393 protein-coding genes, 2 tRNA genes, 3 rRNA genes and 1 pseudogene (2 of these 399 running past the window's edge) are annotated in these 461373 nt (G+C 69.5%); 240 read left to right on the forward strand and 159 right to left on the reverse strand.

Annotation, left to right across the window (positions count from 1 at the left end; translation table 11 throughout):
- On the forward strand, positions 1 to 1450 hold the 3' portion of the coding sequence (locus tag OG588_RS27320; RefSeq protein WP_405949604.1) for a protein kinase domain-containing protein. The gene continues 749 nt to the left of window position 1, outside the view; 1450 of the gene's 2199 nt are visible here — the last part of the coding sequence; the start codon falls outside the window, past its left edge; its stop codon occupies positions 1448 to 1450.
- A gap of 104 nt (positions 1451 to 1554) precedes the next feature.
- Here OG588_RS27320 and OG588_RS27325 read toward each other — a convergent pair whose 3' ends face one another.
- A complete protein-coding gene (locus tag OG588_RS27325; RefSeq protein ID WP_266860002.1) occupies positions 1555 to 2277 on the reverse strand; it encodes an SLATT domain-containing protein in 723 nt (240 codons plus the stop codon).
- A gap of 287 nt (positions 2278 to 2564) precedes the next feature.
- Between OG588_RS27325 and OG588_RS27330 the strand changes: the two genes are divergently transcribed.
- The 4 genes from OG588_RS27330 to OG588_RS27345 all read left to right on the forward strand — a co-directional run bounded on the left by OG588_RS27330 (position 2565) and on the right by OG588_RS27345 (position 5574).
- Complete coding sequence (locus tag OG588_RS27330; protein ID WP_026151362.1) at positions 2565 to 2909, forward strand: YbaB/EbfC family nucleoid-associated protein; 345 nt, start codon at positions 2565 to 2567, stop codon at positions 2907 to 2909.
- 73 nt (positions 2910 to 2982) lie between these two features.
- Positions 2983 to 3582, forward strand: a complete 600-nt coding sequence (gene recR, locus OG588_RS27335) for a recombination mediator RecR (RefSeq protein ID WP_327402451.1) — start codon at positions 2983 to 2985, stop codon at positions 3580 to 3582.
- Complete coding sequence (locus OG588_RS27340) at positions 3575 to 4234, forward strand: DUF5063 domain-containing protein (RefSeq protein WP_405949605.1); 660 nt, start codon at positions 3575 to 3577, stop codon at positions 4232 to 4234. The genes recR and OG588_RS27340 overlap by 8 nt, the downstream gene beginning before the upstream one ends.
- A 182-nt stretch (positions 4235 to 4416) precedes the next feature.
- Positions 4417 to 5574 carry a DUF4765 family protein gene (locus tag OG588_RS27345; protein WP_405949606.1) on the forward strand — a complete coding sequence of 386 codons (1158 nt, stop codon included), beginning with the start codon at positions 4417 to 4419 and terminating at the stop codon, positions 5572 to 5574.
- 17 nt (positions 5575 to 5591) lie between these two features.
- On the opposite strand, the gene OG588_RS27350 is transcribed toward OG588_RS27345, so the two are convergent.
- Complete coding sequence (locus OG588_RS27350; RefSeq protein WP_405949607.1) at positions 5592 to 5987, reverse strand: hypothetical protein; 396 nt, start codon at positions 5985 to 5987, stop codon at positions 5592 to 5594.
- Positions 5988 to 6065: 78 nt separating this feature from the next.
- Here OG588_RS27350 and OG588_RS27355 point away from each other — a divergent pair, with 78 nt between their 5' ends.
- The 4 genes from OG588_RS27355 to OG588_RS27370 all read left to right on the forward strand — a co-directional run bounded on the left by OG588_RS27355 (position 6066) and on the right by OG588_RS27370 (position 9309).
- Positions 6066 to 6887, forward strand: a complete 822-nt coding sequence (locus tag OG588_RS27355) for a helix-turn-helix domain-containing protein (protein ID WP_405949608.1) — start codon at positions 6066 to 6068, stop codon at positions 6885 to 6887.
- A complete protein-coding gene (locus tag OG588_RS27360) occupies positions 6884 to 7075 on the forward strand; it encodes a DUF397 domain-containing protein (protein ID WP_405949609.1) in 192 nt (63 codons plus the stop codon). The genes OG588_RS27355 and OG588_RS27360 overlap by 4 nt, the downstream gene beginning before the upstream one ends.
- A 450-nt stretch (positions 7076 to 7525) precedes the next feature.
- Positions 7526 to 8638, forward strand: coding sequence for a hypothetical protein (locus OG588_RS27365; RefSeq protein WP_405949610.1), 1113 nt, complete (start codon positions 7526 to 7528; stop codon positions 8636 to 8638).
- A gap of 92 nt (positions 8639 to 8730) precedes the next feature.
- On the forward strand, positions 8731 to 9309 hold the full coding sequence (locus OG588_RS27370) for a Uma2 family endonuclease (RefSeq protein WP_405953228.1): 579 nt from the start codon (positions 8731 to 8733) through the stop codon (positions 9307 to 9309).
- On the opposite strand, the gene OG588_RS27375 is transcribed toward OG588_RS27370, so the two are convergent.
- Positions 9310 to 10029: a TSUP family transporter gene (locus tag OG588_RS27375; protein WP_405949611.1), complete on the reverse strand. Its 720-nt coding sequence runs from the start codon at positions 10027 to 10029 to the stop codon at positions 9310 to 9312. It abuts the gene before it with no gap.
- Positions 10030 to 10183: 154 nt separating this feature from the next.
- Between OG588_RS27375 and OG588_RS27380 the strand changes: the two genes are divergently transcribed.
- Positions 10184 to 10684, forward strand: coding sequence for an SgcJ/EcaC family oxidoreductase (locus OG588_RS27380; RefSeq protein ID WP_405949612.1), 501 nt, complete (start codon positions 10184 to 10186; stop codon positions 10682 to 10684).
- Here the strand turns inward: OG588_RS27380 and OG588_RS27385 are convergent.
- On the reverse strand, positions 10650 to 11939 hold the full coding sequence (locus OG588_RS27385) for an ATP-binding protein (protein WP_405949613.1): 1290 nt from the start codon (positions 11937 to 11939) through the stop codon (positions 10650 to 10652). The two genes, OG588_RS27380 and OG588_RS27385, sit on opposite strands and share 35 nt — an antisense overlap.
- Positions 11936 to 12631: a response regulator transcription factor gene (locus OG588_RS27390; RefSeq protein WP_405949614.1), complete on the reverse strand. Its 696-nt coding sequence runs from the start codon at positions 12629 to 12631 to the stop codon at positions 11936 to 11938. Before OG588_RS27390 ends, OG588_RS27385 begins: the two co-directional genes overlap by 4 nt.
- Before the next feature lie 195 nt (positions 12632 to 12826).
- Here OG588_RS27390 and OG588_RS27395 point away from each other — a divergent pair, with 195 nt between their 5' ends.
- The 4 genes from OG588_RS27395 to OG588_RS27410 all read left to right on the forward strand — a co-directional run bounded on the left by OG588_RS27395 (position 12827) and on the right by OG588_RS27410 (position 17665).
- A complete protein-coding gene (locus tag OG588_RS27395) occupies positions 12827 to 14098 on the forward strand; it encodes an aspartate kinase (RefSeq protein ID WP_366099025.1) in 1272 nt (423 codons plus the stop codon).
- The gene (locus OG588_RS27400) at positions 14098 to 15165 is read left to right on the forward strand and encodes an aspartate-semialdehyde dehydrogenase (protein WP_366099026.1); all 1068 of its coding nucleotides are present in this window, start codon (positions 14098 to 14100) and stop codon (positions 15163 to 15165) included. The genes OG588_RS27395 and OG588_RS27400 overlap by 1 nt, the downstream gene beginning before the upstream one ends.
- A 524-nt stretch (positions 15166 to 15689) precedes the next feature.
- Positions 15690 to 16265: a SigE family RNA polymerase sigma factor gene (locus OG588_RS27405; protein WP_019063113.1), complete on the forward strand. Its 576-nt coding sequence runs from the start codon at positions 15690 to 15692 to the stop codon at positions 16263 to 16265.
- A complete protein-coding gene (locus OG588_RS27410; protein ID WP_405949615.1) occupies positions 16262 to 17665 on the forward strand; it encodes a hypothetical protein in 1404 nt (467 codons plus the stop codon). The genes OG588_RS27405 and OG588_RS27410 overlap by 4 nt, the downstream gene beginning before the upstream one ends.
- A 60-nt stretch (positions 17666 to 17725) precedes the next feature.
- On the opposite strand, the gene OG588_RS27415 is transcribed toward OG588_RS27410, so the two are convergent.
- Entirely contained in the window at positions 17726 to 18538 is an 813-nt protein-coding gene (locus OG588_RS27415; protein WP_405949616.1) for an SURF1 family protein, read from the reverse strand.
- Positions 18539 to 18709: 171 nt separating this feature from the next.
- Between OG588_RS27415 and OG588_RS27420 the strand changes: the two genes are divergently transcribed.
- Positions 18710 to 20509, forward strand: a complete 1800-nt coding sequence (locus OG588_RS27420; protein ID WP_405949617.1) for a prolyl oligopeptidase family serine peptidase — start codon at positions 18710 to 18712, stop codon at positions 20507 to 20509.
- Positions 20510 to 20578: 69 nt separating this feature from the next.
- On the opposite strand, the gene OG588_RS27425 is transcribed toward OG588_RS27420, so the two are convergent.
- Positions 20579 to 22489, reverse strand: coding sequence for an NAD-binding protein (locus OG588_RS27425; protein ID WP_405953229.1), 1911 nt, complete (start codon positions 22487 to 22489; stop codon positions 20579 to 20581).
- 180 nt (positions 22490 to 22669) lie between these two features.
- On the opposite strand from OG588_RS27425, the gene OG588_RS27430 reads away from it, so the two are divergent.
- Together OG588_RS27430 and OG588_RS27435 are read left to right on the forward strand one after the other, a co-directional pair.
- On the forward strand, positions 22670 to 23758 hold the full coding sequence (locus OG588_RS27430; RefSeq protein ID WP_405949618.1) for a permease: 1089 nt from the start codon (positions 22670 to 22672) through the stop codon (positions 23756 to 23758).
- Positions 23755 to 24567: a TIGR03943 family putative permease subunit gene (locus OG588_RS27435; RefSeq protein WP_405949619.1), complete on the forward strand. Its 813-nt coding sequence runs from the start codon at positions 23755 to 23757 to the stop codon at positions 24565 to 24567. The genes OG588_RS27430 and OG588_RS27435 overlap by 4 nt, the downstream gene beginning before the upstream one ends.
- Before the next feature lie 57 nt (positions 24568 to 24624).
- On the opposite strand, the gene OG588_RS27440 is transcribed toward OG588_RS27435, so the two are convergent.
- Positions 24625 to 25068 carry a DUF5994 family protein gene (locus tag OG588_RS27440; RefSeq protein ID WP_405949620.1) on the reverse strand — a complete coding sequence of 148 codons (444 nt, stop codon included), beginning with the start codon at positions 25066 to 25068 and terminating at the stop codon, positions 24625 to 24627.
- A gap of 288 nt (positions 25069 to 25356) precedes the next feature.
- On the opposite strand from OG588_RS27440, the gene OG588_RS27445 reads away from it, so the two are divergent.
- The 4 genes from OG588_RS27445 (at position 25357) to OG588_RS27460 (ending at position 27611) form a co-directional block, all read left to right on the forward strand.
- Positions 25357 to 26145, forward strand: coding sequence for a hypothetical protein (locus OG588_RS27445; RefSeq protein ID WP_405949621.1), 789 nt, complete (start codon positions 25357 to 25359; stop codon positions 26143 to 26145).
- Positions 26146 to 26279: 134 nt separating this feature from the next.
- The gene (locus OG588_RS27450; protein WP_405949622.1) at positions 26280 to 26606 is read left to right on the forward strand and encodes a MerR family transcriptional regulator; all 327 of its coding nucleotides are present in this window, start codon (positions 26280 to 26282) and stop codon (positions 26604 to 26606) included.
- Positions 26607 to 26854: 248 nt separating this feature from the next.
- Positions 26855 to 27058, forward strand: a complete 204-nt coding sequence (locus OG588_RS27455) for a cold-shock protein (protein ID WP_019063123.1) — start codon at positions 26855 to 26857, stop codon at positions 27056 to 27058.
- A 193-nt stretch (positions 27059 to 27251) separates the two neighbouring features.
- Positions 27252 to 27611 (forward strand): SCO5918 family protein, encoded by a 360-nt coding sequence (locus OG588_RS27460; RefSeq protein WP_405949623.1) that lies wholly within the window; start codon positions 27252 to 27254, stop codon positions 27609 to 27611.
- Positions 27612 to 27734: 123 nt separating this feature from the next.
- On the opposite strand, the gene OG588_RS27465 is transcribed toward OG588_RS27460, so the two are convergent.
- A complete protein-coding gene (locus OG588_RS27465; protein ID WP_405949624.1) occupies positions 27735 to 28793 on the reverse strand; it encodes a PucR family transcriptional regulator in 1059 nt (352 codons plus the stop codon).
- 245 nt (positions 28794 to 29038) lie between these two features.
- Between OG588_RS27465 and OG588_RS27470 the strand changes: the two genes are divergently transcribed.
- From OG588_RS27470 to OG588_RS27480, 3 genes are all read left to right on the forward strand, one after another.
- The gene (locus OG588_RS27470) at positions 29039 to 29680 is read left to right on the forward strand and encodes a hypothetical protein (protein WP_405949625.1); all 642 of its coding nucleotides are present in this window, start codon (positions 29039 to 29041) and stop codon (positions 29678 to 29680) included.
- A gap of 105 nt (positions 29681 to 29785) precedes the next feature.
- Positions 29786 to 31933 carry a flotillin family protein gene (locus OG588_RS27475; RefSeq protein ID WP_405949626.1) on the forward strand — a complete coding sequence of 716 codons (2148 nt, stop codon included), beginning with the start codon at positions 29786 to 29788 and terminating at the stop codon, positions 31931 to 31933.
- Positions 31934 to 32020: 87 nt separating this feature from the next.
- Complete coding sequence (locus OG588_RS27480) at positions 32021 to 36838, forward strand: DNA repair ATPase (RefSeq protein WP_405949627.1); 4818 nt, start codon at positions 32021 to 32023, stop codon at positions 36836 to 36838.
- A 43-nt stretch (positions 36839 to 36881) separates the two neighbouring features.
- Here OG588_RS27480 and OG588_RS27485 read toward each other — a convergent pair whose 3' ends face one another.
- On the reverse strand, positions 36882 to 37259 hold the full coding sequence (locus OG588_RS27485) for a hypothetical protein (RefSeq protein ID WP_266860045.1): 378 nt from the start codon (positions 37257 to 37259) through the stop codon (positions 36882 to 36884).
- A gap of 281 nt (positions 37260 to 37540) precedes the next feature.
- Between OG588_RS27485 and OG588_RS27490 the strand changes: the two genes are divergently transcribed.
- Positions 37541 to 38584 carry an acyl-CoA desaturase gene (locus OG588_RS27490; protein ID WP_405949628.1) on the forward strand — a complete coding sequence of 348 codons (1044 nt, stop codon included), beginning with the start codon at positions 37541 to 37543 and terminating at the stop codon, positions 38582 to 38584.
- Positions 38585 to 38601: 17 nt separating this feature from the next.
- Here the strand turns inward: OG588_RS27490 and OG588_RS27495 are convergent, their stop codons facing one another.
- From OG588_RS27495 to OG588_RS27510, 4 genes are all read right to left on the reverse strand, one after another.
- Positions 38602 to 39348, reverse strand: a complete 747-nt coding sequence (locus OG588_RS27495; RefSeq protein ID WP_405949629.1) for a GAF domain-containing protein — start codon at positions 39346 to 39348, stop codon at positions 38602 to 38604.
- A complete protein-coding gene (locus tag OG588_RS27500) occupies positions 39345 to 40103 on the reverse strand; it encodes an ANTAR domain-containing protein (RefSeq protein WP_405949630.1) in 759 nt (252 codons plus the stop codon). The genes OG588_RS27495 and OG588_RS27500 overlap by 4 nt, the downstream gene beginning before the upstream one ends.
- A gap of 64 nt (positions 40104 to 40167) precedes the next feature.
- Positions 40168 to 40554, reverse strand: coding sequence for an STAS domain-containing protein (locus OG588_RS27505; protein ID WP_405949631.1), 387 nt, complete (start codon positions 40552 to 40554; stop codon positions 40168 to 40170).
- 184 nt (positions 40555 to 40738) lie between these two features.
- Positions 40739 to 42151, reverse strand: a complete 1413-nt coding sequence (locus tag OG588_RS27510) for a helix-turn-helix domain-containing protein (protein ID WP_405949632.1) — start codon at positions 42149 to 42151, stop codon at positions 40739 to 40741.
- 201 nt (positions 42152 to 42352) lie between these two features.
- Here OG588_RS27510 and OG588_RS27515 point away from each other — a divergent pair, with 201 nt between their 5' ends.
- The gene (locus tag OG588_RS27515) at positions 42353 to 43126 is read left to right on the forward strand and encodes a DUF4232 domain-containing protein (RefSeq protein WP_405949633.1); all 774 of its coding nucleotides are present in this window, start codon (positions 42353 to 42355) and stop codon (positions 43124 to 43126) included.
- 239 nt (positions 43127 to 43365) lie between these two features.
- On the opposite strand, the gene OG588_RS27520 is transcribed toward OG588_RS27515, so the two are convergent.
- From OG588_RS27520 to OG588_RS27540, 5 genes are all read right to left on the reverse strand, one after another.
- Positions 43366 to 44115, reverse strand: a complete 750-nt coding sequence (locus OG588_RS27520) for a hypothetical protein (RefSeq protein WP_405949634.1) — start codon at positions 44113 to 44115, stop codon at positions 43366 to 43368.
- Between the two features lie 287 nt (positions 44116 to 44402).
- Positions 44403 to 45023 (reverse strand): hypothetical protein, encoded by a 621-nt coding sequence (locus tag OG588_RS27525; RefSeq protein ID WP_405949635.1) that lies wholly within the window; start codon positions 45021 to 45023, stop codon positions 44403 to 44405.
- A complete protein-coding gene (locus OG588_RS27530) occupies positions 45020 to 46810 on the reverse strand; it encodes an alpha/beta hydrolase (RefSeq protein WP_405949636.1) in 1791 nt (596 codons plus the stop codon). The genes OG588_RS27525 and OG588_RS27530 overlap by 4 nt, the downstream gene beginning before the upstream one ends.
- A gap of 2 nt (positions 46811 to 46812) precedes the next feature.
- Complete coding sequence (locus tag OG588_RS27535) at positions 46813 to 47259, reverse strand: amino acid ABC transporter permease (protein WP_405949637.1); 447 nt, start codon at positions 47257 to 47259, stop codon at positions 46813 to 46815.
- A gap of 146 nt (positions 47260 to 47405) precedes the next feature.
- Positions 47406 to 47603: a hypothetical protein gene (locus OG588_RS27540; RefSeq protein ID WP_405949638.1), complete on the reverse strand. Its 198-nt coding sequence runs from the start codon at positions 47601 to 47603 to the stop codon at positions 47406 to 47408.
- Positions 47604 to 48278: 675 nt separating this feature from the next.
- Here OG588_RS27540 and OG588_RS27545 point away from each other — a divergent pair.
- Positions 48279 to 48440 (forward strand): hypothetical protein, encoded by a 162-nt coding sequence (locus OG588_RS27545; protein ID WP_405949639.1) that lies wholly within the window; start codon positions 48279 to 48281, stop codon positions 48438 to 48440.
- A 523-nt stretch (positions 48441 to 48963) separates the two neighbouring features.
- Here OG588_RS27545 and OG588_RS27550 read toward each other — a convergent pair.
- The 4 genes from OG588_RS27550 to OG588_RS27565 form a co-directional block, all read right to left on the reverse strand.
- Positions 48964 to 49617, reverse strand: a complete 654-nt coding sequence (locus OG588_RS27550) for a hypothetical protein (RefSeq protein WP_405949640.1) — start codon at positions 49615 to 49617, stop codon at positions 48964 to 48966.
- A gap of 849 nt (positions 49618 to 50466) precedes the next feature.
- A tRNA-Pro gene (locus tag OG588_RS27555) sits at positions 50467 to 50540 on the reverse strand.
- Between the two features lie 54 nt (positions 50541 to 50594).
- A complete protein-coding gene (locus tag OG588_RS27560) occupies positions 50595 to 51374 on the reverse strand; it encodes a Pr6Pr family membrane protein (RefSeq protein WP_405949641.1) in 780 nt (259 codons plus the stop codon).
- A gap of 160 nt (positions 51375 to 51534) precedes the next feature.
- Positions 51535 to 52461: a metallophosphoesterase gene (locus OG588_RS27565; protein WP_393032401.1), complete on the reverse strand. Its 927-nt coding sequence runs from the start codon at positions 52459 to 52461 to the stop codon at positions 51535 to 51537.
- Positions 52462 to 52564: 103 nt separating this feature from the next.
- Between OG588_RS27565 and OG588_RS27570 the strand changes: the two genes are divergently transcribed.
- Positions 52565 to 53032 (forward strand): GatB/YqeY domain-containing protein, encoded by a 468-nt coding sequence (locus OG588_RS27570; protein ID WP_019063743.1) that lies wholly within the window; start codon positions 52565 to 52567, stop codon positions 53030 to 53032.
- Positions 53033 to 53145: 113 nt separating this feature from the next.
- Here the strand turns inward: OG588_RS27570 and OG588_RS27575 are convergent, their stop codons facing one another.
- On the reverse strand, positions 53146 to 55422 hold the full coding sequence (locus OG588_RS27575) for a transglycosylase domain-containing protein (protein WP_405949642.1): 2277 nt from the start codon (positions 55420 to 55422) through the stop codon (positions 53146 to 53148).
- Positions 55423 to 55828: 406 nt separating this feature from the next.
- Here OG588_RS27575 and wblA point away from each other — a divergent pair, with 406 nt between their 5' ends.
- A complete protein-coding gene (gene wblA / locus OG588_RS27580) occupies positions 55829 to 56167 on the forward strand; it encodes a transcriptional regulator WblA (RefSeq protein WP_019063745.1) in 339 nt (112 codons plus the stop codon).
- A gap of 65 nt (positions 56168 to 56232) precedes the next feature.
- Here wblA and OG588_RS27585 read toward each other — a convergent pair whose 3' ends face one another.
- Both OG588_RS27585 and OG588_RS27590 read right to left on the reverse strand, forming a co-directional pair.
- Positions 56233 to 57732: an ArsA family ATPase gene (locus tag OG588_RS27585; RefSeq protein WP_405949643.1), complete on the reverse strand. Its 1500-nt coding sequence runs from the start codon at positions 57730 to 57732 to the stop codon at positions 56233 to 56235.
- Positions 57729 to 58706, reverse strand: a complete 978-nt coding sequence (locus OG588_RS27590; protein ID WP_405949644.1) for an ArsA family ATPase — start codon at positions 58704 to 58706, stop codon at positions 57729 to 57731. Before OG588_RS27590 ends, OG588_RS27585 begins: the two co-directional genes overlap by 4 nt.
- Positions 58707 to 58813: 107 nt before the next feature.
- Here OG588_RS27590 and OG588_RS27595 point away from each other — a divergent pair, with 107 nt between their 5' ends.
- The 4 genes from OG588_RS27595 (at position 58814) to OG588_RS27610 (ending at position 61279) form a co-directional block, all read left to right on the forward strand.
- Positions 58814 to 58972, forward strand: a complete 159-nt coding sequence (locus tag OG588_RS27595; RefSeq protein WP_019063748.1) for a DUF4177 domain-containing protein — start codon at positions 58814 to 58816, stop codon at positions 58970 to 58972.
- The gene (locus OG588_RS27600; protein ID WP_366098772.1) at positions 58969 to 59436 is read left to right on the forward strand and encodes a RidA family protein; all 468 of its coding nucleotides are present in this window, start codon (positions 58969 to 58971) and stop codon (positions 59434 to 59436) included. Before OG588_RS27595 ends, OG588_RS27600 begins: the two co-directional genes overlap by 4 nt.
- 96 nt (positions 59437 to 59532) lie before the next feature.
- Positions 59533 to 60408, forward strand: a complete 876-nt coding sequence (locus tag OG588_RS27605; RefSeq protein WP_405949645.1) for an NUDIX hydrolase — start codon at positions 59533 to 59535, stop codon at positions 60406 to 60408.
- Positions 60409 to 60448: 40 nt separating this feature from the next.
- Entirely contained in the window at positions 60449 to 61279 is an 831-nt protein-coding gene (locus OG588_RS27610) for an MBL fold metallo-hydrolase (protein ID WP_405949646.1), read from the forward strand.
- On the opposite strand, the gene OG588_RS27615 is transcribed toward OG588_RS27610, so the two are convergent.
- From OG588_RS27615 to OG588_RS27625, 3 genes are all read right to left on the reverse strand, one after another.
- Complete coding sequence (locus tag OG588_RS27615; RefSeq protein ID WP_405949647.1) at positions 61280 to 62101, reverse strand: nucleotidyltransferase domain-containing protein; 822 nt, start codon at positions 62099 to 62101, stop codon at positions 61280 to 61282.
- 59 nt (positions 62102 to 62160) lie between these two features.
- Positions 62161 to 63204, reverse strand: coding sequence for a PQQ-binding-like beta-propeller repeat protein (locus tag OG588_RS27620; protein ID WP_405949648.1), 1044 nt, complete (start codon positions 63202 to 63204; stop codon positions 62161 to 62163).
- A gap of 80 nt (positions 63205 to 63284) precedes the next feature.
- Complete coding sequence (locus tag OG588_RS27625) at positions 63285 to 63959, reverse strand: Crp/Fnr family transcriptional regulator (protein WP_019063754.1); 675 nt, start codon at positions 63957 to 63959, stop codon at positions 63285 to 63287.
- Positions 63960 to 64211: 252 nt separating this feature from the next.
- On the opposite strand from OG588_RS27625, the gene nth reads away from it, so the two are divergent.
- The 3 genes from nth (at position 64212) to OG588_RS27640 (ending at position 67213) form a co-directional block, all read left to right on the forward strand.
- Positions 64212 to 65099, forward strand: a complete 888-nt coding sequence (gene nth, locus OG588_RS27630; protein ID WP_405949649.1) for an endonuclease III — start codon at positions 64212 to 64214, stop codon at positions 65097 to 65099.
- A gap of 98 nt (positions 65100 to 65197) precedes the next feature.
- Positions 65198 to 65893, forward strand: a complete 696-nt coding sequence (locus OG588_RS27635; RefSeq protein WP_266860102.1) for a CoA pyrophosphatase — start codon at positions 65198 to 65200, stop codon at positions 65891 to 65893.
- A 120-nt stretch (positions 65894 to 66013) separates the two neighbouring features.
- Positions 66014 to 67213 carry a MarP family serine protease gene (locus OG588_RS27640; RefSeq protein WP_405949650.1) on the forward strand — a complete coding sequence of 400 codons (1200 nt, stop codon included), beginning with the start codon at positions 66014 to 66016 and terminating at the stop codon, positions 67211 to 67213.
- Positions 67214 to 67239: 26 nt separating this feature from the next.
- Here the strand turns inward: OG588_RS27640 and OG588_RS27645 are convergent, their stop codons facing one another.
- From OG588_RS27645 to OG588_RS27670, 6 genes are all read right to left on the reverse strand, one after another.
- Positions 67240 to 67419, reverse strand: coding sequence for a hypothetical protein (locus OG588_RS27645; RefSeq protein ID WP_078623198.1), 180 nt, complete (start codon positions 67417 to 67419; stop codon positions 67240 to 67242).
- A 171-nt stretch (positions 67420 to 67590) separates the two neighbouring features.
- Positions 67591 to 68541 carry an alpha/beta fold hydrolase gene (locus OG588_RS27650; protein ID WP_405949651.1) on the reverse strand — a complete coding sequence of 317 codons (951 nt, stop codon included), beginning with the start codon at positions 68539 to 68541 and terminating at the stop codon, positions 67591 to 67593.
- Positions 68538 to 69023: a phage holin family protein gene (locus OG588_RS27655; RefSeq protein ID WP_366098780.1), complete on the reverse strand. Its 486-nt coding sequence runs from the start codon at positions 69021 to 69023 to the stop codon at positions 68538 to 68540. Before OG588_RS27655 ends, OG588_RS27650 begins: the two co-directional genes overlap by 4 nt.
- 43 nt (positions 69024 to 69066) lie before the next feature.
- Positions 69067 to 70503, reverse strand: a complete 1437-nt coding sequence (gene nhaA / locus OG588_RS27660) for a Na+/H+ antiporter NhaA (protein ID WP_405949652.1) — start codon at positions 70501 to 70503, stop codon at positions 69067 to 69069.
- Positions 70504 to 70791: 288 nt separating this feature from the next.
- Positions 70792 to 72753 (reverse strand): acetate--CoA ligase, encoded by a 1962-nt coding sequence (gene acs / locus OG588_RS27665; protein ID WP_405949653.1) that lies wholly within the window; start codon positions 72751 to 72753, stop codon positions 70792 to 70794.
- Between the two features lie 166 nt (positions 72754 to 72919).
- Positions 72920 to 75532 carry a bifunctional SulP family inorganic anion transporter/carbonic anhydrase gene (locus tag OG588_RS27670; RefSeq protein WP_405949654.1) on the reverse strand — a complete coding sequence of 871 codons (2613 nt, stop codon included), beginning with the start codon at positions 75530 to 75532 and terminating at the stop codon, positions 72920 to 72922.
- A 336-nt stretch (positions 75533 to 75868) separates the two neighbouring features.
- On the opposite strand from OG588_RS27670, the gene OG588_RS27675 reads away from it, so the two are divergent.
- Entirely contained in the window at positions 75869 to 77140 is a 1272-nt protein-coding gene (locus tag OG588_RS27675; RefSeq protein WP_405949655.1) for a hypothetical protein, read from the forward strand.
- Between the two features lie 21 nt (positions 77141 to 77161).
- Here OG588_RS27675 and OG588_RS27680 read toward each other — a convergent pair whose 3' ends face one another.
- Entirely contained in the window at positions 77162 to 78142 is a 981-nt protein-coding gene (locus tag OG588_RS27680) for an ATP-binding protein (protein WP_405949656.1), read from the reverse strand.
- 101 nt (positions 78143 to 78243) lie between these two features.
- Between OG588_RS27680 and OG588_RS27685 the strand changes: the two genes are divergently transcribed.
- Positions 78244 to 79068 (forward strand): oxidoreductase, encoded by an 825-nt coding sequence (locus tag OG588_RS27685; protein ID WP_393032352.1) that lies wholly within the window; start codon positions 78244 to 78246, stop codon positions 79066 to 79068.
- Positions 79069 to 79097: 29 nt separating this feature from the next.
- Here the strand turns inward: OG588_RS27685 and OG588_RS27690 are convergent, their stop codons facing one another.
- Both OG588_RS27690 and OG588_RS27695 read right to left on the reverse strand, forming a co-directional pair.
- A complete protein-coding gene (locus tag OG588_RS27690) occupies positions 79098 to 79262 on the reverse strand; it encodes a hypothetical protein (RefSeq protein ID WP_158697987.1) in 165 nt (54 codons plus the stop codon).
- A 144-nt stretch (positions 79263 to 79406) separates the two neighbouring features.
- Positions 79407 to 80249 (reverse strand): HAD family hydrolase, encoded by an 843-nt coding sequence (locus tag OG588_RS27695; protein WP_405949657.1) that lies wholly within the window; start codon positions 80247 to 80249, stop codon positions 79407 to 79409.
- A gap of 584 nt (positions 80250 to 80833) precedes the next feature.
- Between OG588_RS27695 and ssd the strand changes: the two genes are divergently transcribed.
- The 7 genes from ssd (at position 80834) to OG588_RS27730 (ending at position 86560) form a co-directional block, all read left to right on the forward strand.
- Entirely contained in the window at positions 80834 to 81937 is a 1104-nt protein-coding gene (ssd, locus tag OG588_RS27700; RefSeq protein ID WP_405949658.1) for a septum site-determining protein Ssd, read from the forward strand.
- Positions 81934 to 83271, forward strand: a complete 1338-nt coding sequence (locus OG588_RS27705; protein ID WP_405949659.1) for a TadA family conjugal transfer-associated ATPase — start codon at positions 81934 to 81936, stop codon at positions 83269 to 83271. The genes ssd and OG588_RS27705 overlap by 4 nt, the downstream gene beginning before the upstream one ends.
- A gap of 75 nt (positions 83272 to 83346) precedes the next feature.
- Complete coding sequence (locus OG588_RS27710; protein WP_405949660.1) at positions 83347 to 84207, forward strand: type II secretion system F family protein; 861 nt, start codon at positions 83347 to 83349, stop codon at positions 84205 to 84207.
- A 323-nt stretch (positions 84208 to 84530) separates the two neighbouring features.
- Positions 84531 to 85334, forward strand: coding sequence for a type II secretion system F family protein (locus OG588_RS27715; protein ID WP_405949661.1), 804 nt, complete (start codon positions 84531 to 84533; stop codon positions 85332 to 85334).
- A 128-nt stretch (positions 85335 to 85462) separates the two neighbouring features.
- Positions 85463 to 85702, forward strand: coding sequence for a DUF4244 domain-containing protein (locus tag OG588_RS27720; RefSeq protein WP_393032337.1), 240 nt, complete (start codon positions 85463 to 85465; stop codon positions 85700 to 85702).
- Complete coding sequence (locus tag OG588_RS27725; protein ID WP_366098792.1) at positions 85689 to 86066, forward strand: TadE family type IV pilus minor pilin; 378 nt, start codon at positions 85689 to 85691, stop codon at positions 86064 to 86066. Before OG588_RS27720 ends, OG588_RS27725 begins: the two co-directional genes overlap by 14 nt.
- 74 nt (positions 86067 to 86140) lie before the next feature.
- The gene (locus tag OG588_RS27730) at positions 86141 to 86560 is read left to right on the forward strand and encodes an Rv3654c family TadE-like protein (RefSeq protein ID WP_405949662.1); all 420 of its coding nucleotides are present in this window, start codon (positions 86141 to 86143) and stop codon (positions 86558 to 86560) included.
- A gap of 18 nt (positions 86561 to 86578) precedes the next feature.
- Here OG588_RS27730 and OG588_RS27735 read toward each other — a convergent pair whose 3' ends face one another.
- Positions 86579 to 89068 (reverse strand): DEAD/DEAH box helicase, encoded by a 2490-nt coding sequence (locus OG588_RS27735; protein WP_405949663.1) that lies wholly within the window; start codon positions 89066 to 89068, stop codon positions 86579 to 86581.
- Positions 89069 to 89148: 80 nt separating this feature from the next.
- On the opposite strand from OG588_RS27735, the gene bldG reads away from it, so the two are divergent.
- From bldG to OG588_RS27805, 14 genes are all read left to right on the forward strand, one after another.
- Positions 89149 to 89490 carry an anti-sigma factor antagonist BldG gene (bldG, locus tag OG588_RS27740; RefSeq protein ID WP_003975386.1) on the forward strand — a complete coding sequence of 114 codons (342 nt, stop codon included), beginning with the start codon at positions 89149 to 89151 and terminating at the stop codon, positions 89488 to 89490.
- Positions 89491 to 89608: 118 nt separating this feature from the next.
- Positions 89609 to 90046 (forward strand): ATP-binding protein, encoded by a 438-nt coding sequence (locus tag OG588_RS27745; protein WP_019063897.1) that lies wholly within the window; start codon positions 89609 to 89611, stop codon positions 90044 to 90046.
- A 311-nt stretch (positions 90047 to 90357) separates the two neighbouring features.
- On the forward strand, positions 90358 to 92766 hold the full coding sequence (locus OG588_RS27750) for a sodium-translocating pyrophosphatase (RefSeq protein WP_405949664.1): 2409 nt from the start codon (positions 90358 to 90360) through the stop codon (positions 92764 to 92766).
- A gap of 195 nt (positions 92767 to 92961) precedes the next feature.
- Positions 92962 to 93558 (forward strand): small secreted protein, encoded by a 597-nt coding sequence (locus tag OG588_RS27755; RefSeq protein WP_405949665.1) that lies wholly within the window; start codon positions 92962 to 92964, stop codon positions 93556 to 93558.
- A gap of 166 nt (positions 93559 to 93724) precedes the next feature.
- Entirely contained in the window at positions 93725 to 95245 is a 1521-nt protein-coding gene (locus tag OG588_RS27760) for a methyltransferase (protein ID WP_405949666.1), read from the forward strand.
- Positions 95246 to 95815: 570 nt separating this feature from the next.
- The gene (locus OG588_RS27765) at positions 95816 to 98368 is read left to right on the forward strand and encodes a protein kinase domain-containing protein (protein ID WP_405949667.1); all 2553 of its coding nucleotides are present in this window, start codon (positions 95816 to 95818) and stop codon (positions 98366 to 98368) included.
- A gap of 95 nt (positions 98369 to 98463) precedes the next feature.
- On the forward strand, positions 98464 to 98661 hold the full coding sequence (locus OG588_RS27770; RefSeq protein ID WP_266860289.1) for a hypothetical protein: 198 nt from the start codon (positions 98464 to 98466) through the stop codon (positions 98659 to 98661).
- Between the two features lie 409 nt (positions 98662 to 99070).
- A complete protein-coding gene (gene topA / locus OG588_RS27775; protein WP_405949668.1) occupies positions 99071 to 101911 on the forward strand; it encodes a type I DNA topoisomerase in 2841 nt (946 codons plus the stop codon).
- A gap of 122 nt (positions 101912 to 102033) precedes the next feature.
- Complete coding sequence (tmk, locus tag OG588_RS27780) at positions 102034 to 105378, forward strand: dTMP kinase (RefSeq protein ID WP_405949669.1); 3345 nt, start codon at positions 102034 to 102036, stop codon at positions 105376 to 105378.
- A 426-nt stretch (positions 105379 to 105804) separates the two neighbouring features.
- Positions 105805 to 107010: a DNA polymerase III subunit delta' gene (locus OG588_RS27785; RefSeq protein ID WP_366098802.1), complete on the forward strand. Its 1206-nt coding sequence runs from the start codon at positions 105805 to 105807 to the stop codon at positions 107008 to 107010.
- 120 nt (positions 107011 to 107130) lie between these two features.
- Positions 107131 to 108780, forward strand: a complete 1650-nt coding sequence (locus OG588_RS27790) for an alpha/beta hydrolase (protein ID WP_405949670.1) — start codon at positions 107131 to 107133, stop codon at positions 108778 to 108780.
- Between the two features lie 107 nt (positions 108781 to 108887).
- Positions 108888 to 108961 (forward strand) — tRNA-Thr (locus OG588_RS27795).
- A gap of 767 nt (positions 108962 to 109728) precedes the next feature.
- Positions 109729 to 110088 carry a transposase gene (locus OG588_RS27800; protein ID WP_405953230.1) on the forward strand — a complete coding sequence of 120 codons (360 nt, stop codon included), beginning with the start codon at positions 109729 to 109731 and terminating at the stop codon, positions 110086 to 110088.
- Between the two features lie 183 nt (positions 110089 to 110271).
- Positions 110272 to 110529, forward strand: a complete 258-nt coding sequence (locus tag OG588_RS27805) for a hypothetical protein (protein ID WP_405949671.1) — start codon at positions 110272 to 110274, stop codon at positions 110527 to 110529.
- A gap of 13 nt (positions 110530 to 110542) precedes the next feature.
- Here OG588_RS27805 and OG588_RS27810 read toward each other — a convergent pair whose 3' ends face one another.
- A complete protein-coding gene (locus OG588_RS27810; protein WP_405949672.1) occupies positions 110543 to 110758 on the reverse strand; it encodes a hypothetical protein in 216 nt (71 codons plus the stop codon).
- A 255-nt stretch (positions 110759 to 111013) separates the two neighbouring features.
- Between OG588_RS27810 and OG588_RS27815 the strand changes: the two genes are divergently transcribed.
- A complete protein-coding gene (locus OG588_RS27815) occupies positions 111014 to 111496 on the forward strand; it encodes a hypothetical protein (protein WP_405949673.1) in 483 nt (160 codons plus the stop codon).
- 413 nt (positions 111497 to 111909) lie between these two features.
- Positions 111910 to 112659 (forward strand): hypothetical protein, encoded by a 750-nt coding sequence (locus OG588_RS27820; protein WP_405949674.1) that lies wholly within the window; start codon positions 111910 to 111912, stop codon positions 112657 to 112659.
- A 184-nt stretch (positions 112660 to 112843) separates the two neighbouring features.
- Here the strand turns inward: OG588_RS27820 and OG588_RS27825 are convergent, their stop codons facing one another.
- Positions 112844 to 113428 (reverse strand): hypothetical protein, encoded by a 585-nt coding sequence (locus tag OG588_RS27825; protein ID WP_405949675.1) that lies wholly within the window; start codon positions 113426 to 113428, stop codon positions 112844 to 112846.
- Positions 113429 to 113732: 304 nt separating this feature from the next.
- Complete coding sequence (locus OG588_RS27830; RefSeq protein ID WP_405949676.1) at positions 113733 to 114668, reverse strand: DUF5655 domain-containing protein; 936 nt, start codon at positions 114666 to 114668, stop codon at positions 113733 to 113735.
- A 599-nt stretch (positions 114669 to 115267) separates the two neighbouring features.
- Here OG588_RS27830 and OG588_RS27835 point away from each other — a divergent pair.
- Positions 115268 to 115456, forward strand: coding sequence for a hypothetical protein (locus OG588_RS27835; protein WP_405949677.1), 189 nt, complete (start codon positions 115268 to 115270; stop codon positions 115454 to 115456).
- 309 nt (positions 115457 to 115765) lie between these two features.
- On the opposite strand, the gene OG588_RS27840 is transcribed toward OG588_RS27835, so the two are convergent.
- The 4 genes from OG588_RS27840 to OG588_RS27855 all read right to left on the reverse strand — a co-directional run bounded on the left by OG588_RS27840 (position 115766) and on the right by OG588_RS27855 (position 125673).
- Complete coding sequence (locus tag OG588_RS27840) at positions 115766 to 115969, reverse strand: hypothetical protein (protein ID WP_393032263.1); 204 nt, start codon at positions 115967 to 115969, stop codon at positions 115766 to 115768.
- A complete protein-coding gene (locus OG588_RS27845; protein WP_405949678.1) occupies positions 115966 to 122208 on the reverse strand; it encodes a DNRLRE domain-containing protein in 6243 nt (2080 codons plus the stop codon). Before OG588_RS27845 ends, OG588_RS27840 begins: the two co-directional genes overlap by 4 nt.
- A gap of 727 nt (positions 122209 to 122935) precedes the next feature.
- A complete protein-coding gene (locus OG588_RS27850) occupies positions 122936 to 124654 on the reverse strand; it encodes a hypothetical protein (RefSeq protein ID WP_405949679.1) in 1719 nt (572 codons plus the stop codon).
- A gap of 201 nt (positions 124655 to 124855) precedes the next feature.
- A protein-coding gene (locus tag OG588_RS27855) for an IS5 family transposase (protein ID WP_405949680.1) occupies positions 124856 to 125673 on the reverse strand; the annotation gives its coding sequence in 2 pieces (ribosomal slippage) (positions 124856 to 125325 and positions 125325 to 125673; 819 coding nt in all).
- Positions 125674 to 126877: 1204 nt separating this feature from the next.
- Here OG588_RS27855 and OG588_RS27860 point away from each other — a divergent pair.
- Both OG588_RS27860 and OG588_RS27865 read left to right on the forward strand, forming a co-directional pair.
- Positions 126878 to 127522, forward strand: a complete 645-nt coding sequence (locus OG588_RS27860; RefSeq protein WP_405953231.1) for a beta-ketoacyl synthase N-terminal-like domain-containing protein — start codon at positions 126878 to 126880, stop codon at positions 127520 to 127522.
- A 394-nt stretch (positions 127523 to 127916) separates the two neighbouring features.
- Entirely contained in the window at positions 127917 to 130928 is a 3012-nt protein-coding gene (locus OG588_RS27865) for a protease pro-enzyme activation domain-containing protein (RefSeq protein WP_405949681.1), read from the forward strand.
- A 753-nt stretch (positions 130929 to 131681) separates the two neighbouring features.
- On the opposite strand, the gene OG588_RS27870 is transcribed toward OG588_RS27865, so the two are convergent.
- The 4 genes from OG588_RS27870 to OG588_RS27885 form a co-directional block, all read right to left on the reverse strand.
- A complete protein-coding gene (locus OG588_RS27870) occupies positions 131682 to 132557 on the reverse strand; it encodes a hypothetical protein (protein WP_405949682.1) in 876 nt (291 codons plus the stop codon).
- Positions 132554 to 134005, reverse strand: a complete 1452-nt coding sequence (locus tag OG588_RS27875) for a hypothetical protein (protein ID WP_405949683.1) — start codon at positions 134003 to 134005, stop codon at positions 132554 to 132556. The genes OG588_RS27870 and OG588_RS27875 overlap by 4 nt, the downstream gene beginning before the upstream one ends.
- A gap of 113 nt (positions 134006 to 134118) precedes the next feature.
- A complete protein-coding gene (locus OG588_RS27880) occupies positions 134119 to 135654 on the reverse strand; it encodes a DHA2 family efflux MFS transporter permease subunit (protein WP_405949684.1) in 1536 nt (511 codons plus the stop codon).
- Positions 135651 to 136574 carry a sterol desaturase family protein gene (locus tag OG588_RS27885; RefSeq protein WP_405949685.1) on the reverse strand — a complete coding sequence of 308 codons (924 nt, stop codon included), beginning with the start codon at positions 136572 to 136574 and terminating at the stop codon, positions 135651 to 135653. Before OG588_RS27885 ends, OG588_RS27880 begins: the two co-directional genes overlap by 4 nt.
- A 282-nt stretch (positions 136575 to 136856) precedes the next feature.
- On the opposite strand from OG588_RS27885, the gene OG588_RS27890 reads away from it, so the two are divergent.
- The 10 genes from OG588_RS27890 to OG588_RS27935 are packed head-to-tail and all read left to right on the forward strand — an operon-like array spanning position 136857 to position 152157.
- Positions 136857 to 137648, forward strand: a complete 792-nt coding sequence (locus tag OG588_RS27890) for an alpha/beta fold hydrolase (RefSeq protein ID WP_405949686.1) — start codon at positions 136857 to 136859, stop codon at positions 137646 to 137648.
- Between the two features lie 2 nt (positions 137649 to 137650).
- On the forward strand, positions 137651 to 138823 hold the full coding sequence (locus OG588_RS27895) for a beta-ketoacyl-[acyl-carrier-protein] synthase family protein (RefSeq protein ID WP_405949687.1): 1173 nt from the start codon (positions 137651 to 137653) through the stop codon (positions 138821 to 138823).
- Positions 138820 to 139755, forward strand: coding sequence for a beta-ketoacyl synthase N-terminal-like domain-containing protein (locus OG588_RS27900; RefSeq protein ID WP_405949688.1), 936 nt, complete (start codon positions 138820 to 138822; stop codon positions 139753 to 139755). Before OG588_RS27895 ends, OG588_RS27900 begins: the two co-directional genes overlap by 4 nt.
- A 50-nt stretch (positions 139756 to 139805) precedes the next feature.
- Positions 139806 to 140600: an SDR family oxidoreductase gene (locus OG588_RS27905; RefSeq protein WP_405949689.1), complete on the forward strand. Its 795-nt coding sequence runs from the start codon at positions 139806 to 139808 to the stop codon at positions 140598 to 140600.
- A 55-nt stretch (positions 140601 to 140655) separates the two neighbouring features.
- Positions 140656 to 140916, forward strand: a complete 261-nt coding sequence (locus tag OG588_RS27910; RefSeq protein ID WP_405949690.1) for an acyl carrier protein — start codon at positions 140656 to 140658, stop codon at positions 140914 to 140916.
- Complete coding sequence (gene fabG / locus OG588_RS27915) at positions 140913 to 141656, forward strand: 3-oxoacyl-[acyl-carrier-protein] reductase (RefSeq protein ID WP_405949691.1); 744 nt, start codon at positions 140913 to 140915, stop codon at positions 141654 to 141656. The genes OG588_RS27910 and fabG overlap by 4 nt, the downstream gene beginning before the upstream one ends.
- A 10-nt stretch (positions 141657 to 141666) precedes the next feature.
- A complete protein-coding gene (locus OG588_RS27920) occupies positions 141667 to 142905 on the forward strand; it encodes a beta-ketoacyl-[acyl-carrier-protein] synthase family protein (RefSeq protein WP_405949692.1) in 1239 nt (412 codons plus the stop codon).
- Positions 142902 to 144209: a beta-ketoacyl synthase N-terminal-like domain-containing protein gene (locus tag OG588_RS27925; protein WP_405949693.1), complete on the forward strand. Its 1308-nt coding sequence runs from the start codon at positions 142902 to 142904 to the stop codon at positions 144207 to 144209. The genes OG588_RS27920 and OG588_RS27925 overlap by 4 nt, the downstream gene beginning before the upstream one ends.
- Positions 144206 to 150442, forward strand: coding sequence for an SDR family NAD(P)-dependent oxidoreductase (locus tag OG588_RS27930; protein ID WP_405949694.1), 6237 nt, complete (start codon positions 144206 to 144208; stop codon positions 150440 to 150442). The genes OG588_RS27925 and OG588_RS27930 overlap by 4 nt, the downstream gene beginning before the upstream one ends.
- Positions 150439 to 152157, forward strand: coding sequence for a beta-ketoacyl synthase N-terminal-like domain-containing protein (locus tag OG588_RS27935; RefSeq protein ID WP_405949695.1), 1719 nt, complete (start codon positions 150439 to 150441; stop codon positions 152155 to 152157). The genes OG588_RS27930 and OG588_RS27935 overlap by 4 nt, the downstream gene beginning before the upstream one ends.
- Positions 152158 to 152176: 19 nt before the next feature.
- Here the strand turns inward: OG588_RS27935 and OG588_RS27940 are convergent, their stop codons facing one another.
- On the reverse strand, positions 152177 to 152431 hold the full coding sequence (locus OG588_RS27940; protein WP_405949696.1) for an acyl carrier protein: 255 nt from the start codon (positions 152429 to 152431) through the stop codon (positions 152177 to 152179).
- A 202-nt stretch (positions 152432 to 152633) separates the two neighbouring features.
- Here OG588_RS27940 and OG588_RS27945 point away from each other — a divergent pair, with 202 nt between their 5' ends.
- From OG588_RS27945 to OG588_RS27970, 6 genes are all read left to right on the forward strand, one after another.
- Positions 152634 to 153275, forward strand: coding sequence for a lysophospholipid acyltransferase family protein (locus tag OG588_RS27945; RefSeq protein ID WP_405949697.1), 642 nt, complete (start codon positions 152634 to 152636; stop codon positions 153273 to 153275).
- A gap of 616 nt (positions 153276 to 153891) precedes the next feature.
- On the forward strand, positions 153892 to 155439 hold the full coding sequence (locus OG588_RS27950) for an isocitrate lyase/phosphoenolpyruvate mutase family protein (RefSeq protein WP_405949698.1): 1548 nt from the start codon (positions 153892 to 153894) through the stop codon (positions 155437 to 155439).
- Complete coding sequence (gene aepY, locus OG588_RS27955) at positions 155436 to 156569, forward strand: phosphonopyruvate decarboxylase (protein ID WP_405949699.1); 1134 nt, start codon at positions 155436 to 155438, stop codon at positions 156567 to 156569. Before OG588_RS27950 ends, aepY begins: the two co-directional genes overlap by 4 nt.
- A complete protein-coding gene (locus tag OG588_RS27960; RefSeq protein WP_405949700.1) occupies positions 156566 to 157741 on the forward strand; it encodes a pyridoxal-phosphate-dependent aminotransferase family protein in 1176 nt (391 codons plus the stop codon). Before aepY ends, OG588_RS27960 begins: the two co-directional genes overlap by 4 nt.
- A 21-nt stretch (positions 157742 to 157762) precedes the next feature.
- Positions 157763 to 159979, forward strand: a complete 2217-nt coding sequence (locus OG588_RS27965; RefSeq protein ID WP_405949701.1) for an FAD/NAD(P)-binding protein — start codon at positions 157763 to 157765, stop codon at positions 159977 to 159979.
- 255 nt (positions 159980 to 160234) lie between these two features.
- Entirely contained in the window at positions 160235 to 161038 is an 804-nt protein-coding gene (locus OG588_RS27970) for a BTAD domain-containing putative transcriptional regulator (protein WP_405949702.1), read from the forward strand.
- 132 nt (positions 161039 to 161170) lie between these two features.
- Here OG588_RS27970 and OG588_RS27975 read toward each other — a convergent pair whose 3' ends face one another.
- Complete coding sequence (locus OG588_RS27975) at positions 161171 to 161791, reverse strand: TetR/AcrR family transcriptional regulator (RefSeq protein ID WP_405949703.1); 621 nt, start codon at positions 161789 to 161791, stop codon at positions 161171 to 161173.
- Between the two features lie 238 nt (positions 161792 to 162029).
- Between OG588_RS27975 and OG588_RS27980 the strand changes: the two genes are divergently transcribed.
- Positions 162030 to 162701, forward strand: a complete 672-nt coding sequence (locus OG588_RS27980) for a lysophospholipid acyltransferase family protein (RefSeq protein WP_405949704.1) — start codon at positions 162030 to 162032, stop codon at positions 162699 to 162701.
- Between the two features lie 423 nt (positions 162702 to 163124).
- Here the strand turns inward: OG588_RS27980 and OG588_RS27985 are convergent, their stop codons facing one another.
- From OG588_RS27985 to OG588_RS28040, 12 genes are all read right to left on the reverse strand, one after another.
- On the reverse strand, positions 163125 to 164063 hold the full coding sequence (locus OG588_RS27985) for a beta-ketoacyl-ACP synthase III (protein ID WP_405949705.1): 939 nt from the start codon (positions 164061 to 164063) through the stop codon (positions 163125 to 163127).
- 99 nt (positions 164064 to 164162) lie between these two features.
- Positions 164163 to 165632: an MFS transporter gene (locus OG588_RS27990; RefSeq protein ID WP_405949706.1), complete on the reverse strand. Its 1470-nt coding sequence runs from the start codon at positions 165630 to 165632 to the stop codon at positions 164163 to 164165.
- Positions 165633 to 165669: 37 nt separating this feature from the next.
- Positions 165670 to 174015, reverse strand: a complete 8346-nt coding sequence (locus OG588_RS27995; RefSeq protein WP_405949707.1) for a type I polyketide synthase — start codon at positions 174013 to 174015, stop codon at positions 165670 to 165672.
- Between the two features lie 47 nt (positions 174016 to 174062).
- Positions 174063 to 174926 carry an alpha/beta hydrolase gene (locus OG588_RS28000; RefSeq protein ID WP_405949708.1) on the reverse strand — a complete coding sequence of 288 codons (864 nt, stop codon included), beginning with the start codon at positions 174924 to 174926 and terminating at the stop codon, positions 174063 to 174065.
- 143 nt (positions 174927 to 175069) lie between these two features.
- Positions 175070 to 176641, reverse strand: a complete 1572-nt coding sequence (locus OG588_RS28005) for a fatty acid--CoA ligase (RefSeq protein WP_405949709.1) — start codon at positions 176639 to 176641, stop codon at positions 175070 to 175072.
- 46 nt (positions 176642 to 176687) lie between these two features.
- Positions 176688 to 178145 carry a polyketide synthase gene (locus OG588_RS28010; protein WP_405949710.1) on the reverse strand — a complete coding sequence of 486 codons (1458 nt, stop codon included), beginning with the start codon at positions 178143 to 178145 and terminating at the stop codon, positions 176688 to 176690.
- A gap of 4 nt (positions 178146 to 178149) precedes the next feature.
- Positions 178150 to 184584: an SDR family NAD(P)-dependent oxidoreductase gene (locus OG588_RS28015; RefSeq protein WP_405949711.1), complete on the reverse strand. Its 6435-nt coding sequence runs from the start codon at positions 184582 to 184584 to the stop codon at positions 178150 to 178152.
- Between the two features lie 70 nt (positions 184585 to 184654).
- Positions 184655 to 185056: an acyl carrier protein gene (locus OG588_RS28020; protein WP_405949712.1), complete on the reverse strand. Its 402-nt coding sequence runs from the start codon at positions 185054 to 185056 to the stop codon at positions 184655 to 184657.
- A 7-nt stretch (positions 185057 to 185063) separates the two neighbouring features.
- Positions 185064 to 185639: an FcoT family thioesterase gene (locus OG588_RS28025; protein ID WP_405949713.1), complete on the reverse strand. Its 576-nt coding sequence runs from the start codon at positions 185637 to 185639 to the stop codon at positions 185064 to 185066.
- Positions 185640 to 185660: 21 nt separating this feature from the next.
- Positions 185661 to 186881 (reverse strand): cytochrome P450, encoded by a 1221-nt coding sequence (locus OG588_RS28030; RefSeq protein WP_405949714.1) that lies wholly within the window; start codon positions 186879 to 186881, stop codon positions 185661 to 185663.
- A gap of 3 nt (positions 186882 to 186884) precedes the next feature.
- Positions 186885 to 188087 (reverse strand): cytochrome P450, encoded by a 1203-nt coding sequence (locus tag OG588_RS28035; RefSeq protein ID WP_405949715.1) that lies wholly within the window; start codon positions 188085 to 188087, stop codon positions 186885 to 186887.
- A gap of 40 nt (positions 188088 to 188127) precedes the next feature.
- Entirely contained in the window at positions 188128 to 189015 is an 888-nt protein-coding gene (locus tag OG588_RS28040; RefSeq protein WP_405953232.1) for a TauD/TfdA dioxygenase family protein, read from the reverse strand.
- 586 nt (positions 189016 to 189601) lie between these two features.
- Between OG588_RS28040 and OG588_RS28045 the strand changes: the two genes are divergently transcribed.
- The 3 genes and pseudogenes from OG588_RS28045 to OG588_RS28055 form a co-directional block, all read left to right on the forward strand.
- On the forward strand, positions 189602 to 190120 hold the full coding sequence (locus tag OG588_RS28045; RefSeq protein ID WP_405949716.1) for a DUF3320 domain-containing protein: 519 nt from the start codon (positions 189602 to 189604) through the stop codon (positions 190118 to 190120).
- Between the two features lie 76 nt (positions 190121 to 190196).
- A complete protein-coding gene (locus OG588_RS28050; protein ID WP_405949717.1) occupies positions 190197 to 190589 on the forward strand; it encodes a hypothetical protein in 393 nt (130 codons plus the stop codon).
- Positions 190590 to 190748: 159 nt separating this feature from the next.
- Positions 190749 to 191225 (forward strand): annotated as a pseudogene (locus OG588_RS28055) (DUF5994 family protein); the annotation flags it as partial.
- Positions 191226 to 191232: 7 nt separating this feature from the next.
- Here the strand turns inward: OG588_RS28055 and OG588_RS28060 are convergent.
- Complete coding sequence (locus tag OG588_RS28060; RefSeq protein WP_405949718.1) at positions 191233 to 192057, reverse strand: SigB/SigF/SigG family RNA polymerase sigma factor; 825 nt, start codon at positions 192055 to 192057, stop codon at positions 191233 to 191235.
- Positions 192058 to 192378: 321 nt separating this feature from the next.
- Between OG588_RS28060 and OG588_RS28065 the strand changes: the two genes are divergently transcribed.
- Complete coding sequence (locus OG588_RS28065) at positions 192379 to 192978, forward strand: hypothetical protein (RefSeq protein ID WP_405949719.1); 600 nt, start codon at positions 192379 to 192381, stop codon at positions 192976 to 192978.
- Between the two features lie 114 nt (positions 192979 to 193092).
- Here OG588_RS28065 and OG588_RS28070 read toward each other — a convergent pair whose 3' ends face one another.
- The 4 genes from OG588_RS28070 to OG588_RS28085 all read right to left on the reverse strand — a co-directional run bounded on the left by OG588_RS28070 (position 193093) and on the right by OG588_RS28085 (position 197016).
- On the reverse strand, positions 193093 to 193473 hold the full coding sequence (locus tag OG588_RS28070; protein WP_405949720.1) for an ANTAR domain-containing protein: 381 nt from the start codon (positions 193471 to 193473) through the stop codon (positions 193093 to 193095).
- A 94-nt stretch (positions 193474 to 193567) separates the two neighbouring features.
- Positions 193568 to 193900, reverse strand: a complete 333-nt coding sequence (locus tag OG588_RS28075; protein WP_405949721.1) for an SCO4225 family membrane protein — start codon at positions 193898 to 193900, stop codon at positions 193568 to 193570.
- Between the two features lie 63 nt (positions 193901 to 193963).
- On the reverse strand, positions 193964 to 194656 hold the full coding sequence (locus OG588_RS28080; protein WP_266860331.1) for a response regulator transcription factor: 693 nt from the start codon (positions 194654 to 194656) through the stop codon (positions 193964 to 193966).
- Complete coding sequence (locus OG588_RS28085; protein ID WP_405949722.1) at positions 194653 to 197016, reverse strand: histidine kinase; 2364 nt, start codon at positions 197014 to 197016, stop codon at positions 194653 to 194655. The genes OG588_RS28080 and OG588_RS28085 overlap by 4 nt, the downstream gene beginning before the upstream one ends.
- Before the next feature lie 213 nt (positions 197017 to 197229).
- Between OG588_RS28085 and OG588_RS28090 the strand changes: the two genes are divergently transcribed.
- A complete protein-coding gene (locus tag OG588_RS28090; RefSeq protein ID WP_398854090.1) occupies positions 197230 to 197688 on the forward strand; it encodes a DUF5707 domain-containing protein in 459 nt (152 codons plus the stop codon).
- A 135-nt stretch (positions 197689 to 197823) separates the two neighbouring features.
- Here the strand turns inward: OG588_RS28090 and OG588_RS28095 are convergent, their stop codons facing one another.
- The gene (locus OG588_RS28095) at positions 197824 to 200889 is read right to left on the reverse strand and encodes an FG-GAP-like repeat-containing protein (protein ID WP_405949723.1); all 3066 of its coding nucleotides are present in this window, start codon (positions 200887 to 200889) and stop codon (positions 197824 to 197826) included.
- Between the two features lie 211 nt (positions 200890 to 201100).
- Between OG588_RS28095 and OG588_RS28100 the strand changes: the two genes are divergently transcribed.
- The 3 genes from OG588_RS28100 to OG588_RS28110 all read left to right on the forward strand — a co-directional run bounded on the left by OG588_RS28100 (position 201101) and on the right by OG588_RS28110 (position 206597).
- Positions 201101 to 201547, forward strand: coding sequence for a DUF3052 domain-containing protein (locus tag OG588_RS28100; RefSeq protein ID WP_405949724.1), 447 nt, complete (start codon positions 201101 to 201103; stop codon positions 201545 to 201547).
- 127 nt (positions 201548 to 201674) lie between these two features.
- The gene (locus OG588_RS28105) at positions 201675 to 202568 is read left to right on the forward strand and encodes a glycosyltransferase family 2 protein (RefSeq protein WP_405953233.1); all 894 of its coding nucleotides are present in this window, start codon (positions 201675 to 201677) and stop codon (positions 202566 to 202568) included.
- A 474-nt stretch (positions 202569 to 203042) separates the two neighbouring features.
- The gene (locus OG588_RS28110) at positions 203043 to 206597 is read left to right on the forward strand and encodes a BTAD domain-containing putative transcriptional regulator (RefSeq protein ID WP_405949725.1); all 3555 of its coding nucleotides are present in this window, start codon (positions 203043 to 203045) and stop codon (positions 206595 to 206597) included.
- Positions 206598 to 206644: 47 nt separating this feature from the next.
- Here the strand turns inward: OG588_RS28110 and OG588_RS28115 are convergent, their stop codons facing one another.
- Positions 206645 to 208333: a bifunctional 3'-5' exonuclease/DNA polymerase gene (locus tag OG588_RS28115; RefSeq protein WP_405949726.1), complete on the reverse strand. Its 1689-nt coding sequence runs from the start codon at positions 208331 to 208333 to the stop codon at positions 206645 to 206647.
- A 65-nt stretch (positions 208334 to 208398) separates the two neighbouring features.
- Positions 208399 to 209115: a Clp protease N-terminal domain-containing protein gene (locus OG588_RS28120; RefSeq protein ID WP_405949727.1), complete on the reverse strand. Its 717-nt coding sequence runs from the start codon at positions 209113 to 209115 to the stop codon at positions 208399 to 208401.
- Positions 209116 to 209433: 318 nt separating this feature from the next.
- Between OG588_RS28120 and OG588_RS28125 the strand changes: the two genes are divergently transcribed.
- A complete protein-coding gene (locus OG588_RS28125) occupies positions 209434 to 210570 on the forward strand; it encodes a DUF2786 domain-containing protein (RefSeq protein ID WP_405949728.1) in 1137 nt (378 codons plus the stop codon).
- A 23-nt stretch (positions 210571 to 210593) separates the two neighbouring features.
- Here the strand turns inward: OG588_RS28125 and OG588_RS28130 are convergent, their stop codons facing one another.
- The 4 genes from OG588_RS28130 to rpmB all read right to left on the reverse strand — a co-directional run bounded on the left by OG588_RS28130 (position 210594) and on the right by rpmB (position 212385).
- Positions 210594 to 211121: a DUF4232 domain-containing protein gene (locus OG588_RS28130; protein WP_405949729.1), complete on the reverse strand. Its 528-nt coding sequence runs from the start codon at positions 211119 to 211121 to the stop codon at positions 210594 to 210596.
- Between the two features lie 80 nt (positions 211122 to 211201).
- Entirely contained in the window at positions 211202 to 211729 is a 528-nt protein-coding gene (locus OG588_RS28135) for a hypothetical protein (protein ID WP_405949730.1), read from the reverse strand.
- Between the two features lie 114 nt (positions 211730 to 211843).
- A complete protein-coding gene (gene rpsN / locus OG588_RS28140; RefSeq protein ID WP_405949731.1) occupies positions 211844 to 212149 on the reverse strand; it encodes a 30S ribosomal protein S14 in 306 nt (101 codons plus the stop codon).
- Positions 212149 to 212385, reverse strand: a complete 237-nt coding sequence (gene rpmB / locus OG588_RS28145) for a 50S ribosomal protein L28 (RefSeq protein ID WP_019064301.1) — start codon at positions 212383 to 212385, stop codon at positions 212149 to 212151. Before rpmB ends, rpsN begins: the two co-directional genes overlap by 1 nt.
- Before the next feature lie 74 nt (positions 212386 to 212459).
- Here rpmB and rpmG point away from each other — a divergent pair, with 74 nt between their 5' ends.
- From rpmG to OG588_RS28170, 5 genes are all read left to right on the forward strand, one after another.
- Positions 212460 to 212624 (forward strand): 50S ribosomal protein L33, encoded by a 165-nt coding sequence (gene rpmG, locus OG588_RS28150; RefSeq protein WP_327402261.1) that lies wholly within the window; start codon positions 212460 to 212462, stop codon positions 212622 to 212624.
- A gap of 5 nt (positions 212625 to 212629) precedes the next feature.
- Positions 212630 to 212878, forward strand: a complete 249-nt coding sequence (locus OG588_RS28155; protein WP_366098453.1) for a type B 50S ribosomal protein L31 — start codon at positions 212630 to 212632, stop codon at positions 212876 to 212878.
- Positions 212879 to 212880: 2 nt separating this feature from the next.
- Positions 212881 to 214257 (forward strand): GTP-binding protein, encoded by a 1377-nt coding sequence (locus tag OG588_RS28160; RefSeq protein WP_405949732.1) that lies wholly within the window; start codon positions 212881 to 212883, stop codon positions 214255 to 214257.
- A 2-nt stretch (positions 214258 to 214259) separates the two neighbouring features.
- A complete protein-coding gene (rpsR, locus tag OG588_RS28165) occupies positions 214260 to 214505 on the forward strand; it encodes a 30S ribosomal protein S18 (protein WP_366098451.1) in 246 nt (81 codons plus the stop codon).
- Positions 214506 to 214792: 287 nt separating this feature from the next.
- Entirely contained in the window at positions 214793 to 215011 is a 219-nt protein-coding gene (locus tag OG588_RS28170; RefSeq protein WP_405953234.1) for a DUF397 domain-containing protein, read from the forward strand.
- Between the two features lie 66 nt (positions 215012 to 215077).
- Here OG588_RS28170 and OG588_RS28175 read toward each other — a convergent pair whose 3' ends face one another.
- The gene (locus OG588_RS28175; protein ID WP_052347186.1) at positions 215078 to 215569 is read right to left on the reverse strand and encodes an anti-sigma regulatory factor; all 492 of its coding nucleotides are present in this window, start codon (positions 215567 to 215569) and stop codon (positions 215078 to 215080) included.
- 375 nt (positions 215570 to 215944) lie between these two features.
- On the opposite strand from OG588_RS28175, the gene OG588_RS28180 reads away from it, so the two are divergent.
- From OG588_RS28180 to OG588_RS28205, 6 genes are all read left to right on the forward strand, one after another.
- Positions 215945 to 216769 (forward strand): helix-turn-helix transcriptional regulator, encoded by an 825-nt coding sequence (locus OG588_RS28180; RefSeq protein ID WP_052347188.1) that lies wholly within the window; start codon positions 215945 to 215947, stop codon positions 216767 to 216769.
- Between the two features lie 119 nt (positions 216770 to 216888).
- A complete protein-coding gene (locus OG588_RS28185; RefSeq protein WP_405949733.1) occupies positions 216889 to 218349 on the forward strand; it encodes an aldehyde dehydrogenase family protein in 1461 nt (486 codons plus the stop codon).
- Between the two features lie 154 nt (positions 218350 to 218503).
- Positions 218504 to 219049, forward strand: a complete 546-nt coding sequence (locus OG588_RS28190) for a DinB family protein (protein WP_405949734.1) — start codon at positions 218504 to 218506, stop codon at positions 219047 to 219049.
- A gap of 24 nt (positions 219050 to 219073) precedes the next feature.
- Positions 219074 to 219715: a PadR family transcriptional regulator gene (locus OG588_RS28195; RefSeq protein WP_405949735.1), complete on the forward strand. Its 642-nt coding sequence runs from the start codon at positions 219074 to 219076 to the stop codon at positions 219713 to 219715.
- A gap of 96 nt (positions 219716 to 219811) precedes the next feature.
- A complete protein-coding gene (locus OG588_RS28200) occupies positions 219812 to 220846 on the forward strand; it encodes an ATP-binding cassette domain-containing protein (RefSeq protein ID WP_405949736.1) in 1035 nt (344 codons plus the stop codon).
- Positions 220843 to 221604: an ABC transporter permease gene (locus tag OG588_RS28205; protein WP_405949737.1), complete on the forward strand. Its 762-nt coding sequence runs from the start codon at positions 220843 to 220845 to the stop codon at positions 221602 to 221604. The genes OG588_RS28200 and OG588_RS28205 overlap by 4 nt, the downstream gene beginning before the upstream one ends.
- Positions 221605 to 221898: 294 nt before the next feature.
- On the opposite strand, the gene OG588_RS28210 is transcribed toward OG588_RS28205, so the two are convergent.
- Positions 221899 to 223305 carry a glutamate decarboxylase gene (locus OG588_RS28210; RefSeq protein ID WP_405949738.1) on the reverse strand — a complete coding sequence of 469 codons (1407 nt, stop codon included), beginning with the start codon at positions 223303 to 223305 and terminating at the stop codon, positions 221899 to 221901.
- 39 nt (positions 223306 to 223344) lie between these two features.
- The gene (locus OG588_RS28215; protein ID WP_405949739.1) at positions 223345 to 224628 is read right to left on the reverse strand and encodes an ion channel protein; all 1284 of its coding nucleotides are present in this window, start codon (positions 224626 to 224628) and stop codon (positions 223345 to 223347) included.
- Between the two features lie 128 nt (positions 224629 to 224756).
- On the opposite strand from OG588_RS28215, the gene OG588_RS28220 reads away from it, so the two are divergent.
- Positions 224757 to 225542, forward strand: coding sequence for a MerR family transcriptional regulator (locus OG588_RS28220; RefSeq protein ID WP_405949740.1), 786 nt, complete (start codon positions 224757 to 224759; stop codon positions 225540 to 225542).
- A gap of 21 nt (positions 225543 to 225563) precedes the next feature.
- On the opposite strand, the gene OG588_RS28225 is transcribed toward OG588_RS28220, so the two are convergent.
- Positions 225564 to 225929: a YbjQ family protein gene (locus OG588_RS28225; protein WP_363101818.1), complete on the reverse strand. Its 366-nt coding sequence runs from the start codon at positions 225927 to 225929 to the stop codon at positions 225564 to 225566.
- A gap of 144 nt (positions 225930 to 226073) precedes the next feature.
- On the opposite strand from OG588_RS28225, the gene OG588_RS28230 reads away from it, so the two are divergent.
- Positions 226074 to 227000 (forward strand): DedA family protein, encoded by a 927-nt coding sequence (locus tag OG588_RS28230; protein WP_405953235.1) that lies wholly within the window; start codon positions 226074 to 226076, stop codon positions 226998 to 227000.
- A 91-nt stretch (positions 227001 to 227091) separates the two neighbouring features.
- Here OG588_RS28230 and OG588_RS28235 read toward each other — a convergent pair whose 3' ends face one another.
- Positions 227092 to 228747 carry a threonine/serine exporter ThrE family protein gene (locus OG588_RS28235; RefSeq protein ID WP_405949741.1) on the reverse strand — a complete coding sequence of 552 codons (1656 nt, stop codon included), beginning with the start codon at positions 228745 to 228747 and terminating at the stop codon, positions 227092 to 227094.
- A gap of 156 nt (positions 228748 to 228903) precedes the next feature.
- Positions 228904 to 229395 carry an inorganic diphosphatase gene (locus OG588_RS28240; protein ID WP_026151575.1) on the reverse strand — a complete coding sequence of 164 codons (492 nt, stop codon included), beginning with the start codon at positions 229393 to 229395 and terminating at the stop codon, positions 228904 to 228906.
- A 79-nt stretch (positions 229396 to 229474) separates the two neighbouring features.
- Between OG588_RS28240 and dacB the strand changes: the two genes are divergently transcribed.
- The 6 genes from dacB (at position 229475) to folE (ending at position 237193) form a co-directional block, all read left to right on the forward strand.
- Positions 229475 to 231172, forward strand: coding sequence for a D-alanyl-D-alanine carboxypeptidase/D-alanyl-D-alanine-endopeptidase (dacB, locus tag OG588_RS28245; protein ID WP_405949742.1), 1698 nt, complete (start codon positions 229475 to 229477; stop codon positions 231170 to 231172).
- 81 nt (positions 231173 to 231253) lie between these two features.
- On the forward strand, positions 231254 to 232375 hold the full coding sequence (locus OG588_RS28250) for a zinc-dependent metalloprotease (RefSeq protein WP_327402242.1): 1122 nt from the start codon (positions 231254 to 231256) through the stop codon (positions 232373 to 232375).
- Positions 232376 to 232568: 193 nt separating this feature from the next.
- On the forward strand, positions 232569 to 233609 hold the full coding sequence (gene tilS, locus OG588_RS28255; RefSeq protein WP_405949743.1) for a tRNA lysidine(34) synthetase TilS: 1041 nt from the start codon (positions 232569 to 232571) through the stop codon (positions 233607 to 233609).
- Between the two features lie 65 nt (positions 233610 to 233674).
- Entirely contained in the window at positions 233675 to 234235 is a 561-nt protein-coding gene (hpt, locus tag OG588_RS28260) for a hypoxanthine phosphoribosyltransferase (protein WP_019064278.1), read from the forward strand.
- 186 nt (positions 234236 to 234421) lie between these two features.
- A complete protein-coding gene (ftsH, locus tag OG588_RS28265) occupies positions 234422 to 236455 on the forward strand; it encodes an ATP-dependent zinc metalloprotease FtsH (protein ID WP_405949744.1) in 2034 nt (677 codons plus the stop codon).
- Between the two features lie 132 nt (positions 236456 to 236587).
- Positions 236588 to 237193, forward strand: a complete 606-nt coding sequence (gene folE / locus OG588_RS28270; protein ID WP_318017968.1) for a GTP cyclohydrolase I FolE — start codon at positions 236588 to 236590, stop codon at positions 237191 to 237193.
- Positions 237194 to 237300: 107 nt separating this feature from the next.
- On the opposite strand, the gene OG588_RS28275 is transcribed toward folE, so the two are convergent.
- The 6 genes from OG588_RS28275 to OG588_RS28300 form a co-directional block, all read right to left on the reverse strand.
- Positions 237301 to 237789: a DUF3180 domain-containing protein gene (locus OG588_RS28275; protein ID WP_366098436.1), complete on the reverse strand. Its 489-nt coding sequence runs from the start codon at positions 237787 to 237789 to the stop codon at positions 237301 to 237303.
- A 59-nt stretch (positions 237790 to 237848) separates the two neighbouring features.
- Positions 237849 to 238460, reverse strand: coding sequence for a 2-amino-4-hydroxy-6-hydroxymethyldihydropteridine diphosphokinase (gene folK, locus OG588_RS28280; RefSeq protein WP_405949745.1), 612 nt, complete (start codon positions 238458 to 238460; stop codon positions 237849 to 237851).
- Positions 238457 to 238816 carry a dihydroneopterin aldolase gene (gene folB / locus OG588_RS28285; protein WP_033286136.1) on the reverse strand — a complete coding sequence of 120 codons (360 nt, stop codon included), beginning with the start codon at positions 238814 to 238816 and terminating at the stop codon, positions 238457 to 238459. The genes folK and folB overlap by 4 nt, the downstream gene beginning before the upstream one ends.
- A 269-nt stretch (positions 238817 to 239085) precedes the next feature.
- Entirely contained in the window at positions 239086 to 239589 is a 504-nt protein-coding gene (locus OG588_RS28290) for a nuclear transport factor 2 family protein (RefSeq protein ID WP_266860398.1), read from the reverse strand.
- Complete coding sequence (gene folP / locus OG588_RS28295; protein WP_405949746.1) at positions 239586 to 240494, reverse strand: dihydropteroate synthase; 909 nt, start codon at positions 240492 to 240494, stop codon at positions 239586 to 239588. Before folP ends, OG588_RS28290 begins: the two co-directional genes overlap by 4 nt.
- Before the next feature lie 373 nt (positions 240495 to 240867).
- Complete coding sequence (locus OG588_RS28300) at positions 240868 to 242679, reverse strand: phosphatidylglycerol lysyltransferase domain-containing protein (protein ID WP_405949747.1); 1812 nt, start codon at positions 242677 to 242679, stop codon at positions 240868 to 240870.
- Positions 242680 to 242903: 224 nt separating this feature from the next.
- On the opposite strand from OG588_RS28300, the gene OG588_RS28305 reads away from it, so the two are divergent.
- A complete protein-coding gene (locus OG588_RS28305) occupies positions 242904 to 244034 on the forward strand; it encodes an alpha/beta hydrolase (RefSeq protein ID WP_405949748.1) in 1131 nt (376 codons plus the stop codon).
- Positions 244035 to 244128: 94 nt separating this feature from the next.
- Positions 244129 to 245562 (forward strand): hypothetical protein, encoded by a 1434-nt coding sequence (locus tag OG588_RS28310; RefSeq protein WP_405949749.1) that lies wholly within the window; start codon positions 244129 to 244131, stop codon positions 245560 to 245562.
- A gap of 18 nt (positions 245563 to 245580) precedes the next feature.
- On the opposite strand, the gene OG588_RS28315 is transcribed toward OG588_RS28310, so the two are convergent.
- Positions 245581 to 246936 (reverse strand): PH domain-containing protein, encoded by a 1356-nt coding sequence (locus tag OG588_RS28315; RefSeq protein WP_405949750.1) that lies wholly within the window; start codon positions 246934 to 246936, stop codon positions 245581 to 245583.
- On the reverse strand, positions 246933 to 247433 hold the full coding sequence (locus OG588_RS28320; RefSeq protein ID WP_405949751.1) for a PH domain-containing protein: 501 nt from the start codon (positions 247431 to 247433) through the stop codon (positions 246933 to 246935). Before OG588_RS28320 ends, OG588_RS28315 begins: the two co-directional genes overlap by 4 nt.
- Positions 247434 to 247464: 31 nt before the next feature.
- Between OG588_RS28320 and OG588_RS28325 the strand changes: the two genes are divergently transcribed.
- Positions 247465 to 248616 carry an NADH-quinone oxidoreductase subunit D gene (locus OG588_RS28325; protein ID WP_405949752.1) on the forward strand — a complete coding sequence of 384 codons (1152 nt, stop codon included), beginning with the start codon at positions 247465 to 247467 and terminating at the stop codon, positions 248614 to 248616.
- Between the two features lie 34 nt (positions 248617 to 248650).
- On the opposite strand, the gene OG588_RS28330 is transcribed toward OG588_RS28325, so the two are convergent.
- On the reverse strand, positions 248651 to 249658 hold the full coding sequence (locus tag OG588_RS28330; protein ID WP_405949753.1) for an SAM-dependent methyltransferase: 1008 nt from the start codon (positions 249656 to 249658) through the stop codon (positions 248651 to 248653).
- A gap of 118 nt (positions 249659 to 249776) precedes the next feature.
- On the opposite strand from OG588_RS28330, the gene OG588_RS28335 reads away from it, so the two are divergent.
- Positions 249777 to 250982, forward strand: a complete 1206-nt coding sequence (locus tag OG588_RS28335; protein WP_405949754.1) for a sensor histidine kinase — start codon at positions 249777 to 249779, stop codon at positions 250980 to 250982.
- A gap of 125 nt (positions 250983 to 251107) precedes the next feature.
- On the forward strand, positions 251108 to 251779 hold the full coding sequence (locus OG588_RS28340) for a response regulator transcription factor (RefSeq protein ID WP_366098428.1): 672 nt from the start codon (positions 251108 to 251110) through the stop codon (positions 251777 to 251779).
- Between the two features lie 65 nt (positions 251780 to 251844).
- On the opposite strand, the gene OG588_RS28345 is transcribed toward OG588_RS28340, so the two are convergent.
- The gene (locus OG588_RS28345) at positions 251845 to 252957 is read right to left on the reverse strand and encodes a DUF5937 family protein (RefSeq protein WP_405949755.1); all 1113 of its coding nucleotides are present in this window, start codon (positions 252955 to 252957) and stop codon (positions 251845 to 251847) included.
- 106 nt (positions 252958 to 253063) lie between these two features.
- Positions 253064 to 253213 (reverse strand): hypothetical protein, encoded by a 150-nt coding sequence (locus OG588_RS28350; RefSeq protein ID WP_405949756.1) that lies wholly within the window; start codon positions 253211 to 253213, stop codon positions 253064 to 253066.
- A 26-nt stretch (positions 253214 to 253239) separates the two neighbouring features.
- Here OG588_RS28350 and OG588_RS28355 point away from each other — a divergent pair, with 26 nt between their 5' ends.
- The gene (locus tag OG588_RS28355; RefSeq protein WP_405949757.1) at positions 253240 to 253569 is read left to right on the forward strand and encodes a hypothetical protein; all 330 of its coding nucleotides are present in this window, start codon (positions 253240 to 253242) and stop codon (positions 253567 to 253569) included.
- A gap of 75 nt (positions 253570 to 253644) precedes the next feature.
- Here OG588_RS28355 and OG588_RS28360 read toward each other — a convergent pair whose 3' ends face one another.
- Positions 253645 to 254862 carry a threonine aldolase family protein gene (locus tag OG588_RS28360; protein WP_405949758.1) on the reverse strand — a complete coding sequence of 406 codons (1218 nt, stop codon included), beginning with the start codon at positions 254860 to 254862 and terminating at the stop codon, positions 253645 to 253647.
- Positions 254863 to 255047: 185 nt separating this feature from the next.
- Here OG588_RS28360 and OG588_RS28365 point away from each other — a divergent pair, with 185 nt between their 5' ends.
- The 10 genes from OG588_RS28365 to OG588_RS28410 all read left to right on the forward strand — a co-directional run bounded on the left by OG588_RS28365 (position 255048) and on the right by OG588_RS28410 (position 263386).
- Positions 255048 to 255968: a DUF2520 domain-containing protein gene (locus tag OG588_RS28365; RefSeq protein WP_366098424.1), complete on the forward strand. Its 921-nt coding sequence runs from the start codon at positions 255048 to 255050 to the stop codon at positions 255966 to 255968.
- Entirely contained in the window at positions 255965 to 256972 is a 1008-nt protein-coding gene (gene panC / locus OG588_RS28370; protein WP_405949759.1) for a pantoate--beta-alanine ligase, read from the forward strand. Before OG588_RS28365 ends, panC begins: the two co-directional genes overlap by 4 nt.
- Positions 256969 to 258687, forward strand: coding sequence for an L-aspartate oxidase (locus OG588_RS28375; RefSeq protein ID WP_405949760.1), 1719 nt, complete (start codon positions 256969 to 256971; stop codon positions 258685 to 258687). The genes panC and OG588_RS28375 overlap by 4 nt, the downstream gene beginning before the upstream one ends.
- A gap of 5 nt (positions 258688 to 258692) precedes the next feature.
- On the forward strand, positions 258693 to 259670 hold the full coding sequence (gene nadC, locus OG588_RS28380; RefSeq protein ID WP_405949761.1) for a carboxylating nicotinate-nucleotide diphosphorylase: 978 nt from the start codon (positions 258693 to 258695) through the stop codon (positions 259668 to 259670).
- Positions 259671 to 259672: 2 nt separating this feature from the next.
- Positions 259673 to 260470: a type III pantothenate kinase gene (locus tag OG588_RS28385; RefSeq protein WP_200680630.1), complete on the forward strand. Its 798-nt coding sequence runs from the start codon at positions 259673 to 259675 to the stop codon at positions 260468 to 260470.
- Positions 260471 to 260847: 377 nt separating this feature from the next.
- On the forward strand, positions 260848 to 261495 hold the full coding sequence (locus OG588_RS28390) for a hypothetical protein (RefSeq protein ID WP_405953236.1): 648 nt from the start codon (positions 260848 to 260850) through the stop codon (positions 261493 to 261495).
- A 48-nt stretch (positions 261496 to 261543) separates the two neighbouring features.
- Positions 261544 to 261723 carry a hypothetical protein gene (locus OG588_RS28395; RefSeq protein WP_393032051.1) on the forward strand — a complete coding sequence of 60 codons (180 nt, stop codon included), beginning with the start codon at positions 261544 to 261546 and terminating at the stop codon, positions 261721 to 261723.
- 170 nt (positions 261724 to 261893) lie between these two features.
- Positions 261894 to 262283, forward strand: coding sequence for a BlaI/MecI/CopY family transcriptional regulator (locus OG588_RS28400; protein WP_019064251.1), 390 nt, complete (start codon positions 261894 to 261896; stop codon positions 262281 to 262283).
- A gap of 9 nt (positions 262284 to 262292) precedes the next feature.
- On the forward strand, positions 262293 to 262826 hold the full coding sequence (locus OG588_RS28405) for an amino-acid N-acetyltransferase (protein WP_019064250.1): 534 nt from the start codon (positions 262293 to 262295) through the stop codon (positions 262824 to 262826).
- A gap of 224 nt (positions 262827 to 263050) precedes the next feature.
- Positions 263051 to 263386 (forward strand): Lsr2 family protein, encoded by a 336-nt coding sequence (locus OG588_RS28410; RefSeq protein ID WP_019064249.1) that lies wholly within the window; start codon positions 263051 to 263053, stop codon positions 263384 to 263386.
- Here OG588_RS28410 and OG588_RS28415 read toward each other — a convergent pair.
- Positions 263365 to 263982, reverse strand: a complete 618-nt coding sequence (locus tag OG588_RS28415) for an SCO3374 family protein (protein ID WP_405949762.1) — start codon at positions 263980 to 263982, stop codon at positions 263365 to 263367. The genes OG588_RS28410 and OG588_RS28415 overlap by 22 nt on opposite strands.
- Positions 263983 to 264424: 442 nt before the next feature.
- On the opposite strand from OG588_RS28415, the gene OG588_RS28420 reads away from it, so the two are divergent.
- Positions 264425 to 266953: an ATP-dependent Clp protease ATP-binding subunit gene (locus OG588_RS28420; RefSeq protein ID WP_019064247.1), complete on the forward strand. Its 2529-nt coding sequence runs from the start codon at positions 264425 to 264427 to the stop codon at positions 266951 to 266953.
- Between the two features lie 78 nt (positions 266954 to 267031).
- Here OG588_RS28420 and OG588_RS28425 read toward each other — a convergent pair whose 3' ends face one another.
- The 3 genes from OG588_RS28425 to OG588_RS28435 all read right to left on the reverse strand — a co-directional run bounded on the left by OG588_RS28425 (position 267032) and on the right by OG588_RS28435 (position 274027).
- Positions 267032 to 270070, reverse strand: coding sequence for an NACHT domain-containing protein (locus OG588_RS28425; RefSeq protein ID WP_405949763.1), 3039 nt, complete (start codon positions 270068 to 270070; stop codon positions 267032 to 267034).
- Between the two features lie 47 nt (positions 270071 to 270117).
- Entirely contained in the window at positions 270118 to 270735 is a 618-nt protein-coding gene (locus OG588_RS28430; protein ID WP_405949764.1) for an HAD family acid phosphatase, read from the reverse strand.
- A 121-nt stretch (positions 270736 to 270856) separates the two neighbouring features.
- Positions 270857 to 274027, reverse strand: coding sequence for an NACHT domain-containing protein (locus tag OG588_RS28435; RefSeq protein ID WP_405949765.1), 3171 nt, complete (start codon positions 274025 to 274027; stop codon positions 270857 to 270859).
- Positions 274028 to 274409: 382 nt separating this feature from the next.
- On the opposite strand from OG588_RS28435, the gene OG588_RS28440 reads away from it, so the two are divergent.
- Complete coding sequence (locus OG588_RS28440) at positions 274410 to 274991, forward strand: M23 family metallopeptidase (protein WP_266860446.1); 582 nt, start codon at positions 274410 to 274412, stop codon at positions 274989 to 274991.
- 19 nt (positions 274992 to 275010) lie between these two features.
- On the opposite strand, the gene OG588_RS28445 is transcribed toward OG588_RS28440, so the two are convergent.
- A complete protein-coding gene (locus tag OG588_RS28445; protein ID WP_405953237.1) occupies positions 275011 to 275619 on the reverse strand; it encodes a TetR/AcrR family transcriptional regulator in 609 nt (202 codons plus the stop codon).
- Positions 275620 to 275748: 129 nt separating this feature from the next.
- Here OG588_RS28445 and OG588_RS28450 point away from each other — a divergent pair, with 129 nt between their 5' ends.
- From OG588_RS28450 to OG588_RS28465, 4 genes are all read left to right on the forward strand, one after another.
- Positions 275749 to 277362: an MDR family MFS transporter gene (locus tag OG588_RS28450; protein WP_405949766.1), complete on the forward strand. Its 1614-nt coding sequence runs from the start codon at positions 275749 to 275751 to the stop codon at positions 277360 to 277362.
- A gap of 441 nt (positions 277363 to 277803) precedes the next feature.
- Positions 277804 to 278271 carry a helix-turn-helix transcriptional regulator gene (locus OG588_RS28455; RefSeq protein WP_405953238.1) on the forward strand — a complete coding sequence of 156 codons (468 nt, stop codon included), beginning with the start codon at positions 277804 to 277806 and terminating at the stop codon, positions 278269 to 278271.
- Positions 278268 to 278702, forward strand: coding sequence for a VOC family protein (locus tag OG588_RS28460; protein WP_360079099.1), 435 nt, complete (start codon positions 278268 to 278270; stop codon positions 278700 to 278702). Before OG588_RS28455 ends, OG588_RS28460 begins: the two co-directional genes overlap by 4 nt.
- 23 nt (positions 278703 to 278725) lie before the next feature.
- Positions 278726 to 279568 carry a class I SAM-dependent methyltransferase gene (locus tag OG588_RS28465; protein WP_405949767.1) on the forward strand — a complete coding sequence of 281 codons (843 nt, stop codon included), beginning with the start codon at positions 278726 to 278728 and terminating at the stop codon, positions 279566 to 279568.
- A 255-nt stretch (positions 279569 to 279823) separates the two neighbouring features.
- Here OG588_RS28465 and cseC read toward each other — a convergent pair whose 3' ends face one another.
- From cseC to OG588_RS28490, 5 genes are all read right to left on the reverse strand, one after another.
- Positions 279824 to 281167 carry a two-component system sensor histidine kinase CseC gene (gene cseC, locus OG588_RS28470; protein ID WP_405949768.1) on the reverse strand — a complete coding sequence of 448 codons (1344 nt, stop codon included), beginning with the start codon at positions 281165 to 281167 and terminating at the stop codon, positions 279824 to 279826.
- Positions 281168 to 281175: 8 nt separating this feature from the next.
- A complete protein-coding gene (cseB, locus tag OG588_RS28475; protein ID WP_405949769.1) occupies positions 281176 to 281883 on the reverse strand; it encodes a two-component system response regulator CseB in 708 nt (235 codons plus the stop codon).
- A 192-nt stretch (positions 281884 to 282075) separates the two neighbouring features.
- Entirely contained in the window at positions 282076 to 282669 is a 594-nt protein-coding gene (locus OG588_RS28480; protein WP_366098485.1) for a hypothetical protein, read from the reverse strand.
- Between the two features lie 137 nt (positions 282670 to 282806).
- A complete protein-coding gene (locus tag OG588_RS28485; RefSeq protein WP_019064956.1) occupies positions 282807 to 283346 on the reverse strand; it encodes a SigE family RNA polymerase sigma factor in 540 nt (179 codons plus the stop codon).
- A gap of 289 nt (positions 283347 to 283635) precedes the next feature.
- Positions 283636 to 284601: an A/G-specific adenine glycosylase gene (locus tag OG588_RS28490; RefSeq protein ID WP_405949770.1), complete on the reverse strand. Its 966-nt coding sequence runs from the start codon at positions 284599 to 284601 to the stop codon at positions 283636 to 283638.
- A gap of 290 nt (positions 284602 to 284891) precedes the next feature.
- On the opposite strand from OG588_RS28490, the gene OG588_RS28495 reads away from it, so the two are divergent.
- Positions 284892 to 285716 (forward strand): hypothetical protein, encoded by an 825-nt coding sequence (locus OG588_RS28495; protein WP_405949771.1) that lies wholly within the window; start codon positions 284892 to 284894, stop codon positions 285714 to 285716.
- A 12-nt stretch (positions 285717 to 285728) separates the two neighbouring features.
- Here the strand turns inward: OG588_RS28495 and disA are convergent, their stop codons facing one another.
- Together disA and radA are read right to left on the reverse strand one after the other, a co-directional pair.
- Positions 285729 to 286853: a DNA integrity scanning diadenylate cyclase DisA gene (gene disA, locus OG588_RS28500; RefSeq protein ID WP_405949772.1), complete on the reverse strand. Its 1125-nt coding sequence runs from the start codon at positions 286851 to 286853 to the stop codon at positions 285729 to 285731.
- A gap of 82 nt (positions 286854 to 286935) precedes the next feature.
- On the reverse strand, positions 286936 to 288345 hold the full coding sequence (gene radA / locus OG588_RS28505) for a DNA repair protein RadA (RefSeq protein WP_266860462.1): 1410 nt from the start codon (positions 288343 to 288345) through the stop codon (positions 286936 to 286938).
- A 198-nt stretch (positions 288346 to 288543) separates the two neighbouring features.
- Here radA and OG588_RS28510 point away from each other — a divergent pair, with 198 nt between their 5' ends.
- On the forward strand, positions 288544 to 290241 hold the full coding sequence (locus OG588_RS28510; RefSeq protein WP_405949773.1) for a BACON domain-containing protein: 1698 nt from the start codon (positions 288544 to 288546) through the stop codon (positions 290239 to 290241).
- Between the two features lie 10 nt (positions 290242 to 290251).
- Here the strand turns inward: OG588_RS28510 and OG588_RS28515 are convergent, their stop codons facing one another.
- A complete protein-coding gene (locus OG588_RS28515; protein WP_405949774.1) occupies positions 290252 to 291121 on the reverse strand; it encodes a hypothetical protein in 870 nt (289 codons plus the stop codon).
- Between the two features lie 138 nt (positions 291122 to 291259).
- Between OG588_RS28515 and OG588_RS28520 the strand changes: the two genes are divergently transcribed.
- From OG588_RS28520 to ilvD, 4 genes are all read left to right on the forward strand, one after another.
- Positions 291260 to 292213: a Ppx/GppA family phosphatase gene (locus OG588_RS28520; protein ID WP_405949775.1), complete on the forward strand. Its 954-nt coding sequence runs from the start codon at positions 291260 to 291262 to the stop codon at positions 292211 to 292213.
- Between the two features lie 653 nt (positions 292214 to 292866).
- A complete protein-coding gene (locus OG588_RS28525; protein WP_366099711.1) occupies positions 292867 to 293691 on the forward strand; it encodes a sugar phosphate isomerase/epimerase in 825 nt (274 codons plus the stop codon).
- Positions 293688 to 294293, forward strand: a complete 606-nt coding sequence (locus OG588_RS28530; protein WP_405949776.1) for a TetR family transcriptional regulator — start codon at positions 293688 to 293690, stop codon at positions 294291 to 294293. The genes OG588_RS28525 and OG588_RS28530 overlap by 4 nt, the downstream gene beginning before the upstream one ends.
- Before the next feature lie 158 nt (positions 294294 to 294451).
- Positions 294452 to 296305 (forward strand): dihydroxy-acid dehydratase, encoded by a 1854-nt coding sequence (ilvD, locus tag OG588_RS28535; RefSeq protein ID WP_405949777.1) that lies wholly within the window; start codon positions 294452 to 294454, stop codon positions 296303 to 296305.
- Between the two features lie 222 nt (positions 296306 to 296527).
- On the opposite strand, the gene OG588_RS28540 is transcribed toward ilvD, so the two are convergent.
- Positions 296528 to 298642: a serine/threonine-protein kinase gene (locus tag OG588_RS28540; protein WP_405949778.1), complete on the reverse strand. Its 2115-nt coding sequence runs from the start codon at positions 298640 to 298642 to the stop codon at positions 296528 to 296530.
- A gap of 182 nt (positions 298643 to 298824) precedes the next feature.
- Here OG588_RS28540 and OG588_RS28545 point away from each other — a divergent pair, with 182 nt between their 5' ends.
- From OG588_RS28545 to OG588_RS28555, 3 genes are all read left to right on the forward strand, one after another.
- Positions 298825 to 299145 (forward strand): SH3 domain-containing protein, encoded by a 321-nt coding sequence (locus tag OG588_RS28545; protein WP_019064944.1) that lies wholly within the window; start codon positions 298825 to 298827, stop codon positions 299143 to 299145.
- Between the two features lie 155 nt (positions 299146 to 299300).
- Positions 299301 to 299840, forward strand: coding sequence for an EamA/RhaT family transporter (locus tag OG588_RS28550; protein ID WP_405949779.1), 540 nt, complete (start codon positions 299301 to 299303; stop codon positions 299838 to 299840).
- Between the two features lie 510 nt (positions 299841 to 300350).
- Complete coding sequence (locus tag OG588_RS28555; RefSeq protein WP_405949780.1) at positions 300351 to 301139, forward strand: class I SAM-dependent methyltransferase; 789 nt, start codon at positions 300351 to 300353, stop codon at positions 301137 to 301139.
- Between the two features lie 261 nt (positions 301140 to 301400).
- On the opposite strand, the gene OG588_RS28560 is transcribed toward OG588_RS28555, so the two are convergent.
- On the reverse strand, positions 301401 to 302891 hold the full coding sequence (locus OG588_RS28560) for a SulP family inorganic anion transporter (protein WP_405949781.1): 1491 nt from the start codon (positions 302889 to 302891) through the stop codon (positions 301401 to 301403).
- Between the two features lie 249 nt (positions 302892 to 303140).
- On the opposite strand from OG588_RS28560, the gene OG588_RS28565 reads away from it, so the two are divergent.
- The 3 genes from OG588_RS28565 (at position 303141) to proC (ending at position 305624) form a co-directional block, all read left to right on the forward strand.
- Complete coding sequence (locus OG588_RS28565; protein WP_405949782.1) at positions 303141 to 303953, forward strand: ABC transporter ATP-binding protein; 813 nt, start codon at positions 303141 to 303143, stop codon at positions 303951 to 303953.
- Positions 303950 to 304753 carry an ABC transporter permease gene (locus OG588_RS28570; RefSeq protein WP_405949783.1) on the forward strand — a complete coding sequence of 268 codons (804 nt, stop codon included), beginning with the start codon at positions 303950 to 303952 and terminating at the stop codon, positions 304751 to 304753. The genes OG588_RS28565 and OG588_RS28570 overlap by 4 nt, the downstream gene beginning before the upstream one ends.
- A gap of 61 nt (positions 304754 to 304814) precedes the next feature.
- On the forward strand, positions 304815 to 305624 hold the full coding sequence (gene proC, locus OG588_RS28575) for a pyrroline-5-carboxylate reductase (RefSeq protein ID WP_019064938.1): 810 nt from the start codon (positions 304815 to 304817) through the stop codon (positions 305622 to 305624).
- A 58-nt stretch (positions 305625 to 305682) separates the two neighbouring features.
- Here proC and trpS read toward each other — a convergent pair whose 3' ends face one another.
- Complete coding sequence (trpS, locus tag OG588_RS28580) at positions 305683 to 306678, reverse strand: tryptophan--tRNA ligase (RefSeq protein ID WP_405949784.1); 996 nt, start codon at positions 306676 to 306678, stop codon at positions 305683 to 305685.
- Between the two features lie 817 nt (positions 306679 to 307495).
- Here trpS and OG588_RS28585 point away from each other — a divergent pair.
- The 7 genes from OG588_RS28585 (at position 307496) to OG588_RS28615 (ending at position 316575) form a co-directional block, all read left to right on the forward strand.
- Positions 307496 to 309023: ribosomal RNA gene (locus tag OG588_RS28585) — 16S ribosomal RNA — on the forward strand.
- A 314-nt stretch (positions 309024 to 309337) separates the two neighbouring features.
- A 23S ribosomal RNA gene (locus tag OG588_RS28590) occupies positions 309338 to 312460 on the forward strand.
- 92 nt (positions 312461 to 312552) lie between these two features.
- Positions 312553 to 312669 (forward strand): 5S ribosomal RNA (rrf, locus tag OG588_RS28595).
- The 16S, 23S and 5S rRNA genes sit together here, the layout of an rRNA operon.
- Positions 312670 to 312735: 66 nt before the next feature.
- A complete protein-coding gene (locus OG588_RS28600; RefSeq protein WP_026151092.1) occupies positions 312736 to 313380 on the forward strand; it encodes an HAD family phosphatase in 645 nt (214 codons plus the stop codon).
- A 91-nt stretch (positions 313381 to 313471) separates the two neighbouring features.
- Positions 313472 to 314167 (forward strand): VC0807 family protein, encoded by a 696-nt coding sequence (locus OG588_RS28605; RefSeq protein WP_405949785.1) that lies wholly within the window; start codon positions 313472 to 313474, stop codon positions 314165 to 314167.
- A 67-nt stretch (positions 314168 to 314234) separates the two neighbouring features.
- Positions 314235 to 315452 carry an MFS transporter gene (locus OG588_RS28610; RefSeq protein WP_405949786.1) on the forward strand — a complete coding sequence of 406 codons (1218 nt, stop codon included), beginning with the start codon at positions 314235 to 314237 and terminating at the stop codon, positions 315450 to 315452.
- The gene (locus tag OG588_RS28615; protein ID WP_405949787.1) at positions 315403 to 316575 is read left to right on the forward strand and encodes an acetoin utilization protein AcuC; all 1173 of its coding nucleotides are present in this window, start codon (positions 315403 to 315405) and stop codon (positions 316573 to 316575) included. Before OG588_RS28610 ends, OG588_RS28615 begins: the two co-directional genes overlap by 50 nt.
- Positions 316576 to 316792: 217 nt before the next feature.
- Here the strand turns inward: OG588_RS28615 and OG588_RS28620 are convergent, their stop codons facing one another.
- The gene (locus OG588_RS28620; protein ID WP_405949788.1) at positions 316793 to 317236 is read right to left on the reverse strand and encodes a spore-associated protein A; all 444 of its coding nucleotides are present in this window, start codon (positions 317234 to 317236) and stop codon (positions 316793 to 316795) included.
- Positions 317237 to 317439: 203 nt separating this feature from the next.
- Between OG588_RS28620 and OG588_RS28625 the strand changes: the two genes are divergently transcribed.
- From OG588_RS28625 to OG588_RS28645, 5 genes are all read left to right on the forward strand, one after another.
- Entirely contained in the window at positions 317440 to 318255 is an 816-nt protein-coding gene (locus OG588_RS28625) for a phosphatase (RefSeq protein ID WP_405949789.1), read from the forward strand.
- A gap of 129 nt (positions 318256 to 318384) precedes the next feature.
- Positions 318385 to 318597: a helix-turn-helix domain-containing protein gene (locus OG588_RS28630; protein ID WP_004984898.1), complete on the forward strand. Its 213-nt coding sequence runs from the start codon at positions 318385 to 318387 to the stop codon at positions 318595 to 318597.
- A 111-nt stretch (positions 318598 to 318708) separates the two neighbouring features.
- On the forward strand, positions 318709 to 318807 hold the full coding sequence (locus tag OG588_RS28635; protein WP_003948845.1) for a 30S ribosomal protein bS22: 99 nt from the start codon (positions 318709 to 318711) through the stop codon (positions 318805 to 318807).
- A gap of 160 nt (positions 318808 to 318967) precedes the next feature.
- Complete coding sequence (locus tag OG588_RS28640; protein WP_405949790.1) at positions 318968 to 320029, forward strand: NAD-dependent epimerase/dehydratase family protein; 1062 nt, start codon at positions 318968 to 318970, stop codon at positions 320027 to 320029.
- Between the two features lie 14 nt (positions 320030 to 320043).
- The gene (locus OG588_RS28645) at positions 320044 to 321114 is read left to right on the forward strand and encodes a lysophospholipid acyltransferase family protein (protein WP_405949791.1); all 1071 of its coding nucleotides are present in this window, start codon (positions 320044 to 320046) and stop codon (positions 321112 to 321114) included.
- A 115-nt stretch (positions 321115 to 321229) separates the two neighbouring features.
- On the opposite strand, the gene OG588_RS28650 is transcribed toward OG588_RS28645, so the two are convergent.
- The 3 genes from OG588_RS28650 to OG588_RS28660 form a co-directional block, all read right to left on the reverse strand.
- Positions 321230 to 322447 (reverse strand): DUF5667 domain-containing protein, encoded by a 1218-nt coding sequence (locus tag OG588_RS28650; protein WP_405949792.1) that lies wholly within the window; start codon positions 322445 to 322447, stop codon positions 321230 to 321232.
- Positions 322448 to 322682: 235 nt separating this feature from the next.
- Entirely contained in the window at positions 322683 to 323456 is a 774-nt protein-coding gene (locus OG588_RS28655; RefSeq protein ID WP_026151088.1) for an ECF subfamily RNA polymerase sigma factor, BldN family, read from the reverse strand.
- A gap of 315 nt (positions 323457 to 323771) precedes the next feature.
- Positions 323772 to 324716, reverse strand: a complete 945-nt coding sequence (locus tag OG588_RS28660; RefSeq protein ID WP_366099278.1) for an HAD-IB family hydrolase — start codon at positions 324714 to 324716, stop codon at positions 323772 to 323774.
- A gap of 105 nt (positions 324717 to 324821) precedes the next feature.
- Here OG588_RS28660 and OG588_RS28665 point away from each other — a divergent pair, with 105 nt between their 5' ends.
- The 7 genes from OG588_RS28665 to OG588_RS28695 all read left to right on the forward strand — a co-directional run bounded on the left by OG588_RS28665 (position 324822) and on the right by OG588_RS28695 (position 332556).
- Positions 324822 to 325070, forward strand: a complete 249-nt coding sequence (locus tag OG588_RS28665; RefSeq protein WP_033282409.1) for a glutaredoxin family protein — start codon at positions 324822 to 324824, stop codon at positions 325068 to 325070.
- A 247-nt stretch (positions 325071 to 325317) separates the two neighbouring features.
- Complete coding sequence (locus OG588_RS28670) at positions 325318 to 326079, forward strand: redox-sensing transcriptional repressor Rex (protein ID WP_019061353.1); 762 nt, start codon at positions 325318 to 325320, stop codon at positions 326077 to 326079.
- A complete protein-coding gene (locus tag OG588_RS28675) occupies positions 326076 to 327782 on the forward strand; it encodes a glutamyl-tRNA reductase (RefSeq protein WP_405949793.1) in 1707 nt (568 codons plus the stop codon). Before OG588_RS28670 ends, OG588_RS28675 begins: the two co-directional genes overlap by 4 nt.
- Positions 327783 to 327916: 134 nt before the next feature.
- Positions 327917 to 328861 carry a hydroxymethylbilane synthase gene (gene hemC, locus OG588_RS28680; protein WP_405953239.1) on the forward strand — a complete coding sequence of 315 codons (945 nt, stop codon included), beginning with the start codon at positions 327917 to 327919 and terminating at the stop codon, positions 328859 to 328861.
- Positions 328858 to 330564, forward strand: coding sequence for a uroporphyrinogen-III synthase (locus OG588_RS28685; RefSeq protein WP_405949794.1), 1707 nt, complete (start codon positions 328858 to 328860; stop codon positions 330562 to 330564). Before hemC ends, OG588_RS28685 begins: the two co-directional genes overlap by 4 nt.
- 376 nt (positions 330565 to 330940) lie before the next feature.
- Complete coding sequence (gene hemB / locus OG588_RS28690) at positions 330941 to 331933, forward strand: porphobilinogen synthase (RefSeq protein WP_405949795.1); 993 nt, start codon at positions 330941 to 330943, stop codon at positions 331931 to 331933.
- Between the two features lie 257 nt (positions 331934 to 332190).
- Positions 332191 to 332556, forward strand: a complete 366-nt coding sequence (locus OG588_RS28695; protein WP_366099283.1) for a DUF805 domain-containing protein — start codon at positions 332191 to 332193, stop codon at positions 332554 to 332556.
- 21 nt (positions 332557 to 332577) lie between these two features.
- Here the strand turns inward: OG588_RS28695 and OG588_RS28700 are convergent, their stop codons facing one another.
- Positions 332578 to 332751, reverse strand: a complete 174-nt coding sequence (locus tag OG588_RS28700; protein ID WP_405949796.1) for a hypothetical protein — start codon at positions 332749 to 332751, stop codon at positions 332578 to 332580.
- A 277-nt stretch (positions 332752 to 333028) separates the two neighbouring features.
- Here OG588_RS28700 and OG588_RS28705 point away from each other — a divergent pair, with 277 nt between their 5' ends.
- The 3 genes from OG588_RS28705 to OG588_RS28715 all read left to right on the forward strand — a co-directional run bounded on the left by OG588_RS28705 (position 333029) and on the right by OG588_RS28715 (position 337220).
- Positions 333029 to 333931 carry an SAM-dependent methyltransferase gene (locus OG588_RS28705; RefSeq protein WP_405949797.1) on the forward strand — a complete coding sequence of 301 codons (903 nt, stop codon included), beginning with the start codon at positions 333029 to 333031 and terminating at the stop codon, positions 333929 to 333931.
- A 71-nt stretch (positions 333932 to 334002) separates the two neighbouring features.
- Positions 334003 to 335241 carry a PLP-dependent aminotransferase family protein gene (locus OG588_RS28710; protein ID WP_405949798.1) on the forward strand — a complete coding sequence of 413 codons (1239 nt, stop codon included), beginning with the start codon at positions 334003 to 334005 and terminating at the stop codon, positions 335239 to 335241.
- Positions 335242 to 335321: 80 nt separating this feature from the next.
- Complete coding sequence (locus OG588_RS28715; RefSeq protein WP_405949799.1) at positions 335322 to 337220, forward strand: FHA domain-containing protein; 1899 nt, start codon at positions 335322 to 335324, stop codon at positions 337218 to 337220.
- Between the two features lie 19 nt (positions 337221 to 337239).
- On the opposite strand, the gene OG588_RS28720 is transcribed toward OG588_RS28715, so the two are convergent.
- Together OG588_RS28720 and OG588_RS28725 are read right to left on the reverse strand one after the other, a co-directional pair.
- Positions 337240 to 338007 carry an SDR family oxidoreductase gene (locus tag OG588_RS28720; RefSeq protein WP_405949800.1) on the reverse strand — a complete coding sequence of 256 codons (768 nt, stop codon included), beginning with the start codon at positions 338005 to 338007 and terminating at the stop codon, positions 337240 to 337242.
- A gap of 325 nt (positions 338008 to 338332) precedes the next feature.
- Complete coding sequence (locus OG588_RS28725; protein WP_405949801.1) at positions 338333 to 339235, reverse strand: DUF4253 domain-containing protein; 903 nt, start codon at positions 339233 to 339235, stop codon at positions 338333 to 338335.
- Between the two features lie 43 nt (positions 339236 to 339278).
- On the opposite strand from OG588_RS28725, the gene OG588_RS28730 reads away from it, so the two are divergent.
- Together OG588_RS28730 and OG588_RS28735 are read left to right on the forward strand one after the other, a co-directional pair.
- Positions 339279 to 339569 carry a hypothetical protein gene (locus OG588_RS28730; protein WP_405949802.1) on the forward strand — a complete coding sequence of 97 codons (291 nt, stop codon included), beginning with the start codon at positions 339279 to 339281 and terminating at the stop codon, positions 339567 to 339569.
- Positions 339569 to 340039: a barstar family protein gene (locus tag OG588_RS28735; RefSeq protein WP_405949803.1), complete on the forward strand. Its 471-nt coding sequence runs from the start codon at positions 339569 to 339571 to the stop codon at positions 340037 to 340039. Before OG588_RS28730 ends, OG588_RS28735 begins: the two co-directional genes overlap by 1 nt.
- 36 nt (positions 340040 to 340075) lie before the next feature.
- Here the strand turns inward: OG588_RS28735 and OG588_RS28740 are convergent, their stop codons facing one another.
- Positions 340076 to 340315 carry a DUF397 domain-containing protein gene (locus OG588_RS28740; RefSeq protein ID WP_405949804.1) on the reverse strand — a complete coding sequence of 80 codons (240 nt, stop codon included), beginning with the start codon at positions 340313 to 340315 and terminating at the stop codon, positions 340076 to 340078.
- Positions 340312 to 341124 (reverse strand): Scr1 family TA system antitoxin-like transcriptional regulator, encoded by an 813-nt coding sequence (locus tag OG588_RS28745; RefSeq protein WP_405949805.1) that lies wholly within the window; start codon positions 341122 to 341124, stop codon positions 340312 to 340314. Before OG588_RS28745 ends, OG588_RS28740 begins: the two co-directional genes overlap by 4 nt.
- 122 nt (positions 341125 to 341246) lie before the next feature.
- Here OG588_RS28745 and OG588_RS28750 point away from each other — a divergent pair, with 122 nt between their 5' ends.
- Entirely contained in the window at positions 341247 to 341645 is a 399-nt protein-coding gene (locus OG588_RS28750) for an ATP-binding protein (RefSeq protein WP_405949806.1), read from the forward strand.
- Here the strand turns inward: OG588_RS28750 and OG588_RS28755 are convergent.
- Positions 341626 to 342270 (reverse strand): TetR/AcrR family transcriptional regulator, encoded by a 645-nt coding sequence (locus tag OG588_RS28755; RefSeq protein ID WP_405949807.1) that lies wholly within the window; start codon positions 342268 to 342270, stop codon positions 341626 to 341628. The two genes, OG588_RS28750 and OG588_RS28755, sit on opposite strands and share 20 nt — an antisense overlap.
- A 36-nt stretch (positions 342271 to 342306) precedes the next feature.
- On the opposite strand from OG588_RS28755, the gene OG588_RS28760 reads away from it, so the two are divergent.
- Positions 342307 to 343104, forward strand: coding sequence for an alpha/beta fold hydrolase (locus tag OG588_RS28760; protein WP_405949808.1), 798 nt, complete (start codon positions 342307 to 342309; stop codon positions 343102 to 343104).
- Positions 343105 to 343156: 52 nt separating this feature from the next.
- On the opposite strand, the gene OG588_RS28765 is transcribed toward OG588_RS28760, so the two are convergent.
- Together OG588_RS28765 and OG588_RS28770 are read right to left on the reverse strand one after the other, a co-directional pair.
- On the reverse strand, positions 343157 to 343981 hold the full coding sequence (locus OG588_RS28765) for an inositol monophosphatase family protein (RefSeq protein WP_405949809.1): 825 nt from the start codon (positions 343979 to 343981) through the stop codon (positions 343157 to 343159).
- A gap of 11 nt (positions 343982 to 343992) precedes the next feature.
- A complete protein-coding gene (locus OG588_RS28770) occupies positions 343993 to 345933 on the reverse strand; it encodes a glycosyltransferase family 2 protein (protein WP_405949810.1) in 1941 nt (646 codons plus the stop codon).
- A gap of 245 nt (positions 345934 to 346178) precedes the next feature.
- Here OG588_RS28770 and OG588_RS28775 point away from each other — a divergent pair, with 245 nt between their 5' ends.
- The 5 genes from OG588_RS28775 (at position 346179) to OG588_RS28795 (ending at position 358941) form a co-directional block, all read left to right on the forward strand.
- On the forward strand, positions 346179 to 347735 hold the full coding sequence (locus OG588_RS28775; RefSeq protein ID WP_405949811.1) for an integrin alpha: 1557 nt from the start codon (positions 346179 to 346181) through the stop codon (positions 347733 to 347735).
- Between the two features lie 32 nt (positions 347736 to 347767).
- Positions 347768 to 351415 carry a LamG-like jellyroll fold domain-containing protein gene (locus OG588_RS28780; RefSeq protein ID WP_405949812.1) on the forward strand — a complete coding sequence of 1216 codons (3648 nt, stop codon included), beginning with the start codon at positions 347768 to 347770 and terminating at the stop codon, positions 351413 to 351415.
- A gap of 77 nt (positions 351416 to 351492) precedes the next feature.
- Positions 351493 to 358329: a polymorphic toxin-type HINT domain-containing protein gene (locus OG588_RS28785; protein WP_405949813.1), complete on the forward strand. Its 6837-nt coding sequence runs from the start codon at positions 351493 to 351495 to the stop codon at positions 358327 to 358329.
- Between the two features lie 13 nt (positions 358330 to 358342).
- On the forward strand, positions 358343 to 358651 hold the full coding sequence (locus OG588_RS28790) for an Imm53 family immunity protein (RefSeq protein ID WP_405949814.1): 309 nt from the start codon (positions 358343 to 358345) through the stop codon (positions 358649 to 358651).
- Positions 358652 to 358785: 134 nt separating this feature from the next.
- Positions 358786 to 358941, forward strand: a complete 156-nt coding sequence (locus OG588_RS28795; RefSeq protein ID WP_405949815.1) for a hypothetical protein — start codon at positions 358786 to 358788, stop codon at positions 358939 to 358941.
- A gap of 72 nt (positions 358942 to 359013) precedes the next feature.
- On the opposite strand, the gene OG588_RS28800 is transcribed toward OG588_RS28795, so the two are convergent.
- Positions 359014 to 359469: a hypothetical protein gene (locus OG588_RS28800; RefSeq protein WP_405949816.1), complete on the reverse strand. Its 456-nt coding sequence runs from the start codon at positions 359467 to 359469 to the stop codon at positions 359014 to 359016.
- A 114-nt stretch (positions 359470 to 359583) separates the two neighbouring features.
- Between OG588_RS28800 and OG588_RS28805 the strand changes: the two genes are divergently transcribed.
- Positions 359584 to 359766, forward strand: coding sequence for a hypothetical protein (locus OG588_RS28805; protein WP_405949817.1), 183 nt, complete (start codon positions 359584 to 359586; stop codon positions 359764 to 359766).
- Between the two features lie 94 nt (positions 359767 to 359860).
- On the opposite strand, the gene argS is transcribed toward OG588_RS28805, so the two are convergent.
- Positions 359861 to 361630, reverse strand: coding sequence for an arginine--tRNA ligase (gene argS / locus OG588_RS28810; protein ID WP_405949818.1), 1770 nt, complete (start codon positions 361628 to 361630; stop codon positions 359861 to 359863).
- A gap of 444 nt (positions 361631 to 362074) precedes the next feature.
- On the opposite strand from argS, the gene lysS reads away from it, so the two are divergent.
- Positions 362075 to 363817, forward strand: a complete 1743-nt coding sequence (gene lysS, locus OG588_RS28815; protein ID WP_405949819.1) for a lysine--tRNA ligase — start codon at positions 362075 to 362077, stop codon at positions 363815 to 363817.
- Between the two features lie 49 nt (positions 363818 to 363866).
- Here lysS and OG588_RS28820 read toward each other — a convergent pair whose 3' ends face one another.
- From OG588_RS28820 to OG588_RS28830, 3 genes are all read right to left on the reverse strand, one after another.
- Positions 363867 to 365204 carry a DUF2637 domain-containing protein gene (locus OG588_RS28820; RefSeq protein ID WP_405953240.1) on the reverse strand — a complete coding sequence of 446 codons (1338 nt, stop codon included), beginning with the start codon at positions 365202 to 365204 and terminating at the stop codon, positions 363867 to 363869.
- A 205-nt stretch (positions 365205 to 365409) separates the two neighbouring features.
- Complete coding sequence (locus OG588_RS28825; RefSeq protein WP_405949820.1) at positions 365410 to 366297, reverse strand: DUF3558 domain-containing protein; 888 nt, start codon at positions 366295 to 366297, stop codon at positions 365410 to 365412.
- Positions 366298 to 366415: 118 nt separating this feature from the next.
- Positions 366416 to 367318 carry a DUF3558 domain-containing protein gene (locus tag OG588_RS28830; protein WP_405949821.1) on the reverse strand — a complete coding sequence of 301 codons (903 nt, stop codon included), beginning with the start codon at positions 367316 to 367318 and terminating at the stop codon, positions 366416 to 366418.
- A 281-nt stretch (positions 367319 to 367599) separates the two neighbouring features.
- Between OG588_RS28830 and OG588_RS28835 the strand changes: the two genes are divergently transcribed.
- The 3 genes from OG588_RS28835 (at position 367600) to OG588_RS28845 (ending at position 371844) form a co-directional block, all read left to right on the forward strand.
- The gene (locus OG588_RS28835; protein WP_405949822.1) at positions 367600 to 368793 is read left to right on the forward strand and encodes an RtcB family protein; all 1194 of its coding nucleotides are present in this window, start codon (positions 367600 to 367602) and stop codon (positions 368791 to 368793) included.
- Positions 368794 to 369009: 216 nt separating this feature from the next.
- Positions 369010 to 370377: a hypothetical protein gene (locus tag OG588_RS28840; protein WP_405949823.1), complete on the forward strand. Its 1368-nt coding sequence runs from the start codon at positions 369010 to 369012 to the stop codon at positions 370375 to 370377.
- Between the two features lie 132 nt (positions 370378 to 370509).
- Complete coding sequence (locus tag OG588_RS28845) at positions 370510 to 371844, forward strand: alpha/beta hydrolase-fold protein (RefSeq protein WP_405949824.1); 1335 nt, start codon at positions 370510 to 370512, stop codon at positions 371842 to 371844.
- A 33-nt stretch (positions 371845 to 371877) separates the two neighbouring features.
- Here OG588_RS28845 and OG588_RS28850 read toward each other — a convergent pair whose 3' ends face one another.
- From OG588_RS28850 to OG588_RS28860, 3 genes are all read right to left on the reverse strand, one after another.
- Positions 371878 to 372072 (reverse strand): hypothetical protein, encoded by a 195-nt coding sequence (locus tag OG588_RS28850; protein WP_405949825.1) that lies wholly within the window; start codon positions 372070 to 372072, stop codon positions 371878 to 371880.
- On the reverse strand, positions 372072 to 372848 hold the full coding sequence (locus OG588_RS28855) for an SDR family NAD(P)-dependent oxidoreductase (protein ID WP_405949826.1): 777 nt from the start codon (positions 372846 to 372848) through the stop codon (positions 372072 to 372074). The genes OG588_RS28850 and OG588_RS28855 overlap by 1 nt, the downstream gene beginning before the upstream one ends.
- Positions 372849 to 372950: 102 nt before the next feature.
- Positions 372951 to 373286, reverse strand: a complete 336-nt coding sequence (locus tag OG588_RS28860) for a YnfA family protein (RefSeq protein ID WP_026151077.1) — start codon at positions 373284 to 373286, stop codon at positions 372951 to 372953.
- A gap of 131 nt (positions 373287 to 373417) precedes the next feature.
- Here OG588_RS28860 and OG588_RS28865 point away from each other — a divergent pair, with 131 nt between their 5' ends.
- The 4 genes from OG588_RS28865 to OG588_RS28880 all read left to right on the forward strand — a co-directional run bounded on the left by OG588_RS28865 (position 373418) and on the right by OG588_RS28880 (position 376000).
- Positions 373418 to 373903 (forward strand): hypothetical protein, encoded by a 486-nt coding sequence (locus OG588_RS28865; RefSeq protein WP_405949827.1) that lies wholly within the window; start codon positions 373418 to 373420, stop codon positions 373901 to 373903.
- A 110-nt stretch (positions 373904 to 374013) separates the two neighbouring features.
- Entirely contained in the window at positions 374014 to 374487 is a 474-nt protein-coding gene (locus tag OG588_RS28870; protein WP_398854598.1) for a MarR family winged helix-turn-helix transcriptional regulator, read from the forward strand.
- A 215-nt stretch (positions 374488 to 374702) separates the two neighbouring features.
- A complete protein-coding gene (locus tag OG588_RS28875) occupies positions 374703 to 375230 on the forward strand; it encodes a DUF1062 domain-containing protein (protein ID WP_405949828.1) in 528 nt (175 codons plus the stop codon).
- 215 nt (positions 375231 to 375445) lie between these two features.
- Entirely contained in the window at positions 375446 to 376000 is a 555-nt protein-coding gene (locus OG588_RS28880) for a hypothetical protein (protein ID WP_405949829.1), read from the forward strand.
- Here the strand turns inward: OG588_RS28880 and OG588_RS28885 are convergent.
- The 4 genes from OG588_RS28885 to OG588_RS28900 form a co-directional block, all read right to left on the reverse strand.
- The gene (locus OG588_RS28885) at positions 375969 to 376691 is read right to left on the reverse strand and encodes a response regulator (RefSeq protein ID WP_405949830.1); all 723 of its coding nucleotides are present in this window, start codon (positions 376689 to 376691) and stop codon (positions 375969 to 375971) included. The two genes, OG588_RS28880 and OG588_RS28885, sit on opposite strands and share 32 nt — an antisense overlap.
- The gene (locus OG588_RS28890; RefSeq protein ID WP_405949831.1) at positions 376688 to 377845 is read right to left on the reverse strand and encodes a sensor histidine kinase; all 1158 of its coding nucleotides are present in this window, start codon (positions 377843 to 377845) and stop codon (positions 376688 to 376690) included. Before OG588_RS28890 ends, OG588_RS28885 begins: the two co-directional genes overlap by 4 nt.
- Positions 377846 to 377967: 122 nt before the next feature.
- Entirely contained in the window at positions 377968 to 379545 is a 1578-nt protein-coding gene (locus OG588_RS28895; protein ID WP_405949832.1) for an MFS transporter, read from the reverse strand.
- A 59-nt stretch (positions 379546 to 379604) separates the two neighbouring features.
- Positions 379605 to 380447: a DUF6597 domain-containing transcriptional factor gene (locus OG588_RS28900; protein WP_405949833.1), complete on the reverse strand. Its 843-nt coding sequence runs from the start codon at positions 380445 to 380447 to the stop codon at positions 379605 to 379607.
- A gap of 104 nt (positions 380448 to 380551) precedes the next feature.
- On the opposite strand from OG588_RS28900, the gene OG588_RS28905 reads away from it, so the two are divergent.
- The 5 genes from OG588_RS28905 to OG588_RS28925 all read left to right on the forward strand — a co-directional run bounded on the left by OG588_RS28905 (position 380552) and on the right by OG588_RS28925 (position 385621).
- Complete coding sequence (locus OG588_RS28905) at positions 380552 to 381664, forward strand: LLM class flavin-dependent oxidoreductase (protein ID WP_405949834.1); 1113 nt, start codon at positions 380552 to 380554, stop codon at positions 381662 to 381664.
- Entirely contained in the window at positions 381661 to 382257 is a 597-nt protein-coding gene (locus OG588_RS28910; RefSeq protein ID WP_405949835.1) for an FMN reductase, read from the forward strand. Before OG588_RS28905 ends, OG588_RS28910 begins: the two co-directional genes overlap by 4 nt.
- Positions 382258 to 382449: 192 nt before the next feature.
- On the forward strand, positions 382450 to 383235 hold the full coding sequence (locus OG588_RS28915) for a response regulator transcription factor (RefSeq protein ID WP_405949836.1): 786 nt from the start codon (positions 382450 to 382452) through the stop codon (positions 383233 to 383235).
- Positions 383236 to 384684, forward strand: coding sequence for an ATP-binding protein (locus OG588_RS28920; protein WP_405949837.1), 1449 nt, complete (start codon positions 383236 to 383238; stop codon positions 384682 to 384684). It abuts the gene before it with no gap.
- Positions 384671 to 385621, forward strand: a complete 951-nt coding sequence (locus tag OG588_RS28925; RefSeq protein WP_405949838.1) for a GNAT family N-acetyltransferase — start codon at positions 384671 to 384673, stop codon at positions 385619 to 385621. The genes OG588_RS28920 and OG588_RS28925 overlap by 14 nt, the downstream gene beginning before the upstream one ends.
- Here OG588_RS28925 and OG588_RS28930 read toward each other — a convergent pair.
- On the reverse strand, positions 385567 to 386946 hold the full coding sequence (locus OG588_RS28930) for a histidine-type phosphatase (protein WP_405949839.1): 1380 nt from the start codon (positions 386944 to 386946) through the stop codon (positions 385567 to 385569). The genes OG588_RS28925 and OG588_RS28930 overlap by 55 nt on opposite strands.
- Positions 386947 to 387223: 277 nt before the next feature.
- Here OG588_RS28930 and OG588_RS28935 point away from each other — a divergent pair, with 277 nt between their 5' ends.
- The 3 genes from OG588_RS28935 to OG588_RS28945 all read left to right on the forward strand — a co-directional run bounded on the left by OG588_RS28935 (position 387224) and on the right by OG588_RS28945 (position 389018).
- A complete protein-coding gene (locus tag OG588_RS28935) occupies positions 387224 to 387349 on the forward strand; it encodes a hypothetical protein (RefSeq protein WP_405949840.1) in 126 nt (41 codons plus the stop codon).
- 36 nt (positions 387350 to 387385) lie between these two features.
- A complete protein-coding gene (locus tag OG588_RS28940; protein WP_405949841.1) occupies positions 387386 to 388120 on the forward strand; it encodes a GPP34 family phosphoprotein in 735 nt (244 codons plus the stop codon).
- An 88-nt stretch (positions 388121 to 388208) separates the two neighbouring features.
- Positions 388209 to 389018 carry an alpha/beta fold hydrolase gene (locus tag OG588_RS28945; protein WP_405949842.1) on the forward strand — a complete coding sequence of 270 codons (810 nt, stop codon included), beginning with the start codon at positions 388209 to 388211 and terminating at the stop codon, positions 389016 to 389018.
- On the opposite strand, the gene OG588_RS28950 is transcribed toward OG588_RS28945, so the two are convergent.
- Positions 389015 to 389836 carry an SAM-dependent methyltransferase gene (locus tag OG588_RS28950; protein ID WP_405949843.1) on the reverse strand — a complete coding sequence of 274 codons (822 nt, stop codon included), beginning with the start codon at positions 389834 to 389836 and terminating at the stop codon, positions 389015 to 389017. The two genes, OG588_RS28945 and OG588_RS28950, sit on opposite strands and share 4 nt — an antisense overlap.
- A gap of 132 nt (positions 389837 to 389968) precedes the next feature.
- Positions 389969 to 391036 carry a LacI family DNA-binding transcriptional regulator gene (locus OG588_RS28955; RefSeq protein WP_405949844.1) on the reverse strand — a complete coding sequence of 356 codons (1068 nt, stop codon included), beginning with the start codon at positions 391034 to 391036 and terminating at the stop codon, positions 389969 to 389971.
- 148 nt (positions 391037 to 391184) lie between these two features.
- Here OG588_RS28955 and OG588_RS28960 point away from each other — a divergent pair, with 148 nt between their 5' ends.
- The 4 genes from OG588_RS28960 (at position 391185) to OG588_RS28975 (ending at position 395569) form a co-directional block, all read left to right on the forward strand.
- A complete protein-coding gene (locus OG588_RS28960) occupies positions 391185 to 392315 on the forward strand; it encodes a substrate-binding domain-containing protein (RefSeq protein WP_405949845.1) in 1131 nt (376 codons plus the stop codon).
- A gap of 170 nt (positions 392316 to 392485) precedes the next feature.
- Positions 392486 to 393520 (forward strand): ABC transporter permease, encoded by a 1035-nt coding sequence (locus tag OG588_RS28965; RefSeq protein WP_366098750.1) that lies wholly within the window; start codon positions 392486 to 392488, stop codon positions 393518 to 393520.
- Positions 393517 to 394317 (forward strand): ATP-binding cassette domain-containing protein, encoded by an 801-nt coding sequence (locus tag OG588_RS28970; RefSeq protein WP_405949846.1) that lies wholly within the window; start codon positions 393517 to 393519, stop codon positions 394315 to 394317. The genes OG588_RS28965 and OG588_RS28970 overlap by 4 nt, the downstream gene beginning before the upstream one ends.
- Positions 394318 to 394483: 166 nt before the next feature.
- The gene (locus tag OG588_RS28975; RefSeq protein WP_405949847.1) at positions 394484 to 395569 is read left to right on the forward strand and encodes an aldose 1-epimerase; all 1086 of its coding nucleotides are present in this window, start codon (positions 394484 to 394486) and stop codon (positions 395567 to 395569) included.
- Positions 395570 to 395649: 80 nt separating this feature from the next.
- Here OG588_RS28975 and OG588_RS28980 read toward each other — a convergent pair whose 3' ends face one another.
- Positions 395650 to 396330, reverse strand: a complete 681-nt coding sequence (locus tag OG588_RS28980; RefSeq protein ID WP_405949848.1) for a hypothetical protein — start codon at positions 396328 to 396330, stop codon at positions 395650 to 395652.
- A 521-nt stretch (positions 396331 to 396851) separates the two neighbouring features.
- On the opposite strand from OG588_RS28980, the gene hemL reads away from it, so the two are divergent.
- The 9 genes from hemL (at position 396852) to OG588_RS29025 (ending at position 406729) form a co-directional block, all read left to right on the forward strand.
- A complete protein-coding gene (gene hemL, locus OG588_RS28985; protein WP_405953241.1) occupies positions 396852 to 398162 on the forward strand; it encodes a glutamate-1-semialdehyde 2,1-aminomutase in 1311 nt (436 codons plus the stop codon).
- Positions 398159 to 398866, forward strand: coding sequence for a histidine phosphatase family protein (locus OG588_RS28990; protein ID WP_405949849.1), 708 nt, complete (start codon positions 398159 to 398161; stop codon positions 398864 to 398866). The genes hemL and OG588_RS28990 overlap by 4 nt, the downstream gene beginning before the upstream one ends.
- A 175-nt stretch (positions 398867 to 399041) precedes the next feature.
- Positions 399042 to 400334, forward strand: coding sequence for a hypothetical protein (locus OG588_RS28995; protein WP_405949850.1), 1293 nt, complete (start codon positions 399042 to 399044; stop codon positions 400332 to 400334).
- Positions 400335 to 400423: 89 nt separating this feature from the next.
- Positions 400424 to 401026, forward strand: a complete 603-nt coding sequence (locus tag OG588_RS29000; RefSeq protein ID WP_405949851.1) for a TlpA family protein disulfide reductase — start codon at positions 400424 to 400426, stop codon at positions 401024 to 401026.
- 6 nt (positions 401027 to 401032) lie between these two features.
- Positions 401033 to 401800, forward strand: coding sequence for a cytochrome c biogenesis CcdA family protein (locus OG588_RS29005; protein ID WP_405949852.1), 768 nt, complete (start codon positions 401033 to 401035; stop codon positions 401798 to 401800).
- Positions 401801 to 401803: 3 nt separating this feature from the next.
- The gene (locus OG588_RS29010) at positions 401804 to 403939 is read left to right on the forward strand and encodes a cytochrome c biogenesis protein ResB (RefSeq protein ID WP_405949853.1); all 2136 of its coding nucleotides are present in this window, start codon (positions 401804 to 401806) and stop codon (positions 403937 to 403939) included.
- On the forward strand, positions 403936 to 405054 hold the full coding sequence (gene ccsB / locus OG588_RS29015) for a c-type cytochrome biogenesis protein CcsB (RefSeq protein ID WP_360073214.1): 1119 nt from the start codon (positions 403936 to 403938) through the stop codon (positions 405052 to 405054). The genes OG588_RS29010 and ccsB overlap by 4 nt, the downstream gene beginning before the upstream one ends.
- Positions 405055 to 405152: 98 nt before the next feature.
- Positions 405153 to 405773, forward strand: a complete 621-nt coding sequence (locus OG588_RS29020; protein ID WP_405949854.1) for an RNA polymerase sigma factor — start codon at positions 405153 to 405155, stop codon at positions 405771 to 405773.
- The gene (locus OG588_RS29025; RefSeq protein ID WP_405949855.1) at positions 405770 to 406729 is read left to right on the forward strand and encodes a CU044_5270 family protein; all 960 of its coding nucleotides are present in this window, start codon (positions 405770 to 405772) and stop codon (positions 406727 to 406729) included. The genes OG588_RS29020 and OG588_RS29025 overlap by 4 nt, the downstream gene beginning before the upstream one ends.
- A gap of 37 nt (positions 406730 to 406766) precedes the next feature.
- On the opposite strand, the gene OG588_RS29030 is transcribed toward OG588_RS29025, so the two are convergent.
- The 4 genes from OG588_RS29030 to OG588_RS29045 form a co-directional block, all read right to left on the reverse strand.
- Positions 406767 to 408308: a hypothetical protein gene (locus OG588_RS29030; RefSeq protein ID WP_405949856.1), complete on the reverse strand. Its 1542-nt coding sequence runs from the start codon at positions 408306 to 408308 to the stop codon at positions 406767 to 406769.
- Positions 408305 to 410449 (reverse strand): hypothetical protein, encoded by a 2145-nt coding sequence (locus OG588_RS29035; RefSeq protein WP_405949857.1) that lies wholly within the window; start codon positions 410447 to 410449, stop codon positions 408305 to 408307. The genes OG588_RS29030 and OG588_RS29035 overlap by 4 nt, the downstream gene beginning before the upstream one ends.
- Before the next feature lie 148 nt (positions 410450 to 410597).
- Positions 410598 to 411575 carry an isopenicillin N synthase family dioxygenase gene (locus OG588_RS29040; protein ID WP_405949858.1) on the reverse strand — a complete coding sequence of 326 codons (978 nt, stop codon included), beginning with the start codon at positions 411573 to 411575 and terminating at the stop codon, positions 410598 to 410600.
- Positions 411568 to 412026: a nucleoside deaminase gene (locus OG588_RS29045; protein ID WP_019061264.1), complete on the reverse strand. Its 459-nt coding sequence runs from the start codon at positions 412024 to 412026 to the stop codon at positions 411568 to 411570. The genes OG588_RS29040 and OG588_RS29045 overlap by 8 nt, the downstream gene beginning before the upstream one ends.
- Positions 412027 to 412126: 100 nt before the next feature.
- On the opposite strand from OG588_RS29045, the gene OG588_RS29050 reads away from it, so the two are divergent.
- Positions 412127 to 413386, forward strand: a complete 1260-nt coding sequence (locus OG588_RS29050) for a PucR family transcriptional regulator (RefSeq protein ID WP_365988556.1) — start codon at positions 412127 to 412129, stop codon at positions 413384 to 413386.
- Here OG588_RS29050 and OG588_RS29055 read toward each other — a convergent pair.
- Both OG588_RS29055 and OG588_RS29060 read right to left on the reverse strand, forming a co-directional pair.
- On the reverse strand, positions 413383 to 414336 hold the full coding sequence (locus OG588_RS29055; RefSeq protein ID WP_405949859.1) for a transglutaminase family protein: 954 nt from the start codon (positions 414334 to 414336) through the stop codon (positions 413383 to 413385). The genes OG588_RS29050 and OG588_RS29055 overlap by 4 nt on opposite strands.
- A 65-nt stretch (positions 414337 to 414401) precedes the next feature.
- Positions 414402 to 415010: a TetR/AcrR family transcriptional regulator gene (locus tag OG588_RS29060; RefSeq protein WP_405949860.1), complete on the reverse strand. Its 609-nt coding sequence runs from the start codon at positions 415008 to 415010 to the stop codon at positions 414402 to 414404.
- A 188-nt stretch (positions 415011 to 415198) separates the two neighbouring features.
- Here OG588_RS29060 and OG588_RS29065 point away from each other — a divergent pair, with 188 nt between their 5' ends.
- Positions 415199 to 415939, forward strand: coding sequence for a VOC family protein (locus tag OG588_RS29065; protein ID WP_405949861.1), 741 nt, complete (start codon positions 415199 to 415201; stop codon positions 415937 to 415939).
- A 1033-nt stretch (positions 415940 to 416972) separates the two neighbouring features.
- Here the strand turns inward: OG588_RS29065 and OG588_RS29070 are convergent.
- Positions 416973 to 417596, reverse strand: coding sequence for a hypothetical protein (locus tag OG588_RS29070; protein WP_405949862.1), 624 nt, complete (start codon positions 417594 to 417596; stop codon positions 416973 to 416975).
- A gap of 128 nt (positions 417597 to 417724) precedes the next feature.
- On the opposite strand from OG588_RS29070, the gene OG588_RS29075 reads away from it, so the two are divergent.
- Positions 417725 to 418669 (forward strand): Scr1 family TA system antitoxin-like transcriptional regulator, encoded by a 945-nt coding sequence (locus tag OG588_RS29075; RefSeq protein ID WP_405949863.1) that lies wholly within the window; start codon positions 417725 to 417727, stop codon positions 418667 to 418669.
- Complete coding sequence (locus tag OG588_RS29080; RefSeq protein WP_405949864.1) at positions 418626 to 418745, forward strand: DUF397 domain-containing protein; 120 nt, start codon at positions 418626 to 418628, stop codon at positions 418743 to 418745. The genes OG588_RS29075 and OG588_RS29080 overlap by 44 nt, the downstream gene beginning before the upstream one ends.
- On the opposite strand, the gene OG588_RS29085 is transcribed toward OG588_RS29080, so the two are convergent.
- Both OG588_RS29085 and OG588_RS29090 read right to left on the reverse strand, forming a co-directional pair.
- Positions 418726 to 419322 (reverse strand): Uma2 family endonuclease, encoded by a 597-nt coding sequence (locus OG588_RS29085; protein WP_266860662.1) that lies wholly within the window; start codon positions 419320 to 419322, stop codon positions 418726 to 418728. The two genes, OG588_RS29080 and OG588_RS29085, sit on opposite strands and share 20 nt — an antisense overlap.
- Positions 419323 to 419358: 36 nt before the next feature.
- Positions 419359 to 420342: a zinc-binding alcohol dehydrogenase family protein gene (locus OG588_RS29090; protein ID WP_405949865.1), complete on the reverse strand. Its 984-nt coding sequence runs from the start codon at positions 420340 to 420342 to the stop codon at positions 419359 to 419361.
- A 118-nt stretch (positions 420343 to 420460) separates the two neighbouring features.
- Here OG588_RS29090 and OG588_RS29095 point away from each other — a divergent pair, with 118 nt between their 5' ends.
- Positions 420461 to 420823, forward strand: coding sequence for an ArsR/SmtB family transcription factor (locus tag OG588_RS29095; protein ID WP_405949866.1), 363 nt, complete (start codon positions 420461 to 420463; stop codon positions 420821 to 420823).
- Positions 420824 to 420854: 31 nt separating this feature from the next.
- Positions 420855 to 421508 (forward strand): hypothetical protein, encoded by a 654-nt coding sequence (locus tag OG588_RS29100; RefSeq protein WP_405949867.1) that lies wholly within the window; start codon positions 420855 to 420857, stop codon positions 421506 to 421508.
- Here OG588_RS29100 and OG588_RS29105 read toward each other — a convergent pair.
- Entirely contained in the window at positions 421475 to 422911 is a 1437-nt protein-coding gene (locus OG588_RS29105) for a purine-cytosine permease family protein (protein WP_405949868.1), read from the reverse strand. The two genes, OG588_RS29100 and OG588_RS29105, sit on opposite strands and share 34 nt — an antisense overlap.
- Positions 422912 to 423010: 99 nt before the next feature.
- On the reverse strand, positions 423011 to 423310 hold the full coding sequence (locus OG588_RS29110; RefSeq protein WP_405949869.1) for a PLD nuclease N-terminal domain-containing protein: 300 nt from the start codon (positions 423308 to 423310) through the stop codon (positions 423011 to 423013).
- A 76-nt stretch (positions 423311 to 423386) separates the two neighbouring features.
- Between OG588_RS29110 and OG588_RS29115 the strand changes: the two genes are divergently transcribed.
- Genes OG588_RS29115 through OG588_RS29125 form a run of 3 tightly spaced genes read left to right on the forward strand, consistent with a single transcriptional unit; the run spans position 423387 to position 426359 of the window.
- Positions 423387 to 424841 carry a menaquinone biosynthesis decarboxylase gene (locus OG588_RS29115; protein WP_266860674.1) on the forward strand — a complete coding sequence of 485 codons (1455 nt, stop codon included), beginning with the start codon at positions 423387 to 423389 and terminating at the stop codon, positions 424839 to 424841.
- A complete protein-coding gene (gene mqnP, locus OG588_RS29120) occupies positions 424838 to 425740 on the forward strand; it encodes a menaquinone biosynthesis prenyltransferase MqnP (RefSeq protein ID WP_405949870.1) in 903 nt (300 codons plus the stop codon). The genes OG588_RS29115 and mqnP overlap by 4 nt, the downstream gene beginning before the upstream one ends.
- 46 nt (positions 425741 to 425786) lie before the next feature.
- Positions 425787 to 426359, forward strand: a complete 573-nt coding sequence (locus tag OG588_RS29125) for a Uma2 family endonuclease (RefSeq protein WP_405949871.1) — start codon at positions 425787 to 425789, stop codon at positions 426357 to 426359.
- Here OG588_RS29125 and OG588_RS29130 read toward each other — a convergent pair.
- Positions 426350 to 426955 carry a rhomboid family intramembrane serine protease gene (locus OG588_RS29130; RefSeq protein WP_405953242.1) on the reverse strand — a complete coding sequence of 202 codons (606 nt, stop codon included), beginning with the start codon at positions 426953 to 426955 and terminating at the stop codon, positions 426350 to 426352. The two genes, OG588_RS29125 and OG588_RS29130, sit on opposite strands and share 10 nt — an antisense overlap.
- 142 nt (positions 426956 to 427097) lie before the next feature.
- Between OG588_RS29130 and OG588_RS29135 the strand changes: the two genes are divergently transcribed.
- From OG588_RS29135 to OG588_RS29160, 6 genes are all read left to right on the forward strand, one after another.
- Positions 427098 to 427742 (forward strand): UbiX family flavin prenyltransferase, encoded by a 645-nt coding sequence (locus OG588_RS29135; RefSeq protein WP_405949872.1) that lies wholly within the window; start codon positions 427098 to 427100, stop codon positions 427740 to 427742.
- A 106-nt stretch (positions 427743 to 427848) separates the two neighbouring features.
- Positions 427849 to 428304, forward strand: a complete 456-nt coding sequence (locus OG588_RS29140; protein ID WP_366098715.1) for an Lrp/AsnC family transcriptional regulator — start codon at positions 427849 to 427851, stop codon at positions 428302 to 428304.
- A gap of 92 nt (positions 428305 to 428396) precedes the next feature.
- On the forward strand, positions 428397 to 429560 hold the full coding sequence (mqnE, locus tag OG588_RS29145) for an aminofutalosine synthase MqnE (protein ID WP_019061244.1): 1164 nt from the start codon (positions 428397 to 428399) through the stop codon (positions 429558 to 429560).
- Positions 429561 to 429570: 10 nt separating this feature from the next.
- Positions 429571 to 430095: a GNAT family N-acetyltransferase gene (locus OG588_RS29150; RefSeq protein ID WP_405949873.1), complete on the forward strand. Its 525-nt coding sequence runs from the start codon at positions 429571 to 429573 to the stop codon at positions 430093 to 430095.
- 93 nt (positions 430096 to 430188) lie between these two features.
- On the forward strand, positions 430189 to 430500 hold the full coding sequence (locus tag OG588_RS29155) for a DUF4229 domain-containing protein (protein ID WP_398853238.1): 312 nt from the start codon (positions 430189 to 430191) through the stop codon (positions 430498 to 430500).
- A gap of 58 nt (positions 430501 to 430558) precedes the next feature.
- The gene (locus tag OG588_RS29160; protein ID WP_405949874.1) at positions 430559 to 431215 is read left to right on the forward strand and encodes a TetR/AcrR family transcriptional regulator; all 657 of its coding nucleotides are present in this window, start codon (positions 430559 to 430561) and stop codon (positions 431213 to 431215) included.
- Positions 431216 to 431261: 46 nt separating this feature from the next.
- Here OG588_RS29160 and OG588_RS29165 read toward each other — a convergent pair whose 3' ends face one another.
- Both OG588_RS29165 and OG588_RS29170 read right to left on the reverse strand, forming a co-directional pair.
- Positions 431262 to 432554 (reverse strand): DUF6716 putative glycosyltransferase, encoded by a 1293-nt coding sequence (locus OG588_RS29165; RefSeq protein WP_405949875.1) that lies wholly within the window; start codon positions 432552 to 432554, stop codon positions 431262 to 431264.
- 206 nt (positions 432555 to 432760) lie between these two features.
- Positions 432761 to 433642 (reverse strand): MaoC family dehydratase, encoded by an 882-nt coding sequence (locus OG588_RS29170; protein ID WP_405949876.1) that lies wholly within the window; start codon positions 433640 to 433642, stop codon positions 432761 to 432763.
- Positions 433643 to 434006: 364 nt separating this feature from the next.
- On the opposite strand from OG588_RS29170, the gene OG588_RS29175 reads away from it, so the two are divergent.
- The 7 genes from OG588_RS29175 to OG588_RS29205 all read left to right on the forward strand — a co-directional run bounded on the left by OG588_RS29175 (position 434007) and on the right by OG588_RS29205 (position 441204).
- A complete protein-coding gene (locus OG588_RS29175) occupies positions 434007 to 435920 on the forward strand; it encodes an AMP-dependent synthetase/ligase (protein ID WP_405949877.1) in 1914 nt (637 codons plus the stop codon).
- Between the two features lie 143 nt (positions 435921 to 436063).
- Positions 436064 to 437839: a 3-oxosteroid 1-dehydrogenase gene (kstD, locus tag OG588_RS29180; protein WP_405949878.1), complete on the forward strand. Its 1776-nt coding sequence runs from the start codon at positions 436064 to 436066 to the stop codon at positions 437837 to 437839.
- Between the two features lie 238 nt (positions 437840 to 438077).
- Positions 438078 to 438569 (forward strand): SAV_915 family protein, encoded by a 492-nt coding sequence (locus tag OG588_RS29185; RefSeq protein ID WP_405949879.1) that lies wholly within the window; start codon positions 438078 to 438080, stop codon positions 438567 to 438569.
- On the forward strand, positions 438569 to 438871 hold the full coding sequence (locus OG588_RS29190) for a DUF6317 family protein (RefSeq protein WP_405949880.1): 303 nt from the start codon (positions 438569 to 438571) through the stop codon (positions 438869 to 438871). Before OG588_RS29185 ends, OG588_RS29190 begins: the two co-directional genes overlap by 1 nt.
- Positions 438871 to 440166, forward strand: coding sequence for a WXG100 family type VII secretion target (locus OG588_RS29195; RefSeq protein ID WP_405949881.1), 1296 nt, complete (start codon positions 438871 to 438873; stop codon positions 440164 to 440166). The genes OG588_RS29190 and OG588_RS29195 overlap by 1 nt, the downstream gene beginning before the upstream one ends.
- A complete protein-coding gene (locus OG588_RS29200; RefSeq protein ID WP_405949882.1) occupies positions 440144 to 440677 on the forward strand; it encodes a hypothetical protein in 534 nt (177 codons plus the stop codon). The genes OG588_RS29195 and OG588_RS29200 overlap by 23 nt, the downstream gene beginning before the upstream one ends.
- On the forward strand, positions 440674 to 441204 hold the full coding sequence (locus tag OG588_RS29205; RefSeq protein WP_405949883.1) for a hypothetical protein: 531 nt from the start codon (positions 440674 to 440676) through the stop codon (positions 441202 to 441204). The genes OG588_RS29200 and OG588_RS29205 overlap by 4 nt, the downstream gene beginning before the upstream one ends.
- Here OG588_RS29205 and OG588_RS29210 read toward each other — a convergent pair.
- Positions 441157 to 441867: a class I SAM-dependent methyltransferase gene (locus OG588_RS29210; RefSeq protein ID WP_405949884.1), complete on the reverse strand. Its 711-nt coding sequence runs from the start codon at positions 441865 to 441867 to the stop codon at positions 441157 to 441159. The two genes, OG588_RS29205 and OG588_RS29210, sit on opposite strands and share 48 nt — an antisense overlap.
- 182 nt (positions 441868 to 442049) lie before the next feature.
- Entirely contained in the window at positions 442050 to 442253 is a 204-nt protein-coding gene (locus OG588_RS29215; protein ID WP_003998944.1) for a cold-shock protein, read from the reverse strand.
- A 286-nt stretch (positions 442254 to 442539) separates the two neighbouring features.
- On the opposite strand from OG588_RS29215, the gene OG588_RS29220 reads away from it, so the two are divergent.
- The 5 genes from OG588_RS29220 (at position 442540) to OG588_RS29240 (ending at position 447533) form a co-directional block, all read left to right on the forward strand.
- On the forward strand, positions 442540 to 443388 hold the full coding sequence (locus OG588_RS29220; RefSeq protein WP_405949885.1) for a menaquinone biosynthetic enzyme MqnA/MqnD family protein: 849 nt from the start codon (positions 442540 to 442542) through the stop codon (positions 443386 to 443388).
- An 88-nt stretch (positions 443389 to 443476) separates the two neighbouring features.
- Positions 443477 to 445189: a serine/threonine-protein kinase gene (locus OG588_RS29225; protein WP_405953243.1), complete on the forward strand. Its 1713-nt coding sequence runs from the start codon at positions 443477 to 443479 to the stop codon at positions 445187 to 445189.
- A gap of 17 nt (positions 445190 to 445206) precedes the next feature.
- A complete protein-coding gene (locus OG588_RS29230) occupies positions 445207 to 445803 on the forward strand; it encodes a hypothetical protein (RefSeq protein ID WP_405949886.1) in 597 nt (198 codons plus the stop codon).
- Between the two features lie 89 nt (positions 445804 to 445892).
- Positions 445893 to 447092 carry a cyclic dehypoxanthinyl futalosine synthase gene (mqnC, locus tag OG588_RS29235; RefSeq protein ID WP_393044103.1) on the forward strand — a complete coding sequence of 400 codons (1200 nt, stop codon included), beginning with the start codon at positions 445893 to 445895 and terminating at the stop codon, positions 447090 to 447092.
- Positions 447093 to 447119: 27 nt separating this feature from the next.
- The gene (locus OG588_RS29240; protein WP_405949887.1) at positions 447120 to 447533 is read left to right on the forward strand and encodes an imidazolonepropionase-like domain-containing protein; all 414 of its coding nucleotides are present in this window, start codon (positions 447120 to 447122) and stop codon (positions 447531 to 447533) included.
- Positions 447534 to 447603: 70 nt separating this feature from the next.
- Here OG588_RS29240 and OG588_RS29245 read toward each other — a convergent pair whose 3' ends face one another.
- A complete protein-coding gene (locus OG588_RS29245) occupies positions 447604 to 448641 on the reverse strand; it encodes a chitinase (RefSeq protein WP_405949888.1) in 1038 nt (345 codons plus the stop codon).
- A 402-nt stretch (positions 448642 to 449043) separates the two neighbouring features.
- Here OG588_RS29245 and OG588_RS29250 point away from each other — a divergent pair, with 402 nt between their 5' ends.
- From OG588_RS29250 to OG588_RS29265, 4 genes are all read left to right on the forward strand, one after another.
- Positions 449044 to 449352, forward strand: coding sequence for a hypothetical protein (locus OG588_RS29250; protein WP_328680284.1), 309 nt, complete (start codon positions 449044 to 449046; stop codon positions 449350 to 449352).
- A gap of 19 nt (positions 449353 to 449371) precedes the next feature.
- Positions 449372 to 451810 (forward strand): bifunctional polysaccharide deacetylase/glycosyltransferase family 2 protein, encoded by a 2439-nt coding sequence (locus OG588_RS29255; protein ID WP_405949889.1) that lies wholly within the window; start codon positions 449372 to 449374, stop codon positions 451808 to 451810.
- A complete protein-coding gene (locus OG588_RS29260) occupies positions 451810 to 453162 on the forward strand; it encodes an acyltransferase (RefSeq protein ID WP_405949890.1) in 1353 nt (450 codons plus the stop codon). Before OG588_RS29255 ends, OG588_RS29260 begins: the two co-directional genes overlap by 1 nt.
- A gap of 100 nt (positions 453163 to 453262) precedes the next feature.
- Positions 453263 to 453958, forward strand: coding sequence for a demethylmenaquinone methyltransferase (locus OG588_RS29265; RefSeq protein WP_405949891.1), 696 nt, complete (start codon positions 453263 to 453265; stop codon positions 453956 to 453958).
- Between the two features lie 96 nt (positions 453959 to 454054).
- Here the strand turns inward: OG588_RS29265 and OG588_RS29270 are convergent, their stop codons facing one another.
- Positions 454055 to 454369, reverse strand: a complete 315-nt coding sequence (locus tag OG588_RS29270; RefSeq protein ID WP_405949892.1) for a PASTA domain-containing protein — start codon at positions 454367 to 454369, stop codon at positions 454055 to 454057.
- Positions 454370 to 454489: 120 nt separating this feature from the next.
- Positions 454490 to 454996 (reverse strand): GNAT family N-acetyltransferase, encoded by a 507-nt coding sequence (locus OG588_RS29275; RefSeq protein WP_405949893.1) that lies wholly within the window; start codon positions 454994 to 454996, stop codon positions 454490 to 454492.
- 97 nt (positions 454997 to 455093) lie between these two features.
- On the opposite strand from OG588_RS29275, the gene OG588_RS29280 reads away from it, so the two are divergent.
- Positions 455094 to 456377, forward strand: a complete 1284-nt coding sequence (locus tag OG588_RS29280; RefSeq protein WP_019061216.1) for a geranylgeranyl reductase family protein — start codon at positions 455094 to 455096, stop codon at positions 456375 to 456377.
- Between the two features lie 24 nt (positions 456378 to 456401).
- On the opposite strand, the gene def is transcribed toward OG588_RS29280, so the two are convergent.
- Together def and OG588_RS29290 are read right to left on the reverse strand one after the other, a co-directional pair.
- Positions 456402 to 457028, reverse strand: coding sequence for a peptide deformylase (gene def, locus OG588_RS29285; RefSeq protein WP_405949894.1), 627 nt, complete (start codon positions 457026 to 457028; stop codon positions 456402 to 456404).
- Positions 457029 to 457213: 185 nt separating this feature from the next.
- Positions 457214 to 458023 (reverse strand): C40 family peptidase, encoded by an 810-nt coding sequence (locus tag OG588_RS29290; RefSeq protein ID WP_405949895.1) that lies wholly within the window; start codon positions 458021 to 458023, stop codon positions 457214 to 457216.
- Positions 458024 to 458768: 745 nt separating this feature from the next.
- Between OG588_RS29290 and OG588_RS29295 the strand changes: the two genes are divergently transcribed.
- The 4 genes in view from OG588_RS29295 to OG588_RS29310 are tightly spaced (at most 14 nt apart) and all read left to right on the forward strand, a layout consistent with a single transcriptional unit that may run on beyond the window.
- Positions 458769 to 459128, forward strand: coding sequence for an NADH-quinone oxidoreductase subunit A (locus OG588_RS29295; protein WP_007383963.1), 360 nt, complete (start codon positions 458769 to 458771; stop codon positions 459126 to 459128).
- A gap of 14 nt (positions 459129 to 459142) precedes the next feature.
- A complete protein-coding gene (locus OG588_RS29300; protein ID WP_007383964.1) occupies positions 459143 to 459697 on the forward strand; it encodes an NADH-quinone oxidoreductase subunit B family protein in 555 nt (184 codons plus the stop codon).
- Positions 459694 to 460434: an NADH-quinone oxidoreductase subunit C gene (locus OG588_RS29305; protein WP_405949896.1), complete on the forward strand. Its 741-nt coding sequence runs from the start codon at positions 459694 to 459696 to the stop codon at positions 460432 to 460434. Before OG588_RS29300 ends, OG588_RS29305 begins: the two co-directional genes overlap by 4 nt.
- Positions 460431 to 461373: the 5' portion of an NADH-quinone oxidoreductase subunit D gene (locus tag OG588_RS29310; RefSeq protein ID WP_405949897.1), read on the forward strand. 404 nt of this gene lie beyond the right edge of the window; 943 of the gene's 1347 nt are visible here — the first part of the coding sequence; its start codon is at positions 460431 to 460433; its stop codon lies beyond the right edge, outside the window. The genes OG588_RS29305 and OG588_RS29310 overlap by 4 nt, the downstream gene beginning before the upstream one ends.

A 461373-nucleotide genomic window follows, 5' to 3' on the forward strand; every position in this document is an offset into this window, starting at 1 on the left:
CTGCCTCCGCAAGGACCCGGCGACCCGCCCCACCCTCCACCGCATCCTCGACCGCACGGGCGCGGAGGACACCGTCTCCGGCGGCCGCTCCCGCGACCCGTGGCTGCCGGGCACGCTGGTCGCCCAACTCGGCCGCCACGCGGTGCAGTTGCTGGACACGGAGGACCCGGAGACGGCGGAGCTGCCGAGGATCGATCCGGGGAGCGTGGAGCCCGAGCGGGCGGATGCGGAGCGCGTGGAGCCTGAGCGGGCGGAGGCGGAGCGCGTGCAGCTTGAGCGGGCGGAAGGGGAACGGGTGGAGCTTGAACGGGCGGAAGCGGAACGGGTGGATCTGGAGAAGGCCGCGCCTGTTTCGGCTGCCGCTCCTGCTCCCGCTCCCGGTGCCGCCTCCGCCCCTGTTCCCCCTCTCCCTTCCACTCCGCCTCCCGCCCCTGTTTCCGCCCCCACTCCCACCGCCGTGGAGAAGCCGGACCTCCTCCACATCCCGCCCGCCACCGTCTCCGAGGCCTCCCCCGAGCACGCCCCGGCCTCCGACGACTCCTCCCCGGCGCCGCCCGCGCCGACGACGCCCGACGACCGCTTCCCGGCGGAGGTCGAGGTGCCGGCCGGAGCGCCCCGTACACCGACCCGGCAGCCCCCGCAGCCCCCGCACCCGGCCTACGGCTACCCGCAACAGCACCCCCAGCCCTCCACCGCCTACGGCCCCCCGCCACCACCGCCCGACACCTATCCCCAGCCCCCGGCCCGCCAACTCGTCGGCTGGGGCGGGCAGGTGCCGTACAACCCCTACCCCCACAACGGCGGCCTCGGCGCCACCCCGCCCTACGGCCCGGGGCCGGTCGGGGCGGCCCCGCTGTACGGGGAACCCCAGCCGCCGCGCCGGAACGGCAGGTCGACCGCGCTGCTCGTCGTGGTCGCGCTCGTCGTCGCGCTGGGGGCGGGCGGTTCGGTGTACGCGCTGATGAAGAGCGGCGGTAACGGCAGCCGTACGGCGGCCGGTCCGGGCGGTCACGCCACCAGCGCCGCGCCCACGACCCCGGGGCCGACCACGACCAGCGGGAAACCGTCGCCCTCCGCCTCGCCCTCGGCCACACCGACCGGCGCCGGCGCCGTACCCAGCGGATACCTCGGCACCTGGAACGCGTCCATCGACAACGACACGGGCCACAACACCCGCCAACTCACCATCCGGCAGGGGAAGGTGGGGGATCCCGTGCTGACCCTGGTGGCGGACGGCCCGAACTACCACTGCGAGTTCAGCGCCGACCTGACCCAAGAACCGGGCGGGGAGAGCCCGTTGGCGATCGGTGCCTCCGCCGTCACCGCCGGGAAGCCGCTGTCGTCCTGCAACCCGGGCTCCGCCACCGAGATCACCCTGCTGTCGGACACCACGCTGGAGCGCGTGAGCACCAGCAACGGGGAGAAGCTGACGTACACGAAGGCGGGCTGAACGGTGGGCTGGACGTCGGGCTGAATGGTGGGCTGGACGTCGGGCTGAATGGTGGGCTGGACGTCAGGCTGGACGTCGGGCTGAACATCGGGCCGGAGCCCACCTCACCGAGGCTCGGGTGGCCGCTGCCTCGGCATGTTCGGGCGGCTGCCCCCGCCCCCCGGCCCACCCGGCCCCGGCGGCTGCGGGAACCTGCCCTGGACGACGGTTCCCTCCTGCCGGCTGCCGGGGACCACCGCCGACTGGATGCCCAGCGGCCCCGACCCGGTCCGGAACTCCACCATCCAGTCGGCGGTCTCCACCCGGACCAGTTCCGTCACGTCCTCCGAGAAGCGCCGCAGCACCCCCAGACACCGGTCCGCGGCCTCGCTCGCCGTGCCCTCCGCGGGGCCCAGGAACTCCCGGACGCCCTCCGACGCCCAGTCGAACTGGAGTGCCTGAAGACGCCGCTGCACGGCCTGCGCCGTAGCGACGTCCCGCATCCAGCCGGACGTCATCCCGAAGAACCGGTCCCCGGCCACGCACGCCACCCCCAGCAGCAGCGCCAGATAGCCCCAGGAGGCCAGCCCGCCCGCCACCCCGGCGAGGTCCAGCAGGGGCAGCGCGACCCCCGTCACCGCGCCCAGCGCCGCGCCCGCGCGCAGCACCCGCGCCCCGCGCCGCTTCCACACCCGCTCGGTGAGATACCGGTCCGCCGTCTCCAGAGCCCCGCGCTCCACCCACCGGTAGAGCTCGTCCAGCCGGGCCGTCGGCTCGCCCCAGTCCCCGAGCGGAAACGTCCGCCCGGCCAGATCGCCACCTTCGGGCTGAATCTCCGGCTGACCCACCCGGCACTCCCTTACGTCGTGTGACACCTGATGCTGATGTGCCGGACCCTTCCTACCGCGCCCCTTCCTACCGCCCAATGGGTGGCGAAGGATCTGGTTTCACCTCTTTTCCGCCCGGAAGTGGGTCTTGATCAGGTATAGGACACGATGAAGACTCACTCGAAAGAGTGCCGAAGCGATGACTGCCCGGACCACGTAGGCTCGTGCCGAGCGGGCGGAACCGCGCCCATACAGCCGTATCCATGACTGACAACCGACTGACAGCCGTACGAAACCAGGAGCTGATCGTGATTCCCGGTGGTGGCCAGCCCAATATGCAGCAGCTGCTGCAGCAGGCCCAGAAGATGCAGCAGGACCTGGCGGCCGCGCAGGAGGAACTGGCGCGGACCGAGGTCGACGGACAGGCGGGCGGCGGGCTGGTCAAGGCCACCGTCACCGGCTCCGGCGAGCTGCGCGCGCTGAAGATCGACCCGAAGGCGGTCGACCCCGACGACACCGAGACCCTCGCGGACCTCATCGTCGCGGCGGTCCAGGCGGCCAACGAGAACGCGCAGACCCTCCAGCAGCAGAAGCTCGGCCCGCTCGCGCAGGGACTGGGCGGCGGCAGCGGTATCCCGGGTCTGCCTTTCTAAGACAGGCCGCGGCCAACTACGGTACGTACGTGTCACGCGTACCGCATGACTCCACGGAAGGGCAGGCAGTCCGTTGTACGAAGGCGTGGTCCAGGACCTCATCGACGAGTTGGGGCGACTCCCCGGCGTCGGTCCCAAGAGCGCGCAGCGGATCGCCTTCCACATCCTCCAGGCGGAGCCGACGGACGTACGGCGGCTCGCGCAGTGCCTGATGGAGGTCAAGGCGAAGGTCCGCTTCTGCGCGACCTGCGGAAACGTCGCGCAGGAAGAGCTGTGCGGCATCTGCCGCGACCCGCGCCGCGACCTCACGGTGATCTGCGTGGTCGAGGAGCCGAAGGACGTCGTGGCGGTTGAACGCACCCGCGAGTTCCGGGGCAAGTACCACGTCCTGGGCGGCGCGATCAGCCCGATCGAAGGCGTCGGACCCGACGACCTGCGTATACGAGAACTTCTCGCGCGGTTGGCCGACGGTACGGTCACGGAACTGATCATTGCCACGGACCCGAATCTGGAGGGCGAGGCCACGGCCACGTACCTCGCCCGCATGATCAAGCCCATGGGCCTCAAGGTCACCCGCCTGGCCAGCGGCCTCCCGGTGGGCGGCGACCTGGAATACGCGGACGAGGTGACCCTCGGCCGCGCCTTCGAGGGGAGACGACTCCTAGATGTCTGACGCCACGCTGCATGCCACCGATCCGGACCCGGACGACTTCGCGGTCCAGATCGCGGACCAGATCGAGAGCTTCCTGGTGGCCGTGTTCGAGGTAGCGAAGGGCGAGGACCCGGACTCCGCGGTCCCCTTCCTCCTCCTGGAGGTGTCCCAACTCCTCCTGGCGGGCGGCCGGTTGGGCGCGCACGAGGACATCCTCCCGGACGAGCGCTACGAGCCCGACCTGGGCCCGGAGCCGGACGTGGACGAGATCCGCGAGCGCTTCGCGGTGATGCTGGAGCCGATCGACGTGTACTCGGAGGTCTTCGACCCCTACGAGCCGCGCAAGGCCCCGGTACCGGCCCGTATCTCGGATGACCTCGCGGACGTCATCACCGACCTCCGCCACGGCATGGCCCACTACCGCGCCGGCCGCACCACGGAGGCCATGTGGTGGTGGCAGTTCTCCTACTTCTCCAACTGGGGCTCCACCGCCTCGGCCTCGCTCCGCGCCCTCCAGTCCCTGGTAGCCCACGTCCGCCTCAACCAGCCCCTCCCGGAACTGGACGGCCTGGACACGGACGTGAGCATGGGCGACGAGACGCTGGAGTTCGAGGCGGGGGCTGTGATGGCGGAGGAGATCGCGGGGCCGCTGGGGATTCGGCCGGTGAAGTAGCCGACCGGCGTGGATCGGTGTGACTGAGCACACCAGTTGGCGAGTTGAGCAAACCCATGGGCAACGGTGGTTGCCCATAAGGGCAAGGTCGTTGCGCCAGGGAGCAGCATCCACGCAAGGCGGTTTCACGCTGCGGTTGGGCATGGTGGAGTTCCCGGCAAGCCAAGGAGAGGTCCTCACCGATGCGCTACGACGACAAGGCCCGCACGTCCCCTCAGTCTCCGGCGCGGACGCCACTGAAGCCGGTGCCGTCCCGGACGCCGGCGGCGGCCGGTCTGTCCGGGGACCTGATGGCTTTGCAGCGCAGTATCGGCAATGCCGCCGTGGTGCAGTTGCTGGCTGCTCAGCGAGCCGAGGAGGAGCACCAGCACGGCGAGGGCTGCGGGCACCAGCCGGTACAGCGTTCCGCTGCCGAAGCGGTCCTGCGTTCGGCCGGCCGCCCGCTCGAATCCGCCAAGCGTACGGAGATGGAAGCCCGGCTGGGGGCCGACTTCTCCGAGGTCAAGGTGCACACCGACGCCGTGGCCCAGCGTTCGACCGCCGAACTCGGCGCACGGGCCTGGACCTCGGGTAATCATGTCGTCATAGGCAAGGACGGCGGTGACGATCACACGCTGGCCCATGAACTCACGCACGTGATCCAGCAGCGCTCGGGCCCGGTCGACGGAACTGCCGGAGGCGACGGCCTCAAGGTCAGCGATCCGAGCGACCGCTTCGAGAAAGCAGCCGAGGCCAACGCCGCACGGGCCATGTCGCAACCCGCCCCCGCTGTGCAGCGGGCGATGCCGCAGGAGACAACCAGGTCGTCCGGCACGGAGACATCGGTGCAACGGGCCCGCTACGCGACCTCGAAAACGCAGCGTGACCCGGACAGCGACAACTACGACTCGGATGACGACAACTTCGACACGTTGATCAGCCGGCTGACTCCTCCCACGGACTACTCGACCGTGGCAAGCATGGTTGCGGAGGGATCCGAGCACGGGGTCTACCTCTGGCGCGGCACCAGCCTGGCCACCGCCAACAGCATGGCGAGCAGGGGAAGCGCGGGGGGCAGGACGGCAGACCCGAGTGTCAGTGCGCCGAGCAGCGCGAGCAGCCGATCCCAGGTGGGACACGGCGGCCAGCTGCCGGAGTTCACCACGGGCACAGGGGTGGCCGAAGGCTTCAGCTTCCGGAACGCACTGGTCGTCGTCTATGTCGCCGCGAAGTATCTCTCCAAGGGCAGCTCCAGCGAGGAAGGCTGGATCGCGGATCCCAAGGCGCCGCTCACTGTGGTGGACATCGTCGACCGCACCCGCCAGCAGGGTTCCGGCCGACGCGGCGCGAACGCGTCCTGAATCAGCCGACCGCCCCCTCAAAGCACCGCGAGCAACCGGCCCGCCTCCACGAAAGGGGCCGTGACCGTAGGCTCGCTGTACCAGCGCAGTGGCCAGGTGTTGCCGTCGAGCGCGGGAATCCCGATGTACGTGACGCTGCGCGTCCTCCTGCCGCCGAACTGCTGTGCTCCCAGGGGCCAGTTGTGCCGGCGTACTTCCCCGGGCGCCAGCAGGAAGTACATCCACCGGAACCCCGCGGCCTCGCAGACGACGGGCCCCGCATCCCCGTCGGCGGCCTCGATGAGACGTGTGGCGACCCGTTCCCCCCGTACGCCCTCGATGCGTACGGCGTCGAAGTGGACGCCGGTGAGGCGCAGTTGGTGACCGGACGCGGGGATCCAGTCCGGCCGGTGAATTGAGTCGGTCATGGTCACACGGTGGCGCGCACGAAGCTACGCTCGGTAGTGACTGAGGTGATACACGCAGCGGTGTATCCGTCGGAGGTGGGTGCTGTGTCGGGCCAGTCCAACGCCAATTCCAACTCCCCGCCGCCTGTGGCCTGGCGGTACAGCGGGAACCAGCTGAAACGCTGGCGCACGAAGGCGAACGTCAGCCGTGAGGAACTGGCCGCCGCCTCCCACTACGCGCTGGACACCATCAAGTCGATGGAGCAAGGCGTACGGAGGCCGACGCCACGAGTGCTCGACACGGCTGACGATCTGTGCCACGCGGACGGCATGCTGAGTGCGGCGAAGGACTACCTGAACAAGGAGAAGTTCCCGTCGCGGGCTCAGGACTTCATGGAGCGGGAGAAGGAGGCGATCAGCCACTGGTCGTACGAGACCACGGTCGTCCCGGGGCTGTTGCAGACGCCGGGGTACGCGCGCACGCTGATCGAGAACCGCTGCCCGCCCCTGGACGAGGAGACGGTGGAGGAGCGGATCGAGGGGCGCGTGGAGCGGCAGGCCATCCTCACGGAGCGGAAGCCGCCGGTGGCCCTGAGCTTCGTCCTCTACGAGGCGGTGCTGCGCAGCCCTCAGGTGGACACCGAACAACTGCGCCGTCTGCTGGAGGTGTCCCGGCTGCGGAACGTTACCGTGCAGGTGCTCCCCTTCGAACGGGCCACCAGCGACGCGCTCATGGGACCCATGGTGCTGCTGGAGACCCGCGACCACGAGCGCTTCGCCTATACGGAGGGGCCGTTCGCCAGCGAACTGTCGGCCGATCCGGAGGTTGTCAGCCGGGTGAGCGAGCGGCTTAGCATGATCCGCACGCAGGCTCTCAGCCCTGCTGAGTCGGCCCGTTTCGTCGAACGGATGGTGGATCAGCCATGAATGACCAGCTGAAGTGGTTCAAGTCGAGTTACAGCGACAACGAGGGCGGCAACTGCGTCGAGGTCGCCCTCCCCGCACCGCAGTTGACCGTCCACATACGCGACTCCAAGAACTCCGCGGGACCCGAACTCGCCCTCCCCGCCCCCGCCTGGACGGCCTTCGTCTCCGCAGTTCAGCCCGGAGCTTGAGGACCCTGTTGGCCAATCCCGTCAGCGGGCCGGGGCGACCCTGCCCAGCTGAGAAAGTGTGACACTTTCGCGAGAAGTGTCACACTTTTCTGGAGGGGGTGGCCCGGCCGCACCGGATTCGCCAACGGCATCCTTGAGCCCCGGGCTCCGGGCTCCGGGCCCCGAGCCCCGAGCTCCGAGCTCTTTTCTTGGGTTCTGGGCTGGGTGAAATACAAACCAACCAACCAAGCCTGTACGTGAGTTGAGGCGGGTTTAACCCGAACGGGTGACATTCCATGATCGGCTTGCGCCGCAAGGTAAAGCCACTCTAGGTTCGCGGCAAACAAGCAAATAGATCGGCCCCGGTCGGTGCTACCAACACCGGCTCCGGGGCCTAGACCTACGAATCGAAGAGAGTCGATCGTGGCTTACGCCCAGCCTAGCCCTGCCCTGCCGTCCCCGTCGCACCCCATGGCCAATACGGGCTACGGAAAACGCGCCACGGGTGACGAAGACCCGCACGCCGACCCGGACTTCGCACACCTGCTCCCCCGAGACGCCGAGATCGCCGTCTTCGTCGACCACCTCGACAACGGTCACGCCATGGGTCACAAGGTGATCGCGGCCGAGCATCCCCACTACGGCCAGCAGGCCTGCCGTACGTCTCTCAAGAGCCTCACCGAGGTCGGCCACCTGCGCTGGATCAAGGAACACATCACCGTCGAGGACAACTCGATGCGGTGGGTGACGCGGACGTACTGGTCGCGTACGCCCAGGTCGGCGCGGTGGTGGGCCGAGTTCGCGCGTGAGCGCCACGGCAGGGACGTCACGCATGACTACCAGCCGGGCCTGGCGAGGACGGAGGACCCGGCTCCCGAGCCGGCGAGCGGGAGCGAGAGCGACGGGATCCCGGAGGCGGGCCCGACCTCAGAGCCCAACACCACCTCCGAACCCCGCACCACCCCCGACCCCCGCACCACCCCCGACCCCCGCACCACCCCTGAGCCCAGCGCCGCGTACCGCGCACTCGTCCAACTCCGCGCCACAGACCCCCGTATGTCCCTCTCCGAAGCCGATTGCCGAGCCCTCGAACCCCTCGCCGCCGAGTGGCTGACACGCGGCGCCACCCCTGCCGACATGGCCCGCGCGCTGACCGACGGACTGCCACCCACCATCACGAACCCGGGCGGATTCGCCCGCACCCGACTGGAGAGCAAGATGCCCCCGAAGAAGGACGACGCCGCCGGGACCCGCCCCCTCCGCGCCCGTGTGACCCGCGTGCTCATGGCCTGCGCCACCTGCGACGCCGACGAGCGGACGGCGAAGATCATCAACGGCGTGTGCGAGGAGTGCCGCGCGGAGCCGGACCTGAGCGAGGAGGAGATCAAGAAGGGCTTCGAGGACATCGCCTACCTGGGAACCACGACGGCCCGCTTCCTGAAGCAGAAGCTGGAACGCCGTACGGGCGGACCCGTGCCCGACACGTTCCGCTCCGTGCCGATCGAGGACCGCGTCCACTACCACTACCGAGACAACCGCGACCGCATCGCGAACGGCCTCCCGCCGAGGCGCTGGAACCCGTGACGGTCGAGATAGCGGCACGGAGGAGAGGGCGGAGGCCTATGAGCGTGCAGGACGTGCCGGTCGGGGCACTATGGAGTCGAGGAGGCGACGCCATGACCCCCAGGACCGAGCAGCAGCCCCAGATGTCCGTCGAGGAGTTCGAGCAGTTGGAACGCCATGCCCCCGAGACCGTGTGGCTGGAGTTCATCAATGGGAAGGTCCAGGTCAAGCCGGTGCCGGATGGCGACCACAGCGAGATCATCGCGTGGCTTCAGAGGTTGTGCATGCAGCAACGTCCCGAGCTGTGGCTGCATGGAGAGCGCGGCTTGAAAACGGAGCGATACCGCAAGGGACGTGCCCGGGCTGACGGTGTGCTCGTGCCGGAGGGCAGCCTCAAAGGCCATGGTGAGTGGTCGGAAACGGACCAAGCCCTGATGGTCGTGGAGGTCACGTCGCACGATTCCGACACGAATCAGCGCGACCGAGTCGAGAAGCCCGACGGGTACGCGGCAGCAGGTATTCCCGTCTACCTCCTCATCGACCGCGACGACTGCACAGTCACCGTGTTCACTCATCCCGAGGACGGCCGCTACCGGCAACAGGTGAACGCGCCGTTCGGCGCCCCCGTTGAGATCCCCGACCCCGTGAACATCACCCTGGACACCGACCCCCTCAAGGAGTTCGCCGACTGATCACAACCCCCACACCCCCTTCCCCACCGCCGTGACCCCACCCGCCAACGCCAACGACAACACCAGCAACCGCGCCCGAGGTTCAGGTATCCGCCCCGCGAGCCCCCGCCCGATCACCGCGCCCACGACCATCGCGGCGACGACCGCGACCCACCGCGCCCCACTCAACGACGGCACCCCGTTCGCCGCCACCGAGAACGCGTTGACGACGACCCCGTAGAACTGCGCGTTCGGCACGAACTCCCGTACCGTCCACCCCGCGTTGACCGCGTACAGGGAGATCGGCGGCCCGCCCACCCCCGCCGCCGCGTTCATGAACCCGCCCGCCGCACCCGCCGCGACCGCACCCTTGGTGCCCCGCAGGGCATGCACCCGGGCGCCGCGCATCACCAGCAGGACGGCGACCGTCACCAACCCTCCCATCACCAACAGGAGGACGGGTGGCGGCAGTTGGCGGGTCATCCACGCGCCCGCCGGTACCGTGCACACCGCCGCCGCGCACAGCGGCACCATCGCGCGGGCCCGTACCTGCCGCCAACCGCCCGCCAGGCCTACGACACTGATCGCACCGGCGGCGCAGTTCGCGAGGACGACCCCCTGGGACGGGCCGAGGAGCAGGACCAGCGCCGGTACGGCGACCAGGGCGAAGCCCATGCCCGTGAGCCACTGGACGGAAGCGCCGAGGAGGACGATTCCGCCCAGGAGTATGTCGGTGGTCATGGAGCAACATCATTCAGGGGAGGGGGTACGGCCCGCTACACCCCGTTAATTGGCCGATCCCTGGCCGCCCCCTGTACGTCCGCTGCACGGGCCCTAACCAGCGGAAAGAGAGTCTGGAGTCATCCCAAAGAGCACCAGTACAACTGGAGTTGAGATGACCCGCAGAGCCATCAGCAAGCGTGCAGCCGTCGTCACCGTCACCGCCGCCCTCGCCCTCGGTACCCTCGGCACCGTCGCCGCGACCGCAGGCCCCCAGCACGAGGCCAAGCCCACCAAGAAGCAGATAGCCGCCCTCTTCGACGGCTGGAACGCCGCCCTCCAGACCGGTGACCCGAAGAAGGTCGCGAACCGGTACGCGTCGGACGCCGTGCTCCTGCCCACCGTCTCCAACAAGATCCGCACCGACCGCGCCGAGATCGTCGACTACTTCGAGCACTTCCTGCCGAACAAGCCGGTCGGCAAGAAGGTCGAGACGATCGTCAACGTGCTGGACAGCAACTCCGCGATAGACACCGGCATTTACGAGTTCACGCTCACCGACCCGAAGTCCGGCGCCAAGCGTGTCGTCGAGGCCCGTTACACCTACGAGTACGAGAAGCGCGGCGGCAAGTGGCTGATCGTCAACCACCACTCCTCGGTGATGCCCGAAGGGTGATGACCACCGACAGGCCGTTGCCGGGGGCGTCCCGCAGGGTCACCGTTCCGCCGTCGTCCGTCACCAACTGGCGTACGACGGCGAGGCCCAGGCCCGAACCGGAGCGCCCGGTGAGACCCAGGCCGCGCCAGAAGCGGTCGAAGGCGCGGGACTTGTCCGCGTCGGACATGCCGGGGCCCTCGTCCGACACCGTCAACTCGACCTCGTCACCACGGAGTTCGGACCGTACGGTGATCGTCGCGCCGTCCGGTGACACCTCCAGGGCGTTCGACAGCACGTTGTCCAGGACCTGTTCGAGATGACCGGGACTGGCCAGCACCAGCGGCCGGCCGTCGACGACACTCCCCCCGAGCGCGATGTGTACTCCGCGCTCGTCGGCGGCCGGTCTCCACACCGAGAGGCGTTCCGCGACGATCTCCCGCAGGGGGAGAGGTTCCGCCGCTGTCACCTTCGCCTCCGCCCTCGCCAGTACCAGCAGGCCGTTGACCAGGCGGCTCATCCGGACCACCTCCGCCGTCGCCTGCTCGACGTCCTCCCGTACGAACTCGTCGTCCACGCCGTCCGCGATGTTGTCCAGCGAGAGTCTCAACGCCGTGAGCGGGGTGCGGAGTTGGTGGGAGGCGTCGGCCACGAAGATGCGCTGCGAGGCGATGAGGGTGTCGAGGCGTTCGCCCGCCTGGTTCAGCGTCCTGGCCAGCGTCTGGGTCTCGTGCGGGCCCGTCACGGGGGAGCGGGCGGTCAGGTCGCCGTCGCTGAACCTGCTTGCCATGTCGTTGAGTTGGCGCAGGGGGCGGGTCAGGCGGCGGGCGACGATCGCGCCCAGGCCGGCCGCCACCGCCAGGACCCCTACCGCGAGGATCGCGCGGAAACCCCAGATCTGCACCAGGCGCCGGGTCAGGTCGGAGGTCGGGTACGTGATGCGTACGGCGCCGACCGTCCGGCCGTCGCGCCGCGCCGGTGCCGTCACCTCCAACTCCCCGTCGCCCCAGTGCGTCGCGGTCTTCGCGCGCGAGGCGGGCAGGACCTCGGCCGTACCGGGGGTCTCCTGCGCGTACGCCACCACCATGCGGTCCAGGGCGGAGCGCGAGGCGGCGTCGCCGCTCAGCAACAGGGCCATGGTCTTCGCCTCGCGCTCCACCGACTGCTCTGTGTCACCGCGGAGTTGGGCGGTCAGCGTGAAGGCGACGGGCACGGTGAAGGCCGTCAGTGCCACGGCCACGAGGAGGACGTAGCTGACGATGAGCTGTCGGATCATGACGGCGACGATCCATCGCCGGAGGTGACGATCTCCAGGCGGAAACCGACTCCCCGTACCGCCTCGATCGTGATCGCGCCCGCCAACTTCCTCCGTAGCGCCGCCACATGGACGTCGAGTGTTTTCGTCGGGCCGAACCAGTTCGCGTCCCAGACCGCTTCCATGATCTGTTCGCGGGACATCAGCGCGCCGGGTTCCTCGGTGAGGAACGACAGCAGGTCGTACTCCTTGGGGGCGAGCGGGATCTCCTCGCCGTCGAGGCGGACCCGCGCGGCCTTGCGGTCGATGGTGAGGCGGGTGCCGTAGGCGTCGGGGCCGGCGGCCTCCAAAACCGTCCGCGGCTGGGCTCGGCGCATCACCGCCCTTATGCGGGCAATGACCTCCCGTACCCCGAACGGTTTCGAGACGTAGTCGTCCGCGCCCAGCTCCAGGCCGACCACCCGGTCCGTCTCGTCGCTGCGCGCGCTGATCACGATGATCGGGACGTCGCCGCGGGCGCGCAGCGCCCTGCAGACGTCCAGGCCGTCGGTGTCGGGCAGGCCGAGGTCGAGCAGGACGACGTCGTAGGGGGCGGAGTGGGCCAGGGCGGCGGCGCCCGTGGTGACCCAGTCGACCTCGAAGCCGTAGCGGATCAGGCCGCGTCGCAGGGACTCGGCGACCGGCTCATCGTCTTCCACCAGAAGTACGCGCACACGGCGCACCTTAATGCTTGAAACTTAATTCACAGCTCTCACTTGTGACGCTCGGCACTTTTCCGGCACCCCTTAAGTGGGCATGCGCTGACCTGGGCGTCCGAAGCTTCCGAATCTCACCATGCGATACCGCGGAAGCGAATTTCGGGTGCTCGTTAAACTGAGCCGACACACAGGACTGAGCGAGGAGCGCACGTGGGCCTTGTCGTGCAGAAGTACGGAGGCTCCTCCGTAGCCGATGCCGAGGGCATCAAGCGCGTCGCCAAGCGAATCGTAGAAGCGAAGAAGAACGGCCACCAAGTGGTCGTCGTCGTTTCCGCGATGGGCGACACGACGGACGAGCTGATCGATCTCGCCGAGCAGGTATCTCCGATGCCCGCCGGGCGTGAGTTCGACATGCTGCTGACCGCCGGAGAGCGGATCTCCATGGCGCTGCTGGCCATGGCGATCAAAAACCTGGGGCATGAAGCCCAGTCGTTCACCGGTAGCCAGGCAGGCGTCATCACCGACTCGGTCCACAACAAAGCGCGGATCATCGACGTCACGCCCGGTCGGATCCGTACGGCGTTGGACGAGGGCAACATCGCCATCGTCGCCGGGTTCCAGGGCGTCAGCCAGGACAAGAAGGACATCACCACGCTGGGCCGGGGTGGCAGTGACACCACCGCCGTCGCGCTGGCCGCCGCGCTCGACGCCGAGGTGTGCGAGATCTACACGGACGTCGACGGTGTGTTCACCGCCGACCCGCGGGTGGTGCCGAAGGCGCGGAAGATCGACTGGATCGTCTTCGAGGACATGCTGGAGCTCGCCGCCTCCGGCTCCAAGGTGCTGCTCCACCGCTGTGTGGAGTACGCCCGCCGATACAACATCCCGATCCATGTGCGGTCCAGCTTCAGTGGACTTCAGGGCACCTGGGTCAGCAGTGAGCCGATTGGGGACCAGAAGGTGGAGCAGGCCATCATCTCGGGTGTCGCGCACGACACCTCCGAGGCCAAGATTACGGTCGTCGGCGTGCCGGACAAGCCGGGCGAGGCCGCGGTGATCTTCCGGACGATCTCCGACGCCCAGGTCAACATCGACATGATCGTGCAGAACGTGTCGGCCGCCTCGACGGGTCTGACCGACATCTCCTTCACCCTTCCCAAGGCGGAGGGCCGCAAGGCCATCGACGCCCTGGAGAAGAACAAGGACGGCATCGGCTTCGAGTCGCTGCGCTACGACGACCAGATCGGGAAGATCTCGCTGGTGGGCGCCGGGATGAAGACGAACCCGGGCGTCACCGCCGACTTCTTCACCGCCCTGTCCGACGCGGGCGTCAACATCGAGCTGATCTCGACCTCCGAGATCCGTATCTCGGTGGTCACCCGCGCCGACGACGTCAACGAGGCCGTCCGCGCCGTGCACACGGCGTTCGGCCTCGACTCCGACAGCGACGAAGCCGTCGTCTACGGAGGCACCGGCCGCTGATGGCCACAACCGGAGCGACCGTGCGTCCGACGCTCGCCGTGGTGGGAGCGACCGGAGCCGTCGGCACGGTCATGCTCCAGATCCTGTCCCAGCATGCGGACATCTGGGGCGAGATCCGCCTGATCGCCTCTCCGCGCTCGGCCGGCCGCAAGCTGGTCCTGCGCGGGGAGCAGGTCGAGGTGGTGGCCCTGACGGAGGAGGCCTTCGACGGCGTCGACGTCGCGATGTTCGACGTCCCCGACGAGGTCTCCGCCCAGTGGGCGCCGATCGCCGCCGCCAAGGGCGTGGTCGTCGTCGACAACTCGGGCGCCTTCCGGATGGACCCGGAGGTGCCCCTGGTGGTCCCCGAGGTCAACCCGCACAAGGTGCGGCACCGCCCCCGCGGGATCATCGCCAACCCGAACTGCACGACCCTGTCGATGATCGTCGCCGTGGGCGCGCTGCACGCCGAGTTCGGGCTGCGCGAGCTGGTGGTGTCGTCGTACCAGGCGGTGAGCGGGGCCGGGCGGGCCGGGGTGGAGACCCTGCGCCAGCAGCTGTCCCTCGTGGCCGGTACGGACCTGGGCACCAAGCCCGGTGACGTACGGCGGGCCGTCGGGGACAACACCGGGCCGTTCCCGGAGCCGGTCGCGCTGAACGTCGTACCGTGGGCCGGGTCCCTGCGCGAGGACGGCTGGTCCTCGGAGGAGATGAAGGTGCGGGACGAGTCCCGCAAGATCCTCGGGCTGCCCGCGCTGCCGGTCGCCGTGACCTGCGTGCGCGTCCCGGTGGTCACCACGCATTCCCTCACCGTCCATGCCCGGTTCCAGGGCGAGGTCACCGTGGACGGGGCGCGCGAGATTCTCGCTACGGCGCCTGGTGTCGTCCTCTTCGACAATCCGGCCGCCGGAGAGTTCCCGACGCCCGCCGACGTGGTGGGCACCGACCCGACCTGGGTGGGGCGGCTGCGGCGGGCGCTGGACGACCCGACCGCGCTCGAACTCTTCGTCTGCGGGGACAATTTGCGCAAGGGAGCGGCCCTCAATACCGCGCAGATCGCCGAGCTGGTGGCGCGCGAACTGGCCTGAGCACGGGCCCAACTCGCCCTGCCCCGCCGTAAATCCGCTGGCCAGTGGCGCCCGGGTTTGTAGGATCAGTGTGCGCGATGTGGCCGGATTAATGGTTGGGACCACTTGAATCCAGCCACCTCCGCATCCGAAGATTTCACTCCCCGCTTTCCGCAACCGCGCGGCGAGCGGGGAGCGTCTTTGCGAACGCCCTTCAGGTGGGCGCGTGGTGATGCGGTAAGGGACGTGGGGACGTCCCGGACATTTCGTGACACAGGGGAAGAGCGGGTAGGCATGAGGGTGTTCGACGCACTGCCGGTTGTGCTGCCTGACACCAGACGGGTGGGTGATGACGCCGGGCAGGTGGGCGGTGACGGCAGACAGGTGTGTGGACTGTCTGTTTCGTCTGACGTAAATGTGACGGCCGACGCGTACAACCCCCAAGGGGGGAAGTGTGTCCAACTGGCGTGGCTCAGGTACTCGACTTCACTGCGGCACGCGGAACGGCCCTCCGGCCTCCGCGTGGATCCCGTGCGCCCGGCGGCATGCCGGTGATCGCGCCGATGCCCGCAGCGCGGCCCGCCCGCATCCCGAACCAGCGTGACGGTGTCGACGACGCCGTCGCGGCCGGAACGACGGTCGACCATCTCACCGAGACCTATCGGGCGCACTACCGCTCGCTGCTCGGCCTGGCCGCACTCCTCCTCGACGACACCGCCTCCTGCGAGGACGTCGTCCAGGAGGCGTTCATCCGGGTCCACTCGGCGCGCAAACGTGTCCGTGACCCCGAGAAGACCCTGGCGTATTTGCGCCAGACCGTCGTCAACCTCTCCCGCTCGGCCTTGCGCCGCCGCATCCTCGGCCTCAAGCTCCTCTCGAAGCCGATGCCGGACATGGCCAGCGCGGAGGAGGGCGCCTACGACCTGCTGGAGCGCGACTCCCTCATCAAGGCCATGAAGGGACTGCAGCGCCGCCAGCGCGAGGTCCTGGTGCTGCGCTACTTCGCGGACATGACCGAGGCGCAGGTCGCCGAGTCGCTCGGCATATCGCTGGGCTCGGTGAAGGCGTACGGCTCGCGCGGGATCGCCGCCCTCCGGATCGCCATGGAGGCCACGGCATGAGCGACAAGGCCGACGGAAACGGCACGGCCGAGGGAAATAGCACGGCCGACGGTAACGGCGCTGCCGACGGAAACGGCATCGCCGAGGGAAGCGGCTCGCGTGAACGGCGCGAGCGGGACGTCCGGCGCGGTCCGACCTGGGCGCGCAAGGAACAGCCGAACGAAACACATGCTGGGAACGGAACTGTGAACCACGGCCCCGACGAACAGAGCCCCAACGGGCCGAGCCTCGACGGGAACCCCGAGAACCCTGAGAACTCCGGGGGTTCCGGGGACATCGAGGGACGGCACCCCGTAGGACCCGTAGGACCCGTAGGACCTCCGGGCCCCGGAGGACAGGGCCCCGACGAGCACGGCAACGACCCGCACGGCAATGACGTATTCGGCGCCGCCGTATTCGGCGCCGAAGGGTTCGACCCCGACGAGCTGGCCCTGCGCCGACTGCTCCACCAGGCGGTCCAGGAGGTCGAGCCGCGCGACGGCACGCTGGACCACCTGCGCAAGGCGGTACCGGCCCGCCGGGCCCGCAAGCGCCAGGCCCTCGTCGGCATGGCGGCCACCGTGCTCTTCTTCGGCACCGCCATCCCGGCCCTCGTGCACGTCTCGAACTCCACCGGTTCCGACGCCGACCCGTCCATCATGGGCAACAGCTCACAGGCGCAGGGCGGCACCAGCCAGGGCAAGAACCCGGACGGCGGTTCCAGCACCTCGGGCGGTACCTCGGGGCGGGCCACGCAGAACCCGGGCGGCCACAAGAACGACGGCACGGGCAAGGCCACCGGCCGCGGCACGGTGACCGCCAATCCCTCGGCCACCATCGGGACGGCCGCGCCCCTCTGCACGGCCGAGCAGTTCGGCGCGACCAACTCGACGGTGGACGCCCCCGACACGGGCGGCACCGTCTACGGCACGTTCACCGTCACCAACACGTCCACCACGAGCTGTACGGTCGGCGGCGCCGGAACCGTGGGCTTCTCGACGCTGGGTGCCGCGGACTCCGCCAAGATCGGCGTGAAGCAGCACAGCTCCGGGGACGTGGCGGCCGGGCTGCCGGACCCGTCGACGGAGCCTTCCCAGCTGGTGCTCCTGCCGGGTTCCTCCTATCTGGTCAAGTTCGCGTGGGTGCCCTCCGAGACCTGCCCCACCAGCAGTACCAGCACTGGCGGCACCACCACCGGCGGTTCGACGGCCAGCCCGTCGCCCAGCGAGGACACCAGCACCAGCAGCGGGTCCACGGCCGGTGACACGGGTACGTCGGCCCAGCTTCTCGAGGACGGCACGCTCGACGGCAGTGTCGTGGTCTCCCACACGGCGGAGACGGGCTCGCCGACGGTCTCGGCGACGGTGTCCAACGCGTGCGCGGGGACGATCTACCGGACGGGTGTGCTGGCCGGGTCGTAGACCGACTGTCGGTCCGCGAGCAGTCGGCCGGGTCGGGGGACCCGGCGGTGTCGGGCCACGTCAGACGGTCGCGTGGGCCGCTTCTTCGTCCTCGTTCTCGTCCTCGTTTTCGTCCTCGGGCACCAGACCCAACTCCGCGTCCCGCGCGAACTCCACCTCGCGGCGCAGCAGCCGGAACCACATGAAGACGACGAAGCCCGCGAAGACGAACCACTCGCCGGTGTAGCCGAGGTTCTGGAACGCCTTCAGGTCGAGCCCGGTGTTCGCGGGCGCGGTCGCCGGTACGGCCGTCATCCCCGAGTCGCCCTTGTCGAGGGTGATCCACGCGTCGTACAGGTGGTACGGGACCAGGTTCACCAGCGAGGCCGCGCTGATCGCGGCGGTCTGGCCGGACGGCAGTCCGCCCTGGGCGCTGACGCCGTTGTCGCCGGGCGTCTCGGACGCTTGCAGCGAGCCGGTGACGGTGACTTCGCCGGTGGGCGCGGCCGGCGCTTTGGCGGCGTCGGGCCTGCCGGGGAGCCAGCCGCGGACGACGGGGAGGGCCTTGCCGTCGTCGGTGCGCAGCAGGGTCAGGACGTAGTAGCCGTTCTTCCCGTCCAACTGGCGGTCGGGGACGAGGAGTTGCTTGCCGTAGCGGCCGGTCGCGGTGGTCTGCCGACCCGAGGTGGTCTGATCGACGGGCAGGAGTTCGGCGAGGGGGCGCGCGGCTTCCGTGCGGTCGGTCTCGACCTGCTTGGTGGCCTGGTGGCTGCTGTCCACGCGCGCCTGGAACCGGCTCAGCTGCCACGACCCCATGAAGATGCAGAAGGGGATGGCGAGCAGTACGAAGACGTTGATGCCCCACCAGCGCGATGTCAGCAGAAACCGGTACACGCCTTCCACGGTACGGGGCTGTCGTGGGGGCCTTGGCCCGGGGGTCGGCCCGAAGGTCCGCCCGATGGTTCACCGGGTGTCGGCAATGCTGTGGCCGGGTCTTGGTCGAAGTTATCCACAGGCTGAGGATCCGACCAGTGCAATGTCTTTGTGGGCGGGCAGTATGGGGCCATGACTGAGAGCAACGGGTCCGAGAACACACCGGACTGGGAGAAGCGCTTCCGGGCGCCCCGAGTGTCCCTGCCCGACTGGGCGGAGGACGCACCCGACCGTTCCCTGTTCGTGTCGAACGCGACGGGGACGTATGAGCTGTACGCCTGGGACCGGGCGACGGGCGAGCAACGCCAGGTCACCGACCGGCCGAACGGCACGACGGACGGTGTGCTCTCCCCGGACGGGGAGTGGATCTGGTGGTTCGACGACAAGGACGGCGACGAGTTCGGCGTCTGGCGCCGCCAGCCCTTCAAGGGAGGACCGGACGAACCCGCCGTCCCCGGCCTCGAACCGTCCTACCCGGCCGGGCTCGCCCTCGCGCGCGACGGCAGGACCGCCGTGGTCGGCCGCTCCACGGACGAGGACGGTACGACGATCCACCTCGCCCGCACCGGTGACGAGACCACGCTGCTCTACCGGCACCGCGAGTCGGCGGGCGTCGGCGACCTCTCGCACGACGGTTCGCTGATCGCCATCGAGCACACCGAGCACGGCGACGCGATGCACTCCGCGCTGCGCGTCCTGCGCCCGGACGGCACGGCGGTCGCCGACCTGGACGACACCAAGGGCGGCACCGAGGAGTTGGGCCTGGAGGTCCTCGGCTTCGCACCGGTCGACGGTGACACCCGCCTCCTCATCGGCCATCAGCGGCGCGGCCGTTGGGAACCCCTGGTGTGGGACGTGGTCAAGGGCGGCGAGAGCGACCTGTCCCTGAACCTGCCCGGCGACGTGAGCGCCGAGTGGTACCCGGACGGCTCGGCCCTCCTCATCGCGCACAGCTTCGAGGCCCGCAGCGAGATGTTCCGCTACGACCTCGCGTCGGGCGAGCTGGAGAAGGTGCCGACACCGCCCGGTTCGGTCTCGGGCGCGACGGCCCGCCCCGACGGCAGCGTCGAGTACCTCTGGTCGTCGGCCGCCGAACCGTCCGCCGTGCGCTCGACGACGGGCGAGGTGGTCCTGGACCCGCCCGGCCTGAAGTCCCCCGGCTCGGTCCCGGTGGAGGACGTGTGGGTGGAAGGCCCCGGCGGCCGCATCCACGCCCTGGTCCACAAGCCGGCGGGCGCGACGGGCCCGCTCCCCACGGTCTTCGACATCCACGGCGGCCCGACCTGGCACGACAGCGACTCCTTCTCGGCGGGCCCGGCGGCCTGGGTCGACCACGGGTACGCGGTCGTCCGGGTCAACTACCGCGGTTCCACCGGCTACGGCCGCGCGTGGACCGACGCACTGAAGTACCGGGTCGGCCTGATCGAGCTGGAGGACATCGCGGCGGTCCGGGAGTGGGCGATCACGTCCGGTCTCGCCGACCCCGCCCGCCTGATCCTCACCGGCGGCTCCTGGGGCGGTTACCTCACCCTTCTCGGCATCGGCACCCAGCCCGACGCGTGGACCCTGGGCATCGCGGCGGTCCCGGTCGCCGACTACGTCACGGCATACCACGACGAGATGGAAGCCCTGAAGGCCATGGACCGCACCCTGCTGGGCGGCACCCCGGAAGAGGTCCCGGCCCGCTTCGAGGCATCCTCCCCGCTGACCTACGTCGACGAGGTCACGGCCCCGGTCTACATCTCGGCCGGCGTCAACGATCCGCGCTGCCCGATCCGCCAGATCGACAACTACGTGAAGCGGCTTGAGTCGCGGGGCGCGGTGCACGAGGTGTACCGGTACGACGCGGGGCACGGGTCGCTGGTGGTGGACGAGCGGATCAAGCAGGTGAAGTTGGAACTGGACTTCGCGGAGCGGCACTTGGGGAAGTAGGCAGGGTTTCCCAAAGGGTTGTTCTTCTCGCGAGTCGCGTGCGGAGCGGGGATCCGGACTCCCCGCTCCCTACGTCCCCGCCCGGTCCCGGGGCCGCCGCCCCAGCAACTCCGCCAACCCCCGACGGGTGGCGGCCAGCACAACCCGGTCCGAGCTCCGCAGGACATACGTGTCGGGGAGGTCCCACACCAACCCCGACCGCCGTACGTCCTCGGCGGCGTCCCGCGTCGCCGTGTCCAAGGCAAGCACCCGCCACGACCCGGCCCGGAACGCCTCGGCGATGGTCTTCCCGTCCAGCTGGGGATGCCCGCCCACCGTCATCGCCGCGAACAACAGCACCCGCCGCTCGACAGGGATCGCCCCCAGGATCTGCCGCCCCATCATCGCCCCGGCGAACGCGGGCGCGGCCAGATGGGACACGCTCCGGCTCCGGGTCAGGGCGCCGGGGTGCGCGGCGCGCAGGGTGCGGTACACGGCGGTGGCGAAGTCGTCGTCGTAGAGCCGGAGTACGACCCGTAGATCCGGCCGCACGGACCGTGCGTACAGCACCGCTTCGAGGTTGGTCGTGTCGGAGCTGGTGACCGCGAGGAGGGCGTGGGCGCGGTGGATCTTGGCGGATTCCAGGACGCCCTCCTGGGTGACGTCACCGAGGATCACCGGCACCCGCAGCCGGCGCGCGACCGCGAGCCCGCGTGCCTCGGGGTCGGCCTCGACGCACACCACGGGGATGTTGAGTTCGCGCAGCCGGGTCAGCACCCGGGTGCCGATCTTGCCGAGCCCGAGCAGCACGACATGCCCACCGAGCCCCCGAGGCGGCTTGCGCAACGCGGACGCCGTACGGAAGGTGCCCAGCGCTTCCAGCACGGCGGCCAGCAGCACCGGCAGCATCAGCAACCCGACAAGACCGGAGAGGAGTTGAAGGATTTGCCGGCCCAGGGCTTCCCCGATCGCGGGGTCGTCGATCGCGAACAGGTCGAGCAGTGTCAGGTAGAAGGCCCGCACGGGATGGATACCGGTCACCAGCCACAGCGAGACGGCGAGCGCGACCACACACGCCACCATGCCCGCCAGCGACCACCGCAGCCGTCGCGAGAACAGCGAGGAGAACGCCGGTACGACACCGCCTCCGCGCCCGCCCGGCAACTGCGGCCCGGCGTACGACACTTGCTCCAGGACGACCGTTCCGCGCCCGGTGGCGGAGGCGACGGCCGCCGCGTCGGGCAGCAGGCGCGGGCCCTGTTCGCCCATGCCCTCGGAGCCGTCCGCACCGGCCGGGTCGCTGCTGGTCGCCGACAGCAGGGCGAGCGTGGCGAGCCCCGGGTCGGCGACCTGCCCGGGCCCCGGCGGCGGCCGTTCCACCGCGCGCAGCAGCAGCCCGTCGGTCTGGACGACCTTGCTGGTACCGGCGAGCGCGGTGGCGGCCAGCGCGGGTGCGGCGGTGTCGGCGTCGGACAGGACGGTGGTCGAGGTGTCGAACCCGGAGCCGGTCCCGCCACTCGTCCCGTCGCCGGTCGCCAACGCGGCGGCCTGGTCGAGGAGTTCCTCGATGTGCTGGCCGAGCCGCCGGTTGTAGAGGCGGATCACCAGCCGGATACGGGGGTTGAGACGGCGGGCGGTGAGGGCGGCGCGGATGTTGGTCTCGTCGTCGTCGTAGACGAGGGCCAGCGCGGTCGCCCGCTCCACGCCCGCCTCGGCGAACACCGCCTCGGTCAGCTCGGCGACCTCCAACACCCGTTCCCCGCGCGGGGGTTCGGGGGTGAGAGGTGCGGTGGTGCCGGTGCCGCCATTGCCGTTGGCCCGGCCCACCGCCGCGTTGACCCGGTCGAGCAGCGCGGCGGAGGCGGCACGCGCGCGGCCGACGACGGGTTGGCGGGCGGTGGCCTCGGAGAGCGGGACGACGAGGGTGATCTGCTCGCCGTAGACACTGCGCAGTTCGACGGCGAGCCGGTGCGCGAGCGCGTCGTCGCCGCACACCACCATGTGTGCCCGGGCGTTGCCCGGAGGGGTCTGATTCGGAACGCTGCTCGCCACGAGGGGAAAGACTGCCCCAAGGAGGCGGGTGGTTCCAGTATTCCGCTGAACACCCGTGCCCCGACTGCCGTATGCAGAGACAGGGAGCAAAACTCGCGAAAACAGGCGTCTGCCGGAGGTATCTCACCCGTGGCCATCACCACCGAACCAGCCGCGCCGACCACGGACCCGCCTCAGCAGCCACCCGCGCCCGCGACGCCGGCCGCGCCCGCCAAGGAGTCGTCGGCCGCGCCCGCCAAGAAATCACCGGACGTGGCGGCGAAGGACGGCTGGCAGCTCAACTCGCCGCTCGTGCTGACCATGGTGCTGCTCCTGGTCGTGCTGGCGCAGGGCCCGGTCCGGCAGGCCCTGTCCGCGCCGGTGATGCAGAGCTGGATGACGGTGTTCGTGGCGGTGGTCGTGCAGGCGCTGCCCTTCCTGGTGCTGGGCGTGCTGCTGTCGGCGGCGATCGCGGTGTTCGTACCGGCCACGTGGTTCACCCGCGCGCTGCCCAACAACCCTGTGCTGGCCGTACCGGTGGCCGGGATGGCGGGCGCGATCCTGCCGGGCTGCGAGTGCGCGTCGGTGCCGGTGGCCGGGGCGCTGGTGCGCCGGGGGGTCACCCCGGCGGCGGCGATCGCGTTCCTGCTGTCCGCCCCGGCGATCAACCCGATCGTGCTGACGGCGACAGCGGTGGCGTTCCCGCGCAACCCCGAGATGGTGCTCGCCCGGTTCGCGGGCAGTCTGCTCGTGGCCTGTGCGATGGGCTGGCTGTGGCAGCGGATCGGCCGTACCGACTGGCTGCGCCTGCCCGCCCACGAACCGCACGAGGGGGAGACCAAGGGGGCCGCGTTCTGGGGCTCGGTGCGGCACGACGTGATGCAGGCCGGCGGGTTCCTCGTCCTCGGCGCGATGTCGGCGGCGACGCTCAAGGCGGTGGCACCCGCGAGCTGGCTGCGCACGGCCGCCGACAACCCGGTGGTGGCGATCCTCGCCCTCTCGATCCTCGCCGTACTGCTGTCGATCTGCTCGGAGGCGGACGCGTTCGTGGCCGCGTCGCTCACCCAGTTCTCGCTCACGGCCAAACTCGCGTTCCTGGTGGTGGGCCCGATGATCGACCTGAAACTGTTCGCCATGCAGGCCGGCACCTTCGGCCGTGGCTTCGCGCTGCGCTTCGCACCGGCCACCTTCGTCCTCGCCATCGCGGGCGCGGTCGTCACCGGGGCGGTGCTCCTGTGAACCGGCAGGCACAGGCGGCGGTCCTGTTCCTGGTCGGCGCGGCCCTGCTGCACGCGGGCTTCACCAACCTCTACCTGCGCTACGTCAAGGCAGGCCTCCAGCCGCTCCTGCTGCTCTCCGGCGCGGTCCTGATCGTGGCCGCGCTGGCGACGGCCTGGTACGAGTGGCGCCGGGCACGGATGGAGAAGGCCCACGCGGAAGCGCCCGCAGCCGCCCAGGCGGAAGCGCACGCAGAAGCCCACGCGGAGGCCCACACCGAGACCGAGACCCACGAGGACGCCGCTCACGAGGGCCACGCCCACCGCGAACCCCGTATCGCCTGGCTCCTGGTCCTCCCCCTCTTCGCCCTGATCCTGGTCGCCCCACCGGCCCTCGGTTCCTACAGCGCGGTCCGCACGGGCACAGCCATCCAGCAGCCCTACGGCCTCTCCAAGCTCCCCGCCAGCAACCCGCTCACCATCGGACTGGTCGACTACGCGACCCGCGCGGTCTACGACCACGGTCGCTCCCTCGGCACCCGCCGGCTCAAGGTCACCGGCTTCATAGCCCTGGACAAGTCGGGCTCCCCGTACCTCGTCCGCATGGCCCTCAACTGCTGCGCGGCGGACGCTCAGCCGGTCAAAATCGCGCTAACGGGCAAGATCCCACCGGTACTTCAGCCCGACACCTGGCTGGAGGTCTCCGGCACCTACAGCGCCAAGCAGACCAAGGACCCCATCAACAACCGCCCGATCCCCTACTTCCAGGTCACCCTGGCCAAACCGGTCCCGACGCCGAAGGACCCGTACGACGAGAGCTGGAACCAGTAACTGGCTTGGTTTCAGGCTGGGTTGGCCACAGTGCTCGGCCGGGGTTGGTCATCATGCTCAGCCGACGTTGGCCACGGCGGTCGCCATCATCGACTCGGCGGCCTCCTCGGTCAGCTCCGGCGGTACGACCAGCAGGTCCCAGCGGCCCCGGCCCGGGGTGAGCAGCGTGACGGTGTTCGGGGCGTGCACAGCGGTGGTCCTGTGCAGTCGTACGACCTGGTTGTGCACGAGCATCCGGCCGGGGGCGCCGGACCAGATCGTCCCGTTCACCATGACGCTGACGATGTGCCCCCAGGTCCGGGGCAGCCCGGCGAGCAGCCGGGGTACCTCGGTGAGCACGTCGTAGGAGTGCGGCCACCAGGCTCCGTCGAGGCGGCGCGGTACGGCGGTGTGCGGTGCGAGGCGCAGCCGGAGGAGAGGCGGGGCGGCCTGCTCCACGTCCGGCGAAGAAGCGGGAGTGTCCGTGGCGGGCGAACTATGGGTGTCCGTGGGCGCGTTCATGTCGCGGTCCCTGTCCCCGGCCGTCCGTCGTGCGGCGGTCCGGTGCCGTGGTGCACTGGGAACGACGACGGCGCCAGAGCCGAGGTGCGGAGAACTCCCGGTACTGCTCACCGTACTCCCGCCCCGCGCGGGCCGGCCTGCGCCGGAGGCACTCCGAGGCTCTCCGCGGCCCGCGGGCGTACCGTGAAAGGACCGAGGATTTCTCGTGTGCCGGATCGCACCGGTGCCGTTCTCGGCGAACCACGACGCCGGGGCGGATGTGTCCGCGCCCGGGGCAGGGCTCAGCCCATGACCGTGAATGTGCCCGGTCGGCCGGTGACCGCGGCCCTCGTCGGACACGGCGGCGCCGACGGGACGCGCGGGGAGCAGACGTGGTCGTCCCGTCGCGAGCGCGGCCCCTCGCCCTGGGAAGGGGACCGCGTCCGCCCGCTCAGCCGACGCCAGATCGAGGACCGCTTCCAGGACCTGGGCGTGCTGTACGAGGAGACCTGCGGCGGCGCGCGCACCGGCAACCGTTCCCGTACCGCCTTCCTGCGGCGCCTGGCCGGTGATGTCCGACGGCCAGGTTTCGTCCTGCTGATCGCCGAGAACACGACCCTGACGGCCTGTGCCTACGGCTTCCCCGTGCGCGTCGGCGATCCCTGGTGGCAGGGCCACGACACCCGGCTGCCCCGGCTGCTGCACGGCCTCGCGGTCACCGGCGGACTCTTCGCCGTCTCCGGGATGGTCGTCCCGCCCCGCGTGCGCACCCACTACCAGGACCGGGACTGGAACCTCGCCCGACGCCTCCAGGGCCGGCTGCTCGCCGATCACGCGCCGGCCCTCGGCGTCACCCTGATACCCCACACCGACACCGAGACCCTGGCGGCCTACCGGGCCTGGGGCTGGCAGGACGTCGCGACGGGCCCCGCGTCCGAGTCCGTACGAGCGGTATCCGAGTCCGTACGAGCGGCATCCGGACCCGTACGGGGGCCTTCCGACCCCGCACGAGCCCCCGAACGGAGCCCCTTGGCGGGCCCGGATGCTCTTGATCCACGGCTCCCCGGCCCCTGCCAGGTGCTGGTTCTGCGCCACTGAGAGCGTCAACCGGTGGCAGTACATCTGTGTTCGCCGCGACAGAGATTCGCCGGGTGCGACTAGAGTTCCCGTACGGGGGAACCAGCTCCCGCGGCAGGCCGACCCCGCCCGGGTGGCCCGCAGGAAAGGTGTACATGCCCGCAGAAAGCCAGCAGCCCGCGGCCGACCGGCTCGACGACGACGACTACCCCGCCTACACCATGGGCCGGGCCGCCGAGCTGATCGGCTCCACCCCCGGTTTCCTCCGGTCACTGGGTGAGGCCGGGCTGATCAACCCGAAGCGGTCGGACGGCGGTCACCGCCGCTATTCGCGCCGTCAGCTCCGTACGGCCTCGCGCGCCCGCGAGCTGGTCGATCAGGGGACGCCCATCGAGGCCGCGTGCCGGATCATCAGCCTGGAGGACCGCCTCGACGAGGCGTTGCGTCTCAACGAGGTCCTGCGTGGCAACGAGGAGCCGTAGCGAAGGGACGAGCCGCGCGGCTCGTCCCACGGTGAGAAAATCTGATGTCGGCGAAACAGAAATTCACCGTTTTGGACGGCGCTTTTCCCGCCCAATTCCCCCGCCCGGTAAATGGGTTCCGTGCTAGGCTGACTTCAGTTGCAGTTGTGGTTGCCAATTTTGAACCGGACCTCCGGTGCAGGTGATCATCACGGCGATGGAGGAGATTCGTAAAGTGCGGATCTCGTGCACTGCCTAGGAGTTAAGACATGGCCACCGGTACCGTGAAGTGGTTCAACGCGGAAAAGGGCTTCGGCTTCATCGAGCAGGACGGCGGCGGCGCTGACGTCTTCGCCCACTACTCGAACATCGCCACCCAGGGCTTCCGCGAGCTGCAGGAGGGTCAGAAGGTGACCTTCGACATCACGCAGGGCCAGAAGGGCCCGCAGGCGGAGAACATCGTTCCCGCCTAAGCACGCGAAGCTGCGAAACAGGGGCCCGCACCTTGGGTGCGGGTCCCTTTTCGTATCTCCTCATTTACCCGCCGTTCCCCCAGCCGTTGTTCTGGGCCGTTCCACGGCCGTTGTTCCGGCTTCCCCGGCTTCCCGGTTTTCCCCGCGGAGAAATCCTCCCCTCTCCTCCCGCTCGAACCCTTGGTGAGGCACCATGCGCTGCGTGATCGCCCGTTACCCCTTCGATCTGACGAAGAGCGAGGTGGAGGACATGCTCAAGGGCATCCGCCCGGAGCAGCCCGTCACCGGCCAGTGCGCCGTCATCAGTCGCAAGCTGTACCCGGTCAAGCAGGTCGGCGAGGTCATCACCAAGCAGGACCGCCGTGACTTCACCGCCTTCGAGGTGACCAGGGCCCTCACCCGGCTCGGCTTCACCTGCCACGAGACGCCGCCCGCGCCCGCGACACCCGCCGCGCCCGCGCCTTCGCCGGCCCCCGCCGAGGACAGCACCGCCGACACCACCGCGGACTCCGGCCCGGAATCGACCTCGTACATCGGTACCACCCTGGGCTGACGCCTCCGCCCGCACGTCCCCGCACACCCCGAGCGACCACGCCGCCGAGATCCATCCGGGCGCGAGGTCGCTCTTTGCGTCGCGGCCGGATGGATCTGTCGCGGCCGGATGGATCTACGGCCGTCACAGCTCCTTGTCGGGCCAGTCCAGCAGCCGTGCCCCGATGACCGCCGTCTGCAGCGTGTACCGCTGGCCGGGGTCCGTCGGATCCGCGCCGGTGAGCTGGTTGATGCGTTCCAGCCGGTAGGTCAGCGCGCGCACGCTCAGCGAGAGCCGGCGCGCGGACTCCGCCGCCACACAACCGGAGTCGAAGTACGTCGAGAGGGTGTCCAGCAACGGGCGCGCACCGCCGCGGGCCTTCGTGAGCGGCCCCAGCGCGTCGAGGACCAGATCGGCCATCGCCTGCCGGTCGCGCGTGAGCACCGGATAGACCAGCAGGTCGGCGGCGCGCAGGAGGGGGCCGTCCAGGTTGAGCCGCTCGGCCAGTTCGAGGGTGTTCAGGGCCTCTTCGTACGACTGGACGATCCCGCCCGCGCCCGGCTGCGGCCGGCCGATCGCCGCGCGGGCGCCCTCCGCGGCGGCGTACGACTGCTTGGCGAAGTGGGCGAGGATGTCGTCCTGGTCGCCGGGCGCGACGCACAGCATCCGGCCGGCCTTCGTGGTGAGCAGGATGCTGCGGTCACCGAAACGGCTGATCATCGCGCGCTCCACCTGACGCGGCACCGGCGCGCTCTCGTCGTACGGCGTCGGACCCTCGACCACGGCGACCGCGTGCGAGTGGGAGAGGCGCAGGCCGAAGCGCTCGGCGCGTTCCGCTAGCCGGCCCAGATCGCTGCGGCCGTAGAGCAGGTCGTCGATGAACTCCCGTCGTGCCGCCTCTTCCTGTCGTACGGCGAGACGCTGCGCGCGTTCGTAGCCCTCGGTGAAGGCGTCGACCACCTGCTGCATGGCGGCGAGGGTGCAGTCGGCGGCGCCGGGGGTCTGTGGCCAGGCGGTGCGGGTGGCGGTGAGATGGGCGCTGACCAGGGCGCGCAGTCCGTGGCCGGCCTCGGCGGCCTGTTCGCCCAGGGCGCGGCGGGTCTCCAACTCGGCCCGGGTCAGGCGACGTCCGGTGCCGGCGACCTCCGCCAGGAGCCGGTCATACCCCGCCAGATACTGCTCGGGTATTTCGCGCTCCGGCAACTCCGCCCCCCGTTTTCTTGACGCCCCGGTGACGCTTTCTTAGCGCGCCACCGGCATCAAGACCCTAATGAACACTGCCGGGTTCCGGCAATGCGCGGGCGCGCACCCCGCGTGCACCATGGCGCCAGGGGAGCACCGCGGAAGGTTCCGGTGCCGGACACCGGCAGGTGTCCCGCACCGGTTCCGCGATCCGCGGATCCCCGTGGGCTGTGTCGGGGCGAGTCGGGGAACGGGGGGCCGGGATCATGGGGGCGTTTCTCGCTGCCGCGATCGGGTTTCCCACCGTCGTCTTCACCGCCGCGCTCATCGTGGTCGTCCTGTTCTGGCTGCTGGTCGCGCTGGGCGCGGCGGACGCCCACGGACACGCCCACGCTCACCTCAACTCCCGTGCGCACAAAGAAGGTTGGGGTTTCGGCGGGGTGCCGGTGACTCTCGCCTTCTCGCTGTTCGTCGCCGTCGGCTGGCTGATCAGCTACTGCGCGAGCGTGCTGCTGGTCCCTTCGGGCCCGGTCGGAATCCTGGTCGGGGCGCTCGTGCTGATCGGCACGGTGTACGTCTCCTGGCAGGCGACCAAGCTGTTGGTACGACCCCTGCACCGCCTGTTCCCCGACGAACACGGGCCGTCCCGGCTGGACTTCGTCGGGCTGACCTGCACCATCCGCACTGGGCGGGTGGACGCCGGGTTCGGCCAGGCCGAGGTCAGGTCGGCGGACGGCTCGGCCGCGGTGGTCCAGGTCCGGCAGCCGGACGGCGACCTGACGCAGGGCGCGCTCGGCAGCGGCAGCACCGGACTGCTCTACGCCTACGACGAGACCGGCGAGTTCTTCTGGGTCGCGCCCTACGACAGCGCGCTGGACCCGAGGACCGGCCCGGGCACGACGGGATAGACCGCCAACGTCTGTTGGCCTACGGCCGTTGCCTACGCCTGTTGGTCAACCCCTGTTGGCCCACGCCCGTTTCATCACCCTTCTCATTCCTTGGGGACCCATGTCATGAACGCCATCACCGTCGGCATCGGTGTGTTCGTCGCCGTTGTCCTGCTCATCGCGCTCACCCTGCTCCTGGTGGTCGGCCGGCTCTTCCGGAAGGTGGAGCAGGGGCGGGCGCTGATCGTCTCCAAGACGAAGAAGGTCGACGTGACCTTCACCGGTGCCGTCGTCCTGCCGGTGCTGCACAAGGCCGAGTTCATGGACATCTCGGTGAAGACCATCGAGATCCGCCGTACCGGGCGCGAGGGCCTGATCTGCCAGGACAACATCCGCGCCGACATCCACATCAGCTTCTTCGTGCGGGTCAACAAGACCGTCGAGGACGTCATCAAGGTCGCGCAGGCCATCGGCACCCAGACCGCGAGCGACCCGGTGGCGATCCAGGACTTCTTCGCCGCGAAGTTCTCCGAGGCGCTCAAGACCGTCGGCAAGCAGCTGGACTTCGTCGATCTCTACACCAAGCGCGAGGAGTTCCGGGACCGGATCATCCAGGTCATCGGCACCGACCTCAACGGCTACCACCTCGACGACGCGGCCATCGACTTCCTCGAACAGACACCGATGACCCAGCTCGACAACCAGAACATCCTGGACGCACAGGGCATCCGCAAGATCACCGAGCTGACGACCATCGAGCACGTGCGCACCAACGAGTTCCAGCGCACCGAGCAGAAGGAGATCACCCGGCAGAACGTCGACGCCCGGGAGACCATCCTGGAGCTGGAACGCCGGCAGGCCGAGGCGGAGATCAAGCAGCGCCGTGAGGTGGAGGTGCTGCGGGCGCGCGAGGAGGCCGCCACCGCGAAGGTGCAGGAGGAGGAACGGCTGGGCGCGCAGGCCGCGTTCCTCCGCACCGAGGAGCAACTCGGCGTCCAGCGCGAGAACCAGGCCCGCGAGATCGCCGTCGCGCAGAAGAACCGCGAGCGGGTCATCGCCGTCGAGAACGAGCGCATCGAGAAGGACCGCCTCCTCGAAGTCATCGCGAGGGAACGGGAGACCTCGCTGTCCGGGATCGCCAAGGACAAGGAGGTCGAGGCCGAACGCCGCGAGGTCGCCGACGTGGTCCGGGAGCGGATCGCCGTGGACCGCACGGTCGCCGAGCAGGAGGAGGCGATCAAGAAGCTGCGGGTCGTCGAGGAGGCCGAGCGCACCCGCCAGGCTGTGATCATCGCCGCCGAGGCGGAGGCGCAGGAGAAGCTGGTCAAGGACATCAAGGGGGCCGAGGCCGCGGAGGCCGCCGCCAAGCACCGCGCCGGTGAGCAACTCACCCTCGCCGAGGCCCGGTTGAAGTCCGCCGACCTCGACGCCCGCGCCAAGCTGCGGCTCGCCGAGGGCATCCAGGCGGAGGCAGCGGCTGCCGGACTCGCCGAGGTCCAGGTCCGCGACAAGGAGGCCGAGGTCACCGTGAAGGCGGGCCGCGCCGAGGCTGAGGCCACGGGGGCGCGGTTGCGCGCGGAGGCGGAAGGCACCGAGGCCCGGCTGCGGGCGGAGGCCGAGGGCACCCGGGCCAAGGCGCTCGCCGAGGCCGAGGGCGCGCAGGCGAAGGTGCTCGCGCAGGCGGAAGGCGTACGGGCGAACGCGCTCGCGGAAGCCACCGGCATCGGCGAGAAGCTCAAGGCCGAGGCGGAGGGCCTCACCGAGAAGGCCGCCGCGATGGCCGCCCTCGACGACGCCTCACGCGGGCACGAGGAGTACCGCCTGCGGTTGCAGGCCGAGAAGGAGATCCGGCTGGCCGGGCTCGATGTGCAGCGGCAGGTCGCGGAGGCGCAGGCCACGGTCCTCGCGACCGGCCTGGAGCACGCCGACATCGACATCGTCGGCGGCGACTCGGTCTTCTTCGACCGGCTGATCTCGTCGATCTCGTTCGGCAAGGGCGTCGACGGTTTCGTCGCCAACTCCCAGACGGCACAGGCGCTGGCGCGTCCCTGGCTGGACGGCACGTCGAACATCGCCGACGACCTCGGCCGCGTCCTCGGGTCGGTCTCCACGGCCGACGTGCAGAACCTCACCGTGTCCGCGCTGCTGATGAAGCTGATGACCTCGGACACGGCCAACGCCGGTCAGGTGCGGCAACTGCTGGAAAGGGCAGGTGAGTTGGGCCTGGCGGACACCCCGCTGACCGCGCTCAACGGGCACCCGGCGAAGGCCTGACCGGCCCGACCCCACCGACGGTCCGGAACTGCCGCACAGGGGACGGCAGTTCCGGACCCCACCTCCTGCGAGATCTTGAGAGGGACCATGACCACCGGCCTGGACACCGGCACCTACGAGGTCCTGCGCGACCGCCTCGCCGCACAGGCCGCCGAACTCGCCCGCCGCGCGGAGGCGCTCAACGCCCGCCGCACCGAGGAGTTCGGCTCCACCCGCCTGGAACTCACCGGCACCGAACGCCTCGACACCGAGCACCCGGCAACGCCGCGCGACCTCGTCGCCGTAGGAGACACCCTCCTCTTCGGCCGCCAGGTCTCCCTCGGTGTCACCCGGGAGGCGACGGTCGCCGACGTGCTCGCCCTGCACGACCGTCACGACCTGCGCCGACTGCCCGAGAACGCCGTACCCGGACTCCTCGACGACCCGGACTTCGTGCGGGAGTTCACCGCCCTGCACCGGTACTACCGTCAGGCTCGGCTGCTCCAACTCCGGTGCCTGGACGGCAAGTTGCTGGCCGTCTTCCGTACCGGAGAGAAGGTCGACGACATCCGCGTCCTGCGCTGGGCGCTCGCGGAGGACGGCCGGTCGGCGACCTTCCTGGATGCGCACGGCGAACGCGACCACGTCTTCCCGCCGCCGTACGACTTCGACTGGACGGAGACGACCCGTGAGGACCTTGTCCCCGGCCGGCATCCGCACGTCCGGATCCAGGACGGGCTGTACGTCGAAACGGTGGGCGGCACTCTCACCGTCAAGGTGGAGGACAACACCGAGACGGGGGAGGGGATTTACTCCGAACCGGTGGACGAACCGCTGCAGTCGCCGGCCGACGCGGAGATCGCGTACGCGCGGGTGGGGGCGCTGGTGCTGCTGCGGGTGCGTCCTTACAAGGAGGAGGCCCACCGTTACCTGGTCTTCAACACGCTCACGAAGTCCGTCGTGCGGCTCGACGGGATCGGGCTGTCGTGTCAGCGGCTGCCCGAGGAGCAGGGGATCGTGTTCCCGGGCGGGTACTGCCTGGTCACGGGGGTGTGGAAGACCTTCGAAGTGGACACTGCCGGGCTGGGTTTGGAGCGGGTGGTGCGTTCGCCCAACGGGGAGGACGTGCTGTTCGCGTACCGGGCGCGGGTGCCGGGGCGGAGCCTTCTGCTGCCGTACAACATGATCCGCAAGGAGGTCGCCAGCCCGTTGTCCTGCCAGGGGTGGGCGCTCTTCGACGACGGTGTGTTGATGGTGCTGCGCGGGGGTGGTGAGGGGGAGGCGGCGCGCGTCCATCCGTTGCGGGTGTGGCGTACTCCGTATGTCTCGGACACGTATGCCGCCGCTCAACTCGTCGGGTCCGGGCCGCTGTTCAGGGTCGGGAACGCCGATCTCGTGCGCGGGATCTCCGACTGTCTGTCCCTCGCGGGTGCGGTGGCCGGGATGGAACCCACGGCGGAGGTGTACGAGGCGTTGGCCGGTGCGTGTGTCCGGGCGGCGGACTCGTACCACTGGCTCGGGGACGCCGAACTCGGGGATCTGGGCGGCCCGTTGGGGGACGTCCGGGTCACGGCGGAGCAGGTCCTGGCCGAGTTCGAGACGGTCCGGACGCTGACCGCCCGTGCGGCGGACGCCCTCGCCGAGGCGACGGAGCGGCTCACCGGGCTCGTACGGCGGCTGCGGGGTGAGGCGCCCCGGGATGCGGCGGGGTGGGTCGCGGGACTGACCGAACTCCGGCGTGTGCAGGGGCACTTGCTGACGTTGAAGGAGATGCGGTACGCGGACCTCGCGCGGATCGACGAGTCGGCGGCCGGGGCGGAGGCGGAGCTCGGGGCGTTCGGGCAGCGGGCGGTCGGGTTCCTGGCGGGGGAGGACGCGTTCGCCGGGCACCATGAGGTGATCGGTGAGTTGATCGCGGAGGCGGGGGCCCTCGGTACCGTTGCCGAGTCGGCGCCCGTGGCCGCCCGGCTCGACGAACTCACCGACGGGCTGCGGACGGTGACCGAGGTGATCGCCGGGCTCGACATCGGTGACGCCACGGTCCGTACGTCGATCCTGGAGCGGATCGCCGAGGTGCTGGGCGGGGTCAACCGGGCCCGTGCCACGTTGGAAGCCCAGCGAAGGGAGTTTCGGGACCGGGAGGGCCGGGCGGAGTTCGCGGCCGAGTTCGCGCTGCTGGGCCAGTCGGTGACCGGCGCGCTCGCGGACGCGGCGACACCGGAGGCCTGTGACGATCAACTCGCCCGGCTGTTGGTTCAGTTGGAGAACCTGGAAGCGCGCTTCGCGGACTTCGACGACTTCCTCGCCGAACTGACCGGCAGACGCGCCGAGATCTACGAGACCTTCTCCGCCCGCAAGCAGACGCTGGCCGACGAACGCGCCCGCAGAGCAGAGCAGTTGGCGGACTCGGCGGTCCGGGTCCTGGAGACGGTCGGGCGCCGGGCGGCCACGCTCGCCGACGGCGACGCGGTCAGTACGTACTTCGCCTCCGACCCGATGGTGACGAAGATCCGCCGCACAGCCGACCAACTCCGGGACCTGGGCGACCGGATGAGGGCGGAGGAGCTGACCGGTCGGCTCGCGGCGGCCCGCGAGGAGGCGGTCCGTGCCCTGCGCGACCGCACCGACCTCTACACGGACGGCGGCCGGACCCTGCGCCTGGGCCGCCACCGTTTCGCCGTGAACACCGAGCCCCTCGACCTCACCCTGGTCCCCGCCGGCGACGGTCTCGCCTTCGCCCTCACCGGCACGGACTACCGAACCCCGGTCACCGACCCGGAGTTCGCGGCCACCCGCGAGTTCTGGGACCGCCCGCTGCCCTCCGAGTCGCCGCGCGTCTACCGCGCGGAACACCTCGCCGCCCGCCTCCTCGACGAACACGGCGCCCAGGCCCTCGCCCAGGAGCCCGACCTGGCCGCCCTGGTCCGCCGGGCCGCGCAGGAGTCGTACGACGAAGGCTACGAACGCGGCGTGCACGACCACGACGCGACCGCGATCCTGATCGCGCTGCTCCGCCGGTACGAGGGCGCGGGCCTGCTGCGGTACGAACCGGCCGCCCGGGCAAGGGCGTTGCTGTTCTGGACGCACGGCACGAGCGCGGAGGCGAGGGCTGGCTGGACGCGTCGGGCACGCTCGCTCGCGCGGGCCCGCGACACCTTCGGACCGACCGCGGCCGTCGCCGACTTCCTGACGGAACTGGCCGAGCGGACCGGCGGGCCCGCCGCCGCGTACCTCTTCGACGAACTGACCACCGGCCCCGAGGGCTTCGTGATCAGCGCCGCCGCACGCACCATGCTCGACAAGTTCCGCCGCACGGTGGGGAGTTCGGCCTACGACGACGATGTGCTCGCCGTCGACGAACTGACCGCGCGCCGCCAGCTGGTGGAGGCGTGGCTGACCGCGTACACGACGGCGTCCGGCACGGAGACCGACCCCGGTGACCTCGCGGAGGCGATCGCGGCCGAACTCTGCCCGGACGCCGTGCGGTACGAGTCGGACGCGCGGTTGACGGAGACGGTCGGGGGACTGCTGGGCACGCACCCGCGTATCGAGGCGGGCGTGCTGTCGCTCCGGATCGATGAACTCCTCGCCCGGACCAGGGAGTTCAGGGCGACGGACGTTCCCGGTCATCGCGCGTACCAGCGGCGCCGTACGGCACTGGTCGCGGCGGAACGTGCCCGGCTGCGCCTCGACGAGTACCGGCCGCGTGTGCTGTCGTCGTTCGTGCGGGGGCGCCTGGTCGACGAGGTGTATCTCCCGTTGGTCGGCGACAACTTGGCGCGGCAGATCGGTACGACGGGGGAGGGGCCGCGTACCGGCGCGAGCGGGGGCCTGCTGCTCCTCATCTCACCGCCGGGGTACGGCAAGACGACCCTCATGGAGTACGTCGCCGATCGGCTCGGGCTTGTGCTGGTCAAGGTGAGCGGGCCCGCCCTCGGGCACGGCGTCACCTCCCTCGACCCGGCCGAGGCGCCGAACGCGACCGCTCGCCAGGAGGTGGAGAAGGTCAACTTCGCGCTCGCGGCCGGCAACAACGTGCTGCTCCACCTCGACGACATCCAGCACACGTCCCCCGAACTCCTGCAGAAATTCATCCCGTTGTGCGATGCGACGCGGCGGGTCGAGGGCGTGTGGGACGGGGCGCCGCGCACATATGACCTACGGGGGAAACGGTTCGCCGTCTGCATGACCGGCAACCCCTACACCGAGTCGGGCGGGCGTTTCCGGGTGCCGGACATGCTGGCCAACCGTGCCGACGTGTGGAACCTCGGCGACGTACTGACCGGCAAGGAGGCGGTGTTCGCGCGGAGTTTCCTGGAGAACGCGCTGACCTCCAACCCGGTCCTCGCCCCGCTGGCCGGCCGCGACCGCGCCGACCTGGACCTGCTGATCCGGCTGGCGGAGGGCGACACGACCGCCCGCGCGGACCGCCTGTCCTACGCCTGCGATCCCGCCGAACTCGCCCGGATGGTGGGGGTGTTGAGGCATCTCATCACCGCCCGGGACACCGTGCTCGCGGTCAACTCCGCGTACATGGCGTCGGCGGCCACGACGGACACGGCGCGCACGGAACCGCCGTTCCGGCTCCAGGGGTCATATCGCACCATGAACCGCGTCGCCCAGCGCATCGAGCCGGTGATGAACTCCCTTGAACTGTCGGCGGTGTTGGACGACCACTACACCGCCGAGGCGCAGACCCTGGGGACCGGCGCCGAGGCGAACCTGCTGAGGCTGGCGGAGTTGCGCGGCACGCTGAGCGCCGAACAGGCCGTGCGCTGGGGGGAGTTGAAGGCGGCGTACGTGCGTTCGCGGGGCATGGAGGAGAGTAACCCCTTGAGCCATGCCGTGGCGGCCCTCGGGGTGCTGGCCGAGCGGGTCGGAGCGGTGGAGTCGGCGATCATCCGGGCGAGCGGCGGCCCGGGATGACGGTCACCGACCTCCGCGTGAGGCCTCCCCGTACGACCAACTGCTAGAGCTGGAGCAGCCGTTGGGTGATCTCGCGGTACTGCCGCAGCGCGTTGCGGAACTCCTCGGACTCGGACTCGGCCTCCGACGGGGACTGCGCCTGGGACTCGGGGTCCTGGTCCGCCCAGGCGGCGCGCAGGAGGTCGCGGCGGGCGGCGAGGGCGGTCACGAGCTGGGCGGTGGCCTCGTCGTAGGCGCTCTCCGCCTCCGCGAGGGCGTCGCGCGGGGTGTCGGCGAAGGTGTTGAGGGCGTGTCGCAGGCGCTGGAGGACCTTGTCCCGCTCGCTCGACGGGAGCAGCGGCTCCGGGCCCGGGGTGCGGCGTTCGGAGGGGGTGCGGTTCTGGCCCGCGGGTTGTTGGGCGCGTGTCTGGTCGTACATCATCGGGAGTCGCTTCCGTCCCGCCCGAAGGCGTTTTTGGGATCGTCCGTGCACCGGCCACTGCCCTGCGCCGTGCTGCCAGTCAACGTGCGGCGACGGTTCGTGTCAACGCGGCGGTCACGCGCTCCCGGCCGACCCGTTCCGGCGCTTGCCGGAGTACCGTGGAAGGACCGAGGCCTTCGCGCGCCGATGTCCCGCTCCGGCGCCGTGTCCTCGCGTTTCCCTTCACAGGGGCAGCCCGTGACCCCGGCCGCGCCATCCGCAGCGAGGCCGAGGAGTTTGGCATGGCCACCGTCTCCACCCCACGCCCTGCCCCGAAAAAGTGTGACACTTTCGGTGAAAGTGACACACTTCTGCCGGACACCTATCCCCCACCCCCGCCCTCGCCCTACGACGGCACCTCCCCCTTCCCGCCGGACGAGGGCCCGGCGCCCGTGCGGGACGGCGGAGGCCGGATCTACGTCGGCGTCACCGCGGCGATCGTCGTCCTGCCGTTCGTGGGTCTCGGCCTGGCCGGCTGCCTGCTGTGGGGGCGGCTGATCCACCCCGTCGACATCGTGCTCGCGGCCGTGCTCTACACGATCTCGGGTCTTGGCGTCACGGTCGGCTTCCACCGCGGGCTGACCCACGGCTCGTACCGCGCGATCCGGCCCGTGCGCATCGCGCTCGCGGTAGCCGGGTCGATGAGCTTCCAGGGCGATGTCATCGGCTGGGTCGCCACCCACCGCCGCCACCACGCCTTCACCGACCGGCCCGGCGACCCGCACTCGCCGTACCGCTACGGCACCCATCTGTGGGGCCAGTTGCACGGACTGCTGGACGCCCATGTCGGCTGGCTGTTCCGCAACGAGCAGACGCCGCCCGAGCGTTACGCCCCCGACCTCGTCGCCGACCCCGACATCCGGGCCGTCTCCCGCGCCTTCCCGTGGCTGTGCCTGCTCACCCTCGCGCTGCCGTTCGGGCTCGGCTGGGCGATCGGCGGCAGCTGGCTGTACGGCGTAACAGGCTTGCTGTGGGCGGGACTTGTGCGTATCGCGCTGCTTCACCACGTCACCTGGAGCGTCAACTCGCTCTGCCACATGATCGGTGAGCGCCCCTTCCGCACCCGCCGCCACGACCGCGCCACCAACCTGTGGCCGCTGGCCCTGCTCTCCTTCGGCGAGAGCTGGCACAACCTCCACCACGCCGACCCCACCAGCGCCCGGCACGGCGTCGACCGCGGCCAGATCGACCCGTCGGCCGCCGTCATCCGCCTTATGGAGCGCGCCGGTTGGGTCTACGACGTGCGCTGGCCGACCGCGGACCGGGTCGCCGCCCGCCGCGCCTGACCTCGGCCACGACGCGGCTACGACGCGTGCGGTGCCGGGATGGTCCTGGTGTCGAAGTCCCCCTCGATGATCTGCGCCGCGAGATCCGACAGGCGCAGATGGCGGGCGCGGGCGTAGGAGCGGAAGGCGGTGAAGGCGTCGTCGACGGACGTGTTCCAGCGCTCCGCCAGCACACCCTTGACCTGCTCGATGAGGATGCGGCTGGTGAGCGCGTTCTGCAGTTGGCTGTTCTCGACGTGCGACTGCTCCAGCGTGCGCTGCTGGAGCACCGCGATGGTGGCCACGTCGGCGAGCGCCTGGGCGAGCGCGATGTCGTCGTCGCCGAGGCGGTGCGGGGTGCTCTGGAAGAGGTTGAGCGCGCCGACGACCCGGTTGCGCAGCCGTAGCGGAATGGCGTGCGTGCTGACGTACCCGGTCTCGCGGGCCTGCGCCGCGAAGCGCGGCCAGGCCGCGGTCACCTCGGTCCGTGTCAGGTCGATGTTGGTGCGGGCGGCGCCGGTGCGGTAGCACTCGACGCACGGGCCCTGGTCGTGCTGGAGCGCTAGGAGCTCCAGCAGGCGGGTGTGCTCGTCCGAGGCGGCGATGATCTGCAGTTCGCCGTGTGCGTCGACGAGGAGGATGCCGGCCGCCGACACGTCGAGGAGCTCGACGCAGCGCGCGGACAGCCGGTGCAGCAGGTCGATGACGTCGAAGTCCTCGACCAGGGAGTCCGCGACCTCCACGAAGATCTCGGCCAGACGTCGTTCGCGGGCCATGGCGATCATCCTTTTCCAGTGTCGGGCGAGTACGGCCCGCTTATATCGTCGTCCAGATCGTCCCCGAAGCGGAGTCTGCGGGCGACCACGTCTGCCGCGACCTCACCCAGGGGGCGTTCACTGCCGTAGGCGTGGGCCCGCAGGCGCAGCAGGGCTTCCTGTATGGGCACGCCCAGTTGGACACTGATCATGCCGGTGGCCTGGTGCACGACGGGGCGGTTCAGCCCGGTCGGCCAGTCCGGAATCCGGTCCGGGCGGGGTGCGGTGCCGTTCGCGTGCCCGTTTCCGCGCCCCGTTCCGTTCAGGAACGCGCCGGTCAGGGCGGCCGCCAGGGCGGTGGCGTCGGCGTACTGCTGCTCGCTGATCCGCCGGTCGCCGTCGCACAACACGGTCAGGACGCCGACCCGGATCGCCCCGATGCCCAGCGGGAACCCGCACACACCCTCGACGCCCATGTCACGCGCGGCCGGCAGCAGCACCGGCCACCGCTCGGGGCGCACCCGGTCCAGGTCCGGCTCCAGCACGGGCGCACCGGTGCGGACCGCCTCCGGGCCCGGGCCCTCGCCCAACGTGAACTGGAGTTCCTCGAAACGGGCGCTCAGTTCGGGATGGCACCACAGCGGCTCGGCCGTACGGTCGGCGCCGACCAGCAGCGACAGGGCGACGCCCGCGGCATCCAGCGCCCGGGCGCAGGCCTGCGCGGGATCGCCGCCCTGACCGAGGCGCAGCGACCGCAGGACTTCGGCCATGCCGTCGCTGATCACCGTGCTCCGTTCCGCGGCCGCCGGGGCGCGTCGAGACGATGTGCCGACCGGCTTCCGCCGTACCCTACGTGGCCCGGCGCTCCAGCGCGCGGTCGGCGAGCACGCCCGTCCACGCGTCCCGCACACTCGCGTACCGCGGGAACCGCTCCACCAGACCGGCGGCCCGGAACACCAGCAACGGACCGGGCCGGGAGTGCACGACACGCAGCCATCCGAGCCGCCCACGGCACTCCTCCCAGGCCGTGCACAACGGGTCCAGAACACTGCCGTCCATAAAGGTCACGTCGAGCAGATCGACGATGAGGAAGAGCCGCCCCGTACCGTGCCGGGCTTCCTTCAACTCCTGCGCGAAGGCGGGCACGGTTGTCAGATCGAGCTCACCGCGCGCCCGGACCACTCGTAGTTCATCTGGTTCATCTGATGCGTCGAACAGATCAGGATGCGGGCGCATGTGCCCCAGCTCCCCTGTAAGAGAGTGGCTTTCGCCTTCTTGCGCAGGGCCTCTGTTGCGCGGAAAAAGAGTGCACGGAGAGGGCCGGGGTCCGGGGCTGCCGTACGACGAGCCTACTGCCGGGAAGGGATATGCCGAGAGCCGTTTCCGGCTAATGGGTACCGGTTTCGGCGTTGTGGTCGTTTCAGTCGGCCTGATGCGGTATCCACTCGCTGTCGTCCAGCGAATAGCCGTACTGCGGACGCCCGTTCATCCCGCTGGTGTGGAACGGCTTCCCCTGGTCGTCGATGCGCAGCACGCCGTGCCGGGTGCCGCTGGTCCAGTTCAGCTCCAGGTACCAGCGCACATCCTGGGAGGCCGCGGCGGCCGTGATGTACAGGACCTCGGGATCGCTCTCGCTCACCTTGTACGGCAGCCCGGTCTGCCCGGCCTTCGGCGTGGCCACCGGCCGGGTCGCGTCCAGCCCGACGTCGAAGGAGTGCGTGGGCACCCCGCCACCGCAGCCGACCCCCACATACCCCATGGTGTACGCGTTCCAGGCGAGCGGCGCTCCGCTCTGCACCACCCGCACGTTCAGCGACTGGAGTACGACGGTGTCCTGCCCGGTGCCCTGAACAGTGAGCTCAAGGTACTGACTGTCGGCGGACACGGCCCCCAGCGCGCTCACCCAGCTCGGGGCGTCCTGCTCGGTGGGCGGCGGCGGCACCTTGGCCGCGTCCTCGTCGACCAGGTAGGTCTGACTGCACGGACTCTCCCAGGCGTACGGCCGTGAGGTCACCGTCAGCGGAACGGCTGCGGTTGCTGCGGCGCCGTCGGACCTGCCACTCGGGGTGGCGGACGTGCCGGTCTTCGCCGTGGCGGACCCGGAGGGGTTCGCGCTGCCGGAGGGCGAGGTGGAGGGGGAGGGGGAGGAGGTCACCTTCGCCTTCGACTTCGACGGGTCGGAGGGGGAGGCGCCGCGTCCGGTGGAGGTCACGGCCCCGGCGTCCTGCTTCCGGTCGCCGCCGCCGTCGCCGCCGGACACGAGCCGGGGGACGAGCGCGGTGGCGGCGACGACCACGGCTACGGCGGCGGCTGTGAGGAGGGTGGTGCGGCGGCGGGTGCGGGGGCTGGAGTTGGGGGGCTCGGCTGTCTCGGGGGGGCTTGCTTCGGAGGTGGGGATGGGCGCGGGGGTGGTGATCGCCTCGGTGCCGGTGGGCGGGGGAGCGGGAGGGGTGGGACTAGGGGGAGCGGGAGTGGGAGTAGAGGGGGCGGGGGAAGCGGGGGTGCCGGTGCTCGCGCTCGGTCCCGAAGTCGCCGCTGCCGCTGCCCCTGTACCCGTCCCGGCGGCAGCCCGCCGCTCCCGCTGGCGTGCCCCGTCGGCCAGGATCCACCGGCGGTGGGCCTCGACGAGCTCGTCCGGGGTCGCCTTGCAGAGCCGGGCGAACCGCTCGACGGGGGCGTACTCGGTGGGTACGGCATCGCCGTTGCAGTACCGGTGCAGCGTCGACGTGCTCATGTGCAGCCGCTTCGCGAGCACGCCGTAGCTCAGCCCCGACCGGTCCTTGAGCTCCCGTATCAGTGCCGCGAAATCGGCGGTCTCCTCAGGCCCTGCCACCCTGCCCCCATTCCAGTCGAGCGTTCCAGGGAATCAGTGTTCCCCCAGGTAAGAGCCGGTGCGAACGTTCCAGGTTCCCATAACTGCCGGCTGTCGTAGCGGGTGGGACGGAAGGCGGCACAAGCTGCGGTCATCAAAGCACGCCGCCCGCCGACCGGTTGGGCGGCGGCTACTTCCCTCCTTCCGAAAGGCACAACAGCCATGTCCGCGTTCACCGCCCGTCCCCGCACCCGCCTCCTCGCCGCCGCCACCGTCGCACTGGCCGCGCTCTCGCTCACCGCCTGCAACGACAAGCTGGGAGTACAGGACGAGGGCGCGGGCAACCCGACCTCTTCCACGGTGGCGACGCCCGCACCGTCCGGGACGAAGACGGGCGGGACGGCGCAGACCGGAGGGACGACGGGATCCACCGGTTCCACCGGGTCCACGTCGGGTGGCAACACGGGTTCGAGCGGCGGCACGGGTTCGGGCGGCAGCAAGACGAGCGGGGGCTCGGGCTCCGGGTCGGGTTCCGCCTCGGGCTCGGGCTCGGGGACCTCCACGAGCGGCAGGATCCCGTGCAGCGGCGCCAACACCAAGGTGACGGCACAGACGGTCTCACGCCCCATCAACCACATGCTGCTCACCGTCACCAACACGGGTTCCAAGACCTGCGACCTCTACTACTACCCGGCCGTCAACTTCGACGACGCCCAGTCCGTACCGCCGGTCATGAAGGACTCCCAGCCCCAGGCGGTGACCACCCTCACCCCGGGCCAGTCGGGCTACGCCGGCGTCGCCCTCTCCAACGGAGACAACGGCACCGGCACCAACGGCCGCACCGCCAAGTCCCTCTCCGTCTACTTCTTCGACCGCGACAACAACAGCATCAGCCCGGCGGCGACACCGGCCCTGCCGGCGAAGGGCGTGTACGTGGACGACTCGCTGAAGGTGACGTACTGGGTGTCGGATGCGCAGGATGCGTTGACTTACTGAGTCTTACTGAGCGCTGGTCACGTTTCGCAGAGCGGTGGGGGCCACCGCTCTGCCGATGAACGTCGCGGTACGGGCGGGACGACGCTCACGGCAGGCGGATCCGAGAGCGTCGGCGACCGGTTCGGTCCGCAGGAGGTCGGCGCTGGACCAGCCGACCACGCAGCTCCTCCTCCACCGCCCCTGTACCGCAGTTCGCCGTCACCTTCGGCCTCACGTGATTCCCTCAACCAGAGACGAACTCAAACCGGCGTGCTTCCGCCAGGAACAACGGGTCTTGTCACGGCGACCCGCACAGCGCCGGTGTTCGATGGGGCGACCTGTGCCACGCTCTCGTCCTCGGCGTTGCGGGCGACGATCGCGGGAACATCCGTGCCTGTCGGGATATGACGCACGGTCCATCCAGCGCTCTCGAAGTAGGCCTGGGTACGTGCCATCGCCCGGACGGTCTCCTCTTCCGTAAGAGGCGAGGTCGACCAGGCATGGTGGACCCAGCGGCCTTCAGAGTCCTGGTGGGCGCTGGGTCCCTCTCCCGCTTGTGCTGGGGAGTACGGGGCCTGGAGAGCTTCGTAGATCCGGCTGGAGTGGTCGAGGGCCCGATGCTCGGCGAGCTCGTCGACCTGCGTGTGCCGGAGGGCTGTGGAGGTGGCTGTGGACTGGTCGCCGGCGCTGCGCGGGAAGCAGGGCGATGTCACACCGAGGGAGGCCAGCCCTTCACCCGCAGACCGGTTCACCACGCCGGTGATGGCGTCCATCCAGAAGTCATCGGGTTCGGTACGCATGTTCACGTGAGGGAAAGGCTTGGACCAATCTGCGTCCGATGACTGGAACTTGTAGCCCAGCTTCACCCAGGCGTCCCTGGCTTGCCGCACCAGCGATTTGGCTTTGCCGCCCGGCACTCCAGTCAGCTTGTACGCGATGCTGACCTGCAACCGATCATCCGAGCCACTATCGTCCCGGGCAGTACAGGCTCCCACCGGCGCGGCGCCCACCTGCTCGAGTTTGGCTTCGGTGACATGCCGTCCACTGCCTGGTGAATGATTTTCTCTGCGCGCTCGGTTGCCTGCTCCTCGTTCACCGTGAATTGCTTCGGCGTTGAGGCGCGGCCTCTCCCGCCACCCTGTTCTGTCCCACACGCCGAAAGCGCAACCAACGCCGCCAGGAGTCCACCAATCAACATCGGTTTGCGTGGCTTCAAGAGGTTCTTCCGGTTGAGAATGAGCGACCTAAGGCCATCTGTACCGGCAACTTCCCGCCAGGGATTCTGTCATGAGCTCAGCTATGCCTTCGGCGTTTCTGTTGAGGAAGCGATTGGAGCGTTGGACGACCAGAAGGCGTCATTCGCGTTGGGCCGCGGGATCGCTTTGCCGTAGTAGCTTGGACCATTCGCTTTTGTTGATGGTGCGGTAACGTCCGATTTCTTGACGCAAGCAGTTTGGACGTCGAGGAAGAACTGCCCCTCTCCGCCGACGATCAAGCTCATCTGCAGCAGGTCATCGCCGGATTTAGCGTACACCTCAGGGAATTCCTTGTCCGAGTTGACGTCTGTAATTTTATGCCCATTCTTCTTCCAATAACGCTCAATTATTCCGATAAGAGCACCCCTTCTCGCCTCCGAAACCTTCGTCATCACGACTGCACGGCGCGTGACATCTCCATAGCCACTGGATCCGCCATCGCAACTGCCGTCATCCGAAGTGTCGTGGGTCCACTGAATGGGGGGCTTCACCGTCGAGAGGGTCTGATAGATCAATTTGTCGGCCTCGTCCGCCGCTCCCTGCATATCCACTTTCGAGCTCCCCTTCACGTTTCCCGAATCTCCATTGCTCGCGCCGCAGCTCGCAACGGATAGGATTGTGAGTGCAACGCTGATCGCTCGGACCGAAAGCTGCTTCTTCATCGAGGTACTTCCGCCTTGATGTGATCTGATCTTCCAGCGACAATCTTGGCTATATTGTTGGCCGCCGAAGGGTTTCTGTCAGGATCAAAATATCCAGAGTGGGCCGGGGTTGGCCCATCGCCCGAGAGCCAAAGCGGCAGTGGCCCGTCTCCCGACTCTATGCGTGTGGCGCCGAATTCCTTACTGGTGGGATCTCTGCCGAACCAACGCTCATCGTCCAAAGAGTTGACGATGGCGGGGGCGGGACCAAGAAGGCTGCTTTTGGCTGGAAGCAAAGAAACTGGATCGTTATCGGCCGACGCAGCAAAAACATGGCCCTTACCGACGTTGAGTTCGCTGGCGGTCTGCGCACCCGTTCCAGGGCTTCCCAGAAGGATGATGTCGTTGACGCCAGGGATTCCACCGTGCTCCCGGGCTGCCGTTCCCACCAGGAGAGAGCCATACGAATGTCCGATGGCCGTGATATGTGGATTCTTGTTCTCGTTGGTTGCTTCTATACCCTCCATGAAGCTGCGATAGGCGGGAGCACCTTTATCCGCGTCGGTAGTGGATGCCACCTCGGTGAAACCAGGAGCGTCGTATCCCAGCCAGACGACAGAAGCAGTTGAGTGATCGTACTTGTAAGCGCCCTTCTGCGTTTGAAGTGCCCGGCGGACCGTGTCATCCGCGAAGTCGCCATTAAGCGTGGTGCCAAGCCCGGGAACATAGGCGGAGACATTTCTTGAGGTATCAGGATTTCCGTAACTTACGATGGCCCGGCCGTTCCCCTCATCTCCCACGCCCAGCAGGAACATTGGCGGGCTGCTGCCTTCGTCGAGTTTTTCCTGAATCCCTTTCAATCCTTCGAGCTGGGTTTTTGACAGGTCGTCATGTTGGCCCTCGAGCTTCGCGATGAGGACTTTCAGGTTCTCCCGATTTGCCTCATCACGGACTTCCGTCGGAACACCGTCAAGATTTCCGATCAGGCCGGGGAACGCGGAAAGATACTCTTCACGCTCGTCCGAGGTGAGATGATCCCACCATGCCTTACGCTCTGCAGGAGACTTGTCGAGCGGAATTTTATCCTTGAGGTAAGGTGTCGCGGATGCGTCAACAGCATCGATATCGGACGCCACGTCCGCCCACGTTTTGGTGTCCACACCCAATCCGGGCGGGGCCTTCAGTTTCTCCAGCGCTCCGCAATAGCGAACATCGATCTCCTGAGCGCGGAGGACGGCATAAGTGAGGCGATCGGCCACGTCCTTGGCCTTCGCGTAATGCGGATTCGGGCTCTTGAGCTGAGCCTCGCTGTCGCTCATCCCCTGCTGGTACAACCCCTCCTTACCGGAAGACGGACTCGGGTTACTCGAATCGAACCGCCCGTTCCCGCCGTAGGCTGTTCCGCCGGGGACTTCCTCACCAGTCAGCCCACTCTCTCCACCGGCGGGATACCCGATGCTGCCGTTTTCGTTGACGGTGTAACCGAGCGACGCGGCATCGTCCAGGGCCTCGATCAGATGCCTGCGCTGCGTGGCCAATTCCGTTGCCAACCCATCGACGCTACCGCGAATGAGCCCGGACTCGGCCTGGATGTAGTAGTAGTTGTTGCTCAGCCGCTTGAGCCGTTTCACCGCAGCCTTCGCCGACTCGCTCTCCTGGGTCTTGGCGAGTGGGCCGCTCATACGGCTGTCGACCTGCTCATGTGCGGAGTCGGCATGTCGGGACGCAGCGCCCCAGCCATCGGCTGCGTCAGAGAGTTCGGACAGTTTCAGATCCCTGAGTTGCTGCCAGGTCAGTGTCGACGCCACGGTTACTCGCCCTTCCCCGTGCCGGTCACCTTCACGGAGTCGGCCTGGGCGGCCACTTCGACGTCCACTTCACCCATGTCCTGGGCCACCTGACGCAACTTGGGGCCCAGCGCGTCGCACTCATCCCGAACCGCGCCCAGGCGCTTCTCCCACGAAGCGAGTACGGACCTCAAGGCGCCCAGGCTCGTGAGTCCCGCTGCCCCGCTCCCCACACCGTCATGGGCGGAACTCAAATCCGTCTTCGCGTTGCCAGTACTGGTCCGTAGATCGTCGGCAGCACCCGCGGCCCGCATCCACGGCCCGTGCGAGTGCTTGAGGGTTCCTGCGCCGCCTGCGGTGTTGCCGCCGGTGGAGCCGCCAGGGTCGGCAGGAAGCTGATTGAGCTGCATGTGCGTTGGGTGCCGCTCAGCCGCTGCCGATTTGAGCTGCTCCCACTCCTCCCACGCCATGCGTGGCCCCTCCCCGTGTCTAGCCCTTTGCCGCCGGGCGCTTGTGACAGTGAGACCGCAACTCTGCGGTGATCGAGAAGCACAGTAGCGTTACCGCATCTTGGGCCTCATCCGTATCGGCCACCAGTGCGGTTGAGTACGTGTACTCACACGGCACCAGGTCCGGGCCGTCGTCTGTGGGCGACAGGAGTGACCGCGATCGCGGCTCCCAGCAGCACCGCGCTGCTGATGCCCAGCACGCCCCAACGACCCGGTGGAGGTACGACTACCTGGTCCCCTTCGAGCCGCCGGTGATCGACTTCGGCCTGCCGCACGGCACCCATGACGATCCACCGCACCGCCACGACCCGAGCGTGCCCGAGTACGGGCTGTGGACGAGCCGGGTGTACGACGCCTGGCTCGGCGGCCCCGAGTGCCGGCACAGCGTCCGGACGCTGGAAGACATCGTGGTGCTCAGCCCCCGCGTACGCGGGGCGGTGGAGACGTTCGGCCTGACCCGCCGACGAGCATCGTCATTCAGTCCGACGGCACCAACGAGGACGTGGACACCCTGCGGTCCGTCTAGGAGGGCGCCTCCTGGCTCCGGCTCGACGTCGTCAACCAGTCCTCCGCCGAGGCCCTTCGGTATCCGAAGCTCATACGCAGGCAGAACGGCAGGGCCGCGCTCGACGAGCAGCACCAGAGGTGTCCGCTGGAGCACCTCATCCGGCATGTCCAGGGCTCCCTGCGACAGTACGGATGGGCCGAGCCCTGCACGTCGAGCACCCCGCCGCCGTAGCCATGCCGTATGCCACGACGGGACCGCGCGTAGGAGCGCGTGGGTGAAGCGATTGACGAAGAACGGGAGATGCCGATGAGCGTGATGATCCGGCCCGCCGAGAAGCGGGATATCACGGTGTCGCCGAGCTGATCGAGGAGTTCGAACGGTTCTACGAGACGACCGGGATCCAGCTGTTCGAGGTGCGCCGGACTTAGGTCGAGGAGGCCCTCTTCGGCTCCCAGCCGTTGGCGCCCGTCTCATGGACGAACTCCGCGCCGTAGCCACCGCACGTCCCGGGCGTAGCCGCATCGAGTGGATGACCGACCGCGACAATCCGAACGCCCGCGCGTTCTACAAGTCACTCGGGTTCGCAGAGTCCGTCGGGCAGATCGTCTACCGGGCCGACACCGGAGCGGTGTGAGTCTTCGAAGCGGGGCATGAAGCCCTGCCGGGGAAACGGAAAGAGTGGGGCTATGAAGGAAGAGCGCTGCGAACGGTGTGAGTGCATCATCGGGCTGGGCTGTGGTTGCCCAGCTGACGGGGCTGTGCCGAAGGCGCGTTCTGCCTCGCAGCCGCGGCAGGAATGGCGACGCTTCCCCGCGGACACGATCCTGATCTCGTCCGCGCAGTACGCGCACCTGCCCGGAGCATGCACTCACCTCGTCGAAGAGTTGGTGACGGCACCGCGCTGGGGCTGGATCCCGGACCCGGCGCCCGGGCTCTGGGACCGCCTCGGCAGCAGCTGTCCCGCGGTCGCGACCGCGGGCAACACCGCGCGGAGGGCTACGCGGCGGTGCGAGGAGTGCCAGTCGGCAACAGGGCTGTAGACGCCGCCCAGTTGAGTTCCGTGACAGCCACGCCGTCGCCGGGCCGTGGGCCGGCACAGCCATCGTGGGCCTGGTCGCCGGCGAAACCCAGGGCTGCACCCGCACCGGCTCCGCTCCTCATCCGCGCAGTTGGGCCGGTGCCCCCTGGGCAGGCAGCTCCGGCTCGTCCAGATCGTTCACCGGCGTGCCCGACGGGTAGCGGGCGCAGTCGGCGTACGCACTTACCTGGAGGCGATCACGCGGGTACGTCTGAAGGGAGACGGTGTCGTCCGTGTCCGGGAGCGTCAGCGCAAGACTGAGCCAGGCGCGGGAGTTCTCGTAGGCGGTGACTTTCCAGCCCTGTCGCGTCAGCTCTTTCCGCACACGCCGCAACGCGGACACGGCCTGGTCACGGGAGACGCCCTTCAGCGCCCATTCATTGCCCACGCCAACGACATGCGGCAGGCTCGGCGGGGAGTCGCTCAGCTGCTCGGACCAGTGCTTCAGCCCCCGGTAGTAGCAGCCGTCGACCTCCGAGCCGCCTCCGGGCCAGTCGGGATCCAGTTGAGCGTGTGGCAGGCCAAGCGCGTCGTAGACAGTCTGAGTGTGGCCGTCCAGCCGCTGCGCCGTGGCGGCCGGATTCGCGACGGGATACGGGTCGCCCTCCCAGAGCCGCTCGGACCACCGGGCAACCCCCACCATGCCTACCACCGCTCCAGCCAGTGCCAGCACCGCGGCCGACCCGACCAGGAGGCTCCGGCGCCGCCCGAGGCGATTGTGTCGCTGTGTCATGCACAGCATCGTCCGGCGGGCCTCGCGAGGCCCGCATGAGTACCCGTACTCAACCGTCACCTGCACCGACACCAGGGCGAGCACTGGTCTTGTCACGGGGTGACTCATACAGGTCACCGAACTGGTCGCGGCAACGCGAGCCCCTTAGACGGCCACGCTCAGGAGAACGTCCGTCAGTCGCTCCGCCGCGTACGGGCGGTCCACGGACCGTGCCCGCTCCGCCATCTGCAGGCCGAGGAAGGAGTCCCCCTTCGCCGCCCGCTGTGTTACAGGCTGTTGTCCTCGGGGGCGCGCTGTCGAGCTGCCTCGAATGCCCTGCGGTAGCGGGCCCGTTCCTCGTCGCTGGGGTTCGGGATCCGGAGGAACCGTCCAGCCTGCTGCACTTCCGCGATCAAAGCGGCACCGATTTGCGTCGGCGTCGGCCGCGGGGGCGTCGCTGCGCGTCGCGGCGCCCGCTTCGTCTCGGACGATGGCGTGGCTTGCTCCTGCGTTGGAGGGGCCGGTCGTACCTCTGGCTCAGAAACTCTCGGACGCTGCCCCCGCGGAGCCGGTTCAGGCCGGTTCGGGTGAGGAGCGCGAGCTGCCGGTCGTTCAACGGAGACCATCGGTGCATGGCGATCGTCGTACCGTCTGCGGGCTGTTGCTTGACACCTTGGCACAAGCCGTACATGGGCTCGTCCCGAGCGCGCACAGCGCACAGCGAGCTCAAGGCGCGGCGAACGTTGCTTGCTGGAAGCGACCGGGAGTCGGATCCCGAAGATCACCCCAGTCGGCTCCCAAATGGGCCCGCAACGCAAATCAGACCCGGTGCTGATCTCTCAGCACCGGGCCTGACCTGGTGTCTTGCTGTCGGGGTGGCGGGATTTGAACCCACGACCTCTTCGTCCCGAACGAAGCGCGCTGCCAAGCTGCGCTACACCCCGATGTCGTCACTTGTCTTGCCCGAGCTGCTGCTCACCGTGGCGACGTCGTTTACTTTAGCCCACCGGTGGCTGGAGACGAAATCCGGTTTTGGCGCGGTGGCGGATCGGGTTGGGGCGGGCGTGGTCGATGGCCACGAGGAGGACGGAGAGGGCGTAGAAGGCGAGACCGAGGAGGAGGGCGTTGCCCAGGACGCTCTTGTAGCCGTGCTGTTCGACGTCCAGGAAGGTGTAGAGGTAGCGGCCCGGTGTGCCGGGGAGGATCAGCTCGCCCCGGGCCAGATAGACCGCCAGGTAGGTCATCGGGTACAGCAGCCACGTCGCCGCCATCCGCAGATGCAGCCGGCCGGGCGCGGTCAGGAACAGCCAGTCGAACACCGCCGCGATCGGTATCACCGTGTGCAGGACGTGGTTCGTCACCGCCTGCCAGCCGCTGACGGGGCCGCCCGTCATCGCGAACGGCGTCGACGCGTGCGCCAGGATCAGGTGGTACATCAGGCCGGTGATCGTGACGTAGAGCAGTGCCGCGCCGGTGACCAGGGGGGAGAGGGGGCGGCGGGCGGTCCAGGCTCGGCGGGCCGTGGCGATCATGACCAGGGCCAGCAGGATGTTGCTCTGGATCGTGAAGTAGGTCAGCACCCGGATCGGGCTGCCGAGGAACAGGTCGACGGTCACCGCCGCTGCCGCCACCAACGCGACCAGCAGTCGGTACACCGCCGTCAGCGGGCGACGGTACGGGGCCACCACCGCGGTGGCGGGAACGGGCGAGGCGAACAGTGCGGGCATGCCGGGTACCGCGGGGAGGTCCGGGATGTCCCTGGGTATCGGGGCGGTCATGCCCTCACGCTAGGCAGCGGGGACGAATCGGGCGATACGGGTGGGCTGGACGAGGTACCTCACCGCAGCCCCCGGTATCCCCCGGTTTCGCCGGTATTCCCCGGTATCCCCCGGTATCTACGTCCTGAGATACCTCCCGCTCCCGCTCCTACTCCCGCTCCTACTCCTGGCTCACCAACGTCAACAACGTCGCCTCCGGCGGACAGGCGAACCGCACCGGCGTATACCGATTCGTCCCGCACCCGGCCGACACGTGCAAGTACGACGTCCGGCCCTCCGCCGTATGCCGGGACAGCCCCTTCACCCGGTCCGTGTCCAGGTCGCAGTTCGTGACCAGGGCGCCGTAGAAGGGGATGCAGAGCTGGCCGCCGTGCGTGTGGCCGCCGAGGATCAGGGGGTAGCCGTCCGCGGCGAAGGCGTCCAGTGCTCGTAGGTACGGCGCGTGCACCACGGCCATCGAGAAGTCGGCGTCGTCGGACGGGCCGCCGGCCACGCGCGCGTAGCGGTCACGCTTGATGTGGGGGTCGTCCAGGCCGGTCAACTCCACCGACGCGCCCTCGAGTTTCAGCGTCCCCCGCGTGTTCGTCAGGTTCAGCCAGCCCGCCGCGTCGAAGCCGTCCCGCAGGTCCTCCCACGGGTTGTGGATGGCTCCTACGACGGGCGGGTTGCCGTTCAGGCCGTGGCGGCCCGCGGTCTTCTCGAACAGGTACCGGGCGGGATTACGGGGTGTGGGGCCGTAGTAGTCGTTGGAGCCGAAGACGTACGCACCCGGGAACTCCATCAGCGGGCCGAGCGCGTCCAGGACCTCGGGGACGCCCTCCGGGTCGGAGAGGTTGTCGCCGGTGTTGATCACGAAGTCGGGGCGCAGGCCCGCGAGCGAGCGCAGCCAGCGCTGCTTCTTGCGCTGGCCGCCGACCATGTGGATGTCGGAGACCTGGAGGACTCTGAGCGGGCGCATCCCGGCCGGCAGCACCGGGACCGTCACCCGGCGCAGCCGGAAGGAGCGGGCCTCGAAGCCCGCCGCGTAGACCAGACCGGCGGCGCCGGCCGCCGCAATTCCCAGAGGTACTCCATATCGCGCGCGCATTCCTCCATCGTGTCAGACCCCACTGACACGCCTGACACCCCGTCGGCCGGGGCCCGGTAAATCGGCGGGCGCAGCCGGCTGCGCACCTGCGAGAATCAGACCCATGACCGCCACGCTCAAGTCGAAGCTGCAGGAAGACCTCAACACCGCGATCAAGGCGCACGACAAGCTGCGTTCCTCCACGATCCGGCTGACGCTCGCCGCGATCACCAAGGAGGAGGTCGCCGGCAAGGAGAAGCGCGAACTCTCCGACGACGAGGTCCTCAAGGTGATCACCAAGGAGGCGAAGAAGCGCCGCGAGGCCGCGGACGCCTTCGCGCAGGGCGGGCGCCCCGAGTCGGCCGCGCAGGAGAAGGCGGAGGGCGAGATCCTCGCCGAGTACCTGCCCAAGCAGCTCGGCGACGAGGAGCTGACCGCGATCGTCTCGCAGGCCGTCGAGGAGGCGAAGGCGGCCGGTGCCGAGGGCCCGCGCGCGATGGGCGCCGTCATGAAGATCGTGAACCCGAAGGTGGCCGGCCTGGCCGAGGGCGGCCGCGTCGCCGCCGTGGTGAAGAAGCTCCTCGCCGGCTGACCCACCGGCCGCGGACAAGAAGTGCCTCTACGACGACGGGGGCGCCCCTTTTCACAAGGGGCGCCCCCGTCGTCGTAGACGAAAAGCCTGAACAGCGGGTGACCGACGGGGAGTTATCCCCGGTTGCCGCCGTTCCCGTTGCCGTTGTTGCCGCCGTTGTCGTTGCCCTGGATGAAGCCGTCCGGGAGGGAGAACGTCGGGGTCGGGGTGGTGCCGCCGTCGGTTGTGCCGGTGGTGCCGCCGTCGGTGGTCACGCCGCCGTTGTCGTCGCCCCCGTTGTCGTTGTTCTTGCCGCCGTCGTTGCCCTTGTCCTTCTTGACGGGGTCCGGGATGTTGACGAGCTGGAAGTTCTGGACCTGCTTGCCCTCCAGGGCGCCGGTCATGGCGTCCTTCCAGATCGGGCCGGGGGTGTCGGCGCCGTAGACCTCGGCGTGGTAGACGCCGCCGATGCGGATGTCGGTCATCTCGATGTTCTGCTTGGCGCTGCCGACCCAGACCGCGCCGGCCAGGTTCGGGGTGTAGCCGACGAACCAGGCGTTCTTGCGGGAGTCCGTCGTACCCGTCTTACCGGCGCTCTGGCGGTCGGTGAGGCCGGCCTCCTGGCCGGTGCCGGAGTCGACCACGCCGCGCAGCACGGTGTTGATGGTGTCGGCGGTCTTCTTGCTCATCGCCCGCGAGCAGGTGGACTTGGGGACGGCGAGCGACTTCTGCTCGTTGCCCACCTTCTGGGTGATGGACTCGATGGCGATCGGGGTGCAGTACGTGCCCTCGTTGGCGAAGGCCGCGTACGCGGTGGCCATCGTCAGCGGCGAGAGGCCCTTCGAACCGAGCGCGATGGCCGGGACCTCGGGGATCTTGTCGCCGTTGCCCTGCACGACGCCGAGCTTGTTGGTCATGCTCACCACGGGGCACAGACCGATGTCGGAGATCATCTGCACGAAGTAGGTGTTGACCGACTTGGCCATCGCCTCCTTCAGCTCGTACGGACCCTTCTCCGACTCGCTCTCGTTCTCCACCGTCGCGCCGCCCGTGTTGACCCAGTTCTTGCCGCTGCAGGTCGACACGGGGCTCGGGTAGTCCATCGAGTACGGCGCCGGGTACTGCTGGGTGGCCGGCAGGCCCTGCTCCAGCGCGGCCGCCGCGACGAACGGCTTGAACGTCGAACCGGTCGGGAAGCCGAAGTTCGAGCCGCCCATGTCGGCGTTGACCGAGTAGTTGTACTCGGTCTCGTTCTTGCCGTAGCCGTACGGCTTCGACTGGCCCATGCCGAGGATCTTGCCGGTGCCGGGCTCGACGAGGGTGGCCGCCGCGGCGACCGAGTCCGACTTGTAGATGTGCTCCTTGAGCGAGGCCTGCACCGAGTCCTGCGCCTGCGGGTCCAGGGTCGTACGGATCGTCAGGCCGCCCTGGTTCCAGATCTTCGCGCGGGCCTCCTTGGTCTTGCCGAAGACCGGGTCGCTCAGGAAGACCTTCTCGACGTACTTGCAGAAGAAGCTGGCGCCCTTGACCGCGGTGATGCAGCCGTTCTTCGGCTGGCTGACCTTCAGGCCCAGGTCGCTCTGCTCGGCCTTGAGCGCGTCCGCCTTGGAGATGTCGCCGACCTCGGCCATGCGGGCCAGCACGGTGTTGCGGCGCTTCTTGGCCTCGGCCTCGTCGTTGATCGGGTCGTAGCGCGTGGGCGACTGGACGATGCCCGCGAGGAGTGCCGACTGCTGGAGGTTCAGGTCCTTGGCGTGCTTCGAGAAGTAGCGCTCGGACGCGGCCTCGACGCCGTAGGCCTGCTCTCCGAAGAAGGTGATGTTGAGGTAGTTCTCCAGGATCTTCTTCTTGCCGAGCTTCTCTTCGATCTGGATCGCGTACTTCAGCTCCTTGACCTTGCGGCCGAGCGTCTGCTGAGTGGCCTGCGCGACCTTCGTCGGGTCGTCACCGGCCTCCTCGATGAAGTAGTTCTTCACCAGCTGCTGCGTGAGGGTCGAGGCGCCCTGGGAGACCCCGCCGCTCTGCGCGTTCTTGTTGAGGGCGCGCAGGACGCCCTTCAGGTCGATCGCGCCGTGCTGGTAGAAGCGCGAGTCCTCGATCGCGACGATCGCCTTCTGCATGTACGGCGAGATGTCCTTGAGCTCCACCACCGTGCGGTCACGGGAGTAGACCGAGGCGATCTGGTTGCCCTTGCTGTCCAGGATCGTGGTGCGCTGGCTCAGCTGAGGGCTCTTCAGACTGTCCGGGATGTCGTCGAACCCCTGGACCGATCCCTTGGCCGCGAGACCCAGCGCGCCGGCCGCCGGCATCGCGATTCCGGCCATGACGGCACCGGCGAGAACACTGACACCGAGGAACTTGGTGGCCTGCTGCAGAGGGGACAGACCACCACCCGAGCGCTTTTTTGGCATAGGGGCAGCCTACGTTCTCATTCGCCGGACACGTGTATAGGCCTTGGCCTAAGCTGCTCTCAACTGTCACAGCAGAGCGGTCACGTATCAATACGTCCGGCGACCCCGAATCGTTCCGGTCGTTTCCCTTTTTTTGTCGGGGGCGTGTCCGAATCCGCCTCCTGTGTCACCTGGTGCCCCTTGTGGCGCATGTCAACTGTCCCGCTTTGCCGGGAAAGTCACGCATGTCGTCAGCTCACTCCCCCGGGTGATCTGCCGCTTACCCATAGTCCGTTCGGGCCATTCAAGATTGGGCCCGAAGGGGGTGTTGCGCTGTGCCCACCTTCCGTAACGTCCTCAACTGGCGGCGGTGAATATGCCGCTGCCGCCGTGGGGGAGCCTCGATTCGGGAGAGGACGGCGCCGGTATGGGCTGGGTTACCGACTGGAGTGCGCAGGCGGCCTGCCGCACTACCGATCCGGATGAACTGTTCGTTCAAGGAGCAGCGCAGAACAGGGCGAAGGCAGTGTGCACCGGATGTCCGGTACGCACGGAGTGCCTCGCCGATGCGCTCGACAACCGCGTCGAATTCGGCGTGTGGGGAGGAATGACGGAGCGGGAGCGCCGCGCACTGCTGCGCAGGCGGCCCACTGTCACTTCATGGCGCCGGCTACTGGAGACCGCGCGTATCGAGTACGAACGAGGGGTCGGCATCATCCCCCTCGACGACGACGAGATCTACGAGAACTACGCGGCGGTGGGCTGACACCCACCGGTCCCTTCGGGGCCGACCCCGGGCGATCCCCGGGGCACGCGCCCGGAGGTTCCGCGTCAGACCTTCGTCTCGGGCAGCTCCGGCCGACCGGCCGCGAGCCGGTTCCCGATGTCCCGCAGCCCCGCGAGGTCGTGTACATCGCCGGGCAGCGCGGCGACTTCGGCCACCGCCACCTCGGGGTGGCGCGCGGTGAAGCGGTCACGTGTGCGCTGCTCACGGGAGAGCAGCCGCATCCGCTCGGCGTGCAACCTGAGCAGTCCCGCGGTGAGTTGTTCGACGGATCGCTCGTCGTCGGACGGCTGACCGTCCGTGTCGCCCGTGGCGGCGGACCGCTCCTGGTCCGTGTCGGCGGGGGAGCCTTCGTCAGGAGCTGCGGCGCGAGCTGTTGTCTCGGAAGCGGAAGACTCGGAGGCGGGCGACTCGGAAGCTTGAGTCTCGGAAGCTGGAGATTCTGAACTGCCGTACGTGTCGGGAGAGTTACGAAGTCCAGCTTTCCCGCCCATCTGATCGACAATGCGGGACTCCTCAAGATTTTCCGCGGCGGCGAGTGCCCGCTCGGCCGACAGCCGGGCGGCTCCGCTGCCGTGCACCCGGTTGAGGACCAGACCGGCCAGCGGCATCTCCTCGGCCGCCAGCCGCTCCACGAAGTACGCGGCCTCGCGCAGCGCGTCCCGCTCCGGGGCCGCGACGACCAGGAACGCCGTCCCGGGCGCCTGGAGCAGCTTGTACGTCGCGTCCGCGCGCGTGCGGAAGCCGCCGAAGGTGGTGTCCATCGCGGCCACGAACGTCTGGACGTCCTTGAGGAGTTGACCGCCGAGCAGCTTGCCGATCGTGCCGGTCATCATCGACATGCCGACGTTCAGGAACTTCATCCCGGCCCGTCCGCCCAGCTTCGCCGGCGCGGTCAGCAGCCGGATCAACTTGCCGTCCAGGAACGAGCCGAGACGTTTCGGCGCGTCCAGGAAGTCGAGCGCCGAGCGGGACGGCGGGGTGTCCACGACGATCAGGTCCCAGTCGTGCTGGGCGCGCAACTGGCCCAGCTTCTCCATCGCCATGTACTCCTGCGTGCCCGCGAAGCCGGCCGACAGCGACTGGTAGAAGGGGTTGCTCAGGATCGCCGCCGCCCGCTCGCGGTCCGCGTGCGCCTCGACGATCTCGTCGAAGGTGCGCTTCATGTCGAGCATCATGGCGTGCAGTTCGCCGTCCCCGTCGACGCCCTTCACGCGCCTGGGAGTGTTGTCCAGCGAGTCGATGCCCATGGACTGGGCGAGCCTGCGGGCCGGGTCGATGGTCAGGACGACGACCCGGCGCCCCCGCTCGGCGGCCCGCAGCCCGAGCGCCGCCGCGGTGGTCGTCTTGCCGACCCCGCCCGAGCCGCAGCACACGACGATGCGGGTCTCCGGGTCGTCGATCAGCGGATCGACGTCGAGCACGCGCGCGTGGGAGATGTGGTGGGAGCGGGAGTCCCGGGCGGAGGAAGCGCGGGCGGTGTCCTGCGCGGAGGAAGCCTGGCGGGGGCGGGCGGTGTCCTGCGGGCGGGCCGGGTCCGGACTCATGACATCCCCTGCTTCCGCAGCTCGGTGGCGAGTTCGTACAGGCCCGCGAGGTCCATGCCCTCGGCGAGCAACGGCAGTTCGTGCAACGGCAGGCCCTGCTCGCCGAGTACGGCCCGCTGGTCGTGCTCCAGCGCGTACCGCTCGGCGTACTCCTCGGCCTGCGCGAGCAGCGGATCCACCAGCTTCTCGGCGTTGCCACCGCGTCGGGCCCCGCCCAGGCCCGCGGCGGACAGCGCCTGCGCCACGGCGGTGCGCGGCACGGCCCGTACGAGATCGAGGTCGGTCGCGTCCAGCACCTCGGGGCGGACCATGTTCACGATGATCCGGCCCACCGGCAGCCGCGCCGCCCGGAGTTCGGCGATGCCGTCCGCGGTCTCCTGGACGGGCATCTCCTCAAGCAGCGTCACCATGTGCACGGCCGTCTCCGGCGACTTCAGCACCCGCATCACCGCCTGCGCCTGATTGTGTATCGGGCCGATCTTCGCGAGCCCGGCGACCTCGTCGTTGACGTTCAGGAAGCGGGTGATGCGGCCGGTCGGCGGCGCGTCCATCACGACGTAGTCGTAGGCGAACCGCCCGCTCTTCTCCTTGCGGCGTACGGCCTCGCAGGCCTTGCCGGTCAGGAGGACGTCCCGGAGGCCGGGCGCGACCGTGGTGGCGAAGTCGATCGCGCCGAGTTTCTTCAGGGCGCGGCCCGCGCTGCCGAGTTTGTAGAACATCTGGAGGTAGTCCAGAAGGGCCAGTTCGGGGTCGATGGCCAGGGCGTACACCTCCCCGCCCCCGGGAGCGACGGCGATCTTCCGCTCCTCATAAGGCAGCGTCTCCGTCTCGAAGAGCTGCGCGATGCCCTGGCGACCCTCGACCTCGACGAGAAGCGTCCGCTTCCCCTCGGTGGCCAGGGCCAGCGCGAGGGCCGCGGCCACCGTGGTCTTGCCGGTACCGCCCTTGCCACTGACGACCTGGAGCCTGCTCACGTCTTCGAGCCTAACCAGTCCGCGCCCGAACCAAGCGGGAGGCTGTGGATAACGCGACGGACAACACGACCACAGGCGGCCGGTTCGCAGCGGCTAAAGTCGGCCGTATGACCAAGTGGGAATACTCGACTGTGCCGCTGCTCGTCCACGCCACGAAGCAGATTCTGGACACCTGGGGCGAGGACGGCTGGGAGCTCGTCCAGGTCGTGCCCGGGCCGAACAACCCCGAGCAACTGGTGGCCTACCTCAAGCGGGAGAAGGCATGAGCGCCGTCGACGCCCGGCTGGCCGAGCTCGGTCTGACGCTGCCGGCGGTCGTCCCGCCGCTCGCCGCGTACCAGCCCGCCGTGCAGAGCGGTGTCTACGTCTACACCTCGGGCCAGTTGCCCATGGTGGACGGCAAGCTTCCGGTCACCGGCAAGGTGGGTGGTGAGGTCACCGCCGAGGAGGCCAAGGAACTTGCCCGCACCTGCGCGCTGAACGCCCTCGCCGCCGTCAAGTCCGTCACCGGTGACCTGGACCGCATCGCGCGCGTGGTGAAGGTCGTCGGCTTCGTCGCCTCGGCCGCCGACTTCACCGGCCAGCCCGGTGTCATCAACGGCGCCAGCGAACTCCTCGGCGAGGTCCTCGGAGACAAGGGCGTGCACGCGCGGAGCGCGGTCGGCGTGGCGGTACTGCCGCTGGACTCACCGGTCGAGGTCGAGATCCAGGTGGAGCTGACGGAGGCGTAGTCGCTGTCCCGGGGTGCGCGATCGGGCGTCATGGCTGTCCAGGGGTGCGTGTTGTTGCCTCTCGAACATCCGCGCACTACGGGATAGCCTCCGCCCATGGCGAACGGTCAGTGGTTCCCGGCGGAGTGGCCCGAGCGTATACAGGCGCTCGCGGAGGGCTGGCTCACGCCGGTGGAGCCCAGGCGGGCGGCCACCGTGATGCTCCTGAAGGACACCGGTACCGACACCGGCCCTGCCGTCCACATGCTGCGCAGACGCGCCTCCATGGCCTTCGCCGGGGGCGCGTACGCGTACCCGGGCGGCGGTGTCGACCCGCGTGACGACGACCACCATGTCCGCTGGGCGGGCCCCACGCGCGCGTGGTGGGCGAACCGGCTGGGCGTCGACGAGACGGCGGCCCAGGCGATCGTGTGCGCGGCGGTCCGGGAGACGTACGAGGAGGCGGGCGTCCTGCTCGCCGGCCCGACCCCCGACTCGGTCGTCGGCGACACCACGGGCGCCGACTGGGAGACGGACCGCGCCGCCCTGGTCGCCCGTGACCTGTCCTTCGCGGAGTTCCTCGACCGCCGGGGCCTGGTCCTGCGCTCCGACCTGCTGGGCGCCTGGGCCCGCTGGATCACCCCGGAATTCGAGACCCGCCGCTACGACACCTGGTTCTTCGTGGCCGTCCTCCCGGAGGGCCAGCGCACCCGCAACGCCTCCACGGAGGCCGACCGCACGGTGTGGATCACCCCGGGCGAGGCGGCGGCGTCGTACGACAAGGGCGATCTGACGATGATGCCGCCGACCATCGCGACCCTGCGCGGCCTGATCCCGTACGGCAGCGCGGCCGAGGCGTTGTCGTCGGCCCCGGAGCGTGATCTGACGCCTGTCCTCGCCCGGGCCCGCCTGGAGGGCGGCGAGGTCGTCCTGTCCTGGCCGGGCCACGAGGAGTTCACGAAGCGCATCCCTGCAGGTGGGACACCCGCATGACCACCCCACCCCCACCCGACCCCACAGAAGGCGCCCCCGCATGACCGACGCAGCCGCCCTCCCCGGCCAGCCACGTGGCGGGGTTCTCACCGGCCCCGCCACCGCCCGTGCCGTCAACGTGCTCGCGCCCAACGCGTCCGCGATGACGCTGGACGGGACCAACACGTGGATCGTCGCGGAGCCGGATTCCGAGTTGGCGGTGGTGATCGATCCGGGGCCGTTGGACGAGGGGCATCTGCGCAACGTCGTCGACACCGCCGAGAAGGCGGGCAAGCGGGTCGCGCTGACCCTGTTGACGCACGGGCACCCCGACCACGCCGAAGGTGCCGTTCGGTTCGCCGAGCTGACGGACACGAAGGTGCGCGCGCTGGATCCGGCGTTGCGGCTCGGGGACGAGGGGCTCGCCGCCGGGAACGTGATCCGGGTCGGCGGCCTGGAGCTGGTCGTCGTGTCGACGCCCGGGCACACCGGAGACTCCCTGTGCTTCCATCTCCCGGCCGATCAGGCCGTCCTGACCGGGGACACCGTCCTGGGGCGCGGTACGACCGTCGTGGCGCATCCTGACGGCCGCCTGGGGGACTACCTGGACTCGCTGCGGCGGCTGCGGTCCCTCACGGTCGACGACGGCGTCCACACCGTCCTGCCGGGGCACGGGCCCGTCCTGGAGGACGCCCAGGGTGCCGTCGAGTTCTATCTCGCCCACCGCGCCCACCGGCTCGCCCAGATCGAGACGGCCGTCGAGAACGGCCACCGGAGCCCGGCCGAGGTCGTCGCCCACGTCTACGCGGACGTCGACCGCTCCCTGTGGCCGGCGGCGGAACTGTCCGTCCTGGCCCAGTTGGACTACCTCACGGAACACGGGCTGATCTAGTCAGTCGGGGCGTGACGCCTTGACGCCGTGCACGCGCGCGTACTCCTCTGCCAGCCACGCGCCCAGATCGTCGACGTACGACCGCAGGACGCCCGCGTCGCCCGTCGGGTCGTATCCGTACTCCGCCGCCCTGCGCAGGGCCTCCGCCCGCTCCGGGTAGTACACGGCGAACGCCTCTGCCATCTCCCGTAGGTCGCTGGTCCAGCCGTTCCAGCGGGGCATGACGAGGGTGAAGCCGGTGCGGACCAGGCGCCGGGACATGTAGCGCACCAGGGGGCGCCGGGCCTCGTCCGTGTCCTCGGCTGTGGCGATGCGCTCGCGCCAGCGGGGGAGCAGCAGCGCCAGGTCGCCGTTCGTCTCCCGGGCGAGCTGCGAGTCGGGGCGGTAGCGGGGCAGGTCCTCGGCCAGGTCCTCGCCGAGCAGCGGTGTGCACAGGCACGCCACGAACCACCCCAGGTCGTACGTCTCCGGCTCGCTCAGCAGCCGTGCCCGGCCGTACAGCAGCGTGCCGACGCCGTCGATCTCCGGGAACTCCTTGTCGAGTGCCTCGCCGAGGTTCCGGGCCTCTGCGCGGTCCTCCTCGGTCGGCTCCTGCCGGGTCACCACGAGCAGGTCCAGATCGCTGCGTCCCACGCGCGCGGTGCCGCGCGGGATCGACCCGTAGAGGTACGCGCTGTTGAGGCGTCCCCCGTAGAGGTCGATCAGCCGGTCACGCGCGGCGGCGACGACCGGTCGGAAGGCGGGCGAGATGCGCCCCAGGGAGCCCTCGCGCTCGATGTATCCCTGGGGGTCGAGTCCTCTGTGGTGGACCGTTTCGGGCATGGGGTCACTGTGCCGGGAGACGGGTCCCCGGGGAGCGCTTTTGCGATCGTGCAACGGGGTCATCTCCAGCGGAACATCCGTAACCCGTGGCTGTAGTCGCCGGCTTCGCAGCCCACCGCGATCAGGTCGCCGGACGCGGCGACGAGCGGGTCGAAGGCGGTGCCGCGCAGCCTGCGGTGGGCCACCACCCGGCCGTCGGCGGGGTCGAGGACGCTGAGGCGACCGCCGTACTCGTGCACGACCAGCAGCCGGCCGCGGTGGGCGAAGACGGCGTCCTGGTAGGTCTCCTTGCCGTGCCACTCCCACAGGAGCTCGCCTGAGGAGAGGGAGTACGCCCCGAGCCGGTTGCCCCGGTCGAGTTCGGCCCTGTCCCGGGGGACCAGGCCCACCACCAGGACGTCACCGGTCACGGCGACCCGCTCGCCGAACCGCTCGTAGCCATCCGGCAGCGCCAGCGTCACGCCCTCCGTACCGCCGTCGTCCAGGAAGAGGAGCCGGTGTCCGCCGCGCGCGCCGCGTGTCTTCAGGACCGCCACGAAGGGGTCCGCGCTGAGGACGGACACGCTCTCCACGCGCGCGTCCGTGACGTCGTACTTCCACCGGATCTCGCCCGTGTCCACGTCGAGGGCGCGCATCACCGGCCGCGTATCCCAGTCCTTCCAGGACTCGCCGGTCGTCGCGATGAGTCCCCCGCCGAGGGCGACCTTGGCCGGGAGGTGCCCCAGGGGGGCCGCGTCCTGTTTCCGGCGGCGTACGACCTCGCCCGTGTCGATGGCCAGGGAGGTGAGGCCGACGCGTTTCGCGTCCCGGCGCCCGTCGTCGTAGTGCATCACCACCCCCACGCCGTCCTCGGCGTCGGCGGACACCAGGCCGACGACCTGGTCGCCGGGCGGCTGCCAGGTCCACAGCGGTTGGCCCGTGGCGGTCCGGAACGCCTGTAGGCCGTCGGTGCGGGCGATGACGACGGTGTCGTCCGTCAGCCACAGGCCCAGCGGCTTTCCGCCGAGGTCGCCCGTCGCGTCGGGTGTTCTCCACAGTCGGCGCGCCGATCTTCGCCACCAGGAGTGTTTCCAGGCCGAATCCGACGCCTTGTCCTCGTACATCCCCACCCCTGGTGATACGCGAAGGGCCCCGCTGCCGAGCGAGGCCCTTCCACACGTACGAAAAGTACGAACTACGAAAGCTAGCGCGAGCGCTTCGCCAGCCGCTCGACGTCCAGCAGGATCACCGCGCGGGCCTCCAGGCGCAGCCAGCCGCGGCCCGCGAAGTCCGCCAGCGCCTTGTTGACCGTCTCGCGGGACGCGCCGACCAGCTGGGCCAGCTCCTCCTGCGTGAGGTCGTGCACCACGTGGATGCCCTCCTCGGACTGCACGCCGAAGCGGCGGGAGAGGTCCAGCAGGGCGCGGGCCACGCGGCCGGGCACGTCCGAGAAGACGAGGTCGGACATCGCGTCGTTGGTCTTGCGCAGGCGCCGGGCGACCGCGCGCAGCAGCGCGGAGGCCACCTCGGGGCGGGCGCTCAGCCAGGGCTGGAGGTCGCCGTGGCCCAGGCCGAGCAACTTGACCTCGGTGAGCGCGCTGGCGGTCGCCGTACGTGGGCCCGGGTCGAACAGCGACAGCTCGCCGATCAGCTCGCCGGGGCCGAGGACGGCCAGCATGTTCTCGCGGCCGTCCGGGGAGGTGCGGTGAAGCTTCACCTTGCCCTCGGTGACCACATAGAGCCGGTCGCCGGGGTCGCCCTCGTGAAAGAGGGAGTCCCCGCGCGCGAGGGTCACCTCACTCATGGAGGCGCGCAGCTCCGCGGCCTGATCGTCATCGAGCGCCGCGAAGAGCGGGGCGCGCCGCAGAACGTCGTCCACGAGTTCTCTCCTTGTCGACCTGCTCAGGGGATGGTGCTCCCCTTTGTTACCAGGGGACCGTGCTCCCCATTTTGCTGGACCGTCCAAACAGTGTGATCTGTCACAAGGATGCCGCACTGGTGTCCCGAGGTAAGCGGCAGGGGTCCAATTGGGGGCTGATCTTCGGGGTCCGGGGCGGATGTCAGTGCCGGGCTCTAGGCTGGCCGGGTGTCCAAATCGCCGGTGAGAGCACAGGCCAAGGGGGCTGGGCGGATGGTTGTACCTCGTGATTCCGCTGTGGGCGAACAGGGCCCTGACGGCGGTAAGAAAGCGGCAAAGGTGACAAAAGTATCGGCGCGGAAGACGGCGGTCACGGCGGGCGTGAAGACCGAGTCGCACACCGCCCTCGTCCGCCGCGCCCGCCGTATCAATCGCGAACTGGCCGAGATCTATCCGTACGCCCACCCGGAGCTCGACTTCGAGAACCCCTTCCAGCTCGTCGTCGCCACGGTCCTGTCCGCCCAGACGACCGACCTGAGGGTCAACCAGACGACCCCGGCGCTGTTCGCCAAGTACCCGACCCCCGAGGACCTGGCCGCCGCCGACCCGGAGCAGGTCGAGGAGATCCTCCGCCCGACCGGGTTCTTCCGGGCCAAGACCAAGTCGGTCATAGGGCTCTCCAAGGCCCTGGTGGCCGACTTCGGCGGCGAGGTGCCCGGCCGCCTCGAAGATCTCGTCAAGCTGCCCGGTGTGGGCCGTAAGACCGCCTTCGTGGTGCTCGGCAACGCCTTCGGGCGGCCCGGCATCACCGTGGACACGCACTTCCAGCGGCTCGTACGGCGCTGGAAGTGGACCGAGGCGACCGAGCCCGACAAGATCGAGGCCGCCGTGGGAGCGCTCTTCCCGAAGAGCGACTGGACGATGCTGTCCCACCACGTGATCTTCCACGGCCGCCGTATCTGCCACGCCCGCAAGCCCGCGTGCGGCGCCTGCCCGATCGCCCCGCTCTGCCCGGCGTACGGCGAGGGCGAGACCGACCCGGAGAAGGCGAAGAAGCTGCTCAAGTACGAGAAGGGCGGCTATCCGGGTCAGCGCCTGAACCCGCCGCAGGCCTATCTGGACGCGGGCGGCAAACCGGCGCCGCCGCTGGGATCGGCGTGACCGGGTCGACGTGACGGGGACCGGCGTGACATCGGGGGCCGGATGACGGAACGATCTCGGAGGTATCGGGCGTTGATCAGTGGGAACGGGGGTGGGGGATGACACGCGCGAGCAATACCCAGGGTGTGGTGCTCAGCAAGGACGGGCTGCCGGGCTGGCTGGATCCGGTGGTGCACGCCGTGGAGACGGTCGAGCCGCTCCAGCTGAGCCGGTTCCTGCCGCCGGAGGACGGGGCGGGGCGGCAGTCGGCGGTGCTGATCCTCTTCGGGGAGGGTGATGGCGTTCAGGGGCCCGAGCTGCTGCTCATGGAGCGGTCGAGTTCGCTCAGGTCGCACGCGGGGCAGCCGTCCTTCCCCGGTGGTGCCCTCGACCCCGAGGACGGTGATCCGACGGGTGACGGGCCCTTGCGGGCCGCTCTCCGCGAGGCCGAGGAGGAGACCGGGCTCGACCCGGCCGGAGTGCAGCTCTTCGGGGTGCTGCCCAAGCTGTACATCCCGGTGAGCGGCTTCGTGGTGACACCGGTGCTGGGCTGGTGGCGGGAGCCGACCCCGGTGGGCGTTGTCGATCCGAACGAGACGGCGCGCGTGTTCACGGTCCCCGTGGCGGATCTCACGGATCCGGCCAACAGAGTCACCGTCACGCACCCCAGCGGCTTCCTGGGTCCGGCATTTCTGGTCGAATCGACCCTCGTCTGGGGCTTCACGGCCGGAGTCATCGACCGCCTGCTGCACTACTCCGGTTGGGAGCGGCCCTGGGACCCCGAGAAGCAGGTCCCCCTCGACTGGCGGTCATGACAAGGTGTCCGTCGTGCTGTGTCTTCCCGGGGGACGCTGCATCCAACAGCCGCGTCGCGGCGGGCCGGACCCCCGGCGGCCCTGGAGTGATCGCGAAGTCATGAGGCGAGGCTTGAACCGGTGAACGTGCTGGACATCCTGTTGCTGGTCGCCGCCGTGTGGTTCGCGATCGTGGGCTATCGCCAGGGGTTCGTCGTCGGCATCCTGTCGGTGATCGGGTTCCTGGGCGGCGGTCTCGTCGCCGTGTACACGCTGCCCGTGATCTGGGACGCGCTGACCGAGAAGTCCGAGGTCAGCACCACCGCGGCCGTCGTCGCGGTCATCATCGTCATCGTCTGCGCCTCCGTCGGCCAGGCTCTGACCACCCACCTGGGCAACAAGCTGCGCCGGTACATCACCTGGTCCCCGGCCCGCGCCCTGGACGCGACCGGCGGCGCCCTCGTCAACGTCCTCGCGATGCTCCTGGTCGCCTGGCTGATCGGCTCCGCGCTGGCCGGCACCACCCTGCCGACGCTCGGCAAGGAGGTCCGCAGCTCCAAGGTGCTGCTGGGGGTCTCCCGGGCGCTGCCCTCGCAGGCCGACACCTGGTTCGCGGACTTCTCCTCCGTCCTCGCGCAGAACGGCTTCCCGCAGGTCTTCAGCCCCTTCGCGAACGAGCCGATCAACGACGTCCAGCCGCCCGACCCGGCCCTCGCCTCCAGCGCGGTCGCCACCCGCGCCCAGGCTTCCATCGTCAAGGTCATGGGCACCGCCCAGAGCTGTGGCAAGGTCCTGGAGGGCTCCGGCTTCGTCTTCGGCGACCGCCGCGTGATGACCAACGCGCACGTCGTCGGCGGCGTCGACGAACCCACCGTTCAGATAGGCGGCCAGGGTCGCAAGTACGACGCCAAGGTCGTCCTCTACGACTGGCACCGCGACATCGCCGTACTCGACGTACCGGACCTGAAGGCGCGCTCCCTGCAGTTCGCGACCAAGGACGCCACGAGCGGCAACAGCGCGATCGTGGCCGGCTTCCCGGAGAACGGGTCGTACGACGTCCGTGCCGCACGCGTGCGTGGCCGCATCACGGCCAACGGCCCGGACATCTACCACCGCGGCACGGTCCGCCGCGACGTGTACTCGCTCTACGCGACCGTCCGCCAGGGCAACTCCGGCGGCCCGCTGCTCACGCCCGAGGGCAAGGTGTACGGCGTGGTCTTCGCGAAGTCCCTCGACGACCCCGACACCGGGTACGCGCTCACCGCGGACGAGATCCAGCCGGACATCGTCAAGGGGCGCACCGCGAACGAGCAGGTGGACAGCGACAGTTGCGCGCTGTGAGCCCGGCTCTTTAAAGGGGGGCTGCGTCAGCCTCGAGGATGACGCAGCCGTACCGAGACCCAGCGGGCCCGGCGGCGCAGAATGCGCGGGATCCCCACCCTGAGGTCTGTGCCCTGGAGTTGCGGGGCGCCCCGTTGGTGGGAGCTCAGACCGTGGTCCGAGCGGCGATTGCGTGCTGCGTCACTGTAGTCGTGCGTCCAGCCCATACCCCTCCGTCTGCCCCTGCCCCAAGGTCGATAACCACCCCTTGGGACCCCAATTGGCGTATGCGCGAGGCAAGTAGCCGTTCGTAGGACAGGTGTTCAGATCCGGATACCGGGCGCAGCGGGACGGTCACTGACGGGTCATCGGCGGGTCATCGATGGGTCAGTGGTGGGTCACCGGTCGGGTTCGGGATCCTGCAGCCAGTTGACCAGTTCGGTCGAGAAGGCCACCGGGTCCTCCTCGTGCGGGAAGTGCCCCAGCCCGTCGAACAGCCGCCAGCGGTACGGCGCTTCGACGTACTCCCCGGAACCCGCCGCGCTGCGCGTGCGCAGCACCGGGTCGAGCGAGCCGTGCAGATGCAGCGTCGGCACCCGCACCGGCCGCTTCATGCGCCGGTTGAACTGGATGCCGTCCGGGCGTGCCATCGACCGCACCATCCAGCGGTACGGCTCGATCGAGCAGTGCGCGGTCGACGGGATCAGCATGGCCCGCCGGTACGCCTCGATCGCCTCGTCGTCGGGCAGGCTCGCGCCGGACCAGTCCCGGATCAGCTTGCCCACCAACTCGGCGTCCTCGGCGAGGAGTTGCCGCTCGGGGATCCAGGGCCGCTGGAACCCCCAGATGTAGGAACTCGCCGTCGACTGCCTGACGTCGGAGAGCATCGCGTTGCGCCAGCGCCGGGGATGCGGCATCGAGGAGACGGCGAGCCGGCGCACCAGCTTGGGGCGCATCGCCGCCGCCGTCCACGCCAGATAGCCGCCCAGGTCGTGGCCGACCAGCGCGGCGTCCGGCTCGCCGAGGGAGCGGATCACGCCGGTGATGTCGAGGGCGAGGTTGGCCGGGTCGTAGCCGCGCGGGGTGCGGTCGCTGCCGCCGACGCCCCGCAGGTCCATGGCGACGGCCCGGAACCCGGCGTCGGCCAGCGCGCCCAGCTGGTGCCGCCAGGTCCACCAGAACTGGGGGAAGCCGTGCAGCAGCAGCACCAGCGGCCCGTCGCCCACCTCCGCGATGTGGAAGCGGGCGCCGTTGGCCGCGACATCCCGGTGGGTCACCTCGCGCCCGCCGGGAATGTCGAGCCGTACGACCGAAGCAGGTTGTGCCCAAGGATGGGCGGGGTCCGTCATGAGGTCGAGCGTGCCACAGCCTCGATGGCTTCGGGGACACGGTCCTCGATCGCCGCGCGGGGATGCGGCTTGGCGTTGCCCAGGACGCCCGCGGTCTCCTTGACCGAAGCGGCCACCTTCTGCGGGCCCTTGCTCTTCGCCGCCTTCTTAAAGAAGAGCACGCCCACCAGCCCGAGGACGACCGCGACGAGCACGTTCGCGGCGAAGGAGAGCAGGAAGCAGAGCGCCATGTTCCAGCCGCTCCAGGTCCGAATCCCGTACGCCAGCGCGAAGTTGAGCATCGGCAGGGAGAACAGCAGCACCACCGCGGCGACCGTGAACGCGCCGCCGCCCGCGACACCGCGCTTGACGTCCTGCTTGAGCTGCGCCTTCGCCAGCGCGATCTCGTCGTGCACCAGCGCGGACATCTCGGTCGTCGCCGAGGCGAACAACTGGCCGATGCTGCGTTCGGCGCCGACCGGGCTGCCGTCGGGTGCGCTCATCGCGTACTCCCTCATCTGCATGTGTTTGTACCGTCTGGTCAGATCATGCCGGACCGTCGTTGTCCTCGCCTGCCCCGCCCGCCACTTCGGCAAGCCCGCGTCGCTCGGCGGCCTTCACCTCGGCGAGCCTGCGGTGCTCGGCGGCCTTGCGCTCGTGGATCTCCGCCATGCGCAGGTGGTACGACGGCTCGTCCTGCTCGTAGATGTCGGGGATGCCGTCGAGGTCCTCGTCGCGCTCCTCGTCCTCGTACATCCTGCGGTACCTGGCGTTGCGCAGCTTGAGCAACACGGTCGCGCCGAGGGCCGCGATGACGGAGCCGACGAGGACGGCCGCCTTGACCTCGTCGGTGAGCATCTGGTCGCCGTCGAACGCGAGTTCTCCGATGAGCAGCGACACAGTGAAGCCGATGCCGGCCAGCGAGGCGACCGCGAACACGTCCGGCCAGGCGAGGTCGTCGCTGAGCGAGGCCCGGGTGAAACGGGCCGTCAGCCAGGTCCCGCCGAAGATGCCGACCGCCTTGCCGATGACGAGTCCGAGGACCACGCCGAGCGTCTCCGGTTTGGTGAATACGTCGCCCAGCGCGCCGCCCGAGATGGCGACCCCGGCGCTGAACAGCGCGAACAGCGGCACCGCGAGGCCCGCCGACAGCGGCCGTACGAGATGTTCGACGTGCTCGCCGGGGGAGTGCTTCTCGTCCTCGCGGGTGGTGCAGCGCAGCATCAGGCCCATCGCGACGCCGGCGATCGTGGCGTGGACGCCGCTGTTGTACATCAGCGCCCAGATGACGAGTGCGAGCGGGACGTAGACGTACCAGCCGCGCACGCCCTTGCGCAGCAGCAGCCAGAAGACGGCCAGGCCCACGGCCGCCCCGGCGAGCGCCACGAAGTCGATGTCGGCGGTGAAGAAGACCGCGATGATCAGGATCGCGAAGAGGTCGTCGACCACTGCGAGGGTGAGCAGGAAGGCGCGCAGCGCGCTCGGCAGGGAGGTGCCGATGACCGCGAGGACGGCGAGCGCGAAGGCGATGTCAGTGGCCGTCGGCACCGCCCAGCCCTGGAGGGAGCCGCCGCCGGTGAGGTTGGTGAGTGTGTAGACGAGTGCCGGTACGGCCATCCCGCACAGGGCCGCAACGACCGGTAGGGCGGCGGCCTTGGGGTCGCGCAGGTCGCCCGCGACGAGTTCGCGCTTCAGCTCGATGCCGGCGACGAAGAAGAAGACGGCGAGGAGGCCGTCGGCGGCCCAGTGGGCGACCGAGAGGTGCAGGCCGAGGGCGCCGGGGCCGAGGTGGTAATGGCTGACGCTCTCGTAGCTGTCGTGCAGGGCGGGGACGTTGGCCCAGATCAACGCGGTGACCGCGGCGATCAGGAGGAGGACACCGCCGACGGTCTCGGTGCGCAGCGCGTCCGCGACGAAGTTCCGCTCGGGCAGGGACAGCCGTCCGAGCACTTTGCGGGCGGCGGTGGGGCGGGGCGCGGTCACGGGGAGACCTCCGGGGTGGCGGGCAGCACAGAGCACTTGCCGACCAGACTTCCCGGCGCACCTTGTCGCGTCCTTGACGCTTTACTTAGCTTACCTAAGATGCGGCGGGATGGGTCCTGCGGATCTCGCGTCTAGGGGTTCTACGGGTCGTACGGGCACGTCTACGGGTTTACGGGTCGCACGTCTACGGGTTCTACGGGTCTCACGTTATGCGCGAAAGGGGCGCCCGGCATGTTCGCCGCCGGGCGCCCTTCGTCGTCGTATGCGCAGGTCAGTCCGCTGTCCTGGTCAGTCCTCGCTGGGCGCGGCCGGGAGCTTGTCCTGGATCAGGGTCATGACGGTGGAGTCGGTCAGGGTGGTGACGTCTCCCAGCTGACGGTTCTCCGCCACGTCGCGCAGCAGGCGGCGCATGATCTTGCCGGAGCGGGTCTTCGGCAGCTCGGCCACCGGGAGGATCCGCTTGGGCTTGGCGATCGCGCCGAGGACGGCGCCGACGTGGTTGCGCAGGTCGGCGACGAGGTTCTCGTCCTCGGCGTTCGCCGTGCCGCGCAGGATCACGAAGGCGACGATCGCCTGCCCGGTCGTCTCGTCGGCCGCGCCCACTACGGCCGCCTCGGCGACGGAGGGGTGGGAGACGAGCGCCGACTCGACCTCGGTGGTGGAGATGTTGTGCCCGGACACGAGCATCACGTCGTCCACGCGGCCGAGCAGCCAGATGTCGCCGTCGTCGTCCTTCTTCGCGCCGTCACCGGCGAAGTACTTGCCCGGGAAACGCGACCAGTACGTGTCGAGGAACCGCTGGTCGTCGCCCCAGATCGTGCGGAGCATCGACGGCCACGGCTCGGTCAGGACCAGATAACCGCCGCCGCCGTTCGGGACCTCGTTGGCCTCGTCGTCGACGACCGTCGCGGAGATGCCGGGCAGCGGGGTCTGCGCGGAACCGGGCTTGGTCGCGGTCACGCCCGGCAGCGGCGAGATCATCATCGCGCCGGTCTCGGTCTGCCACCAGGTGTCGACGATCGGCGTCTTGTCGGCGCCGATGTGCTTGCGGTACCAGATCCACGCCTCGGGGTTGATCGGCTCGCCGACCGAGCCCAGGATGCGCAGGCTGCTGAGGTCGAACTTCGCGGGGATGTCGTCGCCCCACTTCATGAACGTACGGATCGCGGTCGGCGCCGTGTACAGGATCGTCACCCCGTACTTCTGGACGATCTCCCAGAAGCGGCCCTGGTGCGGGGTGTCGGGGGTGCCCTCGTACATGACCTGGGTCGCGCCGTTCGCGAGCGGGCCGTAGACGATGTACGAGTGGCCGGTGACCCAGCCGACGTCGGCCGTGCACCAGTAGACGTCGGTCTCCGGCTTGAGGTCGAAGACCGCGTGGTGCGTGTAAGCGGCCTGGGTGAGGTAGCCGCCGGAGGTGTGCAGGATGCCCTTGGGCTTACCCGTAGTACCGGAGGTGTAGAGGATGAAGAGCGGCTGCTCCGCCTCGAACGCCTCGGGCGTGTGCTCCGCCGACTGCCGGTCGACGATCTCGTGCCACCACACGTCCCGCTCGTCGTTCCACGCCACGTCCTGGCCCGTACGGCGGACCACCAGCACGTGCTCGACACTGCTGTCCGCGCGGTCGACCGCGTCGTCCACGGCCGGCTTGAGGGCGGAGGGCTTGCCGCGCCGCCAGCCGCCGTCGGTGGTGATGACGACCTTGGCGTCCGCGTCCTGGATGCGGGTCGCGAGCGCGTCCGCCGAGAAACCGCCGAACACCACCGAGTGCGCGGCGCCGATGCGCGCGCAGGCCAGCATCGCGACCGCAGTCTCCGGGATCATCGGCATGTAGACGGCGACCCGGTCGCCCTTCTGAACTCCCAGCTCCAGCAGGGCGTTCGCGGCCTTGGAGACCTCGTCCTTCAGCTCGGCGTAGGTGATCGCGCGGCTGTCGCCGGGCTCGCCCTCGAAGTGGATGGCGACGCGATCGCCGTTGCCCGCCTCGACGTGCCGGTCCACGCAGTTGTACGCCACGTTGAGCGAGCCGTCCTTGAACCACTTGGCGAACGGCGGGTTCGACCAGTCCAGCGTCTCGCTCGGTTCCTTGGCCCAGCTCAGGCGCCGGGCCTGCGCGGCCCAGAAGCCGAGCCGGTCAGCCTTGGCCTGCTCATACGCCTCCGCAGTGACATTGGCGTTCGCCGCCAGGTCCGCGGGGGGTGCGAACCTGCGCTCCTCGCGCAACAGGTTGGCCAGGCTTTCGTTGCTCACGGCATCTGCCTTTCCCAGGGTGTCCGTTGTGTCCCGGGCCAGCTCATCAGACCCGGGGGTCCGATGACAAGGGTCGCCGAATTATTGGTTTAGACCTGTCATCGGACCTGCGGGCGATGCGTGTGGCGAGGGTCTTACGTACCCACGGACGCCGGGTGAACGAGGTTCAAGCCGACAGATCCGCCACCCCCACCCCATCGAACAACTGCTCCCCGTCCTCCTCGGTCAGCAAGTACGCCTGCGCCTCCCCGACATGGAAGTACATCCCGTGCAGCTCCAACGCCCCCTCCCGCAAGGCCCGAGCCACCGACTCGTGCCCCCGCAGATGCTCCAACTGCTGCACCACATTGGTCAGACACAGCTGCTCCACGGCGTCGGCGGGCGCCCTTGCGGTCAATCGCGCCCAGGGCCGGCCGTCGTCGGCCATCCGCTCCAGGCTCGGCAGCCCGTTCCGCAGCCACCGCTTCAGCGGCGTCTGGGCGCCCCCGGGCTCGGAGTTGAGCAGCGCCTGCATGGCACCGCACCCGGAGTGCCCGCACACCGTGATCGATCTCACGCGCAGCACGTCCACCGCGTACTCGATCGCGGCGGCCACCGAGTCGTCCCCGCTCTCCTCGCCGGGCGGCGGTACGAGGTTGCCCACGTTCCGCACGACGAACAGGTCGCCGGGACCACTGGAGGTGATCATCGACGTCACGAGTCGCGAGTCGGCACAGGTCAGGAAGAGCTGCGAGGGCCGCTGCCCTTCCTTGGCCAGCCGGGCCAGCTCGCCCCGCACGAGGGGTGCGGTGTTGCGCTGGAACGCGCTGATGCCACGGGCCAGTTGGTGACCTCCGGGTCCGGTGCCGGGGTTGGTGCCGGTTCCGGGGTGGGGTCCGGTGCCGGTGTCCTTGTGGGTTCCGGGGTGGGGGTCCGTGCCGGTGCCGGTGTCGCCCGGTGTGGTGGTGCCGGGTGCGGGACGGTCCGTGGGCTTGCCCGGGTGTCCGCTGGGCGGGGCGGACTGCGGGTGGTCGCACTGGTGGTTGCGCCAGGGCGTCCAGGGGTGGCAGCGGCAGGCGGTCGACGTCGTCGGCTCGCCGGTCGGAGCGTCGGCCGTGGCGCGAGCCGGAGCCGGAGCCGTGGTGCGGGCGGGAGCCTCGGTCGTCGTGCCGCTGCCGCTGGTCGAGCCGGTCGCGGTGTCGGCCGGTGTCGCCTCGCCCCCGGTGTGGTCAGGCTCGGTGACACGAACTCCCGTACGCCGCCCGGTCAGTTCGGCGGAGCCCCCGCGCGCGGTGTGTGCGTTCTGCCAGTCCTGCAGTGACTCGTACGCCGCGTGGTCCATGAACGAACCGTCCAACTCCACGACGACGTGGGTGCCTTGGGGTACGAGATGCAGGGTGCGGCTGAGCCGTGGCACCGCGAGGAACGTCAACTGCCCTCGGACGTGTACGTGATGGACTCCTTCCTTCTCGTCGTGCGTGATGCGGGTGTGGGCAAGGCGGTTGAGGGCGACGGCGACGGCCACGGTGACCCCGAGGAGCACGCCCTCCAGGACGCCGAGGAAGACCACGCCGAGGGTGGTGACGGCGTAGACCAGGACTTCGCGGTGGCGGGTCACCGTGCGGATGTGGTGCAGGGACACCATCTGGATGCCGACGGCCATCACGAGTGCGGCGAGCGAAGCGAGCGGGATCAGCTCCAACACCGGGACCATCAGCAGCGCGGCTACCACTACGAGAACGCCGTGCAGCATCGTGGAGTTCCGGCTCACGGCACCTGCTTGCACATTCGCCGAACTCCGTACGGCCACGCCCGCGACCGGCAGTCCGCCGAGCGCGCCGGAGACGATGTTGGCGGCGCCCTGGCCCAGCAGTTCGCGGTTCAGGTCGGAGCGGCCGACGCGTGCGGAGAGCCCGGGCTGCCCGGCGACCAGCTTGTCCACGGCGACCGCGCCGAGCAGCGACTGCACGCTGCACACCAGGGTGGTGGTGAGGACGGCGGCGGCGATCCCGAGCACCGGCCCCTCGGGGAGCCCGGCCAGCGCGTGGCTGCTCCAGGACGGCAGGTCGACCTTGGCCAGGCTCAGCCCGGTGAGGGAGGCGGTGAGGGTGGCTCCGGCGACGGCGACGAGCGCGGCCGGGATCTTGCGCATCAGGTGCCCGAGCCGGCCGGGGACGCGCGGCCACAGCAGCAGAAGGGCCAGCGTCAGCACGCTCATCGCCACGTCGGCGGGGTGCAGGTCCGCCAACTGGGCGGGCAGCGCGCGGAGGTTGGCTAGGACCGAGCTCTGCGGGGTGCCGCCCAGCACGATGTGCAGCTGGGCGACGGCGATGGTGACACCGATGCCCGCGAGCATGCCGTGCACGATTGCGGGGCTGACGGCGAGCGCGGTGCGGGCCACGCGCACGCAGCCCAGGGCGAGTTGGGCCAGTCCTGCGAGGACGGTGACCGCACAGGTCGTACGCCATCCGTAGCGGTGGATCAGGTCGGCGGTGACCACGGTGAGTCCGGCGGCCGGGCCGCTGACCTGGAGGGGGCAGCCGCCGAGCAGACCGGCGACCAGGCCGCCCGCGGCGGCGGCGACCAGGCCGGCCTGGAGGGGCGCGCCGGTGGCGAGGGCGATGCCGAGGGACAGGGGGAGGGCGATCAGGAAGACTGCGATGGAGGCCGACACGTCGGCGCCCGCGATACGGAAGCGGCGGGGCGCGGGCGGCGGCGGGCTGTGGGGTGGGTGGACGCGCTTCGTCCGATGCACATTGGCATTCGAGTCGGTGGCGCGGGTGGGTACGCAGGCTGACATGTCTTCCCGTCTCCTCCGGGGCAGCGCGGTCGCGGAACTGGTGGTCCCCGTCGATGGCGGGGGTCGGTCGCGGCCGTGGGGTCACGGCGTGCAGCGGCGGGATATCTCAACGCTCGGTAAACGGATCGTAATGCAGAGTAAAGGTCATGCATAGGATTTGCGGGCAAATGGCCCTATAAGTCACCTCAGAGAGTGAAGTGACAATTTCATCGGCTTGTCGTACTAATCCCACCTTTGGTCCCGTGCGACCTTGGCGGCGCTGCCGGGATTCCCGGCACATCGTCAGAAAACGCCCTGATCGGCGTCGGTCCGAACGAAGGAAGAAGGTGGGCGGACATGGCCGCCACCCAGAGGATCACCGCGGGCGCCGTGATCGCCGCGGCCTGTGCCGCGTCGCTCGCCGGTTGCGCGATCGGCGACAACGGTTCCCCGCGCGGAGCGCACGGTCCGCACAAGGCGGCGCCCGCCCCGGCACCCAAGAGCGGAGTCCGCCTGATCGGGGACGGCTCCACGTCGTACACCGGGGCGCAGCCGCATCTGCCCAGACCCGAGCGGCTCAAGCCCGGTCAGAAGCCCCCGCAGTTCGTCGTCTTCTCCTTCGACGGCGCCGGTGAGGACAGCCAGAAGCTGTTCTCCCACTTCCGCAAGGTCTCCAAGGCCAACCACGCGAACATGACGTACTTCCTCAGCGGCGTGTACATGCTGCCGGAGGACAAGCGCGACCTGTACAAGCCCCCGGAGCACTCGCCGGGCAGCTCGGACATCGGCTTCAACGACGAGCAGGGCATCGCCGACACCGTGAAGCAGCTGCGCCTGGCGTGGCTGGAGGGCAACGAGATCGGCACCCACTTCAACGGTCACTTCTGCGGCAAGAACGGCGGGGTCGGCGAGTGGTCGGTCGCCGAGTGGAAGAGCGAGATCGCCCAGGCGAAGCAGTTCGTGAAGACCTGGAAGACCAACTCCGGGATGAAGAAGGCGTCTTCACTGCCCTTCGACTACGACAAGGAACTCGTCGGCGCCCGCACGCCCTGCCTGGAGGGCCAGGCCAACTTCATGAAGGCGGCGAGCCAGTTGGGCTTCCGCTACGACACCAGCGGGGTCAACGACCAGATCTGGCCCAAGAAGAAGGAGGGGCTGTGGGACCTGTCCATGCAGCTCGTCCCCTTCCCCGGCCACACCTACGAGCAGCTGACCATGGACTACAACTTCATGGTCAACCAGTCCGGCACACAGACCCAGGGCGACCCCGACAAGTTCGACCAGTGGGGCGACGAGATGCGTGACGGCCTGCTCAAGGGCTTCGACCGCGCCTACGACGGCAACCGCGCGCCCCTGGTCATCGGCAACCACTTCGAGTCCTGGAACGGCGGCACGTACATGCGTGCCCTCGACGAGGTCATCGAGAAGGTCTGCAACAAGCCCGAGACGCGCTGCGTGTCCTTCCGGCAGCTGTCCGACTGGCTGGACGCCCAGGACCCGCAGACCCTGGCGAAGCTGCGCACCCTGAACGTCGGCGAGGCACCGAAGCCCGGCTGGACGTCCTTCCTGACCGGCCGCCCCGCCCCGGCCCCGAAGGGCGTCCCCGGGGCGCCGGCGGTCAAGCAGTGAGCGATCGAGAAGGGGTGCGCCTCACACCGTGGCGGTGACGCTCTCGTCGAGCACGAACCCGGGGTCGACCTGCGCCGCCAGGTCGGCCCCGGTGCGCTCGTTGCCCCAACTCTGCGCGTTCTTCAGGTGGAAGTGCACCATCTGCCGCGTGTAGCGCTCCCAGTCGCGCAGTTCGTACGTCGCGTCGGCGGCGATCTCCAGCAGGCGCAGGGCGCGGCGGTTGGCGTCCTCCAGGAGCTCGAACCGGGGCGGCCGGCCCTTCTCCATGGCGCGCACCCAGTCCGAGTGCCCCACCGTCACGAGCAGGTCGTCCCCGACTTCGGCGCGGAGGAAGTCGAGGTCGTCCTGGCCTTGCACCTTGTTGCCGACGACCTTCAGGACGACCCCGAAGTCGCGGGCGTACTCCTTGTACTGGCGATAGACGGAGACCCCCTTCCGGGTCGGCTCGGCCACCAGGAACGTGATGTCGAAGCGGGTGAACATGCCGGAGGCGAAGGAGTCCGAGCCCGCCGTCATGTCCACCACGACGAACTCGTCGCGCCCGTCCACCAGGTGGTTCAGGCACAGCTCCACCGCTCCGGTCTTGGAGTGGTAGCAGGAGACCCCCAGGTCGGCGTCGGTGAAGGGGCCCGTGACCATCAAACGGACGGCGCCGCCGTCGAGTTCCACCGGTCGCGCGCAGGCGTCGTAGACCGGATTGTTCTCGCGCACTCGCAGCAACCGGGAGCCCTCGCCGGGCGGGGTGGTCTTGATCATCGTGTCGGCGGAGGCGATGCGCGGGTTGGTGCCGCGCAGGTAGTCCTTGATCAGGGGGAGGTGCTCGCCGAGTGCGGGCAGTGCGGCTGCCTCGGACTCGTCCAGGCCGAGGGCGGGGCCCAGGTGCTGGTTGATGTCCGCGTCGACGGCGACGACCGGTTGGGCGGTGGCCGCGAGGTGGCGGACGAACAGGGAGGACAGGGTGGTCTTCCCGCTGCCGCCCTTCCCGACGAAAGCAATTTTCATGTTCACGAAGCGTAGTCGTGACGTAGCTGTGCGTGGCAGGTGTGCGTGAAGAAGACCACTCAATCGTGGGGCGCGCCCCTGGGGTGGCTACTGTCGTACTCATGAGTACGACAGACGCGACCGCCGATCCGCTCGCGGCCCTGGGCACGCTGCCCGGAGTTGCCGAGTCCGTGGAGTCCATGCGCAAGGCAGTGGACCGGGTCTACGGGCACCGCGTCATGCGGCGACGCAGTAACGAGCTCACCGCCGAGGCGGCACTGCGCGGCGCGCGCGGCTCGGCGGCGCTGTCCGGGGCCGACTGGGCACTCGAAGAGGTGCGCCGGCGCACCGACTTCAGCGGCGACGCGGAGGCCCGCACCATGGGCGCGGCCCTCCGGCTGTCCGCAGAGGCGGGCCAACTGCTGTCCATCTGGCGGCAGTCGCCCCTCCGGGTGCTCGCCCGGCTGCACCTGGTGGCGGCCGCGAGCAACGAGGGCGAGGTCGGACGGCCGCGACAGCAGGGCGAGCCGGTCGACGAGCCGCTCGTCGAACTGCCGTTGCCGAGCGCGGCCGAGGTGTCCGGGCGCCTGGACGGACTCGCGGACCTGATCATCGCGGGCGGCTCGGCACCGGCGCTGGTGACCGCCGCCGTCGTGCACGGCGAACTGCTCGCCCTGCGCCCCTTCACCTCCCACAACGGCCTGGTCGCGCGCACGGCCGAGCGGATCGTCCTCATCGGCAGCGGCCTCGACCCGAAGTCCGTGTGCCCGGCGGAGGTCGGCCACGCCGAACTGGGGCGCGCGGCCTATCTGGGGGCGCTGGACGGTTACGTATCGGGCACCCCGGAGGGCATGGCCGCCTGGATCGCGCACTGCGGCAGGGCTGTCGAGCTGGGGGCGCGCGAGTCGACGGCGGTGTGCGAGGCGCTCCAGCGCGGGGCCGCCTGACAGCGAAATGGCCCTCTACTGGAGGGCCGTCAAAGGGATGCGGCGGTACGAGGATTCGTACCGCCGCTGGCATGTTCCACCGGGTTACCAAGCGTCCTCGAAATATTGCCCATCAGGTCGGGAACGTTGCCCGTCACCTGGTGCGGCTGGCCCGTAATCGACGGGTCGACGTCGCGTGGGTGCTCGGTGTTCATGCGCGGTCCGTGGGGCCAAATGCGTTATTAAGGTGATCCTTTCGGATGTCCTTGGTCTCGCGGGCCGTGGAATCCTTTGTACTCCAGCCCTGAGGGAAGCGGAACCCCTCGCTGTGCTTCTTTACTTTTACGTTCAAAGGGTCACTAACCGGCGTAAACGGTCGCCGCCCTGCGTCGGCTCGCGTACCAGACGAGCCCCGCCGTGGCCGCCGCTGCACCCACGGCCGCGGCCACGACCAGCGCCGGGCGGGGCGGTACGGAGAGCGTGGGCAGCCGCTGCTTGAGCCGGACAGGGCGGTTGAAGTCCAGAATCGGCCACCCGCGCGCGAGTGCCTCGCGGCGCAGCGTGCGGTCCGGGTTCACGGCGTAGGGGTGGCCCACGGACTCCAGCATCGGCACATCGGTCGCCGAGTCGCTGTAGGCGTAGCAGCGGTCGAGGTCGTACCCCTCCGACTGCGCCAGCTCCTTGATCGCCTCGGCCTTCGTCGGGCCGTACGCGTAGTACTCCACCTCGCCGGTGAAGCAGCCGTCGTCGCCCACGACCATGCGGGTCGCCACCACCCGGTCCGCGCCCAGGAGTTCACCGATCGGCTCGACCACCTCGGCGCCCGACGTGGACACGATCACCACGTCGCGGCCGGCGGTGTGGTGCTCCTCGATGAGGGAGGCCGCCTCGTCGTAGATGATCGGGTCGATCAGGTCGTGCAGCGTCTCGGCGACGATCTCCTTGACCTGCTGGACGTTCCAGCCGCGGCAGAGTGCGGACAGGTACTTGCGCATCCGCTCCATCTGGTCGTGGTCGGCGCCGCCGGTGAGGAAGACGAACTGCGCATAGGCGGTCCGCAGGGCGGCCCTGCGGTTGATCAGTCCGCCTTGGTAGAAGGACTTGCCGAAGGTGAGCGTGCTCGACTTCGCAATGACCGTCTTGTCCAGGTCAAAGAAGGCTGCTGTGCGAGGCAAGGAGTGGTTTTCCACAACCCAGAGCATAGGCGCAGCCCATTCGGCGTAAGGTGAGGCGCGTGGGTTTGCCTGAGAGGCCTCTCGGGTACACCATGGAAGTCACGGATCGTTCGCGACCGTGCTAACGCGGCCCGGCTCCTCCCCCCCGAGTCGGCCGTGAAGGCGACCCCCACTCTCCCCCCCGGTGGGGGTCGTCGCATGTCCGGACGCGTTTTCCCTCCCTGTACGTGGTCGTGAGGCCATCCCGAGGCGGCTGGTGCCGCCTCTTTTTCATGCCCGGGACTCGTCACTGTGGGTAGTTGGCGGACTGCGCTGCGGAACTCGCACAGAGGGCAGTACTGGGGTCACCGGTATGGGTGAAGGCGATATTCACAGGCCCGGAGTTGTCCACAGTTTTCGACCAAGATCCACATGATTTCCGCGATGCCCGCACCGTGATTGCAACGCGTCCTCGCTTGCGGCGAGTTCATGGCCCGTTCCGTTTGTCGGACGCGTTTGGCCGGTTTCTGTCGGCCGTGCATATGGAGGGCCGGTCGCCGGTTCTCCACACCTTTGGAAATCGCGGGACCGCAGGGGTGACGCGAGAGACACAGCGATGGGGGATGGAAAACATGGCCGGAACTGTCACACACGATCCGCCGCCCGCCGGCGGAGGGCGACAGGGCGGACCGTTGATCGTCACCGAGGACGCCGAGCTCCTCGACGACCTGCTGCGCCTGTGCGCGGCGGCCGGCGCGACGCCCGAAGTCCATCACGGGGTGCCGGAGCGCCGGGGCGGCTGGGAGACGGCGCCGCTCGTCCTGGTCGGCGACGACGCGGCCCGCCGGGTGCGTGGGGCCGCCCGCCGACGTGGGGTGGTGCTGGTCGGCCGGGACCAGGACGACTCCGGGGTCTGGCGGCGAGCCGTCGAGATCGGCGCCGATCACGTCCTGATGCTGCCCGACGGCGAGCAGTGGCTGGTCGACCGCATCGCCGACGTGGCCGAGGGCGTCGGTCGCCCCGCGCTCACCGTGGGCGTCATCGGCGGTCGCGGCGGGGCCGGAGCGTCCACGCTCGCGTGCGCCCTCGCCGTCACCTCCGCGCGTGAGGGGCTGCGCACGCTCCTGGTGGACGCGGATCCGCTGGGTGGCGGACTCGACGTACTCCTCGGCGGCGAGACGGCAGAGGGCCTGCGCTGGCCCGCGTTCGCCGCCTCGCGCGGCCGGGTCGGCGGCGGTGCCCTGGAGGAGTCCCTTCCGGAACTCCACTCGCTCCGGGTGCTCAGCTGGGACCGCGGCGACTGCGTCGCCATCCCGCCCCAGGCGGTGCGGGCGGTGCTCGCCGCGGCCCGACGGCGCGGCGGCACGGTCGTGGTCGACCTGCCCCGCCGTATCGACGACGGGGTCGCCGAAGCCCTCGCCCAGCTCGATGTGGGCCTCCTGGTGGTCCCCGCCGAACTGCGCGCCGTCGCGGCGGCCGGACGGGTGGCGTCGGCCGTCGGCATGGTCCTGCGCGACCTGCGCGTGGCGGTACGAGGTCCGTACGCCCCCGGCCTCGACGACCGCGAGGTGTCCCGCCTCCTCGGTCTGCCGCTGGCCGGTGAAGTGCCGGTCGAATCGGGGCTGTTGCGGCCGCACGAGGGCAAGTCGCCGCCGGGGGCGGTGGGGCGGGGGCCGTTGGCACGGTTCTGCCGGGAGTTCCTGGAGCGGGCGTTGGTCGAGGTGGGTGGCGTATGAGGGGGTTGGCGGGGCGTACCGGGAGTGCGGGGAGTGGAGTGCCTGGGCTTGCCGGGACGGGCAGTTCGGCGGGTGCGTCGCGGGGGGCCTCCTTCGGGGACGGCGGTTCGGCAGGTGTCCCGGTGAAGCGGGTGGGCGCTTCGGACCGATGGGCCTCGGGTGGAGCCGGGGTGAGCGGCGAGCCGGGGTTGCTCGACGGGGTGCGGCGGTGGCTGGCCGAGAGCGGGGGTGAGCCGACGCCCGCGCGGGTGGCGCAGGCGCTGCGCGAGCAGGGGCGGGTGCTGGGGGACGCCGAAGTACTGGGCGCGGCTGAGCAGTTGCGGTCCGAGCTGGTGGGCAGCGGCCCACTGGAGTCCCTGCTCGCCGACCCCTCGGTGACCGACGTCCTGGTGTCGGCTCCGGACCGGGTGTGGGTCGACCGGGGCGGCGGACTGGAGCTGACCGCCGTCGTCTTCCCGGACGCGGCGGCCGTACGACGGCTCGCGCAGCGCCTCGCCGCGGTGGCCGGACGCCGGCTGGACGACGCACGGCCCTGGGCCGACGCCCGGCTGCCCGACGGGACCCGGCTGCACGCCGTACTGCCCCCGGTCGCCGTCGGCTGCACCTGCCTGTCGCTACGCGTCGTACGACCGCGCGCGTTCACGCTCGACGAACTGGTCACGGCGGGCACGGTGCCGCCGGGCGGGGACCGCATCCTGCGCGCCCTGATCGAGGCACGGCTCTCGTTCCTGATCAGCGGCGGTACCGGCAGTGGCAAGACGACGTTGCTGAGCGCGCTGCTCGGGCTGGTCGGACCGGGGGAGCGGATTGTGCTGGCAGAGGACTCGGCGGAGTTGAAGCCTGACCATCCGCACGTCGTACGGCTGGAGAGCAGACCCGCGAACCAGGAGGGCGCCGGGCTCGTCACGCTCCAGGACCTGGTCCGCCAGGCACTCCGGATGCGACCGGACCGGCTGGTTGTCGGTGAGGTGCGGGGGCCGGAGTGTGTCCACCTCCTCGCCGCACTCAACACGGGCCACGAAGGCGGCTGCGGCACTGTCCACGCGAACGCGGCGGCCGATGTGCCGGCCCGTCTGGAGGCCCTGGGCACGGCTGCCGGCCTCGACCGGGCCGCGCTGCACAGCCAGTTGGCCGCAGCCCTGTCGGTGGTCCTGCATCTCGTACGGGACCGCGCCGGGCGGCGACGGATCGCCGAGGTGCATGTCCTGGAGCGGGATCCGTCGGGGTTGGTGCGGACGGTGCCGGCGCTGCGGTGGGGCGCGGAGGCGTTCGCGTACGAGCGGGGGTGGGAGCGGTTGCGGGAGCTGATTCGGGGTGGAGGCGACGGGGGTTAGGCGGCGTGGGCGACGGACTCCGGTGTGCGGGACGGGACGTAGTGACAGCGAACGGGAGCGGTGAGGGTCGTGGGGATGGGTGAGATGTCGGTCGGGGTGGTCGCGGTGTGTGTCGCGGGCCTGGTCTGGTTGATGGGCGGGCGGCAATCCGGGGCGCGGCGGGCGGAGTTGCTGTTCGCGGGGGGTGGGGTGGTGGGCGCCGGGCCGCCCTCGTGGGAGCGAGCCGTGGACGAACTGCGGCGGATCCGGGGCCGGTTGCGCGCCGAGTGGTGGTCCCTGGGTGCCGGGCTGGTGCTGGCGGTGCTGGGTGCCTCGTTCATTCCGGTCGTCGCGGGGGCGGTCGGGGTGCCGTTGCTACGGCGGGTGCGGCTGGCCGGCGAGACGCGGCGGGCGGGGGAGTTGCGGGGCGACGCGGTGATCGCGTTGTGCTCGACGCTCGCCGGGGAGGTACGGGCTGGGCGGCAGCCGGGGGAGGCGTTGTTGCGGGCGGCGCTCGACTCCGGCGGGCTCGGTGAGGCGCAGGCCGGGGTGTTGGCGGCGGCGCGGTTCGGTGGGGATGTGCCGGGTGCGCTCACCTCGGCGGCGCGGCAACCGGGCGCGGACGGTCTGGTGGGGCTCGCCGCGTGCTGGCGGGTCGCCGTGGATCAGGGCGCCGGGCTCGCGGCCGGACTCGACCGGCTCGAAGCGGCGTTGCGTGCCGACCGGGACCAACGGGCCGACCTTCGCGCTCAGTTGGCGGGGGCGTGGGCCACCGCGGTGATGCTCGCCGGGTTGCCGGTGCTCGGGTTGTTGCTGGGTGCGGCGATGGGTGCGGATCCGTTGCGGGTGCTGTTGCACAGCGGGGCGGGGGTGGGGTGCCTGGTGGTCGGGGGGTTGCTGGAGGGCTTGGGGTTGTGGTGGGCGTTGCGGATCGTGCGGGGGGTGGAGGTGGCGTGAGCGGGGGTGGTGGTTGCCGGGTTGGGGGTGGGGGCTTCGGTTGTGTGCGGGGTGCGGGTTGGTGGGGGCTGGTCGCGCAGTTCCCCGCGCCCCTAAGGGGGTTGGGGTGAGGGGGTGTGGGTGCGTGGGGTTGGGCGCGCCCTCGCGGCGGGGCCGCATATCGCCACAGCCCCGCGCGCCTAAGGGCATCAGCGTTCGCGGGATACCGGGGATCGCTTGGTCGTCGTGGGGCTTGAGGGGATCCGGCGCTCGGTGAGAGCACGGAGTGGTGTGGGCGTGGAACTGGAAGCGGAAGTCGGTCGGAGTCGGAGAGAGGAGGCGGCGTGAGTGTGGAAGTTGTCCACAGGCTGGGGGTGGTCTTGGGGGCGGTGTTGGTCGTGGGGTGGGTGGTGCGGTGGTTGGACGGGGTGCGATGTGAGCGGAGAGCACGGCGGCGGCTGGCCGGGCTGCTGCTTAGGGAAGCTCGGGTGGGCTGGGAAAAGTCGTTTGCCGTACGGCGGTTCGAGGCTCGGGACGTTGCGCGGCGGTGGTTGCCCGCGGTGGGCGTGATGGGTGCCGGGTGGGTGTTGGTCGGTGGGATCGCCGGGGTGGTGGTGGGCGCGGTTGTCGCCGTCGGGCTGTGGCAGTGGCGGCGTCGGCAGGTGGCCGACGACACCGTCGCCGCGCGCGATGCAGCGACCGCCGCGCGCCAACTCCCGCTCGCTGCCGATCTGCTGGCCGCCTGTATCGCCGCCGGAGCCTCGCCGGTGATCGCCTCCCAGGCCGTCGGAGAGGCCCTTGCGGGGCCCGTGGGGGAACGGCTGGCGCGTGCTGCGGCGGAGGTGCGGCTCGGGGGTGAACCGGCTGACGCCTGGCGGAGGTTGGGGGCGCTCCCGGGCGCCGGCCCGCTGGCCCGGCTGCTCGAACGGGCCGACGAGTCGGGGCTCCCCGCCGCCGGACCGGTCGCACGGCTCGCGGCGGAGGCCCGCGCCGACTGGACCCGTACCGCGACGGCACGGGCCCGGCGGGCGGCCGTCCTGATCACCGCACCGGTGGGCCTGTGCTTCCTGCCCGCGTTCATCGCGATCGGCGTGCTGCCCGTGGTGATTGGGCTCGCGGGCGGGGCGGTGGGAGGGGGTGGCGGCTGACGGGAGGAGCGAGAGCGAGTGGTGACGGACGTATGACGAAGAACGGCTGACGGATGACGGGCAATCGCTGAACCTCAGCGGCTGGCCGAGCGAGCAAGTGAACCGACAGGAACCTCACGGGGGTTGAGATGTACAAGGCAGTGCAGGCAATGCAGGCAGTAGCGGTTCGGGCCGTGCGAGCGGTGCGGGTACGGGCGCGGTTGGGTGCCTCGGCGCGCGGGGATGCCGGGATGGCCACCGCCGAGTACGCGATGGGGCTGGTCGCGGCGGTGGCGTTCGCGGTGGTGCTCTACAAGGTGGTGACCAGTGGTGCGGTCAGCGCGGAGTTGCAGAGCATCGTGAAGCGGGCCCTCGATGCGAAGGTGTGAACGCCGGGGCGGGGACGGCGGGTTCGTGACGGCGGAGGCGGCCGTGGTGCTGCCCGTGCTGGTGATGTTCGCGATGGCGCTGGTGTGGGGGCTGCTCGTGGTGGCCGCGCAGATCCAGTGCGTGGACGCGGCCCGCTCTGGCGCCCGGGCCGCGGCTCGGCAGGACCCGGCCGGCGCGGTCGTCCAGGTGACCCGGGACACGGCACCGCGTGGCGCGAAGGTCACCGTTGCCCGGGAGGGCGACCAGGTCCATGTCGTCGTGGTCGCGAAACCGCCGGTGCTGAGCGGGCTCCCCTTCGAAGTGCGCGAGGAGGCCGTGGCGTTGGCGGAGGAGACAGTGGGCGAGGGGAGGGCGGGGCCGTGAGGTGCCGTGTCCGGGCCGCTGTGAGGTGCCGTGTCGCGACTCTGGGGCGCGTGATTCCGGCTCTGGGGCGGCATATGAGATCCCGTCACTCGGACGGTGACGCCGACCGTGGGTCCGCGACCGTGTGGAGTCTCGGTGCGATGGCTGTGATGTGTGTCGTGTTCGGGGTCGTGCTGGCCCTGGGGCAGGCCGTCGTGGCCCGGCACCGGGCGGCCGGCGGTGCGGATCTCGCGGCGCTCGCGGCGGCCGACCACTGGGCGGAGGGCGGTACGGGGGCCTGCGCCCGGGCGGAGCGGGTGGCTCGGGCGCAGGGGACGCGGCTTGTGCGGTGCGCGGTCGTGGGGGAGACGTCGGATGTGACGGCGGCTGCGGGCGGGGGACCGTTCGCGGCGGAGGTCAGGTCACGGGCGGGACCTGCGGGGCCGGTACCGCCACCGCCCCCGGCAGCACCGGTGCCTGCGCCTCCACCGGTTCCTGCCCTGCCGGCGCGCTGAGCCGGCTGCAGCCGCCCGTTAAACCTCGCCCACCTTCTCCACCGGCACCGCTCGCACATCCTCCGGTGCCTCCCGCAGAAGTTCCGTGAGCAGCCGCACCGCCCCCCGCTTGTGCAACGGCTCGTTGCCGTTGCCGCACTTGGGGGACTGGATGCAGGACGGGCAGCCGGCGTCGCACTCGCAGGAGGCGATCGCCTGGAGGGTGGCGGTGAGCCAGGCGCGGGCCGTGTGGAAGGCGCGCTCGGCGAAGCCCGCGCCGCCCGGGTGGCCGTCGTAGACGAAGACCGTGGGGAGCAGGGTGTCCGGGTGGAGCGGGATCGAGACTCCGCCGATGTCCCAGCGGTCGCAGGTGGCGAAGAGGGGGAGCATGCCGATCGAGGCGTGTTCGGCGGCGTGGAGGGCGCCGCCGAGGATCTCGGGGTTGATGCGGGCGGCGTCCAGTTGGTCCTCCGTGACCGTCCACCAGACGGCGCGGGTGCGGAGGGTGCGAGGGGGGAGGTCGAGTTTTGACTCGCCCAGGACTTCGCCGGTGATGACACGTCTGCGGAGGAAGGAGACGACCTGGTTGGTGACTTCGACGGAGCCGTAGCACAACCGGCCCTGGCCCCACGGGAGTTCGATGTCCGTCTCCAGGACGGAGATCGCCGTGGTGTCGCGGGCGACCGTCGAGTAGGGCGGGCTCGCCTCCTCGACGAGGGCGACCGAGTCCTCCAGGTCCAGGGTGCGGACCAGGTACGTGCGGCCCTGGTGGAGGTGGACCGCGCCCTCGTGGACGGTCGCGTGGGAGGCGGCCTCGTCGACCGTGCCCAGGAGGCGGCCCGTGCCGTTCTCGACGATCTGGACCGGCTTGCCGCCCCCGCCGCGGATGTCGGTGAGGTCGGCGGCGCGTTCACGGCGCGTCCAGTGCCAGGCCTTCGCGCGGCGGCGGAGCAGTTTCGCGGACTCCAGCTGTGGGAGCAGGTCCGCCGTCGCCGGGCCGAAGAGGTCCAAGTCCTCGTCGGTGAGCGGGAGTTCGGCTGCTGCCGCGCACAGGTGGGGGGCCAGGACGTACGGGTTGTCCGGGTCCAGGACCGTGGACTCCACCGGCTGGTCGAACAGGGCTTCCGGGTGGTGGACGAGGTACGTGTCCAGGGGGTCGTCGCGGGCCACCAGGATGGCCAGCGCTCCCTGTCCGGTCCGTCCGGCGCGGCCTGCCTGTTGCCAGAGGGAGGCGCGGGTGCCCGGGTAGCCGGCGATCAGTACGGCGTCCAACCCGGAGACGTCGATGCCGAGTTCGAGGGCGGTGGTCGCGGCGAGGCCCAGCAACTCGCCGGAGTGGAGGGCGCGTTCGAGGGCGCGGCGTTCCTCGGGGAGGTAGCCGCCGCGGTAGGCGGCGACCCGGCGGGCCAGCGAGCGGTCGACCTCGGCGAGGCGTTCCTGGGCGATCAGCGCGATCAGCTCGGCGCCGCGCCGGGACCGTACGAAGGCCACCGAGCGGACGCCCTGGACGGCGAGGTCGGTGAGGAGGTCTGCCGTCTCGGCGGTTGCCGTGCGGCGGACGGGTGCGCCCTTCTCGCCGTGGAGTTCGGTGAGTGGGGGCTCCCAGAGGGCGAACACCAGTTCACCGCGCGGTGATGCGTCGTCGGCGACCTCGACCACCGGGAGGCCGGTGAGGCGGCGGGCGGCGACCGAGGGCTCGGCGGCGGTCGCGGAGGCGAGGAGGAAGACGGGGGAGGAGCCATAGCGGGCGCAGAGGCGGCGCAGGCGGCGCAGTACCTGGGCGACGTGGGAACCGAAGACGCCCCGGTAGGTGTGGCACTCGTCGATGACGACGTACTTCAGGGACTTCAGGAAGGAGGACCAGCGCGGGTGCGAGGGCAATATGCCGCGGTGGAGCATGTCGGGGTTGGTCAGGACGTAGTTGGCGTACTGGCGTACCCACTCGCGCTCTTCGAACGGAGTGTCGCCGTCGTACACGGCCGGGCGAACGGCATTGCCCAGCGGTTGTGAAAGTTCCTTCACAGAGCGGAGTTGGTCCGCTGCCAGGGCTTTTGTGGGTGCCAGGTAGAGCGCCGTGGTGCCGCGGCCGTTCGGTGCCTCGGAGCCGTCGAGGAGCGCGGAGAGGACCGGTACCAGATAAGCCAGCGACTTGCCCGAGGCGGTGCCTGTGGCAACGATCACTGACTCGCCGTCGAGGGCGTGCTCGGCGGCCTGTGCCTGGTGGGCCCAGGGGTGTTCGATACCGGCTTCCTGGACGGTGGCGATCACCTCGGAGCGAATCCGGTCAGGCCAGACGGCATGGCGGCCCTCACGTGGGGGCAAGTGCTCCGTATGAGTGATGCGCGAAGCCCGGCTCGGTCCGGACGCGAGCCGGTCCAGAACCGTGCCTGGCGAGAGCCCGGACACCGGGTTCGCCGAGGGTCGATCGGATCGCTGATTCTTGGCCATCGGCACCGAGTGTGTCACTGGCGTGACGGACAATGGAGCCAAGGCGTCGTGCACGCCCTGCGGTAAGTGATTGAATGCCATCGCGGCTGGCGAACCGTCCTGGGGGCTCTGCCGAGGTGTCCCATGGGATGACCGCTCGATAGCAAGGTGCTGGAGGATCCGTGGACCTGTCCCTGTCGACCCGTACCGTCGGCGATCGTACGGTCGTCGAGGTCGGTGGAGAAATCGACGTATATACCGCGCCCAAGTTGCGCGAACAGCTGGTCGAGCTGGTGAACGACGGGAGTTTCCACCTCGTCGTGGACATGGAGGGAGTCGACTTCCTCGACTCCACCGGGCTCGGTGTGCTGGTCGGCGGCCTGAAGCGGGTGCGTGCCCACGAGGGCTCGCTGCGCCTGGTCTGCAACCAGGAGCGCATTCTGAAGATCTTCCGTATCACCGGCCTCACCAAGGTGTTCCCGATTCACACCTCGGTCGAGGAAGCGGTGGCGGCCACCGACTGACCGACCGTTTCGGGAGCGGCGTGTGACCGCTCCCCGATCGGCCGTATAGACGACCGGTGGACCGGGCTTTCGGCGGCCCGGCCCTCCGACAGCACGCCCGTAGTCCCGAGGGGGATGCATGGCCACCGTTGAACTCCGCTTCAGCGCGCTGCCCGAGCACGTCAGGACCGCCCGACTGGTGGCGGCAGCGGTGGCGCGCAGGGCCGGAGTGGACGAGGCCGTACTCGACGAGGTCAGACTCGCCGTAGGTGAGGCCTGTACCCGCGCCGTCGGGCTGCACCAGAGCAGCGGGATCACCGCCCCGGTGAAGGTGCTGCTGATCGAGGAGGAGAAGCAGTTCTCCATCGAGGTCGGCGACGAGGCACCGCGCTCGGCTCCCGGCGACAAGGCGCCCGGGTCCCTGGGCGACGATCCGGACACGGAGACCGAGGAGGACGAGATGGGCCTCGCTGTCATCAGCGGGCTCGTCGACGACGTCGAGGTCACCGCGGGGGAGCACGGCGGATCGATCCGTATGACCTGGCCGACCACCCCGCCGGCCGCGATGCTTTCCTGAGAAATCGCCGCACACCACAGCCGAAGGGCCCTGCTGAGCAGGGCCCTTCGGCATTTCCGGGAGAGTGCGCCCCGGGTGTTTCCCCGGTGCGGCAGAATTCGTGAATTCATTCACGATCAATGTAGTTCGCCGCTCCGATCAAGCCCCGATCATTGCCCAGATCGTCGCCCCGATAATTTGATCAAGCATCAATGCTTTTAAGGCATTACTATGCGAAGGTCAATTCCGTTTGCCGCGCACTGTTTTGATCAGGTTCCGGTACCTACAATCCGTCCACATCTTGAGCTCAGCACAGGCGTCAAGGAGGACGAATGGCGGGGCTTTCTACCCCTCAGCAGTTTGACCACCCCACAACCCTCGCAGCCGCAGTTCTGACCGACGACAACCGCATCCTCGTGATGGTGATCGGCCTCGTGGCGCTGGCAGCGCTCGTGGTCGCGGTCATCCTGGTCCGCGAGGTGCTCGCGGCCGACGAGGGCACCGACAGCATGAAGAAGATCGCGACGGCGATCCAGGAGGGCGCCAACGCCTATCTGGGGCGGCAGTTGCGCACGGTCGGCGTATTCGCCGTGATCGTTTTCTTCCTGCTTCTGCTGCTGCCCGCGGACGACTGGAATCAGCGCGCCGGACGATCGATCTTCTTCCTGATCGGCGCGGTGTTCTCGGCGACCACCGGCTATATCGGCATGTGGCTCGCCGTACGCAGTAATGTCCGTGTCGCCGCGGCGGCCCGGGAAGCGACCCCGGCGGAGGGTGAGCCCGAAAAGGATCTCACCGCCGTCTCGCACAAAGCCATGAAGATCGCTTTCCGCACGGGCGGCGTCGTCGGCATGTTCACGGTGGGGCTCGGTCTGCTGGGCGCCTCGTGCGTGGTGCTGGTGTACGCAGCCGACGCGCCGAAGGTGCTGGAGGGATTCGGTCTCGGCGCCGCCCTCATCGCCATGTTCATGCGTGTCGGCGGCGGCATCTTCACCAAGGCCGCCGACGTTGGCGCCGACCTGGTCGGCAAGGTCGAGAAGGGCATCCCGGAGGACGACCCGCGCAACGCCGCGACCATCGCCGACAACGTGGGCGACAACGTCGGCGACTGCGCGGGCATGGCGGCCGACCTCTTCGAGTCGTACGCCGTGACGCTGGTCGCCGCGCTGATCCTCGGCAAGGCGGCCTTCGGCGACTCCGGGCTCGCCTTCCCGCTGCTCGTGCCGGCGATCGGTGTGATCACCGCCATGATCGGCATCTTCGCGGTGGCGCCACGCCGTACCGACCGCAGCGGCATGTCCGCGATCAACCGGGGGTTCTTCATCTCCGCGGTGATCTCGCTCGTGCTGGTGGCGGTCGCGGTCTTCGTCTATCTGCCGTCGTCCTACGGCGCCCTCGACGGCGTCACCGACGCGGCGATCAAGGGCAAGGACGGCGATCCGCGGATCCTCGCGCTCGTCGCCGTGGCCATCGGCATCGTGCTCGCCGCGCTGATCCAGCAGCTGACCGGCTACTTCACGGAGACCAACCGCCGTCCCGTGATGGACATCGGCAAGACCTCGCTCACCGGCCCGGCCACCGTCATCCTCGCCGGGATCTCGCTGGGTCTCGAATCGGCCGTCTACACCGCCCTGTTGATCGGTCTCGCCGTCTACGGCGCGTTCCTGCTCGGCGGCGCCTCGATCATGCTGGCGCTGTTCGCGGTGGCGCTGGCCGGTACCGGGCTGCTCACCACGGTCGGTGTGATCGTCGCCATGGACACCTTCGGGCCGGTCTCCGACAATGCGCAGGGCATCGCCGAGATGTCCGGCGACGTCGAGGGCGCGGGCGCGCAGGTGCTCACCAACCTGGACGCGGTGGGCAACACCACCAAGGCCATCACGAAGGGCATCGCCATCGCCACCGCCGTCCTGGCGGCGTCGGCGCTCTTCGGGTCGTACCGGGACGCGATCCTGACCGCCGCCAACGACGTCGGCGAGAAGGTCTCGGGACCCGGCGCGCCACTCAACCTGATGATGGACATCTCCCAGCCCAACAACCTGGTGGGCCTCATCGTCGGAGCCGCGGTCGTCTTCCTCTTCTCCGGGCTGGCGATCAACGCGGTCTCCCGGTCCGCCGGGGCCGTGGTCTACGAGGTGCGGCGGCAGTTCCGCGAGCACCCCGGGATCATGGACTACACCGAGACACCGGAGTACGGCCGCGTCGTCGACATCTGCACCAAGGACGCGCTGCGCGAGCTGGCCACGCCAGGACTGCTCGCCGTGCTGACCCCGATCGCGGTCGGGTTCACGCTCGGTGTCGGCGCGCTGGGCTCGTTCCTGGCGGGCGCGATCGGTACCGGCACGCTGATGGCGGTCTTCCTCGCGAACTCGGGCGGCGCCTGGGACAACGCGAAGAAACTCGTCGAGGACGGCAACCACGGCGGCAAGGGCAGCGAGGCCCACGCCGCCACGGTGATCGGCGACACGGTCGGCGACCCGTTCAAGGACACCGCGGGCCCGGCCATCAACCCGCTGCTGAAGGTGATGAACCTCGTCGCGCTGCTCATCGCGCCCGCGGTCATCAAGTTCAGCTACGGCGACGACAAGAACACCGGGGTGCGGATCGCGATCGCGGTCCTCGCGTTCCTCGTGATCGCCGTCTCGGTGTACATCTCCAAGCGGCGCGGGATCGCCGTGGGGGACGACGGTGACGACGGCGAACGGACGGCCAAGTCGGCGGATCCGGCGGTCGTTTCGTAGGCGGTTCTACGAAGTCCTGCTCAACGGGCGGGCGGGTGGCGCGAGTTGTGGGCGCCGCCCGCCCGTTCTGTGTGTGTTCAGGCCCTCGTCGTGAGCCTTCTCTCGCTTGGTGCAAATGGCTTCAAAAGGTCTCCTATCCGACCTTGGGCCCGGGGGTGTGGTCCGTCCGCCGTGTATGTTCCGGGGCCGAGAGCCATGGAAGGGACCAAACCGGTGAACAAGAAGCTCGCGGTCGCACTGTCCGGCGGTGCGGTACTGGTACTGGCGCTGTCGGGATGCGGTGGCAGCGGCGACGACAGCGACGCCAAGCTGGACGCCTGGGCCAAGCAGGTCTGCGTCGCGGTGCAGCCGCAGGCGAAGAAGATCCAGGCCGCCAACACGGCGATCCAGAAGGAGACCTCGGACAACAGCACCCCGGAAGAGGTCAAGAAGACCGACTCGCAGGCCTTCCAGGACATGTCCGACGCCTACAAGGCGATCGGGGCCGCCGTGAACACCGCCGGGGCGCCGGACGTCGACAAGGGCGCGAAGAAGCAGCAGGACGCCGTCAACGAGCTCAACGGCATCTCCACGTCGTACGCCACCCTGAAGAAGCAGGTGGACGCGCTCGACACCAAGGACCAGGCGAAGTTCGCGGACGGCCTCAAGGGCATCGCGACCTCGCTGGACAAGCTCAGCACGAGCGGGAACGACGCCCTGAAGACCCTCGAAGAGGGCGATGTCGGCAAGGCGATGACCAAGCAGGAGGCCTGCAAGACGGCGACTCCGGCGGCTTCGGCGTCGGCTGCCTGACCCGCAGGCGGTTGTTCTCCCGGCGCTGATGGAGTCCCTGTAGGCAGCGATCTTTCAGTTGCTGAAAGATGCCCCGGTACGCGTGCGTGCCGGGGCCTTCGCATGTGCGGGGGCCTTGTCGGCCGGTGCCACGTGTGTTGTCGGTGGGAGCGGCCACAATGGAGGTGTGAGTAACTCCAGCCTGCCCACCCTGCCCGCATCCGACCGCCCGGAGGTCGCCGCCCGGCTCCGGGACGCCCTGCTCGGCGCCGCCTTCACCGCCGACGGACTGCTCGAACTGCTCGGCGCCCCCGCGTACGCGGCGCTGGCCCGCAGCGAGACCGTGCCGGCCCTCCGGGCGACCAGAGGCGACACCCCGCTGGAGACGCTGGTCCGGCTGTTCCTGCTCCAGCAGCCCGTGCCGCACGCACGCGTGGAGGACGTGCTGCCCGTTGCCGAGTGCGTCGGGAGCGGCTGGCTGGTCTCCGTGGGCGCCGACGAGGTCGCCGCGACCGTGGACGTACGGCCGTACGGCGGGCCCGACGGCGAGGACTGGTTCATCGTGTCCGACCTGGGGTGCGCGGTCGGCGGGGCCGGCGGGATCGGCAGCCGGGAGGAAGGCGTCGTCCTCGGGGTGGGCGGCGCGTCCACCACGCTCGCGGGCATCACCGTACGGACGCCGGTCTCCGCCGCGCTCGACCTCGGCACCGGCTCCGGGATCCAGGCGCTGCACGCGGCCCGGCACGCCACGCGCGTGACGGCCACCGATGTCAACCCGCGCGCCCTGCACATCACCGCGCTCACCCTCGCGCTGTCCGGAGCGCCGGCCGCGGACCTCCGCGAGGGCTCGCTCTTCGAGCCGGTCCGCGATGACGAGACGTACGAACTCATCGTGTCGAACCCGCCGTTCGTGATCTCGCCGGGCGCCCGGCTGACCTACCGCGACGGCGGAATGGGCGGGGACGATCTGTGCCGGTCGCTCGTTCAGGAGGCGGGGGAGCGGCTGCGGGAAGGCGGATTCGCGCAGTTCCTCGCCAACTGGCAGCACGTGGAGGGGGAGGACTGGCAGGACAGGCTCAGGTCGTGGGTGCCGCGCGGGTGCGACGCCTGGATCGTGCAGCGCGAGGTCCAGGACGTCACGCAGTACGCCGAGTTGTGGCTCAGGGACGCGGGCGACCACCAGGGCGACACGGCCGCGTACGAGGCGCTCTACGACGCGTGGCTCGACGAGTTCGAGGCGCGCAAGGTCAGGGCGGTGGGCTTCGGCTGGATCACCCTGCGCAGGACGGACTCCGACGCCCCCTCGATCACCGTCGAGGAGTGGCCGCACCCGGTCGAGCAGCCGCTCGGCGACGCCGTGCGCGTGCACTTCGACCGCGTCGACTATCTGCGCGCCCATGACGACGCGGCCCTGCTCGCCGCCCACTTCAAGCTGGCCGACGAGGTCATCCAGGAACAGGTCGGCCTGCCCGGCGCCGAGGACCCCGAGCACGTCGTGCTCCGCCAGCACCGCGGTATGCGCCGCGCGACCAAGGTGGACACGGTCGGCGCGGGCTTCGCGGGCGTGTGTGACGGCACGTTGAGCGCGGGCCGCATCCTGGACGCCATTGCCCAACTCGTCGGCGAGGACCCGGTTCTGCTGCGCGATCGGACGCCGGCGCAGATCCGGCTGCTGGTGGAGCAGGGGTTTCTGGAGCCGGTGGGGTGAGGCGAGTGGAATAGGGGTTCCTGGAGCCCGTGGGGTGAGTGGAGCAGGGGTTCCTGGAGTCGGTGGGGGACTGGTGTCCGGCGGCTGATTGGCGTGGGGCGAGGGCCGGTTGGGGGCGGCTGACCGTTTCTCGGTGCGGGAGCGGGCCCCTCGCTCTCTGCGGACTGGCCGCTCCCGGACGGGAGTTGGTCCCGATCGGACGGTCACTCTCGGTCGGCGCCCGCTTCTGCCGACCGGCTGCTCGCGGTGGCTCAAGGCGGCTGACGGCGACTCAGCCGCCGGTCTCTCGCGCCGCCGACCGTCCCTACGGCCGGCCGTCCCCCACGCCGCAGACCGTCCGCCTGCCAGCCCTATCCGCCGACCGCCCTGCCGTACGGCGTCCCAGCCCCTCCCCGCCCCTGTGTCACGCCTGAGGCCTGCTCGCAGCACTGAGCCGCATGTGTCCGCATCCGGCGAGATTGTTCGGATCGGTGCCGGAAAACCCCTCTTGTCAGTGGCGGGTGCGAGGCTAGTTTCGGAGACAGGTTCCACGCGTCCTCGGGGGAGGCGCGCCGTCTCGGGGGAGGCGTGATGGCCGGGGATACGCCGGATCAGGGCAAGGGCAGGGTCGTCAACGGGCGCTACCGGCTGCTGCGCATGCTCGGCGCGGGCGGCATGGGGCGTGTATGGCTCGCGTACGACGAGGAGTTGGCCTGCGAGGTCGCCGTCAAGGAGATCTCGCTGCCCGACGTCCCGACGGAGGTGGGCGAGCCCGCACAGCGCATCGCGCGGGCCCGTAGCGAGGCACGGCACGCGGCCCGGCTGCGCGGCCATCCCCATGTGGCGACCGTGCACGACGTGGTGATGCACGAGGGGTTGCCCTGGATCGTCATGGAGTACGTCCCGGACGGCGTCGACCTCCAAGCCGTCCTGCGGCGTTCGGGCCCGCTGCCGCCCGCTCGGGTGGCCCGCATCGGGCTCGCCGTCCTGGACGCGCTCACCGCCGGGCACCGCATCGGCATCCTGCACCGGGATGTGAAACCGGCCAACATCCTTCTGGCACCGAACGCTTCGGGCGATCCGTACGCGCGCGTGCTGCTCACCGACTACGGCATCGCCCTCCAGCCCGAGTCCCGCGAACCCCGCCTCACTGCCACCGCGGGCATCCTCGGCACACCCGGCTACCTCGCCCCGGAGCGGGCCCGCGGCGAGCCGCCCACCCCGGCCGCCGACCTGTTCTCCCTCGGCGCCACGCTGTACGCCGCCGTCGAGGGCCGCGGCCCCTTCGACCGCCACGGCGACTTCGCGACGCTCACGGCTCTGCTGGGCGAGGAACCGACACCGGCCGTCCGCGCGGGCGAACTGGCGCCCGTACTCCAGGGGTTGCTGGTCAAGGACCCGGTGCTGAGGTCGACACCGGAGACTGCGGAGCGTGGGCTGGAGCGGGTGGGGCGAGCGGTGGGTGCGGCGCCGGGGAGTCTGTCGGCCCCGGGCGGGTTCGGCCGGGGAGCGGACGGGGACGGGTTCCGCCGGGACCTGGATGGGGACGGGTTCCGCCGGGACCTGGATGGGGACGGGTTCCGCCGGGACCTGGATGGGGACGGACTCGGCCGGGTGCCGGACGGGTTCGGCCCGCCGCCGGACGGCTTCGGATCGGCACCGGCCCCGGGTGGCGGGCCTACGGCTGATCGGGCGCCGGGCCCTGCCGCCGACGGCGCACCCGGCCATGCCGCGCGCGGACCTCGGGGTCAACTCCCGGGCGGACCGCCCGGATACGCCATGGGTGGCCCCTACGTAGGCGGCCCGTACGCCCCGCAAACCCCAGGAGGGCCCGGGGCCACCTATCAGAGCCCGGCGCCGTTCGGTGACCCGCCCGCAGTCGCCCTCGGGGGTTCCACGCCGACAGGTCGGCCCACTCAGGGAGCCCCGCGGACTCCGGAGACCCCGCACACTCCCGGCACCCCACAGATTCCCGGCGCCCCGCCGACTCCCACCACACCGAACACCCCGGCAGGCGCCGCGTCGCCGTACGGCCCGCAGGAGCAAGCCGGTTCGGGCGCGGGTGGGGGTGGGGGCGGGTCGTACGGTCAGTGGAATCCGTACGCGAACAGCCCCACGATGCCTTACCAGGGCGGCTATCAGGGTGCCCGGCCGGAGGCCTACCAGGGCAGCGCGCCCACGCCGCCGTACGCCGGTGGTCAGGGGCCGACGTATCCCGGCGGCCCGGGGCCTGTCGGCGGCGGATCGCCCGGCGGGCATCGGCGTCGGATGCCGGTCGGGGCGGTCCTCGCCCTTGTCGTGGCCGTCGCGATGGTCCTCGTGGGTGGAGTGTGGGCCGTGACCTCGCTGAGCGGTGGCAAGGACACGGCGGCGACGAAGAAGGCGTCGCCGTCCGCGTCGGTGTCGGCGGCCGGATCCGCGTATCCGTACGGCGAGGACGTCGGGCTCAAGAAGGCGCTGCAGACCGGGGATTGTGTACACGCGGTGTGGACCGGGACGGCGTTCGCGTCGCGGCCGAACCTGGGGGTCGTGAGCTGTGCGCACGATGTTCCGGACGGGCAGGTGATGGCGGTCGACACGGCGAGCGACTTCGCCGACGCGCGTGACCACGGCGCCGAGCGGTGCGCGGGGAAGGCGAGGGAGACGGCCGGATCCCTGGCCGACGCGGGTGTCTACGCGCTCACGCCGACGGAGGCGGGCTTCGGGGCGGCCGGAGGCGGTACGGCGTGCCTCGTCCTCGGCCGGCATGTGCCGATCGGCGGCGAGATAGGGCGCTTCCGTAGCACCGGGTCGAACGTGTGGACCACCGACATGAGCCTCGGTGACTGCTGGTCGTACGTCGACCACAAGACCTACTTCACCGCGACCCTGACCGACTGTGCCGATCAGCACACCGACCAGGTGATCGGTTTCGTGACGGCCCCGAAGACGATGACGTTCCAGGAGGCGCTGCAGCAGGGGAACAAGCTGTGCGGCAACAAGTTCGAGTCGACTTGGGCGCCCGGATCCGACCGTTCCGTCTTCGGGTATCTGTCCGACGAGAGCAACTGGAAGGCCGGATTCAACTCGGTCGTGTGCACTGTGGGGCAGGCCGACCGCTCCCGGACGACCGGGGCGATATCGTCCTCCGGCACGACCGCCTGAGGGCTGTCCGCCGCGAATTCACCGGGGGTTGGCCTGCCCGTCGCCCACGGGTGCCAGCCTCCCGGACCGGGGTACCGGGTCGGGAGGGGACACGCATGGAGAGTGGGCCGGCGATCTTCGCGGGGTCGGTGTTCGCCCTGTTCGGAGGCGCGCTGCTGCTGTGGACCGCGGTCAGGGTCCGGCACCGCGAACCCGTCGCCCAAGGTGTGAACCCGGTCGCATCGGCGGCCCTCGCGAGCCTCGCCGCGATCGCCGCCCTGCTCCTCGGAACCTGGTGCTTCCTGCACGTCTGAGCGCCGCGCCGGAGCTGCGGCGCGGGCAAGTAAGAGATCACCGTCCGGATGGCTCCGAAAAGGCCGGTGGGGACTCCGGGCGGCAGGAATGGCGGTAGTCGGGTTACCGTTCGAGTGGCCGTTGCGGGCTTTTCCCGTTTGACACGGGGGCGGGATGTACCGTCACACTCCGCAGCGTCACCATGACCCGACCTCGGGACTCAGCAATCCCGGGGAGATGCAGGCACGTCCCCACGCCGCCCGGCACGCATTCTCGCCGCACCGGTCGAAGGCCCTGGTAGCTCCGGCTACGAGGCCTCCCACCGGGACACCGAGAGCACGTACCGAACGACGCGGAAGCGCACCTGCTCCTCCCCGGAGCCGCTTGCCCCGGGGGAGGCCCCAGCGTCGACCGGAGAGAAGAGCGAAGTTGTCCCCGACCAGCGAGACCGCACACGGCGGCCGCCGACTCGTCATCGTCGAGTCCCCTGCCAAGGCGAAGACGATCAAGGGCTACCTCGGCCCCGGATATGTCGTCGAGGCGAGCGTCGGGCACATCCGCGACCTTCCCAACGGCGCCGCGGAGGTGCCCGAGAAGTACACCGGCGAGGTCCGTCGCCTCGGTGTGGACGTCGACCACGACTTCGCGCCGATCTATGTGGTCAACGCCGATAAGCGGGCCCAGGTCAAGAAGCTCAAGGACCTGCTCAAGGACTCCGACGAACTCTTCCTCGCCACCGATGAGGACCGCGAGGGCGAGGCCATCGCGTGGCACCTCCTTGAGGTCCTGAAGCCCAAGGTCCCGGTCAAGCGCATGGTGTTCCACGAGATCACCAAGGACGCGATCCGCGCGGCCGTCGCCAACCCGCGCGACCTCAACCAGCCCCTGGTCGACGCCCAGGAGACCCGCCGTATCCTCGACCGCCTCTACGGCTACGAGGTCTCGCCGGTCCTGTGGAAGAAGGTCATGCCGCGCCTGTCGGCCGGCCGTGTCCAGTCCGTCGCCACCCGGCTCGTCGTCGAGCGGGAGCGCGAGCGCATCGCGTTCCGTTCCGCCGAGTACTGGGACCTGACCGGCACCTTCGGCACCGGCCGGGCGGGCGACGCGAGCGACCCGTCGACCCTCGTCGCACGCCTCCAGGCCGTCGACGGCAAGCGCGTCGCCCAGGGCCGCGACTTCGACTCCCTGGGCCAGATCAAGGGCGCAAACACCCTCCACCTCGACGAGGCCAACGCCCGCGCGCTGGCCGCCGCCCTGGAGGACACTCGGTTCGCCGTCCGGTCCGTCGAGTCGAAGCCGTATCGACGTTCGCCGTACGCCCCGTTCCGTACGACGACGCTCCAGCAGGAGGCCAGCCGCAAGCTCGGCTTCGGCGCCAAGGCCACCATGCAGGTCGCGCAGAAGCTGTACGAGAACGGCTACATCACCTACATGCGTACGGACTCCACGACCCTGAGCGAGACGGCGATCACCGCCGCCCGCGCCCAGGTGACGCAGCTGTACGGCGCCGACTACCTGCCGGCCCAGCCGCGCGTGTACGCCGGGAAGGTCAAGAACGCCCAGGAGGCGCACGAGGCGATCCGCCCGTCGGGTGATCGTTTCCGCACGCCCGCCGAAACCGGCCTGACCGGCGACCAGTTCAGGCTCTACGAGCTCATCTGGAAGCGGACCGTCGCCTCCCAGATGAAGGACGCGGTCGGCAACTCCGTCACCGTGAAGATCGCGGGCACCTCGTCCGACGGCCGGGACGTCGAGTTCAGCGCGTCCGGCAAGACGATCACCTTCCACGGGTTTTTGAAAGCCTACGTAGAGGGCGCCGACGACCCGAACGCCGAGCTGGACGACCGTGAGCGCCGGCTGCCGCAGGTCGCCGAGGGCGACGCGCTCAGCGCCGAGGAGATCACGGTCGACGGGCACGCCACCAAGCCCCCGGCCCGCTACACCGAGGCCAGCCTCGTCAAGGAGCTCGAAGAGCGCGAGATCGGCCGCCCGTCGACGTACGCGTCGATCATCGGCACGATCCTCGACCGCGGCTACGTCTTCAAGAAGGGCACGGCCCTGGTGCCGTCCTTCTTGTCCTTCGCCGTGGTCAACCTCCTGGAGAAGCACTTCGGGCGGCTCGTCGACTACAGCTTCACCGCCAAGATGGAGGACGACCTCGACCGCATCGCCAGCGGCGAGGCACAGGCCGTGCCGTGGCTGCGGCGCTTCTACTTCGGCGAGGGCGAGGCGACCGGCGCCGCCGAGGCAGGCAACGGCGACGGCGACCACCTGGGCGGCCTCAAGGAACTCGTCACCGACCTGGGCGCGATCGACGCCCGCGAGGTGTCGTCCTTCCCGGTCGGCAACGACATCATGCTGCGCGTCGGCCGCTACGGCCCCTACGTGGAGCGCGGCGAGAAGGACTCCGAGAACCACCAGCGCGCCGATGTGCAGGAGGACCTGGCCCCCGACGAGCTGACGGTCGAGCTCGCGGAGGAACTGCTCGCCAAGCCGAGCGGTGACTTCGAGCTGGGCGCCGACCCCGAGTCGGGCCACCAGATCATCGCCCGCGACGGCCGCTACGGCCCGTACGTCACCGAGGTGCTCCCCGAGGGCACCCCGAAGACCGGCAAGAACGCCGTCAAGCCGCGTACGGCCTCGCTGTTCAAGTCGATGACCCTCGACACGGTGACGCTCGCCGACGCCCTCAAGCTGATGTCGCTGCCGCGCGTCGTCGGCAAGGACGCCGAGGGCGTGGAGATCACCGCGCAGAACGGGCGCTACGGGCCGTACCTGAAGAAGGGCACGGACTCCCGTTCGCTGACGGCCGAGGACCAGCTCTTCACGATCACCCTCGAAGAGGCGCTGGAGATCTACTCCCAGCCCAAGCAGCGCGGCCGGGCCGCCGCCAAGCCGCCGCTGAAGGAACTGGGCACCGACCCGGTCAGCGAGAAGCCCGTCGTCGTCAAGGACGGCCGCTTCGGCCCGTACGTCACCGACGGCGAGACCAACGCGACCCTGCGCTCCGGCGACAGCGTCGAGGAGATCACCCCGGAGCGCGGCTACGAGCTGCTCGCCGAGAAGCGGGCCAAGTCGCCTGCCAAGAAGACGGCGAAGAAGGCCCCGGCGAAGAAGACGGCGGCCAAGAAGGCGCCCGCCAAGAAGACGACGACGGCGAAGAAGACCCTGGCGAAGAAGACGACGACGGCCGCCAAGAAGACGACCACCGCCGCCAAGACCGCGACGGCCAAGAAGACGGCCACCTCCAAGGTGACGTCCGAGGACTGACCCGCACGCTTCCTGCACCGCAGGGTCGCGAAACGAACGCCCCGGCATCACTTTGGTGTCGGGGCGTGCGCAGGTCCGGGCGGGCGCGGCTTGTTGTCGGTGGCTGCCGATAGGCTGAAAGCATGACGCCAGCCGAGCAGCCAACGGCCCACCAGCCGGCCCCCGACGACGCCCTTGTCGCGGACTCCCGCGAGCGTGCCGTCCGCGCCCTGCTGCGCCAACCGCAGCTCAAGCGACTGTGGAGCGCACAGCTCGTGACGGGTGTCGGTGACACCCTCGCCCTGCTGGTCCTGGTCGTGCTCGCCTTCCAGGCGGCGATCTTCCAGGGCTCGTTCGGTGGTGGTTATCGGGGCGTGGCGTTCGCGGTGGCGACCGTCTTCGGGGCGCGCATCCTGGCGACGCTGCTCTTCGGGGCGGTGCTGCTCGGCCCGCTCACTTCGCTCACCTCCCAGGACGGGCCGCTCGACCGGCGCTGGACCATGGTCGGCGCGGACGGTCTGCGGGCCGCGCTGCTGATCGTCGCCCCGCTGTGGATCGACTGGACTCCGGACAACGCACTGGCCGTGCTCCTGGTGACCGCCTTCGTCACCGGAGTCGCCGAGCGCTTCTGGACGGTGTGCCGCGAGAGCGCCGGGCCCGCCCTGCTGCCGGCCCCGCCGCTGGAGGGCGCCACGGTCCGGCCGCTGCCCGACCACATGGACGCCCTGCGCCGGCTGTCGCTGCGCACGAGCTTCGTGGCGATCCCCCTCGCCGCCGCGACTCTCGTCGTAGCGGCCCTGCTCAACAACCTGCTGGGCACGGGCGTCGCCTGGTTCGACCAGCACCAGGCCGCGCTCGGTTCGTACGTCGCCGCCGGGCTGTTCGCCGCGTCGCTCTCGGTGCTGACCGCCCTGGAACTGCCCGGAATCCGCACCCCGCGCGCGCGGTCGCCGCTCGAAGGGCTGCGCCGTCCCAGGACGGGCACCGGCGTCGACAAGGGCCGTACGGGGGCGATCGCGCTGCTCGTGGTCGCCTGTGCGGCCGTCGCCGCGGCGATCTCCGCCGCCGTCGCCGTGTCCGTGCTTCAGGCCGAGGATCTGCACGGCGGCCCGGTGACCTTCGGACTGCTGGTCCTCGGGCTGACCGGCGGGGTCGTGGTCGGCATCCGTACGGCCCCCGCCCTGCTGCCGACGCTGTCCCGGCGCCGCCTGCTGACCCTCGCCATCGCCTTCACCGGCATCGCGCTGCTCGCCGCGGGCCTGGTCCCGGACGTCACCACCGTGCTGCTGATCGTCGCGCTGGCCGGTATCGGCGCGGGCGTGGCCGCCAACACCGGGCACACCCTGCTCGACCAGGAGGCCGAGGACTACCGGCGCCCCCGCACGACCGAGCACCTGCACGCGGTCGTCCGGGTCGCGGTGGCGCTCGGCGCGCTGATCGCCCCTCTGGTGGCGGCGCTGATCGGCCCGCACCGCCTGGAGAACGGCAAGTTCGTGTTCGCGCACGGCGGTGCCGCGTTCACCCTGATGCTGGTCGGCGCACTGTTGTTGCCGGTCGCCGCGCTGGTCCTGGCCAAGGTCGACGACCGCGCGGGAGTGCCGCTGCGGCATGATCTGCGGGACGCGCTGCTCGGCGGCGACGACCCCGACACGGTGCCCGCGAACACCGGCTTCTTCATCGCCCTGGAGGGCGGCGACGGCGCCGGGAAGTCCACCCAGGCCGAGGCCCTCGCCGAGTGGATAAGGGGCAAGGGACACGAGGTCGTGCTCACCCGCGAGCCCGGCGCGACCCCGGTCGGCAAGCGGCTGCGGTCGATCCTGCTCGACGTGTCGTCGGCGGGACTGTCCCACCGCGCGGAGGCGCTGCTCTACGCCGCCGACCGCGCGGAGCACGTCGACACCGTCGTACGGCCCGCCCTGGAGCGCGGCGCGGTCGTCGTGTCCGACCGCTACATCGACTCGTCCGTCGCCTACCAGGGCGCGGGCCGTGACCTGTCCCCGACGGAGATCGCCCGCATCAACCGCTGGGCGACCGACGGACTCGTCCCGCACATGACCGTCCTGCTGGACGTGGACCCGGAGACCGCCCGCGAGCGGTTCACCGAGGCGCCGGACCGACTGGAGTCGGAGCCCGCCGAGTTCCACGCGCGCGTACGGTCCGGTTTCCTCACGCTGGCCGCCGCCGACCCGAGCCGCTACCTGGTGGTCGACGCGGGCCAGGAGCCGGAGGCCGTCACCACGGTGATCAGGCACCGCCTCGACACCGTCCTGCCGCTCTCCGAGGCCGAGATCAAGGCCCAGGAGGAAGCACGCAAGGCCGCCGAGGAGGAGGCCCGCCGCAAGGCCGAGGAAGAGGCCGCCCGCAAGGCCGAGGAGGAGCGCCTGGAGCGCGAGCGCCAGGAGCAGCTCGCCCAGCTGCGCGCCGAGGAGGAGGAGCGCAAGCGGCGCGAGCTGGAGGAGGCCCAGCGCCGCGAGGCCGAGCGCCAGGCCGAAGAGGCCCGGCAGCGCGCCGAGGACGCACGCAGGCGTGCCGAGGAGGAGAAGGCCCGCCTCCTCGCCGAGGAAGAGGCCCGCGCCGCCGAGGAGGCCCGCCGCAGGGCCGAGGCCGACCGGCTCCGCAAGCAGGCCGAGGATGAGGCCCGGCTGCGCGCCGAGGCGGAGGCACGGCGGCTGGAGAAGCAGCGCAAGGCGGAGGCGGCCCTGCTCGCGGCCGAGGAGGCTCGCCGATTGGCGGCGGAGGCTGCGGCCGCGGCGGAGTTGGCGGCTCGCCAGCCGACGGCTCCGGTGATTCCGGCCGCCCCGGAGGGCAGGCCCGAGGCGTCGACCGTGCCTACGCCGGTGGTCAAGCCGTCGGGTGCGGGCGCGGGTACTGGCACGGGCGCGCGTGGGCGGTCGGCGGAGGATACGGCTGTGCTGCGGCCGGTGAGCTCCGGTTCCGATTCTGGTTCCGGTTCCGGGGACGAGACGGCTGTGCTGCGGTCGGTGTCCGGGGATTCCGGGGCACCCGATTCCGAGGTGCGCGACTCCCACGTACGGGACTCCGAGAGGACGGCCGAGCTGCCGCAACCGCCCGCTCCTGCGGGGGCCGCGGACGAGACCGCCGTACTGCCGCCGGTGTCGGCTGCGGAGGAGACGGCCGTACTGCCGCCCGTGCGGTCCGATGCCGCCGATGAGACGGCTGTGCTGCCGCCGGTGCGTGGGCAGGGGCCTTCGGACCGGGCGCCCGCGGGATTCTTCCGGGACGAGCGTCCGGCCGGCCGGACCGAAGGCGGCGAGGACCGCACACGCGAGCTGCCCCAGGTCGACGAGCAGGGCGCACCCCGGCGCCGGCCGCGCCCCGACTGGGCCGAGGAGACTCCCCTGGACGACCTGCCCTCGCTGGCCGACGAACTGCTCGGTCCGCGCGAGGACGGCGACTTCGACCGGGACGACGACGGCACCGGGCGCGGCGGACGTGGGCGTGGACGTGGTCGGGGGCGCAGGGGCTGACGGCGGCGGGGGTGCTGACCCGCGCTCCGCACCTCCGGACCCGCGTTCCGCACCTCCGGACCCGCGTTCCGCACCTCCGGACCCGCGTTCCGCACCTCCGGACCCGCGTTCCGCACCTCCGGACCCGCGTTCCGCACCTCCGGACCCGCGTTCCGCACCTCCGGACCCGCGTTCCGCACCTCCGGACCCGCGTTCCGCACCTCCGGACCCGCGTTCCGCACCTCCGGACCCGCGTTCCGCACCTCCGGACCCGCGTTCCGCACCTCCGGACCCGCGCTCCGCACCTCCGGACCCGCGCTCCGCACCTCCGGACCCGCGCTCCGCACCCTGATCCAGCGCGCTGGAGCCGCTCCCGACCCCCGTTGTCAGTGGTGGCCCGCACAATGGATCGCGTAACTCGAAACGTGACGAAAGGGCCGGTGACCCATGACCGTGTGGGATGACCTGGTGGGCCAGGAGAAGGTGAGCGAGCAGCTCGATGCCGCTGCTCGGGACGCCGACGCCTTCGTCACCGCGGCGACCACCGGTACGGCCCCGCCGGAGGCGTCGAAGATGACGCACGCCTGGCTGTTCACGGGGCCGCCCGGCGCGGGACGCAACCAGGCGGCGCGGGCCTTCGCCGCCGCACTCCAGTGCGTGAGCCCCGACCGCGCGCTCGGCGGCACCCCAGGCTGCGGCTTCTGCGACGGCTGTCATACGGCCCTGATCGGCACCCACGCCGACGTCACCACCGTCGCCGCGGTGGGCACGCAGATCCTCGCCGACGACATGCGGGACACGGTCCGCAAGTCGTTCACGTCACCGGCGACCGGCCGCTGGCAGATCATCCTCGTCGAGGACGCCGAGCGGCTGAACGAGAAGTCGGCCAACGCCGTCCTGAAGGCCGTAGAAGAACCCGCCCCCCGCACGGTCTGGCTCCTCTGTGCCCCCTCGATCGAGGACGTCCTGCCCACGATCCGCTCCCGCTGCCGGCACCTGAACCTGAGCACACCCTCGGTCGAGGCCATCGCCGACCTGCTCGTCCGGCGGGAGGGCGTCGAGCCGGCCGTGGCCGCGGCCGCCGCGCGCGCCACGCAGGGCCATGTCGACCGGGCCCGTCGGCTGGCCACGGACCCGGCAGCGCGTGAGCGCCGGGCGACCGTACTGAAGCTGCCGTTGCGTGTCGAGGACGTCGGCGGTTGCCTCAAGGCGGCCCAGGAGTTGGTGGACGCCGCTTCCGAGGACGCGAAGCAGTTGGCCGAGGAGATGGACGACAAGGAGACCGAGGAGATGAAGGCCGCGATGGGCGGCGGCCAGGGCAGCCGGATGCCGCGGGGCACGGCCGGGGTGATGAAGGACCTGGAGGACAAGCAGAAGCGCCGGAGAACGCGTACGCAGCGCGACAGTCTCGACCTCGCGCTGACCGACCTCACCGCGTTCTACCGGGATGTCCTCGCCCTCCAGTTCGGTTCCCGGGTGGCGATCGCCAACGCGGACGCCGAGGACGCGCTGGAGCGGCTCGCGCGCGCCGGTTCCCCGGAGTCCACGCTGCGTCGTATCGAGGCGATCGGCGCGTGCAGAGTGGCGCTCGACCGGAATGTGGCGCCGTTGCTCGCGGTGGAGGCCATGACGTTGGCGCTCAGAGCGGGTTGAAGCGGCTGCGCGGGCCGAGTGGGGGCTGATCTTTCGGGCGTGGGATTGACGGCGTAACTCGTCCGGGGTGGATCGCGCACGCAGGGCATTCAAGTGATCGCTCAGCGTTACGCTCATGCGATGCAGATCAGGCGCCCCCATCGCCGGCCCAGCCGGAGCAGCCAGCGGAGTCGGCCCAGCGAGGTCGAGGTCAGTCGAGGTCGCCGGAGCCGAGGCGGTCGTCGGACCGGCGGCACGCTGCTCGCCGTAGCCGCGCTGCTCGTGTCCGCGTGTTCCTCGGGGAGTTCGACGACGGCGACGAGTCCGGCCGCCGACGTGGCACTGGCCCCGCTGCCGCAGTCGACGCCGTCCACCTTGACGTCGTACTACGGGCAGAAGCTCGGTTGGCACACCTGCGGTGTCCCCGGATTCGAGTGCGCCACGATGAAGGCGCCGCTGGACTACGCCAAGCCCGCCGCGGGGGACGTCCGGCTCGCGGTCGCCCGCAAGAAGGCCACTGGTAAGGGCAAGCCGCTCGGTTCGCTGATGGTGAACCCGGGCGGGCCGGGCGGTTCGGCGGTCGGCTATCTCCAGCAGTACGCCGGGATCGGCTACCCGGCGGAGGTCCGCGCCCGCTACGACATGGTCGCGATGGACCCCCGCGGCGTCGCCCGCAGCGAGCCCGTCGAGTGTCTCGGCGGGCGGGCCATGGACACGTTCACGCAGACCGACACGACCCCCGACGACCAGCGCGAGACCACTCGACTCGTGGGCGAGTACAAGAAGTTCGCGGAGGGCTGCGGTGCGCACTCGCCCGATGTCCTGCGCCATGTCTCGACCATCGAGGCGGCGCGGGACATGGACATGCTGCGGGCGGTGCTGGGGGACAAGAAGCTGACGTACGTCGGGGCGTCGTACGGGACGTTCCTCGGGGCGACGTACGCGGGGCTGTTCCCGGACCGGGTCGGCCGGGTCGTCCTGGACGGCGCGATGGACCCGTCGCTGCCCGCGCGCCGTATGAACCTCGACCAGACGGCGGGCTTCGAGACGGCGTTCCAGTCCTTCGCGAAGGACTGCGTACGGCAGACCGACTGCCCGCTCGGCGGCAAGGGCACGACGCCCGCGAAGGTCGGGACGAACCTGAAGGCATTCTTCCGCAAGCTCGACGCGCACCCGATCCCCACCGGCGACGCGGACGGCCGCAAGCTCGGCGAGGCGCTCGCCACCACCGGCGTGATCGCGGCGATGTACGACGAGGCGGCCTGGCCGCAGTTGCGCGAGGCGCTCACCTCGGCGATGAAGGAGAAGGACGGCGCGGGGCTCCTCGTCCTCTCCGACAGCTACTACGAGCGTGACGCCGACGGCCGCTACTCGAACCTGATGTTCGCCAACGCCGCCGTGAACTGCCTCGATCTGCCGGCCGCGTTCTCGACCCCCGACCAGGTCGAGAAAGCCCTCCCCGCCTTCGAGAAGGCGTCCCCGGTCTTCGGCGAGGGCCTCGCCTGGGCCTCCCTGAACTGCGCGTACTGGCCGGTCAAGGCGACGGGCGAACCTCACCGCATCGAGGCGAAGGGCGCCGCCCCGATCGTGGTCGTCGGCACCACCCGCGACCCGGCGACCCCGTACCGCTGGGCCCAGTCCCTGGCCCACCAGCTCTCCTCGGCCCGTCTGCTGACGTATGTGGGGGACGGCCACACCGCGTACGGGCGCGGTAGTGCGTGCATCGACTCCGCGATCGACCGGTATCTGCTCCGGGGGACCCCGCCCGGGGAGGGGAAGCGCTGCTCGTAGCCTCGGCGCGGCTGTGTTCGGGGGTGCCTCCGGGGGGTGTACGGAGCACCCCCGGAAACTGTGTAGACTTTCCGACGTTGCTGATCGCACCATGGTGTGGACAGCGCGCCGCCTTAGCTCAGATGGCCAGAGCAACGCACTCGTAATGCGTAGGTCTCGGGTTCGAATCCCGAAGGCGGCTCTGTAGAAGCCTCAGGACTCACTCGCCGTGACCTGGGGCTTTTGCTTTTGTGTGGCCTTGCTTCTGGGGCGTGTGTCAGCTGGGAAGCCCGGCTGTGTGGCTTCCGGTGGCCAAACGTGCAAAGGGCGTGCGGCGGCGGTGGCCGAGGGCGCTGTTGGTGCGGGGTGACCCCCGCTGTGTTGTTGTCGCCTCCCTACAGTCGTTGCTGGGGCTTCGTCTTCGCGTTTGGCCGTGTGGGTGCTGGCTGACCTTCGATCTCTGGGTGTGCTCGGAGCGCGAGGCGGTGCCGGCCCTCGGGGGGCATCCGAACGGGAACGCAACTGGCCCTGACCGTTTTCGGCTGTACGGGCCGGCTGATACTCGCCTCCCTGCTCCAGCTCCCCGAGGTCGAGATCCTGCTCGTAGAAGGCGCGGGCCCGGTGTCGTACGATGCAGAGGACTACCGGGTACCCGGTACCTCACTCCGAGGCGGAGCGGTCCCGGACACCGCGAAAGGGCCTGACACCGGTGGCCTCCGGCATCAGACCCTCGCGGGTATAGCAGTCACCGAGCCCGGCCGCCCATCAATCGGCCGGGCTCACTGCTGAGCACGGACCTTACGGCGGGGCTTTCCGGCTCTGTGGTCACGACCAGAGCGACCGCAGTACATCGACGGCCGCGACGATTACCGGCGCCCAGTCGACAAGGGCCTGACGCCAGGTCAGGGCCCGCTCGCGCTCCTGCTGACGCCTGGCCAACGCCACGACAGCATCTGCGCGCGTCCCCTCCTGGAACGGATCCGGGTTCCGCGGACCGGACGTGGACGTCCCCGCTCCACACCCGACCAGGTCATCGCCGACAGGGCCTACAGCTCCCGAGGATTCCGCGCCTACCTGCGCAAACGCGGTATCGCCTGCACCATCCCGGAGAAAGCCGACCAGCAGCGACACCGGCACAACCGCGGCCGTCGCGGCGGTCGGCCACCGGCATTCGACCGTCACATCTATGGCCGCCGCAACGTAGTTGAGCGCTGCTTCAACCGCCTCAAGGGCTTCCGCGGCATCGCCACCAGATACGACAAGACCGCCACCTCCTACGAGGTAGCGGTCAGTCTCGCGTCATTCCTGCTCTGGGCAAGATCAGTTTGAAGACGGACCCTAGTGGTCCCCGCCGACGCGGGGGTGAACCGTCGAGGGCGCGATCCGGCAGGCCTGTCGGCGGTGGAACGTTCGCGAGATCGTGTGAGACCCGGCCCGATGGGCGCGCACCTACCAGATCCTCGAAGAAGAGGGCCTGCCCGTCGTCGAGTTCCTCCCCAGTCCCCGGCCCGCATGGTGCCGGCGACCCAGCGGTTCTTCGAGGGCGTTATGAACCGCAGCTTCACTCACTCCGGCGACCCGCGCCTGGCCTGTCACGTGTCCAACGCCGTCGTACGCAACACATTGCGCGGTCTGATGATCTTCAAGGAGGCCAAGGGTAGACCCCGGAAGATCGCCCTCGCGGTCGCTTCGATCATCGTCCTGGATCGCGCCTGCACCGCCCCGGAACCCGGACCCGAACCGCAGTTCTTCAACTGGGCAGACCTGTGAATCACCCGAGTTGTCAGTACCCGCGGTCCCCTCGACCGTCTCCCGGGTACCTGGTTTGGGCCTTCATACGGGCGAGCTCGTCGGTGGTTCGCCACGTTGAACCGTCATGCCGGGTGGGGTCGTACGGAGTGTGCTTGCCGTTTGTCGCCGACTTGATGAACCCGATGATCGCAAGGGCGATCAGGCCCATGATCAGGATCGGCACGAAGAAAATGATCAAGCTGGCCATGGCGGCCTCCCCCGGTTTGCCTTCAATTCAGGCTATTCGATCGCTTACCGAATGTTCATGGCGATACCTAGATGTACGACGTTGAGGGGAGGAATGAGTGCGGCATCTGCCTGAGCGCATCCCCCGCATCGTGACCGATCTCGTTGACCTGGCTGGTCTCGGCTGTCTGGTGGGCGCCTCCTGGTGGTGGGAGCCCATCATCGGTCTGGTAGCTCTCGGCCTGGTGCTTCTGCTCGTTGGATGGGCGGTGGATCGATGAGTCTGCTCCGTCGCGCGGCCGAGCGTCGCACGGTCACCCAGTTCGGCGACTCCAGCATCCCCACCAACGGCTCGCTCATGACACCAACAACCTCCGGCGTACCGGTCAACGAGCAGGCCGCTATGAAGCTGATCGCCGCGCACGCCAGCGTCCGGATCATCTCCAGCGCGCTCGCCGGACGCCCGCTGTGCTCCGTGCAGTCCCGCGACGGCGTCCTCGTCCCCGTCAAGCCAGCGCCGCCCATCGTGACCGACCCGTTCGATGGGGGCGCTCCACACGTTCCCGTCCCGCCTGCCTCAAGCAGATGGCCGTCAGTGTCTTGCTGCGCGGTAAGTGGACCTCGCCGACGCGGGGGTGAACCGAACTACGGGGCCTGGGAGAAGGCGATCACCGAGTGGTCCCCGCCGTCGCAGGGGCGAACCGGCATCCCACGGGCGCGCGGCCTGGGTGCCGTGGTGGGCCTGCCGACGCGGGGGTGAATCGCGGTCGCACGTGGCAGTGGTCCCCGCCGACGCGGGGGGCTCATGCGAATATTGATCAACCGGTTCAAGAGACAGATGGCCGCTGGCATCGCCGAGTCCGTAGAAACGCTGAAGGGTGACCGGGCCGCTGCCAGTGAAATGGCGCCCGAGACCGGCGCTTGTCCGCCCCAGGAATCCCACCAGAGGGCGACGTGAAGGGATGGGAGCTGACCCAGGCTACGGGCCCCTGAGTTGCTGAGGCTGCCGGGAGCCTGAAGAACGGCCCCTGTCGCTCCGCTCACCAGAAGCCGAGGCCCGGCCACAGCGCGGGGCTTCGTCGTGTCCCAACTAGCCCCTCTCTAGATCTATTTGACCCCCTGTGGGGTCAGTGGGACCATCCCGCCCAGCAGTAACACACCTGGGGGAATCAGATGAGACGCGCCATCAGTCTGTCCGTCGCCGTGACCATCGCGGCCGCAGTGTCCACCGGGTGCAGCGGCGACGGCAAGCCGTCGGCTGCCGGCAGTCAGCTCGACAAGCCGGGCAAGGCCGCCGACGCGGCGACCACCGTGCGGCTGGCCTGGAATCACACAGGTACGTTCTTCGACGAGCCGCAGGTCTGGTATGTCGCCCGGGTGAAGAACCCCGGGCGCAGCAACGCCTCTGTCGCTCTGGACGCTCGCGTCCTCGACAAGACCGGCACGATCGTGGGCTCCGACCAGACCGTCCTCCCGAACATCCCGGCCGGTGCCTCCTTCGACTACTTCGGCTACCTCGGCGGCGGGGGCGCCCTCGACACTAAGCTCACGGGAACCCCGAACAAGGTGCAGGTCACCGAGGCCAAGAACGCCTTCGGGCAGGCCGGCGCTGTCGACGAGCCGATGCTCAGAACCGAAGAGCTGACCTTGAAACAGGGTCACGGCGACACCAACACGAACGCCCCCTACTCGTACGACCTCACCGTGAAGGTCACCAACAGCACCCACGACGCCGTCGCCGGCGGTGTCACCCAGCAGGTCGTCCTGTACGACGCGAAGGGGGGCGTGGTGGGCGGCGACACCGGTTCCTCAGACAACGTCCCCGACAACCTGCCAACAGGCATGAGCTACCGCGAGGAGTGGACCGGCATTCCCGCCATGGCCAAGGCCGTTCGAGCCGTCTACACCGTCTGGCCGGGATGACCCGTCCCGCACCGACGCTCAACACTCCACAGGGTGAGGCGGCGGATGGATGTCCCGGAAAGGCGGCGGAGCGTCGTCGTACGGTGTATGCGCCCGGCGAAACAGAACCGCAAAGTGACGCCGTCGCCTCTACAACTGGTCGCTGGTGCCGCAGGGCTTTCGCTTCGCCGAATAGGCGACATCCTCAGCCCTTCGACTGCTTCATGCGCTGCTGCCTTCGAGCCTTCCACCAGGATGGCCGGTACACCTGCCACCGCTGAGGCAGGTACCAGAGATCGTCGCGGCAAACGTCCGTGAACTCGCGCTGCGCTTCGACCACGCATTCTAGGGCCTTGCTCAACACGGCGTCCGTCGCGCTCAAGTTCATGTCCAGAACCATCGTCAGACGGTCGAGGACCGTGTTCGCAGCGTCCAGCGGCGCCGGATTCGCTACCAGCCGCAGATCCATGTACGCCTTGAACATCTCGGCGTTCGCCTGGGTGAGCTGAGGCAAGCCATCTCGCGCGGCCTGCTCGGCTGCGTGTGGCCGCCACGTGAAGCCACGCCGTGTCTTTCCGACCCGGAGCGTGAAGAGGCGCTGTTCCAGGACGATCCACATCAACAGGGTGTAGACGTCGGTCACCCCGTCCTGGAACCGCTTATACACCTGACGGCGCTCGTCCCTGCTCCCCAGCCGCACACCGGACTTGGACTGGAGTTGCTTCGTGACAACGGACGTGACGCCCTTGGCCAAAGAGGATCCGGCCACACTCATCGGTTCTACCACCACGCCAGTGTGTGTCCTCAACAGCCCACAATGATGGTGTAGTTGAGCGTGTCGCAACGAACTACCGGTGTGGGACGAAGCAGTAGGTCCAGTAGTAGTCGGAGTGCGCCCCGCCGACGCGGGGTGAACCGGACCAGGATGCCGGGAAGCGGTGCGGCAGGGCATGGTCCCCGCCAACGTGGGGGTGAACCAGTGTCGGCGCTGTCGCCGTGCCAGTCGGGGGAGCGGTCCCCGCCGACGCGGGAGTGAACCGTGACAGCGAGGGCCGACCCCTTGTTCCAAGCTGTGGTTCCCGCCGATGCATGGGTCAGGCTGCGAATGCCCGTCGGATCAGGGGACCCGCCTTCTCCAAGTCGGCAGCCGAGGAGATGCGCACCTCCACGTCGCCCGTCCCGTGGTGCCTGATGCCACGCATGTCGCGCGAGAAGCCCTCCTCCAGCGAGATCGTGTCCGGGGCGATCCGGAGATAGACCAAGATCAGCTCGCGCTTCGGACGGAAGACCACTGAGGCGAGATTCACCATCCGCCGATAGGCGATGTAGTGCCTGAGCGCAGCCACCTCGACCTCACCCCAAGCCGTCAGCACCTCGTCCAACTCGATGTACAGGTCTTGCAGGCAAGCAGGGGGCGCCCTCGGGTTCGCCTGGACCGACGGCTTCCCGCAGACCTCGCCGCTACCGGCTGCCTCCATTTGCTCCCGACACTGCCGTTGGGCCGGAGCGGGTCGGGGAAAACCGGGCACGGACTCGATCAACAACAGGCTCAGCAGCCCGCCGTCGAAGGCGCGGTACCGCACCAGGTCGATCCGCTCGTGCAGACGGTGCACCGCGACCCGGTCGTGGTGCGAGAAGCCGGCCGCGATGCAGACCATCCGCGGGTTCCGCCAGTCGATCGCCTCGGCCGCCTCGGCGCCCAGCTTCTCCTTGACCAGCGCCTCGAACTCATGACGTGCCGAGTCCAGCCACGACAGGTAGGAGACGGCCTGCGACACGACGCCGCTGTCGGAGCCCTTCTTGTACTCGACCACCACAGGGGCGTTGTTCTCGTCGAGCCCGAGCGTGTCGATCCGACCTCGATGCCACGGTCCCGTCGGGTACTCCGAAGCCAGGAAGCGGATGCCGAGCATCGACTCCATCCCCGCCTCGACCCGACGCTGCAACTCCACCTCCAGCGCCACCGTCGAGCCCCGAAGCTCGACATCCCGACCATCGGCGTCCTGCCGGAACAGCATCAGGTCGGCCATCAGCGTCCCCCTCCCGCGATCGATACATAGGGGAGCAATCGAAACGGCCACAGGGGTATTCCGGATGGAGAGTGTTCCCCCTCAGACTGTCCACTCGTAGCGGGGCCGGACGTGCAGGCAGTTCTGTGGGAGCCCGACAACCTGGTAACCACTGCTGCCTGCTGCCCGCGACATCCCTCCGGTGGCCGCCCGGTGGCCGGACGCCTTTGGACGGTGCAACACGAGGTAGCACGCCTCAACCTGCTGTACGTGCTCTGATCAGGCAGAGCGTAGCTGGAGGTACACAAGGGAACGACTGTGGTGGTACCTCGACAATCGCGCGTTCAACTCGCTTCTCGTTTGGACGGTTCACCGGTAGGCAGTCCGAGCCGGCTGCCGTCGTCCGTCGAGGCCGCGATCTGCGAACTGGGCGGCAGCACCTCGTTGGGGCGCCCGCCGTATCCGCCACGAGCTCGCTCAACGCACGGACAACGGCAAGCAGTTCACTGGGCCGCACAGCAAATCCGGAACCGGTACCGCCGACGGGCGCATTCCCGCGCCCGCATTGCCGACCGGAACTGTACGGGTGCAGCGACGCGTGAGCGACCAGCGGCCGGATCATGGTCACCAGCCAGCGCCTCAAGGTCGGCAAGAAGAACGTCGGCAAGCTGGTCACGGTCATCATCGAAGACAGCCACTTCCGCATCCTCCACGAAGACGAAGAGATCGCTGTCGAGGAGCGGAGGAATTCCGGCCCCATCGGCAGAATCCGAGTCGTATCCCAACGCGAGGACAGCCAGAAGGCGTAAAGCACCCTGAGACGCACACCAGTACGTCAAGCATCTACTGATGACAAACCGTCAAACATGTCCCGAGACCTCACACAACCACCCCGGTGAACAGCCGCTGTGCCGAGGGCGTACGTCGGGGCGAGTATGCCGCAGATAGTGGCTTTCGCCCCGACGCAGCGCTGGCCGGAGCCGTTCAGCTCCGTGCCTGCTCTGTTTCCTCGGCCAGGGTTCCCAGGGTGTCTCCCCGCTTCGGGGATGTATGCCCGAAGGCGAGGCGGGACAGCGACAACCCGAGCACCTTCCTCGTTCTCCCCTCCGGTTCCCGCCTCATCGCCGCCGTCGTCCCCTCAGCCACACGATGGCCGAGGCGATCAGCAGGAACACCGCCATGAAGGCGAGGTGCTGGCCGACATCTGACCAGCTGTAGCCGGTGAACGTCGCGTCGAGGACGTACAGCAGGGCAAACACCCCGAAGAGGGACGCCAGGACGAGGACCCATCGCCAGCCGGAGTTCTCCTTCTTGGCCGTCATCTGGTCAGCCCCCCGAGTTTCTCCGAGATGTAATGCATGAGCTCTTCCATCTTGAAGGAGTGGCCGGTCAACCTTTGGAGTTTGCCGGCCAGACGTTCTCCGAGTGAGGTGAGTCTCCCCTGGAGCCGGTGCACCAGGGCTGTGCCGCGTGTCCCCCGCATCAATTTCCTGCCGGCCGCGCCCATCAGCCCTCCGACGACGAGTCCGGCGACGAATTTCTGCAGCGCCATGCCCCAGCTGAAGTTGTGGTCGAAGAGTGCTTCCACGGACCAACTCGCCGCGTAGGCGATGCCAGTGACGATGCCGCTGCAGAGCCACAGGAGCACGGAGCTGTAGACGGCACACAACGTCTCACCGACGCCCTCGATGATGACGCCCACTGCCAGCGTCGCCGTCTCGCACAGGGCTGCCATGCCTGGGTGCTTCCAGAACGAGGGGCACTGGCCGTTGAGGTCGGTGCAGTTGACCGGATCGCCGTCGCAGTAGTCGTAGGCCGTGGCGCCGGCACCGGGGACCGGGTCGGTCTGGAGGAAACGGCCGGTGGCGGGGCTGTAGAGGCGCTGGCCCATCAGGGTCAGTCCGGTCGGGGTGTCACTGGCCCGCTGGGAGCCGCCGAGCCAGCCGTAGCGTGAGGTGTTGGTGGTGTTGCCGTACTCGTCGTAGTTGTACGCGGTGGCGGTGGTCGAGCTGACGCTCAGGGTGACGCCGATGTCACCGTGCAAGTCGGCCAGTTGGAGTGTCACGCCGCCACTTGCCGAGGTCGTGGCGCCGAGGCCGGCGCCGACGTCGAGGACGGAGCGGGTGACGCTGCCGGAGGAGTCGGCGGTCCAGGTCGGGCTGTCGGAGTCGTCGCCGTAGTGGTTGGTCGCCGTGCTGCCGTCGGTCCAGGTGGTTCCGCCGTCGGTGCTGGTGGCGTTGGCGGTCACGGCCTGGCGGTGGGCGGCGTCCAGGGTCCAGGTCTGCTTGGTGGTGCTGGTGGCCTCGCTGCGGGCGAGGTCGTTCGTGTAGTAGGTGAGGGTGGCGTCGGGGGTGGTCAGGGTGCGGCCGAACGCGTCGTAGGTGTAGCCGGTGTCGGTGATGCGGTCGGCGCTGTCGTAGGTGTGGTTCGTGCTCGTGGTCGTGGTGGTCGTGGTGTCGGCGCAGTCCGTCGCGCTGGTGTCCGTCGTGAGCTTGGTGCGGTCCCAACTCGTACTGGACGCGAAGGTGTAGGCGCGTGTGGTGCAGGTGTGGCCGGTGTCGTCCTGGGCCTGGGTCAGACGGCCGGCCGCGTCGTAGGTGTAGCCGGTGCCGGTGGTGGCGCCGTTGTTCTCGGTGTGGCCGGACTCGGTGCCCGTGATCGTGTAGTCGGCCTGGTCGTCGAGGACCGTGGTCTTGGTGGAGTCGGCGTAGGTGCGGCCGGTGGCGGCGCCTGTGGTGTCGTAGGTCTCGCTGAGGGTGTAGCCGCCGGGCAGGGTCTCGCCGGTGAGGTTGCCGTCGGCGTCGTAGCCGGTGGCGGTGAAGGTGCCCGCGACGGAGTCGGTGACCTTGGTCGGGTAACCGGTGGTGTCGTCGTAGGTGTACGTGGTGGTGGACGGCACCGAGTCGGTGGCCGAGACCTGGCGGTTGCGGCTGTCGTAGGTCGTGGTGGTCGTGTTGCCCGCGCCGTCGTTGTAGGCGATCTGGCGGCCGAGGCTGTCGTAGGTGTGCGTGATGGTCTGTGAGTTGCTGCTTACGGTGGCTGTCAGACCAGTGCTTGAGTCGTAGGTGTAGGTCGTATCAGGGGTGTCGGTGCCCTTGCCGCCGCTGATCGCCGATTTGGTGACCCGGCCGGCCGAGTCGCGGGTGAACGCGGTGGTGCGGGTGGTGCTGTTCGCGGTCTCCGTGAGCGTGTCGACCTGGCCGTAACGGTCGTAGGTGTATGCCTTGGTGACCAGTTCCGACGGGTTGGAGCCGCCTCCGGTGATGGTGGCGCCCGGTGCGATGCGGCAGGTGAGGCCGGCCCATTCGGGGCGGCCCTGGCAGGTGCCGGAGCCGGTCGCGGACCAGTAGGTCGTCACGGTCTGGGTGGTGGAGTTCTTGTCCGGGCCGGTGGTGGACAGCAGGTTGCCGCCGCTGTCGTAGGTGTAGGTGGTGGTCAGCGCGAGTCCGGACGGGTCGGTGACGGCGGTCAGTTGAAGGCCGGTGGTCCAGTCGTAGGTGTAGGTGGACTTCGCGGTGTCGCCGTCGGACGGGTAGTCGACGACGGACGCGCCCGTGGTGACCGAGGTCAGCAGATCGGAAACCCCGGCATCACTCGGGCGGCCCTCGTCGTAGGCGTACGCGGTGTGTGCGCGGGCCAGGACTTCAGCGCCGGCGGCCAGGTCGGCGTCACTCGTACCACCGGACAGGGCGTGCTGGAGCGTCACGGTGTGCAACGGCCCGTACTCGTCGGACAGGAGCGAGGCCCCGTCCGTGCCGGTGGTGTACACCGACAGGGTGGACAGCAGGTCGGCCGCGTCGGCGGTGCTGCTCGTGCCCGCGACCGCTCCGGCGAGCACAGGGTCGGGACTGGTTGTCGTCGCCAACGCCAACTCGCGGTTCGCTGCCGCCAATTCACGGGTGACGTCGCCGTCGGCGTCGTATTCCGTGGTCGCGATACGGCCGCCGGGCGCGGCGGTGTTGACCTCGCGGCCGTTGGCGTCGAGGTAGGTGATCGTCGCCGTGGTGTAGTCGCTGGAGGTGAGGGTGGATCCGTCGTGTGAGGACAGGACAGGGCCGGCCGGGAAGACAGCGGCGGCGTAGACCGGGTTGTCGTGCTGGGCCCAGGTCGAGGTGGTGGCGGAGTCCAGCTGGTTCGGTGCTGTGGTGCCGGAGACCGGGACGTCGTAGACGACGCTGGTGGTCGCCGTGCCGTCGGTGGTCGACGTTGTGCCGGCCTTCAGGGTGGGGCGGGAGGCGGTCAGCAGCATGCCCTCGCCGGTGTCGCCGTTGGTGCCGACCTTGTCGTAGGTGAAGGTCCAGGGCAGTTCGCCAGGATCGGTCTCGGTGGCCACGCGGCCCGCGCTGTCGTATGTGTACGCCGTTTTCAGCGGGGTGCTCAGGCGCGGGTCCCAGGCCTCACGGAGGTGGCCCGAGGGGTCGTACGCGTACTGGGCGATCGCGGTCGCGGTGGCGGCCGAGCCGCTGGGTGCGGTGGCCCACAGTTTGATCTGCTTGACCTGGCCCGCGTAGTCGCCGAGCGCGGAGGAGGTCGCGGTGGTGGCGGAGGCGTAGACGAACTCCAGGACCCGGCAGTCCGCCGTGGACGGATCGGAGGCGCAGGTTGTGGCGGACACCGCGCTGGTCGGTGCGATGACGTACTGCGGTTCGGCGAGGACCTCGCCGTCGGAGAGCGTGACCGCGCGGGAGACCACGGTGGTGGTGTTCGCGGAGGAGCCGGTCACCGCGTAGGAGGTGGCCGCCTGCCAGGTCGGTGCGGTACTCGACACCTTGGTGAAGGTGGTGACACCGCCGTCGGAGTCTTTCAGCGTGTACGTGTTGTTGGCGAGATTCAGGGTGAGATTCTCCGAGCCCGGCTCGGGGGTCCAGCCACCGGAGGCGTTGAGAGTGAAGCCAGTCTGGCCTCCGGTGGCGTCCATGACGGCGACCGAGGTGGTCGACGTCTGCTTCACATAGGTCCAGTCGGATGCCGAAGCCGTGATGCCGGACGCCCAGTTGGGGCCGAAGATCGCGACCTGGCCGCTCTGGCCCGAACCCGACAGCGGGTCACGGGAGGAGAAGGAACGGGTCACCGCGGTGCCGAATGCGCTCGCGTCGGTGGCATCCAGGCCGAAATCACCGGTGAGCAGGTTGACGGAGCCCGGACCGACGGCGCTGATGGTGGCGTTGTCGGCCTTGCGGTCGATGGTGACGGTGGCCGTGTCAGTGCCGTAGGTGTTGGTGCCGTCCGTGAACAGGGCCCGCACCTGGACGGGGCCGTCGTCGGTGAGCTGGCTGGTCGCCGCCCAGGTGAGGTCGGCGGGGTTGGCGGAGGAGGAGAAGGACAGCGGCCAGGAGGAGATGGCCGAGCCGTCCTTGGTCACGTAGGTGACGGGGATCGGCTGCCAGTCGACGCTGTCGCCGATCCGGTACTGGTAGGTCACTCCGGTGAACGCGCCGGACTGGGTGGCCGACAAGGTCACGTCGTCGTCCGTGGTGTCGCCGGTGACCGGGGACGCGAGGCCGGCTTTGCCCACGCCGAAGGCGTAGGACGTGGTGGCGGTGGAGATGTTGCCGCCGGAGTCGATGGTCCGCGCGTACAGGGTGTGCCAGCCGTTACCCGGCTTGATGGTGACCGTCTGCGACTCGCCGCCGTTGCCGTCGGTCGTGTCGAGTGCCTTGTTGGGGACGGTCTTGTCGTCCAGGCCCCACTGGTAGCCCGCGCCGTCACTGGAAGTGGTGGACAGGGTGCAGGTCGCGCCGCTGCTCGACTTGTCCGTCCAACTCCCCGACGTATAAGGGGAGCAGGAGATCGTGGGCGCGGCGGGCTTGGCGACGTTCGGCACGAAGTAGACGTACGACGACCAGGCGCCGTAGTCCGTCCCGTCGTAGCCGCGCACCCGCAGCCGCAGATGCGCGCCGGCCAGCTGGCTCGCGCTCGGCACGGCCAGTGTGGCCGTCCCGCCGGAGGACACCGACGACGAGGTGGCGGTGTAGGAGTACGACGTCTCGCCCGAGTAGGCCGGGTCGTTGGTGATCTCGAACTGGGCCTTGACGGTGGAGCCGTCCGGGTCGGAAACCTTCGCGGACAGGGTCGGCGTGTAGGTCGTCACGTACCGCTTGCCGCTGTAGGCGTTGACAGCGGACGGCGATACGGCCGCTGAAGTCGGCTTCGAGGGATAGGAGTTGTAGGTGACGACCAGCATCGGCGCGTACCCGGAGGTGGTGTAGTTCGCCGACCGGAAGCGCCGCCAGGTCGTCGAGTCGCTCTCGTCCGCGCTGCGCAGTTGAAGGCCGTAGTTGGTGGAGCCGTCCGCCCATGCCTGCACGATGCTCTGCAGGTTCCAGTTCGACCAGGCAGCCGGGCAGGAGGAGGAGTAGCCCCAGTGGCCGGTGTTGGTTGCCACCCCGGTCGTGGTAGTCGAGGGCTGGGTGCTCCAGGTGACCGAGGACGAGGACCACGACGAGGTGATTCGCCGGGCCTGGGTGGCCGCTCCGGACGTCGAGCAGGTCGACGAGTAGTAGTTGTACAGCTTCATCGTCGCCGAGGTGATGTCCGTGCCCGCGAACTTCGACACGTCGAACTTCAGGTAGGCGCGGGCGATGTCGCTGCCGCTGTCGTACGTACCGGACTTCAACTCCTGCGAGGAGACCTGCGAGTCGGTGTAGTCCGGCGTCTGCACCCAGGTGTCTGTGGTCACCGCGAGGGTGGAGGTGGGGTCGACGGTGACCGGGTAGGTGGCCGTGTCGAGGAAGGTGGCGTCCGGGGTGAGGACGAGGGTCTGCGTGCCGTCGTCGGCCGTCTCGACCTTGGTGGTGACCTGCTCCTGGTGCGCGGACTCGCCGGAGGCGGTGTCCTTGCTCGCGTCCCACATCATCGGGGCCGGTGCCTCGGCCACCAGCTTGCCGGAGGTGTCCTTCAGCAGCAGGTGCCCGGAGTCGGCCTGAGACAGGGTCAGACCCTTGAGGTGCAGGGGGATGCGGTAGCTGACGGCGGAGTCGGCCGGCTGGCTGTCCAGCGTGATGTTCTCCGAGAAGCCCTGCGCCAGCGCGGTCGCCGACAGGCTCTGGCCGTCGCCCAGGTCGTAGGAGGCGGTCGCGTCCTTCACGGTCGGCGTCGGGAGCTTGTCCTCCCATCCAAGGCCGAAGGACTTGCCGCCCTTGGCGACCGAGGCGAGGTCGGTGTCACCGCCGTCCGACACCGCGATGTCGGCGGCGGCCACCTGGGGCTCCAGATCGGCGCCGACATCGGACAGATCGGTGTCGATGTCCTTCCAGTCCCCGTCGTCCTCCTTGACCCGGACCGGGCCCGCGTACGCCTCGGTCTGCATGCTGCCGTCGGCCAGCGCATAGGTCGTCGAGTCCGTGGTTCGCTCCGACAGGACCTCGATCTTCCGGTTCTGCAACCGGGCCATCAGGAGGGCGGAGGTGGCGTCCTTCGCCTCGGCGGCGCCGTACTGTTCCGCCGACGCGGAGGCCGCGGTGGTGGCGTCCGTGGCGCTGCTGCCCGAAAGGGCGACCGCCGCGCCGGTGTCGGAGAGAGTCAGCGCCGACTCTGCGAGCAGAGCGGCGGCGGCCAGCATGCCGATCGCCCGTATACGGGACCGGCGAGACCGCCTCGATCTGCTGGTTCTGCCGGATCTTGATCTGCTGTGCACGGACAACCCCCCGTGATCTTTCCGCTGGTGAAGCTATGAGCAGCAGATCTTTACATCACCCTTACGTACGCTTGTGTGGTTACTGTGCGTATAGCAAAGCGGAGGCAAGTCTTCCCTAAAGGGGGTCTCCGGCGAGATCTCGCTGACCGAGCCCGATGATCGTCACAAAGAGGGGCATACTTCACGAGTGTGCGATCGCTGACAGGCGCCACTTTCGGTCTCTGCGGGCATGCCTTTTTGGCCAACGCTTGACGGAAAATCGCCCCAAGTCGCAGGAAATGGACAGGGGTTTGGTGCGGACTCGGCCTGGCGTCAGGTCGGCTCGCGAGCGGTCCTGCGCTGGACGGACCGAGCAACTCGGCGTCGGCGACGGGCACTTGAGCGATTACTGCGCGGCGCCCGAGGCCCGGCGAACAGCCTTGTGCGCCCAGGTCGGCCGCGGTCACTGGCCCGGGCCATTGGCGTCAGTGCCCTGTCCGTCAGCCCTGGCACCCCGATACGCCGTACGGCCTGATGGCGCTGACTCCGCACGGATTGGACGGATCGGCCGGAGAAGTACCGCCAGGGTCTATGGCAGCTGAGTACCTGCGACGCGCCCGGAGACGTGCCGCCTTTCCTGTGGGGGAGCGCGTCGCAGGCCGGATGAGTCCGGTCAGGCGCTCTCTTCCGGGCCTCCTGGTTCGGGCCATGGGAAGCCGAGTGCCTCGGCGTGCGAGCGGCTGCCTCCCCTGACCTGTGCGTAGGCCTTCGGGTCCCGCTCGGCCAGTTGCCGCAGTGCCGTAGAGGCCTGCTTCTCGGGGGGCGTGCCGTCGTCGGGGAGACTCCAGATGAACTGCAACCAGGGGCCGTCCTCGTCCTGCTGCCCGGAGGCAAGGCCCGGCCAGTACGTGAAGGAGACCATGGCCGAGTCCTGGTCGTGGAAGTCGGTGCCGATCCAGCCGACTTGGCCGTCCCATCGGATGAGGAGATCGGGTTGTTCGCGTAGCCCCGCGGCTATCAGGCGGGCGGTGTTTCGAGCCGGCCAGGACCAGGACCGGTCGTTCTCCGCGCGCTTGATCTCGGCGTCGTAGTCGCCCGCGTCGAAGCGGTACTCGGGGAGTTCCGCGCGGGGGTGCCGCGCCGGCGGGCGACGCCAGTCACGCCACACCACCTGGTCGTCTTCCCTGCGGATGGTCACATAGAGCGCGCCGCAGCAGCCCTCGGTGCAGTACGCCTCGGCGAGCTGCACCTCTCGGGGCTCGGTTGCGGCCCGCAGGCGGCCGCTGTCGAGAAGGTACTCGGGGGAGTTGGCCGGCCCCTTGCCGAATGCTTCGGGTACCAGGGGTCGGCCGTCGATCAACAGCCGTGCCTCGACCGTGTCCGGGTCTGCCGGGTCCCGCACGGTGGCCTCCACCCGGAACCGGGAGACGGTCGCGCGGTGGAAAGGCTGCCGTGCCGCGCGCCGTATCCAATGGACCCGGCGGCGTTCGGTGGGTTCCTCGGGCTCGCTCTCCGCGACGGCTGTCCAGGACGGGTTGCTCAGGATGGCTTCGAGGGCGCGTAGGTGGGCTTCCCGCTGTCCCGGCTGCCAGTCGAGGAGCACGCTGGGGCCACTGTGCAGGTCCAGGGCGACGGACAGCAGGATGGCGTAGTGGTCCAGCGTCGGGGGCAGTTGGGAGGCACGTGCGACGAACGCGTTGTAAGCCGTGGTGGCCTGTGGGTAGTTGAGGATCTCGGGCTGGTAGTCGCGCAGTCCCGTCATTCGGGAGAGGAGACGTCCGGCCTGGGCCACGACCTGGGTGTCGGTCTGCTCCTCGCCGAGAACGTCGGCGAGTTGGACGGCCCTGGCAATCCTGCGGGCGGTGGAAGGTCCGACAGCACCTGAGTCGAGAGGGGCGTTGAGCAGCCAGGTGCGGGCCTCGTGGTCATCGCGTGCGGCGATCGCGTCGATCAGGTGGCGCAGCGCGCGGCTCTCGGCGTGGTCGGCCAGCCATACCAGGGCTGGTGTCGGGCAGTCGAGAGCGGTGAGCGCGCCGACCACGGGACGGGCGAGAACCCTCAGCAGGCCGAGAACCTTGAGGTAGGGCACGTCCTCCGGCCCACCGAGGCGACCCAGGAGCGCGATGCCGACGTTCACCGTCAGTGTGCTGGTGCCGGTGCGTGTCAGATGGCGGCCGAGCGCACGGGCTGCCGCTGTGTCTTCCAGGGGCAGCTCGGCCATCGCAGCCTGGACATGAGGATCCCGAATGCCCAACGTGTGCAGCCTGCGGTGGATCTCTTCGGCGGCGCGGACCGTGTCCGGATCGGACAGCAGGGGAGCGATGGTCTCCCGCACACCTGCTTCGGCCTCGCGCCAACCCAGCGCTGCGCGCCTCTGCGGCGAGTCAGGCAAGGGGTGGCCACCGTGAGGCAGTCGACCGTCGGGCTTCGACTGGTACAGGCGCAGCGCGTATGCGTACAGGGAGGGCCGAGGGGCGGGGACTCCACCGCCTGCCTGGGCGCTCATCGGGTGGGGTAGGACTCGATTCCATAGGTCATGCTGCGGATCCTGTCACCACTGGTTGGTCGATGGCCAGGGGGTTTAGACCGTGTCCTATGTGGTGAGGCGGACGAACTGTTTGTAGCAGCAGAGGGCGGCGGCGAGACCGAGGAAGGCCAGGTAGTTGCGGGGATGGCGGTCGTAACGGGGACTGAGTCTGCGGTAGCCGGACAGCCACGACATGGTGCGCTCGATCACCCATCTGCGGCGCCCCAACCGTTCGCTGGACTCGATGCCTTTGCGCGCGATCCGGACTCCGATGCGCTTGCCGCGCAGCCATTTCCGCAGGCTGGCGTGGTCGTAGGCTTTGTCTGCGTGGAGGCGTTGGGGCTTGAAGTACCGGCCGCGGTGGGGGTCGTGTCTCGTTTGGTGACCCTCGATCATGGGCTTCAGCCCTTCGCTGTCGTGGGTGTTGCCGGCTGAGACGCCGACAAGGAGGGGCAGTCCGTTCGCGTCCGACAGGACGTGCATCTTGGAGCCCGGCTTGCCCCGGTCCACGGGGCTCGGGCCTGTGTATTCGCCCCTTTTTTAGCCCTGACGTGGGCGGTGTCGAGGACGACGCGGGTGACGTCGATGAGCCCGGCGTCGTCGAGGCGGTGCAGCACGGCTTCGTGCAGGCGGCCCCAGACGCCGGCTCTCGACCAGATCAGGAACCGGCGGTGGGCGGTCGACTTCGATATCCCGAAGCACGGCGGAAGAGCGCGCCAGGCGCAGCCGCTGACCAGGACGTAGATGATGGCCGCGAACAGCGTCTCATCAGGCGTGTCCTGCGTTCCGCCGCCCTGCGGCCGCACTCTCGACGGCGGGATCAGCGGCTTCGCGATCTCCCACAGACCATCCGGAACAATCCAACTCCACGTACCCCGCCCCATGACCAGTCCAACGAATGATCACCACATAGGACACGGTCTTAGCCGGTCAGGAACGGACCTGAAGGACGGTCTCGGGAACAGTCAACCGGCCGCGCTGGAAGGGGCCTTCTCTGGAGCGACCCGCGGGATACCCAGCGCACGGACGAAGAGTCTGTGGGAGACCTGCAATCTCAGGGCGTCTGCTCTCGCCATCCGTGGCGGCCTTCCCGGTGGCCAGCCGGTGGCCGGATGCCTTTGGGCGGTGCGGCATCAGGTGGCATGGGTCAACCTGTTGCATGTGCTCTGATCAGGCACAACGTCACTACGCGGCACGGCGGAACACCACGCAACACGATGGCTCATGGTCTCGTAATGCGTAGGTCTCGGGTTCGAATCCCGAAGGCGGCTCTGTGGAAGCCTCAGGACTCACTCGCCGTGACCTGGGGCTTTTGCTTTTTTCGGATACGGCGGCGGCGCTGAGCGCGGGCCGCGCGGCGGTCCCCAGTCTCAGTTTTAGTCTCAGTTGCGGGTGCGGGGGCAACTTTTGGGGCGAGCAGGAACGTGTCTCCCAAGCGGCTGTGCGTCGTGATGCGTGGGTCGAAGGTTTGGTTTCTGTGACGAGATCGACGACCTAACGCTCTGAACTGGTTAATTCCTTGCTCCTGGAGCACGGATCATGGTGGCGTAAAGGGTTCCGGTGGACAGCGGTGGACTGCCGTGAGTGACACTCCATCAGGAGACTCTCGCTGCCCCTGGCCGACGGGCGAAATCCACCGGTCTCCGATCGGACGATCGGCGTCGCCGGGTCTGTCCGGTCCTGACCGCTCCCTGGGCCGGCTCGGATCCTGGCGATGATTGGTCGTGAGTGCGCGCGGTATCCGATCGGGGCAAGGGCATCGAAGGAGCGGATGCTGCGATGCGTGCGGGAGTGGCGTCCGTTTCGGAGCGAGATCAACTCTTCAGGTTCGGTGCTCTCGACGCCTCCGGATCTCACGGCGCGCGGCCTGTCGTCGCGCCGGGCGCCGGAGCGGCAAACGGGAACTAGTACGGCACAAGGTGCGCGAAGCGCGGATGTTCATGGATCTCGTGGCTTGCGCACGCCGGGCGTTGGGCGAACAGGCTGTCCACCCAACGAAGTTCGAACGCTGTGCCTGTGAGCTTCTGCAATCGCTGTACCAGGGTCTGTCCGCAGTGGAAGATGGGCACGATTTCGGCCGCGCCGCCGATGTCTGCTTTCCGCGGGGCTGCGAGGAAGCGAACGCTCACGGGCGTCCCGTCCGGCGTCCAACGTCGGCACCTATGCTCCTGGGAGTCTCTTCGGCGGGGCGCAACCGGTCGAGAACGCCCCCAACAGCCTCTGCCTGTACGCAGTTGCACCGCCGGTGTGGGGAACCGACTGGCGTTCGCCCTCGATCTGCGCGGCCCTGTCATGGTGGTCGGCACGTACTGCTCATCGAGTCCGGTCGCCATCGACGCGGCATGCGGGGGCGCTGACTCGCGGCGAGTGAGACATGGCGCCGGCGAACCCGGAAAGCGACCGAGAGGAGAAGTCGCGGTTGCCCGTGCCGACCGAGCCGAGCCCGTGGCGGTGCCGGACAACGGCTGTCTGGCCGCTGTGTGTTCGTGCGGCGTGGGCGGGGGCAAGGTCATGTCCCTCGACGTGGTGCAGGGGATCAAGCGCTATGTGTTCCGGTTCGAGGCCCATGGCGATCTGCATGGGGGTGTCAGCCGACGAAGCGTCCCGGTAAAGCGAGTTGGACAACCGATCGGGCGCAGCGACCGTCCCTGGCCTGCGGATTCCGGTTCTTTGATCCCCTGCACCACCTGGCGGGACGCCGTTGGGCCCCAATGTGTTGTACATGGTGCTTGAGGCTTGCCTCGGCCGCGGAAAGCGGTGTCGCGCAACTGGCGTCCCGTAATGGGCCTTCGGCGGCTGTTTCCTGCTGTCGGCCGACTCGTCGCGGTCGCCGGCCGGAACCGCCGCTCGTCCGGCGGACCGGCATGAGGTCGGGAGAGCGCGGACGGTACTCGACGACGTGGCGCACACGCTCGCCCTGCGGCGCCGGCGTAAAGATCCGTTCATGGTTCCCGGGCGAACAGAGACAGCAACTGTCCAGTCCTGGTAAGAAATGCGCACACTTCGGTTAAGAGGGATAGCTCCTGCGTGCCTGGTGACACGGATGCACCCGCACGGCCCGAGTGACGCTTCGGCCATCGTCATGGCCACAGGTGTGATCGTGCGTCAGTTTCTAGGAGATTTCTGCATGGCCAAGAAGGCCCACGCCGCGCCGGGACGTCCCGGACCCGCGGCAGTCAAGTCCGGCAGACGGGCCAGGGTGATCATGGCGGCGTCCACCGCTGCCGTCGCCCTCGCCGTTGTCACCGCGACCGCCAACGGCGCGGTCGCACAAGGGGGAACGCCTGGATCGGACGCACCCAAGCGAATAGGGACCGCTCCGCGCGTCCCGGCGGGTGCGACGGTGACCGGCGCGACCGCGTCGGGAACCAGGCTGCACCTCAGTGTGAACCTGGCACCGCGTGACCCGCAGTCGCTGGCGGACTTCGTCACCGCGGTGTCCACACCAGGAAACGCCCAGTACCACCACTACCTGGCCAAGGGGCAGTTCGCCTCGGTCTTCGGTCCTACGCGGGCCACCATCGCCGGGGTCTCACGGGCGTTGAAGGCGGCCGGTCTCGCTCCCGGCAAGGTCAGCCCGGACGGTCTGTCCATACCGGTCACCGCCACCGCCGCACAGGCGTCCCACGCGTTCGCCACCGGCTTCCGGAACGTCCGGCTGAAGGACGGCACCACCGACTACCTCAACACGTCGGCCCCCTCCCTGCCCGCGGACGTAGCGGCGTCGGTGACCGGTGTCGTCGGCCTGAGCAGCGTCAACACCGTCGCCGGCCATCACACCGCGGCGCGTCGCGCGAGCAGGACCGGCTCCGGCTCCGCCACCGTCTCCGGGCGCGGCTCGCGCACGGTGACCGCCAACGCGTACAGCCCGGCGCTCTGCGCCGACTTCACCGGCTCGGGCCTCACCGACGGCACCGACTACTACAGCCCCGGCAAGCTGGCCGGTACCTACGGGATGACCAGCTCCGCCACCGTGGGTGCGGGGCAGACCGTGGCCGTGTTCGAGCTGGAGAACGTCGACGCCGGCAGCATCGCCGCGTACCAGTCCTGCGTCGGCACCAGCACCTCGGTCTCCACCGTGTACGTCGATACGACGGCAGGGGCCGGCGCACCGGCCACCGACGGATCGGTCGGCGTGGAGTCCGCGCTCGACATCGACGACCTGATCGGTCTGGTTCCCGGCGCGAGCATCATCGACTACCAGGGCCCGGACGCCGCGTCCGCGACCGACCAGAACGTGCTCGACGTCTACCAGCGGATGGTCACCGACGACCAGGCGCAGGTCATCTCCACCAGTTGGGGTGAGTGCGAGGCGGTCGAGAGCAGCGCGACCGCGAACGCCGAGAACACCGTCTTCGCGGAGGCCGCCGCGCAGGGCCAGAGCGTGGTCGCCGCCTCGGGCGACGACGGCTCCAGCGACTGCTACCGCGCCACCGGCTCCACCGCCAAGGCCGTCGACGACCCCGCGAGCCAGCCCTATGTCACCGGCGTCGGCGGTACGACGATGACCGGTTCGGGCAGCAGCGCGACCCAGACGACGTGGAACAACGACACCGGCGGTACCGGTGGCGGCGTCTCCTCGCGCTGGGCTCCCGTCGTCTACCAGGGCGGTGTCGCCACCACCGCCAAGCGTGCCGTTCCGGATGTCTCCGCCCTGGCGGACCCGTACTCCGGCTACCCGATCTACCTCCAGGACGACAGCCAGTCCGCCAGCCCCCTCCCCGCCATCATCGGCGGCACCAGCGGCGCGGCCCCGACCTGGGCCGCCGCGATCGTCCAGGCCAACGCCGGCACTGCCTGCCAGGCCAACGGTCAGGTCGGCTTCCTCAACAACGCCCTCTACAAGGCCGCCCGGAGCAGCTACCCGACGAACTTCTGGGACGTCACCAGCGGCAACAACTCCACGTACGCCACCGGCTTCACGTCTGCGGCCGGTTACGACGAGGTCACCGGCCTGGGCTCGCCCAAGGAGGCCGGCCTGACCACCGCACTGTGCGCGGCCAAGGGCACGGCGGCCACGGGCGCCTCCACCTTCCACCCGCTCAGCAGCCCCAAGCGCCTGCTGGACACCCGCAACGGCACCGGCTGGGGCCTCAGTTCCATCCCGACCACCAAGCCCCTGGTCGCGGGCGGCACCGCCCCGGTCAAGATCGAGGGCGTCGGAGGGATCCCGAGCAGCGGCGTCACCGGTGTCGTGCTCAACCTCACGGTCACCGGCACCACCGGCGCGGGTTCGGTGACGGCCTGGGCCGACGGCACCACCAAGCCGTCGACCAGCAACCTCAACTGGACCGGCGCGAGCCAGACCGTCGCGGCCTCGACGACCGTCAAGGTCGCCGGTGACGGCGTGGTGGACCTCTCCACCAACAGCGCCACCCACCTGATCGCCGATGTCCAGGGCTACTACACCAGCGGCACCACCGGCTCGAAGTACACGGCGCTGGCCCCGGCCCGCCTGCTGGACACCCGCTCCAAGGTCGGCATCTCCACCACCACCAAGATCTCCAACGCGGTGGTCAGCCTCAAGGTCCGCGGCCACGGCGGCGTACCGACCGGCGCCACCTCCGTGGTGCTCAACCTGACGGCGACCCAGACCGTCGGCGGCGGCTACCTGGAGGCCTACCCCGAAGGCGCCACCCGCCCGACCGCCTCCAACGTCAACTGGTCGGCCACCGGGACGACCATCCCCAACCTCGTGGTCGTGCCGATCGCGAGCGACGGCAACGTCAGCATCTACGTCCACGGCACCAGCCACGTCATCGCCGATGTCTCCGGCTACTTCTCCACCAGCGGCTCGACCTTCGACACGGTCACCCCGCTGCGCCTCCTGGACACCCGCAAGACGGCCGCCCTGGGCTCGGGCAAGACCCTGGCCCTGCAGATCTCCGGCGCCGACGGCATCCCGGCCGGCCTCAAGGCAGTCGTACTCACCGTCACCGTCACCGGTACCACCGGCAGCGGCTACCTCACCGCCTTCGCCGACGGCGGCAGTCGCCCGACGGCCTCCAACCTGAACTGGGTGAAGGGCAAGACGATCTCCAACCAGGTGATCGCGCCGGTCGGCTCCGACGGCAAGGTGGACTTCTACACCAACAGCACGACCAACGTGATCGCGGACGTCGCCGGCTACATCGGCTGACGCGTTCCGACGCCACACCAGTGATGCCCCGTCGACCAAGTGCCGGTCGGCGGGGCATCGTTGCGCCCAGGGATGCGTGTGCTGCGCCCTACGGGCAGGTGGATGGCTTGTAGAGGTCCCACAGCGACCTCCGCTCGTCTCCCTGTCTGGTCGGCAGCGCCGCAGGCAGCCAAGCGGCGGCCCTGCTGATGGGTCAGTGACAACCTTTCCGGTGGACAGCCGGTGGACAGACGCCTTTGGACGGTGCGTCACGGGGTGGCACGGGTCAGCCTGTTGCATGAGCTCTGAACAGGCGGAACGTCACCGAGCAGCACGACCAGGCACCGCTCAACACGATCGCTCATGGTCTCGTCATGCGTAGGTCTCGGGTTCGAATCCCGAAGGCGGCTCTGTGGGAAACCCCAGGTCGATCCTTTGACCTGGGGCTTCTTGTTTTCGTTGGCCTTGGAATTCGGGCTAAACGGGTATGCGTGGTCTATGCGTCGTAATGCGTAGGTTCCAGGTTGGCGGTCGGTGGCGATTGCACCCTGCAGGGCTGTGAACCGGCCTTTTGTCGTTCGTTGTCGATCCGTCTCGGCCAGTTCGGAATGGCGTGGTGGCCATTTGGTGGCCAAGCGTGCAGCCGCCGTGCAGACCGGCTCCCGCTCAGTCGTGCAACAGGGGGCACGCAGGGGAACGGTTGTTGTGCCGACCCGGCAATCGAGTGTTCCAATGTTCCAACTGTGCCCGGGTCGGCAGAGGGCCCCTGCCGTGTCACCACGGCAGCGGGTCGGGGCGACGGTTCCACCACCAGCCGAGTGCCGAGGCTCTGTCGTCCGGACGAAGCAACTCCTTGCGGAGCAGGCCGGCGTCCTCCACGGTCAACTCGGCGAACAACGCGTCCAGGGGCCCAAGCGCGCTCTGAAGCAACGCGACTACGTTCTCGGAGAGTTGATCCCGCACCTGGTCCAGCTCGTCTCGTGCTTCCAGGCGTTCGCGGTAGAGATCGGGCGGACACCAACCGGACGGCGCCCAGTCCGATTCCAGCTGCCGGACCAGTTTCTCCCAGGCACACAGGCGATCGTTCGCCAGCCACTGCGGAGTCCCCGGGGTTCTGCTCTCCTCGGGATGGAAGCGCCGAAGGTGTGCGTCGAAGGCGGCAGCGAGCGGTGTGGCGATCGGCTGCTCGCGGACCACCTCGGGGATACGGGCCACCGGAACCTGCGGCAGCCGCGCCACGGGGGCCTCGACGGTGTCGATCGTGTAGCGCGGCTCCTCGTCGTCGGAGGCATTCAGCCGTACCCGTGTGACAAGCCCGTCCTCCGCCGCCAGCCAATAGGCACTCGGCGGGGCTTCCTCCGCCGGAAAGAGGACCAGAGCGGGTACCACCCGCGCGAAGGCGGAGGCCAGTTCACGCTCGGTGGGCTGTGGTTGCACGGAATCCTGGACGTAGATGTCCAGGGACGTGGAGACATCGCCCGACACCATCGTCTTCTCGCACAGCACCAGGGCATCCCAGTTGCGCAGGTCCTGGTCGGTGTCCTCGTCGGCGACGTCCACGTCCCGCACGCTCACGCGCAGGCACCGCGCGAGTGCCGCGGCGACGGTGTCGAGGTGGAGCGATTCCACGGTGAGGAGGTTGTACGTCATCGATAGGTCCCGTTGTAGATGGCCAGGGCCTTCTCTACGATGCCCGGGTTGTTTGTGAAGCGGGGGTTCCTGGTCAACTGCGGCGCAGCGCTGAGGTCACCCTTGGCCTTGACGATCTGCTGCAGGGCGGCGTACTCGTTCGCGTCGAGCTTGGCGATGCCCGTGCCGCTGTCCGGATAGGCCCTTCCAGTGTCCTCGACGCCGTACGTGCGTCCGTTGATCTCGTAGCGGCTGATGGCCTTGTTGTAGGTGGCCTTGCCGGCGGCGATGTCGGCGATGTCTTGGTTGACGTCCTTTTCGTAGCCGCGAAGGATGATGCTGCTCACCTTCTTGACCTCGCCACCGCCCGCCCCCGAGACCGTATGCCGGGGATTCGGGGGCTTGAGGTCCTTGCCGGCTGCGGGTCCCTCGACACTGCTCACCGAGGACCAGGGGCCCTTTCCAGGGCCGGTACCCGCACCGTCGCCGGAACCGCTGACTCGCATCGCGTACGCATCACTGCTCGCGAGGTCACCAGAGACTCCCGAGAGGTCGCCCGGGACTCCGGCGAGAGCCATGCGCGGTCCCCCGAGGCCGACGTCGATGCCGTCGAAGAAACTGGAGAACCCGCCGGCCCTGGCAGCCTGGTAGGTGGCGCCGGCTCCGCCGAGGAGACCACCGGTCAGCGCGCCGTACACCCCGGCATCCTGGGCCTCGTCGAGGTTGAGGCCGCCCTGCTGCTCGCCGGTTGCCATGGCGATGGGCTGGGTGACGGCGAGGTCCACGGTGACGGACTCGATGCCGGCGAAGGCGGCGGTGGCCAGGGTGGTGCCGGCGATGGTGGCGATCTCGGTGGAGACGGCGACGCCGAGGGTGCCGGCGAGTTCGGTGACTGTCGCCGCGGCCGCGAGGGCGGCGCCTTCTGAGATGCCCGCGGTGAAGACGGCCAGGGCGGTGCCCACGGCGATGGTCGCGCCGACGATCTCCAGCTCGTGTTCGAGCTTCTTCTTGGCTCCGTGTACGGCGTCGGCGTACGCGTCCAGGGCCTTGGCCATGGCGCGGGCGCCGTCGGCGAGGTCCTGGAGCCAGCCCTTCTTGTCGTGGTAGTAGCGGCGCCAGTACGGGGCAGCGCGTGTGGCAATCGTCGATTTGGTCTGAACCAAAAAGCGCTTCCAGGTTGAGTGATTGCTGAGAAGCGTTGCCTGCTGAGGTTGAACTCGCAGTGGCGGCTCAGTGGGTCCTCCGGCACCCAGGGGCAATCCGGTCTCGGTGAGCCAGCCATCGATCAGCTCTGCCCGGTACGGGATCTTCTTGAGCCTGTGCTTCATGACGCCGAGCAGATGATCGAGGCCGGCGGCCGCGAAGTTGGACAGGCCCCGATCGACCAACGACCAGACGCCGTCCTGCGGATGGAACTCAGGAGCATGCGACGGCAACCGGAACACCGTCAGCCACTCCTCGCTCTCCACGCGGAACAGTGCGAGCTCCTCGGCGAGATGGACGGTGGGACTGCCCCGAGCCGAGACCACAGGGGCCTTGGGCTGGTTGACACGAGGGCAATCCCGGTCGGCATCGTGGCCGGTCAGTCCTGCCGAGCCCGTGCCACCACGACGGCCCCCAGTGCCGCCACCGCGGCCGTGGCCAGCAGCGCGTACTGCATTCCGTCGAGGAACACCGACTGGCCGACCTGCTCCAGCACACCGTGGGCGGCCGTGCCGGTGCCGAGGTCGGGCGGCAGCCCGACGGCCGCGGACCGTACGGCCTCCTCGGTCCGGTCCGACGGCAGCGTGACTCCGGCGGCCGCGAGCCGGGACGGCAACCGGTCCGCCGTGTACGTCATGACGATGGCGCTGACGACCGCGATGCCAAGGCTGCCCCCGACCTGCATGGCCGTCTGCTGTATCCCGCCGGCCACCCCGGACAGCTCCTTCGGGGCGTTGCTCAGGACGAGTTTCGTACCACCCACCATGACCGGGCTGAAGCCGAGGCCCAGCAGCAGGAAGCACAGGATCAGCTGCGGAGTGCCGGAGTCCGCGTCGAGTCCGGCCAGGGCGCACATCGACATCGCGATGACGGTCAGTCCGACGGCCACCGGGATCCGCGGGCCCGCCCTGCCGATCCACATCGCCGCGGGTGGTGCACCCACGATCATCAGCAGCGTCATGCTCAGGACCCGGACACCGGATTCGGAGGGCGAGAGACCGAGCACGTTCTGCAGGTAGAAGATCAGCACGAAGGGTGCGCCGACCATCACGCATCCCATCACGGCCATCGTGACGACACCCGAGGTGAACGGCGCCGAGCGGAACAGTCGCAGCGGCACCAGGGGGTCCGTATTGCGCCTCTCCCACGCGACGAAGGCGGCGCCGAGCACCGCACCCGCCGCGAGGTAGTACAACGCCTCCGGAGCGGTCCAGCCCGCGTCCGCCATCACGGCCAGGCCCCACACCAGCGAACCCAGGGCACCGGCCACCAGCAGCATGCCGACGAGGTCGAGGCGGCCGCCCGCGGCCTCCTTGCGCACGTCGCTGAGGACGGTGACGCCCAGCACCAGGGCAATGGCACCCAGCGGAACGTTGAGAAAGAACACCCAGCCCCAATAGGCGTGTTCGACGAGCAGACCGCCGACCACCGGACCGGCGGCGGTGGAGGCGGCGATGACGGCGCTGCGCACCGCGATGGGCTGATTGAGTCGATCCTCCGGGAACGCGCTACGCAGCAGCCCCAGAGTGGCGGGCTGCATCAGCGCGCCGAAGACGCCCTGCACCGCGCGCAGGGCGACCACCCAGCCCAGACTGGAGGACAGGCCGATGGCCACCGACGACGCGGTGAAACCCAGCGCCCCCACCAGGAACACCGTGCGGTGTCCGAAGCGGTCACCGAGCCGGCCCGCAGTGATCAGGAGCACGGCCACGGCCAGGAGGTAGGCGTCGGTGACCCACTGGATGCCAGTGAGATCCGTGTGCAGGTCCGCCTGCATGACCGGCTGGGCGACCGTGACGATCGTCGTGTCCAGCGAGACCATCATCGCGCCGACGGACAAGGTGAGGACGGTCAGCCAGGGATGACCGCGCAGGCCTCGCCGGGTGGCTTCTGCCGTGGTGTGCGGTCGGTTCACGTCGCGGCTCCGGGCAGCTCCACGGTTGCGGACTTCGGCTCGGGGCGGTCGGTGTGGCCGACGTCGTCGGCGGGCTTCCAGCCGGGCGGGCCGAAGACGTAGCGTAGCTTGTGCCCGAACGTCTTGGCCTGACGCACGTCCCGCACCATGGTGGCGAACTCGTGCAGCTGTATCTTCCAAATACTGAAGCTCTCCAGCTGCTTGGTCAGGCCGTACGTCGGCCGGTGCAGCTCAGGCTGGAAGGTGCCGAAGACCCGGTCCCAGATGATGAGGATGCTGCCGAAGTTCTTGTCCAGGTACTCCGGGTCGTTTCCGTGGTGGACCCGGTGGTGCGAGGGCGTCACGAAGACGTACTCGATGGGCCGCGGCAACTTGCGGATCTTCTCGGTGTGCGCGAACAGTCCCCACAGCAGGTGCACCGAGTGCATGGTGAACACCAGGGCGGGGTGGACGCCGAGGAGCGGCAGCGGCAGCCAGATCATCTTCTCGAACCACTGCGCCCACTTGCGGCGCAGCGCGGTGGACAGGTTCAGGTACTGGCTGGAGTGGTGGACCTGGTGACCGGCCCAGATCAGTCGGACGGCATGCGCGGCCCGGTGGTACCAGTAGAGCAGGAACTCGACGCCCCAGAAGACGATGAACCACGTCGTCCAGGCCGTCGACGACAGATGCCACGGCGCCACGTACTCGTAGACCAGGAGGTACAGCGCCAGCGCCACGGTGCGCAGCAAGGTGGACGAGACCAGCGCTCCGAGGCCGGTGATGACGCTCGCTCGGTGGTCCCGAAGCTCGTAGCCCTGCCGTCCGTCCGGGTCGTCACCGAACTTGATCGCCAGCAGCTCAATGACGATCAGCAGCGCCATCGCGGGCATCGCGTACACCGCGGGGTCATGCAGCCGGTCGATCACCTTGTCGAGCATCAGGCCACTCCTCGATTGATCCGTGCCAGGCCTGTCGTATGTGATCCGTTGAGAACCACGGAACTGCCCGAGCGTTTACGAAGCGTAATTCGGGGTTCTTAAAACTGGCTTATGAACTTCTTGCGGACATCGGGCAACGGTTTTTAAATCCGATTCTCGTCGAGCAGTTCAACCAGTCATTAAGGGAAGATTAAGCGGAATTCCCTATGCTCCAACTCCGGGCGGTCCGCGGTCGTATGCCGAGAGCCGCGGGGGCCATTGTGAGTTGGGAGCGGGGTAGTCATGAGCAGGATTCACGTCGTCGTCCGGAGAACGCGGGCCACGACACATGAGCGCCCCGTGCGTGCGCTGGCCCTGCACGGACTGGCAGCCACCAGCACCACCTGGAATTCGTACCAGCAGCATGTCGCGCCCGACGTCGAGTTGTGGACCGCGGAGCTGCCCTGGGGGCAGGTCGGCGCACCGGCGTGGAGCCTGCCGGGCGGCGACCCGGCGGACTGGATCGGCGCGGCGATGGACGGCGTGCCCGGGGGCGTCGACGTCCTGATCGCCCACTCCTACTCCGCGCTCCTGGCGCTGGAACACCTGGCCGCCGTGCCCCCGCAGGCCCGCCCCGCTGCACTCGTGGTGGTGTCGCCCTTCCACCGGCGCGACCCGGCGGACTTCCACTGGGACACCGCGCGGCACTATCTGAGCATCTTCCAGGACGTGTTCGACGAGGCGCTGAGCCTCGCCTCGGCGCGCCCGCTGGACCCCGGGATGCGGCACGACATGGCCCTGCTGGTACGCGACCGGGTCGGCCCCTACGGCTGGCTCCGCTTCTACGACAGCTACCTGCGCAGCCCTTTCCTCGACACCGCCGCACTCAACCTGCCGGTCCTCGCCGTGGCCGGCCGTGACGACCGGTTCGCGCCGCCGGAGGACGCCGTAGCCCTGGCTGAGACGTTGCCCTGCGGGCGGCTGCGTCTACTCGACGACTGCGGGCACTTCCCGATGGCTGAGCAGCCGCGCGAGTTCGCCGACGCGGTCAACGCGTTCGTGAGCGAGTCCGTCACCTCCGCGGAGGTGAGCTGAACATGGCGGTCGACACGATCCCCGAGGTCCATGTCACCGGGCTCGGTGCGGTCAGTTGCCTCGGCACGGGGGTGGACGCGTTCTGGGCCGGGCTGACCTCGGCGGCCCCCCGCCCGACCCCGGTGGCCGGGCTCACCGACCGGGTGCCCGACATCCTCGCCTACCAGGTGCCGGACGGGCCGGAGCTGTCACCGAGGGCCGGTGAGCCGCACGGCCAGGTCACCCGGCTCGCGCTGCACGCGGCCCGGCAGGCCATGGCAGACGCGGGGCTGAGCGAGGACGAGACCGCCGACATGGCTGTGGTCATCGGCACCGCAGCCGGTGAGAGCGGCGAGCGCGACGGCCTGTCGTCCCCGGCGGCCGGATGGGCGCCGGTGTTCCGGCTCGCCTCCGAGGTCGGCGGCGAACTCGGTGCGTTCGGCACCAACATCAACGTCAGCAACGCCTGTGCCGCCAGCGGATACGCCCTGTCGGTCGCCATGGACATCGTGCGCCGCGGCGAGGCCGACACCGTGCTGGTCGGGGGTGCGGAGGCGCTGTCCTGGGCGCCGTTGGCCAGTTTCAGCCGGCTCGGGGCGAACGACCCCGAGCTGTGCCGTCCGTTCGACACCGACCGCCGGGGCACCGTGTTCGGGGAGGGCGCGGCGATGCTCGTCGTGCAGTCCGCGCGGGCCGCGGCGGGCAGGCCGTCGTACGGCCGACTGCGCGGCACCGGCTGGAGCTGCGACGCCCATCACCTCACCGCCCCCGACCCGGCGGGCGACCAGCCCTTGCGGGCCGCCCGCGAGGCCTTGCGGGAGGCGGCGGACAGTGCCGAGGACATCGGCTGCGTGGTGCCGCACGGCACGGGGACCGAGTACAACGACGTGCTGGAGACCCGAGTGCTGCGTGAGGTGCTCGGCGAACACCTGGAGCGGGTACCGCTGTTCAGCCTGAAGGCGTTCATCGGACACACCGCGGGTGCGGCCGCCGCGTTCGCCGTCGTGGCCGCCGCCCTGATGTGCCGGCACGCGCTCGTCCCCGCGAACATCGCCCCGCAACGGCAGGACCCCGCGTGCCCGGTGTGGCTGCCGCGGACCGGCCCCGTACGGCTGGAGCGGCCCCGGATCCTGCTCAACGCCTACGCGTTCGGCGGTAGCAACGTCTCGCTGGTGTTCGGGGGTGAGACGCGGTGACCGCCCGTGACACCGTGGCCGAGGCAACGGTCACCGGCGCCGGTCTCGTCGTACCGCCCGTGCCACTTCCGCCTGACGCGCAGTGGTTCGACCACCGCACCCGGCTGGGGCGCGGCTACCGATACCTGCCGGAGGCCTGCCACTACCTGCTGGCAGCCGCCCGGGAGGCGCTGGCCGAAGCGGAACCCGAGCAGCACGCCGAAGAGCGGCGCGGCATCGTGGTCGGCACCAACAGCGCCGTGACCGCACTGCACGCGGACATCGCAGGGGCCGTACGCGCCGGAGGTTTCGACACGCTCAGCCCCATGACCGTGCCCTTCTTCTCGGTGAATCTCATCGCCGCCAAGCTGTCCACCGAACACCGGTTCAAGGGCTTCAACCTGACCGTGAGTTCACCCCGCGTGGCCGGTCTGGAAGCGGTGTACCTGGCCGCCCGCGCGCTGTCCGCCGGGCGCGGCGACCTGGTCCTCGCGGGGGCCACCGAGGCACCCGACCCGCGGGCCGGCGACGCCGTACCCGAGTCGGGGGCCGCGCTGCTGCTCCTGCGGCCCCGGACCGCCGACGCCCCCGGACCCGTCGTACGGACCGCGCTGCGCTTCCTGCCGCCCCGGGCCGCCGCCACCCCGGCCGGGCGCGAGCGGGCCGGGCGCGCGGTACGGGCCGCGCTGGACGGGGTGTGCCCGGCGCGCCCGCTGTCCCTGCACCTGGTGGCCGACGATTCGCCCACGGCGCGCACGGCCGCGGAGGCGGTGCGTGCCTGGTGCGCCGGTACGACCGTGGTGACGGATGCGGCCGGCCCGGCCCGGGCGGGCGCACTGGCCCCGCTTGAGCTGCTCGCCCGCGCCCTGCGGCCGGACCGACCGGGCCCCGAGGCCGTGGTCGTCGCCTGCCGGGAAGGCAACCTCGCCTTCGCCGCCATCGACGTCCGTTGAGACCCGTGGAAGCCCTTCCCACCGACCCGTCCACCGAGCAAGAGGAAAGCATGCTGTCATCCGTCAAGGGATCGTGGTGCCTGATACTCGGCGCCTCCAGCGGCATGGGCCGGGCCACCGCCCTCGGCCTGGCCCGCGAGGGCGCCAACGTCTTCGGCGTCTACTTCGGCACCACCGCCCAGCAGGAGGAGGCCGATGCGCTCGTCGAGGAACTGCACGCCCTCGGCGTCCGGACCTCGTTCCACAACCTGAACGCCGCGAAGGCGCAGACGCGTACCGAGGTCGTCGAGCGACTGGCCCAACTGACCGGCCCCGACGGAGTGCGGGTGCTGCTGCACTCGCTCGCGTTCGGCAGTCTGCTCCCGTTCATCGCGCAGGAGGGACAACCGGACGTCATCACGCCCCGGCAGATGGACATGACGGTCGACGTCATGGGCCACAGCCTCGTCTACTGGGTGCGCGATCTGTACACCGCGGGCCTGCTGACCCGCGGTTCCAAGGTGTTCGCGTTGACCAGCCGCGGCGACGCCCGGGTCATGCCGAGCTACGGAGCGGTGTCCGCCGCGAAGTCCGCCCTCGTCTCCCATGTCCGGCAGCTGGCCGTGGAACTGGCGCCCTCGGGCATCGCCGTGAACGCCCTGCGCGCCGGACTCACCATGACCCCGGCCCTGGTCCGCATCCCCAACAGCGACGTCCTGGCCGATCGGGCCCGCGGGGCGAACCCGCACGGCCGGATCACCACGACCGAGGACGTCGCCGAAGCCGTCGTCATGCTGTCCGCCAGTGACTCCTCCTGGGTCACCGGCAACGTCATCGACGTCGACGGCGGCGAAGGCCTCGTCTGACCGACCGGCCCCGCTGTCCCCGACCCTGCCCAGTACCCACGACGGAGGAACCGCCATGCCCGAACTCACCACCCCCCTCGACCTGGAAGACCTGCGCGCCACCATCGCCGAGGTCATCGACGTCGACGTCGCCGAGGTCACCGACACCGCGGACTTCAAGGAGACGCTCGACGTCGACTCCCTGCTGGCGCTGGAGATCCTGGTGACCCTGGAGCGCAAGTACGGTGTGAAGCTGACCGAGTCGAACCTGCAGCAGGTGCGCTCGCTGCAGGAGACCTACGCGCTGCTCGCCGAGCAGTTCGAGGCGTCCTCATGACAGCCGGCACCCGCACGGCCCTGGTCACCGGCGGCTCCCGCGGCATCGGCCGCGCGGTGGTCGAGCGCTTCCTGGCCGACGGATACGACGTCGGTTACTGCCACCGCACCCCGTTCGCCGGAGCCGCCGAGCTCGAGGAGCTCGCCGAGAAGCACGGAGTGCGGGTACACGGGGCTGTGGTGGACGTGACGGACCAGGCCACGGTGTGCGCCTGGCTGGAGGAGACCGAGGAACGTCTCGGCGCACTCGACGCGTTGGTGACCAACGCCGGAATCATCCGGGACATGCCCCTGGCCGTGATGGACCGGGAACACTGGGACGCCGTCGTCGACACCAACCTCACGGGGACGTTCACCGTGTGCCGGGCGGCGATCATGGCGATGATGCGCCGCCGCCGGGGCGCGATCGTCAACGTGTCGTCCGTGGCCGGCCTGCGCGGCAACGCCTCGCAGACCAACTACGCGGCCTCGAAGGCCGGGATCGTCGGCTTCTCCAAGTCGCTGGCCAAGGAAGTGGCCCGGTTCGGCATCCGCGCCAACGTGGTGGCGCCGGGACTCATCGAGACGGACATGACAGCCGGCCTGGACAAGAAGGCCCACCGAAGGATCGTTGCCGGCATCCCGCTGCGGCGGATCGGCACGGCGGACGAGGTGGCCGACGCGGTCGCCTTCCTCGCCTCGGACCGTGCCGCCTACATCACGGGCCAGGTCATCCAGATCGACGGCGGAATCGGCATCTGAGGGAGCACAGGTGAACGCAGTGGTGGATCACTCCGCCCGGGTGGTGGTGACCGGCCTCGGCGTCCTCACTCCCATCGGGGAGACGCTGGAGGACTTCTGGGACGCCGCGGTACGCGGAGTCGTCGGCACGCGCCCGCTGGACCGGCCGGACGCCGCCGATTTCGCGGGTCGGCTGGCCGGCGAGGTACGCGGTTTCGTCGCCCCGCGCGAGGGGGGCGACCGTGTCATCCGGCTCGCGGTCGCGGCGGCGGTGGCGGCGACCACCGATGCCGGCTTCGCCCTGTGGGCGGGCGACCCGGCCCGGGCGGGGGTGTGCTTCGGAACGCTGCTGGGGAACCGAGCGGGGCTGGAACCGGCGGTGACGCGGTTCCACCGTGGCACGGACACAGGCGTGGGCGGTGCGGGCGCGGCCCCGTTCGTGGGGCCACGCCCCGTCGTGGATCTCGCCGACGCCGTCGCCAGGGAGCACGGATTCCTCGGGCCCAGCTCGGTCGTGGCGACCGCCTGCGCGTCGGGCAACAGTGCGCTCGCGAACGCCGCGGAGGCGATCCGGGCGGGCCGGGCCGACGTAATGGTCGCGGGCGGGGCGGACGAGTTGTCCACCGGCATCATGATGATGTTCGCCAGCCTGCGCTCGCTCACCGACGACGCGCTGCGCCCATTCGACCGCAACCGCTCCGGACTGGTCGTCTCCGAGGGCGCCGCCGCTCTCGTCCTGGAGTCGTACGAACACGCCCGCCTGCGTGGGGCGCGGGTGTACGCCGAGCTCGCCGGGTGGGCGTCCGCCTGCGACGCCCACCACATGACGGCACCGCATCCGGAAGGGCGCGGCGCCCGCCGCTCGCTGGAGCGGGCCCTGGCCATGTCCGGAGTGCCGCTCGACCGGGTCGGGCACATCAGCGCGCACGGAACCGGTACCCCGTCGAACGACAGCGTCGAGGCGGCGGCCGTGCGGGCCGTCTTCGGAGAACGCGGCCCCGCCGTCTCCTCCCTGAAGGGGGCGCTCGGGCACACCCAGGGCGCGGCCAGCGCGATCGAGGCGGTGGCCTGTGTGCTCGCGCTGCGCGACGGCGTGATCCCGCCCACCGCCAACCTCGTCGACCCGGACCCCGACTGCGCGGTCGACCTCGTGTACGGCGCGGCCCGGGAGGCACCGCTGGACGTGGTCGTCAACAACGCTTTCGGTTTCGGGGGCAACACGGCCTGCACCGTGTTCACCCGGCCGGGCTCCGGAGGGAACACAGCATGAGCACATCGACCGCCATCACCGGCGTGGGACTGGCAACCCCGCTGGGCGCGGGACTCGACGCCACCTGGGAGGGGCTGCTGGCGGGGCGCACGGCGGTCACGGACGTGGCCGCGCCCGAGGGGCTGTACCCCGGGACGAATCCCGCGTCGGCCGCCGTGCTTTCCGACGACCTGTCCGACGTGTCCGCCTTCGGCCGGCGGCGGCTGCGCGCGCTGAGCCGCGAGTCACTGCTGGTGTCCCGGGCGGGCCTGCTGGCCTGGCAGGACGCGGGACTCGACGCGGGCGGCGCGCCCGCCCCGGAAGACCTCGGTGTCGTCCTGGGCACGTCGGGAGCGGGCCTGACGGGCTATCTGCAGGTCCTCCACGACGGTCTCACCCTCGGGGCGGACCTGGTCAGCCCGTATGCCGGCCCTCAGGGAAGCCTGAACGCCGCCGTCTCCGACCTCGCCATCGCGGCGGATGCCGAGGGCCCCGTCGTGACGGTCACGGCCGGCCGCTGCTCCGGAGCCGAAGCCCTGACGGTGGCGGCCGACCTCGTCCGCACCGGTCAGGCCGAGGTGGTGCTGGTGGCGGCGGTGGACGTGCTGGATCCGCTCAGGCTCGGCGCCGGCGTGGCTGCCGGTGCCGTGGACGGAGGCACCGGCGGCCGTTCCGCGCGACTGCCGCGCCCCTTCGCGCCCGAACGCACCGGTCCCCTCCCCGGCGAGGCCGTGGTGGTCCTTGTTGTCGAGGACGCCGACCGGGCCCGCGAGCGCGGCGCCCGGATCCACGCCGAGGTCGCCGCCGTGAGTACCGCCCTGGGCGTCATCGGCGACACGGACGGGGAGGCCGCGGCCCGTGCCGTCGACACCGCCCTGGCAGCGGCCGGCCTCGCGCCAGGGGCCGTCGGGTTCGTCTGCTCCTCGGCCGACGGTTCCGGCCCGGTCGACCGGGCAGAGGCCCACGCCGTGTACAAGACGCTCGGCGCGGACATCCCGGTCTTCACCGCGTGCGCTGCGTTGGGGGACTGCGCCGGCACCACCACCCTGCTCCAAGTGGCTTTGACAGCAAAGGCGTTGGCAGTCGGTGAGACGCCTGTGACGGTGGGGCTCGCCGACTGGGATCCCGTGCTGCCCCGACTCGCTGTGAGCGACGCGCCCCAGCGGCTGCCCGCCGCCACCGCGGCCCTGGTCCTGACGTCGGACGACCGGCCCGGCGCGTCTGCGGTGGTCCTGCGGGTCCCGCGCCAGGGCCAACGCCCCCAGACAACTCACGAACGTCCCGGCCCGGGCATCCGGCCGCCGGGTTACGGAGGTAGGAAGTGAAGCAGGACCCGGCAGAGCAGATCGCCATCGTGGGGATGGCGGGGCGTTTCCCCGAGGCCCCGGACCTCGACAGTTTCTGGCAGTTGCTCATAGAAGGCGGCGACGCGATCCGCCCCGTCCCCGCCGCCCGCTGGAACGCCCAGGAGGTCCTGGACCCGGCGAAGCGGATCCAGGACCGCGGTGGATTCCTGGCGGACGTCGAGCAGTTCGATGCCTCCTTCTTCGGCATCTCCCCGCGCGAGGCCGAGCAGATGGACCCCCAGCAGCGGCTGCTGCTGGAGGCCGCATGGCAGGCGGTGGAGGACGCGGGCGTACCGGCCGCCTCGCTGCGCGGTTCCCGCGTCGGCGTCTACAGCGCCGGGATCTGGCACGACTACGAGAACCTGCGCAACAACCGCGGAGTGCCGATCTCGCAGCACTCCATCGCCGGCACCTCCCTGGACATGCTCTCGGCCCGCGTCTCCTACTTCATGGGCCTGATGGGGCCCAGCCTCAACCTGGAGACCGGCTGCTCCTCCGCGCTGGTCGCCCTGCACCTGGCCTGCCAGGCGATCCGCGGCGGCGAGGTGGACGGCGCCATCGTCGGCGCGGCCAACCTCATGGTCACCCCGGAGGTGACGATCGGGCTGACCCACTTCGGCGGGCTGTCCCCGAACGCACGCTGCGCCAGCTTCGGGGCCGACGCCGACGGGTTCGTCCGGGGCGAGGGCGCGGCCGCCGTCTACCTCAAGCGGCTCGACCGTGCCCGGCGCGACGGCGACCGGGTGCACGCCGTCATCGTGGGCAGCGCCATCAACAACGACGGCGGCGGCCCCAGCCTGGTGACACCCAGCCAGGAAGGGCAGGAGGATGTGCTGCGCCAGGTCTACGAGAAGTCCGGCGTCCCCCTCGACCGGGTCGCCTACGTCGAGGCCCACGGCACCGGCACCCGGCGCGGCGACCCGATCGAGGCGGCGGCCATCGGCCAGGTTCTCGGCCAGGCCCCGCAGCGGGCCGGCCGGCCCCTTCCGGTCGGGTCGGTGAAGAGCAACATAGGCCACCTCGAAGCCGCCGCCGGGTTCGCCGGCCTGTTCAAGGTGGTCCTGTCCCTGCGACACGGTGTGGTGCCGCCCAGCCTGCACTCCGCCGAACTCAACCCGAGAATCGCCTTCGACGACCTCAACCTGCACGTCGTACAGAAGCCGCTGCCGCTGCCCGAGGACGGCCCCGTCTATCTGGGCGTCAGCTCCTTCGGCTGGGGCGGCACCAACGCCCACGCCGTCGTCACCGGCCCACCGCCCGAGCGGGCCGCCGTCGTGGAACCGCCTGTCGAGACGACGGCACCCTTCCTGATGCCGCTGAGCGGCCACACCCCGGCCGCGCTCGCCCAGCGGGCCCGCGATGTGCACGACGCGCTCCGGCGGCCCGGCGCCGAACCCCGGCGGCTGGCCGGGGCGTTGGGCTGGCAACGCGACCACTTCCCGTTCCGGGCCGGTGCGGTGGCCACCGACACGGGCGAACTGACCGCGCTGCTGGAGAAGTTCGCCGCGGATCCCGACAGTGAGCTGCCCGGCGTGGTCACCGGCCGGGCCCGGGAGCACGGCCGTACCGCCTTCGTGTTTCCCGGACAGGGCTGGCAGTGGGCGGCGATGGGCCGGTGCCTGTACGCCCGCGACCTGGTCTTCGCGGCTTCGATCGACCGCTGTGCCGCCGCCCTGGCCCCGCACGTGGACTGGGACCTCACCGACATCATCGCCGGGGGTGCCGGGGATACGTGGCTGGGACGGGTCGACATCGTGCAGCCGGTGCTCTGGGCCGTCTGCGTGGGACTGGCCGAGGTCTGGCGGGCCGCGGGTGTCGAACCGGACGTCGTCGTCGGCCACAGCCAGGGCGAGATCGCCGCCGCGACCGTCGCCGGGATCCTGTCCGTGGAGGACGCCGCCCTCGTCGTGGCCCGGCGCAGCGCGGTCCTGCTCCGCACCAGCGCCGGCACCGGCCGCATGCTCGCCGTGGACCTGGACGTGGACGCGGCGCGCGCCGCGCTGGAAGGCTTCGAGGACAGCGTGGCGCTGGCCGTGCACAACGGCCCCCGCTCGTGCGTCCTGTCGGGCGAGACCGAATCGGTGCTGCTGCTCAAGGAACTCCTGGAGGCCGACGGCACGTTCTGTCGTCTGGTCGATGTCGACTACGCCTCCCACAGCCCGCTGATGCGGGGCCTGACCGACGAACTGCACGAAGTGCTGGCACCTGTCCGCCCGGGCCGGGCCGAGCTGCCGCTGATGTCGACGGTGCGCACGCAACTGCTGCACGGGCCGGAGATGGACGCCTCGTACTGGGTGGAGAACCTGGGCCGCCCGGTGTTGTTCGCCGACGCCGTCCGCACCCTGATCGACCAGGGTGTCACCCACTTCGTGGAGATCAGTGGCCACCCGGTGCTGCTCCCGGCGCTGGAGCAGCTCGGCGCCTCGGCCTCCGAGCCGCCGGCCTTCCAGGGCACCCTGCACCGGGACCGGGGTGCCCCGGAGGACCTCGCCGAGTCGTTCGCCCGGGCGTACGTGTCGGGGCTCACCCCCTTCGGACGGGTGCCGCTTGTCCGGGACGCGCAGGTGCCGACGTACCCGTGGCAGCGGGAGCGGCACTGGGTGGACTCCGTACGCCGGCCCGCGGACCGCGCCGTCTCCTTCGCCCTGCCGCTTGCGCCGGTGCCCGCAGAGGCGGGCACCTGGCACGGCACGCTCGACCTCGACGCCGTCGCCCACCCGTGGCTCGACGACCACCGGGTGCACGACGCGGTCGTCGTCCCCGCCGCCGCCGCCATCGAACTCTGCCTGGGCACAGCCTCCGCGCGCACCGGCAGCCTGCCGTCCGCGCTGTCCGGCCTCGCCCTGCGGCACGACATGACGCTCGCCGGCGACGCCCTGCGGCTGGGGGTCCTCTGGCGCGAGGACGCGGCCGACGGCGCCGGAGTCGAGCTGCTCTCGCTTCCGACGGGCGCCGACGCCTGGACCCGGCACACCACGGCTCGTGTGTCGTACGGGCACGACGCCCCACCCACCCCGGAGTTCCCCGAAGCCCTGCTCCAGGCGCCGGCCATGGACCCCGACGCCTTTTACGACGCCTGCGCGGCCCGAGGCCTGCAGTACGGCCCCGCCTTCCGCAGCGTGCGCGAGCTGTACTCCACCGCCGACGAGGCTCTCGGGCGGCTCCGGCTCGACGAGCGCTGCCAGGTGATCGCCCGCCGCTTCGCCCTCCACCCGGCGCTGTGGGACGGCGCGTTGCAACTGTCGCTCCCGCTGTCGGACGACACGGGGACGGTCGTGCCGGTCGGCGTCGACCGCATCGACCTGCTCCCCGGCCTGCCGGCGGACGTCACCGACCTGTGGGCGCACGCCCGCCGCCGCCCCGACGGCCGCCTCGACCTGTGGTTGTACGACATCGACCGCCGCCCCCTGGTCCGGCTGACCGGACTCGAACTGCGCCCCCTGGCCCTGGAGGGCGACTCCGACCCCGCCCTGGAGCGGGTGCACCGATTCGGCTTCCACGAGGTCGAGCCGGGCGAGGAAGCGAGCCGCCGGGCACAGTGGCTGGTGTGCGGTCCCGAAGCCTCGGGAGGCACGGTGCGGGAACTCGCGGCCGCCCTGGGCGTCGAAGGGGTCACGCTGCCGGAGGCGGACGCCGCCGACCGGGCCGCCTGGGCCGGGGTGCTGCGCCGGACGGCGGACGTCACCGACGTGCTGTTCGCCGCGCCCGACGCCACGGCCGGGGAGCCCGCGCAGCGGGCCGGGCTGACCGTGCTGTCCGCGCTGGCGGGCGCGGCCCTCGACCGGCCGACCGTACCGCGCCTGACCGTGCTGACCACACACGCCCAAGCGACGGCCGGCGAGCGGCCCGACCCCGGCGCCGCCCTGTACTGGGGCTTCACCCGCGTCCTGCGTGGCGAGCATCCGGGTCTCGCCGCCGCCCTCGTCGACCGGGCGGCCGAGGACGGCTGGACGACGTACGCGGTACGCGAACTGCGCGCGGAACGGCGGGAGGACCAGATCCTGCTGCGGGCGGACCGACGGCTCGCGGGCCGACTGGAGCGCACCGCCGGACCGGGCACGGACGCCGAGACACCCGTGCCGTACACGACCGGTCAGCCGTTCCGGCTGCATCCCGGTCCCCGGCCCGGCCAGTGGGAGTCGCTGCGCTTCCTGCCGCTGGCGCGCCGCGCGCCCGGCCCCGGCGAGATCGAGATCGAGGTGGACGCCACGTCCCTGAACTTCATCGACGTGATGAAGGCGATGGGCACCTACCCCGACGAATCCGGCGGCAAGGACCTGCTCGGCGGGGACTGCGCCGGCCGGGTCGTCGCGGTGGGCCTGGACACCACCGGGTTCCGGGTCGGTGACCGCGTGGTGGCCTGCAAGTTCGGCGCGATGGTCTCCCACCTGACGGTGAGCGCCGCGCACGCCCGCCTCGTCCCCGACGGTATGTCCCAGGCCGAGGCCGCCGCGCTGCCGCTGGTCGTCGCCACCGCCTGGTACGCGCTGCACGACCTGGCCCGGGTCGAGGCGGGCGATCGCGTGCTGATCCATTCGGCGGCCGGCGGCCTCGGTCTCGCCGCCGTCCAGGTCGCCCGCCTCCTCGGCGCGGAGGTGATCGCCACGGCGGGCAGTCCCGCCAAGCGTGACCATCTGCGCGGTCTCGGCGTGCGGCACGTCTTCGACTCCCGCGACCTGGCGTGGGCCGACGCCGTGCTCGACCTCACCGGTGGCCGGGGCGTCGACGTCGTCCTCAACTCGCTGACGGGCGCGGCCCTGACCCGGGGTCTCGACGTGCTGTCCGAGGACGGCCGGTTCCTGGAGGTGGGCAAGAAGGACATCCACGGCGGCCGCCGTCTCGACCTGCGCCCCTTCCGCAAGAGCATCAGCTTCGCGGCTGTCGACGTCGAAGGACTGGTGATGCGCCGTCCGGAGCGGTTCGCCCGGATACTGCGCGCGGTGTGGGACGAGGTCGTTGCGGGCCGCATCCGCCCGCTGCCCGTCATCCCGTTCACCTTCGACCGGGCGGCCGAGGCGCTGCGTGCCATGTCGCACGGCGACCACATCGGCAAGTTCGTCCTGCACGAGCCGCACCTGGTGCGCCGGGTGGTCGCGGACCCGTTGTCGTACGGGAGTTTCCGGGCCGACGGCAGCTATCTGATCACCGGCGGTCTGGGTGCGCTCGGCCTCTCGCTCGCCGAGCACCTGGCCGAGCGCGGGGCCACGGCCCTCGCCCTGCTGGGCCGCTCGGAGCCGGGCCCGGAGGCCGCCGCCCGCGTGGAGGCGCTGCGTGCGGCCGGCGTCACGGTGAGCGTGGCGCGGGCGGACGTCGCCGACGAGGCGGCGCTGGCGGCCGTCCTGCACCGGATACGCGCCGAACTGCCGCCGTTGCGTGGCGTGTTCCACGCGGCGGGGATCCTCGACGATGGCGTGGTGCAGGGACTGGACGCCGCCCAGGTCGCCCGGGTGCTGGCGCCCAAGGTGGACGGCGCCCGCCATCTGGACCGGTTGACCGCCGACGACCCGCTGGAACTCTTCGTCATGTTCTCCTCGGCCGCGGGCCTGGTGGGCAACGTCGGCCAGGCGGCCTACGCGGCGGCCAACACCTACCTCGACGCCCTCGCGGTCGCCCGCCGGCACGCGGGCCGCCCGGGCCTGAGCGTCCAGTGGGGCAGCTTTGAGGCCGTGGGACTGGCCGCCGTCAGCGAGAACCGCGGCGCGCGTCTCGCGGACCGTGGGATGGCCCCCTTCCCGGCGGCCGACGCCTGGCGAGCACTGGAGGAGTTCCTGTGTGACGGCGAGACGGTCGTGGGCTATCTGTCACTCGACGCGCGACGCTGGTTCGAGACGTATCCGGCGACGGCGAGCCTGCCCAGTTGGAGCGGGCTCGCGGCGGCCGGCCGGTCCACCGGTTCGGCCACGCCCGGCGCGTTCCGGCAACGGCTCGCCGCCTGCGCCCCCGAGGGCCGCGCCGACCTGGTCGAGCAGCGGGTACGGCTGCTGGCGGGCCGGGTGCTGCGCATCGGCGCGGACTCCATCGACCGCGAGACACCGCTGAAGTCCCTCGGCCTGGACTCGCTGATGAGCCTGGAACTGCGCAACCGCCTCGAGGTCGAATTCGGCCTGAAGCTGTCACCGACGCTGCTGTGGACGTACGCCAGTCTCCGGCCGCTGTCCCAGGCGCTCATGGAGCGGGTGGGGGCCGGACTCACGGACGGGGAACAGCGATGAGCGGGCCGACGACATCCGGGGCGACGCCGGTCAGCCGGGCGTTGGAGACCATCCGCGGGCTGCGGGCGGAACTCGCCACGCTGCGCGGGGCACGGACCGTCGCCGTCGTCGGGGTCGGTCTGCGCGCCCCGGGCGGCGTCGCCGACATGGACGGCTACTGGCGGCTGCTGGCCGCCGGCGGCGACGCGGTCCGGCCCATCCCCGAGCATCGGCGCCAGCCCTTCGGAGACGCCTGGGACGAGGTGCCGCACCGGGGCGGGTTCCTGGACGAGGTGCTGGAGTTCGACGCCCCGTTCTTCGGCGTCGCACCGCGTGAGGCCCGCGCCCTGGATCCGCAGCACCGGCTGCTGCTGGAGGTGGCCTGGGAGGCGCTGGAGGACGCGGGCCTGGCCCGACCCCGCGGCGCCTGCGGGCTGTACGTCGGCGTCACCGGGCAGGACTACCGCGAGTGGATGCCCGGGGAGTCCGACGTGTACTGGGCGACCGGCAACGGCCACTGCTTCGCGGCGGGTCGGCTCGCGCACACGCTCGGGTTCACCGGGCCGGTGGCCGCCGTTGACACGGCGTGCTCGTCGTCCCTGGTGACGGTGCACCTGGCCCGTCAGGCGCTGGCCGCGGGCGAGTGCGACGTCGCGCTGGCCGGCGGGGTCAACCTGGTGCTGTCCCCGCGGGCCACCGAGTTCGCGGCCCGGACCGGTGCGCTCTCCCCGGACGGGATGTGCCGCCCGTTCGACGCGCGCGCCAACGGGTTCACCCGTGCCGAGGGCTGCGGAGTCGTCGTACTGAAGCGGCTGGCGGACGCGGTGCGGGACGGGGACCGGGTGCATGCGGTGATCCACGGGTCGGCCGTCAACCACGACGGGGCCGCCTCGGGGTTCACCGCGCCCAGCGTTACGGCGCAGACCGCGCTCGTCGAACGTGCGCTCGCCGACGCCGGGCTGAACCCGGCGGACATCGGGTACGTGGAGGCGCACGGTACGGGGACGGCGCTCGGCGACCCCATCGAGGTGGAGGCGCTGGCCGAGGCGATCGGCCGACCCGGCGGCGGGACCCCCGTGCTGCTCGGCGCGGCCAAGGCGAACCTCGGCCACACCGAGTCGGCGGCCGGCGTCCTGGGTCTGCTCAAGGCGATGCTGAGTCTGCGGCACCGGGCCGCGCCGCCCGTGCCGCACTTCACCACCCTCAACCCGCGGATCGACCTCGTGGGCACCGGCTTCCGGGTGCCGGACCGGCTGGAGCCGTGGCCGGCCGGGGCCGGGGCGTATGCGGGCGTGAGCTCGTTCGGGATGAGCGGCACCAACGCGCACGTCATTTTGGGCGGGGCGGAGGCGTCCGCCACCGCGGCGGCCGGCCAGGCCGTGGAGGTCACCGGATTCGAGGTGTCCGCCCGTACGCCCGCCGCGCTGCGCCTCTACGCCGGGCTGCTGGCCGCACACCTGACCACTGTCAAGGACGAGGACTACCCCGCCTTCGCCTACACCCTCACGCATGGAAGGGCGGCGCTGGCCACCCGGGTGCGGGTGGCGGCGACCGGCCGGGAGCAGGCCCGGGCCGCCTTGGAGGAGCTGGCCGAGGACCGGGAGTGCCCGGCGGCCGCGTTCCTGGACCCGGGCGCCGAGCCGTCGTTCGCCGGTCTGCCGCGCCGCGTCCTGACGCTGCCCGCGTATCCGTGGGAGCGCCGCCGGTACGCGCCACCGACCGCTGAACGTCCGTGAGGGCCGGCTGCGCGGCGGCTCAGGCCGCCGCGGTCCGGGAGCGGATCAACCGGCACACCGCCGAGACCGTGCTGGTGCGCGGGATGTCCTCGAAGGGGATCTCGACGGCGAACCGCCGCTTGATCGAGGCGACGAGCTCGACGACAGCGAGGGAGTCGATGTCGAGGGCGTCCAGTGAGATGTCGTCCGAAATAGCCTCCGGCTCGGCGCCGAAATCGACGAGTTCCTGCTCTATGAAGGTGCGTACGGAATCAGGTGTGGTGGGATCGGACACGGCGCTCCTGGTCTCTCATATCCGGTGGAGAACGAACTGACTTGACGGGAAGAAGCTTACCCGGAAAGTCGCCGAGTGCATCAGTCAATGTCTTTTGAAAGCAACTTATAAGTCTCGCTTAAGCAGGTCGCGTTATCATTGGAAAAGCCCCTCGCACGGACAGGACAGACGCATGTTTCGAATTCTGCTGAGAAGGATCCTCTTGATCCCGCTGAAGCTCGTTATCCGCCCCCGGGTGGAGGGGCTTCGCAACATACCTGCGAGCGGGCCCTTCATCCTCGCGGCGAATCACCTCTCGTTCTTCGACTCCATTTTCATCGCGCTCCTGACGCCACGCCGATTGTATTTCGTCGGAAAGCAGGGATGGATGGAGATGCCGGGCGTCAAGGGCCGGCTGCAGAAGCTGTTCTTCCGATCCGTCGGAATGATCTCGGTGGACAGGACGAGCGGCGCGGGAACCATGGCAGGGCTGGAACTGTCACTGAAGGTCCTGACGGAAGGCAACGGCGTCGGCATCCACATCGAGGGCACCCGTTCGCCGGACGGGCGCCTCTACAAGGGCACCACCGGCACCGCTTGGTTGGCCCTGCGCAGCGGGGCACCGGTGATTCCGTGCGGCCTCATCGGTACGGAGCGGGTGCACCCCAAGGGTGCCAAGCGGCTGTACGTTGCGAGCTTCGACGCGAGATTCGGTCCCGCAATGACGTTCACGGAGCACCTCGGGCTGGAATCGGACCGCCGGATCCGCCGCGCGGTGACGACGAGAATCACGGACGGGATCTCGGCTCTGTCGGGCCAGGAGTACGTCGACATATATGCGGAGACGGTGATGAGCGGCCGGTAACGGCCCTGCGGCCGTATTGCACAGCCGGTACGACGCAGACCGGCCTGAATCGTGTCCTTTGATGATTTCCCATCGAGCGGTGCTTTCCGAGACCGGTGTACGGATCTGATTCCCGCACCGGTGTGGGCGGGGTAGTTCTGGGGGTGCTGTCCGGCGGTGGCTGTTCAGCGGGGTTGAGTGGTTCGGTCAAGCTGCTGCGGTGTCGGGTGTGAGGGCGTGCGGGGTCCGGGCTCCGGTGGTGAAGAGGCGCTGGAGTGTTCGCCAGCAGTTCCCGGAGAAGCCTTGCTGGACCTTGGTTGTCGGTGAAGCGGAGGACGACATCGTGGTGTTCCGCGAAACGCCTGGCCAGGGTGCGGGAGTGACGGGACGGCTCGTCAAGGTGGGTGCAGTCGGTGGAGACCTTCGTCCCGCGCAGTTCCATCAACAGCAGCGTCGAGCGGTGTGCCGGGATGCAGTGGCCCAGGACCGCGTCCGCGACCTGCACGGTGCTGAATAGCTATGTGCCCGTCGCTGTCCTCGCTCTAATTTCCCACGCTTTTTCGTCCCTTCAGTTAATTGTAGATTTAGGGGCTGCCCAATGATGCTGCGCCGCCCTTACTCGCAAGGAGAATTCGGAATGGGTGCTGTAATGACGGAAATCCATCGGGCGGCCGGGCTCTCCGGGGCGCGCCGGCTGCGTGAACTGTTCGCCCGTCCCGGGGTGGTGCGACTGGCCGGCGCCCACAATCCGCTGGGGGCGCGGCTCGCCCAAGGCGCCGGATTCGGCGGCGTCTGGTCGAGCGGTCTGGAGGTTTCAGCCTCCCAGGGCGTACCGGACACCGACATCCTCACGATGAGTGAACTGCTGGGCGTGGCCTCCTCGCTGGCCGCCGCGGTCGACATACCGGTGGTGGCCGACTGTGACGCCGGGTACGGCAACGCGCACAACGTGATGCACATGATCCGCCGCTACGAGGCGTCCGGCATCGCCGCCGTCTCGATCGAGGACAAGCGGTTCCCGAAGGTCAACAGCTTCGTGCCGGGCCGTCAGGAACTCGCTTCCGTGGGTGAGTTCTGCGGCAAGGTGGCCGCGGCCAAGGACGCGCAGCGCACCCCCGACCTGATGGTCATCGCCAGGATCGAGGCGCTGATCGCGGGCTGGGGCATGGACGAGGCACTCTCCCGCGGAGAGGCCTACGCCCGGGCGGGCGCCGACGCCGTGCTGATCCACGCCAAGGGATCCTCGCCGGAGCCGGTCCTGGACTTCCTCGCGCAGTGGACGCTGCCGACGCCGGTGGTCGTGGTCCCGACGACCTACCACACCATCACGGCGACCGAACTCGCCGCGGCCGGCGCGAAGATGGTCATCTACGCCAACCACGGTCTGCGGGCCGGCATCACGGCCGTGACCGACGCCTTCGCGTCGATCCTGCGGGACGACCGCACCACCGGCATCGAGGACCGCATCGCTCCCCTGGCCACCGTCTTCGACCTCCAGGGAATGGCCGAACACAAGCGGAACGAGGCGGTGTTCGTCACCTCGTACGAGACCCGCCTCCGCGCGGTCGTGCTCCCCGGGCCCGCCGACGCCACGCCCTCGTCGCTGCGCGACCACCGCACCACGGCGCTGCGCGGCTGCGGCGCCGAGAACACGACGTTCACCGGCGCGCAGGGCGAGACGTCGGTCGTGGAGGCGCTGCTCGGCCTGCCCGAGGCCCACGACGGCCCCACCGTGGTCGTCTGCGGCGATGTGCTCGTCGAGGCCGAGCCGCTGCGGCTGCTCGCCGCGGCCGCCGCCGACGTCGCCGTCCTGGCGGACGTGTCGGCCACACCGCGCCGGGACGATGGGCTGCCGCTGGCGCTGAGCTCCGTGGCACAGGGCGGCCGCAGGGTCGTGCAGGGCGGGGCCGGTGAGGTCGTGGGCATCGGGGGACCGGACTCCGACGCGGAGTTCGCGGGCGCCGCCGTTTTCTCCCCGCAGGGCTTCGCGGCGCTGCGCGCGGCGGCCGAGAAGCGACGCGCCGACGCCGCCCCGGCCGCCCTGGACGACCTGATCGCGGATCTGCTGGCCGCCGGCGTGCGGGTCCGCGCGGTCGAGATCGCCTCCGGCTGGCTGGAACTGCGCACTGCCGAGGACGCCGAGCGGGCCGCCGCACTGTTCGCGGCACCGGAGGCGGGACGTTGAGAACCACGGTCCCCGCACAGTTGGCCGCAGACGGTGTCGTGGCGCTGCTCAAGGAACGCGGCCTCGGGCCGTTCACCGGTGTGCCCTGCTCATTCCTGGGGCCGGTCATCAGTTGCCTGGAGGCGGAACACCCCGAGGACTACGTCATCTGTGCCAACGAGGGCGAGGCGGTGTCCATCGCGGCCGGTGCCCGGCTGGCCGGCCGCAGCCCGGTGGTCATCCTGCAGAACTCCGGACTCGGCAACGCCGTCAACCCCCTCACCTCGCTGTGCCACACCCTGCGGTTGCCGGTCCTGCTCCTGGTCACCTGGCGTGGCCGCCCCGGACAGCCGGACGAGCCGCAGCACGAGCTGATGGGCGCGATCACCCCCGAGCTGCTCACCTCGATGAGCATCCGAAACGAACTGCTTCCGCAGACCCTCCCGGAGCTCAGCGACCGCCTGGACGGCGCGCTCGCGCACATGGCCGCCACCGGCCTGCCGTTCGCCTTCATCGTGCCCAAGGGAGCCATCGCCCCCCGCCCAGCAGCTGCGGCCGGCGCGGCGGACCCGCGCGCACACCTCATGCCGCGGTCCGAGGCGATCGGCCGGGTCGTCGAGGCCATGGACCCGGCGACCCTGCTGGTCGCCACCACCGGCAAGACCGCCCGCGAGCTGGAACGTGACTTCGACCGGCCGGAGAACCTGTACGTCGTCGGCTCCATGGGCTGCGCCTCCAGCGTGGCTCTCGGTGTGGCGATGCACGCGTCGCCCAGCCGGCCGGTCGCGGCTCTCGACGGCGACGGCGCCGCGCTGATGCGCCTGGAGGCCATGGCGGCGATCGGCCGCCAGACCGGTACGGACCTGTGCCACATCCTTCTCGACAACGAGTCCTACGAATCCACCGGAGGCCAGCCGACCGCGTCGGCGGACGTGGACTTCTGCGCCGTCGCCGCCGCGAGCGGCTACCGCGCCACGTACGACGTGTCCGACGCGGAACACCTGCGCACCGCGGTGCGCAGCGCCCAGGCCGAAGGCGGCACCCATCTGGTCCGGGTCCGGATCAGACAGGGTTCGGACCCCGCGCTGGGCCGGCCCGCGCTCCGCCCGCCGCAGTCGGCGGCCCGTTTCATGGAGGTGCTCGCCCGGTGACCGTTCCCGTGTCCTTCCCCGCGGCCGATGCCGCCGAACAACTGGTCCTGATGAACCCCGGACCGGTCGTCCTCGACGAGCGGGTCCGCGCCGCGCTGGCCGGCCCCGACCTCTGCCACCGGGAACCGGAGTTCGTCGATCTGCTCGCCCGCATCCGGCACAAGACGACTCTGGTGGCCGGTGGCGGCGACGCGCACACCTCGGTGCTCCTCACCGGGTCCGGGACCTCGGCTGTGGAGGCGGCGATCAGCTCGGCCGTCCCGCCGGACGGCGGGCTGCTCGTTGTCGACAACGGCCACTACGGCGAACGGTTCGAGCACATCGCCGCCGCGTACGGCATCCGCACCCACTGGCTGGAGTTGGGCTGGGCGACGCCCGTCGACCTGGCCCGGGTCGAGCGGGCCCTGGCCGCCGACCCAGGGCTGACCCATGTGGGCATGGTGCAGCACGAGACCAGTACCGGCATGCTCAACGACGTCGCCGCCGTGGCCCGGATCGCCCACAAGCTCGGCCGCGAGGTGATCGTGGACGCCGTAAGCAGCGTCGGCGCCGAACGGATCTCGCTGGCCCGGGAAGAGGTCGACTGGCTGTGCGGATCGGCCAACAAGTGCATTGAGGGCGCGCCCGGACTGGCCTTCGTCAGCGCCGCCAGAACGGCGTTCGAGCGGCTGGCCGACCGCCCGAACCGCACCTACTACCTGGACCTGCACCGGCATTACACGGCCCAGGAGAAGTCCGGCCTGCCTGCCTTCACCCCGGGCATTCCGGCTTGTTACGCCTTCGAGGTGGCGCTCGACCTGGCCCTCACCGAAGGGCGCCAGGCCCGGCATGCCCGCTACGCCGCGCTGGCCGGGCGGCTGCGCGCGGGTCTGGAGGCTCTTGGTCTCGAACTGCTGCTGCCGCCCGACCGGCGCGCGGTGGGGCTGACCGCGCTCCGCCTGCCCGCCGGGACCGGCTACGAGGAACTCCACCGGGGCCTGCGCGCCGCCGGGTTCGTCATCTACCGGGCTCAGGAGCGGCTGTCCGCGGACTACTGGCGGCTGTCGACGATGGGCCGGATCACCGCCGCCGACATCGACCGCTTCCTGGCCGCGCTCGCGGACGTCCTGCGGGGCGCGGACCGTGAACCGCTTGCCAGTCCGACTGTCGGCCGGCCTGGCCGACATGTCTGACATCGCTGAATGGGGCACGAGGTGACCACCACACACACTGAGCCGCCGAACTCGCCGCACCCGACCGCGCCGGGCCGCCCGTACCGGCTCGCTCTTGTCGGCGGCGGGCCCAGGGCGACGTACGTCGTCGAGAGGCTGTCGGCGACGATCGGTCGGCTCGGAGGCCGCAGGCTGGAGGTGCGGGTCTTCGACCGCACTGGGGAGTTCGGGGCCGGCCAGGCCCACAGTTCCGGGCAGGCCCGCACCAGCTACCTCAACCGCATCGGCTGCCAGGTGGGTTTCGCCGCCGACGAGAGCGTTTCGGGTGCCGGCCCGCTGCGACCGCGGGAGGAGCGGCCGACTCTGCACGAGTGGTGCCGCCGCCGCTACGCCGAGACAGGGCACCCGGACTTCGACCTGCGTCCGGAAGACTGGCCCCGGCGATATGTGCACGGGCTGGCGCTGAGCGACATGTTCCGGGCGTTCGCCGACGACCTGCGTCGGCACCCCGGTGCCGACCTCCACCTGCACCACGCGGAGGTCGTGGACATCGAGCCCGTCGGTGCCGAACTGCGGATCGTCACGGCGGACGGCACCCGCTATCCGGCCGACGAGGTGCTGCTGCTCACCGGGCACTCCTACCACGATCCGGGGCTGTCCCCGGAGGGACGCCGGCCGACTGAGGCGACGGCCCGCGGCAGCGCCTCGCATGTGCCACACCCGTACCCGTTGAACGAGCTGCTCGGCCCGGGCACCGTCGGGCCGACGGACGTGGTCGGCTGCGCCGGCATGGGCCTCACCGCCATCGACACGATCCTGCACCTGACCGAGGGGAGGGGCGGGAGTTTCCACGAGGAGCCCGGGCGCGGGCTGGTGTATCGGGCGAGCGGTGCCGAACCCGCCGCGATCGTCGCCTTCAGCGGTTCCGGGCTGTTCACCTTCGCCCGGCCCGACAACCACAAGCCAGGCGACGGCTCCGGTGATCACCCCGGTACGTTTCTGACCAAAGAGGCAGTGGACCTGCTCCGGGCGAACTGCGGGCAGCCGTACCCCACGCCGGACCGCACCCGGTCGCAGCTCGACTTCGACAGGGACGTCCTGCCGCTGGTGGTGGCGGAGATGGCCCACCTGCACTATGTGACGCTGCTCGGACCGAGCGCGGCGCTGCCGCTGACGCAGCGTGCGATGCCGTCCTACCTCGCCTTCCTGGCCGGTGCGCGGCCCGGCGGCGAGGACTGTCTGCTGCCGGCGCTGGACGCCGCGGTGGACGACATCGTGCGGATCCTGCTGCCGGTGCTGCGCGGCGAACAGGCGCTGTTCGACGCCCAGAAGACGGTCGTATGGTCGGTTCGAGACGTGCTGCTGCACTGGGTCCGGACGGTGTACGGGTCGTCGGTGCAGTACGAGGTCCGGCGCTGTCTGGACCGTTCGCTGCCGCCGGGCGGAGTCCTTGAGGGCCGGGATTCGCCGTGGTCCCTGGACACAGAAATCGAGGGGAACCGGTTCGACTGGCGTGCGGCCGTACACCCGGTCGGCCCGGTGAGCTCACCTGCCGAGTACCGGGCGGAACTGCTGGAGTTCATGATCCGCGACCAGGCATGGGCCCGCCAGGGCAACCTGCGCAATCCACACAAAGCCGCGTCCGACGGTGTGTGGCGTGATCTGCGGTCGGTGATCTCCTACGCGGTGGACGACGCCGGGGTGACCGCAGCCTCCCAACGGGCGTTCCTGCGTCGGCACACCAGTCGGCACAACCGGTTGGCCAACGGGGCCGCGCCGGAGGTCATGGCGAAGATCACCGCGCTTGTCAAGCACGGGCTGCTGGATGTGGGCACCGGCCCGGACGCCCGGATGGGCTACGAGGAGTCGTCCGGCCGCACGGTCGTGGTGGGGCCGCAGACGGGTGCGCGACGCGCCCTGGACGTGCGGGTCGAGGCGCGCATGCATCCCTTCGACCCGCGCGTGGACGTACGGCCCCTGTACCGCAATCTGCAGGACCGTGGACTGGTACGCCTGTGGCGCAACCACGGTGCGGGTGCCACGGACTTCGCGCCCGGTGGTCTGGACCTCACCCCGCAGTTCCATCCCCTGCGCACCGACGGCGACGTGGAGTCCCGCATCACGGTCCTGGGGGCGCCGGCGGAGGGCGCGCGCTCGTTTCTGCTGTCGGCCCTGCGTCCGGACGCGGACCACTACGTCATGCGGGACATCTTGGTCTGGCTCGACGGCTTCTGGGAGTCATCTGTGAAGCCCCGGTGAATGTCGCCCGCCCGTTACGGGTGGGACAGGAATTCTCTATACACTCACCGCACGGCTTGGTTCGATTTGGTTAGCTAACGAAGCGTCGTGGGTGGCAAATGCGCCTATATCGGCCTCTTCTCCGTTTTTTCGCTGACTGCGTAACCTCAGGTAATGCTCAAACCGCTTGCCCGCCGCCGCGGAATCGTTGACGATGAAGCGTCGACGGTGGGGGCTCCCCCTGCCGTGTTCAAATAGACACGGGGGTGGCTATTCATGCTTTTTCGTGTTCTGGGTCCGCTCGGAATAGAAAAATCCAATGGTGAAAGTGTCAAGCCTTGGGCGCCGAAAAATCGCGCTTTGCTGGGATATCTCTGCCTCAATAATATGACAGCAGTTCCCCAGGAACGGCTCATCAACGCGATCTGGTCGGGCACGCCGCCGCGGAGCGCTCACGCCGCACTTCACGTCTACATCTGCAATCTGCGAAGCCGCTTTCGTGAACTGGGCCTCGATGCCTCCGTCCTCACCACCCAGTCGACTGGATACGAACTGCGGCTCCCGCACTCCTCCCTCGACCTCAACCTGTTCGAGGCGCACCTGGCACAGGCCCGCAATCTGCAAAGCGGCGGTGAGTTCGAAGCGGCGTCCGTCGCGCTGGGCGCTGCCGTCGCCCTCTGGCGCGGTCCGGCGTTGGCGGACTTCCGCGAGTTGCCCGCTTTTGCGGGCATCTGCCGACTGCTCGACGAGAAGCATGTCTACGCCTACGAGCGCCGACTGCAGTTGGAGCTGGACCTGGGCCGTCACCGCGAGCTGATCTGCGAGCTGTATTCGCTGATCGAGAGGTACCCGGGCTGGGAGGCCGTTTACGGCTATCTCATGATCTCCCTGTACCGCAGTGGCCGTACGGCAGACGCACTGCGAACCTTCGACCGGGTCCGCTGGATGCTGGTCGAGGAGTTGGGTATCGAGCCCGGGCCGCAGCTACAGCATATTCAGCAGTCCATTCTCACTCGCGATTCCTGGGTCGAATCCGGTGCCGACCGCGGCGTTGTCGGCGCCCAATTCTCCTTGCGTTGACCATGCCGCACGCCGCCTTCTGTCAGGGGCATGACTGGCCCTGACAGAAGGCGGCCAGGCTGCTGGTTCAGAGATGTTTCAGGACTCGAATGCCCTGTCCGCCGATCGTTCAGGGCGTTCTTCTGGTCATCACTACTGCACAGGAATTTTCACACCGTCCCAGAGCCGGTGAAGTGCCCTGCGGGCCCGGTCCGGGGCGGACCGGTCGCGCTGTAGCTGCAGGAAATGGTTGAGTGCCAGCATGATGCCCACCACCTCGTAGAGCAATTGGTCGGCATCCGTGTCCGATTGCAGTTCTCCGGCGGTGATCGCATGCCGGATTTGCAGGCGCAGGTCGCGCTGCCACAAGTCGTTCATGCCGGCGATGGCGTCCCGCACGGGGCCGCTCCGCCCGTCGAATTCGGCCGCCGCCGCGGTGAGGAAGCACCCACCGGGCAGCACGTCCCGCGCCAGATACGACACCCAGGCATCGCACCACCCATGCAGACGGGGCAGGCCGGGTGGCACATCGGCCGCCACCTGGTTCGGCACCTCTCGGGTGAACAACTCCGCCGCGGCGTCGACGACGGCGAGTTGGAGACGCTCCTTGGTGCCGAAGTGGCCCAGCACACCGGCCTTGCTCATCCCGAGGTCGGTCGCGAGCCAGCCGATGGTCAGGCCGTCCAGGCCGTACACCGAGGCGATGGCCAGGCTGCGGTCGACGATGCGCTGACGGGTGCGACGCGTCTCGGCAACGCTGTTCCGGGGGCTCATGAGTGTCCATGGTAGCCGCCCTGCGCCTCATTTACCTTCCGACCGATCGGTTGCTAACATCTGTTCGCCTCTGCCGCGTTGGGGCGGTCCGAACGAAAGAGAACCACCTTGCCCCGGCTGCGTCGTACTCCGCACACGCTCCGGGTCGGCTGCACGCGGCGAGTCGCCCCCGGTGCGCCTGTTCACCCGGCTGCCCGCGGAGCCGACCAGGCGTCACCCGCCCACGAAAGGACTGCTGGTGCTCTACTCGCTCGCCCGGCTGCTGCTCACCCCGCTGGTACGGCTGATCTACCGGCCCGTCGTCCGTGGCCGGAGCAACGTCCCACGGCACGGTCCCGTGATTCTCGCCAGCAATCACCTGTCCTTCATCGACAGCATCGTCATCGCGCTCCTTTCGCCGCGGCCGGTCCATTTCCTGGCCAAGGACACGTACTTCACGGGAACAGGAACGAAGGGCGTCCTGACGCGGTGTTTCTTCAGCACCTTCGGCTGTATCCCGGTCGACCGCGGCGCCCACCGCGGCGCGCGGGCATCGCTGGAGGCGGCTGAACGCGTCCTGGCCGAGAGCCGAGCCTTCGGTATCTATCCCGAGGGGACACGCTCTCTCGACGGCCGGCTCTACCGCGGGCGGACCGGGGTCGCGTGGCTTGCTCTCACGACCGGAGCCCCGGTGGTGCCCGTGGCGCTGACCGGTACCGATCGACTCCAGCCGGTCGGCCGGCGGCTGCCCCGTTACCACCGCATCACCGTGGAGTTCGGCAGCCCGCTGCATTGCGCCGGACTCGACATCGGTACGCGCCCTGCGCAGGTCCGCCGGTCCGTCACCGACGAGATCATTGGGGCGATCGGGGGCCTCTCGGGACAGGAGCGTGCCCACGACTACGCGACAGCACCTGCCCCGAGAGCCTGAGCAGTCCAGCCGACGAGGGTCATGCCCGGGTCGGTCGCGGCGACCCGCTACGCCGCGTCGAGGCGAAGGGGCAGGGTCACCGGGCCTTGAACGGTGTCGGGCCGACTGCACACGGTCTCGCCGTCGAGCGCCGGACCAGTCGGTCGCCGGGAGAGAATGGTCAGCGCCTCGCTGAGTTCCGCTCGTGCCGGTATCGACCCGACGCAGCTGCGCAGCGCCAGCCGAACCTCAGGTGAGGGTGCCGGAACTCCCGGCGGATGTCGAAGCGTTCGGGATCAGTGAAGACACCGGGGTCGCGGCTGGCGAGCGTGGACATGACCATGACGGGGGTGCCGCGGGGGAGCCACCGCCCGGCATGGTCAGGTCCTCAGGGGTGACGCACCGCTGGTGTGTCGATCCCGGGCCGGGCCGTGGGTTCACCTGTCACGGGCATCGGACGACCTGGCCGGCGTACGACAAGCCGCCGCCGAACCCGAAGAGCAGCACGGGTGACCCCGAGGTCAGTTCCCCCCGTTCCACCAGCTTGGAGAACGCCAGCGGGATGCTCGCGGCCGAGGTGTTGCCGGAGTCCACGACGTCCCGCGCGATGACCGCGTTCACCGCGCCGATCTTCCTGGCGACCGGCTCGATGATCCGGAGATTGGCCTGGTGCAGGACGACACCACCGAGTTCCTCCGGCTTGATGCCGGCGCGCTCGCACACTGTCCGGGCGATCTCCGGCAGAGCAGTCGTCGCCCAGCGGTACACGGACTGGCCCTCCTGGGAGAAGGTGCCCGACTTGCCCTCGATGAGCACAGCCCTGCCCATCTCGGGGACGGATCCCCAGACCACGGGACTGATCTCGGCGGTGTCGGCCTCGGCGACGACGACGGCACCCGCTCCGTCGCCGACCAGCACGCAGGTACTGCGGTCGGACCAGTCCACGAAGTCCGTGAGCTTCTCGACCCCGATCACCAGGGCCTTGTTCGCGGAGCCGCCCTTGATGGCCAGGTCAGCCATGGCCAGGGCGTGCGGGAAGCCGGAGCAGGCCGTGTTGATGTCCAGTGCCGCAGGCGCCGTGATACCGAGCCGGTTCGCAACACGCGCTGCCACGTTGGGAGAACGATCGTGGGAAGTGCAGGTCGCGACGATGACGAGATCGATCTCCGCACTGGCCAAGCCCGCGTTGGCGAGGGCTTTCCGAGCGGCTTCCGCCGCCATGTCCGCCACCGATTCCGCTGCCTCCGCCACATGCCTGGTACGGATGCCGACCCGGCTCCGGATCCACTCGTCATCCGTGTCGACCATCTCCGCGAGGGCGTCATTGGTGAGCACCTTCTGTGGCTGGTAGTGGCCGAGGGCCACGATGCGAGACCCGGTCATGATGAAGTCCTTCTGCTGCATTGTCGATTGAGCTTCCGTCACGCGCGGGTACCTACCCGGGCTGTATCCGTTGCATCCGATGGCTCGGACCAGAACATGTCAGGGGACGGCCTTCTCGGCCGGGTCGCTTTGCCGCACAGCGGGCTTCCCTGAGTTCACCGAACTGAGGGGGGTGCGGAGAGCAAGAGAGGCTACTGCGGCGACGAAGCAGCCGGTCGCGGTGATCCAGAAGGCCTCTTGATAAGCACCCAAGGTGGGCAGCGGCAAGCCCTCGATGGTGTCACTGGCCAGGACGGAGCCGAGGACAGCCGTTCCCACGGCACCTCCTACCGTACGGAACACCGCGTTCATGCCGTTGGCGATGCCGCTCTGCTCGATCGGGACAGCGGAATTGATGGCGGCCGGCATGGCCGTGTAAGCAAGGCCGACGCCGAAACCGAACACCGCGGCGGCGAGATAGAGGTCGGCCGGGTGCCCATTCACCACGGCGAGGAAGCCCATCGCCACCGCTGCGAGCAGTCCGCCCAGCGAGAGGGGGATCCGAGGACCTCGCGTGGTGATCAGCCGGGCGCCGACCGGGGCAGCCGCCATGCTGCCGATGGCGGATGGCAGCAGCATCACGCCGGCGTGCAGGACGTCGGCGCTGAATCCGTAGTGCGCGGTCTTCTCCGGTGTCTGGGCGAAGTTGCTGATCACCATGAAGCACCCGTACATGCCGAACCCGATCACCGCACCTGCCGCGTTGGTGATGGCCACGACGGGGCTCACGAGCATCCGGATACTCACCAAGGGGTGCGGCACCTTCAGTTCGATGACGGTCCACGTGGCCGCGATCACCGTGGCCGCGATGAAGAGCCCGATGATCCGGCCGGAGCCCCAACCCCAACTGTTGCCCTGGCTGACGGCGAGCAGCAGGGCGCAGAGCCACCCGGCCAGGGTGAGGGCGCCCAGCGGGTCCACCTTGACGGTGTGATCGGTTACCACGTCCTTGGGGATGCCTGCCGTGCACCAGGCGATGGCGACGAGGCTGATGAGCAGTCCGGCCCAGAAGACCGACTTGTAGCTCCACTGCTCCATCAGCAGGCCGGTGACCACAAGGCCGAGGGCGCTGCCGATGCCCATAGCGGCGCTGACGGCCCCGATGCCGGCCGGAACTTCGCGCGGCGGGAACTGGTTGCGCACCACGCTGATGGCCAGCGGGAGGACACCGCCACCCGCGCCCTGCAGGACGCGGGCCGTGACAAGCCAGGCGAATGACTCGGTGCTCACCGCGAGCACCGACCCCAGCGCCAGGCCGCCGAGCGAGACCAGAAGCATCGTCCTGCGGCCGTAGAGGTCACCGAAGCGCCCCAGCAGCGGGGTGAGCACTGCGGCCGCGAGCAGGTTGGCGGTCATCAGCCAGGCGACCGTGCCGCTGGAGACGTGCACGCCCGTCGCGAGTGAGGGGAGGATCGGCACCACCGCGGTCTGCACCATGCTGAAGGCCAGCATGGCCAGCACGAGTGCCGGCAGTATCTGTCGGCGGCCGGGTTCCTCGGGCGGTGTGCCTTCGTCCTGAATCTGGTTCATACCCACTGTTTCTGTTTGAGGACGGCGGGGGAGGGGGTCACGGCTGCTTCGGTACGGCTTCCCTGGTCAACACCTCGTCGAGGTACTGCGACAGCGCGGCGGCGGAGGGGTGGTCGAAGGTGAGGGCGGCCGGCAGCCGCAGGCCGGTCGCGGCGGTCAGCCGGCTGGTGAGTTCGAGTGCGGTCAGCGAATCGAGGCCGAGGTCGGAGATCTCCCGCTCGGGCTCGACGGCGTCCGCCGAGGCGTACCCCATCACGGCGGCGATCTGCTCCTGGACGAACGAGAGGAGCGCGGACGACCGTTCCGCCTCCGGCAGCGCCGCCGTCCGGTCCCGGAGCGACACCCGCGGTGCCGTCCCGGGCCGCGCCGCCCCTGCCGGTGCCAGCCCGGCCAGTACCTTGGCGAGGCCGCCGGACCGGGTGCGCAGTGCCTTGGCATCGAGCGCGACGGGCACGAGCACGGGCTCATCACAGGCGAGGGCGGCGTCGAACAGCTCGATCCCGCGCCGCACGGACAACGGTGCCAGGCCTGACCGCGCCATCCGGGCGATGTCGACGTCGGACAGGCTCGCCGCGATTCCCGCGTCGGGGTTCCACAGGCCCCAGGCCAGCGAGATGGCGGGCAGCCCGAGCGCCCTGCGCTGGTGTGCCAGCGCGTCCAGGACGCTGTTCGCCGCAGCATAGTTGGCCTGTCCCGCGCCACCGAGCACGCCGATGACCGAGGAGAAGAGGACGAACGCCGACAGCGCGTCCTGCGTCGTGAGTTCATGGAGATTGAGCGCTGCCGTGCTCTTGGCCTTCAGGACATGCTGCAGCCGCTTGGGCGTCAGCCCCGTAACAGTGCTGTCGTCGAGGACCCCCGCCATATGCACGACGGCGCTCAGCGGAGCTTCCTTCCGTAGCCGCGCCAGTGCTTCGGCCAGCGCCGGACGTTCGGCCGCGTCGCAGGCCAGGACGGACACCTGGGCGCCGAGTGCGGTCAGGTCGGCCACCAGGCTGTCGGCGCCGGGTGCCGCCGGGCCACGCCGACTCAGCAGCGCCAGCTTCCGTACGCCGTGCCGCCGCACCAGGTGGCGGGCGAGCAGACTGCCGAGCATGCCGGTTCCGCCGGTGATGAGCACGGTGCCGTCCGGTGTCCACGGTCCGTTGCCCACCGCGGCTGCCGAACGCCTGCCGCGGACCGCCGCCAGGCGGGGTTCCCGGACGGCACCGGCGCGGACGGCCGCCTGCGGCTCGCCGGAGGTGATCGCGCCGATCAGGCCGTCCACGCCACGTTCCCCCGGTTCGATGTCGACCAGGACGAATCGTCCGGGGTGTTCCGTCTGGGCACTTCGGATCAGGCCCCAGACGGCCGCGCCCGCCGGGTCGGACACCTCCTCGTCCGCGCGGGTGGCGACCGCCCCCGCAGTGACGAGCACCAGCCGGGTCACCGCCAGCCGTTCGTCGGTCAGCCACTCCTGGACCAGTCTGAGCGCCCGCTGGCTCGCCGCGCCGACCGCCTCGTCGACGGTGTCCTTCTCGCCCACGCACGTGACGACGACGGCCTCGGGCGGCGGCTGCGGGGCCCCGACCAGACTGTCGAGAGCCAGCAGGTCCGGGCAGACATGCACCGATGTCCCGGCGCTCTTGAACATTCCGGTCAGGCCGAGGTGGTCGCTGCCCAGAAGTGCCCACCGGCCGTCCGGCGCGCCGGTGACCGCCGGGTCCGCGACGAGCGGCCACTCCAGCCGGTACAGCTCCCCCTGCCGTTCCCCGAGCGCCCGGCCGAGCTGTTCGGGCGTGGTCCGCTTGAAGCGCAGGGACTCGACCGAGGCCACCGGGCGGCCCGTGCTGTCCGCGAGGGCGAGCGAGACCGACAGATCGCCGGATCCGCCGCCCTTGCGCAACGGGGTCGCACGGACCCGCAGGCGCCGCCCGCTCGGTGCGTACGTCTCGATCCCGTGCCAGGCGAAGGGCAGGGCGGGGTCCTGCTCCTGTGCCGGCGCGAGGACCGCGTGCAGCGCGGCGTCGAGGAGAACCGGGTGGAGAAGGAATCCGGGGGCCTCCTCGGCCTCGCTGCCGGGGAGTTCGACTTCGGCGAGGAGCTCGTCCCCGAGCCGCCACAGGGCCCGCAGTCCGCGGAACTCGCTGCCGTACCGCAGCCCACGTTCGGCGAACCGCTCATAGACCCCGTCGAGGTCCACCGCGTCGGCTCCGGCGGGCGGCCAGCTCTGTTCCACTGCCAGGGCAGCGGCCGGGCGCCCGGCGTCCGCTGATTCCAGCTGGCCGGTCGCGTGCCGGGTCCACTCCCCGCGGGACGCGTCCCGCGGCCGTGCGTGCACGGTCAACTCACGGCGGCCGTCCGCCTGCGCACCACCGACGCTCACCCGTACTTCGAGCGCGGTCCCCTCGTGCAGGGCCATGGGCGCCTCAAGCACCAGCTCGCCGACCCGGCCGCAGCCCGTCCGTGCGGCGGCGTGCACGGCCCACTCGGCGAACGCCGCGCCCGGGACCAGGACCGTACCGAGCACGACGTGGTCGGCCAGCCAGGGGTGGCTGTCCAGGGACAGCCTGGCGGTATACACGACGCCGTCGGTGGCGGGCAGCTCGACGGCCGCGCCGAGCAGCGGGTGGTCCGCCGCTTCGAGACCCGCGCCGACGAGGTCGGTGCCGCTGTGCGCCGGTGCGGTCAACCAGTAGGACTGCCGGTCGAAGGCATAGGTCGGCAATGTGACGGTGCGGCCCCCTGCCCGGGACAGCCCGGCCGCCCAGTCGACGTCGACCCCCTGGACGTACAGCGCGGCCAGCGCGGTGAGAAACGTCCGCTCCGCAGGCCGGTTGCGGCGGGCGGCGGCCGTCACCACGGCCGACGGGGTCGCCGTCAGGCAGCCCTTCGCCATCGACGACAGCACACCGTCGGGCCCGACTTCGAGGAACTTGGTGACTCCCGCCGCTTCCAGCGCCCTGATGCCGTCCAGGAATCGCACGGGCTGCCGCACGTGCCGGACCCAGTACTCGGCGGAGCACAGCGTCGCCTCCTCGACCGGCCGGCCGGTCAGGTTGGAGACGACGGGCAGCGTCGGCGGACGGTAGTCGAGGGTCTCGGCGATCCGGGCGAACTCGCCCAGCATCGGCTCCACCTTCGCGGAGTGGAAGGCGTGACTCACGGCCAGCCGCTTGGCCCTGCGGCCGCGCCGCTGCCACTCCGCCAGGATACGTACCGCCCAGTCCACGTCTCCCGCGACGACCGTCGCGTCCGGGCCGTTGACCGCCGCGACGTCCAGCTCGGCGCCGTGCGTCGCGATCCACTCGGTGACTTCGTGCTCGGCCGCCTCCAGCGACACCATCGCCCCGTCGTCCGGCAGTCCGCCCATCAGACGGGCGCGGCTCGCCACCAGGAGACATGCGTCCGGCAGCGACAGGACTCCGGCCACATGCGCGGCCGCGATCTCACCGACGGAATGGCCCAGCAGATGATCCGGGGTGACGCCCCAGTGTTCGAGCAGTCGGAACAGGGCCACTTCGAAGGCGAACAGGGCCGGCTGGGTCCACTCCGTACGGTTCAGGAGCGCCGTTTCCGCGTCCGCCTCGCCGGCGAACATCGCATCGCGGAGCGGGCTTCCGAGGTGGGGGTCCAGATGCGCGCAGACCTCGTCCAGGGCCCGGGCGAAAGCAGGGTGAGCCGCGTACAGGTCGCGGCCCATGCCCGGGTACTGGCTGCCCTGGCCGGTGAAGAGGAAGGCGACCCGGCCGGGCGTCGCCGCGCCCTGTGTCACGTTCCCGGCGAGGGCATCGTTCGCCAGGGCTTCCAGGCCGTCGGAGAGCTCGGTACGGTCCGACGCGATCACCACGGCCCGGTGTTCGAACGTTGAGCGGGTGGCGGCCAGGTTGTGGCCGAGGTCGTGGAGGTCGGCGTCCTTGGCCGCCGCGTGGGCGCGGAGCGCGTTCGCCTGGGCGCCCAGCGCTGCCGCGCTCGTGGCCGTCAGCGGCAGCGGGACCGGCCCGGTCGCTGACTCCGGGGCCGGAGCACCGGTCTCGGGGCCGGGGTCCGGCGCCTCCTCGATCACCACGTGGGCATTGGTGCCACTGATACCGAAGGACGACACGCCGGCCCTGCGGGGGCCGTCGGTCCGCTCCCAGGGCACCGCCTCCTGCAGCAGCCGTACGCTCCCCGCGGACCAGTCGATGTGGGAGGACGGGCGGTCGCTGTGCAACGAGCGTGGCATGACGCCGTGCGCCATCGCCATCACCATCTTGATGATGCCGCCCACCCCGCCCGCGGCCTGGGAGTGGCCGGTGTTCGACTTCAGCGAACCCAGCCACAGCGGACGGCCGTCGGGGCGGTCCTTCCCGTACGTGGCGAACAGCGCGCCCGCTTCGATGGGATCGCCCAGGACCGTGCCGGTGCCGTGGGCCTCTACGACGTCGATCTGGCCGGGGGCGAGCCGGGCCGCGGCCAGAGCGTCCAGGATGACCCGCTCCTGCGCGGGGCCGTTCGGTGCCGTCAATCCGTTACTCGCGCCGTCCTGGTTCGTTGCCGTACCCGCCACCACGGCCAGCACGCGGTGGCCGCGGCGGCGGGCCTCGGTGAGCCGTTCCAGCAGCAGGACGCCGGCGCCCTCGCCCCATCCCGTGCCGTCCGCATCGGCGGAGAACGCCTTGCACCGGCCGTCGGGCGACAGGCCGCGCTGGCGGCTGAACTCCAGGAACATGCCGGGCGTCGCCATTACGGTCACCCCGCCGGCCAGCGCCATCGAGCACTCACCGCGCCGCAGAGCCTGAACTGCCAGGTGGAGCGCGACCAGCGAGGACGAGCAGGCGGTGTCGACTGTCACCGCCGGCCCTTCCAGCCCGAAGGTGTAGGAGAGCCGGCCGGACAGCACGCTCGGGCTCGACCCCGTCAGCAGATAGCCCTCCAGATCTTCCGGTGCCTCGCCGAGCGGCGGTCCGTACCCGGAGGGCGACGCCCCGATGAAGACGCCCGTGCGCGTGCCGCGAACCGTCTCGGGCACGATGCCGGCCCGCTCGAACGCCTCCCAGCCGGTCTCCAGCAGAATGCGCTGCTGCGGGTCCATGCCCAGCGCCTCACGCGGGCTGATGCCGAAGAACGCCGAGTCGAACCGGGCGGCGTCGTACAGGAATCCGCCGAAGCGCGTGTACGTGGTCCTCCGGTGCTCCGGCGAGGGGTGGTACAGGCCCTCGAGGTCCCAGCCGCGGTCGGGCGGGAAGTCCGCGACGGCGTCCTCACCCTCCGCCACGAGGCGCCATAGATCCTCGGGGGACGCCACCCCGCCGGGATAGCGGCAGGCCATGCCGACGATGACGACCGGGTCGTCCTCGGCCTCCGCGGCAGCCGGCGTGGCGGCTTCACTGCCGGCGGACGACGACAGCAGATGCCGGATTCTGCGGGCCAGTGCGAGCGGCGTCGGGTAGTCGTAGACCGTACTGACGGGCAGCTTCAGGCCGGTGCTCTCGACAAGCCGCTGGCACAGCCGGACGGAGCTGAGGGAGTCGAATCCAAGGTCGCGGAAGGCCAGCCGGCCGTCTATCGCCTCGGCGCTGTCGTGTCCGAGCAGCAGTGCGGCGTGCCGGCGGACGAGGCCCAGTGCCTCCTGCTCGCCGATCGGCCCCGGATGCGGCCGCTCGGCGGCCTGCCGCTCCTCCTCCGGTGCTGCTTCGGCGGGTACGCCGGGGGGAGCAGCGGGGGCAGGTGTGGTGGGGACCGGTGTCCGGGGGGCTGCCAGCCAGTGCCTGCGGCGCTGGAAGGGGTAGCCGGGCAGCTTGACCCGGCGGGCGCCGGTCCCGGCGTACCCCTGTGCCCAGTCGACCGGGACGCCGTGAACATAGGCCTCGGCGGCGGACCGCAGGAAGCGCCCGACGCCACCCTCGTCCCGCTGCAGGGTGCCGACGGCGGCGGCTTCGACGGGCTCGTCGGGGGACGCCTGCGCCGCGTCCTCGATGGTGTCCAGCATCCCGGCTACCAACACCGGATGCGGGCTCACCTCGATGAAGACGTTGTGTCCCGTGTCCAGCAGCGCCCTGGTCGCGCGCTCGAACTGCACGGCCTCGCGCAGGTTCCTGAACCAGTACCCGGCGTCCAGGCGGAGCGTGTCCAGGGGCCCGCCGTCGGTGCTGGAGTAGAAGGGGACGTCCGAACGGCGGGGAGAGATGTCTTTCAGCGCGTCGAGCACCTCGTCTCGGATGGCCTCGACCTGAGGCGAGTGCGAGGCGTAGTCGATCAGGATCAGGCGGCTGCGCACCCCGTCCCGCTCGCAGGCCGCGGCCAGTGCGGCCAGCGCTTCGGGAGATCCACCGACGGCTGTCGACCGGGGGCTGTTGACCACCGCCACGGACAGTTCGTCCGGGGAGCGTTCCAGATAGGCCATGACGCGGTCGGCCGGCAGGGCGATGGACAGCAGCCCGCCGGCCCCGGCGATCCTGGCGATGGCCCGGCTGCGCAGGGCGACCGCGCGGGTGGCTTCCTCCAGGGTCAGGGCACCGCAGAAGTAAGCGGCGGCCAGCTCACCCTGGGAGTGGCCCACAACGGCGTCGGGTTCGACGCCGTGCGCGCGCCACACGGCGGCCAGCGAGACCATGACCGAGAACAGCAGAGGCTGGACGACCTCCACCTCGTCCAGGCCCGGTGCTCCGGGCGCGCCGCGCAGTACGTCGGCCGGGGACCAGTCGACGTACGGGGCCAGCGCCCGTCCACACGCCTCCAGTTCCTCCCGGAAGGCCTGGGAGCTCTCCAGCAGCCCGAGGGCCATGCCGGCCCACTGCGATCCCTGGCCGGGGAAGACGAACACGACCTTGGCCGGGCGCCGCGCGGCGCCGCGCGCCGTGGTGGCGCCCGCCTCACCCGCCGCAAGCGCGTCGAGCGCCGCGCCGAACTCGGTACGGTCGCCGGCTACGACCACTGCCCGGAGGTCCATCGCCGAGCGCGTCGTGGCCAGCGAGAGGCCCACGTCCTCGGGCCGGAGGTCCGGGAAGCGGGCCAGATGCTCGGAGAGGTCACGTGCCTTGGCCTCGAGCGCCGGCCGGCTGGTGGCGCTGAGCGGCCAGGCCATGGCCTCCGGTGCCGTCCGACGCGCGTCCTGCCCGGCGGCCTCGGGGGCCGGGCCGAGGACGACGTGGCAGTTGGTCCCGCCGATGCCGAAGGAGCTGACGCCGGCCAGCAGCCGCTGGTCGGGACGCGGCCAGGGTCCGCTGCCGCGCTGGACCTTGAGGTCCGCCTCGCCATGGAGCGGGCGGGGCCCGGGCGACGCGTAGTTCAGGCTCCCGGGTATCTCGCCGTTCTTGATGCTCAGGGCGGCCTTCAGTAGTCCGACGGCGCCGGCAGCGCCTTCCAGGTGCCCCACGTTGGTCTTCGCCGACCCCACGAGCAGGGGGGAACCGGGCTCCCGTGATCCGGCGAACACCGAGGCGAGAGAGGACGCCTCCAGCTCGTCACCGCGTGCCGTGCCGGTGCCGTGCAGCTCGACGTACTGGATGTCGCCGGGCTGGACCTGCGCGCGGCGCTGAGCCGCTCTGATGACCGCGCTCTGGGCCGCCGGGTCGGGCACGCCAACGGCCTCGCCCCGGCCGCCGTTGTTGACCGCGCTGCCGAGGATCAGACAAATGATGTCGTGGCCGTCGGCGACCGCCCGGGACAGCGTCTTCAGGACGAACACCGCGCCGCCCTCTCCGCGGACGAACCCGTTGGCCCGGGAGTCGAACGCGTAGCACCGGCCGTCGGGTGAGAGCACCCCGAACCGGTCGGCGCGCAGCGCCGATTCCTGGACGAGGTTGAGATGCACCCCGCCCGCGAGCGCGAGTTCGGACTCGCCGGAGCGCAGGCTCTCGCAGGCCATGTGGACGGCGACCAGCGAGGAGGACTGCCCGGAGTCGAGGGTGAGGCTGGGGCCCGCCAGCCCGAACAGGTGCGAGACCCGGTTCGCGATCATGCCGCGTTGCATCCCGGTGAAGGAGTGCTGCGTGATGCTGCCCGCTCCGTACTGGTTCAGCAGCGCGTCGTAGTCACCGGCGATGGCGCCGAAGAAGACACCGGCAGGGCTGCCCTGGACGTCCTGCCCGGGTATGCCGGCGTCCTCGACGGCCTCCCAGCTCAGCTCCAGCATCAGCCGCTGCTGCGGGTCCATCGACGCGGCCTCCCGCGGCGAGATGCCGAAGAAGCCCGCGTCGAACTCGCCGATGCCGTCCGCGAATCCACCCCGACCGGTGTTGCCGGGCTGCGGCGCGGACGGCCCGCCCGTCGTCCACCGGTCGGAGGGCACCTCGGTGATGCCGTCCCGTCCCTCGCGGAGCAGGTCCCAGAAGCTCGTCAGCCCTGCTGCCCCGGGCAGCCGACAGGCCATGCCGACGACGGCGATCGGTTCGCTCCAGGGGCTCAGCACAGTGCTGGTCATCGCTCTCACCTAGGTTCGTGATTACTGGTTGCTGACGAGTCCGGGCGCTACTCGGCAGGTGTCACTTCATCGCCCACGGCGAACGCCAGCACCTTGGTGATCACCGTGCTGTCGCCCAGGATCCGTCGGTGTCCGAGCCCCTCCGTCAGCAGGAACTCGGCCCGGTCGCCGTACGCGGCGACGATGTGGTGGCCCTGCTCCACGCCGACCTCGCGGTCGTTCTGGTCGTGCACCACGAGAACCGGCTGCTCGATCTCCTCCGGGCGGTCCACGGGCGAGAAGGCGTTCCACAGGTCCGGCTCGGACACGAAGAGCAGCTCGGTGCGGCGCCGCAGTTCCCGCGCGTACACCGGCCGCAGGCCCAGCTGATTGCAGAACGTGCCCGGCAGGGAAGCGAATTCGCCCACGGAGGCGATGGACACCAGTCGGTCGGCCTTGATGCCGCGCCGCAGCGCGAGGTACCCCGTGGTGCCGCCGAACGAGTGCCCGATGACCGCGCGGAAGGGCCCATGGCGGTCCTGCAACTGCCGCAGCACGGCCAAGTGGTCCAGGATCGTGACGCCCTTGCCTCCGGAGTCGCCGTGGCCGAAGGCGTCGTATGCCAGTGCGGTGACGCCGAGCTGCTGGAGCCCGTGGACGAACCCGGCGAAGTTGGCTGCCCGGCCGCCGAAGCCGTGGATGAACAGCACCGGGTTGCCGCCCTCGCCCCAGCGGTAGGTCACCATGTCCTTGCCGTTCACGGTGATCTTCTCCACCACGGCCTGGTCGTGGACCGGCTGCTGGGCGCCGCGCACTTTGTCGCGCGCGACCGGCTCGCAGAACAGCCGCCACACGTAACCGCCAAGCAGCCGGGGGGAGACGTACGAGGCGGCGTTCAGCACCCTGCGGACGGCAGTGAAGGACGAACTCATCAAATCACCTGGAATTCCTGCCGGCGGCCAGCGGGCGGCCGGCGTCGAGAGGGGCAGCCGGACCCGGGGGCGGGAGCGGCCGGACCACGTACCGGCGGGTGTTCGTGAACCCCTGCGCTCCACGAACACCCGCTGGTTCACGCCTAGTTGACCTTACGTTGCTGCCCCTGCCAGAACCTGTCGCGCAACTCTCGGCGGAGGATCTTGCCGCTGGGGTTCCTGGGCAGCGTGCCGATGAACTCGTACCCGGTCGGGATCTTGAAGTCCGCGATCCTCCCCTTCAGCGACATCATCAGTTCGCGCGGCGTCGCGGTCATCCCGGGACGCAGGACCACGAACGCCCGGACCGCCTCCCCCCATCGCTCGTCGGGCACGCCGACCACCGCGGCCTCCAACACCGCCTCGTTCTTGGTCAGCGCGTTCTCGATCTCCGCCGGATAGACGTTCTCCCCTGCGACGATGATGGTGTCCTTGATCCGGTCACAGACGAACAGATACCCATCTTCGTCGAGATAGCCGGCATCACCCGTGATGATCCAGCCATCCGTCAGGGTGCTCGCGGTGGCCTCGGGCAGCCCCCAGTACTCGATCATGTGCGCGGGCGTGCGGAGGCACACCTCGCCCACGGAACGTCCGGCGAGGCGGGTGCCGTCGCGGTCCACGATCTTGATCTCGAAGCCGGGGTACGCCCGGCCCGCCGCCTGCATCCGCGGGCCGCCGACCACGTGCTCGTGGGGCGGCAGGCACACCGCTGTGTTGCCCGTCTCGGTGAGCCCGTAGATCTGCGCGAAGTCGCAGCCGATCCGTTCGACGGCCTGTTCCAGGAGCGGTTCGGAGATCGGGGAACCGCCGTACACCACCTTGCGCAGCGACGCGAAGTCCTCGTTGCTCGCCTCCGGTTCGCTGAGCATCATCTGCAACATCGAGGGCACCACGCACGCCGTGGTGACGCCGAGCTCACGGATCCGCCGTACCGCTTCACCGCTGATGAACATCCGCATGGCGACGTTGGTGATGCCGGCGTGGAAACCCTGAGTGGCCCACCACAGCCCACCGACATGGAAGCCGGGGATGCCGATGAGGCTCACGTCGCCTTCCTGCCAGTCGATCCAGGACAGCCCCTCGGACGCCAGCGCGTCCCGGACCCTGAAGAAGCTGCGGTGGGCGAGTACGACTCCCTTGGGCAGCCCGGTCGTTCCGCTGGTGTACAGCTGCGCGACCGGGTCGTCCTCGTGCACGGACCGTGCCAGGTCCGTGTCCGGGTGGTCGGCGGCCCAGCCGAGGATGCCCGCGCCCGTGCCGCCCTCCTGGTCGATGACGACGATCTGGACCCGGTGGGCAAGTGCTGCGGTCACCTTTTCGGCGAGCGCGCGGAACTCCTCCTCCACGAAAAGGAATTCCGTCCGGGAGTCCCGCAGGATGTGGTCCACCTCGCCGACGGTCAGCCGCCAGTTGATGGGCACCAGGACCGTTCCCGTCTTGGCGCAGGCGAAGAGCACCTCGTAGTAGTGCTCCGACTCCTTGCCGAGATAGCCGATCCTGGCCTGATCCGACACACCGGCCGCACCCAGCGCGTGCGCCATGCGGTTGCTGCGCCGATGCAACTCGCCGTACGTGACGGTTCGCCGCTCACACAGCACGGCCGCGTGATCCGGGCGGCGCCGGGCGTGGAATGCCACGCTCGCGTCGAGCGTCCGCAGGTTCGGAAAGTACATCGTTGCTCCTCGGTTCCTCGTTCCCGGGCTTCGCCGCACTGCCGTGTCAGCTCCAGATGTTGTCGTCGGGCCAGTGGCGGCGTCCCTGGCCCGACGTGCTGTGGGGCGCGGGCCGGGGCTCCGGGTCCGTACCCCCTTCCATCAGGACATGCGCGTTGGTGCCGGTGAAGCCGAACGAACTCACCGCCGCCATCGGGGATTCGGCCTCGGGCCACGGCACGGCCGTGCGGGGCAGCCGGAGGCCGGTATGGGCCCAAGGCACTGCGGGGTCAGGGATGTCGATCCCCGGCTGTGGCGGGATGACACGGTTGTTGAGGGCGAGCGCGGTCTTGATCAGCCCGGCGGCCCCGGAGGCCGTCTCCAGGTAACCGAGGTTGGCCTTGGCCGAGCCCAGGTACAGCGGCGGCGCGTCGTTCGTGGCCCGCCGGTACGTCTCGGCGATCGCCTCCGCCTCGATGACCCCGCCCAGCTTGGAGCCGTTGGCCTGGGCCTCGATGTACTGCACCTGAAGCGGGTCGACGACGGCGTCCCGCAGCGCCTGCGTCATCACCCGGCGCTGCGCCACGGACGAGACGGCCGCCATCGTGGGCCGGTCGCCGTGCTGGTAGATGCTGCTGCCCTTGATCAGTGCGTACGGCCGGTCGCCGGCGGCCTGCGCGTCGCGCTCGCGTCTGAGTACGAGCACCCCGCAGCCCTCCCCCCGGACGTGACCGTCCGCCGCGCTGTCGAAGGGGCGGCTGCGTCCGGTGGGCGAGAGCATTCCCGCCTGCTCGAAGACCCCCGCCGTGAAGGGAGCGAGCGTCAGGTGGCAGGCGCCGACGATCGCCACGTCGCACTCGCCGCGGCGCAGCGCCGACGAGGCCAGATGGGTCGCTGTCAGGGCGGAGGAGCACGCGGTGTCCACGGTCAGCACAGGGCCGTTCAGGCCGAGGCCGACGGCGACCCGGGCGGCCGTCGCGCTGAGCGCTCCGCCGGTGCCCATATACGGGGAGAGCCCCTCGACACCCAGCCCATTGCGGAGCGCGGCGAAGTTGTACTCCACCGTGCTCACCGCGGCGAAAACGCCCACCCGGGCCGCTGGGCGGTCGAACGGCGCCGCGTCCTCCAACGCCTCGGCGGCACACGTCAGCAGCAGCCGCTGCTGTGGGTCCATGTACCGCGCCTCCTCGTCCGGGATGCCGAAGCGCTCGGCGTCGAAGAGGTCGACGGCGTCCAGGTAGGCGCCCTGGGCGAGCAGGTCCGCCAGCGGCGCCAGGTCCGGCGCCGACACGTTCCACCGGGGACGCCCGGTGGAGTCCTTGGGGATCCCGCCCCGTTCGGCGAGGACGCTGCGGCCCGTGCGCAGCGCGTCCCAGTACTGCTGGGGGCCGTCGATGCCGCCGGGGAACCGGCACGCCATGCCGACGACGGCGATCCGCTCGGTCTCCTGCCGGCGCTGTCGCGCCAGCAGCAGCACCAGTTGGGACTTGGAGAGCCCCTGCAACGACTCGATGTACTCCTTCACCGGGTCACAGCTCCATCATCGCGGCGAGCTCGGCGTCGGCCTCGGTGTCGGAGAGCGCCGCCACGTCGTCCGCGGACTGCTCGTCCTCGGCCGCCGCCTGCGGTACGAGCTGCTGCTCCAGGTACTCGGTGAGCAGCCCGATCGACGGGTAGTCGAAGACGATCGCGGAGGACAACGGCACCTGGAGGGCCACTTCGAGGCTGTTCTTCAGTTCCACCGCGCTGAGCGAGTCCAGGCCCAGTTCGAGGAACTTCGCGCTGACGCCAACGTCGTCGGGTCCCTCGAAGTGGAGCAGTCCCGCGATCCGGGTACGGATCAACCCGTTGACGGAGGAGAGGCGTTCGGACTTCGGCAGAGCGCGCAGCGCGTCCAGGTCGACGGTGCGGACACCGGCGCCGCCGGCTCCCGCCACCTCACGGTAGAAGGCGTTGGCTGCCAGCCGGCCCGAGACGAAGCGGTCCCAGTCGAACTCGCCGATCATCAGGTGCGCGGCGGGCTTCCCGAGCGCCTTGAACATCGAGCGGGTGCCGTCGGCGGGCTTGAGGAACTTCATCCCCTGGGACTCGATGCCGCGGGCCTGCTGCTCGCTCAGCTCCGCGGCCATGCCCACCTCGGCCCAGGGGCCCCAGCTGATGCTCAGGCCCGGCAGGTCCTGCGCTCCGCGCCACTGCATGAGTGTGTCGATGAACGCGTTGCCCGCCGCGTAGTTGCCCTGCGCGACCGACCCGACCACCGAGGCGATCGAGGAGAAGCCGACGAAGAACGGCGCGTCCGGGAGGTCGCGCAGCGCCTCGTGCAGGTGCCAGGTCCCGTACACCTTGGGCTGGAAGACCTTGTCGATGCTTTCCCAGGTGAGGGAGGAGAGCGGCATATCCGCGAGGACGCCGGCCGTGTGCAGGACGCCGCCCAGCGGGTGCGGTCCGGCCGCCACGAAGTCGACGAGCCGCTGGACGTCGTCGGCCGAGGCCACGTCGCACTGCAGCGTGCTGGCCCGTACCCCCTCGCCCAGCTCGGCGGCGAGCGCCGCGACATCCGCCTCCGGGACGGCCCGCCGGCTGACCAGGATGAGGTCCCGGGCGCCGAGGTCGACGAGCTTCTGCGCCATCACCAGCCCGAGGGCGCCCATGCCGCCGGTGATCACGTACGAGCGGTCGGCCGTGATGGTGACCGGACGCTCACGGAAGCCGTCCTCCCGCTCGAAGCTGATCACCAGCTTGCCGATGTTGGCTCCGCGGCTGAGGACCGTGAATGCCTCCTCGATCTCGTCCAGGGTGTAGACGGTCGTCGGGAGCGGCTGCACCGCACCCTCGGAGAGCAGCCCCGCCACCGTCTGGAGGATGTTCTTGTTGACCTTCTGCAGCTCCTCCGCCGCGAACTCGCTGAGGTCGAAGTTGTCGTACTTCACGTCCGGCCGCGCCGCACGTGCCTGCTCGGCCGACCAGATGCCGATCTTGCCGAGCTCCACGAACCGGCCGCCCTCTCCGAGCGCCTTCATGCCGGCCGTGATGTAGTCCTTGTTCAGGCTGTTCAGGACGATGTCGACGCCCCTGCCGCCGGTGACCTCCAGTACCTGGTCGGCGAACTCCAGGGTGCGCGAGTCGAAGACGTGCTCGATGCCCTGGGCGCGCAGCAGCTCCTGCTTGCGGGTGCTGGCGGTGGCGAAGATCTCGGCGCCCGCGAGCTTGGCCAGCTGCACCGCGGCTTGGCCCACGCCGCCGGCCGCCGCGTGGATGAGGATCTTGTCACCCCGCTTGATGCCGGCCAGGTCGTGCAACGCGTGGTAGGCGGTGACATAGGCGGTGGCCAGTCCGGCTGCCTCGGCGAACCCGATGTTGGCGGGCTTGCGCACCGCCATCGCTGACGGCACGGTGACGCGCCGCTTCATGCAGCCGAGGTGGCTGAGCACCACCTCTTCGCCGGGCCGGAACTCGGCGTCGGGGCCGGCCGCGACCACCGTGCCGGCCCCCTCGAAGCCGAGGTCGAGCGGCTGGTACTCGATGCCGCTGTCCTGCGCGTGGGCCTTGAGCAGCCCCAGCACGTTGAGGACGTCCTTGAAGTTCAGGCCCGCCGCGTGCACCTGGACCTGGATCTGGTCGCCCTCGGGTGCCAAGTCCTCGACGGGCACGGGCCGGACGTTGGAGAACTCCCCGAACTCGGTGATGGCGAGCTCGAAGTTGGCGTCGCTCGTACCGGCCGGGTCGGCGCGGTGGATCCGGCGCACATGCCGGTTGCCGTCCCGGAAGGCGACCTGGTACTCGTCCGGCTCGGCGCTCAGCAGCTCGTCGGCCAGGGCCTGGCTGTCGCCGCCGACGGGGAGGTCGATCAGCGTGGCCTGGAAGGTGGGGTACTCGTTCCACAGTGTGAGGCCAAGGCCCCACAGGGTCGCGGCGGGCGAGACCTCCGAGGCGCGGCCCGGCCGGCCGGCGAAGTCACCGGGCAGCCGCTGGGCCCCCTCGGTGACCAGCCACAGCCGCTGGTCGCGCCCGAACGCGGCCTTCTCGAACGCCGCCAGGAGGTCGAGCAGTTCGCGGTAGTTGGCCTCGCACTCCGCCCGCAGGCGCTCGGCGGTGACCGGGCCCGGGACGCTCTTCCAGAACCAGCAGACGTCGGTGGGCCGCTCGTCCAGCAGCCCGGCGGCTCCGTTCGCGTCCGGCGCGAACGTCAGCGAGGCGCCGTTGGTGGCGAGGCGCTCGCGTACGGACTCGAAGTCCGCCGCGCCCCGGTTGACCACCAGGATGCGCCGCTCACGTTCGCCGCCGCCTTGGCGTACCAGGGAACGCTTCACCCAGCGCGGCTCGTGGAACAGCTGCCGGCGCGGGGTGGCGCCCGCGGCAGCGGTGACCTTCTTCAGCCGGAAGCCGTGCACGACGAACACCGGTCGGCCGTGCTCCGTCAGGAGCATGTCCGCGGTCATCTCGCCGTCGGCGTTTTCCTCGCTGGTGAGCCGCACGTAACTGCGCAGCTCGTCGCTCTTGGGCTTCTTCAGCAACTGAAAGCGGCCGAAGCCGACCGGGAGGTAGGTGTTTCCGTTGTCCAGCACCCCGGCCAGCGACTGGGTGACGTTGTCGAGTACGACCGGCGGCAGGTGCTCCAGCGCGTAGGCCGCCCGGCCGCGCAGCCGGGCGACTGAGACGCTGTCGCCCTGGCGTGCGATGTGCTCGATGCGCTGGAACTCCGGGCCGTATTCGAGCCCGAGGTCGGCGAACTCCGCGTACAGGTCGTCAGGGCGGCGGGGCAGCGGTGGAGGGCCCTCGGCCGCCGCTTTGGTCTCCAGCTCCGCCGCGACCTCCCGCAGCTCTGGAAGCAGTGTGTACTCCGTGCCGATCCGGGCGGTGACGTGGCAGCGCTCGATGGCGTTGTCGGCTCCCGGTGTCCGGCTGAGGATCTTGACCTCCGCGCTGCCGCCGGGGAGCATCTGCAGCCGCGTACCGATCTCGGTGCGCTGCTCGTCCGAGAGGATCAGCGGCTCGTGGATCGCCACGTCCTCCAGGACGCGGCCGCTCTCGCCGTACACCGCCTCCTGCAGGGCGAGCAGGATCTCGATGTAGCCGGCGCCGGGGAACACCGTCTGTCCCATGATGACGTGGTCGACCAGGTAGGACGGCTGGTCGGGACCGATCTCGGCGGCGAACTCGCGTGCGCCGTCCTGGAGCTGCGCGGCGGTGCTCACCTCGGCGCCGAGCAGCGGGTGGTGCGCCCGCGAGGCGTCGACCACACGCTCCTTGGAGTGCCGGTCGCCGGTGATGGGCAGCCAGTACCGCTTGGTGTCGAAGGCATACGTCGGCAACGCGGTCCGCCGCCCACCGCGCCCCTGGTGGTAGCCCTCCCAGTCGATCCGCAGGCCGGCGGCGTAGCACTCGGCCACCGAGGCCCGGATGACCGAGGAGTCCGTGTCACCCTTCGCCGAACTCCGGAGCCAGACGTGCTCCTTGGCGTCCAGGATCCGCTTGCCCAGTCCCAGCAGGGTTCCCGAGGGGCCCACTTCGATGAGGACGTGGCGGCCGCGGGTGCCGATGGCGGCCATGCCGACCTGGAAGTTGACGGGTTCCGCGATGTGCCGCACCCAGTACTCGGGGGTGGACATCTCGGCGACGTCGGCGACCCGGCCGGAGATGTTGGAGATCAGGGTGAATTCGGGCTCGCGGAAGGTGATGTCCTGGATCTCCTCGCGGAAGGCGTCGAAGACCTCTGCCATCAGCGGAGAGTGGAAGGCGTGCGAGACCGCGAGCTGCCTGGTGCGCAGACCGCGCTCCTCCAGCCGGCCGGTGATGGCCGCGACGGAGGCCTCACCGCCGGATATGACGCAGTGACCGGGGGCGTTGAAGGCACCGAAGGCGACGTCCTCGTACGCTTCGAGAAGAGGGGCGACCTCGTTCCCCGCGGCTTCCACGGCGACCATCGCGCCGGGTGCGGTGACGGACTGCATCAGCCGGGCCCTGGCCGCGACCAGCCGGACCGCGTCTTCCAGCGAGAAGAGTCCGGCCACGGTCGCCGCGACCACCTCGCCGATGCTGTGGCCGATCAGGACGCTCGGCTGGACGCCCCAACTCAGCCACAACTGTGCGGTGGCGTACTCCAAGGAGAACAGCGCGGGCTGGGTGTAGCAGGTCTGGTCGATCGCCTCCGGGTCCGCGGCGTCACCGAGGACGAGTGCCTTGACGGACCGGCCGACACGCGTTTCGAAGAGCCGGTCACAGGCGTCCAGGTGCTCCCGGAACACCGGGTAGGCGTCGTAGAGCGACTTGCCCATGCCCGAGTACTGAGAGCCCTGGCCGGTGAAGAGGAAGGCGGTCCTGCTCAGGCCGGGGCCGGCGGTGGGGGTACGAGCGAGCAGCGCGGACAGTTCCTCGGTGTCACTCACCACGCCCACCAGCCTGCTGCCGAAGTGGGCCCGGGCGACGTTGCTGGTGTAGCAGACGTCGGCCAGGCTCAGGTCCGGGTGCTCGGCGAGGTGCGCACGGTGGCGCTCCATCTGGAGCGCCAGGGCCTTGTCGTTCTTCGCCGAGAGGGTGAAGACGTGCCCCCCGTCGGTCACTGACGGTTCGGCGGTGGCGAAGGCGGGGGCCTGTTCCAGTACGGCGCAGGCGATGGTGCCCGCGAAGCCGAAGGAGTTGACGATGGCGCGGCGGGTGTCCGCCTTCCAGGGCCGTCCGTCGACCGGCACCTCGACGGAGTAGTCGTCCCACGGGATGTGCTCCGAGGGGGTTGTCATGTTCAGGTGCGGGTAGATCGTCCCGCTGTGCAGTTGCAGCGCCGCCTTGATCACACCGCCGACGCCGGCCGCCGCTTCCATGTGGCCGACGTTGGTCTTCAGCGAGCCGACGACGATCGGCGCCGCCTTCGAGTGCGACTTGGCGAAGACGGACTGGATGGCTCCGATCTCGATGGGGTCGCCCAGCGAGGTGCCGGTGCCGTGCGCCTCGACGTACTGGATGTCCGCGGGGTCCAGCACCGCGTTGTCGAGCGCGGCGCGAATGACCATTTCCTGGGCGGAGCCGTTGGGCACGGTCAGGCCGCCGCTCTCGCCGTCCTGGCGCACGGCCGAACCGCGTACCAGCGCCAGCACGCGGTCCCCGTCGCGCTTGGCGTCCGTGAGCCGCTTGAGCACGAGCATGCCGCAGCCCTCGCTGCGGCTGTATCCGTCGGCGGAGGAGTCGAAGGTCTTGCACTCGCCGTCGACGGCGAGCATGTTCGCCTGCGAGAAGACGATGTGGTTGCGCGGGTGGTGGATCACGTTGACCCCGCCGGCCAGCGCGATGTCGCACTCGCCGCGGCGCAGGCCCTCGGCGGCCAGGTGCAGGGTCACCAGAGAGGCGGAGCAAGCGGTGTCCACGGCCATGCTCGGTCCGCGCCAGCCGAGAAAGTACGAGATCCGGCCGGGCACCGCTGAGTGCGCCGTCCCGGTACCTATGTTGGCGTCCAGCTCCTCGTACGCGAGGGCGTCCGCCTCGATGGTGTAGTCGACGGTGGAGACGCCGACATAGACACCGCCCTTGCCGTTCCGCAGGCTGTTTGGGTCGATTCCCGCTTCTTCCAGGGCTTCCCACGCGGTCTCCAGCGCGAGCCGCTGCTGCGGATCGATGTACTGCGCTTCCTTCGGAGAGATGTTGAAGAACTGCGGGTCGAACTGGTCCACCCGGTCCAGGAATCCGCCGGCGAACGTGCGGATCTTCCCCTTCACATCCTGGCCGCCCGAGGAGAAACCCTCGACGTCCCAGCGGTCCACGGGAATCGGCCCCGTACCCGACCGGCCCTGCTCAAGGAATTCGGCGAAGCCCGGAAGCGTGGAGTTCCCACCGGGGAAACGCATCCCGACGCCCACGATCGCAATGGGCTCGTGCTTTTCGAGCAGCAATTCCCTGAGCACTTGCTGCTGCTCCTGAAGCGCTTGGAGAGCAGCGTCCAGTTCTTCCTGCGCAGCTGGGCGCCGGTTGGACATGGTGTTTCCTCCGCTCCAGAGGCAGCGCTGCGCCCCCCGGAATAGTTCGTTGGTCGGGCCAGGCGTGCTTTCACTCTTTGTAGAGGTCGTTCAGCAGGTCGGTGACCAGTGCCTTGCGGCCGGGTGACACGGTGCTGGCCGCTCTCCCTTCCGATGCCGTTGACTCCCCGGTCAGCTTCGGGAGGATCTCGTTCTGCAGGTAATCCACGAGGCGGTCCAGTGTCGGTGCCGCGAAGAGCACGGCCGTGTCGATGGCGCAGCCGAGCTGTGCCTCCAGGCGCTGCTTGATCTCGGTGACACGAAGTGAGGTCAGGCCCAGGTCGAAGTAGTTCTGGTCCAGCGGAAGGTCTTCGCCCTCGGACATGAGCAGCGCGGTCCGGAACTCGGTGAGCGCCAGCTCCTCGACCTGGGAACGCCGCTCCGGCCGGGGAAGGCTGCGCAGCTGCTCAACCAGTGGCGTGGTCTTCTTCATGAATGCCTCAGGATTGATTCTGAATGCTCATTGGGTTGGTGATGGCTATGCGGACTTCGCCATGGCAGTTGCCGCCGTTCTCGTCCCAGTAACGGCAGGAGGTCTGCGCGATCAGCAGCGCCTCGTGGAGGTCGTCCCCTTCCCATTCGGTGAGGGCGAGGATCTCGAACTCGCCGGAGAACTTCCCGCCTCGCATCGCACGCCGGAAGGAGCTGCGGAAATCCGTGATGAGGAAGTCGGCAAGCTGACGCGACCAGTAATCTGCCATGCTCCAGGAAGAGAGCGGCTCCAGGAGCCGCTCCTTCACCACCTTGGCGATCACGTAATACATCATCTGGTTGTAGCAGATGTTGAATTCGACCGAGTTGAAGTGCCCGGTGTCATCGATGTAGCACGACTCCGGGATCTCGAAATGACAGGATGCCGACACCCGTCCCGCCTCTCCGGGGCGGTCGGCCAGCTTCACCACCGCGGACTTGAGGTATTGGCAGTTGAGCCGGTATGGCTTCAGTACCTGCTCAAGCAGTACCTCGTCGGTGGCGAATTCGGTTGCCCGCTCCAATGGCTGGGACCGGGTCAGCATCTTATTACCCCCAGGATGAGCTCAGTACATGACAGGAAGCTTTTCGAGGGACCGTATGGAATACCCGGGCCGTAGCCTGAGTTCTTCCGCCGGTACTGTCAGTCGAAGGTTCGGGAGGCGATGCAACACGGCCTCCAGCACCGCCGTGATCTCCATGCGGGCGAGTTCGGCGCCGGCGCAGAAGTGCGGTCCTTGCCCGAGGGAGACGTGGCGGTTGGGCGACCGCTCCGGACGGAAGACCTCGGCGAACTCGAACTTCTCCGGATCGCGGTTGGCCGCACTGAGCGACAGGAAAACGGCAGCTCCGGCCGGAATGGTCTCGCCGCACACCTCGATGTCCTCGGCGGCGAACCTCCGGGCAGCGGTGTGGCTGGCGCCGTGCAGCCGCAGGAACTCCTCAACGGCTGACGGCATCAGTTCCGGCCGCTCGCGCAGCAGCCGTGCTAGATCCGGTTCCTCCAGCAGCCGCAGGACGGCCGAGCCGATGACGCCGGCGGTGGGATCGTAGCCGCCCAGCAGGACCATGAAGCCCAGGCCCAGCAGTTCATCGGTCTCCAGTGGCTCCTCCTGCCCCTGGAGTCCCCGGATCCAGTCGTTCCAGATGTCGTCGCTCGGTTCCTTCCGCTTCAACTCGACCAGCCGGGAGAGGCAGTTCAGCATGCTGATGCCGCCCTTGCGCAGCTCCTCCTGGTCCAGGCCCACGAGCGCGTCGGCCCAGCGCCGGAAGTCCGCCTGCTCCTCCGCCGAGACGTCCAGCATCTCGGCGATGATCGTGATGGGCAGCGGCATGGCGAGACTGGCCATCAGGTCCGTCTCGCCGCTGTGACCGAGCGCGGTGATGAGCTCGTCGGTCACCGCCTCGATTCGGGGCCGCAGGGGCCGCACCCGCTTCGGCGCGAACGCCAGGTTCATGTACCGGCGCAGCCGCGTGTGCACGGGCGGGTCCTCGCGGACCAGCGACCTGGAGAACTCGACGGGCAGCGGGAAGCGGTAGAAATCGCCCTTGGCGTGCCGCACCTGGCGTACCAGCCGGTGGTCGCCCAGCAACTGGTGCACATCGGAGTAACGGGTGACCAGCCAGGCGTCGTAGCCCTCAGGCGTCTTGATCCGGTGGATCGGCCCCTCGGTGTGCAGACGACGGTAGGTGGCGTACGGGTCCGCGAAGTAGGCGGCGTCGAAGGGGGTCTTCACCCCGCTGTGCGGACAGCGGGGTGTCCCCGGAGCATCCGGCGTCGTCGTCATGTTTCAGAACCTCACCGGCAGCTCGTGCGGGACCCGGATCAGGTACGACGGGCGCCAGACGATCTCTTCCGGGGGCACGGCCAGTTGCATCTTCGGAAAACGACGGACCAGTTCACCCAGAGCGATGCGCAGCTCGTGCCGGGCGAGCTCCTTGCCCGGGCAGTGGTGCGGGCCCCGGCCGAAACCGAGCTGTATGTTCTCCTCGCGCTCGAAGTCCAGCTTGTCGGGCTCGGCGAAGCGCATCGGGCAGCGGTTGGCCGCGCTGAGCGAGATCAGCACGCAGTCGCCGGAGGCGATGGTCTCGTCACCGACCACCACGTCCTCGGCCGCGAACCGCCGGATGCCGCTGTGGGTCGAGCCGTCCCAGCGCATCAGCTCCTCGACCGCGAACGGGATGATCTCCGGATTGGTTCGCATCTGCTCGGCCTTCTCCGGGTGCTTGAGCAGTGCGATCACGGAGGCACCGATTTGGCCGACCGTCGTGTCGTAGCCGCCGAGCAGCAGGAAGAACGTCATGCCGATCATTTCCTGATCGGTCAGCGGCTGGCCCTCGTTGTCCTTGGCCGAGACCCAGTACGAGATCAGGTCGTCGGCCGGCTCGCGGCGCTTGAGGTCAATGAGCCCCTGCACATAGACAAGCAACTGCTCGGCGGCGTGGCGGGCTCGCCCGGGCGCGCCCCCGAGGAGCTCGTCGCTCCAGTAGCGGAAGTCGCCCCGCTGGTCGTCGGGCACACCCAGGATGCCTGTGGTCATCGCGATCGGGAGCGGCGCGGCCAGGCCGTCCATGATGTCGCCGCCTCCGTCGGCCTCCATGGCGTCGAGCAGTTCTCCGGTGATCTTCTCGATCCGGGGCACCATGGCCGCGACCCGCTTCGGGGTGAAGGCGAAGTTCATGAAGCGGCGGAGGCGGGTGTGGAGCTGGCCGTCCTCCATGTGCAGGTTCCCGGAGCGGACGATCTCGGGAAGGATCTCGCTCTGGTAGTCGGGGCCGGCATGCTGGCGGTTGCGAACGAAGCGGCGGTCCTTGAGCGCCTCGCTGGCTTCCTCGTAGCCGGTGATGAGCCAGACGTCGTTGCCGTCCGACAGGGATACGCGGTGCAGGGGCGCGCCCGTCTTGTGCAACTCGGCGTAAGTCGGATACGGGTCCTTGAAGAACGCCTCATCGAACGGATTCGGATGTTTGGAGGCCGGCTGCGCTGTGGTCATGACGACTCCTTCTCGATCGTGAGGTGCAGGAATGTGCCGGTCAGGCGGAGATGCCCTCGTAGAACGGGAGGTGGTCGTGCACGGTGACGCGGTACGAGACGGTGGGCTCCGGCGTCGCGGTGTGCAACGCACGGTGCACAAGGCTGCGGTTGTCCCAGAGCAGAAGGTCGCCCTGCTCGAAGGTCTGAAGGTGGATGTTCTCGTGATCGCCCGCCGGGTTCAGTTGACCAACGGCCTCCAGCGCGTCCTTCAGGACCGACTCGTCGAGCCGGTTTCCGTCGGCGTCCTGCAGTTCGGCGGTGAACCCCTCGCTGATATAGAGGATCTGCTCGCCGGTCCCGGGATGTTTGAAGACCGCTGGGTGCGGCGACGCCGGCGACTTGGCCTCGATCTCGTCGAGGACCTCGGAGATCGGGCGGTATACGTCGGTTGGGCGGATCTTGAAGTACCGGCGCACGCTCTGCACTGCCACTGCGCCGGCCAGGGTGGCCTTCAGCTCGTCGGAGAGATTCTCATAGGCCTTCCCCATGTCGATGAAGTAGGTTCCGCGGTTCTTCGTCGGTATGACCTGGGGGTAGATCAGCGTGAGTCCGAAGGGGTTTGGCATGAACATATAGTCGGCATGCCAGAACTTGCCCGTCTTCGGGACCCCGATCTGCTTTTCCCCGTCGCTCACGTTGGAGGAGACGAAGATTTCCTTTACGTCAGGGTGCTGGTACATCGGCTCGTAGTAGGTCTCGGGAGTACCGAGCCTATTGCCGAGTTCGAGGAACTGCTCAGGTGAAAGGTCCTGGTTCTTGAGCACCAGGATCTTTTCGCGATATGTCCGGGACTTGAGCTCTTCGAATTCCTCGTCCGAAGCAGTTGCCAGATCGAAGTCCTCGACCACTGCCCCCATCTTTTCGCCAGCCTGTCGAGTGATTTCCACTTCAGTCCTCCCCATTGACTGAAAACGCACGGTCATCGGCAAGCTCATGCTCGAAACAACGCTAGCCCGGGACGCTAAAGATCCCCTTAAGATGGACTTTCCGTATTGGTTGCCATTTCAACTGGTGGGTCGTTTTCGCTTGGCGGACCATTGGTGGGCAGGCTGCGGGCCCGGCCGGCGCGTCGGATGTGTGCCGGGTTTCACGACTCCGGTCGTGGTGGTGCCGCCGGCAGGGACGGCCCGGTGCCGGTGAGGGCGGGCATCGGCGGGTGAGCGGATCCCGCTTGGCGACCCTGGCCTCGATCGCTTACCACGGCGGTGAGTCGATCTTGTGTCCGTGTGGACAACGTCCTGGATGACGTCGCCCCGCGCGGAGGGCCGACAATCCGGGGATCCGGTTCCTTGTCGCCTGTGGTGCCAGTCTCGGTGGCCGGCCGGTGGCCGGACGCCCTTGGGCGACGTCATACGAGGCAGCACTGACCAACCAGCCACACACGCTACTGCCCCTGCGCCTACGGACCATGAGCGCGTTCCCGTCGACACCGAGCCCGACCGGCCGTGGAGCTCCCTGTACGAGACGGGCGAGATGACCGTGTCCTCGCCGCACGAACTGCACACCCCGGAGGCCCGGCCGGCCCTGCGCACGCTGCTGACCAGGGTCATCGGGATCGAGGGCCCCATCCACGAGGAACTGCTGGTGCAGCGTGCCCGGGAGGCGTGGGGCGTCGGCCGGGCGGGCAGCAGGATCCGCGACAACGTACGGGACGTGGTGCGCGGTCTCGTCCGCTCGGGGAAGGTCGGCGTCGATGGCCTGTTCCTCGACGTGGCAGGCCGCGAGGAGCTGAGCGCCCGCGTTCCAGGAGAGGGCGACGCCGTCCGCAAGGCCGCGTATATCGCCCCGGCCGAGCGGCAGTTGGCGCTGTATGAGCTCGCGGCGGAGTGCCCGGGTATGTCGCAGGACGAACTGGTCCGGCACACCGGCGAGTTCTTCGGCTGGCGTCGCATGGGCCGGGACATCCGTGCCTTCCTGGACTCCGACATCGACGAACTGCTCGGCCAGGGCAGGCTGAAGGAGGCGGACGGGCAGATCACGGCGGTCGGGTGACGGAACGGGGCCGTGCCTCGGCCGGAAGTACGAGGGTCGTACGCGATGACGGCGGGGTCGAAAGCGGGGGCTTTGTATGGCGGTTGAGGGTGTTCATCCGGCTCGGCTGATCCGTGACGAGGGCGCGTGGTCGCCCCGCCAGGGGGTCGGCCCGGCGCATGTACGGGTGTGGCGGACGGAGTCGGGGCGGGTCGCCGTGGTGATCAGCGGGTACGGCGCGGAGAACGACCTGGAGACCGTGCTTTCGCTGCTTCGTGGGGAGTATCCGGACGACACGGTCGACTTCTTCTTCCACCGTCCGATGGACTGGGCGGCTCCGGCGTACTACGCCGAGCTGACGTCGGACGACGGCGGCGGGACGGTGACCCCGACGCACATCGCGGTCGACACCCTGGCCGCGCGCCTCGGGCCCAGCCTGTACGCGACCGAGGACCCGGACGACCACTCGACCGGGTGGGGCGGTGCCTGAGCAGGCGGAGTGCCGGGAACGGCGGGCGGCCGGTACGTACCTGAGGAGTACGCTCGAAGTCACCGAGGGTATTCCGCGCACCGGCCTCCATGCCCGTGTCGTTTTCGGCGATCGATTACGCCGGGCCGGTCGTGACCGGCCCAGAGCAGGGTTCGCGTCATGACTGCGCCCGTTACGCCCGTTGCCCCCGTTGTGCCCGTTGCCCCCGTCGCACCTGGTTCATCAGCCGCCGCACTCCGTATCTCGCTGGCTCCCCTCGGTTCCGCGCCGGCTCTGCTGGACGGTGCCTGGTGGCCCCGGTCCCGGGATCTGGGGGCGGAGCTTCCCTCGCTGGTCGCCGTGCTCGATCCGCTGTGGGGGCGGATCACGCGGGTCACGGTGAATCCCACGCACTGGCCGGCCGACTTCCCGCGCAAGGTGCCGGTCGACGGGCATGTCGTGAAGGTGGGCTGGTTCCTGGCCGAGCAGGACCCGCACCAGCTGCTGCTCCTGTCGTACCGGACGAGTCGCTGGGACCTGCTCGTCATACCCCCTGAGACGGACCCCGCTACGGCGGCCTGGCTGATGACCGCCGCGAGCGACCCGCTGCGTACGTCGACCGGGAGCGCGCTGGTCGCCGAAGCGGCGAGCGTCCGCGACGGCGTTACGACGCCTTCCTGAACGTGCGCGGTTCGGCCATCACCTGGGCGTGCAGGCGGGCGCAGGTGCGGGTGATCAGGCGGGAGACGTGCATCTGGGAGACGCCGAGCCGCGCGCCGATGCCGGCCTGGGTCATCTCGCAGAAGAAGCGCATGTAGAGGATCTCGCGCTCCCGCTCCGGCAGCGCCCGCAGCAGGGGGCGCAGCGCCTCGCGGTCGACGATCAGGTCGAAGTCGGGCTCGATGTCGCCGAGGGTGTCGGTCAGCGGGTGGCCGTCCGTGGGGTGACCGGGTACGGCGTCCAGGGACCAGGCGGTGTAGGCCTCCAACGCCCCCTGGCCCAGCCGTACTTCGGCCTCCGTCAGGCCGGTGTGCGTGGCGATCTCGTGGACGGCGGAGATCGTCCCGCCCCGCGTCGCGCTCAACTCGTGGTCGGCGGACCGGACTTGGCCGCGCAGCTCCTGCACCCGGCGCGGCACATGGACGACCCAGAGCTCGTCACGGAAGTGCCGCTTCACCTCGCCGAGGATCGTCGGAATCGCGAAGCTGGGGAAGGCGTTGCCGAGGCTCGGGTCGAAGCGCGACACGGCCTTGACCAGGCCGAGTTGGGCGACCTGGGTGAGATCCTCGGCGGACTCGCCGCGGTGCCGGAAGCGCCGGGCCAGCCGTACGGCCATCGGCATCCAGGCGCACACCACCTCCTGGCACAGCGTCGCCCGCTCCGGACCGTCCGGCAGTGCGGCGATACGGCGGAACGCCTCGGCAGTGTCGGGGGAGTCGTCGTAAGTCCGTCTGGTGGTACGGGACTTGGGGGTGCGGTCGGGCTGCATGGGGACGTGCTCCCTCTTCGGTGGTGTCACGCACCGTGGGGTCGGCGGACCGCAGCACTCTGGGGAGCAGGCAGCACCGCTCCCACGGGGGGTGCCTCCGGTCCGAAGCACACCGGACAGGTGCCCGGGCGGAGCGGCTTCAAACAGGTTCATTCGAACGGGTATTCGTGGCATGCGCGGTTATGCTGCTGTACAGACGTCCCAGACCCCGGCGCCGTATCGCCCATCGAGTTTTCTGAACCGAGGCGCCTCATGAATACCCCGTGGCCATCTCACGATTCGCCCGGTCCGCACGCGTTCGAAGGCTCGGAGCCGTCCGTCGTGGACGCGGTGCGGCTGCGCCGGCTGAACCGCTGGCAGGCCGAGGGCGCGCGGGAGGACCTGGCGGATCTGTATGTGGAGTCCTCCGACGCCGACGCCGGCGAGGAGTTCAACGACCGGCAGAAGTTCCTGCTCCGGCTCGCCGACAACGTGAAACTGCCCGGCTTCGACATGCTCGTCGCCGAGGCGGAGGCCCTGGCCGGGTGCGTCTGTGGTTTCTCCGTCCCGCGCGACGGGTCGTGGTGGCAGGGGTTCGACGGACCGTTGCCGCAGAACCTGGAGCAACTCACCGCGTCCGGGCATGTGTTCGCGATCCTGGAGACCCTCGTCCATCCGCACCAGCACGCGCACGGGCTCGCCCGTCGGATGCAGGAGAGTCTGCTCACCGACCACCAGGCCTCGCTGGGCGTCACGTTGGTGGACGAGTCCGCCCGGCGGACCCTGGCCGCGCTCCAGGGCTGGGGCTGGCGGGAGGTGGGGCGGATCCAGCGCGAGGACGACCCAACTCCCGTACGCGTGCTGGTACTTCCGCTCGGTGAGCGTACGGAGGACCATCCGGACGGGCTGGCGCACAACGACCGGACCCAACGACCTGGGTAGTTTAGGTCGCGCGGGCCGGGCTACTCAGCAGGGGCGTCCGTCGGCCGTTCTGGACGAAGGCACCGGAGAGTTGGAACCACAGCTCCCGGTGCCGTCCCATCCGCACGTGATCTTTCATGGCCGGTCCGCCGCGTGCAGGCGGCGCAGGGCGCGGCGGAACTCCCGCTGGATCTCGGCCGGTAGCGTCCTGTCCTCCGTCGTGGCGACCAGTGCCGCGGCCACCACCCGGAGCTTGATGTTGCAGTGCTGGGAGACGCCCACCAGCAGGTCCCAGGCCCGGCCGCTGGAGCACGGTGCCAGGGCCATCACCATGCCGCAGGCCTGGTCGATCACCGCCCGGGTCTCCAGGGCCAGCGCCAACTGGGTGTTCTGAGCGCGAAGTTGGACGATCTCGGTGAGCAGAGCCGGGTCGGCCGGCGGGGAAACGGCCGTCAACAGGGGCCGTTCTTCAGGGGTTGTGGCCGGGTGGTGCGTGGTGCAGGGCGCGTGCCTCATGCCGCAGTCCTTCGACGCGGTGGTTGGGCCCGATGCGAAGCAGGGCGAACACCGCGCCCCCAGCCTAGTCCCGCCCGGGGTTCAGCGGGTCGGGTCAGCGTGTCGGGTCCGCCTGGTTGCCGCGGCGCAGCGCGCGGACGCACCAGCCGATGACCGAGGCGTTCACCAGTGCGCCGATGGCGACGGCGACGAAGAACATCGCCTTGCCGTCCGGCAGTACGAGGAACACGAGACTGCCCGGGGCGGTCGCCAGGACCGGGACGACGCCCGCCATGGACTCGCCCGAGTCGTCCATGACGCTCACGACGACGGTCCACACGAGCAGCGCCACGCAGAGCGCGAGGTAGCCGAGGGCGAAGGGGTTGCGGAGGTTCCGGCCGAGCCGGTGGAGCGGGGAACCGGCGGCGTTGGCGTCGGTACTGGGCATGGCTGTACTCCTAAGTGTCGGTGAGTGAGGGGTTGTTGGTCGATCGCGGTCTATGACAGGTCGTCAGAGGTGGTCGGCGCCGGGCGGGTTCGGCCGGGTGATGCCGAGGTCGTAGGCGAGGATCGTGGCCTGGACGCGGTCGCGCAGGCCGAGTTTGCGGAGCAGGGCGTTGACGTGGGACTTGACGGTGCCGACGGTGATGTCCAACTCCGCCGCGATCTCCGCGTTGTTGAGGCCGGAGGCGAGCAGGGCGAGGACGTTGCGCTGGCTGCCGGTGAGGCTCTCCAGCTCGCGCGGGCCGTTCTCGGCGTCGGAACGGAAACCGGTGCCCGCGCCGGACGCGTAGTGGCCGATCAGCCGCCGGGTCGCGGACGGGGCGAGCACGCTCTCGCCGCTCGCCACCACCCGGATGCCGTCCAGGAGTTCGGAGGCGTGCACGTCCTTGAGGAGGAAGCCGGAGGCTCCCGCGCGCAGGGCGTCGAAAACGTACGCGTCCAGGTCGAAGGTGGTCAGCACGAGGACGCGCGGCGCGTTCTCCTTGCCGGTGATGATCCGGGTGGCGGCGATACCGTCCAGTTCGGGCATCCGTACGTCCATCACGACCACGTCCGGGGCGAGTTCGGCGGCCAGCACCACCGCGGTGGCGCCGTCGGCGGCCTCGCCGACGACCGTCATGTCGTCCTCGGCGTCGATCACGGCGGCGAAGCCCGCCCGGACGATGCCCTGGTCGTCGACGACCAGCACCCTGAGGCTCATCGTTGTCTCTCCTCGTCGTCCGGCGCCGCGAGCGGCAGCCGGAGATGGACCGTGCCCGGGGGGTGCCCGGCCGTCAGGGTGCCGCCGAGCGGCGCGATCCGTGCGGTCAGGCGGGCCCGTACGGCGGGGTCGGCGGCGCGCGGGACGCCGGTGGCTGTGATCGTCAACGTACCGTCGTCCGCGTCGAGTTCGAGTACGGCGGGGTCGTTGTCGCCGGTCGCCAGCAGGGTTTCGGCGACGTGGTAGGCGGCGAGGTCCACCTCGGTGGGGAGGCGGTCGGGTACGCGGTCGGTGAGGCGTATCTGTACGTCTCTGCCCGTGGCTCGGCACTGTTGGGCGAGCAAGTCGAGGGCCTGGACGGTGGGTTGGGGGCGTAGGTCGGGGGTTGTTGTTTCGTCGGCGTCTCGGACTGCGTCCAGGAGGGCGCGCATCGCTGCGAGGGCCTCGCGGGCGCGGGTCGCTGTCTCGTCCAGGTGGCCTGCCTCTGCCTCCGTGATCATGTCTGCGGTGCGGGCCAGGACGGTGGTTTCCAGTCCCGCTGCGATACGGCGGCGTTCTGCCCAGGCGTCTCTTACGGCTTCCTCTGTCCAGGTGGCGAGTTGTGCTGTTTGGGTGCCCTGGGTTGCTTGGTTGCGGTGGGCGAGGAGGGCTCCGATCCAGTGTGCGGTGGCCATCACGAGTGACACCCCTGCTGTTGCGAACAGGATTACCGCCCAGGTGGGGAGAGCCGTGCCGCGGTGTAGGACGGCGATCGTCAGGGCGATGGTGTGTGCGGCTGTGGCTGCAAGTAGGAACAGAGAGAGGGGGACTTGAGGTAGTTGGTGTGTGCGCGCCGGTGGGGGCTGGTCGCGCCCCGCGGCGGAGCCGCAAATCGATACAGCCCCGCGCCCCTTAAAAGCCCCTACCGCCACGCTCGTTGCGACCATGCTCAGTGTTGGTGGTAGCAGTACCGGGCCCGTGTAGTTGCCCGTGCTCATCGCCAGGGGCCACAGCAACGCCAAGCCGATCAGGGCCAGTTGGACTGTTCTCGGTGCCTTGCGCAGCCACAGCAGGGCTACCGCCTGGGCTGCTGCCAGCAGGGTGAACAGGACTCCCGCCGACACGTGCGTGCTGGTCGATGTCGAGTCCGCGCGGATGATCAGGACCGGGAGCAGGGGCTGGAAGCACAGGCCGAGCGCGGCGACGATCTGGGCTGCGCGGTAGCTGCGGGGGACGACGTGTTCCACGGGGGTCGCCGTACGGCCGGGGAGGATCGCGCGGACCTCCCAACCGCCTTCCGGTGTGGGGCCGGTGGTCAGGGTGCCGCCTGTTTCCCGGGCCCGGGAGCGGAGGAAGCCCTGGCCTCGGCCGCCGCCCAGGCCCGCGCCGTGGGCCGGGGTGCCGGACGGGGGTGCCGCGCTGGTGATCACGACGTCGGTGCGGGTGTCGCCGTAGCGGACGGTGATCGTTGTGTGGGCGCCGGGGGCGTGGCGGGCCACGTTGGTCAGGGCCTCGCGGACGATGCCGTAGGCCGCGTCCGCCACGGCGCCGTCGGGGAGGGGGTCGATCTCGAACTCGACGGGTTGGTTCAGGCGGCGGAAGCCCGCGATCAGGGAGTGCAACCGCTCCTCGGGGGACGGGAGTTCCTCGCGGGACGGGGCCGGGGCGCGTACCGCGCTCAGTGCCCGGGTGACCTCGCGGCCCGTCTCCGTCGCGAACTCCAGTGCCTCGGCGGCGAGTTCGGGACGGCGTTCGCGCAGGCCGAGCGCGGCGCCGGCGGTGACGACCACGGCGGTCAGATGGTGGGCGCTGACGTCGTGCAACTCCCGTTCCATACGGCGCCGTTCGGCCGCCGGGAGCCGGTGGCGCTCGGTCTCGGCGCGGTTCAGGAGGAGTTCGGCCGCCTGGCGGGCGCGGCGGGTGCGGCGTACGGAGAAGCCCGCGCCGCACGCGGTGGCGTAGAGCAGGGCGATCAGGACCAGGTCGAGGCCGTTGTTGTCGCTCAGCCCGTGCAGGGTGATGTTCTGCAGGAACTGCCAGAGCGCGAGCGTGACCACGCACAGGACCGTGGTGAAGGTGTCGCGCTCGGTCGCCACCGTGAACAGGGCGAGCGCGACGCCCGCGGTGCCGAAGACGGCCATCGCCCCGAGGGGCAGCGGGCCGGCGCCCACCGCGCAGGCGGCGGCGACGACGATGAGCGTGATCACCGGACGCGTCCGGCGCAGGGCGAGCGCGGCCGTCACGGATCCCGCGACCAGCGCGGCCACGAGCAGGTCGGCCGCGGTCGGCACGGTGCCGCGCAGCAGCGGAGCCACGGGCCACACCAGGGCCTGGGCACAGATCAGCAGGACCGGGAGCAGCCGGTCGTCGGTTCGTTTCATGACACTCAAAGGCTATGGGTGCAGGTGAGGGGCCTGGGTCAGGCGGAAGGGGGATTACGGTCCCGCCCTTCTCTATCTCTGGTTCGACGCGGCAACCGTCCTTCCGCCCGAGGACCGGACCCCGTCCCGCTCCTAGGCTCGATCACATCGAGGGAAGCGGTCGACCACCGCCTCCCACACCATCCACACCTCACAGGGGGACCTCCCATGTCCATGACCAAGCGCACTCTCCTCTTCTCCCTCGCCGGCGTCGCCGCGGTCGGCGGAGTCGTCGCCGGTGGGCTCGCCGCGTCGGCCGCCTCGGCGGCCCCCGAGAAGCCGGCCCTGGAGAACGGCTCGGCCCACTACACCGCCCCCTCCGCGAGCGGCGCCGGCTCCTTCACCTACACCGTGGACGTCAGCGACAACTCGGGTATCAAGGGCCTCAAGGTCGTTGCCTGGCCCGCGAGTTCGAAGCTGAAGCCGACCGAGGCGGACCTGCGGTCCGTCGAGTCCGCCACGTGCAAGAGCACCTCGGACGACACCTCCCGCTGCACCTACACGTTCAAGGTCACCAAGAAGGAGGCGGCCGAGGCGGCCAAGGGCACCTGGTACGTCTCGGCGCTCGCCACCGCCAAGGACGGCGACACGACGTTCGTGTCCAAGGCGGCGACCTTCGACATCGCGGGCTGACCCGAAGGCACGTAAGCGGAAACACGTACGCGGAAACACGGCGCCCCGTCTCGACCGAGACGGGGCGCCGTTGTCGTGGAAAGCACCCGTAGTACCCCACCTGTACCTGTAGGGGTACTACGGGTACAGGTGGGGTCAGAACAGGCCCTTGTACGTCTGCCAGCCCGTCGCGATCTTCGTGCGTGGGCCGAACGACCCTTCCCCGTCACCGGAGTTGCGCCACACCGTGCCCCCGGTGTCGCGGGAGACGAGGTCCGGCCTGCCGTCGCCGGTGAGGTCGCCGACGCCGATGACGGCGTTGTAGCTGGAGCCCCAGCTGGTGGCGAGCTTCACGCGGGACTTGAAGCCGCCGGCGCCGTTGCCGTCGTAGCGCCAGAGGGTGTTGGACTTGTCCTGGGCGAGGAGGTCGCCGCGGCCGTCGCCGTTGAAGTCGCCGATGCCGACGATCTTCTTGTAACCGGACCAGCCGGTCGCGATGCGCACCCGCGCCGACAGTTTGCCCGTGCTGGTCCCCTTGTAGAGGAAGACCTCGCCGGTGGACGTCTTGCGGGCGATGAGGTCGGGGCGGCCGTCGCCGGTGAGGTCGCCGGGGGAGGTCAGCACGTTGTACTGGTTCCAGCCGGTGCCCAGCGAGGTGTGCGGGGTGGAGGTGAGGAGGGTCTGGCCGCGGTAGGTGCGGTAGACGCGGAGTTCGCCGCTCGCGAAGCGGACGAGGACGTCGTTCTGGCGGTCGTTGTTGAGGTCGCCGAACGGGATCAGGGTCACCGTCGAGGGCCAGCCGGAGGCCGCCATGGCGCCGGCGAAGCCGCCGGTCCCGTTGCCGGGGCGGTAGTTGACGACGCCGTTCGAGGAGAGGGTGAGGACGTCGCCGATGCCGTCGGGTCCCCAGGAGTCGTGGTTGGTGAAGTCGCGGCGGACGGCGGCCCCGGTGGAGACATGCACCGTCTGCGACGTCGTCAGCGCGGCTCCCGAGCTGTCGGCGGGCGCGGCCGTCAGCTTGAAGGTGTACGTCCCGTTGGGGACGAGCGCGCCCGCGGTATTACGGAGGTCCCAGCGGGCGGTCAGGGTGCCGTCCACCTCGCCGCCGGTGTACGTCCGGACCGCCTTGCCGGTGGCCTTGCTGGTCAGGGTCGCCGTCCAGGAGGCGGCGGGCCGGGAGAGCACCGCGCGGTACTGCCACCACGGGCTGCTGAGCGCGCCGGGCCCCGAGGTGTTGTCGGTCGCCCCGGACTCGGTGATCGCGAGCGGCTGCGGGGCGACCCCGCTGGGCACCAAGTGGATCCGGTGGTCGGCGTCGACGTAGGCCGCCGGTCCGCCGAACTTGTCCACCGTCCAACTCACCCCGCGCAGGCTGGAGTTGCCCGCGCCCGCCGCCAGCGCGCCGATCGTGCGGGTGCTCGCGGTGCCGCCCGCGAAGGCGGTGAGCTGGAGCGTCCCGGCCGCGGTGTCGTGCCGGACGAGATAACCGTCGCCGAGCAGCGCCTCGCCGGACGGCACGGTGATGTTCTTCTTCGCCGTACGGTCCCAGACACCGGCCTTGCCGGTCGGCCCGCAGGACCAGTACACCCAACGGCCTACGACCTGTAGCTCCTTGGCGACGCACGGGGCACCGGTGCTGAGGGTGTCGGTGGTCTTGCCGGTCTTCAGGTCCTTCGCGGTGACCACGCCGTTGCCGGTACCCGGGGTCCACAGCTTGGTCCCCCAGACGGAGGCGGCGGTGACGGAGCGGGTGACGATGGGCTTGAGGTCGCCGTAGACGCCGAGGTCGCCGACGTACTGCTTGGTGGGGGAGGTGCCGTTGACGACGGCGTAGCGGCCGGAGACGTCGAGGACGGTTCCGGAGGCGGAGGGCAGATAGAAGCCCACCGGGTCGGAGTCGATCGACTGGACGAGCGACTCGGAGGGGTCACCGGAGCCGGCGGTGAACGTCACCGCGTGCCCCTCGCCGGTGGCGTACGGACCCGTCCCGCGGCCGTCCCAGGTCTGCCAGACCGGCGCGCTCGGCGAGTACGAGGTGCCGGTGACCGAGACCTGCCGGGTGTAATAGGCGCCCAGGAAGCTGGAGTTGCGCTCGTCGGTGACCAGGGAGCCGTTCTGCAGCGACAGCCGGTCGATCGTCGCCGCTATCGGCGGTACGGCGGTCACCTCCGTCAGCGTCGGCGCGTCCGCCCCCGTGTCGGTGACCTTGCGCACCGCCCAGTGCGCGGAGTCGGCACCGCCCGCGACCAGCAGGCCGCCGTCCGGTGTCGGGGTGACCGAGGTGTTCGCGTGCCGGAGCAGGGTGACCGCGTCGCCGCCCGCGAGGGGGACGGCCGTCAACTGCTTGCCGGAGGAGTCGGAGTAGTCGTCCGACGTCACGGAACGGGCGACCACCAGCCAGCGCCCGGCGATGCCCAGGGTGGGGGTGCCCGTCGTGCCGGGCAGTGTCACGGTCGTCCCGGCGGCGGACAGGTCGGCTCGGTCCAGGATGTGCGCGGTGGTGCCGCCTGACGCGTACCAGACCAGTTTGTCCGCGCTCAGTGCGACGCCCGCCGGGGCGGCGGACACGGTCACGTCGGCGGTGACCTTCGCGGCGGCGAGGTCCACCGAAGCCAAGTGGTACCGGTCTCCCAGGATGTAGCTGAAGACCGCGGTGCCGCTGTCGCCGCCCATGACGGCGAGGTAGTCGGAGATCCCGGTCGGCCACCCGTCGACCGGTGTGCCGTCGGCGGGCGCGCCGTCGCCGTACACATACATCATGCGACTGCCGCCGACCCGTGCCTCGGTCAGCACGTGGGAGCCGAACGTGGCCCGGTACGTGCCGTGTGTGAGGGCGACGTCCGTGCTCGTACCGGCGGCCATGTCCCTGAGGACGACCTTCGAAGTGGACGAGACGACATCCGTCACGATGTCGGACGACGAGCCGAGGTACGCGCGGATGCCGATCCTGGGGAGGCTGCCGAGTTCGGTCGTCGTGCCGGTGTCGTACGACGTCCAGAGGTATCCCGAAGCACCCTCCCGCGCATGCAGATAGCCGCTTGGACCGGCCGAGTACAGCTGGTCGGCGCGCGGAACATAGCGGTCCGACTGGAAGACCGTCTCCGCCGCGACAGGGGTGTTCCCCACCGCACCGGCCGGCACGGACAGCGGCCCGGCACCGGCGGTCACGACAAGAACCGCCAGCGCGGCGACAATGCCACGGGCGGTGGTACGACGGGCCAACGCGGCCTCCTGGACGAGAACAGGGCGGGCGTGGCGGGACGGCGGCGACCGAAGGCCGAGTGCGGGTACGCCTCGGCCGGTACCGTGAAGTGTGCACAGCCCCCCGGCTGTCCCCCCATGCAAGATGCACAGGAGGCTAACAGCGCCCCTGGATCATCAGGTGAACCGGGCGTCACTTCCTCACAACGGTGCACGGGACGAAGGGCAGGTCATGAGCAATTCCCCTATGGCGGCCGGAGGTTACTCCGCCACCCCCCTCGCCAAGAAGATCGGCGTCAAGCCCGGTCACCGACTCCACCTGCACCACGCCCCCGACCACTGGACCATCCCCGGACTCCCCGACGACTGCGAAGTCACCGCCGGTGGCCCCCGGGGCGCGGACGTCACCGTCGCCTTCTATCGGGAACGGCACCAACTGGGCGCGGAAGCAACGGAGTTGGTGCTCGGCCTCGCCGACACCGCCATGTTCTGGATCGCCTGGCCCCGCAAGGCCGCGGGCCACGTCAGTGACATCACCGAGAACGACCTGCGCGACCTCTTCCTCCCGCTCGGTGTCGTCGATGTGAAGGTCGCCGCGCTGGGGGAGGACTGGTCGGGGCTGAAGTTCGTTCGGCGGAGGGAAAACCGGCAAAGCCACAACAAAGGTCCCGCAAAATGAACTTGAGTCGTAGGCACCGGCCGACGTGAGGCAACATCTTGGTGAACGGTGAGTGTCGCGCGGTCAGGGCGCGGGCATCGCCGGATGGCCGGATGGAGCGAGCGACGTGCCGGATGGAGTGAGCGACGTGGTCGGACCGAGGATCGCCGTCGCCGTGGTGACCATGGGAAACCGGCCCGCCGAGGTCGACGCGCTGCTTGAGTCCGTGGCCAAGCAGGACCTCCCGCCCACCCGCGTCGTGATCGTCGGAAACGGCTGCCGGCTCCCCGAGTTCGCCGACCGTCTCTCCCTCCCCGGCGAGGTCACCACCATCGACCTCGACGAGAACCTCGGCTGCCCCGGCGGCCGCAACGTGGGCCTGGCCCGGCTCCGCGCGCTCGGTGACGTGGACGTCGTAGTCGAACTCGACGACGACGGACTCCTCGTCGACGCCGACGTGCTGCGCCGCGTACGGGACCTGTACGCCGCCGACGACCGCCTCGGCATCGTCGGTTTCCGGATCGCCGACGAGCACGGGGAGACCCAGCGGCGCCATGTGCCGCGGGTCGGCGCGGGGGACCCGATGGAGGGCGGGTACGTCACCGGGTTCCTCGGCGGCGGGCACGCGCTGAGCATGGCCATGCTGGCCGAGACGGGGGACTGGCCCGCCGAGTTCTTCTTCGCGCACGAGGAGACCGACCTCGCCTGGCGGGCCGCCGACGCCGGCTGGCGCATCCTCTACGCCCCCGAGCTGCTCCTCCAGCACCCCAAGACCTCGCCCGCCCGGCACGCCATCTACTACCGGGTCACCGCCCGCAACCGCGTCTGGCTGGTCCGCCGCCGGCTCCCGTTCGCGCTGATCCCGGTCCACCTGGGCATCTGGACGCTGCTCACCCTCGTACGGACACGGTCGGTCGCCGGGCTGCGGGCCTGGTTCGGCGGGTTCGTGGAGGGTGTACGCGAATCGGCGGGGGAGCGGCGGCCGATGCGCTGGCGGACGGTGTGGCGGCTGACGCGGCTGGGGCGCCCGCCCGTCATCTGACCGACCCGTAGTACCCCAGGCGTATCAGGGGTAGCTGACCGACCCGTAGTACTTCAGCTGTGCCCGTAGTACCTCGGACGTAAGGGACGAGGGTCCCGGTCGATCACCTCCGCCGACCGGGGCCCCTCGCGTCCCCGGACCCGGCCACGACGGCGACACTCCCCCGAGTTGCGCGTCGTACGCGCGCACCCTCGGGCCAGATCCGATGATGTGATCACATCAGGTCGCACCAACGAATCGCTAACATGTGGCCAAGGGTGCGCACGATGCTCCCGCGCCGCGTGGCCTGAAGTCGCCGGGCGGTAGCGGGGAACGGCCGGTACGGCAACGGATTCCGGCCCTCGGCAGCCCGGGCAAGGTGGCGGGAAACCGCCGTGAACAGGGCGGAATTCCGCCAGGACGGCGGAGACCTCCGCCGCGGAGCACGGCCGCGAGAGCGCGGGAGGCCGCGCGGAAAGGTGACGGGTCGGTGTGATGCGGTGCGAGCTGCGGTTCGGACTGCTGGGCACGCCCGTCCTCTTCAAGGCCCTTGGCTACGGCAATTCCCCCGGCCGCGACGATTCGCCCGGCTACGACAATTCTCCCGGCCGCGACGATCCCTCGCACCCCATCGGCAGCCCCAAGGTGCGGGTCCTGCTCGCCGCGCTGCTCCTGGAACCCGGCCGGGTGGTCTCCGTCGACGCCCTCAAGGACGCGCTGTGGGGCGGCTCACCGCCGGCGTCCGCGCATGCCTCCCTGCACAACCACGTGACCCGGCTGCGCCGACTCCTCGACGATCCCGAGCGGCTGCGGGCCGTACCGCCCGGCTATGTGCTCCGCGTCGACGAGGGCGAACTGGACGTCCACGTCTTCGAGGCCCACGTCGCCGCGGCCCGCACCGCGCACGCGGCCGGTGACTGGCCCGGCACCGTCCACGCCTGCACGGCGGCCCTCGCCCTCTGGCGCGGCACCCCGCTCAGCGGCCTCCCCGCCGAACTCGGCGGCTACGCCTTCGCCCAACGCCTCACCGAGGCCCGCCTCCTCGCCCTCGAATGGCGCTACGACGCCGAGTTGGCCCTGGGTGGCGCCCGACTCGGCGCTCTCGTACCGGAGTTGGCCGCCCTGGTCGCCGACCACCCGCTCCGTGAGTCCTATCACCGCCAGTTGATGCTCGCCCTCCACCACACCGGCCGCCAGGCCGAGGCCCTCGCCGTCCACCGCGACCTGCGCAACCGCCTGATCGAGGAACTCGGCATCGAGCCGGGGGCGGGGGTGCGGGGGGCGCATGTGGAGGTGTTGCGGGGAGCGGGGGTTCGGGAGGGGGCGGGCGAGGTTCAGGAGGGGGTCCGTGCGGAGCCGCCGCGAGAGGGGGCGGCGGTCGAGGAACGGGTGGCGGACAGTGGTCTCACCGGGGTCGACCGGGTCGGCGAGGTTGGCCGGGTCGGCGCGGCCGGTGGGGTCGGCGGCGTGGACGGGCCGGCGAACACGTCCACCGCGCCCGGTGTCTTCGACGGCACCGCACTCGGCGTCTCCGGAGGCACTACACCCGGTGTCTCCGACGGCACCGCATCCGGCGTCTCCGACTCCAGCGCACCCGGTGTCCCCTACTCCACCGCACCTCATGCCCCGGACTCCACCGCCCCCGACAGCCGGGCCCAGCCCGCTCCCCAGCCCCCCGTTCCCCAGTCACCCGCCTCACCCCCCACCCCCCGCCCCGCCCAACTCCCGCCCCTCCCCGCCCACTTCACCGGCCGCGCCGACACCCTCCGCGCCCTGCACGACACCCTCGCGCCGCCGTCGACCGAGCCCATCCCCCGCCCCCTCGCCGTCATCAGCGGCATGGCAGGCGTCGGCAAGAGCGCCCTCGCGCTGCACGCGGCCCATGAGCTCCGCAACCGTTTCCCCGACGGCCAGTTGTACGTGAACCTGCACGGCGCCACCCCCGGCAGAACCCCCCTCGCCGCCGGCCAGGCGCTGCACGCCCTGCTCCGTGACCTCGGCGCCGAACCCCGGCACATCCCCGAACACCCGGACGCGGCAAGCGCGTTGCTCCGCTCCCTGCTCGCCCCCACCCGCACGCTGATGGTGCTGGACGACGCCGAGAACGCCGCCCAGGTACGGCCGTTGTTGCCGGCCGGCACCGGGTGCGCGGTCATCGTCACCAGCCGTTCGCCGCTGACCGCGCTCGACGGTGCCCGCCGCTTCCCGCTGGCGCCCCTGTCCGGCGAGGACAGCGCCGCCCTGCTGCGCGCGGTCTCCGGCCGCGACGGCCTCGACGCGGCCCACCCGCTCGTCGAACTCACCGGCCGCCTCCCGCTCGCCCTGCGCGTCGTCGCCGCCCGGCTGGCCGCCCGCAGCGCCCTCACCCCGGACTTCCTCGCCGGTCAACTGGCCGCCACGGAAAGCCGGTTGCACCACTTGGAGTACGACGACCTCAGCGTCCGCCGTTCCCTGGCCGTGGCCCACGACGCCCTCGCCGCCTCCGAGCGCGGGACCGACCGGGCCGCGGCCCGCGCCCTGCGCCACATCGGCGCCCTCGACCTCCCGTCGTACGGCGCACCCCTGCTCGCCCGCCTCGCCGGCACCGACGAACGCCGCACCGAGTCCGCCCTCGACCGCCTCGTCGACGTGGCCCTCCTGGAGGAGACGGCGTACGGCCGCTACACCCCCCACGACCTGGTCCGCGACTTCGCCCGCGAACTGGCGGAGGGGGGAGGGGAGTTGGCGGGGGAGAGGGGTAAGGGAGGTGACAGGGAAGCGAGGGCCGCCCGCGCCGACACCGACCTCATGGAAGCCACCCCCTTCGAAACCGCCCCCTCCCGAGCCGTCACCACCGAAACCGACCTCACGGCAACCGCCCTCGCCTGGTACGCCGCCCGCGCCGAACGCACCCTCACCGCGATCGTCGAACCGGGCCTGGACCAGGACGACCGCCGCCGGCCGACCGCCGCGCAGCCCCCCGGTCACGCCGCCGAGGTGGCGGCCACCGCCCCCTTCCCGCGCCCCGAAGACGCCTTCGCCTGGGGCGACTTGGAGCTGGAGAACGTGGTGACGCTCGTGACCCGGTACCACGACACCCCCGATGTCGACCTCCACCGGACTGCCCACGTCTCCACCCTCGTCCGCCTCCTCTTCCCCTACATCCTGCGCAGCGGCCGCGTCGCCGAGATGGAGGTGCTCGGCCGGGCCGCCCTGAGCGCGGCGCGGCGCCTCGGGGACGCGGCGGCGGAGGCGTACGCGCTGGGCGATCTCGCCGGGCTGCACTTCCTGACCGGCCGGCAGAACGAGGCCCTCGTCCTCAACGACCAGGCTCTCGCGATCTGGTGGCGGCTCGACACGGTCTCCTGGATCCGCCGCTGCCTCAACAACCGCGGTCTGCTCCTCGAAGGCCTGGGCCGCTACGCCGAGTCCGGGGTCGCCCTGCGCCAAAGCCTCGCCCACTCACGGCAGTTGAACGACCCGTACGGCGAGGCCGTGACCCACAGCCACCTCGGCAACCTGTACGAGCACACCGACCCCCGCGCCGCCATCGAACAGCACCGCCGCTCACTCGCCATCGGCGACGAGATCGGCGCCGTCATCGTGCAGCACTCCGCGCACTGCAACATCGGCTACGCCCATCTCGCCCTCGGCGAACCGGCCGCCGCCGTACCGCACTTCGAGGAGAGCCTGCGCATCCTCGGCGGCCACGGCGACTGGCACGGCGAGTCGCAGACCCGCCTCGGCCTGGTCCGCGCCCTGCGCATCCTCGGCCGTACCGAACGCGCCGACACCGAGGACACCTGCACCGACCACAACTACACCGAACGCGCCGACACCGAGTGCGCCGAACTGATCCGTCGCGCCGACGCCCGCGCCGACCGCTACATGGGCGGCCTGGCCCGCCACCAACTCGGCCTGCTGCTAAGGGAACAGGGCCGCGTGGAGGAGGCGTACGAGGAATGGCGGGCGGCCCTCGAAGCACTCGACGGGACGGACGAGAAGGCTGTCGTCCAGGAGCTGGGCGAGCTGTTGTCGCAGCGTGACGCGCGTCGACCCCCGCAGCCGTAGACCCGGGCCACTTCAGCGACAGGCCCCGCACACCGCAGCCGTAGGCCCTATTTGGCGTCGGCGTAGCACTGAACCACCGCCACCGTGAACGGAAACCGCACCGGCGTCTCCCCGAACGTCAGCCGCCCGGCGAGGTCGGCCGCCTCCTGTATCGCGGCGGCCACGGCCGGGGCCTCGTCCTCGGGGCAGTGCACGATCACCTCGTCGTGCTGGAAGAAGACCAGCTCGGCCGCCAGCTCCGTACAGGACCGCCGGAGCGCGGCCAGCATCAGCAGGGCCCAGTCGGCCGCGCTGCCCTGGACGACGAAGTTGCGGGCGAAACGGCCCCGGGCGCGGGAGTTGGTGGAGGCGTAACCGGGCACCCAGCCCTGATCGGCGGGGGCCGTGACCGGATCGTCCTGGGGGATGCCCGCCTCCTCCGCCGCGTCCTCACCCCCGGCCACCGGCGGGCAGGTCCGCCCCAGCCAGGTCCGCACGAGCCGCCCCTCCTCGCCCGCCTTCGCGGCATCGTCGACGTACGCCACCGCCTTGGGGAACCGGCGTCTGAGCGCGGCGAGGTTCTTGAGGCCGTCGCCGGAGGTCTGGCCGTAGACCGCGCCGAGCACGGCGATCTTGGCCTGGTCGCGGTCGCCGGAGAAGGCGCGGTCGGACACGGACTGGTAGAGGTCGGTGGCGCGGCCGGCCACCTCCATCAGCCCGGGGTCGCGGGAGATCGCGGCGAGCACCCGCGGTTCCATCTGGTCGGCGTCGGCGACGACGAGCCGCCAGCCCGGGTCGGCGACCACGGCCCGCCGGATGATCTTGGGGATCTGCAGCCCGCCCCCGCCATTGGTGACCCAGCGCCCGGTGACCGTCCCGCCGGCGAGGAACTCCGGCCGGAACCGCCCGTCCCGCACCCAGTCCTGGAGCCAGGACCAGCCGTGAGCGACCCAGATCCGGTACAGCTTCTTGTACTCCAGCAGCGGCTTCACGGCCGGATGGTCGAGGGACTGGATCTCCCAGCGCCGGGTGGACCTGACCTTGATCCCGGCTTCGGCGAAGGCCTTGACCACGTCGGCCGGCAGATCGGGCCGCACCCGTCTCCCGAAGGCGGCGGACACCTCGTCGGCCAGCTCGGCGAGCCGCCGCGGCTCACCCCCGCCCGCGTACCGCTCGCCCAGCAACTCGTGCAGCAGCTCCCGATGCACATCGGCGCTCCAGGGCAGCCCCGACCGGTTCATCTCGGCGGCGACCAGCATCCCCGCCGACTCGGAGGCGGTGAGCAGCCGCATCCGGTCGGGGTGGGTGGTGGCGTCGTGCCGCCGCTGCTGCTCGGCGTACACGGCGAGCAGGTCGGCCAGCGGGAGGTGGACGCTCTGCGGCTCGAAGAGCGAGGGCTGCGCGCCCGGTTCGGCGGCCCGCTGCGGCGGATCCGGCGGTACGGCCCCGCCGCGCAACCTGGCCAGCGCGGCGGCGGCCGACCTGGGCTCACCGTGCCGCCCCTCGTGCCCGAGCAGCAGCGTCTCGGCGTCCTCCACGTCGTAGCACCGCTCCACCCGCACTCCCGCGGCGAGCAGCACCGGATACACCTCGGCCGTGGACCGCCACACCCACCGCCCCACGTCAGGTCGCCGACGCACGGCCTCGACTAGATCCGTCTCCCGCCCCACCGCCCCCACGGGCAGCCCGTCAGGACCGAGGGCGGCGACCTCCGCACCACCGCCCTCGGCCGGAGCGAGCGCCCAGCGATCGGTCATGTCCGCGAGTGTGGCAGGCGGCACTGACAATCCCCGTGACCTGCGGATCGGCCCCCTCCTGCGGCTCAGTCCTGCAGCGCGTGCAGCATCTCGGAGATGTGCCGTTCGGAAGTGGGCTTGTCGATGCCCAGGCCGTTCAGCACGCCCTCGCCGTTCTCGTGCTCCAGGAGGGCGAGCAGGATGTGTTCGGTGCCGATGTAGTTGTGGCCCAGGCGCAGGGCCTCGCGGAAGGTGAGTTCCAGGACCTTCTTGGCGTCGGGGCCGTAGGGGACGAGGTCCGGAACCTCGTCGGCGGCCGGCGGGAGCGCCGCGGTGGCCGCCTGGCGTACGGCGTCCAGCAGGACCCCCTGCCTGGTGATCGCCTTGCCCGCCAGGGCGTCCGGTTCGGCCAGCAGACCGAGGACCAGGTGCTCGGGGCGGCCCTCGGGGTTGCGGGCGGCGACGGCCTCGTTGTGCGAGGCCATGACCACGTTGCGGGCGCGCGGGGTGTACCGGCTGAACCCCTGACTGGGATCGAGGTCCGCCGACTCCTTCGCCACGAACCGCTTCTGCGCCGCCTGCCGAGTGACGCCCATGCTCTTGCCGATGTCCGTCCAGGAGGCACCGGAACGCCGGGCCTGGTCCACGAAGTGCCCGATCAGATGGTCGGCCACGTCGCCCAGGTGGTCGGCGGCGATCACCGCGTCCTGGAGCTGGTCGAGCGGTGCGGGGTGGACCTTCTTGATGGCGTCGATGAGGTCGTCGAGACGTACGGATGAGGTGACGTTCGGGTTGGTCGTCATGTGTCAACCGTAGGTTGACAGTGCGGTACTGTCAACCCGCGGTTGACACCTGTTCGACCGGCCCCCGCCCTGCTCGCCAACGCGTCGGCCAGGGAGGGGAGTTGGTGGGGCGCAGGCATCCACTCCACGACGTCCATCCAGCCACGGGTCGCCCAACACCCCCAACCCTGCCGAGAGTTGGTTATCCACAGGGTGTGGATGAGCAAGCTCCTCCGGCACCCGCGAAGGGAGCGCAGCGGCGAGGCCCGGCCGGCGCCACCTCGTCCACGGCCACTGTCCCGCACCTCGCCCCCCACCACCCCATGACACGATCAAGACGTGAGCAGCTCGACCAACCCCGACAACCCGGCCAACCCCGTGGAGCGCGCCTTCGAGGCCGCCCTGTACACCGACACCCACGACGCCCTCGACGCGGGCGCCTCGATCCTCGCCGCCGACCCCGCCGCGGACCCCGAACTCGATCGCCGTGGCCGTGAGTTCGTCGCGGCGGCCTGGCGGCGCGGGTGGCAGCCCGCGGATGTCGTACGGCTGGTCCGGCGGGAGTTGGACGACGTACACGTACGGATCGTCTCGGCGCTGATCCGCGCGCAGGCGCCGGACGACCGGGCGCGCGGCCCCCGGTGGACGGCCCAGCTGGACGAGCTTGCCGTCGCCGCGCCGCCGCCCCGCACGGACCGTTTCACGCACGCCACCACCGTGCTGGAGCTGTACCGCCTGCTGTTGCGGCTGCCGAGCCTCGAACCCCTCGACGAGCACGCACCGAAACGGCACGAGAACCGTCGGCCCGCCTCCCGCATGCTCACCCGGATCCGCGCGCTGCTCGCGAAGGCGGAGGCGACCGGGTTCCCGGAGGAGGCGGAGGCGCTGAGCGCCAAGGCGCAGGAGCTGATGGCGCGGCACAGCATCGACGAGGCGCTGCTCGACGCGCAGGCGCCGGCGAAGGACGCGCCCGGCGCGTGCCGGATCGGGGTCGAGGCGCCGTACGAACAGGCGAAGGCGGTGCTGCTGGACGCGGTCGCCGGTGCGAACCACTGCCGGGCCGTGTGGAACGAGGCCTTCGGGTTCTCGACCGTCGTCGGCTTCGAGGGCGATCTGGAGGTGGTCGAGCTCCTCTACACCTCGCTCCTCGTACAGGCCACGACCGCGATGACGCGGGCGGAGGCGGCCCAGCGCGCGGGCGGCCGCCGGCGGACCAAGACCTTCCGGCAGTCCTTCCTCGCGGCCTACGCCCACCGCATCGGGGACCGGCTGGCGCGGGCCGCCGGGACGCAGATGACCGACGACCTGCTCCCGGTGCTCGCCACCCGCGAGGTCGCCGTCACCGACTGCGTCGACGCGATGTTCCCGGAGACGACCACGACCCGCCTGCGCGGGGTCACCGACGAGGCGGGCTGGACACAGGGCGCCGAGGCGGCGGACCGGGCCCAGGTCAGGGCCCGGCCGCCACTGGACTGACGAGCTGTCTTGAGCGAGCGGGGTCAGTCGCCGGCCTGGGTGAAGGCGCTGACCGAGGCGTCCGAGTCGCTCGCGGAGGTCTTGCCCTGGACGGGGCCGTACGACCACTTGTAGCTCGCGGTGTCGCTGCTGCCGGGCAGGGTGATGACCAGCTTGGTCGCGGCCAGGCTCAGCTTGCCGCCCGCCGCGCCGCGTACGTAGGTGATGGTGAAGGACGCCGCGTCGCCCTTGGCGAGCGTCAGCTTCTGCGCCTTGGCGCCCTTCTGTGTGGCGAGGGCGACCTTGGTGCCGCCGCCCTCCAGGGAGGCGCCGGCGAAGCCGTCCAGAGTGCACGGCTTGCTCTGGTTGGTGAGCGAGACGGGAACCTCGCCCGTGTCACCGGCGGACGGTGCGGTACTGGCGGGCCCGACCTGGACGCCGACTCCGTCGAACGAGCAGGCGGAGCCGTTCTTGCTGTCACTGTCCGAGGAACCACCGCCGCTGCCACTGTCGCAGGCGGTCAGAAGCAGAGCCGACGCGAGTGCGGCGACGGCGAGGGGAATGGTGCGCATGAGGGGATCATCCCGCACGGAACCCCACTCCGCTGACAGGCCTATGCCTCAAGGGGTACTACTTCAGGGCTACGCCAGGTCTACGACCCCAAGTTCGCCGTCGGCAGCTCCGACGGCCACTTGTCGCCCTCCGCGTGCGTGTACGTCTCCTTGCCGAGACTCCCCGACCAGGTGACCGCGAGCCCCGACTTGCTGACGGAGCCGATCATTCCGGTGGCCCGGGTCTTGCTGCCGTCCGTGCACTTGAGGTGGATCATCTGCATACCCGCCTCCTCACCGGCGGTCCCGCTGCACACGTTCCCGCTGGTGGTGAAGAGCCCGGCCTGCTTGCCGGTGATCACCAGGGCCACCGCCTTGCCGTCGGTCGTGGCGAGCCAATTGCCCTGCAGCCCGTCGGACGCGGCCGACGGGCTGCTGCTGCCGGAACCTCCCGAATCCGCCGTCGCGGTCGAGGTCGAGGTCGCCGAAACACTCGGCGTCGACGACGAGGCGCCGTCCTTGGAATCCCCGCCACTGCACGCGGTCAGCACGAGCGCGCCCGCCAGACCGGCGACAGCGCCCACGATCCGCACCGTCGACACCTTGGACACGGTCGACGCCTTCCGCATGGTCGACACCTTGGACACCTTCGAACTCGCCGTAGTCACTGGTAGCTCCCAAGTCGTAGCCGGACGGCCGCCCGGTCGGCCTTGGCCGGAACGACCGGAGCAAGCTACCAGGGGCTACCAGGAGGATTTGCGGACGCCGGGTAGGTATCCGCTGTGAGCCTGTCCGCGCAGGTTCACCCGGGACAGCCCGAAGGCACGGAAGTAACCGCGGGGCCGCCCGTCGACCTGGTCGCGGTTGCGCACCCGGGTGGCGCTGGCGTCACGCGGCTGACTCCTCAATTCCCGCTGGGCGGAAGCCCGTTCGGCCTCCGTCGAGCCGGGCCGCCGAATGATCTCCTTCAACTCGGCCCGGCGCGCCGCGTATCGCGCGACCACTCGCTGCCGCTGCTCGTTCTTCGCGATCTTGCTCTTCTTCGCCATCAGATCCGCACCCCCCGGGCGCGGATCCGGGCCACGGCCGCCTCGACGCCGATCGTGTCGACGGTCCTGATCCCCTTGGTGCTCAGTCGCAGCCGTACGTAACGGCCCTCGCCGGGCAGCCAATAGCGCTTGGACTGGATGTTCGGGTCGAAGCGGCGCGAGGTGCGCCGGTGGGAGTGGGAGATGCGGTTGCCGAAGCCGGGCTGTGCGCCGGTCAGCATGCAGTGGGCGGACACGAGTGACGTACCTCTCCTCGATCGGGGCCGTAGCCGGTGCTGCTAATGGAATTCATTTTCAGTAAGGTATCAGCATGGCTCGCAACGAACTCCGCCCGGTCATCAAACTCAGGTCCACGGCCGGCACCGGCTACACCTACGTGACCCGCAAGAACCGCCGGAACAACCCCGACCGCCTGACCCTGCGCAAGTACGACCCGGCCGCCGGCCGCCACGTCGACTTCCGAGAGGAGCGCTGACCGAGATGCGCGAGAACATCCACCCGCCCTACGGCCCCGTCGTCTTCCGGGACCGCGCCGCGAACCACGCCTTCCTCACCCGCTCGACGATGACGAGCGCGAGGACGATCGAGTGGGAGGACGGCAACACGTACCCCGTCGTGGACGTCGAGATCTCGAACGTCAGCCACCCCTTCTACACCGGCACGGCCCGCGTCCTGGACACGGCCGGCCGCGTGGAGCGCTTCGAGCGCCGGTACGGGAAGCAGGCCTGACCGTGTCCGACCTCTCCGTCGCGATCGTCGCCGGCCTGCACGCCGACGCCCGCAGAGCGACCGTCGCCCGCCTCCTCCACGACGTCCCCGGCAGCGTCGTACTCCACCACGACCTCGCTACGGCGACTGCCGGCACCGTCGTCCGTACGATCAGGGACGCCACGGGCATCCTCGACGCGGGCGAGACCCCGTTGGTCAACGACTGCGCGTGCTGCGCCCTGCGCGAGGACCTGGTCCCGGAACTGCGCCGACTGGCCGCGGCCGGCCAAGTCACCCTCGCCGTCGTCGAGTTGTGGGACTCCGTGGAGCCCAAGGCGATGGCCGAGGTGATCACGTCCGGCGGCCTCACGGTCACCGGCGTCATCACCGCCGTAGACCCGGCCCTGCTCCTCCCGTACCTGGCCAATGGCGACGACCTCGCCGAAGCCGGCCTAGCGGCGGCGGCCACGGACGAACGCACGATCGCGGACACCTTCGCCCGCCAACTGGAGTACGCCCCCGTCCTCACCGTCCTCGACTCGCCCGAAGCCGACGACGAAGACCGCGAGCTACTGGCCCAGTTGCACCCCACGGCCCGCCAAGTACCGGTCGGGGGCGGCGACTTGCCGAGGAGCAGAAGTATCCAGGGCGCCCGCGACACCCCGGCGAACCACACCCTGCCCTTGCGCGGCGACCGGGCGATCCCCGCATCGCCTCCGCGCGACGACCCGGCCAACCCCGCCCACACCCCGGCACACGCTCCCACCTCGCCCACCCCCAACCCCCCAGGGGCGCGGGGAACTGCGCGACCAGCCCCCACCGACCCGCACCCGGCAAACAACCCGAACAACCCACCCCCACGCAGCGTCCTCGCCCACGCAGCCCTCGCCGGCTTCGACGTAGAGGCCGCAGCCGCCGCCCAACACCCCGCCTGCGCCCTGCTCCCCGTCGAGGCGGACGCGCACGGCGTGACCACCCTCGTCTGGCATCGGCGCCGCCCCTTCCACCCGGAGCGGCTGTACGCGGCACTTGAGTACATCACCTGTGCCGCAGCCCGGAGTCGCGGGCGGTTCTGGCTCGCGGACAAGCCCGACTCGTTGCTGCACTGGGACGCGGCCGGGGGTGCGCTGTGCGTCGAGAGTGCGGGACCGTGGCTCGCCTCGTTGCCGGACGCCGCCTGGGAGTTGGTGCCGCCGGTGCGTCGGGCCGCCGCCGCGCTCGACTGGCATCCGGAGCACGGGGACTGCTGTCAGCACCTCGTGTTCACGTCTCCCGGCCTCGACCGCGACGGGCTCGAACTGCTCCTGGAGTCCTGCCTGTTGACCGACACCGAGTACGCCGCGGGCCGTAGCGCCTGGAAACGCATCCCGTCCGCCTTCGACACCCTTCTGGAGATCTGACCGTGCACCGCAAGCCCGACCTCAAGTCCGCGCGCCGGCCTGCCAAGTCCCGCCGTAATCCGTTGGAAGCGGCCGGAGTCACGTACATCGACTACAAAGACACCGCGCTGCTGCGGAGCTTCGTCTCCGACCGTGGCAAGATCCGCAGCCGACGGGTCACCGGCGTATCGGCGCAGCAGCAGCGGCAGTTGGCGGCTGCGATCAAGAACGCCCGGGAGATGGCATTGTTGCCGTACTCGACCCGATAGCCGCCCGGATGGAACACAAGGGCCCTCGTACACGTCTTCCCTAGTACATGTCCTGCCCGGTCCTGGGCAGACGCTGGAACGGCATCGGTAAAGCGGTCGTCAAAGCTGTAACCGGAGGACCACACCCCGTGCACGTGCATCTGCTCATGCATCTGCACATGAACAGGGCTATGATCCGGAACAGTTGACCACTGCATCAATGGCCACACCAGCCAGTGCACAACCGGGAGCGACCTGTGGACCACCGCGTTGACAGCGTGTACTTGGGGTTCGACGTGTACAACGGCATGGCTGCCACGCAGCTGGACGGAGTGGCCTGGCAGAAGAGCCGGCACAGCAACTCGCAAGGGTCCTGCGTGGAGTTCGCGCGGCTGCCCGGCGGAGACGTCGCCGTACGCAACTCGCGCTTCCCCGACGGCCCGGCGCTCGTCTACACCCGCGCCGAGATCGAGGCGATGCTCCTGGGCATCAAGGACGGCGAGTTCGACCACCTGACAGCGGGTTAGCGCTCCGACCTGCCCACGCGACGGCAACGCGCGTAGAACCGCGGCCCGAAAAAGAGCCGCGGTTCCTCACGCGTTGTTCTGTGCCGGTTCGTCCTGCAGGCGGAACAGCGCCCAGACCACCTTGCCGCTGAGCGTCCCCGCCAGCGGGTGCCAGCCCCAGCCGTCGGCGAACGAGTCGACGAGGAACAGGCCGCGGCCCGACTCCGCCGAGAAGTCCTCCGACTCGCAGGCGATGGGACTGTCGTGACTGGGGTCGCGCACGGCGCACACCAGCCGCTCGGTCCAGCGCATCAAGTGCAGCCGTACCGGCGGGTTCTGCTCCGGGACGCGCGGGGTGTTGGCCGGCAGCGCGTGCCGCAGCGCGTTGGTGACCAGTTCGGAGACGACCAGGCAGACGTCGTCGAAACGGTCGCCGATGTCCCACTGGTCGAGTGTGCGACGGGTGAACTGCCGTGCCTCGCGCACCGCTTCGTAGCGGGCGGGCAACGCACAAGAAGCGGCACTGGACACGGCGGACGGGTCCAGTGGCGGAAGGCCCTGCCGTAACGGCTCGAGCATGGTCGATCCATTCGTCCCCATGCGAGGCACTCCCGGGAATTCGCGGTCGTTGCGATGCAGCGGTGGCGCGAGACCATGGTTTCGGATGCGTACAGCAGATGCAAGGGCAGATGCACGTGCAGCTGACCGAATTGGACCCTCCCGTACCGCTTGTTGGCCATTTTTTCCACCAACTTCACGCCGTTCTCGCGCTCCGGCCTTGCTTCTTCCTGATGTCTTCCTGACAACTTCCTGTGAACAGGCGTCCCTTCTTTCCATTTCTGTAATCGAACGAGTACTGCTCGAAGTGTTTTAGTGGCAGACTGCGGCCCCTGAAGACGGTTGGGGAGGCTGGCGAACGTGAGCGCGGGAGAGCCCGGATCGGTGGTGCGGCGGATGCTGCTCGGCTCGCAACTCAGGCGACTGCGGGAAGCACGTGGGATCACCCGGGAGGCCGCGGGGTACTCGATCCGCGCTTCCGAATCCAAGATCAGTCGCATGGAACTGGGGCGAGTGAGCTTCAAGACCCGGGATGTAGAGGACCTGTTGACGCTGTACGGCATCACGGACGAGGCGGAGCGCATCTCACTCCTCTCCCTCGCGAAGGAGGCCAACGTAGCGGGCTGGTGGCACAGTTACTCGGACGTCCTGCCCAGTTGGTTCCCCACCTATGTGGGCCTGGAGGGCGCCGCCTCCCTCATCCGTGTCTACGAGGTGCAGTTCGTCCACGGACTCCTCCAGACCGAGGCCTACGCCCGCGCGGTCGTCCGGCGCGGCATGAAGGGCGCGAGCGAGGCGGACGTGGAGCGGCGGGTGGCGCTGCGACTCGAACGGCAGAAGTACCTGGTGAACGAGAACGCGCCGGACTTCCACATCGTCCTGGACGAGGCCGCCCTGCGCCGCCCGTACGGCGACCGCGAGGTGATGCGCGGTCAGTTGCAGCATCTGATCGAGGTCTCCGAGCACCCCAACGTCCGCCTCCAGGTGATGCCGTTCGGCTTCGGCGGTCACGCGGGCGAGTCCGGTGCCTTCACGATCCTGTCGTTCCCGGAGTCGGACCTCTCGGACGTCGTCTATCTCGAACAGCTCACCAGCGCGCTCTACTTGGACAAGTCCGAGGATGTGGCCCAGTACGAGAAGGCGCTGAAGGAGCTTCAGCAGGACAGCCCGGGCCCGGACGAGAGCCGGGATCTTCTTCGGGGACTGCTCCAACTCTCTTGAAACACAAGTACGATGACGTGTGATCAGACCGTGATGATCGTGAGGGATCGCCCGGTCTGCTGTTGATCGTGTCTGCAACTGATCGTGTCTGCTGACGATTTGAGCGATTGAGGGATCACATGTCGTCCTACTTCACCGACCTGGCTCAGCAGTACATCGACGGTGAGTGGCGCCCGGGCACCGGCTCCTGGGACATCATCGACTTCAACCCGTACGACGGCGAGAAGCTCGCGTCGATCACCATAGCCACGGTCGACGAGGTCGACGAGGCGTACCAGGCGGCCGCCCGCGCCCAGAAGAAGTGGGCCGCGACCAACCCCTACGCCCGCCGTGCCGTGTTCGAGAAGGCCCTGCGGATCATCGAGGACCGCGAGCAGGAGATCTCCGAGGTGATCGTCGCCGAACTCGGCGGCACCTTCCTGAAGGCCGGCTTCGAGCTGCACCTCGTCAAGGAGTTCCTGCGCGAGGCGATCCACCTCGCGCTGCGCCCCCAGGGCCGGATCATCCCCTCGCCGGTCGACGGCAAGGAGAACCGCGTCTACACCGTCCCGGTGGGCGTCGTCGGCGTGATCAGCCCCTTCAACTTCCCGCTGCTGCTCTCCCTCAAGTCGGTAGCCCCCGCACTGGCGTTGGGCAACGGCGTGGTCCTCAAGCCGCACCAGAACACCCCGATCGTCGGCGGCTCCCTGGTCGCGAAGATCTTCGAGGACGCGGGCCTGCCGGGCGGTCTGCTCAACGTCGTCATCACGGACATCGCGGAGATCGGCGACGCGTTCATCGAGCACCCGATCCCGAAGGTCATCTCCTTCACCGGCTCCGACAAGGTCGGCCGCCACGTCGCGACCGTCTGCGCCTCGCAGTTCAAGCGCGCGGTGCTCGAACTCGGTGGCAACAGCGCGATCGTGGTCCTCGACGACGCCGACATCGACTACGCGGTCGACGCGGCGGTCTTCAGCCGCTACGTCCACCAGGGCCAGGTCTGCATGGCGGCGAACCGTGTCCTGGTCGACCGGTCGATCGCCGACGAGTTCACCGAGAAGTTCGTCACCAAGGTCAAGTCCCTCAAGGTCGGCGACCCGCGCGACCCGCAGACGGTGATCGGCCCGGTCATCAACTCCCAGCAGGCGGACGCCCTTTCGGGTGTCGTCGAGCAGGCGATCGCCGAGGGCGCGACGGCTCTGGTCCACGGCACGACCACCGACAACCTGGTCGCCCCCTCGGTCCTCACCGACCTGCCCGCCGACTCGGACCTGCTCCGCCAGGAGGTCTTCGGCCCGGTCGCCTTCCTCATCACGTTCGACGGCGAGGAGGAGGCCGTGAGCATCGTCAACGACACGCCGTACGGTCTCAGCGGCGCCGTCCACACCGGTGACATCGAGCGCGGCGTGAACTTCGCCAAGCAGATCGACACGGGCATGTTCCACGTCAACGACGGCACCGTCCACGACGAGCCGATCGTCCCCTTCGGCGGCGAGAAGGCCTCCGGTCTGGGCCGCCTCAACGGCGAGTCGATGCTGGACGCGTTCACCAGCCTGAAGTGGATCTCGGTGCAGCACGGGCGGAGCGGGTTCCCGTTCTAGTCAGGTGCTTCCGGTTCCAGGCATGTGCGTTCGGTTCTGGACATGTGCTTTCTGCGGGCCATTGAGGACAGAAGCTGACCTCGATGGCCCGTAGCTTCGTCGGTGTCGGGCAGGGGGACACGCTCCCTGCCGGTATCGGCGAAAGGCGACGGTCATGGTCACGCACGTACCCGCAGAGGCGCAGGGCGACGAGCGCGGGGCGCTGCTCTCGTTCATCGAGGAGCAGCGGGGCGGTATCCGCAGGGCGCTGCTCGGGCTGACCGAGGAGCAGGCCGCGAGCAGGCCGAGCGCGAGCGAACTCTCCCTCTCCGGGCTGCTCAAGCACTGCGCCGAGGTCGAGCAGGGCTGGATCGCGCGGGCGAAGCAGGAGCCGCCGGCGGTTCAGCGGGACGAGACCAACTGGCACGAGAACTTCCAACTGGTCGACGGCGAGAGTGTCGAGTCGCAACTCGCGTACTGGGAGAAGGTCGCCGCCGAGACCGAGGCGTACATCCGCTCGGTGCCCAGCCTCGACGAGACCTTCCCGCTGCCTGACCAGCCCTGGTTCCCCGAGGGGAGTGTCTCCGTGCGGTGGGTGTGCCTGCACCTGATCCGTGAGACCGCCCGGCACGCCGGTCACGCCGACATCATCCGCGAGTCCCTCGACGGCGCCACCGCGTTCGAGCTGGTCGCGAAGGAGCGGGGTACGACCGGGGGCTGACCTGGCGGGTTCTACGCTGAGCCCATGTCAGCGATCCGTCTCCTCGTGCTCAACGCCGTGCGCCAGCACGGCCGGGCCCACGGTTATCAGGTGCGCAACGACCTGGAGTACTGGGGCGCGCACGAGTGGTCCAACGCCAAGCCCGGTTCGATCTACCACGCGCTGAAACAGCTGGCCAAGCAGGGTTTCCTGCATGCCCACGAGATCGCGCCGTCCACTGTCGGGGGTCCGCCCCGGACGGAGTACGAGATCACCGACTGGGGCACCGAGGAGTACTTCCGGCTGCTGCGCGAGGCGCTGTCGTCGTACGACCAGCAGATGGATGTGAAGTCGGCCGCCATCGGGGGCATCGTCGACCTGCCTCGGGCCGAGGTGGTGGCGCTGCTCCAGGAGCGCACCCGGGGGATCGCCCAGTGGCGGGCCTCGGTCACCGAGTACTACATCCCCGAGGGAGGCCCCGAACCGCTGGGCCACATCGGCGAGATCATGAACCTCTGGATCCACACGGCCGATGCGGAGGCCGCGTGGACCCAGGGGTTGATCGACCGCATCGAGGGCGGGGCGTACACCTTCGCGGGGGAGGGTGCGCCGTTCGTCGGTGTCCTGCGGGACGACGAGGAGAACCCGTACGCGACGGGGGAGCGGCATCCCGGGGACGCTCGCTGATCAAGTCCACTAATCAAGTTTGACTAATGCCTTCGGTGGCGTTACCTTCGATGTCTTCGGGTGAGTAGTCAAACTTGACTAGCGAGGGAGTGTTCAGTGGCCGACGCGGCGATCATCGTCGAGGACGCGCACAAGACGTACGGGGGTAAGAAGGGCCGGAAGGCTGAGGGGGCTCAGGGGGGCGACGGCTCCAAGGGGGTCAAGAAGGCGTTGGACGGGCTCGATCTGCGGGTCGCGCGCGGCACCGTGCACGGGGTGCTCGGGCCCAACGGCGCGGGCAAGACCACTCTGGTCCGTGTTCTGTCCACCCTGTTGCGGCCCGACTCGGGGCGTGTCGAGGTCGCGGGGTACGACGTGCTGAGCGAGGCTCGCGCGGTTCGGTTTCGTATCGGGCTGCTCGGTCAACATGCGGCGCTGGACGAGGAGTTGGGTGGTCGGCAGAATCTGGAGATGTTCGGCCGGCTCCATCATCTTGGTGCCCGTCGCGCGCGTGTGCGTGCCGATGAGCTTCTGGAACGTTTCGACCTCGCCGACACCGGTCGTAAGCCGGTTCGCGCCTACAGCGGGGGTATGCGGCGTCGGCTGGATCTCGCCGCGTCGCTCGTCACCGCGCCGGAGATCCTCTTCCTGGACGAGCCGACTACCGGCCTCGATCCGCGCGGGCGTGCCGAGGTGTGGTCGGCGGTCCGTTCCCTGGTCGGTGGGGGTACGACGGTTCTGCTCACGACCCAGTATCTGGAGGAGGCCGACCAACTCGCCGATCGGGTCTCGGTAGTTGACCGGGGGCGCGTCATCGCCGACGGCACCCCGGACGAGCTGAAGTCCCGTACGGGCGGTGACCGTATCGACGTCGTTCTGCGTGACGCGGGTCAACTGGGCGCTGCTGTCGCCCTGTTGCCGTTGCCTGCGGCCGACGTTCGGGTCGATGCGGATCGGCGGCTGCTCAGTGCGCCGGTCTCCGACCGGATGGTGGCGCTCTCCGGGGTCGTACGGGCGCTGGAGGAGGGCGGGATCGATGCCGAGGATGTGGCGTTGCGGCGGCCGACCTTGGACGAGGTGTTTCTGCATCTGACGGGGCACGGTGACGGGGCGGATGCGGGCGATCGTGCGAACGTGAAGGAGGCCGTGTGAGTGCCTACGCTCTGACCGATTCCTGGACCATGACGCGGCGTGAACTCGCGCACTGGGCGCGGCAGCCCGTGCAGGTGGTGGTGAGTCTTGTTTTCCCGGTGATGCTGCTGTTGATGTTCGGGTATCTGATCGGTGGTGGGCGGGCGGTCGAGGGCGACTACGTCGACTACCTGGTGCCTGGGATGCTTGCGCTGACCATGGCCTTCGGGCTGGAGGGCACGATGCTCGCCGTCACGCAGGATCTCAACAAAGGGGTGATCGACCGGTTCCGGTCGATGCCTATGGCTGACGGGGCTGTTCTGGTGGGGCGTTCGGCTGCTGACATGTTGCAGTCGGCGATCGGGCTGGTCGTGCTGATCGGGGTCGGGCTCGGGCTCGGTTGGCGGCCGCATGCCGGGCCCGGTGAATTCCTGGGCGCCGTGGGGCTGTTGCTGCTCTTCCGGTTCGCCATGTTGTGGGTCGGGATCCAGTTGGCGCTGGTGGCGGGGCGGCCGGAGATGGTGCAGGCCGTGCAGATTCTGGTGTGGCCGGTCGGGTTTCTGTCCAATGCGTTGGCTACGCCTGCTGCCATGCCTGGGTGGCTGGGCGTGGTTGTTCAGTGGAATCCGATGTCTCAGACCGCTACGGCCGTACGTGAGCTTTTCGGTGGGCCCGGGGGCGAATCGGGGCACGTTTGGGCCGCTGTGGTCTGGCCGGTGGGTTTGCTGGTGGTGTTCTTTCCGCTGGCGGTGCGGCGGTTTCGGGGGCTTGGGGGGTGAGTTGTCGGGTGCGGGCCGGTGGGGGCTGGTCGCGCAGTTCCCCGCGCCCCTAGGTGGTGTGGGGTGCGGCTTTGTGTCTCAGTGCGGGTTTGTGGGTGGTTCGCCTGAGGTGCGTTGTGGGGCGGCGCCGCGCCGGGGGGTGTCCGTCCTCGGATTGGCGCGGGGACCGGCATTCACCGACTTGCCCGTGTTGACGCGCCAACCGCTGCGGGCGGACATCCCCCGACACGGCACCTTCTCGCCGTACGCGGGTGGCGGTCCGCCCACCTGCCGGCCGCTCCGGCCTCCGCTCGTCTAGTGGTGGAAGCCGGTTGCCGCCTGTTTGTCGCGGGTCAGGGGGTATGGCTGGTTTCGTAGTTGGGGGAGCAGCAGGCTCAGGTCTTCCAGGAACAGTTCTGCGAGGTCTGCCGAGAAGCCGTTGCGGCATACGATCCGGAGGACCGAGAGGTCCTCGCGGTTCGCCGGGAAGGTGTACGCGGGGACCAGCCAGCCGCGCTCCCGTAGGCGGCGGGAGACGTCGAACACGTCGTACGCCGTGACGTCGGGGCCTGTGGTGAAGGCGAAGACCGGCAACTCGTCGCCCCGGGTGAGGAGTTTGAAGTCGCCGAGGGCTTCGATGCGGTCGGCCAGGCCGCGGGCCACTTCCCGGGTGGACTGCTGTACCGCGCGGTAGCCCTCGCGGCCCAGGCGTAGGAATGTGTAGTACTGGGCGACTACTTGGGCGCCGGGGCGGGAGAAGTTGAGGGCGAAGGTGGGCATGTCGCCGCCCAAGTAGTTGACGCGGAAGACGAGTTCCTCCGGGAGGGCCTCCTTGTCGCGCCACAGGGCCCAGCCGACGCCCGGGTAGACCAGGCCGTACTTGTGGCCCGAGGTGTTGATCGAGGCCACGCGCGGGAGGCGGAAGTCCCAGATCAGGTCCGGGTCCAGGAAGGGGGCGACCATGGCGCCGGACGCGCCGTCCACGTGGACCGGGATGTCGAGGCCCGTGCGTTCCTGGAGCGCGTCGAGGGCGGCGCACAGGTCGGCGATCGGCTCGTAGGAACCGTCGAAGGTGGAGCCCAGGATGCCGACCACGCCGATCGTGTTCTCGTCGCAGAGTTCTGCGGCGGCCTGGGGGTCCAGGTGGAAACGGTCGCCCTCCATGGGGACTTGGCGGGCCTCGACCTCCCAGAAGTTGCAGAACTTCTCCCAGCAGACCTGGACGTTGATCCCCATCACCAGGTTCGGGCGGGCGGCCGGGTAGCGGTCCTTGTTGCGTTGCGTCCAGCGGCGCTTCAGGGCCATTCCGGCGAGCATGCAGGCCTCGCTGGAACCGGTGGTCGAGCAGCCCACCGCGGCTGAGGGATCCGGTGCGTTCCACAGGTCGGCGAGCATGGCCACGCAGCGTTTCTCCAGCTCCGCGGTGCGGGGGTACTCGTCCTTGTCGATCATGTTCTTGTCCCGGCACTCCGCCATCAGGACGCCGGCTTCCGGCTCCATCCAGGTGGTGACGAAAGTCGCCAGGTTCAGGCGGGAGTTGCCGTCCAGCATCAGCTCGTCGTGCACCAGCTGCACGGCCGTCATCGGCGGCAACGGCGTTTCCGGGAGCCGGTGTTTGGGCGGGGCCTCGGTCATGCCGCCGACCGGATTGGCCTCTCCGTAGAAGGGGTTCACGGACATGGGGCGCTCGTCCGGCTGCTCGGGACCTTTGTGCAACGGCATGGGCGTGCCTCCGATAAGGATCAAAAGAACCAACGGGTACTAGCGAACCGGAGTTCCGTCCGCGCGCAACTGCATCTGCGGTCTCCCGGTCACCAACAGCCAGGCCGGCAGCGAGCCGATGCAGAGAAGGGCGAGGATCGCCGGGGAGGCCACCAGGATCGCGGCCGTGAACAGGCTCACCCAGCCTTGTCGGGTGATCGCCAGGAGCATGCCCAGGACGCCTGCGGCGACCGCGAGTGCCGGGTCCACGGCCGGTACGACCGCGTGGGCGAAGAGGCCGAACGCGACGCCGATGAAGACGGAAGGGAAGATCCGGCCGCCCCGGAAGCCGCAGGACGCGGCGACCAGCAGTGCCGCGAGTTTCACGACGGTCATCGTCGCGAACTGTCCCGCCGACCAGCCCTCGGGATCGGCCGCCAGCTCCCCGACCTCGTCCAGCCCCTTGAAGAGCGTCAGATGGCCGCCCAGGGCCGCCAGAAGGCCCAGGACCAGTCCACCGGCCGGCAGCGTCAGCATGGGGTGTTTGAGGCGGGAGAAGGCGCCATGGGCGTACGGGAAGAGGTAGACGGCCGCCATGCCGAGCGCCGCTGCCAGCGGCGGCAGCACCAGGACGGTCAGCAGATCGCCCCAGCCGGGCCTGCCGAACGCGGGCAGATGCAGGTCGAAGGTCGGATGGGCCACCAGGGTGGTCGTCATGGCACCCGCCCCGGCCGCGGCGAGCGGCGCGAACACGTTGTCCCACAGCGCGCCCTTGGTGTTCCGCGCGGCCAGCGCCTCCGAGATGAGCAGCGCCGCCGCGACCGGCGTCCCGAACAGCGCCCCGATCGTCGCCGACTCGGCCAGCACCCCCCACACCCCGCCCGGCACCCGCGGAGCCAGCCTGCGCCCCGCCCACAGCGCGAGCCCCACGTTCACGGCGATGATCGGGTTCTCGGGACCCAGGCTCGGCCCGCCCGCGAGCATCAGCGCGGTCGCCAGGACGAGGCCGGGCAGTACCCCTGGGGGCAGCGGTACGGCCTCCAGGCCGGTGGTCGCCGGATCGGGACCCGCGTGCCCGGGTACCTTCCACACCACCAGCCCGACCACCATCCCGGTGGCCGTCAGCATGACGAGCATCCAGAGGACCGAGTAGCGGCCGATGCCCAGGGCGTCGGGGAGGTTCTTCCAGAGCACGTGCTGGAGCTGTTCGGCCGCCTCGCTGACCCCGATGAAGAGCAGACTCGCGAGCACGCCCACGACCAGAGCGGGGACGATCAACGGCAGCAGGGTGCGCGCCGGGGTCGTAGGGGCGGCTGGTGCCTGTTGCGCGCTGTCCTGGGCCACGGGCTCACCATAAGCGGGCAAAACGGACCAAACATCTTGAGAATGCGAGCACTACGGGGCCGTGAGGCTTGCACCTCACGTGGCGTGAGGCCTCAGCGTGGAGCGCGGACACAAGAAGGGAACGGAAAGTGAGCTACTCCGTAGGACAGGACTCCTACTCCGTAGGGCAGGTCGCCGGGTTCGCCGGGGTCACCGTGCGCACGTTGCACCACTACGACGACATCGGCCTGCTGGTCCCGAGCGAGCGCAGCCGCGCGGGTCACCGGCGATACGGCGACGCCGACCTCGACCGGCTGCAACAGATCCTGTTCTACCGGGAACTCGGCTTTCCGCTCGACGAGGTCGCGGCCCTGCTCGACGACCCGGAGACGGACCCGCGCGCGCATCTGCGCCGCCGACACGAGCTGTTGACCGCCCGGATCGAGAAGTTGCAGAAGATGGCCGAGGCCGTGGAGCACGCCATGGAGGCACGCACTATGGGCATCAACCTGACCCCCGAGGAACGCTTCGAGGTCTTCGGCGACAAGGACCCCGAGCAGTACGCCGAAGAGGCCGAACAGCGCTGGGGCGGCACCGAGGCCTACGCCGAGTCCCAGCGCAGGGCCGCCCGCTACACGAAGGCCGACTGGAAACGCCTCCAGGCCGAGGTCGACGCCTGGAGCGAGCGCTACGCCGGCCTGGTGACCACCGGTGAACTCCCCACGGCGGAACGGGCGATGGACCTCGCCGAGGAACACCGCCTGCACATCGACCGCTGGTTCTACGAGTGCTCCTACGAGATGCACACCTGTCTCGCCGAGATGTACGTCTCCGACGAGCGGTTCAAGGCGTTCTACGACGCGATGGCCCCGGGACTGGCCGAGCACCTGAGGGACGCGATCCTGGCGAACGCGTCCCGTCACAGCTCCTCCTAGGGGCCTGGCCCGGGGGTACCGCTACTCCCGGGCCAGGACCACCGCCGTCCCGTAGGCGCACACCTCGGTGCCGACGTCCGCCGCCTCGGTCACGTCGAAGCGGAACGCCAGGACGCCGTTGGCCCCACGCGCGCGTGCCTGCTCGATCAGCCGCTCCATGGCCTGGTTGCGGGTCTGCACGAGGGTCTTGGTGAGGCCCTTGAGCTCACCGCCGACCATCGACTTCAGACCGGCGCCGATCTGGCTGCCGAGATGCCGTGAACGCACGGTCAGTCCGAAGACCTCGCCGATCACCTGCTCGACCCGGTACCCGGGGATGTCGTTCGTCGTCACTACCAGCACATCGGCCTGCGGCCCCTGGCCGCCGCCGTATTCATCGATACCCATGGCTCACAGCTTTGTCCTATGGGGTGCACAGTGCATCCTGGAGCCACCGGTGGAACCTGGGACGGACACATCGCGTTGATAGCTTTGTGCGGCTGTACCTGGACGCTGGCACCTCCCTCCACCCCTCAGGAGCCCGGAACCGTGATGACGCTCGCCCTCGGCCCGAGCTGGCTCGATCCGAACACCATGCTCGACCGGTTCGGAATCTGGGGCCTCCTGCTCGTGGTCTTCGCGGAGTCCGGCCTGCTCATCGGGTTCTTCCTGCCGGGTGACTCCCTGCTGTTCACCTGCGGCCTGCTGATCACCGCGGGCACCCTCGATTTCCCGCTGTGGGCGGCCGTCGTGCTGATCTGCGTCGCCGCGATCCTCGGCGACCAGGCGGGCTACGTCTTCGGTAAGAAGGTCGGCCCCTCGCTCTTCAACCGCCCGGACTCACGCCTCTTCAAGCAGGAGAACGTGGTCAAGGCGCACGCGTTCTTCGAGAAGTACGGCCCCAAGTCCCTGGTCCTGGCCCGCTTCGTGCCCATCGTGCGCACGTTCACCCCGATCATCGCCGGCGTCAGCGGCATGAAGTACCGCTCCTTCATCACGTTCAACGTCATCGGCGGCGTCCTGTGGGGCGCGGGCGTCACCCTGCTCGGCTCCTGGCTCGGCAACATCGACTTCGTCCACAAGAACATCGAAGCGATCCTGATCCTGATCTCCCTGATCTCCGTGGTCCCGATCATCATCGAGTTCCTCCGCGCCCGCTCCAAGACCAAGAAGGACCCCCAGGGCCCCCACCAGGAGCAGCCCGGCGACCCGGCCGCGACCCAGCCGTTCCCGGTGATCATGGATGACTCGACGACGCAGCTACGTCGAGTGGACAGGCCCCAGCAGCAACAACCTCAGCAGCAGTACGACCAGAACAACGGCTACGACCAGAACAACGGCTACGACCAGTACTACGCCCAGCCCCAACAGCAGCAGCCGTATCCCCAGCAGACATACCAGCCCCAGCAGCAACAGCCGTACGGCAACCAGCAGTACCCGCCGTACGACAACCAGGGCCAGGGCTACCAACAGGGTTAGCTGTACGCCCCTAAGGGGCGCGGGGAACTGCGCGACCAGCCACGACGGACCCGCACCCGCCAACGATCCAGGGCTCCGAGCTACTAGGCGCTCAGAACCCCCTGGTCCGCTTGGCCGCCCGCCGCGCCCCCGCGGAAGCCCCCGGAATCCGCAGGAACAACCGCGAGATCTCCGACCCCAGATTGACCCCGATGGCGATGGCCATGGCGAGGGACGCCGCCGTGGCCAACGACACCAGCCCCTTGTCGACCTCGTTCTGCGCGATCGCCAACAGCCCGAAGTACGTGGCGGACCCCGGCAACAGGGGCCCGATCGCCGCGGTCGTGTAGGGCAACGCCGACGCGAACCGGTACCGCGACAGCAGCTGCCCGAACAGCCCGACCAACCCCGCCGCGACGGCCGTAGAGGCAACCGGCGAGATCTCGGCGACGAAGCGCATCGCCCCGTAGACGGACCAGGCGACACCCCCGTTGAGGGCCACCAGGAGCACGGTGGATCGTTCCTGCTGGAGTAGTACGGCGAAGGTCAGCGACAGCAGGACGGACGCGCCGATCTGCCACAGCGGCCGGTCGGAGCTGCCGAGGGCCACGTCCGGATTGAGCTGCGCGCCGAGCTTCACGCCGAAGTACAGGACGATCAGGACGCCGGCCACGATGCCGACGAAGAAGTACATGACTTCCAGGAGCCGGGCCGCCGCGGTGATGTAGAAGCCGGTCAGGCCGTCCTGTACGCCCGCTACAAGGGCCCGCCCGGGCAGCAGGGCGAACAGCCCACCGGTGATGACCGCGGAGGCCTTCACGTCGACGTTGGCGACCGTGAGGGCGACCCCTATCGCGGCGGGCGGCATCGCGGCGACCGTGAACTGGTAGAACTCCGGCAGCCCGCGCCCCGCGCACAGCCACGCCAGCCGGTCGCCGAGCATCGCGCCGAGCGCGGCGGCGAAGAACACGATGATGTCACCGCCGACAAGCACGGAGGCGGCACCCGCGAGCAGCCCGCTGGCGGAGGTCAGCACCCAGCCGGGGTACGGGTGCCGGTTGCGCCGCATCTCCGCGAGCCGCCGGTAGGCGTCCTCCAAGGAGAGTGCCGTTTCCGGGTCGCTGAGGTCCTGGACCAGCCGGAACACGGACGCGAGCCGCGTGTAGTCGGTGCCCCGGCGCCGTACGGTCCGGGACGCGGTCACCGGATCGTCCACCAGGGAGGGCTGATAAGAGATCGACAGCAGGGTGAAGGTGACGGTCGGCTCGCAGCGGTCGAGGCCGTAGGAGCGGCAGACCGCGAACATCGCCGCCTCGACGTCCTCCGCGCCCTCGCCGCCCGCGAGCAGCAACTCGCCGATGCGGAGCGTCAGATCGAGCACGCGCGGTACGGCGGGGCCGCTGTCGTCCGGCTTCTGGATCGGCTCCGGCGCGGGCCGTTCGGCCACCGGCATCCGCAGCATCGTGCGCATCCGGTCCTGCCAGGGCACGTCCTTGGTGAGGCTGACGACGGGAATCCCGGTCGGCGGCGTGAAGGCGGGCGGCGCCTTGCGCGCGCTGTAGAGGCTGGGCGGATTGAACGCCGACCCCTCGGAGTCCTCGACGGCCGGCGCGGGCGTCACGTCGAGCCCGCTCGGAACGGCGAACTCAGAGGTCGTGGACGACTCCCCGTCAGCTGACGCCATGACCGCCGCTTCGACGCCTGCCGGAGCTGTGAAGGCGCTCCTGGCCTCGTCCGACTGCGGTTTGCGGTCCTCCGCTTCCGTCACTCCGTGGCACTCCCTGTACGACGCCTCCAGTGATCCTCAGTATGCGCACAGACGATCTGGAGGGGCGGCGCATAGCGCCTCGTTGAGGGGTGGTGGTCGGGCGACGGGCGGGCGGGCCGCACGCGTGTGCGTGCGGCCCGTTTGTGCGCAAGGGGCTCAGTGGCCGCCCTGCTCCTTGAGTCGCTTGTACGAGCGCTCGATCTCCGCCTCGGCGTCCACGCGCCCCACCCAGTTGGCACCCTCGACCGACTTGCCGGGCTCCAGGTCCTTGTAGACCTCGAAGAAGTGCTGGATCTCCAGGCGGTCGAACTCCGACACGTGGTGGATGTCACGCAGGTGCTCCACACGCGGGTCGGACGCCGGGACGCACAGCAGCTTGTCGTCGCCGCCGGCCTCGTCGGTCATCCGGAACATGCCGATCGCGCGGCACTTGATGAGACAGCCGGGGAAAGTCGGCTCCTCCAGGATGACCAGCGCGTCGAGCGGGTCGCCGTCCTCGCCGAGAGTGTTCTCGACGAAGCCGTAGTCGGCCGGGTAACTGGTCGAGGTGAAGAGTCGACGGTCCAGGCGGATCCGACCGGTCTCGTGGTCCACCTCGTACTTGTTCCGCGAACCCTTCGGGATCTCGATCGTGACGTCGAACTCCACCGGTGGCTCCTCCATGATCAGCACATGTTTCTGGTGGTTAAGTGTCCCTCACGCAGGTGTGTGATCGCGAAAGGGGCTGGTGGTCGTGCCGGAGCTGAGGCCTTGGCAGGCCGCGAGACCGCAGGTGAAGCGGGTCGCGCGAGCCGTCCGGCCCCGTCTCAAGCGGGCCGCACAATCCGTGAAACCGCAGGTCACACGGGTTGCACAAGCCGTGTCGCCCCAGGTCGCGCGACTCACCGAAGCCGTGAGACCACAGGTCACGCGGCTCCATCAAGCCGTGTCACCGAAGGTCGCCCGGCTCGTCGGATCCGTGTCACCACAGGTCGCGAAGTTGCCGCGGCCGAACAGGACCTGGCAGTTCACCGCCGTCGCCGCCACCGCCGGAATGGCGCTGGCCGCCGGTGTGGTGACCGCCGCCGGTCCCTGGGACTCCACCGGTCAGCGTACGGCCGAGCGGGACTACGCAGCCGCACAGGAACGTTCAGGTGGCGTAGATCACGGCCGTAATTCCGATACGTCCGCCAAGGCACCCCGACCCGCCCCCAGCGCCGCATCCGTCCTGGTCGGCCTCGGTGGCTCGACCAACTCGGTGAAGTCGGCCCCGACCGGCACGGCCCTCGCGGACGTCCTGAACCCCCTCCTGGCCAACTCGGCGCTCGGCACCCGCCACACGGCCGCCGTAGTCGACGTCTCGACCGGAAAGCGCCTCTACGGAGTCGGCGCCGACGACGCGTTGACCCCGGCCTCCACGACGAAGATCGCCACCGCGACGGCCGCCCTCTCCGCCCTGGGCGCCGACCACCGTTTCACCACCCGCACCGCCCTGGAGCCCGACACCAAGGAACTCGTCCTGGTCGGCGGCGGCGACCCCACCCTGACGGCCCACCAGGACGCCGAGGGCTGGGCCGGCCTGCGCGCCCTCGCCGACAGCACGGCGACGGCCCTGAAGAAGCGCGGCGTGAGCGAGGTGACGCTGTCGTACGACAAGACCCTGTACTCCGGTGCCGAACTCCACCCGATCGGGGCCAACGAGAACCTCGCCCCGGTCAGCGCCCTGATGGCCGACGAGGGCCGTACGGACGACTCGTCCAGCGGCCAGGTGCTGCGCGTGACGGACCCGGCGGCGGACGCGGCCGAGAAGTTCGCGGGCTTCCTAAAGAAGCACGGCATCAGGACGACGTCTCCGGGCCCCTCGAAGGCGACCGCCCGCGCCGCCACCCTCGCCACGGTCTCCTCGCCCCCGCTGTCCGACATCGTCGAACGGATGCTGACCAACAGCGACAACGACATCGCGGAGGCACTGGCCCGCCAGACCGCCGTCGCGACAGGCAAGCCGACCGACTTCGACGGCGGCGCCGCCGCGATCCAGGCCCAGCTGACGAAGCTTCAACTCCCGGTCAAGGGCGCCGTGTTCAACGACGGCAGCGGCCTGAACCGCGACGACCGCCTTACCGCCGACCTCCTGACCGCCCTGCTGGTCAAGGCCGGTTCCCCGGCCCACCCCGAACTCCGCCCGGTCCTCACCGGCCTCCCCATCGCCGCCTTCACCGGCACCCTGACGACCCGCTACACGGACGCGACGAGCGCGGCGGGCGTGGTGCGGGCCAAGACGGGCACGCTGACGGGCGTCAACACGCTGGCGGGCACGGTCGTGGACAAGGACGGCCAACTCCTGGCCTTCGCCTTCCTGACGTCGAACACGACGAACGCCCTGGAGGCCCAGGCAGCCCTGGACCACACGGCAACGGCGTTGGCGGCCTGCGGCTGCAGCTCGTAACCGGGTGCTGTTCAAACAGGCGCTCACCTGACCGACGCTCGCGGCCTGCCTCAAGTGGCAGCGCTCACGTACGGTTGACGCATGACGAGCATCGGTGGTGCCGAGATGGTCGACTGGAATCTCGCGGTGGCGACCGCGACCCGACTTGTGCGGCCGGGCCCCGAGGTGAGCCGTGACGAGGCCCGGGCCGTCGTCGCGGAGCTGCGCCGGCATGCGAAGGCCTCGGAGCAACACGTCCGGGGGTTCACCCGGATGGGTACGGACGACATCCACGACACCCCGATCCTGGTCGTCGACCGCCCCGGCTGGGTGCGGGCGAACGTCGCCGGGTTCCGGGAGGTCCTCAAGCCGCTGCTCGACAAGATGCAGGAGCGGCGCGGCAACACTCCAGGGGGCGCCGTTTTCGGTGCGGTCGGCGGCAAGGTGACCGGCGTCGAGCTGGGCATGCTGCTGTCGTTCCTGTCCTCGCGTGTGCTCGGGCAGTACGAGACGTTCGCCCCGGCGTCCCGCGAGCTTCCGGCGGGGGCGAAGGGCGGGCGACTGCTGCTGGTCGCGCCGAACATCGTGCACGTGGAGCGCGAACTCGACGTGGAGCCCCACGACTTCCGCCTCTGGGTGTGCCTGCACGAGGAGACGCACCGCACGCAGTTCACGGCCGTGCCCTGGCTGCGTGACCACCTGGAGGGCGAGATCCAGTCGTTCTTGGGGGAGACCGAGGTCGACCCCATGACGGTCCTGGAGCGCATCCGGGAGGCCGCCCAGTCGTTGGCCGGCGGGCGCCCCGAGGGCGAGGAGGACGACGAGGGCCGGTCCCTCGTGGAGATCGTGCAGACGCCCGCCCAGCGGGAGATCCTCGGCCGGCTCACCGCCGTGATGTCCCTCCTGGAGGGGCACGCCGACTTCGTGATGGACGGCGTCGGTCCGGACGTGGTGCCGAGCGTCGCGGAGATCCGCGAGAAGTTCCAGCAGCGCCGCGCGAAGGGCGCCTCCCGGCTCGACTCGGCGCTGCGCAAGCTGCTCGGCCTCGACGCCAAGCTGCGGCAGTACCGGGACGGCGAGCGGTTCGTACGCGCGGTCGTCGAACAGGTGGGCATGGACGGCTTCAACCGTGTGTGGACCTCCCCGAACACGTTGCCCACGAAGACGGAGATCGCCAAACCGGCGGACTGGGTCGCGCGGGTGCATCGCAAGGCCGAGTCGTGAACCGGTCGCGGATGTGGTGAAACGGATTCGGCCGACGGCAGGCGAACGCCCCTGCAATCACCCGTCCGAGGGACCGTGAGCGATGGGTAGGCGTGCGATGCTCGGGGAACGCCCGGGTTCTGTCACCATCTACACACTCTGAGTGACCGAACCTCGGGCCAACCCCCCGAAAACTTCATGAAGGGAACCGGACATGGGTCCCCATCCTGCGGTCGCGGCGATACGCCTGGCGGTCCGCCGCGTCCTCCACGACATCCTCACCGACCACGAGGCCCTGCAGACCGTCGGCGCCTCCCGGCACACCTCGCACGAGCGCCCGCCCTCGCCGCTCGTGCTCGTCGCATGCTCCGGCGGCGCCGATTCCATGGCCCTCGCCTCCGCCCTCGCCTTCGAAGCCCCCAAGCTGGGCATCAGGGCCGGCGGCATCACCGTCGACCACGGCCTCCAGGCCGGCTCCGACCTGCGCGCCGACGAAGTCGTTCTACGGCTGCGCGAACTGGGCCTGGACCCCGTAGAAGCAACGTCAGTGACCGTGGGCCGCGAGGGCGGCCCCGAGGCAGCCGCCCGGGACGCCCGTTACGCCGCCCTCGACGCCTGCGCCGCCCGGCACGGCGCCGCCGCCGTCCTGCTCGGCCACACGCGCGACGACCAGGCGGAAACCGTCCTGCTGGGCCTCGCCCGCGGCTCGGGCATCCGCTCCCTGTCCGGGATGGCCGCGGTCTCGGGGGCCGACGGCCGTTACCGCCGCCCCTTCCTGCAACTCGACCGGCAGACCGCCCGCAAGGCCTGCATGGTCCAGTCGCTGCCCGTCTGGGACGACCCGCACAACGCCGACCCCGCGTACACACGTTCCCGGCTGCGCCACGAGGGCCTGCCGGCCCTGGAAAAGGCGCTCGGCAAAGGGGTCGTAGAAGCGCTCGCCCGTACGGCGCAGCTGTCCCGGGACGACGCCGACGCCCTCGACACCTGGGCCAGCCAGGCCGAGGCCTCCGTACGGGACGCCACCGGCCTCCTGGAGTGCGCCAAGCTCTACGCCCTGCCGCCCGCAGTGCGCCGCCGCATCCTGCGCCGCGCGGCCATCCAGGCGGGCGCCCCGGCCGGTTCGCTGTTCGCCCGGCACATCGAGGAAGTCGACCGCCTGATCACCGGCTGGCGCGGCCAGGGAGCCATCAATCTCCCGGGCAAGGTCGTCGCCCAGCGCCAGGGTGGCAGACTGGTGATTCGGCAAGGCTGAATCGACACCCCCTCCGGGCCTCCGGGGGAGGGGCCAGGTAGTAGCCGGTTGGACGACCGAAAGTGATGCGGGTGGACGCGAAAGACATGGGTGACGACCTCCAGTCGGTGCTCATCACCAAGGAAGAGATCGACGCGAAGCTCGTGGAGCTCGCCGCGAAGATCGACGCGGAGTACGCGGGCAAGGATCTGCTGATCGTCGGCGTCCTCAAGGGCGCGGTGATGGTCATGGCGGACCTCGCCCGGGCGCTGTCCACCCCCGTCACCATGGACTGGATGGCCGTGTCGTCGTACGGCGCGGGCACCCAGTCCTCCGGTGTCGTGCGGATCCTCAAGGACCTCGACACCGACATCAAGGGCAAGCACGTCCTCATCGTCGAGGACATCATCGACTCGGGTCTGACCCTGTCCTGGCTGATCTCCAACCTCGGCTCGCGCGAGCCCGACTCGTTGAAGATCTGCACCCTGCTCCGCAAGCCGGAGGCGGCCAAGGTCGCCATCGACGTGGAGTGGGTCGGCTTCGACATCCCGAACGAGTTCGTCGTCGGCTACGGCCTCGACTACGCGGAGAAGTACCGCAACCTGCCGTTCGTCGGTACGCTCGCGCCGCACGTCTACGGCGGCTAGAGCCACTCGGCCCAAGCCCTGTAAGACGATCGGGAACCCCAGCGGGTTTCGCGCCGTTGGAGCATGCAGACGCGTCTCCCAGCCGTCCCGTGAGACTTCGGGCAACATGGCTGGGGTACGGTCAGAAGAACTGTCTTTATCAAACTCACTATGGCAGGAGGGACGGAGCGTTCTCGCTCCGTATGGATGGACGTGAAGCGATACTTCCGTGGGCCGGTCATGTGGATCGTGCTGGCCGTCCTTGCCGTGGTCGTGTTGATGCAGGTCGTCGGCTCGTCCGGCGGCTACAAGACGGTGGACACCGGCCAGATCGTCCAGGCGATCAATGACAACAAGGTCGAGTCGGCCAAGATCACCACCGGCGACGAGCAGACCGTCAAGGCCACGCTCAAGGACGGCGTCAAGATCGAGGGCAGCTCCAAGATCCAGGCGAGCTACATCGGCGATCAGGGCGTGGACCTCGCGGCCACGCTGCAGACCAAGTACCAGGACAAGCAGATTCCGGACGGCTACACGGTGTCGCCGACGAAGCAGAACGCTTTCGTCGGGATCCTGTTGTCGCTGCTCCCCTTCGTCCTCATCGTGGTCGTCTTCCTGTTCCTGATGAATCAGATGCAGGGCGGCGGCTCCCGAGTCATGAACTTCGGGAAGTCCAAGGCCAAGCTCATCACCAAGGACACCCCGAAGACGACGTTCGCGGACGTCGCGGGCTCCGACGAGGCCGTCGAGGAACTGCACGAGATCAAGGAGTTCCTCCAGGAGCCGGCGAAGTTCCAGGCCGTCGGCGCCAAGATTCCCAAGGGCGTACTCCTGTACGGCCCTCCCGGCACCGGCAAGACCCTGCTGGCGCGCGCCGTCGCGGGCGAGGCCGGGGTTCCCTTCTACTCGATCTCCGGTTCCGACTTCGTCGAGATGTTCGTCGGTGTCGGTGCCTCCCGAGTCCGTGACCTGTTCGAGCAGGCCAAGGCGAACGCTCCGGCGATCGTCTTCGTCGACGAGATCGACGCGGTCGGCCGCCATCGCGGTGCCGGCCTCGGCGGTGGTCACGACGAGCGCGAGCAGACGCTGAACCAGCTGCTCGTCGAGATGGACGGCTTCGACGTCAAGGGCGGCGTGATCCTCATCGCCGCGACGAACCGGCCCGACATCCTCGACCCGGCCCTCCTGCGCCCCGGCCGCTTCGACCGCCAGATCGCGGTCGACCGCCCGGACATGCAGGGCCGTCTGGAGATCCTCAAGGTCCACCAGAAGGGCAAGCCGGTCGCACCGGACGTCGATCTGTCGGCCGTCGCACGCCGTACGCCGGGCTTCACCGGCGCGGACCTGAGCAACGTCCTCAACGAGGCCGCCCTGCTCACCGCCCGAGGCAACCGCAAGCTGATCGACAACTCCATGCTGGACGAGGCGATCGACCGTGTGGTCGCGGGCCCGCAGAAGCGGACCCGGATCATGTCGGAGAAGGAGAAGAAGATCACCGCGTACCACGAGGGCGGACACGCCCTGGTCGCGGCGGCTTCCCCGAACTCCGACCCGGTGCACAAGATCACGATCCTCTCCCGAGGCCGTGCTCTGGGATACACGATGGTCCTGCCGGAAGAGGACAAGTACTCGACCACGCGCAACGAGATGCTCGACCAGCTGGCCTACATGCTGGGCGGTCGCGCGGCCGAGGAACTGGTCTTCCACGACCCGACCACGGGCGCCGCGAACGACATCGAGAAGGCCACCGCGACGGCCCGCGCGATGGTCACGCAGTACGGCATGACCGAGCGCCTCGGCGCGATCAAGTTCGGCGGCGACAACACCGAGCCCTTCCTGGGCCGGGAGATGTCGCACCCGCGCGACTACTCGGAAGAGGTCGCCGCGCTCGTCGACGAAGAGGTCAAGAAGCTCATCGAGAACGCGCACAACGAGGCCTGGGAGATCCTGGTCGAGAACCGTGACGTGCTCGACGCGCTCGTGCTCCAGCTGCTGGAGAAGGAGACGCTGAACAAGGAGCAGATCGCCGAGATCTTCACTCCGATCATCCGGCGTCCGGCCCGTCCCTCCTGGACCGGCTCCTCCCGCCGTACGCCGTCCACCCGCCCGCCGGTGCTCTCCCCCAAGGAGCTGTCACTGACGAACGGTTCGAACGGCGCGGGTCCCGCGATCACCGCCGGTGCGACCGCCGAGTCCTCTCCCACGCTGGAGAAGGCCCCGGAGGAGCGCCCCGAGAACTGACGCGCGTCTCACACGGCTCGAAATGGAAGCCGCGCCCCCCTGGATTTAGCCTGGGGGGCGCGGCTTTTCCATATGCCCGCAACTGAGGCGTGTGTCCGCACACGCGCGACCCGCACAGGAACGAGGCACGACATGACCGACCCCGTGACGCTGGACGGCGAGGGAGCGATCGGCGTCTTCGACGAGAAGCGCGCCGAGAACGCCGTACGCGAACTGCTGATCGCGGTCGGGGAGGACCCGGACCGGGAGGGGCTCAGGGAGACGCCGGCGCGGGTGGCGCGGGCGTACAAGGAGATATTCGCGGGGTTGTGGCAGAAGCCCGAGGATGTGCTGACGACGACGTTCGATCTGGGGCACGACGAGATGGTCCTGGTGAAGGACATCGAGGTGCTGAGCAACTGTGAGCACCATCTGGTGCCGTTCGTGGGTGTTGCCCATGTCGGGTACATCCCGTCCGCCGACGGGAAGATCACCGGGTTGTCGAAGCTGGCTCGGCTGGTGGATGTCTATGCGCGGCGGCCGCAGGTGCAGGAGCGGCTCACTACGCAGGTCGCGGACTCTCTGATGGAGATTCTGGAGCCGCGGGGGGTCATCGTCGTTGTTGAGTGCGAGCACATGTGTATGTCGATGCGGGGGGTGCGGAAGCCCGGCGCCAAGACCATCACGTCTGCGGTGCGGGGGCAGTTGCGGGATCCGGCTACCCGTAACGAGGCGATGAGTCTCATCATGGCTCGCTGAGGGGGGCCGTCGGTTGGGTGCGGGTCCGTTGTGGCTGGTCGCGCCGTTCCCCGCGCCCCTTTGGGGCGCCTCAGCGACCGGCGCTGACCAGTCCCGTTTGGGGCGCCTCAGGTGACCGGGGTTGCGCCCGCCGCGTTGTTGTCGTCGTCCTCCGGGAGTTTGCAGACCCGCTCCAGGAAGATCGCGGCGACTATGACCGCGATGCCTGCCAGGACCGAGAAGCCGGCGTAGATGGCCTGGTCTCGGCGGGCCGGGATGTCCAGGGACTCCAGGAGGTAGGCGCCCGTGCCGCCGTACATGCCGGCGACGAGGGCGGCGACCAGGGCGCTGGACTGGCCGAAGACGACCGCGCGGGCGGCCATCAGGGGGTCGACGCCCTTGGCGCCGGGGCGGCGCTCGCGCTGGGCCTTGAGGCGGGCGCGCAGGGAGAGCGCCGTGGCCAGCAGGACCACGGCGATCACGGCGAGGACGATGGGCGCGGCCAGCGGGACGCTCGGCAGGGTCCCCACCGCGCTCCACAGCCTGGCCCCCGCCCAGGACAGCACTCCGGCGATCACGAACACGCCGGCCAGCACCCTGATCCGCAGCTCTCTCACGGTGTTCCTTCAGCTCCCCGTGCCCTGTCCGGGCGTAGTGGTCGTCTCGACCTTAACGACTACTCGGGCAGCCGGAGTTCCAGATCCTTGCGGGGCGCCACACCGTCACGCGTGACGGTGTCGAGGAGAACGGCCACCGGGCCGCGGCCGGGCAACTGCGCCTCGGGCTCCACGTCGTGCCACGGGGCGAGCACGAAGGCCCGCTCGTGGGCGCGCGGGTGGGGGAGCGTCAGGACCGGGTCGTCCGAGACGACATCGGCGTACGCGACGATGTCGACGTCGATCGTGCGCGCGCCCCAGCGCTCCTCGCGGACCCGGTGGAAGGCCTCCTCGACCGCGTGCGCCCGCTCCAGCAGGGAGGACGGGGGCAGGGTGGTCTTGAGGACGACGACCGCGTTGAAGTACGACGGCTGGCTGCCGGGCTCGACGCCCCACGGCTCCGTCTCGTAGACCGGCGATACGGCTTTGATGCGGACGCCGGGGGTGTCCTCCAGGGCGTCGATGGCTCCCTGGAGGGTCTCCAGGCGGTTGCCCAGGTTCGCGCCGATGGAGATCACGGCGCGCCTCGGGTTGCTGAGGGTGGTGTCGGCGGCGTCCACCTGCTGCACCACGGAGGCGGGCACCGGCTGGACGGTCGGGTCGCTGTGACCCTCGGTGAACGAGAAGGTCATACTCGGCTCCGGGTGATGGTGACGGTCACGTCGTCGAAGGGGACGGTGATCGGGGCGTCCGGCTTGTGGACGCGGACCTCGACCTCCTCGACCCCTTCGTGCTTCAGGCAGGTCTGCGCGATGCGCTCGGCGAGGGTCTCGATGAGGTTGACGGGCTCGCCCTGGACGACGGCCACGACCTCCTCGGCCACGATGCCGTAGTGCACGGTCTTCGCCAGGTCGTCGTCGGCGGCGGCCGGCCGGGTGTCCAGGCCCAGGACGAGGTCCACGATGAAGGTCTGGCCCTCTTCGCGTTCCTTGGGGAACACGCCGTGGTGCCCGCGGGCCTTCAGGCCGCTCAGCGCGACACGATCCACGCGAATCACTCCTGCAATCGTCGGTGGTGGCTGGTTCGTACCGTGTGCGGGCGGTACCCCGGCCTCGAACGAATCTACCTGCGGGCACTGACAATGCCCGGCCACGAGGGCGCGGGCACTGTCCGGGGCCAGAGGGTTCATCGAGCGTTTCCCCTGGGGAACCCGGTGGCTCATGGGTCGGTAGCCGCCCCTACCCGCACGTTCGTGATTCCAACCACTTCTTGGTCCCGACGGGTTGCGACGGGTTCTCCCAGGGGGCGCCTACCCACTCAGGTGGGGGTGTCCTCGCTGTCGTCCTCGTCGTTTTCGGCCAGAACCGGGGACGCGTGGTGCGACCAGAGCTTCCAGCCCTCGGGGGTGCGCCGGAACACGTTCGTGGCGACCACGAGCTGGCCGACCAGCGGGCCCAGTTCGTCGCTGTCGTCGGGGGAGGGGCCGCCGCTGAGGATGTTCTCCGTACAGGTGACCAGCGCGGTGTCGCCGGTCACCGAGACGTGCACGTCGGTGAGGAAGAACTGGATGTACTCGGTGTTCGCCATGATCAGCGCGTACGACCTGAGGACCTCGCCGCGGCCGGTCAGCACCGGCCAGCCCGGGTGCACGCAGGAGATCACGCCGCTGTCCGCCGGGTCGTGGTACTCCTCGTCGACGCCGAGGTCGGCCGGGGTCAGCCAGAGCGCGGACAGCTCGTCGAAATCACCGCGCTCCAGCGTCTCGTAGAACGCGGTGTTGGCGAGTTCCACCTGCTCGACGTCGGTGTGCGGGGCGGTCACAGGGCGGCCTCGGAGTCGGTGTGCACGGCGGGTCGGGCGCCGGGGGCGCGCGCTCCCTCGACGGCGCGGGCGACGCGTACGGCGTCGGCGGTGGCGCGGACCTCGTGGACGCGCACCGCCCACGCGCCGGCGTGCGCCGCGAGCGCGGAGACGGCGGCTGTGGCGGCGTCGCGCTCGCGCGCGGGCGGGGGCGCTCCCTCGGGTCCTGCGAGGACGCGGCCGAGGAACCGTTTGCGGGAGGCGGCGACCAGGAGGGGGTGGCCGAGGACGAGCAGACGGTCGAGGTGGGCCAGGAGGACGAGGTCGTGCTCGGCGTCCTTGGAGAAGCCGAGGCCCGGGTCGACGACGATGCGGTCGGGGGCGACACCGCCGGCCAGAACGGCCTCCACGCGTGCGTGCAGTTCGTCGACGACCTCGGTGACGACGTCGTCGTAGACGCCCTTGACGTTGCCGCCCTCCAGGAAGCCGCGCCAGTGCATGACGACGAAGGGGGCGCCCGAGGCGGCGACGACCGGGATCATCGCGGGGTCGGCGAGGCCGCCGCTGACGTCGTTGACGAGGGCGGCGCCGGCGGCGAGGGCGCGCTCGGCGACGGAGGCGCGCATGGTGTCGACGGAGACGGTGACACCCTCGGAGGCGAGGCCGCGCACTACGGGGATGACGCGCTTGAGTTCCTCGGCCTCGTCGACGCGGGAGGCGCCGGGGCGGGTGGACTCACCGCCGACGTCCACCAGGTCGGCGCCCTCGGTGACCAGGTCCAGGCCGCGCTTGACGGCGGCCGTGGTGTCGAAGAAGCGACCGCCGTCGGAGAAGGAGTCGGGGGTGACGTTCACGACTCCCATGACCGCGCACCGGTCCCACTCCGGAAGACCCGTGACGCGCGCGCGTCCGCTCTGCTTGCTCATACGTTCAGCCTAGGCCCAGAGCGAGGGGGGTACGGCCCTGCGTGCCGGGTGGAAGGGGGCTGGTCCGCAGGGGGAGGGGTGCGGGAGCCGGTGAGTGGGCGCTCGGCCGTGGACCGTCCGGTGGCGGCCCGTCTTGGCGGTGGTGGTGCTCGGCTGTGCCGTACGGGCTTGCGACCTCGGAGCGCCTGCCGGCGGGCGTCGGCCTTTGCCGTGGTCGTCCGGGGCGACCTTTGGCGGACCGGAGCGTGTCCGTGGCTGTAGGGCCACGTGGTCCGTGTGAAGGCCTCCGGGCCGGGCGGTTGGAGACCTCCGGCCCGGCCCGGGCGGTACCCCCAGCCGTAGCTGAGGTTTCCGCCCGGAACGGGGCCGTTGGTCAGGCCGCGCGTGCGTCCCGTTCCGCCAGGCCGTGGGTGCAGGCCGGGGCCGTGGCCGTGCGGCGGCGGAGGAAGCGGGGGAGGGGGAGAGCGAGGTTGACGAAGCCCTCCGCCTGCATCGCTGCGAAGCCGATGCGGGGGAGGTCGCCGGAGGCGCGGTAGACGACGAAGCGGGGTTCCCAGCGAGGCTGGAACTTCGCGTTGAACTTGTACAGGGACTCGATCTGGAACCAGCGGGACAGGAAGACCAGCAGTCCGCGCCAGGCGCGCAGCACCGGGCCCGCGCCGATCTTCTCGCCCCGCGCGAGTGCCGCGCGGAACATCGCGAAGTTGAGCGACACGCGCGTGATGCCGAGCTTCGGTGCCGCCTGGAGGGAGGCCACGATGAGCAGCTCGTTCATCCCCGGGTCCGCCGCGCGGTCGCGGCGCATCAGGTCCAGCGACATGCCGTCCGTGCCCCAGGGCACGAAGTGCAGGATCGCCTTCAAGTCGCCGTACTCGCCCGGCTGTTCGTCCGCCTTGTGGGCGGTCGCGATGAAGCAGTCGCCGTCCTCCGGGTCGCCGATACGGCCGAGCGCCATGGAGAAGCCGCGCTCGGTGTCGGTGCCCCGCCAGGCCTCCGCGGCGAGCCGGATCCGCTCCAACTCGCCCTCGCCGAGGTCACGTACACGCCGTACCCGGGTTTCGTAGCCGGCCCGCTCGATGCGCTTCACCATTTGGCGTACGTTGCGCATCGCGCGCCCGGCGAGCGAGAAATCCGCCACGTCGACCACCGCCTCGTCGCCCAGTTCGAGGGCGTCGAGGCCGGTCTCGCGGGTCCACACCTCGCCACCCGTCTCCGAGCAGCCCATGACGGCGGGCGTCCAGGAGTGGGCCTTCGCCTCGTCCATGAACCGCTCGATGGCGCCCGGCCAGGCCTCCACGTCACCGATCGGGTCACCGCTGGCGAGCATCACCCCGGAGACCACGCGGTATGTCACCGCCGCCTTGCCGCTGGGCGAGAACACGACGGCCTTGTCGCGGCGCAGCGCGAAGTGACCGAGTGAGTCGCGGCGGCCGTGCTTCTCCAGGAGGGCACGCAGCTGCGTCTCGTCCTCCGGGGTGAGGCGTGCGGCCGGGTGCTCGGGCCGGAACGCGAGGTAGATCGTCGTCACGGCGGTGAGCAGCCCCAGGGCGCCGAGCGAGAAGGCGACCGTCCAGGAGGTGCTGCCCTCGTAGTCGACCGGTCCCTCGAAGCCGAACAGGCCGTACAGGACGTGCGTAATCCGATCGGCCAGGCTCGGGTCGCCGACCATGCGCTTGGAGTGGACGCTGACGATGACCAGTCCGAGGACGAGGGAACCGGCGCCCATGAGCACGAAGTTGGCGAGCGCGCGCCACCTGCTGCGCGGGTCGGGCAGCGCCCGGAACTCGTCCCGGTGCAGCAGCAGCGGCGCGAGCAGCGCCGCCGAGATGACCACTCCTATGAGCGAGTGCCGGTACGCGAACTGCGCCACCGCACCCGCCGGCAGCAGCGCGACCGCGGCCCGCCAGGCCCGCCGCTTGCGCCGCCTGAGCCCGTGCGCGAGCAGCAGCAACAGCACGCCGGCGCTGAGCGAGAGCGCCGCGGCGAAGGGGCCGAGCGCCCCCGGCAGCACCTCCGCCATGGTGTGCATACGGCTGTGCCGGAAGCGCGGGAACACCCCCGCGGCGATGTCCAGCAGGCCGACCAGGGCGCAGGCCCTGGCGACGAGCGTGGGAACGACCTCGGGGCGCGGACCTCGGACTATGCGCCGGACTCGGCCTGAACGGCTCGGAACCCCACCCGACATTTCCCCATCTATCCTGACAGACATCGCATCCCGTAGTTCTGCGAGAGACCTTGGATCCGGGCCCGATTCGGGCATCCGGCGACATTGCGCCCTCTAGGACGGTGTCTAGAGGAAGGAGGTTCCTTCCTTACCGAAAAGCCGGTTCAAAGGCAGAGGAAAGCCCGGGGCAAGCGTTCGCGAAACTTGCGTGCGCCATGGGCGGGAAGCGCAGGTGGGGACAGCTGATGGGACTCACGAGCAGGAAAGTGCTGGTACTGGCGGTCGTGTGCGCCGTGCTGCTGTTCATCGGCACAGTATGGCTGTGGCCGCGCCTGGCCAGACGCAACTGGCGGGCCGTCAGCGGACGCGTGGGCCTGCTGCTGGCAACGCAGTTGGCGCTCTTCGTCTCCGTCGGCCTCGGCGCCAACCAGGCCTTCGGGTTCTACGCCAGCTGGGCCGACCTGTTCGGCAAGGAGACCGCCCAGGGCGTCGTCGTCGACCACACGGCGCTCCAGGGCGCCGGCGGACCGCTCCACGTGGTCGAGACCCGGCGGGTGGACGCACCGGGCGGCGCCTTTCTGCCGCAGAGCGTGGGCCAGGTGCAGCGGGTCGAGATAGTGGGCCGTACGACCCATATCGCCACCCCCGCCTACGTCTACCTGCCGCCGGAGTACTTCCAGCCGCGGTACCGCACGCGCACATTCCCCGCCACGGTCGTCCTCACGGGGTACCCGGGCACCGCCAAGGCACTCGTCGACAAATTGAACTACCCGCGCACGGCCCTGGAGTTGACCAAGAAGGGGCGTATGAAGCCGATGATCCTGGTGATGATGCGGCCCACGGTGGCGCCGCCGCGCGACACGGAGTGCGTCGACGTTCCCGGCGGTCCGCAGACCGAGTCGTTCTTCGCCAAGGACCTGCCCGATGCCGTACTGGCTCACTACAGGGTGGGCAAAAAGCCCGGGAGCTGGGGAATCATCGGCGATTCAACGGGCGGTTACTGCGCCCTGAAACTCGCGATGCACCACCCCGGGGTGTACGCGGCGGGCGTCGGCCTCTCGCCGTACTACAAGGCGCCGAGCGACCCCACCACGGGCGACCTCTTCCAGGGGAACGGGACGCTGCGCAACGAGGCGGACCTGTGGTGGTACCTCAAGCACCGGCCCGCGCCCGACACCTCACTGCTCGTCACCAGCAGCAAGATCGGGGAACACAACTACAAAGACACCCTGAAATTCATCGACCAGGTGCGGGCCAACAACTCCACCCGTATCGCGTCGATCATCCTGGACAGCGGCGGGCACAACTTCAACACCTGGCGACGGGAGATCCCGGCGGCTCTCCAGTGGATCGGCGGGCGGCTCTCCGGCGGGTGAATGTGACCGCCGAACCCGTGTGAGGGAATAGGGGTCACTGTGTTTTTACCGGGCGGGGCACCATCATTCGCCTACGCGCGGTAAGTTTCTGGCCATGCCACGTGGACGTCACCGCCATTCCCCGCCGTTGCACCGGCTGTTGCCCCCCTCGGCGATCGCAGGCGTGTCGCTCGTCTGCGCCTTCGGGCCCTGGGTCTTCTCGCAACCGGCCGCGCTGCGCATAGTCGCGGCCATCGCCGCCGCGACCGCGCTCGTCGGCGCGGCGTTCATGCGCCGCTGGGACACACAGGCGGGCAAGCAGGTCGCCGACCTGATACGCGCGCGTACGAGCGACGAATGGCGCTACGAGGAGCGGCTCGCCGAACTCGAGTCCGACCTCGACGAGTCGCGCGAACTCCGCGTCAAGCTGGAGCACAAGCTGCGCGCCAAGCGCACGGAGCTGGCGGGCCTGCGCAACGAACACGCGGCCCTGCTGCGCCGGTACGCCACGGCGGAGACCGAGCGCGCGAGCGCCCTGGAGGGCCGCCGCCTGCTGGAGATAGAGGCCGCGGAACCCACGCGCGCGTTGCCACCGGTCGCGGTGGACGGCGACGACGACGCCTCGGCGGACGTGGACGCCACCGCGGACCTGGAGCTCCAGGACGACGAGGTCGCGACGGACGGTACCGAGGCTGTGGCTGCTTCGGTCGACTCCGCGGACGAGACGCACGCCGAGGGTGAGACGGACGCCGAAGCCGACGCCGAGGGTGACACCGAGGACGAGGAGTCGGAGACGGCCGAGGTCGTCAAGGAGCCCGTCGCGGAGAAGCCCGCGGGGTCGACGGTGTTCTCCCCGGAGGGGTCCAAGCTGTTCCTGCGGGCCAAGGCCGCGCTGGTCCGGCTCGACGACGACGGTGAGACCCCGGCGCCCGAGCCTCAGGATTCCGCGCCGAAGGACACCGAGCCCCAGGACCCCGAGCCGAACGTCCCCGCGCCGAAGAACCTTGCGCCGAAGAACCTCGCGCCGAAGAACCTCGCCTCGAAGGACTCCGCGCGGGCCCGGCCCGCCCCGGTGCCGGCCGACAGCGGCGGTGCCGACTCGGAGGCCGCGCAGGAGGACGAGGCGGAGGGGAAGCCCGAGGCGGTCGACGGGCATGAGCACGCGGCCGCCGTTCCCCCGGCCGCGCAGCCCGCCCAGCCCGCCCAACTGCCCCAGTCCGCGCACCCGTCGGGGCACTTCACCGTGCCGACCGCGGTGGCGGTCGTACCGGCGTCTCCCGTACGGCGGCCGATGATCGAGGGCGGGTTCGACTTCTTCGGTATGCAGAAGGGGGCGACGACCGCCGCGATGGACGCCGTACAGAACGAGGATCTCGCCGACGTCGTGGGCCAGGAGGCCCTCGCCGTGCACAAGGCGGAGGCGGAGGGGCAGTTCAAGCCCGCCGACGAGCGGTCGCGCGATGTCGGTGTCGGCCAGATCATCGACCTGACGGCACACGACGAGACCGAGCAGATCAACCTCCACGGCCTGCGCAGCGCCGCTTCCTGAACGGGGCCTGACGTGACGTCAGGCCATCCAGCGGTCCGGGCGGGCGTCCCGGCGGCCCGTCCGTGACCGCTCGGCCTGCCCCCTGAGCAGCTCCGCGGCCTCCTCCGCGTCCCGCAGACGCGCTGTGACGGTCTTGTTTGCCCCTGTGTCCACATGGACCTCGGCAAGCCGCCAGAAGCGCTCCCAGGGCCCTTGCGTGAGCCGTACGCTCTGCACCTTCGCGTGCGGCACCAGCGCCAGGCTGCGGCGGAGCAGTCCGTGCCGGGCCGCGAACACCGTGTCGGTGACCGCGAGGCCGTAGCCACGCCACCACAGCGGCACGCACCAGTGCGCACGGCCGGGCGGGCGGGACAGCGCCTCGCGTGGCGGCACGGTCACGCCGGGAAGCACGCGCGCGATGACCGACTCGGCGATCTCGCGCGGGGCGACCGGTACCAGTACGGAGTTGGACGACCCGGCCACGTCCAGTTCGACCCGCACCCAGCCGCGCCGCCGCCACAGCAGCGGTTCCACGATCCGCACGGTCTGCACCCGTCCCGGGGGCACCGTCTCGTGCGTGCGGTCCAGCAGCCCGTGGTCGATGCGCAGCCCGTCCGGGGACTCGCCCACCGTCCAGTCGTACTCCCCGACGAACCGCCCCACACTGCTCGCGCCCGCCGCGCCCAGCAGCGGCAGCGCGGTCGCGAGGACCGTCCACACGCTGTGGGTGGCGAACCACAGGAGTGGCGGTACGACGAGCGCGGCGGCCAGCGACACCCAGGTGGCGGCGGTGAGCACCAGGGACACCGCGAGGACACCGGCCGGCACGTGCAGCAGCTGCCGTGAGGGCGCCTCGCCGACCTCGTGCGCGGTCTCGGGCGCGAAACCGGCCGCCCGCGCGAGGAGTTCGGCCCGCAGCGCCCGCGCCTCGCCCTCTCCAAGGAAGGCGAGTTCGTCCTTCTTGTCGGTTCCTACGACGTCCAGCTTCAGCTTGGCGACGCCCGCCACGCGCGCGAGGAGGGGCTGTGTCACGTCGACGGCCTGGATGCGCTCCAGCCGGATGTGCGCGGTGCGCCGGAACAACAGGCCGGTACGGATGCGCAGTTCGGTGTCGGTCACCGCGAAGTGCGTGAACCACCAGGTCAGAAAGCCGTACAGGGCGGCGGCCGGGACGAACACGGCGAGCCCGATGAGCAGCGTGACCGTGGTCAGCCGGGTCAGCTGCTCCTGCGCCTGGTTGGGGTCGTGCACCGCCCACCCGATGATGACGGCGACCGGCGCCCATGCCCGCCGCAACGGCGTCACCGGATGCAACCGCCGCTCCACGAGCGGCACTTGCTCCCGTACGACCTCGGTGGCCTCGGGTACGTCCTTGTCGGCGCCCGGCGTCGTCACAGCCCCGCCGATCGGGCCTCGCCCAGCTCGGTGAGCCGGTCGCGCAGCCGTTCGGCCTCGGCCGGGACCAGCCCCGGGATGGTCGCGTCGGTCGCCGCGGCCGCCGTGTGCAACTGCACGCTGGCGAGCCCGAAGTGCCGCTCCACGGGCCCCGAGGTCACCTCCACGAGCTGCATCCGCCCGTACGGCACGATCGTCTCGTGGTGCCACAGCACACCCCTGCTGATCAGCAGGTCGTCGGCGCGCTCGGCATACCTCCAGGAGCGCCAGTTGCGGCCCAGCAGCACCCAGCCCCACGCGATGAGGGCGAGCGGCAGCAGCGCGAACGCCGCCCAGGCGGGCCCCGCGAACAGATTCAGGAGCACGCCCAGGATCACGGTCAGCAGCCCCAGCCACACCACCAGCAACAGCCGTCGCATCTTCAGCAGCCCCGGCGGCAGCCCGGTCCACACCGGCTCGCGCGCCGCGTCGTCCTGCGCGGCAGTCCCCGTTTCCATGCCGCAAGCGTACGTACGAGAGACTGTGTCCATGACTCCCACGACGGAGACCATGGTCGGGATCGGCGGCGCCGCGGAGAGCACCGACATGGTGCTCAACATCGGCCCCCAGCACCCCTCCACGCACGGTGTGCTGCGGTTGCGGCTCGTCCTGGACGGCGAGCGCATTCAGCACGCGGAGCCAGTGATCGGCTATATGCACCGCGGCGCCGAGAAGCTCTTCGAGGCGCGCGACTACCGCCAGATCATCATGCTCGCCAACCGCCACGACTGGCTGTCGGCCTTCTCGAACGAGCTGGGCGTCGTCCTCGCGGTGGAGCGCATGCTCGGCATGGAGGTGCCCCCGCGCGCGGTGTGGACGCGCACGCTGCTCGCCGAGCTGAACCGGGTGCTCAACCACCTGATGTTCCTGGGGTCGTACCCCCTCGAACTCGGCGGTATCACCCCGGTGTTCTACGCGTTCCGGGAACGCGAGGTCCTCCAGAACGTCATGGAGGAGGTCTCCGGCGGGCGCATGCACTACATGTTCAACCGCGTGGGCGGCCTCAAGGAGGACGTCCCGTTGGGCTGGACGGCACGCGCGCGTGAGGCTGTCGCCGCGGTGCGCTCCCGGATGGACCGCTTCGACGACCTGGTGCTCGGCAACGAGATCTTCCGGGGCCGCACGCGCGGGGTGGGCGAGCTGTCGGCGGAGGCCGTGCACGCCTACGGAGTGAGCGGGCCCATCGCGCGCGCCTCGGGCGTCGACTTCGACCTGCGGCGCGACGAGCCGTACCTCGCGTACGGCGAACTCCAGGACACCGTGAAGGTCGTCACGCGCCAGGAGGGCGACTGTCTCGCCCGCTTCGAGGTGCTCCTGGAGCAGACCCACAACGCGCTCGACCTCGCGGACGCCTGCCTCGACCGGCTCGCCGAACTGGAGCCCGGTCCGATCAACCAGCGGCTCCCGAAGGTCCTGAAGGCGCCCGAGGGGCACACGTACGCGTGGACCGAGAACCCGCTCGGCATCAACGGCTACTACCTCGTCAGCAAGGGCGAGAAGACCCCGTACCGGCTGAAGCTGCGCTCGGCGTCCTACAACAACATCCAGGCGCTCGCGGTGCTGCTGCCGGGGACGCTGGTGGCGGACATGGTGGCGATCCTGGGGTCGTTGTTCTTCGTGGTCGGGGACATCGACAAGTAGGGGCCCAGTAGGGGCTGTTCACTGTTTTGGCGAGTCACGGCTCGTCGAGCGGGTCCGGAATTCCAACCGACTGCACGAGCCAGCCGAAGTCGCCGAGTCCGCCGGTCGCGGTGAGTTCGGCCGCCTCGCCGGCGCCCGCGAGCGCGCGGACGTACGCTGTCGGGTCGGTGGAGGCCAGCGTGAGCGGGGGGCGCGCGCCTGTGACGCCGAGGGCGCGCAGGGCGGCGCGTTGTGTGAGCAGGCGTGCGCCGGGGAGCGCGCCCGCTTCCGCGCAGGCGTCCAGTGCCACGTGCGCCGTGAGGTCGCAGGAGCCGTCCGGTACGGGTGCCGTCTCGCGGCCTTCGCGAAAGCCGGTGAGCGTGCCGAACGGGGGGCGGGTGCCCCTGGTGTGCGTGTAGTCGACGGCGATCGCGAGTCCCCGGTCGACGCAGGCGACGGCGGATGCCCAGGCCGTGTCCCTGGGGAGGCCGATCTCGGCACGCAGCCCCTCCTCGGGCGCCAGCGGCCACCACCGCGCGAGCCACGCGGCCTCCGCACCGGCCACCGGCTCCCCGAGCCGCTCGGCCCCGTCCTGCCGTACGAGCACGAGCCGCGGTACGCCGGTGGAGTCCACCTCGGCGACCTCCACGGGCACGTTGTCCAGCCACTCGTTGGCGAACAGCAGCCCGGTGATCCCCTTCGGGGGCTCGGGCAGCCACTCGACGCGGGGATCGAGTCCTACGGGGCGGTCGGCGATCTCGACGGCGTAGGCACGCACGCGTGCGGTCACTTCGGCGGGCAGCGCGGCGAGCACGCCGGTCACCAGTTCGCCGCGGCCGGCGGCCAGGTCCACGAAGCCGAGTTCGGGTGGTCGGTCCAGCGACTCGTCCACCCGGCACAGCAGCCGCGCCACGGCGCCCGCGAAGAGCGTCGACGCGTGCACCGACGTACGGAAGTGTCCGGCGGGTCCCTCAGGCCTGCGGTAGAAGCCCTCGGGCCCGTACAGGGCCTCCTCGGCCGCCGTCCGCCAGCCGCGCCACCGGGCCGTGGTGTCTTCCGTCACGTGGTCAGAGTAAGTGCAGAGGACAACGGGGCCTCCACCTTGGGGAGTACGCGGGGCGTATACGGATCGATCCTCCGGTTGACCCCGGCACACCGCACGCATCCCTACGCTGGGTTACGTGCAGCGCCTCTATGACTTCCTCCGCAGACACCCGACATGGGTCGACACCTTCTGGGCTGTCTTCCTGCTGGGGCTGAGCGGCGTGAGCATCGCGAGTACCAGCTACGCGTCGGGCCGGCACGGGACGGCCGCCGGGGCGATCGCGGCGTCCGCCGTCATGTGTGTGGCGATCGCGCTGCGCCGCCGCTGGCCGGAGAAGATGCTCCTCTTGGCCGGGGCGACGGGACTCGCGCAGTTGGTCCTCGACATCGAGCCCGTGGTGGCCGACTTCGCCATGCTGGTGATCGTCTACACGGTCGCCGCGGTCGGCGCCCGCTGGGCCTCCCGCTTCGCCCTGGCCTCCGGTCTGTCCGCGGCGACCCTCGCGCAGATCCGCTGGCCCCAGGAGCACACCAGTTCCGCCGGGCTGGTCGCGCTGGCGATCTTCCAGACGGTGCCGTTCGCGCTGGCCTGGGTGCTCGGCGACTCGATGCGCACCCGGCGCGCGTACTTCGCGCAGCTGGAGGAGCGCGCCGCGCGGCTTGAGAAGGAGCGCGAGGCGCAGGCGAAGGTCGCGGTCGCCGCCGAGCGCGCCCGGATCGCCCGCGAGCTGCACGACGTGGTCGCGCACAACGTGTCGGTGATGGTGGTCCAGGCCGACGGCGCCGCCTATGTCCTCGACTCGGCGCCGGACCAGGCGAAGAAGGCCCTGGAGACGATCTCCTCCACCGGCCGCCAGGCCCTCGCCGAGATGCGCCGCCTGCTGGGCGTGCTGCGCACCGGCGAGCACAAGGAGGCCGGTGAGTACGTGCCGCAGCCGGACGTCGAGCAGATCGACGACCTGGTCGAGCAGTGCCGTACGTCCGGACTGCCCGTCGACTTCAAGGTCGAGGGGACCCCGCGCCCGCTGCCCAGCGGCGTCGAGCTGACGGCGTACCGGATCGTCCAGGAGGCGCTCACCAACACCCGCAAGCACGGCGGCCCGAACACGGGCGCCAGTGTGCGGCTGGTCTACTTCGACGACGGCCTCGGGCTGCTCGTCGAGGACGACGGCAAGGGAGCCCCGCACGAGCTCTACGAGGAGGGCGGCGCGGACGGCCAGGGGCATGGTCTGATCGGTATGCGTGAGCGGGTGGGCATGGTCGGGGGAACGCTGGACGCGGGACCGCGGCCCGGAGGCGGCTTCCGTATCAGTGCGCTGCTGCCACTGAAACCCACCCACTGATCTTTCGTACGCCGAGCAGTGACACCTGTAAGGAATTGTTGAACGACCTGTTGAACGACCGGTCGTCGAACGACTTGTTGAGCCAATTGTTGAACGATCCTGTTGATGGAACGGAAGAGGACCCGATGGCGATCCGCGTGATGCTCGTCGACGACCAGGTGCTGCTGCGCACCGGGTTCCGGATGGTGCTCGCCGCCCAGCCGGACATGGAGGTCGTCGCGGAGGCGGGCGACGGCGTCGAGGCCCTTCAGGTGCTGGCGGCGACCGCGGTCGACGTGGTGCTGATGGACGTCCGTATGCCGAAGCTGGACGGGGTGGAGACCACCCGCCGCATCTGCCAGGGCGAGAACCCGCCGAAGGTGCTGATCCTGACCACCTTCGACCTCGACGAGTACGCCTTCTCCGGGCTGAAGGCCGGTGCCTCCGGCTTCATGCTCAAGGACGTGCCGCCCGGCGAGCTCCTCACCGCGATCCGCTCCGTGCACAGCGGCGACGCCGTGGTGGCGCCCTCGACGACCCGCCGCCTCCTGGACCGCTTCGCCCCGATGCTGCCCTCCACCGGCAAGGAGCCCCAGCACAAGGAGCTGGAGCGGCTCACCGAGCGCGAGCGCGAGGTCATGATCCTCGTCGCCCAGGGCCTGTCCAACGGCGAGATCGCGGCCCGCCTGGTGCTGTCCGAGGCGACCGTGAAGACCCATGTCGGCCGCATCCTGACCAAGCTCGGCCTGCGGGACCGGGTGCAGGTGGTCGTCCTGGCGTACGAGACGGGGCTGGTGCGGGCCGGCGGGCACGGCTGAGGGTTTGCTGCCCGGGGTCGGCTGGTCGGTAGGTCGGTTAGCTGCTCGGTTGGTCGGTTGGTCGGTTACCTGAGGATGCCCTCCAGGAAGTCGCTGCCCAGGCGGGCCACCATCGTGACGTCCAGCTGGTGCAGGACGTAGCGGCCGCGGCGGCGGGTGGTGATCAGGCCGGCCTTCTTCAGGACGCCGAGGTGGCGGGATATCTCGGGGGCGGTCATGCCGTGCACCTGGGTCAGCTCGCTGGTGGTGAACGCGCTGCGGGCCAGGCTGCGGCACAGGCGCATGCGGACCGGGTGGGACAGAGCCGTCATCCGCAGATTCAGCTGCTCCAGGGAGGTCGGTGCGGCGATCTTCGGGGTGTTGAGCACGGGGTAGTGCACGACGGGCTGCCAGCCGTACCGGTACAGGACCGTCAGATGCGGCCAGCCCAGGGTCGTGGGCACCAGGAGGAGGCCGCCGTCCTGGGTCGCCGTACGGCCGGTGCCGAGTTTGTCGATCGTGATGCGGGTGGCGCTCTCGTCGAGGGTCACCGCGCTGGACATCGACGTCAGGGCCTCCGCGAGGCCCTTGCGGTGCAGGAGGTCCGTCTTGTGGCGGGCGTCGGTGGCCAGTTGGTGGTGCATCCGGGACCAGGTCTCCGCGAAGAACGCCTCGTCGCAGTCCTCCAGGAACTGCCGCAGCCAGGCCCTGGTCCGCGGCGGGTCGGCCAACAGCCGCTCGGTGAAAGCCAGTTGATGCGGACCGCGCGCGGCCGCCTGCTCCAGGGCGCGCCGCCGGATCCCGGCGTCGGTGAGCGGGCCGGGCCCGCCCGTGCTGTAGGAGGTCGCGCAGGTGGTGAACTCCATGGCCGCGTCCACGAACTGCTCGTCCGTCAGCTTGTCCAGCAGGTCCAGCTCCTCGGCGAGCGTGGCTCCGGGGAGCGTGCTGCGGCCCGGGATGCCCGCGTACGGCACGAACAGGTCGGAGAACGTCGACCGCCACAGGAAGTCCGCCTCGCACATCCGGTCGGCCAGATGCGGATCGAGCCGCGCGGTCACGCCGGTCACCCAGCCCTGGAGGCCGGGGTGGTGCCCCGGCTCGGACATCGCGTGCAGTGCCATGCACAGCTCGCCCAGGGGTGAGGGCGCGAAGGTGATCCGCTCCTGCCGCAGCCCGGTGATGTCGATGTGCACGCTCATGTCCCCAATCGTGCACCCCGCCACTGACAACGCCCCCCTCGTTTGACGGCGCCCGTCAATCGACGCGACAGCCACCGGCCGGCGGCGCAGCCTGGAGACATGAGCGTCACCCAGCCAGTACCTCCTGGACACCTACCGCGCCCAGCGGCTCGGCGAGGCCCCGCCGCCCCCGCCCGGCACCCACGACTGGCAGGCCGCCCGCGAGCTGCGCGGCTACTGGCAGTTCCGCGCGGTCGTCGCGGAACGCCCGACTCATGGTCGGCTACGGCGGGCTCTGGGCCGGTGGCTGAACCCGCGGGCGCGTTCTGCTTGCTGACGGCCCGCGCGCGTGCCGACGACGGGCACCTGAACTTGCGTTCCGCCCGGCTGACATCAGCGTCGACGTTCCGGCCGCCGTCGGCCCGCGCGCGTATCGGCGACTCGTACCGCAGCTTTGTGTGCCGCCGCGCTGACGGCCGGTTCCGCGTTCCGCCCACCGGCGGCTTTCTCGTGCTCCGCACGCCTTTCATGGCCGTCGGCCCCTGCGCGCCGGTGGATGACAACGCGCGTGTGCCGGCTGCGGACGATCCGCCCGTGCTCGCGTTCCGCCCGTGCTCCCGTTCCGCCGGCTGACAGCCCGCGACCGCCATGCGCGCCCTCATGGCGGGTGGCTCCCGTGGTCCGCTGCCGACCCGGCCCCGCTGCCTCTTAGCGGCCCGCCTCCTCCTTGAGCAGGACCACGAAGTCCGCGACCGCCGCCTTCACGTCCTCGGCCGTCCACTCCAGGGCGGCGGCCCGTACGTAGACCTCGGTGAACGCCAGGCCCGGGCCCTTCGCGTCCCAGGGGTTGGAGAAGAGGGCGGTCTTCGTCTCCTCGGCCTGCCGGATCGCGGCCTCCGCGACGGTGTCGGGGTCGTACGGCAGCCAGACCTGGAACTCGTTTGTGTGCGGCTGCTCGGGGTGGACGCGCATCCAGGGCACCCCGGCCGCCGCGAACCCCTCACGCAGTGCCTCGGCGACCACGCGCGCGTGGGCCACGTAGTCGGGCAGCCGGGGCAGTTCCCGGTCCAGGCCCGCGAGGGCCGTCAGCGCGGTGGGGAACTGCTGGAAGACCATGCCCCCGTAACGGTGCCGCCAGGTCTTCGCCTCGTCGATGAGGGTCTTCGGGCCGACGAGCGCGGCGCCGCCGAGGCCTTCGAGGGACTTGTAGAACGACACGTAGACGCTGTCGGCGAGGTCGGCGATCTCGTCGAGCGGGCGGCCGAAGTGGGAGGTGGACTCCCACAGGCGGGCGCCGTCGAAGTGGACCACCGCGTCGCGTTCGCGCGCGGCCCCGACGGCAGCGGAGAGTTCCTCCCAGGAGGGCAGCAGGAAACCGGCGTCCCGGAGGGGCAGTTCGAGCATCAGCGTCCCGAAGGGCTCCGGGAAGTCACGGACTTCGGCGGCGGTCGGTTGGCGGGGTTCGCTCGTCACGTGGACCGGACGCAACCCGCTGACCTGGCTGAACGCGTCCCCTTCGTGCACTTCGGGGTGGGCCAGCGGATGCAGGGCGACGGTCGGGTTGCCGGTACGGCCCGCCCAGCAGCGCAGGGCGACCTGCTGGGCCATCGTGCCCGTGGGGAAGAAGGCCGCGGCCTCCTTGCCGAGCAGTTCGGCGACCCGCTTCTCCAGGGTCTCTCCTATGCCGCCGCCGTACATGTCGGACGTCTCGTCCAGGTCGTACAGCTCGGCGGCCTCCTGAAGGAAGGCGAGCCGTTCTCTGAGCGTGCCCAGGAAGCCGAGGCGGGCGAGGGTGCGCTCCGCGTTCCGGTTCGCGCCGAGGCGCCGTTTGCGGCGCGCCAGGAGGCGTTCCTCTTCGGTTGTCCGCTCCGCTCCCTGTTCGCCCTGCTCCGCCTGATCCACGTCCTGGTCCGCCGTATCGCTCATGCCCCGGATGATGCCTGGCGCGGGTCCGCGGGAGCACCCGGATTTCCCCAGGCTTTCCCGCACGGCACGACTGTGCGACAACCCACAGCCTGTGGACAACCGGACGCCCCTCGAACCGATCGCGTTAACATGACGAGAAATCGTCCGGTACCCGGAGCGGACTGGAACGGGAAGGCCGCCGTCGCGTGAGTACATTCCAACAGCCAGAGCCCAAGGACCGCCCCGCGCGGCTCGCCGTCGGTGTTGTCGGCGCCGGCCGGGTGGGCCCCGCGCTGGCCGCCTCGCTCCAACTGGCCGGGCACCGCCCGGTGGCCGTCTCCGGGGTGTCCGAGGCGTCCAGGCGACGGGCCGCGCTGCTGCTCCCGGACGTGCCGGTCGTCACGCCCGCGCAGGTCCTGGAGCGCTCCGACCTGGTGCTGTTGACCGTCCCGGACGACGCCCTGCCCGGGCTCGTGGAGGGCCTCGCCGACACCGGGGCCGTACGCCCCGGGCAGCTGCTCGTGCACACCTCCGGGCGATACGGCGCGAAGGTCCTGGACCCCGCTCTGCGGGTCGGCGCGCTGCCCCTGGCCCTGCACCCCGCGATGACGTTCACGGGCACTCCTGTGGACGTGCAGCGGCTCGCCGGGTGCTCCTTCGGGGTCACCGCGCCCGAGGAGCTGCGGCTGGCCGCCGAGGCCCTGGTGATCGAGATGGGTGGCGAGCCCGAGTGGATCGCCGAGGAGAGCCGCCCGCTCTATCACGCGGCCCTCGCGCTGGGCGCCAACCACCTGGTGACCCTGGTCGCCGAGTCCATGGAGCTGCTGCGCACGGCCGGCGTCGAGGCCCCCGACCGGATGCTCGGCCCGCTGCTGGGCGCCGCCCTGGACAACGCCCTGCGCTCCGGCGACGCGGCGCTCACCGGCCCCGTCGCGCGCGGGGACGCAGGCACCGTCGCCGCGCATGTCACCGAGCTGCGCAAGCACGCCCCGCAGACCGTCGCCGGCTATCTGGCGATGGCCCGCGCGACCGCCGACCGGGCCCTGGCCCACGGGCTGCTGAAGCCGGAACTCGCCGAGGACCTCCTCGGAGTGCTCGCCAACGGCACCGAGGGAGATGCCGGATGACCACCACCCTGCTGCGCACCGCCGACGAACTCCACGCACGCACGCGTACGGGTCGCCGAGCCGTCGTGATGACGATGGGCGCCCTGCACGAGGGCCACGCCACGCTGGTCCGCACGGCCCGTGAGATCGCCGGACCGGACGGCGAGGTCGTGGTCACCGTCTTCGTGAACCCCCTGCAGTTCGGCAAGGGCGAGGACCTCGACCGCTACCCGCGCACCCTGGACGCCGACCTCAAGATCGCCGAACAGGCGGGCGCGGACGTCGTGTTCGCCCCCTCCGTGGACGAGGTCTACCCCGGCGGCGAACCCCAGGTGCGCATCTCGGCAGGCCCCATGGGCGAACGCCTGGAGGGCGCGGTCCGCCCCGGCCACTTCGACGGCATGCTCACCGTCGTCGCCAAGCTGCTGCACCTCACCCGCCCCGACGCCGCCCTGTTCGGCCAGAAGGACGCCCAGCAGCTCGCCCTGATCCGCCGCATGGTGCGCGACCTGAACTTCGGCATGGACATCGTCGGCGTGCCGACCGTGCGCGAGGCCGACGGCCTGGCCCTCTCCAGCCGCAACCGCTATCTGTCCCCCCGGGAGCGGCGCACCGCGCTCGCCCTCTCCCAGGCCCTGTTCGCGGGCCGCGACCGGCACGCCGCCCAGGAGGCGCTCCGCGCGCGGGCCCGCGAAGTGCCCGCCACGCACGCGCGTGCCGAGGCGCTCAGCGCCATAGGGGAGTCCCGCGCGGCGGCCGACGCGCACGCCGTCGCCAAGGCCGCCCCCGGCCCCGGCAACCCGGCCTCCGTCCGCGCCGCCGCCCGCCTGGTCCTCGACGACGCCGCCCGCCTGGACCCGCCGCTCGCCCTGGACTACCTCGCCCTGGTCGACCCCTCCGACTTCACGGACGTCGACGAGGACTTCACCGGGGAGGCCGTCCTCGCCGTCGCCGCCCGGGTCGGGACGACCCGGCTGATCGACAACATCCCACTCGCTTTCGGAACCCTCGGAGCCGCCTCGTGACCAGCACAGGCATACGACTGCACGCACCCGCCCCCGGGTGGTCCATCGACGCGGACGTGGTGGTCGTCGGCTCCGGAGTGGCCGGTCTGACCGCGGCCCTGCGCTGCGAGGCGGCCGGGCTGCGGACGGTCGTCGTCACCAAGGCCCGCCTCGACGACGGCTCCACCCGCTGGGCACAGGGCGGTATCGCCGCGGCCCTGGGGGAGGGCGACACGCCCGAACAGCACCTGGACGACACCCTGGTGGCCGGCGTGGGCCTGTGCGACGAGGAGGCCGTACGGATCCTCGTCACCGAGGGCCCCGACGCCGTACGACGGCTCATCGAGACCGGCGCCCACTTCGACGAGTCCTCCGAAGGAGGACTGGAGCTGGCCCGCGAGGGCGGCCACCACCGGCGCCGCATCGCGCACGCGGGCGGCGACGCGACCGGCGCGGAGGTCTCCCGGGCGCTCGTCGAGGCCGTGCACGCGCGTGGCCTGCGCACGATCGAGAACGCGCTCGTGCTGGACCTCCTGACCGACGCCGAAGGCCGTACGGCGGGCGTCACCCTGCACGTCATGGGCGAGGGCCAGCACGACGGTGTGGGCGCGGTGCACGCGCCCGCCGTGGTCCTCGCGACCGGCGGCATGGGGCAGGTCTTCTCGGCGACCACCAACCCGTCCGTGTCGACGGGTGACGGGGTCGCACTCGCCCTCCGCGCGGGTGCCGAGGTCTCCGACCTGGAGTTCGTGCAGTTCCACCCGACCGTGCTGTTCCTCGGTGCCGACGCGGAGGGCCAGCAGCCCCTCGTCTCCGAGGCGGTGCGCGGTGAGGGCGCCCACCTGGTCGACGCCGACGGCGTGCGCTTCATGGTGGGCCAGCACGAACTGGCCGAGCTCGCGCCCCGGGACGTCGTCGCCAAGGGCATCACGCGGCGGATGCTGGAGCAGGACGCCGAGCACATGTTCCTGGACGCCCGGCACTTCGGCGCCGCCATGTGGGAGCACCGCTTCCCGACGATCCTCGCCGCCTGCCGCAGCCACGGCATCGACCCGGTCACCGAGCCCGTCCCGGTCGCCCCGGCCGCCCACTACGCCTCCGGAGGCGTCCGCACCGACTCACGGGGCCATACGACCGTCCCCGGCCTGTACGCGTGCGGCGAGGTCGCCTGCACGGGCGTGCACGGCGCGAACCGGCTCGCCTCCAACTCCCTCCTCGAAGGCCTCGTCTACGCCGAGCGGATCGTCGCCGACATCACCGGGAACCAGGCCGAGAACGCCCTCCACGCGCGTGTGCCCGAGCCGGTCCCGCACCCCCAGAAGCCCGCGCACCCGCTGCTCGCCCCGGAGACCCGGTTCGCGATCCAGCGGATCATGACCGAGGGCGCGGGCGTCCTGCGCTCCGCCGACTCCCTCGCCAGGGCCGCAGGACAACTACAGCAGCTGCACACCGACGCCCGCGACGCCCTGGATGAGAACGGCAAGACCGCCGAGCCCGGCGTCGACACCTGGGAGGCCACCAACCTCCTGTGCGTCGCCCGCGTCCTGGTCACCGCAGCCGCCCGGCGCGAGGAGACCCGGGGCTGCCACTGGCGCGAGGACCACGCCGAGCGCGACGACAGCGCATGGCGCCGCCACACCGTCGTACGGCTGAATCCGGACCGCACGCTGGCCGTACACACCACGGACACCGCAGACTTCCCCCCGACCCGGCAGCACCGTCCCCAGGAGCAGTGACAGAAGTGAGCACCCACGATCTTCCCCTCGCCGACAGCGGTGGCTGCGGCGACGGCTGTGCCTGTGGAGAGGGCGCCGACGCGGAGTACATGGAGTGCGGCCTCGACCCCGCGCTCGCCGAGCTGCTGGCCGACGCCGGACTCGACCCCCTGGAGGTCGAGGACATCGCCAATGTCGCCCTCCAGGAGGACCTGGCCGGCGGCGTCGACGTGACGACGGTGGCGACCATCCCCGAAGAGGCCGTCGCCACCGCCGACTTCACCGCGCGCGAGGCCGGTGTCGTGGCGGGCCTCAGGGTCGCCGAAGCGGTGGTCTCCGTGGTCTGCACCGACGAGTTCGAGGTCGAGCGGCACGTCGAGGACGGCGACCGCGTGGAGGCCGGACAGAAGCTCCTGTCGGTCACCACGCGCACGCGTGACCTGCTGACCGCCGAGCGCAGCGCGCTCAACATCCTGTGCCGCCTCTCCGGTATCGCGACCGCCACGCGCGCGTGGGCCGATGCCCTGGAGGGCACGAAGGCGAAGGTCCGCGACACGCGCAAGACGACGCCGGGGCTGCGCTCCCTGGAGAAGTACGCGGTCCGCTGCGGCGGTGGCGTCAATCACCGCATGTCCCTCTCGGACGCGGCCCTCGTCAAGGACAACCACGTGGTCGCCGCGGGTGGCGTAGCCCAGGCCTTCAAGGCCGTACGGGAGGCCTTCCCGGACGTGGCGATCGAGGTCGAGGTCGACACCCTGCACCAGCTCCACGAGGTCCTGGACGCAGGCGCCGACCTGATCCTCCTGGACAACTTCACGCCCGGTGAGTGCGCCGAGGCCGTCGGTGTCGTCCACGGCCGCGCCGCTCTGGAGGCCTCGGGCCGGCTCACCCTGGACAACGCCAAGGTGTACGCCGACACCGGGGTGGACTACCTCGCCGTAGGCGCCCTGACCCACTCCGCGCCGATCCTGGACATCGGCCTCGACCTCCGTGAGGCGCAGTAGTCATGCTCCTCACGATCGACGTGGGCAACACGCACACCGTCCTCGGCCTGTTCGACGGCGAGGAGATCATCGAGCACTGGCGCATCTCCACGGACGCGCGCCGCACCGCCGACGAACTCGCCGTACTCCTCCAGGGCCTGATGGGCATGCACCCCCTCCTCGGAGAGGAGCTGGGCGACGGCATCGACGGCATCGCGATCTGCGCCACCGTCCCGTCCGTCCTGCACGAACTGCGCGAGGTCACCCGCCGCTACTACGGCGACGTGCCCGCCGTCCTGGTCGAGCCCGGCGTCAAGACGGGCGTCCCGATCCTCACCGACAACCCCAAGGAGGTCGGCGCGGACCGCATCATCAACGCGGTCGCCGCGGTCGAGCTCTACGGCGGCCCCGCGATCGTCGTCGACTTCGGTACGGCGACCACGTTCGACGCGGTCTCCGCGCGCGGGGAGTACATCGGCGGAGTCATCGCCCCCGGTATCGAGATCTCGGTCGAGGCACTCGGCGTCAAGGGCGCTCAGCTCCGCAAGATCGAGGTGGCCAGGCCGCGCAGCGTGATCGGCAAGAACACCGTCGAGGCGATGCAGTCGGGCATCGTCTACGGGTTCGCCGGCCAGGTCGACGGCGTCGTCACCCGCATGGCCAAGGAACTGGCGGACGACCCGGAGGACGTCACCGTCATCGCGACCGGCGGCCTGGCCCCGATGGTCCTGGGCGAGGCCTCGGTCATCGACGAGCACGAGCCCTGGCTGACACTGATCGGCCTGCGGCTGGTGTACGAGCGGAACGTCTCGCGGATGTGAGGTGGCGCCGGGGTGAGGGATGAGGCTGCCGGGCGGCGCCCCGCCCGCGCGCGGGCGTCGCTCAGGCGCGCCCACGAGGTGCTGGTGCCGCGTGCGCGAGCGGGCCGTAGACCGCCGGGCCGACACCCCGCCCCGTAGGCGTCGCTCGGGCACGCGTCTACAAGGAGCCCCAGCTGCTTCCGCCCGCAGGAGGGCACCGTCGCACTCGACAGAGCCGTAGTGCCGCGCCGCAATGCGCCTGCCCCGCGCGCGGCTTAGCGACGCCGCCGCCCGTCCGCCGGGCGAAAAGCTCGCGCCACACCCACCCCCTATGTCGAATTTGTCTGATTAGCGCGTATCGTCGCCGCATGCCCACGCCATACGGATCCCGCGGCGGCATGGCGTTCGGTGCGGAGGAGCTGCGTGTGCTCCGTCGCGCTCTCGCCCTCGCCCTCCAGCCCCGAACCGCCTCGGCCGAGGACGTCAAGGACTGTCTCCGGCTCGCCGAATCGCTCGACGAAGCGGTAAGGGAGGGGGTTCGGCTGCGTGCCTTCCTGGTCGCCGACCTCGCTCGGTACCGCGCCGCCCTGCCCGGCACCACCGCCGGTTACCTCACGCTCCTGGAGGAGGCGCTCGGCGCCGGGTACCGCCCGGATGTCGACGATCTCTCCGCGCTGCGGGCGCTGCGCGGGAACCCGGCGGCGGCCGCTCTCCTGGACCGCTGCCTCGCCCTCGCCGAGCAGGACGTACGCGCGCGCCTGGCCCGCCGGACGACCGCCCTGCCCGCCCCGACCGTCCCCGCCTCGCGCATCCGCCTGCTGGCGCTCCCTGGAGGCCTCTCCGGCGGCTTTCGTGCGGCCGACGGAGAACCGGTCGGGGAGGACGCCAAGGAGCCCGTACGCAAGCCCGTGGAGCGGCCGGCGCCCACGCCCGTGCCCGCGGCGCCGAAGCCGTCCCGGCCCATCCCCACCCCGGGCGAGGTCTTCCCCCGGCGCAAACCGGCATCACCTCCCGCGAACCCGCCGCAGCAACTCGCCGCCGGCTGAACCGACCCCACCCCGTCCTCCTTCGGGCCCGTGACTACTCTGGACGGCATGGACTATGTCTCCGCGCTCGTGCCCCCGGTCGTCATGGCCGTGTTCTTCATCGGACTGATCCGGGTCATCGTGAAGACCCAGGGCGGGGCCATGAAGGCCAAGGAGGACGCGGCCGTCGACGCCGCCATCGCGCGCGCGGAGAGCGCCCGCCAGACCACGTCGACCACCGACGCCTGAACCTTCCCCTTTCGGCGGCGTCTTCAGGCGGCGTCTTCGGACAGCGCCTTCAAGGGCGTACGACTCCCGCACGCGTGCGCGTGCTTTCCGAGTCGTACGCCCTTTTTGTGCCTTTTCCACTATGGTTCTGAGCTGTGCCTCGCCCATTGGGAGAACTCGAAGACTCGGTCATGACGCGGGTGTGGAAGTGGAACCGCCCGGTGACCGTTCGAGAAGTCCTGGAAGACCTTCAGCAGGAACGGTCGATCGCGTACACCACGGTGATGACCGTTTTGGACAATCTCCATCAGAAGGGCTGGGTGCGTCGTGAGGCGGAAGGCCGGGCGTATCGATATGAGGCGGTCTCCACACGAGCCGCCTACTCAGCGGCACTGATGAACGACGCCTGGTCGCAGAGCGACAACCCCGCCGCCGCTCTCGTCGCGTTCTTCGGGATGATGAGCGACGAACAGCGTGAGGCCCTGCGCAGTGCCGTACGCATCGTCCAGGGACCGGAAACACCCGAACCCGCGGATGGCGTCCAGAACCCCGGCTCCGCGCCCTCCGGTGGCGGGCGATAGCGTCCGCTCATGTCAGCAGAGCACCCCGAAGTCACCGCGAAAGCCATCACCGTCCGGCGGGCCAGGACCGGCGATGTCGAGGCGGTGCGCCGACTCCTTGACGCCTACGTCCGCGGTCGCATCCTGCTCGACAAAGCGACGGTGACTCTTTACGAGGACATCCAGGAGTTCTGGGTCGCCGAACGGGACGACAACGCCGAGGTCGTCGGCTGTGGGGCACTGCATGTCATGTGGGAAGACCTCGCGGAAGTCCGCACTCTCGCGGTGAAGCCGGGCTTGAAGGGTGCCGGTGTAGGTCATCAGTTGCTGGAGAAGTTGCTGCACACGGCTCGCTGGCTAGGCGTTCGTCGCGTTTTCTGTCTCACCTTCGAAGTGGACTTCTTCTCGAAGCACGGCTTCGTGGAGATCGGTGAGACACCCGTCGACACCGATGTCTACGCGGAGCTGTTGCGTTCCTATGACGAGGGTGTGGCGGAGTTCCTCGGGCTCGAACGAGTGAAACCGAACACCTTGGGCAACAGTCGGATGCTTCTGCATCTGTGATCGCGACCCTCAATTCGGTCGGGTCGCCCTGCCCAGGTTCCCTATGTCCGAAACGCGCATCTTTCTGGACGGGGGAGGTCACTCGGACTCTCCCAGGGGTTTGTGTTTTTCCAGCAAAAGCGGTTTGCTTTCCGACGTAGTGCAGTACTGCATATAACAGGGGACGGCGAAACGGCGGACGCCGCAGACCCCAGACCCGCAAGTAATCGATGAAAGGAAATCCGGTGGCACAGAAGGTTCAGGTCCTTCTTGTCGATGACCTCGACGGCGGCGAGGCGGACGAGACGGTGACGTTCGCGCTGGACGGCAAGACGTACGAGATCGATCTCACCACCGCGAATGCGGACAAGCTCCGTGGACTTCTCGAGGCTTACGTGAAGGGTGGGCGCCGTACCGGTGGCCGCGCTTCGGGTGGTCGCGGAAAGGCGCGCGTCGCTTCCGGTGGCAGCCAGGACACCGCGCAGATCCGCGCGTGGGCCAAGGAGAACGGTCACGACGTCAACGACCGCGGTCGTGTTCCCGCGGCCATTCGCGAGGCCTACGAGAAGGCCAACGGCTGAGCGCACGAGCGCCGCAGCCGTACCCGGTGGCACTGTGTGGCCACCGTGTCCACAAGTCGTACGAGATCAGGGGCGTCCCCCACGCCCCCCACGGCCGGCATTGTCGGCAGCGAGGCCTCGACCTCGCACCCCGGCTCGGGGGGTCGCAGCCATACGGCGGCCCCCTGCAAGGGACGAGCGCTGCCTGCGGGGAGTGGGTCCCCCTTCATCGGCCTCGCTCCGGGGAACGGCGGCGCCTCCATGTGCCCGTCCGCGCCGAGGGCCACCAGATCCAGCGTCGGCGCCAGAGCGCCCCACTCCAGCCAGTCCAGCAGCCCCGGGAGTTCCTCCGCGCTGCCTGCGGCCACCAGCAGCCGCATCCGGTCGCCCCGTACGGCCACCGGAGAGCTGGGTCCCAGCCGCCACAGCGCCGCGATTCCGGCCTCGACCGGCACGTCCAGGACGTCGAAGCGCAGGCCCGTGACGAGCCGTAGCGGCTCTCCGGGCACCGTGCGCCACCCCAGTTCGTTCTCGTACCAGTCCCGCTGTCGGTCGTCCGGATCGAGTGGGCGTCGGGGGAGCGGGACGGTGTTGAGAGGGGGGACTGTGCGAACCATGCCAAGAGCAACCGCCGAAGCGGGCCGGGAGTTACGCTGGGTGGTCCGGTCGATGCGCTGGGTGCCGGAAAAGGGGGCCTTCGGAGGTGCGGCGCGGCGCAACGTTGTTCGCCCGTAGCGGAGGGAACCAGTGCGAACGGCATGGAGTGTCAGTCCGTGCGGGTAAGACAATCCCTAGTGGGAGGGGGCGACACGCAGAAAAGGGCGTCTCACGTTCGCCATCGGCGTACTCATGGTGAGGGTAACTGCCTGGCCTGCGGGAACATCGTCTCGCACCATCAGGTTGGAGCAGATGTCGGCGTTACGGTTCAGGAGGCAGTGTTGGTTCTCGGTCCGGTGTCGGCAGTTGGAATGAGCGGTCCCCGCTTGCGGGACTAAGCTGCGGAAGGACAGGGAGGGGAGCGTCCCCTTACTGCCTGACCGCTCTGAGGAGCGATTAACGATGTTCGAGAGGTTCACCGACCGCGCGCGGCGGGTTGTCGTCCTGGCTCAGGAAGAAGCCCGGATGCTCAACCACAACTACATCGGCACCGAGCACATCCTCCTGGGCCTGATCCACGAGGGTGAGGGTGTCGCCGCAAAGGCCCTGGAGAGCCTCGGCATTTCGCTTGAGGCGGTCCGCCAGCAGGTTGAGGAGATCATCGGACAGGGCCAGCAGGCTCCGTCCGGCCACATCCCCTTCACTCCCCGAGCCAAGAAGGTCCTGGAGCTGTCGCTCCGCGAGGCCCTTCAGCTGGGCCACAACTACATCGGCACGGAGCACATCCTGCTCGGCCTGATCCGTGAGGGCGAGGGCGTCGCCGCCCAGGTCCTGGTCAAGCTGGGCGCTGATCTCAACCGTGTGCGGCAGCAGGTGATCCAGCTGCTCTCCGGTTACCAGGGCAAGGAGACCGCCACCGCCGGCGGCCCTGCGGAGGGCACCCCCTCGACGTCCCTGGTCCTCGACCAGTTCGGCCGGAACCTCACCCAGGCCGCTCGTGAGTCCAAGCTCGACCCGGTCATCGGGCGCGAGAAGGAGATCGAGCGGGTCATGCAGGTGCTGTCCCGCCGCACCAAGAACAACCCGGTCCTGATCGGTGAGCCCGGCGTCGGCAAGACCGCCGTCGTCGAGGGCCTCGCCCAGGCCATCGTCAAGGGCGAGGTGCCCGAGACCCTCAAGGACAAGCACCTCTACACCCTGGACCTCGGCGCGCTGGTCGCCGGCTCCCGCTACCGCGGTGACTTCGAGGAGCGCCTGAAGAAGGTCCTCAAGGAGATCCGCACCCGCGGCGACATCATCCTGTTCATCGACGAGCTGCACACGCTGGTCGGTGCGGGTGCCGCCGAGGGTGCCATCGACGCCGCTTCGATCCTGAAGCCGATGCTGGCCCGCGGTGAGCTGCAGACCATCGGTGCGACGACCCTGGACGAGTACCGCAAGCACCTGGAGAAGGACGCCGCTCTTGAGCGCCGCTTCCAGCCCATCCAGGTCGCGGAGCCGTCCCTGCCGCACACCATCGAGATCCTCAAGGGTCTGCGCGACCGCTACGAGGCGCACCACCGTGTCTCCATCACGGACGAGGCCCTCGTGCAGGCCGCCACGCTGGCCGACCGGTACATCTCGGACCGCTTCCTCCCGGACAAGGCGATCGACCTGATCGACGAGGCCGGTTCCCGGATGCGCATCCGCCGGATGACCGCGCCGCCGGACCTGCGCGAGTTCGACGAGAAGATCGCCGGCGTCCGCCGCGACAAGGAGTCCGCGATCGACTCGCAGGACTTCGAGAAGGCCGCCTCCCTCCGCGACAAGGAGAAGCAGCTCCTGGCCGCCAAGGCCAAGCGGGAGAAGGAGTGGAAGGCCGGCGACATGGACGTCGTCGCCGAGGTCGACGGCGAGCTGATCGCCGAGGTCCTCGCGACCGCCACCGGCATCCCGGTCTTCAAGCTCACCGAGGAAGAGTCCTCCCGGCTCCTCCGCATGGAGGACGAGCTCCACAAGCGGGTCATCGGCCAGAAGGACGCCGTCAAGGCGCTCTCGAAGGCGATCCGTCGTACGCGTGCGGGCCTCAAGGACCCGAAGCGTCCCGGTGGTTCGTTCATCTTCGCCGGCCCGTCCGGTGTCGGTAAGACCGAGCTGTCCAAGGCCCTCGCCGAGTTCCTCTTCGGTGACGAGGACGCGCTGATCTCCCTCGACATGTCGGAGTTCAGCGAGAAGCACACGGTGTCGCGGCTCTTCGGTTCGCCCCCCGGATACGTGGGCTACGAAGAGGGCGGCCAGCTCACGGAGAAGGTCCGTCGCAAGCCGTTCTCGGTCGTCCTCTTCGACGAGGTCGAGAAGGCCCACCCGGACATCTTCAACAGCCTTCTCCAGATCCTGGAGGACGGTCGCCTGACCGACTCCCAGGGCCGGGTCGTGGACTTCAAGAACACGGTCATCATCATGACGACCAACCTTGGAACCCGTGACATCTCGAAGGGCTTCAACCTGGGCTTCGCGGCCACGGGTGACACGAAGTCCAACTACGAGCGCATGAAGAACAAGGTCTCGGACGAGCTCAAGCAGCACTTCCGCCCCGAGTTCCTCAACCGTGTCGACGACGTCGTCGTCTTCCCGCAGCTCACGCAGGAGGACATCCTCAAGATCGTCGACCTGATGGTCGGCAAGGTGGACGAGCGCCTCAAGGACCGGGACATGGGCATCGAGCTCTCCTCGGCCGCGAAGGAGCTCCTCTCCAAGAAGGGTTACGACCCGGTGCTGGGCGCGCGTCCGCTGCGGCGCACGATCCAGCGCGAGATCGAGGACACCCTCTCGGAGAAGATCCTCTTCGGCGAGCTGCGTCCCGGTCACATCGTGGTCGTGGATGTCGAGGGCGAGGGCGACGCGAAGACCTTCACCTTCCGGGGTGAGGAGAAGTCGGCGCTGCCGGATGTTCCGCCGATCGAGGATGCCGCCGCTGGTGGCGCGGGTCCGAATTTGAGCAAGGAGGCGTAAGGCTCAGCGGTTTGGGTTTTACGGTTGGGAAGGGGTCGGTGCTTTTGGGCACCGGCCCCTTTTGCTTGTCCGGTGCGGTTAGAGGCGGTCGTCGGTTACTTGGGCGTTGGGGAAGAATTCGGCGTAGGAGTCGAGGGGGACACCCCTTCTGCCTGACGTCTTGAGGGTGATCGTCCGCAGGCCCGGGAGGCGGGAGGCGAGGATGCGGAAGTACTTGTCGCCCGTGCGCTGGGAGGGAACGGAGAGGGACTCGACGGAGGGAAGTTCCGGCATGAATTCCAGGGCGTAGTGGTTGAGGGACGTGTTCAGGACGAGGTTCCGCAGGATGGGCAGGCGTTCCACTTGCCCCCAGTCCACGGCGCCCATGACGGCGGACGGCCTGCCGAGGCTGAGCGAGGTGAGTGTCGGCCAGCCTTCCAGACCGCGCAAACCGGTCGTGGCCAGTGTTTCCTGGCCCAGGAACAGGTACTCCAGGGGTGCGTCCAAGGGCAGATGGTCGGAAAGGCGATCGCCCTCGAACGGCTGGTCCAGGGAGAGCCGGGTGAGCCCGCGCAGAGCCGGCAGGCCCGACGGATCGGCGATGCGGTTGAACGCCAGGTCCGTGAGAGGCAGTTCGGACAAGCAGCCGAGATCCCGGACACCGAAGCAGTCCTGCAGCCACAATGCGCTCAGCGACCGGAAGGCCGGCACCGCGTCCAGAGTGGACATGGTGGTGTGGTGCTCAAGGCTCAGGAGGTCGACCACGTCCAGATCAGGGACGGCATCGATGACCTCGCCGAGGTCGGGTGATCCGTTGATCGTCAACCTGCGCCAAGGGCGCATCAGTCGCAGTGCCGCCAGCTGTTCGGGCGATGAGCAACGTACGAAGAGATCGTCCCGGACCAGATGGTCGAGTACCTCGACCGCGTACTCGCGGGTGTCGAACCGGTCCCAGGTGCCCGCGAGTTGACGCCGTACGTCGAAGGATGGATGGTCGCGGAAGCGCCGCAGTACCGCCATCGCGCCCTCGGGTTCCTGCCCACCCAGGATCGAGGCGGTGACCGTGACGCATCGGGCCTCGTCGTTCGTCAGCCCCTCGGGTCCTGGCAGCAACTCCAGAACCAGCGGCCCGGCATCCGCCAGCGTGTGCGCGTCCGCCGTGGTGCGCGGTGGGATCAGCGCGGCCGAACGGCTTTCGACCTCGGCTCGTACCGCTGGATCCAGTGCTGTCGCATGCTCCAGGCAGACCAGTGCCAGCAGCGTCAGCCGAGGGTCCTCCCGGGCCAGCAACTGCCGTAGCACCACGACTCGTTCGCGCGGCCGGGCGTGGGCCACTGCCATGCGGATGACGTCCTCCCACTGGGTGTCGTCCGCGCGGCTGGTGAGGACGTCGAGGTGGCCCTCCTCCACCGCGTACCGCGCGCCCAGGTAGTCCTGGAAGGTGCGGTGGACGAAGTCGACGACGCCGTCGGCGGGTTGGCGGAGCAGGCCGCTTCTCAGCAGAAGGTCCCGTAGTACCGTCCTGGCGTCGCCCTGCCCGGCGACCGTGGGCAGGCATCGTTCAACGATTCCCTCCGCTGTCTCCTGGTCCATCTCCGTGCGGCCGCTCAACACCAGGGCATACGCGAGGCGTTGGAGGATCTCCAGCTGAGCCTCCTCGCCCAGTTCCGCTCCCTCCAGCGCGCCCATGCCCCGCTCCCGGTCCCGGCGGGCCAGCAGCATCGTCAGAGCCGCGTCGTACAACTCCTTGCGGCCCGTGGGGAGATAGCCCCGGCGTTCGCGGTGGAGGGCGCAGATCAGGCCGCACATCAGGGGGTTCGTGGCGAGCCGCGCCAAGTCCCGTTTCGTGCGCAGGGAGTCGAGAAGCGGGCCCTCGTACTCCGGGGCCTGTGCCGCCGTATGCCAGCGCTCGACGAAGGTCTTCACCTCGGAGCGGCGCATCGGGACCAGGGTCAGTTCGCGGAAGCCCTCCCCGGCCAGCCAGTCGGGGCGGACCGCGCTGGGGCGGGAGGTGAGGAGCCAGCGGTTGCCCGGGAAGGCTCGGATCAGGGACTGGAGCCAGTCGCGGGTGCGGTTGCGGTCGGCGGACGGGATCTCGTCCAGGCCGTCGACGAGGACCAGGGCGCGGCCGGCGGTCAGGACGCGTTCCGTCCAGCCCTCGGGTGGGGTGTGGGGGCAGCCGGTGGAGGACAGGAAGGCTTCGGGGGACGGGAGTTGGCCGGCTCGGATGAGGGTGCGCAACGGGAGGACGTACGGGATGCGGTCGCCGTCCCTCGCCGCCGTCACCGCGAGCCACTGCACCAGCGTCGTCTTGCCGGAACCCGCGTCGCCGCGCAGCAGCACCCGGTCGTGGGTCGACAGGGCGTCCTCGGCCGGGAGTTGGACAGTGAAGTCGGCACCCGGGTGTTCGTCGGGGAGCTGCCGTTCCTCCGTCTCCGCTGCTTCCAGGCTGAGGTACGCCACCTCCAAGGGCCAGCGGTCCGGAGAGTCGCGGAGGTCGATGCCGTAGATGGTGATGTGGTTGTGGCGCTCGGCGACGTACGGGAGGTAGCGGCGTTCGAAGGCGCGGTCCTGGGAACCGGGGCGGGGGCTGCGGGCGATCAACTCGTCGACGCGGGCGATCAGTTCGGCCTGGGTGCGGGTCTGTTCGACGAGGGTGCGGGCCACGAACGTGGAGCGGCGGGTGAAGAACTCCAGGATCTGGAGGCAGGCCCACTCGGTGGCGTTTCCGAGGAAGTGGCGGGCGTCGGTGGAGAGTCCGTCGGGGGCCGGGGCGCCGTACTCCAACTGCCGGGCCAGTTCCCGGTGTCCGAGGCGTACGGCCTGGACATCGTCCATGTCCAGGTTGCCCAGGGCGAGCAGGCGGCGGGCCAACGCGTCGGCCACGGCGGTCTGTTCGTCGGGTGGGAAGGGGGCCTCGCCGGGGGAGTCCACCGCCCGCGCGACCAGGTGGGCGGCGAGCTTGTGGACGTCCTTCTCCGTCAGGGTGCGTTTCTCGCCCTTGAAGGAGACGAGGGAGGAAAGGCGGACCGGTTTGTCGACCAGGCCCGCGCCGGGGGCGTCGGGCACGAACAGTTTCTTCAGCAGCGGTGTGATCAGGCTTGACGCCAACTTGCCACCGAGTACCGCGGGTTCCATCCGCCGCCTCACCCCCGTCGTCGAGCGAACGGACGGAGCCTAACGGGTCACGACAACTGGCCGTCGTAGTCCGGCAGTTTGAAGGTCTTCTCGGCGTGGCCGCCCGACAGGTCGGTGGCGCTGTTGCCGATGTTCGCGATGATCGTGTAGCCCTTGTTCTCGATCGCGGTGCGCTGGGCCGTCTTGTAGTCGGCGACGTCCTTGAAGAGGTCCAGGAGGCCGCGCACGTAGAGGCCGTCGACGTCGTAGCCGTCGTGTTCGAGGTTGTACTCGGTCGGCAGGTAGATGATGCCGGGGCGGGCCGTGACGAAGAACAGCGAAACCCCGTGCTCCTGGGCGTACTTGGCGACCGCGAGGACCGGCTTGTTGGCGGGCTGCGGCCAGCTGAAGCCGAAGTCCGTCTCCAGGGTGGTGTTGTCGATGTCGAAGACGATCGCCTGCTTCTCGCCCGGCTTGGTGGCCGCGATGCGCTGCTTCAGGTAGGGCAGGGCCTCGTTCATCACCGTCTGGCAGTCCGCCTGCCAGGTGTCGTAGTCGACGGTGGCGGTCGCGGCGGTGGTGCTTGCCGTTGTCGCGGCTTCCGCGGGGAGGGTCAGCGTCGCGAGGGCGGTCGCGGTCACTGCGACGGTGGCGGTACGGCGGGCCCAGGGGCGTCGTCTCGTCATGGGGGTGGGGGTTCCTCTCACGTCTGTGCGCTGCCGGTTGCTGCAGATGGCATGGTCGCGGGCGAGGGTGGCGTGAGGGGAACCGTAGGGTTACTGGACGGTAGGTGTATAGAGGCTTGCGTCAGTTGAGTTGGATCGTGGCGGGGAGTTTGTCGGCGTTGAGGAGGCGGCAGGTGGGTGGGGTGCTCACCTGCCGGAGGGTGGGGTGGGAAGCGAGCGGGGTGAGGTCGAGTTCTTCGGCGACGGTGACGGACAGGGTGAGCAGCCAGGGGAAGACCGCGACGGTGGCTCGCAGATCTGGTGACTGTCCTGTGGTGTAGAGGTTCTGCACGGTCTCCAGAGAGACTCCGTCGGTTGCGAGAGCGGTGAGTTCCGCGGCGCTCAACGTCAGGATCAGCAGGTTCTCCAGGCCTGTGACGGCCTGCCAGTCGTTCCGGGTGAGCGGTGTGTCGAGGTTCAACCCGAGTTGATACAGCTGCGGATAACGCGTGAGTGCGCTCAGGCCGTGGGCATTCCGGGGGAGGAAGAGACTCTCCAGCGGTGCCGCAGGTGACAGGACGTCGAGCCCCTGCCATTTCGCTCCCCCACTCAGGCTGAGCTGGGTGAGCTGGGTGAGTTCACGCAGAGAGGTCAGGTCCGAGATTCCCGGCAGATCGACCAGGAACAACCCCTCCAAGGTCATGTGCGCCAGCGGGGCGAGAGAGCTGATTTCAGGGCAGTCTTCGAGGGAGATGGAGCGAAGGCGCTGATAGCCACTCAGGAAACTCAGGTCGGCGACCACGGAGTTGTGCCTCAGAGCCAGCCTTTTGAGTTGCTGTTTGTCCAGGGCGGCCACGATCTGATCACGGCTGAAGTTGCCATGCAGTTCGACGTAGGCATGTCCTCCCAGACGGCTCAGCGCCCCGAGTTCTTCGGGTGAACGGACCAGGATGGATATCCCCGGGGTTCCGAGGAGGTGCTGGACGATCTCGCTCGCATACGTCTCGGTGTCGAACCTGTCCCAGTAGGAGCCCAATTGTTGGAGCACCGACCGGCTGTCGCTGTCCCGGTACCGGACCAGGAACGGCAGTGCGGAATCCCCACCGATCAGGCACGCGGTGAGGACGACGTAGCTTGCCGTCTGGTCGTCGGTCAGGTTCTCCGGTCCCGGCAGCAACTCCAGGACGATCGGCCCCAACTCGGCCAGTTTCTCCGCCTCGTAGGCATTCCGCGGCGGAATCAACTCACCGGCCCGGCGCTCAACTTGATCCCGCACCGCCGGATCCAACTTCGCCGCATGTTCCAGACAAGCCATGGCCAGCAAATGAAGGCGTCTCCGGAACTCTTCCTCCCGGTCCCCTCTCCCCACCAACCCCCTTAAAATCCGCGCCCGTTCATCCGGCCGGGCATGGGCCACGGCCATCCGGACGACGTCCTCCCACTGGTCGAGATGCGCATGCTCGACGAGTACGTCGAAGTCCCGTTCCTCCACGGCGGCCCGCGCCCCCAGATAGTCCTGGAACGTGCGATGGACGAAGTCCACCGCTCCCGCCGCCGGTTCGCGCAACAGGCCTGAGCGGTCCAGTAGTTGGCGCAGGATCTCCTCCGGCGAACCCTGCGCGGAGACGTACGGCATCGAAGGCAGCAGGCGTTCCAGTTGGTTGAGGGCGTCCGTGCGGTCCATTTCGGCGCGGCCGTTGCGGATCAGCCAGTACGCGAGGCGTTGGAGCAACTCGACCTGGGACTCCTCGTCCAGCTCCACCGTCAACTCGCGTTCCCGGTCCCGGCGTTCCAGCAGCATCGAGAGGGCCGCGTCGTAGAGGGCCTTGCGGCCGCGGGGCAGGAAGCCTCGGCGTTCGCGGTGGAGGGCGCAGATCAGGGCGCACATCAGGGGGTTGGTGGCGAGGCGGCCCAGGTCCTGTTTGGTGCGGGTCGCGGTGAGCAGGGCTTCGGCCATCATCGGACCGGCGCCCGCCGCCTCGTGCCAGCGGTGGACGAAGACCGCGATGTTGTCGCGGCTCATGGGGGAGAGGGTCAGTTCGGTGAAGTCGTCGCCGCCGAGCCAGTCGGTCCGTACGGCGGAGGGGCGCGAGGTGACCAGCCACAGGTTGCCCGGGAACGCGGTGATGAGGTCGGCCAACCAGCGTCGGGTACGGGCACGTTCCTGTTCCGGGACCTCGTCGATTCCGTCCACCAGCAGGAGTCCGCGGCCTGCCGTCAGCACCCGGTCCGCCCAGCCGGGCGGCTGGGAGCCGGCGAGCGGGCAGCTCACCGCGCGCAGGAAGTCGTCGGCGACGGGCAGTCGGGCGCCGCCCCGGGTGAGCGTGCGGAGGGGGAGGACGAGCGGCAACCGGCCCATCAGGTGGGTGAGTTGACCGGTGAGCCGTTCCTGGCGGGCGGTGGTGATGGCGAGCCACTGGACGAGCGTGGTCTTGCCGGAGCCGGCGACCCCGCGCAGCAGGACGCGCTCGTGGCCGGCCAGCGCCTGTTCGACGGGCTGCGGGGTGGACGGCAGCCGGCGTTCGGAGAGCATGACGTTCGTGTCCACGCCCAGCGCGAGCAGATCGTCCGGTGGCAGCACCCGGACCTCGCGCTCCGCGTCCCGCGTCGCCTCCAGGCTCAGGTACGCCGTGTCCAGGGGCCAGTCGCAGGATTCGTTGAGATCGATGCCGTAGATGGTCAGGCTGCTGTGCTTCGACGCGATGTACCGCGTGTAGTGCTCCTCGAAGTCCGCGTCCTGTGCCGTGCGGGACGTCAGGCGTTCGAGGAGGAGGTCGGTGCGGGTGATCAGTTCGTCGAGGCGGCGGCTCTGGGCGACGAGGGTGCGGGCCACGAAGGCCGACCGCTGAGTGAAGAAGTGCAGGATGTGCAGACAGGCGCTGTCCAGGAGATGGCCGAACAGGGCGGCCGAGTCTGCGCTGAGGTGTCGTAGGAGAGCCTTGGTTCCTGCTTGTGCGGACAGCCTCGCGGCCAGTTCTTCGTGGCCCAGGCGTACGGCCTGTACGTCGTCCAGGTCCAGGTCGCCTAGGGCGTGCAGGGTCCGTTCGAGGGCGTCGGACACCGCTTCCAGTTCGGCCGTGTCCAGGGGCGCCTCACGTGTTTCGCGGGCCGCGCGGTGCACCAGTTCGCGGACGAGCTTGCGTAACTCCTTCTCGCCGAGGGTTCGCTTCTCGCCCTTGAAGGACACCAGCGCGGACAGCCGTACCGGCCGCTCCACCAGGCCCGCGCCGGGGCCCTCGGACACGAACAGTTTGCGTACCAGTGGTGTGACGAGTCCGGCGGCCAACTTCGTACCGACTACTGACGGGTCCACAGCCGTCCCCCTCCCCCTCGGCTGAAGGTTCAGGGTAGTCCCGGTCACATTCCCCGTACCGGTGATCGCCCCCGCCGGTGACAAGCCGCACAGGCGAATCGCCCCCTACTAGGGGAGGTAGTCGTACGCCTCGATCAGGGCAAAAGGGACTTTTTTCTTGAGATTCGTGGAACCGAATGACCGATTTCGCCCTCCAGGGGGCTGAATCGGGATGCATGGGCACTCTGTCAAGAAGCGTGAAGTTTTGGGGTGAAGTACTAGGTTCCGTCGTAGAAGGGGGGGTTTGGGGGTCCGTGGGGTCCGGGGTTACCAAGGAACGTGCCATCCGGCGGCCGTATGTGTGCCGGGTGGTTTTTCTGTCCCCGTCCCCCGTGAGGTTCCGATGTTCCAGCGCGCCACGTCCCGCTCTTCCCGTACGTCTTCGCTCCGCACCCGGGTGGCCGTCCTGGCCGTCGGACTGGGAGCCACCGCCGTGCTGGGCACCGGGGTCGCGAGCGCTGCCTCCTCGGCCGTCGCGCCCAAGGCCGTCAGTGCGAAGGTCGCCGCCTCCTGGGTCGACCCGGTGAAGAAGTACACGCTCTCCGCGAGCTTTGCCCAGGCCGGCGGTATGTGGCAGTCCACCCACAGCGGGCAGGACTTCGCCGTGGCCAGCGGTACCAACGTCGTCGCCGCGCACGGCGGGACCGTCGTCAAGGCCGGCGGCAACGGCGCCGGTGACGGTGCCGCGTACGGCAACGCCATCGTCATCAAGCACGGCAACGGCACGTACTCCCAGTACGCCCACCTCTCGCGCATCGACGTGAAGGTCGGCCAGGTCGTCAGCACCGGGCAGCACATCGCCCGGTCCGGCAACACCGGCAACTCCAGCGGCCCCCACCTGCACTTCGAGATCCGTACGACCGCCAACTACGGCTCGGCCATAGACCCGGTCGCGTTCCTGCGCGGCAAGGGTGTGTCCGTCTAGGACCCGTAGGTCTGTCCGTCTAGGACCCGTCCTGGGCGGGCTTCGTGCCCGCGTGGGCCTGCGTGATCATGTCGGTGGCGACCTCCAGGACGGCCTTGTGCTTCTCCTCGGGGTCGCCTTCGAGGTCGTGCACGGCGAACATGCCGGCGTGCAGCGTGAAGATCGCGCTGAGCGAGCGCACCTGGTCGACCAGGCTCGCCTCGGGGTCGATCATGATCTCCCGGAGGCCGCGCATCCGCTCCTTGAAGCGCTCGCCGATGCGCAGGTCCCGTACCGTCGCCTGGTTCTCCTGCATGAAGCGGAACAGCGGGGTCGCGCCGTCGAGCGCGTCGCTGTAGCGCCGTACGATCTCCTGCTTGGTCGCCAGGGTGTGCGGCTGGCCGCGGCCCCACTCGATCAGTTCCTCGATCGGCCGGGTCAGGTCCTCGAAGATGCCGACGAGGATCTCTTCCTTGGTCTTGAAGTGGTAGTAGAGCGCCGCCTTCGTGACGTCCAGGTGCTCGGCGATCTCGCGGAGCGAGGTCTTCTCGTAGCCCTGCTCGGCGAAGAGTTCGAGCGCCACGTCCTGGATGCGCTGGCGGGTGTCTCCGCGACGCTGCCGCTTGGTGCCGTCCATGGTGCCGCCCATTCGTCTCATGCTCCAGCAAACTTACTTGACGCCCGGCTAGTTACGGGTCTACTTTCCCCTGAGTGTAGTCAACTAGCCGGGCGGCAAGTAAGTAGCCGGACGGTGGCGGTATCAAGGGGAGTGGGAAAGATGGCGGACACACAGACGGTCGAGGCCGGGCCAGGGGCGCCCGGGCCGGAGGCGGACGGTAAACAGCCGAAGAGCGTGCGGGTCGTTCTGCTCGCGCTGATGATCACGATGATGCTCGCGATGCTCGACAACATGATCGTGGGCACTGCCATGCCGACGATCGTCGGTGAGCTGGGTGGGCTTGAGCATCTGTCGTGGGTCGTCACGGCTTACACGCTCGCCACGGCCAGCTCCACGCCCCTGTGGGGCAAGCTCGGTGACATGTACGGGCGCAAGGGCGCCTTCATGACCTCGATCGTGATCTTCCTCGCCGGTTCCGCGCTGAGCGGCATGGCGCAGGACATGGGGCAGTTGATCGGGTTCCGGGCCATCCAGGGTCTCGGCGCCGGTGGTCTGATGGTCGGCGTCATGGCGATCATCGGCGACCTCATCCCGCCGCGTGAGCGGGGCAAGTACCAGGGCATGATGGCCGGCGTCATGGCGCTCGCGATGATCGGCGGACCGCTGGTCGGCGGCACCATCACCGACAACTGGGGCTGGCGCTGGTCCTTCTACATCAACCTGCCGCTCGGCGTCGTCGCGCTCGCCGCGATCAGTGTCGTACTGCACCTCCCGAAGAAGCGGTCGCAGGCGCGGATCGACTACCTGGGTGCGGGGCTGCTGACCGTCGGCATCACGTCGATCGTGCTCGTCACCACGTGGGGCGGTTCGCAGTACGACTGGACGTCCGCGCGGATCATGGAACTGATCGGGCTCGGTGTGGCCTCGCTCGTCGGGTTCGTGTTCTGGCAGACCAAGGCGGCCGAGCCGGTCGTACCGCTGCACATCTTCCGCAGCCGGAACTTCACGCTGATGGCGATCATCGGGTTCATCACCGGGTTCGTGATGTTCGGTGCGACGCTGTTCCTGCCGCTGTACCAGCAGTCCGTGCAGGGCGCGTCCGCTACGAACTCCGGGTTGCTGTTGCTGCCGATGCTCGGGGCGATGCTCGTGACCTCGATGGTCGCGGGGCGGGTGACCACCAACACCGGTAGGTACAAGGTGTTTCCGGTCGTCGGCAGTGTGCTGATGGTGGTCGGGCTGTATCTGCTGTCGACCATGGACACCGATACGACTCGGTTCATGTCCGGTGTGTTCATGGCCGTCGTCGGGCTCGGTATGGGCTGTCTGATGCAGATCACCATGCTGGTCGCGCAGAACAGTGTGCAGATGAAGGACATGGGGGTCGCTTCCTCTACGAGCACGTTGTCCCGGACGCTTGGTTCGTCGTTCGGTGTCGCCATCATGGGGGCGCTGTTCAACAACCGGGTGCAGGACGTCATGGCCGAGCGGGCCGGGGCGTTGGGGTCCAAGGTGACCGAGCAGTCCGCGACGCTGAACGCGGCGAGTCTGGCGAAGTTGCCGGCGGTTGCGCGTGAGGCGTATCAGCATGCGGTGTCTGCGGGTGTCCACTCCGCGTTCCTGTTGGGGGCGGTGGTGTCTGTGGTCGCGGTGGTGGCTTCGGTGTTCGTGAAGGAGGTTCCGCTGAAGGGGGCGGGGCCTAAGGCTGAGGGTTCGGGCGAGGGCGAGGGCGCGGAAGCGGTGGCGCCGACGTCGATCGTCGAGGTCGTGTGATGCGCCGACAGTGAGCTGAAGGTCCCCCGGTTGGTGTCCGCCCCGGGGGGCCTTCTTTGTGTGCGGGTGCGGGTGCGGGTGCGGGTGGGCGTGCAGGTGTGGGGGTGGGTGCCGGCTGGTGGTGGGTGGGCGTGCAGGTGTGTGGGTGGGCGCCCGCAGGGGGTGTGGGGGTGGGTCGGGGTCGTGGCGGTACGGCGAGCCCGCCGCTGGTCGGGCCCCTCTGGTGTTGTCAGGGTTGGACGGGTTGGTGCCGGGTACGCGGCGGGCTGCGCCGTACCGCCACGACCCGCTCCCGTCTCGTTGGCGGCTGCGGGTCTGTGGGGGCTCTGGCCTCGGGTCCCGATCGGCTCTGGAGGGGCCTCGTCGTCAAACGCTGGACGGGGCGATGATCGACCAGTGTCGATGTCAGTGGGGCGTGCCACCATCGGTTGTATGGACAAAATGCGGCAGTTGCGGCTTGGCAAGGACGCCATGGATCGTGACTGGGCCGAGCCGGAGCTCGATCTGGGGGTGGTGGCCGCGCATGCCGGGTATTCGCGGTACCACTTCATCCGGGCCTTCAAGGAGGCGTACGGCGAGACGCCGGGGCAGTATCTGACGCATCGGCGGATCGAGCGGGCCGAGGAGATGCTCCGTAGCGCCGATCTCTCGGTGACGGAGATCTGCCATCTGGTCGGGTTCAGCAGCCTCGGGAGTTTCTCGGCGGGGTTCAAGGCGCGGACCGGGCTGACGCCGAGCGAGTACCGGGCCAAGCATGTGGGACGTGGGGCCGCGCTCATTCCCGGGTGCTACGCGATGCTCTGGGCCGGTGGTTTCCCCACCGCAACTTTGAAGAAGCGTCGCGCCGGGCGCCCTGCTTACGGTGGCCAACAGGAAGCAGCCTCACCCGACAGGAGTGCGGAGTCATGATCCAAGGCTTGGGTATCGCCACCGTGTGGACCTTCGACCAGCAGCGCACCAAGGCCTTCTTCACCGAGAAACTCGACTTCGAGGTCCGCGACGAGATCTCGATGGGCGACATGCGGTGGGTCACCGTCGGCGCCAAGAACCAGCCCGGCCTCGCGCTCACGCTGATGAGCCTGGACGGCCCGGGTCTCGACCCCGAGTCCGCCGAGGCGTTGAAGAAGCTGGTCAGCAAGGGTGTGTTGGGTGCCGGGGCGTTCACCACCGATGACTGTCGCGGTGATCACGCGAGTTTCAAGGCACGCGGGGTCGAGTTCCTGCAGGAGCCGACCGAGCGGCCGTACGGCATCGAGGCGATCTTCCGTGACGACAGCGGCAATTGGTACTCGCTGACCGAGCGCAGCGTGGAACTGGACCTCTCGAAGGACTTCGGATGAGCCGGAGGGGCCGGGAGCAGGCTGTGGCTGAGGTCGAGCCGGATCACACGGCCGTGCGGGTCGCACTGTGGCGGGCCCTGCACGTCCAGGCCGATCCGGCGCCGCACGTCATCGAGGACGAGGTCGGGCTGCGGCTCGCCGACCCGGGGGAGGAGTGGCGTGAGCGTCCTGACATGGACGTCGAGGCCACGCGGCGGATTCGTGCGTCGATCGTCGCGCGGGCCCGCTTTGTTGAGGACGTGGTGGAGGAGCAGGCTGGGGAGGGGGTGGAGCAGTACGTCATCCTTGGCGCCGGTCTTGACACCTTCGCTCAGCGGCGGCCCGAACTCGGCGCGAGACTAAGGGTGTTCGAGGTTGAGCAGCCCGGCACTCAGGTCTGGAAGCGGCGGCGGCTGGCGGAGCTCGGGTATGACCTCCCGGACTGGTTGCGGTTCGTGCCGGTCGACTTCGAAGGGGACTGGTGGGGGCAGCTGGTCGCCGCCGGGCTCGATCCCGGGCGGCCTGCTGTCGTGGCCGCGACCGGCGTGACCATGTACCTCACCCTGGACGCGATCACCGCCATGTTCCGCCGGGTCGCCGGACTCGCCCCGGGCTCCACCCTGGTCACCACGTTCCTACGACCCGTGGACGACGTGGAGCCGGAGCAGCGCGCGCAGTTGGAGGTGGCGGTGCGGGGCGCTCGTGCCGCCGGCACACCGTTCCTGAGCTTCTTCACCCCGGAACAGATGCTGGCGCTGGGGCGCGCGTGCGGGTTCCGGGAGGTGCGGCATGTGGCTGCCGTGGAGCTTGCGGAGAGGTACTTCGGGGGTCGGGAGGGCGGGGCTGCGCCGTCTCGGGGGGAGGAGGTCATGGTGGGGAGCGTGTGAGAGGGAGCGGTGGTCTGGTGGCCCTGCTGGCGGGGAGCGCGCCTGAGGGCTCCGACCCGCGCCCGTCCCTCGTCGACGGTTCCGTCCCGCCGCCGTATTGACGGTTCAGTCCTGCTCCGAGTCCCCGCGGCTCCGATCCGATCCGTCCCGTTCTGAGTCCCGGCGGTGCCGACACCCTCCCGAACGGCTACCGCAGCATCGCCCAGCCGCCGATAGCCACACCGGTACCGGACATCCCCGGTCAACCGCCGGAGGCTACGGCAGCATCGGATAACTCCCCGTACTCGTCGGTGCATGTTCCGGCAGCCACAGCACCGCCACCGCGCCCTCCGCAGGGATGTGGTCCGGTGCGCCCGCGGGGCGGACGTTGCGGAAGGTCAGGCGGGCGCCGAGGACACGGGCCTGGCCGGCCGCGATGGTCAGGCCGAGGCCGTGGCCGTGGCCCGCGCGGTCCTTGCTGCCGGTGCGGAAGCGGCTCGGGCCCTCCGCGAGCAGTTCCTCGGGGAAGCCGGGGCCGTGGTCGCGGACCCGGATGACCCGGCCCTCGACGGAGACCTCGATCGGCGGCTTGCCGTGCCGGGCCGCGTTGGCGAGGAGGTTGAACAGGACGCGTTCCAGGCGGCGCGGGTCTGTGGTGACTACCGACTCGTGCACGACGTGCACCATCGCGTCCGGGTCCTTCGCGAGCACCCGGCGGCTCACGAACTCGCCCAGCATCAGGTCCTGCAACTCGGCCCGCTCGGACGCCCCGTCGAGCCGGGCGACCTCCAGCACGTCCTCGACGAGCGTGCGCATCGCCTTCGCGCGGTCCAGGACCAACTCGGTGGGGCGGCCGGGCGGGAGCAGTTCGGCCGCCGTCAGTAGGCCCGTCACCGGGGTGCGCAGCTCGTGCGCGATGTCCGCCGTGACCCTTCGTTCCGCGTCGAGGCGTTGTTGCAGCGCGTCCGTCATCGCGTCCACCGCGCGCGCGAGGTCGTCGGTCTCGTCCCGTACGACCCCGCCGATCGCGTCCCGCACCCGTACGTCCGTCTCGCCCTTGGCGACCTGGTTCGCCGCGGCCGCCGCCTTGCGCAGCCGGCGCGAGAGCTGGCCGCCGATCAGGACACCGAGCGCGCTGCCGCCGAGCACGGCCGCGATCGAGCCGATCACCAGGGCCTGGTCGAGATCCTTGAGGATGTCGGTGCTGCGGTCGGTGAACCCGGTGTGCAGGGACAGCACCCGGCCGTCCTTGAGCGGTACGGCCGCCCAGATGTCCGGCACCCCGTGCGGCCGGTCGGTGACGTACGTCGCCCGGCGGCCCTCCTCGACCTTCTCGCGCAGCGCCGTCGGCAGGCTCGGGTCGTTGATCTTGATGCTGGGGAAGTTCGGCCGCCCGGACAGCTCGTAGTTGCGCTGGGCGATCTGGACGCGCTCGTCCGCGAGGTCGCGCGCGTTGTCCAGCATCGAGACCCGGGCCGCGTTGTGCACGACCAGGCTGAGCGCGATCGCGACCAGCGTGCCGACCAGCGCGATGGCCGCGCTGAGCTTCCATCTCAGGCCTGTACGGATGCCCGCTCTGTCCAGGAAGGACGGGACCCTGCGCCGTGAATTCCCCCGCATACCCCTGCTCAGGCCTTCAACTTGTAGCCGAAGCCGCGGACCGTCTCGATCCGGTCCTGGCCGATCTTCGTGCGCAGCCGCTGCACATGGACGTCCACGACCCGGGTGTCACCGCCCCAGCCGTAGTCCCACACCCGCTCCAGGAGCTTGTCGCGGGACAGCACCGTGCCCGGCGCCGAGGAGAATTCGAGGAGCAGCCGCATCTCGGTCGGCGTCAGCGCCACCGGCTGCCCGGCCCGGCGCACCTCCATGCCCTCGGTGTCGATCTCCAGATCGCCGAAGGTGAGCACTCCGCCGCCTTCCGGGGCCGACTCCGTGTCCGTCGTACGGTCGCTGCCGCTCGCGTGTCCGAAGCGGCGCAGGACCGCGCGGATGCGGGCGACCAGGACGGCGCCGTCGAAGGGCTTCGTGACGTAGTCGTCGGCGCCCGCTTCCAGGCCGAGGACGACGTCGATCGAGTCCGCGCGCGCCGACAGCATGATCACCGGGACCGTCGAGTCGTCCCGGATACGGCGGCACAGGCTCACGCCGTCCAGGCCGGGGACCATGACGTCGAGGAGTGCGATGTCGGGGCGGTTCGCCCGGAACGCCTCCAGGCCCGACAGCCCGTCGGGCATCGCCGTGACCGCGAAGCCGTCCCGCTCCAGGGCGAGTTGGGTGGCCTCACGGATGACGTCGTCGTCCTCGACGAACAGGACGTGGGTCTGGTCTGCCATCCCGGTGCTCTCAGTCCTCGTGTGGGTCGTTCTCAAGCATGGGACGCCCGAAGCGGCGTCCGCGTTCACTGATGGATCGGATCGGGCCGTCCGATCGGTTCAGATTCGGCTGGTTCGGTTCCGACCGGTTCGATTGCGATCGGTTCGGTTCTGGTCCGGCTCGGGTTTGATCCGGTTCGGATCCGGTCCGGATCAGTTCTTGCTCGGGGCGGGCGACGCGTCGCCTCCGACCGCGTTGCTGTACTCGTTGTGGGTGCTGTACTCCTGGACGAAACGGCCCGACGTCCAGCGGTACGTGATCACGTTCTCCCCGGAGGGACTCGACACCGGGTCGCCCTTCTCGTACACCTGCTTGGTGACGACCAGATCGCCGCGGTCTATCTCGGCGTAGACCGGGGGTTCCTCGGCCTTGAACACATTCTCGTACGTCCCACCCGTCGCGCGATACACGTACGAGCCGATCCCCACCGCATCGCCGCAGGTCATCACGTTGACGACGACGTCGTTCGCGGTGCCGCCGGTCAGCATGCCGTACGACACGTCGACCGCGTACTCGTCGGCCACGCAGGGCTTCAGCTCGTGTTTGACCGCCGACGAGACCTTCGGGTCGTTCATGACGAGTTTGACCGCGTCCACGTGGTCGTCGACGGTCGCGGAGGGCGAGGGGGACTTGGCCTCCGCGACGCCCGCCACCGAGTCGGAGTGCGCCGGGCCCTCGTCACGCGCGCCGGTGCCGCCCGTGGCGCAGCCCGACACCAAAAGGGCGAGGGCCGCGAGCACGACCATCGCCGTGAACGCCGCCTCCAAGGTTCCGCGCACCCTTCCGGGCCCGAGGGGGTCCCTCGGGCCGGACCCCGTGGGGCGCCGACTCGGGCCCGACCCCGTGGGGTCGTGACTCGGGCCGGAACCAGGGGTGTCGTCGCTCAGGCCGCGCAACGCTCCCGCTCCTCACGCTCCAGCGCGCGTGCGTCCAGGTCGCGGGCCTCCAGCTCCTCCCGGAGCCGGGCGAGCGCCCGGTGCAGCGTGCTCTTGACCGTACCGGCCGACATGCCCAGGGCGGCGGCCGTCTCTTCGGTGGACATCTGCTCCCAGTGTCGCAGGACGACAACACTGCGCTGTTTCGGTGCGAGAACTTTCATGATGTCCATAAGAAGCGCCCGGTCCGCGTGCTGCTCGGTCGCGTCGTCGACGCTCGCGTCCGGCAGCTGCTCGGTGGGGACCTCTTCGAGCTTGCGGGCCCGCCACCACTCGGTACGCGTGTTGATCATGACGCGGCGCAGGTACGCGTCCGCGAGGCGCTTGTCCTCGATGGTCTCCCAGCGGCCGTACGTCCGTACCAGCGCCGTCTGGAGCAGGTCCTGGGCGTCGACCGGGTCCGGCACCAATCGGCGGGCGCTGCGCAGCAGCGCGTCCTGTCGGGTGCGGACGTACTCCTCGAATTCGAGCACCTCGCCCTGCGCCATGATCAACCGCCTCCATCCCCGTTTCCGACCTGCCTGCTGCCGGTTGTCCTCTGCTGCTGTCCCGCCGGTCTGCGGTACGCAAATGAAGTTACGGAGGGGTTGTCACGGCACTGTGCGGAGCAGCCTGCGGAGAGCGCTCGGCTGTCCGTCGGTTGTGTAACGGAAGTAGGTTGGGGGTAAGGGGGTGGGGCGTTTGGGGTGGGTGTGGGGTGATTTGGGCTTGGCGGGAGTGTTGCGGGAGCGAGGAGTTTCCTGTGGGGCGGGCCTTTGTCTGTGAAATGACCGTGTGTCAGGTGCGGGTCGCGGGGAGTCGGTACATGCCGTCGGGGAGGGGTTCGACCAGGCCGTCGGACACCAGGCCGTCCAGTGCCCTGGCCCGTTGCACCGGCTCGTGCCACACCCGGTCGAGTGCGGACTGGGGGACGGGGGTGTGCGTTTCGCGGAGTACGGCGAGGAGCTTGCCGCGGACCTGACGGTCCGTGCCCGCGTATGTCTGGCCTTTGCGGGCCGGGCCCTCGTGGTCCGGCTTGCCGGCGAGGTTCCACGCGCACTGGGCGGAGATGGGGCAGCGGTGGCACGTCTCGTTCTTCGCGGTGCAGACGAGTGCGCCGAGTTCCATGGACGCGGCGGCCCAGCGGGCTGCGGTGTCGTCGTCCTGGGGGAGGAGCGCGCGGGCCAGCTTGCGTTCGGCGGCTGTCGTTGCGTTCGGGGGGTACTGGGTGCCGGTGACCGCGCGCGCGAAGACTCGGCGGACGTTGGTGTCCAGTACGGCGTGGCGCTGGCCGTAGGCGAAGGACGCGACTGCGGCTGCGGTGTATTCGCCGATGCCGGGGAGCGCGAGGAGTTGGGCGTGGTCGGTGGGGACGTCGCCGCCGTGGCGTTCCGTTATGGCGGTGGCGGCGCCGTGGAGGCGCAGGGCGCGGCGGGGGTAGCCGAGGCGGCCCCAGGCGCGGACGGCTTCGCCGGGGGCGTCCTTGGCGAGGTCGGCGGGGCGGGGCCAGCGGGCGAGCCACTGTTCGTAGACCGGGAGGACGCGGTTGACCGGGGTCTGCTGGAGCATGAACTCGCTGACCATCACGGCCCAGGGGCCGGCGTCGGGGTGGCGCCAGGGGAGGTCGCGGGCGTTGTCCTCGAACCAGTCGATGACCGGGGTGTGGAGGCGGGCTCCATCGGGTGAGGTGGCGGGTGTCGTGGACGTCGTGGATGTGGCGGACGTCGCGGCTGTGGTGTGCGGGGGGTTCGTGGGCGCAGTCATGGCGGGTTCGATCCTGCCACGGTTGGTGGGTGGGTCGGGGTCGTGGCGGTACGGCGAGCCCGCCGCTGGTCGGGCCCCTCTGGTGTTGTCAGAGTTGAACGGGTTGGTGCCGGGTACGCGGCGGGCTGCGCCGTACCGCCACGACCCGCTCCCGTTCGTCGGCGGCTGCGGGCCTGTGGTCCATCCCGGGCCATTCCAGGCGGGGTTACCGGGATGATGATCCGGAAAAGTTGGGGCTGGGGCGGCGGGTGGGGCGAGGTAACTCGCCGATCTCTCGTACAGTTTGCGCCGTGGGATCACTGCGCAATCCGGTCGGGCCGCTTCCCTCCTCCATCTATTGGCGACGGAGGGTCCTCATGGTGTCCGTGGTCGCCTTGTTGGCGCTGCTGATCACCTGGATCGTCAACTCCGGTGGCGGGGGCGGCAAGAACGGTGCCGATGGGGCCAAGAACGGTAAGACTCCGGCTCCTACGATCACTGCCGGGCCGTCGGGATCGGGTCCCGCCATCAGTCAACACCCCGGCGGCCGCGATGAGTCGAGCGGCTCGAGTAGTTCGAGCGGTGCGGGTGGATCGAGTGGCTCGGGTGCGTCGTCGGGTGGCGCGAGTGGGGCGACTGGGGCGAGTGGTGGGGGTTCCGGGGCGGGTGGGTCCGGTGGCGGTAGTAACGGCGGTAGCAGTACGGGGACTACGGTTCCTGCCGACTCCACGCTTCCCAACTGCACTGCCGGCGCTGTGCAGTTGAGTCTGCGGAGTCTGCACAACTCGTACTCGCCGGATCAGACTCCTACTTTTGTGCTCACCGCCAAGAACTCCTCCGGCAGTGACTGCAAGGTCGATCTCGGGCCCAAGAGTGCGGTGTTGACGATTACGGAGGCGGGGGGCAGCGCTGATTTCTGGTCGTCCGCCGACTGCCCCAAGGGCTCCGGGAGTGTCTTCTACCGGGTGTCCGCCGGGAGCAGCGTGACGTACACCCTGAAGTGGGACCGCAAGCCGAGTGCGCCCGAGTGTGCGACTCCGGCCGCCGGGTCGGCCGGGGCCGGGACCTATCTGGTGGAGGCGCAGGCCTCCGGGTTCGCCAAGGCGCAGATCTCGTTCGTGCTGGCGAGTGACTGACCTGACGTCGGGTTATACGTAGCGTTCCAGGATGGACGATTCCGCCAGGCGGGAGAGGCCCTCTCGGACGCTTCTTGCCCTTGCCTCGCCTACGCCGTCGACCGTCTGTAGGTCGTCGACGCTTGCCGCCAGGAGTTTCTGGAGGCCGCCGAAGTGCTCCACCAGGCGGTCGATGATCGCGCCGGGGAGGCGCGGGACCTTGGCCAGGAGGCGGAAGCCTCGGGGGGAGACCGCCGAGTCGAGAGCCTCGGGGGAGCCGGTGTAGCCCAACGCACGGGCCACGGTGGGGAGTTCGAGGAGCTCGGCGTGGGAGAGGGCGTCGAGTTCGGCCAGTGCCTCGTTGACCGTGCGGGAGCGTTTGGCCGTGGGCTCGGGGACGTAGTCGCGTACTACTAGTTCGCGTTCCGGGTCCACGCCTGCGATCAACTCCTCCAGTTGGAGGGCGAGTAGGCGGCCGTCCGTGCCCAGTTCGAGTACGTACTCCGCGATCTCGGTGGCGATCAGGCGGACCATTTCCAGGCGCTGGACCACTGCCGAGACGTCTCGGACCGTCACCAGGTCCTCGATCTCCAGGGCCGACAGTGTTCCCGCCACCTCGTCCAGGCGGAGCTTGTAGCGCTCCAGGGTGGCCAGGGCCTGGTTGGCGCGGGACAGGATTGCCGCCGAGTCCTCCAGGACGCGGCGTTGGCCGTCTACGTAGAGGGCGATCAGGCGCATGGATTGGGAGACGGAGAGCACGGGGAAGGCGACCTGTTTGCTCACTCGGTCCGCCGTGCGGTGGCGGGTGCCTGTCTCTTCGGTGGGGATGTTCGGGTCGGGGACCAGTTGGACGCCCGCGCGGAGGATCTTGGAGAGGTCGGACGAGACTACGATGCCGCCGTCCAGTTTGCAGAGTTCTCGTAGGCGCGTGGCCGTGAACTCCACGTCCAGGATGAAACCGCCTGTGCACATCGCTTCTACGGTCTTGTCGGAACCGAGCACGATGAGTCCGCCCGTGTTGCCGCGGAGGATTCGCTCCAGGCCGTCGCGCAGGGCCGTGCCGGGTGCCACGGCGCTCAGTGAGGCGCGCATCAGGCCATCGGCACCGGAGCTCCCGCCGGACTTTCCGGGAGCTGACGCCCGGTCGTTGGCTGCCACTGCACTCCTCGGGTCGCAGGTTTTTCTGGTGCTCCCGTTTCGCGTACGTGGTTCATACGGACGGGCGAGACCAGGGCAAAGTCTACCGGCGGTCCTCGTCGTCCCGCGGGGCCTCTCGCTTACGGGACCTTGGAAGGACCCGGAGAGCGTCTCCTATGTCGGCTACTTCGATGACCTTCATGCCTGCGGGGATCTTGCCCGGGTCGCTCGGAACGAGGGCGTGGGTGAAGCCCAGACGGTGTGCTTCGGAGAGTCTGCGCTGGACGCCCGTGACCCTTCTGACCTCGCCTGCGAGGCCTACTTCGCCGATCGCCACCAGGTTCTTGGGGAGGGGAGTGTCGCTCGCCGCGGAGGCCAGGGCGAGGGCGATGGCCAGATCTGCCGCCGGTTCGGAGAGTTTCACTCCGCCCACCGTCGCCGAGTAGATGTCCCGTTTGCCCAGGGCGCTGATGCGGCCCCGCTGTTCCAGGACCGCGAGCATCATCGAGACCCGGGACGTCTCCAGGCCCGAAGTGGTGCGGCGGGGGGAGGGGATCTGGGAGTCCACCGTGAGCGCCTGGACCTCGGCGACCAAGGGGCGGCGGCCCTCCAGGGTGACGGTCAGGCAGGTGCCCGGGACCGGCTCCGCGCGGCGGGTCAGGAACAGGCCGCTCGGGTCGGCCAGGCCCGTGATGCCCTCGTCGTGCAGCTCGAAGCAGCCGACCTCGTCCGTCGTGCCGTAGCGGTTCTTGACGCCCCGTACGAGGCGCAGGCGGGCGTGGCGGTCGCCCTCGAAGGACAGGACTACGTCCACTAGGTGTTCGAGGAGGCGGGGGCCCGCGATTGCCCCGTCCTTGGTGACGTGGCCTACCAGGAGGGTGGACATGCCGCGCTCCTTGGAGGCGCGGATCAGGGCGCCGGCCACCTCGCGGACCTGGGCCATGCCGCCTGGGGCGCCGTCGATCTCCGGGGAGGCCACCGTCTGGACGGAGTCCAGGATCAGGAGGGAGGGCTTCACCGCGTCCAAGTGGCCCAGAATCGTGGCCAGATCGGTCTCGGCGGCGAGGTAGAGGTTGTCGTCGATCGCCTTGATGCGGTCGGCGCGCAGGCGGACCTGGCTCGCCGACTCCTCGCCTGTCACGTAGAGCGTGCGGTGCTCCTCGCTTGCGGACTTCGCCGCTACGTCGAGGAGCAGGGTCGACTTGCCCACGCCCGGTTCGCCCGCGACCAGGACGACCGCTCCGGGGACCAGGCCGCCGCCGAGGACCCGGTCCAGCTCGGGGACGCCGGTCGAGCGGGCGGTGGCCGTGCGGCCGTCGACCTGGCCGATGGGGACGGCCGAGGTGGTGACGCGGCCGGGTGCCGTCGTACGGACCGCGGGCGCGCCGTACTCCTCGACCGTGCCCCATGCCTGGCACTCGGAGCAGCGGCCCAGCCACTTGGCCGTCTGCCAGCCGCACTCGGTGCAGCGGTAGGACGGTCGGTCCTTGGTGGTCTTCGTACGGGCAGCCATGCGTGAACCGTAACCGCCGCCACTGACAACGCGGTCGGCGGTCGGGGCGTGCCTCTTCGGTATCCGGCCACTGTCCGTCGAGAACGAGTCATGGAGGTCAGGGTGCCTGTCCCCTTTTGAGGGATCGTTTCACCCGTACGGATTAAAAGTGCTCAAGGGGGCGGAAGGGGGCATGGCCCGCCGCCTACGGTCGCACGGGTGATGAGCAGCAGTCCGGAGACCTCGACCCGCACCACCGGCGCACACCGGGCGCATCGGGAGGCGCGTGACCGCGCTGCGGCGCGCACGCTGGCGCAGCGCCCGCCCGCGCGCTACGAGCCGTATCTGGACGGCCTGTTCACGTACTGCCTCTCCGTGCTCTGCGACCACGACACCGCGACCGCCGCCCTGGGGGACGTGCTGGCGCTGGCCGAACGCCGGGGCGCGCGTGTGCCGGAGACGGCCGGTGACCGTCGGGCCTGGCTGTACGCGCTGGCCCGCTGGGCGTGTCTGCGCAAGCTGGCCGAGGCCAAGCAGAAACGTCAGGGAACGCACGCGGTGGGGCGCAGCGAGGTGGAGGAACCGGCCCTCTCCGAGGAGGTGCGTGAGCAGCGGCGGCGTGAACTCGCCCTGCTCGCCTGGCCGGAGGCCGCCGGGACCACCCCGGAGCAGCGCGAGGCGCTCGAACTCGCCGTGCGCCACCGGCTCGCCGCCCACGAGGTCGCCGCCGTTCTCGGCATGGACCTCGCCACAGCACGGGAGCTGCTGGCGGCCGCGGCCTGTGAGGTGGAACGCACGCGTGCCGCCCTCGCCGTCGTCGAGACCGGGAGCTGCCCGAGCGTCGCCCGTCTCACCGGTGACCATCAGCTGGTGCTGAGCAGCGCCCTGCGCCGCGAACTCGTCCGGCACGTCGACGACTGCCCGCACTGCCGTCGTACCGCCGAGCGCGCGGTGCCTGGCAGTTGGCCCGGCGCGAGTGTCACGCCTGCCGAACTGCCCGTTCTGGAGGCGCCCCGCGCGGCCCTGCATGTCGCCATGGCGCACCTCCCACGCGCGCGTGGCGCCGCCGCACCCCGCTTCGACCGGCGCGGTTTCCCGATGGACCCCAAGGACCGCGCCGCCCGAAGAGACCGCCTCCGCGCGCGTGCCGTCACGACGACCGTCGTCGCCACCGTCATCGCGGCGCCCGTCCTCGCCCTGTGGGCCGCCTACCGGGGTACGCCGACCGGCGAGGGTGCCGACGGCCGGGCCGCCACAGCCAGCGAGCAGCACGGCCCCGACGCCCTGGAGGGCGCGGTCGCGAGCGGCGGCTACGAGAACACCGGGAACGCCGGCACGAGCCCGCGGCCCGGCAAGAACGGCAAAAACGATGTCTCCGTAGAGGTCATCAGCGTCACCGGCGCCGGTCAGAAGGGCGCCGGGCAGCTCGCCGTCTCGGCCGCCAACAGCAGCGACACCACGCTCATCACCCTCACCGCGTCCGGCTCGGCCCCGGTCCGCTGGTCCGCGACCACCGCGGCGCCCTGGCTCTACCTCAGCCAGTCCTCGGGAACCCTGGCACCGGGCGAATCGTTGACGATCAAGGTGTACGTCGACCATCTGCGCGAGCCCTCCGGCCACTGGACCGCGCGCGTGGCCGTCTCACCGGCCGGGGCCATCGTCTCGATCGAGGGCTACGGCACCGCACCCGCCCCGACCGACCCCGGCAACCCCACACACCCCACCGATCCCGGCGACCCGCCCTCGTCGAGCCCGGATCCGACGCCCACGAGCACGGCACCGACCGACCCCACGCCCAGCGACCCGCCGCCCACGTCCGCCGACCCGACCCCGACACCGACCGCGACGGACTCGTCCTCCGCCGACCCGGGGGGCTCGACGCCGCCGCCCGAAGACGGCGACCCGAGCTCGTCCTAGTCGCGGTCCCTCAGGCGACCGGGTCCGCCGGATGCGGTGCCAGCAGCGGGAGTTGCGAGGCGAGGCGCTGTTCGCACAGTTCGACCAGGCGGTCGTAGCCGGCCTTGCCCATCAGTTCGGTCAGCTCCGGGCCGTAGGACACATAGACCGGGTCGCCCGCGCCGTGCGCCGAGGTCGCCGACGTGCACCACCAGTGCAGGTCGTGGCCGCCGGAACCCCAGCCCCTGCGGTCGTACTCGCCGATCGACACCTGGAGCACACGCGTGTCGTCCGGGCGGTCGATCCACTCGTACGTCCGTCGCACCGGCAGCTGCCAGCAGACGTCCGGCTTGGTTTCCAGGGGCTCGCGGCCCTCCTTGACGGCCAGGATGTGCAGCGAGCAGCCCGCGCCGCCGGCGAAACCGGGGCGGTTCTGGAAGATGCACGAGCCCTTGTAGGGGCGGGTCTGGCGGTCGCCGTCCTCGTCCTCCGAGGTCCAGCCGTTCTCCACGCCCTCGTCGTGGTGCTGCCAGATGTCGGGCGTGAGCCTCGCCACATGCCCGGCGACCCGTTTCTCGTCGTCCTTGTCCGAGAAGTGCGCGCCCAGGGTGCAGCAGCCGTCGTCCGCGCGGCCCGCCTGGATGCCCTGGCAGCCGCTTCCGAAGATGCAGTTCCAGCGAGAGGTCAGCCATGTCAGATCGCAGCGGAAGAGCTGCTCCTCGTCCGCCGGATCCGGGAACTCCACCCACGCGCGCGCGAAGTCGAGCCCCTTCTCGTCGGCTTTCAGGGCCTTCTTCGTCGACGGCTTCGGGGGCTTCGGGGACTTGGCCGACGTCACCGGCGAAGAATCGCCGGGTGATTTGGCCGCCTTGTCGGTCTTCGCCTTTTTCGTCTTTGGCACGCGTCCAGGGTAAGTCGCCGGAGGCGGGCCCAGACACCGCTCCGGGGACCGTCCCACCCGCCACCCGACCACCACCCCTCAACGAGGGGCTGCGCCCCGCCCCTTCTGGATCGTGCAGGTGGCAGTAGCGTTCCGTATATGAGACTCGGTGTCCTCGACGTGGGATCGAACACGGTGCATCTGCTGGTGGTGGACGCACACCCGGGCGCGCGCCCGTTGCCCGCGCACTCGCACAAGGTGGAGCTCCGCCTTGCCCAACTCCTCGACGAGGACGGGGCGATCGGCCCCGAAGGGGTCGACAAACTCGTCGGCGTCGTCCACGAGGCGCTGCAGGCCGCCGAGGACAAGGGCGTCGAGGAGATCCTCCCGTTCGCCACCTCCGCCGTCCGCGAGGCCAGCAACGCCGACGACGTCCTCGCGCGCGTGCAGACCGAGACCGGCGTCGAACTCCAGGTCCTCACCGGCGCCGAGGAGGCCCGGCTCACCTTCCTCGCCGTCCGCCGCTGGTTCGGCTGGTCCGCCGGCAAGCTCCTCGTCCTCGACATCGGCGGCGGCTCCCTGGAGATCGCCTACGGCATCGACGAGGAGCCCGACGCGGCCGTCTCGCTGCCCCTCGGCGCGGGCCGCCTCACCGCCGGCTGGCTCCCCGGCGACCCGCCGGAACCGGACGCGATAAGGGCCCTGCGCCGCCATGTGCGCGCCCAGATCGCCCGTACGGTGGGCGAGTTCAGCCGTTTCGGCGCCCCCGACCACGTCGTCGCCACGTCGAAGACCTTCAAGCAACTCGCCCGCCTGGCCGGCGCCGCCCGCTCCGCCGACGGCCTCTACGTCCAACGCGAGCTGAAGCGCGAGTCCCTGGAGGCCTGGGTCCCCCGCCTCGCCGGCATGACCACCGCCCAGCGCGCCGTCCTCCCCGGAGTCTCCGAAGGCCGGGCCGAGCAGCTCCTGGCGGGCGCGATGGTCGCCGAGGGCGCGATGGATCTCTTCGGCGTGGAGACGCTGGAGGTCTGCCCGTGGGCACTGCGCGAGGGCGTGATCCTGCGGCAGTTGGATCAGATGTCGTCAGGGCTGGATCAGATGCCGTCGGCGTAGGCGCGGGTGTAGGTGCCGGTGCGGGATGGGCGCGTGGCTGGCTGTGGCTGTGGGGGTGTGGTGCACGCGCGCGTGGGCGTTGCCGGTGGCGTGAGCGTGCAGCGGTGACGTAGGCGCGGGCGGCTGTTCGCCGGGGCGTGCGTGCGTGGCCGTAGGGGAGACGCGAGCGTGTAGTTGGGGTGCACGCGCGCGTGGTCGTGATGCACCGGCGTGGCTGTCCGTGCGGGGCGGGTCGACGCCTTGGTCTGCTTGGCCAGGTGATGCACATGCGTCTGGCCGTGACGCACGCGCGCGTGGTCGCAACTCCGACCGCCCAGCCCGTCCAGCACCTACCAACTCCGGCCCGCATTGATCAGCCCGTCCGGCGTTTGAGGACGAGGCCCCTTCAGGGCCGATCGGGGGTCCGGGGGCAGAGCCCCCGGCAACGGCGCCGCACACGAACGAAGAACCCGTAGACGCACAATGAAGGTCCCCGCGGCCGCACACCGGCCGAGCCGCACTGAACGCCCGCCCCGTACCCGACGTATCGAACCCGCATGAAGTATCGCCACAACGCGGCCCCGCGTCGGAGATGGCCGGTTGCCGTACCCCGCACAGGGCGTGCACAGCAACCGGCTCCCCTGCGCAAAGCGCCGCCCCGTAGTCTGTCCTCCGTGGCAGAACCAGTCGTGCGCATCCCGGATGCGAAGGTCGCGCTGTCCACGGCGTCCGTGTATCCGGAGTCGACGGCGACGGCCTTCGAGATCGCCGCACGCCTCGGTTACGACGGCGTCGAGGTGATGGTGTGGACCGACCCGGTCAGCCAGGACATCGAGGCGCTGCGCCGGCTCAGCGACTACCACCAGGTCCCGATCCTCGCCGTGCACGCGCCGTGCCTGCTCATCACGCAGCGGGTGTGGTCGACCGACCCGTGGATCAAGCTCCAGCGCGCCCAGGTCGCCGCGGAGAAGCTCGGCGCGAGCACGGTCGTGGTGCATCCGCCGTTCCGCTGGCAGCGCCAGTACGCGCGGGACTTCGTCAGCGGGATCTGGCGGATGGCGAACGAGACGGATGTGCGGTTCGCCGTAGAGAACATGTACCCCTGGCGCTACCGCGACCGCGAGATGCTCGCCTACGCCCCCGACTGGGACGTGACGAACGAGGACTACCGGCACTTCACGATCGACCTCAGCCACACCGCGACCGCCCGCACCGACGCGACCGAGATGATCGAGCGCATGGGCGACCGGCTCGGCCATGTCCACCTCGCGGACGGCAACGGCTCCAACAAGGACGAGCACCTCGTCCCGGGCCGCGGCACCCAGCCCTGCGCCGAACTGCTGGAGCGGCTCGCGACGACCGGCTTCGACGGCCATGTCGTCATCGAGGTCAACACCCGGCGCGCGATGTCCAGCGCCGAACGCGAGGCCGATCTCGCCGAGGCGCTCGCCTTCACCCGGCTGCACCTCGCCTCGGCCGTGAAGGTGCCCCGGCGGTGACCGACGCCACCGCCAAGCGCCGGGGCCGACCCCCTCGTACGGAATCCGCCGACACCCGCGACCGCATCCTGACCGCGGCCCGGGAGGAGTTCTCCGAGCGGGGCTTCGAGAAGACGTCCGTGCGGGGGATCGCGAAGGCCGCCGGGGTCGACTCGGCGCTCGTGCACCACTACTTCGGTACCAAGGAGCAGGTTTTCGAGGCGTCCATCGAGGTCGCCTTCGCCCCGGCGACGAACGCGCCGGCGGCGGTGGCCGACGGGCCGCTGGACGGTGTCGGCGAGCGGCTGACCCGCTTCATCCTCGGCGTCTGGGAGAACCCCGCCACCCGTAAGCCGCTGCTGGCGGTCGTCCGTTCCGCCGTCAACAACGAAGCCGCCGCGGCCGTCTTCCGGCGGCTCGTGGTCGCCCAGGTGCTGGGCCGGGTCGCCGCCCAGCTCGACCTCCCGGACGCGGAACTGCGCGCCGAGCTGGCGGCGGCGCAGCTGGTCGGTACGGCGATGCTGCGCTACGTGATCAAGGTCGAGCCGCTCGCCTCGACGGACGTGGAGCTGATCATCGCGCGGGTCGCGCCGGTGGTGCAGGGGCATCTGACCGGGCCGTGATCGCCGAGCCGGTGATCCCCGAGCCGGTGATCTCCTGAGCCCCGTCGTCACGCTTCCCGTGTGAGACGTGTGTCCCGAGATGCGGACACCGTGTCCGCCCCCTGGATGACCGGCGTACGCTCGTTAGCAGCCCTATCTGTCTGAAGGAGCGATCGACGATGCCCGAGCTGAGGTCCCGTACAGTCACCCACGGCCGCAACATGGCGGGCGCACGCGCCCTTATGCGCGCCTCCGGTGTACCCGGTGCGGACATCGGCCGGAAGCCGATCATCGCGGTGGCGAACAGCTTCACGGAGTTCGTGCCCGGCCACACCCACCTCCAGCCCGTCGGCCGGATCGTCAGCGAGGCGATCACCGCGGCCGGCGGCATCCCGCGCGAGTTCAACACCATCGCGGTCGACGACGGCATCGCGATGGGCCACGGCGGCATGCTCTACAGCCTGCCCTCCCGCGACCTGATCGCGGACTCGGTTGAGTACATGGTCGAGGCGCACTGCGCCGACGCCCTGATCTGCATCTCCAACTGCGACAAGATCACGCCCGGCATGCTCATGGCGGCACTGCGCCTGAACATCCCGACGGTCTTCGTCTCCGGCGGCCCCATGGAGGCCGGGCGCGCCACGCTGCAGGACGGCACGGTCCGCACGCTGGACCTGATCGACGCGATGGTCGACGCCGCCAACGAGAGCATCTCCGACGCGGACGTCCTCAACATCGAGGAGAACGCCTGTCCGACCTGCGGCTCCTGCTCCGGCATGTTCACCGCCAACTCGATGAACTGCCTGACCGAGGCCATCGGCCTGTCGCTGCCGGGCAACGGCTCGGTCCTCGCCACGCACACCGCCCGCAAGGGCCTGTACCAGGACGCGGCCCGCACGGTGATGGACATCACCCGCCGCTACTACGAGCAGGACGACGAGACGGTCCTGCCGCGCAACGTCGCCACCTTCGCCGCCTTCGAGAACGCCATGGCACTCGACATCGCGATGGGCGGCTCCACCAACACGATCCTGCACCTCCTCGCCGCGGCGGAGGAGGGGGGCGTCCAGTTCGGCCTGGACGAGATCAACGCGGTCTCGCGTCGCGTGCCGTGCCTCGCGAAGGTCGCCCCGAACGTCGCGAAGAACCGCACGTACTACATGGAGGACGTGCACCGCGCGGGCGGAATCCCGGCCCTGCTGGGCGAGTTGCACCGCGCGGGCCTGCTCAACGAGGACGTCCACTCCGTCCACAGCCCGTCCCTCGCGGACTGGCTCAAGACGTGGGACGTGCGCGGCGGTTCGCCCTCTCCGGAGGCCGTGGAACTGTGGCACGCGGCGCCCGGCTGCGTCCGCTCCTCCGAGGCCTTCTCGCAGTCCGAGCGCTGGGGGGCGCTGGACGAGGACGCGGCCGAGGGCTGCATCCGCGACGCCGAGCACGCGTACTCCAAGGACGGCGGCCTCGCGGTCCTCAAGGGAAACCTGGCGGTCGACGGCTGCGTCGTGAAGACGGCAGGCGTGGACGAGTCCATCTGGACGTTCGAAGGCCCGGCCGTCGTCTGCGAGTCGCAGGAAGAAGCCGTCGAGAAGATCCTCAACAAACAGGTGACGCACGGCGATGTCGTCGTCATCCGCTACGAGGGCCCCAAGGGCGGCCCCGGTATGCAGGAGATGCTCTACCCGACGTCCTTCCTCAAGGGCCGCGGCCTCGGCAAGACCTGCGCCCTGATCACCGACGGCCGCTTCTCCGGCGGCACTTCGGGCCTCTCGATCGGCCATGCGTCCCCCGAAGCGGCCTCCGGCGGCACCATCGCCCTCGTCGAGAACGGCGACCGCATCCGCATCGACATCCCGAACCGCACCATCGAACTCCTCGTCGACGACGCCGAGTTGGCCCGCCGCGAGGCCGCGCTGGACGGGCGCTACGCCCCGAAGCAGCGCGAGCGCAAGGTGTCGGCGGCGCTGCGCGCGTACGCCGCGATGGCCACCAGCGCGGACCGGGGAGCCGTGCGGGACGTCAGCAAGCTGGGCTGAGGCCCGTCGCGTTGTGGGGGCCGCTTCCGTTGCGACGGGGGCGGCCCGTTCGCTTGCCGCCGCTACCAGCCCCCGGGCGTACGGGAGTCGGCCTTTCTACGGCTACCAGCCGTCGGGCCTTGGGGACTTGGCCTCTCTACGGCTACCGGGCCGCGGGCGTACGGGAGTTGGCTTTTCTACGGCCACCAGCCGCCAGACGTACGGGAGTTGGCCTTGCTGCGGCTACCAGGCCCCGGGCGCACGGGAGTTGACGGCGAAGACCGTGCCGTCCGGCGCGGCGGCGTACACGCGACCGTCCGCTAGGACGGGTTCGGGCAGCGCCGCGCTGATCTGGTCCGAGTTGGAGTCGAGGCGTGCGGGCGTCTGCCCGACGAGCTTGCCCGCGCGGGCGTCCACGGCGAGCAACCGCCCGTCCGCGGCGGTGATGTACACCTGCCGTCCGTCCGCGACCGGTGTGGACCCCCGCTGTACGGCCGTCTCCAGACTCCACACCTGCCTGCGCGCGTCCATGTCCACGGCCACCAGCGATCCGCCGGCCCCCATGACATAGACGACGTTCCCGCGCACGGTCCCGTGACCCTGGTCGAGGGCCAGCGGCAGCGTCACGCGCCGCACGGCTCCGGTGTCCGGGGTGTAGCGGACCACGGCCTTCGTGGACGCGTAGACGGTGTCGACCGAGAGGAGATACAAGGACCCGCCCGCGGTGCCGACGGGCTTCAACGTCCCCTTCAGCCGCGCGTCCCAGCGCACCGCGCCCGTGTCCGGATCCACCGCCGTCACCCGGGTGTTCGCCCCGTCGTCCGACGTGTTCGTCGCGTACGCCGACGGGTCCCCGGTGAACGAGGTGAAGTACGGCGCCTGTTGGCCCGGAATCCGGTGGCTCCACTTCGTGGCGCCCGAAGCGGCGTCCACCGCCGTGACCGTCCCGTCCGCATGGGTGAGCAGGAGCATGCCGCCGGCGTCCGCCAGCCCGGTGTACGCGGGGACGGTCTGCTGCCAACGCACCTTGCCCGAAGCCGGATCGAGCGCCTCCAGTCGCCGGCCGCTGTCCAACGAGGGCTGCACCAGGCCGCCCGACAGGACCGGCGGCCCGCTCCGGTGCGTCGTGGCGACGGAGTGCCGCCACAGCACCCGCCCGTCGGACGGATCCAGGGCGAACACCACCCCGGGCTGCGCACAGAGCAACTTCCCTGCCCCGTACGAGCATTGGGGCGTGCTCTTCTTGGAGACCGGGGTCGCCTGCCACCCGCCGAACGCGGCGCTGGACGTGGCGTGCGGGGTGGTGCCCTTCGGCGGAGTGTCACCGGCGTCGGACAACTGGAGCGAGGCGACCGTGCCGATCGCGGCCAGCCCGAGCGCGCCCGCCCCGAGCGCGAACCGCTTGCCGAGCCGCGGCCCGCGCCGCCGTTCGGACTGCTCGGGCTCCTCCGTCTCTTCCGTACGGCGCTCCGGCACCGGCGTGGCACCGGTCCGCCGCGGTGCCGGTATGTACGCCTGCGTGTCGTACGAGGCCGACACGGACCGCAGTTCACGCATCAACTCGTCGGGCGTGGGCCGGTCCTCGGGCTCCTTGGCGAGGCAACGCAGCACCAGCGGCGCGATGTTCTCCGGCAGACCGGCCAAGTCCGGCTCGTCGTGGACGACTTGATAGGCGACGACGTACGGGCTGTCGGAGTCGAACGGCCCGCGCCCGGTCGCCGCGTGCACCAGTACGGACCCGAGGGCGAAGATGTCGGCGGCCGGACCGACCTCCCGGGGCCGCCGGAACTGCTCCGGTGCCATGAACGGCGGCGTGCCGATCAACTTGCCCGTCTCGGTGCGCAGTTCGCTGTCTTTCGGCCGGGAAATACCGAAGTCGATGACCTTCGGCCCGTCCTCGGCGAGCAGCACGTTGCTCGGCTTGAGATCTCTGTGTACGACGCCGACCCGATGGATGTCACGCAGCGCCTCGGCCAGTCCCGCCATCAGCCGGCGCAACTCACCCGGTGCCATGGGCCCGTTCCGCTTCACATGCTCGGACAGGGTCGGCCCGGGGATGAACGACGTTGCCATCCACGGCCGTTGGGCCTCCGGATCGGCATCGACCACCGGCGCGGTGAAGGCCCCGCTCACCCGCCGCGCGGCAGCCACCTCCTGCCGGAACCGCCCCCTGAACTCGGGGTCCTGGGCGAACTCCGCGTGGACGACCTTCACGGCGACCTTCATCCCGGAGGTGCTCTGCGCGAGATGCACCACGCCCATGCCGCCGGAGCCCAGGCAGGACTCCAGGCGGTAGTGACCGGCGTACTCGGGAAGTTCCGCTTCCGCGCCCGCTCCGGTGCCGTGCTGTGGCGCCATGGAACCACCCCCGTGCTGATCGTCCGCGCGCGCGACGCACGGAGCCTAGTCGATGACCCGTGCGGGACAGAGACGGCTTGCTGGCTTCCGCGTGCGAGTTGCGCACATATGTTTCATGGCGTGTTTTAGGGGAATCATCGGGACCCCATGGCAGTCATGGGGGCGAACGGGGGAGGTTTTTCATGTCTGTTGACCGTATTGAAGGGGTCGAGGGCGAAGGCACGACGGAAGCCGTCACGACCGCGGCGGCGGCCCTGCACTACTACTCGATAGCGCCCAACACCCGCGTCAACGTCCGCAGCGGCCCGGGCACCGGCTACACCATCGTCCGCGTCCTGGCCGAGGGCTCCCAGGTCCCGATCTACTGCCAGACGCCGGGCACCACGGTGACCGGCTACTACGGCACGACGAACATCTGGGACAACATCGACGACGGCGAGTACATCTCCGACGCGTACGTGAACACCGGCAGCGACGGCTACGTCCGCCCGCACTGCTCCTGACCGCACCATCGCGCCGACCGTGATCCGGAGCCCTTCTCCTGGAGCCGGGCCCACTGGTCACGGCCGGCGCGACACAGTTCCGTACAACCACCGACAACTACACGCGAACAGCCCCAACGGGAGCCCCCGCCCACCCCCGGAGCCATAATCGTCCCGTGAACGACGAGACAGGCACCGGCACCCAGGACACCCCCGAGGGCTCCCCGAGCGCAGGCACAGGCACAGGCACACAGACAGGCCCGCGCCCCGAACCCCTCCGCTTCTTCGGCACCACCTGGGTGAACCACGACGACGGCTACACCGCACGCCGTATCGCCGCGTCCGCCGGCTCACTCCTTGCGGCCATCGCCGCCTGCCTGATCCTCCGCTTCGCCTACCAGGGCATCCAGATCGCGGACGTCGGCAGCTTCGTCACCCTCCTGGTCATCGCGATGTTCGCAATCTGTAGCGCCCTCGCCTTCGGTCACACCTGGGAAGCCTTCAAAAAACGCCCCGACCCCGACCGCCAGGCCTCCCTCCGCGGCCTCCTGGCCATCGGCTTCGTAGGCTCCCTCCTCGCGTACTTCGCCCGCTCCCTGGTGGAGGCCCCCAGCGAGAACCTCCACCGCCAGGAGTACGAGGCGGCCCAGACCCAACACGAGAAGCGCACGAAGCGCCGCACCGGGAATCCTTCTAAGAAGCGCCGGCGGTCTTGAGCTGGGGCTTTCGTTACCCGGGGGTGTGACACCGGGGAAGATTCGACACCCGGCAAGCTTCGGTATCTGGGGAGCTGCGAAGTGTCCGGCAGTTGGGGCTCGTTGGGTGAGCGGGGTGCCCAGGACCACCGGAGTGGCTGGGGTGACCCAGGTGTCGTGGGCGACTTGGGCGACATGCGCTTCTTGAGTGGGTACGGCGGCTTGGGAGTCTCCGGCTCGCAGGAACTCGGTACCTGAGGTGTCTTGGGTGGTCATAGGCGGCCGAACCACCGCCGCTCCGGCCGCTCAACCGCTGCCCGGTGAACCACCATCACCCCGGCTGAACCACAACCGTCGCCCCACCAAACCACGGCCACCACCCCACCGGCACCCTCCCCTGGCACCCCCACGCTTCCCGGCCCGGCCCGGCCCAACCCCGGCCCCGCTCCTCCCCTCTCCCCCCTCCTCTCCCCACCCCATCTGTCACCAAAATCCCCTGCACCCCACACCCACCCCAGCGACCATGGCCCCATGACCACCTCGTCGCACTCCTCGCCCCCCTCTCCCGCCGCCCGAGCCCACTCCTTCAACGCCGCCGCGGCCCAGTACGCCGAGAACCGCCCCTCCTACCCACCCGCCCTCTTCGACGCCATCGAGGAACTCGCAGGTCACCCCCTCACCGGCGCCCGCGTCGCAGACGTCGGCGCGGGCACCGGCATCGCGACCTCCCTCCTGCACGCCCGCGGCGCCGAGGTCGTCGCGATCGAACCCGGTGACGGCATGGCGGCCCAGTTCCGCCGCGCCCTCCCCGACGTCCCGATCGTCCGGGGCAACGGCAACGCCCTCCCCCTCACCGACCACTCCGTCGACTTCCTCACCTACGCCCAGGCCTGGCACTGGACCGACACCACCAAGTCGGTCCCGGAAGCGCTCCGCGTGCTGCGCCCGGGCGGCGCACTCGCGCTGTGGTGGAACACCAACGCCGTCGACGTGCCGTGGATCGCCGAACAGTCGGAACGCATCCGAATTCACTTCGGCATCGACCCCGTCGTGGAGCAGAACGGCAGCGGCCTGCGTACCGCGCTCGCCGATCCCACCGGCCGACTCAACTTCGCCCACCGGAGGGTCCGTTGGAGCCGCCACGTCCCGATCGACACACACCTGGCCAACATCGGCAGCCACTCGGTCTTCCTGGTCCACGACGAAGACAGCACGAACGCCTTCCTCACCGAAGAGCGGAACCACCTGCGAACCGTGTTCCCGGACGAGACCGTCGAGGAGACCTACGTCGTGGAACTCGTCGTAGCCCTCACACCCTGACCACCTGACCCCCTGACGGCCGCCCGCCCCATCACCCCGCCCACCCTGACGCCCTTGGTGGCGCGGGGCCGTGTCGATATGCGGCTCCACCGCGCGGCCGCGACCAGCCCCCACGCACCCGCCCCCCCCGCAACTAACCCGAACCCCCACCCCCAACCCGGCCCCACCCCACCCGCACCGCCAGTCAACGCACGCCCCACCCCGGCAATCGCCGACTGTCAACTCGCCAACTCGCCAACTCGCCGATCCGTCAACGCCAATTCACGTTCCCCGCACGGCCGTTACCCCCTCACCCAACCCCAGCCCAGGCCCCGACCCTCGCCCTCGCCCCTGCCCAGCAACCCACCCCTCCAACGCCGCCGCACACGCATGATCCACATGCCGCAACCCACCCAACTCCAGCCGCACCACCCGATCACCCGGCAACCCCTCCAACGCGTCCAACAGCTTCGGCAGCCGTAGAAACGTCGCATGCCCCAGCACCCGTACGACGATCCCCGCGTCCCCGAGGTCCTCCGTCTCCACCTGCACATGACTGATGTCCCACGCGGTCTTCGCCACGGCCAACGCCAGCCCGACCAGCACCCCCTCAAGCAGATTCCCCACCACGATCGCCACCGCGGTCACCCCGAGCACGACCACCTCACCCCGATGCCCGCGCCACAACCCCCGCACCTGCCGCACCGGCACGAGCCCGCACCCGGCATGTACGAGCAACCCCGCCAGCGCCGCCACCGGAACCAGCCCCAACACCCCGGGCAACAAAGCCGTGAACACCAGCAACCACCCACCGTGCAACACCCGCGACGCCTTCGTCCGCGTGCCCGCCCGGACTCCCCCAGAGGGGGTACCCCCAACCGCACTCAGCACGATCACCGCGGTCATCGGCAACGCCCCGAGCACCCCGCACACCACGTTCCCGGCGCCCTGCGCGACCAACTCCCGGTCGTAATCCGTCCGCGGCCCCCGGTGCAGCCGGTCCACCGCCGCCGCGCTGAACAACGACTCCGCCGACGCGATCAACGCGAACGCCACGACCGTCCCGATCACCCCCACTTCCGTAAGCCGCCCGAAATCCCCCCACTCCGGCACCCGCACGGCACCGACCAGCCCCCGCACCTCCACCCGCCGCACCGACAGGTCGAACACCCCGGTCACCACCGCAGCCAACCCCACGGCCACCAACGGCGCGGGAACCAGCCGAGCCCCCCGCCCCCACCGAGGCCACAGCAGCAGTACGGCAATGGTGGCACCCCCCACTGACAACGCCACCGGATCCACCGCCCCCGGCAACGACACCAGCCCGGCGAGCTTCCCCACCCCGCCCGCCGGCGCGGCGACATCACCGAGCGCGTACACCTGCCCGGCGACCAGCACCAGCCCGATCCCGGCGAGCATCCCCTGCACCACGGCCGAAGACACGGCCCGGAACCACCGCCCGAGCCGCAGCACCCCGAGCCCCAACTGCACCACCCCGGCGGCGAACACCCGCACCCCGAGCGCCTCGACGCCGTACGCCCGCACGGCCTCGTACACGAGCACGGTCAGCCCGGCAGCCGGACCGCTCACTTGCAGGCTGCTCCCGGGCAACGCCCCGACGACCAGCCCACCGACGATCCCGGTGACCAGCCCCAACTCGGCCGGCACCCCGGAGGCGATCGCCACACCCACACACAACGGGAGCGCGACGAGAAAGACGACAAGAGAAGCGAACAGATCGGCCTTGCTCACACGACAGCGCACGACACGCATGACAACGGCACCTCCGAAGACAGGACTGAGCCAGACGGGAGATGCGTGGGCGCCGCACCGGGGGAGGGCACGGCGAACTGAAATCCATTGTCAGGAAAGCGAGTTGGCCGCGCACCCCCTCCGTGTTGCCACCCCGTGAACGCGGAGGCATCCATACCGGAGCACCCCACTCCGATCACGCCACCACGCGCCTGCGCCGTCCCGCGCACCCGCTTGACGGCCGTGCCGCCCGAGAGCATTATTCATCACATGATGAATTACATGGCCGACCCACCCGGCACGGAACCCGGCACAGCCCCCGAACCCGCCGTCCAAGCCGAATCCCTCACCGTCACCCGCGGCCCCCGCACGGTCCTCCGCGCCCTCGACTTCACCGTCCCGCGAGGCCAGATCACCGGCCTCCTCGGCCCCTCCGGCTGCGGCAAATCGACCCTCATGCGCTCGATCGTCGGCACCCAGGCCAAGGTCACCGGCACCCTGAACGTCCTCGGCCGCCCCGCCGGCCACCCCACCCTTCGCACCCGCATCGGCTACGTCACCCAAGCCCCCTCCGTTTACGACGACTTGACGGTCCGTCAGAACATGGACTACTTCGCCGCGATCCTCGACCCCGGCCGAGCCGCCGCCACCCGCCGCCACGACGACGTCACCCGCGCGATCACGGACGTGGACCTCACCACCCACGCCGACTCCCTCGCCGGCAACCTCTCCGGCGGCCAACGCAGCCGCGTCTCCCTCGCGGTCGCGCTCCTCGGCACCCCGGAGCTCCTCGTCCTCGACGAACCCACCGTCGGCCTCGACCCCGTCCTCCGCCGCGACCTGTGGGCCCTCTTCCACGACATCGCCGCCTCCCGCGGCGCCACCCTCCTCATCTCCTCCCACGTCATGGACGAGGCGGAGCGCTGCCACCGCCTCCTCCTGATGCGCGAGGGCGAGATCCTCGCCGACGACACCCCGGACGCCCTCCGCACCGCCACCGGCTCCGACACGGTCGAGGCGGCCTTCCTGCACCTGGTCGACGAGGCCGTATCCACCGCCCGCCAGAAGGAGACGACCCGATGAGTACGACAACCACAACCACCACAGCCGCTGCGACGACCACCGCACCCGCCCCGGCCCGCGCCCTCAGCGCCTCCCGCACCACAGCCACCGCCGCCCGGGTCCTGCGCCAGCTCCGCCACGACCCCCGCACGATCGCGCTGCTGATCCTCATCCCCTGCCTGATGCTCGTCCTGCTGCGCTACGTCTTCGACGGCAGCCCGCGCACCTTCGACAGCATCGGCGCCTCACTCCTCGGCATCTTCCCCCTCATCACGATGTTCCTGGTCACCTCCATCGCCACCCTGCGCGAACGCACCTCCGGCACCCTCGAACGCCTCCTCGCGATGCCCCTGGGCAAGGGCGACCTGATTGCCGGCTACGCCCTGGCCTTCGGCTTCCTCGCGATCATCCAGTCGGCCCTGGCGACCGGCCTCGCGGTCTGGTTCCTGGGCCTCGACGTCATTGGCAGCCCCTGGCTTCTCCTCCTGGTCGCCCTCCTCGACGCCCTGCTCGGCACCGCCCTGGGCCTCTTCGTGTCGGCCTTCGCCGCCTCCGAGTTCCAGGCCGTCCAGTTCATGCCGGCGGTGATCTTCCCCCAACTCCTCCTCTGCGGCCTCTTCACTCCCCGCTCCGACATGCACCCCGTCCTGGAAGCCATCTCCGACGTCCTGCCCATGTCGTACGCCGTCGACGGTATGAACGAGGTCCTCAAACACACGGACATGACCGCCACCTTCGTCCGCGACGCCCTGATCGTGGCCGGCTGCGCCCTGCTGGTGCTGTGCCTGGGCGCGGCGACCCTGAGGAGGCGCACGGCATAACGGTGTTCCGCCAGCCGGACAGCCACCGCCCCGTGCCCGTTGCCGGTGCGAGGATGACCCCATGACCCAGAAAGTCGCAGTCCTCGGCACCGGCAAGATCGGCGAAGCCCTGCTCAGCGGAATGATCCGAGCGGGCTGGGCCCCGGCCGACCTCCTGGTCACCGCCCGCCGCCCCGAGCGAGCCGAGGAACTCCGCGCCCGCCACGGAGTCACCCCGGTCACCAACCCGGAGGCCGCGAAGAGTGCCGACACCCTGATCCTCACGGTCAAGCCGCAGGACATGGGCACCCTCCTCGACGAACTCGCCCCGCACCTCCCCGCCGACCGCCTGGTCATCAGCGGCGCGGCGGGCATCCCCACCTCCTTCTTCGAGGAGCGCCTGGCCGCAGGCACCCCCGTCGTCCGTGTCATGACGAACACCCCCGCCCTCGTCGACGAGGCCATGTCCGTCATCTCCGCCGGCAGCCACGCCACCGAGGCCCATCTCGCGTACGCCGACGAGATCTTCGGCGCCGTGGGCAAGACGCTCCGCGTCCCCGAGTCCCAGCAGGACGCCTGCACCGCTCTCTCCGGCTCCGGCCCGGCGTACTTCTTCTACCTGGTCGAAGCCATGACGGACGCGGGCATCCTGCTCGGCCTGCCGCGCGACAAGGCCCATGACCTCATCGTCCAGTCCGCGATCGGCGCCGCCGTCATGCTCCGCGACAGCGGCGAGCACCCGGTGAAGCTCCGCGAGAACGTCACCTCGCCCGCCGGCACGACGATCAACGCCATCCGCGAACTGGAGAACCACGGCGTACGCGCCGCACTCATCGCCGCACTGGAGGCAGCCCGCGACCGCAGCCGCGAACTGGCCTCCGGAAACAGCTAGTTAGTTGTCCAGCCAGACAGATGGCTGGCCGGCTATCCGGTCAGCCGGCGCCGGTCCGCTACGCAGGCAGAAGCCCGATGGCTCGATAGGCGCTGTCGACCATCGGCTTCGCCATCTCTCTCGCCTTCTCCGCCCCATCCCGCAACACCCCTTCCACATAAGCGGGATCCGCGCACAACTCCTTGTGCCTCTCCTGCACGGGCCTGAGCAGCTCGACCACGGCCTCCGCCGTGTCCTTCTTCAAAGCGCCGTACGACTCATATACACCGCTCAGGTCCTCGGGGTTCCCACCACCGCAAGCGGCCAGGATCTCCAGCAGATTGGCCACCCCCGGCCGCGCCTCCCGGTCGTAGACGACCTCCGCCGCACTGTCGGTCACGGCCCGCATGACCTTCTTCCGTACGACATCGGGCTCGTCCAGCAGATAGACGATGCCCGGCCCGGCGTCGTCCGACTTCCCCATCTTCGAAGTCGGCTCCTGGAGGTTCATCACCCGAGCCGCCACCCCCGGCCGCGTCGCCCGAGGCACCACGAACGTGTGCCCGTACCGCTGGTTGAACCGCACCGCCAGATCCCGGGTCAGCTCCACATGCTGCGTCTGGTCGTCCCCGACCGGCACCTCGTCCGTCCCGTACGCCAGGATGTCCGCCGCCATCAGCACGGGATACGTCAGCAAGGACAGCCGCACACTCCCGCCCCGCTCCCGCTCACGCGCGGCTTTCTCCTTGTACTGGACCATCCGCCGCATCTCACCGTCGGTGGCCACGCACTCCATGACGTACGACAGCCGCGCGTGCTCGTCCACATGACTCTGTACGAACACGGTGCACAGCTCGGGATCCAGCCCAGCCGCCAGCAACAACGTCGCCGCCTGCCGACTGAGCCTGCGCACCCGCGCCGGATCGTGGTCCACGGTCAGCGCGTGCAGATCCACCACACAGAACAGCGCGTCGCTCTGCCGCTGATCCACGTCGACCCACCGCCGAATGGCGCCCAGGTAGTTCCCCAGCGTCAGGTGCCCGGTCGGCTTGACCCCACTGAAGACCCGTGTCATCTCGCTACCTCCTGGTCGAGACCGCCGCACCCGGCCGGCCGACCCTCTGGAGGGAGAAACGCGAACGGCCGCCGAGGCGGCGGCCGTTGAGTACATACGTGTGTACGGCCGCCGTCAGGCGGCCCACCACTGCTGGGTGCACGTATGCGTAGTCACGTCACCGAGCGTACGCCTCCACGGTGCTCTCCGGAGCGGAGTTGACACGCCCTGACCGCATACGTAGTGTTCTCCGAGTTGTCCGACGTGAGCGCCGACTCCGGTCGGTCCCCGGACAGCCATTCCGCAAGTACCTACAAACAATCGACGATCCGTCGTCGCGTTGTATTGCCATGCGTATTTGCGAAATGAGGAATCCGTGTTCGAAAGGACGCACCCCCCCGATTCGCTCGGGACTCAGGATTCCGCTAAAGTCTCACTCGTCGGAACGGCCCAACGGCCGGGATGGCAGCCCACTCTGACTGGGAGTCAGGCCCGAAAGGATCTGATAGAGTCGGAACCGCCGGAAAGGGAAACCTGGAAAGCACCGAGGAAATCGGAACCGGAAACGGTCTGATAGAGTCGGAAACGCAAGACCGAAGGGAAAAGCCCGGAGGAAAGCCCGAGAGGGTGAGTACAAAGGAAGCGTCCGTTCCTTGAGAACTCAACAGCGTGCCAAAAATCAACGCCAGATATGTTGATACCCCGTCTCCAGTCATCATCTGATGGTTGGGGCGAGGTTCCTTTGAAGAAAACATACAGCGAGGACGCTGTGAACGGTCGGGCTTATTCCGCCTGACTGTTCCGCTCTCGTGTGTGTGGTCCCGATTACGGGAAAACATTCACGGAGAGTTTGATCCTGGCTCAGGACGAACGCTGGCGGCGTGCTTAACACATGCAAGTCGAACGATGAACCACTTCGGTGGGGATTAGTGGCGAACGGGTGAGTAACACGTGGGCAATCTGCCCTGCACTCTGGGACAAGCCCTGGAAACGGGGTCTAATACCGGATAATACTCCTGCACTCATGTGTGGGGGTTAAAAGCTCCGGCGGTGCAGGATGAGCCCGCGGCCTATCAGCTTGTTGGTGAGGTAATGGCTCACCAAGGCGACGACGGGTAGCCGGCCTGAGAGGGCGACCGGCCACACTGGGACTGAGACACGGCCCAGACTCCTACGGGAGGCAGCAGTGGGGAATATTGCACAATGGGCGAAAGCCTGATGCAGCGACGCCGCGTGAGGGATGACGGCCTTCGGGTTGTAAACCTCTTTCAGCAGGGAAGAAGCGCAAGTGACGGTACCTGCAGAAGAAGCGCCGGCTAACTACGTGCCAGCAGCCGCGGTAATACGTAGGGCGCAAGCGTTGTCCGGAATTATTGGGCGTAAAGAGCTCGTAGGCGGCTTGTCACGTCGGGTGTGAAAGCCCGGGGCTTAACCCCGGGTCTGCATTCGATACGGGCTAGCTAGAGTGTGGTAGGGGAGATCGGAATTCCTGGTGTAGCGGTGAAATGCGCAGATATCAGGAGGAACACCGGTGGCGAAGGCGGATCTCTGGGCCATTACTGACGCTGAGGAGCGAAAGCGTGGGGAGCGAACAGGATTAGATACCCTGGTAGTCCACGCCGTAAACGGTGGGAACTAGGTGTTGGCGACATTCCACGTCGTCGGTGCCGCAGCTAACGCATTAAGTTCCCCGCCTGGGGAGTACGGCCGCAAGGCTAAAACTCAAAGGAATTGACGGGGGCCCGCACAAGCAGCGGAGCATGTGGCTTAATTCGACGCAACGCGAAGAACCTTACCAAGGCTTGACATACACCGGAAAGCATTAGAGATAGTGCCCCCCTTGTGGTCGGTGTACAGGTGGTGCATGGCTGTCGTCAGCTCGTGTCGTGAGATGTTGGGTTAAGTCCCGCAACGAGCGCAACCCTTGTCCTGTGTTGCCAGCGTGCCCTTCGGGGTGACGGGGACTCACAGGAGACCGCCGGGGTCAACTCGGAGGAAGGTGGGGACGACGTCAAGTCATCATGCCCCTTATGTCTTGGGCTGCACACGTGCTACAATGGCCGGTACAATGAGCTGCGATACCGTGAGGTGGAGCGAATCTCAAAAAGCCGGTCTCAGTTCGGATTGGGGTCTGCAACTCGACCCCATGAAGTCGGAGTTGCTAGTAATCGCAGATCAGCATTGCTGCGGTGAATACGTTCCCGGGCCTTGTACACACCGCCCGTCACGTCACGAAAGTCGGTAACACCCGAAGCCGGTGGCCCAACCCCCTTGTGGGGAGGGAGCTGTCGAAGGTGGGACTGGCGATTGGGACGAAGTCGTAACAAGGTAGCCGTACCGGAAGGTGCGGCTGGATCACCTCCTTTCTAAGGAGCATCTAGGCCGCTGAGCTTGCTCAGTGGTCCAGGGCCATTACGTCGGCACACGTTCGACGGTGGTTGCTCAAGGGTGGAACGTTGATTATTCGGCACTGTCCGTCATCTCGGGCTGCAAGTACTGCTCTTCGGAGCGTGGAAAGCTGACCTCGAGTGACGACGGTGCCGGGCACGCTGTTGGGTGTCTGAGGGCACGGCTGTAACAAGCTGCCTTCAGTGCCGACCCCAGTGAACTCCGGTACAGACCGGGGGTGATGGGTGGTTGGTCGTTGTTTGAGAACTGCACAGTGGACGCGAGCATCTGTGGCCAAGTTTTTAAGGGCGCACGGTGGATGCCTTGGCACCAGGAACCGATGAAGGACGTGGGAGGCCACGATAGTCCCCGGGGAGTCGTCAACCAGGCTTTGATCCGGGGGTTTCCGAATGGGGAAACCCGGCAGTCGTCATGGGCTGTCACCCATACCTGAACACATAGGGTATGTGGAGGGAACGCGGGGAAGTGAAACATCTCAGTACCCGCAGGAAGAGAAAACAACCGTGATTCCGGGAGTAGTGGCGAGCGAAACCGGATGAGGCCAAACCGTATGCGTGTGAGACCCGGCAGGGGTTGCGTATACGGGGTTGTGGGATCTCTCTTTCACAGTCTGCCGGCTGTGAGACGAGTCAGAAACCGTTGATGTAGGCGAAGGACATGCGAAAGGTCCGGCGTAGAGGGTAAGACCCCCGTAGTCGAAACATCAACGGCTCGTTTGAGAGACACCCAAGTAGCACGGGGCCCGAGAAATCCCGTGTGAATCTGGCGGGACCACCCGCTAAGCCTAAATATTCCCTGGTGACCGATAGCGGATAGTACCGTGAGGGAATGGTGAAAAGTACCGCGGGAGCGGAGTGAAATAGTACCTGAAACCGTGTGCCTACAAGCCGTGGGAGCGTCGCGCATTGAGTTTACTCAATGCGTCGTGACTGCGTGCCTTTTGAAGAATGAGCCTGCGAGTTTGCGGTGTGTTGCGAGGTTAACCCGTGTGGGGAAGCCGTAGCGAAAGCGAGTCCGAATAGGGCGATTCAGTAGCGCGCTCAAGACCCGAAGCGGAGTGATCTAGCCATGGGCAGGTTGAAGCGGAGGTAAGACTTCGTGGAGGACCGAACCCACCAGGGTTGAAAACCTGGGGGATGACCTGTGGTTAGGGGTGAAAGGCCAATCAAACTCCGTGATAGCTGGTTCTCCCCGAAATGCATTTAGGTGCAGCGTCGTGTGTTTCTTGCCGGAGGTAGAGCACTGGATAGGCGATGGGCCCTACCGGGTTACTGACCTTAGCCAAACTCCGAATGCCGGTAAGTGAGAGCACGGCAGTGAGACTGTGGGGGATAAGCTCCATGGTCGAGAGGGAAACAGCCCAGAGCATCGACTAAGGCCCCTAAGCGTACGCTAAGTGGGAAAGGATGTGGAGTCGCAGAGACAACCAGGAGGTTGGCTTAGAAGCAGCCACCCTTGAAAGAGTGCGTAATAGCTCACTGGTCTAGTGATTCCGCGCCGACAATGTAGCGGGGCTCAAGCGTACCGCCGAAGTCGTGTCATTTCAGCAATAGGGCCAACGCCCGCTGGGATGGGTAGGGGAGCGTCGTGTGCCGGGTGAAGCCGCAGCGGAAGCTAGTGGTGGACGGTTCACGAGTGAGAATGCAGGCATGAGTAGCGATACACACGTGAGAAACGTGTGCGCCGATTGACTAAGGGTTCCTGGGTCAAGCTGATCTGCCCAGGGTAAGTCGGGACCTAAGGCGAGGCCGACAGGCGTAGTCGATGGATAACCGGTTGATATTCCGGTACCCGCTGTGAAGCGTCAAACATTGAACCAGGCGATGCTAAGTCCGTGAAGCCGTTCCGGACCCTTCGGGGAATGGAAAGTGGTGGAGCCGACGGACCAGACCTGCAGTAGGTGAGTGATGGGGTGACGCAGGAAGGTAGTCCATCCCGGGCGGTGGTTGTCCCGGGGTAAGGGTGTAGGACGAGTGGTAGGCAAATCCGCCACTCACATAGTCTGAGACCTGATGCCGAGCCGATTGTGGTGAAGTGGATGATCCTATGCTGTCGAGAAAAGCCTCTAGCGAGTTTCATGGCGGCCCGTACCCTAAACCGACTCAGGTGGTCAGGTAGAGAATACCGAGGCGTTCGGGTGAACTATGGTTAAGGAACTCGGCAAAATGCCCCCGTAACTTCGGGAGAAGGGGGGCCATCACCGGTGATCGGATTTACTCCGTGAGCTGGGGGTGGCCGCAGAGACCAGCGAGAAGCGACTGTTTACTAAAAACACAGGTCCGTGCGAAGCCGTAAGGCGATGTATACGGACTGACGCCTGCCCGGTGCTGGAACGTTAAGGGGACCGGTTAGTGCACTTTCGGGTGTGCGAAGCTGAGAACTTAAGCGCCAGTAAACGGCGGTGGTAACTATAACCATCCTAAGGTAGCGAAATTCCTTGTCGGGTAAGTTCCGACCTGCACGAATGGCGTAACGACTTCTCGACTGTCTCAACCATAGGCCCGGTGAAATTGCACTACGAGTAAAGATGCTCGTTTCGCGCAGCAGGACGGAAAGACCCCGGGACCTTTACTACAGTTTGATATTGGTGTTCGGTTCGGCTTGTGTAGGATAGCTGGGAGACTGTGAAGCTTGGACGCCAGTTCAGGTGGAGTCGTCGTTGAAATACCAGTCTGGTCGTGCTGGATGTCTAACCTGGGTCCGTGATCCGGATCAGGGACAGTGTCTGATGGGTAGTTTAACTGGGGCGGTTGCCTCCTAAAGAGTAACGGAGGCGCCCAAAGGTTCCCTCAGCCTGGTTGGCAATCAGGTGTTGAGTGTAAGTGCACAAGGGAGCTTGACTGTGAGACCGACGGGTCGAGCAGGGACGAAAGTCGGGACTAGTGATCCGGCGGTGGCTTGTGGAAGCGCCGTCGCTCAACGGATAAAAGGTACCCCGGGGATAACAGGCTGATCTTCCCCAAGAGTCCATATCGACGGGATGGTTTGGCACCTCGATGTCGGCTCGTCGCATCCTGGGGCTGGAGTCGGTCCCAAGGGTTGGGCTGTTCGCCCATTAAAGCGGTACGCGAGCTGGGTTTAGAACGTCGTGAGACAGTTCGGTCCCTATCCGCTGCGCGCGCAGGAACATTGAGAAGGGCTGTCCCTAGTACGAGAGGACCGGGACGGACGAACCTCTGGTGTGCCAGTTGTTCTGCCAAGGGCATGGCTGGTTGGCTACGTTCGGGAGGGATAACCGCTGAAAGCATCTAAGCGGGAAGCCTGCTTCGAGATGAGTGTTCCCACCCACTAGATGGGTTAAGGCTCCCAGTAGACGACTGGGTTGATAGGCCGGATCTGGAAGGCGGGTAACCGCTGGAGGTGACCGGTACTAATAGGCCGAGGGCTTGTCCTCAGTTGCTCGCGTCCACTGTGTTGGTTCTGAAACCACGAACAACCCCATGCCCGGGGCCACCGGGTGTGGTGCGGTTGTCTGTTTCATAGTGTTTCGGTGGTCATAGCGTGAGGGAAACGCCCGGTTACATTCCGAACCCGGAAGCTAAGCCTTACAGCGCCGATGGTACTGCAGGGGGGACCCTGTGGGAGAGTAGGACGCCGCCGAACAAATATTGCGAAAACCCCCGTACCGTTAATCCGGTACGGGGGTTTTCTGCGTTTAGGCTCAGTGGTATGCGCTATGACCTCGTGATCTTCGACAACGACGGTGTCCTCGTCGACAGTGAGCCGATCTCCAACAGGCTCCTGGCCGGCTATCTCACCGAGCTCGGGCACCCGACCTCCTACGAGGAGTCCCTCCGTGACTACATGGGTGCCGCGATGCACCGCGTCCACGATCTCGTCGAGGAGCGGACCGGGCAGCGGTTGCCGGACGACTTCGACGAGGTGTTCCATGCCCGCGTGTTCGCCGCGTTCGAGCGGGAGTTGAAGCCGGTCGCCGGGGCCGTCGACGTGCTGGAGAGGCTGGTCGCGGACGGAGTGCCGTACTGCGTGGCGTCGTCCGGGAGTCATGAGCGGATTCGGGTGGGGCATCGGACCACGGGGCTGGACGAGTGGTTCGAGGAGGAGTGGGTGTTCAGCTCCGAGGACGTGGGGCGGGGGAAGCCCGCGCCGGATCTGTTCCTGTACGCGGCCGAGCGGATGGGCGTCGCGCCGGAGCGGTGTGTCGTCGTGGAGGACAGTCCGCTGGGGGTGCGGGCCGGTGTTGCCGCTGGGATGGATGTGTATGGCTTCACTGCGATGACTCCGGCCGAGCGGCTTTCGGGGGCTCGTCAACTCTTTGGTGACATGGGGCAGTTGGTTGGGTTGTTGGAATGAGCTGAGGCATCGTGGGCACTGACATTTGTCATGTCGAGGTCCGGATGATCGGCTCTACAGACGGGGCGGTGCCTCGCGGCAGGCTGAGGGCATGACGACGAACACGGGGTCCATGAGGAAGAACTTCGGGCCGCTTCTCGCGGATGTGGCGGTGCCGATCGGGTCGTACTACCTGTTGAAGAGCGGGTTCGGGATGGGCACCGTGGCGGCGCTGGGGTGGAGCAGTGTCGTGCCGGCGGTGCGGACCGTGTGGGGGGTTGTCGCCGAGCGGACCATCAATGCTTTCGCCGTGCTGATTCTCTTCGTGAATGTTGTCGGGCTGCTGCTCAGCTTTGTGGCCGGTGATCCGCGGCTGATGCTCGCCAAGGACAGTGGGATCAGCAGTGTCGTCGGGATCGGGATCCTCGTGTCCGTGGTGATGGGGAAGCCGATGATGACCGCCGGGATGAAGCCCTTTCTGGTGAAGGGCAGTCCGGAGCGGGAGGCCGCGTTCGAGCGGCTGTTGAGTGGGTCGGCGGCCTTTCGGCGGGCTGAGCGGCGTTTCTCGCTGGTGTGGGGTGTGATGTTGCTCGCCGAGTGTGTCGCGCGGATCGTCGGCGTGTACACGCTGCCCGTGGACACCATGGTGTGGCTCGGCACGGTCGTGATGATCGGGACGATCGGCGTGACGTCCGTGGTCAGTGGGGGTGTCGCCGTCGGGCCGATGGCCCAGATGATCGATGCGGAGTTGAAGGGCGGGGACGTCCCCTCACCTGCGGTTGTGCCCTCGCTGGTCGCCGCTCGGTAAAGGTGAGCCGAATTCATCTTTGGCTGGATCTACCCACGAGTACGCCGGGGCCCTTACGCTCGCCGCCATGACAGATGTGCTGCGGCGCGGTAGGGCCTCTTTGGCGTTCAGCTTCTTCGCTCAGGGCGCCACCTTCGCGCTGCTCGTGACCCGCATCCCGGCGATCCAGGACCGGTACGGGGTCTCGGACGGGTTGCTGCCCGTCTTCCTGGCCGCCGTGCCGATCCTCGCCGGGGTCGGGAGTGTGACCACCGAGCAGCTGGTGAAGCGAATACGGCCCAGCGTGCTGCTGCGCTGGTCCCAGCCCGTCGTCCTCCTGGCGCTGCTCGGGGTCGGGGCGGGCGACAGCATGGCCGAACTGGCCGTCGCGCTCGGGGCGTTCGGGCTCGGCGTGGGTGCGCTGGATGCCTCGATGAACATGCTCGGGGTGAGTCTGCAGCGGACGTACGGGCGGAGCATCATGCTCAGCTTCCATGCCGCGTACAGCCTGGGTGGGATCGTGGGGGCCTCGCTGGCTTGGGCGGGGGCGCACTGGCATCTCGCGTTGTGGGTGTCGTATCTGCCGGTTGTGGCTGTGTTGTTGCCGGCCGCCTTTGTGGGGAGTCGGTGGTACGTCGACGGGGGTGCGCCCGGTGCGGAGGGCGAGGGTGAGGGTGCGGAGGCGGGGTCGCTTGTTTTCAAGTTGCTGTTGCCCCTGTGCCTGGTGATGACCTTCGCCTATATCGGGGACTCGACCGTCTCCAACTGGAGTGCGAAGTATCTGAAGGACGTGCTGGGGAGTTCGGAGCAGGTCGCGACCGTTCCGTACAACGTCTACATGGTGATGTGCCTGGTCGGGCGGGGGATCGGGGATCTTGGGGTGCGGCGGTTCGGGGCCGCGGCTGTGGTGCGGCTGGGGGCGGTGGTGGCCGCGGTGGGGTTCGGTGTGGTGGCTGTGGCGCCAGGGGCCGGGGTCGGGATGCTCGGGTTCACCTTGGTCGGGCTCGGGTTGTGTGTGTTGGTGCCGCAGACCTTTGCGGCGGCCGGGCGGTTGTTCCCGGGCGCTTCGGATACGGCTATCGCGCGGCTCAATGTGTTCAATTACGTGGGGTTTCTGATCGGTTCGCCGTTGGTGGGGGCGTTGGGTGATGCCTGGAGTTATCGCGGGGCGATGCTCGTGCCGATGGTGTTGGTGCTGGTGACGTTGGTGTACGCCCGCTCGTTCGCGCCGCAGGAGGGCCGGTACGGTGACGGGCATGAGCGGGCGCGCACAGCTGATGTGGGACGAGGCAGTAACGGGCTATGACTTCGGCCGGGACCATCCGATGGACCCGGTTCGGCTCGACCTGACCCGGAGACTCGTCGATGCCTTCGGGCTGGATGAGGTCGTGGACGTGGTGGCGGCCAAGCCCGCCGGTGATTCGACGCTGCGGCTGGTTCACCGGGAGGACTATGTCGAGGCGGTGAAGGCGGCCTCGGCCGATCCGGAGTCCGCGGACGGGGCGTATGGGCTCGGGACCATGGATGATCCTGCCTTTGCCGGGATGCATGAGGTGTCCGCGCTGATCGCCGGGCAGTCGGTGGGGGCGGCGGAAGCTGTGTGGGGCGGGGATGCGCTGCATGCCGTGAACTTCTCGGGTGGGCTGCATCACGCTATGCCGGGGGCTGCCTCGGGGTTCTGTATTTACAACGACGCCTCGCTCGCTATTGCGCGGCTGTTGGAGCTCGGGGCCGAGCGGGTCGCGTATGTCGATGTGGACGTGCATCACGGGGACGGGGTCCAGGCGGCGTTCTGGGAGGACCCCCGGGTGTTGACGATCTCCCTGCATGAGCATCCTCGGACGTTGTTTCCGCAGACCGGGTGGCCGGAGGAGACCGGGGCGGGGCGGGGAGAGGGGTCGGCCGTGAACGTGGCGTTGCCGGCCGGGACCGGGGACGCGGGGTGGTTGCGGGCCTTTCACGCTGTCGTACCGGAGTTGATCGCGGACTTTCGGCCGCAGGTGCTGGTGACGCAGCACGGGGCCGATACGCACTTCGAGGATCCGCTTGCTCATCTCGCCGTGTCGTTGGATGCGCAGCGGGCTGTGCAGGTCGCGTGTCATGAGCTCGCGCACGAGTACGCCGACGGGAAGTGGGTCGCGCTCGGTGGGGGTGGTTATGCCGTGGTGGAGGTCGTGCCGCGGTCGTGGACGCATCTTGTGGCTATCGCTGCGGGGCAGGAGATTGCGCCGGACGCGGTGATTCCTGAGGGGTGGCGGCAGGAAGTGTTTGCTCGGACGCGGCAGTTGGGGCCGCAGCGGATGACTGATGGGCGGTGGCCGGTGGCCTACGCCGACTGGGAGTCGGGGTATGACCCCGCCGACCGTCTTGATCAGGCTGTTGTGGCGGCGCGGCGGGCGGTGTTTCCGTTGCGGGGGTTGTTGGCGTAGGTCTGCGGTGGATGTGCGGGTGGGTGGGGGCGGGGGGCGCGGGGATTTTTCGCCCCCGCCGCCCCTACCCGTCCCATCCCTGGGGGCTGCCGCCCCCAGACCCCCGCTTCGGCCTGGACGGCCTCGTCCTCAAGCGCCGGACGGGCTGGATTTGCTGGCCTGTGCTGGGAAGTGGTCGCCGGGGGCGGTCGGTCGAACCGCCCCCGGCGTTTGTGCGTCAGCCGCAGTGGCCGGAGTCGCCGCCCGTGGCCGTGCCGATGACGCCCTGCCATACGGCGCAGTAGCCGCGAGCGGACATGTAGACGGGGCCGGCGTACGACGTGTACTGGCCGCTGTCGACGACCGGGTTGTGCTCGTAGTTGACGGCGATGTTGAGCTCGACGGCCATGTGGATCTTCGCGCCCGGGGTGTTGCGGATGGTCACTGCGCAGTTCTTGCCGGTCGACTCGTTCCAGGTCAGGAAGACCTTGCCGACGTTGCCGACCGGCGTGGAGTCGATGACCTTGTAGCCGGTGCCGCAGGCGCCGTTGTAGGTGGCTGCGGCTGCTGCCTTGGTGGTGGTGGCCGCCGAGGCCGGGGCGGTGGCGGCGACCGTGCCGCCGAGTGCCAGGGTGGCGAGGGCGGCGGCGGTCGTGGTGCGACGGGACAGCTTCATCTTCATCGTGGTGTTCCCCCTGTTGGCGTGCGTGATGATCAACTTGCTTGGGACGGTTGGTCGTTCCGTCCACGCAAGGTGAGACCCGGGAAGCCGTACGACAGTTGTGGCCCCTTTTGTCACCGTTCTGTCACCGGCGTTACGCCAACCGCGCGGCGTTTCCGGGGTTTTCGTCGTGCCGGGGTGCCGGGTCCGTCAGCATCGCTCCCGTGTTGACCACCGGCGCCCTCCGCGCCCATCTGCTGGCCGCCCGGCTGGCCGGACCCGTGGCGACCTCGCGGGAGGAGAGCCTGCGGAGTTATCGGGCCTTCGCGGCCCGGGATCCCCGGGTGCTGATCGGACTCGATCCCGAATGGACGTGGGGGCAGGGGGACTTGATCGGGCTGATGGCGGACAAGTGTGGGGTTTCGGCCGACCCTGCGCACACTTCCGGGCATGATGTGATCGATCCGGAGCGGACTCTGGCCGCGTTGGACGCCTTCGCCGATCGGTTGGGGGAGGTAGCGGAACGGAGTGGGGCCGTGCTTCTCGGGACCGGACATCCGCATCGACTGCTCGGGTTCTACGCCGCGTTGGCGGACGCCTTGTCGGCGGCGGGGTGTGCTGTTCTCACCCCTGCGCATGGTCGCTCTGTCGACATAACGACCCGGTTCGGTCTACGCACGTACAACCTTGACTACGTCCAGGGGGTCGGTCTGGTCCGCGAACCGGGCCCCGAACGCACCGGTTGTGAGCCCGGCGCACACACGCACTCACCGCTGCCGGTTCGTACCGTGCTGGGTGCGGCGGCGGAGGCCGGCGGGGTGCTTCCGGAGCTGGTGATCGGAGACCACGGGTGGGTCTGCGGAGCAGGTCAGCTGGGGTTTGAGGCCATTGGGCTGGCTGACACCGACGACCCCGCACTCTTCGTGGGTGAGGCCGAGGGGTCGGTGTCCGTGGTAGTTCCACTTGATGACGCCGTGCGGTCCGCTTACTACCGCCCGCTTACCCGCTACGTACTCAATCGAGCGTGTCTGTCACAGTAGGCCGCCGATGGGTGCACCTCTTCCCCACTCGCATCACACGCCCCTACATTGGGGAGTGAGCACGCAACGACGAAGAGTCACCGGAAGGGGAAGCCGGTGACCGTCGAGTGCGGAAGGTTCAGGTGTGTCATGGCTGCAGCTGGCGAGAGGCCTCTGAACGAGGTTCAGTTCCTTACCGTGGCGGAGGTCGCCTCGGTGATGCGAGTGTCGAAGATGACCGTGTACCGGTTGGTGCACAGCGGTCATCTGCCCGCTATCCGGGTGGGGCGGTCCTTCCGCGTCCCCGAGCAAGCGGTACACGAGTACCTTCGCGAGAGTTATGTGGGGGTGGAGACAGCCTGAGGCGATACCTCGATTACGACCTCAGCGCTCGGACGGGTAGGCTGGCCCCTTGTAGGTCGTATGGGCCCATGATGCCCAGCACCGAGTGATGAGAAGTGAGCGAGGGTAGTCGTGGGCTCTGTTATCAAGAAGCGGCGCAAGCGGATGGCTAAGAAGAAGCACCGCAAGCTGCTGAAGCGCACGCGCGTTCAGCGTCGTAACAAGAAGTAGGCGACGCGACGCAGCGAGAGCGTCTCCTGTGGCCCCCCACCAAATTCGGTGGGGGGCCACAGTTATGTTCCGGACTTTCGTCGGTCGGGCGGTCATCACAGCGCAACACCGAACCGCTAGGTTGGCCGCACACGGGTAACTCAGAAGGAAGGCGCTGATCTTGGGGAAGGTCGTGCTCGTGACCGGAGTGGCCCGTCAGCTGGGGGGCCGGTTCGTACGGCGGATCCAGCGTGATCCGCGGGTCGACCGGGTGATCGCCGTGGACGCGGTTCCGCCCGGGCACCATCTCGGGGGCGCGGAGTTCATCCAGGCCGACATCCGGCAGCCCACCATCGCGCGGGTGCTCGCCGAGTCGGGCGCCGACACCGTCGTCCACATGGACGTGACGGGCACCGCCCTGGGCAGCGGCAGCCGGACCACGGTCAAGGAGACCAACGTCATCGGCACCATGCAGCTGCTCGGCGCCTGCCAGAAGTCGCCGGTCGTGAAGCGCCTGGTGGTGAAGTCCAGTACGAACGTCTACGGCTCCGCCCCGCGCGACCCGGCCGTCTTCACCGAGGGCACCCCGCCGAAGTCCCTGCCGAGCGGCGGCTTCGCGAAGGACACCGTCGAGGTCGAGGGCTATGTGCGCGGCTTCGCCCGCCGCCGCCCCGACGTCGCCGTGTGCGTGCTGCGGTTCGCCAACATCCTTGGTCCTACGGCGGATTCGCCGCTCGCGTCGTACTTCTCGCTGCCGGTGCTGCCGACCGTGTTCGGCTACGACCCGCGGCTGCAGTTCGTGCACGAGGACGACGTGATCGACGTCCTGCGGATCGCCTCGCACGACCCGGAGCGGGGCACGCTCAACAGCGGCACCTTCAACATCGCCGGGGACGGCGTCCTGCTGCTCTCCCAGTGCTCGCGACGCCTGGGCCGCCCGACCGTGCCGCTGCTGCTGCCCGCGGTCACCTGGGCCGGTTCCCTGGTGCGTACGCTGGGGATGACGGACTTCTCCCCGGAGCAGATCCGGTTGCTCACCCACGGCCGGGTCGTGTCGACGGTCCAGATGCGCGAGACGCTGGGGTACAAGCCGAAGTACACGACCGCCGAGACCTTCGCGGACTTCGCGCGCAGCCAGGGCCCGGGGCTGCTGCCGCCGGAGGTCCTCGCGGGAGCCGTCGACCGGATCGCCGCGCTGTCCAAGTCGGGCAGTGGCCACCCCCCGACGCCGAGCGCCAACTGAGGAGCGCATCAACGATGGCGGATGCCAAGGTCATTCCGTTCGACGACGACCGGTCCCGCGCGAACGGCGTGCAGCGGCCGCAGCGGCGCCGGAGCACGGGGAACCGGCGCAAGAACGGCGAACCCGCGCTGGTCCGTGAGGTCCAGCCCCTGCCGGGCCGGGACTTCGCGCAGGATGATGTTCCTGTGACGCGTGAGGAACAAGAGCCGGAGAAGCCGCAGGACGAGGAGATCCAGAGTCTCCAGAGCGCCCTGGAACGCCGGGTCGCCCACGGCCTGTCGTTCCTGCGCCGCCGACTGACCGGGGACTACGACGTCGACGACTTCGGCTACGACGAGGAGCTCACCGACGAGGTCCTGATGCCGGCGCTGCGCCCGTTGTACGAGAAGTACTTCCGGGTCGAGGTCAAGGGCATCGAGAACATCCCGGCGGAGGGCGGCGCGCTGATCGTCGCCAACCACTCCGGGACGCTGCCGCTGGACGGCGTGATGATGCAGATCGCCGTCCACGACAACCACCCCGCGGGCCGGCACCTTCGGCTCCTCGCGGCGGACCTCGTCTTCATGCTCCCGGTGGTCAACGAACTCGCCCGCAAGGCCGGTCACACGTTGGCCTGCGCGGAGGACGCCGAACGGCTGCTGGGCCGGGGCGAGTTGGTCGGTGTGATGCCGGAGGGCTTCAAGGGCATCGGCAAGCCGTTCAGCGAGCGCTACAAACTCCAGCGCTTCGGCCGCGGCGGCTTCGTCTCCACCGCCCTGCGCAAGGGCACGCCGATCATCCCGTGCTCGATCGTCGGGGCGGAGGAGATCTACCCGATGATCGGCAACTCGAAGACGCTGGCCCGCGTCCTGGGCTTCCCGTACTTCCCGATCACGCCCACGTTCCCGTGGCTGGGTCCGCTGGGTGCGATCCCGCTCCCCACGAAGTGGACGATCCAGTTCGGCGAGCCGATCCCCACGGCCGGCTACCCGCCGGAGGCCGCCGAGGACCCGATGCTGATGTTCAACCTCACGGACCAGGTGAGGGAACAGATCCAGCACACGTTGTACAAGTTGCTGGTGCAGCGGCGGTCGGTGTTTTTCTAGTCTCGGTTCCGCAGTTCCTTAGTTCCTTGGCTGCGGGCCGGTGGGGGTTGGTCGCGCAGTTCCCCGCGCCCCTAAAAAACGATGGGCGCCCCTCGCTGGAAGGGCGCCCATCGGGCTAATTCGCGTCCTCGCTGTCGATGCCCAAGCCCGGCAGCAAGCCCGGCAACAGCGGTGGCAGCGTGACATCCGGCTCAGTGATCGACGGCTTGCTCGCGGACGGCGACTCCGTGCCGGTGGCCTTCGGGGGGTCCAGGAGGCCTCCCGTGTTGCCGCCGAGGAGGCCGTCGCCGGCGGTGGCGGACGAACTCGGGGTGCTGGAGTGGCTGGTCTCGGAGGAGTCGTCGGTAGTGCTCGGTGCCGTCGAGCGGTGCGAGCCCGTCGAGCCGCCCGTGGACGTCGTACCCGGCGCGCGGTGCTTGCCGGTGCCGGGGGCCGTCGCCGGAGGCTGGGGGAGCAGCGACTGGAGCGGGGCGACCTCTTCGTCTATGGCGTCGAAGACCGAGGAGACCTGGTCGCTGACGTCGCCGAGCTGGACGGGGAGGCGGTCGCGCAGGGCGCCCCAGGCCTCGCGGTGCGAGCGGGAGAACGCGGAGAGGGCCTGGATGGGGCCCAGCGAGTTCGGGTCCTGCTCGTACGCCTCGTGCAGCAGGCGGTGGCCCTCGGACGCGTCGTGGGTCATCCCGGCGAGCGTGCGGCGGATCTCGCCGAGCTGCTCGTGGTCGAGGTGGCCGCTGCGGTCCCGCTCGATCAGCCGGCGTGCCTCGCTCAGGCGGTTGGACGCCTGGTCGAGGTAGGCCACACCGCGCTGGTCGTCGCCGTCGGACAGGTAGTTGAGCTTGAAGTCCTCGATGCCGCGCTTCAGGCCGTAGAGCGAGTCACCGGGCAGGGCGCCCGAGCTCGCCGCGGCCACTCCGCCGAAGGCACCCGCGGCGACCCCGACGCTCAGTCCGCCGGCCGCGAGGCCCTTGGTGAGCCGGGACCGCGGTCGCAGCTTGCCCAGACCGGTGGCCCGGTGCGTACCCCGGGACCGGGGGGAGCGCTGCTCCGGTACCGAGGGTGCGGGTGCCTCGCCTTGCAGCATGGCCTCGAACGCGGCGACCAGCTGAGCCCGCTGGACCACCTTGACCTCGGGGTCCAGTACGGGTTTGGGCAGCTCGCCGAGACCGGTGGCGAAGGCCAGCATGCGGCCCTGCTCGGTCTGTTCCGCAGCAGCCGGGGTGGCCGGAGCCGGTCCTTCGGACTGCTCGGCCGCCGTACCCCGGTCGGACTGCTCCTCATCCAGGGCCTGGGCGAAGGCGTTCGCCCGCCGGTGCGCCGATACGTTCGCGATCACTGGCGGCACCTCCTCTCGCGTCATCACGGTCGACTCCCCAGGGGGTCCTGAGGGTTGCACAGCCTGACCGCATCCACACGATCGAGTGATCGGGGAGGGTCAGGTCGTGACCACAGGGAGCCTGTATCCCGCACAACGAGTGGCGCGGCACTTGGGTTACGGACGACGGATGATCCGACCGCGAACTCAACGGACTTTCACTGAGCGCGAGTTGGGCGCTACCGAGCGTGTGCCGTCAGCGGGCGTCGTCCGGGAGGAGCCGGGCGAGAGTGCGCACGGCCCGGTACTGGAGGGTCTTGATCGCACCCTCGTTCTTGCCCATCACGCGGGCGGTCTCCGCGACGGAGAGGCCCTGGAGGAAGCGGAGCGTGACGCACTCCTGCTGCTGCGGGTTGAGCCGCCGTACGGCGTCGAGCAGTGCGGCGTTCGACAGGGACTCCAGGACGGAGTCCTCGGGGGAGCGCTCGACCTCGTTGGCGTCGAGCATCTCGCCGGTGGTCACTTCCAGCCGGAAGCGGCTCGACTTGAAGTGGTCGGCGACCAGGTTGCGGGCGATCGTCACCAGCCAGGCGCCGAAGTCACGGCCCTGATAGGTGAACGTGCCGATGCGGCGCAGGGCGCGCAGAAAGGTCTCGCTGGTGAGGTCCTCGGCGGTGGCTTTGCCTCCCACTCGGTAGTAGATGTACCGGTACACAGTGTCGCTGTACTGGTCGTAGAGGCGGCCGAAGGCGTCGGCTTCGCCGGCCTGGGCACGCTCCACGAGGTCCATCATCCGGGCGCTGTCGCTGTCAGCGGCCGGACGGCGTGCGGTGGCGGCGCCGGCCGAGCGCCCTCGTCTGCCAACAGCCGCGCCGCCGTCGGCCAGTGCATAGCACGGGCCTACGGGTGCGGTGGTGGCGAAGGCGGCGGGGACGGCGTACGCGGTGGGGACGAAGCCGCGCAACAGGTCTTGGACCGTTGCGCGCAGCGTAGCCAGGCCCGAGGCGTCAACCCCGACGTGTGGGTACACGGGACTCCCAGAGGCAGAGCTTCCATCACGTGCAGTACCGGAACATTCACCCGTCGTAGCGACGGAGGGGTACCGGATTGCGTCTGAGGAGAATAACGCTTCGTGCAGGCGCTGCTACACCCAGTTGCTCAAATCATCGATTACGTCGCTTCTGTAACCGGTTGACGCCCGATCAAGTACCGCAGAGTGACCGGTTGTTGATCAGAACGGTCCGAATTCAGTCAGGGACCGGGGCGTGTTGTGGCCGTGTGCAGCCAACGTGACTGGACAGGGGGTTACGCGGGTACGACTCGTGGATTGGCTGTGTTTACCGCGTCACCGGCGTCGGCGATGCAAAGCGATCGCCGCGGCCGTGCCGCCCGCCACCGCGCCGACGCCGGCCGCCGCCGGGATGCCGACCTTGGCCGCCTTGCGGGCCGTTCGGTAGTCGCGCAGCCGCCAGTCCAGCTCGCGCGCGTGCTTGCGCAGCTTGGAGTCCGGGTTGATGGCGTAGGGGTGCCCGACCAGCGAGAGCATCGGGATGTCGTTGTGCGAGTCGCTGTACGCGGCGCAGCGCGAGAGGTCCAGGCCCTCCGCCGCCGCCAACGCCCGTACCGCCTCCGCCTTCGCGGGGCCGTGCAGGGGTTCGCCGACCAACTTGCCGGTGTAGACGCCGTCGACGGACTCGGCGACCGTGCCGAGGGCGCCGGTGAGGCCGAGGCGGCGGGCGATCACGTTGGCGATCTCCACCGGGGCCGCTGTGACGAGCCACACCTTCTGACCCGCGGCGAGGTGTGCCTCGGCGAGGGCGCGGGTGCCGGGCCAGATGCGCTCGGCCATGTACTCGTCGTAGATCTCCTCGCCGATCGACTGGAGTTCGGCGACGCGGTGGCCCTTGACGATGGAGAGCGCGGAGTCGCGCGCCTCCTGCATGTGCTCGGGGTCCTCGGAGCCGGCGAGCCTGAACCAGGCCTGCTGCCAGGCGAACTTGAGGAGGTCGCGGGTCTCGAAGAACTTCCGTTTGTGCAGGCCGCGGCCGAAGTGGAAGATCGACGCGCCCTGCATGACGGTGTTGTCCAGGTCGAAGAACGCGGCCGCTCTGTCGTCGCCGAGGACCGGGAACTCCGGTTCCTCAGCTGCTGTTTCCTGCGCGAGGGCGTCCTGTATGTCCTGCGCGTCCTGCGACGACTTGCGCGCTGCCTCCGCAGAGGCCTCGCCTGCCAACACACTTCGCGCCGTGGCGGAGCGCCTACGGGGAGTGAGCCATCCGAGAGCGGCCATGTCGTGAGCATAGCCAGTTTGTTCGGTGGTTCCGGAGCCGAGAGGTTCGGAGGCTGTGAACTCTCCGCGACCGGGCCGTTAAAGAAGTGCTTCGGTGGCGCGAGAATGGTGTGCATGAGTCATCTCGTCACCCTCATCCGCAAGCCCGGCTGCCATCTGTGCGAGGACGCGCAGCTCGTCGTCGAGAAGGTCTGCGCCGACCTCGGGGTCCCCTGGGAAGAGAAGGACATCACCGAGGATCAGCGACTCCACGACGAGTACTGGGAGCAGATTCCGGTCGTGCTCATCGATGGGAAACAGCACACCTTCTGGCGGGTGGACGAGGCCCGTCTGCGCCGGGAACTGACCAAGTAGTTCAACGCGCGCCCGAACGTCGCTTAGGATCGACGGCGGTTTGGTCTCGGGGGCGGGAATTACGAGGAGTGTGGCGGTTTTGCCCCCTGGAATACGTCTGGGACGCGTGCGCGTGACCCCGGTCACGTTGCCCGGGCAAATCGGACACCATCTTTGTGCACGCGTTCACAAAGACATAGCCTGCTTCCGACGGGGCGGTCTGGGTACGTGTGACCGCCCACAGCCCCGCTCTACCCGCAGGAGCACCGTGGCAACTGGCCGAACTCACCGACCGGCGAGCCGTAGCCGAGGGATTCCCGAGGCCACCGTCGCCCGTCTCCCGCTGTACCTCCGCGCGCTGACCGGACTCTCGGAGCGCTCGGTACCCACGGTCTCCTCCGAGGAGCTCGCGGCCGCCGCGGGGGTCAACTCCGCGAAGCTGCGCAAGGACTTCTCGTACCTGGGTTCCTACGGCACCCGCGGTGTGGGCTACGACGTCGAGTACCTCGTCTACCAGATCTCCCGCGAGCTGGGCCTGACCCAGGACTGGCCGGTCGTGATCGTCGGTATCGGAAACCTGGGCGCCGCGCTCGCCAACTACGGCGGGTTCGCCTCCCGCGGCTTCCGGGTCGCCGCGCTCATCGACGCCGACCCGGCGATGGCCGGCAAGCCCGTCGCGGGCATCCCGGTGCAGCACGCGGACGAGCTGGAGAAGATCGTCAGCGACAACGGCGTCTCCATCGGCGTCATCGCCACCCCCGCCGGTGCCGCCCAGCCGGTCTGCGACCGTCTTGTGGCCGCCGGTGTGACGTCCATTCTGAACTTCGCGCCGACCGTGCTGACCGTCCCGGACGGCGTCGACGTCCGCAAGGTCGACCTCTCGATCGAGCTGCAGATCCTCGCCTTCCACGAGCAGCGCAAGGCCGGCGAGGAGGCCGCCAACCAGGCGGCGCACCCGACCGCCGCGCGTCGTGACGACTCCGCCGAGCAGGGCCCTGACGGGGACGTCCCCGCCGTGATGCCGGCATGAGTCTCCTCGTCGTAGGGCTGAGCCATCGCAGCGCGCCGGTCAGCGTGCTGGAGCGGGCGACGCTGAACGCGGACGCCCAGTTCAAGCTCCTCCAGGACACGGTCGCCGCCGAACCGGCCGCCGAGGCCGCGGTGTTGGCCACCTGCAACCGCATCGAGCTCTACGCCGACGTGGACAAGTTCCACGCGGGCGTCGCGGAGTTGTCCACGCTGCTCGCCCAGCACAGCGGGGTCGGCCTGGACGAGCTCACTCCCTATCTCTACGTGCACTACGAGGACCGGGCCGTCCACCACCTCTTCTCGGTGGCCTGCGGTCTCGACTCGATGGTGGTCGGCGAGGGCCAGATCCTCGGCCAGATCAAGGACTCCCTGGCCAAGGCGCAGGAACTGCACTCCGCCGGGCGGCTGTTGAACGAGCTGTTCCAGCAGGCCCTCCGGGTCGGCAAGCGCGCCCACTCCGAGACCGGCATCGACCGTGCGGGCCAGTCCCTGGTCACCTTCGGCCTTCAACAGCTCTCTTCCGGGGCGCCAGTTGAGGCCTGGGCGAAGGGGAAACGGGCCCTGGTGATCGGCGCCGGCTCCATGTCGTCGCTGGCCGCCGCGACCCTCGCGCGTGCCGGGGTCGCCGAGATCGTTGTCGCCAACCGCACCTCCGACCGCGCCGAGCGGCTCGCCCAGATCATCACCGAGAGCCCCGAAACGGACGTGTCCGCCCGCGCGGTACCGATGGATTCGGTGCCGTTCGAGCTGACACGTGCCGATGTCGCCGTGTCCTGCACGGGCGCGACGGGGCTTGTCCTGACGGCCGAGACGGTCGCCGCAGCGGTCGAGGGCCGGGTGTCACAGGACGCCGCGGTCGGTCGTACGGCCGTGGCGGAGGTCGTGCGGGAAGAGCTTCCGCCGACGTCCGTCGGGACCGAGGACGGGTGTCCGCTGGACCTCTCCGCGGTGCAGGCGGCGAGTGGCTTCTCCGTGATGGGGGAGGCCGCCGTGGCCGGGATGGACGCGGCGACGCTGGAGCAGCACGCGGCCTGGGCCGGCGGTACGGCTCTGGACCGGCGTGAGGCGGCCCGGCGTTCGCCCGAGGCCGAGGCCGAACTCATCACCGAACTTGCCGCCATGGCCACGACCGTCGGACGGATCCCCGAGCGGCGCAGGCCCGAACCGGTCGCCCATATCCCGCGCCCCGCGCCGGTGTTGTCGTTCCTCGACCTCGCGATGCCGCGGGACGTGGACGCGGCCGTGCACCGGCTGGCCGGGGTGCTGCTCGTGGACATCGAGTCGCTCGCCGAGGCTTCGGCCGACGCTCCGATGGCGGCGGACGTGGACGCGGTCCGGCGTATCGTCTCCGACGAGGTCGCGGCCTTCGGGGCAGCCCAGCGGGCCGCGCACATCACGCCGACCGTGGTCGCCCTGCGCGCCATGGCCGCCGAGGTCGTCGCGGGTGAGATCGCCCGGCTCGACGGACGGCTGCCCGGCCTCGACGACAAGCACCGCGCGGAGATCACCCAGACCGTGCGACGCGTCGTCGACAAGCTGCTGCACGCGCCGACCGTACGGGTCAAGCAGCTCGCGGCCGAGCCCGGCGGCGCCGGGTACGCGGACGCGCTGCGCACCCTGTTCGACCTGGACCAGGAGACGGTGGCCTCCGTCTCCAGGGCCGTAGAAGACTCTGAGATCAGCAAGAACCGAGGGCCAGCATGAGAAGCACGCGTGAGCCGCAGGGGCGCGCCGGTGTCGAGAGACCGAGCGCGCGGAGGCCCGAAGGGCTGAGCACGGTCGGTCTCTCGACACCGGCTGAGGCGCCCCGGAGGCGGGAGCAGGGAAAAGGGGCACCACTGAGGCTCGGGACCAGGCGAAGCAGACTCGCCCTGGCCCAGTCCGGGTTGGTGGCGGACGCCGTGAGCCAGGTGACCGGACGGCCTGTCGAGCTCGTCGAGATCACCACCTACGGCGACACCTCCCGCGAGCACCTCGCCCAGATCGGCGGCACCGGGGTCTTCGTGACCGCGCTGCGGGACGCGCTGCTCGGCGGTGAGGTCGACTTCGCGGTTCATTCGCTCAAGGACCTGCCGACCGCGCAGCACCCGGAGTTGGTGCTCGCCGCGATCCCGGAGCGCGAGGACCCGCGGGACGTGCTCGTCGCCAAGGACGCCCTGAAGTTCACCGACCTGCCCCGCGGGGCGCGCATCGGTACGGGCTCCCCCCGGCGCACGGCCCAGCTGAACGCGTACGCGCGCAGCCACGGCCTCGACATCGAGACGGTTCCGATCCGCGGGAACATCGACACCCGCGTCGGCTTCGTACGGGACGGTGAGCTGGACGCCGTGGTCCTGGCCGCCGCCGGACTGAGCCGGATCGGCCGACTCGACGACGTGACCGACTTCCTGTCGGTCGACACGGTTCTGCCCGCCCCCGGCCAGGGGGCACTGGCGATCGAATGTGCCGCGGACAACGCGGACTTGATCGCGGCACTCGGTGAGCTCGACGACCCGTTCACGCGGGTCGCCGTGACTGCCGAAAGGTCCCTGCTCGCCGCCCTGGAGGCCGGCTGCTCCGCCCCTGTGGGCGCGCTGGCCGACCTGCTGGCCGACGGGCAGATTGTCAAGGAAATGCGCCTGCGCGGAATAGTCGGCACGACCGACGGTTCGCGTACGGTGCAGCTGTCCACCACCGGTCCCGTGCCCGAGACGCATGACCAAGCACTGGCGCTCGGTCGCGAACTCGCCGCCGAGATGCTTGCCCAGGGCGCGGCCGGTCTGATGGGGGAGCAAGCCAAGTGAGCCCCACCACTCTTCCCGCCGCCGGTCCTGAACACGGGCACGTCACCTTCCTGGGTGCCGGACCCGGAGATCCGGGACTGCTCACACTGCGCGCCGTAGAGGCGCTGGCGAACGCGGACGTTCTCGTCGCCGAGCACGAGGTGCTCGACGTCGTACGTGCGCACGCCCGACCCGGCGTAGCCGTCGTGCATCCGGATCCGAGTCCTTCTTCGGGCTCGCTCCCGGGCACAGGCACGCCTCAACTAACGGTTGTTGACGGTGCGTCAACAACCGTTGGCCTACCCGCTGTGCGGGATGCGGCACATCTTGTCATGGAGGCCGCGCGGGGCGGCAGGCGGGTCGTACGTGCGGTGTCCGGGGACCCCGGACTAGATACGTACGCCGCCGAGGAAATGCTCGCCTGCGTCGCCGCGGGTGTGCCTTTCGAGGTCGTCCCGGGTGTCGCGGCGGCCGTCGGCGTGCCCGCGTACGCCGGTGTTCCGCTGCGGGACGCGCAGGGGGCGGACGTCCGGTTCGTGGACGCCCGTACCGCGTCGGACCGGTGCTGGACGGAGGTGGGGGCGTCGGACGGCACGGTTGTCGTGTCGACGTCTCTGGACTCCGTGGCTTCGGCTGCTGGTGAGCTGGTGGCTGCCGGTCGTAAGCCTGATACGCCTATGACCGTCACAGTGGCTGGTACGACCACTCGTCAGCGGACCTGGTCCGCGACGCTCGGGACGATCGCGCAGACGCTGAAGCAGGCGAAGGTGCTGCCGTCCCCGGAAGGTGGCCGGCCGGTGATAGCCGTGGTCGGTGAGCGGTCCGCCGCCGCGCAGCGCGACCAGTTGTCGTGGTTCGAGTCCAAGCCGTTGTTCGGCTGGAAGGTGCTCGTGCCGCGTACTAAGGAGCAGGCGGCGTCGCTCTCCGACCAGTTGCGGTCGTACGGGGCTGTTCCGCACGAGGTGCCGACGATCGCTGTCGAGCCGCCTCGGACGCCTCAGCAGATGGAGCGGGCGGTCAAGGGGCTCGTCACTGGGCGGTATGAGTGGATCGCTTTTACGTCGGTGAACGCCGTCAAGGCCGTGCGGGAGAAGTTCGAGGAGTACGGGCTTGATGCTCGTGCCTTTGCCGGGATCAAGGTCGCGGCTGTGGGGGAGTCGACCGCCAAGGCGCTTGTTGCCTTTGGTGTGAAGCCGGATCTGGTGCCCAGCGGGGAGCAGTCTGCTGCTGGGTTGCTGGAGGACTGGCCGCCTTACGATCCCGTTTTTGATCCGATCGACCGGGTGTTCCTGCCTCGTGCTGACATCGCTACGGAGACGCTGGTCGCCGGGCTGATCGAGCTCGGGTGGGAGGTGGATGACGTGACCGCGTACCGGACTGTGCGGGCCTCGCCGCCGCCTGCCGATACGCGGGAGGCGATCAAGGGGGGTGGCTTTGATGCCGTTCTCTTTACGTCGTCTTCTACGGTGCGGAATCTGGTCGGTATCGCCGGGAAGCCGCACAACGTGACGGTGATCGCGTGTATTGGGCCTGCTACGGCGAAGACCGCCGAGGAGCATGGGCTGCGGGTGGATGTGATGGCTCCGGAGCCGTCTGTGCACAAGTTGGCCGAGGCCTTGGCGAACTTCGGGTTGCGTAGGCGGGCGGCGGCTCAGGAGGCGGGGGATCCGGTTACTCGGCCCAGTGAGCGTCGGCCTGGTGCGCGGCGTCGGCGTACGACCTGAGGTTGAGGGGTCGGTTGCGGTGAGTGGGGGGCTGGGGGCGCGGGGATATTTCGCCCCCGCCGCCCCTACCCGTCCCATCCCTGGGGGCTGCCGCCCCCAGACCCCCGCTTCGGCCTGGACGGCCTCGTCCTCAAACGCCGGACGGGCTGGGTGGTGGCGGCCTGTGTTTGTAAGGTGCCGGACGGGCTGGGTGGTGGCGGCCTGTGTTTGTAAGGTGCCGGACGGGCTGAGTGAAGCCGGCCCGTGTTTGTAAGGTGCTGGAAAGTGCACCCGAGAAACGCATGGGAGCGCACCGAAGTATCCGCAACCTATGCCGAAATGTGCACCGACTCACCGTCGGCAAAGGTGCCCCTGAGGCGGGCGTAGCGTAGAAGCCATGACGATGTACGGATCCTTTCCCGGCTCGCGGCCCCGGCGGTTGCGGACCTCCCCCGTGATGCGGCGCATGGTTGCCGAGACGCGGTTGCATCCTGCCGACTTCATCCTTCCTGCCTTTGTGCGCGAGGGGATCAGTGAGCCGGTGCCGATCTCTGCCATGCCTGGGGTCGTGCAGCACACTCGGGACAGTTTGAAGAAGGCTGCCGCTGAGGCTGTTGCCGCCGGGATTTCCGGGATCATGCTTTTTGGGGTGCCGGAGGAGTCCAAGAAGGACGCCCTGGGGACTCCTGGGACCGATCCTGATGGGATTCTGCAGGTCGCGTTGCGGGATGTGCGGGCCGAGGTCGGGGACGAGTTGCTCGTCATGTCCGATCTCTGTCTTGATGAGACCACCGATCATGGGCACTGTGGCGTGCTGGACGAGCTTGGGCGCGTTGACAATGACGCCACCCTTGAGCGGTATGCCGAGATGGCTCAGGTGCAGGCCGACGCGGGGGCTCATGTCGTCGGGCCCAGCGGGATGATGGACGGGCAGATCGGGGTCGTGCGGGACGCGCTCGATCAGATCGGGCGGGAGGACGTGGCGATCCTCGCCTACTCCGTCAAGTACGCGTCCGCGTTCTTCGGGCCGTTCCGTGAGGCCGTGGGTTCCTCGCTCACGGGGGACCGCAAGACGTACCAGCAGGACCCGGCCAACGCACGGGAATCCATGCGGGAGTTGGCGCTCGACCTGGAGGAGGGTGCCGACATGGTGATGGTCAAGCCGGCGGGGCCCTACCTCGACATCCTGGCCAAGGTCGCCGAGGTCTCGGACGTGCCCGTCGCCGCCTATCAGATCTCCGGCGAGTACTCGATGATCGAGGCCGCCGCCGAGAAGGGCTGGATCGACCGGGACAAGGCGATCTTCGAGGCGCTCACCGGCATCAAGCGGGCCGGGGCGCAGAACATCCTCACGTACTGGGCGGTGGAGGCGGCGCAGAAGCTGCGCTGATCGCCGGAGCCCGCCCCGCTGAACGCCCGTCAATAGGCAACGCTTCGAAGTCGTTCCGGCTTCGAGGCGATCTCGGTTCGGGGCGGGAGTGGGGTTTGGCCCGAAAGTGATGGTCGGTGTGGGGGGATGTGGCACCAATTGGCCCTCTGTGTCCAGCACTTATGTGGATTTGACGCGTGCGCATCAGTGTCCTTACCTTCTGCGCCTGGCCTGCTCCGTTCTGGACGGTCTGGACGTCGATCCCTGGGGGACACACCATGAGCTATTTCATCGAGGCGTTGAAGAAGTACGCGGTATTCAGCGGGCGCGCGCGTCGCAAGGAGTACTGGATGTTCTCCCTGTTCGCGGCGATCTTCGCGGTCGTCCTGGGCGTCATCGGTGTGGTGATCAAGTTCCCGTACCTCGTGATCCTCTTCTACCTCGCGATCCTGCTGCCCGGCGTGGGCGTCAGCATCCGTCGCCTGCACGACACCGGCAAGTCCGGCTGGTGGCTGCTCTTCGCCATCATCCCGATCGCCGGCCCGATCACCCTGCTGGTCTTCACCTGCACGGACAGCGCGCCCGGCGCCAACCAGTACGGCCCGAACCCGAAGGAAGTCGGCGGGATCCCGGCGCACGCCTGATCGCACCCGCCACGAGGCCCGTCAGGGCGTGGACCCCGTCGACACCGACGACGTGGGACTCACGCCCGACGGGCCTTCGTCGCGTACGCCCATACCGTCCTTGCACCCCGAGAGCAGCAGCGCCGCGGCGAGCACGGCCGTCGCGGTGGCCAGGGCGCGGGCGCGGATGCGGGGGCAGGTGGTGCGGGGCGGCATGGGTTCCTCCCGGGGAAGCGGAGTGCGTCATCGGGTGCAGCTTGGGCGGTCGGGTGGGGCGGGGTCCATGGCTGTCGCCGGATTCGGGACGCCGGGACCGTCCCGACCGTGCTGACCTGCGGGGATGCCGGTCCGCGCGGGCACGTTGTGGGACGTGGGAAGGGGACCGGGCGCCGGTCCCGCGGACTGGGCACCATCAAGTCCCGGCGGGAGTTAGGTTGTTGACCACTGCTCCGGTTGTTGTCCTTCGAACGACTCACTCTCCTGGGAGACGCGCATGCCCGGTGACGCCCTCAGCCAAGACCCCGCCGAGCTGAGAAGGAGGATCGACACCACCAAGGCGCACCCGGCCCGTGTCTACGACGTCTTCCTCGGCGGCAAGGACAACTACCCCGTCGACCGCGAGGCGGCCGCCGCCGCGCTCGCCGCCAACCCGCGCGGCTATCTCGACGTACGGCACAACCGGGACTTCATGCGCCGGGCGGTGACCCGGCTGTCGCAGGAGCACGGGGTGCGCCAGTTCCTCGACATCGGCACCGGGCTGCCCACCGCGGAGAACGTGCACCAGATCGCGCAGGACATCGACCCCGAGTCGCGGATCGTCTACGTCGACAACGACCCGGTGGTCCTCGCGCACGCCCGCGCCCTGCTCACCAGCAGCTCCGAGGGCCGTACCGACTACATCGACGCCGACCTGCGCCGCCCGGCCGACATCCTCGAACAGGCCGCCAAGACCCTCGACTTCAACGAGCCGATCGCCCTGCTGCTGGTGGCGATCCTGCACTTCGTCGAGGATGAGGAGGCGTATCCGCTGGTGCGTGAGCTGGTGGATGTGCTGCCCGCGGGGAGCCATCTGGTGCTCAGCCATCTCACCGACGAGATGCATCCGATCCCGACCCGTGCGGTCCAACGGACGTACACGGAGCGGGGGTTCACCTTCGTGTTCCGTACCAAGGACGAGGTCGAGCGGTTCTTCACCGAGACCCCGGGCATCACCCTGGACGAGCCCGGTGTGGTCCCGGCCCACCAGTGGCACCCGGGTCCGGCGCCCGCGCCGCCGGTGGTGGAGCAGGCGTACTTCGAGACCCTCGACGACATCGAGAAGATCACCTACCGGGACATCAACGACGTGACCGATGACGACATCAATGTGTATGGGGCTACCGGCAAGAAGGCCTGACCCGCCCCGACGGTTGTCCGGATCCCGGAAACCTGCTTGTAGGCGGCACGTACCTTTCTACGCTGTCCGGTATGACCGTCATCGAGCCGACTCTCGCCCCCGCCCCTGCTGCCCTGCCACCGCTCGCCGCGCGTGCCCGTGTCATCGGTGGTTCGCCGGTGCGGGACATCCTCGCCGTCACCGCCCGCCCCGAGGTGATCAACTTCGCGGGCGGGCTGCCGGCCCCCGAACTCTTCGACGCGGCCGGTATCGCCGCCGCGTACCAGGCGGTGCTCACCGAGACGCCCGCGAGGGCGCTCCAGTACGCGACGACCGAGGGTGAGCCGGGGCTGCGGGAGGCGCTCGCCGCGCGGACCTCGGCGCGCGGGCTGCCCACCGAGCCCGATGATCTCCTCGTCACCACCGGTTCGCAGCAGGCGCTCTCGCTGCTCGCGACCGCGCTGCTGGAACCCGGGGACGTCGTCCTCGTCGAACGTCCCTGTTATCTGGCGGCACTTCAGGTGTTCGCGTTCGCCGGAGCGCGGGTCGTCGGTGTGCCCGGCGACCGTGACGGGCTGGACCCGGAGGCGCTGGACGAACTCGTCGTGCGGGAGCGGCCCAAGCTGCTCTACACCGTGCCGACCTTCCAGAACCCCACCGGCCGCACCCTGCCCGCCGACCGCCGGGCCGCCGTCGCCGCGGTCGCCGCGCGGCGCGGGCTGTGGATCGTGGAGGACGATCCCTACGGCGAACTCCGCTTCGAGGGCGCGCGGTTGCCGTGGATCGCCGCGCAGGAGGGGGCGGCGGACCGTACGGTGCTGCTCGGTTCCTTCTCCAAGGTGATGGCCCCCGGGGTGCGACTTGGGTGGCTGCGCGCGCCTGCCGCCTTGCTGCGCGCCTGTGTTGTGGCGAAACAGGCCGCCGATCTGCACACCCCGACCGTCAACCAGCTCGCCGCGGCGCGGTACTTGGCGGACAACGACCTGGACGCGCATGTGGCGCGGGTGGCCGGTGTGTACCGGGAGCGGCGGGACGCCATGCTGGAGGGGCTTGCCAACGCTCTTCCGGAGGAGTCCAGTTGGGAGCGGCCCGAGGGCGGCATGTTCTTGTGGGCGCGGCTTCCGGAGTCGTACGACACGACGGAACTGTTGGCTCGGGTCGTGCGGCAGGACGTGGCTTACGTGCCGGGGGCGCCCTTCTACGCCGGGGAGCCCGAGCGGTCGACGATGCGGCTGTGCTTCGTGACGCAGCCGCCGGGGGAGATCCGGGAGGGGCTCAGGAGGTTGGGGGAGGGGCTGAGGGGAGGGCTGGGGGATTCCATCCCTGGGTAGTGCGCTTATGGTGGCCGAAGGTCCTTGAATCGGTGAATCCCCTTGGAAATGCGCCGAGTTGAACCCTGGGAGGAAATGCCATGGCACCGGTGCTCGTCGGACGTGAGGGTCTGCTGGCGGGAGAGCGCATTCCGATGGTCGACACCCGCGTCACCTTCGGACGCAACGCGGGGAACACGGTGGTCATCGCCAGCCCGAGCGTCTCGCGTTTCCACGCGGAGATCGTCTTCGACCAGGACACGGGATACGTACTGAGCGACCTCGGCAGCAGCAACGGCACGCAGGTCAACGGGGAGGAGGTGGAGTCCCGGCTGTTGCAGCCCGGGGACGAAATCACCATCGGGGACCAGGAGTTCCGCTTCGAGGTCGCCGACGCCATGCAGACCCTCATGGCGCTCAACCTGCCCCGCTCCGTGACTCACCCGGAGGAAGAGGGCTCGCTGTTGCGGGTCACCGTCGTGGGCGGGGGGCCCGTCGGGCTGTCCATGGCCCTGCTGCTGGAGCACTTCCTCGGCGCGCAGGTGAAGATCACCGTCTATGAGGGCCGGTGGCGGAGGGACGGCCGCAAGGTCGTGTGGAAGAGCCAGGAGGAAGGCAATGTGCGGCGCCAGCAGGTGGTGACCGTGCAGAGTCGGCAGTACCTCGCGTGGCCGCAGTACGTGCAGGAGCGGCTCTTCGACCCCGAGCACTTCACCGAGATGTGGCCGTCGGGCCCGGACTCGATCGGCGACCACCACCCGCGCAACATGCGGATCGCCTACATCGAGGACAAGCTGCTGGAGCTGGCGAACGAGAAGCGGGACCGCATACGGCTCATCCCGGCCAAGTTCGACCCGGCGGAACAGCGCGACGAACTCGCCTCGCAGCATGTGCTCGCCATCTGTGACGGCGGGCGGTCGCGGACGCGGGAGCACTTCGCGGCCCGGTTCGGCAAGGCCGACGAGTCCATCTACTCCCTCGACGGGGTCCATCTGCGGGACGTGGTCCTCGGGTTGCGGGTGAAGTCGGAGCTGCCCGACCCGATGGCGATCCTGCTGACGGTCGCTCAGAACCGCTTCCTGCTCAACTCGTTGCGCGGCGAGGGCTTCCTCAACATGAGGCTGACAGATACCGAGTTGGGGGAGGTCATCGGCATCGACCCGGTCCGCCGGGTCTTCGAGGAGTGCATCGCCTCCCGCCCGTGTCTGATGAACCGCGACGAGCACGGCGACTTCCAGTGCTCCACCCACGGCACGCTGTTCCTGCCCGCGCTCATCAAGGGATCGCCCTTGTGGAAGCGCGTGCACGAGGGGCTACGGCTCTTCGACGTCTCGGACCAGGACCTGAGCGCGGTCACCAGTTTCCGGCTGGACATGGTGCAACGCCCGCGCTTCTCCGCCGAGTTGCTGCCCCCGACCGTCAACTCGCCCGGCACCTACGGCTTCCTGCTCGGCGACGCGGCCAACTCGATCCACTTCTGGCCGGGCCGGGGCCTCAACAGCGGCCTCGCGTCGGCGATTTCCCTCGCCCGCTCCCTCAACAGCGCCTGGAACGGCCGCCCCTTCCGGGACGCGGACTTCCTACGGCACGAAGCGGCCATGTCGATGCTCCAGTACCGGCACAAGAGCCGCGCCTGGAAGGCCATGGTCACCACCGACGACCAGGGCGTCACCTGGGCCATCAAGGACATCATCGACCACGGCATCGACGGCATCACGGAGGAGCCCGACCGCGAGGCGGACACGGCGACCCTGCTGGCCCGCATGGCGGCGATCCGCGACCGTCTCGCGCCCCGCCTGGCGGGCATGCCGGACGACGAGGCGATCCTGGAACGCCTCCAGACCCTGGAGTCGCGGACCCTGCGCATGCTCGTCCTCAGCGGCGCGTGGGACACCCTGACGATGGGTGGCGAGGAGGTCGACATCGACATCTTCTACGGCCAGGACTCGACGGCTGCGGCAGCGGCGGTGGAGGCGTTGGAGCCGGCGACGCAGCAGTGATCACTGGGGCAACAAGTGATCACTGGGGCAACAGTTGCTGGCCGCCGTCGATGTCGTACGTCGCGCCCGTCAGCGCTTCGTTGCGCATGATGTGTACGGCCAGGGCGGCGACGTCCTGTGGGCCGACGACCCGGCGGATGGGGAGCGAGGCGCGGAGTTCTTCACGGCGTGCCTCGATCCCGTCGCCCAGGAGCGAGGCCGACAAGGGGGTGTCGACGAATCCGGCGGCGATGAGGTTCACCCGGATCGGCGCGAGTTCGAGGGCCAGGTTCGCGGTGAGGGCGGGAAGGGCGGCGGTCATCGCGGCGGTGACGGACCTGCCGATGCCGGGGCGGCGACCGCCCGTACCGCCGATGAACAGCAGCGTTCCCGCGTCCCGGACTCTGCCCCGGCTGTACTTGGCGATGCCCAGTGTCATGGTGAGGCGTTCGCCGAAGTGCCGGCCGGTCGCCGCGAGGTCCAGGTCGGCCAGGGGCGCGTACAGCGGGCCGCCGGCTGTCGATATGACGTGGTCGACCGGGTGGGGCAGGTCGCCGAAGAACCGCTGGAGCCGGTCCGTGTCCGAGGCGTCCAGGGTGGCGGTGCTCAGCGGCCGGATGTCCGCGGCCGCTCGCTCCAGCCGCTCCGGATCGCGGGCGACCATGATCACCTGCCCACCCGCGGCCCGGACCTGACGCGCGGTCTCGAGTCCCATTCCCGAGCTCGCGCCGATCACGACGACGGTCTGGCCGGCCAACTCCTCGGTTCGGTCCGGGGGTTCGGATTGGTTCGGCTCGCTTTCGGTCATCAGCGCCTCGCCTCCGATGGGCTGTGTCTCCCGCGCCGCGCCGGACCGGCGACGGGGTGCGTCAGACCAGCGATCGCCCACCGTGCAGTTGTGGATACAGCGCGTCCGGTCCCCCGGGCAGCGCGGCCTGGACCTTCGCGCCTCGTGGTCCGTGATGTCGGGACACCTCTCCCGCAGGGCGTTCGAAAGGCTGTGGACCGCCCGGTCCGCGTACTCCACCGCACCGTGCACAACCTTTTCGAACGTACCCCGCGCGGTTGACCACCACCACTCGGCGTGCGTCGACGGCCTCAGGTCAGCCCCGTCAGCCCCGCCAGGTCCCGGGTCAGTCCCACCAGAAGGACCACGTCCGCTGGTCGAGCACCTGGTGCTGGGCGTACACGCGCAGCGTGTTGTAGTCGCCCCCGGTGATGTTGTCGGGGCAGAAGGCGAAGTGCTCGGCGGCGATCGCCTCGGCCTCTTCCTGTGTCGTGGGCGGGGCCGCCACCGACACCGTCAAGTGGTCCCAGGCGAGGGCCACGACCCGGATGCCGAAGCGGTCCTCCCAGGAGCGCAGGACGGCACAGAGACGGGCCACGTCCCCCTCGTAGTTGATCGCGCCGGTCCAGCCGATCGCCGCGGGTATGTCCGCGCTGCGGCGGGCCGGTACCAGCGCGAGGCGCGGCTCCTTGAACCAAGTGCCGTTCTCCACAAGGGAGTCGGCGATCTCGGTGGCGTGGGCGTCCGGGTCGACGGCCGGTACCTGCCCGGCGGCGGGCGCGAGCCCCGGCCACTCGGGACCGTACGGCGCGAGCGTCCCGTCGGACGTCGCCCGCTCGCCGAGGTCCGCCACGACCGCCTCGGCGACGGCTTCCCCGCCGGGGTGGTCCGCGTCCGGGGCGGGTTCGTCCGCCGCGTACTCCTCCCAGAACTCCTCCAGGACCTCTTCGGCGTCATGGTCACCGGGGTACGACGCCCGGTCGGGCAGCAACTGCCATTCCTCGGGCCTGCCCACCTCGCCGCCGTCCCCCTCAAGCAGCACGGGGAGCAGCCCGGCGGCCCGGCGCGCGGGCTGGAGCGAGGCCCAGCCTCCGGGCCTCGCCGGCTCGTCCGCACACCACAACAGCGGTTCGTCCGCCGGGCTTTCGGCGGTCACGTCGATCAGTCTCCCGGCAGGGAGTTCAAGCCCGAGCGAGCTGCCGCTCGGGTCTGCCGCCAGCGTGGGCAGCGGGTTGGGAAGGGTCGCCATGCCGGAAACTGTAGAGGCGGGCACTGACAGCGGAGGGACGGGCATGAGTCTCGGGATATACATCCTGGATCGCCGGGGGCGAGAGATCGCGCATCTCTCGGACGACCGCGAGGAGTCGTTCCGGCGTCTCTGCCAGGCGAGCCCCTGGGACAGTCTCCGCCGAGGGGTCATGACCCACGGGGAGACCACCTTCAACCGGGTCCAACTCATGCACTTGGTCGAGGAGTTGGAGGCGGTACCCGGTGACCGGCGAACACCCGTGGTGGACCGGGTGATCGAACTGTCCAAGGTCGCGATCACGGAGAGTTCCTACTTGCACCTGACCGGAGACTGATGACTGTCTACGACCTCACCCGGCGTGAGGAGCCGTGGGTCGTCATCGCTCCGCAGGGTGACGTGCTTCTGGAGCGGCAGCTGGTCTCCCTGTTCGCCGCGTTCGCCCGGACGCTGGAGTTTCCCGGCTACTTCGGGCGCAACTGGGACGCGATGGTCGACTGCCTGGACGATCTGCACGGCTCGTGGCACGGCGGCAGGGGAATCGCGGTCGTCATCGGCGACGCGGACCTGTTGCTCGACGCCGGTCATCTGCGCCTGTTCGTCTCGGTGTTGTGCCAGGCGGCGGCGCGCGCGAACAGCGCGGTGGACGCCGACGGCGAGCCCTGGGACCGGCCGGCCATCGCCCAGCACTTCGCGTTCGTCTCCCGTACGGCGCCGACGGGAGACTTCGCTTCAAGGCTGATCGGAGGCGAGCGGTGCAGTCCTCGGCTGAGGCCTGCCGGAGGGGGGCTACTTGAGAAAGTGTGACACTTTGGCGCGGAGTGTCACACTTCTGTGGGGTACCTATCGGGCGGAGGTGAACGCCGCCCAGGCGGCGGGGCCGAGTTGGAGCGTCGGCCCGCTGCCGTCCGGGTTCTTGGAGTCGCGGATGTGGATGGTGTGGGGGCAGGTTGCTACCTCGACGCACTGGCCGCCCTCGTCGCCGCTGTAGCTGGACTTGCGCCAGGTGTAGGCGACTTCGAGGCAGGCGCCGCCTTCGTCGCTGCTGTAGCTCGACTTGAACCACTCAAGTGCGGTGCTCATTGATCTCCTAGCAGACGGTCCAGCAGGCCCCTGGACTCCTGGGGTGTCAGGGCCTGTGACCGCAGCATCGCATATTTGCGCGCCAGGATGGACACCTCATCCAGGTCGGAAACCCACTGGCTGCCGCGTTGGCCTTCGGCGTACGCCAGGTGCTGGTGGTCCGGTGTCTCCAGGAGAATGAAGGGGCCTGCCAGTCCCGCATGCGAGGACGCATTCATCGGCAGGATCTGGATTGCCAGGCCCGGGAGTTCGGCGCAGTCGCGCAGAAACCGGAGCTGCTCGCGGCGGGCCTCGGGTGTGCCGATGCCAAGGTGCAGGACCGGCTCCCAGATGACGAAGCTCATCGTCGGCGGGGTCTTGCGCTGCAGGATCTCCTGCCGTTCGATACGGCCCGCCAGCTTCGCCGCGATCTCGTCCTCGTCGTACGCCGGAATGCGTTCCGCCAGGACCGCGCGGGCGTACTCCGTGGTCTGCAGGAGACCCGGGATGACCGCGTTGTCGTACCAGGACAAGGCGATGGCCTCGCGCTCGTGCAGCATGTACTCCTCTGCGTAGAGCGGGAATTGGTCGATCTCCGGCAGATTGTCGACGCCCGCCTCGAACGTCCCCTTCGTATCGAGGATCCTGTCCAGCGTCTTTGCGAGCGACGGCATCAACCGGCGCCTACCCTGCTCGACCGACGCGATCGTCTCCTCGTCGACCATGGCCCGCTCGGCGAGCTGGCGTTGCGTCAACCCGGCGGCCTGGCGGGCCGCTTTCACCTGTGCGCCCAGCAGCCGCATCGTCGAGCGGTTCTTCTTGGAGTTCATGCTGTGGTGCTCCCCACATCCACCCGTTTCGGACCCCGCACGAACCCGTACTCCACCCGTACAAAATGGAGACCAGGGCTCACGCCCTGTCAACAGTAGTGACGCTACGCAACTCTTGTCCCGTGAACCTGAGTGAGAAGTTCTTCCGGCGCGAACGCCGGTCCGTTCCCGCCGCCAGGGATTTCGCTCACGCGTTTCTGGCCGCCTGGGGACTCGACGGGACCGAGCGCGGCGCCGATGTGCTGCTGTGCGTCAGCGAGTTGGCGACCAACGCGCTGGTGCACGGGGTGCCGCCGGGGCGTCAGTTCCGGCTGCTGCTGCGGTGCGACGGGCGGGTGCTGCATGCCGAGGTGCACGACAGCGGGGGTGGTGTCCCACGCATCGACGCACACCCTGGGGACAGCGACGAGGGCGGGCGCGGGCTGCTGCTCGTATCGGCGCTCGCCGACAAGTGGGGCGTGCGGGAACGGGACTTCGGGAAGGTGGTGTGGGCGGAGTTCGTCACCGAGCAGGAGCCGTGAGGTGGCGGCGGATCAGTTCGTGGGCGAGCTGGGCCGCCTCGATCAGGTCCGTGCGGGGCGCGCCGAGGTTGGACCGTACGGACAGGCCGTGCCAGAGGGTCTGGACGAGTTCCGTCAACGCCACCGCGCTGGTCCCGTCGGCCAAGTCGCCGTCCTCGACCGCTTGTTCAGCGCGGCTCAGGAGCAACTGCCTGTTGGAGCGGTGGAGTTCGGCGACGTAGGCGCTGGTGTCGAGGGTGCCGGTGCTGTCGGTCATCACGGCGCTGCTGATGAGGCACCCGGGGTGCGTGCTGTCCGGCTGGGTGAACTCGTGGACCGAGTCGATGAGGATGCGCTCGATAACGGTCCCGAAGTCGTCCTCGGTCACGGCCTGTTGATAGATCTCCCGGTACCGCTCGGCGTAGGTCCGCACCGTCTCCTCGAACAGTCCGGCCTTGCTGCCGAAAGCGGCGTAGAGGCTGGAGGTGGAGAGTCCGAGGGCCGCGGTCAGGGCTCGGGTCGAGGTGCCGGAATAGCCCCGCCGCCAGAAGAGGCGGGCGGCGTCCAGGATCACGCGGTCGCGGTCGAAGGCTCGGGGGCGTCCACGGGTGGGTGTGGGCGTGGGTGTGGGTGCGCGTGCGGTCACGTTTGCATTGTAGAGCGTTCGCTCCATAATGCTTTTATGGAGCGAACGATCCAGAAGAGAATGCCGGTAGGCAGGGGTAGTTGGGTCACGGTCGATGTGTACGGCGATCCGGATGTTCCGGGTCTCGTCGTCGTCCCGGGCGTGATGAGTGACGCGTGCTCGTGGTCCCGCGTCGCGGGCGCCGTCGACGCGTGGCCCTCGGTGGCGGTCGTCAATCGCCGGGGGCGTACTCCCTCAGGTCCGTTGACTGGCTCTTACTCGATGCGGACGGAGGTCGAGGACCTGGGCGTGGTCCTCGACGAACTCGGCGGCGCGCGGGCGCTGTTCGGCTGGAGCTACGGCGGCTTGATCGCGTTGCTGTCCGCCGACGAGCGTCCGGTACGTCAAGTGATCGCGTACGAGCCGGTGATGGTGCCGTTCGGCCGTCACGCGCTGCCCGACCTGGAGGCCGCGGAGGAGGCGGCGGACTGGGACCGCAGCGTCGAGATCGTCAATCGGCGGATCTCCGGTTTCAGCGCGGCGCATGTCGAGGAGCTCCGGGCCGATCGTCCGACGTGGGAGACCCTGCGCCGCCTGAGCGGACCGCTGCGCGCCGAGCTGGGCGCGCTGAACGCGCTGCGGCCTCCGGAGGCGTTGGCCCGCCGGGCGGGTCAAGTCGACCTGATCATCGGCCAGTTGAATCGGGGGGCGGATCCCTATGGAACGTCCTTCGACGACGTGCGGCGGCGCCTGGCCCACGCCGAAGTCCGCGAGCTTGCCGGTCAGGGCCACTTGGGCCACATCCAGGCGCCGACGGAACTCGGCCGACTCCTCAACGGCCTCGCCGCCGTCTGATGGGTGCTCCGGTGTCCGTGCGGTCGTACCGCTAGCCGCCAGCCGCCAGCCGCTAGCTTCGGGTGCGCGTCATCGACATCAGCAGCCCGTGGGTCTCCTCGTCGGCGGCGGCCACGAGTCCGCGACCCGCCTCGCCGATCGGGGCGCCGTCGATCCCGGTGACGACACAACCGGCGGCCCGGCACAGGGCGATACCGGCCGCGAAATGCACGCTCCCGGAGAGGTCGCCGCCATCGGTGACATACGCGGCGCGCTTGCCGGCGGCCACCCAGGCCAGCGCCAGCGTCGTGGAGACGACGCGTGGCCGGAAACGGTCGACGAAATCGGGGTGGGCCAGCAGCTCCACGGCCCGGAACACCGGTGCATTCGGGAACGGAGGGTCCAGGTTGACGTCCACCAGGCGGGTGGCGGGCGTGGGCGTCAGCGGGATGTCGTCGGCCCCGTCCCGCCGTACCCAGGCGGTCTCCCCGTCGGTGAAGAAGACCTCGCCGCTGAACGGGTCGGCCACCGCCGCAGCCCCGTCGCGGAGTGCCACGTTGACGGCCACCAGCATGTTGCCGACGGCGTAGTTGAGCGTGCCGCACAGGGGATCCACCAGCCACTGGCGCACGGCGTCGGCGGCACCCCGCTGCCCGCCTTCCTCGCCGAGCACCGCGTCATCGGGCCGTGCGGCACGGATGACGCCGAGGATCGCCGCCTCCGCCTCGACATCGGCGGCGGTGGCGAAGTCCCCGGCACCCTTGTCGATGCGGTCGAGCCGTCGGCCGTAGAGGGCGCGGACCACATCGGCACCGGCGCGTGCGGCGGCTGACGCGACCGCGGCATCGTCAGAACCCGTATATGAGTCGGAACCCGTATATGAGTCGGCACTGGTCATCGGTCGGCGCCCTAACGCCCCAACTTCCGCCGCACCCGCCGTACTTGACGGTTGTCCCCGACCGAGTCGAGGAGGCGCCGCCCGCTCCCGGCCTCGTACCCCGGACCTTCCAGCCGTAGCACCGTGCCGTCGCGTACGACCGCGTACGCGAGCGGGCCGGCGGTCTTCGGGAGGGTGATCGGGTGGCGGCCGGAGGGGAGCTTCAGGCGGGCGGGGAGGCGGAGTTGGGCCGTACCGTTACTGGCATCGGTACCGGGTAGCAGCTCGGCGGTCACCGCGAGCGTCGCCACGGTGACCTTCACGCGGACCGGGGTGGCGTCCGGCGCCGCCGCCACGTACGGCAGGGGGAGTGAACTGCCCTCGCGGCGCTCGGAGTTGGTCGCGGCGGCCGTGGCCGTGTCGGGGCCCAGCTTGCGTTGGCGCTGGTCGATGTCGAGGGCGAGCTGACCCTTGATCGTCCAGTACGGCAGCGCGAGGCGGCCGCCGGTCAGTGCCGGGGTCGCGGCCGGGGTGTTGGTGCTGTCGGCGCTGGTCACGCGCACCATCCGGTCCACGCCCAGCAGTTGGACGTACGCCCACACGTCGTGCACGCCGCGCTCCAGCGGCTGGCCACCCGCCAACCGCTCGGGGTCCAGGGACAGTTGACCGGTGGCGATCACCTGCGAACGGCCGTCCCCGAGGGGCTTCAGCCGTACCTCCAGGTCGCCCTCGGGGTACCACCAGTCCTCGCGGTCCCGGTCCTTCACCACCAGCTCCGCGTACGCGAGCCGGAAGGGATCGGGGACCTCCCAGCCGTCCTCGGTGCCCGGCACACCGTCGAGCAACTCCGGGTCCAGGTACTGCTTTCCGTCCCGCTCGACGAGGACCAGGGGCTCGCCGTCGCCGCGCAGGAGGTCCAGCGTGACGTCGGCGACCAGTCGGCCGTCCGCCCAGCGCAGGTCGCTCACCTGGCTGCGGGGCTTGACCTCGCGGATGCGTTCGGCGAGGGTCACGGCGCCGTCGAAGTCACCGGCCTCCAGCAACTCCGCCCGCAGCCGGGACACCGCGGGCAGACCCTCTCGTACGGCCGCCGGGAACTCCTCCAGGGCCACCTCCCGTGCCGCCTCGAAACGCTGCCGCTGTTCCGCCGGGTCCTCGCGGAGGATCTCGGGTTCGCGGGTCCGGGAAAGGATCTCCACGTGGTAGAGGCGGTGGAGGAGCCGGTTCTGGAGTGCGTCGATGTCGTCGGACGCGGGCGTACCGTCCTTGATCTGGCGGACGATCGTACGGGTGTTGGGCCAGAAACCGTGGCGCGGATTGAAACGGTGCTGGGTGTTGTTGCCGCCGTCGTCCCGCTTCATCCAGTAATAGACGGGATAGTCGGCGAGAATCGAAATGCGCTCGGCCTTGAGATAAGCGGCGCTGACGAAGGCGAGATCCTCCAGAATCCAGGGCCCTTCGGGGAATCGCAGCCCGTGTTCCTCGACGAACGCGCGCCGGAACATCTTGTGCGGCGACATGCTCTGCGTCAGCTCGTCGTTCTCGATCGTGCAGGCGTCCACCGTGTGCCGGAACAGCCGCCGGGGCCGCACCATCGTGCTGGACATCTTGCCGAGGACCACGTCCGCGTTGTTGCGCTTCGCGTGCTCGTACAGCCGCTCCAGGGCCTCGGGCCCGAGCGTGTCGTCGTGGTCGACGAACTGGATGTACTCGCCCTTGGCGTGCTTCATGCCGAGGTTGCGGGGAGCGCCGGGCCAGCCGGAGTTGGGCTGGGTGTGCACCTGGACGTTCGGGGCGCCGGCGGCGATCTTCTCCAGGCGGCTGAGGGTGTCGTCGGTCGAACCGTCGTCGACGTAGATGACCTCGTACTCGTCGGCCGGCAGGCTCTGCCCCAGCAGCGACGGCGCGCACTCGTCGACGTACTTCCCGGTGTTGTAGACGGGAACGATCACGCTGACTTTGACTCTCGGCATTCCACGGACCCTACCGTCCGATGAAGGCCTGGTGAACTGTCGGCTTACTGGCTTGCCGTGAGATGTGAGGGGTGTGGCTTTTCGCCCCGGAGGTGAAGATGGTCACACCCTGTGTGATTGCTGTGTACAGCCAGTTTCTGAAATGTCCTTGACGGTCTTTATTTAACTCGTATTTAGTCTCCTCTTACGTCATTCACAGGGTGGCCTTACCTGGTCTTACCCGGAAGGCTAACGAGGGGTGGGGTGTGCGTACTCGCACGCATCTGGCCGGGGGGCTGGCCGGTCTGGCCGGTCTGTGCCTGGCCGCTATGGGGGTCGTGACACTGGCATCGCCACCGGCGGTGGCTGCCACGTGCACGGCGGGGACATCGAACGACTTCAACGGCGACGGCGTGACCGACACGGTGCTCGCGGACCCGGACGCCACGGTGAACGGAGCCCAGAAGGCCGGGCTCGTGCGCGTGGTCCTCGGGGGCGGCAAGGGGGTGTCCGAGATATCCCAGGCCACCACCGGAATGCCCGCGACACCGGAGGCGGGTGACGGCTTCGGATCCGCCTACGACACGTACGACGCCGACGGCGACGGCTGCACCGACCTGGTGGTGGGCACGCCGTTCGAGGACGTCGTGAAGGGCGGCGTCAATCTCGTCGACGCCGGGGCGGTCTACGTCGTCCACGGCTCCGCCACCGGTATCGGCGCGGGCTCCGTGATCGACGGATACAGCCAGGCCGCCTTCAACGCGAACAGCACCACAGAGGCGTACGACTGGTTCGGTTTCGCCATCAAGGCGGGCGCGAACGCGAGCGGCACGCCGTATCTGGTCGTCGGGGTCCCCGGTGAGAACGTCCCGGTGGGCAGCACCACCTACGGGGACGCGGGCTCCATCGAGTACCGCCAGGGCACCACCACGATCGGCGTGACCGAGAAGGATCCGGGGGTGCCCGGCGAGGTCGAGACGAACGACAAGTTCGGCTACTCGCTGGCCGGGACCAACCGCTACTTCGCGGTCGGCAGCCCCGGGGAGGCCATCGGCACCGAGGAGTTCGCCGGCGGGGTGGCGGTCTTCAGCCACACTCTCTCTGGTGGCATGCCCACGCCACTTCTGGGCCTGGACCAGAACAGCGCCGGGATCGCCGGCGCGGCCGAGGCGGGCGACGGCTTCGGCAGTTCGGTCTCCATGACCGGTTACCGGCCGAGTGACCAGACGTACAACTCCGACGTGCTGCTCGCCATCGGGATGCCCGGCGAGGACGTCGGGACGCTGGCGGACGCGGGCGGGATGCTGGTCGTACGCGTCCAGCCGTCCGGCGCCTACACCCAGGTCGCGGCGGCGGACGGCAACGCGACGGACGCCGAGGGCGACGCGGCCGCCGGCGACTTCATGGGCCAGCGGGTGGCGATCGCCAACACCGACACCACCGTCGTGACCGTCTCGGCCAACGTCCGCCTCGCCGTCGGCGAGCCCGGCAAGGACACGGCCACGGTCAAGGACGCGGGCGCCGTCCACATCTTCCGGCCGCTCGACACGGCCATCGGCGCGGCCGACAAGGAACTCACCCGCGGCTCGGGGCTGCCCGGCACCGCGACGGCCCGGGACTACACGGGCATCGCACTCGGAGCGGGCAACACCAACCTCTATGTGGGCGTGCCCTTCAGCAAGGCCTCGGACACGTCGAAGGGTGTCCTCTACGTCACGCGCTGGACGGACGTCGACGGCACCACGAGCGTCGGCACCACCACCTACCAGCCCGGCGCGGGCGGTCTGCCCGACGCGGGCGCGGCACTCGGAGCGATCCGATGAGCGGCGGACGGAAGAGAAGAGAGCAGAGCGCCATGAGCACGCGTACGAGACCCGGCCGCCGCCCCCTGATCGTCGCCGCCACCATCGCGGCCCTGCTGACCGCGGGCCTGAACGCCCTCCCCGCCCCCGCCGCCGAGCACCCGGCAGCGGACGGCACGAGCGGCACCGACGCGAGCACCACCACGTCCCTCTCGGCGAACGCCGCCCAGGCCAAGGCCAAGAAGTCCGGCAAGGCCGTCGAGATCCAGAGCCTGCGCGACGAGCGCAGCACCACCGTCGCCAACCCCGACGGCACCTTCACGACCACCGAGTACGTCCAGCCGGTCCGCACCCGCGTCGACGGCAAGTGGACGGACATCGACACGACACTGGTCAAGCAGAAGAACGGGACCTACGCCCCGAAGGCCGCGCTGTCCGCGATGGCCTTCTCCGGGGGCGGTGACACGACCTTCGCCGAGATCGAGAAGGACGGGCGTTCGCTCTCCCTCGACTGGCCCGGGAAACTGCCCGCGCCGACGATCGACGGTTCGACCGCGACGTACAAGAACGTCCTGGACGGAGTCGACCTCAAGGTCACCGCGAGCGCCGAGGGTTTCTCGCACGTGCTCGTGGTGAAGGATGCCGAGGCGGCGGCCGGTTCTGAGCTTCGGAAGCTCCAACTCCCCGTCGATACAACGTCGTTGGACCTGGCGGAGACCGAGGGTGGCGGCCTGGAAGCGACCGACACCGGGGCCGGGGGCGCCGTGTTCGAGGCACCCCAGCCGTTGATGTGGGACTCCAGTGACACGGTCACTCCGTCTCCTTCCGCATCTCCGTCGGCCACCGGAACCGGCGCCGACACGGAAGCGGTCACGCCGCCCGAGGGCGCCCAGGTCGCCGACGTCGCCGTGGATGTCACGTCCGACACGATGACGCTCACCCCCGACGCCGCTCTGCTCGCCGACGAGGACACCGTCTACCCGGTCTACATCGACCCGGTGATCAAGACCGCCAACCGCAGCAGCTGGACCATGGTGTCCTCGGACTCCCCGAGCGACTCGTTCTGGAAGTTCGACGACGACGAGGGCGTAGGCCTGTGCCCGTCCAACGTCTCGGCGCGCTGCTCCAGTTCCTCCGACGTGAAGCGGCAGTTCTTCGCGATCCCGACCGGCAGCTTCGCGGACAAGGACATCATCAGCGCGGAGTTCGCGGTGACGCAGGTCTTCACCTACAGCTCCTCGGCCCGCGATGTGCAGCTGGCCCGCGTCAACAGCACGGGCGCCAGCGCGATCAACTCGTCGACGGACTGGGCGAACCAGCCCTCCTCGAAGGCGGTGGTGGACACCCAGTCGACCACGCAGACGGCCGGCTCCTGCACCTCGACCAACCAGAACGTCCGCTTCGACGCGACGAGCACCGTGCAGACCGCGGCCGACAAGGGCTGGGACACCACCACGTTCCGCCTCAAGGCCGGAGTCGAGTCCGACACCTCGTACTGGCGCCGCTTCTGCGGCAACGCGCACCTCGAAGTCACGTACAACCGGCCGCCGTTGGAGCCGGTCCAGGACGACCTGCAGATGAAGCCGGGCGGTTCGTGCGAGTACGGCAGTGCCACCGAGCACTACGTGACCCAGGCCCCGCGGGTCACCGCGGTGATCCGGGACTACGACCACGGCGACACCGGCTCCAACTCCGAGACCCTGCAGGCCCAGTTCAAGGTCACCTGGACGGACAGCTCCGGCAACGCGGTCACGCACTACGCGATGACCGCCAAGAAGACCACGGTGGACTCCAGTTGGAGTGAACAGACGGGCGTCGCCACGTTCTTCTACACCGTCGGCAGCGATGTCTCGGGCGACGGCGAGGCGGGCTTCACCATTCCGGCGAACACCACCATCGCCTGGGCGGTGCGCGGTTACGACCAGCAGTCGTACGGCGCCTGGTCCACCGACGGGGACCAGACCCGCTGCGAGTTCATCTACGACACCAGCAAGCCCGCCTCGGCCGCGATCAGCTCGGCCGCGTACCCGGACGACGAGGCCTGGCACGCGGGCGTCGGCGACTACGGGAACTTCACCATGGACTCGCCGTCGACCGACGTGACGGCGTACTCGTACTACTTCACCGGACCGAAGGCCGACAACACGAAGAAGACGATCGCCGCCGAGTCCACCGGCGGTCCGGCGACCGTCCGCTGGATGCCGCCGAGCGAGGGCACCTACGCCCTGCACGTGACCGCGATCGACGGCGCGGGCAACGCGCAGAAGACGCCAACTGTCCATATCTTCCTGGTCAGTGACGGCCGCGCCCCCGTGGCCGGCTGGACCCTCGGCGACGCCAAGGGGTCGACGAAGGCGGCGGGCAGCAGCGACACCCCGGACGCGAGTGCCGGTTCCGGAGTGACCTTCGGCGCGGCGGGCCCGCTCGGCTCCACCGACACCGCCGCCTCCTTCGACGGCACCGAGAACGCCTACCTGGACGCGGGCACGGCCGGAGTCGACACCGGCAAGACCTTCTCCGTGAGCGCCTGGGTCATGCTGCCCACGCTGCCCACCTCGAACGTCACCGTCGTCAGCCAGGACGGCACCGCCGAGCCCGGTTTCGAACTCGGCTACGACGTCGACACCGCGTCCTGGACCTTCCGCATCCCGGTCAGCGACATGGAGTCGCTCGGCACCTGGAAGGTCTCGGGCGCCGCGGCTGTCGCCGGGAGCTGGACCCATCTCATCGGGGTGTACGACGCCGAACTCGGCAAGATGATGCTGTACGTCAACGGCGTCCTCGTCGCCGACGACGTGCAGGCCCGCCACACCACGTGGAGTGCGACCGGCGGTGTGCAGATCGGCCGCAAGCTCGCCCTCGACGGCTACACCAACCAGCTCAAGGGCAGCGTCGCCGACGTCAAGCTGCACGACCGGGTCATCCCGCCCACCGAGGGCCAGGAGCTCGGCGGCATCCAGCCGCACCAACTCGCCTACTGGCAGCTCGATTCCGCTTCGGGTGGAGTCTCGCCGGAGACGGGCGGCGGTACCGGACTGACGCTGGGCGGCGGTGCCTCCGTCTATCTGCCCGACGACTCCTGCGACCCGGAGGCCGACCCCGACTGCCTGCCGCCGGCCGAACCCCTGTGGGGCGACGGGCACTTGGCCCTCAACGGCACCTCCGCCTACGCCACCCGCGCGGCGACCGGACCGTTCACCGCGCAGGACAGCTTCACCGTGACCGCCCGCGCCCGGCTCGCCTCGGCCAGCCCGACGGCGGACGAGACGGTGCTGTCGCTGACCGGTGTCAACGGCAGTGCGATCAAGGTCAAGTACGTTGCCGCCAGCGCCCGTTGGCAGCTCGTGGTGACCTCCGCCGACTCGGCGACCCCGGTGACCACGTCGCTGCTCGACAACGTCGACCCGCCGAGTTCGGAGGGCGACGGCGACCACCTCTCGCTGGTCTACAACGCGGTCTTCGGTGACGTGCTCCTGTATGTCAACGGCACCGCCGTGGCCGACGCCTCCTGGGACAACACCTGGGACTTCAGCACGACGAGCCTCCAGGTCGGCCGGACGCTGACCGGGACGACGGCGAGCGAGTACTTCTCCGGCGCCGTCGACGAAGTCCGCATGTACCAGGGGCCGTTGGACGCCTCGCTGGTGGCGCTCGTGGCGGTGCTGCCGGGCGGCGACAGCATCGACGAGTCCTCGGCCTGAACCGACGTCGACCTCGGCCCGAACCGACAAAGCCTTTGGCCTGACGGGCCGTTCCCCTTTATCAACTAGGAGAGTTGATGTCCCAGTCTCCCTGGTACCGGTCCACACGACCGGTCTGGCGGAGCGGGCGCAGACGGGCGGCGCTGGTCCTCGGACTGGCGCTGTCCATCGGTCTGCTCCCGCAGTACGTGCCCGAGGCCACGGCCGACACGGGCCTGACCAAGCCGAAGACCCAGACGAACCTCGACGACCCGGTCCGGGGCGAGAACGCCACGGCCAAGACCTTCAAGAAGACCGACCAGGCGAAGAAGGCGGCCGTCAAGAAGGCCGACACCACGCACTGGCCGGCGGCGGGCAGCGCGGACCTCACCCTGTCCGGCAAGGCGGCCAAGGCCAAGGGGCTGCCGGTGACCGCCAAGGCGGCCGGCGGTACGAAGGCGGCCGACTCCGTCCGCGTCCAGGTCCTCGGCCGTAAGGCGACCGAGGCGGCGGGCGTCGACGGCGTCCTGTTCACCGTGGCCCGCAGCGACGGGGACGCGGCGCAGGGCGCGGCCCAAGTCGCCCTGGACTACTCGGACTTCGCGGACGCCTACGGCGGCGGCTACGGCTCGCGCCTCCAGCTCGTCCAGTATCCCGAGTGCGTCCTGACCACGCCCGAGAAGAAGGCGTGCTCGACCCCGACGTATCTGAAGAGCACCAACAACGCGGCGCAGCAGACGCTTTCGGCGACCGTCCAGGCGGCGGGCGACACCTCGGGCCCCTCCAGCCAACTGCTGGAGGCGTCCGCCGACTCCTCCGCCACCGTCCTCGCGGCCACCGCGAGCAGCGGCGGCGAGGGCGGCGACTACAAGGCGACGAGCCTGGCCGCGTCCTCGCAGTGGGGTGTGGACACCTCGTCGGGCGCGTTCACGTGGAGCTATCCGCTGACGACGCCTCCGGTCCCCGGCGGCCTCCAGCCGACCGTCGGACTGAGCTACAACTCCCAGTCCATAGACGGCCAGACGGCGACCACGAACAACCAGGGCTCGTGGATCGGCCAGGGCTTCACCTACGACCCCGGCTACATCGAGCGCAGCTACAAGGCCTGCGCCGACGACGGCCACGACGACACCAACGGCGACCAGTGCTGGGCGTACGACAACGCCACGATCGCCCTCGCCGGCGGCACCTCGGGCCAGCTGATCAAGGACGACACGACCGGCGCGTGGCGGATCAGCTCCGACGACAACTCCAAGGTCGAGCACCTGACCGGCGCCACCAACGGCGACAACAACGGCGAGTACTGGAAGATCACGACCGGCGACGGCACCCAGTACTTCTTCGGCCTCGACCAGCTGCCCGGCTACGCGAGCGGCAACGAGGAGACGGCCTCCACCTGGACGACGCCCGTCTACGGCGACGACTCGGGCGAGCCCTGCTACAACGCGACGTTCGCCGACGCCTACTGCACCCAGGCCTGGCGCTGGAACCTCGACTACGTCGTGGACCCGCACGGTGACGTCATGTCGTACTACTACGGCACCGAGACGAACTACTACACGCAGGGCCTGAAGACCACCGAGAACGGCAAGGCGTACATCCGCGGCGGCTACCTCAAGCGCATCGACTACGGCCAGCGCGCGGGCAAGGTGTACTCCACCAAGCCGGCCGCGCAGGTCGTCTTCACCACGGCCGAGCGCTGCATCGGCTCCCTGACGGACTGCTCCGCAGCCGCGCTCACGGACTCCACGGCCGCCGACTGGCCGGACGTCCCCTGGGACCAGAACTGCAAGGTCGACACCAAGTGCCCCGGCCAGAACTCCCCGACGTTCTGGACCCGCAAGGAACTGACGAAGGTCACCACACAGATCCGTACCGGTGACGCGACCTACACCCCGGTCGACGAGTGGAGCCTCACCCACGTCTTCACCGACAACGGCGACGGCTCCAAGTCCCTCTGGCTCAGCAAGATCGACCACACGGGCAAGGTCGGCACCGATGTGTCCGTGCCCTCCGTGGAGCTGTACGGCACCCAGCTCGCCAACCGCGTGGACACGACCGGCGACAACCTTCAGCCGTTCTACCGCTTCCGCCTCTCCGGCGTGGTCAACGAGACGGGCGGCGCGCTCAGCGTCAACTACGCCGACACCCAGTGCACGACGAGCACCGTCCCGGCCGAGGACTCCTCCACCAAGCGCTGCTTCCCGGTGAAGTGGGTTCCGCCGGGCGCGACGGACACGATCGTCGACTGGTTCCACAAGTACGTGGTCGCCTCGGTCGTCCAGACCGACCTCACCGGCGACACCGCCGACCAGGTCACCTCGTACACCTACGGCGGTGACGCGGGCTGGCGCAAGAACCCGGCCGACGGCATCACCAAGGACGAGGACCGCACCTGGAGCGACTGGCGCGGCTACGGCAAGGTCACCGTCGTCACTTCCGACGGCACCAACTCCGCCGCCAACACCAAGACCGAGCACGTCTTCTTCCGCGGCCTCGACGGCGACGTCGACAAGGACGGCGACGCCCGCTCGGCGAGCGTCACCGACTCCAACGGCGTTTCCTACGAGGACACCGACTGGAAGTCCGGCCAGGAGCTGGAGACGATCACGTACAACGGCTCCGCGGTCACCGAGAAGTCGGTGACGGTGCCGTGGACGAGCGTGACCGGGACCCAGACGGAGAGCTGGGGCGCGCGCAAGTCACGCTATATGTCGACGGGTTCGACGGACACGTACACGGCTCTCGCGGTGGGCGGCTGGCGGCACACCAAGTCGACGACGACGTACGACAGCACGACCGGCCGGGCGACCCAGGTCGACGACGACGGCGAGGTCGGCGTCGCCGACAACCAGTGCACCCGCACCGAGTACGCCGACAGCGCGAGCCTGCACCTCTACGCGTACGTCTCGCGGGTGGAGAAGGTCGGCGTCGACTGCTCCTCCACCCCCGACCGCACCAAGGACGTCATCTCCGACGACCTGACGTACTACGACGGTTCGACGACGCTGGGCGCCGCCCCGACCAAGGGCGACGCGACCACGACGAAGCGGCTCTCGGCGTACAGCGGCACGACGGCGACGTACCAGACGACCGCCGTGACGACGTACGACGACTACGGCCGCCCGCTGGTCGCGAAGGACGCGACCACCGCGTCCTCGTCGACGCAGTACACGTCCTCCACCGCCTACACGGACACCTACGGCCTGGCCACCAAGTCGACGGTCACCAACATCGACGGCTGGACCACCTCGACCGAGTACGCGCCGCAGTGGGGCCTGGCGAGTGCCAAGGTCGACATGAACGGCAAGCGCACGGACCTCGCCTACGACGGTCTCGGCCGCCTGGTGTCGGTCTGGCTCCCGGACCGCCCCAAGGCGTCGAGCTTCACCGCCTCCCTCAAGTACGAGTACCTGGTGCGCGGGAGCGACGGCCCAACTGCCGTCCACACGCAGAAGATCCAGGCCGACGGTGCGACGTACGGCAGCGAATGGTCTTTGTACGACGGCTATCTGAGGCCACGTCAGGAACAGACGCAGGGCGCGGGCGGCGGACGTATGGTCGCCGACACGCTCTACGACGGCTCCGGCCGCGTGGTGAAGGTCAACGACACCTACTACGCCTCGGGCGCCCCGTCGGCCACCCTCTTCGACCCGGTCAACGCCGACCTGGACGCGACGACGGTCACGGAGTACGACGGAGCGGGCCGCGCCACGGCGTCGGTCTTCAAGGTCCAGGGCACGGAGAAGTACCGCACGACGTACGCGTACGGCGGCGACCGGGTCACCACGACCCCGCCGGCCGGCGGCACGAAGACGACGGTGGTCACGAACGCCCGGGACCTGTCCACGGCCCAGATCGCGTACCCGACGGACGGCCCTGCGGTCACCACGTCGTACGGCTACAACCCGGCCGGTCAGCTGACGAAGGTCACGGACGACCAGGGCAACAACTGGTCCTACACATACGACCAGTTGGGCCGCCAGAAGACGGCGGTCGACCCCGACACGGGTTCGTCGTCCTTCACGTACGACGACCTGGACCGGCAGACGTCGGCCACGGTCAACGGCGACAAGACGTCGACGCTCTACGACGAGCTGGGCCGCGCGGTCTCGACCTGGCAGGGCGAGGCGACGACCGGCACCAGGCTCTCGGTGACCAAGTACGACACGGTCGCCAAGGGCGAGTTGTACGGCGTCTACACGTACAAGGACGGCGCGGTCTACTCGTCGGTGACCTATCCGGTCCTCGACGAGACCAACGACTTCAAGCCGACCTCGACGAAGTACTACCTGTCGAAGACGGCCGAGCCGCAGCTCGGCGGCACCTACGAGTACACGACCCAGTACAACCGCGACGGTTCGGTCCAGGGCGAGGGCCTGCCCGCGGCGGCCGACCTGTCCGGTGAGTCGCTGGGGTACGTCTACGACGACCTCCAGCGTCCGGTGGGTCTCAACTCATCGCTGGGAGGCCTGAGTTACGTAACGGACGCGTCGTACTCGCCGACGTCGAACCTGGAGCAACTGGAGCTGTACACCGGTGAGTCCACGGCGAAGAAGACGTGGATCACCAACACCTTCGAGCAGGGCACGGACCGCCTGACCAACTCGCGGGTGGACGTGGAGGGAGCGTCGAGCGTCGCGTACGACGCCGACTACACGTACGACGCCTCCGGCAACGTCCTCTCGATCGCGGACACCCCGACCGGGGGCACGAGCGACGTGCAGTGCTTCACGTACGACGGCCTCCAGCGGCTGTCCGACACGTGGACGTCGTCGGTGACGCCCAACGGCGCGAAGGGCACGGGCAGTTCGGAGTCAGCCTGCGCCTCGGGCGCGTCCTCCTCGACGGTCGGCGGCGTCTCGCCGTTCTGGACGGAGTACGGCTACGACACGCTCGGCAACCGCAAGAGCGAGACCCGGCACGGTCTGAACGGCGCGGCGACGTCGACCCGTTCGTACGTCTACGGCGACGGCTCCGGCCCCAACGGCACGGACTCGGGCCCGCACACGGTGTCGTCGGTGACGACCAAGACGGACGCCACGGCCACGACCCCGCAGGTCACCTCCCAGGACTCGTACACGTACGACGCGTCGGGCAACACGGCGACGCGGGTCCTGTCCGGTGACACCCAGTCCCTGACCTGGGACAAGCAGGGCGAGTTGACCACGGTCACGAACGCCGACGGGACGGTGACGTCGTACAAGTACGACGCGTCCGGTGAACGGCTTCTCCAGGACGCGCCGACGGAGAAGACGTTCTACCTGCCCGGCATGGAACTCCACTACGACAAGTCCACGGCGAAGGTCACGGCCACCCGGTACTACAGCTTCGGCGGCGCGACGGTCGCGATGCGGGAGGCGGACGGCGTCCACTTCCTCGCCTCGGACCACCAGGGCACGGCGGAACTGGCGGTCGACGCGAAGACGGGCACGACGACGCGGCGGCGCACGGACCCGTTCGGCAACGCGCGGGACTCGTCGTCGTCCTCCTCGACGGGTTGGGTGAACGACAAGGGCTTCGTGGGCGGCACGATCCAGGCGTCCACGGGTCTGACGACGCTGGGTGCGCGGGAGTACGACGCCGACACGGGCCGGTTCATCTCGGCGGACCCGATCGTCGACTACACGGACCAGCAGCAGATCAACGGGTACGCGTACGCCAACAACAGTCCGGTCTCCAAGAGCGACCCCACGGGTCTGGAGAGCTGCTTCCCGGACTTCACCTGCACCGCGAAGACCATCAAGACCATCAACGAGACCGGCACGGCCTCGACTTGGGACGACTCCGGCAGCGGAAACGGGGGCACGAACAACAACGCCACCTCCTCCTCACCGGCCAAGGCGAAGGCGGACGAGGCCCGTAAGAAGGAGGACGCCGCCAAGGCGAAGGCGATCGCGATCGCCAAGGAACTCGGCAAGATCATCGCCGACGAACTGGGGATCACGGACGCGCTGGACTGCTTCACGACGGGCAGCCTCGGCTCCTGCGGCGCGACCGCGGCGAACGTCGTCACGTCGCTCATCGGCGGCGGCCCGATCGGCAAGCTGGTCTCGAAGTACTTCTGGCGGGTCGACAAGGCGTATGCGCTGGGGAAGCGGATCGTCGGGCTGGGCAAGAAGCTGTGGGACGGGTTCAAGGACTGGAAGAAGAGCAAGAAGGCGGCGGAAGCGGCCGAGGACGCCGTCAAGGCCTGCAAGGTCCCCAACAGCTTCACCCCCGGCACCAGTGTGCTGATGGCCGATGGTTCGACGAAGAAGATCGAAGACGTCGACATCGGCGACAAGGTCCTCGCCACCGATCCGGAGACGGGTGAGGCCAAGGCCGAGAGTGTCACGGCTCAGATCCAGGGCACGGGACTCAAGCACCTCGTCAAGGTCACCGTCGACATCGACGGCGAGAAGGGTTCCAGAACGGCGTCGGTCACCGCGACCGACGGACATCCCTTCTGGGTAGCGGAACTCGGTCAGTGGATCAAGGCCACCGATCTCACGTCCGGATCCTGGCTGCGCACCAGTGCGGGAACGCATGTCCAGATCACCGCAGTGGAGCGGTGGACGGTACTGACCGCTACGGTGTACAACCTCACCGTCCGTGACCTGCACACGTACTATGTGCTAGCGGGGGATGTATCACTCCTCGTCCACAATGCGGGTAGAAAGCCCGGACAACGGCCGAATTATGACGCTGAAGGGCCGCACACCACGTTTCAGCTCGATGGAACGACGGGTCGAGTGAAAAAGTATGCAGAATGGGCGCCGCAATCGAATCCTCGCAATCCTGCTCCATTCGAACTGGTGAAACGGTTCGACTTGCAAGGACCCCCTCATACGAATGCGGACGGCACAAAGATCGAAACGCCGCACATTAATTCGCCGAATGGTGGCGATGCGCGTGCCCTCGAAGATTGGGAGAAGCCGCTTGGGTGTCCGTGAGGAGGATAGAGGAATGAAATTCATCCAGTCGTGGTACGCGTCCAATTGTGATGGGGAATGGGAGCACGAGTTCGGCATCAGGCTAACAACGACGGACAATCCCGGATGGCATGTCGAGATTGATGTCTGCGAAACGAACCTGGAGGGTGTCCTTGTTGAGCGTTTCAGGCGCGACCTTGCGGGAGGAGGGTGGATGATTGCTTGGAGTGATGGAAACGTACTTCAGGCTGCGTGCAGTCCGCTCTCACTCAGTGATGTCGACGGATTCTTCAGAAAGGTGACTGAGGAGTCTGGGGCTACTCCTGGGGGGCTCCCTAGCTGAAGTCGCAATGCTCTGGAGCCCGCCGTATTCGGCGGGCTCCAGAGGCAACGGTGACGTCAATGGCGATAGCCTGACAAAGGGTAGTTGAAGTGGGGGAGGGGAGCAGCTCGGCGTTCACCGCCAGCGTCGCGACGGTGACCTTCACGCAGGCCGGGGCGGAGTCCGCCGTCGCCGCCACGTACGGCAGCGGGAATGAACTCCCCTTGCCGCACTCGGAGTTCGTCGCGGCGGCTCCGACAGTGTCGGGGCCGAGGCTGCGTCGACACTGGTCCACGTCGAGGGCGAGCTGACCCCCACCGTCCAGTACGGCAGCGCGAGCCGCCCACCGGTCAGTGCCGGGCCAGCGATGGGGCCGTCACTCGTCACCCGCACCAGCCGGTCCACGCCCAGCAGTCGGACGTATGCCCACACGTCGTGAATCCCGCGCTCCAGCGGACGCCGGCCCGCCGCTCGGGGGCGAGCGACAGCCGCCCGACGGCGACCAGCTGCGAACGGCCGTCGCCGAGCGGGCGCAGGCGTATTTCCAGGTCGCCCTCCGGGTACCACCAGTCCTCGCGGTCCTGGTCCTTGACCACCAGCTCCGCGTGCGCCAGCCGGAACGGGTCGCGGACTTGCCCGCTCTCCTCGGCGCCCGGCACTCCGTCGAGCAACTCCGGGTTCAGGTACAGCGTTTCGTCCCGCTCGACGAGGACCAGTGGCTCGCCGTCCCCGCGCAGAAGGTTCAGCGTGACGTCGGCGACCAGACGGCCGTCCTCCTCGCGCGGTCCGCCGATCTCGTTGCGGGCCTTCACCTCGCTGGCGCGCTCTGCGAGGGCCACAGCGCCTTCGGCGTCTAGTGCAGCCGCTCAAGGGCCTCCGGCACGAACGTGTCGTCGTGGCCGACGAAGTGGATGTACTCGCCCGGGGCGTGCTACGTGCCGAGGTTGTGCGGGGTGCCCGGCCGGCCCGAGTTCGGCTGGGTATGCACCTGGACGTTGGGAGCTCCGGCGGTGGTCTTCTCCAGCTGGCTCAGCGTGTCGCCGTCGAGCGTCCAGAGCTACTGGGGTCACACCGGCGCAATCGACGCCGGCTCCGGCACCTGGGCCGCGTTCAAGAACTTCGCCAACGCCGTCTGACGGTGACAACGCCTGAAACAACGGCCGTTCATGAGTGCGACCCGTCCTCGCTAGGGAGGGGACGGGGCACACTCATGAACACCGCCAAGAACCTTCAGAGCTTCTCCGGCGTCCTGATCCCCAGCAGCGCCATCCCCCGCTGCAACGTCCGCGCCGTCAAGTCCACCAGGAACAGGCGGTTCTCGACGACCTCCGGGGCGTTGTCGGGCGACAGCACGTGGCACTGGTCGTAGAACGTCGTGAGCGTGGACGCCAGTTGGTACAGGTACGCCGTCAGCTTGTGCGGGGCGTACTCCTTGGCCGCCTCCGCCACCACCTCGCTGAACTGGTCCAGGTGCAGGCCCAACGCCCGCTCCGCCGGGGCCAGTTCGAGCTCCGGGTGAGCTGAGGGCCGGGCCCCGCCCGCCTTGCGGAGGATCGACTGGATACGGGCGTACGCGTACTGGAGGTACACCGACGTGTCACCGCTCAGCGACACCATCTGGTCCAGGTCGAACTTGTAGTCCCGTACGGCGGACGTCGACAGGTCGGCGTACTTCACCGCGCCGATGCCGACGTCACGGCCGTTCTCGACGATCTCCTGCTCGGTCAGGCCCACCTTCTCGGCCTTGTCCCGGACGACCGCGGTGGCGCGCTGGACCGCCTCGTCGAGGAGGTCCTCCAGCTTCACCGACACACCCTCACGCGTCTTGAACGGCTTGCCGTCCTTGCCGAGGATCGTGCCGAACGCCAACTGGTACGCCGTCACGTCGTCGTTGAGCCAGCCGGCCCGCTTCGCGGTCTCGAAGACCATCTTGAAGTGCAGGGACTGGCGCACGTCGACGACGTAGAGGAGGTTCGTCGCCTTCAGGTTGAAGACCCGGTCCCTGATCGCGGACAGGTCCGTCGCCGCGTAGCCGTAGCCGCCGTCGGACTTGCGGACGATCAGCGGGGTCGGGTTGCCGTCCGGGCCCTTGATCTCGTCGAAGAACACGCACAGCGCGCCGTTCGAGATCGTCGCGACCCCGGACTCCTCCAGGAGGCGGCACGTCTCGTCCAGCATGTCGTTGTACCCCGACTCGCCGACGATGTCCGCGTCCCGGATCTCCATGTCCAGCTTCTCGAAGACGGAGAAGAAGTAGATCTTCGACTCGTCCACGAACTTCTGCCACGCGGCACGGGTGTTCGGCTCGCCCGCCTGGAGGTCGACCACCCGGCGCCGGGCCCGCGTCTTGAACTCCTCGTCGGAGTCGAAGAGTTTGCGTGCCGCCTTGTAGAGCCGGTCGAGGTTCGACATCGCCTCCTCACCGGTGATCTCCGCGTCGCCGTGGTCCAACTCGCCCGGGTGCTCGTCCAGATACTGGATCAGCATGCCGAACTGCGTTCCCCAGTCGCCGATGTGGTGCCGCCGGACCACCGACTCGCCGGTGAACTCCAGGAGTTGGACGAGGGCGTCGCCGATCACCGCGGAACGGAGGTGACCGACGTGCATCTCCTTCGCCACGTTCGGCTGGGCGTAGTCGATGACCGTCGTGCCGGGGTGGGCGGCGAGGGGTACACCGAGGCGGTTCGTGTCGTCGGCGTAGCGCTCCGCGAGGTTCCGGGTGATCGCCTGGTCGGTGATCGTCACGTTCAGGAAGCCGGGGCCGGAGACCTCGATGTCCTTGATCACGTCACCGGTGACGACGTTCGCCACGACCTGGGTCGCCAGCTCCCTGGGGTTGGCCTTGGTCTTCTTGGCGAGGGCGAGGATGCCGTTCGCCTGGAAGTCGGCACGGTCACTCCGTCGCAGCAGGGGGTCCGCGTCGGCCTCCGGCAGGGTTGCCGTGAGGGCGGTCGCGAGGTGCTGGTGGACTTGGTCGGTGAGTGACGTGACCGAGGTCATGGGGTGGTAGCCGTTCTCCTCGTGGGTTTGGTAGACACGGTCAGTATCCCACGGGGGGTGAAGCGGTTTTTTTGGCCGCGGGCCGGTGGGGGCTGGTCGCGCCCCGCGGCGGAGCCGCATATCGATACAGCCCCGCGCCCCTTGAAGGCGGCTGCGCCGCCATCCAAGGCTCGCGCCTCGCCTCAGCCCCAGCACTCCTTCACCCCGCGAACCCTGATGCCGTTAGGGGCGCGGGGCTGTATCGATTTGCGGCTCCGCCGCGCGGGCGCGACCAGCCCCCACCGGGCCCGCACCCCGCACACAACCGAAGCCACCCACCCCCAACCCGGCCCCACCCACAGTCACGGGCTTGGAAAAGGCGTTTTCGTGGAAGTGAGGTCGCCTGGGACAATGAAACGGTCAGTCGTGCGACCGTACCGGCTGCCCCGTGCCAGAAAGAAGGACGTGCCGATCGTGGCTCAGAGCACCGAGACCACCGACTGGGTCTCCCGTTTCGCGGATGAGGTCATCGAGGAGTCGGAGCGTCGGGCCCCCGGCAAACCTGTCGTCGTCGCGTCCGGACTGTCCCCGTCCGGCCCCATCCACCTCGGCAACCTGCGCGAGGTCATGACCCCGCACCTCGTCGCCGACGAGATCCGCCGCCGGGGCCACGAGGTCCGGCACCTCATCTCCTGGGACGACTACGACCGCTACCGCAAGGTGCCCAACGGGGTGGAGGGGACGGACGCCAGCTGGGCCGAGCACATCGGCAAGCCGCTGACCTCCGTACCGGCCCCGAAGGGCTCCGCCCACCCGAACTGGGCCGAGCACTTCAAGGCCGCGATGGTCGCCTCCCTCGCCGAGCTGGGTGTGGAGTTCGACGGGATCAGCCAGACCGCGCAGTACACCTCCGGCGTGTACCGCGAGCAGATCCTGCACGCCATGAAGCACCGCGGCGACATCGACGCGATCCTGGAGCAGTACCGCACCAAGAAGGCCCCGCCGAAGAAGCAGCAGCAGAAGGCCGTAGACGCCGCCGAGCTGGAGGCCGAGGCCGGGTCCGGTGCGGCCGAGGAGGATGACGGCAGCTCCGGTTCCGCCGGGTACTTCCCGTACAAGCCCTTCTGCGGCAGCTGCGGCAAGGACCTCACCACCGTCACGGCGTACGACGACGACAGCACCGAGCTGACGTACGTCTGCACCGAGGACGGCTTCACCGAGACCGTCCTGCTCAGCGAGTTCAACCGCGGCAAGCTGGTCTGGAAGGTCGACTGGCCGATGCGCTGGGCGTATGAGGGCGTCATCTTCGAGCCGAGCGGTGTCGACCACTCGTCCCCGGGGTCCTCGTTCCAGGTCGGTGGGCAGATCGTCGGGATCTTCGGCGGCGAGCGGCCCATCGGGCCCATGTACGCCTTCGTCGGGATCAGCGGCATGGCCAAGATGTCCAGCAGCAAGGGCGGGGTCCCCACCCCGGCCGACGCGCTCCAGATCATGGAACCGCAGCTGCTGCGCTGGCTCTACGCCCGCCGCCGCCCCAACCAGTCCTTCAAGATCGCCTTCGACCAGGAGATCCAGCGGCTCTACGACGAGTGGGACAAGCTGGACGGGAAGGTCGCGGAGGGCGCGGCCCTGCCCGCCGACCTCGCCGCGCACGCCCGTGCCGTGCGCACCGCCGCCGGTGAACTCCCGCGCACACCCCGGCCGTTGCCGTACCGGACCCTCGCGTCCGTCGCCGACATCACCGCCGGGGCCGAGGACCAGACGCTGCGCATCCTCAGCGAACTGGACCCCGCCCACCCCCTGTCCACCCTCGACGAGGTCCGCCCCCGGCTCGACAAGGCCGAGGCCTGGATCAACACGCACGTCCCCGCCGACCAGCGGACCATCGTGCGCGAGGAACCCGACACGGAACTCCTCAAGTCCCTCGACGAGCCCTCCCAGCAGTCCCTACGACTCCTGCGCGACGGTCTCGCCGACCACTGGTCCCTGGACGGCCTGAGCCACCTCGTCTACGGCGTCCCCAAGGTCCAGGCCGGCTTCTCCGCCGACGCGACCGCCAAGGAACTCCCGCCGGAGATCAAGACCGCCCAGCGGACGTTCTTCGCCCTCCTCTACCACCTGCTGGTCGGTCGTGACACCGGGCCGCGTCTGCCCACTCTGTTGCTCGCGGTCGGGCAGGAGCGGGTGCGGAGGCTGCTGGGGGAGTAGGAACACCGGCAACGACGAAGGGCCCTCTTCCGAGGGCCCTTCGGTCGTTTCAGGCGATGTGTTCTTCTTCGAGTTGTGCCGCGTGACGGGTGGTGAAGCGGGTCACCATCCGGTCGGCCTCGCGCGAGGGCAGCCTGATGCTGTACGTCGCCTCGACGTCATCCCTGAACTGGCCCGCGGTGGGATAGCCGCTGCCGCCGTTTATCGACTTCTTGAAGACGAGGTAGAAGTCCTCGTCGGTCGGCTCCGTGCCGCCGCCCGCGCCCAGTTCACGGGTACGGCCCGGGCCCGCCGGGATCGGGAACGTGCCCGTGTCCTCCGGCGAGGGCTCCGGCTCGGGGAGCGGGGGCTCCTCGAACTGCTGCCGGGGGAACCCCTGTTGCTGCGGGAACGGCTGCTGTTGCTGCTCGAACCGCTGCTGCTCCTCCTCGTACTGCTGGAACTGCTCGGCCTGCTGCTGCTCCGCGTACCACTGGCGGTAGGCCGAGTCCGGGTCGTACGTCGGGTCGTAGCCGCCCTGGTACGCCACCGTCTGCGGGTCCCGCGCCTGGAGCCACTGACTCTGCGGCTCGGGGTGGTCCGCCGGCTGCTCGGGCTGCTGGTGCTCCTCGACGGCGGGGAGTTGCTCGCGGACCGGTGCCGGGGTGTTCTGGACGGCCGGTGCTGTCGGCTGCTCCTGCTCGCGAGCCGGCTCCAACTGCGGGGCGGGGGGCAGCAGTACGGGTTCGATGCCCGCTGCGGCCAGGCCCGAGGGGGCCGTCTCCGCGAGGGGGACGCCGTAGCGGGCCAGGCGCAGCGGCATCATCGACTCCACCGGGGCCTTGCGGCGCCAGGCGCGGCCGAAGCGGGAGTGGAGGCGGGCCTGGTAGACGAGGCGGTCCTGCTCCAGCTTGATGACCTGCTCGTAGGAGCGCAGCTCCCACAGCTTCATGCGGCGCCAGAGCAGGAACGTCGGGATGGGGGAGAGCAGCCAGCGGGTGAGCCGGACGCCCTCCATGTGCTTGTCGGCCGTGATGTCGGCGATCCGGCCGATCGCGTGCCGGGCCGCCTCGACGGAGACCACGAACAGGATCGGGATCACCGCGTGCATGCCGACACCCAGCGGGTCCGGCCAGGCCGCGGCGCCGTTGAACGCGATCGTCGCGACCGTCAGCAGCCACGCCGTCTGGCGCAGCAGCGGGAAGGGGATCCTGATCCAGGTCAGGAGCAGGTCGAGGGCGAGCAGGACGCAGATACCCGCGTCGATGCCGATCGGGAAGACGTACGCGAAGTTCCCGAAGCCCTTTTTCAGGGCGAGTTCGCGCACGGCGGCGTACGAACCGGCGAAGCCGATACCGGCGATGACGACCGCACCGGAGACCACCACGCCGATGAGCACCCGGTGCATACGTGTGAGCTGAATGGGCGCGGACACCCGGACTCCCCTCCCCTTACATGTTGTTGCGCGCAACAGGGTGGCACATGTGTGCGGCGTCCTGGGTGCCGGTCTGTCAGGAGCCCGACCCGCGAAGGGGCCGGGCTTCGTCAAAACGCTTCATTGACCTGCGAGTTGACCTGCGAGTTGAGGCCCGAACGTGATGTGGATGTGACGGTCAGCTCTTCTTGGTGGCCGAGGGGGAAGGAGAGGCGCTCGCGCCCTTGGACGCCGACTTGGAGGGGGAGGGCGAGGAAGAGGGGGAGGTGCCGGTGTCGCTTCCGGTGCCGCCGCCCGTGCCGTTGGCCGACGTGACCGCCGCCACCGCCTCCTTCACGGCCTTCTCCGCCGCCTTCGTCAACGTGTCCGCGCTCGGCGCCTTCTCGCCCGCGAGGCCCGCGCCGTTGTAGTCGATCGTGACGACCACGTTCTCGACCCGCGCCACCACCGTCTGCTGCTTGAAGGCGCCTTCCTTCTTCTTCAGGTCGTAGCGCACCGCCGTCGCCTCGTCGCCCGCACCCGCGACCGGCTCCGACTTGGCGTTCTTCGCGCCGGTGACGGACTGCGCCTCCTGCACCTGCTTCGCGTAGTACGCGGCGGCCAGCTTGTCGCCCTCGCCCTGCGTCTGCGAGGAGTCGAACCGCAGCAACGACACGTTCAGCCAGCGGAACTGCGAACCCTTGACCCCGTTGTTGTCCAGGCTCGTCCAGGAGCAACTGCCGCGCGACGCCACGTCGCTCGACGTGCCCTCCTTGCCGGACTTGGCGCCCTTCGGCACCAGGTCGGTCAACGTCTTCTTCGACAGCACCGCACACGGCTCGGGCAGCTTCTGGTACGCCGCCGCCTGCACCGTCGGAGCGGCGGTGGCGTCGGCGGAGGTCGTCGCGCCGAGGCCTGCCGTCTCCTTGCCCGCGCCGTCGCCGGAGCCGGAGTCCGAGGAGCAGCCGGCCGCGATCAGCATCACCGGGACGGCGGCCGCGCAGACAAGGAGGCGGCTCAGACGCTTCGCCCGCTGCTGGTCACTGTGCTCTCGCTGTGCTGGTTGATGCATGGTTCCTTCACTCATGACGCTCGTGGTTCCTGCCGTCGGATCGGGTCCGAGGGGCCACGGTACGCGGTGAGTCAGCTGTGCGGTCTCCGTTCACGGCCTTTGCGTGACCCCGCGAACGGCCCTCCCGGACGCCTCAGCCGTTGAGCGAGTCGGCCAGTTGCGCGGCCAGTTTCCGCGCCCTGTCCTGCATGTTCTGGCTGTCCGGCACGACACCGACGGTCGCCGGCTGCTCCTCGTACTCGATGGTCACAATCACGTTGGACGTGCGAAACACCACAGTCACCGTGCGCTGCTGGGCCGTTGAACCCGAACTGCTCAACGCGTCGTCGAGGAACGCCTCGTCACCGAGATCGGCGAGGGTGCGGGGCTGGAGTCCGGTGGGGGAGGCGGAGACGGAAGCGGAGGCGGAGGTCGAGCCGGAGGCGGACGTGGAGGACGAGGAGGTGGAGGTGGCGGAGGACGAGGGGGTGGCGGAGGCGGAGCTGGAGGGCGTCGCGGAACCCGACGCCGATCCGGCCCCGGACCCGGACGCCGATGCCGAGTCCGACCCCGACGCGGAGTCCGACGCCGTGGCGCTCGCCGTCGGCTCCGGGAGATCCGCCGCCGTCTCCTTCGTCGCGAAGATCGTCTGCGCCTGGTTGTCGTCGCTCACGGCGTTCTCGTAGGACACCACCCGCTCGAAGTCGACCAGCAGGTGGTCGGTCGCGTCCGTGGACTCCACCTTCCACCGGCAGCCCACCTTGCGGTCCGTGTCGTACGTCAGCGTCGCCTCGCCCGCGTACGCCGTCTCGCGCTGCTCCGCGTCCGTGATCTGCTTGATGCCGGGGAGCAGGGAGTCCAGCGTGCCGTGGCCGACCACGCCGCAGGGCTCCGGAAGCGTGCGGTACTTGCCGGGCTGGGCCACCGCCGTCGCCGTACCGGCCTCGCCCGGGTTCGCGTCGTCCGTCGTACCGCTGTCGGCCGAGCCGCTCGTGCAGCCGGCCAGCAGCGCCACGAGGAGCGCGGCGGTGCCGGGTACGTAGGCCTTCCGCTGCACGGTCGGGCTCCTCTCGACGGGGTGTCGGGTGAGTGTCGGACGGTTGCGGGGTGGGGGGTGTCGGCTGTGTTCCGCGCCCCTCGACCCCTTCAACGATCCAGGGTCTGCCAGTGTCCCCGCTGGTTAATCGCTTGCCGCACCGGGGGACCCCCTGGAGACAATGTCTATCGCACGTACAGCTGTTGACGCCGGTCCGCTGTCCCTTTCGTTGACCTTGGCGCCGGTTTTGCGATGTATGGCTTTTGAGCTTTTTTGATTACCCACGGGGGAATGAGGGCGATATGTCGTACGTGGAAATGCCGGGCGCGAAGGTCCCGATCCGCATGTGGGCCGACCCGGCGACGGTTGAGGAGGGCGCGCTCCAGCAGCTGCGCAACGTCGCGACCCTGCCGTGGATCAAGGGCCTGGCGGTCATGCCGGACGTGCACTACGGCAAGGGTGCGACGGTCGGTTCGGTCATCGCGATGCAGGGCGCGGTGTGCCCGGCGGCGGTGGGGGTCGACATCGGCTGCGGAATGTCCGCGGTGAAGACGTCACTCACGGCGAACGATCTTCCCGGCGATCTGTCGCGGCTGCGGTCGAAGATCGAGCAGGCGATTCCGGTGGGGCGGGGGATGCATGACAGTCCTGTGGAGCCGGGGCGGTTCTACGGGCTGGCTACTGGGGGGTGGGACGACTTCTGGGGGCGGTTCGACGGGGTTGCCGAAGCGGTCAAATTCCGTCAGGAACGTGCCCAAAAGCAGATGGGAACGCTCGGATCCGGCAACCACTTCACAGAATTGTGCATAGATGGCGACGGTTCGGTCTGGCTCATGCTCCACTCCGGATCCCGGAACATCGGCAAGGAACTGGCCGAGCACCACATCGGCACGGCCCAGAAGCTCCCGCACAACCAGGGCCTGGTCGACCGCGACCTCGCCGTCTTCATCGCGGACACCCCGCAGATGGCGGCGTACCGCAACGACCTGTTCTGGGCGCAGGAGTACGCGAAGTACAACCGCACGATCATGATGGCGCTCCTCAAGGACGTGATCCGCAAGGAGTTCAAGAAGGCGAAGCCGACCTTCGAGCCGGAGATCTCCTGCCACCACAACTACGTGAGCGAGGAGCGTTACGAGGGTGTCGACCTGCTGGTCACCCGTAAGGGAGCGATCCGCGCCGGCTCCGGCGAGTACGGGATCATCCCGGGTTCGATGGGGACCGGTTCGTACATCGTGAAGGGCCTCGGCAACGAGAAGTCCTTCAACTCGGCCTCGCACGGCGCCGGTCGGCGCATGAGCCGTAGCGCGGCCAAGCGTCGCTTCTCGGTGAAGGACCTGGAGGAGCAGACACGGGGTGTGGAGTGCCGTAAGGACTCCGGCGTCGTGGACGAGATCCCGGGCGCGTACAAGCCGATCGAGCAGGTCATCGATCAGCAGCGGGACCTTGTCGAGGTGGTGGCGAAGCTGAAGCAGGTTGTGTGCGTGAAGGGCTGAGCTCCGCAGCTCTGCAACTCCTCTGAGATCGCTGTGAATTCGCGGCCTATTGCTGTGGATTTCCGTCGCCGTCGCACGTCAAATGCGTTCTCCATTCACGCGCTCGATCAGCGAAAGCATTGGTTGCACGCGCCCCTCATTGCTGGCCTCGAAATTCGCTGTGATGCTGCCCGGGTGTTAGCCAACCCCCACCCGCAGCGTCTCGGAGGACAGCACATGATTGAACGGCAGGGGAATCAGAGCGAGTTGAGTCGGCGGACCGTTGTGGCCGCCGGGGCGGTCGGCGTCCTCGCGGCGACCGCCCTCGGCAGTGCCACCTCGGCCCAGGCCGCCACTAAGGCTTCCGGTGGGCTGAAGGTCGGTGTCGGCAAGGCCACGTTCACGCCCGCCGCCTCGCTGTTGCCGCTGGACAACTTCACCGCCGTGCACGACGACCTCAACGTCCGTGTCCTGCTGGTGGAGTCCGGGTCCCGGCGTATCGCGCTGGCCGTGCTGGATCTGACCTCGATCAGCGCGGAGGCGATCGCGCTGATGCGGGACGCCGTCACCGCGGCGACCGGTATCGCCGCCGCGAACATCATGGTCACCGTCACGCACTGCTTCTCCGCGCCGCATGTGCAGGCGAGTTCGTCGTCGGCCGGGGCTGCCGCGTATGTGCAGAACATCGTCGGCGCCACCAAGTCCGCCGTCGCCGACGCCGTGAAGAACCTCCAGGACGCCGAGGTCGGCTACGGTTCCGGTCGGGTTGACGTCAACGTCAACCGCAACGTCCTGACCGCCGACGGCTATTGGCTCGGCGTGAACGAGCAACTGCCGTCGGACAAGGGCGTGTACGTCGCCCGGTTCAACGACCTCGACGGCAACCCGATCGCCGTCCTGGCCAACTACAACGTGCAGTCCTGCGTGATGCAGGACTCCGTCATGGCCGACGGCACCCTGCCGATCACCGCCGACCTCGCCGGCGCGGCCATGACGCACGTCGAGGCGCAGTACCCCGGTGCCGTCGGGTTCTGGCTGGTGGGCGCGTGCGGTGACCAGTTCCCGGCGTACCGTTCGAAGCGGTACACGATCGACAAGGACAAGGGCTGGACCTACGGCGTCGATCTGCACGACGCCGGGTTCGCGCTGCTGACCGCGCAGGGCGAGCGGCTCGGGAACGAGATCGTGCGGGTGGCGCAGGGGATCGGCACGTACGAGAGCGGTAAGCAGGTCGTGGTGCGGCTGGTCACCGACGACATCACCACCACCCAGGTCACCGGCCCGCAGGCCGGCGCGCCCACCAAGACCGTCACCTTCACGCCCACCGGTACCGCCCAGGTGCCGCTCTGGGTCTTCCAGGTCGGCAAGGGTGTCTTCGCGGGTGTGGAGCCGGAGTTGTCCACCACGACCGCGACCGCGATCCGTGAGAACTCGTCCTTTTCCAGCACGTTCGTCATGTCGATGTTCGAGGGCGGCGCCAAGAACATGCCCGACAAATGGAATTTCGACCACGTCACCTATGCGGCGGTCGACGGCTTCTATATCGAGGGCACCGCGGAGAAGGCGGCTTCCCGAATCGGTCGCGTCATCAAGTCCCTGAACTGAATCGAGGCCAAGGTCATGGCTACAAGGCGCGCCTTTTTAGGACAGGTTCTGGGGACGGCCATGGTGGCCACCACGGGCCTTGCCGCTTGTGATGCGGATTCGAAGTCGGATTCGGGGAGCGGAACCAGCCACATGAAAAGCGCCACCGCCCTCACCAAGGTCTACGGCGACGGCCAGAAATTCATCGCGGTCGCCGTCGAGTACGACACCGAGATCGACACGTCCAAGCTCTCGGTGTCCTCCTTCGAGGTCGAGGGTCGTACGGTCACCAAGGTCTACGCCAACTCCCGCGCGGCGACGGCCGATCAGGGCACCGACGGCACGTACGTCATCGTCGAACTGTCCGCCGATGACGAGAGCGCCCTGCTGTGGGGAGGCGTGGGGTCGGGCGGCGGGGGCGCGCCGGGGACCGCTCAGCCGTCGGCGTCGGCGTCGGCGTCGGCGTCGGCTTCGGCTTCGGCTTCGGTGTCGAGCGAGCCCTCGGCGTCCTCTTCGAGCAGCCCCTACGTCATTCCCGGTCCGCAGGTGGGCTCGACGGGCGGACCGGCCACCATCAAGGCGGCGAAGGGCACCGTCACCCAGGCCGGCACCGTCACGACCACCGGCGGCACCGGCTACGCCGCCGGTGACACCAAGGTCGGCACCAGCAGGACGGTGAACCTGATCGTCGACGACTTCGAGCAGTTCACGTACAAGGACTCGAAGACCGGCAGGTCGCTGCCCTACAACCTCTACATCCCCAAGGGCTACGACCGGACCAAGTCCTATCCGCTCGTCCTCTTCATGCACGACGCGAGCCTGATCACCACGACGGTGCGGGCGACGCTGGTACAGGGCCTGGGCGCGGTGTGCTGGGCATCCCCCGAGGACCAGGCCGAGCGCCCGGCGTTCGTGCTGGCGCCCCAGTACCCGGAGGTGGTCGTCGGCGACGACTACAAGCCGACGACGCTCTTCGACACCACGGTCGACCTGGTCAGGTCACTGACCGCGAAGTACAGCATCGACACCGATCGCCTGTACTCCACCGGCCAGTCCATGGGCGCGATGATGACCCTCGGCCTGAACATCAAGTACCCCGACCTCTTCGCGGCCTCATGGGTCGTCGCCGGCCAGTGGCCCTCCGCCCAGGCCGCGCCGCTGGCGCAGAAGAACCTCTGGGTCACCGTCTCGCAGGGCGACACCAAGGCCTATCCCGGAGAGAACGCCATCATGGCCGTCGTGGAGAAGGCCGGGACGAAGGTCAGCCGCGCGGTCTGGGACGGTCAGTCCAGTGCGGCGGAGTTCGCCGCGGACGTCAAGGCCATGGCGGCCAAGGGCACGACGGTCAACTACGCCACGTTCAAGAAGGGTTCGACCCTGGCTGGAGGGAAGGCGAACGCGAACGGCGTCGAGCACAACTCGACTTGGCCGATCGCCTACACCATCGAGGACATCCGGGCGTGGATCTTCCAGCAGCGGAAGGCCTAGCGGAGATCTGGATGGCCAACTAGTGGGCTGCGCCTACTTGTTCGGGGCGTGCGTCACCGCGTAGATCATCACGAACGCGACGATGTGGATGCCGAAGAGGAAGTAGCCGAGGAAGTACCAGACCTTGCGCTCGTTCCTGGTCTCCTCGGCCAACCGGCGCTTGTCCAGGGTCTCTTGGGAGTTGTCCGGGCCAACTGGACCGGCCGGGTCGCCCTCTTGGTCGGGCATCACAGCTCCCGGTGGACCTTGGTGTTCGAGGCCTGGGCGCGGGGGCGGACGACGAGGAGGTCGATGTTGACGTGGCTGGGGCGGGTGACCGCCCAGGTGATGGTGTCGGCCACGTCGTCGGCGGTGAGGGGCTCGGCGACGCCCGCGTAGACCTTCGCCGCCCTCTCCGCGTCGCCGCCGAAGCGGGTCAGCGCGAACTCGTCCGTCTTGACCATGCCGGGCGCGACCTCGATGACCCGCACCGGGGTGCCGACGATCTCCAGGCGCAGGGTCTCGGCGAGGACGTGGGCGCCGTGCTTGGCGGCGACGTAGCCCGCGCCGCCCTCGTACGTGCCGTGTCCCGCCGTGGAGGAGACGACCACGACCGTGCCGTCGCCGCTCGCGGTGAGGGCGGGGAGGAGGGCCTGGGTGATGTTCAGGGTGCCGAGGACGTTCGTCTCGTACATCGTGCGCCAGTCGGCGGGGTCGCCGGTCGCGACCGGGTCGGCGCCGAGTGCGCCGCCCGCGTTGTTGATCAGGACGCCGATCGTCTTGAAGGCGGTCGCGAACTCGTCCACGGCGGCCCGGTCGGTGATGTCCAGGGCGTACGCCGTGGCCTGGCCGCCGGTCGTGTTGATCTCCTCGGCGAGCGCCTCGATGCGGTCCTTGCGGCGGGCGGTGAGGACGACGCGGTAACCGGCCGAGGCGAGCTGCCGGGCGGTGGCGGCGCCGATTCCACCGCTCGCCCCGGTGACGACCGCGATACGGGAGGCGGCGGACGGTGCGGCGGTGGCCATGGGCTGCTCCTCGGGACGGATCAACGAGATCGATCGTATGGATCAACGAGATCGTGTGTACGACTCCGTCCAGGATAGGGGGGCCGGTTCCGGGGGGCCGGGTCAGTTCCCCCTGGGCGCCCACATGATCACGGCCATCCCGGCCAGGCAGATCAGGGCGCCGGTGATGTCCCAGCGGTCGGGCCGGTAGCCGTCCGCGACCGCGCCCCAGGCCAGCGAACCGGCGACGAAGATCCCGCCGTAGGCCGCGAGGATGCGGCCGAAGTGGGCGTCGGGTTGGAAGGTGGCGACGAAGCCGTAGACGCCGAGGGCCATGATCCCGCCGCCGATCCACAGCCAGCCGCGGTGTTCGCGCACCCCCTGCCAGACCAGCCAGGCGCCGCCGATCTCGAAGACGGCGGCGACGACGAAGAGGGCTGCGGAGCGGAGGACGAGCATGGCCGCCATCGAATCACGCCGCCTGTCACCTGATGGACGGCGCCTGTCGCACGCTCCGCGTGGGATACATCCGTACGACCACCATGGCGGTGTGCAGCCGTGGAGGCGTGGCGTACTGAGGAGCGGATGGCATGCGGGTACTACGGGTACTACGGACTCTTGCTGTAGGGGCTGCCGTGCTGGCGGTGACGGGCGCGGCCCCTGGGCTAGCGGGTCACCCGGACATCCCGGGCCCGGAGGCGGATCTCGCGTATCACGGCTCCGCGTCCATGACCGGCGGCCGGGTCGACGTGCGGTTCACCCCGCGCAACCACGGCCCGTCCGCGGTGCCCGACGCGACCGTACGGCTGCGCTGGTCGAAGCCGCTCGCGGACGCGCAGACGCTGCCGACGGGGTGTGCGCGGTCGGGGGAGCGGGTGGTGGTGTGCCGGACGGGTGCGCTGGCCGCGGACGCGGTGGGCGAGCGGATCGAGCTGCGGGTACGGCTGCGGGACGCGTCCTCCGAGGTGCTGCTGGAGCTGGACACGGTGTGGGGCGGGGGCGCGGTGGACGGGAACCGGGCCAACGACCAGCAGCGGGTGCTGGTCCTGGACACCGGTGACACGTACTACTTCTGAGCCCCACCCCTAGTACTGCGGAGCCAGGCCCGCGAGCGCGTCGTACGATCTCGATCTCCGCACGGCACCTACGGCACGTACGGAACGGCACAGGCGACGAGGGGTATGACATGTCCGGGAACGCGCGGGCGCGGCTGCTGGACGAGTTGTCCTCCGTATCGCGCCGGTACATGGCGTCGTACGCCCTGTTCAACCAGGCCGTCGCCGACCGGCTCGGGCTGCACCCCACCGATCTGCAGTGTCTGAACCTGCTCGCGCTGGAGGCCGGGCCCGTGACCACGGGCCGGGTCGCCGAGCTGACCGGCCTGACGACCGGGTCGGCGACCCGGCTCGTGGACCGGCTGGAGCGGGCCGGGTACGTCGTCCGGGAGCGGGACGCGGAGGACCGACGGCGGGTGCTGGTGGCGACCGTGCCGGAGAAGATCACCGAGTTCGGACGCATGTGGAACCGGCTCGGCGGCGGCTGGTTCACCCTGTTCGACGACTTGGACGACGCCGAACTCGCCGTGATCGTCGGGCACATGAGGCGGACGGTGGAGTTCAGCGGGCGGCAGATCGCGCGCTTGCGGGCGGGGGACGTGTAGCGCCGGAGGCGCCGAAAACCCGTTGAGCGGCGCCGTCGTGCGCCGCTATCGTGCTGCCGAATCCAGTCGTCTGAGCGAGGACGTGCCGCTTTGTACACCGTGTGAGACCTCCCGAGTGCTGATCTGTCGCGCGTCGCGCCTGTGCGCCGCGCCCCTTTCTGCTGCGGACTTCTCACCGGAACCGGTGTACCTCTGTGCTCACGACCTGGTTTGTCATGCCCACCCACCTTCCGCTCATCCTCCGCCGTTGCCACGCGTGCGCGTCCGAACGCTTCCGGGCGAACGGCAAGTTCCGCGTCAACGCCCACCACAAGCTCATCGACGCGTGGCTCCTCGCGCTCTGCACCGGCTGCGGGGACACCACGAAACTGACGGTCCTGGAGCGGGCGAACGTGCGCTCCGTACCACCCGGACTACTGGACCGGCTGCACGCCAACGACCCGGCCCTGGCAGCCGAGTTGCTCCAGGATCCGGTGCTGCGGCGCCGTAATCGCATCGCCCTCGACTGGGACGGCGCCTGGCGTCTCGACACCGGCGGAACGGACTTCATGGACCGCGAGGTGATCGAGGTGTCGGTGTGCTTCGCGGCGCGGATCCCGGTCCGGCCGGTGCGGCTGATCGCCGAGGGGTGCGGTCTGTCGCGGGCCGAGGTCGGGAGGCTCATCGAGGAGGGGAACCTCGTGTCGGTGGTCCGGCTGAGCGCCAGACTCACCGGCGACTTCACCTTCACGCTCAAGCGCTGAGTGCTTCTCGGGAGCGGGGCCGGGGCCTGTCCGGCGGGATCGGATCCTCGGATCCGCCGGACAGGCCCTGAGAGACCCCTAGGGGGAGGCTCCACCTCGCGTCTCCACCCGGAAATCCACCCGTGGGTCCGGGAGCTTTCCCGGCTGCGGCGGGAGAGTCGGACTCAGGAAAACGCGAGGCGGGGACACCGCCGGAGACCGAGGAGTGGGACGTCATGACGGACATGGAGCAGGCGCTGACGATCAGCGGGAGCATCTTCGCGGTGATGATGCTGACGCAGTACGGGCGCCGGAAGTACGACCTGCACAAGGTGCTGATGCCGATCGGCACGGTGTCGGCGGTCGGGTACTTCTATCTGCGGGGGATGCCCACCCAGCACGTCGACGTGGTCGTCTATCTGGTGGGTGCCGCGATCGGGCTGGCCTGCGGGGTCGTCGCGACCTTCACCACCGGAGTGGAGCGCGACCCGGCCTCGGGGCAGGTGCACACCCGGTGCGGTGCGGGGTTCGTGGCGATCTGGACGGCGGTGGTCGCCCTGCGCGTCGCGTTCATCTACCTGGCCGAGCACAACACCTGGTTCCGCGACCACCTCGGCACGTTCATGGTGGAGCACCAGATAGTGCAGGACGCCATCGCACCGTTCTTCGTCATCATGGCGCTGGCCATGGTCCTCACCCGGGTGTTCCTGCTGCTGGCCCGCGTCCGGCTGCTGCCGGCCGGGGTCCAGGGGGCGGCGCTCACCCAGGGGTCTTCACCAGTCCGTGGATGAACGCGTACTTCACGGCATGCGCCCGGTCCCGCAGATGCGCTTTGGAGAAGAGGTTGTTGATATGCGTCTTCACCGTGGCCTCGCTCACCACCAGCCGCTCGGCGATCCCCCGGTTGGTGAGGCCCTCACCGATCAGCGTGAGCACCTCGATCTCCCGGGGGGTGAGATCCGGGGCGAGTCCCGTGCCCGTACGTTCGACGGGGGCACCGCCCCGCGCGGCGGCGGCGACGAGCCGGTCCCGTACGGCTGGGTCGAGCACGGACTGCCCGGCCGCCGCGACCCGCACCGCGCGGGTGATGTCCTGCCGGCCGGACTCCTTGGTGAGGTAGCCGCGGGCACCGGCACCGAGCGCGGCGAGGATGTACTCCTCGTCGGCGAAGGTGGTGAGCACGACGACGGCGACCTGCGGGAACCGCTCGGTGACCAGCCGGGTGGCCTCGACCCCGTCCATCCGCGGCATGTTGAGATCCATCAGGATCACATCGGGCGCGTACGCCTCGGCGGCCAGCACGGCCTCACCGCCGTCCTTCGCCGTCGCCACGACCTCCACACCGGGCTGCAGATCCAGTACGGTCGCCAGCGCCTCGCGGACGGCGGTCTGATCGTCGGCCACCACCACCCGCACGATGGGCTGTCGCTCGCCCGGTCCCTGTCCCTGGCCCTGTCCCGGTTCCTGTCGCTCGTCGCTCATCCGGGGATCACCACGCGCACCTGCCATCCTCCTGCGTCGTCGCCGTCCACGATCGGCCCGGCCGTGACCGTGCCGCCCACCAGGTCGAGGCGCTCGCGCATCCCGACCAACCCCATCCCGCTCCCCGCACCGGCCAACGGCCGCGAACCCTCCGGCGGCGCGGAGTTGACCACCTCGAAGACCGTCTCGTCCGGGCGGTGCTCCAGGTGCATGCGGACCTGGGCGCCGGGTGCGTACTTGTGCGCGTTGGTCAGCGCCTCCTGGGCGCAGCGCACGATCACCTGGGCGAGGCGGACGGGCAGTTCACGCGGCGGCCCGTCGACGGTCAGGGTACCGGCGTCGGAGACGGAGCCGAGCATGGACCGCAGGGTCTCCACCAGCGGCAGCGCGTCCTCCCGCAGGTCCCCGACCGTGCGCTGCACCTCGGTGAGCCCCGAGCGCACCAGGCTCTGCGCCCGCTGGGCGGCCTGCCGGGCCCGTTCGATGTCACCGGACTCCAACAGGGCGTCGGTGACCTCCAGTTGCATGTTCACCCCGGCCAGCGAGTGGGCCAGTACGTCGTGCACGTCCCGGGCGATCCGGGCCCGCTCGGCGAGCGCCTCGGCCCGTGCCTCGGCCCGCGAGGCCAGCTCCGCCTGCTCGGCGGCGGCCCGCGCAGAGCGCAACGCCTCGGTGTGGGCGCGGTTGGAGAGACCGACCAGCACGGTGATCCCGCTGAAGGCGCCCACCATCCACGAGGTGCCGTGGCCGCCCCACGGCAGGAGCAGCACCCCCGCGCACAGGGCGCTGGTGGCCGCCGCGAAGGGCAGCGAACGGCGGCTGTCGAGCCGGTATCCGGCGTGCCCGGTGACGAAGTACGCGAACAGGGCCGCCGCACCGGAGCGGTCGAGACCCATCAGCGCCGCCGCCCCGGCCGACCAGACGCACAGCACCGCGAGCTGCGGGCCGGGCCCCAGCCGCCCCTCGGGGATCAGCCGCGTGCACATCATCAGCGAGACCAGGACAAGCAGACACAGCACCGCGAGCCCGGTCCCGGACAGACCGATCGGCCGCACCACGAGCGCGGCCACGGTGATACCGACGACGGTCCCGAAGACCTGGATGGGGTTGTTGTCCGCCGTGAACCACCGAATAGCGCTCTGAGTTCGGTTCACCGGGGGCTCTCTTCCCGCTGTCGCTGGCGCTGTTGCTGTGACTGTCGCTGTTTCCGGAGACGGTGACCGCCGCCGTCCGACCGCTGCGAAAGCTACCAGCGTGCGGGTGTGCCCGTCGGTGCTCAGTGACCATGGTCGGCCGGCGCCGCGCGCGGCAGCAGCCGCACGAGACACAGGCACAGGGCGACGGCAGCGCCGACCACACCCAGGCTCACGAGGAGCGCGTGGGTCGTACCCCCGCCGACTGCCGCGAAATAGACGGTGGTTACGGCCGCCGCGCCGATCGCGTTGGCCAGTTGCTGCACCGCGTTGAGCGAGCCGCTGGCGCTGCCCGCCTCGGACGGTTCGATGTCGCCGATGGTGACGTCGTAGATCGTGCCGAAGCAGGTGCCCATGCCGAGACCGATGAGGAGGAGGGGCGGTACGAGGGCCCAACCGCCGACCCCCGTACCGGAGTTGGCGACCAGTGCGGCGAGGTGACCGCAGCCGGTCAGGATGATCAGCAGGCCGGTGGCTGCGAGGCGGCGGCCGTGGCGGTGGATGAGCCGGTAGCAGGCGATCGAGGCGACGACGATGCCGGCCGAGAGCGGGACGAGGCCGAGGGCGGTGCCCGCGGGGGAGCGGCCGAGGCCTTGCTGGAAGTAGAGGGAGATGACGTAGAGGAGACCGGCGACGGCGGCGAAGGCGACGACGCCGAGGAGGAGGCCCGCGGTGAAGCCGCGGTTGTGGAGGAGGGAGGGGCGGATGAGCGGTTCGGGCGCGGTGCGCTGGCGGTGGCAGAACCCGGCGAACAGGGCGAGGCCGAGGAGTAGGAGGGCGAGTGCGGGCCCGGTCCAGCCGTGCTCGGAGCCGTAGATGATGCCGCCGAGCAGGCCGAGCACGGCGCCCGCGATCAGGGCGGAGCCGGGGCCGTCCACGGGGGCGGTGCCGTCACCGGTGTCGTGGGGGAGGAGGCGCAGGGCGGCGAGGAGGGCGGCGCCGCCGAGGAGGAGGTTGATGAGGAACATGGGGCGCCAGCCGAGGCCGCCGAGATCGGCGTCGACGAGGAACCCGGCGAGGATCGGCCCGCCCACCGCCGACAGCCCCATCACCGGCCCGAACAGGCTGAACGCCTTGCCGATCTGGTCCCGCGGCCAGCTCGCCCCGAGGATGCCGAAGCCCTGCGGGATGAGCAGCGCCCCGAAGGCGCCCTGCACGAGCCGGGCGACGACCAGGAAGACGGGGCCGGGAGCGAGCCCGCAGGCCAGGGAGGCGACGACGAACCCCGCGAGACCGACGAGGAACACCCGCCGCCGTCCGTACCGGTCGCCGAGCCGTCCGCCGGGGACGAGGAGGACGCCGAGGGCGAGGGCGTAGGAGGCGCCGAGCCACTGGACGAGGGCGGGGCCGCCGCCGAGGTCTCTGGCGATGGTCGGGGCCGCGATGTTGGTGATCGTCGAGTCGAGGAGGTCGAGGACATCGGCGGCGAGGATCACGGAGAGGATCGCCCAGCGGGTGCGGGCGGGGAGGGGAGGTTTGTCGGGGTGTCCGGGGTGTCCGGGGTGTCCGGGGTGTCCGGGGCGTTCGGGGTGTCCGGGGCCTTCAGGGTGTTCGAGGCCTTCAGGTTCTCCGGGGTGTTCGAGGCCTTCGGGTTCTCTGGGGCGTTCGGGGCGCTCGGGTTCTCCGGGGTCATTGTTTGCGTCGCGCATTGTCTGTGTCACGCAGATAAATGTGCGTGAGAAGCCCTTCGCCGGTCAACCGGATTAACGCGATGCGTTGGTCAGCGCCCGCCCTGTGCGCCCTGCACGCCCTGTGCGTACGCCGTCGGTGTCACCCCGACCGTCGCCGTGAAGTCCCGGACCAGGTGGGCCTGGTCGGCATAGCCGAGGTCGGCGGCCAGCCCCGCCCAGTCCACGGGCTCCTCGGCGCCCGCCCGCTCCAGGGCCTCGTGGATGCGGTAGCGCAGGATGACCCACTTGGGGCCTACGCCGACGTACGCGGCGAAGAGGCGTTGCAGCAGTCGTACGGAGAGGCCTTCGGCGTGGGCGAAGTCGGTCACGCGGCGGATGGTGCGGTCGGTGCGGATGCGGTCGACCAGGGTGGTCGCGAGCTCGGCCTGCGGGTCGGGGCGGAGATCGAGGGCGAGGAGGAAGGAGTCCAGGGCGGTGACGCGGGCGGCCTCGTCGGCGGGGTCGAGGATCGTGGCGGGGTCGATGTCCGGGAGTGCGTCGGGTTGCCGGACCCGCAGCCCGGTCCACTCCGACACGGGCCGGTCGGGGGCGACGGCACGGAAGGCGCCGGGCCGGAACTTGATCCCGCAGACCCGCCCCTTCGCCTCTAGCTTCTGGGCGAAGAGGCCGTGCGGGATGCCCGCGATCTCGACGAAGGCGTCCTCGCCGGCCAGGCGCTGGAAGACGATGTGCACGGCCGGGTGCGGGACGACGTGGGAGACGTAGGGCTCGGTCAGGTCCCAGTCGATCAGCCAGTAGTGCTCGATGTACGGGCGGAGGGGCTCGGCGGCTTCGGGGCGGCGGAAGTGCACGCGGGTGAGGAGCTCGGCGGGGTCGACGATTCCGCGGGTGTCGTCGGCTGTCCTCCGGGTGTCGCGGTGCGGGGCGGCCATGTACGGATCGTAGGTCCGCCCACTGACAGTGCGCGGAATATGTGTGAGGGGGTGGCCGTTGGAGGGTATAGTTGAATAATCAACAACCTGGAGGGTGAACGACCATGCAGTTCGGGATCTTCAGCGTCGGCGATGTCACACCGGACCCGACCACCGGACGGACGCCGACCGAGCGTGAGCGCATCAAGGCCATGGTCGCCATCGCGCTGAAGGCCGAGGAGGTCGGGCTCGACGTCTTCGCGACCGGGGAGCACCACAACCCGCCGTTCGTGCCCTCGTCGCCCACCACGATGCTCGGCTTCATCGCGGCCCGGACCGAGAAGCTGATCCTCTCCACCTCCACCACCCTCATCACCACCAACGACCCGGTGAAGATCGCGGAGGACTTCGCGATGCTCCAGCACCTGGCCGACGGCCGGGTGGACCTGATGATGGGCCGCGGCAACACCGGCCCGGTGTATCCGTGGTTCGGCCAGGACATCCGCCAGGGCATCAACCTGGCGATCGAGAACTACGCCCTGCTGCGCCGCCTGTGGCGCGAGGACGTCGTGAACTGGGAGGGCAAGTTCCGCTCCCCGCTCCAGGGCTTCACCTCGACGCCGCGCCCGCTGGACGACGTACCGCCGTTCGTCTGGCACGGCTCGATCCGCAGCCCCGAGATCGCCGAGCAGGCCGCCTTCTACGGCGACGGCTTCTTCCACAACAACATCTTCTGGCCGGCCGACCACACCAAGCGCATGGTCGAGCTGTACCGGGAGCGGTACGCGCACTACGGCCACGGCACGCCGGAGCAGGCGATCGTCGGACTCGGCGGCCAGGTCTTCATGCGCAAGAACTCCCAGGACGCGATCCGGGAGTTCCGCCCGTACTTCGACAACGCCCCGGTCTACGGCCACGGGCCCTCCCTGGAGGACTTCACCGACCAGACCCCGCTGACCGTCGGCTCCCCGGAGGAGGTCATCGAGAAGACCCTCGCGTTCCGGGACTACGCCGGTGACTACCAGCGCCAGCTGTTCCTGCTGGACCACGCCGGGCTCCCGCTGAAGACGGTCCTGGAGCAGCTCGACCTGCTGGGCGAGGAGGTCGTACCGGTCCTGCGCAAGGAGTTCGCGGTGAACCGTCCGGCGGACGCACCGGAGGCCCCGACGCACGAGTCGCTGAAGTCCGCCAAGGCCGCCGCATCGGAAAAGGCTTCGGAAGGGGTGACCGTCGCATGAAGCTCGTAGTCGTCTCGGCGGGGCTGAGTGTTCCCTCGTCCACCCGTCTGCTGGCCGACCGGCTGGCGGCGGCGGTGGACGGGCGGACCCCCGTCGACATACAGGTCGTGGAGCTGCGTGACCTCGCGGTCGAGATAGCGCACAACTTCACCAACGGCTTCGCCGGCCGTTCGCTCGCCGCCGCGCTGGACGCGGTGACGGAGGCGGACGGGCTGATCGTGGTGACACCGGTGTTCTCGGCGTCGTACAGCGGACTGTTCAAGTCCTTCTTCGATGTACTGGAGAAGGACGCGCTGGCCGGAAGGCCGGTGCTGATCGCGGCGACGGGCGGCAGCGCCCGCCACTCCCTGGTACTGGACCACGCCCTGCGCCCGCTGTTCGCCCACCTGCGCGCCGTGGTCGTCCCGACCGGGGTCTACGCCGCCTCCGAGGACTGGGGTGCGGAGGGTCTGCCGGAGCGGATCGAGCGGGCGGCGGGGGAGCTGGGGGCGCTGATGAGGGGTTTGTCGACAGCACGGCCGACGAAGCAGCCGACGGTCGTACCGTTCACAGACCAACTCGCGGCACTGAATATCAGCCCGTCCGGCGTTTGAGGACGAGGCCCCTTCAGGGCCGAAGCGGGGTCTGGGGGCGCAGCCCCCAGGGACACCAGCCAGCCCCGACCGTGAGAAGACGGTAGGAGCTAAACCCAGGTTGCGCCCAGCTCGGTGAGAGGCAGGTAAAAAGGGTGATCGTAGACCTGCCCCCACCGGTCAACCGCCGGAGGCCTTGGCACACTGGGTAGCGTGCCCCAGACTGTGCTGCTCGCCGAAGACGACCGTGCCATCCGTCATGCCCTGGAGCGGGCCCTGACCCTGGAGGGCTACCAGGTGACCGCGGTCGCCGACGGTGTCGAGGCGCTCGCGCAGGCCCACCGCACCCCACCGGACGTGCTGCTTCTCGACGTGATGATGCCCGGCATCGACGGCCTCCAGGTCTGCCGGGTACTGCGCGCCGAGGGCGACCGCACCCCGATCCTCATGCTGACGGCACTCGTGGAGACCGCCGACCGCATCGCGGGCCTGGACGCGGGCGCCGACGACTACGTGGTGAAGCCCTTCGACGTCGAGGAGGTCTTCGCGAGGCTCCGCGCCCTGCTCCGCCGCACCAGCCCGGTCCCGGCGAACGGCGTCCCCGGAACCCCCGGAATCCCCGCCTCGTCCGGCGCCGCCGCCGACGTACTGAGGGACGGACCGCAGCCGTACTCCTCGTCGGCCTTCGTCCCCTCCGACAAGCAGATCGCGGCGGCCGGCCTCCGGATGGACCTCCAGGCCCGCCGCGTCTGGCGCGACGAGCGCGAACTGGAGCTGACCCGCACCGAGTTCGAGCTCCTCGAACTGCTCGTGCGCAACGCGGGCATCGTCCTCGACCACTCCACGATCTACGACCGCATCTGGGGCTACGACTTCGGCCCCGGCTCCAAGAACCTCGCCGTCTACGTCGGCTACCTGCGCCGCAAGCTCGACGAGCCCGGCGCGCCGCAGCTGATCCACACGGTGCGCGGCGTGGGTTACGTGCTGCGGGAGGACTGAGTGGGCGCACGCCTGCGGCGGCTGGTGGTGAGCCGGCGGCCCAGGCTGGCCTCGCTGCGCACCACGTTCGTGCTGTCCTTCGCGGCGGTGACCGCAGCCGTCACGCTCCTCGTCGGCGTGCTGTCGTACGGCGCGGCGGCCCGGCTGGTCCGGGTCGACCAGGAGTCCGTGTTCGACCAGGTCGTCCAGGATCTGCAGGACGAGGTGCGGACGCACCAGATGACGACCGAGGACTTCTCCTCCTCCGCGCCCGGCCACGACATCGTGCGGCCGGCCCGTACGGATGTGCAGGTGCTCGGGCCGGACGGCGGTGTCCTCGACAGCGGCAGCCCGGCGCTGCCCGTCACCGGCGACGACCGGGCGATCGCGGGCGACCGGGTGGCCGGGAAGACGGCGGAGCACAAGGACGTCGCCGTAGCCGAGGACGTGTACCGCATCGCGACCGTCTCGCTCGGCCAGGGGCGGGGCGCGGTGCAGGTCGCGCAGGAGTTCAGCGACACGGAGGATCTGCTGCGGGCGTTGCAGCAGCGGACGTTCGTGTTGATGGCGGCGGTGGTCGTGCTGGCCGGGCTGTGCGGCTGGTGGCTGGCGCGGCGTATCACCCACCGCCTGATCATCCTCACCGCGGCGGCCGAGGACGTGGCCCGCACCCGCAGGCTCGGCGTCCAGGTCCCGGTCACCGGCTACGACGAGGTGGGCCGCCTGGGCAGGGCCTTCGACCGGATGCTCGGCCGCCTCGCGCAGTCGGAGGAGGACCAGCGCCGCCTGATCCAGGACGCGGGCCACGAACTCCGCACCCCGCTGACGTCGTTGCGTACGAACATCTCCCTGCTGCGGCGGATCGACGAGTTGCCGCCCTCCACGCGAGAGGAACTGGTGGCGGACCTGAGTCAGGAGGCCCGCGAACTCACCGACCTGGTCAACGAGTTGGTGGATCTGGCGGCCGGCCAGTCCGACACCGAACCGCCCCAGCAGGTCGATCTGGCCGACATCGCGGAGGACGTGGCGGGCCTCGCCCGGCGCCGCACCGGCCGTGACATCACCGTCCGGGCGAGCGGCGACACGACGACCGACGGCCGCCCCGGCATGCTCCAGCGCGCGATTTCCAACCTGGTCGAGAACGCGGCCAAGTTCGACCGCGCGGGCCAGACCGCGATCGACATCTCGATCTCGGGCCCGGCCCACCCCGGCACGGTCCGGGTCGAAGTCCTCGACCGAGGCCCCGGGGTCTCCGAGACCGACCTCTTCCGCATCTTCGACCGCTTCTACCGCGCGGCGGACGCCCGTTCCCTCCCCGGCTCGGGCCTCGGCCTCTCGATCGTCCGCGAGGTGGCCCTGGCCCACGGCGGAGCACCGTTCGCGCTACGGCGGGAGGGCGGCGGGTCGGTGATCGGGTTCACGGTGGGGGGCGTGGTGGACCCGGGGCCGGGCGCACGTGGCCGAGGCTGAGGGACTCGACGACAGGGACGCCGTAGGACACCTGCTCTGGGCCGCACAACTGCGGCCCGACGGCCGACTCGGGCCCGGCGTACGCGTCTTCCGCCACGGCTCGGCGATGGCGGTGGCCAGCCCCGCCCTCTCCGGCCGGGACCGGATCGCGGTCGACGGGAAGGAGGCGGATGCCCTCGTTCTCGTACGGGACGAGGTCCTGGCGGCGACCGGACCGGGCTACCGCCCGTTCGGGGACGCGGAGTTGATCGCCGCGCTGGTACGCGGGACGCCCGGACTGACGGCCGCCGACGGACCCGGGTTCCTGTGGATGGAGACGACGGCCCCGCCGCCCGATGTACCGGAGGGAGTCGCGTGGCTCGACGGGAGAGGCGAGAAGGAAGCGGCGACGGTCTTCGACCACTGCTTCCCCGACTCCTACGCCCAGCCCGGCCGCCCCGGAACACGCCGTTGGGCCGGGGCCTACGACCCCGACGGCGCCGGCACGTTGCTCGCGGTGGCCGGAGACGCGTGGTCGGGGGCCGGGTGCGGCTTCATGGCCGGGGTCGTGACGCGTCCGGAGGCGCGGGGGCGTGGCCTGGGCGCGGCCGTCTCGCGGTTCGTCGTGGACGCTCTTGTACGGGAGTACGGGCGGGCCGCGTTGATGGTGGACGCGGACAACAAGGCCGCGGTCGCCGCGTACCGGCGGGCCGGGATAAGCGGGCGGGAGTTCGGGGCGGCGACCCGGGACCCGGGACCCGGGACCCGGGGCACGCGGTCGAGGCTGACGGGCTCTGGGCGGGGGAGGGTAGGTGTCTCCGGAAAGTGTGACACTTCCTCGGAAAGTGTCACACTTTTCCGGAGAGGGTCCCGGGGGGGGCTGCCCGTACCGCGTACGGCCGGTCAGTCGTTCGACCCCGTGCGGCCGAAGCAGCGCTCCAGCTCGTTCAGGTCGTAGAACTTGCTGCCCTTGGAGACGGGACGGCAGCCGGTCTTGAACGCTGTCTCCTTCTCGTTGTAGAGCATGCGGACGAGGTAGGTGTTGCCCTTGCGGAACACGTCCCACTGGATGTTCGAGCCGAGGGGGGCGACGGCCGCGCCCCGCCACGGGTTGCTGCCGTAGGTGTACGGCTTGGCCGTGGTGACGCCCTTCGTGCTGCCGGGCAGGCCCATCAGCGCGGCCAGCGGGATGATCTCCTCGGCGTGGGTGAAGCGGAGTTCGGCGCCGAGGTCGCTCGTGCCGTCGCGCTTGGCCTCGGCCTTCTTGAAGAAGTCGTCGAGCAGGACGTTCGCCATCTTGTACGTGATGTCGCTGTCCGCGAAGCCGGGACCCTTCTCGTAGAAGTCCTCGGCGTCGGAGATGTACCCGAACCAGTCGGCGTCGGCCGCCGAGATGTACCGGTCCATGCCCCAGCCCTTGCCGCCCGGGCTCTCCTCGCTCATCGCGGGGGCGATGGCGTACAGGTTGTAGACGGCGGTGGCGGCCTCGACGTCGGTCCCGATCGACGAGAACTCGCCCGCGGTGATCCGGTCCACGAACGCGGGCTTGAAGAGCTTCTTCAGTACGTCGCGGGCGGCGCGGTGCGTCTTCGGCTGGTCGGTGACGGACGTGAGGGTGGTCGCGAGGCGCTTGTCGTTGGCGATGTAGTCGCGGTACGCGGCGCCGCCGTCGGCCTTGTGGAAGTAGAGGAGGTCCTTGTCGGTACGGGTCGTGCCGATGAGGGAGGTCAGGTCGGGGTCCGTCTGGGCGAGGGCGGCGCCGTAGAGGTTGGCGCTGTCGACGGCACGCCCCTGCCCCGAACTGACGACGTCGATGGGCTCCTTGTTCTTCGCGATCGACGCGAAGAGGGTCGGCAGTCGCTTCGCCATCCGTACGGCGGTGTCGTGGATCTCCTCCTTGCCGCGCGCACTGAGGTCGCCGTACCCGACGGTGCTCATGGCGGCTTCGAGGGCCTGCGCCTTCGGCCCGAACTCCCGCCCCTTCGCGGTGAGTTGGCCCTCGGACTGCGCCTTGTCCAGGAGCGCGAGGATCAGGTCTCCGTCCGAACTGTCGGTCGCGGAACGGGATCCGTGCCGGGACACATTCTCGGTGAAGACAGGGGTGAAGCCGGCCGGGACCTTCTGGTACGAGCGGGAGTTCTGCTCCGGCGCGTACACGGCCTTGGTGCCGAAGCTGTCGGTGTGGGCGTTGCCGTAGCTGCCGCCGGGGGCGGCCTGGGCGGCGAACGGGGTGGCCAGGAGCGCGGTCATGCCGAGGACCAGGGCGGGGGTGAAACGTCTCATGTGGCGCATGTTTCGCGGGGGACGTGAACGGCGGGTGCACTGGGGGTGACTACGGGGGCCTGGCTTTCGCGGCGCTTGTCGGCTGTGCGTCGGGAGTGGATCAGTAGGGTCGGGTGACGCGGGGGTGTGAGGGGCTCGCCGGGTTGCCGCCACGAGGGGGTGGGGTGCCTGGTCGGGGGAGCGGGTGGTTGGGGTTCCTGGAGGCTGGGGGTAAATCTAACCACTCTCATCCGTGTTGACTGGTTAGAAATTACCCCGGCTTGCGGAGGGTGGTGGGGTGGTCGGCTTCGCGGACGCCCTCACCCGCGGCAGTTGGGGCCACGGCGTCGCCGTACCGTACGACGGCCCGTCCCGCCCGGAGGGCAAGGCGGTGTGGTTCGACCTGCCCGGTACCGCGACCTGACCCTGGACGGCCGCCCCGCCATGCAGAATGCACCGCATGTTCGGACCCGCACCGCTCCAACGCCTGTCCCTGCCCGAGGAGTTCACCCTGTTGTCGTACGGGGAGAACGGCAGGGTGCCCAACTCCGCACAAACAGCGGCCGGTTGCGCGGCGGCGGAACTCGGTGAACTGGCCCTCAGGAGAAGGCTGTTGATCAGACCGAGGAAGACCAGGAAACTGGGCCTGGAGATCTACCAGCTGCGAGGCGAGATCGAGCTGGGGCCCAACGTGCCCACCATGCCCAACACGCCTGGCACAGGCCTTACTTGGGCGGACGACCTGCTCTCCGCGTTACACACCCGCACCACCTCCCTCACCCCCCGCCCCCTGACAGTGACCCGCTGGCTCAGAGAACGCGGCCGGGAAGCGCTCGCACTGCACACCACCGCACTCACCGAGCGGGGCGTACTGCGCCACAGACCCGGCACCCTCCTCACCAGAACCCGCCACCACCCGGACCCGGCCCTCCGCGCCGTCCTGCTCAACGGCGTCCGCGCCGTCCGTGCCGAGCGCGTACCCCTCGACGAACACATGCTGTTCCTCTGCGACTTGCTGGACGGTGCCGGTCTCACCAAGGACTTCGGTCTCACCCTGACCCGCCCGCAACGCCTCGAACGCGCCCGTGGCATCGGCGCGGTGGCGGCCTTTCCGGAAACCCTGCGCGACACGAGCACCGTGCTGGGCTTCTCGTTGCCGGCCCGGCAGGGCAGGACGATCACCATCGGCGACTGATCACCGGGCGAGGGGCCGACGCCGATGCGTACGCCGACGCCGCGAAATCCTAGGGCGCTTCGATCCCTCGCCCCCTAGGGTCGCCCGCATGACTCTCGCTTACGACGATGCCTACGACAACGACAATGACGCGACCGGAGACGATCGTCCCGCCTTGGTGCTGCTGCACTCCGGGGTGTGTGACCGAAGGATGTGGGATCCGCAGTGGTCGGCCCTGGTCGACGCCGGATACCGGGTGGTGCGCCCCGACTTCCGCGGCTTCGGCGAGACTCCCTTGCCCGATCGGCGGCACAACGACGCCGAGGACGTACTCGACCTGCTGGACGCCCTCGGTATCGAGCGCGCGGCCCTGATCGCCTCCTCTTACGGTGGAGAAGTCGCCGTGGAGATCGCCGCGCGCCGTCCGGACCGGGTCACCGCCATGGCGCTGCTGTGTGCCGGGCTGCCGGGGCATCAACCCACCGATGCGCTACGGGAGTTCGGCGAGCGGGAGGACGAGTTGCTGGAGGCGGGCGATGTCGACGGGGCCGTAGAACTGAACGTGGAGACCTGGCTCGGGCCGGACGCCGACGAGGCGGCCCGGGAGGCGGTGCGGGGGATGCAACGGCGGGCTTTCGACGTGCAGTTGGCCGCTCCCGAGGGGGCCGGGCGGAACAGGGTGGAGGTTGATCTCGCGGCGGTCAAGGCGCCGTGTCTCGCCGTCTCCGGTGGCCGCGACCTGGCCGATTTCCGGCTGATCGCGGCCCGGCTCCCGGATCTGTTCGCCGACACCCGGCATGTCGAACTGCCGTGGGCCGGTCATCTCCCCAGCCTGGAAAGGCCGGTTGAGGTGACGGCCCTGTTGGCCGACTTCCTGCGCGAGACGGTCCTTGAGTCGTCGTTCCGGTCGGATCGTTAGGCGTTCTTGCGGGCCACCCCGCCGTAGATGCCGATCGGCGCGGCGCCGGGGGCCGGAGTCTCCTCGGGGCGCCAGTGGGTGACGCGGACCAGGCCCGGGTCGACGAGGGTGAAGTCGCCGAAGAAGTCCAGGACTTGGGCGTGGGAGCGGAGGTTGAGGGTGGCGGTGGCCCGGTTGTAGACGGACGCCGCGTCGTGCCGGCCGTCCTCGTGGACGTCGCCCGTGGCGTGCGACAGGACGAGGTAGGAACCGGCCGGCAGCGCGTCGCGCAGGGTGGCGACGATGCCGTAGGGGTCGTCACCCTCGTCGGACAGGAAGTGGACGACGGCGACCAGCAGGACCGCGACCGGCCGGTCGAAGTCGATGGCCTCGCGCACCTCGGGGTGGTCGAGGATCGAGCGGGGGTCGCGCAGGTCGGCCAGGATGACCGAGGTGTCGCTGTCCTCCATGAGGGCCATCGAGTGGGTGCTGACGATCGGGTCGTTGTCGACGTAGACGATCCGCGTGTCCGGGGCGATGGCGTGCGCGATCTGGTGCACGTTCGGCTCGGTGGGCAGTCCGGTCCCGATGTCGATGATCTGCCGTACCCCGCCCTCCTCGACGACGTGCCGGACGGCCCGGTGCATGAAGCGCCGGTTGGCCCGCACGCCCTCCCGCACCTCCGGCGCCGCCTTGATGAACTGCTCGGCGGCGTCCCGGTCGACCGGATAGTTGTCCTTGCCGCCGAGGAAGTAGTCGTACATCCGCGCAGGGTGGGGCTTGCTGGTGTCGATGAGCAGTGGCTGCGCGCCACTGCCGTCCCCGCTGGGAGAGGTCATGGGGCCAGGCTCCGTCTTGGTCAGTGGCTGTCAGATCATCATCCTGACATGTCTGCCGTCGGGGTCAGGGCCACACCGGGCAATACGGTTCCCGAAGTTCCCGTCGGCCGTAGGACGGCTTCCGGGAGACCGTCAGGTCGACGCCCTCGGTGATGGCGCGAGTGCCGTGATCTCGCCCGATCCCCGCTCGATCAGCCGGGTCGGAATGGTGACGGCGCGAGTGGGGGAGCGGTCGCCGTCCAGCCTGCGGAAGAGCATCTCGGCGGCCGTCCTGCCCAACTGCTCGACGTCCTGGGCGATGACGGAGATCCCCGGGCTGAGGAGGTCGGCCAGGGGGAAGTCGTCGAAGCCCACGTGGGCGACGGTGTCCTGGAGGCCGAGGGCGCGCAGCGCGCGTACGGCTCCGATGGTGACCAGGTTCTGGCTGGTGAACAGCGCGGTGGGCGGGTTCGGCAGCGCCAGCAACCGCTCGGTCGCGGTGATCGCCGATTCCTCGCTGGCCCCGGTGTGCCGGACGATCTCGTCGTCGTACTCGATGTGCCCGACCTCCAGGGCGTGCCGGTAACCGTCGAAACGCTGGGCGGCGGTGGAGATGGTCGCGCGGTCGCCGAGGTAGGCGATACGGCGGTGGCCGGCCTTCAGCAGGTGGTTGACGGCGGTGACGGCGCCCTGCCGGTTGTCGGAGAGGACGGTGTCCGCGTCGAGCAGGCTGGGCTCGCGGTCGACGAAGACCAGGCAGGTGCCCGACCGCTGCTCGCTGATCAGATAGCTGTGGTCACGGCCGGCCGGCACGATCACCAGGCCGTCGACCCGCCGGTCGATGAGAGCGCGCGCCAACTCCCGTTCCCGGGCCGGGTCTTCGTCGAGGCTGCCGACCAGCACGAGCACTCCGCGCTCGCGCGCCACGTTCTCGACGGTGCGGCTCAGGGCCGCCGAGAAAGGGTTCGCCGAGTCCTCGACGAGCATCCCGATCGTGGCCGTACGACCGTCCCCGCGGCGCAGGCTGCTGGCGGTGAGGTTCGGCCGGTAGCCCAGTTTGTCGGCCGCCTCGCGCACCCGGGCGACGATGGCCGGATCGACGGTGGGCACCTCGTTGACCACGCGGGAGACCGTCTTGATGGCGACGCCTGCCAGTGCCGCCACCTCGCGCATGGTGGGGCGGCTGCGCGGGGACGGCGACGGCGGCTCGCCCAGGGTCATCGTTGTCTCCAACTGATTCTGCGTTACCGACTCGTTGCCGACGCATGTTTACCAGTGTCTTGACGCGCTCGTCCATACGGGACCACTATCCCGTCGAGTCAACGTTGTCTCAGCGTCGACCAAGGGCCGGCTCGAAAGGGATCACGTCATGAATCACGTCATGAACCTCTCCACCACCCCGACATCGGGCCTCCGTAGTCGGCGCACCCGGGCGGCAGCCGTCGGCGTCACCATCTGCCTCGGCGCCACCCTCGCGGCCTGCGGTTCCTCCGACTCCAGCTCCTCGTCGTCCGGCAGCGGGAAGGTGGGCGTGTCACTGATCCTGAAGACGCTGAGCAACCCGTACTTCGTGAGCATGGAGAAGGACGCCAAGACGCAGGCCACCAAGGACAAGGTGAGCCTCACGGTGGCGGCGGGCACGTCAGACGGTGACACCCAGACCCAGATCACCGCTATCGACAACGCCGTCTCGCGCGGCGACAAGGGCATCCTGATCACCACCAACGGCGACGCGGTGAACACCGCGCTCAAGCGCGCCAAGCAGGCCGGCCTCTTCGTGATCGCCCTGGACACCGCACCGAACCCGGCGAACGTCGCGGACATCACCTACGCCACCGACAACGAGCAGGCGGGCAAGCTCGACGGCCAGTACGCGGCGGCGGCCCTGAACGGCAAGCCCGCGGTCATCGCCATGCTCGACCTGTTCAACAACCAGGTCGTCTCGGTGGACATCGACCGCGACCACGGCTTCCTGGAGGGCATGGGCATCGACCCGGGCAGCAAGACCGAGAACGGCAAGGAGGCCAAGTCCGGGAAGTACACCGGCGGCGCGGGCGGCACGTACAAGATCGCCTGCCACCAGCCGACCCAGGGTGCCATCGACGGCGGACGCACCGCGATGGAGAACTGCCTCTCGGCCAACCCGGACATCAACGTCGTCTACGCCATCAACGAACCGGCGGGCGAGGGCGCGTACAACGCGCTGAAGGCGGCGGGCAAGGAGAAGAGCGTCGCGATCTACGCGATCGACGGCAGCTGCTCGGGCCTGAAGAACGTCACCAGCGGCAAGTTCGCGGCCGACGCCGTGCAGTACCCGGGGAAGATGGCGGCCCTCGGCGTCAGCTCCATCGCGAAGCTGGCCCGCGGCGGCAGCAAGCCGAGTGTCACGAACGGTAAGTCGTTCTACGACACCGGTACCGCGCTGGTCGCGGCGAAGGCGCTCGGGGGGCTGACGGTGCAGTCGCCGGCGCAGGCTGCTTCTGCTTGTTGGGGGAGCTGATCCGGTCGGTTGGTTGGTTGATCGGTCGGGTGGGCCGCCGGTGCCGGTAGCCGTCTTGACACCGGCGGAGCACCCGCACCGTACGAGCCGATGAGCCCGTACGTCATGAGCCCGTACCTCATGAGTTCCTACGAAGGCCCGCACGAGGGAACGAACCGGAAGGACCCCCTGTGACCACCCACGTGGACAGTGAAGCGACACCGGCGCCGGCGGAGGACTTCCTCAACCGGCCCGCCACGCCGGCCCAGCGCATCCAGTCGGTGCTGCACCGTCAGCCGGCACTCAGTCCGGCGATCGTCCTGGTGCTCGCCGCGATCGTGTTCTCCCTCATCAACGACCGCTTCTACGCGTTGCAGAACCTGTCGCTGGTCGCCCAACAGGTCGCCGTCATCGGCTCGTTGGCCGTCGGCCAGACCGTCATCATCCTCACGGCCGGCATCGACCTGTCCATCGGCGCGGTCATGGTGCTGGCCTCGCTGCTGATGTCGAAACTCGTCGCGGACAACGGCGTGCCGGGCGTGCTGGCCCTGCTCGCGGGAGCGGCCGTAGCCATCGCCGCGCAGGCCGTCAACGGGCTGCTGGTGACGAGAATCAAGCTGCCACCGTTCATCGTCACGCTCGGCACCCTCAGCATCTTCACCGCGATCACACTCATCTACGCCAAGGGCCAGACCGTCTCGCTGCAACCCGGCAACATCCTGATGTGGAGCGCGGACACGGTCTCCATCGGGCAGTTGAACCTGACCACCGGCGTCCTGCTCATGATCGCCCTGTACGCGGTGATCGGCTACGCGCTGCGCTACACCGCCTGGGGCCGCCACCTGTACGCCGTGGGCGACGACATCGAGGCCGCCCGCCTCGCCGGCATCTCCGTCAACCGGGTCCTGCTGAGCGCGTATGTGGTCGGCGGGTTCGCCATCGCGGTGGGCGCCTGGATCCTGGTCGGCCGGGTCGGCGGCGGCGACCCGAACAGCGGCCTCAACGCCAACCTGCAGTCCATCACCGCGGTTGTCATCGGCGGCACCAGCCTGTTCGGCGGACGCGGCGTGGTGCTCGGCTCGTTGATCGGCGCACTCATCGTCCAGGTCTTCGTCAACGGCCTCGCGCTGGCCGGGATCGACCCCAACTACCAAGTCCTGACAGTCGGCGTGCTGGTGATCGCGGCTGTCTCCGTCGACCAGTGGATCAGGAGCGTGAAGGCATGACGACTGCCCCCACTTCCACCCCCGCCTCCGCGCCCGTTCTCGAAGCCAAGGGCCTGGTCAAAGTCTTCGGCCGGGTCGTCGGCCTGAACGACGTCGACCTCACCCTCTACCCCGGCGAGGTCCTCGCCGTCATCGGCGACAACGGCGCCGGCAAGTCCACCCTGATCAAGTGCCTCTCCGGGGCGCTCGTCCCCGATCAGGGCAGCATCCTGGTCGACGGCTCCGAGGTGAACTTCAAACGCCCGCAGGACGCCCGCGAGGCCGGCATCGAGACGGTGTACCAGACCCTCGCGGTGGCCCCGGCGCTGGACATCGCCAGCAACCTGTTCCTCGCCCGCGAGATCCGCCGCAAGGGTGTGCTCGGCTCGGTGTTCCGCATGCTCGACACCGGCGAGATGAAGCGTCAGGCGGCCGACCACATCAAGCGGTTGGGCATCAGCACCCTGCAGAACATCAACCAGGCCGTGGAGACGCTCTCCGGCGGCCAACGCCAGTCGGTGGCCGTCGCCCGCGCGGGAGCCTTCGGCGGCCGGGTCGTCATCCTCGACGAACCCACCGCCGCGCTGGGCGTCCGCGAGACCGGCCAGGTCCTCAAACTCGTCCGCGACCTGCGCGACCAGGGCCTCGGCGTCATCCTGATCAGCCACAACATGCCCAACGTCTTCGACGTGGCCGACCGCATCCACATCCAACGCCTCGGCGGCTGCGCCGGGGTCATCACCCCGCAGTCGCATTCGATGGAGGATGCGGTGGCGATCATGACGGGGGCGAAGAAGCTTGTTGCGGAGGCGGGGTGACGGGGGTGACGGGGGTGGAGAGGCTTGTTGCGGAGGCGGGGTGACGGGGCGTGATGGGGGTGAGGTGGCTTGTTGTGGGGGCGGGGTGACGGGCGGGGGTGGGGGTGAAGGGGCTCGTTCCGGAAGTCGGGTGACAGGCGGGGGCGGTACGGCCGACGAGCCTCGGATGCCCTTCGAGTACCGGATCACCGAAGGCCGTCTCGGCGCCGAACCCACCGTGACCGTCTCCGCGCCGGACGGTGCCGTACGCGTCGTCCTCGCCCTGCGCGGGGCGACGCTGCTGAGCTGGCAGGTCGCACGCGGAGCGGCAGGGCAGCTCACGGAACCAATTGAACCGACTGAACTGACGGACCTGACCGAACGGACGGACCTGACCGAACTGACGGACGGCTACCGCGACGAGGCGGAACTGCTCTCGCAGGACGGCGTACGGGCGGGCCTGCTCGCCCCGTTCTCCAACCGCGTCGCCAACGGCCGCTACCACCACGACGGCCGCGACCACGACCTGCTGCCCGGCCGCGTCGAGGACCGCACTATCTACCACGGCTTCGCGCGCGAAGCGCCGTTCCGGCTCGTCGCGGCCACCCTGACGGCCGACTCGGCGCGGCTGCTCCTGCGCAGCACGAGCATCAGACCGGGCCGCTACGCCGGTTACCCGTTCGCGCTCGACCTCGACGTGGAGTACACGATCGGGCGCCGCGAGCTGGGCATCGAGATCCGGGCGACGAACGTAGGGGAGACCACCGCCCCTTACGCGTCGGGCTGGCACCCCTACTTCACCCTCTTCCTCTCCCGCTCCCACCCCCGCCCCATCGACGACCTCGTCCTGCAGATCCCCGCCGACACCCTGATCCGCACCGACGCCTCCCTCATCCCCCTGCGCGGAAAGGAGGCCCTACTGCCGCTCGACCAGTGCCCCGACATGGATTTCCGCACGCCCAGACGGCTCGGCACCGCCGTCATCGACGCCTGCTTCGCAGACCTGACCCCCGGACCCGACGGCCGGATCGAGACGGTACTGAGCGACCTCGCGTCCGGAGACGAACTACGGCTGTGGCAGTACGGCGGCTACATGCACGTGTTCACCGGCGACACCTTGGCTCGCGATCGGCGCGCGTCCATCGCCCTGGAACCCGTCGAGGTACCCACCGACGCGTTCAACCGTCCCGAGTACGCCAACGCCCTGTCACTGGAGCCCGGCCGGCAGCGGGAGTTCCGTTTCGGGGTCACGTATGTGCCCGTGACGTACTGAGCTGTCGCCTGACGGCCCCTACCGGGACATGAAAAAGGCGGGGTCCGAGAACCCCGCCACACACACCACAAACCCTCAACTCAAGGCCACACCAAGCAATAAGGCTGATGCCCCGCCTCATGCAGCCGATGGCTGAAGTCCTGCCACTCGTGCAGCAGTTGGTACACATTGAACGCATCCCGAGGCCCACCCCGGTCCGGCACCGTCGACCAGATGAACGCCGCCGCGCCGACCGCCTCCTCGCCGATTCCGCGCAGGGGGTCGACGACCGTCATCGGGAGTTTGACGACCGCGTAGTCCGGGTGCAGGACGACCAGTTCCAGCGGGGGCACCTTGTTGAGCGGGACGCCCTCGATGCCGGTGAGGACCATCGCGGCCATCGTCTCCGGCTTGATCTTGGTGAACATGCCGTTCATCCCGAGCTCGTCGCCGCCGAGTTCCTCGGGGCGCATCGAGATCGGGACGCGGGCCGCGGTCGCGCCGTCGGGTGCGCCGAAGTATTTGTACGTCACCCCCACCCGACCACCATTCCTGCTCCCCGCCCGCAACTGATCGATCCGACGTTCGATACGGAGCTCGTCCCGATCCGACTCACCCGAACCCACATGGGATCCACCGGACCCAGCTGACCCACCGGATCCGGGACCACTCTGCCGTGCCGCCTCGGCGGCCTCCTCCGCGTCGCGCCGGTGCTTCCCCCGCCGAGCACGCCGAGGACCCAGGTCGTCAGTCCCCTCGCCCAGTCCGCCACCGCGATGCATATCTCCACCCGACTGCTTTTCCAGGACGCGTGGCCCTCGCCGCGCAACCCGATCATCGTGTCAGTGACCTCCCCCACGGCCGCCCGCCGAAACGTGCGCTGAAACACCTGTCCGCAGGATCTGCGCAAGCCCTGAACACCGTGCGCCCGACCGGACGCCCGCATGAGCTGTGTGTATCCGTGTGTATCAGGTCCCAGTCTCGCAGACGGGTGGGGGCCCCTGCCCGGACTCCCGCCGCCTACCCTGAGGAGGGCACCGAGTCGCCGGAGCCCAAGAACACCGAGAAGCCCGAAGAAGCACGAAGAAACCTGAATAAGGCTGAATAAGGCTGAATAAGGCTGAATAAGGCTGAATAAGGCTGAATAAGGCTGAAGGAACCCGAAGAACATCGGGAATTCCGAGAAGCCCCCGCACGCCCCCAGAAGTCCGAGAAGCTGGAGAAGTCGCAGGTCATGACCGAAACGCCAAGCGGAACGCCAAGCGGAACGCCCAGCGGAGGGGCGAGCGGGGCGCCGCACGCCCTGCCGTATCCCTACGACGCACCCGTCTCGCAGGCTCTCTTCGACCGTGCGTCGGTCGTCACGCCGGGCGGCGTGAACTCCCCGGTGCGCGCCTTCCGCGCCGTCGGCGGCACGCCCCGGTTCATGGTCTCCGGCAACGGCCCCTATCTGACGGACGCCGACGGGCGCGAGTACGTCGACCTCGTCTGCTCCTGGGGTCCCATGATCCTCGGGCACTCCCAGCCCGACGTGATCGCCGCCGTCCACGACGCCGTCTCGCGCGGCACCTCCTTCGGCACCCCCGGTGAGGGCGAGGTCGCGCTCGCCGAGGAGATCGTCGCCCGCGTCGAGCCCGTGCAGCAGGTGCGGCTCGTCAGCAGCGGGACCGAGGCGACCATGTCCGCCATCCGGCTCGCCCGAGGGTTCACCGGGCGGCCCAAGGTGATCAAGTTCGCCGGGTGTTACCACGGTCACGTCGATGCGCTGCTCGCCGCCGCGGGCAGTGGCGTCGCCACCTTCGCGCTGCCCGACACCCCCGGCGTCACCGGCGCCCAGGCCGGCGACACGATCGTCCTGCCGTACAACGACCTCGAAGCCGTCAACGAGGCCTTCCACCGGCATCCCGGTGAGATCGCGTGCGTTATTACGGAGGCTTCGCCCGGGAACATGGGCGTCGTGCCGCCCGTCGCCGGGTTCAACCAGGGGCTCAAGGACGCCTGCTCGAAGAACGGCGCCCTCTTCATCTCCGACGAGGTCATGACCGGGTTCCGCACCAGCCGGGCCGGGTGGTTCGGGATCGACGGGGTCACGCCCGACCTCATGACCTTCGGCAAGGTCATGGGCGGCGGCTTCCCCGCCGCCGCGTTCGGCGGGCGAGCCGACATCATGGCGCACCTCGCCCCCGCCGGGCCCGTGTACCAGGCCGGCACCCTCTCCGGTAACCCGGTCGCGACCGCCGCCGGCCTCGCCCAGCTGCGCCTCCTCGACGACGCGGCCTACGACACGATCGACGCCGTATCGGCGCAGATCCAGTCGCTCGTCACCGGGGCGCTCGGCAAGGAAGGTGTCGCGCACCGGATCCAGAACGCCTCCAACATGTTCTCCGTGTTCTTCACCGACCGGAGCGTGCGCAACTACGAGGACGCCAAGGCGCAGGAGTCGTACCGCTTCACCGCCTTCTTCCACTCGATGCTGGCGAGCGGCGTCTATCTGCCGCCCTCGTCCTTCGAGTCCTGGTTCGTTTCCACGGCCCACGACGAACGGGCCATCCAGCGGATCGCCGACGCCCTCCCGGCGGCGGCCCGAGCGGCGGCGGAGGCCACGGCGGCATGACCGGCACGAACAGCAACTCCACTGACAACACCAGCGACATCACCGTCGTCCACGTGATGCGGCACGGCGAAGTCGCCAACCCCGAAGGGGTGTTGTACGGGCGCCTCCCCGGCTACCACCTCTCCGAGCTCGGCCGGCAGATGGCCGACCGGGTCGCCGAGCACCTCTCCTCCCGCGATGTCACGCACGTCGTCGCCTCCCCGCTGGAGCGGGCGCAGGAGACCGCCACGCCGATCGCCAAGGCGCACGGGCTCGACCTCGCGACCGACGGGCGGCTCATCGAGGCCGACAACGTCTTCCAGGGCAAGACCTTCGGGGTCGGCGACGGGGCGTTGAAGAAGCCGGACAACTGGAAGTACCTGGTCAACCCGTTCAAGCCGTCCTGGGGTGAGCCCTACGTCGACCAGGTCGTCCGCATGATGGCCGCGCTGGACGCCGCCAAGGACGCCGCGCGCGGGCATGAAGCGGTGCTGGTCAGTCATCAGCTGCCGATCTGGATCGTGCGGTCGTACGTCGAGCGGCGCCGGCTGTGGCACGACCCGCGCAAGCGGCAGTGCACCCTCGCCTCCCTGACGACCTTCACCTACCGCGCCGACAAGATCGTGTCCGTCGGCTACACCGAGCCGGCCCGTGATCTCGTCCCGGCCCATCTCCTCGCGGGCGCCAAGCCCGTCAAGGGGAAGGACAAAGCGTTCGGCGCCTGACAAAGAGGGGAATGGCGGGAAAGGCGGGAAAGGCGGGTTTGACCACTCGTCAGGGGCAGGGCTGGTGACAGCCCTGTGACATTTGTTTCGCAACCCACATCGTTAACGGTGAACTTTCTTGTCCGGCGCGTCCTCTCACAGGTAGACCACAGAGGACGCGACGGATGGGGAAACAATGCGGAGTCTCACTCGACGAGGAGCGCTCGGAGTCGGTGCGGGCGCCGCGGCGGCCGTAGGACTCGCGGGGTGCGGGACGCTCGGTTCGGACGGGTCGAAGCCCGGCTCCGGCGGTTCCGGGAAGGGGTCCTCCGGTGGTCCCACCAAGTCCCTGGAGCCCCGGGCCAAGCCCATCGGTGACGGCTCCACGTCCTTCACCGGCGTGCAGCCCAAGCAGCCCGCCAAGCCCGTGCCGTTGGAGGCCGGGCAGACCCCGCCGCAGTTCGTGATCTTCTCCTGGGACGGCGCGGGCGAGGTGGGCAACGGACTGTTCCCCCGCTTCCTCGACCTCGCCAAGCAGCACGGCGCGAGCATGACCTTCTTCCTCTCCGGCATCTATCTGCTGCCCGAGTCGAAGAAGCGCCTGTACAACCCGCCGAACAACGCGCGGGGCGCCTCCGACATCGGCTACCTCACCGACGAACACGTCAAGGCGACGCTCACCAACGTCCGCCGTGCGTGGCTCGAGGGCCACGAGATAGGCACCCACTTCAACGGCCACTTCTGCTCCGGCTTCGGCACGGTCGGCAACTGGACGCCCCAGCAGTGGCGCAGCGAGATAGACCAGGCCAAGTCCTTCGTCAAGGAGTGGCGCACCAACACCGGCTGGACCGACCTGCCGTCCCTGCCCTTCGACTACGAGAAGGAGCTCGTCGGCGGCCGTACGCCCTGCCTCCTCGGCCAGGACAACCTGCTGCCCACCGCCCGTTCCCTCGGCTGGCGCTACGACGCCTCCTCGCCCGGCGGCCGCCAGGTCTGGCCCGTGAAGCGCAACGGCGTGTGGGACTACCCGCTCCAGGCGGTCCCCTTCCCCGGGCACAGCTTCGAAGTCCTCTCGATGGACTACAACATGCTGGCCAACCAGTCGGTCAACTCGACCAACGCGCCCGCCTACAACTACCCGGGCTGGCGTACCCAGGCCGCGCAGGCCTACATATCCGGCTTCCAGCGCGCCTACGAGTCCAACCGCGCCCCCTTCTTCATCGGCAACCACTTCGAGCACTGGAACGGCGGCATCTACATGGACGCCGTCGAGCAGGCCTTCAAGCACATCGCCCAGTTGAAGGAGAAGGGCGAGGACGTACGGCTCGTCTCCTTCAAGCAGTTCACCGACTGGATCGACGTGCAGAAGCCCGAGGTGCTGGCCAAGCTGCGCACCCTCGACGTCGGCCAGGCACCGGCCGGCGGCTGGAAGTCGTTCCTGGCCGCGAGCCCCAGCGCCTCTTCCACGGCCACCGGAGACGCCGCCTGAAATGCCGTCTGAAATGCGGTTTTCCGCCCGCCGTACGCCGTTGAGGGGGGCGCGCAAGATCCCCAGAACGGGCATGCGAAACTTTTCACATGAGTGCCGCCAGTCGCGCCCGTAGCCGCGCCGTCCTGTCGACCGCCGGTGTTGCCGTCGCCGCGTTGGTGCTGTCCGCGTGCAGTTCCGGAGGCACCTCCGGAGGTTCGGGCAACACCAACTTCATCACCGGCTCCGACGGCATCGCGACCGTCAAGAAGGGCGACCGCCAGGCCGCCCCCGACCTGTCCGGCAAGACCATCGACGGCAAGACCCTCAACACCGCCGACTACAAGGGCAAGGTCCTCGTCGTCAACGTGTGGGGCTCCTGGTGCTCCCCGTGCCGCGCCGAGGCGGACAACCTGGTCCAGGTCGCCAAGGCCACCGCGGACAAGGACGTCCAGTTCGTCGGCCTCAACACCCGTGACACCAGCACCGACCCGGCCGTGGCGTTCGAGAAGAAGTACCAGGTCCCGTACCCGAGTCTCTACGACCCGACGGGCCGGCTGATGCTCCGCTTCAAGAAGGGCACCCTCAACCCGCAGGCCATCCCCTCCACGATCGTCATCGACCGGGACGGCAAGATCGCGGCGCGCGCACTCCAGGCACTCAGCGAGGAGAAGCTGCGCGAGATGCTCGACCCGGTCATCGCGGAGAAGTGAGCTGACGTGCTGCTCGCCGCCGCCGCCCTGCCGGGCCAGAACCAGACGGTCTTCAGCGGGGCCCTGTTGCTCGCCCTGCCGATCGCCGTACTCGGTGGGCTCGTCTCCTTCTTCTCGCCGTGCGTCCTCCCGCTCGTTCCCGGCTACCTCTCCTATGTCACCGGGGTCAGCGGCACCGACCTGGGCGACGCCCGGCGGGGCCGGATGGTCGCCGGCGCCTCCCTCTTCGTCCTTGGCTTCACCGCTGTGTTCGTGTCCGGCGGGGCGCTGTTCGGCTACTTCGGGCAGACGCTGCAGGAGAACCAGGACGTCCTGTCCAAGACGCTGGGCGTGCTCATGATCCTCATGGGTGTGTTCTTCATGGGGATGATGCCCTGGCTGACCCAGCGTGAGTTCCGCTTCCACAAGCGGCCGACGACCGGGTTGATAGGGGCTCCGCTGCTGGGCGCGCTGTTCGGCATCGGCTGGACGCCGTGCGTCGGTCCGACCCTCGCGTCCGTGCAGGCGCTCTCCATGACCCAGGCGGGTGCCGGACGCGGCGCCATACTGACCGTCGCGTACTGTCTCGGCCTGGGTGTCCCCTTCGTCCTCACCGCGGTCGCGTTCCGCAAGGCCCTCGGCGCCTTCGGCTGGGTCAAGCGCCACTACGTCTGGGTGATGCGCGTCGGCGGCACCATGATGATCGTGACCGGCGTGCTGCTGCTCACCGGCGCCTGGGACGCGCTGGTGCAGGACATGCAGGGCTGGTCCGACGGCTTCACTGTAGGGATCTGATCGATGAGCAAGACGACCGCCGACTCGCCCGCCGAGACGCCCGCCGACTCGCCCCGGGCCGACTCCTCCGGCGACGACCAGGACCTCGGCGCCGCAGGCTCCCAGCTCTCCACGGCCCCCGTCGAGACGGCCATGCCCGGCTCCTTCGGCGGCAACCGCGCCCCCGGCCTCACCGGCCGGCTCGCCTGGACCGGCCGTGAAGTGCTCGGCTGGGCGCGCTGGTTCTGGCGCCAGCTGACCTCGATGCGGGTCGCGCTGATGCTGCTGTTCCTGCTGTCGCTCGGCGCGGTCCCCGGCTCCCTGATCCCGCAGTCCGGCACCGACGCGCTGAAGGTCTCCGAGTTCCAGGACGCGCACAAGACGCTCGGCCCGATCTACCAGAAGCTCGGCCTCTTCCACGTCTACGGCTCGGCCTGGTTCGGCGCGATCTACGTCCTCCTCTTCGTCTCCCTCATCGGCTGCATCATCCCGCGCACCTGGCAGTTCGTCGGCCAGCTCCGCGGCCGCCCGCCGGGCGCGCCCAAGCGGCTCAACCGCCTTCCCGCGTACGCCACTTGGCGCACCGCCGCCGAGCCCGAGCAGGTCCGCGAAGTCGCCCTCGCGACCCTGAAGAAGCGCCGCTTCCGCGCCCACATCGCCGGGGACGCCGTAGCCGCCGAGAAGGGCTATCTCCGCGAGACCGGCAACCTCCTCTTCCACCTCGCGCTGATCGTGATGCTGATCGCCTTCGCCTGGGGCCAGCTCTTCAAGTCCGAGGGCGACAAGCTGATCGTCGAGGGCGACGGCTTCTCCAACACCCTCACCCAGTACGACGACTTCAAGTCCGGCAACCTCTTCAGCGACGACGACCTCGTGCCCTTCAGCTTCAACCTGAAGAACTTCATCGGCACGTACGAGCGCACCGGCCCCAACCGCGGCACCCCGAGCACCTTCCAGGCCGACATCACCTACAGCCTCGGCGCCTACGGCAAGTCCGAGAAGCACACCATCAAGGTCAACGAGCCGCTGGAGATCGGCGACTCGAAGGTCTACCTCGTCAGCCACGGCTACGCCCCGGTCGTCACCGTCCGGGACGGCAAGGGCAACGTGGTCTTCCACCAGGCCGTACCGATGCTGCCGATCGACTCCAACGTCACCTCGCAGGGTGCGATCAAGGTCCTCGACGGTTACAAGAACGCCCAGGGCGTCGCCGAACAGCTCGGTTTCGCCGCCCTGTTCGTGCCGACGTACGCCAAGGGCAGCGGCACGATGTTCTCCCAGTACCCCGGGCTCGACTACCCGGTGCTCAACGTGACCGGCTACCACGGTGATCTGGGCGTCAACTCGGGCATCCCGCAGAACGTGTACCAGCTGGAGACCAAGAACCTGAAGCAGTACAAGGACTCCAAGGGCAAGATCCTCAAGGCCCAGCTGCTGCCCGGCGAGACGATGAAGCTGCCGAACGGGGCCGGGTCGATCACCTTCGACAAGCAGATCAAGGAGTGGGCGGGCTTCCAGGTCGTCCAGCAGCCCGGCACCACCTGGGCCCTGGCCGGCGCGCTCACCGCGATCCTCGGCCTGGCCGGCTCCCTGTTCATCCAGCGCCGCCGCGTCTGGGTGCGGGCTACGCGCGGCGCTGACGGAGTGACGGTCGTCGAGATGGCCGGCCTCGGCCGCAGCGAGTCCGCGAAACTCCCCGAGGAACTCGGCGACCTGGCCGCACTGGTACACGACCGGGCCCCGACGAAGCCGGCCGACGCCTCGCAGCCCGCCGATGCCTCGAAGGCGGCCGACGTCTCGAAGACCGGCGATGCCCCGAAGCTGGCCAACGCCACGGAGACTGCCGACGTCTCGGCGACCGCCGACGGCCCGAAGACCCCCGCCGATGCCTCGAAGACGGCAGACGTCTCGCAGCCCGGCGATGAGTCGAGGGCCGCCGATGCCTCGACGACCGACGACAGCCCGAAGACGGCTGACGGCCCGAAGGCCGCCGATGCCCCGAAGACGGCCGACGTCTCGACGACCGCCGACGCCTCGCGGCCAGCCAACGCCCCGAACCCCCCCGCCGACGACCCGAACACCCCCAACTCCGACGCCGACACCCACGACTCCGACTCCGGCGTCGAACCGCCCGTACCCGCCGAAGGGGCTGAGAAGTGACTCTCGCCGCCGCAACCGACATCGCCTCCGTGACCAATCTGGCCGCTGCCACCAACGAGCACCTGGCCAACCTCAGCAACACGCTGATCTACTCGTCGATGGCCGTCTACACCCTGGCCTTCTTCGCGTACATCGCCGAATGGACCTTCGGCAGCCGCAGCAAGATCGGCCGTACGGCCGCCGCGCTGACCGGTGCCGCGGCGAAGAAGGCGGACGCGCCCGCCGTCACCGTGCAGAACGCCGGCGGCACCGCCGTGCTGGAGCGGCCGAAGGTCGTCGTCCGGGCCGCGTCCGGCTCGCGTGACGTGCCGGACGGTCCCGGTGCGCACGGCGGGGACGAACAGGGCGACCTCTACGGCCGTATCGCCGTGTCCCTCACGGTGCTCGCGTTCCTCATCGAGCTGAGCGGCGTCATCGCCCGCGCGGCCTCGGTGGAGCGGGCGCCCTGGGGCAACATGTACGAGTTCAACATCACCTTCTCCACGGTCGCCGTCGGCGTGTATCTGACGCTGCTGCTGCTCAAGAAGAACGTGCGCTGGCTCGGCCTGTTCCTGGTCACGACGGTCCTCCTCGATCTCGGCATCGCCGTCACCGTCTTGTACACCGCCAGCGACCAATTGGTTCCCGCCCTCCACTCGTACTGGCTGTACATCCACGTCTCGACCGCGATCATCTGCGGCGCGGTCTTCTACGTGGGCGCCGTCGGCACGCTGCTCTACCTCTTCAAGGACTCGTACGAGAGCAAGCTCGCGAACGGCGGCAAGCCCGGCGCCTTCTCCACCTCGGTGATGGAGCGGCTGCCCGCCTCGGCGAACCTCGACAAGTTCTCCTACCGCGTCAACGCGGCCGTCTTCCCGCTGTGGACGTTCACGATCATCGCGGGCTCGATCTGGGCCGAGTCGGCCTGGGGCCGCTACTGGGGCTGGGACCCGAAGGAGACCTGGGCGTTCATCACCTGGGTCGCCTACGCCTGCTACCTGCACGCCCGCGCCACGGCCGGCTGGAAGGGCCGCAAGGCCGCCTACCTGGCCCTGATCGCCTTCGGCTGCTGGATCTTCAACTACTACGGCGTCAACATCTTCGTCGGCGGCAAGCACTCCTACGCCGGCGTGTAAGCCGTATCCCGAAGCCGCAACTCCCTTACGGCAGAGGCCGGTTCCGTGTGACATGGGTCACCGGAACCGGCCTTCGTCGTCCGGACAGGTAAAGGGGTGTGGATACGAATCTGCGGTTGAGGAAACGCATCCGCGCGGGGGATCACAACGCCTTCGGCGAGCTCTTCGACGCGTACGCACGCTCCGTCTACAACCATGCCTTCCGGCTCACGGGGGACTGGGCGCAGGCCGAGGACATCGTGTCGCTGACCTTCCTGGACGCCTGGCGCCTGCGCGGCAAGGTCGACGAGGAGGGCGGTTCGCTACGGCCCTGGCTGCTCGGCATCGCCACCAACGTCACGCGCAACAGCCGCCGCGCCGCCCGAAGACACGCGGCGGCGCTCTCCCGGCTGCCCCGTGACGAGGTCGAGCGCGACTTCGCCGACGAGGTCGCCACCCGCCTCGACGACCGGGCCGAACTCGCCCTCGTACGCACCGCGTTGGCCACCCTGCGCCGTGCCGAACGCGAGGTGCTCGCCCTGTGCGTGTGGTCCGGGCTCGACTACCAGGCCGCCGCCGAGGCGCTCGGGGTGCCCGTGGGGACCGTACGGTCGCGGCTCTCGCGGGCGCGCGCAAAGCTCGCGAAATATCTCAAAAGTACGGAACTCCCCCCGAGGGGCGGACAGATGAAAGGTGACCGCGGCAGTGCGGTCGGGCCCCTGAGGGAGGACAAGCGATGAACCAGCTCCCGGAACTCCCCGAGAGAGACCTTCCGCCGGGCCGTCACCGACTCCTCAAGGAGCATCTGATGACCGAGATCCGGCACGAGGCTGCAGCTGTCCAGGAGGGCGCGCCCGCGCCCCGGCGGAACAAGTGGCTGCGGCCCGCGATCGCGGCGACCGCCGTCGCCACCGCCGCGGCCGTCGCCTTCGTGGTCCTGCCTTCGTCCGGCTCCTCGCCGACGCCGCCCGCGAAGCCGCCCCGGAAGTCGACGGCCGCGCTCCTGGAGGACATCGCGCTCGCGGCCGAGCACGAGAAGTCCTACGGCACGGTCCGCGACGACCAGTTCGTGTACGTGGAGAGCCAGGTGTCGTACGGGCACGACGGGGAGGGGACGAAGGCCACGATCGATCCGCTGCACCGGCAGGAGGTGTGGATGTCGGTGGACGGCCTGCACGTCGGGCTGGTGCGGCAGGCGGGCATGGGGTCACACTCCGTCCCGGTCGACGTGAAGCCGGGCAAGGCCGGCTGGGACGTCTCGTCCTTCTACAACCACGTGAAGACGCTGCCCACCGACGCCGACGCGATGTACGACTACCTGGCCACGACCGCCCCGAAGTACGGCGGTGATGACAAGAACCAGGCCATGTTCGTGCTGGTCGGCGATCTCCTCCGCGATTCCGTCGTGCCGCCGAAGCAGAGCGCGGCGCTGTTCCGGGCGGTGGCCAGGATTCCCGGAGTGGCGACGGTCGAGGGGGTGAAGGACGCCACCGGGCGCCCCGGTGTCGCCATCGCCCGGACCGACCCCTACAACCCGCTCCGGGACGAGTGGATCTTCGACGCGAAGACCTACGAGTTCCTCGGCGAGCGCGAGGTGGCCACCAAGGACAACGCGGGCGTGAAGAAGGGCACGGTCACGGCGAACACCGCCGTCCTGCGCCGGGCGATCGTCGACAAGGCGGGCGAACGGCCGTAGGAAACAGGGGTGTTGAGGCCGTAGGAAACCGCGGTGCTCAGGCCGGAGGCAGGCACTCCTTCCCCGGAGGCCGGTTCTCCGGCCAGGCGATCTTCACGAAGCGGGCGGTGCCCTTCGGGGTGAGTTCCACTATCGGTACGGCCTTGTCGTACGGGTTGCCGTGGACGTCCAGGCAGATCCAGCCGCTCGCCCCGTTCACCCTCAACGACCCCTTCACCTGCGGCCATTGGAGGCCGACGTCGGCCAGGGGCGGGATCTTCTGCTGGTCGGGGGTGGCCTCGCGGATGCCGTGGACGGTGAGGCGCATCGCGTCGTAGGCGATGATCGCCTGGCCGTCGTCGAGGGAGGCCGGGCCGATCGGGCCGACGGGGGAGGTCCTGGCGGTGGCCACCAGCTTCTTCAGGTCCTGGGTGTCCTGGGCCGAACCACCCGTCGCCGGGGGCTTGTTGACCCAGGCGTCGGGGTGGGCGAGGGCCGTGTAGCGGACGGAGACGCCGTGCTGGAGGGCGCTGCGGTCGAGCTTCTTGTCGCCGGTGAGGTACGAGCCCTCGTCGCCGGTGAGCACGGTGAACGTGCGGGACTGGCAGCCACGGCGGCCCAACGCGTTGATGAACTGCCGGAGTTGGGTGTGCCGTCCGGCGAAGAACACGGTGTTCAGCTTGGCGTCCGTGTCGCAGACGAGGTCGGTGATCTGCCGGAAGGTGTTGGGCGTGCTGCCCTCCTGGCTGCGGTCGGCGGGCGGGGTGAACGGCCAGGAGCCGTACGGCGAGCCCTTGAGCAGTCCGGCGAAGGCCTGTTGGAGCGTCTTCGTGTACGGGTCGCCGGGCTTGTCGTAGACCAGCAGGGCCCGGTCCGCCGTCACCTTGGCGAAGGCGGCCAGCGCGTGCGCCTCGTCGGTGTTGGTGGGGGAGACGCGGGCGAGACCGGGGTAAGGGTCCTTGCCCTGCTGCCCGTTGGCGAGGTCGTCGGCGGTGATGGAGGTACCGACCACCGGGACACCGCGCCGGGTCAGCTCCGCCACGGCCTTCTTGTTGTTGTCGCTGCTGGTCCCTATGCCGGTGACCGCGCGCAGCCGGTCGGACGACGTCGTCATCGTCACTATCCGGTCGACGGTCCGCTCCCAATAGGCGCCCGTGGCACCGGGGTTGGCGAGCACGAGCCGGATGTACGGGGTCTCGCCGTTGTCGTCGTGGTTGGCCTGGTACTGGGCGAGATAGGCGCCCTGCAGCTCGTGCCCCACGTCGTTCATGGTGTCGGCGTCGGTCGCGGTGAACGGCTCGAAGAGCGCGACGGTGACGTACGTGCCGGCCTTCAGCGAGCGGTTCTCGCGGTCCATCGCCCTGATGGTGTCGGCGAATTGGCGCTGCCCGAAGTTGAACGAAGAGGTCGACACCCCCACGCACTCGCTACTGTCCTCGGGCCGGGCGACCCCGGCCGCGCAGGAACGGTCGTCGTGCAGAAGGGTGCGGGTCAGCTGGACCAGCCCGAAGACCAGCGCGGCGGCGAGCACGAGGGCCGTGTAGCGGTAGATCGGGAGCGTCCTGATCCGCTGGACCAGTTCGTGCAGCCACGCTCTCATCGCCCGCCCCCGTCTCGGTCGTCGCCGCCCGGCACCCGCAACGGGCGCCCGGCCAGGGCCTGTTCGGGCCACTGCTGGGCGGCCCGCCACAGCGGCTCGCTGCCCGCGGGCCAGATGTTCGACAACTGCTCCAGATCGAAGTGCATCCGGCCCGCGACCTCCTCGTCCGGCAGCACCAGCGGATCCGTCACCTGCCACACCGCGTGCAGCAGCCGCCGTACCGTCAGATGCAGGGCCGGGTCCACGCCGGGCGGCGGGTCCTCCTCGGCGTCCGTGCGGGCGAGCGCGACGGCCTTGCGGTGGTCGCCGGGCGCGCCGATGTCCCGGCCGTGCGGATCGTGCGCGTGGTAGTAGGGCGCGGCGGTGACGAACAGCAGTGTCTCCAGCCAGGCGTACGGCGTGATGGTGCGGAAGGTGTTGCGCAGATACGCGACCGCGTCCGCTGTGTCGCCCAGGGCGAGTTCGTGGTGCAGGCGGTAGCGGGCGCGGGCCGGGGTGTCCGGGTTGCCGGGCAGGCCGTCGTAGTGCGAGAGGAGTGAGCGGTGGACGGCACGCCAGCGGCCGTGGTCGGCGTCGTCGAGGTGCAGGCGGAGCAGGAGCAGGGTGCGCAGGAAGGGGTCGCCGACGAAGTAGCCCTCGGCCGGGGGCAGTCCCTCCGCGGTGATCTGGGTGCGCAGCCGGTTCACCCCGGCCGCCCCGAAACTGTCCCCGAGCCGGGCCTCGGCCAGCGCCCGCGCCGAGTCCCCGTCGTGCGCGGTGGCGAGCACGGCCAGCTCTTCCGCGAGCCCCGGCGGCACCAGCCGGTCGAGCAACTCCCGGTACACGGGCCGCCGATCGCGCTCCGCGTCCCCCTCCCGCTCGATCCCGGCGGTCAGCAACTCACCCGGACTGACCGCCCCCACGGGCCGGTTCTGCCGTACGGCCTGCCCGAGCATTGCGGCCCCCAACGGACTGCCGGCCGTCAAACGGTGGATGGCGTACGGCAGTTGGGGCGGCACCTCGACACGCGTAGCGCCGTCGGTGTCGGTGTCGGTGGCACAGACGTCGGCGATGACGCGCCGCGCCTCCTCGGGAGTCAGCGCCGGCAACGTCACCAACAGCGCCCGGGACGAGGGCGAGGCCCCCGGCACCCACCCGCTCGCGCGGGCCATCTCCGGCAGCGGATGCCGTACGGCGTCCGGCAGTTCGGGGTGACGGTGGCCGCGCAGAGCGGCGAAGAAGACGACCTGGTCCCCGACTCCGTCGGCACGTTCCTTCAGTACGGCCTTCATCAGCCCCGGACCAGGCCCCGACTGCACGTTGTCGACGAGGACGACGGGCCGCCCGACCCGGCGCATTCGCTCCCACCGGCGCCGGTAGGTGTCGCTCAGATCGGCCAACAGGGCGCGCAGCAGCCAGCGTTCGGCGTCCGCGCGGGAGGTGCCGTCGGCGCGGAAGTCCCGGGCGATCTCGATCAGCCCGCGCTTGGCGTCACCGCTCGCACCCGGGTAGGCGCGGTACCAGTCGGCGCCCGCCTTCAGCAGCCCGTTCGGCGTCCACACCAGCTCGAAGAGGGTGTCCAGGGTCGCCTCGATGACGGCCTGGCCCACCGGCCCCGTACCGGAAAGGTTGGCGATGAGCCGGGAGGCAACTTTCCCGGCCCAGCCCTGCGCGATCACCGCCCAGCGCCGGGCCGGGTCGCTCAGCAGCAGGATGCGCCGGGCCTCCTCGCGGGCGCTGTCCTCGTCCTGAGCACCCCAGCCGGTCGCGCACACGGCGAGCAGCCCGGCTTCGAGCCGCGGGAAGTCGATGCTCCCGGCCCCGTGCACCACCGGCTCCCGCAGCTGCTCCGCGATGGACGCCAGCGCCTGCCACACCGGCGACCAGGTCGCGGCGGGCCGCCCGTCCGGCAGCCGGGTGAGCCGGTCGGCCTCGCAGTCGATCAGCGCGACCGGCGTGTGCCCGCGGTACGCGCTCCGCAACTCGGCCAGCGCCATGCTCTTGCCGAGTCCGCGCGCGCCCGCGAGCACCACGAAGGGCGGTTCCGGGTGTTCGTACGGCGAGGTGAGCAGCTCGTACGGGCGCAGGCCGATCAGGCGCGAGGCGAGACCGGGCGGCTGTGCCTCGAACAGCGCCCCGCGTCCATGCAGCCCTCTACCCACCGCATCTCCCCCTGAGCGGTCGCCTGGCACCGGAACCTGTCTATCAACACCAGGGTAAATAGGGGGAGTTGTTTCGGACCAGATCGCGTGGTGTCCGTTGAGTTACGAAAATGTCGGAACGCGTCCGGACTCTTGGGTCAGTCGACGGTCAGTCGACGGTGATCGAGTCCAGCTTCTCCCGCAGATAGACATGCGAGTCGACGGCGTCGTACGCCACCCGTCCGACCGGCGCGGGCAGGGACTCCACGAGCGTGCCGGGTGTGCACTCGCCGAAGTAGACGAGCGACATCAGCTCCTCCGCCGGCGAGTCGGCGGGCGGCGGCAGCACCCGGTGCCGCCCGGACCGCCACCGGTCCCCGGTCCAACGGGCCATCAGATCACCGATGTTGATGGTGAACGCCGCCGGGTCGAACGGCGCGTCCTCCCACCCGCCCTCGTCGGTGAAGACCTGCAGTCCCCCCTTCCCGGCCTGCCGGTCGAGGATGGTCACGGTCCCGAAGTCGGTGTGCGGCCCGATCCGGAACTGCCCCGGCTCCGGCTCCCCGACGACCTCGACCCCCGGGTACCAGTTGATGTTGAACCCGTACGTCGGGTGGTCCATGTGCTGGGAGAAGAAGTCGGCTTCGAGCCCGAGGGCGACCCCGAGCAGCGACAGCAGCTGCTTCTCCAGCTCGCCCATCCGGTCGAGGTACTCCTCGCAGAGCGCCTGGAGCCCCGGGATCTCCGTCGGCCACACATTGGGCGCGTACCACTCGGCGTTGATCTCCGGGTCCTCGAAGGGCCGGTGCGTGGCGAAGGTCAGCGACTCCTTCAGATCGGGCGGGGTCTCGGTCCCCTCCGAGTACCCGTTGGCCTCGGCACCGGGCCCGAGCCAGCCGCGCCCGCCGACCTTGGCGGAGTAGGCCTCTTTCACATCGACGGGGAGGGCGAAGAAGGCGCGGGCGGCCTCCCGGATCCGGGACCGGAGACTCGGGTCGACCCCATGCCCGGTGACGAGCAGGAACCCGGCGGTCTGGAGGGCGTCGTCGACGGTACGGGCGATGTTCTTGCGCGTCTCCTCATCCCCGTCGATCCAGGGCCCGAGATCGATGGTCGGGATGCGGGGTTTGGTCTGGGGCTCAGTCACCGATGTCCTCGTTCCAGAGTGCCGGGTTGTTCTTGATGAAGTCGCGCATCAGCGAGGTGCACTCGGGATCGTCGAGGAGGACGATCTCCACACCGTGCTCGGCGAGCCAGTCGTGCCCGCCGTGGAAAGTGGCGGCCTCGCCGACCACAACCCGCGAGATACCGAACTGCCGCACCAGCCCACTGCAATACCAGCAGGGCGAGAGGGTCGTGACCATGGTCGTCCCTCGATACGACCGCTGCCGCCCCGCCGCCTTGAACGCGGCCGTCTCCGCGTGCATCGAGGGGTCGTCGTCCTGGACGCGCCGGTTGTGGCCGCGCCCGAGCAGGGTGCCGTCGGCGCCGTAGAGCGCGGCGCCGATCGGGATGCCGCCCTCGCCGAGCCCGGCGCGGGCCTCCGCGACGGCGGTGGCGAGCCAGGCGCTCGCCTGTGCCTGATCCAAAGGCTTCATGTCTTCACTCTCCAGTGGGCGAAACACGAGGGCAACGTGCGGAAAGTACTCTCCCCGCAACCCGTACCCGGACGAACTGTCCGCGCCTCTGGAGGTTCCCGTGCCCGCACTCACCCTCCGTGAGGTCCTGACCCTCGACCCGGTCCGTGCCACCGAGCCCGAACTGCTGGCCGGGGAGGCCGCGCTCGACCGCCCCGTGCGCTGGGTCCACTCCAGCGAGGTCTACGAGGGCGCGAACTTCCTCGACGGCGGCGAACTCCTCCTCACCAACGGCTTCGGCCTCACCGACACGGACGCCGAGATCCGCCGCCGCTACGTCCGCGAGCTGGCGGCCCGGGGTGCCTCCGGCCTGGCGGTGGAGATCGGCCGCTCCCTCCCCACCATGCCCCCGGAGGTCACGGACGAGGCCCGCCGCCTGGGCCTTCCCCTCCTGGCCCTCCACCGGGTCGTCCCCTTCGTACGGATCACCGAGGCCGCCAACCGGGCGATCGTGGCCCGGGGCCTGTCGGGCCGCTCGGTCGTACGCCCGTGGGGCGACGACCACACGGCAGCCCTCCTGGCCGACCTCGCCGACCGCGCCGCGCTGAACCAGCCAGAGGTCGAGGCCCGATCGGCCCTGGCCGGCTTCCACCCCGGTCCGGGCGCCCGCCTGATCGGGGTCTCCGTGCACGGCGCTCGGGACGTGACGGCCGTGGACCGGGCGGTACGGCTGCTGGGCGGCGCGAGCGTGCTGCGGGCGGCGTTCCCGGGCGACGTACTGGCCCTGCTGGCCCTCCCCGGCTCCGTCTCCGGCGACCCCATCCGCGCGGTCCAGGAGGCCTTCCGTACGGCGGCCGACCCCGGCCTGACGGTGGCGGTCGGCCACGCGGTTGACACCGGCAGCGGCTGGCTGCGCTGGAGCGACACGCTACGGGCGGCCCGTACGACCCTGGAACTCGCCCTGACGGTCCCGGCGGCCGAACCTGCCGCCCCCGAGGGCCCGTTGGTGACGTCGGCACGAGCGCTGGCCCTGGAACGGGAGCTGACGCGGGGCGGTGTCGACGCGAACCGGGACCGGTTGGCGCGACTGGTGCAGCACGCGTTGGGTCCGCTGCTGGCGTGGGAGGCGGCCCACCCGAGCGACCTGGTACGGACGCTGGAAGTGCATCTGCGGCACGGCTGCTCGCCCACGCGGACGGCAGCCCTCCTGCACATCGGCCGCCAGTCCCTCTACCAACGCCTTGAACGTATCGAGTCGTTGCTCGGCCTGGAGATCGACGACCCGGATCTGCTGGGGGAGTTGCTGGCGGCGGTGTGCGCACATCGGGTGGTGCGGGGGATGGGGGCGGCTCAGGTGCGGGGGTTGCGGACGGTGGCCTAGAAGTCGGCCTGGCGCAGGGTGACTTGGCTGGGCCCGTTGAAGGGGGCGTAGCAGGTCACGGTGGGCGGGGTGCGCAGGGTGTCGTCCTCGGTGAACAGTTTCCGTACGGCGTCGAAGGCGACCTCGCCGCTGACGACCGGGGCGACACGGTCGTAGAACGCGCGTGAGGCCTCGGGCAACGGCTCCCCGGGCTTGCCCTCGTCCTCGCTCCACACGTCCCACAACAGGGTCTCCACCTTGTTCAGGGCGGCGAGGTCGAGGCGGATGTTGCCCGCGACGAATCGTTCGCCCCAGAACGGGCCCTCCTCCGGCCGGTGCAGGCCGAAGGTCGTCGGGTCGGCGCCGCCGGTGCGGATGGCCTGCCAGGCCTCGCCGGCGACGAGGAAACGCTCGCGCGGTACGTCCATCGGGTCGAAGTCGACGTTCCAGTGGTCGGTGACGGTGGAGTCGGTGAGCTGGGAGTCGGCGAGGAGCCAGCCGCGGTCGCCGGCCCAGTACTCGGTGACGACATGATCGCCGTGGAAGAGCTGGGAGGCGTCGGTGTCGGGCGAGTTGAAGTAGTCGGCGAAGCCGGAGCGGATACGGGCGGGGATGCCGAGGTGCCGCAGGAACGAGCAGTGCAACAGCGAGAAGTCCCGGCACACTCCGACGAACCGGTCGCCGGGTGCGCGCCGCAGGGTGAGCGGGGCGGGGTTGCGGGCGACGAGGATCCGCAGGGTGTCGTCGATGTAGCGGGTCTCGGCGTCGTCGTGGAGGCGGTCGGTGGGGTGGGTGTGGTCGTAGAAGGCGTCTTCCAGGCGGTGGATGAGCAAGTCACGGGTGATGCGGGCGAGTTGGGCGGGGTCGCGCGGGAGGTCGGCGTAGTGGTGGGCGAGGGCGCCGGGGTCGGAGTACGGGCTCTGGGCGGCGTAGAAGGCAAGGTCTGTGCTGAGGTCTGCGGTGAGGGGCATGACACCTGACCGTGTCAAAATTCGCCCTGAATTGTCCATAGCCCGGGGGTACTTCAGTAGTTACTTCACTTCGAGTCCGCTGCGACCGATCGCCAGATCCGTTCCGGGAGGATGCGGGCGGCCTCGTCTAGGTCGAGTTCGATGTCGTCGATACCGGAGAGCCAGCGGCGGACCACGCCGACCAGTGGGCCCAGGACGAGGGTCTCCAGCAGGGGGAGTGGCAGCGGAGCCAACTCACCTGAATCGACGTGGGTTTGGACCCAGGTGGCGAACACCGAGAGCCTGGCCTCCTGGGAGTCGCGGAGTTCTCTGGCCTGGATCATGTTCCGCTGGTCGGTTCTGGCGGAGTGCAACAGCAGGGCGGCGTCCCGGTGTTCGCGGACGAAGGTCAGATGTGTCCGTACGATCGCGCGGATGCCGGTGCGGGCGGTGCGGGTCGCCTGGAGCGCGGTGATCAACTCGCTCAGCAGCCGGCTCAGCCAGCGCTGCGCCAGCGCGTCGAACAGACCGTCCAGACTGCCGAAGTGGTGGTACAGGCTGCCGAGGCTGACACCGCTGGCCTTGGTCACGGCGTTGACGGTGAGGCCCTGTTCGCCCTGCTCCGCGAACAGGCGCAGCGCGGCGTCGAGGAGCAGGTCTGCGGTGACCTCGCCGCGGTGTTGCTTGGGGCTCATGCGGGACAGCGTATTGGGAACTCGGTTCTAGAGTGAATTTCTAGAGCAGATTTCTGGAAACCTCTTCCGGTGTGACCATCCGCCGGTCCAGACTTGGTGGTAGCCGGGCCCGCGTCCGTCCGTCTCGGGGGATACGGATGGCCGTGGGTCCGGCGGGCTGAGTGTGGGTGGTGCATAGGATCGGCGGCATGGCGCTGCGTCCTGTTCAGGTGAATATCAAGGCTGTTGACTGTTCGGGGCTCGGCCGGTTCTGGGGGGAGGCGCTCGGCTGGGGCGTGCTCAGCCCCGGCGTGACGACCTACGTCGGCCCCGGCGGCGGCCTCGTCTGGCCCGAACCGCTCGGCCTGGGCATCGACCTCATCCCCGTCCCGCACCCCAAGCCGCCGACGAAGAACCGCCTTCACCTCGACCTCGCCACCGCGTCTACGACCCACCAGGCGGAGCTGATCACGCGCCTACGGTCCCTGGGTGCGACGCCCGTCGACGTGGGCCAGGGCGATGTGCCGTGGACGGTCCTCGCCGATCCGGAGGGCAACGAGTTCTGCGTGCTGGAACCTCGGGAGATCTACCGCGACACCGGGCCGATCGCCGCAGTGGTCGTCGACTGTGTGGATCCGCGAGCGATGGCCCGGTTCTGGGGCGGGGCGATGGACTGGGCTGTGCTTGAAGTCTCCGACGACCAGGCGTCGTTGCGCTCGGCCGAGGGTGTTGGGCCGTACCTGGAATTCCTCCGCGTGCCTGACCCGAAAACCGTGCCGGACCGTATCCACCTCGACCTGTTGCCGTATCCCGGTGATGACAAGGCGGCGGAGGTGGAACGGCTTCGGGGCCTCGGCGCCTCCGACCTCGACGTAGGCCAGGGTGATGTCTCGTGGACGTGTTTGACGGATCCGGAAGGGCACGAGTTCTGCGTCCTTGCTCTGTCCTGAGGCGGGGCCTTGTTGGTGTCCCGGCAGTTGGAATGTTGCCGTTGGGCCACTCGCTTCTTGGCCAGTGTCGGGCTTCCACGGCCCGAGTAAAGGGCGCTCCCTGCGGTCGCGTCGGCTGCGCCGATTCCGCTCCGCTCCACCCTTGACTCGGCCCGCTCCAGCCCGTTTGAGAAGCGAGCGAGCGGCCCGGAGGAACGGGTGGCCAGGCACACATCCCCTTACCTGTACTGCGTTGTCGGCCGGTGCGAGGGGACGCGCTCGCGCCTCGCCAGCACGCCGGGCTGGCTCAGCGGCTACCTGCCGGTGGGAGAGACCCGAGGTCTGCATTCCCTGCCCGTACTGCGTCGTGGGCCGGGGTGAGGGATGCGCGGTCGCGTCTCGCCAGCACGCCGGGTCGGCTCAGCGGCCAACGGCGGGTGGGAGGGGGAGGGGGAGGGGGAGGGGGAGGGGGGAGGTGGGTTGGAGAAGTGTGACACTTTCCCGTTAAGTGTCACACTTCTGCGGGGTGGGTACCCGGGGGGCGATCGGCGGACGGGGGTGGTCATCGCCCGGGGCGTCACCCAGAGTCGGCTCGCAGCCTTCCCCCTCCCCCATGCCCGCATCGTAGAACTGCCCCCTTGCCCGCCCGTTCCCCTCGGCCGCGAACTCCCCAGAGCCTCTTGCTTTTTTTGGCCTCCTGGCCTCCTGGCCTCCTGGCCTTCTGACCTGCTGGTCCCTGGCTTCTTGCGCAGCAAGTCCCCACCGGGCGGTAGTCGCTAAGCGGGCCCGGCGTGCTGGCGAGGCGCGAGCGCGTCCCCTCACCCCGGCCGACAATGCAGTGCAGGTAAGGGCGTTCATGCCTGGCCACCCGTTCTTCAGGGCCGCTCGCTCGCTTCTGAAACGGGCTGGAGCGGCCCTAGTCAAGGGTGGCCCGCAGGGCCATCGCCGCAGGCGACGCGTAGCGCAGCGGAGCGCCCTTTACTCGGGCCGTGGAAGCCCGACACTGGCCAAGAAGCGAGTGGTCCGACGGTCACGTGTTGGCGTGGGGGCCTGTTCATCCCTGAGGCTGCGGCTCCAGTACCGCGTAGTCCGCGAAGCTGCGGCGGTAGCGGGTGTGCCGGGTTTCCTGGGTGTGCTTGCGTTGCCATTCCTCTACGTCGGTCGGGTTGGCGTGAGGGCCGGAGGTGGCGTCGCAGTCGTGGTCGTCGCCGGAGACGCAGTGGGCCTCGTACTCCGGTTCCGCGGTGGGGTCTTGGACGATCGAGTACGGCACGTAGCGGAAGATTCGGCGGTGTCGGATGTCGTGGTCCCGGTGTTGGTGCCGGCGCAGTAGGACGTTCGCGTCGGTCTCGGCGGTGCCGTCGTTGCGGGCGCGGGCGTCGTCCCGGAATGCGGCCAAGTCGAAGCAGGGCTGGCAGTCAGGTACGGGGGCGGGGGGCATGGAGATGTCGTACGGCACTGAATTGCCCACCCAGGAGCGGGAGTTGGCCGCCTTTACGCTCGCGATCAGCCGTTCCTGGGGTGTTGCCGGGCGTACGGCTTCCGGCGGGGCCTCCCACTCCCGGCCGCCGCCGAGCGGGCGCAACATCGCGTAGGGCCCTGCCTTGCCTCGGTATTCCCCCACCTTGTTCGTACTGATGTCGTAAACGAGCGTTCCTTGTTCGATTCGCTTCGCCATCGGCTCAACCATGTTCACTCCGGGGCCACTTCATCACTCTGGGTGTATTGAGAGTCGCCCAGGGGAACGGTGCGTATCAATGCTTGGCGCGTGCCATTGGGCTATTGCCACGGAGGGGGGCGGGTTCGGTGACCTATCGCAATGCGGAGGCCACGGGCGGAGTCAGTAACGCGGTGCTGTTCGGTGACTTACTCCGCTTCTATCGCGAGACCGAGTTGCTCACGCAGGAGGCTTTGGCCCGGCAACTCCACTGCGACCGTTCGCATGTGGCCAAGATCGAGGCGGGGACACGGGTTCCGCAGGAGTCGTTCGCGAAGTCGTGTGACGAAGTCCTGCACACGGGTGGGGCGTTGCTGCGGATGTGGCGCCAGATCGACTGGTATCCCGAGGTCCAGCACCCCGATTGGTTCGAGAAGCGGGCTGAGATGGATGCCCAGGCTGTGGCGTTGCGCGAGTATCAAGAGCGCGTAATGCCGGGGATGTTGCAGACGCCGGCTTATGCGCATGCCTTGTTCTCCCGGATCGCGAGCGGCGACGAGGTGGATGAGCGCGTCCGGGCGAGGTTGAGTCGCCAACCGCGCTTCCTTGCTGAGGACGGTCCGCTGTACGTCGCTGTCCTGGACGAGAGTTGCCTGCGTAACGCCGTGGGTACGCCGAAGGTCATGCGAGACCAGTGTGCACACCTGCTAGCTGTCGGGCGACGCCCCAACATCCGTATCCAGGTGGCTCCTGCGGCTCTCTTCGGGCTCCTTCGCCCCAGCGGTTCAATGTCGTTGATCAAGCTGCCCGATGGGCATGAATGGGTGTACTCGGAGTCGCTGGACAGGGGGCATTTCAACGACGATCCAGCCGTCTTCGCGGGCCACAGTCAGGCCTATGATGTGCTCAGGGCGGACATCCCGTCGGCCCGCGAATCCGCCGCTCTGATCAGCGACGTGATGGAGGGTTACGAGCACCATGGACAGGCACCAGCTCGGCGCGGCGACTTGGATCAAGAGCAGCTACAGCGACAGCAACGGCGGCAACTGCGTGGAAATCGCCCCCGCTTTCCGCGCCGTGGTGCCGGTGCGTGACAGCAAGCTCGTCGAGGGCCCGGTGCTGGTCGTCACGCGTGCTGCTTGGTCGGCGTTCACGGCTGCTCTTCGCTGACGTCGTTCCCCGCCTTGCCGTACCGGCGGAAGACGGACGTGTCTACCGTCCAGGGGCCAAAGGGCACCGCGTCCCCGAAGATGTAGGGGTCCTTACGCGCGTACCCGGTCCTGCACGGATCGGAGTGGACTTCGATGGTGCCGGTGCGAGGGTCGACGATCAGGTAGTGGGCGATGCCCATGGCGGGATAGTCGGCGAGCTTTTCGACGTAGTCGTTGTTGGGGTTGGACGGCGAGACGATCTCGATCACCGCCAGCGCCTGCGTCGCGTCGACTGCGAGGCCTTCCTCGTCGAGTACGTCCTCCGGGATGACGACGGCGTCCGGGCGCCGCATGCGGCCGATCGACGGGTGCTCGATCTCGGGCCCGCTGGCGCAGATGTAGCCGGGATGTGTGATCAGGAGCTGTTCGTCCAACTGCTTGCAGATGCGCCGGATCGTGCCCTCGTGTCGCTTCGACGGGCACATCATTGCCAGTATCGGGCCCGATGGGCCGATCTCGACGCTCCAGCTCCCCTCAAGGTGCTCGGCGTATGCCCCGAGCTCCTCCGCGATCGTGCGCATCTTCGCGTAGTCCATGTATCGAGGGTACCGAGGATCCCGCTCCAGGCCCGGTCAGCTGCTCAGTGCGCCCACCCTGAGCAGCAACTTCCCCGTGCTCCTCCGCGCCCCCATCACCCGATGCGCCTCCGCCGCCTCCGACAACCCGAACTCCGCCGTCACCGGCAACGACACCGCGCCGTCGACCACCGTCGCGAACGCTCGCTCGGTCAGGGCTCGTAGCGCCGCGGGATCGTTCTGGGCCAGGGTCAGGATCGAGAAGCCGGAGACCGAGAAGGCGCCGGGGTACAGCTCGGGTTGGCCCACCTGCCACGGCTTCGCCGAGCTCGCGTTGCCGAAGGAGACCATGCGGCCGTAGGTCGCGAGGGAGGCGAGGCTGCGCCTGAGGGTGTCGCCGCCCACCGGATCCAGGGCCAGGTCCACCCCGCGCCCGGCCGTCGCCGCCCGCACCGGCGCCTCGAACTCGCCCACGAACACCGCGTCGTAGCCGTACCCCCGCGCGAACTCCGCCTTCGCCGCGCTCGATACGACCCCGTACACGGAACCCGCCCCCGCCGCCCGCGCCAACTGCCCCACCACTGTGCCGATTCCGCCCGCCGCACCCTGCACGAGTACCGTCTCGCCGGGTTGCAGTCGGCCCACCGAGTGCACGAGGGCGTACGCGGTCGGGAGGACCGTGGGGAGCGTGGCGGCCGTGCGGAGGTCCACGCCCTCAGGGAGGGGGAAGACTGTCGTCGCGTCGGTGACGACCACCTCCGCGTACGCGCCGCCCGCCGTCAGAGCCGCCACCTCCTGGCCCAGGGCAAGACCTTCGACGCCCTCACCCACCTCCCGCACCCGGCCCGAGACCTCAAGTCCCGGTACGAAAGGGAGACTTGGCACCCGGTATCCCTCGCCCCGCGCCTTGAGGTCGGCGAAGTTCACCCCGGTGTACGCCACGTCGACGCTCACCTGGCCGGGGCCGGGGCGCGGGACCTCCGTCTCCACGACCTTCAGGACCTCGGGACCGCCGTACTCCTGGATCTCGACCGCGCGCATGCCGGACTCCCCGCTCGACTGTTCAATGAAAAGCGAACACTCGCGAGTGTATGGTTTTCGTCGAACACCCCGCAAGCGAGAGCGCGTGGGAACGAGGGAGAGGGAACGGGGGGACGGCATGGCGCAGCGAGACCGCACCACCGGAAGTCATCGGGCCGCCCCCGAACACACCCACCCCGACGACGTCCCCCTGCAGACCGCCCTCGCCGCGCTCGCCGACCCCGTACGTCTCACCCTCGTAAGGGAGTTGGCGGGGTCCGACGACTGGTCGCGCACGTGCGGGAGCTTCGACGTGCCCGTCGGCAAGGCCGCGCTGAGTCATCACTTCGCCGTGTTGCGCGGCGCCGGGATCGTGGAGCAGCGCGACGAAGGGCCCAAGCGGGTCAACCGGCTGCGCAGGGAAGAGTTCGAGGGGCGTTTTCCCGGGCTGCTGGGCCTTGTGCTGCGCGCGGACGGCCGGGGCCTGGACGACCGGGCCTGAACCCTTTTGCCCGCTCCGGCGTCGCAGTCGCATGAGGAATCGCAGCTGGATCGTGGCGGCCGTCGCGACCGCGGGAGTGGTGCTGGGCGCCGCTCTGTACGTAGACGAACTGGAGACCGGCCACGCCGACGTGGACGTGGCCGCCCCCAAGGTGTCCCAGGTGCCCAAAGTGCCCAAGGCGCCCAAGGCGAGTGCCTCCGAGCGGTGCGTCGGCACCCGGCCCGTCGGCGGCCTCCCCACCCACGACGACAACAACCCCATGTACCGCCTCGCCGGTCACGTCGACGCGCTGGGGGCGGGCGCCTACGTGGCCGTCTACACCGGCCTGTCCGTGGACGACAGGACGCAGACTCTCGACGTCTGGCGCATCCCCTCCGCCCGCTTCGACGCCGCCGTCTGCGGCGCGGCGATGAAGGGCGTGACCGTCCGCCTGCACGACTCCGACGTCAGCCGGAAGAGCCTCGACAAGCTCTCCGACCGCATCGGCGACGACATGAAACGCTGGGACGGCACCTTCCGGATGCGCCAAGTCGGCGTGAATGTACGGGGGTTCGTCCAGGTCGGGGTCGATGACCCCGACAAGGCCGAGCCGATCATCAAGAAGGCGTACGGGGCGAAGAACGCCCGGTACATCAAGGTCGAGTACGTGGGTCAGGCGTCGGCAGTGTCGGCAGTGGCGGGCTGAGAGTGAACCCCGCCCTTCGGGCCCAGCACCTTGCGCAGCGCCACGTACAGCACCGCGCTCAGCACGAAGCCCACGATCGGCGTGCTGTCTCCGAAGGACGGCCAGTGCTTCGGGACGTAGCCGACGTAGTCCTCCTGGTTGGAGAAGAGCGGGACCGAGACCCCGATGCCGATCAACAGGGCTGCCAGGCCTGGCCAGTTGGTGAAGGTCGGGTCGGTCAGGCGGGGGGCCAGTTCCTCGGTGGGTGTGCGGGACTGGAACCAGCGTTCCACCAGGACCACGCCCAGCCACGGTGCCACCCAGTACGCGATCACCAGCAGGAACGCCTCGTACGCCGAGCCCGCGTCGGACAGCGACGCCCATGCCGCCGCCGTACCGGCCACCCCGGACACCACGACCAGGACGCTGCGGTTCAGCCACGGGGGGAGCTTCAGGCCCAGCGCGGCGAGGGAGATCGCGCCGGAGTAGACGTTCAGGGCGTTCGCCGAGATCGCGCCGAGGATGATCGCGAGCAGTACCAAGTTGCCGAGCCAGGAGGGGAGATGGCCGGTGAAGGCCGCCGTCGGGGTGGCGTCCTTGGGGGCCAGGAGCGTTGCTGAAGCCGCTCCCATCACTGCCACGAACGTCACCGACACGAAGAGGCCGAGGGCGGGGTACAGGATCGTCTTGAACTTGTTCGCCGTGCGGGGGAGGTAGCGCGCGTAGTCCGTGGCGTACGGGTTCCAGCCCGCCGCGTAGCCCCAGGCCGCGCTGAGCGCCAGGAGGAAGCCGCCCACTCCGCCGCCCGTGCCGCCTCCGCCGAGGTGTGCGTCCTTGAAGGTCCAGACGCCGGCCAGCAGGAAGATCACCGCCAGCGCCGGGAACGCGTACTTCTCGAAGGTGTGCACGAAGTTGTGGCCTATGAAGCCGATGAGGATCTCGGCCACTACTACGAGGAGGAGGGACGGGAGGGGGCGTAGGCCCGTCAGTGTGTTCAGTGCGAACGCCGCGCTCACGCTGTTCACCGCGAACCAACCGACGCCCGCCACAAGGCCGTTGGCCGCCGACGGGATGATGTTGCCGCGGAAGCCGAAGGAGAAGCGGCCGATCACCATCTGCGGGACGCCGAAGCGCGGGCCGTCCAGGGAGAGGAAGCCCTGTGTGATCGCGCCGAGGCCGGTGCCCAGGACGATCGCCGCGGTCGCCTGCCAGAAGGACAGGCCGAAGAAGAGGACCGAGATCACGCCGATATAGACGGTCGCGAACTCGATGTTCGGGGAGGCCCAGGTCCAGAGGAGCTGGAGCGGGCTGCCGTGGCGTTCGGCGTCGGGGATCGGCTCGGCACCGGCCGTCTCCACGGCGATGACCTTGTCACCGTATTCGGGGGCGAGGGTGCCGGTTGAGTCGGCGGGAGCAGTCGTCATGCGAGGTAAGTGTCCGGTTCCTGCCGGTCCGGGCCCAGAGGCGCATTGTCCGTACCGGGCCGCTCACCGGCGTACAACCTGCACGTACTCACTTCACGTCTACTCGGGCTTGGGGTCGTCCTTGAGGTCGTCCTTGTTCAGGGACTTCAGGAACTCGGGGTTGTCGTCCGGCGCGATCCACTGGCCCGGCGTCTCCGCCGCCCCGTCCGCCGTGCGCCGCGGCCGGCCCGCGATCAGCCACGCGATCGGGCCGACCAGCACCTCGCCGAAGAGCAGGATCACGAACACCCACGCCAGCTTCGGCATACCCCGCACGTCCTCCTCGGGCGTGTTCAGGCAGTCCACGAAGGCGTAGATCCACAGAGCCAGGACCAGCAGGAAGGGCAGATACCTGAGCATGGTGGCGAGATTCTCCTGAGTGGTGAGACGGCCCCGGTGACGGGGTCAGGTTAGCGGGTGGCAGATACTTGGACACATGGCTTACGACGATCTTCGCTCCCTGCTCAGGGCACTGGAGCGCGAGGGAGACCTCAAGCGCATCAAGGCCGAGGTGGACCCCTATCTGGAGGTCGGGGAGATCGTCGACCGGGTGCAGAAGGCCGGTGGGCCCGCGCTCCTCTTCGAGAAGGTGAAGGGGTCCTCGATGCCCCTCGCCATGAACGTCTTCGGGACCGACCGGCGGCTGCTGAAGGCGCTGGGGCTGAAGTCGTACGGCGACATCTCCGAGAAGATCGGCGGGCTGCTGCGGCCCGAGCTGCCGCAGGGGTTCGTGGGGGTACGGGACGCCTTCGGGAAGCTCGGGTCGATGACCCACGTACCGCCGAAGAAGGTCAAGGACGCGCCGGTGCAGGAGGTGGTGCTCACGGGTGACGACGTCGACCTCGACGACCTGCCCGCGCTCTTCACCTGGCCGCAGGACGGCGGGTCCTTCTTCAACCTCGGGCTCACGCACACCAAGGACCCGGAGAGCGGGGTCCGGAATCTCGGGCTGTACCGGCTCCAGCGGCACGACAAGCGCACCATCGGCATGCACTGGCAGATCCACAAGGACAGCCGGAATCACTACCAGGTCGCGGCCAGGAAGGGCGAGCGGCTGCCGGTCGCCATCGCCTTCGGGTGTCCGCCCGCCGTGACGTACGCCTCCACCGCGCCCCTTCCCGGTGACATCGACGAGTACCTCTTCGCCGGGTTCATCGCGGGCAAGCGGATCGAGATGGTCGACTGCAAGACCGTGCCGTTGCAGGTGCCCGCGCAGGCCGAGGTCGTCATCGAGGGGTGGCTGGAGCCCGGCGAGATGCTGCCGGAGGGGCCGTTCGGGGACCACACCGGGTTCTATACGCCGCAGGAGCCGTTCCCGGCGCTGACCATCGACTGCGTCACGATGCGGAAGCGGCCGTTGCTTCAGTCGATCGTCGTAGGCCGGCCTCCGACGGAGGACGGACCGCTGGGACGGGCGACCGAGCGCTTCTTCCTCCCCCTGCTGAAGATCATCGTGCCGGACATCGTGGACTACCACCTGCCCGAAGCGGGCGGATTCCACAACTGCGCGATCGTCTCGATCGACAAGAAGTACCCGAAGCACGCGCAGAAGGTGATGCACGCGGTCTGGGGTGCGCACATGATGTCCCTGACCAAGCTGATCGTGGTCGTCGACGCCGACTGCGACGTTCACGATCTGCACGAGGTCGCGTGGCGGGCCCTCGGCAACACGGACTACGCCCGCGATCTCTCGGTCGTGGAAGGACCCGTCGACCATCTCGACCATGCCTCCTACCAGCAGTTCTGGGGCGGCAAGGCGGGGATCGACGCGACGAGGAAGTGGCCCGAGGAGGGCTACACGCGGGACGGCGGCTGGCCCGAGATGGTGCTGTCCGACCCGGAGACGGCGGCGAAGGTCGACCGCCGGTGGAAGGAGTACGGACTTTCGTGAGCAGCGCATCAGCCGCGATCCCGCAGCCGGGGCGCACCAAGGCGTTCCTACGCCTCGTCATGATCGAGCACTCCGTCTTCGCCCTGCCCTTCGCGTACATCGCCGCGCTGACCGCGATGTTCGAGCTGGACGGGAACATCCACTGGGGGCGGCTGCTCCTGGTCACCATCTGCATGGTGGGGCTGCGGACCTTCGCGATGGCGGTCAACCGGATCATCGACCGGGAGATCGACGCCCGTAACCCGCGCACCGCGCACCGCGAGCTGGTCACCGGCGCGATGTCGGTCAAGCACGCGTGGACGGGCGCGCTCGTCGCCCTGGTCGTGTTCCTCGGCTCGGCGGCCCTGCTGAACCCCCTCTGCCTGGCCCTGGCCCCCATCGCGGTGATCCCGATGGTGGTCTATCCCTACGGCAAGCGGTTCACGAACTTCCCGCAGGCCATCCTCGGTCTCGCCCAGGCGATGGGCCCGGTCGGCGGCTGGCTGGCGATCACCGGCGAGTGGTCCTGGGACGCGGTGATCCTCGGCCTCGCCGTCGGCATCTGGATCGGCGGCTTCGACCTGATCTACGCCTGCCAGGACATCGAGACCGACCGTGAGATCGGCGTCATGTCGGTGCCGGCGCGCTTCGGCATCCCGGCGTCCATCTGGGGCGCCCGCGTCTGCCACGCGATCACTACCGCCCTCCTCGCCTGGTACGGCGCGGCGACCGGCGCCGGTGCGTTCTTCTGGTTCGGGCTGCTGATCGTCGCGGGCGCGTTCCTGTACGAGCACTCGATCGTCCGGCCGCATGATCTTTCCCGGCTCAACCGGGCGTTCTTCAGCGTCAACGGGTTCATCGGGATTGCGTTGTTCGTGTGTGCGCTTCTCGATCTTCTGGTTCGGGGTCTGACCGTGTGAGTAGCGTGCGGCCTACCATCGAGGGCAGGACCCCAGGGAGGCCACCGTGACCGTCTCGGACCTTGACCGCCTGCACTCGCAGCTCAGCAAGCTGGAGGACATGTTCCCCGGCTATCTGACGGAGATTGTCGAGGGCAGCATCGTGATGAACCCGGTCAGGCCGTTCCACGGGAAGACGATCCTGAGGGTGTCAGCGAGCCTTGAGGGACAGCTTCCGCCGGAGTGGGCGCTGGTGAGCGATGTGGCGTTCCCCTTCGACGAGGCCAACGAGTTCTGCCCGGACATCGCGGTCATTCCGGCCGAGGCCGAGGACGAGAACCGCAGCTCCTACCCGGCTGATCTGATCGAGTTCGTCGCTGAAGTGGTGTCGCCGGAAAGCGTCCGCCGCGACTACGAGATCAAGCCCCGCTGGTATGCCTCCCGAGGCATCGCCAATTACGTGATCCTCGACCCCTTGCAGGGCCACGCGGTCACGATGTGGAACCCGGGCCTTGACGGCTACCGGGGTCGTGACACCGCCCCCTATGGCCCCGACCTGACCGTCGACTCCCCCCTGGGCAAGCTCACGATCCCCACCGCTCACCTCCCGGTGGACCCGAAAGCCCGCCGTCAGGTCTGAACCACTCCACGACCGACGGCCCGGCGTCGGAACACGAACGCCGCCCCCACCCCCGCCGCCAGCCCGATCAGATGCGCCTGCCAGCTGACCCCCGACTGCGTGGGCGCCAGCCCGAACAGGATCGACGTGCCCCACACCGCGCCGATCAGCAGGCCTACGACGATGCCCACCGCGCGGCGCTCGACGAAACCGCTGACCAGCAGGAAGCCGAAGAGGCCGAAGATCAGGCCCGACGCGCCCGCCGTGTTCGTGTGGGCCGGGGATATGAGCCAGACCCCGAGGCCGTCCGCGACGATGATCAGCGCGGAGATCGCGACGAAGCGGCGGATGCCGCCCAGCGCCGCCAGGAAGCCGAACACCAGCAGCGGCACCGTGTTCGCGGCGACATGCGCGAAGCCGAAGTGGATGAACGCGGCCGGGACGATGTCGATCAGTTCGGACGGCTCGCGCGGGATGATCCCGAGGCTGTCCAGGGCGTGGCCGGACACCACGTCCACCACTTCGAGCAGCCACAACAGCGCGACCCAGCCCACCATCAGCTTGGCCGCGGCCTTCGCGCGGTCGCCCTGCGACCACCCCAACTCCGTACCGGACATGGCACCCCCCAGAGTCCACTCGTCCCCACAGAAGAACGCCCCGGCCCCCTTGCCCGGTTCCCGCCCCGCCACGCCAGCTAGGCTCGGTGTCGTGAACCCAGTCAAGCCAGGAGAGACGCGGCGTACGCCTTGGATCGTAGGGGTGTCCGGCGCTTCCGGCACCCCATACGCGGCTGCCGTGCTGCGCGCGCTCCTCGACGCCGGCGAGAGTGTCGACCTCGTGGTGTCCCGGGCGTCCCGGCTCACGCTCCTCGACGAGACGGGGATCTCCTTCCGGGACGCGCACTGGCGGGACGACCTGCGGGAATGGCTGGCCCTCGGCGCCGACGGCAAGCCCGGCACCTTCCAGAGCGACCTCGACGCCGTACGGCACTGGAGCGCGGGCGACCTCGCGGCGGGGCCGTCCTCGGGGTCGTACCCCGCGAAGGGGATGATCGTCGTGCCCGCGTCGACCGCCTGTGTCGCCGGGGTCGCCCTCGGGCTGAGCAAGGACCTGTTGCAGCGGGCGGCGAGCGTGACCCTCAAGGAGCGGCGCAGGCTGGTGGTCGCCGTACGCGAGACGCCGTTGAACGGGCAGACCCTGCGGCACCTCGTGACCCTGGACGACCTGGGGGCGGCCGTGGTGCCCGCCTCGCCCGGGTTCTACGCCGGGGCGACCCACATCCAGGACCTGGTGGACTTCGTCGCCGGGCGGGTCCTGGACTCGGCGGGGGTCGAGCACGAGCTGTACCGGCGGTGGAAGGGCGACCTCGGCGCCGGCTTCCGCACCGCCGACACCACCAACTGACGTACGGCACCCACGTATTCATCCATGTATTCATCCATCTTCATCGGCATCACATTCTCGGCATCACCTTCATCGTCATCGTCATCACCGGAAGGCAATCGATCGCATGGACGCGGTGGACAGGCAGCTCATCCAGGCCCTGAGAGAGAACGGCCGGGCCTCCTACGCGGAGCTGGGGCGCCTCGTCGGCCTGTCGGGACCCAGTGTCACCGACCGCATCAACCGGCTGGAGGCGGCCGGTGTCATCACCGGTTACCGCGCGACCGTCGACTCGGCCTCCCTCGGCCTCGGCGTCATCGCCCTGATCGGCATCTCGCTCTCCGACGCCGCCGACCACGAGGACGTCGCGCGCCGCATGAAGGACCTCAGTGAGATCGAGGACTGCTGGTTCATCGCGGGCGAGGACTCGTACATGCTGAAGGTGCGGGCACCGGACGTGGACGGGCTGGAGAAGACCATCCGGCGGCTCAGCGGGACCAAGGGTGTGTCCCGGACCCGTACCACCATCGTGCTCTCCACGAAGTGGGAGAACCGGGTCGGTGAGCTGCCCGAAGAGGCGTAGCGGGCTAGGCGCGAAGCGCCGTTTGGGGGCACCTCCCGCCCGAAGGGTGGGGGAGTACCGTTTAGCAAGCTGTCTTAGGAAGAGGTAAGGGCATGGATGTCGGGCTCAAGCGCGAGCTGGAGCAGAAGGTCCGCTCCGGTGAGCGGCTGTCCCGTGAGGACGGCATCGCGCTGTACGAGTCGGACGACCTGGCCTGGCTGGGCGGACTCGCGCACGAGGTGCGGACGCGGAAGAACGGCGATGTCGTCCACTTCAACGTCAACCGCCACCTGAACATGACCAACGTGTGCACCGCGTCCTGCGCCTACTGCTCGTTCCAGCGCAAGCCGGGCGAGAAGGACGCGTACACGATGCGCATCGAGGAGGCCGTCCGGCTCGCCAAGGCGATGCAGGGTGAGAACCTCACCGAGCTGCACATCGTCAACGGGCTGCACCCGAACCTCCCCTGGCGCTACTACCCGCGCTCCCTGAGCGAGCTGAAGAAGGCCCTCCCGGAGGTCTCCCTCAAGGCCTTCACGGCCACGGAGATCCATCACTTCGAGACCATCTCCGGGCTGTCGGCGTCGGAGATCCTCGACGAGTTGATCGAGGCCGGCCTCGAATCCCTCACCGGCGGCGGCGCGGAGATCTTCGACTGGGAGGTCCGGCAGCACATCGTCGACCACCGGACGCACTGGGAAGACTGGTCGCGGATCCACCGGCTGGCGCACGAGAAGGGTCTCAAGACCCCGTGCACCATGCTCTACGGCCACATCGAGGAGCCCCGCCACCGCGTGGACCACGTGCTGCGGCTGCGTGAACTCCAGGACGAGACCGGCGGGTTCCAGGTCTTCATCCCGCTGCGCTACCAGCACGACTTCGTGGACATGAAGGACGGCAAGGTCCGGAACCGCCTTCAGGCGCGTACGCAGATGGCCACCGGTGCGGAGGCCCTCAAGACCTTTGCCGTCTCCCGTCTCCTCTTCGACAACGTCCCGCACGTCAAGGTCTTCTGGGTCATGCACGGTGTCCAGACCGCCCAACTCGCCCTCCAGCACGGCGCGGACGACATGGACGGCTCGGTCGTCGAGTACAAGATCACGCACGACGCCGACAACTACGGCACCCCGAACAAGCTCACCCGCGACGACCTCCTCGACCTGATCCGCGACGCCGGTTTCCAGCCGGTCGAGCGGAACACGCGGTACGAGATCATCCGCGAGTACGACGGCCCGGACCCGGCGCGGCGTGAGTCGCCGCAGCCGATGCGAGTGTGAAGAAAGCCCCATGGCACTGAGTTTTGAACTGGACCCCGCGATAACCCCTGCCCTGCGCGAGGAGATCCTCACCCTCTGGGCGGACGTCTCCAACGCGGGGGGCTCGGTCGGTTTCGTCGCACCGGTGACGGTGGACGAGATACGGCCCGAGCTGGTGAAGCACTTCGTCGCGATGGTGGAGGGCCGGACCCGGCTGCTGGTCGGCCGGGACGAGACGGGCACGGTCGCCGCGACCGTGTTCCTCGCGTTCAACACGCACCGGCTGATGCGGCACTGGATCTGGCTCTACACGGTGATGGTCCACCCCCGCCACCAGGGCAAGGGCTATGGGCGGGATCTGCTCGCCGCCGCCGAGGAAGCCGCCCGAGGCCTCGACGGCATCGAGGCGATCCGGCTTACCTGCCGGGGCGGCCACGGCCTGGAGCGGTTCTACGGCTCCTGCGGCTACAAGGAGGTCGGGCGGGTGCCCGGCGCGATCCGCGTCGCCCCGGGGGACGATCGCGACGACATCCTCATGTTGCTGCCGCTGCTGTGAGCCACGCACCCCGCCGGAAGATCGGGGGCGGCGCGTGCTTCACTGGATGGCACTGTTCGGGTAAGTCTGTTCGTTACGGAAGAGTGGATTGAGATGTTCCGCTACACACTGTGGCGCCTCGGAGTCTTCGCGGGCTGTCTCGGCGTCGTCTGGGGCCTCGTCTACCTCGGCGTCTTCCCGCGCGGCTTCGGCGAGTCCAACGGCATGTGGATCGTGCTGCTGGCGCTGGTGATCTCGGCGCCGATCAGCTTCGTGGTGCTGCGCGGGGTGCGGGACCGGGCCTCGGTGCAGATCGTCGAGCGGGTCGACCGGATGAAGGCCAACCTGGACGCCAACCGCAGCCAGGAGGACGAGACGGTGGACGCGACGGTGGACGCGACCGGTCCGCAGAGTCAGGCTTCCTAGCACCCCTGCTGCACCTGCTGTCGGCAGCCGCGCGATCCGGTCCAACTACCCTTGCCCCATGGGTGCCGTGAAGACCAAACGGATGCCGCGGGCGGTCCGTGAGCAGCAGATGCTCGACGCCGCCGTGCAGACCTTCGGGCAGCGCGGTTACATGGCCGCGTCGATGGACGAGATAGCCGAACTCGCGGGCGTGTCAAAGCCGTTGGTGTATCTCTACCTCAACTCGAAGGAAGACCTGTTCACCGCGTGCATCCGGCGCGAGGGCCAGGCGCTCACCGAGGCGGTACGGGCCGGGGTGGACACCGCCTCGCCCGCCGACCGCCAACTCTGGGACGGCTTGCGGGCGTTCTTCAGTCACACCGCGCGGCACCCGGACGGCTGGTCCGTGCTGCATCTCCAGGCCCGCACCCACGGCGAGCCCTTCGCGGCCGAGGTGGCGGCGATGCGGGCCGAACTCGTCGCGTTCGTCACCGAGTTGATCGCGGTCGCCGCCCGTGAGGCGCACCGCGACCCCGACCTCGCCGACCGTGAGGTCGCCGGCCTCGCGGAAGCCCTCGTCGGTGCCGCCGAGTCCCTCGCGGCCTGGTCCAACGCGACCCCGGGCGTCACCGCCAAGCAGGCCGCGGCGACCCTGATGAACTTCGCCTGGGCAGGGCTCGGCAACCTGATGGAGGGGCGGCCCTGGTCACCGCCGGCCGACATCGAGGACCGCTAGCACCGGGTACGGCCTCACGCACACGGCTCGCCTCGGGCCGCTCGCCTCACACCGCCCCCCACTTGCGCAACGTCGGCGCGACCCGCTGATACCCCACCCGGTACACCGCCTTGGCGCCGCGCCGGGCGACCCGTCGTACCGCCTTCTTCACCCGGCCCGAGTCGGCGGCGCCCAGCGGGTCGGTCAGCGGGCGGCCCTTCTCGTCGAAGCCGTTGCGGGTGAGCAGGCCGGAGAGGTAGATGCCGGCGCGCTGAGGGGTGTAGTAGTGGCGCAGGGTCGGCAGCGGTCCCGCAGCGCGCAGCGCGGTCACGCGGGCGCGGGTGGCGGCGTAGGGGTCGCTCTTGCCGATGCCCTGCGCGTCCGCCCAGGCGGGGTCGGGCAACGGCTGGGCGCCGGCGTCGAGTTCGTCCCAGGAGGCCAGGCAACCGGAGTGGATGAAGTAGTGGTTGCCGTGTGCCTCGCGGACGCCGAAGTCGGTGAGGATCGCGGTGGGGATGCCCCGCTGCATCGACTCCAGCGCGGCGGTGGAGCTGACGGTCACCAGCAGGTCGGTGCGGTCGAGGACCTCGCCCATGTTGCCGTAGACCAACTGGAGGTTGGCGGGGGCAGGTTCGGCCAGGTTCTGGACGAGGAGCTGGTACGGGTCGGCCTCGACGTGGGTGGTGTGCTCGCCGGGGAGGCTGCGCAGTTTCATCAGCACCAGGCGGTCGGGGTGGCGCCGGGCGTGTGCGGCGGCCCGCTCCAGGAGCCGTAGCCGGTCCTGCTTGCTCCTGGGGACGGACGGTTGGACGGCGAAGGTGAGGGTGAACGGCCGGTCGGTGGACGGCTGGTAGGGCTCGCCGCCGAGGAACGGCAGCGCGCACTCCACCACCGACTCCGGGTCGATGCCGACGCTCGCGAACGCGGCGCCGAACCGGCGTGCGTCGTAGGCGGAGTTGGCGAGGACGATGTCGCTCCCGCCGCGGGTCAGCAGTCCGTCGATCATCTTCTCGTAGACGACGCCGACGTAGCCGGTGACGGTGATCGGCCGGTGTTCGCGGCCCGCCCAGGCCAGGCCGAGGCTGTGGGTGAGGGCCAGGACCGTGCCGCCGGAGACGGCCATGACGACGATGTCCGCTTCGGCCAGTTCCGGGTCGTCGACCAGTGCGGCGGTGGGGAGTTCACGCCGGGTGTCGGGCTCGATGCCGATCTCGGCGAGCTGGCGCTCCGTGGGGGTCGACCGGCCGCGCAGGAAGTACGCGTCGAGGGCGTGCTCGGGGGCGATCTGCCGTGCCACGGACGCGCCCCACTTCCAGCGGGTGTCCGAGTCGGCGAGTACGGCTATGCGTCTGGGCGGCATGGCTCAGGGGCCCTTCCTGGCGGGTCCGGCGAAGTGAGCCGAGGGTAAGAAGCGTCCCTGAGGAGTGCATGAGTGATCCCTTGAAAGCTCATTGGGTGAGCTGGGGGTTTCCTGTGCGGAAACCTCAAGGCCCCTTGTCCGCCTGGGATTTCGTGATCCGTCGAATGTGGGCGGACATGTGTTGTTCGCCCACTGTTCATGGGGGTTCAGGCAACGACCGGGTGCACGAATCCCTCCACGTGCACCCGCCCGGCCCCGTCCCGCAACGCGAAGCGGTCGTCGAGCGCCGCGTACTCCACGGTCCCCGGCAGCAGCACCGGTGCCCTGAACTCGGCCCGTACCAGCGTGCGTTCGGGGGTGCCGCGGGCGGCGAGGCACCGGGCCGCCGTCCACATGCCGTGTGCGATGGCCCGCGGGAAGCCGAACAGGCGGGCGGTGAGCGGGTAGAGGTGGATGGGGTTGCGGTCGCCGGACGCGGCTCCGTAGCGCCGGCCCACGTCCTCGCCGAGCCGCCACTCGGCGACCGTGGGCAACGGGGCCCGGGTGGGCGGGAGTTCGGGCGTGGGGGTGGGTGTGCCGGGGCGGTGGTGCCGGGCGAGATAGGTGCTCCGCGACTCCCATACGACCTCGCCCGCGGTCCCACCTTCGCTTGCGCCCCCGGCCCGCATCTCGGTCGTGACCGTCGCCTCGGTGCCGCGTCGGTGCGGGGCCAACTCGTCGACGTAGACCGTGAGTTCGTACTCCCCGGTGGCCGGTACCGCCGTGTGCCGGGTGATTTCGACGGACGTGTGGACCAGGCCGAGGAGGGGGAGCGGGAAGGCCCGGCAGCTCATCAGGCGCATGGCCAACGGGAAGCCGAGGACGTGCGGGTAGGTGATGGGGAGGGCGTCGTCGCCGGTGGCGAAGCCGCAGACGCGTTCGTAGGCGGCGAGTTTGGCCAGGTCGACGCGGACGCCGGGCAGGACCAGGCGGGTGCGGGGGAACTCGGCGTCGGGGCGGGGCCGTTTGAAGGGGGAGAGGAAGGCGCCGCGGAGGAGGAGCGGGGTGAGCGCGGGGGTGTCGGTGAGAGGCGGATAGGGGTTGGCCATGTCCCACTCCCGGGTGGCGTCCTGGGCGGCTCTTTTCGGCTTACTTCGCAGTAAGGTTACCGCAGGTAAGGCCAAGTGGGGCGAGCCGGACGGCCCTTGGTGGGTGCATGGGTGACGCGCAGGCGGCACACGGCCGACGTACGGCTGATCCATGGCCGACAAAGTGCCGTGAACCCGTCGAGGTTGCACAGGCCCGGCTCGCTACCACCCCCGAAACCGCACGAACTCCCCACGCGGGGCCCGTACGATCTGCGACCTAACCCGAGGTAACACCCCGACCCGCGGGCCGGGATGAACGCCTCGGTACGCACCATGCGTACCTAATGCAGCAGAGCGGTACAAGCTGCACGCCACAGGAGCTGCCATGTCCCTCGCCTACCCGTCCGGCCACGACTACGACGGCGCGCCGGTCCTCGTCGAGCCCGAGATCCGGCGGCTGGACGGCGTCGTGCGGGAGGTGTCCGTGCCGCCGCTGGTGCCGCCGGCGACCCACGGCTCGCTCGCCGACGTGCCGTTCGAGAACGCGGCGTTGACCCCGGACCACCTGGTCCTCAGCAGGCAGGACGAGGACGGGAACTGGCAGGACGTGACGGCGGCCCAGTTCGCCGAGCAGGTGCAGGCCGTCGCCAAGGGGCTGATCGCGGAGGGGCTGGCGCCGGGCGACCGGATCGCGGTCATGGCCCGGACGTCGTACGAGTGGACGCTCCTCGACTTCGCCGCGTGGGCGGCGGGTCTGGTCACCGTCCCCATCTATCCGACCTCCTCGCTCTTCCAGATCCGGTGGATCCTCCAGGACACGGGCGCGGTCGCGATGGCCGCGGAGACGGTCGCGCAGGCGGCGGCGCTGGGTCCGGAGACGCCCCGGCTGCCCGACCTGCGCCACATGTGGGTCTTCGAGAAGGGTCACCTGGAGCGGCTGGCCGAGCTGGGCCGGACCGTCCCGGACCAGGAAGTCGCCGTACGGCGTGGGGTGTTGCTGCCCGACACGCTCGCCACCGTCATCTATACCTCGGGCACCACGGGCCGCCCCAAGGGCTGCGCGATCTCGCACGGCAACTTCCTCGCGGAGATCGACAACGCGATCGAACTCCTCTACCCCGTCTTCAAGAACAAGCCGAACGAAGAGCCCTCCACGCTCCTCTTCCTCCCCTACTCCCATGTCTTCGGCCGCATGGTCGCGATCGCCTGCGTCCGCGCCCGCGTCCGCCTCGGCCATGCCGCGAGCCTCAAGTCCGAAGACCTGCTGGCCGACCTGGCGAGTTTCCAGCCGACCTTCCTGCTGGCCATCCCGTACATGTTGGAGAAGGTCTTCAACAACGCCCGGGCGAAGGCGGAGAAGGGCGGCCGGGGCAAGGTCTTCGACCGCGCCACGAACGCCGCCATCCGCTACGGCGAGGCGCTGGAGGCCCGCCAGTCCGGCACGGGGTCGGGTCCGAGCCGCCCGTTGAAGACGGCCCGCGCCTTCTACGACCCGCTGGTCTACCGCAAGATCCGCAACGCCCTTGGCGGCAAGCTCCGTTACGTCATCTGCGGCGGCTCCCCGCTGGGCCGCCGGCTCGCCGCGTTCTACGCCGGCGCGGGCATCGAGATCTTCGAGGGCTACGGCCTGACCGAGACGACGGCGGCGGCGACCTGCACCCCACCGCTCAAACCCCGCCTGGGGACGGTCGGTTGGCCCATGCCGGGCACCAAGGTCCGCATCGCCTCGGACGGCGAGATCCTGCTCCACGGCGGCCAGGTCTTCCGGGGCTACTGGGACCCGCACGGCGACGGTGTGGTCCCCGCGTCCCAGGACGGCTGGCTCGCCACCGGCGACATCGGCAGCCTCGACGACGAGGGTTACCTCACCATCACCGGCCGCAAGAAGGAGATCCTGATCACCGCGGGCGGCAAGAACGTGGCCCCGGCCCCGCTGGAGAACTGGCTCCGCTCCCACCCGTTGATCGCCCAGTGCATCGTCGTCGGTGACCGCCGTCCCTACATCGCCGCCCTCATCACCCTCGACCCCGAAGGCATCACCCACTGGCGCCAGATGAACGGCAAGCACCCGGTACCGGCCGAACTCCTGGTCAACGACGAGGAGTTGGTCGCGGTCCTGCAGCGGGCCGTGGACGACGCCAACAAGCTCGTCTCCCGCCCCGAGTCCATCCGCCGCTTCAGCATCCTGTCCGGCGCCTTCACGGAGGCGGACGGCCATCTGACCCCGTCGATGAAGCTGCGCCGGGAGGTCGTCATGCGGGACTTCGCGAAGGACATCGAGGGCTTGTACGCCAACTAGGCGGCGGGCGGGGGCGTGTTGGTCCGATCCGGTGAGGGCGTGGGCCACCGACTGCTGACGCCCGCACCCGGTCCCTGGTTATTGACTTCACAAGACCCCCGCGCGACATTCCCAGCCCACTTCCTCGTCGGGCTGGAGCGGCCATGACCACGAGCGCGGACGGACAGGTACAACTCCCCGGTAGAAGACGTGTGTTGGCGGGCGGTGCGGTCGCCGCGCTCGCTGTCGCCGCCGGGGTGCAGCACACAGCCCATGCCGCGGACCTTCCCCTCCTCGGTACCTACGACGTGGTCGTGATCGGGGCGGGAGCGGCCGGGATGACGGCCGCGCTGACCGCCGCCAAGCAGGGCCTGAGCTGTGTGGTCGTGGAGAAGGCGCCGACGTTCGGGGGATCGGCGGCGCGCTCGGGGGCCGGGATCTGGATCCCCAACAACCCGGTGATCCTGGCGGCCGGAGTCCCCGACACCCCTGCCAAAGCCGCCACTTACCTCTCCGCGGTCGTCGGCACCGACGTCCCGGCGGACCGCCGGCAGTCGTTCCTCGCCCACGGCCCCGCCATGATCTCCTTCGTGATGGCGAACAGCCCGCTGCGCTTCCGCTGGATGGAGGGATACAGCGACTACTACCCGGAGTTGCCGGGCGGGCTCCCGGGCGGCCGTTCCATAGAGCCCGATCAGCTCGACGGCAACATCCTCGGCACCGAACTCGCCCACCTCAACCCGCCCTATCTGGCCGTCCCTTCGGGCATGGTCGTCTTCAGCGCCGACTACAAGTGGCTCGACCTGGCCGCGGTGAGCGTCAAGGGCGCGGCCGTCGCCACCGAGTGCCTGGCCCGGGGGACCAAGGCGGCGCTGCTCGGCCAGAAGCCGCTCACCATGGGCCAGTCCCTCGCCGCCGGACTGCGCGCCGGACTCCAGTCGGCGCAGGTACCGGTGTGGCTCAACACCCCGCTCACCGACCTGTACTTGGAGGGCGGTGCCGTCACCGGCGCGGTGGTCACGCGCGACGGAACCGCCGGACTCGTCCGCGCCCGGCGCGGGGTCGTGGTCGGCTCCGGCGGCTTCGAGCACAACGCGGCCATGCGCGCCCAGTACCAGCGCCAACCCATCGGCACGGACTGGACCGTCGGCGCGAAGGAGAACACCGGTGACGGCATCCAGGCGGGCCAACGGGCGGGCGCGGCCCTGGCGTTGATGGACGACGCCTGGTGGGGCCCCACCATCCCCATCCCCGGCGACCCGTACTTCTGCCTCGCCGAACGCACCCTCCCCGGCGGCCTGTTGGTCAACCAGGCCGGTTCCCGCTTCGTCAACGAGGCCGCGCCGTACAGCGACGTCGTCCACATCATGTACGACCGCGACGCCGCCGCCCCCGACATCCCGGCCTGGCTGATCGTCGACCAGAACTACCGCAACCGGTACCTGTTCAAGGACGTCCTGCCGACGTTCACCTTCCCCGACGACTGGTACAGCTCGGGGGCGGCGTACAAGGCGTGGAGCCTGGACGCCCTCGCCACCTCGATCGGCGTCCCGGCGGCGGCCCTCCGGTCGACGGTCAGCCGCTTCAACTCCCTTGCGGCGAGCGGCAAGGACACGGACTTCGGGCGTGGCAACAGCACGTACGACCACTACTACACGGACCCGTCCGTCCTCCCCAATTCCTGCCTGGCTCCCCTGTGGTTGCCCCCGTACTACGCCTTCCGCATCGTCCCCGGCGACCTCGGCACCAAGGGCGGGATGCGGACGGACGCGCGGGCGCGGGTGCTGCGGGCGGACGGTTCGGTGATCCCCGGTCTGTACGCGGCCGGGAACGCGAGCGCGGCGGTGATGGGGCACAGCTACGCGGGCGCGGGCTCGACGATCGGGCCGGCGATGACGTTCGGGTATGTGGCGGCGCTGGATCTGGCGGGGGCGCTGTAGCAGGGGTCGTAGCGCGCTGGTCGTAGAGCCGCCGTCCTGGCTGTCGCGGCCTGGTCATCGCGGGGTCAAGGGATGACCAGGCCGGGGCCAAGCGGCCGTATGCATTGCGCATGCAACGGGTTCGCAGGCCTGACATAGCCGGATTTGGGCGCTCGTGCGGTGGCTACTGTAATGGCGCGAAGACGTCCACAGTGGCCGCGATGACTCACGGTCGACTCACGGGGAAGAGGAGACGGCGGTGGGGGAGCCGAACCGTTCACGCCTTCTTGACTACACGCAGGGGCCGTTGCCGGCACCGCCCGAGCCGCGCCGCTCCAGTCTGCTCGACTACGCGGAGGCGGGACCGACGGTTCGCGCGGCGACGGATGGTCGACCGGGTCCCAGGCCGGGTGTTCCGCCGTACGAGACGCCCGTGTTCGTGCCCGCCCATCCTCGGCACGTCGACACGACGTACGACGACGGCCGTCCGGTCCGGGTGCCGTTCATCGCGTACGAGCTCTTCGCGCACCCCGCCGACGTGGCCGGGACCGTGGCCTTCGCCTTCACGACCCTGGAGAAGCTGGTAGCCGCGCTCGGTGAGGCCCAGCCGTGGGTCGCCACCTCGCTCGGGCCGCTGGCCGAAGGAGTGGGCGAGCGGGGAGTCACCGTGCTGCTCGACCCGCGGGTGGCTCCCGGACCACCCAACTGGCAGTTGGCCGATCTGGCCGCCTACGCGCGGGAGGTGCGCTGATGTCGGCCGACTTCAAAGCGGTCATGAGTGACCTGACCTCGATGGCCACGACGTTCCACGACCAGGCCACGGACTATCGGAAGCTGCACGACCAGGTGGCCCCGCCCGTGGTGAGCGGTGGGGACGCCGCCCTCGACCATGCCATCAAGGAGGTCGCCGATCTCATCGTCGCCCTCCACATCGGCTTCGCCGACCGACTGGACGACCGGGGCGACAAGGTCGCGTACGCCCGCGATTCCTTCCGCCGGCACGACATCGACGTTCACGGTGTGTTCGACGACCTGATGGTGGGGGAGGGCTGATGGGCGACAGCTGGGTCGGCGGCGACATCGGCGGACTCCGCACGATGGCCACTACGTACAAGAACGCCAAGGACAAGCTCGACGACGTCATCAGCCCCCTCACCCGTGCGGTGGACGCCCTGGTCGACGACACGGGCTGGAAGGGCGAGTCGGCGGAGTCCTTCCGTGCCACGTACACCGAGGACGCCGTGACCGCCGGTGCCTTCGCTGCCCTCGTCCATGAGGCCGGCGACATCCTGGACACGCTCGCCGAGGCGCTCTCCACCTGCGAGACGGCCCTGCAGAACGCCGAGCACGTGGCGGCGAAGAAGGGCGTCGCGATGGGGGACAAGGGCGTACCGCTGCCGACGACCACCTCGACTCCGCCCAGCGCGGACGAGCAGAAGACGATCTCCGCGATGGGCGACTACGACACCGTGCGCAAGGAGGTTCTGCACACGGCGCAGAAGGCGCGGCTGGCGGCGGCGGGCCAGTTGCAGGGGCTGTACGCGGAGGTGACCGGCAAGGCGGAGGTGACCGCCGGCGACAAGATCACCGTCGTCGACTATCTGCGCGGTCTGTACGCCTTCGACGCCGAGGACGCGCGGGCCGGCGGCGCCAAGGCCCGCACGAAGATCGACGACGCCAAGTCCGAGGCGCAGGCGGCCAAGAAGGAACTCCGCTCCGAACGCAAGGCGTTCCAGAAGGCCGGCCGCTCCCTCCCCAAGGACTTTCCCGCCAAGGGCGCCTACGCCGACGCCGTCGCCAGGGTCCAGTCGCTGGAAGAGGACATGGCCCGCGCCGACTACGGCAGCACCAAGCTGCCCTACGACCGTGCCCTGAACGTCAAACTGGCCGATGCGGCAGACGCGTTGCGCGCGGGCGAGAGCCTGGACAAGCTGCCGGACTTCCTCAAGGAGGTCCCTGTACTGGACGTCGCCGCGGCCGGTGCCTGCGGGTTGCTTGAGGCCTCCGAGGACCATGACAAGGGGTGGTCCTGGCAGCATTCCGTGGCGGTGGACGGGGGTGCCAACGTGGCCGGGCTGGTCGCCGGTACGGCCATCACGGCCGGCTTGGTAGCCGCCGCGCCCTTCGAAGCGCCCGCGATCGTCGTGGCCGGAGTGGGCGGCGCGATCGTCGTCGGGGCAACCGGGGTCATCGACCACGCGTTCCACGAGCACTGGAGCGAGGACATCCACGACCACGGTGTGGTCGGCGGCGTGCTGCACGGCACGGGCCATGTCATGACGGAGACCGGGCATGACTTCGTACGACTGAAGGATGACGTCTGGCATGGCATCAAAAGCATCTTCTGAGGCCCCTTCCGGAACCCCGGCCCGGATTCCCGCCCTGCCCGGGCTCGGCACCACCTGGTACGAGCGCGGCACGCGCTACTGGCTGCGTCGGGCTTCCGGAGCCCTCCTCTGGCTCCTGGTGCTGGCCTTCTTCTGCTACATCGCGCTTGTCCTTTACGGGAGTTTCCGCACGAGCCTGCCGTCGACCGTGCGCACGGTGTGGGACTGGGCGCAGGCGGTCCTGTCCTTCGTGGCCTTTGCCTGGGGGTGGCGGGTGCAGCGGCGGGACCTTCACAAGAAGCTGCTGGACCCGCCAACGCCCGGCCAGGCCCGCCGGGCCAAACGGGACGAGACCCGGCGCTCCACCGGATTGGCCGTCGCGGGCCGCGCCCTCTGGCTGGTCGCGGCACCGGTCGCGCCGGCCCTCGCGGTGGGCTGCGTCGGCTGGGTGATCGCCGCGTTCGCGGTCCGCGAATACCCCAGCGAGGTCGGCGCCCGCCGCTGGCTGCAGGAGCACCCGTCCGGAACATGATCCCCTCCGACATCCCGAAGCTGCCCGGGCTCGGCAGAACCTGGTACAGGCGCGGCGCGCTCTACTGGCTGCGACGCGCTTCCGCTGCACTCCTCTGGCTCGTGATGATGTCCATCATGTGCGGCGTCGTCGTCGAGTCCTACCAATCGTTCCGCGTCCACCTGCCCCCGTTCCTGCGCCCGGTGTGGGACTGGACGCAGGTGGCCGCCTCGTGCGGATTCGCGGTCTGGGGCTGGGTGCAGCAGCGCCGGGCCATCCGTAAGAAGCTGCTGAACCCGCCCACCCCTGCCCAAGCCTGGATGAACAAGCGTTACGACACCCAGCGCGGCCAGAACCTGGGCCGCGCCGCCCTCATCCCCGCGCTGCTCGTGATCCCCGTCGTACCGGCGCTCTTCGCATGGAGCGTCGGCACGCTGGCCGCCGCTTTCGCCGTCCGCGAATACCCCAGCGAGGTCGGTGCCCGCCGATTCCTGGAAGCCTCAGCCGAGCTCCACCGGCTTCCGGGCGACAAGAAACGCCTGCGCTGACGACTCCCCGAGCTCCTCGTCCGCTTCCCGCACCGTCCGCGACCGCACCGCGAACCCCGCCGCCCCCAGCGACTCGGCCACCCGCTCAGGTCGCCGCCGTTCGAAGTCCAGGCGTACGGGGTGACCGAAGGGCCGGTCGAGGGTGAGGGGCCGGTCGCCCGCCTGGAAGGCGAGCAGCAGATACCCGCCCGGTGCCAGCACGCGGCCGAACTCTGTGAACAGGGACGGGAGTTGGTCCACCGGAGTGTGGATGGACGAGTACCAGGAGACGGCCCCCGCGAGTGTGCCGTCGGGGAGGTCCAGGTCCAGCATCGAGCCCTGCCGGAAGCGCAGCCCCGGGTTCTCGCGGCGCGCGATCGCGAGCATCGACTCGGACAGGTCGAGGCCGAAGACGTCCAGGCCGAGGGAGGCGAGATGTGCGGTCGTCCGGCCCGGCCCGCAGCCGAGGTCGGCCACCTGCCCGCCCCCGGCACGGGTCACCAGCCCGGCGAAGCCGGCCAGCGCCGCCCCGTCCCGCGGCTCGGTCCGCTCCCCGGCGAACATCTCCGCGTAGTCCTCGGCGACGGCGTCGTAGAAAGTCCGGATGACGGTCACGAAGTCGGCTTCGGCGGAGGGGGAGTCAGAGGTGGAACCAGAGGGGGAGTTGGTCGGCGTCGATGTCATGGCCGGGGACCCTATCGACGCCCACTGACAACGTGCCCGGCGACAAGCGGCCCTCAACCGCCCGACCGCCGGGGGCAAAGGCAGGAGCCCCGTCGCCTTGCGGCGCGGGGCTCCTTGGGTCTTGCTATCCGTTCCGGATCAAAGCACCAGGCTCCGAGACCGAATGACTGCGATCAGGTGACTCAGACGGGGGTGACGTTCTCCGCCTGCGGGCCCTTCGGGCCCTGGGTCACGTCGAAGGAGACCGCTTGGTTCTCCTCCAGCGAGCGGAAGCCGCTCGCGTTGATCGCGGAGTAGTGAACGAAGACGTCGGGGCCTCCGCCTTCTTGGGCGATGAAGCCAAAGCCCTTTTCGGCGTTGAACCACTTCACGGTTCCGGTAGCCATAAGCCCTCCTTGGGCCCAAAGGGTTGCCCTGCTCCAGAACCCTGCAAGTGTGAAAACAAGTCCCGCACTACTGCATACGTCTGAAAACGACAAGAGCCCGCGGTTACATGCTCCGCAGGCTCTGTACTGCAAGGGAAACCAAACTGCAACTTGCGGCGAGCCTAGCACTTGGGCAGCCGAAAGCAATAGAGGCCAAGATCACATCACCCGGACGTTTGAAGATCGCCGGGGGCTTGACTGCGGGGCCGAAGTATGGAGCGTACCGCATGAGGTCTAGCCTCGCGTTGTGGACAATTCTCGCACCCGGCCGCGCGTCGGCCACATCCAGTTCCTGAACTGCCTGCCCTTGTACTGGGGGCTCGCGAGAACAGGCACGCTTCTCGACTTCGAGCTCACCAAGGACACCCCGGAGAAGCTCAGCGAGCAGCTGGTGCGGGGCGACCTCGACATCGGGCCCATCACGCTCGTCGAGTTCCTCCGCAACGCGGACGACCTGGTCGCCTTCCCCGACATCGCCGTCGGCTGCGACGGCCCGGTGATGTCCTGCGTGATCGTCTCGCAGGTCCCGCTGGACCAGCTCGACGGCCGCCGGGTCGCCCTCGGCTCGACCTCGCGGACCTCCGTCCGGCTCGCCCAGCTCCTCCTCGCCGAGCGCTACGGCGTCCAGCCCGACTACTACACCTGTCCGCCCGACCTGAGCCTGATGATGCAGGAGGCCGACGCCGCCGTCCTCATCGGCGACGCCGCCCTGCGCGCCAACCTGCTCGACGGGCCCCGCTTCGGCCTGGAGGTGCACGACCTCGGCTCGCTCTGGAAGGAGTGGACCGGGCTGCCGTTCGTCTTCGCCGTGTGGGCCGCGCGCCGCGACTACCTGGAGCGCGAACCGGTCATCACCCGCAAGGTCCACGAGGCCTTCCTCGACTCCCGCAACCTCTCCCTCGAAGAGGTCGGCAAGGTCGCCGAACAGGCCGCCCGCTGGGAGGAGTTCGACGAGACCGTCCTGGAGCGGTACTTCACGACGCTGGACTTCCGCTTCGGTGCGCCCCAGCTTGCCGCCGTCGCCGAGTTCGCCCGCCGGGTCGGACCTACGACCGGTTTCCCGGCCGACGTGAACGTGGAACTGCTCCAGCCGTAAGTACGTAAGTGGCGGAGGGGTGCGGCGCACTACCCTGCTGGAAGCCGTACGGGGGACCTGGAAGTCGTACGGGGGAGGGGTGGACGGCATGCAGCCGCTCGGAGACGACGAACCCACGGTCGTGGGGCCCTACCGGCTGCTCGGACGGCTCGGGTCCGGTGGGATGGGCCGGGTCTATCTCGGGCGCAGCGCGGGCGGTCGTACGGTCGCGGTCAAGATCGTGCATCCGCACTTCGCGCTCGACGAGGAGTTCCGCGCCCGTTTCCGCCGCGAGGTCGACGCCGCACGCCGGGTGGGCGGTGCGTGGACCGCCCCGGTGCTGGATGCGGATCCCGAGGCCGCGGTGCCGTGGGTGGCCACGGCCTACGCCGCCGGGCCTTCCCTCTCCGCCGCCGTCGCGGACGGCGGACCGCTGCCCACGGCGACCGTACGGGCGCTGGGTGCGGGGCTCGCGGAAGCGCTGACGGCCGTCCATGAACTGGGGCTCGTGCACCGGGACGTGAAGCCGTCCAACGTGCTTCTCACCCTCGACGGGCCGCTGTTGATCGACTTCGGGATCGCCCGCGCCACGGAGGGCACCGCCTCCCTCACCTCCACCGGCGTCTCCGTCGGCTCGCCCGGCTACATGGCCCCCGAGCAGATCCTCGGGAAGGGGGCGACGGGCGCCTCCGATGTCTTCTCGTTGGGTGCGGTGCTGGCTTACGCGGCCACGGGTACCTCCCCCTTCCCCGGTGACTCCTCTGCCGCGCTCCTCTACAAGGTCGTCCACGAAGAGCCCCAACTCGGTGAGATGGACGGGGACTTGCGGGAGCTCGCGAGTGCCTGTCTGGCGAAGGATCCCGCCGCGCGGCCGACACCGGGCGAGGTGGGACGGTGGCTCGCTCCGGACGGGGCGGCTCGGCTGGTGGCCGGGGGGTGGTTGCCGGGGACCTTGGTGGAGCAGGTCAGCCGAAGTGCCGTACAGCTGCTGAATCTTGAGGCGGCGGGGGTTGCCGAGGGCGTGCCTTCGGGGCCGGTGGGGTTCAGCAGTCCGTCGGTGGGGGCGGGGGTCGGGGCGTTCGGGCCGGCGCCGGTGATGCCCAAGTCGCCTGCGGGGCCGGCCGGGTTCGTACCCGAACCCCGTGACGCGGCTCCGTACGACACCGTCCCCCCGGCCTCCGGTCGTCACCCCGGGAAGCTCTCCGTCTCCGTCGCCGCCACGGCGGCTCCCGGCCCCAACGGGCGTGGCCGCAGGGTCGGTTGCGCGGTGGCGCTCTCCATCGCCGGGGCACTGGCGGTGGTGACGCTGGTGCCGGTGCTGTTGTACTGGATGCAGCCGGGCGACAAGGGCACGGACACCTCCGCGGGCTCCGCCACCAAGCCGACGACAAGCAGCGCGCCGGGCGGTACGACGAGCAGTGTGCCGACCAGTACCAGTACTCCGAGCGCGGGCGACGGCTCCTCACTCCAGTCCATCCCCGACTCCTACCTCGGCACCTGGCAGGGCGACGGCACCGCCCTCGGCGGCACGCTCGCCGACGGGACCTTCCGGATCACGATCGCCAAGGTGGGCGTGGGGCAGAAGCTGGGCATCCTCCGCCAGACCGACCAGCTCGGCGGCGTCTGCGACGACGTACTGACCCTGAAGCAGGTGACGAAGACCCGGCTCGTCGCCTCGGCCGCGGGCGCGACGTCGAACCGCAGCGTCTGCAACCAGGCCGCCCACACCGTCACCCTCACCCCCGTCGGCGACGACCTCAAGTACGCGTCGGACAGCTCGGCCGAGGGCTCGCCGACCGCGCGGTTGGCCAAGGTCAAGTAGGGCGTCGGGGCCGTCGAGTGGACTACGACCAGCTGCTGATCGCCCTCGCGGGGGTGTGGGGCGCGGGTGCGGGGGCGGTGGTGGCGCGGGTCGGTCGGCGCGGTGTCGGTACCGCGCTCCTGGTCGTGCTGGTGTGTGTTGCCCTCGCCGCCGCCACCGGTACGCGGCCCGAGCTGGCGGTGTGGCTGCTGCTCGCGCCCGCCGCCGTCCTGTCCGTCGGCGTCACCGGCCTGGCGCTTCCCCTCGCCGGTGCCGCCCTCGCCCTCCTCGGTGTCGTCACCCTCGTGCCCGAGCACGCCGGGCACTGGACGACCGCGCTGCTCGGGGCCCTCGCGCTCGGCGCCGGGTACTTCGGGCTGTCGCGCCTCGATCCCGGGGACGGCGGTCTGGGCGTCGGCGAGGTGAAGCTCGCGGTCGGGGCCGGGGTCGTGCTCGGGTGGTACGGGTGGCCGACGGTGATGCTGGGCGCGTTCGCGGGGTTCCTGCTGCGGGCGGTCTACGGGGCTTTCGCGGCCCGGAGGCGGCGGGACGGCCGGGGCATCGTCGTCCCCTTTGGGCCGTTTCTGCTCGCCGGTGCATTCCTCGGGCTGCTGGTCGGCGCATACACGGCCTGAGGGCGGGGCGGTAAATCCGCTGGCGTAGGCTGACAAGGTCCGTCAGCACCACCTGCCCGTCCGCAACCCTTGACGAAAGGGACCTCCCGGTGACCGAGAAGGCCGAGCTTCAGTCCGTCCTCGACCGTGCCGCCGAGGGCGGGCGCATCACCCCCGAAGAGGCCCTCGACCTCTACCGCGACGCCCCGCTGCACGCGCTCGGCGCCGCCGCCGACGCCGTACGCAAGCGTCGGTACGCGGGTACGGAGCACATCGCGACGTACATCATCGAGCGGAACATCAACTACACGAACGTGTGCGTCACGGCGTGCAAGTTCTGCGCGTTCTACGCCGCTCCCAAGGACACCGCGAAGGGCTGGACGCGGGACCTCGACGACATCCTGCGCCGGTGTGCGGAGACCGTCGAACTCGGCGGCACGCAGATCATGTTCCAGGGCGGACACCACCCGGACTTCGGCGTCGAGTACTACGAGAAGCACTTCGCCGCGATCAAGGGCGCGTACCCCCAGCTGGTCATCCACTCCCTCGGCGCGTCCGAGGTCGAGCACATGGCTCGCATCTCGAAGGTCTCCGTCGAGGAGGCCATCACCCGGATCCACGCGGCCGGTCTCGACTCCTTCGCGGGCGCCGGTGCCGAGCTGCTCCCCGCTCGCCCCCGCAAGGCGATCGCGCCTCTCAAGGAGTCCGGCGAGCGCTGGCTGGAGATCATGGAGGCGGCGCACAACCTGGGCGTCGAGTCCACGTCGACGATGCTCATGGGCACCGGCGAGACCAACGCCGAGCGCATCGAGCACCTGCGGATGATCCGCGACGTACAGGACCGCACGGGCGGCTTCCGCGCCTTCATCCCGTACACCTACCAGCCCGAGAACAACCACCTGAAGGGCCGCACGCAGGCCACGCTCTTCGAGTACCTGCGGATGATCGCCATCGCGCGTCTCTTCATGGACAACATCGCCCACATCCAGGGCAGTTGGCTGACGACGGGCAAGGAGGTCGGCCAACTCTCCCTGCACTACGGTGCGGACGACCTCGGCTCGATCATGCTGGAGGAGAACGTCGTCTCCAGCGCCGGTGCCAAGCACCGCTCCAACCGCATGGAGATCATCGACCTCATCCGCAAGGCGGGCCGCGTCCCCGCCCAGCGGGCCACGACGTACGAGCACATCGTCGTCCACGACGACCCGGCGAACGACCCCGTCGACGAGCGCGTGATGTCCCACATCTCGTCCACGGCGATCGAAGGCGGCACGGCCCACCCGGAGTTGAAGCTCCTGTCGGCCAACTAGGCCTCCTGTGCTCCAACTGGGGTTGCTGTGCTGACGATTCACACGGCGGACGAGGGCGGTGCCGTCGCCGTCGAGGGTGCCCGGGTCGTGGGTGTGGGGACGTTGGCGGAGGTCCAGGACCGCTTTCCCGGCGCCCGGGTGCGGAGTTGGCCCGGTGTGCTGGGTCCCGCCCGCGTCCACGAAGGGCCACTCCCGGACGCCCCGAGCCCGCGGGAGCGGATCCACGCCGTGCTGAAGTCAGGTGCTACGGCTGTCCTGGCGGAACACGTCGACTCACCCGAACTCCGGGCGGCGGCACAGCGGAACGATGTCGCGATCCTGGCCGCCCCACGCCCTACGGTTCTTGCAGACCTCGGCCGTGCCGACCTGGCCGTATTCGACGAGGCCGGCGTATGCATCGCAACGGTGTGCGCAGGTCGGCTAGTCCACAGGCGCCGCTAGGTGCAGGTTTTTAGGGGCGCGGGGAACTGCGCGACCAGCCACAACGAACCGTCAGCCGGCAACGCACCCGTCACCCAGCAAACGCTTCCCCGAACGCCCCCGAACTCTGCGTCACCCCACTGCAATCGGTCGCCGCATCATCATCGGACGATCCGCTCTCACACTGCTGATCCCGGAACGTAGACCACATAGACACCCACGCGATCTCCTTCGACTCGGCGAACGTCCGCACCTGCGCCGCGTCCGAGAGCGAGAACGTCTCCCCGGAAACATCGTTCACGCCCAGCATCGACGTGAGCGCCATCCCCTGCCAGGCCCCCGCGTCCGAGAGCCCGAACACCTTCTTCAACTGGGTGTGCGTGGCCGTAGCGGACGTGATCGCGTAGTCGCCCATGTCAGCCGTGTACGACTCGCCGTAGTTCATCGTCATGATGTTCACCGTGGAGACCTCCACCGCGTTGTCGTTCGCCGACTCCAGCAGCGCGAGGCTGTCGGAGTCGAGGCCGGACGGCATCACGGGGAGGGTGAAGGAGACCTTGAGGTCGGTGCGTTCCTTCTGGAGCAGGGCTATCGCCTTGGAACGCAGGGCGACCGAGGTCGAGTCGGTCAGCGCGTCGCCCTCGATGTCGAAGTCGGCCTGCGTGGAGCCGGCCGCGTCCATCGCCTCGCCGTACGCCTTCGCGAGAGCCGTCGCGCTGGTGCAGGTCTCCGCCAGCTCCTTGCCGGACGCCCCGCCGAAGGAGACCCGGACGGTCGCACCGGAGGTCTTGAGCGCCGAAATCCGGGATTTCACGGCCGAGTTGTCGATCGCCGTCGTACCGTTCCACTCCGGCGTACAGGTGCTGCCCTTGGCGATGGCGAAGGCGAGGTTGTACGTCGACGGGGACCCCGCGCTGTCCATGTCGGCGGCGGTCGTGACGCTGACGTACGGCGCGTAGGCCGTGGTCGACGAGGGCGTCGAGGAGGCACTCGCGGACGGCGTCGTACTGGTCTTCGGTGTTGCCGATGGGGCCGAGTCCGACGAGTCGTCGGAGCTCGAGGAGCATCCGGTGACCGCGAGGGCAAACAAGCAGGTGAGCCCGGCCGCCGGTTTCAGGAAACTCCTCATATGAGCATGCACCCTTTCCGCGTGGGGACGGTGATTTCTGTCTCAGGATGGAAACAGAGTCGGAATCCGAAGGCTAAATGAAGCACACGGGGCTGTGTCTCACGAAGACAGAAAAAACATAGGAAACCCACGGGTATCGATGCGCGAAACGGTCAAGCCGGGCGACGAAGGGGAAAATTGGGGACACTACTGACACCGGCCGTTCATAAGGCACTTCCTGGGTTCTCTAAGAGAAGGCACAGGTTGCGGCGTTTTTCTTGGCGGGCTCACAAGAGAATCAGAGTTTTGGTCACATAAAGGCGGCCTAATGTCTGGGGAATGCAATCCGAGTCCGCCATCGATAACCGCGCCTCTGCGCGGGGTCGCCGCCGCAAAGCCGGCAACGGGTCCGCTGAAGGTCCCGTGTTCGTTGACAACTCCGGCCGCCGGTCAAAGGTGCTGCGCCGGATCGGCCTCCTCATGGGCACCGTCTGCCTCGGGTACGCGTTCGTACTCGGCATGGCGTTCATGGGCTGGGGCATCTCTCTCAACCCCTCCTCGCTGCTGCCGTTCGGCGGCGGCCAGGCCGGTTCGGCTCCCGGCGGTGGCTACGGCCCCAACGGCGGCAGAGGCGGCGTAGCGCCCTCCGGTGTTCCGACCGGCGCCCCGACCGACATCCCCTCGGGCACCCCCACGGGTGCGGCCCCGTCCTCCTCAGCCACCGCACACTGACCGGAGCACCACCGCAGCCATGACTACGACGACTCCTTCGCGCGGGCGCCGACGCGCCCCGACCCGGATGGAACGCGCGGCCGGCAAGGCCTCCGCGCTCCAGCGACCCCGGGTGATTCTCGCCCTGCTGCTTCTCCTCGGCCTCACCTGCGTGATGCTGCTCGACGGCTACCTGCGCGCGGAAGTCGGCGGCGACGAACGCGTCCGGGACGGCGCGAGCGCCAGCAAGGTCCCGGACAAGGTGCTCAACGGCGGCCCGATCCTGACCTTCCGGAACGGCAAACCGGTCACCCAGACCATCCCGAAGAAGACCATCGTCCTCACCTTCGACGACGGCCCGAACCCCACCTACACGCCCACGGTCCTGAAGATCCTCAAGAAGTACGACGTGCCGGGCACGTTCTTCCTGGTGGGCTCGATGGTCTCGCGCTACCCGAGCATCGTGAAGCAGATGGTCTCGCAGGGTGAGGAGGTGGGCATCCACACGTTCACCCACGTCGACCTCTCCTACCAGAGCGACGCCCGTATCAAGCGGGAGATGGAGCAGACCCAGCTCGCGCTCGCGGGCGCGGCCGGGATCACCACCACGCTCTTCCGCGCGCCGTACTCCTCGGAGACGGACGCGATCGACAACTACAGCTACCCCGTCTACAAGAAGCTCGGCGCGTCCGGCTACACCAGTGTCTTCGTCGACACCGACAGCGACGACTGGAAGCAGCCCGGTGTCGCGAAGATCATCAAGTGGGCGACGCCGTCCGGGACTTCGGGTTCCTCGGTGCTGTTCCACGACGCCGGTGGTGTGCGCTCGCAGACCATGAAGGCGCTGCCCACGTACATCGAGAAGATGAAGGCGAAGGGCTACACGTTCACCACCGTGAGCGGCGCCATCGCCAAGAACAACGCCGCCGAGCGGGCGAGCGGGACCGGTGCGGGGGCAGGCGCGGGTGCGGCTGCCGGGACGAGCACCGGCTCGGTCGAGGCCGGCGCGCAGCCCTCCGCGGCTCCTTCCGCCGCGCCCTCCGCCGCACCGGGCGGCACCGCCGGCACCGGCGCGGGCAACGGCCAGACGCCCGTCGACTCGGCCGCCGCGGCCGGCGGCGCCGGGGGAGCCAACGGCAACGGCAACGGCTCCAGGAACGGGACCTCGGTCCTCCAGGGCGCCCACCGCGAGGCCACCGGCATGACCCTCTACGAGGGGAAGGCGCTCATCTACGCCGTCGCGGTCGCCGAGTGGGTGGTGCCGGGACTTGCGGCGGGCCTCACCGTCGTCGGCGTCGCCGTGATGAGCCGCTTCGGGATGATGCTGATCCTCGCCCGGCGCCATTACAGACAGCGCAACAAACGCAGGTTCAGCTGGGGGCCGACCGTCACCCGCCCGGTGACCGTCATCGTCCCGGCGTACAACGAGAAGGAGTGCATCGCCAACACCCTTGAGTCGCTGGCGAAGAGCACCCACCCGATCGAGGTCATCGTCGTCGACGACGGCTCCTCGGACGGCACCTCCGAGATCGCCCGCGAGGCGGCCCGCTCCTTCGGCATGACGAACGTCCGGGTCATCCGCCAGGAGAACGCGGGCAAGCCCGCCGCCCTCAACAACGGTGTGCGCAGCGCGAGTTACGACATCGTCGTGATGATGGACGGCGACACCGTCTTCGAACCCGACACCGTACGACACCTCGTGCAGCCCTTCGCCGATCCCGAGGTCGGCGCGGTCGCGGGCAACGCCAAGGTCGGCAACCGCAACACGATCATCGGCGCCTGGCAGCACATCGAGTACGTGATGGGCTTCAACCTCGACCGCCGCATGTACGACCTGCTGCGCTGCATGCCCACCATCCCGGGCGCGATCGGCGCGTTCCGCCGCGAGGCGGTCCTCCAGGTCGGCGGCATGAGCGAGGACACGCTCGCCGAGGACACGGACATCACCATCGCCATGCACCGCGAGGGCTGGCGGGTCGTCTACCAGGAGCACGCCAAGGCCTGGACCGAGGCCCCGGCCTCCCTCAAGCAGCTCTGGTCGCAGCGCTACCGCTGGTCCTACGGCACCATGCAGGCGCTGTGGAAGCACCGCAAGTCCCTTACGGACAAGGGTCCTTCGGGCCGCTTCGGCCGGGTCGGGATGCCCCTGGTGGTGATCTTCCAGATCATCACGCCGGTCTTCGCCCCGCTGATCGACGTCTTCACCGTCTACTCGATGATCTTCGTCGACTTCTGGGCGTCCCTCGCGATGTGGTTCGCGGTGCTCGGCATTCAACTCCTGTGCGCGGCCTACGCGTTCAGGCTGGACCGGGAGAAGTACCGCTACCTGCTGATGATGCCGCTCCAGCAACTGGCCTACCGCCAGATGATGTACCTCGTCCTCATCCACTCCAGCATCACCGCCCTGACCGGCGGCCGGCTGCGCTGGCAGAAACTCAAGCGCACCGGCGAGGTCGGCACACCGGCGGGGGCGAGCTGATGAGCTGGGAACAGCAACAACAGGGGTACGGGGGTGGTTACGGCCCGCCGCAACAGCCCCAGCAACCCCAACAACCGTACGGCTACGAGGGGTTCGGCCATCCGCAGCAGTACGGCCAGCCCCAGCCGTATGTCCAACAGCCGTACGTCCAACAGCCTTACGAGCAGCAGCAGTACGCCGACCACGGGCAGCCGCCGTACGCGACGGCGCCCCTGCCGGTCGTAGAACCGGAGCCGGCGCCCGAGCCGGAACCGGTGGTCGAGCCGGAGCCGGTGGTCGAAGAGGTTGCCGAAGAGCCGGCGCCCGTGCCTCAAAAGGTGGGCCGGGACCGGTACTTCGACACGCTGCGGGCCGTCGCGCTGATCCGGGTCGTGACGTACCACACCTTCGGGTGGGCCTGGTGCGGGATGGTGTTCCCCTCGATGGGGATCATGTTCGGGCTGGCCGGGACGCTGATGGCGAAGTCGCTGGAGCGGCCCGCGTTCAAGGTGGTCAAGAGCCGGATGCGGAGGCTGCTGCCGCCGTTCTGGTTCTGGGGCTTCTTCGTGCTCGTCGCGATGATGATCCACGACTGGATGCCGGGCTGGCAGATCGTCTTCTGGATCGTGCCCGTCGGTGATCCGCCGGGCAACGCCTGGGGTATGCAGGCCTGGGAGATCCTCTGGTACCTGCGGACGTATCTGTGGTTCGTGATGCTGTCGCCGGTGCTGCTGTGGATCTTCCGCAAGGCGCCGATTCCGGTGCTGCTGCTGACGCTGGTGCCGATCGTCGTCCTCAAGTACGTGTGGGCGGGGCCGGACAACCGGTTCGGCAACGCGCTGTGGGACCTGTCGACGTACCTCTTCTGCTGGATCCTCGGCTTCGCGCACCGCGACGGTGTGCTCCAGAAGCTGAAGCCCTTCCTGGTGGTCACGCTGTCGGTCGCCGCGATCGCCTTCGGCGGCTGGTACGCCTTCACGCACCAGGCCGAGGCCGGGACCTACGACCTGGACGAGAACCCGCTCGCCCAGACCTACTGGTCGGCCGGCTACGTCATGCTGCTGATGTGGGCCAAGGCCTACTTCAACATCGACTTCGCCTGGCTGACCCGGTTCAAGCGGCTCGACCGGATCGTCACGATCTTCAACTCGCGGGCCGTGACGATCTATCTGTGGCACGAGATCGCGCTGGTGCTCGCGGTGCCGCTGACCGACCAGTTCTGGAAGGTGCCCGCCTTCGAGAAGTGGCTGCCGCTGGGGAGCCAGTGGTTCATGTTCGGCATCGGCTGGATTCTGATCGCCGTCTTCATCGTGCTGTGCGGCTGGGTGGAGGACGTGGCGGCGAAGAAGAAACCGAGACTGTTGCCGTCGTAGGCATGTGGTGGTGGGTGATTGCGGGCCGGAGCATGTGTTGGTGGGTGAGTACGGGCCGGGCGCCTTCGGGATGCCCGGCCCGTACTGCCACAATGGGCCCGTGACCCGCGCATCCCTGGACAAGCAGCCGCACGAAGTCGCCTCGATGTTCGACGACGTGGCGGAACGGTACGACCTGACCAACGACGTGCTGTCGCTCGGCCAGGACCGCCGATGGCGCAAGGAGGTCACGAAGGCGGTCGACGCCCGCCCCGCGCAGAAGATCCTGGACCTCGCCGCCGGTACGGCGACCTCGTCCCTCCCCTTCGCCCGCAGCGGCGCCTATGTCGTGCCCTGCGACTTCTCCCTCGGCATGCTCCAGGTCGGCAAGAAGCGCCACCCCTGGCTGCCGCTCACGGCCGGCGACGCGACCAGGCTGCCGTTCAAGGACGACACGTTCGACGCCGTGACCATCTCCTTCGGGCTGCGCAACGTGCAGGACACGGATACCGCGCTGCGCGAGCTGTACCGGGTGGCCAAGCCCGGCGGCCGGGTGGTGATCTGCGAGTTCTCGCACCCGACCTGGGCGCCGTTCCGCACGGTGTACACCGAGTACCTGATGCGCGCGCTGCCGCCGGTCGCCCGGACCGTCTCCTCGAACCCGGACGCGTACGTCTATCTCGCCGAGTCCATCCGCGCGTGGCCCGACCAGCCCGCACTGGCCGAGCGGCTCCGTAAGGCCGGCTGGTCGAAGGTCGCCTATCGCAACCTCAGCGGCGGGATCGTGGCCCTGCACCGGGGTTTCAAGCAGGTCTGAGTGGGGCTTCGGGGGCGGGATCCCGAGGAGGGCTTCGGCGGTGGGCGGTGCTGAGGTTCCCGAGCGCGCCTGCCCGGCCCCTCGGCCCGACCCCGCTTACGTGATCACCGTCTCGAAGAACGCGTCGCCCGGCGGCTCGTCCAGCTCGCGCTGCATTCCGCCGCTCGGCGGCCGGGGGATGCGCGGCTCACGCATACCGCCCCCGCCGTCGCCCTCACCGAAGTCGAACCACACGTAGACCACGGAGTCCCGCGCCACCTCGGCGTCGGGCTGCGGGTACTGCCGTACGACGTAGTCGACGACGGCGAGATGGAAGTCGGGCCGGTCCGGAGAGTTGATGAACAGCCCGCGCGACTGGGCCGTCTCTCGCGCGTCCACGGCCATCAGGCCGACGAGCCGCGGTACGCGCACTTCAGGTGTTTTGGGTGTTATGCCCACAGATGTCACCCCCAGCGGTACCGGAAGGGTAACCCCGGTCCGGTACCGATTGGAAGCGTCAAGTGTCGTTCTGTAGCTGTTGGTTACTCTGGGTTACAGTTCGAGCCGGTAACAGTGGCCCTCCTCCTCGCGGGAGGGCGTGGTGAAGACCTCGGCGAGGTGCATGCCCAGCCGCTGGGTCACCGCGATCGACCGGGTGTTGCGGGCCAGCACCATCGCCACCACGCTCGGCACCCCGGCCGCCCGCACCCGCTCCAGGGTCGCTTCCGCCGCCGCGGTGGCATACCCCTGGCCCCAGAACTCCCGCCCCAGCCGCCACCCGATCTCGATCTCACCCTTCGGTCCCCAGTCCCCCGGCCAGGGCTGGGCGCCGGTGAAGCCGATCACCCGGTCCGTCTCGTCGAGCATGGTCCACAGGCAGAAACCGCGCTCCGCGTCGTGCCGGCGCTGGCGGGCGGTGAGCTCCTCGTAGACGGACAGCTCGGCGGATCTCCCGCCGTGGAACTCCATGACGTCCGGGTGGTCGAAGGTCCGGTGCCAGGCGACGGCGTCCTCGTCGGTCGGGACGCGGAGCCGTACTGGGGGGAGAGCTCGGTTCACGGGGCAGCCCTTCAGCCTGGTGATCAGTGGCGCTGAATAGACTGCCCATGTCCAGTGCCGGTCGGCACGCAGATTTCGAACTTGGGGAGATCCCGCCGTGACCGAGCCCCTCTCCGAAAACACCGCCGATGTGATCGTCGTCGGCGCGGGGCCAGCCGGCTCCGCCACCGCTTACCACCTCGCCAAGTCCGGACTCGACGTACTCCTGCTGGAGAAGACCGAGTTCCCGCGCGAGAAGGTGTGCGGCGACGGACTCACCCCGCGCGCCACCAAGCAGCTCGTGGCCATGGGCATCGACATCTCCGAGGAGGCCGGCTGGCTGCGCAACAAGGGCCTGCGCATCATCGGCGGCGGCGTCCGCCTCCAGCTGGACTGGCCGGAACTCGCCTCCTTCCCCGACTACGGCCTCGTCCGCAAGCGCGACGACTTCGACGAACAGCTCGCCCACAACGCCCAGAAGGCGGGCGCCCGCCTCTACGAGCGCTGCAACGTCGGCGCCCCGATCGTCGACGAGCGCACCGGCCGGATCACCGGCGTCAACGCCAAGCTCGGCGAGGAGAAACGCGAAGTCACCTTCCACGCGCCCCTGGTGGTCGCCGCCGACGGCAACTCCACCCGCCTCTCCCTCGCGATGGGCCTGCACCGCCGCGAGGATCGCCCGATGGGCGTGGCCGTACGGACCTACTTCACCTCGCCCCGCCACGAGGACGACTACCTGGAGTCCTGGCTGGAACTGTGGGACCGCCGCGGCGCCGAGGACCGCCTGCTGCCCGGCTACGGCTGGATCTTCGGCATGGGCGACGGCACCTCGAACGTCGGCCTCGGTGTCCTCAACACCTCTGATTCCTTCAAGGAGTTGGACTGGCGCGAGGTGCTGAAGGCCTGGTGCGCGTCCATGCCCGAGGACTGGGGCTACACCCCCGAAAACATGACCGGCCCGATCCGCGGCGCCGCCCTCCCGATGGCCTTCAACCGTCAACCCCACTACACGAAGGGGTTGTTGCTGGTCGGCGACGCCGGCGGCCTGGTGAACCCCTTCAACGGCGAGGGCATCGCCTACGCCATGGAGTCCGGCCAGATCGCCGCCGACGTCATCGTCCAGGCCCACGCCCGCCCCACCCCCGCGAGCCGCGAACTCGCCCTGCAGCGCTACCCGCAGGTCCTCAAGGACACCTACGGCGGCTACTACACGCTGGGCCGCGCCTTCGTGAAGCTGATCGGCAACCCGAAGGTCATGAAGATCGCGGCCCAGCGCGGACTGACGCACCCGCTGCTGATGAAGTTCACCCTGAAGATGCTGGCCAACCTCACCGATCCCACGGGCGGCGACGCGATGGACCGCATCATCAACGGGCTGAGCAAGGTGGCGCCGAAGGCGTAGCGGCAGGCCCGGTCCTGGTGGTGATCAGGCGGTCAGGGCCTTCGTCTTGGCGGCCCGGCGGGCGAACACCTCGTCACGCCGGTCCGCCACCTGTCGCAGCGCCTCCTTGCGGTCCCGCTTGGAGAGCCGGTCCAGGTACACCTGGCCGTTGACGTGGTCGGTCTCATGGGCGAGGCAGCGCGCGAAGTACCCCGTGCCTTCGATCACAAGCGGGTCGCCGTCCTTGTCGAGCCCGCGCACCACGGCCCGGTCCGGACGCGGTACGTCCATCACCGCACCCGGCACCGACAGGCAGCCCTCGCCCTCGTCGAGCAGCCGGCGCCCGGTCGGGTCGAGCGGGTCGAGGACCGGATTGACGATGTGTCCGACATGCCGGACACCGTCGTCATCGGGGCAGTCGTACACGAACAGGCGCAGATCGACGCCCACTTGGTTGGCCGCCAGGCCGGCTCCGTCGGCGACGTACATGGTGAGGAACATGTCGTCGATGAGCGCGGCGAGGTCGGGCCCGAACTCGGTGACGTCCCGGCACGGCCGGTGCAGGACCTCTTCACCGACCTCGGTGACGCGTCGCACGGAACCGCGTCCGGCCTCGGGCGCGGGCCGGGGATAGGAGTCGACGGGGCTGCCCTGGACGAAGACTCGTGGCATGAGTTGCTCTCCTCGGGTTTGGCGTCCGGCCGTCTGGTTAGCCGAACTTGAGAACCTTGAGAAGAGAGCCTTTCAGGAGAGCCGCGAACTCCGGTAGAGGGAAGGCCGGGAGCGCCCTCGGGGTACGCCGAGGGGACCGCTGCCCCCGAGGCAGCGGCCCCATGCTCACGGCGTCGTGCGCGGGTTCAGAGCACCCGCACCGCACCGGTCGGCATGTCGTACGACAGCGGCCGCTCCACGATGCCGGTGGAGGGGTTCTGCGCGCCGACGAACATGCCGTCGCCCACGTACACCGCCACGTGGTAGGCGCTGCCCGCGCTGCCCCAGTACAGGATGTCGCCGGCCTGCAGGTTGCTCAGGGACACCTGAGTACCGGCGGTCGACTGGTCCTGGGAGACGCGCGGCAGGCTGATGCCGACCTGCTTGAAGGCGGCTCCGACGAGTCCGGAGCAGTCGTAGGCGCTGGGGCCGGTGGCGCCCAGGACATAGGACTTGCCGATCTGCGCCTTCACGAAGGCCACGATGGTCGCGGCCGAACCGGTCGCCGTCGACGAGCTGGTGCTCGTGGAGGCGCTCGTGGTCGCCGTGGAGGCCAGGGTGGTCCTCTCGGAGCTGCGCGAGGCCGCCTGCTCCGCAGCGGCCTTGCGAGCGGCCTCCTGGGCCTTCTTCTTGGCCTCCGCCTTCTTCTTGGCGACCGCGAGGTCCGCCTTGGCCTGCTTCGCGGCGTTTGCGGCCGCCGTGTCGCGCTCGGCCTGCAGCTGGTAGTTCGCCGCGGCCTGCTGCGTGGCCTCGGCGGACTGGGCGACCTGTGTGGACAGATCGGCGGTCAGGGTGGGCAGTTGCAGGGTCTGCGTCGTCTCGGCGGCATTGGCCGAGGCTGCACCAGCCGCCGCCATGCTGAGAACGCCACCGGCAACTCCGGCCCGCACGGCGATGTTCGTCGTCGCGCTGCGGCGGGGTTTCCGATGGCTGCGTATGTGAGCGGTGTGGGACATGAGACCAACCGGTATCAGGGGCTCCTCCATACCTTCAAGAAACGTGTGCTGCGCCACAATTGTTCAATGGGCCCCATCAACCCCGGGTGTGTCGTTCCTTATTGACGCCGTAACGGACATTGCGGACCTGTCTGATCAGGCCCGTGATCACGGTCTTTCATCGGTACGCCCGAATTGCCCGGCGCCTACCACCTGTTGGGACAGGTGGCCAAGCCCCGTTCTCATGCGCCTCTCATGGGTGTGGCGGAGGTCACGGAACGGTTACCGGAATGCGTGCGTCCTGCGTGGGTACCGCGAGCGGGTGACTTCGTGAACGTGTGCACGCGTCCACACCGTGCCGCGCGCTTCCCTCTGATGTGTGAACGGGCCTCCACTATCAAGCGGTCCCGTCCAACTCCAATTTGCATGCAAGGGAAGCCTCTTGATATTGAGATGCCGCCCTCGGCCTGCGATGACGAGCGGAAATGTCACCTCTGGTGATCAGTCGGACGCTTCACGTGCGAAGATCGCCGCTAGCCCGGCTTGATGATCCACTGTCAGGTGGTGGAGATCACAAAGCTTGTGTAATACCCCGTGTCGCAGATCACAGAGCGCCGGGCATAAGATGCGAGGCAGTTGGGCTTGTGACCTGCTTCACATGTTCTCGATCTTCGTTGGGACGAACGGGGGTTGAGTGGCGCGTGAGCCGGAAGCGGACCCGATGCCATCGCCAGCAGTCAGTGCCGACTGAGAGGAGCGAGGAGCGGTGAACGCGTATGCGCCCATCCTCGTACTGGGAGCCCTCGGGGCAGGCTTTGCGATCTTCTCCGTGGTCATGGCCACGCTGATCGGTCCGAAGCGATACAACCGGGCCAAGCTCGAAGCGTACGAGTGCGGCATCGAGCCGACCCCCACGCCGGCCGGCGGCGGGCGCTTCCCCATCAAGTACTACCTGACGGCGATGCTCTTCATCGTCTTCGACATCGAGATCGTCTTCCTCTACCCCTGGGCCGTCACCTTCGACGCCCTGGGTGTTTTCGGGCTCGTGGAGATGCTGCTCTTCGTGCTCACCGTCTTCGTCGCGTACGCGTACGTATGGCGGCGCGGCGGCCTGGAATGGGACTGAGGGGCCTTTAACTCATGGGACTCGAAGAAAAGCTGCCGAGCGGTTTCCTGCTGACCACCGTCGAGCAGGCCGCGGGCTGGGTACGCAAGGCGTCCGTCTTCCCGGCCACGTTCGGACTCGCCTGCTGCGCCATCGAGATGATGACGACCGGCGCCGGACGCTACGACCTCGCACGCTTCGGCATGGAGGTCTTCCGCGGATCACCCCGCCAGGCGGACCTGATGATCGTCGCGGGCCGGGTCAGCCAGAAGATGGCGCCGGTGCTGCGGCAGGTCTACGACCAGATGCCGAACCCCAAGTGGGTTATCTCCATGGGCGTTTGCGCGTCGTCGGGCGGCATGTTCAACAACTACGCGATCGTGCAGGGCGTCGACCACATCGTCCCGGTCGACATCTACCTCCCGGGCTGCCCGCCACGGCCCGAGATGCTGATGGACGCGATCCTCAAGCTCCACCAGAAGATCCAGTCCTCCAAGCTCGGCGTGAACGCCGAGGAGGCGGCCCGCGAGGCGGAGGAGGCGGCGCTCAAGGCACTGCCCACCATCGAGATGAAGGGTCTGCTGCGGTGAGTGACGCGAACGGCACCAACGGAGCCGACCCGGAGCAGGATTCGGGCGCCTCCAACCTCCCCGGCCAGCGCGGCGAGGGCGAGGAGATCCGCGTCCAGCGCGGCATGTTCGGCGCCAACAACGGCGGCGACACCTCCGGTTACGGCGGCCTGGTCCGCTCGGTCCGCCTGCCGGGCGAGGCGAGCCGGCCCTACGGCGGCTGGTTCGACGAGGTCGCCGACGAACTGGAGGGCGCCCTGGAGGAACAGGGTCTGCTGCCCGGCAACGCGATCGAGAAGACGATCGTCGACCGCGGTGAACTCACCTTCCACATCGAGCGCGAGCACCTGGTCCGAGTCGCCCAGACCCTGCGCGACGACCCGGCCCTGCGCTTCGAGCTCTGCACGGGCGTGAGCGCGGTCCACTACCTGCACGACAAGGGCCGCGAGCTGCACGCCGTCTACCACCTGCGCTCGATCACCCACAACCGGCTGATCCGCCTCGAAGTCAGCGCCCCGGACAGCGATCCGCACATCCCGTCCCTGGTCCCGGTCTATCCGACCAACGACTGGCACGAGCGCGAGACCTACGACTTCTTCGGGATCATCTTCGACGGTCACCCGGCCCTGACGCGGATCATGATGCCGGACGACTGGCCGGGCCACCCGCAGCGCAAGGACTACCCCCTCGGCGGCATCGCCGTCGAGTACAAGGGCGCCCAGATCCCGGCTCCGGACCAGCGGAGGTCGTACTCGTGAGCACGCAGTCAGCATCCGCTTCCGCCGCGTCGGCCGCTTCGGCGCGCGAGACCACCGAGGGCACCGTATATACGGTCACCGGTGGCGACTGGGACGAGGTCGTCCAGTCCGCGGCCAAGGCCGACGACGAGCGCATCGTCGTCAACATGGGGCCCCAGCACCCCTCCACGCACGGTGTGCTCCGTCTGATCCTGGAGATCGACGGCGAGACGGTCACCGAGGCCCGCTGCGGCATCGGCTACCTGCACACCGGTATCGAGAAGAACCTCGAGTACCGCACGTGGACGCAGGGCACCACGTTCGTGACGCGCATGGACTATCTGACGTCCTTCTTCAACGAGACGGCCTATTGTCTCGCCGTCGAGAAACTCCTCGGTGTCGAGGACCAGATCACCGAGCGGGCGAAGATCATCCGGGTGCTCCTGATGGAGCTGAACCGGCTCTCCTCCCACCTGGTGTGCATCGCCACCGGCGGTATGGAACTCGGCGCCACCACGATCATGATCTACGGATTCCGCGATCGTGAAATGATTCTCGACATCTACGAGCTCATCACGGGCCTGCGGATGAACCACGCGTACATCCGCCCCGGCGGACTCGCCCAGGACCTGCCGCCCGGCGCGGTGGACCACATCCGCGAGTTCGTCAAGAAGATGAAGAAGAACCTCCCCGAGTACGACAAGCTCGCCACCGGGAACCCCATCTTCAAGGCCCGTATGCAGGACGTCGGTTACCTCGACCTGGCCGGCTGCATGGCCCTCGGCGCCACCGGCCCGATCCTGCGCTCCACCGGCCTCCCGCACGACCTGCGCAAGGCGCAGCCGTACTGCGACTACGAGACGTACGACTTCGACATCCCGACCGCCGACACCTGCGACTCCTACGGCCGCTTCCTCATCCGGCTTGAGGAGATGCGCCAGTCGCTGCGGATCGTCGAAC

Origin of the sequence: Streptomyces prunicolor, from assembly GCF_045162825.1 — a bacterium.
GTDB lineage: Bacteria > Actinomycetota > Actinomycetes > Streptomycetales > Streptomycetaceae > Streptomyces > Streptomyces prunicolor.

What these genes read in the sequence shown, in the direction of transcription:
- OG588_RS28820 (WP_405953240.1), bottom strand. Translation starts at nt 365,204, where the DNA reads ATGCACCGGGTGCTCATCGGCGTGGTGGTCTCCGGTGCGGTCGTCATC.
- OG588_RS28025 (WP_405949713.1), bottom strand. Translation starts at nt 185,639, where the DNA reads ATGCTGACCCGGTCCCAGCCATTGGAGCGGGCAACCGAATTCGCCACC.
- OG588_RS28560 (WP_405949781.1), bottom strand. Translation starts at nt 302,891, where the DNA reads ATGCGTGTCGTGCGCTGTCGTGTGAGCAAGGCCGATCTGTTCGCTTCT.
- OG588_RS27375 (WP_405949611.1), bottom strand. Translation starts at nt 10,029, where the DNA reads ATGACCACCGACATACTCCTGGGCGGAATCGTCCTCCTCGGCGCTTCC.
- OG588_RS28905 (WP_405949834.1), top strand. Translation starts at nt 380,552, where the DNA reads ATGCAGTTCGGGATCTTCAGCGTCGGCGATGTCACACCGGACCCGACC.
- trpS (WP_405949784.1), bottom strand. Translation starts at nt 306,678, where the DNA reads ATGACACGGGTCTTCAGTGGGGTCAAGCCGACCGGGCACCTGACGCTG.
- OG588_RS29150 (WP_405949873.1), top strand. Translation starts at nt 429,571, where the DNA reads ATGGCACTGAGTTTTGAACTGGACCCCGCGATAACCCCTGCCCTGCGC.
- OG588_RS28345 (WP_405949755.1), bottom strand. Translation starts at nt 252,957, where the DNA reads ATGAGCGTGCACATCGACATCACCGGGCTGCGGCAGGAGCGGATCACC.
- OG588_RS27550 (WP_405949640.1), bottom strand. Translation starts at nt 49,617, where the DNA reads ATGACACAGCGACACAATCGCCTCGGGCGGCGCCGGAGCCTCCTGGTC.
- OG588_RS28785 (WP_405949813.1), top strand. Translation starts at nt 351,493, where the DNA reads ATGTCCCAGTCTCCCTGGTACCGGTCCACACGACCGGTCTGGCGGAGC.
- OG588_RS28075 (WP_405949721.1), bottom strand. Translation starts at nt 193,900, where the DNA reads ATGCCCAGTACCGACGCCAACGCCGCCGGTTCCCCGCTCCACCGGCTC.
- OG588_RS29110 (WP_405949869.1), bottom strand. Translation starts at nt 423,310, where the DNA reads ATGCTCAGGTATCTGCCCTTCCTGCTGGTCCTGGCTCTGTGGATCTAC.
- OG588_RS27865 (WP_405949681.1), top strand. Translation starts at nt 127,917, where the DNA reads ATGGCCAAGAAGGCCCACGCCGCGCCGGGACGTCCCGGACCCGCGGCA.
- OG588_RS27490 (WP_405949628.1), top strand. Translation starts at nt 37,541, where the DNA reads ATGGCCACCGTCTCCACCCCACGCCCTGCCCCGAAAAAGTGTGACACT.
- OG588_RS28460 (WP_360079099.1), top strand. Translation starts at nt 278,268, where the DNA reads ATGATCCAAGGCTTGGGTATCGCCACCGTGTGGACCTTCGACCAGCAG.
- OG588_RS27565 (WP_393032401.1), bottom strand. Translation starts at nt 52,461, where the DNA reads ATGCGCGCGCGATATGGAGTACCTCTGGGAATTGCGGCGGCCGGCGCC.
- OG588_RS27545 (WP_405949639.1), top strand. Translation starts at nt 48,279, where the DNA reads ATGGACGAACTCCGCGCCGTAGCCACCGCACGTCCCGGGCGTAGCCGC.
- OG588_RS29115 (WP_266860674.1), top strand. Translation starts at nt 423,387, where the DNA reads ATGGCTTACGACGATCTTCGCTCCCTGCTCAGGGCACTGGAGCGCGAG.
- ssd (WP_405949658.1), top strand. Translation starts at nt 80,834, where the DNA reads ATGGCCGGAACTGTCACACACGATCCGCCGCCCGCCGGCGGAGGGCGA.
- OG588_RS29200 (WP_405949882.1), top strand. Translation starts at nt 440,144, where the DNA reads ATGGCATCAAAAGCATCTTCTGAGGCCCCTTCCGGAACCCCGGCCCGG.
- OG588_RS28870 (WP_398854598.1), top strand. Translation starts at nt 374,014, where the DNA reads ATGTCCGGGAACGCGCGGGCGCGGCTGCTGGACGAGTTGTCCTCCGTA.
- OG588_RS28860 (WP_026151077.1), bottom strand. Translation starts at nt 373,286, where the DNA reads ATGCTCGTCCTCCGCTCCGCAGCCCTCTTCGTCGTCGCCGCCGTCTTC.
- argS (WP_405949818.1), bottom strand. Translation starts at nt 361,630, where the DNA reads ATGACCTCGGTCACGTCACTCACCGACCAAGTCCACCAGCACCTCGCG.
- OG588_RS28885 (WP_405949830.1), bottom strand. Translation starts at nt 376,691, where the DNA reads ATGAGCGACGAGCGACAGGAACCGGGACAGGGCCAGGGACAGGGACCG.
- OG588_RS28865 (WP_405949827.1), top strand. Translation starts at nt 373,418, where the DNA reads ATGCGGGTACTACGGGTACTACGGACTCTTGCTGTAGGGGCTGCCGTG.
- OG588_RS28350 (WP_405949756.1), bottom strand. Translation starts at nt 253,213, where the DNA reads ATGAGTCGGGCGTTCCGCGACGACCGCGCGGAACTGCCAGTAGCCGCG.
- OG588_RS28185 (WP_405949733.1), top strand. Translation starts at nt 216,889, where the DNA reads ATGTCGTCCTACTTCACCGACCTGGCTCAGCAGTACATCGACGGTGAG.
- nth (WP_405949649.1), top strand. Translation starts at nt 64,212, where the DNA reads ATGGTTGTACCTCGTGATTCCGCTGTGGGCGAACAGGGCCCTGACGGC.
- OG588_RS29045 (WP_019061264.1), bottom strand. Translation starts at nt 412,026, where the DNA reads ATGAAGCCTTTGGATCAGGCACAGGCGAGCGCCTGGCTCGCCACCGCC.
- OG588_RS28360 (WP_405949758.1), bottom strand. Translation starts at nt 254,862, where the DNA reads ATGAGCGATACGGCGGACCAGGACGTGGATCAGGCGGAGCAGGGCGAA.
- OG588_RS29100 (WP_405949867.1), top strand. Translation starts at nt 420,855, where the DNA reads ATGAGGAATCGCAGCTGGATCGTGGCGGCCGTCGCGACCGCGGGAGTG.
- OG588_RS28455 (WP_405953238.1), top strand. Translation starts at nt 277,804, where the DNA reads ATGCGGCAGTTGCGGCTTGGCAAGGACGCCATGGATCGTGACTGGGCC.
- OG588_RS27620 (WP_405949648.1), bottom strand. Translation starts at nt 63,204, where the DNA reads ATGTACGAGGACAAGGCGTCGGATTCGGCCTGGAAACACTCCTGGTGG.
- OG588_RS27485 (WP_266860045.1), bottom strand. Translation starts at nt 37,259, where the DNA reads ATGATGTACGACCAGACACGCGCCCAACAACCCGCGGGCCAGAACCGC.
- OG588_RS27935 (WP_405949695.1), top strand. Translation starts at nt 150,439, where the DNA reads ATGAGCGGGCCGACGACATCCGGGGCGACGCCGGTCAGCCGGGCGTTG.
- OG588_RS28545 (WP_019064944.1), top strand. Translation starts at nt 298,825, where the DNA reads ATGTCTGTTGACCGTATTGAAGGGGTCGAGGGCGAAGGCACGACGGAA.
- OG588_RS27745 (WP_019063897.1), top strand. Translation starts at nt 89,609, where the DNA reads ATGGCCACCGTTGAACTCCGCTTCAGCGCGCTGCCCGAGCACGTCAGG.
- OG588_RS27805 (WP_405949671.1), top strand. Translation starts at nt 110,272, where the DNA reads ATGGTGCCGGCGACCCAGCGGTTCTTCGAGGGCGTTATGAACCGCAGC.
- OG588_RS29170 (WP_405949876.1), bottom strand. Translation starts at nt 433,642, where the DNA reads ATGGCCAACCCCTATCCGCCTCTCACCGACACCCCCGCGCTCACCCCG.
- OG588_RS27910 (WP_405949690.1), top strand. Translation starts at nt 140,656, where the DNA reads ATGCCCGAACTCACCACCCCCCTCGACCTGGAAGACCTGCGCGCCACC.
- OG588_RS27695 (WP_405949657.1), bottom strand. Translation starts at nt 80,249, where the DNA reads ATGCTCTGGGTTGTGGAAAACCACTCCTTGCCTCGCACAGCAGCCTTC.
- OG588_RS28835 (WP_405949822.1), top strand. Translation starts at nt 367,600, where the DNA reads ATGTCGTACGTGGAAATGCCGGGCGCGAAGGTCCCGATCCGCATGTGG.
- panC (WP_405949759.1), top strand. Translation starts at nt 255,965, where the DNA reads ATGACCACCACCCTGCTGCGCACCGCCGACGAACTCCACGCACGCACG.
- def (WP_405949894.1), bottom strand. Translation starts at nt 457,028, where the DNA reads ATGCCACGAGTCTTCGTCCAGGGCAGCCCCGTCGACTCCTATCCCCGG.
- OG588_RS28725 (WP_405949801.1), bottom strand. Translation starts at nt 339,235, where the DNA reads ATGGCGACCCTTCCCAACCCGCTGCCCACGCTGGCGGCAGACCCGAGC.
- OG588_RS28730 (WP_405949802.1), top strand. Translation starts at nt 339,279, where the DNA reads ATGAGTCTCGGGATATACATCCTGGATCGCCGGGGGCGAGAGATCGCG.
- OG588_RS27650 (WP_405949651.1), bottom strand. Translation starts at nt 68,541, where the DNA reads ATGACGGACCCCGCCCATCCTTGGGCACAACCTGCTTCGGTCGTACGG.
- OG588_RS27730 (WP_405949662.1), top strand. Translation starts at nt 86,141, where the DNA reads ATGAGATCCCGTCACTCGGACGGTGACGCCGACCGTGGGTCCGCGACC.
- OG588_RS28910 (WP_405949835.1), top strand. Translation starts at nt 381,661, where the DNA reads ATGAAGCTCGTAGTCGTCTCGGCGGGGCTGAGTGTTCCCTCGTCCACC.
- OG588_RS27810 (WP_405949672.1), bottom strand. Translation starts at nt 110,758, where the DNA reads ATGGCCAGCTTGATCATTTTCTTCGTGCCGATCCTGATCATGGGCCTG.
- OG588_RS28050 (WP_405949717.1), top strand. Translation starts at nt 190,197, where the DNA reads ATGGCGGTTGAGGGTGTTCATCCGGCTCGGCTGATCCGTGACGAGGGC.
- OG588_RS28405 (WP_019064250.1), top strand. Translation starts at nt 262,293, where the DNA reads ATGTCAGCAGAGCACCCCGAAGTCACCGCGAAAGCCATCACCGTCCGG.
- OG588_RS28665 (WP_033282409.1), top strand. Translation starts at nt 324,822, where the DNA reads ATGGTGTGCATGAGTCATCTCGTCACCCTCATCCGCAAGCCCGGCTGC.
- OG588_RS28120 (WP_405949727.1), bottom strand. Translation starts at nt 209,115, where the DNA reads ATGACGACCAACCCGAACGTCACCTCATCCGTACGTCTCGACGACCTC.
- OG588_RS27365 (WP_405949610.1), top strand. Translation starts at nt 7,526, where the DNA reads ATGGCCAATACGGGCTACGGAAAACGCGCCACGGGTGACGAAGACCCG.
- OG588_RS28440 (WP_266860446.1), top strand. Translation starts at nt 274,410, where the DNA reads ATGTTCCAGCGCGCCACGTCCCGCTCTTCCCGTACGTCTTCGCTCCGC.
- OG588_RS27345 (WP_405949606.1), top strand. Translation starts at nt 4,417, where the DNA reads ATGCGCTACGACGACAAGGCCCGCACGTCCCCTCAGTCTCCGGCGCGG.
- OG588_RS27820 (WP_405949674.1), top strand. Translation starts at nt 111,910, where the DNA reads ATGAGACGCGCCATCAGTCTGTCCGTCGCCGTGACCATCGCGGCCGCA.
- OG588_RS27480 (WP_405949627.1), top strand. Translation starts at nt 32,021, where the DNA reads ATGACCACCGGCCTGGACACCGGCACCTACGAGGTCCTGCGCGACCGC.
- OG588_RS28430 (WP_405949764.1), bottom strand. Translation starts at nt 270,735, where the DNA reads ATGACGAGACGACGCCCCTGGGCCCGCCGTACCGCCACCGTCGCAGTG.
- OG588_RS28170 (WP_405953234.1), top strand. Translation starts at nt 214,793, where the DNA reads ATGGCTGCCACGCAGCTGGACGGAGTGGCCTGGCAGAAGAGCCGGCAC.
- OG588_RS28425 (WP_405949763.1), bottom strand. Translation starts at nt 270,070, where the DNA reads ATGGAACCCGCGGTACTCGGTGGCAAGTTGGCGTCAAGCCTGATCACA.
- OG588_RS28955 (WP_405949844.1), bottom strand. Translation starts at nt 391,036, where the DNA reads ATGACCCTGGGCGAGCCGCCGTCGCCGTCCCCGCGCAGCCGCCCCACC.
- OG588_RS27890 (WP_405949686.1), top strand. Translation starts at nt 136,857, where the DNA reads ATGAGCAGGATTCACGTCGTCGTCCGGAGAACGCGGGCCACGACACAT.
- OG588_RS27370 (WP_405953228.1), top strand. Translation starts at nt 8,731, where the DNA reads ATGACCCCCAGGACCGAGCAGCAGCCCCAGATGTCCGTCGAGGAGTTC.
- OG588_RS28395 (WP_393032051.1), top strand. Translation starts at nt 261,544, where the DNA reads ATGGACTATGTCTCCGCGCTCGTGCCCCCGGTCGTCATGGCCGTGTTC.
- OG588_RS27755 (WP_405949665.1), top strand. Translation starts at nt 92,962, where the DNA reads ATGGAAGGGACCAAACCGGTGAACAAGAAGCTCGCGGTCGCACTGTCC.
- cseC (WP_405949768.1), bottom strand. Translation starts at nt 281,167, where the DNA reads ATGCGGGGGAATTCACGGCGCAGGGTCCCGTCCTTCCTGGACAGAGCG.
- OG588_RS29140 (WP_366098715.1), top strand. Translation starts at nt 427,849, where the DNA reads ATGGACGCGGTGGACAGGCAGCTCATCCAGGCCCTGAGAGAGAACGGC.
- OG588_RS28610 (WP_405949786.1), top strand. Translation starts at nt 314,235, where the DNA reads ATGACAGATGTGCTGCGGCGCGGTAGGGCCTCTTTGGCGTTCAGCTTC.
- OG588_RS28825 (WP_405949820.1), bottom strand. Translation starts at nt 366,297, where the DNA reads ATGAGTGAAGGAACCATGCATCAACCAGCACAGCGAGAGCACAGTGAC.
- ilvD (WP_405949777.1), top strand. Translation starts at nt 294,452, where the DNA reads ATGCCCGAGCTGAGGTCCCGTACAGTCACCCACGGCCGCAACATGGCG.
- OG588_RS27860 (WP_405953231.1), top strand. Translation starts at nt 126,878, where the DNA reads ATGTCTGCTTTCCGCGGGGCTGCGAGGAAGCGAACGCTCACGGGCGTC.
- OG588_RS29205 (WP_405949883.1), top strand. Translation starts at nt 440,674, where the DNA reads ATGATCCCCTCCGACATCCCGAAGCTGCCCGGGCTCGGCAGAACCTGG.
- OG588_RS28990 (WP_405949849.1), top strand. Translation starts at nt 398,159, where the DNA reads ATGACCGGCACGAACAGCAACTCCACTGACAACACCAGCGACATCACC.
- OG588_RS27950 (WP_405949698.1), top strand. Translation starts at nt 153,892, where the DNA reads ATGGGTGCTGTAATGACGGAAATCCATCGGGCGGCCGGGCTCTCCGGG.
- OG588_RS27475 (WP_405949626.1), top strand. Translation starts at nt 29,786, where the DNA reads ATGAACGCCATCACCGTCGGCATCGGTGTGTTCGTCGCCGTTGTCCTG.
- OG588_RS28390 (WP_405953236.1), top strand. Translation starts at nt 260,848, where the DNA reads ATGGCGTTCGGTGCGGAGGAGCTGCGTGTGCTCCGTCGCGCTCTCGCC.
- OG588_RS27685 (WP_393032352.1), top strand. Translation starts at nt 78,244, where the DNA reads ATGAGTACGACAGACGCGACCGCCGATCCGCTCGCGGCCCTGGGCACG.
- OG588_RS27845 (WP_405949678.1), bottom strand. Translation starts at nt 122,208, where the DNA reads ATGCTGGCCGCCGCCGCTCTGCTCGCAGAGTCGGCGCTGACTCTCTCC.
- tmk (WP_405949669.1), top strand. Translation starts at nt 102,034, where the DNA reads ATGACGCCAGCCGAGCAGCCAACGGCCCACCAGCCGGCCCCCGACGAC.
- OG588_RS29090 (WP_405949865.1), bottom strand. Translation starts at nt 420,342, where the DNA reads ATGCGCGCGGTCGAGATCCAGGAGTACGGCGGTCCCGAGGTCCTGAAG.
- OG588_RS27460 (WP_405949623.1), top strand. Translation starts at nt 27,252, where the DNA reads ATGCGCTGCGTGATCGCCCGTTACCCCTTCGATCTGACGAAGAGCGAG.
- OG588_RS27600 (WP_366098772.1), top strand. Translation starts at nt 58,969, where the DNA reads ATGAGCGCCGTCGACGCCCGGCTGGCCGAGCTCGGTCTGACGCTGCCG.
- OG588_RS28645 (WP_405949791.1), top strand. Translation starts at nt 320,044, where the DNA reads ATGGCGGATGCCAAGGTCATTCCGTTCGACGACGACCGGTCCCGCGCG.
- OG588_RS27420 (WP_405949617.1), top strand. Translation starts at nt 18,710, where the DNA reads ATGACTGAGAGCAACGGGTCCGAGAACACACCGGACTGGGAGAAGCGC.
- OG588_RS29300 (WP_007383964.1), top strand. Translation starts at nt 459,143, where the DNA reads ATGGGACTCGAAGAAAAGCTGCCGAGCGGTTTCCTGCTGACCACCGTC.
- OG588_RS29165 (WP_405949875.1), bottom strand. Translation starts at nt 432,554, where the DNA reads ATGCCGCCCAGACGCATAGCCGTACTCGCCGACTCGGACACCCGCTGG.
- OG588_RS28945 (WP_405949842.1), top strand. Translation starts at nt 388,209, where the DNA reads ATGACTCTCGCTTACGACGATGCCTACGACAACGACAATGACGCGACC.
- OG588_RS27990 (WP_405949706.1), bottom strand. Translation starts at nt 165,632, where the DNA reads ATGAACCAGATTCAGGACGAAGGCACACCGCCCGAGGAACCCGGCCGC.
- OG588_RS27615 (WP_405949647.1), bottom strand. Translation starts at nt 62,101, where the DNA reads ATGCCCGAAACGGTCCACCACAGAGGACTCGACCCCCAGGGATACATC.
- OG588_RS27925 (WP_405949693.1), top strand. Translation starts at nt 142,902, where the DNA reads ATGAGCACATCGACCGCCATCACCGGCGTGGGACTGGCAACCCCGCTG.
- OG588_RS28080 (WP_266860331.1), bottom strand. Translation starts at nt 194,656, where the DNA reads ATGAGCCTCAGGGTGCTGGTCGTCGACGACCAGGGCATCGTCCGGGCG.
- OG588_RS27525 (WP_405949635.1), bottom strand. Translation starts at nt 45,023, where the DNA reads ATGAAGAAGCAGCTTTCGGTCCGAGCGATCAGCGTTGCACTCACAATC.
- OG588_RS28085 (WP_405949722.1), bottom strand. Translation starts at nt 197,016, where the DNA reads ATGAAACGAACCGACGACCGGCTGCTCCCGGTCCTGCTGATCTGTGCC.
- OG588_RS27675 (WP_405949655.1), top strand. Translation starts at nt 75,869, where the DNA reads ATGGCCGCCACCCAGAGGATCACCGCGGGCGCCGTGATCGCCGCGGCC.
- OG588_RS29260 (WP_405949890.1), top strand. Translation starts at nt 451,810, where the DNA reads ATGAGCTGGGAACAGCAACAACAGGGGTACGGGGGTGGTTACGGCCCG.
- OG588_RS28705 (WP_405949797.1), top strand. Translation starts at nt 333,029, where the DNA reads ATGCCCGGTGACGCCCTCAGCCAAGACCCCGCCGAGCTGAGAAGGAGG.
- OG588_RS28950 (WP_405949843.1), bottom strand. Translation starts at nt 389,836, where the DNA reads ATGACCTCTCCCAGCGGGGACGGCAGTGGCGCGCAGCCACTGCTCATC.
- OG588_RS28195 (WP_405949735.1), top strand. Translation starts at nt 219,074, where the DNA reads ATGTCAGCGATCCGTCTCCTCGTGCTCAACGCCGTGCGCCAGCACGGC.
- OG588_RS27995 (WP_405949707.1), bottom strand. Translation starts at nt 174,015, where the DNA reads ATGACCAGCACTGTGCTGAGCCCCTGGAGCGAACCGATCGCCGTCGTC.
- OG588_RS27735 (WP_405949663.1), bottom strand. Translation starts at nt 89,068, where the DNA reads ATGGCATTCAATCACTTACCGCAGGGCGTGCACGACGCCTTGGCTCCA.
- OG588_RS28485 (WP_019064956.1), bottom strand. Translation starts at nt 283,346, where the DNA reads ATGGCGCAGGGCGAGGTGCTCGAATTCGAGGAGTACGTCCGCACCCGA.
- OG588_RS28090 (WP_398854090.1), top strand. Translation starts at nt 197,230, where the DNA reads ATGACCAAGCGCACTCTCCTCTTCTCCCTCGCCGGCGTCGCCGCGGTC.
- OG588_RS28480 (WP_366098485.1), bottom strand. Translation starts at nt 282,669, where the DNA reads ATGGTCGTGCTCGCGGCCCTCGCCCTTTTGGTGTCGGGCTGCGCCACG.
- OG588_RS27515 (WP_405949633.1), top strand. Translation starts at nt 42,353, where the DNA reads ATGTCCGCGTTCACCGCCCGTCCCCGCACCCGCCTCCTCGCCGCCGCC.
- OG588_RS28980 (WP_405949848.1), bottom strand. Translation starts at nt 396,330, where the DNA reads ATGCATCGCGGTGGCGGACTGGGCGAGGGGACTGACGACCTGGGTCCT.
- OG588_RS28100 (WP_405949724.1), top strand. Translation starts at nt 201,101, where the DNA reads ATGAGCAATTCCCCTATGGCGGCCGGAGGTTACTCCGCCACCCCCCTC.
- OG588_RS28570 (WP_405949783.1), top strand. Translation starts at nt 303,950, where the DNA reads ATGAGTACGACAACCACAACCACCACAGCCGCTGCGACGACCACCGCA.
- folE (WP_318017968.1), top strand. Translation starts at nt 236,588, where the DNA reads ATGACCGACCCCGTGACGCTGGACGGCGAGGGAGCGATCGGCGTCTTC.
- OG588_RS28880 (WP_405949829.1), top strand. Translation starts at nt 375,446, where the DNA reads ATGACGGACATGGAGCAGGCGCTGACGATCAGCGGGAGCATCTTCGCG.
- proC (WP_019064938.1), top strand. Translation starts at nt 304,815, where the DNA reads ATGACCCAGAAAGTCGCAGTCCTCGGCACCGGCAAGATCGGCGAAGCC.
- OG588_RS29255 (WP_405949889.1), top strand. Translation starts at nt 449,372, where the DNA reads ATGACTACGACGACTCCTTCGCGCGGGCGCCGACGCGCCCCGACCCGG.
- OG588_RS27445 (WP_405949621.1), top strand. Translation starts at nt 25,357, where the DNA reads ATGACCGTGAATGTGCCCGGTCGGCCGGTGACCGCGGCCCTCGTCGGA.
- OG588_RS27410 (WP_405949615.1), top strand. Translation starts at nt 16,262, where the DNA reads ATGAGCGACAAGGCCGACGGAAACGGCACGGCCGAGGGAAATAGCACG.
- OG588_RS27655 (WP_366098780.1), bottom strand. Translation starts at nt 69,023, where the DNA reads ATGAGCGCACCCGACGGCAGCCCGGTCGGCGCCGAACGCAGCATCGGC.
- OG588_RS27610 (WP_405949646.1), top strand. Translation starts at nt 60,449, where the DNA reads ATGACCGACGCAGCCGCCCTCCCCGGCCAGCCACGTGGCGGGGTTCTC.
- OG588_RS27705 (WP_405949659.1), top strand. Translation starts at nt 81,934, where the DNA reads ATGAGGGGGTTGGCGGGGCGTACCGGGAGTGCGGGGAGTGGAGTGCCT.
- OG588_RS27690 (WP_158697987.1), bottom strand. Translation starts at nt 79,262, where the DNA reads ATGAACACCGAGCACCCACGCGACGTCGACCCGTCGATTACGGGCCAG.
- OG588_RS28745 (WP_405949805.1), bottom strand. Translation starts at nt 341,124, where the DNA reads ATGAACTCCAAGAAGAACCGCTCGACGATGCGGCTGCTGGGCGCACAG.
- OG588_RS29290 (WP_405949895.1), bottom strand. Translation starts at nt 458,023, where the DNA reads ATGTCCCACACCGCTCACATACGCAGCCATCGGAAACCCCGCCGCAGC.
- folP (WP_405949746.1), bottom strand. Translation starts at nt 240,494, where the DNA reads ATGAGCAAGCAGAGCGGACGCGCGCGCGTCACGGGTCTTCCGGAGTGG.
- OG588_RS27360 (WP_405949609.1), top strand. Translation starts at nt 6,884, where the DNA reads ATGAATGACCAGCTGAAGTGGTTCAAGTCGAGTTACAGCGACAACGAG.
- OG588_RS28555 (WP_405949780.1), top strand. Translation starts at nt 300,351, where the DNA reads ATGACCACCTCGTCGCACTCCTCGCCCCCCTCTCCCGCCGCCCGAGCC.
- OG588_RS27680 (WP_405949656.1), bottom strand. Translation starts at nt 78,142, where the DNA reads ATGAAAATTGCTTTCGTCGGGAAGGGCGGCAGCGGGAAGACCACCCTG.
- OG588_RS28400 (WP_019064251.1), top strand. Translation starts at nt 261,894, where the DNA reads ATGACGCGGGTGTGGAAGTGGAACCGCCCGGTGACCGTTCGAGAAGTC.
- OG588_RS27455 (WP_019063123.1), top strand. Translation starts at nt 26,855, where the DNA reads ATGGCCACCGGTACCGTGAAGTGGTTCAACGCGGAAAAGGGCTTCGGC.
- OG588_RS27495 (WP_405949629.1), bottom strand. Translation starts at nt 39,348, where the DNA reads ATGATCGCCATGGCCCGCGAACGACGTCTGGCCGAGATCTTCGTGGAG.
- OG588_RS28110 (WP_405949725.1), top strand. Translation starts at nt 203,043, where the DNA reads ATGCGGTGCGAGCTGCGGTTCGGACTGCTGGGCACGCCCGTCCTCTTC.
- OG588_RS28190 (WP_405949734.1), top strand. Translation starts at nt 218,504, where the DNA reads ATGGTCACGCACGTACCCGCAGAGGCGCAGGGCGACGAGCGCGGGGCG.
- OG588_RS29060 (WP_405949860.1), bottom strand. Translation starts at nt 415,010, where the DNA reads ATGAGCCCCAAGCAACACCGCGGCGAGGTCACCGCAGACCTGCTCCTC.
- OG588_RS27595 (WP_019063748.1), top strand. Translation starts at nt 58,814, where the DNA reads ATGACCAAGTGGGAATACTCGACTGTGCCGCTGCTCGTCCACGCCACG.
- OG588_RS28875 (WP_405949828.1), top strand. Translation starts at nt 374,703, where the DNA reads ATGCCCACCCACCTTCCGCTCATCCTCCGCCGTTGCCACGCGTGCGCG.
- OG588_RS29210 (WP_405949884.1), bottom strand. Translation starts at nt 441,867, where the DNA reads ATGACATCGACGCCGACCAACTCCCCCTCTGGTTCCACCTCTGACTCC.
- OG588_RS27770 (WP_266860289.1), top strand. Translation starts at nt 98,464, where the DNA reads ATGGAGAGTGGGCCGGCGATCTTCGCGGGGTCGGTGTTCGCCCTGTTC.
- OG588_RS28735 (WP_405949803.1), top strand. Translation starts at nt 339,569, where the DNA reads ATGACTGTCTACGACCTCACCCGGCGTGAGGAGCCGTGGGTCGTCATC.
- OG588_RS27340 (WP_405949605.1), top strand. Translation starts at nt 3,575, where the DNA reads ATGTCTGACGCCACGCTGCATGCCACCGATCCGGACCCGGACGACTTC.
- OG588_RS28155 (WP_366098453.1), top strand. Translation starts at nt 212,630, where the DNA reads ATGCGCGAGAACATCCACCCGCCCTACGGCCCCGTCGTCTTCCGGGAC.
- OG588_RS28305 (WP_405949748.1), top strand. Translation starts at nt 242,904, where the DNA reads ATGGGACTCACGAGCAGGAAAGTGCTGGTACTGGCGGTCGTGTGCGCC.
- folK (WP_405949745.1), bottom strand. Translation starts at nt 238,460, where the DNA reads ATGACCTTCTCGTTCACCGAGGGTCACAGCGACCCGACCGTCCAGCCG.
- OG588_RS28250 (WP_327402242.1), top strand. Translation starts at nt 231,254, where the DNA reads ATGACGAGCATCGGTGGTGCCGAGATGGTCGACTGGAATCTCGCGGTG.
- OG588_RS29000 (WP_405949851.1), top strand. Translation starts at nt 400,424, where the DNA reads ATGAGTGCCGCCAGTCGCGCCCGTAGCCGCGCCGTCCTGTCGACCGCC.
- OG588_RS28845 (WP_405949824.1), top strand. Translation starts at nt 370,510, where the DNA reads ATGAAAAGCGCCACCGCCCTCACCAAGGTCTACGGCGACGGCCAGAAA.
- OG588_RS28700 (WP_405949796.1), bottom strand. Translation starts at nt 332,751, where the DNA reads ATGCCGCCCCGCACCACCTGCCCCCGCATCCGCGCCCGCGCCCTGGCC.
- OG588_RS28850 (WP_405949825.1), bottom strand. Translation starts at nt 372,072, where the DNA reads ATGCCCGACCAAGAGGGCGACCCGGCCGGTCCAGTTGGCCCGGACAAC.
- OG588_RS28770 (WP_405949810.1), bottom strand. Translation starts at nt 345,933, where the DNA reads ATGCCGAGAGTCAAAGTCAGCGTGATCGTTCCCGTCTACAACACCGGG.
- OG588_RS28600 (WP_026151092.1), top strand. Translation starts at nt 312,736, where the DNA reads ATGCGCTATGACCTCGTGATCTTCGACAACGACGGTGTCCTCGTCGAC.
- OG588_RS27505 (WP_405949631.1), bottom strand. Translation starts at nt 40,554, where the DNA reads ATGCGCCCGCATCCTGATCTGTTCGACGCATCAGATGAACCAGATGAA.
- OG588_RS28995 (WP_405949850.1), top strand. Translation starts at nt 399,042, where the DNA reads ATGCGGAGTCTCACTCGACGAGGAGCGCTCGGAGTCGGTGCGGGCGCC.
- OG588_RS27870 (WP_405949682.1), bottom strand. Translation starts at nt 132,557, where the DNA reads ATGACGTACAACCTCCTCACCGTGGAATCGCTCCACCTCGACACCGTC.
- OG588_RS28855 (WP_405949826.1), bottom strand. Translation starts at nt 372,848, where the DNA reads ATGGCCACCGCCGCACCGTCCGCCGCCTCCCGTATCGCGGTCGTCACC.
- OG588_RS27645 (WP_078623198.1), bottom strand. Translation starts at nt 67,419, where the DNA reads ATGGGCTGGACGCACGACTACAGTGACGCAGCACGCAATCGCCGCTCG.
- OG588_RS28300 (WP_405949747.1), bottom strand. Translation starts at nt 242,679, where the DNA reads ATGTCGGGTGGGGTTCCGAGCCGTTCAGGCCGAGTCCGGCGCATAGTC.
- OG588_RS28030 (WP_405949714.1), bottom strand. Translation starts at nt 186,881, where the DNA reads ATGACGACGACGCCGGATGCTCCGGGGACACCCCGCTGTCCGCACAGC.
- OG588_RS29070 (WP_405949862.1), bottom strand. Translation starts at nt 417,596, where the DNA reads ATGGCGAAGCGAATCGAACAAGGAACGCTCGTTTACGACATCAGTACG.
- OG588_RS28720 (WP_405949800.1), bottom strand. Translation starts at nt 338,007, where the DNA reads ATGACCGAAAGCGAGCCGAACCAATCCGAACCCCCGGACCGAACCGAG.
- OG588_RS29215 (WP_003998944.1), bottom strand. Translation starts at nt 442,253, where the DNA reads ATGGCTACCGGAACCGTGAAGTGGTTCAACGCCGAAAAGGGCTTTGGC.
- OG588_RS29030 (WP_405949856.1), bottom strand. Translation starts at nt 408,308, where the DNA reads ATGAGAGCGTGGCTGCACGAACTGGTCCAGCGGATCAGGACGCTCCCG.
- kstD (WP_405949878.1), top strand. Translation starts at nt 436,064, where the DNA reads ATGACCACGAGCGCGGACGGACAGGTACAACTCCCCGGTAGAAGACGT.
- OG588_RS28020 (WP_405949712.1), bottom strand. Translation starts at nt 185,056, where the DNA reads ATGAAGAAGACCACGCCACTGGTTGAGCAGCTGCGCAGCCTTCCCCGG.
- cseB (WP_405949769.1), bottom strand. Translation starts at nt 281,883, where the DNA reads ATGGCAGACCAGACCCACGTCCTGTTCGTCGAGGACGACGACGTCATC.
- OG588_RS28000 (WP_405949708.1), bottom strand. Translation starts at nt 174,926, where the DNA reads ATGAGTTCGTCCTTCACTGCCGTCCGCAGGGTGCTGAACGCCGCCTCG.
- OG588_RS29155 (WP_398853238.1), top strand. Translation starts at nt 430,189, where the DNA reads ATGTTCCGCTACACACTGTGGCGCCTCGGAGTCTTCGCGGGCTGTCTC.
- hemB (WP_405949795.1), top strand. Translation starts at nt 330,941, where the DNA reads ATGACGATGTACGGATCCTTTCCCGGCTCGCGGCCCCGGCGGTTGCGG.
- OG588_RS29225 (WP_405953243.1), top strand. Translation starts at nt 443,477, where the DNA reads ATGCAGCCGCTCGGAGACGACGAACCCACGGTCGTGGGGCCCTACCGG.
- OG588_RS28135 (WP_405949730.1), bottom strand. Translation starts at nt 211,729, where the DNA reads ATGCGGAAGGCGTCGACCGTGTCCAAGGTGTCGACGGTGCGGATCGTG.
- OG588_RS28180 (WP_052347188.1), top strand. Translation starts at nt 215,945, where the DNA reads ATGCTGCTCGGCTCGCAACTCAGGCGACTGCGGGAAGCACGTGGGATC.
- fabG (WP_405949691.1), top strand. Translation starts at nt 140,913, where the DNA reads ATGACAGCCGGCACCCGCACGGCCCTGGTCACCGGCGGCTCCCGCGGC.
- OG588_RS28130 (WP_405949729.1), bottom strand. Translation starts at nt 211,121, where the DNA reads ATGCGCACCATTCCCCTCGCCGTCGCCGCACTCGCGTCGGCTCTGCTT.
- OG588_RS28060 (WP_405949718.1), bottom strand. Translation starts at nt 192,057, where the DNA reads ATGCAGCCCGACCGCACCCCCAAGTCCCGTACCACCAGACGGACTTAC.
- OG588_RS28230 (WP_405953235.1), top strand. Translation starts at nt 226,074, where the DNA reads ATGACGCTCGCCCTCGGCCCGAGCTGGCTCGATCCGAACACCATGCTC.
- OG588_RS28520 (WP_405949775.1), top strand. Translation starts at nt 291,260, where the DNA reads ATGAGACTCGGTGTCCTCGACGTGGGATCGAACACGGTGCATCTGCTG.
- OG588_RS28450 (WP_405949766.1), top strand. Translation starts at nt 275,749, where the DNA reads ATGGCGGACACACAGACGGTCGAGGCCGGGCCAGGGGCGCCCGGGCCG.
- OG588_RS27380 (WP_405949612.1), top strand. Translation starts at nt 10,184, where the DNA reads ATGACCCGCAGAGCCATCAGCAAGCGTGCAGCCGTCGTCACCGTCACC.
- OG588_RS28540 (WP_405949778.1), bottom strand. Translation starts at nt 298,642, where the DNA reads ATGGCGCCACAGCACGGCACCGGAGCGGGCGCGGAAGCGGAACTTCCC.
- OG588_RS28960 (WP_405949845.1), top strand. Translation starts at nt 391,185, where the DNA reads ATGAATCACGTCATGAACCTCTCCACCACCCCGACATCGGGCCTCCGT.
- OG588_RS28660 (WP_366099278.1), bottom strand. Translation starts at nt 324,716, where the DNA reads ATGGCCGCTCTCGGATGGCTCACTCCCCGTAGGCGCTCCGCCACGGCG.
- OG588_RS27885 (WP_405949685.1), bottom strand. Translation starts at nt 136,574, where the DNA reads ATGCTCGACAAGGTGATCGACCGGCTGCATGACCCCGCGGTGTACGCG.
- OG588_RS28210 (WP_405949738.1), bottom strand. Translation starts at nt 223,305, where the DNA reads ATGCCGTTGCACAAAGGTCCCGAGCAGCCGGACGAGCGCCCCATGTCC.
- mqnE (WP_019061244.1), top strand. Translation starts at nt 428,397, where the DNA reads ATGGATGTCGGGCTCAAGCGCGAGCTGGAGCAGAAGGTCCGCTCCGGT.
- OG588_RS28015 (WP_405949711.1), bottom strand. Translation starts at nt 184,584, where the DNA reads ATGTCCAACCGGCGCCCAGCTGCGCAGGAAGAACTGGACGCTGCTCTC.
- OG588_RS27985 (WP_405949705.1), bottom strand. Translation starts at nt 164,063, where the DNA reads ATGACCGGGTCTCGCATCGTGGCCCTCGGCCACTACCAGCCACAGAAG.
- OG588_RS27750 (WP_405949664.1), top strand. Translation starts at nt 90,358, where the DNA reads ATGGCGGGGCTTTCTACCCCTCAGCAGTTTGACCACCCCACAACCCTC.
- OG588_RS28930 (WP_405949839.1), bottom strand. Translation starts at nt 386,946, where the DNA reads ATGAGACGTTTCACCCCCGCCCTGGTCCTCGGCATGACCGCGCTCCTG.
- OG588_RS28385 (WP_200680630.1), top strand. Translation starts at nt 259,673, where the DNA reads ATGCTCCTCACGATCGACGTGGGCAACACGCACACCGTCCTCGGCCTG.
- OG588_RS28780 (WP_405949812.1), top strand. Translation starts at nt 347,768, where the DNA reads ATGAGCACGCGTACGAGACCCGGCCGCCGCCCCCTGATCGTCGCCGCC.
- OG588_RS29025 (WP_405949855.1), top strand. Translation starts at nt 405,770, where the DNA reads ATGAACCAGCTCCCGGAACTCCCCGAGAGAGACCTTCCGCCGGGCCGT.
- OG588_RS27405 (WP_019063113.1), top strand. Translation starts at nt 15,690, where the DNA reads ATGCCGGTGATCGCGCCGATGCCCGCAGCGCGGCCCGCCCGCATCCCG.
- OG588_RS28760 (WP_405949808.1), top strand. Translation starts at nt 342,307, where the DNA reads ATGGAGCGAACGATCCAGAAGAGAATGCCGGTAGGCAGGGGTAGTTGG.
- OG588_RS28675 (WP_405949793.1), top strand. Translation starts at nt 326,076, where the DNA reads ATGAGTCTCCTCGTCGTAGGGCTGAGCCATCGCAGCGCGCCGGTCAGC.
- OG588_RS27470 (WP_405949625.1), top strand. Translation starts at nt 29,039, where the DNA reads ATGGGGGCGTTTCTCGCTGCCGCGATCGGGTTTCCCACCGTCGTCTTC.
- OG588_RS29130 (WP_405953242.1), bottom strand. Translation starts at nt 426,955, where the DNA reads ATGTCCGGTACGGAGTTGGGGTGGTCGCAGGGCGACCGCGCGAAGGCC.
- OG588_RS28565 (WP_405949782.1), top strand. Translation starts at nt 303,141, where the DNA reads ATGATGAATTACATGGCCGACCCACCCGGCACGGAACCCGGCACAGCC.
- OG588_RS27385 (WP_405949613.1), bottom strand. Translation starts at nt 11,939, where the DNA reads ATGATCCGACAGCTCATCGTCAGCTACGTCCTCCTCGTGGCCGTGGCA.
- OG588_RS29055 (WP_405949859.1), bottom strand. Translation starts at nt 414,336, where the DNA reads ATGCCCCTCACCGCAGACCTCAGCACAGACCTTGCCTTCTACGCCGCC.
- OG588_RS28710 (WP_405949798.1), top strand. Translation starts at nt 334,003, where the DNA reads ATGACCGTCATCGAGCCGACTCTCGCCCCCGCCCCTGCTGCCCTGCCA.
- OG588_RS27720 (WP_393032337.1), top strand. Translation starts at nt 85,463, where the DNA reads ATGTACAAGGCAGTGCAGGCAATGCAGGCAGTAGCGGTTCGGGCCGTG.
- OG588_RS28070 (WP_405949720.1), bottom strand. Translation starts at nt 193,473, where the DNA reads ATGAGGCACGCGCCCTGCACCACGCACCACCCGGCCACAACCCCTGAA.
- OG588_RS28045 (WP_405949716.1), top strand. Translation starts at nt 189,602, where the DNA reads ATGACCGTGTCCTCGCCGCACGAACTGCACACCCCGGAGGCCCGGCCG.
- OG588_RS27815 (WP_405949673.1), top strand. Translation starts at nt 111,014, where the DNA reads ATGAGTCTGCTCCGTCGCGCGGCCGAGCGTCGCACGGTCACCCAGTTC.
- OG588_RS27425 (WP_405953229.1), bottom strand. Translation starts at nt 22,489, where the DNA reads ATGGTGGTGTGCGGCGACGACGCGCTCGCGCACCGGCTCGCCGTCGAA.
- OG588_RS28605 (WP_405949785.1), top strand. Translation starts at nt 313,472, where the DNA reads ATGACGACGAACACGGGGTCCATGAGGAAGAACTTCGGGCCGCTTCTC.
- OG588_RS27605 (WP_405949645.1), top strand. Translation starts at nt 59,533, where the DNA reads ATGGCGAACGGTCAGTGGTTCCCGGCGGAGTGGCCCGAGCGTATACAG.
- OG588_RS29175 (WP_405949877.1), top strand. Translation starts at nt 434,007, where the DNA reads ATGTCCCTCGCCTACCCGTCCGGCCACGACTACGACGGCGCGCCGGTC.
- OG588_RS29105 (WP_405949868.1), bottom strand. Translation starts at nt 422,911, where the DNA reads ATGACGACTGCTCCCGCCGACTCAACCGGCACCCTCGCCCCCGAATAC.
- OG588_RS29085 (WP_266860662.1), bottom strand. Translation starts at nt 419,322, where the DNA reads ATGGACTACGCGAAGATGCGCACGATCGCGGAGGAGCTCGGGGCATAC.
- OG588_RS27535 (WP_405949637.1), bottom strand. Translation starts at nt 47,259, where the DNA reads ATGGCGTGGGAGGAGTGGGAGCAGCTCAAATCGGCAGCGGCTGAGCGG.
- rpmG (WP_327402261.1), top strand. Translation starts at nt 212,460, where the DNA reads ATGGCTCGCAACGAACTCCGCCCGGTCATCAAACTCAGGTCCACGGCC.
- wblA (WP_019063745.1), top strand. Translation starts at nt 55,829, where the DNA reads ATGGGCTGGGTTACCGACTGGAGTGCGCAGGCGGCCTGCCGCACTACC.
- OG588_RS28420 (WP_019064247.1), top strand. Translation starts at nt 264,425, where the DNA reads ATGTTCGAGAGGTTCACCGACCGCGCGCGGCGGGTTGTCGTCCTGGCT.
- OG588_RS27725 (WP_366098792.1), top strand. Translation starts at nt 85,689, where the DNA reads ATGCGAAGGTGTGAACGCCGGGGCGGGGACGGCGGGTTCGTGACGGCG.
- OG588_RS28840 (WP_405949823.1), top strand. Translation starts at nt 369,010, where the DNA reads ATGATTGAACGGCAGGGGAATCAGAGCGAGTTGAGTCGGCGGACCGTT.
- OG588_RS27785 (WP_366098802.1), top strand. Translation starts at nt 105,805, where the DNA reads ATGACCGTGTGGGATGACCTGGTGGGCCAGGAGAAGGTGAGCGAGCAG.
- OG588_RS27560 (WP_405949641.1), bottom strand. Translation starts at nt 51,374, where the DNA reads ATGACCGCCCCGATACCCAGGGACATCCCGGACCTCCCCGCGGTACCC.
- hpt (WP_019064278.1), top strand. Translation starts at nt 233,675, where the DNA reads ATGCGGGTGGACGCGAAAGACATGGGTGACGACCTCCAGTCGGTGCTC.
- OG588_RS27790 (WP_405949670.1), top strand. Translation starts at nt 107,131, where the DNA reads ATGCAGATCAGGCGCCCCCATCGCCGGCCCAGCCGGAGCAGCCAGCGG.
- tilS (WP_405949743.1), top strand. Translation starts at nt 232,569, where the DNA reads ATGGGTCCCCATCCTGCGGTCGCGGCGATACGCCTGGCGGTCCGCCGC.
- OG588_RS28225 (WP_363101818.1), bottom strand. Translation starts at nt 225,929, where the DNA reads ATGGGTATCGATGAATACGGCGGCGGCCAGGGGCCGCAGGCCGATGTG.
- OG588_RS29245 (WP_405949888.1), bottom strand. Translation starts at nt 448,641, where the DNA reads ATGAGGAGTTTCCTGAAACCGGCGGCCGGGCTCACCTGCTTGTTTGCC.
- OG588_RS28790 (WP_405949814.1), top strand. Translation starts at nt 358,343, where the DNA reads ATGAAATTCATCCAGTCGTGGTACGCGTCCAATTGTGATGGGGAATGG.
- OG588_RS28900 (WP_405949833.1), bottom strand. Translation starts at nt 380,447, where the DNA reads ATGGCCGCCCCGCACCGCGACACCCGGAGGACAGCCGACGACACCCGC.
- OG588_RS28115 (WP_405949726.1), bottom strand. Translation starts at nt 208,333, where the DNA reads ATGACCGATCGCTGGGCGCTCGCTCCGGCCGAGGGCGGTGGTGCGGAG.
- OG588_RS28325 (WP_405949752.1), top strand. Translation starts at nt 247,465, where the DNA reads ATGACTCCCACGACGGAGACCATGGTCGGGATCGGCGGCGCCGCGGAG.
- rpsN (WP_405949731.1), bottom strand. Translation starts at nt 212,149, where the DNA reads ATGGCGAAGAAGAGCAAGATCGCGAAGAACGAGCAGCGGCAGCGAGTG.
- OG588_RS29010 (WP_405949853.1), top strand. Translation starts at nt 401,804, where the DNA reads ATGAGCAAGACGACCGCCGACTCGCCCGCCGAGACGCCCGCCGACTCG.
- OG588_RS28035 (WP_405949715.1), bottom strand. Translation starts at nt 188,087, where the DNA reads ATGACCACAGCGCAGCCGGCCTCCAAACATCCGAATCCGTTCGATGAG.
- OG588_RS27975 (WP_405949703.1), bottom strand. Translation starts at nt 161,791, where the DNA reads ATGAGCCCCCGGAACAGCGTTGCCGAGACGCGTCGCACCCGTCAGCGC.
- OG588_RS27835 (WP_405949677.1), top strand. Translation starts at nt 115,268, where the DNA reads ATGGTCACCAGCCAGCGCCTCAAGGTCGGCAAGAAGAACGTCGGCAAG.
- OG588_RS28445 (WP_405953237.1), bottom strand. Translation starts at nt 275,619, where the DNA reads ATGGGCGGCACCATGGACGGCACCAAGCGGCAGCGTCGCGGAGACACC.
- OG588_RS28490 (WP_405949770.1), bottom strand. Translation starts at nt 284,601, where the DNA reads ATGACTGCGCCCACGAACCCCCCGCACACCACAGCCGCGACGTCCGCC.
- OG588_RS27575 (WP_405949642.1), bottom strand. Translation starts at nt 55,422, where the DNA reads ATGCCAAAAAAGCGCTCGGGTGGTGGTCTGTCCCCTCTGCAGCAGGCC.
- OG588_RS28320 (WP_405949751.1), bottom strand. Translation starts at nt 247,433, where the DNA reads ATGGAAACGGGGACTGCCGCGCAGGACGACGCGGCGCGCGAGCCGGTG.
- ftsH (WP_405949744.1), top strand. Translation starts at nt 234,422, where the DNA reads ATGGACGTGAAGCGATACTTCCGTGGGCCGGTCATGTGGATCGTGCTG.
- OG588_RS28615 (WP_405949787.1), top strand. Translation starts at nt 315,403, where the DNA reads ATGAGCGGGCGCGCACAGCTGATGTGGGACGAGGCAGTAACGGGCTAT.
- OG588_RS27970 (WP_405949702.1), top strand. Translation starts at nt 160,235, where the DNA reads ATGCTTTTTCGTGTTCTGGGTCCGCTCGGAATAGAAAAATCCAATGGT.
- OG588_RS28620 (WP_405949788.1), bottom strand. Translation starts at nt 317,236, where the DNA reads ATGAAGATGAAGCTGTCCCGTCGCACCACGACCGCCGCCGCCCTCGCC.
- OG588_RS27765 (WP_405949667.1), top strand. Translation starts at nt 95,816, where the DNA reads ATGGCCGGGGATACGCCGGATCAGGGCAAGGGCAGGGTCGTCAACGGG.
- radA (WP_266860462.1), bottom strand. Translation starts at nt 288,345, where the DNA reads ATGGCTGCCCGTACGAAGACCACCAAGGACCGACCGTCCTACCGCTGC.
- OG588_RS27450 (WP_405949622.1), top strand. Translation starts at nt 26,280, where the DNA reads ATGCCCGCAGAAAGCCAGCAGCCCGCGGCCGACCGGCTCGACGACGAC.
- OG588_RS28415 (WP_405949762.1), bottom strand. Translation starts at nt 263,982, where the DNA reads ATGGTTCGCACAGTCCCCCCTCTCAACACCGTCCCGCTCCCCCGACGC.
- OG588_RS29195 (WP_405949881.1), top strand. Translation starts at nt 438,871, where the DNA reads ATGGGCGACAGCTGGGTCGGCGGCGACATCGGCGGACTCCGCACGATG.
- OG588_RS28630 (WP_004984898.1), top strand. Translation starts at nt 318,385, where the DNA reads ATGGCTGCAGCTGGCGAGAGGCCTCTGAACGAGGTTCAGTTCCTTACC.
- OG588_RS28310 (WP_405949749.1), top strand. Translation starts at nt 244,129, where the DNA reads ATGCCACGTGGACGTCACCGCCATTCCCCGCCGTTGCACCGGCTGTTG.
- OG588_RS28740 (WP_405949804.1), bottom strand. Translation starts at nt 340,315, where the DNA reads ATGAGCACCGCACTTGAGTGGTTCAAGTCGAGCTACAGCAGCGACGAA.
- OG588_RS27635 (WP_266860102.1), top strand. Translation starts at nt 65,198, where the DNA reads ATGACACGCGCGAGCAATACCCAGGGTGTGGTGCTCAGCAAGGACGGG.
- OG588_RS28715 (WP_405949799.1), top strand. Translation starts at nt 335,322, where the DNA reads ATGGCACCGGTGCTCGTCGGACGTGAGGGTCTGCTGGCGGGAGAGCGC.
- OG588_RS28940 (WP_405949841.1), top strand. Translation starts at nt 387,386, where the DNA reads ATGTTCGGACCCGCACCGCTCCAACGCCTGTCCCTGCCCGAGGAGTTC.
- OG588_RS27905 (WP_405949689.1), top strand. Translation starts at nt 139,806, where the DNA reads ATGCTGTCATCCGTCAAGGGATCGTGGTGCCTGATACTCGGCGCCTCC.
- OG588_RS28975 (WP_405949847.1), top strand. Translation starts at nt 394,484, where the DNA reads ATGCCCTTCGAGTACCGGATCACCGAAGGCCGTCTCGGCGCCGAACCC.
- OG588_RS27440 (WP_405949620.1), bottom strand. Translation starts at nt 25,068, where the DNA reads ATGAACGCGCCCACGGACACCCATAGTTCGCCCGCCACGGACACTCCC.
- OG588_RS27840 (WP_393032263.1), bottom strand. Translation starts at nt 115,969, where the DNA reads ATGACGGCCAAGAAGGAGAACTCCGGCTGGCGATGGGTCCTCGTCCTG.
- OG588_RS27710 (WP_405949660.1), top strand. Translation starts at nt 83,347, where the DNA reads ATGGGTGAGATGTCGGTCGGGGTGGTCGCGGTGTGTGTCGCGGGCCTG.
- OG588_RS27400 (WP_366099026.1), top strand. Translation starts at nt 14,098, where the DNA reads ATGGCCACAACCGGAGCGACCGTGCGTCCGACGCTCGCCGTGGTGGGA.
- OG588_RS28970 (WP_405949846.1), top strand. Translation starts at nt 393,517, where the DNA reads ATGACGACTGCCCCCACTTCCACCCCCGCCTCCGCGCCCGTTCTCGAA.
- OG588_RS28695 (WP_366099283.1), top strand. Translation starts at nt 332,191, where the DNA reads ATGAGCTATTTCATCGAGGCGTTGAAGAAGTACGCGGTATTCAGCGGG.
- OG588_RS28005 (WP_405949709.1), bottom strand. Translation starts at nt 176,641, where the DNA reads ATGTACTTTCCGAACCTGCGGACGCTCGACGCGAGCGTGGCATTCCAC.
- OG588_RS29190 (WP_405949880.1), top strand. Translation starts at nt 438,569, where the DNA reads ATGTCGGCCGACTTCAAAGCGGTCATGAGTGACCTGACCTCGATGGCC.
- OG588_RS28175 (WP_052347186.1), bottom strand. Translation starts at nt 215,569, where the DNA reads ATGCTCGAGCCGTTACGGCAGGGCCTTCCGCCACTGGACCCGTCCGCC.
- OG588_RS29065 (WP_405949861.1), top strand. Translation starts at nt 415,199, where the DNA reads ATGGCGCTGCGTCCTGTTCAGGTGAATATCAAGGCTGTTGACTGTTCG.
- OG588_RS27895 (WP_405949687.1), top strand. Translation starts at nt 137,651, where the DNA reads ATGGCGGTCGACACGATCCCCGAGGTCCATGTCACCGGGCTCGGTGCG.
- OG588_RS28765 (WP_405949809.1), bottom strand. Translation starts at nt 343,981, where the DNA reads ATGACCAGTGCCGACTCATATACGGGTTCCGACTCATATACGGGTTCT.
- OG588_RS27830 (WP_405949676.1), bottom strand. Translation starts at nt 114,668, where the DNA reads ATGGCCGACCTGATGCTGTTCCGGCAGGACGCCGATGGTCGGGATGTC.
- OG588_RS29095 (WP_405949866.1), top strand. Translation starts at nt 420,461, where the DNA reads ATGGCGCAGCGAGACCGCACCACCGGAAGTCATCGGGCCGCCCCCGAA.
- OG588_RS27570 (WP_019063743.1), top strand. Translation starts at nt 52,565, where the DNA reads ATGACCGCCACGCTCAAGTCGAAGCTGCAGGAAGACCTCAACACCGCG.
- OG588_RS27670 (WP_405949654.1), bottom strand. Translation starts at nt 75,532, where the DNA reads ATGTCAGCCTGCGTACCCACCCGCGCCACCGACTCGAATGCCAATGTG.
- OG588_RS27585 (WP_405949643.1), bottom strand. Translation starts at nt 57,732, where the DNA reads ATGAGTCCGGACCCGGCCCGCCCGCAGGACACCGCCCGCCCCCGCCAG.
- OG588_RS28340 (WP_366098428.1), top strand. Translation starts at nt 251,108, where the DNA reads ATGGCGATCCGCGTGATGCTCGTCGACGACCAGGTGCTGCTGCGCACC.
- OG588_RS29160 (WP_405949874.1), top strand. Translation starts at nt 430,559, where the DNA reads ATGGGTGCCGTGAAGACCAAACGGATGCCGCGGGCGGTCCGTGAGCAG.